404 protein-coding genes and 11 tRNA genes (1 of these 415 running past the window's edge) are annotated in these 377,451 nt (G+C 61.9%); 187 read left to right on the forward strand and 228 right to left on the reverse strand.

Features of this window, described 5'->3' with window-relative positions:
• Both GJR99_RS13535 and GJR99_RS13540 read left to right on the forward strand, forming a co-directional pair.
• Positions 1-381 carry the end of an acyl-CoA carboxylase subunit beta gene (locus tag GJR99_RS13535; protein WP_151113967.1) on the forward strand. 1,164 nt of this gene lie to the left of the window's left edge, so only the last 381 of its 1,545 coding nucleotides appear in the window; its start codon lies beyond the left edge, outside the window; it ends in the stop codon at positions 379-381.
• A complete protein-coding gene (locus GJR99_RS13540; protein ID WP_151113025.1) occupies positions 378-647 on the forward strand; it encodes an acc operon protein in 270 nt (89 codons plus the stop codon). Before GJR99_RS13535 ends, GJR99_RS13540 begins: the two co-directional genes overlap by 4 nt.
• A gap of 21 nt (positions 648-668) precedes the next feature.
• On the opposite strand, the gene GJR99_RS13545 is transcribed toward GJR99_RS13540, so the two are convergent.
• From GJR99_RS13545 to GJR99_RS13575, 7 genes are all read right to left on the reverse strand, one after another.
• Positions 669-1,328, reverse strand: coding sequence for a glycerophosphodiester phosphodiesterase (locus GJR99_RS13545; protein ID WP_151113027.1), 660 nt, complete (start codon positions 1,326-1,328; stop codon positions 669-671).
• A 166-nt stretch (positions 1,329-1,494) separates the two neighbouring features.
• Entirely contained in the window at positions 1,495-1,683 is a 189-nt protein-coding gene (locus GJR99_RS13550; protein WP_151113029.1) for a 30S ribosomal protein S17e, read from the reverse strand.
• A gap of 24 nt (positions 1,684-1,707) precedes the next feature.
• A complete protein-coding gene (locus tag GJR99_RS13555) occupies positions 1,708-2,355 on the reverse strand; it encodes a DUF447 domain-containing protein (protein WP_151113031.1) in 648 nt (215 codons plus the stop codon).
• A complete protein-coding gene (locus tag GJR99_RS13560) occupies positions 2,352-3,209 on the reverse strand; it encodes a triphosphoribosyl-dephospho-CoA synthase (protein ID WP_151113033.1) in 858 nt (285 codons plus the stop codon). Before GJR99_RS13560 ends, GJR99_RS13555 begins: the two co-directional genes overlap by 4 nt.
• Complete coding sequence (locus tag GJR99_RS13565; RefSeq protein WP_151113035.1) at positions 3,206-4,000, reverse strand: tRNA-dihydrouridine synthase; 795 nt, start codon at positions 3,998-4,000, stop codon at positions 3,206-3,208. Before GJR99_RS13565 ends, GJR99_RS13560 begins: the two co-directional genes overlap by 4 nt.
• Entirely contained in the window at positions 4,000-4,992 is a 993-nt protein-coding gene (gene cofD / locus GJR99_RS13570) for a 2-phospho-L-lactate transferase (RefSeq protein ID WP_151113037.1), read from the reverse strand. The genes GJR99_RS13565 and cofD overlap by 1 nt, the downstream gene beginning before the upstream one ends.
• 54 nt (positions 4,993-5,046) lie before the next feature.
• Positions 5,047-5,307 (reverse strand): hypothetical protein, encoded by a 261-nt coding sequence (locus GJR99_RS13575; protein WP_151113968.1) that lies wholly within the window; start codon positions 5,305-5,307, stop codon positions 5,047-5,049.
• Positions 5,308-5,410: 103 nt separating this feature from the next.
• Between GJR99_RS13575 and GJR99_RS13580 the strand changes: the two genes are divergently transcribed.
• The 7 genes from GJR99_RS13580 (at position 5,411) to GJR99_RS13605 (ending at position 11,097) form a co-directional block, all read left to right on the forward strand.
• Positions 5,411-6,019, forward strand: coding sequence for a hypothetical protein (locus tag GJR99_RS13580; protein WP_151113039.1), 609 nt, complete (start codon positions 5,411-5,413; stop codon positions 6,017-6,019).
• 71 nt (positions 6,020-6,090) lie between these two features.
• Complete coding sequence (locus GJR99_RS13585; RefSeq protein WP_151113041.1) at positions 6,091-7,263, forward strand: HD domain-containing protein; 1,173 nt, start codon at positions 6,091-6,093, stop codon at positions 7,261-7,263.
• Entirely contained in the window at positions 7,263-7,397 is a 135-nt protein-coding gene (locus tag GJR99_RS17735) for a hypothetical protein (protein WP_255518307.1), read from the forward strand. Before GJR99_RS13585 ends, GJR99_RS17735 begins: the two co-directional genes overlap by 1 nt.
• 141 nt (positions 7,398-7,538) lie before the next feature.
• Positions 7,539-7,937: a DUF5518 domain-containing protein gene (locus tag GJR99_RS13590; protein ID WP_151113043.1), complete on the forward strand. Its 399-nt coding sequence runs from the start codon at positions 7,539-7,541 to the stop codon at positions 7,935-7,937.
• Positions 7,938-8,067: 130 nt separating this feature from the next.
• Positions 8,068-9,291 carry an HD domain-containing protein gene (locus GJR99_RS13595; protein ID WP_151113045.1) on the forward strand — a complete coding sequence of 408 codons (1,224 nt, stop codon included), beginning with the start codon at positions 8,068-8,070 and terminating at the stop codon, positions 9,289-9,291.
• Positions 9,292-9,438: 147 nt separating this feature from the next.
• Positions 9,439-10,452: an amidohydrolase family protein gene (locus GJR99_RS13600; protein WP_151113047.1), complete on the forward strand. Its 1,014-nt coding sequence runs from the start codon at positions 9,439-9,441 to the stop codon at positions 10,450-10,452.
• Between the two features lie 93 nt (positions 10,453-10,545).
• Positions 10,546-11,097, forward strand: a complete 552-nt coding sequence (locus tag GJR99_RS13605) for a universal stress protein (RefSeq protein WP_151113969.1) — start codon at positions 10,546-10,548, stop codon at positions 11,095-11,097.
• A gap of 5 nt (positions 11,098-11,102) precedes the next feature.
• Here GJR99_RS13605 and GJR99_RS13610 read toward each other — a convergent pair whose 3' ends face one another.
• Both GJR99_RS13610 and pccA read right to left on the reverse strand, forming a co-directional pair.
• Positions 11,103-12,152 carry a biotin--[acetyl-CoA-carboxylase] ligase gene (locus tag GJR99_RS13610; RefSeq protein WP_151113049.1) on the reverse strand — a complete coding sequence of 350 codons (1,050 nt, stop codon included), beginning with the start codon at positions 12,150-12,152 and terminating at the stop codon, positions 11,103-11,105.
• A 54-nt stretch (positions 12,153-12,206) separates the two neighbouring features.
• Positions 12,207-14,000, reverse strand: a complete 1,794-nt coding sequence (pccA, locus tag GJR99_RS13615; protein ID WP_151113051.1) for a propionyl-CoA carboxylase biotin carboxylase/biotin-carboxyl carrier subunit — start codon at positions 13,998-14,000, stop codon at positions 12,207-12,209.
• Between the two features lie 197 nt (positions 14,001-14,197).
• Between pccA and asd the strand changes: the two genes are divergently transcribed.
• The gene (gene asd, locus GJR99_RS13620; RefSeq protein WP_151113053.1) at positions 14,198-15,232 is read left to right on the forward strand and encodes an aspartate-semialdehyde dehydrogenase; all 1,035 of its coding nucleotides are present in this window, start codon (positions 14,198-14,200) and stop codon (positions 15,230-15,232) included.
• A 1-nt stretch (position 15,233) separates the two neighbouring features.
• Here asd and GJR99_RS13625 read toward each other — a convergent pair whose 3' ends face one another.
• Entirely contained in the window at positions 15,234-15,800 is a 567-nt protein-coding gene (locus GJR99_RS13625; RefSeq protein WP_151113055.1) for a GNAT family N-acetyltransferase, read from the reverse strand.
• A gap of 90 nt (positions 15,801-15,890) precedes the next feature.
• Between GJR99_RS13625 and GJR99_RS13630 the strand changes: the two genes are divergently transcribed.
• Both GJR99_RS13630 and GJR99_RS13635 read left to right on the forward strand, forming a co-directional pair.
• Complete coding sequence (locus GJR99_RS13630) at positions 15,891-16,382, forward strand: HPP family protein (RefSeq protein WP_151113057.1); 492 nt, start codon at positions 15,891-15,893, stop codon at positions 16,380-16,382.
• A gap of 75 nt (positions 16,383-16,457) precedes the next feature.
• Positions 16,458-17,282 carry a DUF7537 family lipoprotein gene (locus tag GJR99_RS13635; RefSeq protein WP_151113059.1) on the forward strand — a complete coding sequence of 275 codons (825 nt, stop codon included), beginning with the start codon at positions 16,458-16,460 and terminating at the stop codon, positions 17,280-17,282.
• 23 nt (positions 17,283-17,305) lie between these two features.
• On the opposite strand, the gene GJR99_RS13640 is transcribed toward GJR99_RS13635, so the two are convergent.
• Positions 17,306-17,584, reverse strand: a complete 279-nt coding sequence (locus GJR99_RS13640; protein WP_151113061.1) for a hypothetical protein — start codon at positions 17,582-17,584, stop codon at positions 17,306-17,308.
• Between the two features lie 961 nt (positions 17,585-18,545).
• Between GJR99_RS13640 and GJR99_RS13645 the strand changes: the two genes are divergently transcribed.
• Positions 18,546-19,685 (forward strand): glycosyltransferase family 61 protein, encoded by a 1,140-nt coding sequence (locus tag GJR99_RS13645; RefSeq protein WP_191967129.1) that lies wholly within the window; start codon positions 18,546-18,548, stop codon positions 19,683-19,685.
• A gap of 155 nt (positions 19,686-19,840) precedes the next feature.
• Here the strand turns inward: GJR99_RS13645 and GJR99_RS13650 are convergent, their stop codons facing one another.
• The 3 genes from GJR99_RS13650 to GJR99_RS13660 all read right to left on the reverse strand — a co-directional run bounded on the left by GJR99_RS13650 (position 19,841) and on the right by GJR99_RS13660 (position 23,296).
• Entirely contained in the window at positions 19,841-20,914 is a 1,074-nt protein-coding gene (locus GJR99_RS13650) for a DUF1616 domain-containing protein (RefSeq protein ID WP_151113065.1), read from the reverse strand.
• Positions 20,915-21,116: 202 nt separating this feature from the next.
• Positions 21,117-21,716 carry a twin-arginine translocation signal domain-containing protein gene (locus GJR99_RS13655; RefSeq protein WP_151113067.1) on the reverse strand — a complete coding sequence of 200 codons (600 nt, stop codon included), beginning with the start codon at positions 21,714-21,716 and terminating at the stop codon, positions 21,117-21,119.
• Positions 21,717-21,823: 107 nt separating this feature from the next.
• On the reverse strand, positions 21,824-23,296 hold the full coding sequence (locus tag GJR99_RS13660) for a flippase (protein WP_151113069.1): 1,473 nt from the start codon (positions 23,294-23,296) through the stop codon (positions 21,824-21,826).
• A 327-nt stretch (positions 23,297-23,623) separates the two neighbouring features.
• On the opposite strand from GJR99_RS13660, the gene GJR99_RS13665 reads away from it, so the two are divergent.
• The 3 genes from GJR99_RS13665 to GJR99_RS13675 all read left to right on the forward strand — a co-directional run bounded on the left by GJR99_RS13665 (position 23,624) and on the right by GJR99_RS13675 (position 28,773).
• A complete protein-coding gene (locus GJR99_RS13665; RefSeq protein WP_151113071.1) occupies positions 23,624-24,547 on the forward strand; it encodes an alkaline phosphatase family protein in 924 nt (307 codons plus the stop codon).
• A gap of 263 nt (positions 24,548-24,810) precedes the next feature.
• Positions 24,811-26,559, forward strand: a complete 1,749-nt coding sequence (locus GJR99_RS13670; protein WP_151113073.1) for a hypothetical protein — start codon at positions 24,811-24,813, stop codon at positions 26,557-26,559.
• A 408-nt stretch (positions 26,560-26,967) separates the two neighbouring features.
• Positions 26,968-28,773, forward strand: coding sequence for a glycosyltransferase family protein (locus GJR99_RS13675; protein WP_151113075.1), 1,806 nt, complete (start codon positions 26,968-26,970; stop codon positions 28,771-28,773).
• 318 nt (positions 28,774-29,091) lie between these two features.
• On the opposite strand, the gene GJR99_RS13680 is transcribed toward GJR99_RS13675, so the two are convergent.
• The 5 genes from GJR99_RS13680 to GJR99_RS13700 all read right to left on the reverse strand — a co-directional run bounded on the left by GJR99_RS13680 (position 29,092) and on the right by GJR99_RS13700 (position 32,568).
• Positions 29,092-29,162 (reverse strand) — tRNA-Pro (locus tag GJR99_RS13680).
• A 127-nt stretch (positions 29,163-29,289) separates the two neighbouring features.
• A complete protein-coding gene (locus tag GJR99_RS13685) occupies positions 29,290-30,159 on the reverse strand; it encodes an RNA-guided pseudouridylation complex pseudouridine synthase subunit Cbf5 (RefSeq protein ID WP_151113077.1) in 870 nt (289 codons plus the stop codon).
• 2 nt (positions 30,160-30,161) lie between these two features.
• Entirely contained in the window at positions 30,162-30,740 is a 579-nt protein-coding gene (gene cmk / locus GJR99_RS13690) for a (d)CMP kinase (RefSeq protein ID WP_151113079.1), read from the reverse strand.
• Between the two features lie 106 nt (positions 30,741-30,846).
• Positions 30,847-31,767: a DUF106 domain-containing protein gene (locus GJR99_RS13695; RefSeq protein ID WP_151113081.1), complete on the reverse strand. Its 921-nt coding sequence runs from the start codon at positions 31,765-31,767 to the stop codon at positions 30,847-30,849.
• A 177-nt stretch (positions 31,768-31,944) separates the two neighbouring features.
• Positions 31,945-32,568: an adenylate kinase gene (locus GJR99_RS13700; RefSeq protein WP_151113970.1), complete on the reverse strand. Its 624-nt coding sequence runs from the start codon at positions 32,566-32,568 to the stop codon at positions 31,945-31,947.
• 274 nt (positions 32,569-32,842) lie between these two features.
• Here GJR99_RS13700 and GJR99_RS13705 point away from each other — a divergent pair, with 274 nt between their 5' ends.
• The 7 genes from GJR99_RS13705 to GJR99_RS13735 all read left to right on the forward strand — a co-directional run bounded on the left by GJR99_RS13705 (position 32,843) and on the right by GJR99_RS13735 (position 40,088).
• Positions 32,843-33,829: a YeiH family protein gene (locus GJR99_RS13705; protein ID WP_151113083.1), complete on the forward strand. Its 987-nt coding sequence runs from the start codon at positions 32,843-32,845 to the stop codon at positions 33,827-33,829.
• A 51-nt stretch (positions 33,830-33,880) separates the two neighbouring features.
• On the forward strand, positions 33,881-34,276 hold the full coding sequence (locus tag GJR99_RS13710) for a hypothetical protein (RefSeq protein ID WP_151113085.1): 396 nt from the start codon (positions 33,881-33,883) through the stop codon (positions 34,274-34,276).
• 210 nt (positions 34,277-34,486) lie between these two features.
• Positions 34,487-34,984, forward strand: coding sequence for a universal stress protein (locus GJR99_RS13715; RefSeq protein ID WP_151113087.1), 498 nt, complete (start codon positions 34,487-34,489; stop codon positions 34,982-34,984).
• Positions 34,981-37,200 (forward strand): amino acid permease, encoded by a 2,220-nt coding sequence (locus tag GJR99_RS13720; protein ID WP_151113089.1) that lies wholly within the window; start codon positions 34,981-34,983, stop codon positions 37,198-37,200. The genes GJR99_RS13715 and GJR99_RS13720 overlap by 4 nt, the downstream gene beginning before the upstream one ends.
• 105 nt (positions 37,201-37,305) lie before the next feature.
• Complete coding sequence (locus GJR99_RS13725; protein WP_151113091.1) at positions 37,306-38,256, forward strand: alpha/beta fold hydrolase; 951 nt, start codon at positions 37,306-37,308, stop codon at positions 38,254-38,256.
• Between the two features lie 294 nt (positions 38,257-38,550).
• On the forward strand, positions 38,551-39,582 hold the full coding sequence (locus GJR99_RS13730) for an AIR synthase family protein (RefSeq protein ID WP_151113093.1): 1,032 nt from the start codon (positions 38,551-38,553) through the stop codon (positions 39,580-39,582).
• Positions 39,583-39,677: 95 nt separating this feature from the next.
• Positions 39,678-40,088, forward strand: coding sequence for a DUF5518 domain-containing protein (locus GJR99_RS13735; protein WP_151113095.1), 411 nt, complete (start codon positions 39,678-39,680; stop codon positions 40,086-40,088).
• Between the two features lie 79 nt (positions 40,089-40,167).
• Here GJR99_RS13735 and GJR99_RS13740 read toward each other — a convergent pair whose 3' ends face one another.
• Positions 40,168-41,256, reverse strand: a complete 1,089-nt coding sequence (locus tag GJR99_RS13740) for an alpha/beta hydrolase (RefSeq protein WP_151113097.1) — start codon at positions 41,254-41,256, stop codon at positions 40,168-40,170.
• An 84-nt stretch (positions 41,257-41,340) separates the two neighbouring features.
• Between GJR99_RS13740 and kynU the strand changes: the two genes are divergently transcribed.
• Positions 41,341-42,621: a kynureninase gene (gene kynU, locus GJR99_RS13745; RefSeq protein WP_151113099.1), complete on the forward strand. Its 1,281-nt coding sequence runs from the start codon at positions 41,341-41,343 to the stop codon at positions 42,619-42,621.
• Positions 42,622-42,673: 52 nt separating this feature from the next.
• On the opposite strand, the gene GJR99_RS13750 is transcribed toward kynU, so the two are convergent.
• From GJR99_RS13750 to GJR99_RS13780, 7 genes are all read right to left on the reverse strand, one after another.
• A complete protein-coding gene (locus tag GJR99_RS13750; protein ID WP_151113101.1) occupies positions 42,674-42,940 on the reverse strand; it encodes a hypothetical protein in 267 nt (88 codons plus the stop codon).
• 67 nt (positions 42,941-43,007) lie between these two features.
• Positions 43,008-43,706 (reverse strand): SDR family NAD(P)-dependent oxidoreductase, encoded by a 699-nt coding sequence (locus GJR99_RS13755; RefSeq protein ID WP_151113103.1) that lies wholly within the window; start codon positions 43,704-43,706, stop codon positions 43,008-43,010.
• A 102-nt stretch (positions 43,707-43,808) separates the two neighbouring features.
• Complete coding sequence (locus GJR99_RS13760; protein WP_154326002.1) at positions 43,809-44,738, reverse strand: hypothetical protein; 930 nt, start codon at positions 44,736-44,738, stop codon at positions 43,809-43,811.
• 242 nt (positions 44,739-44,980) lie between these two features.
• Positions 44,981-45,433 (reverse strand): ester cyclase, encoded by a 453-nt coding sequence (locus GJR99_RS13765; RefSeq protein ID WP_191967131.1) that lies wholly within the window; start codon positions 45,431-45,433, stop codon positions 44,981-44,983.
• A gap of 225 nt (positions 45,434-45,658) precedes the next feature.
• A complete protein-coding gene (locus GJR99_RS13770; protein ID WP_151113110.1) occupies positions 45,659-46,078 on the reverse strand; it encodes a desampylase in 420 nt (139 codons plus the stop codon).
• A complete protein-coding gene (locus tag GJR99_RS13775; protein WP_151113112.1) occupies positions 46,065-46,634 on the reverse strand; it encodes an NUDIX hydrolase in 570 nt (189 codons plus the stop codon). The genes GJR99_RS13770 and GJR99_RS13775 overlap by 14 nt, the downstream gene beginning before the upstream one ends.
• Before the next feature lie 52 nt (positions 46,635-46,686).
• On the reverse strand, positions 46,687-47,100 hold the full coding sequence (locus tag GJR99_RS13780) for an Lrp/AsnC family transcriptional regulator (protein WP_151113114.1): 414 nt from the start codon (positions 47,098-47,100) through the stop codon (positions 46,687-46,689).
• Between the two features lie 97 nt (positions 47,101-47,197).
• Here GJR99_RS13780 and carA point away from each other — a divergent pair, with 97 nt between their 5' ends.
• Both carA and GJR99_RS13790 read left to right on the forward strand, forming a co-directional pair.
• Positions 47,198-48,280: a glutamine-hydrolyzing carbamoyl-phosphate synthase small subunit gene (gene carA / locus GJR99_RS13785; RefSeq protein ID WP_151113115.1), complete on the forward strand. Its 1,083-nt coding sequence runs from the start codon at positions 47,198-47,200 to the stop codon at positions 48,278-48,280.
• A 154-nt stretch (positions 48,281-48,434) separates the two neighbouring features.
• Entirely contained in the window at positions 48,435-49,463 is a 1,029-nt protein-coding gene (locus GJR99_RS13790; RefSeq protein WP_151113117.1) for a PAS domain-containing protein, read from the forward strand.
• Positions 49,464-49,468: 5 nt separating this feature from the next.
• On the opposite strand, the gene GJR99_RS13795 is transcribed toward GJR99_RS13790, so the two are convergent.
• The 3 genes from GJR99_RS13795 to GJR99_RS13805 form a co-directional block, all read right to left on the reverse strand.
• Positions 49,469-50,377: a GNAT family N-acetyltransferase gene (locus GJR99_RS13795; protein ID WP_151113119.1), complete on the reverse strand. Its 909-nt coding sequence runs from the start codon at positions 50,375-50,377 to the stop codon at positions 49,469-49,471.
• A 4-nt stretch (positions 50,378-50,381) separates the two neighbouring features.
• Complete coding sequence (gatD, locus tag GJR99_RS13800; protein ID WP_151113121.1) at positions 50,382-51,629, reverse strand: Glu-tRNA(Gln) amidotransferase subunit GatD; 1,248 nt, start codon at positions 51,627-51,629, stop codon at positions 50,382-50,384.
• Positions 51,630-52,039: 410 nt separating this feature from the next.
• Positions 52,040-52,468: a DUF7539 family protein gene (locus tag GJR99_RS13805; protein ID WP_151113123.1), complete on the reverse strand. Its 429-nt coding sequence runs from the start codon at positions 52,466-52,468 to the stop codon at positions 52,040-52,042.
• Between the two features lie 263 nt (positions 52,469-52,731).
• Here GJR99_RS13805 and GJR99_RS13810 point away from each other — a divergent pair, with 263 nt between their 5' ends.
• Positions 52,732-52,914, forward strand: coding sequence for a hypothetical protein (locus tag GJR99_RS13810; protein ID WP_151113125.1), 183 nt, complete (start codon positions 52,732-52,734; stop codon positions 52,912-52,914).
• A gap of 59 nt (positions 52,915-52,973) precedes the next feature.
• Here the strand turns inward: GJR99_RS13810 and GJR99_RS13815 are convergent, their stop codons facing one another.
• The gene (locus GJR99_RS13815) at positions 52,974-54,782 is read right to left on the reverse strand and encodes an SLC13 family permease (RefSeq protein ID WP_151113971.1); all 1,809 of its coding nucleotides are present in this window, start codon (positions 54,780-54,782) and stop codon (positions 52,974-52,976) included.
• 406 nt (positions 54,783-55,188) lie between these two features.
• Entirely contained in the window at positions 55,189-55,599 is a 411-nt protein-coding gene (locus GJR99_RS13820; RefSeq protein ID WP_151113127.1) for a GNAT family N-acetyltransferase, read from the reverse strand.
• Between the two features lie 231 nt (positions 55,600-55,830).
• Here GJR99_RS13820 and GJR99_RS13825 point away from each other — a divergent pair, with 231 nt between their 5' ends.
• The gene (locus tag GJR99_RS13825; protein ID WP_151113129.1) at positions 55,831-56,784 is read left to right on the forward strand and encodes a hypothetical protein; all 954 of its coding nucleotides are present in this window, start codon (positions 55,831-55,833) and stop codon (positions 56,782-56,784) included.
• 208 nt (positions 56,785-56,992) lie between these two features.
• Positions 56,993-57,475 (forward strand): hypothetical protein, encoded by a 483-nt coding sequence (locus tag GJR99_RS13830; protein WP_151113131.1) that lies wholly within the window; start codon positions 56,993-56,995, stop codon positions 57,473-57,475.
• A gap of 21 nt (positions 57,476-57,496) precedes the next feature.
• Here GJR99_RS13830 and GJR99_RS13835 read toward each other — a convergent pair whose 3' ends face one another.
• The gene (locus tag GJR99_RS13835) at positions 57,497-58,150 is read right to left on the reverse strand and encodes an ArsR/SmtB family transcription factor (RefSeq protein ID WP_151113133.1); all 654 of its coding nucleotides are present in this window, start codon (positions 58,148-58,150) and stop codon (positions 57,497-57,499) included.
• Positions 58,151-58,215: 65 nt separating this feature from the next.
• Complete coding sequence (locus tag GJR99_RS13840) at positions 58,216-58,887, reverse strand: DUF1405 domain-containing protein (RefSeq protein ID WP_151113135.1); 672 nt, start codon at positions 58,885-58,887, stop codon at positions 58,216-58,218.
• 207 nt (positions 58,888-59,094) lie between these two features.
• Here GJR99_RS13840 and gpmI point away from each other — a divergent pair, with 207 nt between their 5' ends.
• Entirely contained in the window at positions 59,095-60,690 is a 1,596-nt protein-coding gene (gene gpmI, locus GJR99_RS13845; protein ID WP_151113137.1) for a 2,3-bisphosphoglycerate-independent phosphoglycerate mutase, read from the forward strand.
• 44 nt (positions 60,691-60,734) lie between these two features.
• On the opposite strand, the gene GJR99_RS13850 is transcribed toward gpmI, so the two are convergent.
• Positions 60,735-61,382 carry a TVP38/TMEM64 family protein gene (locus GJR99_RS13850; RefSeq protein ID WP_151113139.1) on the reverse strand — a complete coding sequence of 216 codons (648 nt, stop codon included), beginning with the start codon at positions 61,380-61,382 and terminating at the stop codon, positions 60,735-60,737.
• Between the two features lie 90 nt (positions 61,383-61,472).
• Between GJR99_RS13850 and GJR99_RS13855 the strand changes: the two genes are divergently transcribed.
• Positions 61,473-61,844 carry a DUF5830 family protein gene (locus tag GJR99_RS13855; RefSeq protein ID WP_151113141.1) on the forward strand — a complete coding sequence of 124 codons (372 nt, stop codon included), beginning with the start codon at positions 61,473-61,475 and terminating at the stop codon, positions 61,842-61,844.
• 79 nt (positions 61,845-61,923) lie between these two features.
• On the opposite strand, the gene GJR99_RS13860 is transcribed toward GJR99_RS13855, so the two are convergent.
• Positions 61,924-62,970 carry a DUF7115 domain-containing protein gene (locus tag GJR99_RS13860; RefSeq protein WP_151113143.1) on the reverse strand — a complete coding sequence of 349 codons (1,047 nt, stop codon included), beginning with the start codon at positions 62,968-62,970 and terminating at the stop codon, positions 61,924-61,926.
• A 174-nt stretch (positions 62,971-63,144) separates the two neighbouring features.
• Between GJR99_RS13860 and GJR99_RS13865 the strand changes: the two genes are divergently transcribed.
• Positions 63,145-63,293: transfer RNA gene (locus GJR99_RS13865), tRNA-Met, on the forward strand.
• Between the two features lie 165 nt (positions 63,294-63,458).
• On the opposite strand, the gene GJR99_RS13870 is transcribed toward GJR99_RS13865, so the two are convergent.
• The 6 genes from GJR99_RS13870 to GJR99_RS13895 form a co-directional block, all read right to left on the reverse strand.
• Positions 63,459-63,731 (reverse strand): cold shock domain-containing protein, encoded by a 273-nt coding sequence (locus tag GJR99_RS13870; protein WP_151113145.1) that lies wholly within the window; start codon positions 63,729-63,731, stop codon positions 63,459-63,461.
• Positions 63,732-64,074: 343 nt separating this feature from the next.
• Positions 64,075-65,325, reverse strand: coding sequence for a glycosyltransferase (locus GJR99_RS13875; protein WP_323849367.1), 1,251 nt, complete (start codon positions 65,323-65,325; stop codon positions 64,075-64,077).
• A gap of 622 nt (positions 65,326-65,947) precedes the next feature.
• Entirely contained in the window at positions 65,948-67,099 is a 1,152-nt protein-coding gene (gene trpB, locus GJR99_RS13880; RefSeq protein WP_151113149.1) for a tryptophan synthase subunit beta, read from the reverse strand.
• Positions 67,100-67,481: 382 nt separating this feature from the next.
• A complete protein-coding gene (locus GJR99_RS13885) occupies positions 67,482-68,261 on the reverse strand; it encodes a spondin domain-containing protein (RefSeq protein WP_151113151.1) in 780 nt (259 codons plus the stop codon).
• A gap of 132 nt (positions 68,262-68,393) precedes the next feature.
• Complete coding sequence (locus GJR99_RS13890) at positions 68,394-68,684, reverse strand: hypothetical protein (RefSeq protein WP_191967132.1); 291 nt, start codon at positions 68,682-68,684, stop codon at positions 68,394-68,396.
• Positions 68,685-68,693: 9 nt separating this feature from the next.
• Positions 68,694-68,969: an ArsR/SmtB family transcription factor gene (locus tag GJR99_RS13895; RefSeq protein WP_151113155.1), complete on the reverse strand. Its 276-nt coding sequence runs from the start codon at positions 68,967-68,969 to the stop codon at positions 68,694-68,696.
• A 280-nt stretch (positions 68,970-69,249) separates the two neighbouring features.
• On the opposite strand from GJR99_RS13895, the gene GJR99_RS13900 reads away from it, so the two are divergent.
• The 4 genes from GJR99_RS13900 (at position 69,250) to GJR99_RS13910 (ending at position 72,756) form a co-directional block, all read left to right on the forward strand.
• The gene (locus GJR99_RS13900; protein WP_151113157.1) at positions 69,250-70,512 is read left to right on the forward strand and encodes an MFS transporter; all 1,263 of its coding nucleotides are present in this window, start codon (positions 69,250-69,252) and stop codon (positions 70,510-70,512) included.
• Between the two features lie 147 nt (positions 70,513-70,659).
• Positions 70,660-70,809 (forward strand): HVO_2523 family zinc finger protein, encoded by a 150-nt coding sequence (locus GJR99_RS17865; protein WP_305037512.1) that lies wholly within the window; start codon positions 70,660-70,662, stop codon positions 70,807-70,809.
• A gap of 181 nt (positions 70,810-70,990) precedes the next feature.
• Positions 70,991-72,010, forward strand: coding sequence for a phytoene/squalene synthase family protein (locus GJR99_RS13905; RefSeq protein WP_151113159.1), 1,020 nt, complete (start codon positions 70,991-70,993; stop codon positions 72,008-72,010).
• A 212-nt stretch (positions 72,011-72,222) separates the two neighbouring features.
• Positions 72,223-72,756: a type 1 glutamine amidotransferase domain-containing protein gene (locus tag GJR99_RS13910; RefSeq protein ID WP_151113161.1), complete on the forward strand. Its 534-nt coding sequence runs from the start codon at positions 72,223-72,225 to the stop codon at positions 72,754-72,756.
• Positions 72,757-72,871: 115 nt separating this feature from the next.
• Here GJR99_RS13910 and cruF read toward each other — a convergent pair whose 3' ends face one another.
• The 3 genes from cruF to GJR99_RS13925 are packed head-to-tail and all read right to left on the reverse strand — an operon-like array spanning position 72,872 to position 76,117.
• Positions 72,872-73,747, reverse strand: coding sequence for a bisanhydrobacterioruberin hydratase (gene cruF / locus GJR99_RS13915; RefSeq protein WP_151113163.1), 876 nt, complete (start codon positions 73,745-73,747; stop codon positions 72,872-72,874).
• Positions 73,740-74,618, reverse strand: coding sequence for a prenyltransferase (locus GJR99_RS13920; RefSeq protein ID WP_151113165.1), 879 nt, complete (start codon positions 74,616-74,618; stop codon positions 73,740-73,742). The genes cruF and GJR99_RS13920 overlap by 8 nt, the downstream gene beginning before the upstream one ends.
• Complete coding sequence (locus GJR99_RS13925; protein WP_151113167.1) at positions 74,615-76,117, reverse strand: phytoene desaturase family protein; 1,503 nt, start codon at positions 76,115-76,117, stop codon at positions 74,615-74,617. Before GJR99_RS13925 ends, GJR99_RS13920 begins: the two co-directional genes overlap by 4 nt.
• A 114-nt stretch (positions 76,118-76,231) precedes the next feature.
• Between GJR99_RS13925 and GJR99_RS13930 the strand changes: the two genes are divergently transcribed.
• Both GJR99_RS13930 and GJR99_RS13935 read left to right on the forward strand, forming a co-directional pair.
• The gene (locus GJR99_RS13930; RefSeq protein WP_151113169.1) at positions 76,232-76,924 is read left to right on the forward strand and encodes an SDR family NAD(P)-dependent oxidoreductase; all 693 of its coding nucleotides are present in this window, start codon (positions 76,232-76,234) and stop codon (positions 76,922-76,924) included.
• 83 nt (positions 76,925-77,007) lie between these two features.
• The gene (locus GJR99_RS13935) at positions 77,008-77,829 is read left to right on the forward strand and encodes a ZIP family metal transporter (protein ID WP_151113171.1); all 822 of its coding nucleotides are present in this window, start codon (positions 77,008-77,010) and stop codon (positions 77,827-77,829) included.
• A gap of 60 nt (positions 77,830-77,889) precedes the next feature.
• Here GJR99_RS13935 and GJR99_RS13940 read toward each other — a convergent pair whose 3' ends face one another.
• The 5 genes from GJR99_RS13940 to GJR99_RS13960 all read right to left on the reverse strand — a co-directional run bounded on the left by GJR99_RS13940 (position 77,890) and on the right by GJR99_RS13960 (position 81,529).
• Positions 77,890-78,159 (reverse strand): hypothetical protein, encoded by a 270-nt coding sequence (locus GJR99_RS13940; protein WP_151113173.1) that lies wholly within the window; start codon positions 78,157-78,159, stop codon positions 77,890-77,892.
• A gap of 76 nt (positions 78,160-78,235) precedes the next feature.
• Positions 78,236-78,595 carry a hypothetical protein gene (locus GJR99_RS13945; RefSeq protein ID WP_151113175.1) on the reverse strand — a complete coding sequence of 120 codons (360 nt, stop codon included), beginning with the start codon at positions 78,593-78,595 and terminating at the stop codon, positions 78,236-78,238.
• A gap of 115 nt (positions 78,596-78,710) precedes the next feature.
• A complete protein-coding gene (locus GJR99_RS13950) occupies positions 78,711-79,973 on the reverse strand; it encodes a HEAT repeat domain-containing protein (RefSeq protein ID WP_151113177.1) in 1,263 nt (420 codons plus the stop codon).
• A gap of 225 nt (positions 79,974-80,198) precedes the next feature.
• Positions 80,199-80,525: a hypothetical protein gene (locus GJR99_RS13955; RefSeq protein ID WP_151113179.1), complete on the reverse strand. Its 327-nt coding sequence runs from the start codon at positions 80,523-80,525 to the stop codon at positions 80,199-80,201.
• Complete coding sequence (locus GJR99_RS13960) at positions 80,522-81,529, reverse strand: DUF7490 domain-containing protein (protein ID WP_151113181.1); 1,008 nt, start codon at positions 81,527-81,529, stop codon at positions 80,522-80,524. Before GJR99_RS13960 ends, GJR99_RS13955 begins: the two co-directional genes overlap by 4 nt.
• Before the next feature lie 122 nt (positions 81,530-81,651).
• Here GJR99_RS13960 and GJR99_RS13965 point away from each other — a divergent pair, with 122 nt between their 5' ends.
• Both GJR99_RS13965 and GJR99_RS13970 read left to right on the forward strand, forming a co-directional pair.
• Positions 81,652-81,798, forward strand: a complete 147-nt coding sequence (locus tag GJR99_RS13965) for a DUF1059 domain-containing protein (RefSeq protein ID WP_191967133.1) — start codon at positions 81,652-81,654, stop codon at positions 81,796-81,798.
• A gap of 51 nt (positions 81,799-81,849) precedes the next feature.
• On the forward strand, positions 81,850-82,254 hold the full coding sequence (locus GJR99_RS13970) for a universal stress protein (protein WP_151113185.1): 405 nt from the start codon (positions 81,850-81,852) through the stop codon (positions 82,252-82,254).
• Positions 82,255-82,287: 33 nt separating this feature from the next.
• Here GJR99_RS13970 and GJR99_RS13975 read toward each other — a convergent pair whose 3' ends face one another.
• From GJR99_RS13975 to GJR99_RS14000, 6 genes are all read right to left on the reverse strand, one after another.
• Positions 82,288-83,034: a hypothetical protein gene (locus tag GJR99_RS13975; protein WP_151113187.1), complete on the reverse strand. Its 747-nt coding sequence runs from the start codon at positions 83,032-83,034 to the stop codon at positions 82,288-82,290.
• A 145-nt stretch (positions 83,035-83,179) separates the two neighbouring features.
• Positions 83,180-84,421 (reverse strand): ornithine cyclodeaminase, encoded by a 1,242-nt coding sequence (locus tag GJR99_RS13980; RefSeq protein ID WP_151113189.1) that lies wholly within the window; start codon positions 84,419-84,421, stop codon positions 83,180-83,182.
• 107 nt (positions 84,422-84,528) lie between these two features.
• Positions 84,529-85,011, reverse strand: coding sequence for a hypothetical protein (locus tag GJR99_RS13985; RefSeq protein WP_151113192.1), 483 nt, complete (start codon positions 85,009-85,011; stop codon positions 84,529-84,531).
• A 68-nt stretch (positions 85,012-85,079) separates the two neighbouring features.
• On the reverse strand, positions 85,080-86,024 hold the full coding sequence (locus tag GJR99_RS13990; protein WP_151113194.1) for an alpha/beta hydrolase: 945 nt from the start codon (positions 86,022-86,024) through the stop codon (positions 85,080-85,082).
• Positions 86,021-86,374, reverse strand: a complete 354-nt coding sequence (locus GJR99_RS13995) for a hypothetical protein (RefSeq protein WP_151113195.1) — start codon at positions 86,372-86,374, stop codon at positions 86,021-86,023. Before GJR99_RS13995 ends, GJR99_RS13990 begins: the two co-directional genes overlap by 4 nt.
• Before the next feature lie 60 nt (positions 86,375-86,434).
• Positions 86,435-87,145 (reverse strand): hypothetical protein, encoded by a 711-nt coding sequence (locus tag GJR99_RS14000; RefSeq protein ID WP_151113197.1) that lies wholly within the window; start codon positions 87,143-87,145, stop codon positions 86,435-86,437.
• 169 nt (positions 87,146-87,314) lie between these two features.
• On the opposite strand from GJR99_RS14000, the gene GJR99_RS14005 reads away from it, so the two are divergent.
• The 3 genes from GJR99_RS14005 to GJR99_RS17505 all read left to right on the forward strand — a co-directional run bounded on the left by GJR99_RS14005 (position 87,315) and on the right by GJR99_RS17505 (position 89,562).
• Positions 87,315-87,881, forward strand: coding sequence for an LURP-one-related/scramblase family protein (locus tag GJR99_RS14005; RefSeq protein WP_225317642.1), 567 nt, complete (start codon positions 87,315-87,317; stop codon positions 87,879-87,881).
• 7 nt (positions 87,882-87,888) lie between these two features.
• Positions 87,889-88,047: a hypothetical protein gene (locus tag GJR99_RS14010; RefSeq protein WP_151113199.1), complete on the forward strand. Its 159-nt coding sequence runs from the start codon at positions 87,889-87,891 to the stop codon at positions 88,045-88,047.
• A 171-nt stretch (positions 88,048-88,218) separates the two neighbouring features.
• Positions 88,219-89,562 (forward strand): hypothetical protein, encoded by a 1,344-nt coding sequence (locus GJR99_RS17505; RefSeq protein WP_191967134.1) that lies wholly within the window; start codon positions 88,219-88,221, stop codon positions 89,560-89,562.
• 93 nt (positions 89,563-89,655) lie between these two features.
• Here GJR99_RS17505 and secY read toward each other — a convergent pair whose 3' ends face one another.
• From secY to GJR99_RS14140, 25 genes are read right to left on the reverse strand one after another with little or no spacing between them, the layout of a single operon-like run.
• Positions 89,656-91,125, reverse strand: a complete 1,470-nt coding sequence (gene secY, locus GJR99_RS14020) for a preprotein translocase subunit SecY (protein ID WP_151113200.1) — start codon at positions 91,123-91,125, stop codon at positions 89,656-89,658.
• 3 nt (positions 91,126-91,128) lie between these two features.
• The gene (locus tag GJR99_RS14025; protein ID WP_151113202.1) at positions 91,129-91,632 is read right to left on the reverse strand and encodes an uL15m family ribosomal protein; all 504 of its coding nucleotides are present in this window, start codon (positions 91,630-91,632) and stop codon (positions 91,129-91,131) included.
• Complete coding sequence (locus tag GJR99_RS14030) at positions 91,629-92,093, reverse strand: 50S ribosomal protein L30 (RefSeq protein ID WP_151113204.1); 465 nt, start codon at positions 92,091-92,093, stop codon at positions 91,629-91,631. The genes GJR99_RS14025 and GJR99_RS14030 overlap by 4 nt, the downstream gene beginning before the upstream one ends.
• The gene (locus GJR99_RS14035) at positions 92,093-92,737 is read right to left on the reverse strand and encodes a 30S ribosomal protein S5 (protein ID WP_151113206.1); all 645 of its coding nucleotides are present in this window, start codon (positions 92,735-92,737) and stop codon (positions 92,093-92,095) included. Before GJR99_RS14035 ends, GJR99_RS14030 begins: the two co-directional genes overlap by 1 nt.
• Complete coding sequence (locus GJR99_RS14040; RefSeq protein ID WP_151113208.1) at positions 92,734-93,288, reverse strand: 50S ribosomal protein L18; 555 nt, start codon at positions 93,286-93,288, stop codon at positions 92,734-92,736. The genes GJR99_RS14035 and GJR99_RS14040 overlap by 4 nt, the downstream gene beginning before the upstream one ends.
• Complete coding sequence (locus GJR99_RS14045; protein WP_151113210.1) at positions 93,288-93,743, reverse strand: 50S ribosomal protein L19e; 456 nt, start codon at positions 93,741-93,743, stop codon at positions 93,288-93,290. Before GJR99_RS14045 ends, GJR99_RS14040 begins: the two co-directional genes overlap by 1 nt.
• Positions 93,743-94,447, reverse strand: a complete 705-nt coding sequence (locus GJR99_RS14050; RefSeq protein ID WP_151113212.1) for a 50S ribosomal protein L32e — start codon at positions 94,445-94,447, stop codon at positions 93,743-93,745. Before GJR99_RS14050 ends, GJR99_RS14045 begins: the two co-directional genes overlap by 1 nt.
• Positions 94,448-94,984, reverse strand: coding sequence for a 50S ribosomal protein L6 (locus GJR99_RS14055; RefSeq protein WP_151113214.1), 537 nt, complete (start codon positions 94,982-94,984; stop codon positions 94,448-94,450).
• 4 nt (positions 94,985-94,988) lie between these two features.
• The gene (locus tag GJR99_RS14060; RefSeq protein WP_058571914.1) at positions 94,989-95,381 is read right to left on the reverse strand and encodes a 30S ribosomal protein S8; all 393 of its coding nucleotides are present in this window, start codon (positions 95,379-95,381) and stop codon (positions 94,989-94,991) included.
• A 3-nt stretch (positions 95,382-95,384) separates the two neighbouring features.
• A complete protein-coding gene (locus GJR99_RS14065) occupies positions 95,385-95,561 on the reverse strand; it encodes a 30S ribosomal protein S14 (protein ID WP_151113216.1) in 177 nt (58 codons plus the stop codon).
• A complete protein-coding gene (locus GJR99_RS14070) occupies positions 95,558-96,076 on the reverse strand; it encodes a 50S ribosomal protein L5 (RefSeq protein ID WP_151113218.1) in 519 nt (172 codons plus the stop codon). Before GJR99_RS14070 ends, GJR99_RS14065 begins: the two co-directional genes overlap by 4 nt.
• On the reverse strand, positions 96,073-96,774 hold the full coding sequence (locus GJR99_RS14075; RefSeq protein WP_151113220.1) for a 30S ribosomal protein S4e: 702 nt from the start codon (positions 96,772-96,774) through the stop codon (positions 96,073-96,075). Before GJR99_RS14075 ends, GJR99_RS14070 begins: the two co-directional genes overlap by 4 nt.
• Positions 96,771-97,127, reverse strand: a complete 357-nt coding sequence (rplX, locus tag GJR99_RS14080) for a 50S ribosomal protein L24 (protein WP_151113222.1) — start codon at positions 97,125-97,127, stop codon at positions 96,771-96,773. The genes GJR99_RS14075 and rplX overlap by 4 nt, the downstream gene beginning before the upstream one ends.
• 1 nt (position 97,128) lies before the next feature.
• On the reverse strand, positions 97,129-97,527 hold the full coding sequence (locus GJR99_RS14085) for a 50S ribosomal protein L14 (RefSeq protein WP_151113224.1): 399 nt from the start codon (positions 97,525-97,527) through the stop codon (positions 97,129-97,131).
• Complete coding sequence (locus tag GJR99_RS14090) at positions 97,527-97,871, reverse strand: 30S ribosomal protein S17 (RefSeq protein ID WP_151113226.1); 345 nt, start codon at positions 97,869-97,871, stop codon at positions 97,527-97,529. Before GJR99_RS14090 ends, GJR99_RS14085 begins: the two co-directional genes overlap by 1 nt.
• On the reverse strand, positions 97,862-98,293 hold the full coding sequence (locus GJR99_RS14095) for a ribonuclease P protein component 1 (protein ID WP_151113228.1): 432 nt from the start codon (positions 98,291-98,293) through the stop codon (positions 97,862-97,864). The genes GJR99_RS14090 and GJR99_RS14095 overlap by 10 nt, the downstream gene beginning before the upstream one ends.
• A gap of 1 nt (position 98,294) precedes the next feature.
• On the reverse strand, positions 98,295-98,507 hold the full coding sequence (gene rpmC / locus GJR99_RS14100) for a 50S ribosomal protein L29 (protein ID WP_151113230.1): 213 nt from the start codon (positions 98,505-98,507) through the stop codon (positions 98,295-98,297).
• Complete coding sequence (locus GJR99_RS14105) at positions 98,508-99,404, reverse strand: 30S ribosomal protein S3 (protein ID WP_151113232.1); 897 nt, start codon at positions 99,402-99,404, stop codon at positions 98,508-98,510. It abuts the gene before it with no gap.
• Entirely contained in the window at positions 99,404-99,865 is a 462-nt protein-coding gene (locus GJR99_RS14110) for a 50S ribosomal protein L22 (protein ID WP_151113234.1), read from the reverse strand. Before GJR99_RS14110 ends, GJR99_RS14105 begins: the two co-directional genes overlap by 1 nt.
• A 4-nt stretch (positions 99,866-99,869) precedes the next feature.
• On the reverse strand, positions 99,870-100,292 hold the full coding sequence (locus GJR99_RS14115) for a 30S ribosomal protein S19 (protein ID WP_151113236.1): 423 nt from the start codon (positions 100,290-100,292) through the stop codon (positions 99,870-99,872).
• Between the two features lie 2 nt (positions 100,293-100,294).
• Complete coding sequence (locus tag GJR99_RS14120) at positions 100,295-101,020, reverse strand: 50S ribosomal protein L2 (RefSeq protein ID WP_151113238.1); 726 nt, start codon at positions 101,018-101,020, stop codon at positions 100,295-100,297.
• Between the two features lie 2 nt (positions 101,021-101,022).
• A complete protein-coding gene (locus tag GJR99_RS14125; protein WP_151113240.1) occupies positions 101,023-101,274 on the reverse strand; it encodes a 50S ribosomal protein L23 in 252 nt (83 codons plus the stop codon).
• Positions 101,271-102,017 (reverse strand): 50S ribosomal protein L4, encoded by a 747-nt coding sequence (gene rpl4p, locus GJR99_RS14130; protein WP_151113242.1) that lies wholly within the window; start codon positions 102,015-102,017, stop codon positions 101,271-101,273. The genes GJR99_RS14125 and rpl4p overlap by 4 nt, the downstream gene beginning before the upstream one ends.
• Positions 102,018-102,020: 3 nt before the next feature.
• Positions 102,021-103,037: a 50S ribosomal protein L3 gene (locus tag GJR99_RS14135; RefSeq protein ID WP_151113244.1), complete on the reverse strand. Its 1,017-nt coding sequence runs from the start codon at positions 103,035-103,037 to the stop codon at positions 102,021-102,023.
• A gap of 4 nt (positions 103,038-103,041) precedes the next feature.
• Positions 103,042-103,884, reverse strand: coding sequence for a putative RNA uridine N3 methyltransferase (locus GJR99_RS14140; RefSeq protein WP_151113246.1), 843 nt, complete (start codon positions 103,882-103,884; stop codon positions 103,042-103,044).
• A gap of 288 nt (positions 103,885-104,172) precedes the next feature.
• On the opposite strand from GJR99_RS14140, the gene GJR99_RS14145 reads away from it, so the two are divergent.
• Both GJR99_RS14145 and GJR99_RS14150 read left to right on the forward strand, forming a co-directional pair.
• A tRNA-Gly gene (locus GJR99_RS14145) sits at positions 104,173-104,243 on the forward strand.
• 10 nt (positions 104,244-104,253) lie between these two features.
• Positions 104,254-104,324: transfer RNA gene (locus tag GJR99_RS14150), tRNA-Gly, on the forward strand.
• A 278-nt stretch (positions 104,325-104,602) separates the two neighbouring features.
• On the opposite strand, the gene GJR99_RS14155 is transcribed toward GJR99_RS14150, so the two are convergent.
• The 6 genes from GJR99_RS14155 to GJR99_RS17510 all read right to left on the reverse strand — a co-directional run bounded on the left by GJR99_RS14155 (position 104,603) and on the right by GJR99_RS17510 (position 111,223).
• Entirely contained in the window at positions 104,603-106,294 is a 1,692-nt protein-coding gene (locus GJR99_RS14155; RefSeq protein ID WP_151113248.1) for a hypothetical protein, read from the reverse strand.
• 248 nt (positions 106,295-106,542) lie between these two features.
• Positions 106,543-108,681 (reverse strand): catalase/peroxidase HPI, encoded by a 2,139-nt coding sequence (gene katG, locus GJR99_RS14160; protein WP_151113250.1) that lies wholly within the window; start codon positions 108,679-108,681, stop codon positions 106,543-106,545.
• A gap of 607 nt (positions 108,682-109,288) precedes the next feature.
• On the reverse strand, positions 109,289-109,543 hold the full coding sequence (locus GJR99_RS14165) for a hypothetical protein (protein WP_151113252.1): 255 nt from the start codon (positions 109,541-109,543) through the stop codon (positions 109,289-109,291).
• A gap of 63 nt (positions 109,544-109,606) precedes the next feature.
• Complete coding sequence (locus tag GJR99_RS14170; protein ID WP_151113254.1) at positions 109,607-109,915, reverse strand: DUF7130 family rubredoxin-like protein; 309 nt, start codon at positions 109,913-109,915, stop codon at positions 109,607-109,609.
• A gap of 37 nt (positions 109,916-109,952) precedes the next feature.
• Positions 109,953-111,011, reverse strand: a complete 1,059-nt coding sequence (locus GJR99_RS14175; protein WP_151113257.1) for a YihY/virulence factor BrkB family protein — start codon at positions 111,009-111,011, stop codon at positions 109,953-109,955.
• Positions 111,012-111,055: 44 nt separating this feature from the next.
• Positions 111,056-111,223 carry a hypothetical protein gene (locus tag GJR99_RS17510; protein ID WP_191967135.1) on the reverse strand — a complete coding sequence of 56 codons (168 nt, stop codon included), beginning with the start codon at positions 111,221-111,223 and terminating at the stop codon, positions 111,056-111,058.
• 103 nt (positions 111,224-111,326) lie between these two features.
• Between GJR99_RS17510 and GJR99_RS14180 the strand changes: the two genes are divergently transcribed.
• The 3 genes from GJR99_RS14180 (at position 111,327) to GJR99_RS14190 (ending at position 113,170) form a co-directional block, all read left to right on the forward strand.
• The gene (locus tag GJR99_RS14180) at positions 111,327-111,641 is read left to right on the forward strand and encodes an MTH1187 family thiamine-binding protein (protein WP_151113259.1); all 315 of its coding nucleotides are present in this window, start codon (positions 111,327-111,329) and stop codon (positions 111,639-111,641) included.
• Between the two features lie 90 nt (positions 111,642-111,731).
• Positions 111,732-112,664, forward strand: coding sequence for a methenyltetrahydromethanopterin cyclohydrolase (mch, locus tag GJR99_RS14185; RefSeq protein WP_151113261.1), 933 nt, complete (start codon positions 111,732-111,734; stop codon positions 112,662-112,664).
• Positions 112,661-113,170, forward strand: coding sequence for a hypothetical protein (locus tag GJR99_RS14190; RefSeq protein ID WP_151113263.1), 510 nt, complete (start codon positions 112,661-112,663; stop codon positions 113,168-113,170). The genes mch and GJR99_RS14190 overlap by 4 nt, the downstream gene beginning before the upstream one ends.
• On the opposite strand, the gene GJR99_RS14195 is transcribed toward GJR99_RS14190, so the two are convergent.
• The 5 genes from GJR99_RS14195 to GJR99_RS14215 form a co-directional block, all read right to left on the reverse strand.
• On the reverse strand, positions 113,167-114,771 hold the full coding sequence (locus GJR99_RS14195) for a GTPBP1 family GTP-binding protein (RefSeq protein ID WP_151113265.1): 1,605 nt from the start codon (positions 114,769-114,771) through the stop codon (positions 113,167-113,169). The genes GJR99_RS14190 and GJR99_RS14195 overlap by 4 nt on opposite strands.
• 187 nt (positions 114,772-114,958) lie before the next feature.
• Positions 114,959-115,504, reverse strand: a complete 546-nt coding sequence (locus tag GJR99_RS14200) for a J domain-containing protein (protein WP_151113267.1) — start codon at positions 115,502-115,504, stop codon at positions 114,959-114,961.
• Between the two features lie 62 nt (positions 115,505-115,566).
• On the reverse strand, positions 115,567-116,364 hold the full coding sequence (gene pyrF / locus GJR99_RS14205) for an orotidine-5'-phosphate decarboxylase (RefSeq protein ID WP_151113269.1): 798 nt from the start codon (positions 116,362-116,364) through the stop codon (positions 115,567-115,569).
• An 84-nt stretch (positions 116,365-116,448) separates the two neighbouring features.
• A complete protein-coding gene (locus GJR99_RS14210) occupies positions 116,449-117,630 on the reverse strand; it encodes an MFS transporter (protein ID WP_151113271.1) in 1,182 nt (393 codons plus the stop codon).
• Entirely contained in the window at positions 117,631-119,169 is a 1,539-nt protein-coding gene (locus GJR99_RS14215; protein WP_151113273.1) for an amidohydrolase, read from the reverse strand.
• Between the two features lie 191 nt (positions 119,170-119,360).
• On the opposite strand from GJR99_RS14215, the gene GJR99_RS14220 reads away from it, so the two are divergent.
• The 4 genes from GJR99_RS14220 to GJR99_RS14235 all read left to right on the forward strand — a co-directional run bounded on the left by GJR99_RS14220 (position 119,361) and on the right by GJR99_RS14235 (position 122,687).
• On the forward strand, positions 119,361-119,669 hold the full coding sequence (locus GJR99_RS14220; RefSeq protein ID WP_151113275.1) for a hypothetical protein: 309 nt from the start codon (positions 119,361-119,363) through the stop codon (positions 119,667-119,669).
• A gap of 64 nt (positions 119,670-119,733) precedes the next feature.
• Positions 119,734-120,945, forward strand: coding sequence for a hydroxymethylglutaryl-CoA reductase (NADPH) (gene hmgA, locus GJR99_RS14225; RefSeq protein WP_151113277.1), 1,212 nt, complete (start codon positions 119,734-119,736; stop codon positions 120,943-120,945).
• Positions 120,946-121,120: 175 nt separating this feature from the next.
• Positions 121,121-122,293: an AI-2E family transporter gene (locus tag GJR99_RS14230; RefSeq protein ID WP_151113279.1), complete on the forward strand. Its 1,173-nt coding sequence runs from the start codon at positions 121,121-121,123 to the stop codon at positions 122,291-122,293.
• 244 nt (positions 122,294-122,537) lie between these two features.
• Positions 122,538-122,687 carry a hypothetical protein gene (locus GJR99_RS14235; RefSeq protein WP_154326005.1) on the forward strand — a complete coding sequence of 50 codons (150 nt, stop codon included), beginning with the start codon at positions 122,538-122,540 and terminating at the stop codon, positions 122,685-122,687.
• 59 nt (positions 122,688-122,746) lie between these two features.
• Here the strand turns inward: GJR99_RS14235 and GJR99_RS14240 are convergent, their stop codons facing one another.
• A complete protein-coding gene (locus tag GJR99_RS14240) occupies positions 122,747-123,286 on the reverse strand; it encodes a DUF5817 domain-containing protein (protein ID WP_151113281.1) in 540 nt (179 codons plus the stop codon).
• Positions 123,287-123,388: 102 nt separating this feature from the next.
• On the opposite strand from GJR99_RS14240, the gene GJR99_RS14245 reads away from it, so the two are divergent.
• The 3 genes from GJR99_RS14245 to GJR99_RS14255 all read left to right on the forward strand — a co-directional run bounded on the left by GJR99_RS14245 (position 123,389) and on the right by GJR99_RS14255 (position 125,080).
• The gene (locus tag GJR99_RS14245) at positions 123,389-123,733 is read left to right on the forward strand and encodes a cupin domain-containing protein (RefSeq protein WP_151113283.1); all 345 of its coding nucleotides are present in this window, start codon (positions 123,389-123,391) and stop codon (positions 123,731-123,733) included.
• Positions 123,734-123,926: 193 nt separating this feature from the next.
• Positions 123,927-124,475, forward strand: coding sequence for a hypothetical protein (locus GJR99_RS14250; RefSeq protein WP_151113973.1), 549 nt, complete (start codon positions 123,927-123,929; stop codon positions 124,473-124,475).
• A gap of 194 nt (positions 124,476-124,669) precedes the next feature.
• A complete protein-coding gene (locus tag GJR99_RS14255; protein WP_394349747.1) occupies positions 124,670-125,080 on the forward strand; it encodes a hypothetical protein in 411 nt (136 codons plus the stop codon).
• 67 nt (positions 125,081-125,147) lie between these two features.
• Here the strand turns inward: GJR99_RS14255 and icd are convergent, their stop codons facing one another.
• Complete coding sequence (gene icd, locus GJR99_RS14260) at positions 125,148-126,401, reverse strand: isocitrate dehydrogenase (NADP(+)) (RefSeq protein WP_151113287.1); 1,254 nt, start codon at positions 126,399-126,401, stop codon at positions 125,148-125,150.
• 122 nt (positions 126,402-126,523) lie between these two features.
• Between icd and GJR99_RS14265 the strand changes: the two genes are divergently transcribed.
• The 5 genes from GJR99_RS14265 (at position 126,524) to GJR99_RS17515 (ending at position 130,130) form a co-directional block, all read left to right on the forward strand.
• Entirely contained in the window at positions 126,524-127,507 is a 984-nt protein-coding gene (locus tag GJR99_RS14265) for an isoaspartyl peptidase/L-asparaginase (protein WP_151113289.1), read from the forward strand.
• A gap of 184 nt (positions 127,508-127,691) precedes the next feature.
• A complete protein-coding gene (locus tag GJR99_RS14270) occupies positions 127,692-128,627 on the forward strand; it encodes an oxidoreductase (RefSeq protein ID WP_151113291.1) in 936 nt (311 codons plus the stop codon).
• Positions 128,628-128,710: 83 nt separating this feature from the next.
• Positions 128,711-129,139 carry a DUF7522 family protein gene (locus GJR99_RS14275; protein ID WP_151113293.1) on the forward strand — a complete coding sequence of 143 codons (429 nt, stop codon included), beginning with the start codon at positions 128,711-128,713 and terminating at the stop codon, positions 129,137-129,139.
• 89 nt (positions 129,140-129,228) lie between these two features.
• A complete protein-coding gene (locus GJR99_RS14280) occupies positions 129,229-129,861 on the forward strand; it encodes a DsbA family oxidoreductase (protein WP_151113295.1) in 633 nt (210 codons plus the stop codon).
• 113 nt (positions 129,862-129,974) lie between these two features.
• The gene (locus tag GJR99_RS17515) at positions 129,975-130,130 is read left to right on the forward strand and encodes a hypothetical protein (RefSeq protein WP_191967136.1); all 156 of its coding nucleotides are present in this window, start codon (positions 129,975-129,977) and stop codon (positions 130,128-130,130) included.
• A gap of 23 nt (positions 130,131-130,153) precedes the next feature.
• Here the strand turns inward: GJR99_RS17515 and GJR99_RS14285 are convergent, their stop codons facing one another.
• Positions 130,154-130,795, reverse strand: a complete 642-nt coding sequence (locus GJR99_RS14285) for a dienelactone hydrolase family protein (protein WP_151113297.1) — start codon at positions 130,793-130,795, stop codon at positions 130,154-130,156.
• Between the two features lie 167 nt (positions 130,796-130,962).
• Between GJR99_RS14285 and GJR99_RS14290 the strand changes: the two genes are divergently transcribed.
• From GJR99_RS14290 to GJR99_RS14300, 3 genes are read left to right on the forward strand one after another with little or no spacing between them, the layout of a single operon-like run.
• Complete coding sequence (locus GJR99_RS14290) at positions 130,963-132,000, forward strand: thiamine pyrophosphate-dependent dehydrogenase E1 component subunit alpha (RefSeq protein WP_151113974.1); 1,038 nt, start codon at positions 130,963-130,965, stop codon at positions 131,998-132,000.
• Positions 132,000-133,040 (forward strand): alpha-ketoacid dehydrogenase subunit beta, encoded by a 1,041-nt coding sequence (locus tag GJR99_RS14295; protein WP_151113299.1) that lies wholly within the window; start codon positions 132,000-132,002, stop codon positions 133,038-133,040. Before GJR99_RS14290 ends, GJR99_RS14295 begins: the two co-directional genes overlap by 1 nt.
• A gap of 31 nt (positions 133,041-133,071) precedes the next feature.
• Positions 133,072-133,332: a lipoyl domain-containing protein gene (locus tag GJR99_RS14300; protein WP_151113301.1), complete on the forward strand. Its 261-nt coding sequence runs from the start codon at positions 133,072-133,074 to the stop codon at positions 133,330-133,332.
• A 21-nt stretch (positions 133,333-133,353) separates the two neighbouring features.
• On the opposite strand, the gene GJR99_RS14305 is transcribed toward GJR99_RS14300, so the two are convergent.
• The 3 genes from GJR99_RS14305 to GJR99_RS14315 all read right to left on the reverse strand — a co-directional run bounded on the left by GJR99_RS14305 (position 133,354) and on the right by GJR99_RS14315 (position 136,958).
• Positions 133,354-133,833 carry a hypothetical protein gene (locus GJR99_RS14305; RefSeq protein ID WP_151113303.1) on the reverse strand — a complete coding sequence of 160 codons (480 nt, stop codon included), beginning with the start codon at positions 133,831-133,833 and terminating at the stop codon, positions 133,354-133,356.
• A gap of 77 nt (positions 133,834-133,910) precedes the next feature.
• Positions 133,911-136,190, reverse strand: a complete 2,280-nt coding sequence (ppk1, locus tag GJR99_RS14310; protein ID WP_151113305.1) for a polyphosphate kinase 1 — start codon at positions 136,188-136,190, stop codon at positions 133,911-133,913.
• Between the two features lie 66 nt (positions 136,191-136,256).
• A complete protein-coding gene (locus tag GJR99_RS14315; RefSeq protein WP_151113307.1) occupies positions 136,257-136,958 on the reverse strand; it encodes a metallophosphoesterase family protein in 702 nt (233 codons plus the stop codon).
• A gap of 166 nt (positions 136,959-137,124) precedes the next feature.
• Here GJR99_RS14315 and map point away from each other — a divergent pair, with 166 nt between their 5' ends.
• The 3 genes from map (at position 137,125) to GJR99_RS14330 (ending at position 139,653) form a co-directional block, all read left to right on the forward strand.
• A complete protein-coding gene (gene map, locus GJR99_RS14320) occupies positions 137,125-138,015 on the forward strand; it encodes a type II methionyl aminopeptidase (RefSeq protein ID WP_151113309.1) in 891 nt (296 codons plus the stop codon).
• A 57-nt stretch (positions 138,016-138,072) separates the two neighbouring features.
• On the forward strand, positions 138,073-138,636 hold the full coding sequence (locus GJR99_RS14325) for an HIT family protein (RefSeq protein ID WP_151113311.1): 564 nt from the start codon (positions 138,073-138,075) through the stop codon (positions 138,634-138,636).
• Between the two features lie 81 nt (positions 138,637-138,717).
• Positions 138,718-139,653 carry a cation diffusion facilitator family transporter gene (locus tag GJR99_RS14330; protein WP_151113313.1) on the forward strand — a complete coding sequence of 312 codons (936 nt, stop codon included), beginning with the start codon at positions 138,718-138,720 and terminating at the stop codon, positions 139,651-139,653.
• Positions 139,654-139,751: 98 nt separating this feature from the next.
• On the opposite strand, the gene GJR99_RS14335 is transcribed toward GJR99_RS14330, so the two are convergent.
• Complete coding sequence (locus GJR99_RS14335) at positions 139,752-140,342, reverse strand: S26 family signal peptidase (protein ID WP_151113315.1); 591 nt, start codon at positions 140,340-140,342, stop codon at positions 139,752-139,754.
• Between the two features lie 116 nt (positions 140,343-140,458).
• Here GJR99_RS14335 and GJR99_RS14340 point away from each other — a divergent pair, with 116 nt between their 5' ends.
• Together GJR99_RS14340 and GJR99_RS14345 are read left to right on the forward strand one after the other, a co-directional pair.
• On the forward strand, positions 140,459-140,698 hold the full coding sequence (locus GJR99_RS14340) for a hypothetical protein (protein WP_151113316.1): 240 nt from the start codon (positions 140,459-140,461) through the stop codon (positions 140,696-140,698).
• 52 nt (positions 140,699-140,750) lie between these two features.
• Positions 140,751-141,500, forward strand: coding sequence for a class I SAM-dependent methyltransferase (locus tag GJR99_RS14345; RefSeq protein WP_151113318.1), 750 nt, complete (start codon positions 140,751-140,753; stop codon positions 141,498-141,500).
• An 88-nt stretch (positions 141,501-141,588) separates the two neighbouring features.
• Here GJR99_RS14345 and GJR99_RS14350 read toward each other — a convergent pair whose 3' ends face one another.
• Entirely contained in the window at positions 141,589-142,869 is a 1,281-nt protein-coding gene (locus tag GJR99_RS14350) for a tRNA (N(6)-L-threonylcarbamoyladenosine(37)-C(2))-methylthiotransferase (protein ID WP_151113320.1), read from the reverse strand.
• A gap of 221 nt (positions 142,870-143,090) precedes the next feature.
• Here GJR99_RS14350 and GJR99_RS14355 point away from each other — a divergent pair, with 221 nt between their 5' ends.
• The 3 genes from GJR99_RS14355 to GJR99_RS14365 all read left to right on the forward strand — a co-directional run bounded on the left by GJR99_RS14355 (position 143,091) and on the right by GJR99_RS14365 (position 146,080).
• Positions 143,091-143,492: a DUF5518 domain-containing protein gene (locus GJR99_RS14355; RefSeq protein ID WP_151113322.1), complete on the forward strand. Its 402-nt coding sequence runs from the start codon at positions 143,091-143,093 to the stop codon at positions 143,490-143,492.
• 120 nt (positions 143,493-143,612) lie between these two features.
• Positions 143,613-144,881, forward strand: a complete 1,269-nt coding sequence (locus GJR99_RS14360; RefSeq protein WP_151113324.1) for a PQQ-binding-like beta-propeller repeat protein — start codon at positions 143,613-143,615, stop codon at positions 144,879-144,881.
• Entirely contained in the window at positions 144,878-146,080 is a 1,203-nt protein-coding gene (locus GJR99_RS14365) for an outer membrane protein assembly factor BamB family protein (RefSeq protein ID WP_151113326.1), read from the forward strand. Before GJR99_RS14360 ends, GJR99_RS14365 begins: the two co-directional genes overlap by 4 nt.
• An 11-nt stretch (positions 146,081-146,091) precedes the next feature.
• Here the strand turns inward: GJR99_RS14365 and deoC are convergent, their stop codons facing one another.
• Positions 146,092-146,730, reverse strand: coding sequence for a deoxyribose-phosphate aldolase (gene deoC / locus GJR99_RS14370; RefSeq protein WP_151113328.1), 639 nt, complete (start codon positions 146,728-146,730; stop codon positions 146,092-146,094).
• A 66-nt stretch (positions 146,731-146,796) separates the two neighbouring features.
• Between deoC and GJR99_RS14375 the strand changes: the two genes are divergently transcribed.
• From GJR99_RS14375 to GJR99_RS14400, 7 genes are all read left to right on the forward strand, one after another.
• Positions 146,797-147,609 (forward strand): DUF63 family protein, encoded by an 813-nt coding sequence (locus GJR99_RS14375; protein WP_151113330.1) that lies wholly within the window; start codon positions 146,797-146,799, stop codon positions 147,607-147,609.
• 150 nt (positions 147,610-147,759) lie between these two features.
• Entirely contained in the window at positions 147,760-148,545 is a 786-nt protein-coding gene (locus GJR99_RS14380; protein ID WP_151113332.1) for a TrmB family transcriptional regulator, read from the forward strand.
• Between the two features lie 81 nt (positions 148,546-148,626).
• Positions 148,627-149,007, forward strand: a complete 381-nt coding sequence (locus GJR99_RS17985; RefSeq protein WP_449405221.1) for a DUF7344 domain-containing protein — start codon at positions 148,627-148,629, stop codon at positions 149,005-149,007.
• A gap of 175 nt (positions 149,008-149,182) precedes the next feature.
• Positions 149,183-150,097, forward strand: coding sequence for a carbohydrate kinase family protein (locus tag GJR99_RS14385; protein ID WP_151113334.1), 915 nt, complete (start codon positions 149,183-149,185; stop codon positions 150,095-150,097).
• A 99-nt stretch (positions 150,098-150,196) separates the two neighbouring features.
• Positions 150,197-150,721 (forward strand): hypothetical protein, encoded by a 525-nt coding sequence (locus tag GJR99_RS14390; RefSeq protein ID WP_154326006.1) that lies wholly within the window; start codon positions 150,197-150,199, stop codon positions 150,719-150,721.
• A 55-nt stretch (positions 150,722-150,776) separates the two neighbouring features.
• Positions 150,777-151,505 carry a nucleoside phosphorylase gene (locus GJR99_RS14395; protein WP_151113336.1) on the forward strand — a complete coding sequence of 243 codons (729 nt, stop codon included), beginning with the start codon at positions 150,777-150,779 and terminating at the stop codon, positions 151,503-151,505.
• A gap of 9 nt (positions 151,506-151,514) precedes the next feature.
• A complete protein-coding gene (locus tag GJR99_RS14400) occupies positions 151,515-152,924 on the forward strand; it encodes a universal stress protein (protein ID WP_151113338.1) in 1,410 nt (469 codons plus the stop codon).
• Between the two features lie 38 nt (positions 152,925-152,962).
• On the opposite strand, the gene GJR99_RS14405 is transcribed toward GJR99_RS14400, so the two are convergent.
• Entirely contained in the window at positions 152,963-154,192 is a 1,230-nt protein-coding gene (locus GJR99_RS14405; protein ID WP_151113340.1) for an NAD-binding protein, read from the reverse strand.
• 155 nt (positions 154,193-154,347) lie between these two features.
• Here GJR99_RS14405 and GJR99_RS14410 point away from each other — a divergent pair, with 155 nt between their 5' ends.
• The 3 genes from GJR99_RS14410 to GJR99_RS14420 are packed head-to-tail and all read left to right on the forward strand — an operon-like array spanning position 154,348 to position 157,246.
• The gene (locus GJR99_RS14410; RefSeq protein WP_151113342.1) at positions 154,348-155,553 is read left to right on the forward strand and encodes a potassium channel family protein; all 1,206 of its coding nucleotides are present in this window, start codon (positions 154,348-154,350) and stop codon (positions 155,551-155,553) included.
• The gene (locus GJR99_RS14415) at positions 155,550-156,956 is read left to right on the forward strand and encodes a potassium/proton antiporter family protein (RefSeq protein WP_225317644.1); all 1,407 of its coding nucleotides are present in this window, start codon (positions 155,550-155,552) and stop codon (positions 156,954-156,956) included. The genes GJR99_RS14410 and GJR99_RS14415 overlap by 4 nt, the downstream gene beginning before the upstream one ends.
• Before the next feature lie 26 nt (positions 156,957-156,982).
• On the forward strand, positions 156,983-157,246 hold the full coding sequence (locus GJR99_RS14420) for a ubiquitin-like small modifier protein 1 (RefSeq protein WP_151113344.1): 264 nt from the start codon (positions 156,983-156,985) through the stop codon (positions 157,244-157,246).
• A gap of 85 nt (positions 157,247-157,331) precedes the next feature.
• Here the strand turns inward: GJR99_RS14420 and GJR99_RS14425 are convergent, their stop codons facing one another.
• The 3 genes from GJR99_RS14425 to GJR99_RS14435 all read right to left on the reverse strand — a co-directional run bounded on the left by GJR99_RS14425 (position 157,332) and on the right by GJR99_RS14435 (position 160,899).
• Positions 157,332-158,411, reverse strand: coding sequence for an SDR family oxidoreductase (locus tag GJR99_RS14425; RefSeq protein ID WP_151113346.1), 1,080 nt, complete (start codon positions 158,409-158,411; stop codon positions 157,332-157,334).
• Complete coding sequence (locus GJR99_RS14430; RefSeq protein WP_151113348.1) at positions 158,408-159,973, reverse strand: succinic semialdehyde dehydrogenase; 1,566 nt, start codon at positions 159,971-159,973, stop codon at positions 158,408-158,410. The genes GJR99_RS14425 and GJR99_RS14430 overlap by 4 nt, the downstream gene beginning before the upstream one ends.
• 80 nt (positions 159,974-160,053) lie before the next feature.
• Positions 160,054-160,899, reverse strand: coding sequence for a Rieske (2Fe-2S) protein (locus tag GJR99_RS14435; RefSeq protein WP_151113350.1), 846 nt, complete (start codon positions 160,897-160,899; stop codon positions 160,054-160,056).
• Positions 160,900-161,120: 221 nt separating this feature from the next.
• On the opposite strand from GJR99_RS14435, the gene ppc reads away from it, so the two are divergent.
• Positions 161,121-163,814, forward strand: a complete 2,694-nt coding sequence (ppc, locus tag GJR99_RS14440) for a phosphoenolpyruvate carboxylase (protein ID WP_151113352.1) — start codon at positions 161,121-161,123, stop codon at positions 163,812-163,814.
• 446 nt (positions 163,815-164,260) lie between these two features.
• Here the strand turns inward: ppc and GJR99_RS14445 are convergent, their stop codons facing one another.
• Positions 164,261-165,061 carry an aldo/keto reductase gene (locus tag GJR99_RS14445; protein WP_151113354.1) on the reverse strand — a complete coding sequence of 267 codons (801 nt, stop codon included), beginning with the start codon at positions 165,059-165,061 and terminating at the stop codon, positions 164,261-164,263.
• A 376-nt stretch (positions 165,062-165,437) separates the two neighbouring features.
• Here GJR99_RS14445 and GJR99_RS14450 point away from each other — a divergent pair, with 376 nt between their 5' ends.
• From GJR99_RS14450 to GJR99_RS14505, 12 genes are all read left to right on the forward strand, one after another.
• On the forward strand, positions 165,438-166,235 hold the full coding sequence (locus GJR99_RS14450) for a hypothetical protein (RefSeq protein WP_151113356.1): 798 nt from the start codon (positions 165,438-165,440) through the stop codon (positions 166,233-166,235).
• Positions 166,232-167,410, forward strand: coding sequence for an inorganic phosphate transporter (locus GJR99_RS14455; protein ID WP_151113358.1), 1,179 nt, complete (start codon positions 166,232-166,234; stop codon positions 167,408-167,410). Before GJR99_RS14450 ends, GJR99_RS14455 begins: the two co-directional genes overlap by 4 nt.
• Before the next feature lie 73 nt (positions 167,411-167,483).
• Positions 167,484-168,041 carry a sugar O-acetyltransferase gene (locus GJR99_RS14460; RefSeq protein WP_151113360.1) on the forward strand — a complete coding sequence of 186 codons (558 nt, stop codon included), beginning with the start codon at positions 167,484-167,486 and terminating at the stop codon, positions 168,039-168,041.
• A gap of 127 nt (positions 168,042-168,168) precedes the next feature.
• The gene (gene pyrG, locus GJR99_RS14465) at positions 168,169-169,818 is read left to right on the forward strand and encodes a glutamine hydrolyzing CTP synthase (protein ID WP_151113362.1); all 1,650 of its coding nucleotides are present in this window, start codon (positions 168,169-168,171) and stop codon (positions 169,816-169,818) included.
• Positions 169,818-170,735 (forward strand): glutamine-hydrolyzing GMP synthase, encoded by a 918-nt coding sequence (guaA, locus tag GJR99_RS14470; RefSeq protein ID WP_151113364.1) that lies wholly within the window; start codon positions 169,818-169,820, stop codon positions 170,733-170,735. Before pyrG ends, guaA begins: the two co-directional genes overlap by 1 nt.
• Positions 170,732-171,052, forward strand: coding sequence for a DUF7126 family protein (locus tag GJR99_RS14475; RefSeq protein WP_151113366.1), 321 nt, complete (start codon positions 170,732-170,734; stop codon positions 171,050-171,052). Before guaA ends, GJR99_RS14475 begins: the two co-directional genes overlap by 4 nt.
• A 751-nt stretch (positions 171,053-171,803) precedes the next feature.
• Positions 171,804-172,394: a DUF4382 domain-containing protein gene (locus GJR99_RS14480; protein WP_151113368.1), complete on the forward strand. Its 591-nt coding sequence runs from the start codon at positions 171,804-171,806 to the stop codon at positions 172,392-172,394.
• 234 nt (positions 172,395-172,628) lie between these two features.
• Positions 172,629-173,591, forward strand: a complete 963-nt coding sequence (locus GJR99_RS14485; protein ID WP_151113370.1) for a beta-ribofuranosylaminobenzene 5'-phosphate synthase family protein — start codon at positions 172,629-172,631, stop codon at positions 173,589-173,591.
• 221 nt (positions 173,592-173,812) lie between these two features.
• Complete coding sequence (locus tag GJR99_RS14490) at positions 173,813-174,649, forward strand: RAD55 family ATPase (protein ID WP_151113372.1); 837 nt, start codon at positions 173,813-173,815, stop codon at positions 174,647-174,649.
• Between the two features lie 74 nt (positions 174,650-174,723).
• Positions 174,724-175,662, forward strand: a complete 939-nt coding sequence (locus GJR99_RS14495) for a hypothetical protein (protein ID WP_151113374.1) — start codon at positions 174,724-174,726, stop codon at positions 175,660-175,662.
• Positions 175,655-176,146: a hypothetical protein gene (locus tag GJR99_RS14500; RefSeq protein ID WP_151113376.1), complete on the forward strand. Its 492-nt coding sequence runs from the start codon at positions 175,655-175,657 to the stop codon at positions 176,144-176,146. The genes GJR99_RS14495 and GJR99_RS14500 overlap by 8 nt, the downstream gene beginning before the upstream one ends.
• 67 nt (positions 176,147-176,213) lie before the next feature.
• Entirely contained in the window at positions 176,214-176,543 is a 330-nt protein-coding gene (locus tag GJR99_RS14505; protein ID WP_151113378.1) for a transcription factor S, read from the forward strand.
• Between the two features lie 91 nt (positions 176,544-176,634).
• On the opposite strand, the gene GJR99_RS14510 is transcribed toward GJR99_RS14505, so the two are convergent.
• Positions 176,635-176,793, reverse strand: coding sequence for a hypothetical protein (locus GJR99_RS14510; RefSeq protein WP_154326007.1), 159 nt, complete (start codon positions 176,791-176,793; stop codon positions 176,635-176,637).
• A gap of 292 nt (positions 176,794-177,085) precedes the next feature.
• Here GJR99_RS14510 and GJR99_RS14515 point away from each other — a divergent pair, with 292 nt between their 5' ends.
• Positions 177,086-177,364 (forward strand): HalOD1 output domain-containing protein, encoded by a 279-nt coding sequence (locus tag GJR99_RS14515; RefSeq protein ID WP_151113380.1) that lies wholly within the window; start codon positions 177,086-177,088, stop codon positions 177,362-177,364.
• 78 nt (positions 177,365-177,442) lie between these two features.
• Here the strand turns inward: GJR99_RS14515 and GJR99_RS14520 are convergent, their stop codons facing one another.
• Together GJR99_RS14520 and GJR99_RS14525 are read right to left on the reverse strand one after the other, a co-directional pair.
• The gene (locus GJR99_RS14520; protein WP_151113382.1) at positions 177,443-178,600 is read right to left on the reverse strand and encodes an MBL fold metallo-hydrolase; all 1,158 of its coding nucleotides are present in this window, start codon (positions 178,598-178,600) and stop codon (positions 177,443-177,445) included.
• Between the two features lie 354 nt (positions 178,601-178,954).
• Positions 178,955-179,563 carry an alpha/beta hydrolase gene (locus GJR99_RS14525; RefSeq protein ID WP_151113384.1) on the reverse strand — a complete coding sequence of 203 codons (609 nt, stop codon included), beginning with the start codon at positions 179,561-179,563 and terminating at the stop codon, positions 178,955-178,957.
• Positions 179,564-179,617: 54 nt separating this feature from the next.
• Between GJR99_RS14525 and GJR99_RS14530 the strand changes: the two genes are divergently transcribed.
• Entirely contained in the window at positions 179,618-180,439 is an 822-nt protein-coding gene (locus GJR99_RS14530) for a PspA/IM30 family protein (protein WP_151113386.1), read from the forward strand.
• A 130-nt stretch (positions 180,440-180,569) separates the two neighbouring features.
• Here the strand turns inward: GJR99_RS14530 and GJR99_RS14535 are convergent, their stop codons facing one another.
• The 7 genes from GJR99_RS14535 to GJR99_RS14565 all read right to left on the reverse strand — a co-directional run bounded on the left by GJR99_RS14535 (position 180,570) and on the right by GJR99_RS14565 (position 186,136).
• Positions 180,570-180,977, reverse strand: a complete 408-nt coding sequence (locus GJR99_RS14535) for a hypothetical protein (protein WP_151113388.1) — start codon at positions 180,975-180,977, stop codon at positions 180,570-180,572.
• Positions 180,978-181,173: 196 nt separating this feature from the next.
• On the reverse strand, positions 181,174-182,211 hold the full coding sequence (locus tag GJR99_RS14540; RefSeq protein WP_151113390.1) for a dipeptide epimerase: 1,038 nt from the start codon (positions 182,209-182,211) through the stop codon (positions 181,174-181,176).
• Positions 182,212-183,237, reverse strand: a complete 1,026-nt coding sequence (locus GJR99_RS14545) for a DUF1611 domain-containing protein (RefSeq protein WP_151113392.1) — start codon at positions 183,235-183,237, stop codon at positions 182,212-182,214.
• Positions 183,238-183,345: 108 nt separating this feature from the next.
• A complete protein-coding gene (locus tag GJR99_RS14550) occupies positions 183,346-184,245 on the reverse strand; it encodes a Vms1/Ankzf1 family peptidyl-tRNA hydrolase (protein ID WP_151113394.1) in 900 nt (299 codons plus the stop codon).
• A gap of 81 nt (positions 184,246-184,326) precedes the next feature.
• A complete protein-coding gene (locus GJR99_RS14555; RefSeq protein WP_151113396.1) occupies positions 184,327-184,692 on the reverse strand; it encodes a DUF5802 family protein in 366 nt (121 codons plus the stop codon).
• 117 nt (positions 184,693-184,809) lie between these two features.
• The gene (locus tag GJR99_RS14560) at positions 184,810-185,106 is read right to left on the reverse strand and encodes a hypothetical protein (RefSeq protein ID WP_151113398.1); all 297 of its coding nucleotides are present in this window, start codon (positions 185,104-185,106) and stop codon (positions 184,810-184,812) included.
• Positions 185,096-186,136, reverse strand: coding sequence for a zinc-binding dehydrogenase (locus tag GJR99_RS14565; protein ID WP_151113400.1), 1,041 nt, complete (start codon positions 186,134-186,136; stop codon positions 185,096-185,098). Before GJR99_RS14565 ends, GJR99_RS14560 begins: the two co-directional genes overlap by 11 nt.
• Positions 186,137-186,382: 246 nt before the next feature.
• Here GJR99_RS14565 and GJR99_RS14570 point away from each other — a divergent pair, with 246 nt between their 5' ends.
• Both GJR99_RS14570 and GJR99_RS14575 read left to right on the forward strand, forming a co-directional pair.
• Complete coding sequence (locus GJR99_RS14570) at positions 186,383-187,204, forward strand: helix-turn-helix transcriptional regulator (RefSeq protein WP_151113402.1); 822 nt, start codon at positions 186,383-186,385, stop codon at positions 187,202-187,204.
• Between the two features lie 37 nt (positions 187,205-187,241).
• Positions 187,242-187,937, forward strand: coding sequence for a MogA/MoaB family molybdenum cofactor biosynthesis protein (locus GJR99_RS14575; RefSeq protein ID WP_151113404.1), 696 nt, complete (start codon positions 187,242-187,244; stop codon positions 187,935-187,937).
• Between the two features lie 15 nt (positions 187,938-187,952).
• Here GJR99_RS14575 and GJR99_RS14580 read toward each other — a convergent pair whose 3' ends face one another.
• Positions 187,953-190,028 (reverse strand): glycoside hydrolase family 15 protein, encoded by a 2,076-nt coding sequence (locus GJR99_RS14580; protein WP_151113406.1) that lies wholly within the window; start codon positions 190,026-190,028, stop codon positions 187,953-187,955.
• A gap of 152 nt (positions 190,029-190,180) precedes the next feature.
• On the opposite strand from GJR99_RS14580, the gene ilvD reads away from it, so the two are divergent.
• A complete protein-coding gene (ilvD, locus tag GJR99_RS14585) occupies positions 190,181-191,935 on the forward strand; it encodes a dihydroxy-acid dehydratase (protein ID WP_151113408.1) in 1,755 nt (584 codons plus the stop codon).
• Positions 191,936-191,953: 18 nt separating this feature from the next.
• Here ilvD and GJR99_RS14590 read toward each other — a convergent pair whose 3' ends face one another.
• Positions 191,954-192,913 carry a D-2-hydroxyacid dehydrogenase gene (locus GJR99_RS14590; protein ID WP_151113410.1) on the reverse strand — a complete coding sequence of 320 codons (960 nt, stop codon included), beginning with the start codon at positions 192,911-192,913 and terminating at the stop codon, positions 191,954-191,956.
• Between the two features lie 208 nt (positions 192,914-193,121).
• Entirely contained in the window at positions 193,122-193,367 is a 246-nt protein-coding gene (locus GJR99_RS14595) for a hypothetical protein (RefSeq protein WP_151113413.1), read from the reverse strand.
• 144 nt (positions 193,368-193,511) lie between these two features.
• On the opposite strand from GJR99_RS14595, the gene GJR99_RS14600 reads away from it, so the two are divergent.
• The 4 genes from GJR99_RS14600 to GJR99_RS14615 all read left to right on the forward strand — a co-directional run bounded on the left by GJR99_RS14600 (position 193,512) and on the right by GJR99_RS14615 (position 198,214).
• The gene (locus GJR99_RS14600; RefSeq protein ID WP_151113415.1) at positions 193,512-194,903 is read left to right on the forward strand and encodes an NAD(P)/FAD-dependent oxidoreductase; all 1,392 of its coding nucleotides are present in this window, start codon (positions 193,512-193,514) and stop codon (positions 194,901-194,903) included.
• Between the two features lie 42 nt (positions 194,904-194,945).
• Positions 194,946-195,389: a Tat pathway signal protein gene (locus tag GJR99_RS14605; RefSeq protein WP_151113417.1), complete on the forward strand. Its 444-nt coding sequence runs from the start codon at positions 194,946-194,948 to the stop codon at positions 195,387-195,389.
• 587 nt (positions 195,390-195,976) lie between these two features.
• The gene (locus GJR99_RS14610; protein WP_151113419.1) at positions 195,977-197,662 is read left to right on the forward strand and encodes a potassium channel family protein; all 1,686 of its coding nucleotides are present in this window, start codon (positions 195,977-195,979) and stop codon (positions 197,660-197,662) included.
• Positions 197,663-197,782: 120 nt separating this feature from the next.
• Positions 197,783-198,214, forward strand: coding sequence for a universal stress protein (locus GJR99_RS14615; protein ID WP_151113421.1), 432 nt, complete (start codon positions 197,783-197,785; stop codon positions 198,212-198,214).
• Here GJR99_RS14615 and GJR99_RS14620 read toward each other — a convergent pair whose 3' ends face one another.
• Together GJR99_RS14620 and GJR99_RS14625 are read right to left on the reverse strand one after the other, a co-directional pair.
• Positions 198,215-199,420 carry an inorganic phosphate transporter gene (locus GJR99_RS14620; RefSeq protein WP_151113423.1) on the reverse strand — a complete coding sequence of 402 codons (1,206 nt, stop codon included), beginning with the start codon at positions 199,418-199,420 and terminating at the stop codon, positions 198,215-198,217.
• Positions 199,414-200,289 (reverse strand): universal stress protein, encoded by an 876-nt coding sequence (locus GJR99_RS14625; RefSeq protein WP_151113425.1) that lies wholly within the window; start codon positions 200,287-200,289, stop codon positions 199,414-199,416. Before GJR99_RS14625 ends, GJR99_RS14620 begins: the two co-directional genes overlap by 7 nt.
• A 302-nt stretch (positions 200,290-200,591) precedes the next feature.
• Between GJR99_RS14625 and GJR99_RS14630 the strand changes: the two genes are divergently transcribed.
• Entirely contained in the window at positions 200,592-201,515 is a 924-nt protein-coding gene (locus GJR99_RS14630) for a hypothetical protein (protein WP_151113428.1), read from the forward strand.
• 179 nt (positions 201,516-201,694) lie between these two features.
• Positions 201,695-202,132 (forward strand): YybH family protein, encoded by a 438-nt coding sequence (locus tag GJR99_RS14635; RefSeq protein ID WP_151113430.1) that lies wholly within the window; start codon positions 201,695-201,697, stop codon positions 202,130-202,132.
• Positions 202,133-202,242: 110 nt separating this feature from the next.
• Here GJR99_RS14635 and GJR99_RS14640 read toward each other — a convergent pair whose 3' ends face one another.
• Positions 202,243-202,653 carry a CBS domain-containing protein gene (locus tag GJR99_RS14640; RefSeq protein WP_151113432.1) on the reverse strand — a complete coding sequence of 137 codons (411 nt, stop codon included), beginning with the start codon at positions 202,651-202,653 and terminating at the stop codon, positions 202,243-202,245.
• Between the two features lie 224 nt (positions 202,654-202,877).
• On the opposite strand from GJR99_RS14640, the gene GJR99_RS14645 reads away from it, so the two are divergent.
• Together GJR99_RS14645 and GJR99_RS14650 are read left to right on the forward strand one after the other, a co-directional pair.
• The gene (locus GJR99_RS14645; RefSeq protein ID WP_151113434.1) at positions 202,878-203,141 is read left to right on the forward strand and encodes a hypothetical protein; all 264 of its coding nucleotides are present in this window, start codon (positions 202,878-202,880) and stop codon (positions 203,139-203,141) included.
• An 88-nt stretch (positions 203,142-203,229) separates the two neighbouring features.
• Positions 203,230-204,345 carry a thiamine pyrophosphate-dependent dehydrogenase E1 component subunit alpha gene (locus GJR99_RS14650; RefSeq protein ID WP_151113436.1) on the forward strand — a complete coding sequence of 372 codons (1,116 nt, stop codon included), beginning with the start codon at positions 203,230-203,232 and terminating at the stop codon, positions 204,343-204,345.
• A 15-nt stretch (positions 204,346-204,360) separates the two neighbouring features.
• Here the strand turns inward: GJR99_RS14650 and GJR99_RS14655 are convergent, their stop codons facing one another.
• From GJR99_RS14655 to GJR99_RS14665, 3 genes are all read right to left on the reverse strand, one after another.
• Positions 204,361-204,783 (reverse strand): OsmC family protein, encoded by a 423-nt coding sequence (locus GJR99_RS14655; protein WP_151113438.1) that lies wholly within the window; start codon positions 204,781-204,783, stop codon positions 204,361-204,363.
• Between the two features lie 107 nt (positions 204,784-204,890).
• Positions 204,891-206,003 (reverse strand): pyridoxal-phosphate-dependent aminotransferase family protein, encoded by a 1,113-nt coding sequence (locus tag GJR99_RS14660; protein WP_151113440.1) that lies wholly within the window; start codon positions 206,001-206,003, stop codon positions 204,891-204,893.
• 85 nt (positions 206,004-206,088) lie between these two features.
• The gene (locus GJR99_RS14665; protein ID WP_151113442.1) at positions 206,089-206,910 is read right to left on the reverse strand and encodes a nitrilase-related carbon-nitrogen hydrolase; all 822 of its coding nucleotides are present in this window, start codon (positions 206,908-206,910) and stop codon (positions 206,089-206,091) included.
• A 188-nt stretch (positions 206,911-207,098) separates the two neighbouring features.
• On the opposite strand from GJR99_RS14665, the gene GJR99_RS14670 reads away from it, so the two are divergent.
• Complete coding sequence (locus tag GJR99_RS14670; RefSeq protein WP_151113444.1) at positions 207,099-208,349, forward strand: cation:proton antiporter; 1,251 nt, start codon at positions 207,099-207,101, stop codon at positions 208,347-208,349.
• A gap of 57 nt (positions 208,350-208,406) precedes the next feature.
• Here GJR99_RS14670 and GJR99_RS14675 read toward each other — a convergent pair whose 3' ends face one another.
• The 5 genes from GJR99_RS14675 to GJR99_RS14695 all read right to left on the reverse strand — a co-directional run bounded on the left by GJR99_RS14675 (position 208,407) and on the right by GJR99_RS14695 (position 213,399).
• Positions 208,407-210,485 (reverse strand): S8 family serine peptidase, encoded by a 2,079-nt coding sequence (locus GJR99_RS14675; RefSeq protein ID WP_151113446.1) that lies wholly within the window; start codon positions 210,483-210,485, stop codon positions 208,407-208,409.
• A 177-nt stretch (positions 210,486-210,662) separates the two neighbouring features.
• Positions 210,663-211,652, reverse strand: a complete 990-nt coding sequence (locus tag GJR99_RS14680) for a VOC family protein (protein WP_151113448.1) — start codon at positions 211,650-211,652, stop codon at positions 210,663-210,665.
• 135 nt (positions 211,653-211,787) lie between these two features.
• Positions 211,788-212,117, reverse strand: coding sequence for a carboxymuconolactone decarboxylase family protein (locus GJR99_RS14685; protein WP_151113450.1), 330 nt, complete (start codon positions 212,115-212,117; stop codon positions 211,788-211,790).
• 173 nt (positions 212,118-212,290) lie between these two features.
• Positions 212,291-212,905, reverse strand: coding sequence for a hypothetical protein (locus GJR99_RS14690; RefSeq protein ID WP_151113452.1), 615 nt, complete (start codon positions 212,903-212,905; stop codon positions 212,291-212,293).
• Positions 212,906-213,099: 194 nt separating this feature from the next.
• Complete coding sequence (locus GJR99_RS14695; RefSeq protein WP_151113454.1) at positions 213,100-213,399, reverse strand: cyclase; 300 nt, start codon at positions 213,397-213,399, stop codon at positions 213,100-213,102.
• A 151-nt stretch (positions 213,400-213,550) separates the two neighbouring features.
• Here GJR99_RS14695 and GJR99_RS14700 point away from each other — a divergent pair, with 151 nt between their 5' ends.
• The 3 genes from GJR99_RS14700 to GJR99_RS14710 all read left to right on the forward strand — a co-directional run bounded on the left by GJR99_RS14700 (position 213,551) and on the right by GJR99_RS14710 (position 215,486).
• Entirely contained in the window at positions 213,551-214,435 is an 885-nt protein-coding gene (locus tag GJR99_RS14700) for an aldo/keto reductase (RefSeq protein WP_151113456.1), read from the forward strand.
• Positions 214,436-214,453: 18 nt separating this feature from the next.
• Positions 214,454-215,173, forward strand: a complete 720-nt coding sequence (locus GJR99_RS14705) for a class I SAM-dependent methyltransferase (protein ID WP_151113458.1) — start codon at positions 214,454-214,456, stop codon at positions 215,171-215,173.
• Between the two features lie 148 nt (positions 215,174-215,321).
• The gene (locus GJR99_RS14710; RefSeq protein WP_154326010.1) at positions 215,322-215,486 is read left to right on the forward strand and encodes a hypothetical protein; all 165 of its coding nucleotides are present in this window, start codon (positions 215,322-215,324) and stop codon (positions 215,484-215,486) included.
• On the opposite strand, the gene GJR99_RS14715 is transcribed toward GJR99_RS14710, so the two are convergent.
• The 4 genes from GJR99_RS14715 to GJR99_RS14730 all read right to left on the reverse strand — a co-directional run bounded on the left by GJR99_RS14715 (position 215,483) and on the right by GJR99_RS14730 (position 219,938).
• The gene (locus GJR99_RS14715) at positions 215,483-216,280 is read right to left on the reverse strand and encodes an HpcH/HpaI aldolase family protein (RefSeq protein ID WP_151113460.1); all 798 of its coding nucleotides are present in this window, start codon (positions 216,278-216,280) and stop codon (positions 215,483-215,485) included. The genes GJR99_RS14710 and GJR99_RS14715 overlap by 4 nt on opposite strands.
• A gap of 50 nt (positions 216,281-216,330) precedes the next feature.
• Positions 216,331-218,040 carry a formate--tetrahydrofolate ligase gene (locus tag GJR99_RS14720; protein WP_151113462.1) on the reverse strand — a complete coding sequence of 570 codons (1,710 nt, stop codon included), beginning with the start codon at positions 218,038-218,040 and terminating at the stop codon, positions 216,331-216,333.
• Between the two features lie 126 nt (positions 218,041-218,166).
• Entirely contained in the window at positions 218,167-219,003 is an 837-nt protein-coding gene (locus tag GJR99_RS14725) for an ABC transporter permease subunit (protein ID WP_151113464.1), read from the reverse strand.
• Complete coding sequence (locus GJR99_RS14730) at positions 219,000-219,938, reverse strand: ABC transporter ATP-binding protein (protein WP_151113466.1); 939 nt, start codon at positions 219,936-219,938, stop codon at positions 219,000-219,002. Before GJR99_RS14730 ends, GJR99_RS14725 begins: the two co-directional genes overlap by 4 nt.
• A gap of 259 nt (positions 219,939-220,197) precedes the next feature.
• Between GJR99_RS14730 and GJR99_RS14735 the strand changes: the two genes are divergently transcribed.
• From GJR99_RS14735 to GJR99_RS14765, 7 genes are all read left to right on the forward strand, one after another.
• Positions 220,198-220,782 carry a flavodoxin domain-containing protein gene (locus tag GJR99_RS14735; RefSeq protein ID WP_151113468.1) on the forward strand — a complete coding sequence of 195 codons (585 nt, stop codon included), beginning with the start codon at positions 220,198-220,200 and terminating at the stop codon, positions 220,780-220,782.
• A gap of 110 nt (positions 220,783-220,892) precedes the next feature.
• Positions 220,893-221,696 carry a hypothetical protein gene (locus GJR99_RS14740; RefSeq protein WP_225317645.1) on the forward strand — a complete coding sequence of 268 codons (804 nt, stop codon included), beginning with the start codon at positions 220,893-220,895 and terminating at the stop codon, positions 221,694-221,696.
• Between the two features lie 135 nt (positions 221,697-221,831).
• Positions 221,832-222,644 carry a hypothetical protein gene (locus GJR99_RS14745; protein WP_151113472.1) on the forward strand — a complete coding sequence of 271 codons (813 nt, stop codon included), beginning with the start codon at positions 221,832-221,834 and terminating at the stop codon, positions 222,642-222,644.
• Positions 222,645-222,734: 90 nt separating this feature from the next.
• On the forward strand, positions 222,735-225,821 hold the full coding sequence (locus GJR99_RS14750) for an FAD-binding and (Fe-S)-binding domain-containing protein (RefSeq protein ID WP_151113474.1): 3,087 nt from the start codon (positions 222,735-222,737) through the stop codon (positions 225,819-225,821).
• Between the two features lie 154 nt (positions 225,822-225,975).
• Complete coding sequence (locus tag GJR99_RS14755; RefSeq protein ID WP_191967154.1) at positions 225,976-227,112, forward strand: pyridoxal-phosphate-dependent aminotransferase family protein; 1,137 nt, start codon at positions 225,976-225,978, stop codon at positions 227,110-227,112.
• Between the two features lie 128 nt (positions 227,113-227,240).
• On the forward strand, positions 227,241-227,573 hold the full coding sequence (locus tag GJR99_RS14760; protein WP_151113478.1) for a hypothetical protein: 333 nt from the start codon (positions 227,241-227,243) through the stop codon (positions 227,571-227,573).
• Between the two features lie 50 nt (positions 227,574-227,623).
• Positions 227,624-228,235 (forward strand): hypothetical protein, encoded by a 612-nt coding sequence (locus GJR99_RS14765; protein ID WP_151113480.1) that lies wholly within the window; start codon positions 227,624-227,626, stop codon positions 228,233-228,235.
• Positions 228,236-228,264: 29 nt separating this feature from the next.
• On the opposite strand, the gene GJR99_RS14770 is transcribed toward GJR99_RS14765, so the two are convergent.
• Complete coding sequence (locus GJR99_RS14770; RefSeq protein WP_151113482.1) at positions 228,265-228,726, reverse strand: ester cyclase; 462 nt, start codon at positions 228,724-228,726, stop codon at positions 228,265-228,267.
• Positions 228,727-229,002: 276 nt separating this feature from the next.
• Between GJR99_RS14770 and hisD the strand changes: the two genes are divergently transcribed.
• The 9 genes from hisD to GJR99_RS14815 all read left to right on the forward strand — a co-directional run bounded on the left by hisD (position 229,003) and on the right by GJR99_RS14815 (position 235,244).
• Entirely contained in the window at positions 229,003-230,274 is a 1,272-nt protein-coding gene (hisD, locus tag GJR99_RS14775) for a histidinol dehydrogenase (protein WP_191967155.1), read from the forward strand.
• Between the two features lie 111 nt (positions 230,275-230,385).
• On the forward strand, positions 230,386-230,751 hold the full coding sequence (locus GJR99_RS14780) for a HesB/IscA family protein (RefSeq protein ID WP_151113486.1): 366 nt from the start codon (positions 230,386-230,388) through the stop codon (positions 230,749-230,751).
• A gap of 41 nt (positions 230,752-230,792) precedes the next feature.
• On the forward strand, positions 230,793-231,041 hold the full coding sequence (locus GJR99_RS14785; protein WP_151113489.1) for a DUF5816 domain-containing protein: 249 nt from the start codon (positions 230,793-230,795) through the stop codon (positions 231,039-231,041).
• Between the two features lie 88 nt (positions 231,042-231,129).
• Positions 231,130-231,474 (forward strand): DUF7116 family protein, encoded by a 345-nt coding sequence (locus tag GJR99_RS14790; RefSeq protein ID WP_151113491.1) that lies wholly within the window; start codon positions 231,130-231,132, stop codon positions 231,472-231,474.
• Positions 231,475-231,519: 45 nt separating this feature from the next.
• Positions 231,520-232,224 (forward strand): hypothetical protein, encoded by a 705-nt coding sequence (locus tag GJR99_RS14795; protein ID WP_151113493.1) that lies wholly within the window; start codon positions 231,520-231,522, stop codon positions 232,222-232,224.
• Positions 232,221-232,880 carry a hypothetical protein gene (locus GJR99_RS14800; protein WP_151113495.1) on the forward strand — a complete coding sequence of 220 codons (660 nt, stop codon included), beginning with the start codon at positions 232,221-232,223 and terminating at the stop codon, positions 232,878-232,880. Before GJR99_RS14795 ends, GJR99_RS14800 begins: the two co-directional genes overlap by 4 nt.
• A gap of 93 nt (positions 232,881-232,973) precedes the next feature.
• A complete protein-coding gene (locus GJR99_RS14805) occupies positions 232,974-233,186 on the forward strand; it encodes a dodecin (protein ID WP_151113497.1) in 213 nt (70 codons plus the stop codon).
• 167 nt (positions 233,187-233,353) lie between these two features.
• Positions 233,354-234,733: a bifunctional metallophosphatase/5'-nucleotidase gene (locus tag GJR99_RS14810; RefSeq protein ID WP_151113499.1), complete on the forward strand. Its 1,380-nt coding sequence runs from the start codon at positions 233,354-233,356 to the stop codon at positions 234,731-234,733.
• Between the two features lie 103 nt (positions 234,734-234,836).
• A complete protein-coding gene (locus GJR99_RS14815; RefSeq protein WP_151113500.1) occupies positions 234,837-235,244 on the forward strand; it encodes a universal stress protein in 408 nt (135 codons plus the stop codon).
• 127 nt (positions 235,245-235,371) lie between these two features.
• Here the strand turns inward: GJR99_RS14815 and GJR99_RS14820 are convergent, their stop codons facing one another.
• On the reverse strand, positions 235,372-236,433 hold the full coding sequence (locus tag GJR99_RS14820) for a mechanosensitive ion channel family protein (RefSeq protein WP_151113503.1): 1,062 nt from the start codon (positions 236,431-236,433) through the stop codon (positions 235,372-235,374).
• A gap of 95 nt (positions 236,434-236,528) precedes the next feature.
• Between GJR99_RS14820 and GJR99_RS14825 the strand changes: the two genes are divergently transcribed.
• On the forward strand, positions 236,529-237,269 hold the full coding sequence (locus tag GJR99_RS14825) for a proteasome assembly chaperone family protein (RefSeq protein WP_151113505.1): 741 nt from the start codon (positions 236,529-236,531) through the stop codon (positions 237,267-237,269).
• Positions 237,270-237,401: 132 nt separating this feature from the next.
• Positions 237,402-238,463 (forward strand): HTH-type sugar sensing transcriptional regulator TrmB, encoded by a 1,062-nt coding sequence (trmB, locus tag GJR99_RS14830; protein WP_151113507.1) that lies wholly within the window; start codon positions 237,402-237,404, stop codon positions 238,461-238,463.
• A gap of 209 nt (positions 238,464-238,672) precedes the next feature.
• Here trmB and GJR99_RS14835 read toward each other — a convergent pair whose 3' ends face one another.
• The 7 genes from GJR99_RS14835 to GJR99_RS14865 all read right to left on the reverse strand — a co-directional run bounded on the left by GJR99_RS14835 (position 238,673) and on the right by GJR99_RS14865 (position 245,772).
• Positions 238,673-239,467, reverse strand: coding sequence for a hypothetical protein (locus GJR99_RS14835; protein ID WP_151113509.1), 795 nt, complete (start codon positions 239,465-239,467; stop codon positions 238,673-238,675).
• A gap of 42 nt (positions 239,468-239,509) precedes the next feature.
• Positions 239,510-240,598, reverse strand: coding sequence for a Gfo/Idh/MocA family protein (locus tag GJR99_RS14840; RefSeq protein WP_151113511.1), 1,089 nt, complete (start codon positions 240,596-240,598; stop codon positions 239,510-239,512).
• A 151-nt stretch (positions 240,599-240,749) separates the two neighbouring features.
• The gene (locus GJR99_RS14845) at positions 240,750-240,953 is read right to left on the reverse strand and encodes a hypothetical protein (protein ID WP_151113513.1); all 204 of its coding nucleotides are present in this window, start codon (positions 240,951-240,953) and stop codon (positions 240,750-240,752) included.
• Between the two features lie 53 nt (positions 240,954-241,006).
• Positions 241,007-242,194, reverse strand: a complete 1,188-nt coding sequence (locus GJR99_RS14850) for an ABC transporter ATP-binding protein (protein WP_151113515.1) — start codon at positions 242,192-242,194, stop codon at positions 241,007-241,009.
• A gap of 2 nt (positions 242,195-242,196) precedes the next feature.
• The gene (locus GJR99_RS14855) at positions 242,197-243,156 is read right to left on the reverse strand and encodes a carbohydrate ABC transporter permease (protein ID WP_151113517.1); all 960 of its coding nucleotides are present in this window, start codon (positions 243,154-243,156) and stop codon (positions 242,197-242,199) included.
• 1 nt (position 243,157) lies between these two features.
• Positions 243,158-244,105 carry a carbohydrate ABC transporter permease gene (locus GJR99_RS14860; RefSeq protein ID WP_191967156.1) on the reverse strand — a complete coding sequence of 316 codons (948 nt, stop codon included), beginning with the start codon at positions 244,103-244,105 and terminating at the stop codon, positions 243,158-243,160.
• A 128-nt stretch (positions 244,106-244,233) separates the two neighbouring features.
• The gene (locus tag GJR99_RS14865; protein ID WP_151113521.1) at positions 244,234-245,772 is read right to left on the reverse strand and encodes an extracellular solute-binding protein; all 1,539 of its coding nucleotides are present in this window, start codon (positions 245,770-245,772) and stop codon (positions 244,234-244,236) included.
• 526 nt (positions 245,773-246,298) lie between these two features.
• Between GJR99_RS14865 and priS the strand changes: the two genes are divergently transcribed.
• From priS to bcp, 3 genes are read left to right on the forward strand one after another with little or no spacing between them, the layout of a single operon-like run.
• A complete protein-coding gene (gene priS / locus GJR99_RS14870) occupies positions 246,299-247,456 on the forward strand; it encodes a DNA primase small subunit PriS (protein WP_151113523.1) in 1,158 nt (385 codons plus the stop codon).
• A complete protein-coding gene (locus GJR99_RS14875) occupies positions 247,453-248,469 on the forward strand; it encodes a DNA replication protein (RefSeq protein ID WP_151113525.1) in 1,017 nt (338 codons plus the stop codon). Before priS ends, GJR99_RS14875 begins: the two co-directional genes overlap by 4 nt.
• A 36-nt stretch (positions 248,470-248,505) precedes the next feature.
• Positions 248,506-248,964 (forward strand): thioredoxin-dependent thiol peroxidase, encoded by a 459-nt coding sequence (gene bcp, locus GJR99_RS14880; protein ID WP_151113527.1) that lies wholly within the window; start codon positions 248,506-248,508, stop codon positions 248,962-248,964.
• 247 nt (positions 248,965-249,211) lie between these two features.
• Here bcp and GJR99_RS14885 read toward each other — a convergent pair whose 3' ends face one another.
• Positions 249,212-251,476, reverse strand: a complete 2,265-nt coding sequence (locus GJR99_RS14885; RefSeq protein ID WP_151113529.1) for a CDC48 family AAA ATPase — start codon at positions 251,474-251,476, stop codon at positions 249,212-249,214.
• Positions 251,477-251,728: an Hsp20/alpha crystallin family protein gene (locus tag GJR99_RS14890; protein ID WP_191967137.1), complete on the reverse strand. Its 252-nt coding sequence runs from the start codon at positions 251,726-251,728 to the stop codon at positions 251,477-251,479.
• A gap of 229 nt (positions 251,729-251,957) precedes the next feature.
• On the opposite strand from GJR99_RS14890, the gene GJR99_RS14895 reads away from it, so the two are divergent.
• Positions 251,958-252,740 (forward strand): alpha/beta fold hydrolase, encoded by a 783-nt coding sequence (locus GJR99_RS14895; protein ID WP_151113532.1) that lies wholly within the window; start codon positions 251,958-251,960, stop codon positions 252,738-252,740.
• Between the two features lie 41 nt (positions 252,741-252,781).
• Here the strand turns inward: GJR99_RS14895 and panB are convergent, their stop codons facing one another.
• A complete protein-coding gene (gene panB, locus GJR99_RS14900; RefSeq protein ID WP_151113534.1) occupies positions 252,782-253,591 on the reverse strand; it encodes a 3-methyl-2-oxobutanoate hydroxymethyltransferase in 810 nt (269 codons plus the stop codon).
• A gap of 142 nt (positions 253,592-253,733) precedes the next feature.
• On the opposite strand from panB, the gene GJR99_RS14905 reads away from it, so the two are divergent.
• Together GJR99_RS14905 and GJR99_RS14910 are read left to right on the forward strand one after the other, a co-directional pair.
• On the forward strand, positions 253,734-254,003 hold the full coding sequence (locus GJR99_RS14905) for a DUF5822 domain-containing protein (RefSeq protein WP_151113536.1): 270 nt from the start codon (positions 253,734-253,736) through the stop codon (positions 254,001-254,003).
• 53 nt (positions 254,004-254,056) lie between these two features.
• Positions 254,057-254,905 (forward strand): translation initiation factor eIF-2B, encoded by an 849-nt coding sequence (locus tag GJR99_RS14910; RefSeq protein WP_151113538.1) that lies wholly within the window; start codon positions 254,057-254,059, stop codon positions 254,903-254,905.
• A gap of 18 nt (positions 254,906-254,923) precedes the next feature.
• On the opposite strand, the gene GJR99_RS14915 is transcribed toward GJR99_RS14910, so the two are convergent.
• The 3 genes from GJR99_RS14915 to GJR99_RS14925 all read right to left on the reverse strand — a co-directional run bounded on the left by GJR99_RS14915 (position 254,924) and on the right by GJR99_RS14925 (position 257,672).
• Positions 254,924-256,105, reverse strand: a complete 1,182-nt coding sequence (locus tag GJR99_RS14915) for a Gfo/Idh/MocA family protein (protein WP_151113540.1) — start codon at positions 256,103-256,105, stop codon at positions 254,924-254,926.
• Between the two features lie 6 nt (positions 256,106-256,111).
• On the reverse strand, positions 256,112-257,080 hold the full coding sequence (locus GJR99_RS14920; protein WP_151113542.1) for a sugar phosphate isomerase/epimerase family protein: 969 nt from the start codon (positions 257,078-257,080) through the stop codon (positions 256,112-256,114).
• A 115-nt stretch (positions 257,081-257,195) separates the two neighbouring features.
• Positions 257,196-257,672: a GNAT family N-acetyltransferase gene (locus GJR99_RS14925; RefSeq protein ID WP_151113544.1), complete on the reverse strand. Its 477-nt coding sequence runs from the start codon at positions 257,670-257,672 to the stop codon at positions 257,196-257,198.
• A 108-nt stretch (positions 257,673-257,780) separates the two neighbouring features.
• On the opposite strand from GJR99_RS14925, the gene GJR99_RS14930 reads away from it, so the two are divergent.
• From GJR99_RS14930 to GJR99_RS14940, 3 genes are all read left to right on the forward strand, one after another.
• Positions 257,781-258,191 carry an archease gene (locus tag GJR99_RS14930; RefSeq protein WP_151113546.1) on the forward strand — a complete coding sequence of 137 codons (411 nt, stop codon included), beginning with the start codon at positions 257,781-257,783 and terminating at the stop codon, positions 258,189-258,191.
• A gap of 91 nt (positions 258,192-258,282) precedes the next feature.
• The gene (locus tag GJR99_RS14935) at positions 258,283-259,401 is read left to right on the forward strand and encodes a DoxX family protein (protein ID WP_151113548.1); all 1,119 of its coding nucleotides are present in this window, start codon (positions 258,283-258,285) and stop codon (positions 259,399-259,401) included.
• Positions 259,402-259,460: 59 nt separating this feature from the next.
• Positions 259,461-260,921, forward strand: a complete 1,461-nt coding sequence (locus tag GJR99_RS14940) for an RtcB family protein (RefSeq protein WP_151113550.1) — start codon at positions 259,461-259,463, stop codon at positions 260,919-260,921.
• A 35-nt stretch (positions 260,922-260,956) separates the two neighbouring features.
• On the opposite strand, the gene GJR99_RS14945 is transcribed toward GJR99_RS14940, so the two are convergent.
• The 7 genes from GJR99_RS14945 to GJR99_RS14975 all read right to left on the reverse strand — a co-directional run bounded on the left by GJR99_RS14945 (position 260,957) and on the right by GJR99_RS14975 (position 266,124).
• Positions 260,957-261,304, reverse strand: a complete 348-nt coding sequence (locus GJR99_RS14945) for a hypothetical protein (protein ID WP_151113552.1) — start codon at positions 261,302-261,304, stop codon at positions 260,957-260,959.
• Positions 261,305-261,392: 88 nt separating this feature from the next.
• Positions 261,393-261,797, reverse strand: a complete 405-nt coding sequence (locus tag GJR99_RS14950; RefSeq protein WP_151113554.1) for a hypothetical protein — start codon at positions 261,795-261,797, stop codon at positions 261,393-261,395.
• 185 nt (positions 261,798-261,982) lie between these two features.
• Complete coding sequence (locus GJR99_RS14955; RefSeq protein ID WP_151113556.1) at positions 261,983-262,537, reverse strand: HAD family hydrolase; 555 nt, start codon at positions 262,535-262,537, stop codon at positions 261,983-261,985.
• 51 nt (positions 262,538-262,588) lie between these two features.
• Positions 262,589-263,734 carry an acyl-CoA dehydrogenase family protein gene (locus GJR99_RS14960; RefSeq protein WP_151113558.1) on the reverse strand — a complete coding sequence of 382 codons (1,146 nt, stop codon included), beginning with the start codon at positions 263,732-263,734 and terminating at the stop codon, positions 262,589-262,591.
• A 95-nt stretch (positions 263,735-263,829) separates the two neighbouring features.
• The gene (locus tag GJR99_RS14965; RefSeq protein WP_151113559.1) at positions 263,830-265,017 is read right to left on the reverse strand and encodes an alanyl-tRNA editing protein; all 1,188 of its coding nucleotides are present in this window, start codon (positions 265,015-265,017) and stop codon (positions 263,830-263,832) included.
• A 35-nt stretch (positions 265,018-265,052) separates the two neighbouring features.
• A complete protein-coding gene (locus GJR99_RS14970; protein ID WP_151113561.1) occupies positions 265,053-265,574 on the reverse strand; it encodes a helix-turn-helix domain-containing protein in 522 nt (173 codons plus the stop codon).
• 465 nt (positions 265,575-266,039) lie between these two features.
• A tRNA-Leu gene (locus GJR99_RS14975) sits at positions 266,040-266,124 on the reverse strand.
• A 142-nt stretch (positions 266,125-266,266) separates the two neighbouring features.
• Here GJR99_RS14975 and GJR99_RS14980 point away from each other — a divergent pair.
• Positions 266,267-266,827, forward strand: a complete 561-nt coding sequence (locus GJR99_RS14980; RefSeq protein WP_151113563.1) for a DUF420 domain-containing protein — start codon at positions 266,267-266,269, stop codon at positions 266,825-266,827.
• A gap of 422 nt (positions 266,828-267,249) precedes the next feature.
• Here the strand turns inward: GJR99_RS14980 and purF are convergent, their stop codons facing one another.
• The 3 genes from purF to GJR99_RS14995 all read right to left on the reverse strand — a co-directional run bounded on the left by purF (position 267,250) and on the right by GJR99_RS14995 (position 269,551).
• Positions 267,250-268,728 (reverse strand): amidophosphoribosyltransferase, encoded by a 1,479-nt coding sequence (gene purF, locus GJR99_RS14985; protein ID WP_151113565.1) that lies wholly within the window; start codon positions 268,726-268,728, stop codon positions 267,250-267,252.
• Positions 268,729-269,147: 419 nt separating this feature from the next.
• Positions 269,148-269,324: a 50S ribosomal protein L37e gene (locus GJR99_RS14990; RefSeq protein ID WP_082682159.1), complete on the reverse strand. Its 177-nt coding sequence runs from the start codon at positions 269,322-269,324 to the stop codon at positions 269,148-269,150.
• Entirely contained in the window at positions 269,321-269,551 is a 231-nt protein-coding gene (locus GJR99_RS14995; protein ID WP_151113567.1) for an LSM domain-containing protein, read from the reverse strand. The genes GJR99_RS14990 and GJR99_RS14995 overlap by 4 nt, the downstream gene beginning before the upstream one ends.
• 400 nt (positions 269,552-269,951) lie before the next feature.
• Here GJR99_RS14995 and GJR99_RS15000 point away from each other — a divergent pair, with 400 nt between their 5' ends.
• The 4 genes from GJR99_RS15000 to GJR99_RS15015 all read left to right on the forward strand — a co-directional run bounded on the left by GJR99_RS15000 (position 269,952) and on the right by GJR99_RS15015 (position 275,014).
• Positions 269,952-271,304: a ribonuclease J gene (locus GJR99_RS15000; protein ID WP_151113569.1), complete on the forward strand. Its 1,353-nt coding sequence runs from the start codon at positions 269,952-269,954 to the stop codon at positions 271,302-271,304.
• Positions 271,304-272,350 (forward strand): geranylfarnesyl diphosphate synthase, encoded by a 1,047-nt coding sequence (gene idsA3 / locus GJR99_RS15005; RefSeq protein WP_151113571.1) that lies wholly within the window; start codon positions 271,304-271,306, stop codon positions 272,348-272,350. The genes GJR99_RS15000 and idsA3 overlap by 1 nt, the downstream gene beginning before the upstream one ends.
• 243 nt (positions 272,351-272,593) lie before the next feature.
• Positions 272,594-274,306: a glutamate--tRNA ligase gene (locus tag GJR99_RS15010; RefSeq protein WP_151113573.1), complete on the forward strand. Its 1,713-nt coding sequence runs from the start codon at positions 272,594-272,596 to the stop codon at positions 274,304-274,306.
• Positions 274,307-274,387: 81 nt separating this feature from the next.
• On the forward strand, positions 274,388-275,014 hold the full coding sequence (locus tag GJR99_RS15015; protein WP_151113575.1) for a cyclase family protein: 627 nt from the start codon (positions 274,388-274,390) through the stop codon (positions 275,012-275,014).
• 53 nt (positions 275,015-275,067) lie between these two features.
• On the opposite strand, the gene GJR99_RS15020 is transcribed toward GJR99_RS15015, so the two are convergent.
• On the reverse strand, positions 275,068-275,547 hold the full coding sequence (locus GJR99_RS15020; RefSeq protein ID WP_151113577.1) for a DUF456 domain-containing protein: 480 nt from the start codon (positions 275,545-275,547) through the stop codon (positions 275,068-275,070).
• Positions 275,548-275,651: 104 nt separating this feature from the next.
• Between GJR99_RS15020 and GJR99_RS15025 the strand changes: the two genes are divergently transcribed.
• The 6 genes from GJR99_RS15025 (at position 275,652) to GJR99_RS15050 (ending at position 281,765) form a co-directional block, all read left to right on the forward strand.
• Positions 275,652-275,981, forward strand: coding sequence for a 4Fe-4S dicluster domain-containing protein (locus GJR99_RS15025; protein WP_058572090.1), 330 nt, complete (start codon positions 275,652-275,654; stop codon positions 275,979-275,981).
• A gap of 128 nt (positions 275,982-276,109) precedes the next feature.
• The gene (locus GJR99_RS15030; protein ID WP_151113579.1) at positions 276,110-276,985 is read left to right on the forward strand and encodes an electron transfer flavoprotein subunit beta/FixA family protein; all 876 of its coding nucleotides are present in this window, start codon (positions 276,110-276,112) and stop codon (positions 276,983-276,985) included.
• A gap of 2 nt (positions 276,986-276,987) precedes the next feature.
• Positions 276,988-278,682, forward strand: a complete 1,695-nt coding sequence (locus GJR99_RS15035; RefSeq protein WP_151113580.1) for an electron transfer flavoprotein subunit alpha/FixB family protein — start codon at positions 276,988-276,990, stop codon at positions 278,680-278,682.
• Positions 278,679-280,343 carry an FAD-dependent monooxygenase gene (locus GJR99_RS15040; protein WP_151113582.1) on the forward strand — a complete coding sequence of 555 codons (1,665 nt, stop codon included), beginning with the start codon at positions 278,679-278,681 and terminating at the stop codon, positions 280,341-280,343. Before GJR99_RS15035 ends, GJR99_RS15040 begins: the two co-directional genes overlap by 4 nt.
• A 4-nt stretch (positions 280,344-280,347) precedes the next feature.
• Complete coding sequence (locus GJR99_RS15045) at positions 280,348-280,788, forward strand: hypothetical protein (RefSeq protein ID WP_151113584.1); 441 nt, start codon at positions 280,348-280,350, stop codon at positions 280,786-280,788.
• A 242-nt stretch (positions 280,789-281,030) separates the two neighbouring features.
• Positions 281,031-281,765, forward strand: a complete 735-nt coding sequence (locus GJR99_RS15050) for a GNAT family N-acetyltransferase (RefSeq protein ID WP_151113586.1) — start codon at positions 281,031-281,033, stop codon at positions 281,763-281,765.
• Between the two features lie 8 nt (positions 281,766-281,773).
• On the opposite strand, the gene GJR99_RS17520 is transcribed toward GJR99_RS15050, so the two are convergent.
• Both GJR99_RS17520 and tmcA read right to left on the reverse strand, forming a co-directional pair.
• Positions 281,774-281,938, reverse strand: a complete 165-nt coding sequence (locus GJR99_RS17520; protein WP_191967138.1) for a hypothetical protein — start codon at positions 281,936-281,938, stop codon at positions 281,774-281,776.
• A 56-nt stretch (positions 281,939-281,994) separates the two neighbouring features.
• Positions 281,995-284,424, reverse strand: a complete 2,430-nt coding sequence (tmcA, locus tag GJR99_RS15055; protein WP_305037513.1) for a tRNA(Met) cytidine acetyltransferase TmcA — start codon at positions 284,422-284,424, stop codon at positions 281,995-281,997.
• A gap of 299 nt (positions 284,425-284,723) precedes the next feature.
• Here tmcA and rpl7ae point away from each other — a divergent pair, with 299 nt between their 5' ends.
• From rpl7ae to GJR99_RS15080, 5 genes are all read left to right on the forward strand, one after another.
• The gene (gene rpl7ae / locus GJR99_RS15060; protein ID WP_058572097.1) at positions 284,724-285,086 is read left to right on the forward strand and encodes a 50S ribosomal protein L7Ae; all 363 of its coding nucleotides are present in this window, start codon (positions 284,724-284,726) and stop codon (positions 285,084-285,086) included.
• 6 nt (positions 285,087-285,092) lie between these two features.
• Positions 285,093-285,317: a 30S ribosomal protein S28e gene (locus GJR99_RS15065; RefSeq protein ID WP_004060228.1), complete on the forward strand. Its 225-nt coding sequence runs from the start codon at positions 285,093-285,095 to the stop codon at positions 285,315-285,317.
• Positions 285,318-285,319: 2 nt separating this feature from the next.
• Positions 285,320-285,523, forward strand: a complete 204-nt coding sequence (locus GJR99_RS15070) for a 50S ribosomal protein L24e (RefSeq protein ID WP_151113588.1) — start codon at positions 285,320-285,322, stop codon at positions 285,521-285,523.
• Complete coding sequence (ndk, locus tag GJR99_RS15075; protein WP_151113590.1) at positions 285,523-285,987, forward strand: nucleoside-diphosphate kinase; 465 nt, start codon at positions 285,523-285,525, stop codon at positions 285,985-285,987. The genes GJR99_RS15070 and ndk overlap by 1 nt, the downstream gene beginning before the upstream one ends.
• Positions 285,988-286,208: 221 nt before the next feature.
• On the forward strand, positions 286,209-286,763 hold the full coding sequence (locus tag GJR99_RS15080) for a hypothetical protein (RefSeq protein WP_151113592.1): 555 nt from the start codon (positions 286,209-286,211) through the stop codon (positions 286,761-286,763).
• A gap of 82 nt (positions 286,764-286,845) precedes the next feature.
• Here GJR99_RS15080 and GJR99_RS15085 read toward each other — a convergent pair whose 3' ends face one another.
• The 9 genes from GJR99_RS15085 to GJR99_RS15125 all read right to left on the reverse strand — a co-directional run bounded on the left by GJR99_RS15085 (position 286,846) and on the right by GJR99_RS15125 (position 294,292).
• Positions 286,846-287,925 (reverse strand): cupredoxin domain-containing protein, encoded by a 1,080-nt coding sequence (locus tag GJR99_RS15085; RefSeq protein ID WP_151113594.1) that lies wholly within the window; start codon positions 287,923-287,925, stop codon positions 286,846-286,848.
• Between the two features lie 178 nt (positions 287,926-288,103).
• Positions 288,104-289,177, reverse strand: a complete 1,074-nt coding sequence (locus tag GJR99_RS15090; RefSeq protein ID WP_151113596.1) for a methionine synthase — start codon at positions 289,175-289,177, stop codon at positions 288,104-288,106.
• On the reverse strand, positions 289,174-290,184 hold the full coding sequence (locus GJR99_RS15095; protein ID WP_151113598.1) for a 5-methyltetrahydropteroyltriglutamate--homocysteine methyltransferase: 1,011 nt from the start codon (positions 290,182-290,184) through the stop codon (positions 289,174-289,176). The genes GJR99_RS15090 and GJR99_RS15095 overlap by 4 nt, the downstream gene beginning before the upstream one ends.
• A gap of 59 nt (positions 290,185-290,243) precedes the next feature.
• Entirely contained in the window at positions 290,244-290,840 is a 597-nt protein-coding gene (locus GJR99_RS15100; RefSeq protein ID WP_151113600.1) for a HemK2/MTQ2 family protein methyltransferase, read from the reverse strand.
• A complete protein-coding gene (locus tag GJR99_RS15105; protein ID WP_151113602.1) occupies positions 290,837-292,060 on the reverse strand; it encodes a mechanosensitive ion channel family protein in 1,224 nt (407 codons plus the stop codon). Before GJR99_RS15105 ends, GJR99_RS15100 begins: the two co-directional genes overlap by 4 nt.
• A 3-nt stretch (positions 292,061-292,063) precedes the next feature.
• Positions 292,064-292,927, reverse strand: a complete 864-nt coding sequence (locus GJR99_RS15110) for a 16S ribosomal RNA methyltransferase A (protein WP_151113604.1) — start codon at positions 292,925-292,927, stop codon at positions 292,064-292,066.
• A 43-nt stretch (positions 292,928-292,970) separates the two neighbouring features.
• Entirely contained in the window at positions 292,971-293,588 is a 618-nt protein-coding gene (locus tag GJR99_RS15115; protein WP_151113606.1) for a DUF655 domain-containing protein, read from the reverse strand.
• Positions 293,589-293,641: 53 nt separating this feature from the next.
• Complete coding sequence (locus tag GJR99_RS15120) at positions 293,642-293,998, reverse strand: RNA polymerase Rpb4 family protein (RefSeq protein WP_151113608.1); 357 nt, start codon at positions 293,996-293,998, stop codon at positions 293,642-293,644.
• Between the two features lie 3 nt (positions 293,999-294,001).
• Positions 294,002-294,292 (reverse strand): 50S ribosomal protein L21e, encoded by a 291-nt coding sequence (locus GJR99_RS15125; RefSeq protein WP_151113610.1) that lies wholly within the window; start codon positions 294,290-294,292, stop codon positions 294,002-294,004.
• A 223-nt stretch (positions 294,293-294,515) separates the two neighbouring features.
• Between GJR99_RS15125 and GJR99_RS15130 the strand changes: the two genes are divergently transcribed.
• Together GJR99_RS15130 and GJR99_RS15135 are read left to right on the forward strand one after the other, a co-directional pair.
• Positions 294,516-295,676, forward strand: coding sequence for a cystathionine gamma-synthase (locus tag GJR99_RS15130; RefSeq protein ID WP_151113613.1), 1,161 nt, complete (start codon positions 294,516-294,518; stop codon positions 295,674-295,676).
• 119 nt (positions 295,677-295,795) lie between these two features.
• Positions 295,796-296,050 (forward strand): hypothetical protein, encoded by a 255-nt coding sequence (locus tag GJR99_RS15135; RefSeq protein WP_151113615.1) that lies wholly within the window; start codon positions 295,796-295,798, stop codon positions 296,048-296,050.
• Positions 296,051-296,113: 63 nt separating this feature from the next.
• Here the strand turns inward: GJR99_RS15135 and GJR99_RS15140 are convergent, their stop codons facing one another.
• The 8 genes from GJR99_RS15140 to GJR99_RS15175 form a co-directional block, all read right to left on the reverse strand.
• Positions 296,114-296,380 (reverse strand): elongation factor 1-beta, encoded by a 267-nt coding sequence (locus GJR99_RS15140; RefSeq protein WP_007543492.1) that lies wholly within the window; start codon positions 296,378-296,380, stop codon positions 296,114-296,116.
• 2 nt (positions 296,381-296,382) lie between these two features.
• On the reverse strand, positions 296,383-296,562 hold the full coding sequence (locus GJR99_RS15145; RefSeq protein WP_004042997.1) for an HVO_2753 family zinc finger protein: 180 nt from the start codon (positions 296,560-296,562) through the stop codon (positions 296,383-296,385).
• A 104-nt stretch (positions 296,563-296,666) separates the two neighbouring features.
• The gene (locus GJR99_RS15150) at positions 296,667-297,944 is read right to left on the reverse strand and encodes a tripartite tricarboxylate transporter permease (protein ID WP_151113617.1); all 1,278 of its coding nucleotides are present in this window, start codon (positions 297,942-297,944) and stop codon (positions 296,667-296,669) included.
• 160 nt (positions 297,945-298,104) lie between these two features.
• Positions 298,105-298,437 (reverse strand): 50S ribosomal protein P1, encoded by a 333-nt coding sequence (rpl12p, locus tag GJR99_RS15155; RefSeq protein WP_151113619.1) that lies wholly within the window; start codon positions 298,435-298,437, stop codon positions 298,105-298,107.
• A gap of 24 nt (positions 298,438-298,461) precedes the next feature.
• Positions 298,462-299,499 (reverse strand): 50S ribosomal protein L10, encoded by a 1,038-nt coding sequence (locus tag GJR99_RS15160; RefSeq protein ID WP_151113621.1) that lies wholly within the window; start codon positions 299,497-299,499, stop codon positions 298,462-298,464.
• Complete coding sequence (locus GJR99_RS15165; protein ID WP_151113623.1) at positions 299,496-300,134, reverse strand: 50S ribosomal protein L1; 639 nt, start codon at positions 300,132-300,134, stop codon at positions 299,496-299,498. Before GJR99_RS15165 ends, GJR99_RS15160 begins: the two co-directional genes overlap by 4 nt.
• A 249-nt stretch (positions 300,135-300,383) precedes the next feature.
• A complete protein-coding gene (locus tag GJR99_RS15170; RefSeq protein ID WP_151113625.1) occupies positions 300,384-300,863 on the reverse strand; it encodes a 50S ribosomal protein L11 in 480 nt (159 codons plus the stop codon).
• 123 nt (positions 300,864-300,986) lie between these two features.
• The gene (locus GJR99_RS15175; protein ID WP_151113979.1) at positions 300,987-302,051 is read right to left on the reverse strand and encodes a zinc-binding metallopeptidase family protein; all 1,065 of its coding nucleotides are present in this window, start codon (positions 302,049-302,051) and stop codon (positions 300,987-300,989) included.
• A 191-nt stretch (positions 302,052-302,242) separates the two neighbouring features.
• Here GJR99_RS15175 and GJR99_RS15180 point away from each other — a divergent pair, with 191 nt between their 5' ends.
• The 3 genes from GJR99_RS15180 to GJR99_RS15190 all read left to right on the forward strand — a co-directional run bounded on the left by GJR99_RS15180 (position 302,243) and on the right by GJR99_RS15190 (position 304,479).
• Complete coding sequence (locus GJR99_RS15180; protein ID WP_151113627.1) at positions 302,243-302,566, forward strand: hypothetical protein; 324 nt, start codon at positions 302,243-302,245, stop codon at positions 302,564-302,566.
• A 102-nt stretch (positions 302,567-302,668) separates the two neighbouring features.
• Positions 302,669-303,736, forward strand: coding sequence for a mevalonate kinase (gene mvk / locus GJR99_RS15185; RefSeq protein ID WP_151113629.1), 1,068 nt, complete (start codon positions 302,669-302,671; stop codon positions 303,734-303,736).
• On the forward strand, positions 303,733-304,479 hold the full coding sequence (locus GJR99_RS15190) for an isopentenyl phosphate kinase (RefSeq protein WP_151113631.1): 747 nt from the start codon (positions 303,733-303,735) through the stop codon (positions 304,477-304,479). Before mvk ends, GJR99_RS15190 begins: the two co-directional genes overlap by 4 nt.
• Positions 304,480-304,501: 22 nt before the next feature.
• Here the strand turns inward: GJR99_RS15190 and GJR99_RS15195 are convergent, their stop codons facing one another.
• Together GJR99_RS15195 and GJR99_RS15200 are read right to left on the reverse strand one after the other, a co-directional pair.
• Complete coding sequence (locus GJR99_RS15195; RefSeq protein WP_151113633.1) at positions 304,502-305,347, reverse strand: hypothetical protein; 846 nt, start codon at positions 305,345-305,347, stop codon at positions 304,502-304,504.
• A gap of 175 nt (positions 305,348-305,522) precedes the next feature.
• Entirely contained in the window at positions 305,523-306,269 is a 747-nt protein-coding gene (locus GJR99_RS15200) for an MBL fold metallo-hydrolase (RefSeq protein WP_151113635.1), read from the reverse strand.
• 153 nt (positions 306,270-306,422) lie between these two features.
• Between GJR99_RS15200 and GJR99_RS15205 the strand changes: the two genes are divergently transcribed.
• Positions 306,423-309,173, forward strand: a complete 2,751-nt coding sequence (locus GJR99_RS15205) for an ATP-dependent helicase (protein ID WP_151113637.1) — start codon at positions 306,423-306,425, stop codon at positions 309,171-309,173.
• 95 nt (positions 309,174-309,268) lie between these two features.
• Here the strand turns inward: GJR99_RS15205 and GJR99_RS15210 are convergent, their stop codons facing one another.
• Both GJR99_RS15210 and GJR99_RS15215 read right to left on the reverse strand, forming a co-directional pair.
• Positions 309,269-309,574, reverse strand: a complete 306-nt coding sequence (locus tag GJR99_RS15210; protein WP_151113639.1) for a HalOD1 output domain-containing protein — start codon at positions 309,572-309,574, stop codon at positions 309,269-309,271.
• Between the two features lie 5 nt (positions 309,575-309,579).
• Positions 309,580-310,380: a TrmB family transcriptional regulator gene (locus GJR99_RS15215; protein WP_151113641.1), complete on the reverse strand. Its 801-nt coding sequence runs from the start codon at positions 310,378-310,380 to the stop codon at positions 309,580-309,582.
• 386 nt (positions 310,381-310,766) lie between these two features.
• On the opposite strand from GJR99_RS15215, the gene GJR99_RS15220 reads away from it, so the two are divergent.
• Positions 310,767-311,555 (forward strand): TrmB family transcriptional regulator, encoded by a 789-nt coding sequence (locus tag GJR99_RS15220; RefSeq protein ID WP_151113643.1) that lies wholly within the window; start codon positions 310,767-310,769, stop codon positions 311,553-311,555.
• Between the two features lie 61 nt (positions 311,556-311,616).
• Here GJR99_RS15220 and GJR99_RS15225 read toward each other — a convergent pair whose 3' ends face one another.
• Together GJR99_RS15225 and GJR99_RS15230 are read right to left on the reverse strand one after the other, a co-directional pair.
• Positions 311,617-311,946, reverse strand: coding sequence for a hypothetical protein (locus tag GJR99_RS15225; protein WP_151113645.1), 330 nt, complete (start codon positions 311,944-311,946; stop codon positions 311,617-311,619).
• Between the two features lie 195 nt (positions 311,947-312,141).
• On the reverse strand, positions 312,142-314,814 hold the full coding sequence (locus GJR99_RS15230; protein ID WP_151113647.1) for an AAA domain-containing protein: 2,673 nt from the start codon (positions 314,812-314,814) through the stop codon (positions 312,142-312,144).
• A gap of 120 nt (positions 314,815-314,934) precedes the next feature.
• Between GJR99_RS15230 and GJR99_RS15235 the strand changes: the two genes are divergently transcribed.
• Positions 314,935-315,495, forward strand: a complete 561-nt coding sequence (locus GJR99_RS15235) for a hypothetical protein (protein ID WP_151113649.1) — start codon at positions 314,935-314,937, stop codon at positions 315,493-315,495.
• A 103-nt stretch (positions 315,496-315,598) separates the two neighbouring features.
• Positions 315,599-315,829, forward strand: a complete 231-nt coding sequence (locus GJR99_RS15240; protein WP_151113651.1) for a hypothetical protein — start codon at positions 315,599-315,601, stop codon at positions 315,827-315,829.
• 287 nt (positions 315,830-316,116) lie between these two features.
• Here the strand turns inward: GJR99_RS15240 and GJR99_RS15245 are convergent, their stop codons facing one another.
• Positions 316,117-317,079: a zinc-dependent metalloprotease gene (locus tag GJR99_RS15245; protein WP_151113653.1), complete on the reverse strand. Its 963-nt coding sequence runs from the start codon at positions 317,077-317,079 to the stop codon at positions 316,117-316,119.
• A gap of 179 nt (positions 317,080-317,258) precedes the next feature.
• On the opposite strand from GJR99_RS15245, the gene GJR99_RS15250 reads away from it, so the two are divergent.
• Positions 317,259-318,077 carry a VOC family protein gene (locus GJR99_RS15250; RefSeq protein WP_151113655.1) on the forward strand — a complete coding sequence of 273 codons (819 nt, stop codon included), beginning with the start codon at positions 317,259-317,261 and terminating at the stop codon, positions 318,075-318,077.
• A gap of 106 nt (positions 318,078-318,183) precedes the next feature.
• Here GJR99_RS15250 and GJR99_RS15255 read toward each other — a convergent pair whose 3' ends face one another.
• The 14 genes from GJR99_RS15255 to GJR99_RS15320 all read right to left on the reverse strand — a co-directional run bounded on the left by GJR99_RS15255 (position 318,184) and on the right by GJR99_RS15320 (position 325,578).
• Positions 318,184-319,344, reverse strand: coding sequence for an MBL fold metallo-hydrolase (locus tag GJR99_RS15255; protein WP_151113657.1), 1,161 nt, complete (start codon positions 319,342-319,344; stop codon positions 318,184-318,186).
• Between the two features lie 123 nt (positions 319,345-319,467).
• Positions 319,468-320,250 (reverse strand): 30S ribosomal protein S2, encoded by a 783-nt coding sequence (gene rpsB, locus GJR99_RS15260; RefSeq protein WP_151113659.1) that lies wholly within the window; start codon positions 320,248-320,250, stop codon positions 319,468-319,470.
• The gene (gene eno, locus GJR99_RS15265) at positions 320,247-321,446 is read right to left on the reverse strand and encodes a phosphopyruvate hydratase (RefSeq protein WP_151113661.1); all 1,200 of its coding nucleotides are present in this window, start codon (positions 321,444-321,446) and stop codon (positions 320,247-320,249) included. Before eno ends, rpsB begins: the two co-directional genes overlap by 4 nt.
• A 4-nt stretch (positions 321,447-321,450) precedes the next feature.
• Positions 321,451-321,627: a DNA-directed RNA polymerase subunit K gene (locus tag GJR99_RS15270; RefSeq protein ID WP_151113663.1), complete on the reverse strand. Its 177-nt coding sequence runs from the start codon at positions 321,625-321,627 to the stop codon at positions 321,451-321,453.
• Entirely contained in the window at positions 321,624-321,818 is a 195-nt protein-coding gene (locus GJR99_RS15275) for a DNA-directed RNA polymerase subunit N (RefSeq protein WP_151113665.1), read from the reverse strand. Before GJR99_RS15275 ends, GJR99_RS15270 begins: the two co-directional genes overlap by 4 nt.
• A 12-nt stretch (positions 321,819-321,830) precedes the next feature.
• Positions 321,831-322,229: a 30S ribosomal protein S9 gene (locus GJR99_RS15280; RefSeq protein WP_151113667.1), complete on the reverse strand. Its 399-nt coding sequence runs from the start codon at positions 322,227-322,229 to the stop codon at positions 321,831-321,833.
• A complete protein-coding gene (locus GJR99_RS15285) occupies positions 322,223-322,660 on the reverse strand; it encodes a 50S ribosomal protein L13 (RefSeq protein WP_151113669.1) in 438 nt (145 codons plus the stop codon). Before GJR99_RS15285 ends, GJR99_RS15280 begins: the two co-directional genes overlap by 7 nt.
• Positions 322,657-323,007: a 50S ribosomal protein L18e gene (locus GJR99_RS15290; protein WP_151113671.1), complete on the reverse strand. Its 351-nt coding sequence runs from the start codon at positions 323,005-323,007 to the stop codon at positions 322,657-322,659. The genes GJR99_RS15285 and GJR99_RS15290 overlap by 4 nt, the downstream gene beginning before the upstream one ends.
• 26 nt (positions 323,008-323,033) lie before the next feature.
• Positions 323,034-323,118, reverse strand: a tRNA-Leu gene (locus tag GJR99_RS15295).
• 144 nt (positions 323,119-323,262) lie between these two features.
• The gene (locus GJR99_RS15300; protein WP_151113673.1) at positions 323,263-324,045 is read right to left on the reverse strand and encodes a DNA-directed RNA polymerase subunit D; all 783 of its coding nucleotides are present in this window, start codon (positions 324,043-324,045) and stop codon (positions 323,263-323,265) included.
• Positions 324,046-324,051: 6 nt separating this feature from the next.
• Entirely contained in the window at positions 324,052-324,444 is a 393-nt protein-coding gene (locus GJR99_RS15305) for a 30S ribosomal protein S11 (RefSeq protein ID WP_008320582.1), read from the reverse strand.
• Positions 324,441-324,968: a 30S ribosomal protein S4 gene (locus GJR99_RS15310; RefSeq protein WP_151113675.1), complete on the reverse strand. Its 528-nt coding sequence runs from the start codon at positions 324,966-324,968 to the stop codon at positions 324,441-324,443. The genes GJR99_RS15305 and GJR99_RS15310 overlap by 4 nt, the downstream gene beginning before the upstream one ends.
• On the reverse strand, positions 324,965-325,468 hold the full coding sequence (locus GJR99_RS15315; RefSeq protein WP_151113677.1) for a 30S ribosomal protein S13: 504 nt from the start codon (positions 325,466-325,468) through the stop codon (positions 324,965-324,967). The genes GJR99_RS15310 and GJR99_RS15315 overlap by 4 nt, the downstream gene beginning before the upstream one ends.
• Before the next feature lie 25 nt (positions 325,469-325,493).
• A tRNA-Ser gene (locus GJR99_RS15320) sits at positions 325,494-325,578 on the reverse strand.
• A 202-nt stretch (positions 325,579-325,780) separates the two neighbouring features.
• Between GJR99_RS15320 and GJR99_RS15325 the strand changes: the two genes are divergently transcribed.
• A complete protein-coding gene (locus GJR99_RS15325; protein ID WP_151113679.1) occupies positions 325,781-326,131 on the forward strand; it encodes a thioredoxin family protein in 351 nt (116 codons plus the stop codon).
• 51 nt (positions 326,132-326,182) lie between these two features.
• On the opposite strand, the gene GJR99_RS15330 is transcribed toward GJR99_RS15325, so the two are convergent.
• The 6 genes from GJR99_RS15330 to moaA all read right to left on the reverse strand — a co-directional run bounded on the left by GJR99_RS15330 (position 326,183) and on the right by moaA (position 333,982).
• Positions 326,183-326,875 carry a TetR/AcrR family transcriptional regulator gene (locus GJR99_RS15330; protein WP_151113681.1) on the reverse strand — a complete coding sequence of 231 codons (693 nt, stop codon included), beginning with the start codon at positions 326,873-326,875 and terminating at the stop codon, positions 326,183-326,185.
• 22 nt (positions 326,876-326,897) lie between these two features.
• Complete coding sequence (locus tag GJR99_RS15335) at positions 326,898-327,302, reverse strand: zinc ribbon domain-containing protein (protein ID WP_151113683.1); 405 nt, start codon at positions 327,300-327,302, stop codon at positions 326,898-326,900.
• A gap of 254 nt (positions 327,303-327,556) precedes the next feature.
• Complete coding sequence (locus GJR99_RS15340) at positions 327,557-330,031, reverse strand: efflux RND transporter permease subunit (RefSeq protein ID WP_151113685.1); 2,475 nt, start codon at positions 330,029-330,031, stop codon at positions 327,557-327,559.
• Between the two features lie 21 nt (positions 330,032-330,052).
• Positions 330,053-331,681 (reverse strand): COG1361 S-layer family protein, encoded by a 1,629-nt coding sequence (locus GJR99_RS15345; RefSeq protein WP_151113687.1) that lies wholly within the window; start codon positions 331,679-331,681, stop codon positions 330,053-330,055.
• A 255-nt stretch (positions 331,682-331,936) separates the two neighbouring features.
• A complete protein-coding gene (locus GJR99_RS15350) occupies positions 331,937-332,926 on the reverse strand; it encodes a universal stress protein (protein ID WP_151113689.1) in 990 nt (329 codons plus the stop codon).
• Positions 332,927-333,019: 93 nt separating this feature from the next.
• Positions 333,020-333,982: a GTP 3',8-cyclase MoaA gene (gene moaA / locus GJR99_RS15355; protein ID WP_151113691.1), complete on the reverse strand. Its 963-nt coding sequence runs from the start codon at positions 333,980-333,982 to the stop codon at positions 333,020-333,022.
• 219 nt (positions 333,983-334,201) lie between these two features.
• Between moaA and GJR99_RS15360 the strand changes: the two genes are divergently transcribed.
• The 9 genes from GJR99_RS15360 to GJR99_RS15400 all read left to right on the forward strand — a co-directional run bounded on the left by GJR99_RS15360 (position 334,202) and on the right by GJR99_RS15400 (position 341,500).
• Entirely contained in the window at positions 334,202-335,242 is a 1,041-nt protein-coding gene (locus GJR99_RS15360) for an Mrp/NBP35 family ATP-binding protein (protein WP_151113694.1), read from the forward strand.
• Complete coding sequence (locus tag GJR99_RS15365) at positions 335,239-335,520, forward strand: hypothetical protein (protein WP_151113696.1); 282 nt, start codon at positions 335,239-335,241, stop codon at positions 335,518-335,520. The genes GJR99_RS15360 and GJR99_RS15365 overlap by 4 nt, the downstream gene beginning before the upstream one ends.
• Positions 335,521-335,703: 183 nt before the next feature.
• On the forward strand, positions 335,704-336,396 hold the full coding sequence (locus GJR99_RS15370) for a hypothetical protein (protein WP_151113698.1): 693 nt from the start codon (positions 335,704-335,706) through the stop codon (positions 336,394-336,396).
• Positions 336,396-336,659 carry a hypothetical protein gene (locus GJR99_RS15375; protein ID WP_151113700.1) on the forward strand — a complete coding sequence of 88 codons (264 nt, stop codon included), beginning with the start codon at positions 336,396-336,398 and terminating at the stop codon, positions 336,657-336,659. The genes GJR99_RS15370 and GJR99_RS15375 overlap by 1 nt, the downstream gene beginning before the upstream one ends.
• 2 nt (positions 336,660-336,661) lie before the next feature.
• Positions 336,662-338,785 carry a type B DNA-directed DNA polymerase gene (locus GJR99_RS15380; protein WP_151113702.1) on the forward strand — a complete coding sequence of 708 codons (2,124 nt, stop codon included), beginning with the start codon at positions 336,662-336,664 and terminating at the stop codon, positions 338,783-338,785.
• A gap of 161 nt (positions 338,786-338,946) precedes the next feature.
• Entirely contained in the window at positions 338,947-339,582 is a 636-nt protein-coding gene (locus GJR99_RS15385) for a uracil-DNA glycosylase (protein ID WP_151113705.1), read from the forward strand.
• Between the two features lie 53 nt (positions 339,583-339,635).
• The gene (locus GJR99_RS15390) at positions 339,636-340,391 is read left to right on the forward strand and encodes a DUF2064 domain-containing protein (RefSeq protein ID WP_151113707.1); all 756 of its coding nucleotides are present in this window, start codon (positions 339,636-339,638) and stop codon (positions 340,389-340,391) included.
• A 47-nt stretch (positions 340,392-340,438) separates the two neighbouring features.
• A tRNA-Ser gene (locus tag GJR99_RS15395) sits at positions 340,439-340,522 on the forward strand.
• A 228-nt stretch (positions 340,523-340,750) separates the two neighbouring features.
• Positions 340,751-341,500, forward strand: a complete 750-nt coding sequence (locus GJR99_RS15400; protein WP_151113709.1) for a pirin family protein — start codon at positions 340,751-340,753, stop codon at positions 341,498-341,500.
• 76 nt (positions 341,501-341,576) lie between these two features.
• Here the strand turns inward: GJR99_RS15400 and GJR99_RS15405 are convergent, their stop codons facing one another.
• Complete coding sequence (locus GJR99_RS15405; protein WP_151113711.1) at positions 341,577-342,482, reverse strand: CPBP family intramembrane glutamic endopeptidase; 906 nt, start codon at positions 342,480-342,482, stop codon at positions 341,577-341,579.
• A gap of 147 nt (positions 342,483-342,629) precedes the next feature.
• Here GJR99_RS15405 and GJR99_RS15410 point away from each other — a divergent pair, with 147 nt between their 5' ends.
• Positions 342,630-342,950 (forward strand): DUF5785 family protein, encoded by a 321-nt coding sequence (locus GJR99_RS15410; protein WP_151113713.1) that lies wholly within the window; start codon positions 342,630-342,632, stop codon positions 342,948-342,950.
• 39 nt (positions 342,951-342,989) lie between these two features.
• On the opposite strand, the gene udk is transcribed toward GJR99_RS15410, so the two are convergent.
• The gene (gene udk, locus GJR99_RS15415; protein WP_151113715.1) at positions 342,990-343,685 is read right to left on the reverse strand and encodes a uridine kinase; all 696 of its coding nucleotides are present in this window, start codon (positions 343,683-343,685) and stop codon (positions 342,990-342,992) included.
• A gap of 185 nt (positions 343,686-343,870) precedes the next feature.
• Between udk and GJR99_RS15420 the strand changes: the two genes are divergently transcribed.
• Complete coding sequence (locus GJR99_RS15420) at positions 343,871-345,181, forward strand: ABC transporter substrate-binding protein (protein WP_151113716.1); 1,311 nt, start codon at positions 343,871-343,873, stop codon at positions 345,179-345,181.
• An 832-nt stretch (positions 345,182-346,013) separates the two neighbouring features.
• Positions 346,014-347,231 (forward strand): hypothetical protein, encoded by a 1,218-nt coding sequence (locus GJR99_RS17660; protein ID WP_228717011.1) that lies wholly within the window; start codon positions 346,014-346,016, stop codon positions 347,229-347,231.
• 205 nt (positions 347,232-347,436) lie between these two features.
• On the opposite strand, the gene GJR99_RS15430 is transcribed toward GJR99_RS17660, so the two are convergent.
• From GJR99_RS15430 to GJR99_RS15445, 4 genes are read right to left on the reverse strand one after another with little or no spacing between them, the layout of a single operon-like run.
• Positions 347,437-348,198 carry an ABC transporter ATP-binding protein gene (locus tag GJR99_RS15430; protein WP_151113718.1) on the reverse strand — a complete coding sequence of 254 codons (762 nt, stop codon included), beginning with the start codon at positions 348,196-348,198 and terminating at the stop codon, positions 347,437-347,439.
• Positions 348,195-349,058 carry an ABC transporter ATP-binding protein gene (locus tag GJR99_RS15435; protein WP_151113720.1) on the reverse strand — a complete coding sequence of 288 codons (864 nt, stop codon included), beginning with the start codon at positions 349,056-349,058 and terminating at the stop codon, positions 348,195-348,197. The genes GJR99_RS15430 and GJR99_RS15435 overlap by 4 nt, the downstream gene beginning before the upstream one ends.
• Positions 349,051-350,442: a branched-chain amino acid ABC transporter permease gene (locus GJR99_RS15440; RefSeq protein WP_151113722.1), complete on the reverse strand. Its 1,392-nt coding sequence runs from the start codon at positions 350,440-350,442 to the stop codon at positions 349,051-349,053. Before GJR99_RS15440 ends, GJR99_RS15435 begins: the two co-directional genes overlap by 8 nt.
• Positions 350,439-351,377 carry a branched-chain amino acid ABC transporter permease gene (locus GJR99_RS15445; RefSeq protein ID WP_191967157.1) on the reverse strand — a complete coding sequence of 313 codons (939 nt, stop codon included), beginning with the start codon at positions 351,375-351,377 and terminating at the stop codon, positions 350,439-350,441. Before GJR99_RS15445 ends, GJR99_RS15440 begins: the two co-directional genes overlap by 4 nt.
• A 330-nt stretch (positions 351,378-351,707) precedes the next feature.
• Between GJR99_RS15445 and GJR99_RS15450 the strand changes: the two genes are divergently transcribed.
• Both GJR99_RS15450 and GJR99_RS15455 read left to right on the forward strand, forming a co-directional pair.
• A complete protein-coding gene (locus GJR99_RS15450) occupies positions 351,708-352,193 on the forward strand; it encodes a GNAT family N-acetyltransferase (RefSeq protein WP_151113726.1) in 486 nt (161 codons plus the stop codon).
• Between the two features lie 11 nt (positions 352,194-352,204).
• Positions 352,205-352,278 (forward strand) — tRNA-Thr (locus GJR99_RS15455).
• 190 nt (positions 352,279-352,468) lie between these two features.
• Here GJR99_RS15455 and GJR99_RS15460 read toward each other — a convergent pair.
• Positions 352,469-353,482, reverse strand: a complete 1,014-nt coding sequence (locus GJR99_RS15460; RefSeq protein ID WP_151113728.1) for an alcohol dehydrogenase catalytic domain-containing protein — start codon at positions 353,480-353,482, stop codon at positions 352,469-352,471.
• 71 nt (positions 353,483-353,553) lie between these two features.
• Positions 353,554-353,973: a hypothetical protein gene (locus GJR99_RS15465; RefSeq protein WP_151113730.1), complete on the reverse strand. Its 420-nt coding sequence runs from the start codon at positions 353,971-353,973 to the stop codon at positions 353,554-353,556.
• A gap of 96 nt (positions 353,974-354,069) precedes the next feature.
• On the opposite strand from GJR99_RS15465, the gene GJR99_RS17745 reads away from it, so the two are divergent.
• Both GJR99_RS17745 and GJR99_RS17990 read left to right on the forward strand, forming a co-directional pair.
• Positions 354,070-354,195, forward strand: a complete 126-nt coding sequence (locus GJR99_RS17745; RefSeq protein WP_255518309.1) for a hypothetical protein — start codon at positions 354,070-354,072, stop codon at positions 354,193-354,195.
• 41 nt (positions 354,196-354,236) lie between these two features.
• Positions 354,237-354,395, forward strand: a complete 159-nt coding sequence (locus tag GJR99_RS17990; protein WP_449405222.1) for a DUF7563 family protein — start codon at positions 354,237-354,239, stop codon at positions 354,393-354,395.
• Here GJR99_RS17990 and GJR99_RS15470 read toward each other — a convergent pair.
• The 7 genes from GJR99_RS15470 to GJR99_RS15500 form a co-directional block, all read right to left on the reverse strand.
• Complete coding sequence (locus GJR99_RS15470) at positions 354,389-354,607, reverse strand: helix-turn-helix domain-containing protein (RefSeq protein WP_151113732.1); 219 nt, start codon at positions 354,605-354,607, stop codon at positions 354,389-354,391. The two genes, GJR99_RS17990 and GJR99_RS15470, sit on opposite strands and share 7 nt — an antisense overlap.
• Positions 354,608-354,842: 235 nt before the next feature.
• Positions 354,843-354,943, reverse strand: a tRNA-OTHER gene (locus tag GJR99_RS15475).
• A 194-nt stretch (positions 354,944-355,137) separates the two neighbouring features.
• Entirely contained in the window at positions 355,138-356,973 is a 1,836-nt protein-coding gene (locus GJR99_RS15480; protein WP_151113734.1) for an FAD-binding protein, read from the reverse strand.
• Between the two features lie 57 nt (positions 356,974-357,030).
• The gene (locus GJR99_RS15485) at positions 357,031-357,912 is read right to left on the reverse strand and encodes a succinate dehydrogenase/fumarate reductase iron-sulfur subunit (protein WP_151113736.1); all 882 of its coding nucleotides are present in this window, start codon (positions 357,910-357,912) and stop codon (positions 357,031-357,033) included.
• Between the two features lie 2 nt (positions 357,913-357,914).
• Positions 357,915-358,286, reverse strand: coding sequence for a succinate dehydrogenase (locus GJR99_RS15490; RefSeq protein ID WP_151113738.1), 372 nt, complete (start codon positions 358,284-358,286; stop codon positions 357,915-357,917).
• Positions 358,286-358,681 (reverse strand): succinate dehydrogenase, cytochrome b556 subunit, encoded by a 396-nt coding sequence (gene sdhC / locus GJR99_RS15495; protein WP_151113740.1) that lies wholly within the window; start codon positions 358,679-358,681, stop codon positions 358,286-358,288. Before sdhC ends, GJR99_RS15490 begins: the two co-directional genes overlap by 1 nt.
• 110 nt (positions 358,682-358,791) lie before the next feature.
• Positions 358,792-359,817, reverse strand: a complete 1,026-nt coding sequence (locus tag GJR99_RS15500; RefSeq protein ID WP_151113742.1) for a succinylglutamate desuccinylase/aspartoacylase family protein — start codon at positions 359,815-359,817, stop codon at positions 358,792-358,794.
• Positions 359,818-359,947: 130 nt separating this feature from the next.
• Between GJR99_RS15500 and GJR99_RS15505 the strand changes: the two genes are divergently transcribed.
• The 4 genes from GJR99_RS15505 (at position 359,948) to GJR99_RS15520 (ending at position 364,272) form a co-directional block, all read left to right on the forward strand.
• Entirely contained in the window at positions 359,948-361,315 is a 1,368-nt protein-coding gene (locus GJR99_RS15505; RefSeq protein WP_151113744.1) for a putative ATP-dependent zinc protease, read from the forward strand.
• A gap of 75 nt (positions 361,316-361,390) precedes the next feature.
• A complete protein-coding gene (locus GJR99_RS15510) occupies positions 361,391-361,972 on the forward strand; it encodes a DNA-3-methyladenine glycosylase family protein (protein ID WP_151113746.1) in 582 nt (193 codons plus the stop codon).
• A 161-nt stretch (positions 361,973-362,133) separates the two neighbouring features.
• Positions 362,134-364,110: a 3-hydroxyacyl-CoA dehydrogenase/enoyl-CoA hydratase family protein gene (locus tag GJR99_RS15515; protein WP_151113748.1), complete on the forward strand. Its 1,977-nt coding sequence runs from the start codon at positions 362,134-362,136 to the stop codon at positions 364,108-364,110.
• An 87-nt stretch (positions 364,111-364,197) separates the two neighbouring features.
• Positions 364,198-364,272, forward strand: a tRNA-Glu gene (locus GJR99_RS15520).
• Positions 364,273-364,570: 298 nt separating this feature from the next.
• Here the strand turns inward: GJR99_RS15520 and GJR99_RS15525 are convergent.
• On the reverse strand, positions 364,571-364,936 hold the full coding sequence (locus tag GJR99_RS15525; protein WP_151113750.1) for a hypothetical protein: 366 nt from the start codon (positions 364,934-364,936) through the stop codon (positions 364,571-364,573).
• A gap of 200 nt (positions 364,937-365,136) precedes the next feature.
• Between GJR99_RS15525 and GJR99_RS15530 the strand changes: the two genes are divergently transcribed.
• Together GJR99_RS15530 and GJR99_RS15535 are read left to right on the forward strand one after the other, a co-directional pair.
• Positions 365,137-366,465 (forward strand): MgtC/SapB family protein, encoded by a 1,329-nt coding sequence (locus GJR99_RS15530; protein WP_151113752.1) that lies wholly within the window; start codon positions 365,137-365,139, stop codon positions 366,463-366,465.
• A gap of 314 nt (positions 366,466-366,779) precedes the next feature.
• A complete protein-coding gene (locus tag GJR99_RS15535; RefSeq protein WP_151113755.1) occupies positions 366,780-367,211 on the forward strand; it encodes a disulfide bond formation protein B in 432 nt (143 codons plus the stop codon).
• A gap of 22 nt (positions 367,212-367,233) precedes the next feature.
• Here GJR99_RS15535 and GJR99_RS15540 read toward each other — a convergent pair whose 3' ends face one another.
• Genes GJR99_RS15540 through GJR99_RS15565 form a run of 6 tightly spaced genes read right to left on the reverse strand, consistent with a single transcriptional unit; the run spans position 367,234 to position 376,944 of the window.
• Positions 367,234-368,694 carry a DASH family cryptochrome gene (locus GJR99_RS15540; protein ID WP_151113757.1) on the reverse strand — a complete coding sequence of 487 codons (1,461 nt, stop codon included), beginning with the start codon at positions 368,692-368,694 and terminating at the stop codon, positions 367,234-367,236.
• 55 nt (positions 368,695-368,749) lie between these two features.
• Entirely contained in the window at positions 368,750-369,271 is a 522-nt protein-coding gene (locus GJR99_RS15545) for a DUF7344 domain-containing protein (RefSeq protein ID WP_151113759.1), read from the reverse strand.
• Positions 369,272-369,279: 8 nt separating this feature from the next.
• The gene (locus GJR99_RS15550; protein WP_151113761.1) at positions 369,280-371,289 is read right to left on the reverse strand and encodes a SpoVR family protein; all 2,010 of its coding nucleotides are present in this window, start codon (positions 371,287-371,289) and stop codon (positions 369,280-369,282) included.
• On the reverse strand, positions 371,286-372,605 hold the full coding sequence (locus GJR99_RS15555) for a YeaH/YhbH family protein (protein ID WP_151113763.1): 1,320 nt from the start codon (positions 372,603-372,605) through the stop codon (positions 371,286-371,288). The genes GJR99_RS15550 and GJR99_RS15555 overlap by 4 nt, the downstream gene beginning before the upstream one ends.
• Positions 372,596-374,875, reverse strand: a complete 2,280-nt coding sequence (locus GJR99_RS15560) for a PrkA family serine protein kinase (RefSeq protein ID WP_191967158.1) — start codon at positions 374,873-374,875, stop codon at positions 372,596-372,598. The genes GJR99_RS15555 and GJR99_RS15560 overlap by 10 nt, the downstream gene beginning before the upstream one ends.
• Positions 374,872-376,944 (reverse strand): PrkA family serine protein kinase, encoded by a 2,073-nt coding sequence (locus GJR99_RS15565; protein ID WP_151113767.1) that lies wholly within the window; start codon positions 376,942-376,944, stop codon positions 374,872-374,874. The genes GJR99_RS15560 and GJR99_RS15565 overlap by 4 nt, the downstream gene beginning before the upstream one ends.
• Positions 376,945-377,451: the final 507 nt, after the last annotated feature.

A 377,451-nucleotide genomic window follows, 5' to 3' on the forward strand; every position in this document is an offset into this window, starting at 1 on the left:
GCGACGGTGCCACTCATGACGGTCATCACGCGCAAGGCCTACGGTGGAGCCTACGACGTCATGGCCTCGAAACACCTCGGCGCGGACGTGAACTACGCGTGGCCGACGGCGGAAATCGCGGTCATGGGGCCGCAGGGCGCCGTCAACATCCTCTACCGCGACGAACTGGACGCGGCAGACGACCCGGACGCCCGCCGCGACGAACTCATCGAGGAGTATCGCCAGGAGTTCGCCAACCCCTACACCGCTGCGGACCGTGGGTTCGTCGACGACGTCATCGAACCCGGCGAGACGCGGAAGCGACTCATCGCGGACCTTCGGATGCTGAAGTCCAAACGCAAGTCGCAACCGGACAAGAAACACGGTAACATCCCACTATGAGCGACGACCTGCTCTCTGGACTGTCGATTCCGGACGACGCAGCCCCCGAAGAGGCCGCGGCCATCGCCGCGGCCGTCGGCGCACACCTCCACGACCAGCAAGTCGCCGCCGCGGCCGCCGCCGCGGACGACGACGAAGAGACCTGGAACGAAAAGCGCTGGCAGTACGCCGGCCGACTCCACTCGGTCACCGGGTGTAGTCGCCGCGTCCCGTCCGGTGCGCCGACGAACGCGTGGGCCGCGTCGGGTCGTACAGACCGGTTCTAATCTCCGTTCTCCCTCTCGTCGTTATCTTCCACCGAGCGCCGGGTCGTCTACGATAACTCCATCGACGCCCCACTCGCGGAGTCGTTCGACTGTCTCGCTTTCGGGGACGGTCCACGTGTTGACGTCGAACCCTCTCTCGTGTGCCTCGGTCACGCGCTCCGCCGAGAGCAGGTCGTACCGGGGGTGGATAGCCGTGCATCCAAGTTCATCGGCGACGCGAAGGGCGTCGTCCCACTCGTCGGCGAAGAGATACGCGACAGGGAGGTCGGTCTGCTCGCGGACCTCCCGAAGTGCTTCCGAGTCGAACGACGAGACGAGAATCTCGTGTTCGACGTCGGCCACGACAGCAGCGAGGTCTGCGGCGAGCCCTGGTTCTTTCAGTTCGACGTTGACGGCGACGTCCTCCGGGAGCGCCTCGAGAACCTCCCGGAGCGTCGGAATCGTCTCGTCGGAGTCGCCGACGCGGAGGGCGCGCAGTGCTGCGAGTGTGGCGTCTGCGACGAGTCCTGTGGAGTCGGTCAGTCGGTCGAGCGTCTCGTCGTGAAAGACGACGAGTTCGCCGCTCGCACACCGCTGAACGTCGAGTTCGACCCAGTCCAGACGCGTCGCTGCCGCGCGGAAGGCGGCGAGTGTGTTCTCCGGTGCGAGCGCAGGGCATCCACGGTGACCGATGACGCGCATAGTAGTGCGTCACGACAGCGTGGTGAAAACAGTTACTCAGCGCCAGCGTGTACACTTTCGTGACAGGTAGTGACTGCGTGTCCGCTCTCGAGACGGGAGTGAGAGCGCTACCGCTCCCGCCACGGGTGAAGAAGAGGTGTCGCAGAGAGAATCGTCTGCTTCGAAATTACGCGGCCTGGCCGCCTTTCTTCCGGGTGATGTAACCGGCGATGCGGTTACGGACGCTCTTCGACTCTACCGTGGTCAGTTCGCTGACGCTGTCCTTGTTCGTCTCGAAGTCCGTGTTGAACGCCTGCGGGTACCGCTCCAGCAGGATGTTACCAAGTTGCTTGACGTACTTGGGCTTGATTGCCATGTGCCAGAATTCCCGCGACGAACACTAAAACGATTCGTTCCGTCTTTGCGAGGCCCGCTCTCTCCACCCCGTCAACTCGTCGATTCGTGCGAACGCCTCACGCTCTCTCGGTCCACCACACTTCTGGACGGTCTCTGCGAAGTATTCGAGTCGAGCGAGCAGGTCGTCGGTGTCGAACGCCGGAACGTCCAGACGCGAGGCGGCGACAGTCGCGTCGACGACCGCACCGAATCCGCGGTTGATGGTGAACGGACGGGTCTCCTCGACAGCGGCGTCGACGGGTGTCAACTCCCACTGTTCCCAGTGAGTTCCCTCGTCGTCTCCCGAATCGACCATCGTTGCCCCCACTTCGACCCACGCGTCTGCGGCGTCGAGGACGGGCGACTCCACTTCGTAGATGGTCATCGCCGCCTCCACGAACGCCCGCGGGTCGGAGACGAACTGGACGACGCCGCCACCCTGTCGATGGAAGTTTCGGCGCGTCCGGGTGTTCCCCCACGTCGTCGCAGTCACCGGTTCGTCGGATGAGTCGGGCGCGTGGAGGCCGAGTGCCGCCAGATTCCACCGGTCGTTCGGGCCGAGAGTGGCGACGACGGACTCGGTGACGCCACGAAGTTCGACCGGCCACTCGGCCGCCGATGGGGAGACAGCCCCACTCGGTTCGTCGGTCACAGCGGAACCCCGCGTTCCAACGCAACGAACGTCGCTGCACAGACGATGTCGGCAGTCGTTCCGGGGTTGATTCCCTCGGCGACGAACGACTCGGCCAGTTCTTCGGCGGCGTCGAGGTCAGAGACTGCCGCGGCGCGGTCCATTACGTCACGGGCGACGGCCTCTCCGTGGTTCGTCACGACGAGCGTATCTGGTTCCTCCGTGAGCAGGTCGAGGAACGCTCGTGCGACGCGGTCGGTGACTGGCCCGTCGCCTTCGAGAATCGACTCGGCGGCGCGGAACGTTCGCTCGAACCCACCGGCCCACTCGCGGGCGTTGGCGTCTCGTTCGGCGCTGCGTTCCATCACGTCGAAGAGCGTGAGCGACTGCTCTCGGAGCGCGGACTCGGCACCTGCACCACGCCGAACGTCGAGGTCAGGCGCGTCTTCGGGTGGGTCGCCGACGGCGACGTCGACGTGTTCGAACGCACGGTAGAACGACACTGCGTCGTCCACGGTGGTCGAGCGAACCACGTCGGTCACGCCGTCAGGCGAGAGGGCTCCTGCGGCGGCCGCCCGAACGAGCGGAACCAACAGAAGCAGACATCCGAACTGCGTGTTGCCGCCGCCCTGTCTGCTCATTCCTTCGACGGCAGTCTCGAACGCCGCGCCGACTGTCGCGCCGTCCTCGGCGAGTCGAAGTCCGGACGCCGACCCGACGGCACCGGTCAAGAAGTGTTCGAAGTGAAGGTCTGAGAGGTCACGCTTCCGGTCGACGTTGCCCGGTTTGGGCGTCCCGGCGACTTCGAGGAGTAAGGCGAGTTCGGCGTGTCGCGCAGGGCCGAACCCGCGGTCCGAAACCGGTCCGGTCGTCATCGAGAGGACACCTCGTGTTCTCGGTCGTGCGGCGGTCCCGGTCGTTCTGCGTCGCCTCCGACGAACCACTCGTCGACTGCCTCTCTGACGCGGCGGAGCACCACGGGGTCGTCGCTCGCTCGGCCGACACTGACCGCATCCGCTCCGTACCGGAGATACTCGTGTGCAGTCTCTCGGTCGCGAACGCCGTTGTTGGCGACGACGAAGCTGTCGGGTTCGGCGGCGACGACGTCGGCGACGACGGACTCGGAATCCATCGCGTCGATGTGGAGCCACGACGCCCCCGCGTCTGCGAGTTCTGTGGCGAGTTCGGGGAGCGACACGTCCTCGACTTCGGCGCGTACTTTCACGCCGACGGGGGCACCGGATTCGGCCGCCGTGGCGACGTACTCTGCGAGTCGGTCGGTGTCGCGGAGGAGCGATTCACCGCAACCGACGGCACAGAGTTCTTCCTGCCGGCAATGTGCGTTCACCTCGACGCCCGCACCGTACTCCGCACAGAGTTCTGCCACGTCGCGTATCGGGTCGGGCGACGTCGCGCGAACGTTGACGGCCGTGAAGATGTCGCTTCCGGCGAGCGCGACGAGTTGCGCTTCGACGAACTCGAGTGGGTCGTCGGTGAGGAACTCCGAGCGACCGCGGGCGACGAGAGCGTGTGCGGCCTCTCGTGCGGGTTCGTCGAGTGCGATACCGCCGAGGAAGGCCGCACCCACGTGGGGCGTAGCCTGCTTCGCCCACTCGGCGTCAGATTCGCCGCTGAGGCTCGCGACGGCGACTCGGGGGGAGAACATCACGACACCTCCGAAAGTGCTGTTTCGACGGCACGAGCGACTCGCTCGGCATCGTCGGGGCCGTCGATTCGGGTGTCCGTTCTGACGACTGGTCGTCCGAGGTCCGTCCCGTCGTCGTCGTCGAGGACGAACGCGTCCGCGAAGGGATACGCGTCGGCGACCCCTGCGGTCGAGGGGTCGTAGCCCACGCCGGCCATGAGGTCCGCCGCAGGCCCGGAGAACACCGTGTCTTCGACGAAGGGAGACACGGCGACGACGGGCGTCGATTCGAGTGCGTCGGTGAAGCCGTCGAGTGCGAGCATCGGACCGATACTCGTTATCGGGTTCGACGGACCGACGACGATGGGTTCAGAGAGGGCGTCTGTGACGGCGTCGGTGATGCGTGCGTCGTCGGCACCGCGGAACTCGACGTCTTGGACGACTGGGTCGGCGCGGCGGTGGACCCAGTACTCTTGGAAGTGCATCGTCCCCTCGTCGGTGTGGACGAGCGTCGCCACCGGGTCGTCGCTCATCGGGAGGAGCGAGCAGTCGAGGGCGAAGGCGTCGGCGAGTGTTCGGGTGACGTCGGTGAGCGAGTGTCCTTCGTCAAGAAGCGAGGTTCGGGTGATGTGGACCGCTCTGTCGCGGTCACCGATTTCCATGAACTCCGCGACGCCAGAGAAGCGCCGCCAGCGGGCGATGTCTCGGCCGGACGTCTGGGCGGAGTCGTCGAGATATCGTGGGCCGGATTCGAGACCCGCCGCGTCCGCGAGTCGGTGGAGTTCGTCGTCGGTTTCGGTGGTGTCGTCCGCGATGCCCCACCAGCGGCCGGTGTCGAGGACGCCACCTTCCGAAAAGAGGACCGTGTCCACGTCCGGACAGACCAGATGGCCGCCGAGTTCCACGTCGTCGCCCGTGTTGGCGACGACGGTCGTCTCGGCGGGGTCGAACACCTCGGCAGCGCCAGCGAGGAGTTTGGGGGTGCCCGTGCCCCCGGCGAGGAAGGTTACCATGCTCCGCCGTAGGGCGAGTGTCGGTTTGAAAGTTCCCTCATCGGCAGTGGACGTTCAGCGTCCGCCGCGGTACGCGACGGAGGTGTCGAACTTCGACGGCATCACCTGCCCGGCGACGGCCTTCCTGACGAAGAACCCAGAGAATCCGGCCGTCACGGTCAACCCGAGCGAGAACACGATTGCCGAGACACGGGTGATGGTGATGCCACCGAGTAGGCTCACTCCGACCAGATACGCCGCGTCGAGCACTGCACCTGCAGCAATCACGAGCAAGCCCAGTCCGACCGCGTTTCCAACTGCAGACTTCAGGCTCATGTCGGTGGGTCGGTCCGGCGTTGTAAACCGTTTGGGGGCCATCGAGTCCCGAGCCAACACGACTCACAAAACGGCTATCCTCTCAGACAGACGATACGAAACTATGGCACCGTCTTCGCCCTCCCCACGCGTCCTCCTCGTCGCTGTCGTCGTCGTTCTCGCGGCCATCGGCAGTGGTTTTCTCTTCGTCGACTTCGAAGCGGGAACCGTCGAAGAGTCTGCGACTGCGACGACAACAGTCGCTTCGACGAACTCCGACTCGCTCCAACCCGTCACGGACGCGTATCTCGTCGTGGACGCGCCCGACACCATCCGGGACGACCTGACGGACGAACTCGTCGCGGCGTACGAACGCGAGGGGATTACGTTCACCCCCACCGACGCCCGCGACTCGTACGACAGGGCCGTCGTCGTGGTGGTCGTCGACGAGTGGGACCCTCGCTGGACTCCCGTTCTCTCGTCGGGGAGTGCCTCCTGGCGCGTCGTCTTCGACGCCGGCGGGCACACCGACCACGTCGACGCCGCCCTCGCCGACGAACCGCTGCTGTTCACGTCCAGTGACGGGGCCGACCTCGTCGTCACGGCCCAAATCGACCTCGTCCTCGGTGCTCGGGGTGTCGTCTCTCGACCCGCGTACCGCGGTCACCTCCTGACGGCCGTCGCCGACGCTAGCGTCTCGCAAACGAGAGCTCAGATACGCAGGACTACGTAGGATTATCTGGTCTCACCGTCGTGCTCACGCGGACGGCGTGGCTATTTGACGGCGGGCGTACAGGATTTCGTATGACCGCGGTCAAAGACAGCGTCCACGACTACATCTCGCTCGACCCAGTGGCCGCCGAACTCGTCGATACACCCGAGTTCCAACGACTTCGACACATCAAGCAACTCTCGACGGTTCGACTCGTCTATCCCTCTGCGAGTCACACGCGATTCGAACACAGTCTCGGCGTCTATCACCTCGCCTCACAGGCGGTTTCACATCTCGATATCGACGGTGACCGTGCTGCACACGTCCGTGCCGCCGCCCTCCTCCACGACATCGGCCACGGTCCGTACGGCCACCAGACCGAAGACCTGATTCGCCGCCGAACTGGCCGCGACCACGACGAAATCGCTCACCTCCTCGACGGAACCCGTCTCGGAGAGATACTCGAATCGCACGGACTGTCGCCGTCGCGCGTCGCGGCTATCGTCGCCGGCGAAGGTCCCGTCGGCCAACTCGTCTCGGGCGAACTCGACGTCGACCGGATGGACTACCTCGTCCGCGACGCGCACCACACGGGCGTCCCCTACGGCACTATCGACCACGGCAGACTCGTCCGAGAACTCCGCTACCGAGACGACAAACTCGTCCTCTCGGAAGGGAATCTCCAGACGGCAGAGTCGCTGTTACTCGCGCGGGCGTTGATGAACGGGACCGTCTACCGACATCACGTCTCGCGTATCGCGGGTGCGATGCTCGAACGCGCCTCCGAACGACTCCTCGAAGACGGCGTCTCGATAGACGAGTTCGTCCGAATGGCAGACCACGACCTGCTCGTCGCACTCGGAGAGCACGTCCCCGAACTCGGGCGACGAATCGAGAGTCGAGAGTTGTACAAACGAGCAGTCTGGGCACCTCTCGACGCGGTTCCCACCGACGTGGTCGAACTCGGGTACGAGTCGTCACGGGCGGTCGAGCGTGAAATCGCAGACATCGTCGGCGTCCCACCGGAAGTCGTCATCGTCGATTCTCCTGCCCGCCCACGAATCAAAGAGTCTCGGTCACGAATCGTCGTCGACGGCGTCGTCCGCCGTCTCGAAGACGCGTCCGAACTGGTCGGTGCGCTCCGCGCGACAGAACGCACGCAGTGGCGACTCGGTGTGTACGCACCAGAAGCCATCCGCGACGACGTCGCGGCCGCCGCCGTCGACGTTCTCGACGTCCCGATTCGCGTGACGACGCCACCGTGATGGAACCCCGACGAGACGGCGACACAGCGACGCAGCGACGCAGCGACGCAGCGACACAGCGACACAGCGACACAGCGACACAGCGACACAGCGACGAGTTGGCGACGAACCGCCTCCTCGAAGAGGGTGAGTGAGACTCCGTATTTCCGACTTCACGTCGAAACACTGTGAGATACGTGCTAAATTCGTTGAATATCGTTAAATTAGGACTTTTTACCAGTACATTCTCGGCAAATGTCTAAGGTGTTTATTCTGTGGTACAACCAACTGAATGCATGGCAATCAACTGGCGTGCCGTCCTGTACGGCTTTGGTACCAGCATCGTCCTCGGACTTCTCAGTGGATTCGTCATCCCGTTCACAGACTTTGCACTCCCAGTCATCGGCGCAGGTCTGGCCGGACTCATCGCAGGTGGCGTCGCCGGATACTACAACAACCGGAGCACGATGAGTGACGCGACCCACGGCGCGCTCGCGACAGTCATCGGTGCGCTCATCGTCGGAATCCTCTTCACCGTGCTCGGAACGCTCCTCGCGGGTATCTTCGGCCTCGGTGCGGGCCTCGGCCTCCTGGTCCTCATCTTCGTCGCAGGTATCCCCGGCGCTGTCGGTGGCGTCGTCGGTGGCTACCTCCACCGTGGCCGTGAGGACCGGATGGGACGCCCGACTGCCTAAAACAACTCACAGCCCAACAGAGAGGGCACCCGTTCCCCGTTTTCCTGCACAGTTCGTGACAGAGCCAGAGGCGTTGACTCTGCTCACCCCGCCCGACCCTTTTTACCCGATGACGGCCGAAGGACGAGACATGACGACCATCAAGGACAGCGTCCACGACCACATCGAGGTCGAGGGCGCGGCCGAGGCCCTCCTCGACACGCCGGAGATGCAACGGCTTCGGCGTATCAAGCAGTTGGGGACGGTCCAACTCGTCTACCCCTCTGCGAACCACACCCGGTTCGAACACAGTCTCGGTGTCTACCACCTCGCCTCCCGCGCACTCTCGCACCTCGGTATCGAGGGTGACGCCGCCGCACACGTCGAAGCGGCGGCCCTCCTCCACGACGTCGGTCACGGACCCTACAGCCACAACATCGAAGACGTGACACACCGCCACACCGGCAAGTACCACGACGACGTGGCGGGACTCGTGACGAACGGGACTATCGGAGAGACCCTCGAAGAACACGGCCTCGACCCGACGCGCGTTGCCGACCTCGTCGCGGGCGACGGCGAATTTGGTCAACTCGTCTCGGGCGAACTCGACGTCGACCGGATGGACTACCTCGTCCGCGACGCGCACCACACGGGCGTCCCCTACGGCACCATCGACCACGAGCGATTGATACGCGAACTCGCGTTCGTCGACGGCGAACTCGTCCTCGCGGAGGGGAACGTCCAGACGGCAGAGTCGCTGCTGCTCGCGCGAGCGCTGATGAACCCAACCGTCTACCAACACCACGTCGCACGTATCTCGAAGGCGATGCTCCGACGGGCGTCGGAGCGACTGCTCGACGAACCGGACATCGACGCCCACGAACTCCGACGGATGGACGACTACGACCTGTTGGTCGCGCTCAGACTCGACCCCTCGACGAGTGAGTTTGCCGAGCGTCTCGCCACCCGCAACCTGTACAAACGGGCGGTGTGGGCCGAGATTCCCGACGTCCCCGACTCCGTCATCGACGACGACCACGAGGCGGTAGCCGAGTACGAGCGAACGATTGCCGACGAGGCGGGCGTCCCACACGAGTCGGTCATCCTCGACGTCCCACCGCGTCCGTCGATGACCGAGTCGTCCTCGCGGGTGATGGTCAACGGCGAGATTCGACAGTTAGAACGCGAATCGCCGCTGGTGCAAGCCCTTCGGACCGCACAAGAACAGCAGTGGCGTCTGGGAGTCTACGCACCGAGCGGAGAGGCCGACAGAGTTGGTCGCGCCGCCGCCGAAGTACTCGGACTCGACATCGACGGTGCGCTGGTCGCCGAAGTGCGACGCAACCTCAACACGACGCTCGACGAGTTCGAGTAACGTCGTCGCGTCTCCTGGCTCGCGTCGCTTGAGTAACGTCTCTCGGCGTCGCGTCTCCTGGCTCGCGTCGCTTGAGTAACGGACGACCCACCGTCGCGCCGTCCCGAGACGAGAGGTTCAAGCCGCGGGGAGCACGATTCGAGAGCGATGCAACTCGAGGGAACCGTACTCCGTGGCCGCGAGTTCGAACCGGTCGAAGGGCGCGTCGTCGTCGAAGACGGGACGATAACTGCCATCGAGGAGAGTGAGACCGATTCGACGGATATCATCCTCCCGGCGTTCGTCAACGCGCACACCCACCTCGGTGACTCCATCGCTAAAGAAGCGGGCGGCGGGCTCTCGCTCGACGAACTGGTCGCGCCACCGGACGGCCTGAAACATCGCCTGCTCCGGGCGGCGAGTAAAGAAGAGAAGGTGGCCGCGATGCACCGCTCACTGCGGATGATGGAACACGGCGGAACCGCTGCCTGCATCGAGTTCCGCGAAGGCGGCGTCGACGGCGTCGACGTCATCCAGCAAGCACTCGACGGACGCGATATCGAGGCAGTCGTCCTCGGCCGCGAGACGGCCGACGCGATGGAGATTGCCGACGGGTTCGGTGCCTCCGGTGCGCGCGACGCAGAGTTCGGTGCGCTCCGAAACGCCACAGAAGAGGCCGGCAAACTGTTCGGAATCCACGCTGGCGAAAGAGACGCCCTCGACATCAACCCCGCGTTAGACCTCGACCCGGACTTCCTCGTCCACATGGTCCACCCGGAACCGCTCCACCTCGAACGCGTCGGTGACAGCGAGATTCCAATCGTCGTCTGTCCGCGGTCGAATCTCGTCACGGGTGTGGGTGTCCCGCCCATCAGAGAACTCACCGAACGGACGACCGTCGCACTCGGGACGGACAACGTGATGCTGAACAGTCCATCGATGTTCCGCGAGATGGAGTTCACCGCGAAACTCGCAGACGTGCCTGCCGCCGAAGTGCTTCGGATGGCGACCATCAACGGCGCAGACATCGCCGGCCTGAACTACGGCCTCGTCGAAGAAGGCCGGGAGGCGAAACTGCTCGTCCTCGACGGCGACACCGACAACCTCGCAGGCGTACAAGACGTCGTTCGCGCCGTCGTCCGCCGCGCTGGACTCGCCGACGTCAAAGACGTCTACCTCTGAGTCGCCACCGACGGGTCCCTCGTCGCTATTCTCGACGTATTCTCGCTGTCACAAAGTGTTATTACCAGCCATGGTAATATGTCACCAAGTGACATGGTGTTGTACGACCGAATCATCGTTCCAATCGACGGGTCTGCTGGGTCGAACCGAGTCGCGACCCACGCCGCCGCACTCGCCGCAGTACACGGTTCAGAACTACACGGCGTCTACGTCGTAAACGCCGGGAGTTTCGCTGGACTCCCGATGGAGTCGTCGTGGGAAGGACTCGACGACCTGTTGCGTTCGGACGCCGAGGCGGCGCTGGCACTGGTGGAGCGAGCGGCCGAAAAAGAGGGAGTCCCGGTCGAAACACACGTCTTGGAAGGAACACCGAGTCGAGAAATCGTCGAGTTTGCCGAGCGCGGCGACTGTGACCTCATCGTGATGGGGACACACGGCCGCGGCGGCATCGACCGACTCCTCCTCGGGTCAGTCGCCGAGAAAGTCGTCCGCGCGTCTTCGGTGCCGGTGTTGACCGTTCGTATCGAAGGCGGTGAAGACGGTGCAGACGTCACCGCTGAGTCGACGAGCGACGCCGCCGCAGAGTCACCTGCCGAAACCGACACCCCGGCGGACGCAACAGCGACGGCCGACGGCGAAGAATAGCCGACTCAGCGACTGTCGTCTGTCGCCGGGCGCAGATGTTCGCAGTCACCCGCGTGGACGCGCGTCTCGCCGTCGTCGGTTCGGACGACGAGCGTTCCGGGACGTTCGACGTCGACTGCCGTCCCTTCGACGACGCCACCCGCGGTGTGGACACGAACTCGTCTCCCGAGCGTGTCCGCTCGCTCGCGCCACGCCGGGAGCACGCTCTCGAGGGCTGTTCTCTGTTCGTCGAAGCGTTCGAGCACTCGTTGGACGAAGACGCGGCGTTCGACGGGTCTTGCTTCTGCAGCGACACTTGTCGCTCCGTCGGGGAGGGTCGCCGGGTCGAGATTGACGTTGATTCCTGCTCCGATAACTAACCACGACACGCGGTCCGCCTCGCCTTCCATCTCGGTGAGGATGCCGCAGAGTTTACGGTAGGGTTGGTTCGTAGGGTGGTCGGTTGGAGAAACGCCACTCGCTTCGCTCGTGGCGACTACGTCAGACTCTGACGAGTCTGACGAGCGATTGTTCGCAGCACGCTCTGGCGTGCTGCTCACAATCACATCGTTCGGCCACTTGATACTCGCGTCCACACCCGCTTCTCGCGCCGCGTCACACACCGCGACGGCCATCGCCAGCGTGTACAACGGCGCGAACGCCGGCGGTTCGTCGGGTCGGATGAGAACGCTCATCGAGACGCTCCCGTCGGGTGCAGCCCACTCGCGACCCTTTCGGCCTCTGCTGGCAGACTGTTCGCGCGCGACGACGACGACGTCGCTCGCACCGTCGGCGGCGAGTTCGCGGGCCCGGTCGTTCGTCGAGGCGAGCGTCTCGTGGAACTCCACGTCGTAGTCGGCCGCCAGTCCATACTCGATTGCCGCGCCGCCGTACTCTGGCACGTCGCTCACGACGTAGCCCTCGTCGGTGCTCTCGATGCCGAAGCCGTCGTCTCGAAGTGACTCGACGTGTTTCCAGACGGCGGCGCGGGAGACGTCGAGTCGCTCCGCGAGTTCGGGGCCGGAGACGGGGCCCTCGGCGAGTGCGGCGAGGAGGGCGCGTCGCGTGTCGCTCATGGAGTCGGCTACTTCGGCGCAGGAAAAGAGGTTCGCGGTTCGCTGTGGCGTCGATTACTCGATGACGATGAGCACGTCGCCCATATCGACGCTGTCGCCCTCGCCGACGAGGACCTGCGAGACGGTGCCGCCGCGTTCGGTGACCACGTCGTTTTCCATTTTCATCGCTTCGAGCACACAGACGGTGTCACCGGGTTCGACGTCGTCGCCTTCGTCGACGTCGACAGAGAGAATCGTCCCCTGCATCTCTGCGGTGACCGACTCGCCGTCGCCCTCGATAATCTGTTGGTCGTCCTCGTCGTCGTCACGGCGCTTGCGCGGGCCGGACGGTTTGGAGGCGGCGGCGGCACCACCGACCGGGATGGCGGGCGCGCCGCGTTCTTCGAGGCTGACCTCGAAGCGCTTGCCGTTGACCTCGACGGAGAAGGTCCGCTCGGTCACTTCTTCGTCTTCGTCGTCGCTGGTGACGGCCTCCGGTGCCCAGCGCTCGACGGCGGCCTCGACTCGGTCACGGTCGAGAACCTCGTCGAGATACTTCGTCGTGTGGCTTCCCTCGCGGAACGCCTCGTCGGTGAGCATCAGGCGGTGGAACGGGATGACCGTCCGAATCCCTTCGATTTCGAACTCGGCGAGCGCGCGTTCGGCGCGGGCGAGCACTTCCGTGCGGTCCGACCCGGTGACGATGAGTTTCGCGATCATCGAGTCGTAGTCGCCACCGATTTCGTCGCCCTGTCGGACGGCGTCGTCCATGCGGACGCCGATTCCGCCCGGTGGGTCGTACGTCGTGAGTTCCCCTGTCGCGGGCGCGAAGTCCTTCTCCGGGGCTTCCGCGTTGATACGGAACTCCATCGAGTGGCCGTCGATTTCGACGTCGTCTTGCGAGAAGTCGAGTTCTTCGCCGGCGGCGACGCGAATCTGCCACTTCACCACGTCGAGACCCGTCACTTCCTCCGTGACGGTGTGTTCGACCTGGATACGCGTGTTGACCTCCATGAAGTAGAACTCGCCGTCTTCGACGAGGAACTCCACCGTCCCGGCGTTGGTGTAGTCGGCGGCGCGGACACCGCGGCGTGCGGCCTCACCGATGCGTTCGCGCAGGTCGTCGTCGAGGGCGGGCGAGGGTGCCTCCTCGATGACCTTCTGGTGACGGCGCTGGAGCGAACAGTCACGTTCGCCGAGATGGCGGACGTTACCGTGTTCGTCGGCCAGAATCTGCACTTCGATGTGGCGCGGCGCTTCGAGATACTTCTCCACGTAGACGGAGGCGTTGTCGAAGTACGCCTCACCCTCGCGTTTGGCCGTCTCGAACTGGTCGTCGACTTCGTCCTCGGAGTGGACGACTTTCAGACCGCGGCCACCACCGCCACCTTCGGCCTTGATGGCGACCGGGTAGCCGAACTCGTCGGCGACGGCTTTCACGTCGTCGGCGGACTCGGCGGGTTCGGTCGTTCCGGGAACCACGGGCACGTCGGCGTCCTGCATGAGGGCGCGGGCTTTCGTCTTCTCCCCGAGTCGTTCCATCGCGGCCGCGGACGGGCCAATCCACTTGAACTCCGACTCTTCGACCTTTCCGGCGAATTCGGCGTTCTCCGCGAGGAAGCCGTATCCGGGGTGGATGGCGTCGGCACCGGCCTTCCGGGCCGCTTCGATGACCGACTCGTGGTCGAGATAGGAGTCGGCCGCTCGGGCGGGACCGATGTTGTACGCCTCGTCGGCGTAGCGCACGTGGCCTCCGTGCTTGTCTGCCTCGCTGTAGACGGCGACAGTCCGGACTCCTAACTCTTCGCATGCACGCATGACACGCACTGCGATCTCGCCTCGATTGGCGACGAGAACCTTGCTGAACATTTGCGGTAGTCTTTCAGGGAGTTCCACCTTATTCTATCGGTTTCAACAACACGCGTCGGTATCGTGTTCGACGATTGCCGATTTGTTTGTTCGACCGTGATAGAACCGTCGGTGAGGAGAACTGTACCGATTTTTTGGAGGGAATATCGGTTCGAATCCAAACGACCTTATGCGTGTGATACACTAAGACACGGATAATGGCAGTACGAGTCGGAATCCTCGGCGCAACCGGTGCAGTAGGACAGCGATTTATCCAACTTCTCGAAGACCACCCCACGTTCGAACTCGCGGCGCTGACCGCGAGTGAGTCCAGTGCGGGCAAGCGCTACGACGAAGCCGCAAAGTGGCGCGTCAACACGCCCATCCCGGACGACGTCGCTTCGATGGAAGTCGGCCGAACGGACCCGGCAGACGTCCCTGACGACATCGACCTTCTCTTCTCGTCGCTTCCCTCTTCTGTCGCCGCAGACGTCGAACCGAAGTTCCTCGAAGAAGGCTACGTCGTCTCGTCGAACTCCTCGAACGACCGCATGGCACCGGACGTCCCACTGACGATTCCGGAGATCAACCCCGGCCACCTCGACCTCATCGAAGTTCAGCGCGACGAACGCGGGTGGGACGGCGCACTCGTGAAGAACCCGAACTGTTCGACCATCACGATGGTCCCGACGCTCGCCGCACTCGACCAGTTCGGCCTCGACAAAGTCCACGTGACGACGCTGCAGGCCGTCTCCGGTGCAGGCTACGACGGTGTCACCTCGATGGAGATTATCGACAACGCCATCCCGCACATCGGTGGCGAAGAAGAGAAGATGGAGACCGAGTCGCGCAAACTGCTGGGCTCTTTCGACGGCGCCGAACTCAGCCTCCACGACGCCGAGGTCAACGCTTCGTGTAACCGTATTCCAACCCTCGACGGACACTTAGAGAGCGTCTTTGCAGACCTCGAAGACGACGCCTCGCCCGAAGCCGTCAAAGCGGCGATGCGCGAGTACCCCGGTGTGGACCTCCCGAGCGCTCCCGAGCAACTCATCCACGTCTTCGACGACAACTACCGACCACAACCCCGTCTCGACCGTGACCGTGGCGACGGCATGCAAATCTCCGCCGGCGCGATTCAGGAGACACCCAACGGCGTGAAGTACAACTGCCTCGCCCACAACACGATTCGCGGCGCCGCTGGTGCGTCGGTCCTCAACGGCGAACTCCTCGCCCAAGAAGGCTGGATTTAGGCTAGAACCAACGAGGAGAGTCGGATTCTGTTTTCTCCTCGCTTCGTTGCCACTCCTCGAAGAGGAGTCCGTAGCGGAACACGTCTACGTGTTCGCCATCGACGAATCCCTCTGCTCGGTGGACTCCTTCTCTCGTGAATCCGGCTTTCTCGAGGACGCGGGACGAGGCAGGGTTCGTCTCGAACGCCTTCGCGTACACCTTGTTGAGTCGGCGTTCTCCGAATGCGTATCCACAGATGGCACGGAGTGCGTCGGTCGCATAGCCGTTGCCCCAGTGGTCGGGGGCGACGATGTACCCGACCTCGACTGCTCCGGTGAGGACGTTCGGTGGCTTGAGACCGATAGACCCCACGGGGTCACCGTCGGCGCAGATGACGAAGTTGATGTTGTCGTCGTCTCCCCGAGACTCGACCCACTCGCGTTCGTTCGTTCGAGTGACTGGGTCGACGGCAGCGATTCCCCGTCTGACCCGTGGGTCGTTGACCATCTCGTGGAAAAACGAGATGTGGTCTTCATCGACGGTTCGGAGTTCGACGACGTCACCTTCGAGGAACACTGCGCCGGACATGTCGATACTGTCGATGGGGTCCTACTTACATCTGGTAGTGACCGTCACAGGAAGACACCATTTTCAGTGTGTACCTGTGGACGTAGAGACATGGAACGGCGAGGGGTCGAGACTGCGCTCTTCGCAGGGTTCCTGTTTACTGTCCTCGGGGTCGTCGCGTGGGCGACTGGCAAGGCATTCGTCTTTCCGAGCCTCGGACCCTCCGCGTTCGTCCTCGCGTTCGCACGACCCGCCGACAGACCAGGGGCGCGCCGTGTCGTCGGTGGCCACGTCGTCGGCGCAGTCGTTGGCTTCCTCGCCTACGTCCTCCTCGCAGGCGGTGTCACACTCACGGCCACCCCGTCGGCGTTTTCGCTCGACGGCCTCCGACTCGTCGCCAGCGGACTCCTCTCTGTCGTCGGGACGAGTTGGGGGATGGTCGCTACCGACACCGTTCACGCACCGGCCTGCGCGACGACGCTCATCGTCTCACTCGGGGTGCTCTCGTCCGTCGTCGAGGTTGGAATCATCGTCGTGAGTGTGTTTCTCCTCGTTGGTGTGTCCGAAATCGTGACCCGGCGCTCGACCTCGTTCGGGTTCTGACGGCAACCGATTTCGACCCGTGCTACGCTGTCGCTCAGCGGTGTTAAGCCATCATGTGACGTTGTAGACGTGATTATGCGTAATCAGACACTCACAGTTTTCGTAGCACTCGTCCTCGTCCTCGCGGGGTGTGCTGGAGCGCCGACAGATAGTACGACGGCGACACCAACTGACGGGTCGTCCGGCGGGTCAGGAGGTTCTGGCGGTGGTTCGGACGGGTCTGGCGGGGGCGCAGGAGACGCTGACGAGTTCGTCGTGAGCGACGCAGAGGCCGCGCTCCGTGACGCTGGGAGTTTCACGAGTACGTGGTCGCTCCGCATCGTCGACTCCGAGGGGCAAGAGTCGACGTTGACCAACGCCTACTACGTCGACCTCGACGCGAATCGGACGAGTGAGACGTTCACCATCACCGGCGACGACGAGGGTGCGAGTTACGAGCGATTCATCGCCGACGGGACGAGTTACACTCGGTTCGGTGACGGTACCGACGTCCTGTACCAGGTCATCCCTGCTGACGGCAACCAACTCGATTACGCGCTGGCCCGTGGTGCGTCCTTCGCGTACGACGACTTCGAAGAGGCGACGTTCGTCGGCACCGAAACGTTCGACGGTGTCACAGTCGACCGGTACGAGTACACCGACCCGATGCTCTGGCGACAGTACGGTGCTGGGACGTTTGGGTCCGACCAGAACGTGACGATAACCGACTTCACGCTCGTCGCTCTCGTGGACCAAAACGGCATTGCCCGCTCGTCGGGGTGGGAACTCGTCGGTGAGACAGAGTCCGGTGAACGTGTCTCCGCCGAGTGGCGCTTCGAACTGACCGACCTCGGGTCGACCGACGTCCCCGACCCCGAATGGCTCGACGAGGCTCGTGAAGAAGGAACGGTGACCTACTAACTCGGTCACGCCCGTATCGTCGGTCAGTTGCCGACGACGTTCGACAGTCTGTCGAACGACTCCTGTAACTGTCTTCGGTCGACCTCTCTCGTCTCTCCCGACTCGGACACGCGAACCTCGATGGTGTCGAACTGTGTGTCGTATCTATCGAAAATCAGTGCCGAGGTCATGGCAAACCGCGTCTCGTCGAATTCGTCTTGTTCGATGACGAGCGTGTCGTCCGACTCGTGGACGTCGTACACCTCTATCTCGTACGTCTCAGCGATTCGTTCGACGGTCTGTTCGATTCCCAGTGGTTCCATGGCCCGCCATCAAATCAGCTCATATTAAAAATTACCTTTCGCAGGCGACGGAATTGGTTGCTTCGAGACACGTCGAATCGGTCGGTTCACAACATTCGCAGCGTTCGGTCGGAAATCGGTCGGTTCATCGTATTCGACCGGAACTCCGACCGTTCGAGGACTCTGCAGGACGATACCTGCGCCGACGAGAGACTGCCCTCTCGGTGCGTGGTCGAGACGGTAGAATCGGCCGCCCGAGTCCGCTCGAACAAACTTGGACGACCGATGAACTCTGCTTGGTGTCTGAAGTAAAAAGTCATATGAATCGTGCAATCGGCTACCACGTAACAGTTCGAATTTGGATTCGAGGGGAGGACCGAGCGGAATCCTACGAGAGCCACGACCAGAAATATTGGTATATTAATACTGGTTGTACTGTGGATTGATTGGTATTCGAAACGACATTTTTTGCACTAGCTCGAGTTGCTGTCTGCCATCGAACGACTGCGATAGATACCCTATTTTTGATTAATTCCTGCCATTACTCTCTGACTCCGCGACTCGTCCAAGGAAATACTCCTTTTTCGGAAACCTACTGGGCGTTTGACGAACTGTTTCGCAAGAATGCACGGAACCGAACGATACGTGGGTCGTTGGTGCGCCCACAAATCGGCACACTGCAAGGAGTTCTCTGAGTCTGATGGCGACTCCGGCGCGAGTTCGCCAGAGGACACTACTCACGTCCGTCTCCCTCCGCTGGGTAGCGCGTCACTGTGTTAGAACCGTGTATGTCCTATGTACCGGTAGTAGAGGGGGAATAACGAAATGTGAAACTGACGAGATATCATAGTAGATGACTCAATTAAAGGACGTTTCCAGAACCATCCTCAACTACTACCAAAGTCGGGGGTTGAGAGTCTTATCTTCGAAAGCGCCACAGTACACGAGAGAGCGACTGCCCTATAGTCTCTGGCCGCCACTTTTGAAAGACCCACGAAATCGGGCAGACGAGGTCGTTACGCTCCCCGAGAAACCGTCGTTGGACGTCGAGTATCGGGGAGAATCCAGGGAGTCTGCACCCCGGCAACTGCGGAACTTCGAGGGAACGATATCGAGTCCTGACAACCACGTCTACGTCTACGAGGACGTCGAGGTCGTCGGACGTGCTCCCGTCGCACGCATCGACGGGAGATACTTGCTCCCTTCGTGGTTCGGCGTCGACACCGCGTTTTTCGTCCATCAGATGAAGTTCATGAAGCGCGTCATCCCGCTCAGTCGCGTTCTCAAACACTCGCTGTTCGGCGCCGAGCCCGCCCGACACATCGACCACGCCTTCATCCTCAACAGTGAGCGCGGGTCGTACCGGTACTGCTGGTTCCACGAGACGATACCCAAGCTTCGATGGTACGAAGAGTACTGCGAGGTGACCGGTGAGACGCCGACTTTGATAGTCAATTCGCCGTTGCGCGACTTCCAACGACGGTCTCTGGAGTTGCTCGGTTACGACTCGAGTCAGTGGATCGAACACGGTCACGAGATAAGCCACGTCGACAGACTGGCGGTCGCACCCCACCCGATACGTCTCGAGGGGAATCCGAGTTCTGGGTTCGCCTCAGAGATACAGTGGGCCGGCGAGCGAATCGTCTCGAACCTCCCCGACGTGGACACGACGTTCTCGAAGCGCGTCTACATCTCCCGTGCTGACGCGAGCAGACGCCGCGTCCAGAACGAAGAGGAAGTCATCGACCTCCTCGAATCACGCGGGTTCGAAGCGTACGAACCGGGTAGGTTCTCGCTCGAAGAGCAGATCAAACTGTTCGCTGGAGCGGACATCATCGTCGGTCCCCACGGACTGGCGTACGTCAATTTGATGTTCTGTGATAGCGACACGAGTGTCGTCGAACTGTTCGCCCAGGATGGCTGTGACGAGAGCTACTTCGTCCTCGCGAACGAGTACGACATGGACTACGAGTGTATGGTCTGTGAGTCGATTTTCACCGGCGAGAACAGTCGGGCCATCAACAACGACATCGTCGTCGACGTCGACGGACTGGAGACGATCGTCGATTCTCTTATCGAGAAACACGAGACCGAGTCCACCGTGGCTCCAACCAGCGATTGAGGACCACCGTGACCTCAACCAACGACTGAGGTTCCGAATTCGGAACGCTGCGAACGCTCACACCTGTTTCTACTTGGCGTGCCGTGCGCTCACTGGACGTTCTACTGGTCTACCTCTGACGTCACGTTCTACTGGTCTACCTCTGACGTCACGTTCTACTGGTCTACCTCTGACGTCATCGAGGCGGACTCACCGGAGTCCGAGACCGATATCCAGAGGTGGAGGTTTCGGTACGAGTTCTCCATGTTCGGGTCGTCGGGGACCTCGCCTTTGTAGACGTGATACGCCAACCGCAGGTTCTCTCCTTCCATCGTCGGCGAAATCGTGTGCGGGTACTCCCAGGTCTCGCCGGCAGAGACGGTCTCTTGGGTACGCAGGAGTTGCGTCTCTTCTGTGACCGTCGACGAGTTGTCTGCGATACTGACTCGCTGGAGTTCGACGACGACCGAGTACGTCGTCTCGGCGTCTTCGTAGTTTTCGACGCGCAGGACCATCTCACTGCCCTCCCCGGTGGTGAAATCGGTCGGGTAGCCCGATGCGACGAGGCTCCCGTTCTCGTCTTCAGTCAGCAAGGCGACGTTCGTGTACGTCTCACCGTTGTCTGGCGACAGAAGAGCGAACCCCATCACTCCGACGGCGACCACCACGCTGACGACGAAGACGACAGAGAGAATGGAGTCCACCCTACTTCCTCCGCTGAAGAACTCGCTCGTCGACTGCGCCCACTCTCGCAGTGGTACAGTGAGACGCTTCTCTGCGGGAATGTAGAGACGCTGAATGGTGCCGACGACGACAGCGCCGATGACGAACACGTTCATCGCCATCAGAATCGACTGCTCGACCACCGACCCGGTCAACAAAGCGACCACGACACCTAACAGTGGGACGACCACGAAGCTCATCCCGACCGAGAGTATCGCACGCGTCTTCCAGGTGATTTGGCTCTTTCCGAACGCCAACCCCCGGTAGTACGACTGCGCTGGTCGTGAGCTGTGGTCGCTCCCATCGGGAGTGTACCGGCGGGGAAAGAGAAGCGCGACCACGAGATAGCCGGGGACGAACAGCACCATCGGCAGGCCGAACAAGACCTTCAACAACGGCAGTTCGGCAGGACCATAGAACAGCAGTACGTCAGCAACTGCGAGCAGAAGCACAGTGCCAACGAGGTCTGATGGGATGGTGAACTCGATACGTTCGATGTATCGGACGACGTTTCCTAAAGTGCTCATGATGGTTGGGTAGTGCCCACACGTTTGCTGGTGGGAGGACGTGCGTGTGGGAGGGCGTGGGGGTTTCTGACTGCGAGCTGCCAGGACATCTTATGAATATTACATCTCGACAAGTATAATAATGGAGCGGCTACCCTCTCTGTTCGATAAATTCACCCTGGAAAAAACGAAGGACCGCGCGGGGGAGTTCTGACGACCTATCTCAGTCGTTGTAGTTGTAGCACGGGCAGTCTACGTCGTCGACGTCGATTCTGTTGTTGTTGAACTCGTCGATGATGTTTTTCAGCATCTCGCCGTTCGAAACTGGGACACCGTCGACGTACCAGGACGTGAGTTTGGTCCCGTTTCCATAGGTCCAACCGGACGCATCCAGCCACTGCCTTGCGTAGGACACCACTTTGTTGATGGGTTCCTTTCCGTAGCCAACGTCGACAACGGGGGTGGTCACACAGGGATGATACGCCGCCTGGTTGTTGATTACGAAGGCGACGAGGTGAGTCGCCATGATGTGGCCCTTGTCACCTTTCGCGGGGGCTTTGAGGAACGCTTGTCCGTCTTCGACGGTCGGGAAGTAGACGCCGGGGACTTTCTTGTTGACTTGTTCGAGCGCAGTTGGGTCGGCGGGCGGTCCCGGATACCAGTCGTGGTTCATCCAGTAGCCTGGCGTGCGGGCACAGTTGGTGGCTGCTGCAGAGCCCGAGAACGCGGGGATACCAATTCCGAGCATTACGGTCGTCGCCGCACTCTTTCGCAGGAGTGAACGGCGAGACATGTCGAACGTTCTTGATTTCTTTGATGACATACTATTAGCCCCCCTCGTGGGGCAAGCAATACATCGATGTATGGAGGGATAGTTATGAATGAGTTTTTACAATATTGTCATCCTTACTTGGCGATTAGTAACTCACACTACGTGAGTACTGCAAACAGATTCCGAATATCGACGACCCCTGACAGAACGATGAGGATGAACCAAGCGACCCCGCCGACGAAGATGACGCCGATGAGCGACGGGACGCTCGAGATGTATCCCGTTAGTGGGAAGACGACGGCCGACATTCCACCCGTGACGGCAGTCAGTAGGAGACCAGAGCGAAGGAGTTTGGACTTGTCGATCGGCAGTTCGTCCATGATGAGGTACAGTTGTGCAGCGACGTAAACGCTGTACGTGAGTACTGTTGCGATAGTGGCTCCGATGATGCCGAACGGCGGGATAAGAAGCACGTTGAGAACGATGTTCCCTACCGAGGTGGACGCCTTCGCGGTCGCTCTCATATTGGCACGGCCGAGGTAATCCAGTCCGTCGCTCGTGATAACGTTGAGTGCGCGAACGAACATGAATACACTGAAAATCTGAAGAACTGGCACGGCTCCGGCGTACGCAGAGCCAAAGACCAGTCGAATCATCGGGTCTGCGATGAGGACGACTCCTGCCGCGGCAGGAGCGTAGATTGCCACGGTGTACCGAAACACCTCTTCGTACAGTCTGGCAGCGTGGTCCTCCTCGTCGTTGGCCTTTTGCTCTCCGAGCGTCGGTGAAGAGCCGATTCCGAGCGAGCGGGCAGGCACGATAAGAAAGTCCGAAATCTGCTTTCCGAGCGTGTAGAACGCGATCGCTTCCGGGCCTCGGAACACACCCAGCAGAATCCGGTCTGCATGCGAATTGATGACGTTCGACCCCATCGTCAACGTGAGCGGCGCGCTGTATTTCAGCAGGCGTCTAGAGACTTGTTTTTCGAGCGTCTTGCTCACGTTCTGAGTCGAATAATACTTGCGGTAGATGATGGCTAACCCCAAGATAGCTGCCAATCCATACGCGAGTGCGTATCCAGATAACGCTCCCTCGAGGCCGAACCCGAAGTAGATGAAGGCCGGAACAGCCACCAACAACAGGACGTTCGACACGATACTCACGGCCGCGTATCCTTTCATGTTGTTGAAACCGTAAAAGAAGTACGTGGCGTCTCCCTTGAACGACATCGTTACGATATACCCAATTCCGAATAAAAGAAGTGCAGATATCGCAGGTTCACCGACGACGGCGGCTATCGTATCGTGGTACAGGAATATGGCCGTGCACACGAAGACGATTAATATCCCGTTGTAGAGTAACGTCTTTTTTATTACAATTGGGACGAGTTCGGGTGACTTCTCTCGATAATCGTTGATGTACCGCGCACTCGCCATCGTGAGGCCGAGATTCGCAAAGAGCATCAAGATACCCAGAACAGAGAGCGTGAGAAAGAGCAGTCCGTATTCAGAGGGCTGGAGGAGATACCGCGTCAATAGCAAGAGGAGGCCCGCCTGAGTGACCATTCCCAATACTTGTGAGGCGAAAACGACTGACGTTCCGCGGAGAATCTTCCCAAGCATTGGAATCATCTAATACTCGAATCAGCCGAGCATTGTTATTGTTCGTCTATACCCGGTCCCAGAACTAAGATGTGTGCTCCGTGTCTCGGAGAAACTGGGGACTGAGACTCGTCTAGAACGGACGACTGATTTTCCGTCGCAACCCGCTGCAGTAGCTTACCTCCGAACTTGGTATCAGGAGAAACCACACTATAATTATGTTCGTCTGGAGGGTACATCGTCATCGAACATGCAGACCCACTGTCGACGGACGGAAACGGTGGGGTACCCGCTCCAAACACCATGTCATCGGCGGGTGTCTCCGACGTTGAGTGACTCTCCAACCGAGGGGGATGAATGACGTTGCTTCCCGACAGATATACGCTCGACAACTTCACAGCGGGACTGCGGAATCCGAAGCTCTTCCAGATCGAACTCCGTCGGATGCTCACCTATCAGCTGTTTACAGCAGCACATGGCCGCGGAATCTCTGTCACCGAACAAGACTGGGACACACTCGTCATCCTCGACGCTTGTCGGTACGACTACTTTGCAGACCGGGTCGAACAGAGCGGAATCGACGGGTCGCTCTCCTCGGTGATTTCGAGAGGGCCAGAGAGCTGGATATTTATGAGCGAGAACTTCGTCGGGAACGAACTGCACGACACCGTGTACGTCAGTGCGAACCCGCACGCGAACGAACTGCCCGATGGGACGTTCTTTAGAGTCGAACCATTGCTGGACAGTTGGGACCCTGACGCCGAGACGATACTCCCCGACGACGTCGTGAGCGCGGCCGTGGACATGCACGAGCGGCATCCAGATAAGCGGCTCATCGTCCACTTCATGCAACCACACATCCCGTACATCGGAGAGACAGCAGAACAAGTCCGTCGTGACGTCGACATCAGCCGATTCCGAGTCGGAAGCAGATGGTGGGATGCGATGGAAGCGGGCGAGATCTCGCGAGAACAGACCCACGAGGCGTACGTCGAGAGCCTCGATATCGTCTTGGAACACGTCGCGTCCCTCCTCGAACAGGTGGACGGAAAAACCGTCATTACGGCAGACCACGGCGAACTCTTGGGAGAACGTCTCGTCCCCTTTGGCCCTCCTCACTACGGCCATCCGCCGATTCACACGGCGAAGCTCCGTACGGTTCCGTGGTTCGAACCCGAATTCGACGACCGGCGTGAGGTCGTCGCAGAAGACCCGATGGCCGTCGAACGGCTCGACGACGAGGAGGTGGGCGACCGGCTCGAGGCACTGGGGTACGTCTGATTGGAAGTCGACCGACGTCCAGTTCGGAGAACTGCTTCATCGTCTGCATCCACAGCACACTGAACGTTCACTCGGCACGGGGAACGACGAATCGGCGCTCGCGCGGTGGCACTCACGGCACCGTTAGCTACACACTCGCTGAGAACAGTAACGGTATGTGATAACTATCTGTGGGAAGAACAAAGGTAAGTGGTGAATAAGCGTATTTTCTCAATACGAACCCTGTAAGAATCGATAAGTCACTAAGCTCTCGCTACCAAAGTATGTCAGAGGAGAATCGCAGTAGTAAGCCCTCCAACACCACGAACAAAGAGATTGCCGATTCGGACAATCATCCGGACGCACCAGACTCAGAACTCGGTGCGAAACGGAACGGACTCGACCGTCGTTCGTTCCTGAAAGCGGCTGGTGCAGCCACCATCGCCACGGCAGGTGTGGCGTCCGGTGCCGCCTCCTCGGCCACGTCCCACGGCGGCATCACGTTCGACCGAGTAGTCAACGCCGTCGACGACCTCGGTATGGACCCCACCGGTTCCACGCCCATCGACTCTGCTTTCGAAGCCAACATCCAAACTGGCACCCTCATCGAGTTCCCCCCAGGAACCTACCTCTTCGACCGCCACCACTACTACGACGGTGTGAGCCGATTCGGTATCCGCGGTACCGGGAGCAGCCACCGCGACGTCCAGTTCACCCCGACGAAAGACAGTGCGCTGTTGCTCATCGCTGGATTCGCTGGCTCCGGTATCCTCATCGACAACCTGTCGCTCCAACAGCGGAACGACGAGACCACCGCGGCCGCAATCGGTCTCAACTCCCCCGACAACTCGCTGATTCGAGACGTCGAATGGCTCGGTGTCACGCCCGACGACGACAACGGTCTCGACTTCAACCTGACGTACGCAACCACCGACATCAGCGGTGTCAACGTCGCTGAACGGATTACCCACGGCGTCGATGCGGAGTCTGTCGAAGTTCCGTACCCAGGTGGCGCACAGACGATTCGCGGCGGTCCGGGTCACGTTGGTGAACTCATCCTTCGCGACGCAGAACTGCGCAACGCCAACGAGAACGCCACCCGCTACACCTCCGAAGGTGTACTCACCGTCGAAGGTGGCGTCTTCGCGAACAACCAGAACACCCAACTCCGGTTCAGCGCTGGCAACCACCCCTCGAAAGTCTCCAGCGCCCGCGGCGTTCACATCATCGTCGACGACCCTGAGACGCAGGTCTCGGCGTGTATCCAGTTAGACTCCAGTCCTGCTGCCGACTACGGCGCAATCTTCGAAGACTGTGTCATCGAATCGATAAACGCGAAAGGCGACGGTGGTGGACGCGGTGTCATCGACTTCCCGACGTGGGGTGCACACGGGTCTGCCACGTTCCGTAACTGTGTCATCCGCAACGAGCGTCCGGGTCGGACGGTCAGCGGTGCTCGAATCGAGTCCGGACGCCCAGTTCCCGAGGAGACGGCGATTACCTTCGAGAACTGTTCGTTCACCGGGAACGGTGGCGGCTTCTACGCCCACTCCGACCGGTCGGGGTCCGTCATTCACAAATCGTGTGTCGACATGCCCAACGCGGACATCACCGGGTTCAAAACGCAGAATGTCTCCTCGTCGAGTTGCCGGATTCCGTCTGACGTCCTCGGAGGGAGTAGCGGTGGCAGCACCGACGATGGAAGCACCGACGGGAGTACGGGCGGAAGCACCGACGGAAGCACCACGCCAACGCTCCACACGTTCTCGATTCAGACGACCGAAGACGCACCGCTCGTTCAGTACTCGCTCACCGTCGACGGCGACGCTGCACGTGGGATGAACGCTGAAAAGAGCGACTTCCTCACGAATAGCGACGGTACGGTCCAGATAGATGGATACGCCGCGAACGGGTCTGAAGACACGTACAACTACGTCGGAAGCATCGTCGCCTGGTCCGCCGATGTCGACGCACAGTATTACGACCTGTTCATCGACGGTGAACCCGTCGACCCGTCCAGCCTGAACCAATAACACGACGAACCGGACCACCACACCGGTTGGTCTGACCACCACACCGGTTGGTCTGCTGTGAGTGACCGAACCCACGTCGTCGGTTCACTGCGCTCGACGAGTTCGGTTCTGTGAACACTCCCCGCCCGGTTCGAACCCAGACGCCACCGTCTGAGCGGTGTCGTTCTCGGACGACTGCGTTTCTTACTTTTTCGACGACAGAGCGGATTCGCTAGTTGTGTCTCTTGGTGTCGGAACTCATCGTCCCGTCCGGACAGCCACTTTTCGAGAGTTAGAAAGATACTAACCGGTAGTGTGGTCGTTCGCCGATGCACGATTAGATTCCGGCCACCCTGTTCTGTCCAGGTAGCGGTTCGGGGCGTGCAACCGGCCCATAACTAACCCTTCTTGACGAGTGCTAGTCGGTATATGCAGCTCCCGTCCAGCACTAGTGACCGGTGGTCGAAGTTGCTGGGTATCGCCGGATTTAGCAGTCTCACTCTGGCAATCCTCGTCGCCCACCGGAATCCGACAACAGCGTACGAGTTGTCTATCTACACGTCGACGCCAGCCCTGTTTTGGGTCGGTGTCGTCGCCGCGTTTCTCTCGGCAGTCGCTCTCTCGCTCACCACGAAGAACAGTCAGCTCCGCCGATTCGGACTGGTTCTCGGGGGGCTCTCTAGCTTTGCAGTCATCTCTCTGTCGATAACTCGTGGCTACTTCTTCCAGGGGATTCACGACTCGGTGACGCACGTCGGAGTGACGAATGGGTTGCTCACCGGGAGGTTGACCCCATTCGAAACGGTCTATCCGGCGCTACACACCGTCTCTGCGTTCCTCAGTACGATGGCAGGGCTCTCCGCGTGGCAGTCGACGTTCCTCGTCCCGTTGTTTATCACCGCCGGCATCTTCTTCGTGTTCGTTCCGCTCGTGGTTCGGGCACTCCTCGGGAACGAGGCGGCGTTGACCGTGGGCGCATTCTCCGCGTTTCTACTCATTCCACTCCACCAACTCGCAGCGACGACTCGTCCTCACCCGAGTAGTCAGGCGACGCTGTTCGCCCCGATAGTGGTGTTCTTCTTGATCGTGTACCTTCGGTCCCCCAAATCGAGTGGTCTCTTTGGAACTTCGACGTCGGTCGCTGTCGCACTCCTCCTCTCAGTCTTCGCACTGATTCTGTACCACCCAATGCAGGCGTTGAACGTCGTCGCGTTGTTCGTCGTGATTAGTGTGTTCCAGTTCTTCTTCAGCAAGCGAAACACCACTCTAACCAGATGGAACCACCGGCCACTGTATCCCATCGTCATCTCTCTGTCTGTGGCCGCGTACTTCCTGTGGATAGTGCAGTTCCCAGGTCTCATTACCATCGCACAAGGGGGCGTCGGCTCTGTCATAGACTTCTTGGCTGGGTCCTCCACCACCCCCGGTTCTGCCATTCAATCGCAGTCGTCTTCCCTCCGAGCGATTGGGTCGAGTCCCACGACGGTGTTCCTCAGGTTGTTCGCGGTGAGTACCATCTACATCGCCGTGTCGGGAGTGGTCGTGATTGGGACGGTCGCAGGAATCCTCAAAATCCGGTCCAAGCCCGTCGATACGAACCGACTGATAGTCTATTTCACCGGTGGGCTAATCGCGATGGGTGGAATCTTCGGCATCTACGTCGTCGGGAACGTCGGGCAGTACTTCTTCCGGCAGGCTAGCTTTATGATGTTGATTGCGACGATTATCGGTGCCGTGGGAGTCGCGTACGGTGCGAGCGTCGTCTCGAACACGCGACTGCGCAAAGCGGTCGTCCCGGCGTTGGTCATCGGCTTTACCCTCCTGTTCGTCCTCTCGTCGCTCACGCTCTACAACTCGCCGTACATATTCAGAGCGAACCAGCAAATCACCGAGGCTCGAATCGTCGGGTACGACGCGACGTTCGACATCACCAGCGAGGAGGCGATTATCTCTGGCGTCCAAGAGGAACCGGAGCGATACTACCAGGCCATGGTTGGCTTCAACGATGGCGGCAGACTCGACGGCGCGATTGGTAATAGTACGCAGATTACGCAGCTACAAGCCCAACAGCAGGACGACTGGTATCTCGTCATCACCCGAAACACGTACGTCCGAGAGCTCACGGTCTACAAAGAACACCGATTCTCCACGTCGGACCTCGGCTCCCTCCAGCACCAAGCCGACGTGAATCACGTGTTTTCGAACGGGGACCTCGACCTGTATTACATCCCGTAATCGGGGTCGCTCTCGTTGGGCAGTGAACGATTTCTCTCATCGCTCGTCGGCTGCGACTTCCGGGCTCGACGCTCAACGCGGTGACGAATTCACTCGACGCAGGTGGGTTCTCGTCGGAGTCCTGACGGACTAGCTGTGCGGTAAGTCAGTCGGTACTGTACCGCGAGGCGAGCGGAGCGAGCGCTCGCGGGAAGTTTTTGGTCCACCGTGAGACGCGATGCGTCTCACGAGTCACCGTTCGCGTTCGCTCACGGTGACAGATTTTTGCGAGGAGACTGTCGCTCAGAGAGCGATAGTCGACGAAGTAAAAAGGTGGAGTGGGACCGCTGAGAGTCGAACTCAGGTCCTACCGACCCCATCGGCAGAGGATACCACTACCCCACGGTCCCAGGGTGCATTCAAAGCGATGTGTGTCTCGGGGTTAAGCCCTTCGTTTCGTCGTCGGACTGCGGCGGGCTGTCGTGTGACCTAATCGCACGTCGGAAGGAGAATTGTTCCAAAGACCGTCGGCAGAACTCAGACCAACACGCGCTCTAACGAGACGACGATTCCGGAGTCGGCGTCGGCGTCGCCGACGAGTTCCCCGAGACAGACGGCCGACCCATTCTCGGTGTAGCACGCGACGAGGTCACCACGGGAGGCGTCGGCGTCCACGTCGAACACGCCGGGGGCGTAGACCGGGGCACCGTTTGCGACTTCGCGGGCGGCGCTGTTGGCAATCGTCACCGATGGAATGTGCGTCAGTGCGCGTTCGGCGGGGAAGACGAGGTCACGAATCCACGACTCGTCACCGTCTTCGGCGAAGACGAGGGCGTCTTGCAGGTCGTGGAGGTCGACGAGGTCTGAGTCGTCGAACGGGTCGGTCGCGGTTCGGCGCAGATGACCCATGTGGCCGCCAGTTCCGAGTGCGAGACCGAGGTCGTGACAGAGTTTTCGGATGTAGGTTCCCGACTCACACCGGATGCGGAGGAGTGCCTGTCGGTCCTTCACTTCGAGCAGGTCGAGGTCGTAAATCTCGCGGACGCGAAGGCGACGCGAGACGGCCGATTTCCGGGGCGGTTTCTGGTAGAGTTTGGTCTCGAACTCTGCGACGGTCGATTCGATGTCTGCGGGTGCAGGGCCGTGGAGTTCGAGGACCGAGACGTACTCTTTGGAGCCTTCGAGAAAGACCTGCGCCATGCGGGTCGCGTCGTCGAGGAGAGTCGGGAGACAGCCAGTCACTTTCGGGTCGAGCGTTCCCGAGTGGGCGGCTCGGTCGAGGCCGGCCATGTCGCGGACCCACCCAGTCACCTGGTGGGCCGACGGCCCCGGTGGCTTGTCGAGGTTGACGACGCCGAACGAGAGGAGTTCGTCGACGCTTCGGTCTTCGGGTGGGGTTCGGAGCATGGTTAGAAGTCGTAGCGGACGCCTTCGACGGGATACTTGCCTTCGTCGTCGTCGGGGTCGTAGGCTTCGACGGCCGACGTGATGATTTCAGTCACTTCACTTTCCCCCCACCGAGCAGTGTTCAGCGAGATGTCGTAGATAGAGAGGTCTGAGAAGTCGATGTTGTAGTATTCCATGTACCGTTTCGCCTCGCTGGCCTCGCGAGTGACGGTCTCTTCGCGCGCGACGTCTACGGCCTTGTCCTCTCGGTCGGCGATTCGTTCTGCGCGAACGTCGACTGGAGCGTCGAGCCAGAATCGCAGGTCCGCTTCGTCGCCCGCGAGCCAGCCAGCGAGTCGGGATTCGAGGAGGACGTCGTCGCGTTCGACTGCGATAGAACGGAGGCGTCGGTCGAGGTCACGGTCGATTTGGTCGTCTTCCTCGGCGAGTTTGTTGAACTCGACGGCGGACATGTCACGCTCGGCGGCGAGTTGACGGAAGATGTCGCCACCACTGATGTGTTCGAGGTCGAACGCCGCGGCGAGTGCGGCCGCCGTCGTGCTCTTTCCGCTGCCCGGTGGCCCGGAGACAGTCAGTAACATATCCATGCTCCGTGGGGTTGCCTAAAAGAGGTTATCGTTGGCGACGGCCCCTGTGGGGCCTTCTCACGCCGGTCGAGGGGGGAGAAGTGAGACGTTGGACGGTGGCTTACGACGTCGAGGGCGTCATGTCGATGTTGAGCCCTTTGCGGATAATCTGGGTGAAGCCCATCGAGCAGAGGAAGTACCAGACAATCCACGCCTGCATCGGACCGACGACACCGTCTTTCCACGCGACTTCCCCGACCAGCGGGAGCACGAGGGGTTCGAGCGAGACGTGTGGTTGGGCGTTCGCGCCGCCGACACCGATGGCCCAGTACATCCAGAGGAACACCGGGATGGTGAGGAACATAATCCACACCATCGGGCGGAACTGCTCTTTGAACATGCCCATCTGGTCGCCCATCGCTTCCATCTGTTCTTCTTGAATTTTCTCCAGTGCAGCGTCGTCGTCGTTCGCACGGGCCTCCTTCTGTCGCTTCTGGATGTCCTTCATCCGCTCTTGGTAGACGGACATCTTCTCCATGTCCATGAGGTTCGCCTGCAGGAGCGTGGAGTAGAGACCAGTGGCGAGTGCGAGGACCATCACGACGGCGTAGAACGGGAGCAACTCGGCCAGCGGACCGAGTGCGACGTCCATGACCCCGCCGATGACGTTGCGAACCTCGGCGACCGAGTAGCCGAGGAACAAGCCGACAGTCACGACTGCCGCGCCCTTGTCGTACTTCGACCACGAGGAGTCACCGGTGTCAGTCGACGAGGAAGACGAACTCGACGACCCGGACGACGAGTCACTGTCTTCGAGGCCGGCGCGGGTCGCCGCTACATCTGCGAGTCGGAACCCTTCGTCGCCATCGACGAGAATACCTTTCTCGATGAGACGGCCCCACTGGCCGCTCGTGAGCTCGTCGCGGACGTCGGCCCACTCGACTTCGCCGTCGTCCGCCCGTTCGAGGACGGTCTCGACGGCGGCGCGCATGTCGGAGTCCGAACCGACGAGGGAACGCACCTTAGATTCGATTCGTGCCATTACCGCCCCTTTAGCAACCGGCCGTTATCAAGGTTTTACTCTGCGGGCGAGAACACGCACGACTGGAGATGCGGCGTCCCGGCCGACAGAGGTGCGAAAAAAGCCGAATCAGTGGTTCGGTTACGCGTCGTCGACGACGTCACCGAAACTCAGAGCGTTCTGGTTGTTCGTCGAGTCTTACGACTCGATGGTGGCGGCGATGTCGTCGAACACTTCGTCCGGCGTCTGTTCGCCGTCGATTTCGACGAGGACGCCTTCGTCGCGGTAGTGCTCGATGACCGGTGCGGTGTTCTCTTCGAAGACCGAGAGACGCTCACGGACGGTCTCTTCGGTGTCGTCGTCGCGCTGGGCGAGTTCGCTGCCACACTCGTCACACACGCCTTCTTCTTCCGGTTGGTTGAACTTGACGTGGAAGTTGGTTCCGCACTCGGAACAGACGCGTCGGCCGGTGAGTCGCTCGACGAGTTCGCTCTCGGCAACCTTCAGATAGAGGACTGCGTCGAGGTCCGTAATCTCCGTGAGGTACTCTGCCTGCGAGAGATTCCGTGGGTAGCCGTCGAGGACGTAGCCGTCTGCGTCTTCGAGTGCCGCGCGGACGATCTCGTTGACGACTGCGTCGGGGACGAGTTCTCCCTTCTCCATGAACGACCGAGGCGTGCCGTACTCGGTTTCCATATCCTTGTTCGCACGAAGTGCGTCACCGGTCGTGACGTGTTCGATGTCGTACTTCTCGGCGAGTTGCTTCGACTGCGTGCCCTTGCCCGCGCCAGGAGCGCCGAGCAGGAGGATGCGCTTGCCCATATCGACTACCATCCAGCGAGAGCATATAGTGTTGAAGATACCAACCCAGATATGCGACGACTTGGGTCGGAGAAAAGGGCAAATATCGCTCGTTCGTTCCAGTGATTTGCCTGACAATACCCCACACGAACGCAGATTTCGGTGAATGTTGCCGGCTTCTACGGTGCAGAGCGACACGTTCAACGGCCCCTCGCTCGTCTCGTCGAGTGATGCGTGACGTGCCACTGGAAGCACCGAGTCTGACCGGTCTCTCTGTCACCGGACTGTGAGCAAGATGGTAGCGGGCCGTATTCAGCGACTCCTCCCCGGCTTGGGTCTCCTCGTCGTCCTCGCAGGGGTGGCAACACTCGTCGCAGGCGTCGTTCCAGGAGTCAACGCACTCTTGCTGGGCGTCTTCTTCGGCGCGGTCGTCGCCAACACCGTCGGCGTCCCCGACTGGGCGAAACCGGGTGTCGATACACAAACGGTGCTTCTGGAGGCGGGTATCGTCCTCCTCGGTGCTCGTATCGCCCTCGACGAACTCGTCGCGTCCGGGCCACTAGTTATCGGTCTCGTCGTTGTGACCGTCGTCGTGAGCATCGCGCTCGTCGAAGTGGTCGCCGGGCGGGGATTCGGACTCACGGCCAAGACCAGTTCGCTCCTCGCTGCAGGGGCGAGTGTCTGCGGTGTCTCGGCGGCGACCGCCATCGCAGGGACCATCGATGCCGACGGGGAGTCGCTCGCGCACGTCGTCGCGACGGTTCTGCTGTTCGACGCGATTACGCTCGCCGTGTTCCCCGTTGCCGGAGAGATACTCCCGCTCACTGGCCAGCAGTTCGGTGTCTGGGCCGGTCTGAGCATGTTCAGCACTGGACCGGTCACCGCGGCAGGGTTCGCTCACTCCGAGGTCGCAGGACAGTGGGCGACGGTGACGAAACTCGCACGTAACTCGATGCTCGGTGCAGTCGCGCTCTGGTACGCTGCCCGGTATGCGAGCCCCGACTCTGGAGGCGTGAAGGCCGTCGTCGACGGAATCCCTGCGTTCCTCGTCGGGTTCGTGTTGGTTGCCATCCTCGCAAACGTTGGGCTGTTCTCCACCGGCACGCTGGCGGGTATCGACACTGCTAGCGATACGCTGTTCGCACTCGCGTTCGTCGGCCTCGGCCTCGACATCCGTCTCGACGCGATGCGCGAGACAGGCGTCTCTCCCGCGTTCGTCCTCGCAGTGCAACTACTCGCTATCAGCACAGTGAGCCTCGCCGCAGTGATGCTGTTCATCTGACCACCGCGACGACGCGGGCGGTTTTTGTACCGAGCGACAGTAGCCACGAGCATGACCCGATTCGAGGCAGACTCTCCCCGTGAGCGTCGGAAACTCTTCGCCGACGCAGTCGTGGCACATCGCAACCGTGGAAGCGCCTTCCTCACGATCGAAGCCGAACGTGACCCGGACGTCGACGGAGAAGACCCCGGTCCGTGGATTCAGTTCGCCGAACGGACGTTCAACATGGACGTGACCGACGAGGAACTCGACCACCTGAAGGGCCTCCTCGACGAGTTCCCCGAGTTCCGCATCGACCAACTGGAGAGTCCGGAGGAAGCAGAGGGAACGAACGTCAGAATCTCTGCGCGGTCCGACGCGAACCGCCTCGCTGGCTTCGTCGACCGTGTCTTCCAGGTCGTCTACGGCCGGTCGGACGACTACCAGGCGTGGGTTACCGCCATCTGAGAGAGGGAAGTTAACGAACGTCCCATAATCCCGGCGAGTTTCGCCGACTCGGGGGCGGGATTTGCGAACTTCTATACCAATTCGCGTTCAAGCCGGCGATATGAACTCCCGACGGTCACATTGTGAATCGGGCGCGTTTCAGCCCGACACAATCCCGTTCCGCCGGGTCGAATCGCTCGCTTCACACTCGAAAACGACGTGGTCTCTACTATGACGACACGACCTGAACCACTGTTCTCGCGTCCGCTCGTCCCGCTCGCGAACGAGGAGGACGCCGAGGTAACGTGTGGCGTCGCGTTCCCGCGAATCGCGGCAACCGATGGCCGGGCGTACGTCGTCCACGTCATCGAGAAAGCCGGTGGCGCACCGGACAAAGCGGGCGTCGAGCAACGCGAAGAGCTCGCAGAAGACGTGTTCGACATCGCTCGTCGCGCCGCCGACGCTGCCGACATCGAACTAGAGACCGACCTCCGATTCGACACCGACGTTGGCGACGCCATCCTCGACGCCGCTTCCGAGGTCGATGCCTCGGCTATCGTCTTCACGCCTCGCGGTGGTCGCTCGTGGTGGGACATCTTCTCCGGCGACGTTCGCGACCGGTTGATTCGCAAGAGCGACCGCCCAGTGGTCGTCCTTCCCGGCGACGACGTCGAACTCGAATCGGGGAGCGAAACTGAACCAGACGGCGAAACGGACGGTGAGAAATGACGGACGAGGAACTCGCAAAAGACCTTGGCCCGCTCGCAGCGCTGACTATCGGTATCGGGACGATGATCGGCGCAGGTATCTTCGTCCTGCCCGGTGCGGCCGTCCTTCAGGCAGGGCCACTCGCCGCTGCCGCGTTCGTCCTGGGCGGCGTCATCGCACTGCTGACCGCCGCGTCCGCTAGTGAACTCGGGACGGCGATGCCGAAATCTGGCGGTGCGTACTACTACATCAACCACGCACTCGGGCCACTGTTCGGCAGCGTCGCCGGATGGGGTAACTGGATGGGCCTCGCGTTCGCGTCCGCGTTCTACATGACTGGCTTCGGCCAGTACGTCGTCACGTTCCTCGCGGTACCGAGTCTCGTGATTGGGGGGATAACCATCTCCGGCGTCAAACTCGTCGCCCTCGCCGGTGGGTCGCTGTTCGTCTTCGTCAACTACGTCGGCGCGAAAGAGACTGGACGACTGCAGAACGCTATCGTCATCATCCTGCTCGGAATCCTCGCAGTGTTCACCGTCTTCGGCCTGCTGAACGCCGACCTCGCGAAACTCCGACCGTTCGTCCCGCCGGACAAAGGCGTCAGCCCACTCCTCCCAGTGACGGGTCTCATCTTCGTCTCCTACCTCGGATTCGTCCAGATTACCTCTGTCGCAGAGGAAATCAAAAACCCCGGAAAGAACCTCCCGCGTGCAGTTCTCGGGAGCGTCATCATCGTCACGGCGGTGTACGCGCTCGTCCTCGTGACGGTGTTGGCCGCCGTCGATAACAGCGTCGTCGCCGGCAACGACACGGCCGTCGTGGACGTGGCACGCATCCTCATCGGACCGGTCGGGGCCGCCGCGATGCTGTTCGGTGGGCTCCTCGCGACGGCGTCGTCGGCGAACGCTTCGATTCTCGCCTCGTCGCGCATCAACTTCGCGATGGGTCGCGACCGCATCGTCTCCAAGGAACTCAACGAGATTCATCCGCGGTTCGGGACGCCGTACCGCTCTATCGCCATCACGGGTGGGTTCATCCTCGCGTTCATCCTCCTCGCCGACGTGGGGACGCTCGCGAACGCGGGGAGCGTCCTCCACCTCATCATCTACGGGTTGCTCAACGTCTCGCTCGTAGTGATGCGTATCGCAGACCCAGACGACTACCAACCCGACTACCGGGTCCCGCTCTACCCGTTCACGCCGATTCTCGGGGCGATTACGTCGTTCGCGCTCATCGCGTTCTTCGCGGACACCATCGTCTTGCTCGCGGTCGGATTCGTCGTGTTCGCCATGCTCTGGTACGCGGTCTACGCCCGTGGACAGGCGACGAAGCAAGGAATCCTCGGGAAGTACGTGCTCCAGCGGTCTGAGGAGATGCCTGCGGCCGCTGTCTCGGCGACCACGTCGGTCCAACCCGACGGTGGCTACCGAGTGATGGTTCCGCTGGCCAACCCTGCGAGCGAACGTGACCTCGTCACGCTCGGCGGGTCCGTCGCGAAAGCGAACAACGGCACGCTCGTCGGTGTCCACATCGTCCAGGTTCCAGACCAGACGGCACTCGAATCCGCCCGAACGGAGTACGACTTCGCCGAGGCGGACGAGTTACTCGAGCAAGCCCGTCTCGACGCCGACGAACTCGACGTCGATATCGAGACGCACACGGTCCTCTCACACCGGTCGTTCGAGGAAGTGTTCGACGCCGCCGAGACGTACGGCGCGGACCTCGTCGTGATGGGATGGGGACCAGACAGTCACGGCGCACCCGGCCGTGCAGAGAGCGCCATCGAAGAGATGACCAGCACGCTTCCGTACGACGTGTTGGTGCTGAAAGACCGCGGCTTCGACCCGTCGGAGGTGCTCGTGCCGACCGCAGGTGGGCCGGACTCGGACCTCTCTGCGTCCATCGCGTTGGTCCTCAAGGAGTTCTACGACGCCAACGTGACGCTCCTACACGTCGCAGACGACAAACGACAGGGCGAAGCGTTCCTCAGCGAGTGGGCCGAAGAACGCGGCCTCGGTGACGCCACACTGGCAGTCGAAACCGGCGACGTCGAGACGGCCATCGAATCGCACGCACGAGATAAATCGTTGCTCGTCATCGGGGCGACCGAACGCGGTCTGCTGTCGCGTCTCGTCCGCGGGACGCTGGTGCTGGACGTCGTCGACGACGTCGACTGTTCGGTCCTCCTCGCAGAACGGACTCGCAAACGCAGTCTCCGCGAGCGACTCTTCGGATAACCCGCTTCGACGGCGTTTTTCACTCGGATTCGCCCAACGTGCTCGGGTCCCACCGACGTTCCATTCGCCGAGGAACATTTGTCTTCTGCCCGCGTAGCGGGTGGTATGTCGAGTCAATCGGGGTTGACCTGCGAGGGCGTAGAGCTGTCTGTCGAGGCGTCCGACCACTGGGTCGAAGTCGGTGACGTTTCACTCCACGTCGTCGAGGCAGGACCCGAGGACGGCGAACTCGTCGTTCTCCTCCACGGGTTCCCCGAGTGTTGGTACGCGTGGGCGGACTACTTCCGGCCACTCGTCGAGGACGGATACCGGGTCGTCGCGCCCGACCAACGAGGATACAACCTGAGCGACCGACCGAGTGACGTCTCGGCGTACCACATCGACAGACTCGCAGACGACGTGAGCGGCCTCATCGAGGCTCTGGGGTACGAGAAGGCACACGTCGTCGGACACGACTGGGGTGCTGCCGTCGCGTGGTGGACCGCGCTCCATCACGAAGACCGGGTGCGGTCGCTCACGGTGATGAACCTCCCGCACCCGACGGTCTTCGCTCGACATCTTCGCCGGGACCCTGCACAGCAACTCCGTAGTTGGTACGTGTTGTTCTTCCAACTCCCGAAACTCCCGGAACTGCTCGCACCAGTCGGCGACTGGGCCGTGTTGGAGCGGACGATGCGGTCGTCGTCGCTTCCGGGGACGTTCTCGGAGACGGATATGGACCGCTACCGGACCGCGTGGTCCGTCCCCGACGCGTACCGGTCGATGGTCAACTGGTATCGCGCGCTCGTCCGTGACCGCCCGCAACCGAAGCGGAAGACCGTCGAAGTTCCGACGCTCGTCGTCTGGGGGACCAACGACCGTTTCCTCCGACCGAAGATGGCCAGAGAGAGTCTCTCGTACTGTTCGGATGGCCACATGCGAACGTTCGAAGGCGCGACACACTGGGTTCAACACGAAGAGCCGGTCGCCGTCGCGCGCGCGCTCATCGAACACATCGACGACGTCTGGTGGACACCGAACAACACTCCCGACGAAGCAGGTCACCGACCTGTCTGACCGAGACGGCGCACGACGAGAGCCAGCAGAATTTTCCGACTCCACATTTCCCATATTTAGGTCTATCGAGGGGACTTAGCGGGGTTCTTGTACGTCCAGAGTAGATGTGTAATCGACGCGGCCTTACACCGGTGGTGGTGGGACGTTTTTGTCCTGTCGAACCGTCTCCGCGTCCTTCTTCATGAGCAGGGACGGGGGACCGTCCCACTTCCACCCGGTGAGCACGGTGCGTACCGATTCTCGGCCGAATCGACGGATGGGTACGTTCTTACTCGCGGCCCACCGAGTCCCGATATGACCGACCTCGGAAAGGTCGACCGTGACTTCTTCGACGAGTACATCTACCCTCGCCTCGGTGCAGACCGAGACGACGTCACGCTCGGCCCGACCCACGGCGTCGATTTCGGCCTTCTCGACATCGACGGCACCGCGGTTGCGCTCGCGACCGACCCGATATCCGTCCTGCCAGCGCTCGGCTTCGAGCGAGCAGGCCGATTCGCCATCGACATCGTCCTCTCGGATATCGCCGTCTCCGGCCTCGACCCCTCGCACATCGCTATCTCCTTTACGCTCCCTCCGGAGATGACCGACGGCGAGTTTGCCGACCTCTGGAACGCGATGCACGAAGAAGCGTCTGACCTCGGTGTGAGCATCGTCACCGGACACACGGCCCGATACTCGGGGTGTTCGTACCCGTGGGTTGGCGGCGCAACCGCACTCGCAGTCGGCGACCACGAAGACGTGGTTCGCCCAGACGGCGCACGTCCCGGCGACGACGTCCTCGTGACGAAAGGCCCCGCAGTCGAGACGACGGGGCTCTTGACGACGCTCTTTCCGGACGGGTTCGACGGCCTCGACCCCGACGTCCTCGTGACAGCACAGGAACGCCTCGACGAGACGGACGCCGTCCGCGACGCGATGACCGTCTCGGCGGCCGGTGGACGCAACGTCCACGCCATGCACGACGCGACCGAGTGCGGCGTCCACGGCGCGCTCAACGAGATTGCCGAGAGCGCGGGCGTCCAACTCGAAATCGACGAATCGAGTATCCCGCTTCGGCCGGGCGTCCGCGAAGTCTGTGACTATCTCGATATCGACCCGTGGCGCTCGACGACTGCAGGGTCGCTCGTCGTCGCCACCGACCCGTCTGTCACCGACGACGTCGTCGCCGCGCTCGAATCACGAGGGACGCCTGTCGGAATCGCCGGGACCGTCGTCGAAGGTGAGGGCGTGGTCGTCGATGGCGACCGAATCGACCACCCGGACGTCGACCCGTCGTGGGCAGCCTACGAGCGTCTCGCCCGTGCTGCAGAGACGTCGCAATAGACACCCCCGACGGGGTGCTCCAATTTGGGCCAGTTTTTCTGACAGTCTGTGAGATATCAAACTGTATTGAAGCTATTTCCTGACGTATCTCGGGCATGGTAGTGACACGGTGGCGTGCAGTGGCGATTGGCTTCGGAATCACGCTCGTGCTCTCGCTCGTTGCCGGATTCGTCCAGCAACTCGCACTACTCGGTGGTGTGGTTGGCGGCCTCCTCGGCGGATGGGCCGCAGGATACTACGCCCGAAGTGGGCGAATCAGCGGGGTGTGGAACGGGTTCCTTGCGGGGTCGATTGGCGGACTCGTCGCCATCGGCATGCTCTCGATAGCTGGTCTCGCCGTCTCTATCGCCCAACTCTCGCTCGGCGGCGTCTTCGCAACGCTCGGTGTTGCGCTGTCGCTCCTCGTGTTAGTGCTCTTCCACGCGATTCCCGCGACCGTCGGTGGACTCATCGGCGGCATGTACCCCCGCGAAGACGTGGACGAGACGAGCCAACCCGTCGCCTAACTCTCTGTCTTTCGACTCATTCTTCGACTCGTTCTGTGTCTCCCGACTGCGACCGGTGTACCCTGCCGTCGATAGCAGGTCAGACCCCGTCTCGAACTGCGTCTGCGACTCTGTCGAGTGCGACATCCGCCGCTTCGACATCCGCCGTCAGACTCAAAAATCCGTGCGGCATCGCTGGTTCGTGGTCGTGGACGACGTGGACACCCGCAGCGTCGAGTGCCGCCGCGTACGCCGTCCCCTCGTTTCGAAGCGGGTCGAATCCAGCGGTGACGACGTATGCGGGCGGGAGGTCTGCGTGTGAGTCTGCCCGAAGCGGTGCGGCAAACGGGTTGTATCGGTCGACCGCAGACCGTAGGTAGGTGTCGTGCGCCCACAGCACGTCTCGCCGGGTGAGAAGCGGCCCGTCGGCGTTTTCAGTGAGTGAGTCGTGGTCGTCCGAGAGGTCGGTCATCGGGTACAAGAGGACCTGCCTCTCGATTGCCGGCCCACCGAACTCACGGACGTAGAGACACGTGGCCGCCGCGAGGTTGCCGCCAGCACTCGTTCCGGCGACTGCGAGTCGGTCGGGGGTTGCACCGATACCGGTGGCGTTGTCTGCGACCCACTCCGTCGCGCGAACGCAGTCTTCGAGGCCGGCCGGAAACGGGTGTTCGGGTGCGAGTCGGTAGTCGACGGAGACGACGACGTGGCCAGTGCGTCTGGCGAGGCGGCGACAGACGCCGTCGATAGAGTCCAACGTCCCCATCGCCCAGAGGCCGCCGTGGAAGAAGACGAGAACCGGTGGTGATTGGTCCGGGTCGGGATGATAGACACGCACCGGAATTGCGCCCGCCGGACCGGGAATTTCGATGTTCGTAACGCGTTCGACGTCGGGGGCGTCCACGGGAGCGAACACGTCGTCTTCGATGCGGCGGGCACTCTCGATTCCGAGTGCGGACCACTCTGGGATTCCGAGTGTGTCTACCTCGTCGACGACGGTTTGGGCCTGTGGGTCCAGTGTGTCGGCGGCGTCGGCGTCCGAATCGACTGCAGTGTCGGCGTCCGAATCGACTGCAGTGTCGGCGTCCGAATCGACTGTGGTGTCGGCGTCCGAATCGACTGCAGTGTCGGCGTCCGAATCGACTGTGGTGTCTCGTCCCGTCGGTGTATCGTCGTCGAAGAGGACCATGCCCAGAGGCGCGCAGGCGAGTGTGAAAAACACCCCGCCGTGTGGGCGGCAAAACTACTTGCGTCGTGCGACCAACTCGCGTCCATGAACGACGAGGGCGACCACCTGACGGTCGAAACCGCCCGTGAGATGGACGCGACAGACCCACTTTCTGACCTCCGTGACCGGTTCTACGTTCCCGATGGCGAGGTGTACATGGACGGCAACTCACTCGGCCCCTTCTCGGTGGACGCCGAGGCGGCCCTCGAACACGTCGTCGACGAGTGGCGCGAACTCGCTATCCACGGGTGGACCGACGCCGACCCCGACTGGTTCTCCTACGGCGAACGACTCGGTGGGCGACTCGCCCCGATGGTCGGCGCAGAAGCCGACGAAGTCGTCGTCGCCAACTCCACGACGGTCAACATCCACACCCTCGTCGGCACGTTTTACGACCCCGACCGCGGGGAGAAAATCGTCGTCGACTCCCTCGACTTCCCGACCGACCACTACGCGATTCGTGCCCAACTCCGTCAGTTCGGCCGCGACCCAGACGACGCACTTCGAGTGGTCGAGAGTCGTGACGGCCGAACCATCGAGACCGAAGACGTACTCGCGGCCATCGACGAGGACGTGGCCATGGTGTTCCTCCCGTCGGTACTCTACCGAAGCGGCCAGTTGCTCGACGTCGAGACCATCACCGAGGCGGCCCACGACGCCGGCGCGCTGGCCGGGTTCGACCTCGCACACTCGGTCGGTGTCGTCCCCCACGACCTCTCGTCGGTCGGTGTCGACTTCGCCGTCTGGTGTCACTACAAATATCTCAACGCCGGACCCGGTGCAATCGCCGGTCTCTACGTCAACGAGCGACACTTCGGCGTCGAACCCGCGCTCGCCGGGTGGTGGGGCAACGACAAAGCGACGCAGTTCGACATGGCGATGACGTACGACCCCGCGCACTCGGCCGGCGCGTTCCAGATTGGAACCATCCCTATTCTCGCCGCCGCACCGCTCGACGGAACGCTCGACATCGTCGAAGACGCCGGCGGTGTGGCCGCCCTGCGCGAGAAATCACTCGCCCTCACCGACTACCTCATCGCGCTCGTGGACGACAGACTCCCGGAGTGTACCGTCGGGACACCACGAGACGCAGCGTCACGCGGCGGACACGTCGCCGTCGAACATCCAGCGGCGTACCGAATCAGCCTCGCGCTCAAAGAGCGTGGTGTCGTCGTCGACTTCCGACCGCCGAACGTCGTCCGCATCGCACCTGCGCCGGCGTACACTGGGTTCGAAGACGTGTATCGGGCAGTCGAACATCTGCGAGAGATACTGGACGGCGAGGAGTACGAGCAGTTCGACCGACAGAGCGGCGGCGTGACGTGAGACTCAGTTCCACGAAGTGCGAGCAAATCAGTCACCAGGACGTGCATGCGAATCAATCACCAGGAAGTGCGAGCGCGAACATGAACAACGCCAACACGCCGATGACGGTGAACAGGATATTCACGAGTGCACGCGGGAGCGAGTCGTCTAGTGCCTTCGTCACGAACATCGCCGCCATCAGCGCAGCACCGAGGAGTACAGTGAACGACGTTGGGCCCTCGAATCCCAGTGAGCCTTCGATGAACACCAGATAGAAGACTCCCGTCGCGAACCCCAGCGGCGGAAACAGGAGGATGCTCGCGTACCTCGAGACGACCATGAGGACGTGTCGGACGACTGCAAAATAAAGTTTCCTCCGCTGACAGGAATGTGAAGTGGGTGCCGACTTACCAGTCGATGACCTGCTTGTCGCGCCAGAACTTCCCGGACGGACTCCCCGGTTCGAACCGCGCCAACCACGTCGGTGTCTCCGCACCTTTCTCGACCGGTCGAGACGCCTCTTGGCCACCCATGTCGGTGCGGACCCATCCGGGGCAGACCGAGTTGGCGATGAGGCCATCGTCGCCGTACTGACCTTCGAGGTAGACGGTCAGGCCGTTGAGGCCTGTCTTCGAGATTCGATACGATGGAGACCCGCCGGACTGCCCTTCTTCGAGTGCACCCATACCCGACGAGACGTTGACGACGCGGCCACCGTCGTTCTGGAGGAGAAGGGGGACAGCGTGTTTGCACACGAGCATCGGGCCGCGGAGGTTGACCGCGAGTGTCTGGTCGATGGCATCAGTTGGTTCGGCGACGATGTCGTCTCCGAACTCACCGACACCGGCGTTGTTGACGAGGATGTCGAGGCGTCCCTCGCTGGCGAAGATGCCGTCGACGACTTCTTCGATGTCCCCCTCCTGGGTGACGTCGAGGAGGACACGTTCGGTTCCCTCGGGCGTCTCGTTCGTGACGCTCCGAGACCCGGCGTAGACCGTCGCACCGAGGTCACGGAGGTTCTCGGCAATCTGCCGGCCGATTCCTCGGTTCGCACCTGTGACGAGAGCGACCTGTCCTTCCAAGTCGTCGTACACGTCGAGTTCCATGCTGGGCAGTGAGGACTCAGGATGGATATGCTCACCGAAGCAGTTCAGTTGTCCCCCACGACAACGATTGGACCAAGTGCCCCGGCGAACTGCACGTCGTGTCTACTTCTGGCCGCGGCTTTCGAGATGAAAACCGTAGACAGTCTCCATCCCGCGGACGTACTCTCGAAGGTCGACCGACTCCGCCACGGGGATGCCCCCCATCAGTTCTGCATACTGTCTGGCCCACTCGTCGTGGAACTGGTCTTCGATACCCGCGTCGTGGATTTGGTCGATGAGTTCTTCTGGTGAATACTCGTCGCCGACTAACTCGTCGACGGTGAGATACCCATCTGAAATGGTTTTGGAGACGACACCGGCCGTGTAGTCTCCCTCGTGGAGTTCTCGTTCCCAGGTCGACACCCAGTTTCCGATACGGGCGAGTTTTTGTGCGTCCCAGACCGTTTCTCGGAGTGCACTCAAGTCTTCACAGTCGAATTCCGGAGCGTACATCAGGTCGATGTCTGCGTAGCTGAACATCACCATGTTGTGCGGCCCGTAGGTGTTGCTCCCGCGCATGTTCATGACGTGGGGGAACGTGTTGAGTAACCAACTGTATTCCATGGCGTTGATTGCTTGTCGAAAATCGTAGTAGAACAACCGTTCGAACTCGTCGAACCGCGGTGCTCGTTCGAGGGATTCGTAGAACTGGTCCCAGACTCGCTGGGTGAACTCCAGATACTCGCGGTCGCAGTCGGGGTGGTCGGGCGACGAGTCGGCACTGGGAAACGGAATCTTACGGGCCTGGTCGAACGTTCCCTTGTCGTGGTGGAGGTCGGCGAGGTCGTCGAGTAACGTCACAAAGAGGGTGAGCAGAAGCTTCTGTTTCCGAGCAGCCTCCGTGTTCTGGCCGGGAACACTAGAGAGACAGATGTGTGGGAAGACTTCGTAGAGCCACTTCCAGATGTACTCGTCACGCTCACCGATAACGGTCTGATATCGAGTCGTTAGATTCTCGACAGCAGGAGGTAGCGTGACAGCGTCGATATCCATTTGAGAGATAGACGTGGCGGACGTTCCGTTGTTCGGCATTTAGATATAAGGTGTCTGGGTGTTTTGACGGTGAAACGCAAACCGTAGTGGAGATACACTTAGACTGAATACTGATAGGTGTCCCATATTTACGTTTCTATATACAAAGTAAATAAACATGCGGTTAGCGGCATTGTTTCGGTGCCAACGAGAGCACACAGTGGCGTGGAAACACGCGGAGTCTATCTTGGGCGACCAGACGCTCAACGATGCAACTCGAAATCGAAGACCCTGTCAACGTAGCCACGGAGAAGGGAGCGACCGATAGACGACCACGCCACGTCCATCCAGATTTCCACGACTCGACCCTGTTCGTGGCGATGTCGGCCAGTTCCGTCGAATCGGATCGTCGCGTTAGATGGGGGAATACGTCCGACCTTCTCGGTGTGCGTTCCTTCGAAGTACCATTGTGTGTGTACAAACTCGTCGTCCGCCCAGAGGTCCAGCGGCTCGATTGTGCAGTCCGGACACGCACGAATGAACAGTCCTGCGAGTCGTCGGTACTGTTCTCTGTCGAGCGTCACTCCACCGGGGAACCCGTGGCCTTGGAAGTCTGACGCGTAGATATCACGAATCGCGTCGAGGTCGTGGTCGTTCCAGACTTCGTCGAAGTCCCGGCGGCTAATCGCTTTTCTGACAGCGGCTGGTTGGGTCATCACGAATTCCTGCTCGTAGTTCTGTCTGAACCAGTTTGACATGAAAATGTCGTTGTCTCGCATCGTTTGTCCGTGTACGCTCGACGACCAGAGTGTGCTCGAACGGATAGGCCAGTACAGCGACGACGTCGTCGCCTCACGAGGTCTGTCTGAACGACTGACGCACAGTAGGGCTGTCGACGACCGTTCGCACGGAGGCACCGCGCTACGCAAAACGACCGGCGGTTATTTTACGTCGACACCCACTTCGCGGAACTCGTCGCCGGTCCACTCGTACGCATTCATCCGGCCGTCGGGGTTGCAGATGAGATAGACGTATCCTGTCCACGACGCCTGTTCCCGGTCGGTGGCGCTCGGAATCGGTGCCGACTCTGGATGCGAGTGGTAGAACCCGACCACGTCCGCGCCCACCGATTCGACGTCGTCGATGACGGCGACCGTCTCCGCGGGGTCGAGTTCGTAGGCGACTCGCGGGTCGGGTGCGATATTCGAAACGGGTCGGACAGAAGAGATAGAGTCCGAGTCTTCGTCACCGACGAGGACGCCACAGACCTCTTCGGGCGGGTCTCTGGCGGCACCCTCGCGAGTGTGCGACAGTATCGAGTCGCGGGCGTGTGACGAGACCGAGAGGTTACTCGAAGTCACGGCGCATCGCAATCTCGAACCACGGGCACAGACGCAGTTGGCGGTACCATTCGGGGTGGTCGTGGAGGTGCTCGTAGTCGACCCAGAGCATCCCTGCGATTTCCTCTTCGTCGGGGTCGAGCGAGGTGTCTTCGAGCGTGACCTTCAGGACGGCACAGACCTCCCACTCGAGGCCGGCGTTCTCGTAGTAACGCTTGTACTCGAACTTGTCCGTGACACGGAGGTCGGAGTACTGGTCGGGCGTGATGCCGAGTTCCTCTTCGAGACGTTCTTCGGTCGCGTCTTCCTGCGATTGGCCTTCGACGGGGTGGGAGGCGACGGTGCCGTCCCAGTGGGTGTCCCACAGGCGCTTGTTCGGTGCACGCTGTGCGAGGAGCAGTTGGCCCTCCTCGTTGAACACGAGACAGGTAAACGCGCGGTGGCGAATGCCGTCGCCCGTGTGGGCTTCGAGACGGTTTACGGTCCCCTCGGCGTTGTCGTCGGAGTCGACTGCGATGACGTCCTGTGCCGCGTTCTTGTGAAGTTCCGTGGCCTCGTCGGCCGCTGCATTGCTCATGTTCCTGTCGTCGGAGGCAGGGGTAAATTATGCTTCGATGCAGCCCAGTGGTTCACCCGAGTCGCTCGTCGAGAATCAAGCGTGTCTTCGTACTCTTGACGTCTTCGTGCTCGCGTGCGCGAGTGATGAGGTCGTTGACCGCCCGCGTGTCCGCGGCGTCGACGACGAGGACGACGTCTTCCTCTCCGGAGACCTGCCAGACGAAGTCGACGTCCTTCCACTCGGACATGAGTTCCGAAACGTCGTTCGTGTCTACGTCCACCGCGACGGTCACCTCTATCATCGCCTTGATGTTCCCCGTGCGAGTCGCGACGGTGAACCGTTCGATGACGCCTTCGTCGACCATCCGCTCGACGCGGTTTCGAACCGTCCCTTCGGACGTTCCGACTTCCGCCGCAATCTCCGTGTTCGGGGTTCGTGCGTCCCGTCGGAGGATGTCGAGGATGCGTCGGTCCAACTCGTCCATACTGCATCTGCCCGCCCCAGTGACTTACCGATTACGAAATTCGTAACTCGGCTTCGAAAGTAACACTTATGCACCCGTGTTCCGTTCGTATCTCGTAATGTCGGACGCCTATCTGGCCCTGGAAGATGGCCGCGTGGTCGAAGCGCGTGGTCGCGTTCCGGGACGTACACGTGGCGAACTGGTGTTCACGACCGCATACACCGGGTACGAAGAGAGTCTAACCGACCCTTCGTACGAAGAACAAGTACTCACCTTCTCGTACCCCCTCATCGGGAACTACGGCGTCCGAGCCGAGCGATTCGAGTCCGACCGGGTCCACCCACGGGCCGCCGTTGCACGCGAGTTCACCGAAGACGTAGTCGAGTGGCTCGCCGACGAGGGCGTTCCGGCGGTCGACCACGTCGACACCCGTGACCTCGTGACCTCGATTCGCGAAGAGGGTGCGATGAAGGTCGGAATCGCCGTCGGCGAGGATGCGACCCCCGAAGCCGCGAAAGAAGAACTCGCGAAGTGCAAGGGCATGAGCGAACACGTCGATATCGGCGCGCAGGTCACGACGACCGAACTCACCACCTACGAAGGCGACGGCGACCAGACGGTCACCCTCATCGACTGTGGTGCGAAGCAGTCTATCATCGACTCGCTCGTCGAACGCGGTGCGACGGTCCACGTCCTCCCGTACGACGCGACGGCCGACGACGTCTCCGCACTCGACTCGGACATCCTGTTCGTCTCGAACGGTCCTGGCGACCCCGAGAACTTCACTGCCACGCGTGAACTCGTCGAAGAGTTCGCGGGTGAGGTCCCAATCGCAGGAATCTGTCTCGGTCAGCAAATCGTCGCGAGCGCACTCGGCGGCACCACCGGCAAGATGGCCTTCGGCCACCGCGGTGTCAACCAACCTGTCCGTGACCTCCAGACCGGGAAGGTCATCATGACGACCCAGAACCACGGCTACACCGTCGAAGACCCCGGAGAGCACCTCGACGTCACGCAGGTCAACGTCAACGACGACACCGCAGAAGGACTCGCGAGCGAAGAACTGAGCGTCATCACGCGTCAGTACCACCCAGAAGCCCACCCCGGCCCCCACGACTCGCTCGGCTTCTTCGACGACGTTCTCTCTATGGGTACTCCAGAGGGAAATGGCCGTAAGCGCCGAGTCGTCGCCTCGGACTGACCACGTCTGACACCGCTTTCGGTTTTTATACCAGGTGCGTGCCATACTCGCTCTCCGTGCGGTGAGTCACCGCACAGTCACTCGTTTTCACGGTGAAATTGTCGGTGCTTGATAAAGGGTACTGTCAAGCATACGCACAACCTATTGAACCTGTATGGGGGATGAATCGCTGATCGAGCGCGGCTTCGACGAATTACCTGCAGAAGTAGCTATTCTCGATTCGCACGGGGACATCATCTACACGAACAGGTCGTGGCGGATGTTCGCGGGAGCGAACGACTACGTCGGAGACCACGACTCGATTGGTGTCAACTATCTTCTGGTGTGTGAGGCCGCCCGCGACGAGAGTGAGACTGCTGGTGTCGTTGCCGACGGCATCCGAGCACTCCTCGACGGCGAACAGGACCTGTTGACCGTCGAATATCCCTGTCATTCACCGACGGTCTACCGATGGTTCTTGATGCACGCTGTTCCCTTCGATACCCCACGGCATGGGCGGTTCGTCATCGTCACGCATCTCGACATCACCGAACGGCGACTCGTAGAGTTACAGGTCAACGAGAAGAACCAGCATCTGTTGATGCTGGCGCGAGTTCTCTCGGACGAACTCAAAGAACCACTGTCGGTTGCTCTCGAGACGGCAGGTCGACTCGTAGCCAAAGACGGCCCAGATGCGTCGAAGCTCTCGAACGTTCTCGCGCGCATCGACGCCATCATCGACCAGAGCGTCACACTCGCAGACCAGACGAACACGCTCGAAATGACGTCGGTCGATTTCCGTGAATACGCGAACACAGAGTGGAACGAAGTCGACGGCGGAACAGAGACGACGTTTACCGTGAAACACGGCGGGATGCTTTCGGCGGATGACCACCTCTTTGGACTGCTACTCGCGTCGCTGTTCACGCACATTCTCGACCGAAGCTCTCTGCCCGGCTCCCCGTCTGAAGTCATCACTGGAGCGACGCGCGACGGATTCTACGTCGTCGACGACGGACCCCGTCCGTCTGACGAAGAGCGCATCGCGACTGTCGGAGAAAATCAGATACTCGGCGTCGATTACGACTCTATCGAACTCTCTGTCGTCAGACGAGTGGCCGACCTTCATGGCTGGAAACTCGGCATCTCGGAGTCCGAACTCGGGGGCGCACGGTTCGAGATAACTGGCGTCGAGTGGTTGTGAGCGCGTTACGAGAGGTCTGCTTCCATCACGAACGTCGGTTGTTCTGCAACGTCGCTTCGGGCGACTGACACGTCCGAAATCCACTCGACACCCTCTGGAACGAGCACCCGCGTTCGGTCTGCATCGACCGACGCGGCGTCGCGTCGAATCACGTCCACGAGCGCACGACAGGCGTCCGTGTCCTCCCACGCGGCGACGGCGTACTCGGCCCACGTCACTTCGCCTTCGTCCTCGACTTCGCGCGAGTAGGTTCGGTTTCGGTAGGTAAAACCACTCACTCGGTCGTCGCTCACGACGAATAGCCGGTCGTCGGCCGCCGAGTCGTGGAGTTTCGAGCGGGTCAGTTCGGAGACTGCCCACGACTCTGTCGGGTCTAACGCGAGTCCAGAGAGTGCAGTTCGCATCTCGCTTTCGGTCCAGAGCGCCCACGCTGCGTCCGCGTCGTCTGTGACCGCAAGCGCAGGGTCGGCATCGGCGTCGGGGGTGGGTGTCGCCCAGCGGAACTCCATCCCTGGGTCGAACCCGACGTGTCTGGAGTTGGCGAGACTCGGAACGTTCCACGAGAAAATCATGTTCCGGACTCGCCGCGCACCCTGTTCTCGCGCCCAGTCGAAGAGTGCGTGCGTCAGGTGGGTTGCGATACCCTGTTCACGGTACTCTGGTGCGACGCGCATCCCCTGTGCCCACGCTTCGTAGTCGGAGAGCATGACCATCTGTGCGATGGCCGCGACGTCGTCAGAGGGCGTCTCGTCGCCCATGTCGACGAGCAGGGTCGCCTGTGGGTACTCGCCGGGTTCTATCCACTGATGATAGATGTCGGGGATGTAGTCCGACCCGCCACGGTCGGCCCACGTGTCCCGAGTGAATGCTTCGACTGCGTCGTAGTCGTCGGGACGTGCGGGTCGAACTTCCATCGGCTTACTCCCAGGGAACCGAGCGCTCGGTCAGTTCGCCCTCGAGGTTTCGGCCCATCGCTCCTGCGGGGTCCGAGTGGTTCGCGAGTGCCCACATGAGCTTCACCTTGGCGGTTCCGGGGAGGGTGTCTCCGGCTTCGACGACGCCTGCGTCGAGCAGGTCACGACCGGTGTCGTAGACACGGTCACAGACACGGCCTTCGAGACACTGCGACGTCATCACGACGACGGTTCCGTCGTCGACGAGTTCCTCGATACGTGGGATGAGGTCGGTGTGGATGTGGCCGAGGCCCGTTCCCTCGATGACGAGGCCTGCCTTGCCGTCGAGGTAGTCGAGTGCTGCGGGGTCCATCCCGGGCGTGAACTTCACGAGTTCGACGCCGGATTCGAGGTCAGCGTTGAGTGCGAGTTCTTGCTCGCCACGTGTGGTGTAGTCGCGGCGGAACGTGACTTCCTCGGCCTCGTAATCGACTTCGCCGAGCGGTTTCGCACCAATCGTCTGGAAGGCGTCGCGCCGCGAGGTGTGGTTCTTGCGGACGCGCGTGCCTTCGTGGAGGGCACAGACGTCGTCGGACTCCGACCCGTGCATGCAAATCATGACCTCTGCGGCGTCGGCTTTGGCGGCCTCGACGGCGCAGACGGCGTTCATCACGTTGTCCGACGAGGGGCGGTCCGCAGAGCGCTGACTGCCCGTGAAGACGATTGGGACGGGCGTATCGAGCATGAACGACATCGCCGACGCCGAATACTGCATGGTGTCGGTTCCGTGCATGACGACGACGCCGTCGGCACCTGCTTCGATTTCCTCGGCGATGGCTTCGGCGAGGTCGACCCACACGTCGGTCGTCATGTTCTCCGAGAGGATGTTGGCGACGACGCGGCCACGGTAGTTCGCCCGGCCCGCGAGGTCGGGGACGGCCCGGAGCACGTCTTCGGCGTCGAACTGCGCCGTCACCGCGCCGGTGCGGTAGTCCACCGTCGAGGCGATGGTCCCACCGGTCGAGATGAGCGAGATGGTCGGCAGGTCCTCGTCGAACTCGATTTCGGAGGTTCCGTCGCTGTCGGTCTGTACCTCTTCGATGTCGTAGACGTCGCTTTCGAGCACTTCGACGTCTGCATCTGCGCGGTCGATGCCGACGTTGTAGCCACCCTCGAGTTTGAGGACGAGATACTCGTCGGTCGAAGAGGGCATCAAGACACCTTCGTTCGTAACATCCGCGCGTGTGACGCGGACGCGGTCCCCTGCGTTCATATCGCGGGATAGCGCGGGGGCAGACTTCAATCCCACCCTTCCACCTTTTTCTTCGTCGGGGTCGCGGAGCGACCCACTCTTCACGGGCGACCCGCGGGTCGCCCGTGAGGAAGCGAGACGGTGGTGCCGTCTCGCCCTCCTCGAAAAATCTGGACCAAAAAGGCCGAACGGCTCGCTACGCTCGCCGTTCGGTACAACTCAGGCAGTTTCTACAGCATGGCTCTGGTGAAGTATTCAGAATGTGACAGAAATCGCGTGGCACATACAGAGAGTGTATGCAGCAACGAGCGACTAGACGTCAGAATCCCTCATCTGTACGAACTCTGTTTGCTTGCTCGAACCTCCGGGGTCTATGCGAGGTTGTTTACATGATACAGTGAGAGCGCACCCAAACAGTTTGCACTCACCGCCTACGTCTGTGTTTGGCGGATGAACTCGTCGAGTTTTGCTTCGATGAGGGTCGCAACCCGTTCGCTATATCGCCAGAGCGCTGCATTGAGTCGCTCTTCGGTCTCGTCGTCAAGTTCGTCCCGCCCGCGAAGGACAGAGTCCTTGGTGATCTGTGGGTGATACACACAGACCACACCAAGGGAGGTATCCGAACTCGATGTCCCAGCCGTATGGATTCCATACTGGTCAGTACCCCAGACACCATCGCCGCCCTCTCGCTCCAGCTCGGAGTCGAGCGCGTCGAGCAGTCGGAGTTCCGCTTCGGTGAGGATTGGTCGGTCGCCTTCGAACAGTTCAGCGTATGCCTCCCTCCGGGCATTTCTCGTCCATTGGTCTAACTGAGACCGCGCACGTAGTACGAGCTGGCGCTCGTCAGGGAACTCTGCCATAGCTATAAGGAGGACAGCCAAGTCAATCAACGTTCGCACGGTAGCTCAGGCCGACCGGTGTGCTGACGATGATACTGCGATAGGTACGTCTTCGGCCGTTTGGTCGCTATCGACATGACCAGTGCATTTCACCCGTAACACGGGCCTTGGTTGGGATGACGGGAGAATGGCTCCTCAGTAGACGTGCTGAACGCTCCTGTTTACGACCCACTCTAGTGAAGATGGCCCTCCACGTTATGCACGTAGCCGTTCAATGTTATGTCATGGCAACTATTGTCTACCAAGGTGTGAATGACACTGTCTCGGAAGAGATCGGTGACGAGCAACTGAACTACCGAGAGGACCACTGGCAAATTCATCACGGCGACGACGAGTACACGTACATCCCGAGAGAGCGTGTCTATACGGTACAGATGAATGACCCACACTTCATAATGGATGAGTAAACACGCGGTGAAGAGAACGTTCTGGAGCCTTATTTCACAGGTGGGTCAGGACATCCGTGTCAAGCGCGGATACCCCAGAAGAACGCAATCCCGAGGACAGTGACCACTGACAACAACAACTGCAACGGCGCACCGACCCGTATGAAGTCCGAGAACTTGTAGCCGCCGGGCCCGTACACGAAGAGATTTGTCTGGTATCCCACCGGAGTCATGAACGCCGTCGAGGCGGCGAACGTTACGGCGAGGACGAACGCGAATGCATTCGCACCAATCGACTGGGCGGCGCTGGCGGCCACCGGGATCATCAACACGACGCTCGCGTTGTTGCTGATGACGCTCGTCAGCAGACCGGTTGCGACGTAGAACACCCAGAGGACACCGATGGCTGGCAAGAACACCGCGGTTGAAGCTACAACATTGCCCAGCAACGCTGCCGCTCCTGTCTGTTGGAGCGCAATCCCGAGGGGAATGACGCCGGCGAGCAAGAAGATCACGTTCCACTCGACGGACGAGTAGAGCTCAGTCGGTTTCAGGACGCCGGTGAAGACCATCGCCACGACCCCTGCTAACGCGGAGACGACAATCGGCAGGATGTTCAGTGCCGGGAGTGCGACGACGCCGGCGATGATTCCGACCGCGAAGGGAATCTTGTCGCTCCGATAGGTCACCTCGTCGAACTCGTGGGCGACAATGAAGTCCTGGTTCTCGACGAGGCGGGTGAGGCTATCGGGCGGTGCCTGTACGAGGAGCGTGTCACCGACTCTGATACGGATGTCCTCAAACCGATCTCGGATGACGTCACCACGGGTTCGAAAGGCCAGAACGTTCGCATCGTAGCGCTGTCGGAAGGTCGAACTCGCCAGGGTTTCGCCGACGAGGAACGACCTCGTCGGAATGACGACCTCGACGAGGACCGGTTCTTCCTCACCGGGATGCAGGTCATCTTCAGTCCGAGGACCGCCCGACAGTGTGAGACCTTCTGTGTCCATGATGTGTTCGAGCGTCTCTCGGTTCGTCCTGAGTCGGAGTGTGTCATTCTCGCGGATCTCCTTGCGAGCGAGCGGTTCCGAAAAGCGCTCGCCGTATCGGATGAGCTGTAACACGTCGATGTCGAGGTCGTCGTCCCCCAGCGCCTCCTCGACCGTCTTTCCGATCAACGACGAGTTCGCCGGCACGACGACGTCCGCGAGGTATTCCTGAAGGGCGTACTCCTCGACGAGGTCCTCGTCGGCGGGAATCCGTTCGGGGAGCAGTCGAACGCCGACTGTCATCAGATAGAGCGACCCAACCACGAACACGATGAGACCGAGTTTGGTGAACTCGAACATGCCGAACGCGTGGAGACCGAGTTCGGGCGACTCCGCGCCGAGTTGGGCCGCGATATCGCTTGCGAGGATGTTCGTCGACGTTCCGATGAGCGTCAACGTGCCGCCGAGCATCGAGGCGAACGACAACGGCATCAGCAATTTCGAAGGTGAGGTCTTCCCGTTATGTGCGAGGTCGTTAATCACCGGGACAAGAATAGCGACGACCGGCGTGTTATTGATGAGTCCCGAGATGGGGCCGGTGATGCCAATCGTCGCCGCGAGTTGCTTGCGTCGGTTGGCCCCCGCGAACGCGGCCATCTTCCGACCGAGTAGCTGGACGATGCCGGTTCGGTTGATTCCGGTACTCAGGATGAGCATCGCCAAGACGGTTATCGTGGCCGGATTCGCAAATCCCGAGATTCCCTCCCGAGCCGATATCTGCGTCCACGGCTGGAGTACAATCAGTAGCACCATCACCAGAATCGCGGTGACGTCGATGGGAAACCACTCGGTAGCGAACAACACGAGTGCGAGGAGGATAATTGCAAACACGACGAGCATCTCTGCCGTTACGGGTGGGGAGCCGAGGACCTGGACTGTCAACGAAACGATAGAGAAGACCACACCAAATAGAGACGCTGACGCGGGAAAAGGACTGGTATGTCTACCAGCAGGTTATTAGGGAGACAGGTCGCGAAACGGGTGACCTCCGGGTGGAGAAATCCAACAGAAGCGTTGTGCGCGCCGAAGTTCGTTATTCTCTGGCCGCTTCTTTTGGACTCGGTTCTTCTCCGTGAAAGCTGTACGCCGCCAGGTCTGTTGTCGTGAAACACCGATGGCGTCTCCGTTATCGAGAACCGGGTTTTGAGATGACCGTTCACAAGAGCAGTAGCCGTCGCAGTGCACCGGTCGAATCGAACTTGGCCGGTGGACAAGCATCTGGTGACTTACAGAGAGAGTTCACCCATCAGAGTTCTTTCTCGATAACGTACCCCCATCTCTCGTAATTTTGGTTTTGATAGTATTGATGAACTCTCTCTTTTTCTCGTGGCGACGCGAGTATGACGTATTCACACTCTCTTTCGTCAGCCCACTGTTCTATGAACTCAACAAGTAACGTGCCATATCCTTCTGATCTATGAGACTCATCTACAACGAGGTCATAGAGCCACGCATGACGCGAATGGTGGAGGAGATGGGTAACAAGGACTCCCGCTACGCCGACTAGCTCACCGTCAACAAACCCGCCAAACAAGCTGTATTCATCATCACCAATCCACTCTAGCACGTCATCAGGCTCGGTGTCACTCCATAATTGACGGAGAATTGGAACTGCCTCGCGTCGTCTGGTTTCAGTTGTTAACTCTCGAATCTCCATCCTTTCTGTAACGAGAGGACAGATAAGTAATCTCTTTGTGGTGACAAGACTGTCCGACTCGCGCCCTGTATTCAGTACGACCACTGAAAAATTACAATCGCTGTCGGGAGTGGCGTACAACAGACAGAGGGTCTATTCGTCAGAGCGCTACCTATACCGGAGGCAGGATTTCAGTAAGGTGTTAGCTACCACAAGACACTTTTGCAGGTGGCGTCCGGTTCCAAACTGCTTATGCCACTCTCTCGCCGGGAGATTCTGAGAGCTGGAGGGGTGTCAACACTGGCTGGACTTGCAGGGTGTCTGAATTTCGGAGGTTGCGCCGAAACGGCCATCTTTGAGATGGTTCAGGCCTCTGATTCGGAGGTCACACAGCGACTCTCCACGCCGGCCATTCGGATTGGGCCACTCGGACGGCGACTCGTTCAGTCCGCCATCGATGCCGACATGACGACCTATACCGCGTGTGAGCAACTGCTCCAGAACGGCGTCTACGTCCTCAATGAAGACTACTACCAGGTGACGACGACGGTACGGGAGACGAAACAGGGAACCAGGTATGATGTCGAATATAACTTCTCCTCTTCGGAGACGACAGAGACCCCATCGGCTGCCGAAGTGATTACCTTTGATGACCTACCCACCGTTGATCAGCAAGCATTACTGCATGGTTTTCTCAACTATACTCTTGGGAAAAGGGGTGCGACAAAGGATACACAGTTAGGACAAATCGGTGGGAGCAGTTCAATCTGTTATCATACTGATGCTGCGCGGGAGGCCTCCGTTCTGGTTCCGACTGCCCAATACACCTACATCAAGTACGGGGAATCAATTATTCAGTTAGCTGTTAACGAATCATTCCAGGCGACGAGCAAGACCTTCCAGCTAGAGGCACGGAGGATTGCCTCCTCGCCTGCGATGTTTACCCAATACGCGTATCAAGAACTCTTGGGTGAGACAGTAAATCTCGATCAAAAATCACTCACGCAAGAACAGCAGAATATCCTCAGTAAGTCAGTCGTGGAGGGAGATAATTGGGAGTCTCAAGGGTATGAGACGTGTTCCGAGGACGCATCACCGGCCTTTGAGAACCTCATGCAGATGATCTTCGCTACCGGGGCATACCAGGGTCAACCGGTCCTGTGGGAAAACGAGCAGTATCTCGCTAACCGGTATTCTCAAGTCTGACATCGACTCAGACAAGGTAAGAATCCGGTTGACTATTACCAATTCGCGTCTGTCTCAAACGATTCCTAACTGATGGGTCGCGCTGAGTTCCTGCGAGATACGCGCGCTGTATTCAGCACGGCCTCGACAAACTATCACTATCCAAGAATATCAACAGCGGCCACGACACGACACAAGAGCCATCAGTCTTCCCACCCACATCTCACCCATGCAACGGTCGGACCAGAAAGAGTCTGAGCGGTCCGTCGACGACATCCTCGCCGGACTCAATCTCGACGACGACGAACCCACGCCGCAGAAACAGTCGAAACGCGGTGGCGGTCGTCTCAGTGGCGTGTTTTCGGCCCGCGCGTTCCTCATCGCGCTCGTCCTCTCCATCGGTGGCCTGCTCGTCGGCGGGGCGATTCCCATCGTCGGCTTCATCGGCCGGTTCGCCGGTATCGCCGCCGCCGGGTTCCTCATGGGACTCGTCGGGTCGAAGCGGCGGTACGTCGAAGTCGGTCTCGCCGGAGCAATCGCTTCGGGGTTCGCGTTCGTCCTCTCGACGCTGTTTTCGATATTTGCAATCCCGCTGCTCGCTGAGTACGGACTGGCAATCGCCGGTGTCGGTGTCGTGAGTGGTGTCCTCGCGGGACTGGTCGGCCACTACTTCGGCCGAGATTTGAAAGACGGCCTGACGCGAGACCTGTAATCTGAAAACGAGTCTGAATACTCAGTTGATTTCCCAGCCGTTGCCGTTGTAGATGACGAGGCCACCGTCTGCGAGGCGGTGCAGTGCGGCGTCCACCATGCCGGGGTCCGCGTTCACGTCCTTCGCGACGGCACCGACCGTATCCGCGCCGTTCGCCAGCGACGCCAGAATCTCTGCGTAGAATCGGCTGTCGGCGTCGACACCCATGCGGTCGTTGATTTTGTCGAGGACGTCCGTCAACCGACCCTGCACCCAGCGCTGGGCGAGTGAGAGTTCGTTGTCGAGTTCCTGTAGCTTCCCGAGCTCGCGCGCGAGGTCCACGACGTCGTTCGTCTCGGTGTTCTCTAAATCGAGCGAGACGTGGGGACAGCGTCCGGCCATGTCGAGGCTCGGACTGGGTGGATAGGCGCTCTTCGCGCCGAACCCGTACGGAGAGACGTTCACCTCGAGACGGAGGTTACGCGAGATGTGGAAGTACTTTCGCCGCTGGTCGTCGGTGCGCGACTCGATGAGTCCCGCGTCCTCCAACTTCCGGAGGTGGTCGATGACGGCCTTTGGGCTGACGCCGAGGTACTCGCTAATCTCGGTGACGTAGCACGGTTTGTGCGAGAGTAGCCGCAGGATACGGCGGCGGTTTTCGTTCCCGAGTAAGTCGAGCAGTACCGCGGAGTCCATTAGGTGTCCATAGTCTGCGGGTAGCCAAAAGCCTGACTCATGGGGAACGGGTCGCTGTCAATCGATTAGCGATTCGCCGCTGTCGGGAGGCGGTCGAAGGCACGGGACGCGAGATACACCGAGAGGAACGACAACCCGACTGTGATGGCCGCGAGCAGGACACCTGCTTCGTACTTCAGCGGCGGGTAGTAGCCGAATCCGTAGTCGAACACGTCGTTGACGAGCGCGAGGGTGAGCGCGAACACGAGCGCACCTTTCGTCGTCGCACCGTAGCGCGGGACGAGATACGCCGCCACGAGGAACCCGAGGTGGGTGAGCATGATTCCCCAGTAGTCCCAGAGCGCCGCGCCCGAAAACCCGACGTAGAGGTCGGGGCGGAGGTTCAACGCGACGGCCGTCCAGATGCCGTACTTGACCAGCCAGACGAACGCGAGCGTGTGGAGGTACGCGAGTGGCCGATTGACTGGGGCGTCCGCGACCCGCCGGCCGAGGTTCGAAAGCAGTGACGCAGCAGAGAGCGTCATCAACGCGAGGGCGGTCGGCGAGTCACCGAACAGCGGGTAGAGAAACGTCGGAACGTCGGCGAACGACGGGTCCGAGTGGACGTAGAAACTCACCCCGACGAGGAACGCCGAGGAGAGGAGGACGAGAAAGACGACGAGACTCGGGCCGTTACCGAGGTAGTACTCGGCCCACTCGTCGACGGCGGCGTCGAAGTCGAAGTCACGCAGACGCATCGACGGTGTGGACGGTACGCCGGGAGAAAAGGGCGTCGGGGTCGGGGTCACCGGAGAGTCGTCGGTGGGTCGTCGGTGGGTCGTCGGAGAGTCGCTGGAGAGTCGCTGGAGGGTCGTCGGTGGGATATTGAAGGGTCGTCTGTGGGTCGTCGGAGAGTCGAGACAGAGAGCAAAGGACAATTACCCCGTGGTTCCGAACCACCGGGTATGAACGCAGCCCTCATCATCCTCGACGGATGGGGTCTCGGGGACCACGACCGCCGCGACGCAATCAAGGCGGCGGACACACCGAACTTCGACCGCTACCGCGACACCGGTGCCTTCGGCACGCTCATCGTCGACGGCCGGCGCGTCGGCCTCCCGGACGGACAGATGGGTAACAGCGAAGTCGGCCACCTCAACATCGGCGCTGGCCGCGTCGTCAAACAGGCGTACACCCGAATCGGCGACAGCATCGACGACGGGTCGTTCTTCGAGAACGAGGCAATCACCGCCGCCTACGACCACGCCGAGGAGACGGGTGGGCGCGTCCACCTGATGGGACTCGTCTCAGATGGCGGCGTCCACTCCGACCAAGAACACCTCCACGCGCTGGTTGGACTCGCTGCAGACCGCGGTGTCGAGGCCGTCACTCACGCCTTCATGGACGGACGCGACACCTCTCCGACCGGCGGCGAGGAGTATCTCACCGACCTCGAAGCCGTCGTCGAAGAACAGGGGACTGGACAGGTCGCCACAGTCACCGGGCGCTACTACGCGATGGACCGCGACGAGAACTGGGAACGAACCAAGCGCGCGTACGACGCAATCGTCGAGCGCGATGCGGAGTGGAGTGCCGAGACGGCCGTCGACGCCGTCACGAGGTCGTACGACCGCGGCGACACCGACGAGTTCGTCGAACCGACGCTCGTCGACGACGCACCCGCACTCGAAGACGGTGACTCGGTCATCTTCTTCAACTTCCGGGCCGACCGGGCGCGCCAACTCGTCCGCATGCTCTGCGACATCGAACCCGAGTGGGACTTCGAGACGACTCCACCGGAGATTCTCATGACGACGATGACGCAGTACGACAAGACGTTCGACGTTTCGGTGGCGTTCCCGCCGGAGCAACCCGAAGACACCATCGGTGAGGTGCTCGCAGAGGAGGGGATGACGCAGTTGCGACTCGCCGAATCCGAGAAATATCCGCACGTCACTTACTTCCTCAACGGCGGCCGGGAAGTCGAGTTCGACGGCGAGATTCGACGCATCGTCCCCAGTCCGGACGTGCCGACGTACGACTTGCAACCCGAGATGTCCGCCGAGGAACTCACCGACACGGCCATCGACGTCGTCGAGTCGGACGACCCGGACGTGATGGTACTCAACTACGCGAATCCGGACATGGTGGGCCACACGGGTGACTACGAAGCGGCCATCGAGGCCGTCGAAGCAGTCGACGAGCAACTCGGTCGCCTCGTCGAGAGCGTCCGCGCCCACGGCGCACACGTCTGTATCACCGCCGACCACGGCAACGCAGACGACATGGGGACGGAAGACGACCCGCACACGGCGCACACGTTCAATCCGGTCCCGTTCGTCTACCTCGCCGCCGAGCGCGACGATTCCGAGTCTCGACCGGACGACGAAGAGGTAGGCGATGGGAATGAGGCAGTCGACAGCGACGAGTCAGACCGTCCGCTGTCTGGCGGCCGAACGATTCGTGAGGGGGGCTCGCTCTGCGACATCGCCCCGACGATTCTCGAACTGCTCGAAGTCGACCAACCGTCGGCGATGACGGGCGAGTCGCTGCTGAAGTAATCGACTCTCGACACCCGTTCGAGGCCAGCCAGAACACTCGACTCTCAGTTGGCGTCCGTCGTCGCCTCTGTTTTAGACCTGTACCGCCGGTACACCGGTGGAACGAGTAACGCAACCCCCGCGAGCGCGACGAGGACGGCGAACTCCGGGCGGACGATAGCCTGCAGCGACTCGGTCGTCAGCGTCTCGACAGACGCGCCGGCGACTACCCCGGCGATAGCCCACGGGAGTTCACCGATGGCGGTTCCAAGCGCGAACGCACCGAGTCTGACGTTCGCGACGCCCGCCGCCACCGACACGACGTCCGAGGGGACGGGCAACAGTCGGCTTGCAGTCACGCCTCTGACCGACCCCGTGATGGCGACGGTCTGCTCGCCGACCTCGGCCAGACGCGTCGCCTCACGGTAGTGGCGTGCAAAGAGAAACGGCGGGATGCTCGTGAGGACGATGAGTGCCAGTGCGAATGGAATGCCGACTGGTCCGAGTCCGTACCCAACGACGAGCGCGAGGAGTGTCGTCGGCCACGCGAGAAGCGGGCGAACGAGTGCGAGGAGACTCGCCGCGACGACCAGTCGGACGGGGTCGGCGGCGACCCACGTCGCGTGGGAGATGACCGTCGCTGGCGAGACGGCGAACGCAGCGACGACGACCACGGCGAGTGCGAGGCCAGCGACGAGACGCGGACGGTTCACAGTTGGTCGGCGAAGCGTCGTCCCGCGGCGACCAAACCCTTTGTGCTTCGGAGGGCTTTAGCCCGATGCGCGTCGAGTACAACCCGATTCGTGACGGACCAAACACGTGAGGAACGCGTCGAACTCGCGCTCGAACTCCTCGCCCACCTCGAAGCAGACGAACTCTCGCTGGCGGACGTCGTCGACCGAATCGAGACGGTGACGACAGACCCGACGCTCACGCGAGATATCCTCGATACGGCAGAGCTCCGCGGCATCATAGAGCGGGAGGATGGCCGCATCCGACACCAGCGTGGCGGGACGTTCGTCAGGTTCGAGAGTCAGGTGGTCCAGCGCGAGGGCGACTTCGACTGTCGTCGGTGCGGTGCGTCCATCTCGACAGGCCATTTCGTCCGCTTCGAGTCGGGCGAACTCGGACCCTTCGGGTCGTCGTGTATTCGGAAAGTGCTCGGACGCGAGTAGGGGACAGAGCTGAACGCGAGTAGAAGAGAGACGAATAGCAGAGCCGAACGTGCCTCCGCGAAAAGAGCGCCGGACGGCTCTACCGGCCGCGGCGCAGTTCTTCGATGAGTTGCTCGATGAGCTCTTGCTGGTAGTGGAGTTGCTCGCTTTGAACCTCGACGGCTTCACGGAGTGCTTCGACTTCTGCGGCGAGTTCGGCGCTGGCGTCGACCGGTTCCGACGCAGGTTCGAACCCTGCTGACTCGAATCCGAGGTCGGACGCGTCGGCGACGTTGTTCGGTTGTGTCTCGGCAGACTGCGTGGTCGAACTGCCTGCAGACGTCGCTTCGACGGTCTGGCCCTCGGTCGGTTCGCCGTCGTCGTCCGCGCTCCGTGTCGCGTTCGGTGGTTCGTCCGTTAGTTCACCAGGGTTGGCGCTCAGTGGGTCCGGTCCCGCACCGAAGTCGGTGTTGTCCCGTGCTTCGTCGGCCTCCTCTTCTTCCTTCTGTTCGGCCATCATGACGCGGAACTCTTCGAGGCTTCCAACGTCGTAGTGGGCACAGAGTGCTTTCGAGAGTTTCTCGCGGACGAGTCGGGCTTCTTCGTTCGGGATTTTGAACCGTTCTTGGCGTCCGCCGACGGTGAGCACCACCGTCGTCGCGACGCTGCCAGATTCGAATTCGAGGTCGGTCACGTCGTTGTAGTTGTACGACTCGAAATCTTCGTCCCACACCGCGCTGCCGATGTGCCGGACCACACGACGCTCGGCGACGATGAACGTGAGTTCGCTGAACCGGAACGACTGCGTCACGCTCTCGCCGTCTTTGATGACACCGGCCGCAGAGAGAACTCCTTCGACGATTGGTTGGAGAGCCTCGTCGAGACGTTTTACCGAGAGACCGATGGTCTTCGACCCGTCGAGACCGTAGTCGAGAATTATCTTTCCTTTGCGTCGCCCCTCACTCACCGAAAGTCGCTCCGCAGCGTGCGAAAATTCGTCGACAGATTCGTCCGAGAGCAGCCCTTCCGCGCGATAGACGAGCGTCCTCGTTGGCGTCACAAACAGTTCGTCCTCGCCCCCGAGGTGGACGCGGGATACCACGTCTTCCTCACCCAGGACGGACTGGACGATCTCCGGTTGGCTCATGCGTGTGTGCACCCAGTGCCGGGGCATAAATCCGTGGGTCAGGTAGTCGTACCAGACGTTTGGAGAGTCTGTCACTTCTACTCCGAATCGACCCAACCGAGTGGCGTGGTGACTCGCCACGGGGCCGTCCGAGATGAGAAGGTTAAATACAATCAGCATGCAACCCGAAGATGAGCCCGGGTGGCTTAGCTGGACATAGCGCCGCACTCATAGGGTTTCACAATCGGTGCGGAACGCCTTGGAAGCCTCCGCCCCTCGCGAAGTCATGCCGGCTTCGCACCTGGGACATGCGGAGATCGTGGGTTCGGAGCCCACCCCGGGCACTACTCGATTTCTTCACATACTCTGTTAAAAAGGAGAGTCGAAACATCGTCTCTCGTTTTTTACTGGAAACGGCGGAGATGTTCCTCTGATACTAGAACGTGTGGCGAAAACAAATTCAGACGGTCACCACGGTCGAGACGTCTACATAGCCGAATCTTTTGGATTCAGTAATCGAACCCTTTCCCGAACAACTCACTCTCAGGCGGTTTACTCACCCTTCGCATATTGACTGCTTTCAGTCCGCTGCGCGTTTTGCTGATGTCGAATTGCATCCACCACCCCTTGTGAACGTTGTCCGTCTTATAATCCGAGATGTGGAAGAATACGTCGTCTGTTCCCTCCGGCTCTAGTACCTTCAAGAACCCATATCCTTCACTTGGCTTGTAGAACTTCACTTGACCCATTGCTGCTTTCGCCGTGAAATCATCCCTGGACATTGTTCATAGATGTGCAATTTCAGAAATGAATGTTCCCAAATTAATCAATAATTTTATATATAATATAAGTCATAAAATGAGTTCGTTACAGTCCGGACAATTCGGACACTCCTCACTACTCAGTACGTCCGCTCACGTCGATATCTCTCAAAATGATTGCTCGAGAAGAGGTATCCGATATCGACGTATTCGTTCTCGCTGAGCTCCCACAGAAACTACGAACTGATCTCCTTTCGACAGCGCTCTCGCGAATGCGATGGTAGTCCAGGGTCGAACACGATCGTCACGACGTAGCCTCCTGGCATATTTTTGAAACGGTGTGGTGTCTTTCTCCCCGAACGACTCACGAATCTTTCGTGGCGTTCCGCCCGTGGTGCTCCGTCTTCTCCCAATGGAGTTGGTTCGAGTAGAGTTGCTTGATAGCGCGGAGTTCGGCACCCCACAAAATCACCCAATACAACGGAACGACCAGCGGAATCGAGAGCGCTCGGACGGCACGGCGACGTGATGGTTCCTCGGAGACGAGCCAATACCCGCCCGCGTGGAACGCGAACATCTCGACGACGAAGACGACACCGAGCGTCAAGACGGCCCACACTGCCAGTGGAACCCGAAACTGGAGCAGATTCGCGACCATCGTGAGGACGACGACTCCGACGATGTTGACCGGTGCCAGGTGCGGCAGAAACGATTGAAACAAGCCGTGGAACTTCGCGGAGCCGGTGGCCGGTGGGTGCCGTGTGTATTGGACGAAGGTGTAGAGTTTCCCTTTCTGCCAGCGAGTCCGTTGGCGAATCCACGCGTTTATCCCGATTGGCGACTCCTCGCGAGTCACCGACTCGATGAGTGTCATCTCGTGGCCTTCTTTCCAGAGGAGTATTCCCAGTTCGAAGTCCTCGGTCACGTTTCGGGGGTCCCACGGAACGTACCCATGGAGGTGGTGTTCAGAAAGCCAGTGACGGTCGTCCTCACTCCAGCCGTCTCCATACTCTTCGACACGGGTCTGACTGGCCTGTTCTAAGACCGTTCTGTGGAAGAAGTTCGTCGTGCCACCGAGTGGGACGGGGTACCCGACGAAGTGAAAACTCGGGAGGAGGAGACGGTACCAAAACGCGTACTCACCGCGGAACACGAGGTTTCGCCATCCGTCACCCTCGTTCACCATGTCGATTTTTCCCTGTACGTAGTCGAATCCCTCGATACTCAGCGCGTTTGCGACGTTCAAGAACAGTTTCGAGTCGACGATATCCTCTGCATCGATGATGCCGACGAGCTCACTATCTGTGACCTCGAAACCGTAGTTGAGTGCTCGTGGCTTGTTCGGCCTTCCGGGGTAGTCGTCGGGAACGACGATTTCAGTGTAGGGACAAGGGAGGCGTTCGAGGGCAGTTCTCGTCTCAGAGTCGCCTGGTTCGACGAGAACGTGTATCCGTAGCAGTTCTTGGGGATAGTCCGCAGACCGGATAGACTCGATTGATTGACCGATGACGTTTCCTTCCTTGTACGCCGGAAGCAGTACGTCGATCGTTGGCAACCGGTCTCTATCGATGGACTCTGGAAGCCGAGAGTACACGCCGCTGCTCGACCCGAACACAGTTGACGTGACAAAAAACTGGAAGAAAGGATAGAGGTGGTAGAAGTTCACCAGTGCCCACACCCCTCCAAACAGAACCGCAATTGCAATAACGAACCATCTCACGGGGGCGATCGACATCTCTAGCATTTCCTGACCGTCAGTACATCCAGAGACTCCGGGATATGTCATTCGGTACCTGTCGACACACTGTCGTCTCGAGCTGTGCTAGTCAACGGTGTCAGATGCCACTCGATCGCATCACGAACCAACGACTCGGCGACGAGTCAGCAGTGCACCCTGAAATTCCGGGTTTCAGTACTACTTCCGAAATTCATCCACCTACTGCCAATAGCTTTTACTACCTTGATAACCAAGTGGTAATTGCTGTTGTCAGAGGTCCTCCCTTCTGATTCGACAGTCTGTCGACCAGATGCCCCCACACACTCCACCAGAGCAGTTACCTACACTCTGACAGCAGAGAGAGGAAGACGCGATACCGTGCGGCGCGAGTGGTACTCCCGGCCGCACTATTCTCCTTTGTGTGCCGAACGTGGGTGAGATACCGTTTTCGACTGAGTTACGCAGAACAGTGACGACGACCCACGCGAGGTCGCTCGTCTCGAAAGAGTGAGTTCCGGCGTTAGAGGTCGAACTTCTCGGACGCCGTCTCCATATCCTTGTCACCTCGCCCCGAGAGGTTGACGAGAATCGTCTCGTGTTCGTCTTCTTCGGCCAGTTGGATGGCACGCGCCACGGCGTGACTGGATTCGAGTGCGGGGATGATGCCTTCGGTCTCGCTGAGTTCGCGGAACGCGGCGAGTGCTTCGTCGTCTGTCACGCCGGTGTACTCGGCACGGCCGAGTGCGCGGAACATCGCGTGCTCCGGGCCGACACCGGGGTAGTCGAGGCCGGCGGAGACGGAGTGAACCTCCACGTCTTCGTCGATGACGCGGGTTCGCATCCCGTGGATGACGTCGTCTTTCCCTTCGGCCAGCGGAGCGGCGTGCCGCTTCGACGACGACCCCTCGCCGCCACCTTCTGCGCCGTAGAATGCGACGTCGTCGTCGCGGAAGGCGTGAAAGAGCCCGATGGCGTTCGACCCGCCGCCGACACAGGCGACGGCCGCGTCCGGCAGTTCGCCCGTTCGTTCGAGGAACTGTCTGCGTGCTTCTTCACCGATGACACTCTGGAAGTCCCGAACCATCCGCGGGAAGGGGTCTGGTCCGACGACGCTCCCCACGAGGTAGTGCGTGTCGTCGATGTTCTGTGCGAAGTCCTCTAACGCCGCGTCGACGGCGTCGGCCAGCCCAGAGTTTCCGCGCGTCACTTCGTTTACGTCTGCACCCATGAGTCGCATCCGGAAGACGTTCATCCGCTGGCGGTCCGCGTCTTTCTTCCCCATGTAAATCTCCGTGTCGAGGCCGAACAGCGCCCCGACCATCGCGGTCGCCGTGCCGTGTTGTCCGGCACCGGTCTCGGCGATGAGGCGCTGTTTTCCGGCTTTCGACGCGAGCAGTGCCTGTCCGAGCGCGTTGTTGATCTTGTGCGCGCCGCCGTGGAGCAGGTCTTCGCGCTTCAGGTAGATGTCGGCACCGTACCGCTCGCTGAGGTTTCGAGCGTAGTACAGCGGAGTGGACCGACCCGCGAACTCTTCGAGCAACGCGCGGAACTCGGTTTGAAACTCCTGCGTGTTCGAAATCTCGTCGTATGCCGCTGCGAGTTGGTCGAGCGAGTCGTCCAGTACGTCGGGGACGTACCGCCCACCGTAGCCTTCGAAATCACCATCTGACATAGATATCCGTGTCAACTTTCCCCACGCACAAAAAGCGTTCTTAGATGACCAATTTCGCACACCAGTGTGTTCCGGTGTGGTGCGCAGTGTGTTCCGGTGTGGTGCGCAGTGTGTTCCGGTGTGGTGCGCAGTGTGTTCCGGTGTGGTGCGGCGAAGGTTCAAAAGGGAACACGCGGCCAGTGTGTCGTGGAGATGGACAGAACGGCGCGTCGAGGGAGTTGGGCGACCAAAACGAGAGGCGAGGGGTAAACGTAGGGGCGGGAACGGTGAGAGGCGAACGATGTAGCCCGACGTGGGGCGACGAGTGCGGGCCAGCAGGTGCCTGCGAGGGAGGCGAGTGCGGGCCAACGGGTGTCTGCGAGCGGTGTATCTGCCGTCTCGGTCAGGCCGTCCGTTCGACCTGAACGAGTGCCACGGGGTCGTCCCAGCCGTAGATTTCGGGGTCGAGGTCGCCGTCGCCGACGATGCCGCCATGGGGCGTGACGACGCCGTCTTCGGCGAGGTCCGGGTTGCTCGTGCCAGTGCCGTCGGTGCCGGAGTCGATACCGTAGAGGGCTTGCGCGGGCGGAACCATGTCCTCGTACAGCTCGGTGTTCGTCTCGGTTCCAGCGTCGTAACTGGCCGCGTAGTACGACCGCGACTCGTTGACGCGTTCGGGGAGCGGAACAGTGTCGAGTCCGGCGAACCCATCGTTCGTCCCGATGAGCATGCTCACGAACGAGAGGTACGCGCCACTCGAATCGGTCTCCAGTTCCAACGTCGTCGTGTAGGGGAACATCTCGCTCGCCGGGAGTTCTGTCGGGACGAGTGGCGTCTCCGCGACGGCGACACCGCGAACCTCGGTCAGACTCTCGGCGAGTTCGCCGAGCGGGGTGAGATTCCCGTTCTCGGCGAGTTCTTTGATGGCGTCGCTGGCGGGGTCACCGACTGAGAACAGTTCCACGCTGGGTTGGTGGGCGACCACAGCAGGTGGAGTGAACGGTTGGCCGGTGGTGAGGTTGGCCACGGTCACGCGGTAGGTGCGGGCTGCCCGGTTCCCGTTCCCGTCTGCTTGCGCAGGGACAGTCACACTCCCGAGGCATCCAGCGAGGGCAGCGAGTGTACCAGCGCCGGTCAGTCCAAGGACGGTTCGTCGTGTCGTCGAAAATTGTGTGTCGGTCATCGTCTCTCACGTGTGGTGTAATCCACGACGAACTGGAGGCGAGCAGACCTGATGTTGGTTTTTCGAGATTAGGACCTAGTCAGGGGCAAATCAGTACCAAATTCTGTGTCCGAACCCTGACTGTCGGTCGAGTTAGCGCATCGTGACGTACGTCAAGAACGTGAGTGCGACGAGTTGGAGGCCACGGAGGACTAACACCGCCTGTTGGACGTGCGGGTCGCCCGAGTAGAGACTCTGCATGGTGAACAGGAAGTACAGCGCGACCGCGTTTTCGACGAGCATCACGACGGCGAACGCCAGGAGGCCTAAGACGAGCGACGTGCGGAACGTCCGATAGTTACGTACCCACACGACGGTCAACGCCGCGAGGAAGACGATGTTCACGCCCGAGAGGACGCTCGCTGCCATGATTTGGGTGCCCATTTCCATGATTCAATCGAGGTGTTTTGCTATCTCTTCGAACGTGTCGCGGGAGTGTTCGAACTGGTCGGTCAGGAAGTACAGTTGCCCGTACTTGTCGCCGCCAGCCTCGACCACGTTGTGCGATTCGAGTACGTCGAGGTGGTGTCTGATGGTCTTGTACCCGACGTCGAGTTCGTCGGCGAGGCGGTTTGCGTTCAACGGTTGGTCCGAGAGCGCACGGATGATTCTGACGCGGTTTTCACCGCCCCGTGTCGCCGTGAGTAGATACCAAAGCGCCTTCTCCATCGACTGCTCTTCGTACTGTTTGGTCGTAGGTCGTAATATTCACACTGGTCTGATACGACACGTCGACAGTAATTCTCGGCGTGGAACCTACATGAGGGTTGTTCCACTTCAGTACCAAATTCGGGGTGAGTTGGTGTCTGGGCCAGCCAACGGCTCGAGCTGTTCGACCGGACGCACGCAAAGACGCGTTTAATCTCTGAGACCGCCACTAGTTGTGCATGGATGAACACCGTTGGACGTTCGCCACGAGCGGTGGGACCTCGTCGAGGGGGCTGTGAAGATGAAGTTATCGGCCATTCGTCGGCGGAAGACGGGCGAGGTGCCCTGGCAGAGTCCGACTGTCCAGGTCGTCCTCGCGAGCACGCTTCTCGCACCGCTTGGCGTCCCACTCGTCGCGCCAGCGCTTCCCGTCATTCGTGACGTGTTCGTCCTCACCGACGCCGAAGCGAGCCTCCTCGTCAGCGCGTACTTCCTCATCGGCATCGTCGTCTCTCCGTTCGTCGGCCTCCTCGCCGACCGAGTCGGGCGAAAGCGAGTACTCGTCCCTGCCCTGCTGGTCTTCAGTGTTGCCGGCCTCGCCTGCTACTTCGCACCGAACTACCTCACGTTGCTCGGATTGCGAGCGATTCAAGGCACCGCTGCAGCGGCCCTGTTCGTCACGACGGTCACCGTCATCGGAGACGTGTTCGAAGGCGTCCAGCGAAACGCCGTCCTCGGTGTCAACATCGCAGTTCTCTCGTTGGGCGCGGCGATTTTCCCCGTCCTCGGCGGCGCGCTCGCCACAGTTGCGTGGAATGCGCCGTTCGTCGCGTACGCGTTCGGATTCCCCGTGGCACTGTTCGCGTACGTGGCACTCGACGAGACGGTGAAGAACACCGGTGGAGAGCCCGACGATGTGTCGGACAGTTCCGGAGATAGCTCCGGGCGCACCGATGGATATCTGAGAGGTGCGATATCCGCGCTCACGCTCGGAATGGGTGCGCTCCTCACGACGGCGTTCCTCACGGAGTTCTTCTTGTTCGGTGCGCTCGTGACTGCACTCCCATTCTTGATGACCGCGGTCTACGGCGTCGGTCCACTCTACATCGGATTGGTCCTGATGGTCGCAGAGGCAGGCGCCATCGCCGCCGCGAGCGCGAACGGGCGGTTGGCACGGATATTCTCGAACGGGCGGATAATCACCCTCGGATTCGTCTGTTACGCGCTCGCACTAGCCGGGGTGTACGTCGCCCCGTCGCCGATTCTCGTCGTCGCTTCGGTGCTGGTGTTCGGCGCTGGACTTGGCCTCAGTATGCCGGCGGTCGATGCAGCAGTCAGCAACAGAGTCACACAAGAGTACCGTGCCGGACTGCTTGGGCTACGTAACAGCACGACGTTTCTCGGCCGCGCGACCGGTCCAGTGGTGTTCGCCGCGGCGGCGACTGCCGTGGGATACCGGCCGCTCATGGCCGTTGCAGCGGTCGCGTTAGCCGGTGTCGCGTTGGTCGCGGCGATGACGACGCGGGGCTCTGTCCCACTTCAGGAGGCGCAGACTGGCGTTTAACTACTGCGCGGGGCCACTGTTGCCGCCTCCAGTCACGCGAAGGGGCGGATGAAAAATCGTCGTGAGGACCACACGAATCGATGAACCGGCAGGTGGTGCCGGCAATGGCAGTAAGCAATATGTTAGTGGGGTCCTTGCAAATGTCGTATGGACGCCCCTGATGCAGACGCGTGTACGATAGAGTCCCCAAAGGGACGCCCGTGTCCATTTTGTGGGGCGTCGATGAACCACCGCCACTGCAAGTATATCTGCCCAGAACACGGCGTCGTCTACGACTGTAGCGACACGTTCTGGTAGTGAAATCTGACATGAGCGTATCAGTGTGCTGTCACCGCTACGTCCATGGGTTACGTGGTTGATTCCACGGTGGTGGCAACTGTTATGTCGCCAGCGCCCTATTAACAGAGCGAGACCACTTGCGGCCCTCCGGCCCTTTTCTCGCTCACGAGAGACAAGACGGTCACGCGAACAAGAAACGATGCTAAACGAATCACAGGTCGAAGCCGGGAAAGAGATACAACAACGGACGGGGAAGACGTTCTACTTCGCGACACGACTCCTTCCAGAGCGTGTGAGACACGCGACGTACGTACTCTATGCGTTCTTCCGCGTCGCTGACGAGGTCGTCGACGCCGAAGAGACGGCGCCGCCAGCACAACAGCGCGAACGCCTCGAACGACTCCGTGCCGAAGCACTCGGAGATGTCGAGGCGGACGACCCCGTCCTCTCAGCGTTTGCTGAACTCAGAGAACGATACGGCATCGACCCCGACGACGTGAACGTCTTCATCGACGCGATGGCGTCAGACATCGACAAAGACCACTACGCCACCTACGAGGAGTTAGAGACGTACATGGACGGGTCGGCGTCTGCGGTCGGCCGGATGATGACCGACGTGATGCGCCCGGACGACCCGGAGACGGCGCTCCCGCACGCGACGGCGCTCGGGCAAGCGTTCCAGATGTCGAACTTCCTCCGCGACGTGGGCGAAGACGTGGTCGAACGTGACCGCGTCTACCTGCCGCAGACGTCCCTCGACGACCACGGCGTGGATATTCAACAGATTCTCGACTTAGAGTTCGACGAGTGCGTCGCGGCCGTGATGCAAGACGAACTCCGCCGAACGGAGGCACTCTACCGCGACGGCGTCGCCGGAATCGAACACCTCCCCGCGGATTGCCAGTTCCCGGTGCTCCTCTCGGCGGTGCTCTACGCCGACCACCACCGCTCGATTCGGAACCTCGGCTACGACACGCTCTCGACCACACCCGAGTTGAGTTTCGCTCGGAAGGTCACGCTCCTCGCGAAGACGGCGGCGTACTGGGCAATCTGGCGCGACCCGGTGGCCGTCTTCAAGGCCGTCAGCGTCGTTCCATATCCAGACGACGACGGCTTCGACGCCGACTTCGGCCCCGGTTCGACACCCGCCCGCAACTCCCCAAACCAGAGTCGATTCTCCGGGTGGCTTCGCTCGCTGAATCGCTGGGATTCCGAGTAAGTTCGCGTCCGTCTTCTGTCGTCTGCTCTGTCGAAACTCTTCGCTACGAGACGAACGCGTGACAGCGTCGGCTTACTCTCTCGTGATGCCGAATAAAAGACTATGCCGAAATGGAGTCTATACCGATGTGCAGTTGGGAATCGGCCGGACGGGGCCGACGTGGACGACGCACGTCTGGTACGTCTGGTTCGTCATCCCAACGGTGACCAGACATGAAACTGGAAGACAAACGAATCGCCATGTTGGTCGGCCCCGGTTTCGAGGACCTGGAGTTCTGGGCCGTCTACATGCGCATGAAAGAGGAAGGAGCACAGCTCGACGTCGTCGGCATGGACGCCGGCGTAGAGTACACGGGAAAGAGCGGTGGACTCACCGCCGAGACCGAACTCGCGGCCGGAGAGGTCGACCCGGCGGCGGTCGACGCGGTCCTGGTGCCTGGCGGCTGGACGCCCGACAAGATTCGCCGCGACCAGGCGGTACTCGACCTCGTCCGGGACGTCTACGAGGACGGGAAAATCGTCGGGCTGATTTGTCACGCCGGGTTGGTCGGCATTTCGGCCGGCATCGTCGAGGGGTCGGACGCGACGGGTTCGCTTGGCATCAAAGACGACCTGGTAAACGCCGGCGCGACCTGGGTCGACGAACCGGCGTTCCGCGACGGCAACATCGTCTGGGGACGCGTCGTCGAAGACATCCCCGACTACTGCCGCGTCCTGGTGGACGCACTGGCCGAGCACCCCGCCTAGGAACCCGTTTCTCCCGACTCGCGCCCGCTATTCAGCACGGCCTCGACACACTAGCAGTAACTGAGGATTTCGACGAAGTCTCGTCGCCCGGTGTTTCTGTCACCCTGTCTCCAGATTACGACTGCCACGGGAACCGTCGCGGAATCCGGAGTAAACTGGAGTCGAAGCGGTCAGTTCGAAGCAGACCGACGCCGAAGAGTCCAGCGACGATGACCGGGACCCAGTTGCCGAACCACGCGTTGATGCCACCCCAGAGGATGACGAAACTCACCAGGTCGTCGAGCATGAACTCGGTCCCCGAGAGTCGAGAGAGGAGTGCGTCGCGGTCGAATCCCCAGTCGAGGAGGACGACGGCGATGGTCGCGCTGATGACCCACCCGGCGTAGTTCGACAACGGGACGCCGTAGAAGAGGAGCGCACCCTCCCCCAGTCTGTAGTACTCCCAGAACCCGAGCGCGACGGCACCGGGGTCTAACACGACGTCCATCGCGAGCACGGTTGCGATGACGACGCCGAGGCGGACGGCCGTGTTCCGAGCGCGGTCACCCAACAAGAGGAGACACAGCAGGTAGGCGTTCATCACGAGTGGGATGAAGAACACGGGGAGGCCGACTGGGACGCCCGCGACAGTCGGTCCGAGGTCGACGCCGTAGGTGAACCATCCGTAGGGCCACCCCGTCGTGATGCCGGTGTACTCGATAGCGTAGGCGTAGGCGGTGAGTGCACCGACGGCGATGGCGGCCCGGCGAGTCACGAGTGGTAAGAGGCCGACGATGAGCGGCGAGCGCATCACCAGCGTCCCGAAGAGGATGAGAAACGCGTTGAACGCGAGTGGTTCGGGCATCCACGCCATCGCACTGGCGACGAGCATGACAGCGCCGTTCAGCGGGAAGAACACCGAGATGGTAAAGCGGTTGTCGCGCACGAGTTCGTCGAACGCGAGTTCGACTTCCCGGCGCGACCGAGGAAGTTTCGTTCGCAAGTCAGCCATTCACGATACTCCAGAGTGCTCCGAAGGTGATGAGCATGCCGACGATTGTGTTCAAAAGCGGGTACCACCAGTACGCCTCGGCGACGTCGACGTCCGAGCGTGCGATGCCGATGACGACCACCGGATACGCCGCCAACAGCGCCCCGAGACGGACGTCCACGAGGGCGAACGCGAGGGCGGCGAGTCCCCACGTCACCGCGCAGTAGGCGTAGGTTCTGCGTTCTCCGAGGAGGGTCGCGGTCGTTCGGATTCCGGCCGCACGGTCGGGTTCGATGTCGGGAATCGCAGAGAACGTGTGCATCCCCATCGTCCAGAGCCACGCGCCTGCGATAGCGAGCAGTGGCGGATTCACCCCTGCAATCGTCGCGTACGCGGCGACGCCGGGGAGGATGTACAGGCCGTTCGAAATCGAGTCGAGAAACGGCGTCGTCTTGAACCGGAACGGCGGGGCGCTGTACTCGACCGCGAGGAAGAAGTGTGCGACCAGCCACGGCCACGCGACCTGTGGCGTGAGGGCGAACAGGCCGACTCCGAGGACGCCGCTACCGACGACGATAGCGAGGTTCACCGGGTCGCCACGCCACCGGGCCTCTCTGTCGTCTTTCTTGGGATTGGCTTCGTCGACGTCGACGTCGAAGACGTCGTTGACACCGTAGAGAAAGACGTTCGCCGGGACCAGGAAGTACGCGAACAAGACGAGCGCTTCGACCGAGTACAGGTCCGAGAGCGTCGTCGCGGCGGCGGCGACGCCGACGAGCACCGGACCGGCGAGGTAGAGCCAAAATCGCGGCCGGGAGAGGACGAACAGGTACCCGAGTCTCTCTCGGAGTCCGCCGTTCGTCTTCGTCCCTGTCGCCATGTCGGTGCTCATCGAGCGTCTTCGGCCATCTCCTCGGCGGTGAGTTGCCCGCTGATGAGACACATCGGGACGCCGATACCGGGCGTCGTGAACGACCCAGTGAAGTAGAGGCCGTCGACTTTCTTCGACGCGTGTGGCGGGCGGAGGAGCGCAGTCTGGGTGAGGGTGTGTGCGAGGCCGAGCGCAGTCCCTTTCGTACTGTTGTATCGGTCTGCGAAGTCGTTCACACAGAACGTCTCTTCGACGACGATGCGGTCTCGGAGGTCGACACCGGTGTTCGCTGCGATGTCGTCGAGGAGCATGTCACGGTAGGACTCGCGCAACTCCGGCGTGTCTTCGAGGCCGGCGGCGATAGGGACGAGTGCGAAGAGGTTGCTGTGGCCTTCGGGGGCGACCGAATCGTCTGTCTTCGAGGGAACACAGAGGTAGTACGCGGGGTCGTCGGGCCACGCCGGGTCGTCGAAGATGTGCTCGAAGTGGTCGTCCCACTCGGTCGGCAAGACGAGCGTGTGGTGGGCGAGTTCTTCTACGTCGCCTTCGACGCCGAGATAGAGGAGGAACGCAGACGGTGCGTAGGTTCGCGACTCCCAGTAGTCGGCGTCGTACTGCCGCTTTTTGGGTGGGAGCAGTTCCTGTTCGGTGTGGGCGTAGTCGGCGTCGCTGACGACGAGGTCACAGAGGAACTCCTGTCCGTCTTCGGTTCGGACGGCGAACCCGCCTTTCCGCCCCGCGATTTCGGAGACGGGTGAGTCGGTGTGGTACTCGACGCCGAGTTCTTCGCCGAGTTCGACCATCGCGTCCACCACGGCCGCCAACCCGCCGTCTGGGTAGTAGACGCCCATGTTGAAGTCGACGTGACTCATGAGGTTGTAGAGCGCCGGCGTGTTGTTCGGCGCGCCACCGAGGAACACCAGCGTGTACTGCATTATCTGCTGGAGTTTGGGGTGGTCGAAGTACTTCTCGACGTGGTCTTGCATCGACCCGATGAGCGACAGTCCCCACGCGTTTTTGAACACGTCGAAGTCGATGAAGTCGGTGAGTTTCGTCCGGTCGGTGTAGACGAAGTGTTCCATCCCGATGCGGTAGTTCCGTTCGGACTTCCGGAGATATTCGTCGAACTTCTCACCTGCACCGGGTTCGTACGACTCGAAGAGTGCTTTGTTCGTCTCGATGTCGGGGACGAGGTCGACCTGGTCACCGTCTTTGAAGAAGATGCGGTAGTGCGGGTCGAGTCGGCGCAGGTCGTAGTAGTCCGAGGGGTGTTTCCCGAAGGAGGCGAAGAACTGCTCGAACACGTCGGGCATCAGATACCACGACGGACCCATGTCGAAACTGAACCCATCGCGTTCGAGCGTACTGGCTCGGCCACCGAGTTGTTCGTTCTTCTCTACTACCGTGACGTCCGCGCCAGCGTCGGCGAGGTAGCACGCCGTCGAGAGACCGCCGAACCCGCCGCCGATGACGACGACGGACTGCCCAGCGAGAGAATCGAGGTCCGAGACAGAATTCATGTTCTCTTGTAAGAACGTAGAGAACATAAATCGACTGACCGAATCGGTCCGGCCAAGCGGTTCGTGGGCGTCGCCGGCAGACATCTTTAGGCCCGGTCCGTCCTAACGAGACGCATGAACGACACGACCGTCGTGGTCACAGGTGCGAGTTCGGGAATCGGGGCAGCAGTCGCCCGCGCGTTCGGCCACGCAGGGGCGACCGTCGTCGTCTGCGCTCGTGACACCGACGCCCTCCAGACCGTCGTCGACGACGTCGAAACCGCTGGTGGGTCCGCGACGGCGATTCGCGGCGACGTTCGTGACGAGTTCGACATGGAACGACTGATGGAGACGGCCGCCAGGGTCGGCGGACCGATCGACGTTCTCGTCGCGAACGCCGGCGTCAATCACGGAACCCCCGGTGAGATGCCGATGGCGGACGAGACGTACGCCGCCTTCGACGACACACTCAGAACGAACGTTCGTGGCGTCTTCGCGGCGGTGAAAGAAGCGCTCCCGCACATGGCCGACGACGCGCGGATTCTCGTCCCATCCGGGTCTATCGCTCGCGAGGCGAAACCAGGGATGGGCGCGTACGCCGTCTCGAAAGCGGCCAGCGAAGCGCTCGTCCGGCAGTTCGCTGCCGACTGCTCCCAAACGGTGGGCGTAATCGACCCCGGTCTCGTCGCTACCGACGTCACCGGTGGACAGGGGCGCGACCCAGACGACGTCGCCCAGTTGTTCGTGTGGGCGGCGACAGAGGCCGAACCGACCGACCTCGATGGTGCCGTCCTCGGCCTCTCGGCGTGGAAGCAGGCGACTCGCTGACGTGCCCTCGCACCAGCGCCCATCGCGTCGAACGGCCTGACGGAATCGGGCGTCTTATTAATCCGAACACATTCGTTCACAACATGAATCGTTCGACAGCCATCGGCGTCGGTAGCGTCGTCGTGCTCGTCGCCCTCTCGGCGTACGCAGTGTCCACGCAGGCGTGGAAACTCCTCGTCGTCTCGTGGGCCGCCTTCGCAGCGATGGCGTTCGCCGCCCCGTTCGGTGCCCGCTCTCGGACCGAACACGCTGAAGGCCTCGTCTGGGGCTACGGACTCGCCAGCGGTGCGATGGTGACGAGTGCCGCCGTCTTCCTCGTCCCGCAGGCTATCGGTCACCACCCACAGTTCGGTGGGTTCGGCATCGCCTTCGGGATTCTCGCCGGGTTCGGTGCCCACACCGTCGGCCATCGCTTCGCACACATGGACTTCCCGATGGACCGCACCGTGACGGAACTCTCGGCGCACGCCGTCTCTGCGGGCGCGATAATCGGCATCGTCTACGGAAACATCGACGTCGGTGTCGGTCTCGGCCTCGCTATCGTCTCGCACAAGGGACCCGCGGGATACGCTGCCGCGCGTCGGTTGGCCGGAAAGAACAAATCGGTCTACCCACTCTTGCTTCCGGCGGCCGGGTTGGGTATCGCCGCCATCGTTTCGAGCGCCGTCTCGCTCCCTGCGACGGCCGCCTTCCGCGGCATCGTCTTCGGATTCGCCTCGGGCGTCTTCCTCCACGTGGCGATGGACTTCCTCCCGCGGTGTGAAATCGGGAGCGAGATTCACGACCTGCTGTCGGTCGAAGACGAACACGCACACACCATCCTCGACAGACTCCGCGTCCACGCGGCGATTAGCACGGTCGTCGGCGGCGGTGCCGTCTTTGCGGCGTGGCTTCTTCTCGGGTGAGCGCGGCGACTCGTCTGTCTCCCGGTGGACACACCCGGTGACGGCGAACGGCCGACGTGTTCACTCGGTGTTCTTCGTTCCCGTACGGAGGTTCTCTCGGTACTCGGCCCACGCTCGATACATCTCGACTCGCTCCGATTCCGTCATCGTGTCGTGTTCGTCGGGGTCGTAGAACAGGAGCTCTTCCTTTTCGGGCATCTTCACGATGACTCCGAGCGGGTAGAGTTTCTCGTAGTAGTGGTCCAACACCCACTCTTCACCGTGTTCTTCGACTGCGTTCTGGATGTACGCTGCTGCCTCGGGATACGCTTCGTCTAGTGTGTTAGTCATTGTCGATAGAGACGCGTTACTCGAAGTTCGATACTGTGCTCTGCTGGGCCTGTCTACCGGATGTTGCTGGGCCTGTCTACCGGGAGTCTGTGAACTCGGTGAGTGAGCGATTTGGGCTATCTGTGCTCCACTTGCCGATTTGGACGAGTTCGAACGCCTCGAGAGAGGTGTCGAGTGCGTCGGCTAACTCGGCCCGCACCGTGTCTGGGAGACTGTCGACGGCAATCGCAGTGAGCGGATGTTGCGTCAGGGCGTAACTGGTCGCGAGACTCGTCGGGGCGACGACGACAACGGCTGACCCATCGGCATCAGCGAGTGCGAGTTGGGCGTCTCGGTGCTGCAGGACTGTCGCGTCGAGGTCGTCGACGGGGAAGAGGACCTCGGCGTCTCCGTACTCGATACTCGCCCCTGCCGACGTGAAATGCCCTTTGAGCATAACCAGTAGGTGATTTATTCCCAGGACGCATTTAGTTTGTGGTGGTTGGACGACAGACGCTCGCACGACCACCCTGGAAACGAGTCGAGCAACTGCACGGCCGTCGCGTCGGCGACTACCCGCGGTCGATTTCTGCAATCGCGGCCGCCGCGGCCTGCCGCACTTCTTCGTTCGGGTCGGACCGTTCCAGTTCCTGCAATCGCTCCAGTGCGTCCGCGGCCTGTAGATAGCCGAGGGCCCAGCAGGCGTTCCCCCGAGTGTATGCAAACTCCTCGTCTAACGCGCCGACGAGCGGTTCGATAGCCGGTTCGACGCTGTCTGGGTGAACTTTGGCGACGTGTGCGAGAATGGACGTGGCGTTGTACCGAGCGTGCCCGTCAGTATCCACCAGTAACTCGATTGCCCGAGGGATGGCCGGTTCGATTTGGTCGGGATATTCGCTAGCCAAGTCGGCGAGCAACCCTGCCGCGTTTGCTCGAACTTTGTCGTGTTCCGCCTGTAGGAGGCCAATCGCCGTGGGTATCGTCTCCTCGGCGACGTTCGGATAGCTCTTCGAGAGCGTCCCGAGGACGGCGAGTGCACCGATTCGGTGTTCGTCGCGACTCTCGTCGAGATACGCGACGAGTTGTGGCGTAATCGGTACGACGGAGTCCGGGTACACTTCCGCGATGTGTAGTATCGCCGCCAGCGCCGTGCCGTCGGCGGGTGACCCGTCTTGAAGGAGTGCCGCGAGTTTCGGAACACTGTCGACCACGGCACCTGGGTTCGAATCGCTCACCGCCTCGACGATGCCGATAGCGTCGACGAGTATCTCTGACGGCGTCTCTGGCGTGAGAAACCTGATTACGTCTCCGACGGCAGGTGAAACCGATTCGGGATACTGCTCGGCGAGACGTGAGAGGACGGCCAGTGATTCGGCTTGCATCGAGAGGCCCGTCTCTTGTAAGACGGTGGTCAGCACCGGGAGTGCGTCGAGGCAGGCTTGTGGTTCGTCGGCGGCGACGCTGACCAATCTGCACAAGGCTAACCGCTGTGCGTGGCGCTCGCCGGTCCGGATGGTGTCGACCAACTCATCGACTGTCGATGTCGCCGTGGTCTCCGAGGAGGCGCCGAGGTCGTCGTGGTCGTAGGCGTGGCCGTCCGCGTCGTAGACCACGTAATCTTCGAACTCGGTCGCCGGCGGGAGTGTAATCGAAGAGAGTTTCAGAGAGTGACCGAGGAGCGTGAGCGCCCTGCCGGGTGGCCGCATCGTGTCGATTTCGACGAGGTTGTATCCTCTGTCTGGGTAGTGGGCGTTCCGTTCTTGCTGGCCGGACGCGAACGGCCGGTCTGTGTGGTCGGTCGAGTCGGAGTCTGTGTGGTCGTCGTTTTCGGTCATCGTCTTCAGGGTGTGTCGCCTTCGCGGTGTGGGTCGTCGACAGAGTATGGGTCAGTTTCGGGTGTGGGTCGTCGGGGTATGGATCGACTTCGGGGCGTAGGTCGTCCACAGAGTATGACTCAACTTCGGGTGAGTGTGGCGAGACGACTCAGATTCTGAGAGGCCCCCACGTGTGTCCCATCTCGCCCTCTCTTTCGTTCGAGTGCTCGCCGGTGCCGTGTGAGGTTATTCCTTCGTCAACCGCCGAAGTTGGATGGAGATACCGAGTGCTGCCGCGAGGAGCAACACGAGGTTGAACGCCGCCTGAAACGGCGCACGGTACTCGGGGTTCACCCACGTCGAGATGGTCTGCGAGGCGTTGAGGTAGAACTGCAGGGCCGCGATGAGCGCGAGCAACAGCAGTCCGGCGAGGACGGCGTAGTCCAGATACCGGCGGACGCGTGCCGCAAACTCGCGGTTCTCGGTATCGGACGTGTCTGCGTCCGGGTCGGGGGCCGGTTGCGTCTGTGCGGACTTCTTCGTCCCCGACTTGGTCGGTGTCTCTTCGCTCATTGCCGCCACCTCCGGGCGACCAAGGCAGTGGCAAGCAGCGCCACGAGTGCCACGACGACACCGAATCCGGGGGCCGAAGATTCGGTTCTGGTTCGTTCGGATTCGTAGTCCTCGGGTGTTCGGTCGTCGTCGTCTTCGAAGTCTTCGACGCGCAGTTCGACGTCTTCTGTAGTCTGGTTCACGCTAATCGTCCTCGTTGGGTTCAGGTTTGCCGCACCACGGGCGGTGTCGATGACGACACCATCCCGCATGAGCACAGCATCGATGTAGTAGTTGTAGCCGCTCGGTACAGTGGCCGTCGCGTCCACGGAGTCGGTTCGACCGGCACTGATGGTCCCGGCGTCGACTGTCGTCCGCGACGCGACGATGTTCGACTCGGCCTGCCGGAGGACGAACGTGACCGAGAGGTCCTCGGCCGGTTCGTCGCCGGTGTTGGTGAGCGTCGCCGTCAGGTCGAGCGTCGTTCGGTCTTCGCCGGCGTCCTCGATAGAGTACGAGACGGGTGGGAGGGCCTCCGTGTCGGTGAAGGAGGTCGTCGATTGGAGGTACGGCGGCTTGATGGCGGAGACACCGCTCACACTCCGTTTTGCCTGGTCGACACGCTCTGCCTCACGGTAGAGGGCGACTTCGATGTCGTATCCTCCCTCGCGGGGGACGGTGAGATTCGTGGCCGCCGTCGTCTCGCCGTCACGGGAGATGTTCCCGACGTCGACTCGTTGGGTCGTCGCCAGCAGTCCCGACTCGGCGTCGATTGCACGAACGAGTACGCTCACGTTCTGGGTCGGATTTCCACGATGGTCGATTCGGGTCTCGATACCGAGGGTGACCGTCTCACCCGTTGCCGGGCCGGCCGCAATCGAGACGTCCGCGACGTCGACCGGACCAGGTCGGATTGGCCCCTCGTCCGTCGGGTCCGCGAGGACGCCAGGGACGAGGACGGCGGTGACCGCGGCGACGACGACGACGCCGACGGCCCCACCGACGAGGAGGGCATTTCTATCCATACCGATTGACATTTTCGGCGGGGTAAATGTTTTCCCCCTGAGTAGTCGCTGTTCGAGAATGTCTCTGAATTTGTAAATGCGGTTTTTGACAGTTGAACGCGTACTTTGGTGCGATGCCAAAGATGCAACAAGCGACGTGCTCCTGTGGATTTAGCGTAACCTCCGAGAACGAAGACGAACTCGTCGAAATCATTCAACACCACGCAGACGACATGCACGGAAAGCCGATGACAGTCGCTGACGTGAAAGCGATGATGAAGCAGGTGTAACCGAATCGTACGAAGCGTGGATTTTTATAGGACGGCGTAGGGATATGTGGCATGGCAACGTACGTTATGGGCACGAACTCGGTACACACCAGTGCCGAACTCTGTGACTACCTCTCGCGACGTATCGAAACTGGCGACGTCGTTCACGTCGTCAACTCCCACATGGGTGGCGACAGCACCGACAGCGACGACGTCCGAGACGGCGACGACGCGTTGAACGTCGTCTCCTCACGACTCGGTGATTTCGTCACCGTCGAGACACACCAGTTCATCCGCGGCAACGACCCCGCTGAGGACATCCTCGAATGCGCCGAAGAACAGGGTGCGGACGAGATCGTCATCGGCGTCAGGAAACGAAACCCGACCTCGAAGATCGTCTTCGGAAGCACCGCACAGGACGTCCTCTTGGGTTCGAACATCCCGATGGCCGTCGTCCCGCTCGAAAAAGTATTCTGAGACTGGGGCTGAGACTGAGACTGAGACCGACGCTCAGTTTCCGGGGCGGTACTCGACGAGCGTCATCTCGAACGCCGGCTCGTCGTCACCTTCCTCTTCGTAGAACGCCATGTAGCCTGGGAGCGGACTCTCCGGTGAGACACAACTCTCCCAGAAGACGCTTCCGTTCATCCGAACGACGAAGTCCGCGCACTGGAGGCCAGCGTACGAGGAGGTGCTCACGACGTCGAAGCTCACGTTCCCGTTCGACCCGGAGACTTCCCATCCATCGCCGACTTCGAGCGTCTCACCGTCGACACCGCTGTAGTACGGCGAGTTGAAGCCGACCGTCGCGACGGACCCCGACGGACTGCCAGAGAGTTCGCTGTAGAGTTGGTCTCGTGACGCGGTCACGGTCTGCTCGCTCGTCATCTCGGGCGAAGACACCGTCGTTCGGATGGTGACGTTCTCTTCGGTCGCCGAGACGACTTCCCACTCGTACGTCGCCGTCTCTTCGAGGTTCGGAGATTCGACTTCGTACCGATAGTACTGACCGGCCCGGAACTGCTCGTCCCACGACTGGTTGAAGTCGAAGGTCGCCGCTTTGGCGCTGTCCGACCCACCGCTTCCGGCGGTGTCGTCAGTCGCCGTCGCCGTGGCCGTCGCCGTCTCCGTCGCTGTGGCGGTTTCGGTCACGGCGTCGTTGGCCGCCGTCGTTGCGTCTTCACCACCCGCCCCGCCCGAACAACCAGCCACGAGGACTAGAAGCGCGACGAGGAGGGTCTTCCACACTGCATTCATATCCTACCCGATGAGCGTGAGGGTTATAATATGGGTGTTTCACAGAGTATCTCTCCGGCGAGAACGTCGTCTCTCGACCAGTGTTTCGCTCCCAGTCCGGTGACCCGTCTCTCGTCGAAGGCGTCGTCTCTCCTCGAGGGCGTCTTTACTCGTCGGACCCTTCGAGAACTTTCTCTGCGAGCGTCGGGACGAAGGTTCCGATGTCGGTCACCATCCCGATCGCCTGCGAGGACCCGCGGTCGAGCAGTTGCGTGACGGTGGCGGGGTTGATATCGACACAGACGGTCTTCGCCGTCGATGGCAGGCAGTTGCCGACGGCGACAGAGTGTAGAAGCGTCGAGAGCATGAGCACCATGTCGGCCTTGTGGGCCTGTTCACGGATGGCGTTCTGTGCTTCGATGGCGTCGGTGATGGTGTCTGGAAGCGGCCCGTCGTCACGGATGGACCCCGCGAGGACGTACGAGACGTCGTTTTTCACGCACTCGTACATCACGCCTTCTTTGATGAGACCTTCTTCGACGGCCGCTTCGATGCCGCCGGCCCGGATGACTTCGCTGATGGTGTAGATGTGGTGTTTGTGCCCCTTCCGTGGGTGTTCCATCGTCTCCATATCCATCCCGAGAGACGTGCCGTAGAGTCCGCGTTCGATGTCGTGGGTTGCGAATCCGTTGCCGGCCGAAATCATGTCGATGTAGCCTTCGCGGATGAGTTCGGCCAACGCGTCGCCACCACCGGAGTGGATGAGTGCTGGACCGGCGACGACGAGAACGTTCCCCCCTTCTTCTTTCGTCTCGCGAAGCGCGTCTGCGACCTCACCGATGAGTGACTCGGAGGGTCGTTCCGACGAGACGCCACCTTGCATGAACCCGAACGGGCCAGAGGAGTCGCGGGGTCGCTCCGGTGGTTTGACGCGGATTCCTGCCTCGTCGGTGACGATGAGGTCGCCTTCGTCGACACTGTTGAGGACCTTCGTGTACGCACGTGGGCCGTCTTCTGCGTCAGGGTCGACCACGATGGCACAGTCCATCTCGATATCCTCTACTGAAAGCCACTCGCCGTCGTAGCGGACTTCGGTCGGGTGGTTGGTCGTCGAGTAGAATCCAATCGGGACGACCTGGTCTGCAGGCGAGGGTTCGACGTGTGCGTCCACCGGGTCGGTGAGGTTCGCCCCAATCTGATGGAGTTCGTGGAGAATCTCCTGAAGCTTTTTTTCGTCGTCGGCGGTGACGGCCATCCGGCAGTACGACGTCTTGTCTTTCTGTTTCCCGACGTCGAACTGCTCGACGTCGAACTCCCCTCCCATGTCCATCACGATACCGAAGGCCTGTTGCATCATCCCGGAGTCGATGATGTGGCCCTCGAGTTCGACCGTACGCGTGTTCGTCATCGACGGAGAATCGGCCGTGGGGGCAAAGTGGGTTACGGACGCGACAGTCTGCGCTCCGACCGGTCGTTGGAAGCAGTCAGCAACGAAAGTCGAGGTGGACTCCTCGCTCAGAACAGGATGCCCTTGAACAGGTTGGCGACGGTCCAGATTGCTTGCTCGATGAGGTTCCCCTCCTCACCAGAGACGCGGATTCGGTCGTCACGGACTGCCTGTTCGACTTCACCCAGTGGGTCCGACGAGGACGCGATGGTTTCGAGCGTCTCGCGGTCGGTGGTGATTCGGGTCGACGCCTCAGAGTTCGGCCCTGTCGCCACGTTCGATATCTGCATGTCGTCTTCGATGACGGCCGAGTACACGTGCGTCTGGTCACCGTCTTCGATGTAGACGTTCACCGTCTTTCCGGCGAGGAGGTCCTCGGCGAACGAGACGTCGAACTGGTCGGCGTTTTCGTTGTACAGTGCGAGGCCCTCCTCGAGGAGTGCCTTCATCTCCTCACTGGACGGGTCTGACTGTGCGAGTGCTGGCCCTGCGGAAGCCACGACGAGTGCGACGACGAAGAACAGCGAGATGAACCGATGTGCAGTTATCATAGTCGGAGATACCTTGGTCCCAACTGATATAATGGTATCCGCGATTGTTCAGTGAGTTGCTAAGATATTCACGAGCGAATCGTCTGCAAGAACGACAGTACGTGGCCGAACGTCTGTTCGAAAGCCGTGTCGTAGTGGGCGAAGTGGTCCGTCGGGAGTTCGACGAGCGTCGCGTTGTCGAGTTTGTCGGCGAGGGAGGCGACGTCGTCGGCAGGTGCCAGTTCGTCACGCGTTCCGGCGACGAGGAGTGCTGGACAGGTGATGGCTTCGGGGTCAGAGACTGCGTCGTATCGGAACATCGAGAGGAACACCCGTGCAGGCGTCTCGTCGCGCCACGCACTCCCCGGCGAGAGGAGTTCTCGATACGCGACACGGACTGACCGTGATTCGAAGACCGACATCGACGTGCCGTCACCGACGACGGGCACGCGATACGGCCCGAGAAGACGAGACTGCACCTTGTCGCGCACGCCCGCGGCGAGCGCAGCGAGCGTTCCACGAACGCCTCGCCCACCCATCACGGCCGAGCCGTCGAGCATCGGATTCTGTGCGACGACGCCGGCGACACGCCGGTCTTCGGCGGCAACCTGGAGCGCGTACCCACCGGAGAGACCGGCACCCCAGAGGACGACACGGTTGCCGTCTATCTCCGGGCGCTCGCGTAGCCCGTCGACCGCGGCGTGCCAGTCAGCAATCTGCGCGTCGGGTGCCACGAGATTTCGAGGCTCGCCGTCCGAGTCACCAGTGTTGCGATAATCGAATACGAACGCGGCGTAGCCTGCTTCGGCCAACCGTTCGGCGTAGGTTCGAAGACCGAAGCGCCGGTCTGTGGCGAGTTCGCCGGCCATGACCACGACGGGCGGCGAGTCGACACCATCGGGTCGGTAGAGCCAGCCTGCACAGTCTGTCCCGTCGCTCGTGAAGGTGAGACTGACGCGAGAGTAGTCGAAGTGAGACGGCCGGCGAGGGCCGCGGGCCGCCGGCGGTTCACCACGGTGACGCCACGCGTTCACGCCGTTCCCCCCTGGTAGAGCGTCTCCAGAACTCGCTCGGAGAGGTCCTCGTCGTCGAGTGCGTAGCTGTTGTACGCCTGAATCCACTCCTCTTCGAGTCGCCACGTCGCCTGCACGTCGTCTTCGCTGCGAATAATCGTCGCTTCGACGGTCATCGGTTCCCAGTCGTCTTGTGCCAGGTCGAGGAACGCTGTGACCGCGCGTCCGACCTCACCGTGGTCGGGCTTGACGTCCGGAAACGCCGTGAGATACGTCAGCGACACCGTCTCGTCGAGTGAGACCGACTCGACGCTGATGCCGTTTCCACGGAGCGCTTCCTCGATATCGGTGACCGGTTCGAGGTCGTTCATGCAAGGCGATACGGCACCCGCCGGCTAAACGTTTGCCGCGAGACATGAGTGTGTACCCGACTACGGTTCGGCGACGGCGTCGAGCACTGCGTCGTGGAGCGAAAACAGCGGTTCGATGTCGCCAGCGGCGTACTCGACCAGGAGGCGAGTCAGTTCGGTGTGGGTTCGCGTGTGGCCGAGGTCGTTGACGACGCCTTCGACGTAGCGTTCTCCCAGGGCCTCACCGACGTGAGCGCCCTTCACGTGGGAGTCGTCGATGCCGAGGTGGTCGAGGTACCCCACCGGAAGGTCGTAGTCGTCGTACCACACCGTCGGTTGGTCGATTCCTGCCTCCTCGCAGGCCTTCCACAGCGCAGGTATCTCTCTGTTGCGGCGGACTGCGTGGGGATAGGCCGTCGCGGCGAGCGTGCCGAGGTCGACGTGGTCCGAAAAGAGCGCGTCGACCCGAGCGGGGGCCTCGGACCAAATGCCCTCGTCTGCGACCTCCTTCGCCCACGCCCGGAGGTGGTGTTCGTCGAAGAACTCGCCGTTGTACGTGACGACGGGGCCGCCTCGCTTCTCACACCACTCGACGACGTCTCGAAGGAGCGTCGCAGTGTGTTCCGGACTCCAATCGCCGTCGCGGAGGATAACCTCGATTTCGGTGTCGTCACCGACTCGGTGACCGAGGCCGACGGCGACCAATTCGAACTTTTCGGTGTTCTGAAAGTTTCTCGGTGTACCACGCGGACTAGCTGTCTCGATGTCGAGTGCGAGTCGCCCCTCGTCCATACTCAGGACGTCTCCGATTGGGTACAAAAACGGACGGGTTCGGCGAACTGGGCCGACTTCCACGGCAGCGACTGGACGTGGGTATTCCACGGACGTTGAACGTCAGTTCCCGACGACATTCTTTTCAACTTTCCTACAGATTCATCTCCTCATCACTCGATATGTGAGTATGGCCCGACGACAACGAGCGGAGACACGACGTGCACGACGAGAAGACCGCGGTGTCGGCCGACGCGGTGGGCGACGCGAGTGGAACCGGTACAAGATGACACAGAAACTCGTCTCCATCGGGGACGACTACTACGTCGAGAACCAGGCCGGTCAGAAGGTGTTCAAAGTCGACGGCAAGGCGATTCGCGTCCGGGACACGCTGAAGATGGACGACCTCCAAAGCAGTGATTCGTACACTATCAAAGAGCGAATCGTCCGGGTCAAAGATACGATGACGGTCCAGAAGAACGGCCGTCCAGCGGCGACGGTGAAGAAGGCGCTCATCACGCCGCTTCGTGACCGGTTTACCGTCGAAATTCACGGCGGCCCAAATCTCACTGTCAAAGGGAACATCCTCGCCCACGAGTACAGACTCATGCGAAACGGTGAGAAAGTCGCAGAAGTCTCGAAGAAGTGGTTCAGAATCCGCGACTCTTACGGCATCGAAATATCACCAGAGATGGACACCGGTCTCGTGATTGCCTGTACTGTCGCGCTCGACATGATAGTCCATCCGACGCGGTGAGCGCTCTGTGAGTTCCGGCCAAACCGAACAGGTGCGACGGAATCTCGTCGAGTCCCTCCGAGACCGAGGCTACGTCTACACCAACCGTGTCGAGAGGGCCATGCAGTCCGTGCCGCGACACGAGTTCGTCCCGCTTATCGGAGAACACGGGTTCGCAAAAGAGTGAGTGAACGGCTGCATTCACCCCGGAACACACGCCGACAGTTTGTCACGCGGAGATGAGTCGGCTCCAACTACGCAGAATTCTATCGTACTGAGCGGTCTCCGGAACGGTCGAGGGTGTACTCCAAACATGTAGACAACAAACATTATCTCTTGATCGAACATGATTTCCGATATGCAAATCTCTCCCCCTGACTGGTCCCGTACAACCCCCACGAGGCGTCGGTTTTTACAGGGAAGCGGGTTGGTCCTCGCTTCACTCGCCGGATGTACCGGGTCGGAGGTCAAAGATACGGATGGAGACGGAGTCGTCGATTCGAAGGACTACGCTCCCCGTGACCCCGACGTGCGATTTAAATCCGACGTCCAAGGTACTGCAGCCGTTACAAAGCAGTCACCGACACCAACCGCGACGGCGACTCCGCAGGCGACTCCGACACAAACCCCTACTCCGACGCCGACACCCGCACCGTCGAGCGGAACTTCGATGCTCACCGCGAAGAACCCGGAATCACTCGAACGGACGTCCTACATCAGTTCCTATGGAACTGCTGAGGTGACGGTGAACGTCTCCCCCGACGAGTTCACAGAGACTGAAATCAGTGGAACGGACCTCGTCGTGTTCCTCGGCGGGTACCCCCGCGAACGCGAGTACGCCCGTGGACGAACCGCCATCGAGCCTGACGAGTCCAGGTCGTATACGATTTCTATCGACTTCCCCAACGACGCGACGGGTCGTCCACTTCACTATCTCGCACTTCTCGTCTCGTCAGATACCGACCTCGAGGATGCATCGAACGACGACTTATCTTTCTTCCACGAAACCGACCCGTTCGTCGTCGACGAAGAGACGTTCGAACCGGAGCGAACGACGGTTCCCGAACTAGAATCGATGGGCTCCGAGTCCGGAGAGAACTACTCACGTTTCGACACCGAGGGAATGTGGGACATCACGGTTACCGGGCGAACGAATGGAACGAACTGGGAAGCGTATTTCTACGTCTACAAAGCCGCGTACGTCATTCACAGGCGGAAAGATCACGGTCGAAACTGGGCCGACTTCGTCAATTACGAGATGCAAAACGGGTATCTCGAGAGCTGGGCGACGCTCCTCTACGACGTCGCGAACGACATCGGATTCACCGAGAAACGGGTCCAAGCGGAGTTCGTGATTGACTTCGTTCAGGGTCTCCCGTACGTTCCAGACGACGTCTCTTCCGGATTCGACGACTACACGAAGTTCACCGTCGAGACGCTTGGCGAACTCGGCGGTGACTGTGAAGACACAGCGATACTCCTCGCCGGTGTGTTGCAGGCGGAACCGTTTGGTTACGACACCGTTCTCATTCACCTGCCGGAGCACATGGGTGTCGGAATCAAAGGCAGGGACCTTCGGGGAACGTACTGGGAACTGGATGGCAACCAGTACTACTACATCGAGACCACCGGTGAGAACTGGGGGGTCGGTGACCTACCGGACGAGTACCGTGACGACTCGGCGTACGTCTATCAAGTGTAGACCAGTTTTACTTCGAGAATGTTCCGCGGGTTCGTCGCCGGTGGTAGCGATGTCACTCGGTGGTCAGTCTGGATAAAGAAGGTTTTCGGCGATTTACTCGCTGCCGAACATCTGGCGCATCATCGGGTGCATCTCCATGAGCTGCTCTTCTGCGATCTCCTCGTACAGTTTGTACGTGATGGAGACCGTCAGCAGCAGCCCCGTCCCGGAGACGGCACCGATGGTGCCCAGCATGTTCGCCATGACGGCGAGTAGGCCGACGAGCGCGCCACCGATGACGGTCACTTGCGGGATGTACCGCTCCATGACCTTCTCGATGACCTGCGGGTTACGTCGGAAGCCGGGAATCTGCATCCCGGAGTTCTGAATCTGTCGTGCCGTCGATTCGGGGCCCATGCCCGTCGTCTCGACCCAGAAGACAGCGAACACCGCGCCACCGACGATCATGAACGTGAGGTCGATGAGCACGCGGATTGCGATGTCGAGGGGGTCGGCCGACGTGAGGCCCAGGAACCACATCCAGTCGGAGCGCGACTGGATGGGCGCGAGGTAGTAGAACAGGCCACCGGTGACCTGCCCACTCGCGTACTCGCCCAGCCACGCGGGCATGGCCGCCCACTGGCTGTCGAGGATGCGCCCGAGGAACTGGATGTTCGCCTGCAGGGCGCGGACGAGAATCATCGGCAGGACACTCGCGTAGATGAGTTTGACCGGGAAGCGTCCGCGAGCACCCTTCACACGAGCGTGCGAGAGGGGAATCTCGACGCGGACACTCTCGGCGTAGACGACGATGCCGAAGATGAGCACCGTCGTGATGAGCGCGAGCAGTTGACCCTGACCGAGGAAGAGGGTCGACAGCAGGTCGGTCGGCGAACTCGGGAGTTGGACCGAGCCGGTGATGATACCGAGCCACGTCGGGAAGAAGCCCGACGCGCCACCGAGGCCCTGCCAGCTGAACAGCCCACCGACGAGCTGCTGGCTGACCCCAGCGATGATGAACAGCCCAACACCGGAGCCGACGCCCCACTTGCTGACGATCTCGTCCATGAACAGGATGAGGACACCACCGACGGCGATCTGCGCGAAGATGAGTGTCTTCACGCCGAACGTACCGACGCCGAGCGAATTCGCGACGGCCGGGTCGGCCGGCAGGAATCCGCCAGCGAACACCATCGGCAGGCCCGTCAGGACGATCATGACCCCGACGAGCAGCTTCTGCAGACCCTGATAGAGGATCTGGTCACGTGGATTGTTGTCGGTGTCGAGCCCGAGCAGGTCAGCACCGCCAAGCAGTTGTAAGACAATGCTCGCGGTGACGATGGGACCGATACCCAGTTGGAGCACAGAGCCCTGCTGACCGGCGAGAATCGACCGGAACTGACCGAAGAGGTCGTTCGCGGCCGCCGCGTCCACACCGAACAGCGTCACGTTCGTCAGGAAGAAGTACAGCACGAGAATGCCACCAGTCCACCCGAGTTTTCGGCGGAACGGTACGTGTCCCTCCGGTCGGGCGACTGCAGGCATCCGCGCCAGCACTGGTTCGGCGGCGTCCTTCCATCCCATGATTTATTCCTCGTTATCCTCGTCGGCGTCGGCGTCCGCTTCCGCTTCGGCCTCGGCCGCTTTCTCTGCGCGTTCGGAGAGTTCGGCGCTGCCGCCAGCCTCTTCGATGAGTTCGACGGCACCGGCCGTGAACGCGTCAGCGACGACGTTCAGTTCGTTGCGAACCTGGCCGCCACCGAGCACCTTCACGACGTCTGCTTCCCAGCCGTCTTCGGCCACGTCGCGAGCGTCGATGGTGTATGCGTCACCGTCTTTCTCGGCGACTCCGTCGGCGGCGAGGAGTGCGGCGTCCTCGTCGAGCTTCTGGACTTTGACTTCGGCGACGGTGTCCTGAAGCGTGTCCGGACGCTTGAACCCGTGCTTGCCGAGCGGTTCGTAGTTGTGGAACTCGTGCTTGTCGCGCCCGGCACGGCCACGGCCACCACGGTGTCCGGCACCACGCCGGTTCTTGTGGGTACCGCCGCTGTGCGTCCGGGAGCCACGTTGGCGTCGTTTCTTGGACGTCATCGCATTGCCTCCAGGAGTTCGTCGATCTGCTCGGTCTCGTGCTTGCCGAGCTGACCGCCTTCTTTCGTCACGTGCTTCTGGCCGCGGTGGCCACCACGTGCGGGGTGGAGTCGGAGCACCGGCGAGAGACCCTGCTTTCGCAGCGTCGTCTCCTCGTCGTAGACTGCCTGCGCGAGCGAGGCGATGTCGTCGTAGTCGGTGTTCTCCGAGACCCACTCGTCGGTGACGTCGGCCGAGCCCTCTTCGGGTTCGGCGCGCGTGCGGATGAGCGTCTCGACGACGTCGACACTCGGCGTGCCGTGTGCGACGTAGTCGTTGACCTTCGTGATCATCCCACGGTAGGTGTCCGACTCGGGGACGAACGTTGCGTGGTTCACGCGTTCGATGTTGAGCATCTTCAGCGTGTCACGGACGTCCTGTGCCATGTTGACTTCGCCGCGAAGTTGGACGATAGCCTGCATCAGTCGCGCACCTCCTGACGGACCTCACGAGCGCGCCGCGGCGTACGGGACTGCGACGCGTTCTTGAGTGCGTTGTACGTTGCCTTTGCGAGGTTGACGGTCGTCCGCGTGTTCCCGTCACTCTTGGTCCAAGCGTCCTGGACGCCAGCGAGTTCGAGGATGTTGCGGACCGTCTCTGCGGCCGCGAGGCCGAGACCCTGCGGTGCCGGGATGATACGGACCGTCACAGAGCCTGCCTTCCCTTCTGCCTTGCGGGAGAGGGAGTTGAGGCCGCCTGCGCGGTCTTCCCAGGAACCGGAGCCGCGGTCAACCTTGATAATGTTCAGTTTCGCCACCTCGATGGCTTTCTGGATAGCGCCGCCGACCTGATCGTCGCGGGCTTCAGCGTAGCCGAGGTAGCCGTCACGGTTCCCGACTGCGACGACACACCGGAACTTCACCCGGCGGCCGGAGTCGGTCATGCGCTGAACCATGTTGATGTCGAGAACTTCGTCTTCCAGTCCGGGAAGGAGCTGGTCGACGATCTGGGGTTCCTTGAGCGGAAGCCCAGTCTCGAGCGCGTGGTCCATCGACGTGACGTCGCCGTTCTGCACCATTCGGCCGAGCCGCGTTCGCGGCTCCCAGCCGTTGTTATCTCTGCTCATTCGTCCTCCTGAAGTTTCCCGAGCACTTCGTCGAAGTGGTCGGGGAGGTTCGTGGCGTCGAACTCTCCACTGTAGAGCGGCTCGTCGAGCTGCTCTGCGTACTCAGCGATGTGGACACCGCGGTTGCGGTCCCAGTCTGCGAGTACGGCGTCGTTGTGGGGGATTTCGAGGCCAGCGTCGATAGCACCCTCCTGCACTGCGAATACCTTGTTACCGGGCGTGGCCGTGTTGAGGCCGATGTCGAGGACTGCTTCCTCGACGCCGGCGGCCAGCGCCCGCTTACCTGCCAGATACCCCGTGAGGTACGCGCTCGGGAGGTTGCCCGTCGGGGCTTCCCAGCCGTACTCGGCGAGGTCGGCAGAGGTCGCTGCAGCGTGGGTCTCGTCGCCCTGCGGGCCCGGAGTGACCAGCTGCGCCCTGACGTGCTTGTTGCTCACGCGAGCAACGAGGCGGGGTTTACCCGATTTCAGCAGGCGCAACCTTTGATGGTAGTCCGTCCGGACTTCGCGGCGGCGACGCATCGGAACCTTGTATCGTGGTCCTGTCGCCATTATTGAATCTCCACCTGGTAGTTGTTCTGGATGTATGCTTCGAGCCGGTCCACGCTGTCGAATTCGCCACCGGACGCCTTGTTGTAGAGCGAGCGGTACTGGGTACGGTCGAGCGTACCGTCAGCACGCAGCTCTTTCAGGCGACGGCGCTGGGCGCGGATTCGGCTGACCCATGCGTCTTTCTTGTTCTTCCGAGCGCCGGAACGGCCCTTGCGGGAACCGGCACCCTTGCGGTGACCGTAGGAACGCTTGGCGGCGCGCTCGCGTGCGCGACCTTTGGAGTTGCCCTTGGCGTCCTTGGCGCGAATCGTGCCCTCGTCGACGAGTTCACGGATGTCTTCGCGCGTGATGGCCTCCGCGATGTCGGACTGTGCGTCGGGGTCGAACCACACACGGCTCTTACCGACGTCGAGGACGTCGGCGGCCATGCGCTTCTGTGCTTTCAGGTCCGTCATCAGTTGTCCACCTCGACTTCGACGTAGGTGGGGTTGAGAACGCGAATCTCGCGGTCTTCAGCCACTTCCTCGATGCGCTCGCGCTTGCGTGCGCCGACCGAGGACGCGATACGAACGGCCTGCGTGTCGCCGTCGACGCCCTCGAGGTCGTCCGTGTTGAACACACGAACTTCCTCGAAGCCGGACGGGTGCAGTCCGCGGGCGGCCTTCGGCGTGCGGTAACCCGCCTGAACCTTGGGGCCTTTGCCCTTGACACCGCGACGCTGCTTGGACAGGCCACCACGGGGGCGACGCCACGACGTGGGCGTGCGCTTCTTCTTGTGGTAGTCCTGTCGGTTGAACTGCGGCTTGCCTTCGCGACGCTTCTGTGCGAGGGCGGCTGCCTTCTCGGCGTCGAGTTCAGGCTTCTTGTCCGCGTAGCCGCGGGCGCGAAGTTCCGTCTCGACTTCTTCGGCAGGCTCTTCTTCGACTTCTTCGGTCTCGTCTTCGACCTCAGCCTCCGCCTCTTCGGAGACTTCGAGGCCACCGACGTCGGCCTTGATACGCGCAGCGAGCGCGTTACCAATGCCGTCAACCTCGGCCAGTTCGGACTGGCTCGCGGCTTTCACGTCGTCGACGGTCTCGAAGCCTGCGTCGCGGAGCGAGTCAGCCTTCGATGGGCCGACACCGCTGATGTCTTCGAGTTCGGTGATTTCGTCCGACATTTAGGCACCACCTGTCTTTGGTTTCTGGGTGATGTACACGCCGTCGGTGAACACGCGAGTGTCCTTGTCCGTGACGCGAGTGAGTTGTTCGATGTCGGCGGCAGTCTGCCCGACGTCCTCCTTGCTGGGGCCGCTCAGGGTGACATCTTCGCCGTCGACCTGTACCTGGGTGTCTCCGCGAACCTGCGCTCGTCGCGGGGACTTCTCGCCGAGGAAGTTCTTGATGACGACTTCGTCGCCTTCGACGTTCACTTGCATCGGGAAGTGAGCGTAGTGGACTTCCATCTGGTACTCCCATCCCTCGGTGACGCCGTAGAGCATGTTGTTCACGTGGCTCTCGAAGGTGCCGATCGTCGCGTTCGTCTTCGCGTTCTCGACGTCGGTTTCGATGACCACGGAACCGTCTTCGACGGTGACCGAGACGTTCGGGTACCACAGGCGCTTGGTGACGCTACCGTTGGAACCCTCGACGGTGAGTTCGAGGTTGTCGACCTCGGCGGTTACCTCGTCCGGGATTTCGATTTCTATTCGGCTCATTGTTCTAGTAGACGTAGGCGATGATCTGGCCACCGATGCCCTGTTCGCGGGCCTCGTAGTGGCTCATGACGCCGTGGCTCGTCGTGACGATGAGCGCACCGTAGTCACGGGCAGGGAGGAACTGCTTCTCCCATCGCTCGAAGTCGTCAGCACCCGCGGAGTACCGCGGCTTGACGGCGCCACACTTGTTGATTGCGCCTTTCAGTTCGACCTCGAACTTACCGGCCTTGCCGTCGTCGACGAACTCGAAGCCGTCGACGTACCCGCGGTCGTAGAAGACCTCGAGGACGGAGCCGATGATGTTCGAGGCGGGCTGGATCTCGTGGGACAGGTGTCCGACGCTCTCGGCGTTGTTCACACCGGAAAGCGCGCTACTGAGTGGATCGTTGTCAGCCATATGTTATCGGTACTTCTTGAATCCCATTTCACGGGCAATCTCTCGGAAGCACTGGCGGCACAGGTTGATGTCGTACTTGCCGACAAGTCCCTGTTTTCGCCCGCAGCGCCGGCACTCGTTCTCCTGGCCGGTGCGGCGGGTCGCGTGCTCGCCCGTCTGTTCTGTTTCGCTATCGCTCATTCTTCAACCTCCACGTCGAACGTGGATTCGATGAACGCGACGGCGTCCTCGACGGTCATCCGGTGGGAAGACGGAATCTGTCGGGAGCGCTTGTCGCGCTTTTTCACACGGTAGCCGGGTCGGACGAGGTTGACCGTCACGTCCAGTCCGTAGATACCGATCTGCGGGTCGTACTCCTGACTCGGGAATTCGGTGTGTTCTGCGACACCGAAGCCGAAGTTACCCGTCTCGTCGAACGACGAGTACGAGAGGTCTGCGATGGGGAGTGCGGTCTCGAGGAACTCGGCGGCGGCCTCGCCACGGAGCGTGACCTTCGCGCCGACGGGTTCGCCCCGGCGGACACCGAAGTCCTGCGAGGCGCGGCCAGAGATGGTTCGAACGCTCTCTTGGCCCGTAATCTCCTCGAGGATGTCTTCGGCTTTCGCGAGTTCTCGACCACCTTCACCGATGCCCATGTGGACAACGACTTTCTCGATACGCGGGTCGCGCATCTCGTGGAACTCAGCCTCGCTCATTCGTCATCACCCGTGAAGTTCTCGTCGATGACGACGACGTACTGTTCGATGGTCTCGAACTCGCCGTCTTCGGTCTCGACGACGACGGAGTTGTTACCGCTGCCCTTCGTCGTGATGATCTCGCTGACCTCACCGATTTCGCCGGCGTGGGAGCCGTCGACTGCGGTGACGAGTGCACCTTCCTCGTAGAGGAAGTGTGCGACGACGTCCTTCGTCTCGTTGTCGACGACGATGGAGTCCTTGTTGTTGTACTCCGAGGCGTCGTCGACGACGAGGTTCGAGCCGTCGTGAAGCGTCAGCTGGAACTTGCCACCCGAGACTTCGGTCTTGCGGACGATCTTGCCGAGACGGCTGGACGCCGAGTCGGCGTCGACAGACGTCAAGGCGAGACGGCCACCCTCGTCGGGGAAGACGCGGTAGTATTCGTCACGCTCGGTGAACGCCAGGATGTCGAACATCCCGATGGGACGGCGAACGTCGGAAGCGGGGTCGCCGTTGACCAGAACGCTCTGGTTGTTGAGGGCGTACTTCGCTTCCTTCTTCGAGTCCACGTAGCCGAGCACGTCACGCAGGACGATGAGCAGGGGAACCCCTGCCTTGCCGTGCGGACCGGCACCGGCTTTGACCGTGAACGTGCCTGTCTTGCGCTCGACCGGCCAGGACTTCGGTACGGACAGTCGCTTCTGGTGTCGAGTCATTCGTTATCCTCCTTGAGTCGGGCCTCGCGCACGTCGTCTTCGAGGTCCAGTTCCGTCACGCGGACGTTACTGGCCTGAAGGGGTCGTGGGACCTCCTCACCGTCGGCTTTGGCCACAGTGACGCCTTCGACGTAGATGACGGCGTCCTTGAGGTCGACCTCGGTGACTTCGCCATCTTCGCCGGCGAAGTCGCCACGGAGCACTTCCACAGTGTCGCCCACGTTGACGCGGACGTTGCGGGTGTCGTACTCCTCGCGGAGGTCGGCCGACAGCGGTGCGCGGACCTGCTTTTGCCGCTCGTGGAGCGGCGCGTCGCGAACTTCGTTTCGCTGTTTGCGCGGTTGTCGGGTCATACTATACAATCATCGTAGCCGTCGATGCGATACTCCCGAAGCGCTCGGCCACTTCGCGTGCAACGGGACCCTTGATCTCGGTCCCGCGAGGCTCTTCCATCTCGTCGATGATGACGGCGGCGTTGTCCTCGAATTTCACACGCGTGCCGTCCGGCCGGCGGATAGATTTCCGCTGGCGGACGACGACGGCTTCGAGCACCTGGCGGCGCATCTCGGGGGTACCTTTGGTGACCGAGACGGTCACCTTGTCCCCGATGCCTGCCTTGGGGTGTCGGTTCTTCGTGCCGGAGTAACCCGCGACGCTGATAATCTTCAGTTCACGAGCGCCGGTGTTGTCGGCGCACGTGACCAGCGAGCCACGAGCAACGCCTTTGGTGATGTCTGCTTTGAGCGCTTCCATCACTCGTCACCTCCGATGACCTCTACCACAACGTGGGATTTGGTCTTCGAGAGCGGGCGTGTCTCCGCAATCTTTACTTCGTCACCGACAGCGACGTGGTCGAGCACGCCCGGCACGTGTGCCGGAATGCGCGAACGTCGCTTCATGTAGCGGTCGTACTTCGGAACGAATACGTCGTACTCACGCTCGACGATGACGGTCTTTGCCATGTCCGTCGAGACGACCGTCCCCTCCAGGGTCTGACCCCGGACGGAGAGCGAGCCGTAAAACGGACATTTTTCGTAGTCGTAAGCCTCGGAATCGTCGGGTTCCGAAGGCATTGGAACGTCTAGTCCTATCGCCATTTCGAGTCACCTGTAGTTTCGGTGCGTAGGGCGGGTCGTGAGAGCAGTTGTGAGCCATCCACCGTAACGTAGGCCACGCCCTCGCAATTCCCTGTACGGGAAGCGGCCGATGATGAGTCGGCGCGCCGGCCAGACTGACTGGCATCTAATCCGCCAGTAGTATCCGACCGAAGTTTGGACGTGGTCCCCGACGCCTTCTCAGCGCCGGCGGCTTCATCTGTGCTCGGAATCTCAAATTCGAAGGTCGCCCCTCGTTTGGGCACCTGTCGCACCCGAGTCCCATCGTCGACCATCAGCGTGCGCATCGTCTCGACGACGATACGCCCGGCTATCCCGACGAGGTCGGGATTCGCCGCGTCAACGACCGCTACGCAGAGGCCGTTGAGTTCGTGTCGCGTGAGGGTCTCGGGTGTGAGTGGCATCTTACTGTTCGTCGAGGTCGCCTTCTTCGCCCTGAATCGTCTTGATTCGAGCGATGGTCTTCTTCAGTTCAGAGACGCGCCCCGGATTCTCCGGTGCGCCACCCGCGGCCTGGACGGCCTTGGCGTTGAGCAGTTCCGTCTCGAGCTCTTCGAGCTCGGCGACGCGCTCTGCGGGCGTCATGTCGCGAATCTCTTCGGTGTAGAGGATTGCCATTTATTCTTCCTCCGTTTCGTCGTCGTCTTCCATCTCTGCGACGAGGTCGGCCGCCTCTTCGGCGACGTCTTCGTCGAGTTCTTCCTCGACGGCTTCCTCGTCGTCGGCCCCTTCGTCTTCGACGACTTCCTCGTCGTCGACGACTTCTTCGACGGCTTCCTCGACGACTTCCTCGTCGACGGCTTCCGTCTCGGGTTCGGCTTCGACGTCCTCGGAGACGTCCGGAACCTCTTCCGGTTCCTCTTCGAGGAGGTCTTCGACGCTCTCGGTCTCTTCGATCTGTTCGACCGCTTCAGGCTGGGCGTCTTCCTCGACTTCGAAGTCGTCGGGGAGGCGCGCACCCGGCGGGATGATCTTGACCGTGACGCCGATGGTACCGAGCTTCATGACTGCGACGCCCTGGCCTTCGTCGACGATCTCCTGTGCGGGTTCGCCGTTGTGCTTGATGTAGCCGCGGTTGAACTTCTCGACGCGCGAGCGGGCACCGGTGACCTTCCCGGAGAGGACGATTTCGGCACCGAGGGCGCCGGCGTCCATGATCCGGTCGATGGTCGTGTGACCTGCTTTGCGGAAGTACCAACCACGCTCGAGCGCGTTGGCGAGGCGGTCTGCGACGATGCGGGCGTTGAGGTCGGGTTCCTCGACTTCCTGCACGTCGATCTGGGGGTCGTCGAGATTGAATCGGTCTTCGAGTTCGCGGGTGACCTTACGGATGTTCTTCCCGCCTTTCCCGATGACCATCCCTGGCTTTTCGGCCTTGAGCACGATCTGGGTGCCCATCGGCGTCTTGGCGACGTCCATGCCGCCGTAGCCGGCGCGACCGAGTTCTTCTGCGAAGAACTCGTCGATCTGGGACCGCTGCAGTCCGTTCTCGATGAATTGGTGTTCGTCAGCCATTATTCTTCGACCTCTTCGATGATGAGTTCGACGTCACAGATTGGGGTGTTCCACGGGTCGGCCCGGCCGAAGGCACGGGGCTTGCGACCCTGGCGTTCGCCGACCTTGTGGGCGGCGAGGTGCTTGATTTCCATGGCTGGTCCGTCGAATCCCTGTTCGGTCGCGTTGTTGCGGACGTTCTCGAGGAGTTCGAGGAACGCCTTGGACGCTTTCTCAGGGTATCGTCCTGCGTCCCAGCCCTCGATGTCGCTTCGGTGACCGACACCAGAGTTGTGTTGCTTGAACGGAACCGACCGCTCGCCGTCGATGACGGCTGCGAGGTAGTCCTCGGCGTCGGCGACGGTCATCCCCTTGATGGCGCGGGAGATGGCCTTACTGTGCTTGAGGCTGATGGGCCGGTCCCGGAGCATACCTTTAGCCGTGGAGTCCGGGTCGGCCTCGACGCTGTAGTTGATTCCCATGGTTTTACTTGAGCGGCACGAACTTCGAGGACCGGGTCGCGCCGATACCGGCCTGGCCGTGGGTCACTGACGAACGGGTCAGCTGGAACTCGCCGAGGTAGTGCCCAATCATCTCGGGCTGAACCTTGACGCGCTCGAACTCCTGACCGTTGTAGACGGCGAAGGTGAGACCGACGAACTCGGGGAGAATCGGCATGTCACGCAGGTGCGTGCGAACTGGTGAGTTTGCCGTCTCCTCTTCCGTCTTCTCTTCGACCTTCGCGAGCAGTTTTTCATGCTCGGCCGACAGGCCACGGGTGATGGTTCGCCGCTGACGAGCGGGGAGCAGTTCCGCGACTTCGTCGAGCTCCATATCCTGCAGCTCTTCGAGCGTGTGGCCACGGTAGGTGAACTCACCTTCGCGACCGGTACGGTATTGCGTGCTCATGATTACTTACCTCCCTTGCCACCGCGACCGGTGCGCTTGGAGGCGATGTCACCGACCTTCCGGCCCGGCGGGGCGTCCCGCGAGACGGACTTCGGCTGACCGGGGTGTTGACGGCCACCGCCACCGAACGGGTGGTCGACGGCGTTCATAGCAACACCACGAACGCGCGGCCACTTGATACCGCGCGCTTTCATCTTGTGGTACTTCTTCCCTGCCTTGACGAACGGCTTCTCCGTGCGGCCGCCACCGGCGACGACGCCGATGGTGGCACGGCAGTCGGGGTTGAGGCGCTTGACCTCACCCGACGGCAGCTTCACGACAGCGACCTTGCGGTCGTGCGAGAGGAGCTGCGCGCTGACACCGGAGGCGCGGGCGAACTTCCCGCCGTCGCCGGGCTGACGCTCGACGTTACAGACGGGGACACCTTCGGGAATCTCGGCGAGAGGCAGCGTGTTGCCGGGCTTGATCTCGGCGGAGACGCCGATCTGAAGCTCTTCACCGACAGTGATGCCCTCGGGCGCGAGGATCATGCGCTGTTCGTCCTCGAACTCGACGAGGGCGATGGGCGCACTGCGGGCGGGGTCGTGCTCGATGCCGACGACCGTACCCGTGATGGTGTCTTTCTTCTCAGACTTCTTGTGCGACAGTTCGGCCTTGTAGCGGTGCGACGGCGCCCGGAAGGTGGACGAACCGCGACCACGACGCTGGCCCTGAATTCGGCGTCCCATGGTTAGAACACCCCAATTCGCGACGCGACTTCCTGCGCGTCGTCGTCTTCAGAGAGACGAACGGTTGCTTTCTTCTTACCTTTCATCGTGACCTGCGTGTTGACCTTCTCGATGGTCACTTCGTACCGCGACTCGATCTCCTCCGTAATCTCGGATTTGTTCGCGTCGATGTGGACGATGAACTGGAGCTTGTTGTCGAAGTCCATCTGGTTCATCGCTTTCTCGGTGACCAGCGGGTGCTCGATGATGCTCATCGTTCTGCGACCTCCTCGAGTGCGCTCTCGGTAAAGAGGGTGAGGCGACCGGCGTGCGTACCGGGTGCGAGGTCCTCGGCGGAGACGTTCGCCGCGGTGGCGACGTCGACACCGGCGAGGTTGCGAGCAGCCTTCGAGGGCTCCTCGGCCGTCACGAAGAGAATCGACTTCGGACGCGTGTACTTGCGGCCACGGAGCTTACCCTGACCGGCCTTCACCTTCTTGTTCTCCTCGGAGCGCTCGATGTCGGCGTAGACGCCGAGCGACTGCAGGAGGTCGACGACCTCCTTCGTCTTGACGAGGTCGTCGAAGTCGTCGGAGACGACGAGCGGCAGTTCGACGTCGTCGTCGAACTTGTGCCCGCGCTCTGCGACGAGTTCGGGGTCCGCAGTGGCGGCGAGCGCCGAGCGGACAGCGAGTTTTCGCTCCTTCGTGTTGATTTCCTTCCCCTGGTCCTTCTCGGCCTTCGGCGGGTGTGCGCGACGACCGGAGACGGCGTGCGGGACACGTCGTGCGACGCCGTTCTGGCGTGGGTCGTGCGACATGCCGCGACCGCTTCCCATGGACTCTGCCGGCGTTCGCATGCCAGCGTAGGGGTCGGCACCGTACGGCTGTTTTCGGTTTGCCTGAGCAGCGATGACAGCGCGCTTGATGAGGTCCGGACGGTAAGCCGTCTCGAAAACCTCAGGCAGGTCGATGCTGCCTGCGTCGTCACCGTTCAGGTCTCGGATAGTTGCCTGCATGGTTTAACCCTGGTTCGATGCGGTAGAGACGAAGCGCACCTCGGGGTCGAGGCGCGGTTGGTCGTTCGGCCGGACGGCCGGGCGGAACCGCAGAAGGCGCTTGTTGGGGCCCGGAAGCGAACCCTTGATGAGCGCGTAGTTGCCGTCGACCTCGCCGTAGTTGACGAAGCCACCTTCGACGGAGGCGTCGTCGCCGTCGCCGAGGTCGATGAGGCGCTTGTTGAGTTCGGTGCGCTGGTGGTAGCCAGTCTGACCGAGTTGCGGAACCGTCGATCGAACGCGGGACGGGTTCCATGGGCCGAGGTTGCCAATACGGCGTCTCCAACCCTGGCGGGCGTGCTTGCCCTTCCGCTTCTGGACGCCCCATCGCTTGACGGGACCTTGCGTACCCTTACCCTTCGTGACACCGGCGACGTCGAGGTACTCGCCAGCGCGGAACACGTCGGACATCTCGTGTACGCCACCCTCGGCAACGAGTTCGAGGGCGAAATCGGCGCGCTCCACGAGGGAGCCGCCACCGACGCGAGTCTCCATCACGTCGGGCTTCTTCTTGGGCACGTTCTTGAGTTCGGACGGGACCGTGTGCGTGATGACGCGGAGGTCATCGACTTCGCCGGCCTCGACGGCCTCGCGAAGCGCTTCGGCGTCTTCTTCGAACGTGTCTTCTGCCGGAAGGTTGAGGACGCGGTCGAGTTCGTCGTGGAACTCGTTCGTCCAGACCTCAGTCTTCGGCTTCATACCGTACGACGTCTGCTCGTAGGCGCGAAGGGCGACAGCACGCATCGGTGGCGTCTCGACGACGGTCACCGGCACTGCTTCCTCCATACCCTCTCGGGGGGAGTCCGCTTCGTCGTTGACCATCATGACGTGGGTCATGCCGGCTTTGTAGCCAGCGAATCCCTGCAGTGCAGGAGAGCCATCGTCACTTGGCCACGACTTGATGCGCGGGACCTCTTTGGTCACACGCTTGCGTGGGCTGAAGCCCATCGAGCCTTTTCGTGGTCTGCTTGGTTGTGGCATGTATTCACTCCGTGAGTGTCAGGGAGGCGAGTGAGGCGAACATCGCTTCTTCTGTTCGCACCACGTCGCTTCCCTGTCGCGGAATCGTATTGAGCCAGAGGTCGAACCCCGGACCACCGGAAGGTTCGACGTCTGCAACATCCTCGGGAGACATCCCGAGCATGTCCGGAAGCCCACGGCCCGGTGAACCGAAGACGACGGTCATACCGCCGGTGTCGGCGATGCGGGCAGTCAGTTCACCCAATCTGGGGACTGACAGCGGCTCGCCATAGCGAGACGTGGCGATTCGCACGCCCGCATCTGGCCTGCCGAGTGCTTCCGTGAGGTCCATGCGGGATACGTCGAACCCCGGAAGGGGGTCGTCGACGATCCTCGCACGGACCGGTTCTCGCGAAGAGATCCTGACAGCGACGCGCTCTCCCTCTGAAACGTCCATCCCAGGGGGGACGAACAGGGAGATCGGGTGTTGCATTCCGCAATTGACCCGAACGCGGTCGTCAGGTCCGACCTCGGTCACGATTCCTTCTCGCAACGCGGGCAACTCGTCAGAGTCGTCCGCGGTCGTAGACGAGACGAGAACGGGCGGCAAGATTCCAGCGTAGCGAAGTTCGTCCCGCTTGCCCCAGGCCTCCTTTCGGAGGTAGGGGGGCGTCGCGGCGTACCGAAGTACGGTTTCGACGAACTCACCGCCCCACTTGTTCTCGCCATCTTCGTCGGGGAAGATGACGAGTTCGTCCGCCCGGAAGACCGCCGCCGCGCGGGCGACGTAGCCGAGTTTGCGAGTTGCCTCGCGTTGATCTTCGGCTTCCCGGACGAGTGAGGTCGGCACGAGTACGCTGAGTTTCATGCCGTGTTCATCCTCGTATCGTCTAGACTGTGGCGTTTGTACCGGGGGCCTACCTAAAAGAGTAGCGAATCCGTTCTGGGGTGGTACAAGGTCCCACGACCCATTTTGTGGGGGATTGGCGAATGACGCATGTTAGTGAATTACACGATTATCGACAGGTAGCTGCAGACGAATCTCGTATGGTAGCAGGTGCCGCGCTGTCGCCCGATTTCTCCCCCGTTTCGCAAGTCTTATTTATCAATCCGGTATTACCCTGAAGTGCAGGAAGCCCCACGATACACGCGGAATGCGCTGGTAGTGTAGTGGTATCACGTGACCTTGCCATGGTCACAACCTGGGTTCAAATCCCAGCCAGCGCACTTCCATACTGCGTCGGTAGTGTAGTGGTATCACGTGACCTTGCCATGGTCACAACCTGGGTTCAAATCCCAGCCGACGCACTTTCTAAACGGAACCAAACGAGGAGTCGCTAGACTCCGAGTTCCGTGGAGTGAAGAAGTGTTCCAGAAGGGATTCTGAACCAGGGAGCGAACGCCAGTGAGCGACCGTGGTTCACACGAGCGAAGCGAGTGTGAGCACGTGCAGGGACTGCACAGCGTTCAAATATTCATCTTCCGACACGAAGTAGAGAAGAACGATGTCGACGGGTGGTAATTGCAGTCTGTATTGGTGTTGGACAGTCAAGTAGCATTACTGAGGACTTCGACGACTCGTTCAGTCAGTAGTTCGAATCCAGACGCAGTTCGATAGCCGTGTTCAAGAGGGAGATAAGAACGAGAATACCAGTAATAACTGCGACGAGTGGAGAGATGTTCATCTGAATCGTTATGAGAATCACCGCACAGGCAAAGACAACAGGGGGAAGCTCTCCAGCGAACTTCCAATATCCATCACGGGATGAGGCCCAACGAGACCCGTCCGGCATATAATACAGCGAAGTCAATAGTACGCCTCCAAAAAATAGCAGGTACAAGAACGAATCGAACCCGAATGTGCTCGCAGGGAGCCACACTACGAGTGCTCCGAATTGAATTAAGACCGTAAGTAATGTATCTCGAGTGTCTGTTCGTATAGACCACTCCCTCTGTGAGCGGTCCTTCTGCCGGAGTCGGTGTAGACCCCATATCATCGGAACCATCGATAGTACTCCTGTCCCAACTAGCGCCAGGGCAGCGACAACCGGAGACACATTGTTACCCATGGTCCTCCCCAGTACAGCGATTGCGACGAACGGCAGGTGGGCAGGGATGAGCAACCAATCTAGACAGGCCACGCTCGACTGAGATTTCTGGTTACCACCCTCAGTCCACTTGGCTTCCCAATATTCGACCGCTGCACCAGTACGCTCCAACCGACGGAGCCAATAGATTAGTGAATAGACACCCATTAGACATATTGCCACCAGTATAGAACCGAGTCCAAGGATAAGTCCTACCGAAGAGACATCGAGTGCTGAGCCTGATAGAACAGGTCTCGTCGCTCTGCGGAGGAGTAATATCATGGCACCGGCGGAAAAAAGGAATACCTGACCCGAAAGTACAGACCCAAGAAGACTGACGAGAATTACAATACTCCCTTTGATGCTCTTTGCGGCTGTGCTAATACTGTCGACAAGGCGCAAGTCAACCTCAAATACTGGCGCTTTGAGGCGCGAATTTCTGAAACTCGTGAATATATCCAGTCTTTGGGCAATCAGTCCAATAAACAGAAAGACCTCGGGGAGCGGGTAAAATAGATTGAGAGCGATTCCTACAATTCCAACGATACAGGCGACGAACACTGGAAATATCGATAGTGCGGTGACGCTACCACCTCGGATATATCGGCTCAATCCATCATCTGTGAGATTATACATTTCTTCCGCGTTGCCTTCTGCAAAGTCGAAGAACCCCCCATATGGGTTGAGAATGCCTTTGCTGGTGTCGTACAAATCGCCCTCATATTCGAACATGAGGTAGTACCAGAACACGACTGTTCCAACCACCAAGAAGACCAGAGTTAGGAGGATTACAACAGTCGGTTCGTTAGCCGTCCGTTGAAGAACACCGGGAACCGCCACTGGAATGAGTCCGCCCCAGGACCCCAAACCGAAAACGACTGCAAATATCGCGGTGAGTATCCGAAATCCGCGGCTATCAGAGACCGAGACGGAATCTGGGTACAGCATCTCGGTGTGGGAATAGACGAGGTAGCCAAAGAGTCCCCAGGTAAGTGCCAATCCGAGGTCCTGATTGCCGATCAAAGATTGATATACTACAAAACCAACTGCCGATGGCCCTGCCACGTCGATTCCTACTGCAACGAGTGGGTCGAGAAGTTTCGCAGGGATTGAGGGGAGCAACGCAGCAGCTGTGAACGCCTCCACTCTTGAGCCTGCGAGTATCTTCCGGATACGAGGCAGGAGGAACATGTTCTCCGAACCTATGTTCTGGTTAGCCAACAAAAACGTTTGGCTCGTTTCACAGCTCTTCGAGTTGCTCTCCTCATCTGTGGGCTGTGTCGAAACCGCCAGACAGCGAACTGATTAAAACAACTCCGGCACAATCTCGGACGTATTCCCCTCGAGTCTGTTCTTCGAAAAAGTAGCGTCGCGTTCGAGAGACTGCGGTCACGACGCCATCGAAGCGTCGTCGACGGTCTCCATCCACTCGGCCGAGATTATTCGAGGTCGAATCGGTCGAGGGTCATCACTTTGCTCCACGCGTCGACGAAGTCACGAACGAACTTCTCTTCGGCGTCGTCACAGCCGTAGACCTCTGCGATGGCCCGAAGTCGGGAGTGCGACCCGAAGACGAGGTCCACGCGAGTGGCCTTCGCCGAGAGTTCGCCCGTTTCACGGTCGTATCCTTCGAACACGTTGTCGGATTCCGACGACTGTTCCCACTCCGTATCCATACCGAGCAGGTTCACGAAGAAGTCGTTGGTCAGCGTCTCCGTCTGGTCGGTGAAGACTCCGAGGTCGGACTGCTCGTAGTTCGCGCCCAGCGCACGCATTCCGCCGACCAGAACCGTCATCTCGGCGGGCGTCAGGTTCAGCAGGTCTGCGTTGTCCACCAGCAGTTCTTCGGCCGGTTGGTCGGCGTCGTCTCCGAGGTAGTTACGGAACCCGTCTGCCTTCGGTTCGAGTGCGTCGAACGAGTCGGCATCGGTCTGTTCCTGTGACGCGTCGACACGTCCAGGTTCGAACGGAACGTCCACGTCGTAGCCAGCGTCCGCAGCCGCCTTCTCGACTGCTGTGCACCCACCGAGAACGACGAGGTCGGCGAGCGAAACCGCCGTCCCGTCGGACTGGGAACTGTTGAACTCCTCCTGTATCCCTTCCAGCGTCTCCAAGACGGTGGCTAACTGTTCTGGCTCGTTTACCTCCCAGTTCGCTTGCGGTTCGAGACGGATTCGGGCCCCGTTTGCACCACCACGCTTGTCGCTCCGGCGGAACGTCGACGCCGACGCCCAGGCGGTCTTGGCGAGTTGGGAGACAGAAAGCTCCGAGTCGAGAATCTCCTCTTTGAGTGCGGCAATCTCGTCGTCACCGACCAGGTCGTAGTCGGCGTCAGGGAGTGGGTCTTGCCACAGCAGTTCCTCGTCTGGAACCTCTGGGCCGAGGAATCTGGACGGTGGGCCCATGTCGCGGTGAGTCAGTTTGTACCAGGCCTTCGCGAAGGCTTCTCGGAACTCCTCTGGGTTTTCGTGGAAGCACTTCGCAATCGGTCGGTAGTCTGGGTCCTCCTTGAGTGCGAGGTCCGTCGTGAGCATCATGGGGGCTTCCCGCTTCGACGGGTCGTGAGCGTTCGGGACGTCGTCTTCTGCAGATTCGTCCGTCGGCCGCCACTGCCACGCACCGGCGGGGCTCTTCTCTAGTTCCCACTCGTATTCGAACAGGTTGTCGAGGAATCCGCTGTCCCAGTTGATCGGCGCGTTGGTCCACGCACCTTCCAAGCCACTGGTAATCGTGTCGTTACCGTTGCCCGTTCCGTGGGAGTTCTTCCAGCCGAGACCTTGTTCTTCGATTGGGGCACCTTCAGGGTCTGGGCCGAGGTCGTCGTCGGGGGCAGCACCGTGGGTTTTCCCGAACGTGTGTCCGCCGGCGATGAGCGCGACCGTCTCCTCGTCGTTCATCGCCATGCGGTCGAACGTCTGCCGGATGTACTTCGCTGCCTCGAGTGGGTCGGGCTCGCCGCCCGGCCCTTCGGGGTTCACGTAGATGAGGCCCATGTGGTCGGCGGCGAGCGGTTCTTCGAGGTCGCCGTCTTCGTCGTGGCGCTCGTCGCCGAGCCATTCCTCCTCGGACCCCCAGTAGACACCCTCGTCAGGTTCGAAGGCGTCGTCGCGTCCACCGGCGAAGCCGAACGTCTCGAATCCCATCGATTCCAGCGCGACGTTCCCCGTGAGCACCATCAGGTCGGCCCAGGAGAGTTTGCGGCCGTACTTCTGTTTGACAGGCCAGAGCAGTCGGCGTGCCTTGTCGAGGTTGACGTTGTCGGGCCAACTGTTGAGGGGCGCAAAGCGTTGTGCACCGTCGGACGCGCCACCACGGCCGTCGCTCGTTCGGTACGTGCCGGCGCTGTGCCACGCCATCCGAATGAAGAGCGGTCCGTAGTGACCGTAATCAGCAGGCCACCACTCCTGGGAATCCGTCATTACCGCTGCGAGGTCGGCCTTCACAGCGTCGAGGTCGAGCGTCTCGAACTCCTCCTCGTAGTCGAACTCCTCACCCATCGGGTCGGTCCGGCGGGCGTTCTGGTCGAGACTGTTCAATTTCAACTGATTCGGCCACCAGTCTTGGTTGGACCCGTTCATCAGCAGGAGTTTGTTGTTTTGTGTGTTAAGGTTGTCTAATTAGAAAATCAGATTTTAATTTAGAAATGTAGTGTTTGGTGTAGACTAAGCAACGGACAGAACAAGAGAACAAATGTTAGTGTAGACTCAGCTATGGTTTGGAGTGTAGGAGGCAGCGTTTCTATCCTCCCCAGACTGGTGTCGAGAGTCCAAACTCTGGTAGACTCAGTCGTGTACGGAGGGTCCGGAGTGACACTCACACTGGTCATCAAACTCTCTGCCGGCGCACTATTTCCGAACTCGACCTTCGAGGAACCATGGCACTAACTGGCACGCACTGGGTCGAATCGACTCTCAGACGATTCCCCTTCTCCCCTCACCAACTGGATTCACTCTCCCCTCACCAACTGGATTGACGACGTGCGCGTGAGCGAAGTAGTATATATCGTCGAGACGAGGCTCCAGTGACCAATATGTTGTCGAGACGAGACTCACTGCTACACTCCAGTGACGAGACTCACTGCTACACTCCAGTGACGAGACTCACTGCTACACTCCAGTGACGAGACTCACTGCTACACTCCAGTGACGAGACTCACTGACTCAGCAGTGTACTGCCCGTGGGAGCTCAATACCCGAGCGTATCGACCGTCTCGATTCGTTCGAGACCGTCGAGTTCGCAGAGTGCCGCCACCTCAGACTCGGGGAGAACGACCACGACTCCACCGAACTGCAGTTCTTTTTCTATCGACCCACCGAGCGATTCGACGTGGTCGTCGAGGGCGACTCTGGCGTCGTCGTCGGCGGGTTCGACGCGGAGTTCCGCTGTCTCGTCGTCGAACGGGTCGTCGCGCATCCGGCGGACAGGGTGAGAGAGGTACATACTCGCCGGTGGGTGTCTGGCGGGAAAACCGTCGCGGTCAGTAGTGACAGACGCCCCGGTGCGTCAGTCTTCGGTGTAATAGTACAGTGCTTCGCGTCCCGTCCCACAGTCCGGGCAGGCAGTCGGATAGGCCGTCAGTGACCCGACGTTCCCACAGTCGTCGCACTGCCAGACGAGGAAGGCCTCCCCGAAGTGGTGGTGACCCATCGTTCGGTTTTCCACGACGACTGGAGGGCGGACAGCACGTGATTCGGTCGTCGAACTCGTCTCGACTGTCTCCCACGTCGTGTGGTCTCCGTCGAGTGGGCGGGTTGGCGTGACCGGTGTCTCACTGGGCGGCGTGACCGGACGGGAGGATTTGTCGGTTGCCATAGTCGACCTACGCTCGCAGGAGAGATAATCCACGTTGTCAGTCGTCTTGACTGTCTGGCCACGACGACCATCTGAGTTCTAACCGGACCGGCCCTTCGGGGAGGAACCGGTTCAAGTCGGTGTCGACGACGACTTTTTCGGGGGATGGAATCCGAACTGTCTCGTCTCCGACGCGGACTTCGACGGCTTCGTCTGGGTTGTCTGTGACGAGTTGCTCGAATCGACTGATGGCCGCGACCACGTCGCTTCGCGACGCTCCACCGGCCTGCGAGTCGATGGGGACGCCACCGAAGAGCGGGCGGACGTTCACGTCACGCGAGCGATTCGAGAGAACCGCGTTCACCGCCGCACCGAGGAGGATGACGAGCCCGCTGAAGTAGAGCCACGTCAGCAAGACGAGGATACCAGCGACCACACTCGACTCGGGAGCGCGACTGCTGTACTGGACGTAGAGCCGAAAGAGCGACTCGAACGTCGTCAACCCGACCGCAGCGACGAGCGTCCCTGGGACGACTTCCAGATAGGACACGTCCTCGTCGGGGAAGATGTAGTACATCGGGTAGAACGACGCGAAGAGGAGGACGACGAGGACGCCGCGGTAGACGACCCATCCGAGCGTTCCATCGAGTGGCGGAAGCGCAGTCTCGATGAGCGCCCCCACGACGACGGCGAGTGCGACGGTGACGAGGACGACGACGCCGTCGGAGAGTTGGTCGGTGAACGTGTTTGCTGCTTCCGACTCGTAGATGTCCGAGAACGCGGTGTCGAGGCCGCGGAAGATACGGAGCGTCCCCCACACCAACACGAGCACACCGACGACGGAGAGACTCGCGAGTTGACTCGACGTTTCGAGTTCTGCGACGATGACGTTGCCCGCGCCGGGCGTCAGCACGGACTCGATGAGGGTGATGACGCTCTGTCGGAGGTCGCTGTTGCCGGTCGCCGAGACGGCAGCGAGCACGAGGAGGAAAAGCGGGAGTAGTGAGACGAACGCTCCGTAGGCGATACTGCCGGCCATGAACGTGAGCCGTTCGGCACGAACCTCGTAGGCGATTGCCCGACCGAGGGTGAGTGCACGCGTGACGCGCTGATTCATGGAATCCGATACGTCGGGCAGAGAGAAAAAACAGCGCCGAGGAGTTACCGCGTCGTCGTGAAGAGCCCGATTGCGATGCCGAGCGCACCGCCCGTCGCAGTCCACTCCGTCGAGTACCCCACCAGTTCACCGACTACCGAGCCGAAGATGACACCGACCACGATCGCCGCGGCGAAGACGAGTGCCAACTGCGTGATACCACTGCGAGACATATCTGAATGGAAGACTGTCAGGAAGATAGCCTCGTCGGTTCGAACCCATCTTATCGTATTTCTAACACGTTGTTTTACCTTTCGTCGGGACGACGTGTGTGCTATGACGGTCATTGCAATGCTGAGCGTCGCACCGGTTATCGAAGGCAGTATGTCGGGCGAAGTCGCCAAGGCGGTCGCCGCACTCGACGACTTCGACGTGTCGTACGAGACGAATCCGATGGGGACGATTATCGAGGCGGACGGCATCGACGAACTACTCGCCGCAGTGGCCGCGGCCCACAAAGCAGTCGATGGCGACCGAGTGAGCACGTTCCTGAAGGTAGACGACAAGCGAACGGTAGACCAGCGTGCCGCAGACAAGGTGTCGGCGGTGGAAGAACACCTCGGGCGTTCGGCGACGAAAGACCGCGAATAACCAACTGAGTCGCACTTCGAGATACGTCCACGTGCGCCGCAGAGCGGGAGACTGACAAACCCTTTAGCCGAAGACGCGTAATCGGCGGGCATGGACAGCATCAATCGAATGGCCATCGAACTGGTGGACGAGGCGCTCGACTTCGCCGGCGAACTCGGCATCGAGGCCTACGAACTCGACTCCGGTGCGACGGTCATCGACTTCGGCGTCGACGCCGACGGCGGTGTCGAAGCGGGGATGCTCCTCGCTGAGATTCAGACCGCCGGCCTCGCGACGGTACAGACGCGGATGGGTGAGGTTGCAGGGACACCGCGCCCCTACGTCGAACTCTCGACAGACCGGCCCGCACTCGCACTCCTCTGTTCGCAGAAGGCCGGGTGGGAACTCGTCTTCGACGACTTCGACGGACTGGGGTCGGGTCCGGCACGCGCCCTCGTCGGTGAAGAAGAGGAGTTCCACCACCTCGAATACTACGACGAGTTCGACCTGACGGCGCTCACCGTCGAGAGCATCGAACTGCCGACTGACGAGGTGGCCGAACACGTCGCAGAGATGTGTGACGTCGAACCAACTGCCGTCTTCCTGCCCACGTACGCGACTGGGTCTCTCGCCGGAAGCGTCACGGGCGCGGCCCGTGCGGCAGAACTCGCGATGTTCAACCTGTTCGAAGCAGGCTACGACCCAGAACACGTGATTTCGGTCAACGGGGCTGCTCCCCTCGCACCCGTCAGTTACGACGAGAGCGTGGCGATGAGTCGAACGAACGACGCCGTCGCCTACGGCGGACGCGTCCACATGACCGTCACCGAGGACTTCGACGACTTCGACCAGGCAATCTCGACTGTGGGCGAGGAGTACGGCGTGCCCTTCGAGCAACTGTTCGAAGACGCCGAGTGGGACTTCGGCGAGGTCGACCCCGGTGTGTTCGGCCCGGCACAGGCGACTATCGACGTCATCGATGGCCCCACCTACACGTTCGGTGAGACGGACGAATCGGTCCTCGCCGACTCGTTCGGACTGTGAGGCGAAAGCCGGTCCCGCCCGCACCGGAGTCGGTGGACCGACTCTGGGAGGCCCACCGCGCCGTCCCGCTCGTTCCGGGGACCGAAGACGACTGTTGTGGTCGTCTCGCCACGCGGTTAGACGTGACACCAGACGAGGGACGCGATTGGCTGGTGTTCTGTCAGTCGCTCGGACTCGCCCGTGAGACCGGTCGCGGATTCGAGCGCCTCCGCGACGAACGGTCACTCGACGACCTCGCAACGGCGTTCGAAGCGAACGTCTTCGGTGCTCGGGAAGTGCTCGACACCCTCGCCAACAGCGACGGTTCAGTCACGGCCGACGCAGTCTTCGAGGCGTTCGAACCGACCGTCCCGAACTGGGAGCGTCACCGCGACCCAAACGGGTGGGAACGACGCTGGCGTGGGCGGGTTACAGCCCTGCTCGACTGGGCGGTGCTGTTCGGGATTGCACGAATAGAAGACGGCGGGTACGTCGCTGTCGACGGCCGATCGCTGGACGCTGATTAGTGAATCTTCGTCACCGTACCGACGCCTTTTGACCGACCCTCACGGAAGACGAATCGTTGGCCCTCCTCGACGAAGTACGGTCGGAACTTGAACTCGACGCGAGTCGTTCCGGTGTCGCCCGGCAGCAGTTGGCCGCCGTCGGGGTAGAAGACTGCTGCTTCGGAGATGGTCTCGATGTGGACGACCGGTTCGTACCCCGCGCGGATTCGAGTCGGGTGGTTGAGCACCATCACTTCCGCTTCGAACTCGCGGACTGCAGTGGGCTCGGCGTCGGCGGGGAGCAAGACCATCCCGCGTTCGACGTCAGACTCGCGGACGCCCTTGAGTGCGATACCGACGATACGGCCGGCGTTTGCCCGGTCGACCCGGTGGTAGTGCATCTCGATAGACCGCACTTCGACCTCCTCGAACGACCCGTCGCCCATCGGGCCCAAAAGGAGCGTGTCGCCCGCTTCCACCGCACCGGAGTTGACTGTCCCGGAGGCGACGGCACCGACCCCCGTGACCGAGTAGGTCCGGTCGATGTACATTCTGAAGTCGCCTTCGGCAGCACTCCGCTTCGGGAGGGCTTCGAACATGTGGTCGAGTTCGGCCAGTCCGTCCATCGTCACCGCACTCGTCAGGACGATGGGGACGACCGACTCACTAATCTCGTCGACGGCCGCTTCGACGCCGTGACGTTCGACACTGAGAGGCGTTCGACCCACGTTTCTGAGGAGTCGTTCGACGTCGCGTTCGACCTCGTCGAGTCGGTCTTCGGAGACGGCGTCGGCTTTCGTGATAGCGACGATAGTCGGCAGTTCCATCGCCAGCAGGATGCCGAGATGTTCTCGAGTCGTCCGCGTCGGGCCGTCGTCGGCGGCGACGACGAGCAACCCGTAGTCGAGTCGCTGGCCGACGAGTCCACGAATCGTCGTCCGAAGCCACGGTTCGTGGCCGACGGTATCGACGAAGGAGACGAGTCGGTCGGCTTCCTGGACGATGTGTGCCCGGTCCGATTTCCGATGGGGGTTTCGCATGTGGACCGGCCCGTCCTCGGAAAAGCCGTAGACTGCATACGAGAGGTCCGCAGAGAGACCACGCTCGATTTCGTGCGGTTGCACGTCGAGGAACGACCGCGTCTGGCCGTTTCCGTTGTCGGCCTGTCCGGTCACGAGCGACCCGACGAGCGTCGACTTGCCGTGGTCGACGTGGCCGGCGGTTCCGACGACGATGTGGTCGTCGTCGACGTCCAGCATCGCACCCTCACGAATGGTCGCGACGCCGACGAGGCCGCGTTCGGCGCGTTCGCCGACGCCCCACGTCTCGACGTCTTCGATGTGTGCGCCCGCTTCTTCGGCGAGTAGGGAGAGAACGTCCATCGTCTCGGAGAAGTCTTCCGGAGAGATACCGGCGATACCACCATCGTCGGTGACGCCGACCACGTAGGTGGCGACGCCATCTCCAGAGAGCACTCTGTGTCGGAGTTGTGCAGCAAGCGACTCCATCCGACCGTCGGACAGGTGAACGGCACGGGTGAGGCGTTCTTTGAACTCGACGTTTCCGCCTTCTTCCTCACCGCGCTCGAGGGCCTCGTCGAGGATGGCCCGGTCAGCGCTCATGGCCGGCCGTAGGAAACCAACCGTGAAAACGCTTTCCGCGGTAGTGGTAACCATGTTAATACCACTCACGGGACATCACCGACTCGTCAGTGGGCTGTCTGGACATCGACCGGTATCGGCGAACGAGTACTCTGAATGCGCAGAATGCTCGAAATATCGACGAACGAGTACTCGGAGTGCTCGAACGTTACTCTGACAGGCGTTCGTACGCCCGAGAGACTCGTTTGAAGGCTTCCTCGTCACCCGTCTTCGAATCGGGGTGCGTCTCTTTGACGCGCTCACGGTACGCTCGTTTCACGTCCTCGGACGAGGCGTCGGCGTCGAGCCCGAGCGTGCGGAGTGCTTCGCTTCGACTGAGTCCGTTCCGTGGGGGTCGAACACGCTGATATCGGGTTCGTCGGCTCGTTTGTCCGTTGCCGCCGAATCGACCGGCACCGGGTCCCTCGCGTGGGTCTCCACGAGGGCCAGCACCGAAGCCTCCGGTCTCCGTTCGACCCCCGGCTCTGCCACTCGACTGGAACCCGACGCGTCCGTCACCCATTCGGACCCGTTTCTGATAGAATCGGTCCTCTAAGCGACCGCTGACGTGGGCGTACATGAAGTACGTCGTCGCGCCGAAGGGGATGGCCATCACCAGCAGAAACGGCTGGTACGCGAAGGCCAACACCACGATGAGCATGGTGATACCCGCGAACACTGCTGCGAGGCCCATGACGAGTCGGTCCCGGTCCACACGCCTTCTATGGGATGGACGAGGGTAAACGTCTCGCCGGACCCGCCTCGGTCGACTGGCAGTTAGCGGTACTGATTCAGCCGATTCTTGAGACGCTTTGCGGCCTGCCCGGCGGCCTTGTCGAAGTTCTCTCCCTGGTCTTCGCCGGCAAAGATGATACCGCGCGAGGAGTTCACGAGGCCGACGCCGTCTGCCAGACCGAACTCGACTGCTGCCTCGGCGTCGCCGCCCTGTGCACCGACACCGGGGACGAGAAACGGCAGGTCGGGCACCTGTTCGCGGATGTGTTCTAACTCGTCTGGACCGGTCGCACCGACGACGAGGCCGACGTTGCCGTGTTCGTTCCAGAGGTCACAGAGCGCCGCGACACGTTCGTAGAGGGGTTCACCAGACGCGAGTTCGAGCGACTGGAGGTCTGCCCCACCCGGATTCGACGTGCGGCAGAGGACGAACACGCCTTTGTCTGCACGGCCGAGGAACGGTTGGATGGAGTCACGGCCCATGTATGGGTTGACCGTAATCGCGTCCGCTTCGTCGAGCAAGTTCGCGTACTTTCGGGTCGTGTTGCCGATGTCGGCGCGTTTGGCGTCGAGGAGGACTGGAACGCCCTTTCCGTGGGCGTAGGCGATGGTCTCGCGGAGCGACCGCCAGCCATCGGCGTCCTCGTAGAACGCCGCGTTCGGTTTGTAGGCCGCCGCGTGTTCGTGGGTGGCGTCGATGATGCGGCGGTTGAACGCCCACCGCGGGAGGTCCTTGTCGAGGAGATGGTCGGGGATGCGGTCGATGTCGGCGTCGAGGCCGACCGAGACGACGCTGTTCGTCTTCTCGATTCGGTCTCGAAGGTCGTCGAAGAAGCCCATTGCCCGCGAGTGCGACGACCGGAAGTAAGGGGTTTTCCCTTCACTTCGGTTCGACGGCCCCCCACAGAGAGGCAGTCCTGACGGTCACACTGGTCGCTCGACCACCCACAACAGGCCCGCACCGACGAGCAGAACCCCGCCGAAGGCGGCGAGCGCACCCGCCGGTGAGATTACGTCCGCGACCACGCCACCCGCGAGTTCGAAGGGGACGACTGCGAGCGAGTAGAGCATGCCGGCGGCAGACAGCACCGTCGCCCGCCCGACCGAGTCGACCCGGTCGTTGACGTACTGATTCCCGAGGACGACAGAGGCGTTGGTGATAGCACGGGTGAGGACGAACGCGGGGAAGGCTAGTACGCCGACGAGCGGAAGCGACCCGAACGCGAGCGCGACGAGAACGGGAGCGAGGAGGAACCACCGACGAATCCCGATTCGGTCGCGTATCCAGCCTGCCCGGTAACTCGCGGCCGCCGCCGCGAGTGAGAAGACGGCGTACGAGGCGCTGACCGCCGTGTTCGACGCGGACGCCGGAACGCCCAACTCGAGTGCCACGTCGCGGACGATTGGCTGGTCGAAGATGTACGCCATGTTGACGACGCCGAAGAGGAGCGCGAAGTAGACCACGAAGCCTCGAAGCGGTGGCGAAGTCAGTCGCTCTCGAATGACGCGAATCGCCTTCTGTGGGGTGAAGTCACCTCCTGTCGTCCCTGTCTCGGGCACGGAGAGGAGAACCGGAATCCCGAGTGCGGTCACACCTGCAGTCGCGAAGAAGGTGACCGAGTAGGTCGTCGCGTCGGCGATTACCCCACCGGCGAGCGTGGTTACGGCACCGATTGCGAGGCCGACGCCGGTGGCACGCCCACGGACGTTGGCGAACTCCTGTGTCTCGCCCGTCTCGTCGAGTAAGTCGTAGAGCCACGCGTCGTCGCTCCCGGAGCGAAAGGTTTGGCCGACCGCCCACGTCGCGTAGACGATGGCGAACTGGAGAAACGTCGAGGAGAGCCCCATCGCGACCGTCGAGACGGCGATGATGGCGGTTCCGAGCGCCATCGCGGAGCGTCGCCCGAGTCTGTCGCCGACGTATCCAGTCGGGATTTCGCTGGCGACGAGTGCAAGCCACCAGACGCTGTTGAGCGCACCCACCTCGGCGAACGAGAGTCCCCGAGAGCGGACGAACAGAATCCAGATTGCGGCCGTAAACGAGACGAACTCGGTGGTCTTGTAGGCGTAATATTTCGCCACCGGTGAGCGGAGGCCTCGCTCCATTCAGTCGAGTGCCTCGAAGACGACTCGACCCTCTACGACCGTCATCGCGACGCCAATGTCGCGAATCGACTCGGCCCCCCACGGCGACTCGTCGAGGACGACGAGGTCGGCGGCCGCTCCAGGTTCGACGGTTCCCAGCCTCTGTTCGTCGAATCCGGCGTAGGCCCCACCCGACGTGTAGGCACGGAGTGCTTCGGTGACCGACAGGGACTGCTCCGGGTTCGGGTGGTCGGTCGCTAGGTCGACGCCGAGCAACGGCCCAAGCGGCATACAGTCGCTCCCGAACGCGAGCGTGACACCGGCGTCGAGCAAGTCGCGGTAGCGGTTGGTCTGCAGACGGCGCTCGCCGAGGCGAGTGTCGTAGAGGCCACCTTCGTCGGCCCACTTCAGGAAGTTCGGTTGGACCGACGCGACGACACCCAACTTCGCGAACCGTTCGATTGCTTCGTCGGAAGCGAGTTCGACGTGTTCGACGCGATGGCGTGCGGTTTCTGGGTCGGCCGTCTCTTCGTAGGCGTCGAGAACCGTGTCGATTGCCTCGTCGCCGATTGCGTGTGCGGTGAGTTGGTAGCCTGCCTCGTCCGCTTGGGCGACGAGTTCGTGGAGTTCGTCGGGTGAGACGACCCACTGTCCCGTCTCGTCGGGTGCGTCCGCGTACGGTTCGGTCACTTTGGCTGTTCGGCCGCCGAAACTACCATCTGTGAACGTCTTGATACCACCGACGCTGACGAGTCCGTCACCGTGGTTCGTCCGCAGACCGACTTCGTGGAGGGCGTCGAAGTGGTCCGACCAGTAGTTGATGCGAACGCGCAGGTCCAACTCGCCGTCGGCGGCGAGGTCACGGTAGACCTCGGGGGCGCGAGAGCCACGAACCATGTCGTGGACGCCGGTGACACCTCGGGCGTTTGCGTACTCCTGTGCGGCGCGGACGAGCTCGGCCATCTCTTCGCGGTCCGGTTCGGTCGCTTCCCAGAGTACGTCGATTGCTTCTTCGACGATGACGCCGGTCGGCTCACCATCTTCGGTCTGGACGCCCGCCGAGTTCATCTCGTCGCGGAAGCGGTCGAGAACGACGGAGTTGACGCCGGCGGTGTGGAGGTCTTCGCGGAAGGCGACGACCGGTGCTGTGTCGGAGACGCTGTCGAGGTCCTCGCGAGTGAGGTAGCGTGACTCGTCCCACGTGCTCTCGTCGTAGCCGAACCCGAGAATCCACTCGCCATCGTCGCCGAGTTCGTTCGCTCGCTCACCGAGCAGTTCGAGCGCGTCGTCCACTGACTCGGCTTTCGAGAGGTCGGCGTGGACGAGCGACCGTCCGACGTTCGGGAGGTGGGTGTGGGCGTCGACGAATCCGGGCAGGACGACTCGGCCGGCACAATCGACGACTCGCGTCTCGACACCAGCGAGCAGTTCCACGTCGTACGCGCGGCCGACGCGGACGACGTCGCCGTCGCGGATGGCGACTGCTTCGTGCGTCTCGTCCGGTGATTCGAGTGTGTGTACCTCCGCGTTCGTCAGTACGAGGTCCGCTGCCGCAGTCATACGTTCGACCCCGACGCGGGAGGGCAAAATCGTTCGGGATGTGTCGGCAACGTTGCGATGGACCGACTCTGTTGAGAGACTTGATAGCGGTAGTTTGTGGGGATAGGGTGAATCGCGAACTCAAGGCCAGCACAGTTGTGTTCTTCGACGTGACTTGGGATTTATGACAAATCGTGGTTGTGCTTTTACATATGAATAACCCGGTAGACCTCTCGGAGGCTGAAATCCCGCAGAATATCGACCAAACCCGGATTCAAATAGTCGAGCACGAAACTGGCGAGAAGATAGACCGATTCGTCGGAACACAGCCGCCAATTCCTGAACAAGGAGATTTCCTTCAGGTCGGCTGGTGGGATTCAGAGAACGGCGACGTAAGCGAAGACCATGCCGGTCCGTTCCGTGTGATGGACCGCTCGTACTACTATATCGAGCGACGAGACTATGACGAGAACGAAGAGGGACTCATCACGCTCGTCACCATCTCTGTCGTTCCAGCCTGATGATAACCTCTCACCGAGGCCAAGAACCGGAAACCGTTAGGGCAGGGCCAGAATACGTCGAAGCATGACAGACGCCGCGTCCCTCGCAGACCGCGTTCGGGAGGGCGAACTCCGCCTCCACGAACTCGAAGCACACGCCGACGCCGACGTCGCTGCCGAAGCACGCCGCCTCCTCGTCGAAGAGCAGTCGGGTGCGTCGCTCGACTCGGTCGGCAACTACGGTTTCCCCGCCGAAGTCGCAGAGTCGGCCATCGAGAATATGGTCGGAGCGATTCAGGTGCCGATGGGTGTCGCCGGACCCGTGACGGTCAACGGCGGGGCCATCTCGGACGAGAAGTACCTCCCGCTGGCGACCACCGAGGGTGCGCTCCTCGCGTCGGTCAACCGCGGGTGTTCGGTCATCAACGCCGCCGGAGGCGCGACTGCACGCGTCCTGAAATCCGGGATGACCCGCGCGCCGGTGTTCCGCGTCGCCGACGTCGCGGAGGCCGAAGCGCTCGTCTCGTGGACTCGCGACAACTTCGAGAAACTGAAAGCCGCCGCCGAGGAGACGACCAACCACGGCGAACTCCTCGACGTAACCCCGTACGTCGTCGGCAACTCCGTCTACCTGCGGTTCCGCTACGACACCAAAGACGCGATGGGGATGAACATGACCACCATCGCCACCGGGGCCGCCTGCGAAGTCGTCGAAGACGAGACAACCGGGTCGCTCGTCGCCCTCTCGGGGAACCTCTGTACCGACAAGAAACCGGCCGCCATCAACGCCGTCGAGGGACGTGGTCGGAGCGTCACTGCCGACGTTCGCATCCCCCGCGAAATCGTCGAGGAACGACTCCACACCACGCCGGAGGCCATCGCGGAACTCAACACGCGAAAGAACCTCGTCGGGTCGGCGAAAGCCGCGAGTCTCGGCTTCAACGCCCACGTCGCCAACGTCGTCGCCGCGATGTTCCTCGCGACGGGCCAGGACGAAGCACAGGTCGTCGAGGGCGCGAACGCCATCACGACCGCAGACGTGCAGGATGGGGACCTCTACGTCTCCGTCTCGCTCGCCTCGCTCGAAGTCGGGACCGTCGGCGGCGGCACGAAACTGCCGACACAGGCTGAAGGCCTCGATATCCTCGGCATCCGCGGCGGGGGCAACCCTGCCGGGTCGAACGCAGACGCACTCGCAGAGTGCATCGCAGTCGGGTCGCTCGCGGGCGAACTCTCACTTCTCTCTGCGCTCGCGTCGCGACACCTCTCGAGCGCCCACGCGGAACTCGGGCGGTAACTAACCTCGGCCGCGGGGTACTCGGCCCATCGAACGCTTAGCCCAGCATCGAATCACCTATCGTCCCCCAGTGACCGACGTGAACTCCACCGATACGCACCCGGAAATTCACCTATTTTTGAATGAATTACTCCTGTGAATAATTGTTAATCTCGTATCTATCCTACGCTATGCTATGGCAGTGAGACGTGTCGGTGAGGCCGCGGTGGGGAATCTCCGGAGTCCGCGCATCTGGTGGGGTGCCCTCGGACTCCTCTTACTCGGCGTCCTCGCGTGGGTTGGATTCCGATACCTCGGGTGGGTCGTCTTCGGACTGTTCACCTACTACGTCGGTCGGCCAATCACGCGACGACTGCTCCGGCACATTTCCTCGCGGTCGATGGTCGCGGGACTGACGCTGACGTTCATCATCGTCCCAATCTTGCTGTTCATCCTGCTGTTTCTCGGTGTCGCGACGAATCAAGCGCTCCAGATTCTCTCGTCGGACCTGACGACGGCGGTCCTCGACCGACTTCGATTACCGATCGAATCACTCCCGTCCGACCCCGTCGAACTGCTCGTCGTCGTCCTCTCGGACCCCTCGTACTCGTCACTCGTCGAGCAGTTCGGTGGGTTCGTCGGTGTGTTCGCCACGACGCTGTTCAACGTGTTCTTGACGCTCATCTTCGCGTTCTTCCTCCTCGTCGAGGACGTTCGGTTATCGCGGTGGTTCGAAGACAACATCTTCGGCGCTGACTCGCTTGCAGTCGACTACTTCCGCAGTGTCGACAAGGGTCTCACGTCGGTCTACTTCGGGTACACGCTCACCATCTTCGTCGTCATCATCCTCGCGGCCATCATCTACTCAGCGTTCAATTTCTTCGCACCACCTGGAATACGAATCCCGTACGCTATCTTGCTGGCAGTCGTCACCGGCGTGTTCACCCTCATCCCGCTCGTCGGGCGCTCTGTCGTGTACGCGTTTATCGTCGGGATACTGTCGTTAGAGGCGCTCAGCATCGACGCTCAACTCCTCTGGATTCCAGCCGTATTCTTCGTCTCGATGGTGCTCGTCTTCGACAACGTCGTCCGGACCTACATCCGTCCGTACCTTTCGGGGAAGTCGTACCACATGGCTCTCGTCATGTTCGCGTACCTCCTCGGACCGGTCCTCTTCGGTTGGTACGGCATCTTCCTCGGACCGTTGCTGATGGTGTTCACCGTCGAGTTCATCACCAAAATCATGCCACGCCTGGTGAACGATGGCTCAGACCAGATAGACGAGGCGATACCGGAAGTCGGAACCGGTGGTGGGAGCTCCGTCGAATTCGGTGACTCCCCCGACAGAGGCGAGACACCAACCGGGTGAACTCGGAGCGAGTGGTCGACTCTCGGTAGTTCGTCCGTCTGCCGTTCACTTTCAGTCCGAATTCGATATCGAGTTCCCGTCACAACCCCCACACAACTGCCCGAAGTCGTGGAATCGACTGTATGACGATTACCTTCACTTTCACTCTGCATTCGTGGCTCGATTTTAATCCAGTCTCACTGGTACGTTTACGAGCGTCCGTCTGGAGAGCACCGACGGACGTGTCCACACTCCCTTCCCCACCATGTACGCACCCACCTCCAGTACCGACCCCGAATCGGACGACGAGTACGACGAGGTCCAGCGCCTCGCAGTCGCGTTGCGACTCTTGAAGTTGACACTGGGCGTCGTCGCATCGGCGCTCACCATCGCCAAGCTACTCGGCTTCCTCTGAGGGTGCGGCCGGCCGTCTGACCGGTTCCAATGCGGGCCAATCGGGCGGCGAGCGTCGCGTCAGAGCAGACGGTACCGACCGCCCGACTCAGAGACGTCGCCACGACGGCGGAGTTTCTCGAGCAGGTCCCTGGCCTTCTCTTCGGGAACACCGCGTTCGGTGGCGGCGGCGACGACTTCGTCTTCCGTCGGTCTGTCGCCGTCGCGCACCGCATCTTTGACGACGGTCAGTCTGTCGACCGACCCAGACGAACCTGCTCGGCCGCGTTTCGCCTGCTCGCCGGCGTCGAACACTTCGTCGGCGTCGAGTCCCGACCCTTCGAGATACTCTCTGTCGTCGATGCCTGACTCCTCTGCCCGTCTGCCGAGTTCGGAGACGTGTTCTACCTTCGCGAACGCTTCGCTGTTGCCGTGTTTCTTCGCCAAGAGCGCCGCTCTCGCCTGTCGCGCTGCGTCCCGGTCTTCAGACTCGAAGAACCGCCGGAGTTTCTTCGTCTGATGTCGCCGTCCACATCGAGGACAGGTCGCCGTCTTCGACGCACGAGGGTCCGAGAGCAACCACATATTCGCACAGTCCGTACACCCGACAACCGCGTACATGCAGGTGAGTTGCTCGGCATCCGGTTTGAACGTTCGGGGGAGGTCGTCGGGTTCGAGCGCCCTCCCCGTCGGATTTATCTCGGCCGCGAGTGCCTTGTCAGCATGGACCGACGCTCCATCGACGACGTAGAACCGACCGAAGCGGCCGACGACGTGTTTCTCGCACTCCTCGCTGGCGGCGAGAAGATGAACGTCCAGCACTTCCGTATCGAACCCGGTGCGTCGGTGCCGGTCCACGACCACCCACACGAACAGGTCGGATACATCGTCGCCGGCGAGTTGACCTTCGTCGTGGGCGACGAGGGCGAAGAGATAGTCGTCGGCCCCGGCGACGCTTACTCACTCGCCGGCGGGGAACCACACGGTGCAGAGAACCGTGGCGACGAAACGGTCGTCGGAATCGACGTGTTCTCACCGCCCCGTGACAACCCGCCGTGGATGGACTGACCGTCGAATCGAACGATACTGTCACGTCTGGCAATCCCGGACGTGTCGATTTGCGGGAGAAAGCATTTATCAATAGGTTGTAATTAGACTGCTGACGGTAGTCACTAACTATGCCCTCCACCCGCGTATCTCAGCTATGGCTAGCGCACAGCCCGCCGACCGAAACCCCGCCCAGGCCCGCTCTCGTACGGCGATGAGTCGGATGTCTCTCTCACGGAACCCGTGGGTCTGGGTGTTCGTCGGCGTCTGGGCAGTGTTCGTGAGTGCACTCCACTTCGGTGGCCTCGAATACGGTATCTACACCCAGATTTGGTGGTGGGACTTGCTCACCCACTCGCTGTCTGGATTCGGTGTCGCCGGAGTCCTCTTCATCGTCTTCCCGCGGACGTTCGACGGCGCGCACGCGCCAGTCGTCGTCGCAGCAATCATCTTCGCCATCGGTGCCGGGTTCGAGGTGTACGAGTACCTCTTCAAGGATTTCTGGTACGGATGGTCGGCGGCGTACTACGCCGAAGACACCGCCACAGACCTCGTCGTCGACGTGGTCGGTGGACTCGGCTTCCTCGTCGCTATCGACGCCGTGGTCAGACTGACGGACACCCCAGCGGACGTTCCGACCGAATCTCAACCCTCGGTCACCCAAACGAACCTGCGGTCTGATGGTGGTGGCCGCTCGGGTCTCGGCGCTGGCTCGAACGACTCGGCCGACTCGAACGACCGTGACGCGTCACCCCGGCGCTGACGCCACTTCCCTCGACGAGTTCGGATTAAATTAACCGAGAACCAGTTGCTCCGACTGAATAACGTACATATCTCAGATTCCCGTTGTCCCCGTATGGGAACGCTCGGCCACCGCCTTCGAACACAGACACACGTAACCACGCTCGGCGCACTGCGCTGCTCACGCCACGAATGCTGAAGCGGGCGTGGGACCAGATGGTGGTACCGCGGTGGGAAGAACGTCCGCGAGAGATGAGCGTCGTCGTGGCGTGGGGTGGTGCCGTCACGCTCACCCACTTCACGAGCATGGCACTGTACCTCTACACACGAATCTGGTGGTGGGACCTCTTCGTCCACGCCGCCTCCGGGTTCGGTGTCGCCGCCCTGTTGTACGTCTTCAAACCGCGACTGCTCAGGTCACCTGTCGCCTTACTCGTCGTCCTCCCGATGGCCGTCGCCGCTATCGGAACGTGGTTCGAAGTGTACGAGCGACTCTTCACCGACTTCTGGGTCGAGTGGACGACGGCGTACTATCTCGAAGACACGTGGGCCGACATCGTGGCAGACACTGCTGGTGCAGTCGTCTTCGGCGTGGTTCGGCCGCTGTGGAGTCGCCTGCGAGGCTGAGTCGAGACTCGGGGCGCGAAAGAAGAGAGAAACCGGTGGGAACCGGCGTGGGTCGAATACGGCTGGCTTACGCCAATTCGTGAATGTTCTCGACGACCTTGTCGGCGTACTCGCTCGTCGCGAGTTTGTTGCCGCCTTCGATCTGGCGGTGAAGGTCGTACGTGACGTCGCCTTCGGAGATGGTCTTCTCGACAGCGTCGCGGATGAGTTGGCCGGCGTCCTTCCAGCCCATGTACTCGAACATGAGACGGCCGGAGAGAATCATCGCGGTCGGGTTGACCTTGTCCTCGCCTGCGTACTTGGGCGCAGAGCCGTGGACGGGTTCTGCGAGACAGAGCCCTTCACCGAAGTTCGCACCGGGTGCGATGCCGAGGCCACCGATCTGTGCGCCTGCGGCGTCGGACATGTAGTCGCCGTTGAGGTTCATCGTGGCGATGACGTCGTAGTCGGCGGTGCGGGTGAGAAGCTGCTGGAGCATGTTGTCGGCGATACGGTCCTTGACGACAACCTTGTCCTCGGGCTTCTCGCCGTCGTACTCTTCCCAGAGTTCGTCTTCGGTGATGGTGACGTCGCCGAACTCCTCTGCGGCGAGTTCGTAGCCCCAGTCACGGAAGGCACCCTCGGTGAACTTCATGATGTTCCCCTTGTGGACGAGAGTGACGGAGTCACGGTCGTTCTCGAGGGCGTACTCGATTGCTTCGCGGACGAGACGCTTCGTCCCGAACTCGGTGATGGGCTTGATGCCGATGCCGACCGGGCCGTCGTGGATGACGCCCGTGGCGCCCATCTCCTCTTCGACGAACTCTTTGACCTGCTGGACTTCGTCGGTACCGGCTTCCCACTCGATGCCGGCGTAGACGTCCTCGGTGTTCTCACGGAACGTGACCATATCCATCGCCGACGGGTTCTTGACGGGCGACGGGACGCCGTCGAGGTGGTAGGTCGGGCGGACGTTCGCGTACATGTCGAGCTTCTTGCGGAGCGCGACGTTCAGCGAGCGGAAGCCTGCACCGACAGGCGTCGTGAGCGGGCCTTTGATGGCGACACGGTGGTCGCGGATGGCGCTGACGGTGTCTTCGGGGAGGTTCTCGTCGTACTTGTCGCGGGCGGACGCGCCGGCGTAGACGCGCATCCAGGATACAGAGCGACCGGTTGCTTCGGCAGCAGCGTCGAGAACCTTCTGTGCGGCGGGGCCGACGTCCGTTCCGATTCCGTCACCGTGGATGATGGGGATAATCGGGTTGTCGGGGACAGAGAGCTCGCCGTCCTCGAACGTAATCTTCTCGCCGTCTTCAGGAACCTCAATCTGGTCGTAACTCATGAACAATCAGGAGTTTTCATCGCGGTGTAAAAGTCCTGCCGTTCTCCCGCTCGTTCTGCAATATTCACCGACTCTCGTCGCCTGTCGACACGTTTACCCACGCCCTCCGAGTGAACCAACGTATGCGAATTATCGTTCACGGGGGCGCCGGTGGAGCACCCGACGAACCGGAACCGAGGCAGGCAGTCCTGGACGAGGCGGCCGCAGCAGGTGTCGCAGAATCGGACCCACTGTCGGCCGTCGAATCTGCCATCAGGGTACTCGAATCCGACCGTCGATTCAACGCGGGCGTCGGCGGTGCTGTTCAGTCCGACGGTGTCGTCAGGACTGACGCAGGCACGATGACGAGTGACCGACGTGCCGGTGCCGCGTCGGGGATGGAAGGCGTCGAACACGCTGTCTCCGTCGCCCGAGCGGTCCTCGAAGAGACGCCACACGTGCTGTTGGCTGGCGACCCGGCAGTCGAGTTCGCTGCAGACGTTGGTGTCGAGACTGACGTCGACCTCTTCACCGACGAGACGCGAGCGCGATGGGAGGCCGCTGACGCCCCCGATGGGTCACCACGAGAACACCTCGACTGGCTCGCAGACCGATTCGGCGGCAGTACGAGCGACCCGACAGCAGAAGCGAGCGATGGGCACCTCTCGGCGAAGGACGCTCACCGTCCCGACCACGACGAATCCGAGGGAACCTCGGCAGGCAGTGCCCACTCGCCTCGCGATGCTCGCCTTCCCGGCCACGACACAGTGGGTGCAGTCGCAACCGACGGCGACACGTTCGCGTCGGCGACTTCGACCGGCGGGCGATGGTTCGCGCTCGCTGGCCGAGTCGGTGACGTGCCGCAAATCGGCTCTGGCTTCTATGCGTCGCCGGCCGGTGGAGCGTCGACGACGGGTGCGGGTGAGGATATCGCTCGCGTGACGCTCGCTCGACGGGCAGTCCGACATCTCGAACGTGGCTGTGACGCACAGACCGCTGCGGACCTCGCTATCGAGGAGTTCGGTGAGCTCACCGGGTCGTCTGCCGGCATCATTCTCCTGGACGACGAGGGGTTCGGGTCGGCATTCAACTCCGATGGGATGCAGACGAGTACGGCGACACGATAAGCAAGTACGGCGACACGATACGCAAGTACGGCGACACGATACGCAAGTACGGCGACACGAGACCACTCCCAGCGCGGCGGTCGTTCGTCAGTGCGTTTTTTCCACTACGCTCTCCCCAGTACGTTCTTTCTCCACTACGTTCTTCGCCAGTACGTTCTTTCTCTGTCGGGCCTATTCGACACGTATGAGCGAGTGGACTGTCGACGACGTGCCCGACCTCTCCGGAAAGACCGTCATCGTCACGGGGGCGAACAGTGGAATCGGGTTCGAGGCGACGAAAGCGTTCACGGAGAGCGGCGCTCACGTCGTCATGGCCTGTCGAAGTCTCGACCGAGGGAACGCGGCGATGGCCGAGATTCGAAGCGACGTGCCGGCGTCTTCGCTGTCGGTCGCCAAACTCGACCTCGCAGACCTCGATTCAGTCCACCGGTTTGCCGACGAGTTTGCGGCCGACTACGGGTCACTTCACGTGCTTTGTAACAACGCAGGTGTGATGGCGATACCGCGCAGAGAGACCCAACAGGGGTTCGAAACGCAGTTCGGCGTCAATCACCTCGGACATTTCGCACTGAGCGCTCGGTTGTTTCCGCTCCTCCGAGACACCCCTGGGGAGACGCGTCTCGTCTCGGTATCGAGCGGCCTCCACGAACGCGGCCGGATGAACTTCGACGACCTCCACGGTGAGCGTCGATACGACGAGTGGGACGCCTACGCGCAGAGCAAACTCGCAAACCTCCTGTTCGCGTTCGAACTCGACCGCCGACTGACCGCCTCGGGTATCGACGACGTCTCGAGTGTGGGTGCACATCCCGGCTACGCCGCCACGAATCTCCAAGTTCGAGGCCCCGAAGAAACCGGGTCGACCGTTCGACTGTTACTGAGCAAACTCGGGAACGCCATCTTCGCCCAGTCGGCGGCGAACGGCGCGCTCCCACTCCTCTACGCGTCGGTCGAGTCAGAGGTGGAAAGCGGGTCGTACGTCGGCCCACAGGGTCTCTTCGAAATGCGTGGCTATCCGGGCGTCACAGAACCGAGTGAGCGTGCCAGAGACCCAAAAGCTGCAGCGAGACTGTGGGACGTGTCCGAGGAGTTGACCGACACACGATTCCGGCTTGCGTGACTGTCTGTAGACACGGCTATTCGTAGTTCACAGGACGTCTCTCCGGCGAGATGTCCAAATACTGGCGAGTGCTATGGGAGGACATGACAACAGAAGCTATCGCAACTGACGCGTTCGCCACGGCAGTCGTCTCCTCGTGCCGAACGACGCTCGGTGACTCGCTTCGGAGCGTCGTCTACTTCACTCGTGACGATTTCGAGGTCCTCTACGTCAGGAAAGACCTCTACGACGACGACGAATCGATGCGGGCAGTGAAGGCTGACCTCGTCGAAAGCGAACGGACCGCGTTCGGCCCGCAGGAGACCTACGACCGCACCGACGGCCCCACTGGCACCGGCCCCGGTTTCGGTGAGTACGAATTTACCCTCCGCGTGTTCTCCGACGGGTTCGTCGGCCGTGTCGTCGGTGGCGACCACGGCGTCATCGTGACCACCGACGAACTCGAACTCACCGAGTTCGAGGAGATGGAAGTCGCAATTCGACGGATGCTCGAAGACGAATCGGCCGAATAGGTCGCTCTCCCAGCAGCGGTCGACGCTTGCTCACCCGCGATGCACAGCCAAGCAACTCGTTTTTGTAACCCCAAACAATACGAGTGTGTATGACCGACTCAGCGGCCGACAGCATCACCGTCTACTCGGATTACGTCTGTCCGTTCTGTTATCTCGGGCGTGAGTCCCTCGAGCGGTATCAGGACTCGCGCGACGAGGAACTCGCAATCGACTGGCACCCGTTCGACCTGCGAAGTCAGAAGCGTCGCCCGGACGGAACCATCGACTTCTCCGTCGACGACGGCAAAGACGACGACTACTACGACCAGGCGAAACAGGGTGTTCGACGCCTGCAGGACCGATACGACGTCGAGATGGAACAGGAGATAGCGACCGACGTCGACTCGCTTCCAGCACAGGTGGCGTCGTACTACGTGAAACAGCACTACGACAACGAGACGTGGCTGACGTTCGACGTCTCCATCTTCGAGGCACTCTGGCAGGACGGTGCCGATATCGGCGACGAGGACCTCCTCGTCGAACTCGCCGAAGACGCCGGACTCGACGGTGACGAGATTCGCTCTGCCCTCGACGACGACGGCCTCTTCGAAGAGGTTCGCGAGCAGTTCGCCGAAGCACAGCGACACGGTGTCACCGGCGTCCCGACGTTCGCCTACGAGGGGTACGCTGCCCGCGGTGCGGTTCCACCGGAGCAGTTAGAACGACTCGTCGAAGGTGAGTGAGCACACGGTGAGAGAGGCGGGATTTTCGATAGACACCTCCCCCACGGGTCTGTGCTCGGGGCGGTCAGTGGAGCGCTGGCTAGGTTAATCGTGTTAGCTGACGTACCTGTAGTATGGCCAACCGACACCACCGTTGCAACCTGTGTGGAAAGGACTTCGATGCAGGTGACCAACTGAAAGACCACGTGAAACGACGCCACCCAAAAGACGACGTACGATGGTGGGTCGTCGTCGAAGACCCGACGAAAGACCTCAAATTCTCTCGCTGAGTGAGTCGGACGAGTCTCCCGACTCACGCGAGGTGTGTCTCGAACCAATCGGCGGCGAGTTCGGCCACCTGCTCCAGTTCGCTGGGGTCTTCGAAGAGGTGACCGGCGCCGGGAATCACCTCCAGTGATTTCTCGCAGTCGAGTCGTTCGTACGACGAGCGGTTGAGTCCGAGTACGGGTTCGTCTGCCCCACCGACGATGAAAAGCGTAGGTGCGGTGACGTCCGCCAGTCGTTCGTCTGCGAGGTCGACGCGTCCACCGCGAGAGACGACCGCGTCCGTCTCCTCACCGAGTTCGGCCGCAGCGAGCAGTGCCGCCGCGGCGCCCGTACTCGACCCGAAGTACCCAATCTTCAGGGCTCGCGTCTCGTCTCGACTGCGTATCCACTCCGTCGCGGCGAGGAGTCGTTCGACCAACAGCGGGATGTCGAACCGCGTCTCGTACGTCTCGTCTTCTCGTTCGGTCAAGAGGTCGAACAGAAGCGTTCCGACTCCTCGCTTCCGGATGACCTCCGCGACGTAGTTGTTCCGTGGACTCTTCCGACTGCTTCCACTGCCGTGTGCGAAGACGACGAGGCCGGTGGCCCCCTCCGGAATTCCGAGGTCTCCGTCGAGTTCGACGCCATCAGCAGGTATCGTAACTGGCGTGAGTGTCGTGTCAACCATACGGACAGATATGTCGTGTGGTACCTTATTTCTGTACGCTCACAGCACTGTCAGTGCCGAAATCGACGTTTCAGCCGGGGCGACGTTCGGATTTTACACAATTAATATTAATAGTTCATGTCGTGTAGTCTCAGAAGCACATGGTGAGTGTTAACGAACTACGTACGATGTACGAGCAGATGGTGACTGCTCGGTATTACGAAGAACGACTCCAAGAAGAGTATCTGGTCGGGAAACAACCGGCGTTCGACATCTCGGCGGGACCGATACCGGGTGAACTTCACCTCGCCGCTGGACACGAATCTTCGGGTGCTGGTGTCTGTATCCACCTCCGAGACGACGACACGGTGACGGCGCCACACCGGCCACACCACATCGCCATCGCGAAAGGGGTGGACCTGAAGAAGATGACCGCCGAAATCTTCGGCCGAAAGACGGGGCTCTCCAAAGGGAAAGGCGGTCACATGCACCTGTTCGACCCGGACGTCAACTTCGCGTGTTCGGGCATCATCGCGCAAGGCTGCCCGCCGGCGGTCGGTGCGGCGATGGCCGCGAAGAAACGACACACGGACTCCGTGGCCGTCGCGTTCCTCGGTGATGGCGCGATCAACCAGGGTGGGTTCTTCGAGTCGCTCAACCTCGCCAGCGTCCAGAACCTGCCCGTCGTCTTCGTCATCGAAGACAACGACTGGGCGATTAGCATGCCGAAACACCGCGTGACCGACGTGACAGACGGCTCACAGCGTGCCGACGGGTTCACCATGCCGGGAGAACGAGTCGATTCAGACGACGCTGTCGCCGTCTACGAGGCGGCGGGGCGAGCAATCGCACGCGCTCGTGATGGCAACGGACCGACGCTCCTCGAAGTGCAAGTTCACCGCCGGATGGGTCACTTCATGGGCGACGCCGAAGCGTACCGACCGGAGTCGGATATCAGTCACTCCAAGCGACGTGACTCTATCGAACGCCTCGCCGAGGACCTGCGGGCACACGGTGTCGAGGACGACGAGATAGACGAGATTCGCGAGCGGGCACACGAACGCGTGGACGAAGCCATCGCGTGGGCCAAAGAACAGCCCGAGCCGGACCCGTCGGAGGCGTACGAAGACGTCTTTACGAATCCGCCAGCGCAGGCGACGACCGATGGAGGGTACTCAGACAGCGGAAGCACGTCGGACGCAGCAGCCGACGGAGGTGAGCAATAATGGCGACTGAATCACGAGACGTTACGCAAGCGACAGAGACGGACCGAGAACTGACGATGAGCAGAGCGATGGTCGAAGCCATCGCGTGGGAGATGCGGGAGAACGACGAGGTGTTCTACATGGGCGAAGACGTCGCCGAATACGGCGGCATCTTCTCCAGTACGACCGGCCTCTTAGACGAGTTCGGCCCCGACCGAATCATGGACGTTCCCATCAGCGAGACTGCCTTCCTCGGTGCTGCGGTCGGCGCGGCACAAGCCGGGATGCGCCCGATTGCCGAACTGATGTTCGTCGATTTCTTCGGCGTCGCGATGGACCAAATCTACAACAACATGGCGAAGAACACCTACATGAGCGGTGGGTCGTTTTCCGTCCCGATGGTGCTGACGACCGCTGTCGGCGGCACCTACAACGACGCTGGGCAACACTCCCAGACGCTCTACGGGACCTTCGCTCACCTCCCAGGGATGAAAGTCGTCGTCCCGAGTACGGCCTACGACGCCAAGGGCCTGATGCACAGCGCCATCCGCGACGACGACCCGGTGGTGTACATGTTCCACAAACGCCTCATGGGTCTCGGATGGATGCCGTCTCCATCCGGCCCGAAGACGCCCGTTCCGGAGGAAGATTACACGATTCCGTTCGGTGAGGCAGACATCAAACGTCACGGCAACGACGTGACCGTCGTCACGCTCGGACTGCACGTCCACCGCGCGCTCGACGCGGCGAGTCAACTCGAAGACGACGGCATCGACGCGGAAGTCATCGACCTTCGGACGCTCGTCCCCCTCGACACCGAGACGATTCTCGACTCGGTTCGGAAGACTGGGAAACTGCTCGTCGTGGACGAAGATTACCAGTCGTTCGGCGTGACGGGTGAAATCATCGCTCGTGCGGCAGAAGGCGCGCTCGACGACCTCTCGGAGGTCAAGCGGCTGGCCATCCCGGACGTGCCGATTCCCTACGCTCGCCCGCTGGAAAACGAGGTCAACCCGAGTACGGATAAAATCGCGGCGGCCATCCGCGAACTCCACGAATGACGGGGACACCGAACTCATACGGAGGCCGTCGGTGACCGAAGACGTCGACGTCGACTCGGCGGCCATCTGGCCCGCCGACGCCGAGGACGTAGACGAAGGCTACCTCGCCAACTGGTTCGTCCGCGAAGGCTCTGCGGTCGACGAAGGTGAGACCATCGGCGAGATGCAAGTCGAGAAGGTGAGTATCGACGTGACCGCACCGACGAACGGGACGGTCACCGAACTCGTCGTCGCAGAAGGTGGCGAGTTCACCCGCGGCGACGTCGTCGCTCGGATTCGACCGAGCGCGTAACCGGTCGCTTCGACCCGTGGTTCAACACGGCGACACCTCGTCGCCGCTGGTGCGCCGCACACTCGTGTTATTCATGAGATAGAACGCTTCCGAGACGAGGTCTGCTTCTTCGCCTTCTTTGCTGTACCAATATGGGTGGGTGACGTCCACGACGACCCCGTCTGCAGAACGCTCGACGACGGTGGCCTCTCTGCTCGCCGTCGACGGTGTCGTCCCCCAACTGAGGAGACACGAGGCGTTCTGCAGTCGTGAGTCGAGGTACGCCTCCTCGGCGGCGAGTGCGCGGGCTTCGGCGTCCTCGTCCGTGACCTCGGCGAAGGGTATCTCGGTCTGGGACGCTGGAGTCGTCGTCTGGTCTTCGGTCGTCTCGGAGTGAGTCGTGTTGGTCGATTCACTCTCAGTCTCTGGCGCTTCGCGGAGACATCCGGCAAGTCCAACTCCGGAGACGAGGGTGGCACCGACACGCGTGAGCAGACTCCTTCGGGAGTGAGTGGAGGGCATAGAACCGTCTGTGTAGAGCCGCGCAATATGTCTTCGGTCTAACTAGTCTGGCGGACGAACCGAACTCGGCAGACCCGTCACGACTCGTGTTGGTCGTCTCTCGCTCGTTCGGTCTCTGCTATCGCCCGGTCCATCAGCACGCGGTGTGCTTCTCTCACCTCGCCATCGTCTGGTGGGTGACACTGTTCGTAACGCCCTTCGGAGTCCATCTCCCAGCGCCGACGGTTGTCAGAGAGCAGTGCGTCGAGAACGGCTTCGAGTTCGACCCGCAGCGACGGGTCGACGACGGGTGCGATGGCTTCGACCCGGCGGTCGAGGTTCCGCGTCATCCAGTCGGCAGACCCGACGTAGTACTCGGGGTCGCCGTCGTTGTGGAAGTAGAAGATACGCGAGTGTTCGAGGAACCGCCCGACGACGCTCGACACCGAGATAGTATCTGAGATACCGTCGATTCCCGGTCGGAGACGGCAGATACCGCGGACCACGAGGTCGATATCGACGCCGGCCATCGACGCCTCGTAGAGCTCGCGGACCATCTTCGGGTCTTCGAGTGCGTTCATCTTGGCGACGATTCGGGCGTCCCGTCCCGCTCGGGCGTTGTCTGCCTCGCGCCGGACGAGTCGAGTCATCTCTTCGCGGAGGTTGGTCGGTGCGACCAGCAGTTTACGGTAGGTGTCGTGCCGCGAGTGACCGGTGAAGAAGTTGAACAGGCGCACCAGGTCGTGGCCGATGTCGGGGTCGGCGGTGAACAACCCGAGGTCGGTGTAGAGTTTGGCTGTCTGTGAGTGGTAGTTACCCGTCGAGACGTGAGAGTAGAGTTGGACGCCGTCGCCTTCCTCGCGGACGACGAGTGCCGTCTTCGTGTGCGTCTTCAGGCCGATGGTCCCGTAGGCGACGTGGATACCCTCTTCTTCGAGTCGGCGGACCCACCGGAGATTGTTCTCCTCGTCGAATCGGGCCTTGAGTTCGACCATCACGGCGACCTGTGTCCCGTTCTTCGCCGCCTCGATGAGCGTCTCGATGACCTCCGAATCGGGTGCAGTCCGGTAGATAGTCGCCTTGATGGCGAGGACGTTGGGGTCGTTCGCTGCTGCTTGGAGGAACGTCCCAACCGTCCCGGTAAACGAGTGATACGGGTGGTGGACGAGGACGTCTTTTCGGGCGATTTCGGCAAAGAGCGTGTCCGGGTCGTCTACCGAGAGACTGGCAAATCGCGGGTGCGGTTGGGGGTGCCACGGTTCGACCTCCAGTTCGGGGCGGTCGAGGTCGAACAGGGCCGTCACCCCCGTGAAGTCCATCGGAATCTCCCGTTCGAACAGTTCTCTGTCGTCGAGGTCGAGTTGCTCGACGAGGAGGTCTCGGACCGCAGTTGGGGTATCTGCTTCCACTTCGAGTCTGACGACAGTCGCGAAGCGACGCTGTCGGAGGACGTCTTCTATCATCGCGATGAGGCCCTCGGCGACCTCCTCGTTCCGCCGGACCTCGGCGTTTCGCGTCACCCTGAACAGCGACGTGTCGACGATTTCGACGTTCGGAAACAGCAAGTCGAGATTGTGTTCGATGATGCGTGCCAGCGGGACGAACCGTTTGGTCCCGTCGGCGTCGCTGGACGACTCGGAGTCGATTCGCGCATCGGTGTCGCCGCCGGCGTGTGCACCGACACTGACGAGTTGTGGTCTGTTCCCCGGAACTTTCACGCGGGAGAACTTCGTCGGTTCGTCGTCGTGTTCTCTCGTGAGGACGGCGAGCGACAGCGAGAGGTTCGAGATGAACGGAAACGGGTGTGCCGGGTCGAACGTGAGCGGTGTGAGCGTCGGAAGGACCGCGGCCTCGAAGTAGTCTCGGAGCGCGGCCTGTTCGTCCGACGAGAGCGTCTCGTAGGCGACGATTTCGATACCGACATCTGCGAGGGCAGGGCGGACGAGTTCTTCGAAACAGGCGGTCTGTTGGTCCAACAGGTCGCGAGCGCGTTCTAAGACGAGTCGCCACTGTTCGTGTGGTGTCCGGCCGTCGGGCGACAGTTCCGTCACGTCGGCGGCAATCTGCTGTTTCAACCCACCGACGCGTTTCATGAAGAACTCGTCGAGGTTGTTGGTGAGAATCGAGAGGAACTTCACCCGTTCGAACAGTGGGTTTCGCTCGTCGAACGCCTCGTTGAGTACGCGTTCGTGGAACGAGAGTTCGCTGAGTTCACGGTTGAGATACAGCGTCGCGTCCGAGAGGTCCACGTCGTCTGTGGCCGGTGGCGTGTCCACGAGGTCGCTGACTCGAACGGGTGCTGTCGTCGGGCGCTGGCTACCGGTCAGCCCCCCGTTGGGTTCGTATCTGTCTCCACCGTGGGCCTCGTCTTCGGACATCGATCGAGAGAATATGGTACCGCAGTGAACTTTACTTCGACGCCTGTCCGGGACGCCTCGTCGGCGTCACGCGAGTGCCGGTTGTCGTGGTTCGACGATTTTCGAGTCTTTGCGCGACTCGTGGGTCACCTCGACGTCGACAGAGACGAGTTCGTCGGCGTGGAGGTCGTAGGCGGTGAGTGCGCCGCCGTAGACTGCGCCAGTGTCGAGTCCCATCGCGTATCTGTAGATGGCGGGGTGGGCCATGACGGTGTGGCCGAAGAAGACTCGGTCGGGGCCGTCGTACTGTTCGAACCAGAACGGACCGTCGTAACTGTCGCCGGGGTTCATCGCACGGGTGTTTTCGAGCGCCTCGACGTCGTGTTCTTCGAGCGGGACGTCGGGGTGGACGCCGCCGTGGACGACGAGCGCGCCCTCCCACGAAATTGCGACCGGGAGGCTCTCTATCCACGCCAGGTCGTCGTCGGTGAGCGCGTCGATCTCTTTCGTGCCGCGGATGAGTTTCTCTTCGTTGTTGCCGCGGACGGTGAGGAAGTTGTCACGTTCGCGGACGAAGTCCACCACGCCCTTGCTGTCGGGGCCTTTCCGGACGAGGTCGCCGACGAAGACCACCAGGTCGTCGTCGGAGGGGTCGATGCGGTCGACGAGACGTTCGAGTGCGGGCAGACACCCGTGGACGTCGCCGACGACGTACACGCCGTCCCACTCGTTGATGTTGACTCGCAGGTGCTGGTCTGCGACGTCGGGGTGGAAAGTTGGCACAGGCATTGAACTCTCTCTGTCTCAAGACTCGGCAGTTAAGAAAGAGTTACTAGTTCCAGAACATTGTGCTATATAGTCACGGCCAAGACACTCGTGCACGCAGAAAAGAGCGCGGTGACGTCACGCCACTCGTCCCGCAATCGCTTTCCGGCGGGACCCCGAATCCGGGGACATGAGCATCGGACCCCTCGACGACGAGACGGTCGAAAAGTATCGAGAGGCAGGAACGGTCCTCCAGACGGTGTTAGACGAATCGGCCGAGATGGTCGAACCCGGCGTCACGCACCTCGAAGTGGCCGAATACGCAGAGGAACGCATTCGAGAACTCGCAGACGGGTGTGCGTTCCCGGTCAACATCAGCGTCAACGAAGAGGCGTCACACGCGAGTCCCGGACGCGACGACGACACCGTCTTCGGCGAGGACATGGTCTGTCTGGACATCGGCGTCCACGTCGACGGCTACATCGCCGACTCGGCGGTGACCGTCGACCTCTCGGGCAACGACGAACTCGTCGAATCCGCCGAAGAGGCGCTCGACGCTGCCCTCGACATGGTCGAAGCGGGCGCACACACCGGGAAAATCGGTGCCGAAATCGAAGACGTGATTCGTGGCTACGGCTACACGCCGGTTCTCAACCTCTCGGGCCACGGCGTCGAACAGTGGGACGCCCACACCGACCCGACGATTCCGAACCGTGGTGCCGACCGCGGCGTCGAACTCGAAGTCGGTGACGTCATCGCAATCGAACCGTTCGCCACCGACGGCTCCGGCAAAGTCACCGAAGGGTCGAAAAACGAGATTTACAGCCTCGTCCACGACCGGTCGGTCCGCGACCGGATGTCGCGTAAACTCCTCGACGAGGTCCGCGAGAAGTACAAACTGCTCCCCTTCGCCGCCCGCTGGTTCGAAGGCGGTCGCTCGGAGATGGCCATTCGCCGACTCGAACAACAGGGCGTCCTGCGTGGCTACCCCGTCCTGAAGGAAGAAGAAGGTGCGATGGTCGGCCAAGCAGAAGACACCGTCATCGTCACCGAAGACGGCTACGAGAACATCACCCGGTGAGGCAACCGGGGGTCAGAAACCGAAACTGCTTGCATCCCCCCGTTCGTTACCCCAGATATGGACCAACTGTTCGCCCCGTGGCGTATCGACTGGGTGACGCGGGACGACGACCAAGACGGTGACGAAGAGCGGCCCGACGACTACTGTCCGTTCTGTGCGCTTCCCGAACGCGACGCCGACGCCGAGAGCAACATCGTCGCTCGCTCCGAACACTCGTTCGTCCTCCTCAACAACTATCCGTACGCCCCCGGCCACGTGATGGTCATTCCGTACCACCACACCGGCGACTTCGCCGACCTCTCGGACGAAGAACTCCTCGACCACGCCCGACTGAAGTCGCGGACGCTCGACGCGCTCGACGCCGCATTCGACCCCGACGGGTTCAACGCTGGCGAGAACCTCGGTGGGTCGGCCGCTGGCGGGTCTATCGACGACCACCTCCACACGCACGTCGTCCCGCGGTGGAACGGCGATACGAACTTCATGCCGGTCGTCTCGGATACGAAAGTCATCGTGCAGGCACTCGACGACTCGTACGACCACCTCCACGACGCCTTCAGTGAGCTCGATGGGGCCGTCACCGACGGTGACGACTCGGCGGTTTTCTTCGAATTAGACTGACTCAAAAACTCTTGTGAGTGCCGTCTAAACGGCTGCTATCACCCGAAGCGCATTTCAACCCCACTCCCGAAAGCCAGGGTAATGGAACGGAAACAGGCTATCCGTCGGGTCGGCCTCGTCGTCCTCCTGGCGAACGTCTTGCTCGTCCTCGGGAAGGGGGCGGTGTGGTGGACGACGGGTAGTCTGGCAGTGGGGTCCGAAGCGGTGAACAGTCTCGCTGACGCCATCTACAGCACCATCATCCTCGCCGGACTCTATCTGACGACGAAACCGCCGGACTTCGAACACCCGCACGGTCACGAGCGAATCGAACCGTTCGTCTCGCTGTTCGTCGCCGTCGGTGTGTTCGCAGCAGGTGGCGCGATTCTCTGGCAGAGTACCAATAGCATCCTCGCTGGCACGTACGGCGGGACGGCGGGAACGCTCGGTGTCGTCATCCTCGTCGCCGCTGGCGTGTTCAAATACCTCCTCTATCGCTACTGCTACGGCGTCGGCCGCGAGCGAAACTCACCGGCGCTCGTCGCCGCCGGACTCGACAACCGAAACGACATCCTCACCGCGGGAGCGGCACTCGTCGGCGTCCTCGGTGCACAGTACGGCTATCCGATTTTAGACCCACTCGCCGCGATGTTCGTCTCGTTCGGCATCGTCTACACGGGATACGAAATCGTCCGCGACAACGTCAACTACCTCGTCGGTGCCGCCCCACCAGAGTATCTGCGCGAACTCATCGTCCAGCGTGCGCTCTCGCACCCGGACGTTCAGGGCGCTCACGACGTCGTCGCCCACTACGTCGGCCCGGAAATCGACGTGAGCCTCCACATCGAAGTCGAAGGCGACATGACGCTCCACGAGGCCCACGACATCGAGACGTGGGTCGTACAGGCGATTCGCGACATCGACGAAGTCGACGACGTGTTCGTCCACATCGACCCGAAGGAACTCGGAGAGTGGAAAGACGGTCCAGAAGACGAACGATACACTCCGTACACACCGGACGGGAGTGGAGAGGAGTAGCGGTCTCGGCCGGGCTCGGTTGAACGCGGTGGGCTCGGTTGAACGCGGTGGGCTCGGTTGAACGCGGCGGGCTCGGTTGAACGCGGCGGGCTCGGCGTTCAGAGTCGCTTTTGCAGTTCGAGGCGCAGGTTTCCGAGATACGGCACGTGGAACTGTGCTTTCGCCTCGACCCACTCGGGTTTGACGGGTTGGGCGATACCGCTCGCCTGGTCGTAGTAGCCGTTGTTGTCACCGCGAGTGATGTACCCCGCGTGTGGTGCAGGGCAGTTCAGTAACTCGTCACAGGAGTCGGCACCGCGGACGTACGACTCGTTTGCCTCGTCGTACCAGTTCTCGCCCGCATCGACGTAGAACACCGCACGGTGGATAATCGGCGACCCGTGTCTCGACGGGGGCGCATACACGATGACGTCGCCTTGGCCACCGATTCGACTGTATCGCTCGCTCGCGGTCACCGTCACGATACCGTGTTCGTCAGCGGCCGCCCCAGCGAACCGCGACTCGTCGGAGACGACCACGAGGTCACCGCGTTCGAGGTGCGGTTCCATACTCTGGCTTTCGACGGCGACCATCGGCGGCCAGACGCCCGTGGCGGCGAAGAGAACAGCACCGAGGAGAATCACACCGAGAAGCGTACGTAGCACGTCTCCGGCGACGAGACGCGAGAGGGGAGGGCTATCGGAGGACACACAGGATACTGACCGAGGAGTGATACCAATCTGTCGGTGAGCGCCTGGAGAGTGTCGCGGACGTCGTCGCGATTCTTCGGGACAACCGTTATCGTGTGAGCGAGACGAATCAGATTATGGATGAGTATACGGCCGTGTTCGAAATCGATTCGAAGACAGACGCCTACGCCATCGAACGACTGATGGACCGGCTGTACGATTCGCTCCGCGAGGAGTCACGGACGCTCGTCGAGGGGGCGAGCAATTCGACGGCGGTGTTAGAACAGTTCGAGAGTATTCGTGACGCCGCACGACGGCCAACGCCCGGTAAATTGACCGTGATATACGAGTCTCGAGACGAGGAATTCGATGGGTGACGCCACTTCGGACCGCGCGAAGGTTTAAGACCGATTCCGCCGCAGACCGCCCATGGAACCGGACGACACCATCGACTACTACGACGCGTGGGCCACCGTCTACGACGCGGAGTCGGCACCGACCGAAGACGTGTCGTACTACGTGGACCGGGCCACGGACGTCGATGGCCGTGTCCTCGAAGTCGGGTGCGGGACGGGCCGAATCTATCTCGAACTCCTACGCGAGGGTGTCGACGCCGACGGAATCGACCTCTCGACGGGGATGCTCGACCAACTCCGAGCGAACGCTGCCGAGGAGGGACTCGACCCCGACGTGTGGCACGCCGACATGAGAGCGTTCAGCGTGGACGACCCGTACGAACTCGTCATCGTCCCGTTTCGAGCGTTTCTGCACACCCTCACTATCGACGACCAGCTCGCGGCCCTCCGCTCACTGCTCGACGCGACTGCTGACGACGGCGAGTTGGTGCTGAACTTCTACGCACCGGACTGTGAGTTCGTCGTCGAGAACTACGGAACCGAAGAAGTCGAATCGGTCGAAATCGACGGCCAGCAGTACCGAGTGCTGCACCGCGCCGACTTCGAAGACGACGTCGAAGGAATCGTGAAAGGTGAGAAGGTGCTGTTCGACGAGAACGACGACGTCGTGGTCGCGGAGTCGTACCGTCTCAAATCGGTGACGAAACGAGAGTTCGAACTCCTGTTGCGACTCGTCGGTGCGTCGTCGTGGGAGGTCACCAACTTCGATGGCGACCCACCGCAGTCGGCAGAAGACGAACTCGTGTGGACGGTGCGACCGTAACGGGTGCCGTCAGAGGGTCGTTTCAGACCGTTGCGAGTGCCGTCAGAGGGTCGTTTCAGACCGTTGCGAGTGACGCCGAGATGTCGCTTCAGGCAGCCTTCGGTTCGACCGTCGTCTCGACCGGTTCGCCGAAGGCGTAGACGGTCTGGTGAGCGGTGACGGTGACGCGAGCGAAGTCGCCGGGTTCGAGGCCGTGTTCGGAGGCGTTCTGGACGATAATCTGCCGGTAGGCCTCGTCGCGGCACTTCACGGAGTCGCCAGTGCCTTCCTCGACGACGAGGACGTCGTGTTCGGTGCCGACCATCTCCTCGTAGGCGGCGGCGACGATGTCCATCTTGGCTTCGGACATCTCCTTCGACCGCTCTTTCTTGATGGTTCCACCGAGGCCCTTCAGGTCGGCGGCGTCGGTGCCGGGACGCTTCGAGAAGCGGGTGACGTTGATTTTCTCGGGGCGAATCTCGCGGAGGAGGTCCATCGACTTGGCGTGGTCGTCGTCGGTTTCGGTGGGATAGCCGACGATGAAGTCCGTCGAGAGCGTCCAGTACCCGAGCGTCTGGTCGAACGTCTCGACGATGTCGCGGAACTTGTCGACGCGGTGCTGTCGCCGCATGTGTTCGAGCACCTCGTCGGACCCCGACTGCACGGGCGCGTGGATGAAGTTGTAGAGTTTGTCGTGCGTGGCGAACACCTCGGCGAGTTCGTCGCGGATGCCGTGGACGCCGCCGGGATTGGCCATCCCGACGCGGACGCGGAAGTCGCCCTCGATTTCGGAGCAGATGCGGTCCAGCAGTTCGGGAAGCTTTCGGTCGCCCTTGTCCCACCCGTAGACACCGGTGTCTTGGCCGGTGATTCGGAGTTCTTTCGCACCGGCGTGGACGAGCGCACGGGCTTTCTCGACGTTCTCCTCGACAGACGGGGAGTCGACGCGACCGGTGGCGAACTTCGTGATGCAGTACGAGCAGTTCGACATACACCCGCGAGCGATGGGGAGGATGCCGACGACGCCGTCCAAGACGGGTTCGACACCCGGTCCGGGGGTCGGGCACTCACCGTTCGTGACGGCCGTCGGCACGTCGTCCCAGTGGAGAATCTGGGCGTCGATGCCTTCCTCGCGGAAGTCGGTGCCTTGCGCGAGCGCCATACACCCGGTGATGATGAGGTCCGCCGTCTCCTGTTCGAGTTCTTTGGCCCGGCGGAGCATGTTTCGCTCCGTCTTCTCCACGACCGTACAGGTGTTCATGATGGCGACGTCGGCCTCCTCGGGTCCGTCGACGCGGTAGTGGCCGGCGTCGCGGAGCGCACTCTCGATAGCACGGCTCTCGCCGCGATTCGAGGTACAGCCATACGTCTCGATGTGGTATCGGGCCATTCGGTTACTCCAGATATCGGGTGCGCGGCCAAAAACGACGCGGTATCCACCGAGACTGTGAGTCACCCACAGTCGGAGACTCCGACTCTCTGGCCACGACACCACCGTTCGTCGACTCACCGATTTCGGAGTTTCAGCAGTCAGAGATACTCTCTCCGCCGGAACCATCCGTGAAAGTGCGAATATAATTCATGCTTTCAGACGCTGTATATTGACTCGCTATGGAACTTAGTGTACGCGCAATCGCATACGGCTTCGGTGCAACACTCGTCGTCGGTTTACTCAGTGGTCTCACTGTTCCGTTTACGAACATGACGCTGCCGACGATTGGATACGTCCTCACCGGGATTATCGGTGGCCTCGTCGCTGGATACGTGGTGACGACTGGAACGACTGATGGCGCAATCAACGGCCTCGTCGCGACCACACTCGGTGGTATCTTCGTCGCAATCGGGTTGGTGCTGTTCAACATCCTGTTCACAGGCCTGTTCTTCGGCCTGACCACGTTCGCGGCGTCCATCGTCATCATCGTCCTCGCCGGCGTCCCCGGTGCACTCGGTGGCGCACTCGGCAGCATGATGAAGAACCGCTCTGCCGAACGTGCTGGCCGCCCCGCGGCCTGAGTAGAAACGGCGAGATTCCCACCTAACTCTGCATTTTTCGAGCGCTGAACTGTTCAGCGCTCGCCACCCAACTCTCCCGACGACAAGCTACTTGTCATCGTGTTGTGAACTCGTACGCACATGAATTCACGCGGTACGCCCTCCAGCAATCGCGACTCCGAGCGACGAGGTTCGTCACCGTCGTCACGCTCTCTCCGGCGACGTGACGCGCTTCGACTCGCCGGGTCGGGTGCGGTTGCCGGCCTCGCCGGGTGTCTCGGCGGCGACGACGCAGCGTCCGACGATTTCCCCGAAGGCGTCCAGTTCGACGCCGACTGGCCCACGTACGCCCACGACGACGCGAACACCGCGTTTCTTCGTGAGGGGCGTGCCGTCTCGGACCCCGTCGTCGAGTACGAAGCGGCGTTCGGGATGCCGACGTGGGAACCGGCGGCTATCGGGTCTGTCGCGTACACCGCCAGCGACCCGATTCACGTCGTCGACGCCGCTGCTGGCGAGGAAGTCGAAGTCGTTCCCGGCGACGGGTGGACGACGCCCGCCGTCCTCGATGGGTCGCTGTACTCGTCGGGCGTCACCCATCACGGTCCGCGTCGAATGGGCGTCTACCACGCCGAAACTGGCCGCGACTTCCGCAGTCTCGAACTCCCTGCCGCACCGACGACTGCTCCCGCCTTCTCCAACGACCGCGAGACGATGTTCCTCGGCCTCAGAGACGAGCGAGTCTGCGCCGTCGACCTCGACTCGGGCGAGGTGAAGTGGACCAGAGGGCTCTACGGTGCAGTCCAGCGCCCACTCGCAGTCAACCGATTCGTCTTCGTCGTCACCGAAGGCCAGCGTCTCTACTGTCTCGGTGCGGACGGAAGCGGGTACTGGCAGGCACCGCTCGAAACTGCCGAACCACAGCCTCTGGTCGTCGGAGACGAACGAGTGTACGTTGCGGGGTGGGACCGCATCGCCGCACTGGAAATGCGGAACGGTAGCGTGGTCTGGGAAGACGACGAGGGTGTCCACAAGCGACTCGCCTTCGACGGCGAGCGACTGTACGCCTCGAAAGGCGACCTCGTCGCCCTCGACGCGGCGACCGGCGAAGAACGGTGGTCCTACTCACCCAGCGAGGGAACGTCGGCGGCGAGCATCGCAGACGACACCGTCTACGTCGGCACCGGCGAAGGGCGGTTGGTCGCGTTGAAACAGGGAGGAACCGACGTCCTCGGAGACCGTGAACGGTGGTCCACCGAACTCGGAAGCTACGTCGGTCACTCGGTCGCCTGCACCGACAGACGAGTGTTCTGTCCCGTCGTCCGCGACGACGGACTGATGAGTCTCACCGTCGTCGCCGACGCGTCAGTCGCGGGGACAGCGGCGACCGCAGGAGGTGAAGCAGCGTGAGGCTCTCCAGACGTGACGCGCTCAAGGTGGTCGGTGTCGGTACGCTCACCGGCCTCGCCGGCTGTCTCGGCGGCGACGACGACGGTTCGACCGGCGAGGGGCGGGCCGACTGGCCGCATCCCAACTTCTCACCGCAGGGGACGAGTTACAATCCCCGCGCGACCGGCCCCTCCTCGAAACCGAGTGAAGCGTGGGGCGTCGAAGTCGGGGCGTTGGGGGGCACCCGACCGACAGTGTACGACGACACCGTCTACTACGCGACGGGCAAGCGACTTCGGGCGTTCGCCGTCGAGGACGGCACGGAGCGCTGGTCGGTGACCGTCGAGTCGAATAGCGGATTTCGGTCGCCGGTGACCGTCGATTCCGACCACGTCTACATCGGACAGACCGGCGCGAGAACGGGCGTCCTCGCCTTCACCCACGACGGCGAGGAGGTGTGGCACGCGCCGACCGAATCGAGCGTCTGGGCACCGATACTGCGTTCGACCCCCGACCAGGACCACCTCTACGTTGCCGACACCGCCGGCTACGTCTTCAGAGTCCGTGCGAGCGACGGCAGAGTCGAGTGGCAGACCCGAGTCTTCGGGCCGGCAGTGCAGTTGGCCGCGCAGTGGAACGGGTTGGTCGTCGGAACTGAAGCAGGAGAGGTCACCGCCCTCAACGACCCTGGGACAGAGCCGACAGGCATGTGGCGGACGAAACTCCCAGGGTCGATACAGGCACTTGCTATCGTCTCTGGCCGTGACGTCGTCGCAGGAGTGTTCGGGGCGGGTGTTGCCCTCCTGCGAGGGAGTGCGCGGGCCGGTCGGATTGGATGGCATCGAGAAGAATCATCGCCGCACCGGTCGGTCACCGTTGGCCCGGACCACGTCTTCAGCACCGACGGAAGCGGCATCCACGCCTACGACGAACGGGACGGGTCTCCGTCGTGGAAGGCCGACGGTGACTTCTTCGCTCCGCCCGCCGGTGCAGGCGACACCATCTTCGTCTCCGATACGAGTGACGACGGCGGTGTCGTCGCCTACGACCGGTCTGGAGGAATCGGCGTCGGGAGCGCCCGCCTCGGGAATCACCGATGGGAGTACGCACTCGACGGCGGTGCCGCGACGGGGCCGACACCGGCCCACGACTCGCTGTTCGTCGTCGAATCGGGCGGGCAAAACGGACCGGCGAGATTGGTCGCGTTACGGGTCGAATAGAAGAACAGACGTTATTCGGCTGGCGCGCCCGAGACGATTTCGACGCCCGAGGAGGCACCGATTCGCTCGGCACCTGCTTCGAACATCGCCAGCGCGTCCTCGTACGAACCGACGCCACCGGACGCTTTGACGGGGAGGTATTCGGCCATGAGTTCGACGTCTTCGACCGTCGCACCGCCATCGGCGAATCCGGTCGAGGTCTTGACGAACGCGGCGTCCGCCTCTTTCGCGGCCTCGCACGCACGGCGTTTCTCGTCTTCGGTGAGGAGTGCCGTCTCGATGATGACTTTCACCGGGATTGGGACGGCGGCGACGACTTCCGAGATATCTTCGGTGACCACGTCGTCTTCGCCCGCTTTGAGTCGGCCGACGTTGATGACCATATCCAGTTCGTCGGCACCGGCCTTCCACGCGTCGACTGCTTCTTCGTGTTTTGCGGCGGTGGTGTTCTGGCCGTGCGGGAAACCGATGACCGTCGCGAGGACGACGTCGGGAGCGTATTCGGCCGCTTCTTCGACGTAGCACGGCGGGATACAGGCGTTCATCCCCCACTCGTCGGCCTCGTCGAGGACGGCTTCGACGTCTTTCATCGTCGTCTCGGGTCCGAGGACCGTGTGGTCGATACGGGGCGCGAGGTCGTCTCGATTCATATTCGGTGGTGGAGACGGCCACCTAAAGAACGTAAGGCTTTCACGCCGCCCCGTTGGGCCTCCTGCATGGCCATCCTCCCCGAAGGATTCGCGCTTCCCCCACTGCCGTATCTCGTCGTCCTCGTCGCCGGTCTCGCGGGCATCACCGTCGGCGTGGTCAGAAGACGTCCGTCTGTCACCGACGAGCACGTACTCGCGCTCGTCCCGTGGATGGTGTCGGGGTCGGCGCTCCACGTGTTGTACGTGGCTGGATTGCTCCCGCCCGTCGTCGAACCGTTCGGTGGGACGCCGGCAGTCTATCTCAGTGTCGCCGTTCTCGCCGGCGGAACCTACCTCGGACTCGACGTCGCCGGCGAAGCGACGCCACGGAACCTCGCAGTTCCCGGTCTCGTCTTCGCAGGCGGACTCGTCGTCCTCGCAGTCGGAACCGCTCTTGCCGCCGGGACGCTGGCACCGCTCTGGCCGACCATCGCACTCGTCGTCGCAGTGCTCGTCACCCCGGCGACGTGGGCAGTGATGACCCGAATCGACCCCCAAGTGACGGCGGCAGGCACACTCGGCGTGCTCGCCGTCTTCGGCCACGCGCTCGATGGCGTCTCCACTGCCGTCGGCGTCGACGTCCTCGGGTTCGGTGAACGAACCCCGCTGTCGCGAGTCATTCTCGAAGCGGCGGGTGCACTCCCGACGGCAGACGTCATCGGTGTCGGCTGGCTCTTCGTCCTGGTCAAACTCGCGGTTGCAGGCCTCGTCGTCGGACTCCTCGCCGACTACATCCGCGAGGAACCGACCGAAGGCGCACTGCTCTTGGGTCTCGTCGCGGCCGTCGGTCTCGGCCCCGGCGTCCACAACCTGCTGTTGTTCGCCATCACCGGTGCCTGACCGGCGGTACAGTTATACAATCCAGTTTCGGTGCTGTGCGACCCGCGTCCCCCGACGACGACTAAGCACCACTCGTTCAGCGGTTCTCCGTGTTTTCAGATTGCTGAAGTTTGGTGAGAACTATATGTGGGTCCCAGTCGTATCATTTCCATGCCAGATTTCACCCAAGAACAACTCGAAGCAGAGAGTGCGAGCCTGTTCCAACAACTCGGGCTCAGCGAGTACGAAGCGTACGTTCTCGTCTACCTCTTTCGACTCGGAGTCGGAACTGCGAAAGACATCGCCGACATGAACCACGTTCCTCGAACTCGCGTGTACGACGCAGTCGAGTCGCTCTACGAGGCGGGACTCGTCGAGATCCAGTACACGACGCCTCGAAAGTTCAAACCCGTCTCTCGGGAAACTGCGATTTACAAACTCGAAGCGCGACGCGAGAACACCATCACTCAGTTGAGTGAACGTCTCAATCAACTGGAACCCGTAGAACAGCGCCCCGAGGAACTCGGCGTCTGGACGGTCACGGGCCGAGACGCCGTCGCCGGTCGTGTGTTCGAGTACGTCGACGGCGCTGAGAACGAACTCATCTACATGACTGTCGACGAGTTGCTCACCGACGACCATCTCGACCACCTCAAAGACGCCGAAGAACGCGGTGTCGACATCTTCATCGCTGGTATCTCTGCGGACGTACAGGAACGAATCCAGGACGTGATTCCGACGGCCACGCTCTTCGAGACCCTCTGGGAGTGGTCGGACGCCGGGGCTGGGAGTCTCGTCATCACGGACAAACGGGCTGCCCTCGTGAGTGTCCTCGTCGACGGTGATACGGTGGACGAAGTCGCAATCTGGGGCAGTGGTGAACAGAACAGTCTCGTCGTGGTCCTTCGCGCAATCTTCTCGTGGCGACTCGCCGAGAACGACTCTGGGGCGGATTGAGTAACTGACTCCCACGGACCAGAACCCTGTTGTACCGAAGTGGGTGAACAACGCTGTCTTTCTTATTTCCGTTCGAATTCGATGGTGGTGGTGGCCGTGACAGACTCACTCCGAACGAGAGACCGGGTTGCCGTGTCCGATATCCTCGGGTATCCGCCTCGTACTCTCGCCCTTACTATACTGAGAGACTGGGGGACCCCGATGAATCTCGACAGGTTGTCGAATCGTGTTGCCGACGGTCTATCGGGCAACGCTCTGGGTCCGACCGCATCGACTGAGAGAAAAATCGCGATTCAACTACATCACACGCATCTTCCTCTCCTCGACGACGCGGGTGTGGTTAGCTACGACCCCAACGAGCGAACGGTCACGTCGATAGACGAAGCGCGACTCGACGAGCTCCTGGACCTGGGGCGACAACTGCTCGAGTCGCTTCAGCGCGAACAGTTCAGGACGGTGTGACGCCCCACTCGATATTTTCACCGAACCGCGTCCCCGACGGACGCATTACGTCTCCGACGACACGTCACGTACTCGACGGACCCATTACGTCCCCGACGACACGTCACGTCCCTTGCGAACACAATACAGAGAGCCGGGACAGTTATTTGCGCGGCGAAACGACTCTCGGAGACGTATGTCCCGTGTCATCTGCGCCGGTCACCTGAACTGGGACGTCACCCTCCGCGTCGACGCACTCCCCGAACCCGACGGTGAAGCGACGGTCGAATCACACGTCGGTGCAGGCGGTGGGAGCGCCGCCAACGTCGCCAGTGGCCTCGTCGGATTAGACGTGCCGACGTCGCTCCTCGGGAGCGTCGGAACCGACGAACACGGGCGGGCTGCCGTCGCCGAACTCGCGTCGAAAGGCGTCGACTGTCAGTACGTCGTCGACGTCGACCACGGCCCGACGACTGTCAAGTACATCGTCGTCGACGCGTCGGGCGACGTGTTCGTCCTCGGGTCACCCGGCGTCAACGAGTCGTTCGAAGCAGACGACTTGCCGGCCGACGCACTCGCCGCGGCAGACCACCTCCACCTGACGAGTCAGTCGCCTGCGACGGCCGCCGCGCTCGCCCGACTGGCGTCCGAAGTCGGGACGACGGTCAGTTTCGACCCCGGTCGGCGCATCGGCGACAGAGGCTACACCGACGCGCTCCGGCTAGTCGACTTCGTCTTCCTCAACGACCGTGAGGCGGCGACTGCACTCGGTGAGGCCGCCGAGCACAACCATTCCGATACCGGTGGTAACGGTGGCGCGGTCGGTGACGCACTCGACGAGACGACGCTCGTCATCAAACACGGCCCGAAGGGGGCAGAAGTCCGCGACGGCGACGAGCGACACGTCCATCCCGGCTATCCCGTCGACGCAGTCGATACGACCGGCGCAGGCGACGCGTTCGCCGCGGGGTTCATCGCCGCACGATTGGAAGACCGAACCTACGAACGGGCGCTGGCAATCGCAAACGCCTGTGGTGCGCTCACTGCGGCGGAACCCGGCGCACGGACCCAACTGAACTGGCGACGGTTAGACGACCTTCTCGAACGCTGACGACGCGTCTGTCCGTTTCGTGCGTTCGTCTCGGCCAGAAATAATATATTTCGAGAACGGCCCAACCAATTTTATCCTTACGGCCCAATCCTCGAGACGATGTTGGACCAGGTGTCGGCGGTGAGTGCCGCGTTTGGGGTCCTCTCGAACGCCGGCACACTCGCTGGGCGATTGGCGCTCGGTGCCCTCGTCGGACTAGCGGCCGCTATCGTGATGGACATCCCGATGTGGCGTCAAGAAGAGGGCTTCACGCCCGCCTACATCGCCGCGTCGGTGATTCGGCGGACCGGCCCCGAAAACGTCGATTTCCTCGACGCGAATCTCGTCCACCACGTCGCAGGAGTCCTCTCGGGTGTCCTCTACGCAGGCGTCTACCTGCTCGTCGACGCCGTCATTCCAGAGCTTCCGGTCGGCGGCGTCGACTTCACACCGCACCTGATTTCGATGCTCGTCGTCGTGGTGAGTATCTACTTCCTGTTTTCGTACTTCGTGTTGCCACGCGCAGGGCGCAGTATCTACGAAGAGCGGGCGACTGCCGTTCGAGGGCAATGGCTCCGTTCGTCGCTCGTCTTTGGAGTGGCGCTGTTAGTTCTCGGTCCCGCGGTGTTCGCCGGTCTCGCGTAACGACGCGGCCTCTGCGAACCGCGGCGTTTTTGCCGCCGACACGAGTGGGTCGACTATGGCAAAACAGCCCCATCTCCTCGTCGAAGAGGGCGACGTAAACGACATCGCGCTCATCCCCGGTGACCCTGGCCGTGTCGACCGTATCGCAAAGCAGTGTGAGAACGTCGAAGAAGTCGCTGAGAACCGCGAGTACAAAGTCGTCAACGCAGAGTACGAGGGCGTTCCGCTGACCATCTCCTCGACGGGTATCGGCTGTCCGTCGGCCGCAATCGCGCTCGAAGAACTCTCCCGCGTCGGCGTGGAGACGTTCATCCGCGTCGGCACCATCGGCGCGCTGCAGGAAGATATCGAAATCGGTGACATGATAGTCGCGACGGGCGCGGCCAAAGAAGAAGGCACGTCCAAGCGCTACGAGTCGGAAGTCTACCCGGCGGTCCCCGACTACGACGTCCTCACGTCGCTCGTCGACGCGGCGGAAGCGAACGACGAAGACGTACACGTCGGTCCCATCGTCTCCGACGACGCGTTCTACAACGAGTCCGACGAGTACGTCGAAGACTGGAACGCCGCAGGCCTCCTCGCCATCGAGATGGAGGCGGCGACCGTCTTCTCGCTCGCCCGCCGGAAGGGTCTCCGCGCCGGGGCCATCTGTACGGTCGATGGCAACCTCGTCGCCGGCACGCAGAAGGGTGCCGACTCCGACGAAGAACTCCCCGAGAAGGCGAAGAACAACGTCGAGCGCGCCATCAGCATCACGCTCGACGCCGTCACAGACCTCGCGTAACGACGCGCAGTGGACATCCGACAGTTACCGGCCCGCGTCGTCGCACGCGTCAGCGACCTCCGCACACGGATTCGGCGGATGGAGCGGCGCGAAGCGGTCGCGTTCGGTCGGTGGATAGAGAACACGAACAACCTGCTGCACCTCACCGTCTTACTCGTCATCCCGCTTCTCATCGCGGGTGTGACGTTCGTCTCGAACGCGGTGAGCACGCTCTCGTTCCTTCTGTTCCCGCCACTCGCCTCTGGGTCGTACACGCTGTTTTCCGACCCGGAAGGTCAGTATGCGTCGCCGGTGAAGTTCGTCCTCGCACTCACCGTGGGCGCACTCTGTGGCCTCGTCGCCTACGGATTCACCACGTGGTTCTACGGGCCGACGGGAACTGCAATCGTCCACCCGTCGTCTGCTGCACTGGCAATCTTTCTCGCCGGTGCCGCGACGTGGGCACTCGACATCGAAGCGCCCTCGGCGTTCTCGACGGCGCTGTTGACGCTCGTCACTGGAGAGGTGAATCCAGAAGAGTACGTGGTGAGTATCTTTTTCGCGAGCGTCGTCATCGCCATCGTCTTCGCGATATGGCGCGACGAGTTCTACGAACGCCGTGCCGAGTATCTCTACGGCACTGTCACGGGCGACGACCACGTCCTCGTCCCGATGCGAGGCGAGACGGCAGAACGGACCGCCTTCTTCGCTGCCAAACTCGCCGCCGCGCACGAAGCAGGGAAAGTCGTGCTCTTAGACGTGCTCTCGCCCGACGAGGCCACAGCGGGAGGGTCCACAGAGGAAGACGTAACTGACGTTACCGACGCCGCGGTCGAACGACTCGAACGAAGTGCACACCACATCCGGACGCGTCTGGGAGTCCCCGTCGAAGTCGTCGTCGCTCGCGGCGACCCACTCTCGGCGACTGTCGAAGCGGCCGAGAACACGAACTCGGACCTCGTGGTGACGCCGTACGAAGAAGACCGAGGACTGTTGTCGGATTACGTCCGAGACCTGTTCGGCGGCAAGTACGACACCGTCGCGTTTCGGTCGGTCGGAGCGTCGTATCGCTGGGACCGTATCCTCGTGCTCGTCGCTCGGCCGGGTGACACTGCCCACGGGATGATAGACTTCGGAACTCGGTTAGCCGGAAAGACGGGGAGCGTGAGCGTCACGACCTGTATCTCCGCAGAAGTCGAGCGTCGGCGGGCGGAGTCGAAACTCGCGAACCTCGTCGAGACGGTCGATGGCAACATCGAGACGCGGGTTGCTCGGACCGACGTGACGAAGTTTATCACCTCGAACGCCGAGTCGTACGACCTCGTGGTTCTCGGGTCGAGTGGAGAGCGGTCTAGCGCGTCTCGGTTCATCGCGCCGCCGACGTTCGAACGCATCAGAGAGATCGACTGCGACGTCGCCGTCTTCGACCGCGGGAACTAATCGCAGAGAACTACTCACCGGGAACTACTCGACGAGAACTACTCGCCGCCGTCGTCGGCGGTTCCGGTAGAGTCACCGGGAGTGCTGGCATCGGTGTCGGCGTCCGATACCATCTCGTCGGGTTGCTCTTCGAGGAGTCGTTCTTCGACCGTCTCGAGTCCGCCGCCACCGATGGCAGACTCTGCGAGGAAGTGACCACCGAGTGCGGCCGGACTGATGACCGTGTTCGCACCGGCGCGCCGGAGTTTCGGTTCGTTTTCTCGCTGTGTCGCCGCCGCGACGATGTGGATGTCGGGGTTGAGTTGCCGAGCAGTGAGGATGGCGAGTGCGTCTTCGGCGTCGTTGTTGGTCGCGACGATAGCCGAGCGAGCGACTTCGACGCGGGCGCGTCTGAGCGACTCTTCGTCGCTCGGGTCGGCGGTGAACACGTCGTAGCCTCTGTCAGAGAGACGCTGTGCTCGCTCTGCGTTCGGCGTGACGATGAGTACGTCGGCGCGGTCTTCGAGTTCTTCGAGAATCGGTTCGGTCAGTTCCCCGTGTCCGAGGACGAGGACGTGGTTGTCGAGGATTTCGAGTTGTGATTCGGTCATGCGTCCAAGTGCTTTGGTGAGTCGTGCTTCGATGGCGGGCGTGAGAAGGACACCGAGCGCCACTGCGAACGTCGCGACAGTGAGGAGTAGGGCCGTCATCCCGAACAGTCTCGCCACCGCCGTCTGCGGGTAGATGTCTCCGTACCCGACCGTACTGCCGGTGACGAGCGCGAAGTAGAACGCGTCGAACAGCGTGTCGATACCGTTGAACTGCTCGCGAAGGGCGTATGCTCCTGCTGTGGCGTAGGTCTGTGCGCCAGCGATGGCCAAGAGTGCCGACAGTTGTGTGAGGTTGAGGTCGAGGTCGCGGTCGAACGCGCGGTAGTTGAGCGCGAGGAGGACGAAACTGATGACGGAAAAGCCGATGAGTGGCAACGCGCGTTCTGGCGACTGGATGAGTCCCTGTGCGGCGGAGACTGGCAGGAGGATGACCGACGAATACCACGCCGAGCGGAGGCGGCGTCGAAGGCCGTAGACGCTGACGAGGAGCAGGAACCCGGTGAGTGTGCCGGTGAATCCCGCCGTGATGCGAATCACATCGGGAACGACCGATGCGAGCACCCCGCCGGTCACGGGCGAACTGATGTTGATGATACCAGTCGCTGCCGAGAGGATGGCGACGATGAACACCGTCGTTACTGTCGTCCGAGCACCGACCCAGTCGCGTACCGACACCATGTCGCCAGCATGTCTGCGTGGCACACGAAAAAAGGGTTGGAAATCGGCCGAATACGACGAAGGAACAGAGCGCATCTGTGACCCACACCACGGTCACGTGTGACTGTCTCACGAGCGCCGGCACGCATTTATCTCGTCAGTGAGTGAATTGGGCTATGGCTTCACTCCCTGTCGAAGTTGTCTACGGGTTGTACTTCGGCATCCTCACGGGACTCGTCCCTGCCGCCGTCGCGTGGCTCTTCGGGTTCGGATTCCGATACGTGACAGGGGTCACCATCCCCGGCCTCGCAGTCGTCGTCTTCAGCGTCGCTATCGCCGGGGCGAGTGGCGGCCTCATGGCCCTCACCGACCCGACGATTACTCAATCGGACAACCAGGTTCGGTTGACCGTCGCGCTGTTGGTCGTGTTGATGGGCGCGCTCTACGCGCACAATCGTGGAGACGCGTTCGCCAACGAGATTCCTCGCAAGATGTCGCTCCGGAAACTCACCGAGCGGACGCTCTCGACCGACGTCGTCGAACTCGTGGGTGGGCGCGGACAAGTTCGCGTCACCGTCACGCGAGAGGTCGACGATATCGAGGGCTACCCACCGGTCCCCGTCGAGGTTCGAAACGGCATCCGCGACGGAGAGTGGACGTTCCCGGCGGACATCCCGCTCGTGGAACTCGAATCGCGGTTCGCAGACCGCCTCCAGACCGAGTTCGACCTCGTCGCGGTGGAAGTCGAGATAGACGAACAGGCCCGTGCCACCGTCGCTGCGGCCGCTCCCCTCGGCGGCCTCTCGAAGCGCCTGCCTGCCGGAAAGCGTGCCGTCTCGCTCGAAGCACTCGTTCCGACGGGTCTCGCGACGGGTGACGACGTCGTCGTCACGACAGACGAGGGGACCGTCTCCGGGAACGTCGTGGGCGTCGATTCGGTCGCAGAGGCGGCCGACAAAGACGACGAAGATGACGACGACGCACCGAAAGCGGCACCCCGTGCACCGACTGCAATCGGCGGGGAGGGCCGCGTTACGGTCGCAGTCGACAGACCCGACGTGGAGTCGTTGCTCGGAAGCGACTCGAAGCAGTTCGTCGTCAAATCTCGCGGTGTCCGCCGTGAGTTCGAACTCGTCTCACTGCTCCGACGGGCAGGAAAACGGTTCACGAGGGTTTCGGTGGGTGAAGACGGCCCACTCGATGGTGTGACACTCAGAGAGGCGAGCGTCCGCGACAGATACGGCGTCGCCATCCTCGCCGTCCGACACGGTGGGACGTGGACGATTGCACCGCGCGGCGACCAGGCCGTCTCGGCCGGTGATACGGTGTACGCAGTCGGGTCACGAACCGACCTCGACGCGTTCGAGGAGGAGATTGCATGATGGCCGGCCTCGCAGTCGTCGACCTCGTCGCGGCCGCAGTCGGACAGGTGTCGGTCCCATCGTCGAGCGACCCACTCGTCAGAAACGTCCTCCGTGTCATCGGACTCATCGTGGGTGCGTTCCTCGCGTCGGGCGTCGCCGCGCTCACGTATCGGTGGTACACTCGGGAGGTCATCCCGCGAGCACTCGCCGTCCTCTTTGGGGCGTCGGTCGTCGCCCTGTATCTGAACACCGTCGGCCTGTTCGGCGACTTCGTCACTGGAACCGACACCGAGGTGTTCCAACTCGAACGAGTACTGTTCAATACGTCGGCGCTGGCGGGTGCGGCACTCGTCTCTCCGGTCGGTCGAATCGCTGGTGACCGACTCGCGACCGACGTGTTCGCCGTCGCCGGCGCGACGGAACTCGACGCCGACGTCAGCCGTCTCGTTCGCACCGTCGGTCGCGTCCAGACGGTGACTCTTCCCGACGATATCGGCGACATCGAAGGCTACGACCCGGTCTCTGAGAGTATCAAATCACAGTTGAGCGGGAATCGACTCCTGTTTCCACGGCGACTCACCGAGACCGAACTCCGTGAGCGACTCGCCGAACGTGTCAAAGACGACCACGGCGTCGGCCACGTCGACGTCGAGTTCGAAGACGGTGACGTGTCGTATCTCGCTCTCGGGAGTCGGGCCGCCGGTATCGGCCCCACGCTCTCACCTGGGACCGTCGCTCTCGCGATTCACGGCGACCCCGGACCGGGTGCGGCCGCCGGCGACCCAGTGCAGGTGTGGGCAGTCCCCACTGCCGACGAGACAGCCAACGCAGACGAGTCTGGCGGGGCAGAGTCAGCACAGAGCGGAAACGGCGAAGTGAGTCCGAATACCGAGGCCGGACCCCGTGAGTCGAATCCGACACGAATCGCGTTCGGGGAGCTCCGCGGCGTCGCAGACGACGTCGCCACTGTCGCACTCGACGAAGAAGACGCCGAGCGACTGACCGGTGCCGAAACGTATCGCATCGTCACGCTCCCGGCGGACCCACGGGTCGACCGCGAGTTCGCCTCACTCCTGCGGAACGCCGACGAGACGATGGCAGTTACGACGATTCGTCCGGGCGCGGAACTCGATGGGAGACTCGTCTCCGACGTGGAGACGACTGTCGTCGCGATTCGACCGTCGAGTGGGTCGGTCGATGCGATTCCTGCTCGTCGCACCGAACTTCGTGCCGGAGACACGCTCTACGTGGTCGGCAGACCGGAGATACTCCGAAAGGTCGAACGGCAGGCAACGACAGACGAAACCAGCCAGTCTGACGGCGAAGACGACGATTCCGAGACCGGGAGTGGAGGCGACGATAGGACGAACACCCACTCCGAATCGGACGCGACGACGACACGATCGGGGGCGCAATCCTAATGACTACCGAGCGACGAGGCGATAGTATGGAGTGGAAACTGTTCGCTGACCTCGCAGAGGTTGCGGGCGCGCGCACCATCAGCGTGGACGTAGCGGGTGACGCCACCGTCGGTGACGCGCTCGACGCACTCGTCGGGTCGCACCCGTCGCTCGAATCGCGGGTGTACGCCGACGACGGCGAGTTGTACGAACACATCAACGTCCTGCGAAACGGTGAGACTGCCGCGCTGGACGACGACGCACAGCGAGGCGACGAACTCGCGCTCTTCCCACCCGTCAGCGGTGGGTGAGGCGAAAACAGGCGACGAGGAGCGAACTGCCGGCGAGTGGAGCGAACTGCCGGCGAGTGGAGCGAACTGCCGGCGAGTATGGGTTTCAGGCCATCGCGTCCGACCGGACGTCCGGATTTTCCCGAACGAAGGCGACTAACTCCGAGACGTAGGACTCGAACGCTGGCGGTTCGATACCGGTGCCAGCGAGGTGGCTCCGTGCGTTTCCACCGACGTACCGGGTCGGGTGGGTGAAGTACGGCAGGGTCTCCGGTTCGATATCCACGGCCAACCTGAGCGCCTCCCACCGTTCGAGGGCCGACTGCGCGAGACCGACGGGTGTCGGTGTTGGAACACCGACGCGGTCTGTCGCGTCGAGGAGCGCGCCGGTGAACTCCCGAATCGTCGGCGGGTTCGGGTCGCACAACTGGTAGGTGACGTTCTCCGAGCGGTCGAGACTCGAGAGATGGTCGATGGCGTCGACGACGTAATCTCGCGGCACGACGTTCAACTCCGCGGCGTCAGGGTCTCCGAGTCGCGGGACGAGTGCGACGCGGGGTTGGCGGAGAAGCCACCGAATCAGGTAGTACGGACCGTCGTACTTCTGTGTCTCGCCGGTTCGACTGTCACCGACGACGATGGCCGGTCGGTAGACGGTCGCTGGAACGTCGCCCGACTCCATTCGGTCGCGGACGAGCACCTCGGCGCGAAACTTCGTCTCCTCGTAGTGATTGTTGAACGACTGGCCGACGTCGAGGTCTGATTCGGTGAAGACGCCGTCGTATCGGCCGCTGACGTAGCAGGTGCTGACGTAGTGGAGTCGTTCGACGTCGGCCGCTTCGGCGAACTCTAGAACGTGTCGTGTGCCGTCGACGTTGACCGCCTGCCCGAGTTCGGGCGAGACCGCGAGGTCGTAGACTGCAGCGAGGTGGAACACCGATTCGACACGTGATTCGAGGTCGGAACGTGTCGTCGCAGAGAGACCGAGTGTCGAGTCGGTGATGTCGCCTTCGACGAGCGTTACCGTCTCGTTCCAGTGTGGGCCCAGAAGGTCGAACGCGCGTCTCTCGGCCGCGTCGCGGTAGCGTGGTTGGACGAGACAGACGATTTCGTCGGTTCGGTCGGTGAGACGTTCGACGAGTGCGCTCCCGAGAAATCCGGGAAAGCCGGTGAGGAAGACGCTCATGGAAGGACCTCGGCCAGACGTTTCCAGGCGCGGAGTCCGAGTGTCGCACCCGTCGCCCACACCTGTTTTCCGCGCTTCGGCGGCGAGAGAAGGCCCAGTCGCTGGGTGGCGACCGTCTGTGACTCGGTGTACTTCAGGAGTCCGTGCCGACCGTGGCGGCGGCCGACTCCCGAGTCTTTCATCCCACCCATCGGGGCGTCGATAGAGGCCCACGCCGCAGCGTACGCTTCGTTGACGTTGACGGTGCCAGCGTCCAACCGTGCTGCGACCTGTTCGCCACGCTGTGGGCGTGCTGTCCAGACGCTGGCGTTCAATCCGTAGGCCGAGTCGTTGGCGCGGTCGATGGCTTCGGAGACGCTCTCGACTTCGTACAGCGAGACGACGGGGCCGAACGTCTCCTCGTCGGCGAGCGTCATCTCGGGTGTCACGTCGGTCAGAACCGTCGGTTCGTAGAAGTACGGCCCGAGGTCCGGTCGCGCCCGACCGCCAGTGAGAACCGTCGCTCCTTTCTCGACGGCGTCTTCGACGTGGGTGGTGACTTTCTCCAGCAACTCGCGGTCGAGAAGTGACCCGACGTCGTGGCCGTAATCGTACCCCGCATCGAGGGTGAGTCCACGCGTCTCTCGAATCAGTGCGTCGCGGAACTCGTCGGCGACGGTCTCGTGGACGTAGATTCGCTCGATGGAGATACACAGTTGCCCGGCGTTGGCGAAACACCCGCGAACGGCACCGCGGGCGGCCTTCTCGACGTCGGCGTCGTCGAGGACCAAAAGCGGGTTCTTCCCACCGAGTTCGAGCGAGCAGTCGGTGAGGTGGCGACCGGCGGTTTCGGCGACGATGCGGCCGACTTCGGTGCTTCCGGTGAAACTCACGTACGCTACTTGTTCGATGAGCGGTTCGCCGAGACGCGGCCCCTCGCCGGTGACGACCTGAAAGACGTCGTCCGGGAGACCACACTCTCTGAGGAGTTCGAGCGCCCAGAGCGCCGTAAATGGCGTCCCTTCGTCCGGTTTGAGGACGACGGCGTTCCCCGCGAGCAGGGCTGGAATCGCCTCCGAGACGGACAGCGACAGCGGGTAGTTCCACGGTGAGATGATGCCGACGACGCCGACGGGGTGATGATGTTCGACGGTCTTCGTCATCAGTGGAATCGCGCCCGCGCGGTGCGTTGAGGTGAGCTCTCGCTCGGCGATGGTCGTGTAGTATCTGGCCGTCGCGGCGGCGTCGAGGATTTCTTCGAGGGCGTCTGCGCGGGCCTTCCCCGTCTCGCTTTGAATCACGTCGAGTAGCGACTCGCGTCGGTCGAGGAGGGCGTCGTGGAAGCGATGGAAGACGGCGACACGGTCTTCGACGGGCCACGCGGCCCACTCGTCACCCGCGGTGCGTGCGTCGGTGACTGCGGCCTGTACGTCGTCAGGTGAACACAGCGGGACTGTCCCGACGACGCTGTCGTCGTAGGGAGCACGAACAGAGAGCTGCTGTCGGTCCGCCTGTGGGGTGACCAGTCGAGCGAGCGCGTCGAACCGGTCTGTGGAGACGGGAACGGAGGGGGCGTCTGGCATATCACCCCATAGACCGCGAAGCTACTATAGTACTGTTTACACGTCGGCCGAAAGCGAGGCCGAGAAGTTTCGGTCCGAGTTTACTCTTCGGGGCGCGGAAGTGCCGTAAAGAGCGTCTGGACGATAGAGAACGGGTCGTAGACGGACTGGTGGCACTGACAGTAGACACCGTCTTCTGCGTTGAACTTCGCGGCGTCGGCGGCCTGCTTGTATCCGGGGACACAGCAGAAGTGCGTACACTTGTTGAGCCACGCGATGACGCCCTGGTCGGTCGCGGCGGCGAGGAAGTCGTTTTCCTGTGCGGCCTCCTCGATACGCGTCGAGCGGAGCACCTGAATCGGCATCGTGTCTTCGGTGTCCTCCGAGCGCCACGTGCCGGTTGCGGGCTTGCCGAGACCGGACCGTCCGATACCGTTGCCCCAGGTCTCGTAGTCCCCGAAGTCCTCGATGTTCAGTCGGTCACCGACGCTGTAGGCATCTCGCTGCCAGTCGTATCCACCGCTGTCGGCGCGGAAGTAGTTGTCAGACTCGAAGTCCGGTGCCATGCCCTCGTAGGCCTGCACACCGCAGTACTGGAACCAGGCTTGCGAGTAAGTGACGCCTGTCCCTTTGAAGTCGTCAGTCTGTGCGACCTGGGCTTCGACACCTCCCTGGGTAATCGTCTGCACCTCTGGCCAGAGACCCTTGATGTATCCCTCGCTGTCGATTTCGATGGGAATCACCGGCATGCCGCGCGGAGCGGGTCCGGCAGTGTTCTCGATTGCGTACGCTTGCGTCGGACCGCCACCGGCACCCGGTGAGACCGTTGCACTGTTGATTGCGGCCGCGCCAGTCGTTCCCACGCCAGCGAGCGCCGCGCCCCCGACGACGCCCTTGACGAACCGACGACGACCCGAATCGGCGGGGTACTTGTCGCTATCGCTCATACCCTGAAGTTCGACCCGTCCAGTAAAAGCGTGACGAATCCACCGTGTTAGTTCGTCCCACGAAATCCACACCTCAGTACTGTGGGGTGGCGAAATCGCGGTCCGACGTCGCCGCAGAGAAATTCACCAGTCGTTTACAAACGTTCGTTTACAACGTAGCTTCGGGCAATTTTTCGACCATACTCGTGGCCTTTTACAATGTGTACTCGTATCTGTGTAGTATGAGACTGCATACCAGAGACGTCCGGCAGGACGTCCGCGAGCTTGGGGCGTTGCTCGGGGACGTACTGGAGGCACAGACCTCCACGGCGTCGTTCGAAACTGTCGAAGAACTTCGGCAGGCGGCCATCGCCTATCGCAAGGGCGAGTCTGGGTCCCGCGAGACACTGTACGACGTGGTGGGTGACCTCGACCCGGAACGTGAGAGCGTCGTCGCGCGTGCGTTCACGACCTACTTCGAACTCATCAACCTCGCAGAAGAGCGAGAACGAGTCCGAGTGATTCGAGAAGCGTCGCAGGAAGGAACACTCGAAGACGGCATTCTCGACACGCTCGACGAACTCCACGACGAAGAAGTCGACGAGGAACTCCTCGGGCGCGTCCTCGAAGACGTCCTCATCGAACCGACGTTCACGGCACACCCGACAGAGGCACGTCGCAAGACCGTCAAGGCGAAACTTCGGTCGATAGCGAACCGATTAGAGACGCTCGACGAACGCCGCCTCACCGACCTCGAGAGCGACCAGGAGTGGCGCCACGTCGTCGCAGAAGTGACGAGTCTTTGGCAGACCTCGCAGGTTCGGAACCGTCGTCCCGAACCGACAGACGAGGCACGAAACGTCCAGTGGTACCTCGAAAACATCCTCTTCGACGTCGTCGGAGAAGTGTACGAAGAACTCGAAGAGGAGTTCCACAAGGAGTATCCGAATCTCGACGTGCCGAAACTGTTCGAGTTCCGGTCGTGGGCCGGGTCCGACCGCGACGGCAACCCGTTCGTCACGCCAGAAGTCACAGAAGAGACGCTCGCTCGACAACGGAGCGTCGCCCTCGACAAGTACAGAGATTCACTCAAGCGACTCTCGGGTGTGCTGAGTCAGGACGCGACGCGAATCGACCCCGGTCACGAACTCGAACGGTCGTTGAAAGCCGACCGCGAACTCCTCCCTGTCGTTGCGGAAGAAGCGGACGAACGGTACCCCGACGAACCGTACCGGCAGAAACTGAAACTGATGCGCGAGCGCCTCCGCCGCATCGAGGACGTTCGACCTAACGGCTACAGCAACGCGAGCGAACTCATGGCCGACCTCGAAGTCATCGACGGCAGTCTCCGCACCGTCGGTGCCCAACAGGTCGCCGACGTGTACGTCGAGCCGTTGATGCGACAGGTCGACACGTTCGGCTTTACGCTCGCCAGTCTGGACCTCCGTGACCACCGCGAGAACCACACCGAAGCGGTCCACGAGGCGCTCGACCACGAAGGAATCGACTACTACGGTCGGTCGGAGGCCGAACGTGTCGAAGTGCTCACCGAGGCGATTCTCCAGAACGAACCCGTCATCGACCTCGAAGAGCCCGGTGACATCTCGGAGACTGCCCAGCGCGTCCTCCGTCGGTTCCGCAAACTCGGCGAGTGGCAGCGCGAGTACGGCGTCGCCGCTATCGACACCTACTGCATCTCGATGACGGAAGAACCGTCTCACGTCCTCGAAGTGCTCTTCTTGGCCGACCAGGCGGGCGTCGTCTCGCTGCCGGACCACTGCGGTATCGACGTCGTCCCGCTGTTAGAGACCGAGTCGGCGCTGAACGGCGCACGCCGTATCATGGGCACGCTGTTCGAAAACGAGGCCTACGAACAGGCGCTCGTCGCTCGGAACAACGTCCAGGAGATTATGCTGGGCTACTCCGACTCGAACAAAGAAAACGGATTCCTCGCGGCCAACTGGGACCTCTACAAGAACCAGCGTCGGCTCGCAGACATCTGCGACGATTTCGACGTGACGATGCGGTTGTTCCACGGGCGTGGCGGGTCTATCTCCCGTGGGGGCGGCCCGATGAACGAAGCGATGTTGGCGCTTCCGAACGAGACCATCACCGGCCAAATCAAGTTCACCGAACAAGGCGAAGCAATCGCGGAGAAGTACGCCAACCCGCGAATCGCCGAGCGAAACCTCGAACAGATGCTCAACGCCCAGATTCGCGCCCGGTTGAACGCGATTCGGGAACCAGAAGAACACGTCCCCGAGCGGTGGGTCGAAGCGATGGATACGATGGCCGCCGCCGCCCGTCAAGAGTACCGTGACCTCCTCGAATCTGAGGGCTTCGTCTCCTACTTCGAACAGGCCACGCCGATCACCGTCATCGAGGAACTCAACCTCGGGTCGCGCCCCGCGTCTCGGAGCGACGAGCGAACCGTCGAGGACCTCCGCGCCATCCCGTGGGTGTTCTCGTGGACGCAATCGCGGTGTATCCTCCCTGGCTGGTACTCGCTGGCGGAAGGTGTCAACGCCTACCTCGACGACGGTGGCGACCTCGAAACCGTCCGCGAGATGTACGACGAGTGGCCGTTCTTCCGCAGTGTGCTCGACAACGCCGCGATGTCGCTCGCCCGCACCGACCTCGAAATCGCCGCCGAGTACGCGAACCTCGCCGAGGACAACCTCCGAGACGAGTTCTTCCCACGACTCGAAGCAGAGTACGAGTCGGCGGCCTCCATGATGCTCGACATCAGCGGTCGGAGCAGTCTCCTGAAACGCGAGTGGCTCGAAGAGAGTCTCCAACGGCGGAACCCCTACGTCGACCCGCTGAACCTGCTACAGACGCATCTCCTCTCGCAGACGCACCGAACCGACGAAGAAGAACGAACCCTTCGGCTCACCGTCAAAGGAATCGCCGCAGGGATGAAAAACACGGGATAGGTCGACCCCTCGGCCACCACCGAGACCTTCGGCCTATCCGTGGGACATCACGCGCGGCGCAAGTCGTACGCGTTCGAGCAGACCGGGCAGGTCTCCCGCGCGATACGATATTCACTCTTTAGTCGTTGGCGAACACCGTCGAAGTCGGCGTCACCTTCGTATCTCGATTCCACTTGTTGTCCACAGTGTGGGCACACCACCACCACCGACGACATACTCGAACAAACGGGATTATTCGACATATATGTTTACCCAGATTGCGGCGTGTTTGCACTTGACTAGCTAGTACCTCGAAAACGAGAGTTAGAAGCGCTCTAGACGTAGAATTAGAGAATGTAAATCAGGATATTTTCGTGCTTGATGCTACGAACAAAACCCGTCAAAACTTGATAAATCAAGCCCCAATCGTCGATAACCCGCCATCAGCCCTGATATCCCAGACGAGGTCAGACCCGGTTCCACGGTGCACTCTCGAAGTCGACGATTCGGTGGTCTCTGTCGAGCGCGTCGATGGCGGTGAATTCGGCTTCGTCGAGGTCGAGGTCGAGTGCATCGAAGTTGTCGCGGATGTGGTCGGGGGAGGCAGCCTTCGGAATCGGAGTCGCACCCTTCGCCATCACCCACGCGAGCGACACCTGTGCGGGGGAGACGCCGTGGTTCTCGGCGATTTCGACGATGGTGTCGTTCTCTGCGACTTCGTTTCGAGCGATGGGTGAGTAGGCGACGAGATGGTGGTCGTACTCGGTTGCGAGTTCGCGAAGTTCGGTCTGCTGGAGAAGCGGGTGCATCTCGACCTGATGGGCGAACACCGGCGCGTCGAGGTTCTCGATAGCCGATTCGAGTTGGTCGGGGCGGAAGTTACTCAGGCCGACGTTGGCGACGAGGCCCGCTTCGACGAGTTCGTCCAGAGCAGTCAGTGTCTCGTCTTCGTCGTAGGTGTTGAGCGGCCAGTGGACGTACAGCAGGTCGATAGTCTCGACGCCGAGTTTCTCGGCCGATTCGTGGGCCGTCTCTATCGCGTCGTCGTAGCCGAGATTTGCAGGCTTGAGTTTCGTCGCCACGAACACGTCGTCGACGTCGACGTCGGATTCAGCGAGTGCTTCGCCGACGTACTCCTCGTTGTCGTACATCTGGGCCGTGTCGACGTGGCGGTAGCCGACGTCCAGCGCAGTGGTGACGGCGTCGATACACTCGTCGCGGTCTTCGAGTTTGTACGTCCCGAAGCCGAGTTGCGGGAACTCCTTCATACGAGAGTAGACTGGGTCCGGAGGTTCAAGTTCTGCGGTTGCGGTAGTCGGTGTGGCGTCTGCCTCCGGACGATGGGGGTGACGCCGGAACGCACACCGAGATTGGTCGGACGAGTGCTGAATCGCGGGCGCGTATCTTGTAGTGGTCATCTCCGAGTGACGGCAGCCTCGAACTGATAGACTGGGGTGACCTGCCCTGTGTCACCGTAACTCCGAGAGTCGGTGTCACTCGACCGACCCAGGCACTCTCGTCCGAGCGAGATGTCTTTGCCAACTTTCTTCCACGAGGGGTGTGTGTATCTGGTATGCGTTTTTCTACACTTATCGAGTCACGGTTCGTTCACCCAGGGAAGGTGGCCTTCGGTCCGGGTGCGCCGTGAACCCGAGTCGCGTCGACTCCATCGTCGACTTGACTTACGGGCTGTTGATTGCGGTGTCGGTCGGACTGATAGTCGTCGCCGGGAACACCATCGGACTAGCGTTTGGGTTCGGGGTGTTGGTCTCGTACGTCCTCCACGTCGTCTGGAAGATGGCCCGTTTCGACCCGAACTGGATGACGACGGCGGTCAAGGAAACTGTCGAAGAGACCGTCAACGAGACGGTGGAAAAGACGGTCGGTGAGACCGTCGAGAAGACGGTAGACGAGACGGTGGACAAGACGGTTGAAGAGAAGGTCGGTGAAACGGTCGAAAAGACAGTTGGTGAAACGGTCGAGAAGACTGTCGGTGAAACGGTCGAGAAAACGGTCGGAGAGACGGTAGATAAGACAGTTGGGGAGACGGTCGAAAAGACGGTCGAAGAGAAGGTCGGTGAAACGGTCGAGAAAACGGTCGAAGAGAAGGTCGGTGAAACGGTCGAGAAGACTGTCGGTGAAACGGTCGAGAAAACGGTCGGAGAGACGGTAGATAAGACAGTTGGGGAGACGGTCGAAAAGACGGTCGAAGAGAAGGTCGGCGAAACTGTCGAGAAGACTGTCGAAGAGAAGGTCGGTGAAACGGTCGAGAAAACGGTCGGTGAAACTGTCGAGAAGACAGTTGGGGAGACGGTCGAAAAGACAGTTGGAGAGACAGTCGAAAAGACCGTCGAAGAGAAGGTCGGCGAGGAAGTAGAGAAGACCCTCGAAGAACAGAGAGCGGCCGAGAACGCAGACGACGAGGAAGACGAGGACCGATGATAAGCCTCCTCCTCGTCGCCGGCGTCCTCGTCGCCATGTTCGTCGCGTACAACATCGGTGGGTCGACCACAGGACCGGCGTTCGGGCCGGCCGTCGGTGCCGACGCCATCTCCAAGCCCGTCGCCGCGGCGCTGATGGGTGTGTTCTTCTTCATCGGTGCCTGGACGCTCGGCCGAAACGTCGTCACCAAACTCGGCACTGAACTGGTCGTCGACACCAGTGTCTTCACGCTCGAATCCTCTATCGCGGTTCTCTTCTTCATCGGAGTCGCGCTGCTGGTCGGAAACGTCTTCGGCGTGCCGGCGTCGACGTCGATGACTGCCGTGGGTGCAATCGCCGGCCTCGGACTGGCCGGTGGCGTCCTGGACCTCGCCGTGATGGGGCAAATCGTCATTTGGTGGGTCGTCTCGCCCATCATCGGCTTCTGGGTCTCGTTGGTCATCGGCCGATACTTCTACGCGCGACTGAACGGGATGGTCGCGATGGAGCGCAGTACGGGGCCGCTGTTCGATGTCGACCGGTCCGGGCCCGTCCCGATTCCGCGGGTCCACCGGACGACCAACCGCCGGGAGCTGGGCGGGACGTTCACCGTCGTCGCTATCGGCTGTCTGATGGCCTTCTCCTCGGGGACTTCGAACATCGCCAACGCGGTCGCACCGCTGGTCGGCAGCGGCGAACTAGCGATGAACCCGGCCATCGCCTTCGGTGGGCTCGCCGTCACCGTCGGCGCGTTCACCATCGCCCGACGGACCCTGGAGACGATGGGGAGCGACATTACGGAACTCCCCCTGACGGCGGCCATCGTCGTCGCGGCAGTCTCCTCGACGCTGGTCGTCTTCCTCTCGGCGCTCGGCATCCCCGCGAGTTTCGTCATCATCGCGACGATGTCCATCGTCGGGTTGGGTTGGGGCCGGGCGACTCGGCCGATGACCGCCCCCGAGTTAGTCGCCGGCGACGGTGGAGCACCGGTCACGGTCAACGCGCTGGCGGCCGACGAGGAGGGCGAGACGCTGCCACCCATCGGCAAGGAAGACATCGAAGACATCCCCAGTCCGGGGGCGCTGTTCAATCCCGTGACGACTGCACGGGTCGTCTTGATGCAGAACGTCGTGCCGGCCATCGCGACGGTCGGGTCCTATCTCACGTTCCGGTTCGTCCCTATATTCGGGTTCTAAGTCGCCTCCAGCGACGACTCGAACAGTATCCTAACTGACGCACATACATACCCCTCCCCCGAGAACAACCGGTATGCCCTCAGAGAAAGAGAAGATGCTCGCCGGCGAGTTGTACGACTCGACGGACCCGGAACTCCAGGCGGAACAGGAGCGTGCGCGGCGATTGACCCGCCTGTTCAACGAAACCGACGAGACGCAACCCGACCGACGCGAGGAACTCGTCCGCGAACTCTTCGGCGAGGTTGGTGATGGACTCCACGTCGAACCGACGTTCAAGTGCGACTACGGCTACAACATCAGCGTCGGCGACGACTTCTTCGCCAACTTCGACTGCGTCTTCCTCGACGTCCGCCCGATTACCATCGGCGACAACGCCCTCCTCGGGCCGGGCGTCCATATCTACACCGCGACCCACCCGCTCGACGCGGCAGAGCGAATCAAAGGCCCCGAGTCGGCCGAACCGGTCACCATCGGCGACAACGCGTGGATTGGCGGCCGAGCGGTCGTCAACCCCGGTGTCACCATCGGCGACGACGTGGTTGTCGCCTCGGGCGCAGTCGTGACGAAAGACGTGCCAGACAGTGTGGTCGTCGGTGGGAATCCCGCACGCGTCGTCAAAGAGTTGGACTGACTACCGAATCGAGTGACAGGCCATCCGCGTTCCGTCTCGCGATTCCTCAGATATCGGCCATGTGCGGGCCTCTGGCACACGGTGTGTGCTCCGAAATCGTTTTGAAGGACGCTCGCACACGGTCAGTATGCCGACGGACGAATACGACCCAGAGATGGGGCGCAAGTTCATTTTCGTAACCGGGGGTGTCATGTCCGGCCTCGGGAAGGGTATCACGGCCGCGAGCACTGGCCGACTCCTGAAAAACGCCGGGTTCGACGTCACCGCAGTCAAAATCGACCCGTATCTGAACGTCGACGCGGGGACGATGAATCCCTACGAGCACGGCGAAGTGTACGTGCTGAAAGACGGCGCGGAAGTCGACTTAGACCTCGGAAACTACGAGCGCTTCCTGGGTATCGACATGACCGCCGACCACAACATCACGACGGGGAAGACCTACCAGCACGTCATCCAGAAGGAACGCGCCGGTGACTACCTCGGAAAGACGGTCCAGATTATCCCGCACGTCACCGAGGACATCAAGCGCCGCATCCGCGAGGCGGCCGAGGGCACCGACGTCTGTATCGTCGAAGTCGGCGGCACCGTCGGCGACATCGAGTCCATGCCGTTCCTCGAATCCCTCCGCCAGTTCGCATCCGAGGAAGAAGACGGCGACGTGCTCTTTACGCACGTGACGCTCGTCCCCTACTCGAAGAACGGCGAGCAGAAGACAAAGCCCACACAGCACTCGGTCAAGGAGCTCCGGAGCATCGGTCTCCAACCCGACATTCTCGTCGGCCGCGCGGACGACAAACTCGAACCCGAGACGAAGACCAAGATCGCGCAGTTCTGTGACGTGCCGGACGCCGCCGTCTTCTCGAACCCCGACGTTCCGGACATCTACCACGTCCCGCTGATGGTCGAAGAAGAAGGCCTCGACGACTACGTGATGGAGCGACTCGGTATCTCCGACGAAGCGCTTCCGAAAGCAGAACGCGACAGTCGCTGGCGCGAACTCGTCACCGCCGACCGCACCGGGTCGGTCGATATCGCCCTCGTCGGCAAGTACGCGCTCGAAGACGCGTACATGTCCATCCACGAAGCGCTCAAGCACGCCGGCATCGAGTGCGGCGTGGACGTGAACATCCTCTGGGTCGACGCCGACGAGATGGACGACAAACACGAAGCGCGCCTGAAGGACGCCGACGGAATCGTCGTCCCCGGCGGCTTCGGGTCGCGTGGCACCGACGGCAAGATAGACGCTATCCGCTACGCCCGCGAGAACGACGTTCCGTTCCTCGGCCTCTGTCTCGGGTTCCAGATGGCCGTCGTCGAACAGGCGCGCAACGTCCTCGGCCACGAAGGCGCCCAGTCGACGGAACTCGACGCCGACACGCCCTACCCGGTCATCGACCTGCTTCCCGAACAGTACGAGGTCAACGACATGGGAGGGACGATGCGCCTCGGCGCACACGACACCGACATCGAGGCAGGCACCCTCGCAGAGGCGGTCTACGGTGACACGTCCTGTACGGAACGCCACCGCCACCGCTACGAGGTCAACCCCGAACTCATCGACGAGCTCGAATCCGAAAGCCTCCGGTTCTCCGGACGCGCAGACAACCGTATGGAGATTCTCGAACTGACCGACCACCCGTTCTTCTTTGGAACCCAGTTCCACCCCGAATTCCGTTCCCGACCCGACCGCGCAAGCCCGCCGTTCGTTGGCTTCCTGCGCGGCGTTCTCGGCGAACTCGACGCACGTGAACTCGACAACGAAGAGGTGACAGCATAATGGTAAACGTAGACGAATTCATCGAAGACGCAAAAGAATCGATTCGCGAACAGATTGGAGACGAGCACGCCATCATCGCCCTCTCGGGCGGTGTGGACTCCTCCGTCGCCGCAACCCTCGCGTACGAGGCAGTCGGCGAGCAACTCACGCCGGTCTACGTCGACACCGGCCTGATGCGCAAAGGCGAGACCGAACAGATTGCAGAGACGTTCTCCTTCATGGAGAGCCTCCGCGTCGTCGACGCCGAAGAGCGGTTCTTCGAGGCGCTGGAAGGCGTCATCGACCCCGAGGAAAAGCGCGCCGTCATCGGCGAGCAGTTCATCCGCGAGTTCGAACGCGAGGCGAAAGACACCGACGCCGAGTTCCTCGTCCAGGGGACCATCTACCCCGACCGTATCGAGTCCGAAGGCAACATCAAATCGCACCACAACGTCGGTGGCCTCCCGGACGTCGTCGACTTCGAGGGTATCGTCGAACCCGTTCGTGACCTCTACAAAGACGAGGTTCGCGAGGTCGCTCGTGCCCTCGGTCTCGAGTCTATCATCGCCGAGCGCATGCCATTCCCCGGTCCGGGCCTCGCGGTCCGTGTCCTCGGTGAGGTCACGCCCGAGAAGGTGCAGGTGGCCCGCGAGGCGTGTCACATCGTCGAAGACGAGACCGAGAAGCACGACCCGTGGCAGGCCTTCGCCGCGGTCATCGGCAAGGGTACCGGCGTCAAGGGTGACAACCGCGTCCACGGCTGGATCGTCTCGGTTCGCTCCGTGGAGTCGCGTGACGGCATGACCGCTCGCGCACAGGAACTCCCGTGGGACACCCTCCAGCGCATCCAGTCGCGTATCACCGGCACGAACGAGAACGTCGCCCGCGTCGTCTACGACGTGACCCACAAACCACCGGCGACCATCGAGTACGAATGACGACGGCAGTCGTCGCGGGGGCAGACCCCGACGGACTCGGTGAAGCCCTCGAAGCGGAAGGTGCGACTGTGGTCCGCGTCGTCGGCATCGCCTCCGCCGACTCGCTCACCGAAGCGGGTATCGACGAGGCCGACCTGCTCGTCCTCACCGACATGGACGACGCGACGGCTATCTCGGTGGCGAAGGAACGCAACCCGGACGTTCGTGTCGTCACCTACTCGCGTGACTCCCTGCCGGAGTTCGCGAAGGGACAAGCCGACCTCGCCGTCGACCCCGAACTCCTCGCCGCCGACGTGGTCGCCGAGGAAATCGTCTAAGCGAGTCGGAGTCTCCGACTACTCCGATTCTCCGACCACTCCGACCAATCCGATTCTCCGACCACTCCGACCACTCCGATTACTCCTGAACTCTCGTCTCGCTCTTTTCTGCTCACTCTCGGTTGGTAGTCACCCCTCGTCGGAAGCGACGCTCCACTCGTCACACGAACCGCCGTCTGAGCCCGAAGCCATGGGCGGTCTGCGTCGGAATCTGTGATAAACCTTCGTCCGACCGCGGGGGGTGGACAGCGGCGTGTATTCGTCGTGGCCGCCGTTCGCTTCGTCACTCCATTCGTTCGATTCCTTACCGCCGTTCGCTTCGTCACACCCCCCAGCTACGCGCGGCACCCCGCACGATTACCCCCTCACTGGCTCTGGGTCGAAACCCGGCGCAATCCAGTGGCGACGGACCGAATTGGGAGTTCATTTTCGACGAAAATCGGCGAAAATCGGCTCGAATAGCGGCTACTCACAGGCCAACGAGCGCAACCCAGTGTAGCGATTTCCACCCTTCAATACCCCGGCGTCCTCAGCCAGGAGTGCCGCGACGCGCCAGACGCTTGCCCTCCCACACCACCCGCAAGCGCGGCACGTCGTGGAACACGGCTAGCAGGCCGTCGCATGAGTATGTCCACTCATCCCCCCTTTGGTCGCACGACGCGACGGGCGGTCACGAGTGGAACACGAACCGAACTGCAACACGAACATCCGAAACGAACCGCGATACCCCGCAGATTACACTGATATCACAATGACACTGAACCGACGAGATTTCGTCAAGAGCGCCGCAGGAATCGCTGCCGCAAGTACAGTTGGAGTCGCCGGCTGTATGGGCACCGCCTCCGCGAAGACTGGAACGCTCTCTACCCGCGTGAGCGACAGACCCGGTGACATCGGCGACTTCGAATCCTGTCTAGTGACGCTCTCGACGATTCGCGCCAAACCGACCGACGGCGAGGCACAATCGTTCGACGTCGGAGAGACGGAAGTCGACCTCGTCGACCTCCAAGGCGACGCTTCGGCCCTCGTCGAAGACGTCGACGTAGAGACTGGCACGTACGAGTTCCTCCAACTGGAGGTCAGCGAAACAGACGCGACACTCACCGACGGGTCCGAGGCGACGCTCGAAGTCCCCGGTTCTGCACCCCTCAAGTTCGAACGGTCGTTCGAAATCCGGGCAGACGAGACGACGACGTTCACCGCCGACTTCACCCCCGTGAAAGCCGGCAACGCCGGGAAGTACGTCCTCCAACCCGTCGCGGAGGAGGTGACGGTGAGGTACGAGTCAGAAGAGACGGCCGAGGACGAGACGACTACGAACGAGACCACCACCAGCGAGTAGGTTCCCTCCCCCGTCTGACGCACCACTCGCCCTCCACAGTTCACATCTGCCCCCGAGGCCCTCCACCCACACCGGTTCCCGCTACCACCTCGTCTCTTCCTAACCGTACACCTGCCCCGTCTGCCCTCCAAATCCCCTCCGTTCCTTCTAATTCGGACGACTGCGTGTACAGATGCCGGCCCTCGTTGCCATTGTCGCAACTGCCTTTATCAGTGGTCTCTGACCTCCGGTGACATGGTACGGGTCTCGGCCGGGGGACGAATCCACTTCGGCTTCCTCAATTTGAGTCTCTCTCGCGACAGATTGTACGGTGGTCTGGGCGTCGGGCTCGACGAGCCACAGGTGACCGTTTCGGCCGAACCCGCTACCGACGTCCACTGTCGCCATCCCGACGCGCGCGAGTACGCCGAGCGGGCGGTGGATCTCCTCGACGTTCAGGGGGCGAACGTCGACGTCGACCGGGCGCTGCCGCGGCACGCCGGTCTCGGAAGCGGGACACAACTCGCACTCGCCGTCTTGCAGGCGGTTGCAACTGCGACGGAGACGACTGCCGACGTTCGCCGCCTCGCTCCGGAGATGGGACGCGGCGGTCGGTCCGGTGTGGGTGTCGCCTCGTTCGAACGAGGCGGCGCTATTCTCGACGCTGGCCATCCGACCGCTCGGTTCACCACCGACCGCCCGGAAGACGGGTCGTGGACCGTCCCTGCCGTCGCGGCACGGCACTCGGTTCCCGACAACTGGCGATTTCTGCTCGTCGTTCCAGACGTCGAACCGGGTCGGAACGGCGCGTCCGAAGAAGCCAGTATGCGGTCTGTCGTCGAACGCGCCGACCCGGTGACGAGCGACCGAATCGCTGGCATCGTCACCCGGCGACTCCTCCCAGCACTCGCAGAAGGGTCCGCAGAACGGTTCGGCGAGGCAGTCGAATCGGTCGGTCGACTCAACGGAACGTGGTACGCCGACGAACAGGGTGGCGTCTACCGACCACCAGTCGGTGCACTCGTCTCGTCGCTCTCGGAGTCGCCCGCAGTGTACGGAGCAGGGCAGTCGTCGTGGGGGCCGACGGTCTACGGCGTGACCGACGTCGACCACGTCGACGAAGCGATAGCCGCCGGGAACGCAGCGCTCTCGGCCGCGGGAATCGAAGGAACAGTAACTGTCGCTCGCGGTCGGAACCACGGCGCGACTATCGAGTGATGGTCAGTCCCGGTTCCAACTGTACAGCGTGCGCGACTCCTGAAGAACAGCGTACTCGACTCCTGAAAGACAGCGTACTCGACTCCTGAAAGACAGCGTACGCGACTCCTGAAGAACAGCGTACTCGACTCCTGAAAGACAGCGTACGCGACTCCCGACAGAGCAGTGCGTCACCCGTCGCCCCCGAAACGACTAACCTTCGTGGTTGAGTCGAGTTCGGCATGCGCTCTATCCCCTTCGGGATCCCTCGACTCGACAGCATCATCGGCGGGGGAGCACCACCGGGAAACGTCGTCCTCCTCGCGGGAGAGTCTGGTGCCGGTGCTCGTGAGTTCCTCTACACGAGTGTGACGATGAACGCACTCTCGCAGGCAGACGAGGACCTCTTCGACCTACACTACGGCACGTTGGACGAGAACGCCAGTCCGCCTCCCGAGATTCACTACGTCTCGTTTACGTCCGGAGAAGACCACCTCCGCCAGGAGATGCTGTACACGATGGACGACGAGATGGTCGACGCCGCGATAGACAACATCGAATTCCACGACCTGTCGCCCGAATACTTCCAGTTGAGTCCGATTCCGCGGGAGTGGTATCTCGGAGAACCGACCCAGTTGGAGGACCTCGGACACAGACAAAACCGTGAGTCGGTCTTGGCTTCTTTCGGGAGTACACTCAGTGAACACGCCCCCGAAAATCTCGTCGTCATCGACTCACTGACAGACCTCGTCGCAGGGCGGTCAGACGACATGAAGTGGGCAGACATCACCATGGTGATGAAAGGACTCGAAAAGGCGTCACACCAGTGGGGCGGACTCATCTTGGTTCTCGTCAGTACCGAGGCCGTCTCGGATAGAGAACTCGGCATCCTCAAAGGGGCGACAGACGGAACACTGCAGTTTTCGTGGGAGACCGGTGGGTCCAAACGTGCACGGACCATGGTCGTCCAAGAGTTCCGCGGCGTCCTCTCGCAACTGGAGAGTGAGAACATCGTCCAGTTCGAGACGGAGATTAACGAGAGCGGCCTCGACGTGAGCGACGTTCGGAAGATTCGCTGACGACCGCGACGATTGCCGAGTCGTTCTCGGGCGGCGATAGTTCTTAAACCCTTGTAGACGAAGCACCAGTGAGAATGGACGGGGATGCTGGAGTGTCGTTGCCGGAGGGCCTCCAAGAGTGGGTCGACGAACGTGCCGAAGCACAGGACGTCGACTCGGTGACGATACTCGCGCGAGCGATCAACACGTATCGCCTCGCAGTGACCGATACGGGGACGTCTCTCGACGAAATCGAGTCGGTGTCGGACCGGCTCGACAGTGTCGAGGGGCGCGTCGATGGGCTCGAAGGAACTGTCCAAGAGAAGATAGACGACGTTCGGATGCGAGTCGTCCAGGTAAAACGGGAGACCGACGGGAAGGCACCCCGAGACCACGACCATCCGGACCTGCGTGAGGGGCTGGACCGAGCAACTGCTGATATCGAAACGCTCCGCGACCAACTCACCGAGGTCGAATCGCGCGTCGACGCGGGGTTCGACAACTACGAAGAGATACTCACGTATCTGGACGAGACGACCACAGACCTCGACGAACACCTCGGCGTCGTCGCACAGTCACTGTTGAATCTCCGGTCACGCGCTGCCGATATCGAGGCGGCGGAACTGGAGCGGAAAGCGCTCGGGGACCTCTTGCGCCTCGCGAACGACACGGGCGAACGGAAGGCACTGTGTGACGACTGTGGCGAGACGGTCCACTTGGACCTGCTCACAGAGCCTCGGTGTCCAGCGTGCCGGTCGGCGTTCGAAGACCTGTCTCCGTCGAAAGGGTTCTTCGGGTCTGCGACGCTCCACACCGGCAACCCACCTGCGCTGGAAGCAGCAACAACAGAGAGAGACGACGTATCGGCACTCTTCGAAGAAAGAGACACCGCGGAGCTAGAGTCCGAGGCTGAAGACGCGGAGGGTGACGTCGGTAACACCATCGAATCGGACTCAGACACCGACTCCGCCGTCCACCACGAAGACCAAGCGACGCACGAGGCGACAACGGGGAGCAAAAACGACGATGACTGACGAAACGACCGACGACACGTCGGGAGACGACACACCGACTGAAGCACCACCGACCGAACAAACCCAAAGCGACGGCAGTGCAGACGCCGGTCGGGAGAACGAAGACACCGCGCCGCTGTCAGACCTCGCAGCGCGTGTTTCGGCACGACGGTCCCGTTCCGAACCCGACTCTGCCGACCGCGAGGAGTTGTTCGAGGAGGTCTCTGTCTCGGAACTGGCTGACGACGACGTGTGGACGGCCCTTGTCGAAACAGAGGGAGACGGTGACGAAGACGTTGGCGTCGGTACCGAGGCAGAACCCGTGGACGAAGCAGAGGGGCTTTCTGACTACATCGTCCCCAAAGCCGAGTTCTGCCACCGCTGTGAGTACTTCGGTGCCCCTCCGACCCTCGGGTGTGGTCACGACGGAACTGCAATCGTCGAAGTCGTCGATTCCGACCACTTCCGCGTCCGAAACTGTCCGATGGTCGAAGACGACGACTGAGTTTTCTCGTCTCCCGTTCGGGGTGTGGAGTGACAGATTCTTGGTGCCGCGCCCGTTACCGCCGAGTATGCAATTCTGCGACGAGTGCGGGTCGATGATGGTCTCACAGGACGGGGAGATGACCTGTACGAACGACGACTGTGGCGCGACCACCGAGCGCGACGAAGAACTGGCCAAGCAGTTCGTCTCGACCGAAGCACAGTCGAATGACGAACTCATCGAGACAGAAGAGGGTGCGGAGTTCGAGGGTAAGCCCACCGCCAAAGACGTTCACTGCGACGAGTGTGGGCACACAGTCGCGTGGTACACCATCAAACAGACGGCGTCTGCGGACGAACCGCCGACGCGCTTTTTCAAGTGCAAAGAGTGCGGCTATCGGTGGCGAGAGTACAACTGAGATTCCATCTCGGTTCCCCAACCGGGTCGCAGAGTCTGTCCAGCGTCTCCGACGCTCCGCTCGGACCACGATACACGCCCAAAAATCCGAATCACGCAGGAACCGTCGTATCCGTTCCCGCGGCCTCGATTGCCTTTTTCTCGCGCTGCACTTCGAGTGCTCGACGGTGAGCGAGTCGAATTACCTCCTGCCACGGGAGGGCAACGACCATCTCGTCGCCGCGCAGTTCATTCGTCGTGGTTTCGGTCATCTTTCCCCACCATACGTATATTCGCGTGTCAGCGAGATAGTCGTTTTTCGCTGTCTCGAAGACCATCCTGACAACGAGGAATTACTAGCCTATTGTCATTAGTAGTTGACATTCTGTATTCTCGCGAGGATATATCGAGTGAAACCTGTCATACCGCAGTTCAGATTGGTGGAAAACCGACAGACGTGGCCACATTCTCTCGATTCTGGAACCATAGCGAACCATACGTATAGATAAGACATAGAGAATCTCAGAGCAGTACAGGGAGACGCCTGCTCGAGTAAGATTGTCCATGAACACAGCAACTTTCCCCTCCAAACCAGACGTAGAGAGACGATTGCGGCCTGGCCGAGACGTACTGACCAAGACCATCGTCGACTTAGCGATGGAACTCGACGTCGACCCGAGAGCACAGTCCAAACGGCTTCAGGACGTGATAGACCTCGATGCCTTGTACGCGCTCGTGAAAGACCCAGACGAACCAGAAACCGATATCCAGGTGTCGTTCAGAATCTGGGATATCACGTACGTCGTGACGCCAACGTCGGTGGCGGCGACGAAACTGCATTGAAGCGGGCGTTCGAAATCGGGCGACTGGACCGAGGCATCGACACCGAACGGTACCGGACTGGTCACCGCGTCGGCGAGATTACTGCGTCATCGATTCTTGACTGGCCGCACAGTTGTTCGGCCCGAGTTCGAGTTGGAAGGCGACGTAGTTCGGCGTGTCGACCTGGCCGAGGTTGGTCTGGATAATCTGTTCGTGGTTCGAGGGACGCGGTGGGACGTCGGCGGTGATGTACTCGACGAACTCCGCTTCGGGCATCGAAAGGGCGTCCATCTTCGACTTCAACTCTTCGAGCGTCGCGGTGTACGACCCGTCGTTTGCCGGGACGGCACTGTCGCTGTAGTGGGCCGGGGCGACGACAGTCTCGTCGCCGAGCGTGAGGATGCGATTTTGGAGCGAGTCGTAGAGGGTTGCGGCCATGTCGGACGCACCGTCGTCGCCGTCTTCGAGGTCCGGGCGAGCGACGCTCTCGGTGAAGAGCCCGTCACCGCTGAGGAGGACGGCATCGTCGACGAGGAACGACGTCATACCGGAGGTGTGGCCAGGTGTGTGGACGACGTCGATACTGCTGTTGCCGACCGAAATCACGTCGCCGTGGGCGACAGTTTCGTACGCGACGTCGTAGTCGATTCCGCGGGCGACGGCCGGGTCAGGGACGACGACGTCGGCCGACGAGCGCGTCGCAAACGCTCTGACCCCGCTGATGTGGTCGGCGTGGACGTGGGTGTCGACGGCGGTGGTTATCTCTGCACCGTACTCGCGGGCGACTTCGATGTAGTTGTCGACGAACGCGAGAAGCGGGTCCACGACGACTGCCTCGTCGTCCGACAGAACCATGTAGGCGAGACATCCACTCGAGGGGCGACTGAACTGGAGAACCGTCGCATCTGTGTCCGTCTCGAGTTCTTGGTAGACGTAGAGGTTCGCCCACCCGTTCATCCCGTACTGGAGGTTCTTAGCGTCGATACCCGACTGCTGGAGCAACTGAACCGCCATCTGACTCGTCTGACCGGATGCACAGACCGCGACGACCTCACCGTTCGATGCACCGTTGAGAAGCTTCGTGGGGTCGACCGTCTGCAGTTGCATCAACGGCACGTTTACGGCTTCGACGTTGTCACCGTCGATGTGCCACTCGTCGAAATCGTGGGGGCCGCGCACGTCCACGATCGTGACGTCAGCACCGCTGTCGATGGTCTCTTTCAGTTCCTGTGGCTGGATACTTGGGATGGTCGCCATTGTGTCGTATCCTCAGATGTGGTTCGACCGACTATAAGAGTTGCCTTAGTATTGGGGGTGTAAAGCAATACATTGGTGTTCGGACGTTGGGGCATGGGCGACTGTGAGATAGCTCTCGGGTCACAAAATCCCACTTTTCGAGGCTCAATTCCCAACTCTGGTAGATTTCGGGGATCCCAGACCATCAGTGAACCGGGCTATCGACTCCACTCACCGCCGAGTATCTTGTTCAAAAGCCACAATCTTCTCTGGCAGACGGACTGCGTACGAGCCCTCGAACAGAGCGTGAGCAAACTGACGTGTGTCGTCTCGGGCGACACACTGAAAACCGAACTGCCAACGCCTGCAGCCGAATTACTCGACTGGAGAGAGATTCGGAACGAGGAACTCAGTCACTGCGGCGGCGACTTTCTCGGTCTGACCGACGAAGAAGTGGTCTGCAGCGAATTCGACGGTCGATTGGTGATACTCGGTTGCGCAACCGACGACGGGTCGCCAGTCTGCGATGTCGTCGCGCGTGCCGTAGACGACCTGTACCGGCACGTGAATCTGGTCGAACACATCGGTCACGTCGAGGTCGGCGGCGAGACGTGCTGCGGGGCCGAGAGCAGACACTGCGTCGATATCGACGCCGTCAGCGGCCGTGAGCAGTGCCATCGCGCCACCGAAACTGAATCCGAACAGTCCGACGTGGTCGTATCGTTCGTTCGCCCACGCGACTGCGTTTCGGGTGTCGACGCGCTCGCCGTACCCCTCGTCCCACTCCCCGTAGTCGAACCGGAGGCAATCGATACCGTTCGCACGGACCGCGTCGCTCACTGCCGAGAGGCGAGCGTCCCCGCGGTGTCCGCCGTGTTGGGGATGTGGTGGACACGCGACGACGACAGCGTCCGTGGCGTCGTCGGACTCGTCGAGTGTCGCCCGTACGTCTCGGCCACCTGGAACGAGAATCGTATCGGTCATATCAACCTCTTACGCTGGTGAGGTTTTAAGCCGAGCGTCGCGTACTTAGTGGGTATGGGAATTCTCTCTCGCGCCTCGTACGTCATCCGCTCGAAAATAAATGCCCTCCTCAACCGCGCAGAGGACCCAACGGAGACGCTCGACTACTCCTACGAGAAGATGCGCGACGAACTCCAGCAGGTCAAACAGGGCATCGCGGACCTCACGACACAGAAGAAGCGACTGGAGATTCAGAAGCGACGTCTCGAAGAGAACGTCGAGAAGCACAACGACCAAGCGCGCCAAGCCGTCCAGCAGGACCGTGAAGACCTGGCGCGAAAGGCCCTCGAAAAGAAGCAGGCCAAGATGAACCAAATCGAGGAGCTCGACAGCCAAATCGCGCGCCTGCAGGATACACAGGACACCCTCGTCCAGAAGAAAGACGAACTCCAGAGCCGTATCGAGGAGTTCCGCACGAAGAAGGAGACGATGAAGGCACGCTACGAGGCGGCCGAAGCGTCGAGTCGCGTCTCCGAGGCGATGTCCGGCGTCGGCGACGAGATGGCCGACGTGGGTCGCGCGCTCGAACGTGCCGAAGAACGCACCGACGAGATGGAAGCCCGCTCGGCGGCGATGGACGAACTCATGGAGTCTGGCGCGCTCGACGACGTGCTGTCGGACAAGGACTCTATCGAGCGTGAACTCGAAGCGGGCCGCACCAACGCGGAAGTCGATGCCGAACTGGAGACACTGAAAGCCGAGATGGGCAAGTCCTCCGCGCCGGCCGAAGAAGAAGCGGCCGACGCCGAGGTCGACGTCGACGTCGAAGAGGAAGTCGTCGACGAAGAGGTCGAAGCCGAACTCGAAGAACTGAAGAACGACGAAGAGTCGTCCTGAGGCTCACACTCACGGTGTGAGACGCACGTTTTGGGGTGAATATCCCCGGTGTAAGTCTATCGTTGCTTCGTTGCTTCGTTTTCACTAACTCGCCCGACTAGTCCAGAAAAACACGTGCTGTTCGTTCCGTTCAGGCTTGTGCCGACGAACCTCCGAGGAAGGCTTTCGTCAGGATGGACAAGCCGAACAGAACCACGACCAGTGGCCACGTCAACGTGAAGCCAGCGAAGCCACCGAGACCGATGAGTAAGAAAATCGCGGTCCAGAAGTAATCGTCAGTCGTTGGGTTTGGGTAGTCCGGAGAAGAGAGACGAACCGCTCCGAGCAAGAGCGCGTACGCCCCGACTCCAACGAACAGCCAACTCCAGATGTCCCCCTGCGCGATTTGTGGGAGCACTCCCAGATTATCGGCCGCAAGGAGGACGCCGACTATGACGACGACACCGCCCCAGAAGAGAGCATCAAACTGCTTTTTCACGGAGCTCACTTGGGAGTCGTCTTGCTGGTACAGTTCCTCAGTTCCGGCTTGGGTTTGCATTTCACTCACCTCGTTGGTGTTTTGGTCCACACGCCACGCAGTGGACGCTCCGAGACGCGCAGACACCGCATGATAACATATGTCACAGACCAACATATCGATATCAGTTCGTTTCTGAGATGCGAGAAAAATACAGGACAAATTACTGTCCGGGGGTCGGACACGTGAACGGTTGATTCGGCCGGGTGAACGGCTGTTACTTCTTCTGTGCGCCGGTCCCGGCCCGGTCGAGGGCCTCGAGGTCGATTGCACCGTTCGGCATCGGGACGCCCTCGTAGGGGTCGTCGGCGAGGAGGAGCGACCCGTCGAGGTCCGCGTAGTCGAGAAGCGGTGCGAGATGACACCCAGCGGCGATAGCGGCGTTCGTCTCTATCATGCACCCGAGCATGACTTCGAGGCCGTGGGCACGCGCCGTGTGAATCATGCGTTTGGCTTCGGTGAGACTGCCGCACTTCATCAGTTTCAGATTCGCGATATCGACGCGGTCTGCTATCTTCGGGATGTCGTCGACGGTGATACAGGACTCGTCGGCCGCGATGGGGAGCGCCGAGTGGTCGTAGACGTACTTCAGGCCCTCGTAGTCCTCGGCGGGGACGGGTTGTTCGACGAACTCGACACCGTAGTCAGCGAGGAACTTGCTCATCTTCACGGCCTCACGGGGCGTCCACGCCTCGTTGGCGTCGACGCGGATGGTGACGCCGGGTGCTTCGTCGCGGACCGCCTCGATTATCGCTTTGTCGCGCCCAGTTCCGACCTTCACTTTGAGGATATCGTAGCCGGCCTCGTATGCGTCTGCGGTCTTCTCGCGCATCGTCTCGAGGTCGTCGAGACCGATGGTGAACGACGACGACGGTGTCCGTTCGGGGTCGAGCCCCCAGAGTTTGTAGAGCGGGACGCCGAGTCGCTTTGCCGCGAGGTCGTGGAGGGCGATGCTCACGGCGGTTCGAGCGGCCGGGTTGCGCCGGACCGTCTCGGCCAGTTGGCGTTCGATGCGGTCTATCGCGTGCGGGTCTCCGACTCGTTCGACGACGTCGAGTAGCTTCGGGAGGACCGCTTCGACGGTGTCTGCGGTCTCACCGTAGTGTACCGACGGTGCGGCCGCACCCACGCCCGTCATTCCACCTTCGTCCTCGATTCGGACGACGACGTTTTCTGCCTCTGTCTGCGTCCCACGGGAGATTCCGAAGGGGTCTGCCAGTTGCATCGAGATTCGCTCGAACTCTGTCGAGAGCATTCAGAACACCTCGTCGACGAAGTCGGCGGCGTCCTGTCGGACGGGGTCGACAGCGGGGACGCCCAGTTCGTCGGCGTAGGCTTCGACTTCGGCGGCGGCCTCGTCGTCGTCCTCGACGTTCGAGGTGTTGAGCGCGCCGCCGACGATTTCAGCCTCGTGGACGGGGGCGGCGAGGTTCTCGTAGAGTGAGACGTAGTCGGAGAGTGGTGGGAGTTCGAACGACTCGTAGCCGTGAATCGCCTCGCGGGTGGACTCGTGACAGAGAACCAGCTTGTCGGCCATCGACCCGTGGAGGATTCCACACGTGACCGCAGAGTAGGCCGGGTGGACGATGCTCCCCTGTCCTTCGACGAAGAGAACGTCGTACTCGTCGCCTTTCTCGAGAATCATCTCTTCGACCGACCCGGCGGTGAAGTCGCTGACGACCCGGTCGACGGGGTTGCCCCACCCGGCGATCATGATGCCGGTCTGGCCGGTCGGGATGAACCCAGCGTCGATACCCTGCTCGCGGGCGGCCTCCACGAGTTCGAGCGAGACGGTCATCTTGCCCACAGAGCAGTCCGTGCCGACGGTGAGGACGACTTCTGCGTCGACGTCGCCGGCGACGCCCTTCGCGACGCCGATGTCGTCGTGTGGCTTGCGAACGTCGTTGATTTCACAGTCGTGTTCGGCCGCGAGTGCGGCGAACTCCTCGTCGTCGTTCAGGAAGTAGTGGAGGCCGGCGATGACGTCACACCCGCGTTCGAGTGCGGTTCGGACATCGTCGCGCCACGTCTCGTCGAATCCGCCGCCGATAGGTGCGATTCCCACGAGGAGTGCGTCCGCGTCTGGGGCGTCGGCCATCGAGGCGACGATGGGGACGTCGGGGAGGTCACGGCGGTGGTCCGCCGTGGAGGTGCCGGGTTTGTCCCGGTCGAGGACGGCAACCACGTCGTAGTCGGCGTATTTGAGAACGCCTGTGGCGGTCTTCGCACGGTCAGGAAACTTCTCGTGTGCAAGGACGACGACTCGTTGTGGGTCGCTCATGTTGGATGCCACTATCTCCCACCCTATAAGGTCGGGCGATTTGGCAGTGACTGTCGAGAACTGTTCGGGGAGCCAAAGTGGTGCGAGCGTCGGTTCGTGGCCGAAGACTCAGATGCGGTACAGTCGCGTCGTCCAGAACTCACGAGAGGCCTCTCGGAGGGCCGCTTCGGGGTCGCCACTGGCGTCGACGGTCGCAGTGAGCGACGCTCGGTCACGGAACTCACCGAGGACAGTTCGCTCTCCGAGGACGACGAGGTCGGAGTCAGCGTCGAGTGATTCGTCCAGGACGTCGTGGCACTCGTCGAGGTGGTCGTCGATCTGTCCGTCGCGGATGCGCTCGAATCGTCGTTGTGAGAAGCCACCTTTCGAGTGCGCCGACTTCACGTCGCTTTCGAACCCTGTCTCGTAGACGAGTGTTCCGTCGTCGTACCGGCCGAGCGCGAACAGGTCGGCCCGGACGAGTGCGACGACCGTCTCTGCGTCGGGCAGAAACCACTCGGATTCGAGGTCGAACCCGTCACTCCATTCGTCGAACGACTCCGGAAGTCGCGGGGGCGAGAGCACCACACTCACGAGTCCGGCGTCGTCGGTGAATGCGACACACGGTGCGGCCCTGCGGACGAGCGAGGCACGGTCGTCGAACGCCCTCTCGACCGACGACGGAACCGACTGTTCGTCGGGAACGGTGGCGGTCAGTGCACCTTCCGGGCCTGTCGAGACCGACTCCAATCGTCGGAGAACCTCACGAAGACGCTCGCCGCGGAGGTCTTCGGTTCCGCGAAAGTCGAGTTCGTCGTCGTCACCGGAGAGTCGTTCGACTCGGTCTTCGAGTTCGGTGATACGGTCTTCGAGCCGATTGAGTTCGGCTTCCGCCTCCTGTCGGGCCCGAACGGCCTCCTTCCGTCGGTCCGACTCGCCTTCGAGACGCCCTGCTAACGCGTCGCGTTCGTCTTCTAACTCCGCGATGCGTTCTTTGAGTTCGGCCCGGCCCAACAACTCGTCTAACATACGCGGAAGCGTGCGGGCCGGCCACTTGAGCGTTCGGTCCGCAGGCGACGACGTATCCTAGTTTCCCGACCGACGTTCAGACTACGTCCGGTGCCGTGACGGGTCGAGGGCGTCGAGGTCGTATCCCGCGTATCGAAGGAGTTCGGCCGCTCGTGTTCCGTCGGCGAGGAAGACGGGCCTGTCGTCGGGCAGCGCCTCCAGTTCGACGACTTCTCGGGGGAGGGCGAGTGTCCCCGCGGGAACGCCGTCGTCACCGACGACCGGGAAGTGGGCACTGTCGAGTTTCATTACGAGTGGGTAGTCGATTCGTTCCACGCCGGTTCCGCTCGCGTAGACGTGCTCGTTGAGTCGCTCGTGTTCGGTCCGCTGGATGGCCGCCTCCGAACCGTCGTATGGTTCGACGTACAGTCGGCCGAGGTAGTATCCGCTAGAGAATCGTTCGAACATCGACACATGTTATCATAACACACATCTGAAGATAAGCGTTGTCGAGACTGTTTATATAGACCGCAATTCCATCGCTCGAAGCAGTGGGGTCGACAGAGAGAAAGAGAGAGTATCGGGTCAGTCGTCGCCGCGGGTTGCGGCCGTCATCGACCAGACGGCGACGATGCCCAGTGCGAGTGCCGGAATCATCGGGAGTGCCAACATGGCGGCGATGTATGGCAGTCCGGCCATCGACGGAAGCGACGGCACGATGTACACCGCGCCAGGGACGACGAGGACACAGAGTGCGACGACGCCGACGAGCACCCAGCCTCGCTTCCCGAATCCCTGTGGTTCGGGTTCGTCCGCTCCGATGTCGGAGTCGCCCGGACGGTGAACGTACGTATCCTCCCGAGACGTGGTGTCAGAGCTCACTATCTGGGATTACGACCACCTTGCCAAAGCCCTGTCGTTCCTCGATAAGTTCGTGCGCACGGTCGATTTCGCTCATCGGGAGCGTCTCACGGATACGGGGTTCGAACGTGCCGTCCCAGACGAGTTCCAGCACTTCGTCCGCCTCGCCAGGCGTCGCCATCGTCGACCCGATGACCGACAGTTGGTTCCAGAAGATGTAGTTGAGACCGGCACCTGGGTCGGGACCAGTCGTCGCGCCACAGGTGACGACACGGCCGCCTTTGACGAGGCTCTTGAGCGACTTCTTGTAGGTGGCCTCACCGATGTGGTCGACGACCATGTCGACGCCGCGACCGTCGGTCAGTTTACGAATCTCCTTCGAGAAGTCTTCTTCTTCGTAGTTGATGACGTGGTCTGCGCCGCACTCGCGGGCGTACTCCAGTTTCTCGTCGGTCGACGCGGTGGCGAACACCTCTGCGCCGGCGTGTTCTGCGACTTGGACGGCAGCGTGTCCAACACCGCCGGACGCGCCGAGGACGAGGACTTTCTCACCGGGGCGGAGTTCGCCGCGGTCGATGAGCATGCGCCACGCCGTCTGGAAGACGAGAGATGCAGAGCCGGCAATCTCCCACGGGACGTCTTCGGGGACGGGAACGAGGTTCTCTTCCGGGATGGCCGCGAACTCAGCGTGGACACCGCGGAGGTGCTCGCCGATGATTCGGAAGTCGGGTGCGAGCGTCTGGTCACCCTTGCGTGAGAACTCGTCGCCCCCGTTGGCGATACCCGCGATGAGCGCGACGTGGTCACCTTCTTCGAACCGAGTCACACGTTCACCGACTTCTGTGACGACACCAGCCATGTCACTGCCCGGAATGTGCGGCATCTCTAACTCGACACCCGGCAGTCCACGCCGAGTCCAGATGTCGAGGTGGTTCAGTGACGCTGCTTTCACGTCGACGAGGACTTCTTCTGGTCCCACTTCTGGGTCGGGGAAGTCGCCATATTCGAGAACGTCTCGGTCGCCGTGTTCTGCAAATTGGACCGCTTTCATCTCGGTTCGACCCATGCAACCAACCCCCAAAAAGTTAGGTTTCGGTCAACTAGTTATCAACTCGTGCAGGAACTGTTCGACCAATGTCACCAGTAGACACGTTCATTACCCCCTCCAGTGTACTCGCTGTGGCAACGCCCATAGACCCTCCTCGTACGATATGATAGCACAACGACTGTCGAGCCGTGGAGAACGCCGCTTCCCCACCCCGAACGACTGGCAACTGTCTCCGGCAGGTGGTCGCTGATGACGCGGAACGGCGTTCAACAGGGAGCGGAGTTACTCGGTTTGCTCGTCGAACGCGCCAATTTTTTGGAAGTTCTCGCTGACGGGCCGTACGACAAGCGTGCGTTAGCCGATATCCTCGGGACGTCTCGTTCGACTGTCGACCGAGTCATTCGCACGCTCGTGAACGCTGGGGTCGTCCACCAGCGGGACAACGGGTACGAACTGACGCTTTCGGGGAGATGTGCACTCGACGCGTACGAACGGTACGAACAGACCGTTCGTGGGCTGACGAACGCACAGAAACTCCTGTCGATGCTCCCATCGGACGCGCCGCTCGACCCGGTCGTTCTGTCCGGCGCGAGAGTGTACACATCTAGCCCTGACATCCCGGATGCGGTCATCGAACAGCTATTCGCGAGTATCCAGGACAGCGAGACGCTGTACGGTATCGCTCCGGTCGCCATCGAGGGACAACTGGAAGCGTTCTACGACGCGGCGACAGCAGGTGGCACTGCCGTCGAGATGCTCGTTGCGAACGAGCTCAACGAGAAACTGCTCGACTCTCCCCGGTCGCGTTCGGTCATCATCGAAAACCTCCAGAAAGACGAGGTGAACGTCTACCGCGGCGAAATTCCGTTCGGGTTTGGCCTGTGGGCGACTGACGACGAGGCAGGCATCGTCGTCTACACCGACACTGGAGTCGGTGGAGTCGCCACCAACGACAACGAAGAGGCCATCTCGTGGGTGGTCGATACGTTCGAGTCGCTGCAATCTGAATCTGAAGCGGTGACGCTCGAATCGGTCCTCGACGAGTATCCCGACGACCCCACTGGCAACTGACCGGGGAACTTTATCGCCCGACGACGAAGCCACCGACGTGAGCGACCACGACCACACCCACGGTCACGACGACGACGAGCACAGGGGTGGCGACCAGAGCCATGACCACGACCACAGTCACGGGAGCGACGGCCACGGCCACGGCCACAATCACAACCGCGACGGCCATGGCCACGACCACGACCACGGCCACAATCACAACCGCGACGGCCATGGCCACGACCACGACCACGACCACCACGCCCACGACGTGACAGAACTCGAGTTCGCAGTGCTCACGGTGTCGTCTACTCGGACAGTCGACGACGACCCCGCAGGTGACGCTATCCAGGAGATTCTCCACGACGCAGGCCACTCCATTTCGGTCCGTCGCGTCGTCGACGACGACTTCGACGAGATTCAGACGGCACTCGCACGAATGGCAGACCGTGGTGACGTCGACGTGGCTATCACGACCGGTGGAACGGGTGTCACCCCCGACGACCAGACGGTCGAGGCCGCCGAGCAACTCTTCGAAAAGACGCTCCCCGGATTCGGCGAGTTGTTCCGCCGACTCTCGTACGACGAGATTGGAACGCGTGTCGTCGGGACGCGTGCGTCGGCGGGTATCGTCGATGGCATGCCAGCGTTCTGCCTTCCGGGGAGTGAAAACGCGGCACGACTCGGGACAGCAGAGATAATCGTCGCAGAAGCACCACACCTCACTGGCCTCGCTCGGCGGGACGAAGCGTAACTCGCTCGTCTGCGTTCACTCGCTGGGAGCCATTCCGAACGGTGCCCCGCGAACGTAACTCTCGGCGAGCAAGACGAACGTCGCCTGCGCCCACTGGAGGTTCGAATTCCACCGCACGTCGCCGTTGCCGTCCACACGTTCTGGAAGAAGGCCCGCGGCCGTCGCCCACGTTTTGGCGTGGTCGAAGATGTGGTCCGAGACGGCGGTTTCGTCCGTCGCTCCGAGCCATCGAACCACGTCGGCGTACGCTTCGCAGAGTGGCCATCCACCGTCTTCGGCAGTTCCAGTCGGTGTGTAGTCGTCGCCGGGATATCGGTCGAGACACGGCGAGTGGTCGGCACGCCACCACAGTTCGTCGCAGAGTTCGACCGTCGATTGCATCGGTGGGTGCGTCGCAGAGACGACGTTCCACGGCCAGACGGCCATGAACGCTGCCGCGTCGGGGCGCTGGTCGGGTGGTGGTCGTTCGTTCCCGTCCGGTGAGTCGGCGGTGACGTAGTGGTCGCCGTACGGTGTCCCTCGTTTGAAGCAGTACGTGTCGAAGTTCGCTGTCCAGACGCCGGCCTGCTGACGGCATCGCTGTGCGAACGCGCCGTCGCCGACTGCCTCGGCCATCTCTGCCATACACCGAAGCCCAGCGATTGCCGCCGCGCTTCCACCGGTCGTGTGGCCCCACACTTCTTCCCACGTGTCTTGATGTTTCTTCGGGAACCCCCACCCGTTGTCCCAGTCGAGGAGGAACTCGGCCGCTCGTCGAGACATGTCGTAGTGGTCCGAGAGGACCAATTCGTCGCCTGTCTCACGCCACGTGAGCCAATGGGCGTATATCGGGCCGCCTACCTGGTCGAGTTGGAGTTCGCGCCAGTGGGGCGTTCCATCGACGAAGTAGTTCTGCCACCACGTCCCGCCGCGTTCGATTCCGCGTGGACCCCGAACACCATCGTCTATCTGCACCGAATCGAGCCACGCGAGCGCTTTTCTGGCTTCTGCTGTCGCACCCGCTGCCAAGAGTGCCTGCACGATGATGACTTGGTCGCGCGGCCAGACGAACTTGTACTCGAAGTTGATGGGCTTGAACGCGCCCGCAATCATCGGCCCGCGTGGGTCTTGGACGCATTTGAGACTCGTCATCGAGAGGTCGTACATCCGGTCTGCCGTCTCGTCACCCGTCGGCCCGTCGTTGACCGCTTCGTGCCAGTCAGTCCACGCGTCGTGGAACGCTGCTCGAATCGGTTCGTAACCGGTGTCGAGAACCCGACTGGCAGCAGCGACTGCTTCTGTGTGTGTCGTCCCGAATCCGATACCCGTGAGCCACGACACGTCTGTGTCCGTTCCCACGTGCAGTCCGACGCCAGCGTCGACCCGGCCGGACGCGACGTCGTTCGGGGTGAGCCACCCGTCTTCGTCTTCGTAGATATCGGACCACGCACTTCGTGAGTCGCCAGTCGAGTGATTCTGCACGCCGACGCGGTGACCGTGGAACGTCGAATCGCCGGACGTGTCGTCTGTCGAGTTCTCGACCGACGGTCGGTGCTGGGCGAGGGCGACGAATCGGTCGTGGTCGTACGCGACGACGAAATCGACCCCGTCTTCGTTCGTGTAGTAGGCTTCGTCGACACCGTCGATGCCGAGGACGTCTTCGATGCCGAAGTTGACGAGCGTGTAGATGGTGTGTTCGTTCGCTCGTTCGAACGCGACGTGATTGCGGAGGAGAAGGGCCGGGTCGTCGACGGCGACGACAAGGTCCTGCGAGAGCGTCGCCTCGTAGCCACTGCCGAACCGGAACCGGTTCTCGATGTGGAGTTCCGGCACACGAGAGGACTCGTATGCGACGGAGCTTTCGACGGCGTCTTCGCGCACGTCGAGGACCTGTCGCAGGTCGGCGTCCCAGAGGAGGACGTGCAGGTCGGAGAACTGCTCGATGTCGGACCGAAACGCCGACGTCTCTTCGACGAGCGCACCGTGACAGCCACGTTTGTGGACGCTCGGATACTGGTTTACCGTCGCCAGCACCGTCTTTCCCACCCCTCTCGGTGCACTCACGATGGCGTCTTTGTCGCTCGGCGGCGTGTCCCTCCCACCGTCAATCATCGATAGAACGACACACCGAACTGTGTTGTAGATTTCCCCGGTGGAAGACGCTCACCCATCAGATTACCGACCCTGTTTGGGGAGTCACCAACCCGACTGCAACGTCTGCCCAGTCGCCGCCCTTTAAGTCCGCGCACACGTTCCGGTGAGATATGAGCCAGCAGCCCCCACGCGAGGAGGACGCAGACGACGTGTTCTCTTCGGGAAAGGACCCGAACCTCCGAAGTTCGGAGGTCACAGAAGGGCCGGACAAGGCCCCGCACCGAGCGATGTTCCGCGCCATGGGATTCGACGACGAAGACCTCTCGTCGCCGATGGTCGGCGTCCCGAACCCCGCCGCGGACATCACCCCTTGTAACGTTCACCTCGACGACGTCGCCGACGCGGCAATCGAGGGTATCGAAGCGGCCGGCGGGATGCCAATCGAGTTCGGCACGGTCACCATCTCCGACGCCATCTCGATGGGGACGGAGGGGATGAAGGCCTCGCTCATCTCGCGCGAGGTCATCGCCGACTCCGTCGAACTCGTCTCGTTCGGTGAGCGCATGGACGCACTCGTCACCGTCGCCGGGTGTGACAAGAACCTCCCCGGCATGATGATGGCCTCCATCCGGACCGACCTCCCGTCGGTGTTCCTCTACGGTGGGTCCATCATGCCCGGCCAACACGAGGGCCGTGAGGTCACCGTCCAGAACGTCTTCGAGGGTGTCGGCACCTACGCGGAAGGAAAGATGAGCGCCGACGAACTCGACGACCTCGAACGCCACGCCTGCCCCGGTGCAGGCTCTTGTGGTGGGATGTTCACCGCGAACACGATGGCCTCGATTTCAGAAGCACTCGGCATGGCACCGCTCGGGTCGGCCTCGGCACCTGCCGAGTCCAAAGAGCGGTACGACGTCGCCCGCCGTGCTGGTGAAGCAGTCATCCACTGCGTCGAAAACGACCTTCGCCCCTCGGACGTCCTCTCGAAGAAGTCCTTCGAGAACGCCATCGCGCTGCAGGTCGCAATCGGTGGGTCGACCAACGCCGTGCTTCACCTCCTCGCACTCGCCGCCGAGGCGGGTGTCGACCTCGACATCGAAGAGTTCGACGAAATCTCTCGTCGCACGCCGAAGATTGCGAACCTCCAACCCGGCGGGACGCGCGTGATGAACGACCTCCACGAGGTCGGCGGCGTTCCGGTCGTCGTCCGTCGCCTGCTCGAGGCCGGATTGTTCCACGGCGACGCCATGACCGTCACGGGTCGAACCATCGAAGAAGAACTCGACCACCTCGACCTGCCGGACGACGAAGACATCGACGAAGACTTCCTCTACACCGTGGACGAACCCTACCAGTCAGAGGGTGCAATCAAGATTCTCACCGGCAACCTCGCCCCCGACGGTGCAGTGCTGAAAGTGACCGGTGACGACAAGTTCCACCACACCGGCCCCGCCCGTATCTTCGAGAGCGAAGAAGACGCCATGCGCTACGTGCAGGAAGGACACATCGAGTCTGGGGACGTCATCGCCATCCGCAACGAGGGTCCGCGCGGTGGTCCCGGCATGCGCGAGATGCTCGGCGTCACCGCCGCAGTGGTCGGACAGGGCCACGAAGACGACGTGGCGCTCCTCACCGACGGTCGGTTCTCCGGTGCGACGCGCGGCCCCATGGTCGGCCACGTCGCCCCCGAGGCGGCCGACGGCGGCCCCATCGCACTCCTCGAAGACGGCGACGAAGTGACCGTGGATATCCCGAACCGCGAACTCTCCGTCGACCTCTCCGACGACGAACTCGCCGCCCGGAAAGAAGAGTGGGAACCCAAACCGCCGAACTACACCTCCGGTGTGCTGGCGAAGTACGCTCGTGACTTCGGGTCGGCGGCCAACGGTGCCGTGACGAATCCGGCGCTTACGCGCGACGAGTAACGGACCGAATTCGGATTTTTAGACGACGCGGTTCCGGAAGTCGTCGTCGCCAGCGTCTAACTTTTCGACGTTCTCGGCGATGATGTCGGCCAGTCGCTCCCAGTAGTTCGGTGTGTGGCCGGCGTTGTGCGGCGTGATGAAGACGTTCTCGAAGTTCCAGAGGTCGTGGTCGGAGGGGAGCGGTTCGGGGTCGGTCACGTCGAGTGCCGCCCCACGAATACCGTTGCTTCGGAGTTCGGAGACGAGTGCGTCGGTATCGACGACCGGTCCGCGCCCGACGTTGACGAGGACGGTGTCGGGTTCCATCGACGTGAACGCCTCGGCGTCGACGAGGCCGCGCGTCGTCTCGGTCAGTGGGCACGCGACGACGACGTACTCCGAGCGAGCGAACGCGTCGTGGAGGCCCTGTTCGTCGTCGAATCCGACGACTTCGTCTGTTGGACCGCCCTTCTCGGGCGTGTATCTGACGCCTATCGTCTCGACGCCGAACGGGTCGAGGCGGTCGACGATGGCCTCGCCGAGCGCGCCGAGACCGACGACGGTAACCGTCGAGCCCTGCAGTTCGTGCGTCTGGAAGGACTGCCAGTGAGCGTCCCGTTGCTGGCGTTCGGCGACGTGGAACCTGCGGGCGAAATAGAGGATATTTCCGAGGACGTGTTCGGCGATGTTCGGCCCGTGAACACCCGACGCGTTGGTGACGGCGACGTCGTGTGTTTCGAGCGCCTCGATTGGAAGGTGGCCGGTTCCAGCGAACACGCAGGCGAACAGTTCGAGACTCTCGGCGGATTCGAGCGCCTGTTCGTCGACGGTGAATCCAGTGGCGACTCGGGCACGAGAGAGGAGTTCTCGTTCGTCTTCGGGGGTCCGTGCGAGCGCCACCTCGGCGTCGGGGAGTCGCTCACGAAGCGTTTGGGCGAACTCCGCTGCGGACAGTCCGTGAATCTTCTGGCGAAGAACCGCGATGTCTGGGTCGCTCATGGTCGTGAATACTCGAACTGCGTGATGAACCTGTCCGATTTCAGTCGTGGCCAGCGCCGAGTGAGAGACGCGTCTGTGCCAGCCACGTCGCTCGCGAGTCCCGTGCCTCGCCGACGCAGTCGTGGTCGGGTTCGCGGTCGATGCTTAGCCGACGTAATCGTGGTCGGGTTCGCGGTCGGTGCTTAGCCGACGTAATCGTGGTCGGTGCTTAGCCGACGTAATCGTGGTCGGGTTCGCGGTCGCGGTCGTAGTGACGATTCTTCGAGATAGTTCTGGTGACGGCGACGGCGTCGACAGTCGGGTCCACGACGAACCGGGTGCCATCTTCACCGAGTTTCCACGCGACGGGTGCGTACCCTTGCGGAGCGGGGCCGCCATCGACAAAGACGAGGTCACCAGTCTCGTCTCTGAACACCACAGGTGCTCGTTGCCCACCCGACTTTTCAGCGTTCATCCAGGCGAACGTCCTTCGGTCTGCGTGATAAACCTCCGTACCCAGTTATCAGACACGGTAGTTAGATTGCCACACCGCACCGCAGTGTCCGACTGCCAACGTCGCTTCAGGGGGTTTAATACTCGAGCGAAGTGCTGTAGCGGTATGGAACGCGTAGACGTCGCCATCGTCGGTGGCGGTCCGGCCGGGACGTCGGCAGCACACGCTGCCGCGTCGGCTGGCGCCACCGCCGTGGTCTTAGAGAAAGGCGTCCCCCGAGCGGACCGAGCTGGTCTGGGTCCGGACTCGACGGACGCCGCTGGTATCCTCGACTACTGGGTGGACATCATGGGCATCGACCCCGCCGAGATGCCGGACGACGTCGTCCTCGACATCCTCGACCGGGCCGAGTTCATCGGGCCGAGCGAGACGGTGACGCTTCGGAGCACGGGCATCGATTCGTCGTACGACGAGTTCGGATACACTTTCCACCGTGCGAAGTTCGACGACTGGATGCGGAGTCGCGCGGAGGACGCGGGCGCAGAGTATCGAGTGAAAGCGTCGGTCCGAGACGTAGAGACAGACCTCGACGCGAGTGGGAGCGAAGACGACCCACGACACGTCGTCCGTCTGGCGAACGGCGAAGACGTCGGTGCCGACTTCCTCATCCTCGCGGACGGCCCACAGCGAACGGTCACGAACAAAGTTCTCGACCGATATCTGTCGTTCGACATCACCGACCGACTCGCTGCGCCGAAAGCCAACCACATCGCCTACCAGGAACACCGCGAGTTCCCGCCCGAACTGTTCGACGAAGTCGACGGCGCAATCAAGTTCTGGTGGGGATACATGCCCGGCCACACGGCGTATCCGTGGATTTTCCCGAACGACAACAACGTCTGCCGAGTCGGCCTCACGATGCCCATCGGCCTGGACATCGACGAGGTGAAAGACCGAGACGACTACAAACTGCTTCGCCCGGAAGACGAGCGCATCCCGCAAGGACGCGAGTACGTCCGTCGACTCCTCGAACAGGAGTACGGCGACGAGTACGACGTCGACGAGGACTTCCCACTCGTCGAAGACCGGGGCAAGACCAAGGGGACAGAGACCTACGCCATCTCGTCGACTCGACCTATCGACTCACCCGTCGGAGCCGGCATCGCCGTCACTGGCGGTGCGATGGGTTCCACGTCGGCGTTCCACGAAGGTGGTGACCACGTCGCCGTCCGAACCGGCGGTATCGCAGGTGAACTCGCCGCCGAGGGCGACCTGAGCGAGTACAACACCCGCTGGAAGGACGCCATCGGTGACGAAATCCTCAGAAACGTCGCGATGGCCGAGATCGTCCACGACTACGGACCGAACGACTGGGACAAGACGTTCAAAGCGGCGCGCAAACTCCTCGCAAAAGACGGTGGCTACAAAGCGTTCGACACCGCCAAACTCTCGGCGGGCTTTAGCGCTGCCAAACTCGCCACGCGGTACAAGAAGACGAAACTCAAGTACCGCAACGGCAAGTTCGTCCAACTGAAAGAGTCCGAGTACACACTGTAGTCGACCGAACGTTTATCTTTGACTCCGGGATTCTCTCTGTCGATGGATAGTTCTCTGTCTCGCCGTCGGTTGCTCCGGACTGGTCTGGCAGTCTCCGGAGTCGGTCTCTTGGCGTCTCTCGCCGGGTGTTCGTCGCTTCGGGGATGTACAGACGCAGAAATCTATCTGTATGCGGAGTTGGCCGGAAGCCCACCGTCTGATGCAACCGTCGTGTCGGCAGACGACCCACGCGTCGCAGGGAACGAGTGGATTCTAGAAGTCGTCGAAGGTGCGTCGGGTGGCCATCCACGCGAGTCGAGTATCTCGGATTGTCTGAGTGACTACGACGCGCTTCGCGCCGACCTCGACGCACTCCCCGAATCAGGCGGGCCAACCGACCGCGTCTACTACGTCCGAATCGACGGCCAAGTGGTTCGTCTCCGAGCAGCGTTCTTCGAAGGTGAGGAGACGGCGCGGTCGGAACTCGTTTTACCCCTGAAGAACTAGACGGGAGTGCGTACCTCAAGTCCCCGTCCGAGTTGTCCCACTTTGGGAGCGATGACAGAACGGCGAACCCAGGTGCGCGACACCTACTGGCCGGCAGACGCCGGCGTACTTCGGAACGTCCGCGCCCGAAAGACGGACCGCCTGGCACGAGGGTTTCCCGGTTGACGCGGCACGCCGCCTCGGGATGATACCGGCCGTTAGTGTTCCGGGCGACATTCGACCTTTTACACTACGCGAGCCGTTGGCTCGCTCGGCGAAAGCTCGACCAAAAGCGCTCCTCGCTCCCGGCGGTCGCTCGTCGGCCTCGCCTGCGGCGAGCAAACCGGCGACCTGCCGGGCCCTCCGGACCGCTCGGTCGCCGGATGCTTGTATTACATTCTGCTACCTTTCGTCGAACGTGGTAGTAGATTCTCGTCAGGTAGTGTTCTGGGCGACATTCTACACATCCGAAGAGCGGTATCGCGACGTGCTCACAGAGAAAAAACTGGGGAAATCGCCTGAACGACATTCGATTAGTCCACAATCAACCAAACAGTGAGGGGCGCGTACGCTTTTGTCGGCTTACGTACTAATACACGTATCCCAACATGTCCTCGCTCCCCGAGTCGATTCGTCGGTTCGAACCAAGCCGACGAATCCGACACGTCATCTACTACGTAGCCGGACTCGTGTTACTCATACTCTTCTACACGGTGGCATACAACTACGCGCTGTTACGGCTCGAAGGCGTCGATCAGTCGATTTTCGCCTCGTTCGAGTTCGTCATCCAGACGATGACCACTACCGGGTACGGTCAGGACTCGGGTATCTGGAGCCATCCGCTGATGTTTCTGTTCGTCGCGTTGATTCAGATTTCCGGCATCGCAATCGGGTTTTTCACGCTTCGTCTCATCATCATCCCGCTGTTTACCGGCGCTGAGGTCAACCTCGACGACCGACTGAGTCCCAAAACCGACCACGTCATCATCTGCGAATACCGCCGTGACTCTGCAATCCTTCTGGACGAACTCCGCGAACTCGGCATCGACTACGTGCTTATCTCCTCTTCACGGGAGGACGCCGAGTCACTCTCGAATCGCGGCTACGCCGCCATCCACGGCTCTCCACAGGCGACGTCGACCTTCGAGCGGGCCAGTATCGGAACTGCGAAGACGGTCATCACCGACGCTGGCGACGCGAACGTCGACACGATACTCACTGTCCGAGGGATGCGGCCGGATATCGACGTCATCGCACTGACCGACGACAGCGAGATGGAATCGATACTGCGCACCGTCGGCGCGGATACCGTGCTGTCACCGCACGGCGTCTTGGGACATCGCCTCGCAGAGAAAGCCGTCGCCTCGTTCAGTTCCGAACTGCGAGACACCATCGAACTCGGGGGAGACACGAGACTGATGGAACTCCCAGTCTCGGATTCGAGCGAACTCGTCGGGCGCAGCATCCGAGAGACCAAGGTCAGAGAGCGAACCGGAGCCAATATCGTCGGTGCGTGGCTCGACGGCGAACTACAGCTCCCACCCAGTCCGGACGCAGTTGTCCGTCCGAACACCGTCCTGTTGGTGTCCGGTGCGGAGGGCGCACTCAAGAACTTGAGCGAGTTCACCCGGCCGCCCCGGTCGTTCACCGAACACGAACGCTTCGTGCTCGTTGGGTTGGGCGAAGTCGGTCACGCCGCCAAAGCGGTCATCGAAGAGTCCGGTGGTGAAGTCGTCACAATCGACGTCGAGGACCGACCAGGTGTCGATATCGTCGGCGACGGAGGCTCCCGAGACGTCTTGGTCGCCGCAGGTGTCGAGAGCGCCGGGGCTATCATCATCGGCGTCCCAGACGACTCGATTGCACTCTTGACGACCGTGCTCGCACAGTCGCTCAACCCCGAGATAGAGGTGCTCGTCCGTGTTGGAGATGCAGAGGCCACGCAGAAGGCGTTCACCGCCGGGGCCGACTACGTCCTGTCAGTCCCACGGGTGAGCGCGAGGATGGTCGCAAAGGAGCTTCGAGGTGAGGACGTGCTCGCGCCGGCGAGTCAGATTCGTCTCGTTCGCGTCCCGGCCACACCGTTTTCCGGGTCGACACTCGGAAACTCCCGCATCTACGAACAGACTGGCTGTCGTGTCATCGCTATCGAGAGCGGAGACGGGCAAACGGTTTCGGTCGACCCGCAGTGGGTGTTCTCCGGAGACGAACGAATAACCCTGGTCGGGGCCGACGAAGCAGTGCAGAAGTTCCTCAAACGGTTCGACGTCTCCCCAACTGACCTCGCCAGATGAGTCGCCTCGGCCGACGGGGTGAGACCGTCTCCTCGTCGGGGGCCACCGTCGACAGGGTGAGACCGTCTCCTCGTCGGAGTCACCGTCGACATACTTGTGTCTCGGCCACGGAGTGTGCATATGGAACCATCCCACGTTCTCGTCCCGCTGGACGGGTCACCGCTCGCAGACGACGCGCTGGCACACGCGCTCGCCACGTTCGACTGTCCCGTGACGGTGTTGAACGTGGTGACGCCGCTCGATAGCCCGATGAGCGAAGGGGGTATCATCGGTGTCGACGAGTCACGGGAGGACGCCGCTCACGACCGGGCCGAGAACCTGGTCGCAGACGCGAAACGACGGGTAGAGGGGGCAGGCCAGCGCGTCGACACCGCAGTCGAAGCGGGCGACCCCGCGGAGACCATCCTCGCGTACGTCGACGCGCACGAGGTCGACCACGTCGTCATGGGCGGACACGGAGGCGACCGGAACGCACTCAGTCGTCGTCTCCTCGGAACTGTCGCTTCGACCGTCGTTGGGGACTCCCCGGTGCCGGTGACGGTTATCAAGTGATTACGCCCCAAGCACCGTGGCGAAGAGCCGGTAGAGCCCGAACCCGACCACTATCGACATGCCGAGCGTGAGGACCCAAAACCCCAGAGTGAAGCCGATTTTCCGACGCGAGATACTCGAAGAGCCGCCGGCAAGCCCGCCGCCGATGACGCCGGAGATGATGATGTTGTTGAACGATATCGGGATGCCGAGCGCGATGGCGAGTTGTGCGATGATGAATCCGGGCACGAGCGCGGCGATAGAGCGTCGGATGCCGAGTTGTGCATACTCGCGGGACGTCGCCTGGAGCAGACGCGGTGCGCCCATCCACGCTCCGCTGAGGATGCCGGTCGCCCCGAGTGCCAGCAGCACGATGGCCGGGAGTCCCAATTCGGCCCGGTAGAGGTTCTCCAGCGGCCCGGTCGCCAGTCCCACTTGACTCCCGCCGCTAGAGAACGCGACGACGCTTCCGAGCACGATGAGGAACGTCTTGATTCCCTTGTCGACTGACACCTGGGTTCGTCGCCGGATGAGCTGGAAGCTCACGATGGCGAAGAGCAGTGTTACGGCGACGGTGGCGATATCGACGCCTGCGACGGTCAGAAACGGGAGGGTGCCCGAGACGAACCCGGCTACCGACTCCTGTGCCGCGCCGGTCGGAGAGGGGACGATACTCAATTCGATGTTCGCGACGATACCACCGACGATGCTCGCCAGCAGGGGAATCGCCACCGTCTCTGGGATGTCGTCGCGACGCAACAGCTTGGCCGTGAGGTACGCGAGCCCGCCGGAGACAGGTGGTACGAGCGCCCAAAACGTCGCGATGCGCCGGTACGTCTCGAACGCGGGGTCGCCACCGAGCGACAGTCCGACTCCGACCATCGCACCCGTAGTCGCGAAGGCGGCCGGAACCGGGTAGCCGGTGTAGACACCGAACGCCATGAAGGCGGTGGCGGTCAAGAGCCCGGTGGTCGCCGCCAACGACGTGAATGCGACACCGTCGATGAGCCCTGACCCGACGGTCTCGGAGATACTCCCACCCTGCGTGAGTGCACCCAGTGCGGCGAGGATACCGATGAGGAAGGCAGCACGCATCGTCGAGATGGCGTTCGCGCCGATTGCAGGGGCGAACGGCGGCGAGTTACTGTTCGCACCGAGCGCCCACGCCGTGGCGAAGCTGGTCACAGTCGCGAGCCCGACGAGGACCCAGAACACGACCGCTACCATCGTCGGAGTAGTCGCCCGAGTTCGTGAAGCGGGCCGCCGACGACGTCGCCGCTCCGCGCGAGGATGACCGTCCGGTCGGTCTGGTCGACGACCCGCCGAGGGACCGACCCGACGAGCTTCCGTCGGAGAGAGCCCTTCCGGGTCGCCCCCATCACGACCACGTCGTGAGCGGCCGCCTCGTCGACGATGGCGCCGGTCACGTCGTCGCTCTCCCGGACCGTCGTCTCGACCGGTACTTCGGGGCCGTCCACGCCGGCCAGCGCTTCGCGCCCCTCGGCGGCAAGTGCCGCGGCGTCGCCTGACGTCTCGACCGAAAACACGAGCACGCGGGCGTCGTTCCGAGCAGCGATAGCTATCGCGGCCCGAGCGGCGGTCTCGACGTGCGGGCCACCCGCGACCGGGAGGAGGATGGAGTCGACGCCGTTGGCTTCGTGGCCGACGCGCTCGACGTACAAGTCACAGGGTGCGCGCTCGACGAGCGCGTCGACGGTCGTCCCGAAGACGGCGTCGGTTCGCTGTTCCTGCGGACGCCAGCCGACGACGAGTGCGGCTGGGTCGGTCTCTTCGACCGCCGCGAGCAGCCCTCTCGCGGCCGACCGCGCCACGAGTACGTCGCGTTCGATGGTGACGCCCTCCGGTGTGGTCGCCCGGTCGAGCAGTTCGTGACTGCTGTCGGCGAACTCACGGACGATGGTCTCGTCTGAGAACACTCTGAACGGGGAGTCTGAACGCTTCACTGCGACGGTCACGACCCGAACCGTGCCCGCCCCGAGGTCGGCGAGGTCGCCGGCGGTACGAACCAACTGCTGGACGTTATCCAAACTCTCGACGCCAACGAGTACGGGCTTGTCCGACCTCGGATTATGCATCATGCTGGCTTCTCCCCGTCGGAGCAAAAGGGTTCGCGCTGGCGACGGCGCAGTCAGGGGAGACGACGCCTTCTGACGCATCTCGAGTGACGCTACGAAGTGACGAACCGCACCGGTTACGGCCGCTGGACTATGGAGGCCAAGAGCGTGGTTGCCGAGGGCGAGAAGGTCGAGGTGCCCGACGTGTTACCTGTAGTTTGTCGACTGCTAGTGCTCCGGGCGACAATTCTGACTCACGGTGAGCGTCTGTGAGCTCGATGTCATATGCAACCGTTTATTACTAGTTTATTCGAGCTTACACTATGGGTTCTTGGACTGTTCTCTCGTTTGGCGTCGTCGACCCCGAAGAACGGCTTGCGCGGGTTCGGCCACACCTCACGGTGAACGACTTCATAACACTAACCGACAAATCGATGCGCGGCGACGACGGCGGCGTCCTCGCGCTGACGACCAGTCGGCGGTACGAGCCGTCACCAGAACAGTACTCTCGGCCACGACACGACGACGTCACTATCTACGGTCCCTACATGGACCTCGTGTTGGAGCCAGGCGAGTACGGCTGTGTGCTCGGCGTGAGTAACTCTGCCGATGCAGGCAGCGGCCCAGTCTACTACAAGCGGAAGTCCGACGGGGCCATCGAGGTCATCGACTGGGTTGAGGGATACGCACCCAACGTGGGGAAGGCTGCGGCCGACGAGTGCTATGCGAAGTTCGGCTTCCGGCCGGCGCATAAGACCCCACCCGAGGTCAGGCACAACGCCTACGTCCGTCACGACCCGTTCGTCCTGTACGACAGGATGTACGAAGTCGAAACGGCTCTCGTGGACCCTGAAAAGAACGTGTTCGTGGGGCCGGACTGTCCGAACTGTGGCACGACGGGGCCGTTCACCGACGAGTCGAACGTCCAACTCTACATCAAAACCCGACGGTGCGACCACTGTAGCGGTTCGTACGGCTTCGTCCGCCGTGACAAATTGCAGGCACACGACCAACAGTGTTCCTGTGGCGGCGAGTTCGAGCGCCGCGAGTTGCAGTATCCGGGTCTCGGGTCGACGGCGTACGAGTGTACGGGGTGCGGCATCGTCACCTTCGACGTACTCGAGCGTGAACTGGACGAACTCGCGCCGCACGTCCCGTACAGCGAGCGTGACTGCGTCCACCCAGACTACCGAGGGTTCTACGACGGACACGGGAAGAAGTCGGTGTGGCCTCCAGAGTTAGCGTAACCGGGCGAGTCGCCGACGATGTGCGAACGAAGCACACTTGGACATCTGTCGAGTCATCGGAACAGACGAGTCTGATACAACCGGTTTTAGTGAGGTTCTTTTTGTCTTTGACAACGTATTATGGTATTAATAGTGATATTTTATTGCCGCACTCGACGTTCGACTAGTGAGAGTCTACGATGGCAATCAAACAAGCAGACGAAGGCGTTCGGGCAACCTCTGACAAATTCTACGACGCACTGACACAGATGGCGAACGGAGACGCTACCGCGATGATAGAACTTTGGCCACACCGGGACGACGTGACGACGATGCACCCGATCGGTGGGCGCGAAGTAGGATGGGACGAAGTTCGAGGTCCGTGGCAGGCGGTGGCCGACATGGCCGAGGGAGGGAAGATCGAACTGTCTGACCAGATTTTCCACGTCTTCGGAGACGTCGCAATCGAACTCGTCACCGAGAACGTCTCGATGTCACTCGGCGGCGAGTCAGTCGAAGGGGCGTACCGTACGACGAACGTCTACCACCGCGAAGACGGCGAGTGGCACATCGTCCACCACCACACCGACATCGACACGGAGTTCATCGACATCGTCCAACGGCTTGGTGACGAATAATCCACGCCACGTGGAAGAACACCGTTTTCTCTGGGGTTACTGCTGACCGCTGTCGGAGTTCCATCCAAGGTGACACGGCCGACACCCAGCGACCGACGGTGGGCCGAACCTCACTCCACGTCGCTGCCCGTCGTGTACGAGTAGTGTGTCGTCAGGTCCATCGTCGAGAGCATCCCGACGATTCGGTCACCGTCCCCGACGACTGGAAGGTGGTGAACGTCGTGTCGAATCATCTTCGCGGCCGCCTCGCGGAGCGAACTCCCGACACCGATGGTGAACACAGCGTTCGACATGTACTGTGACACCCTCGCGTCTGCGTTTCGGTCTCCTTCGGAGACGAATTCGGCGAGGTCGGTGTTCGTAAACATCCCCACCGGTTCGTCGCGCTCGTCGACGACGACGAGTGAGCCGACACCTTCGACCAGCATCGTCGACGCGGCATCCTGAACTGTCGAGTCGGCGCTGACGGTGAGGATACCTGTCGTCATGAGTCGTTCGACGGGGGGTCTCGCTTGTGCCATACGCTCATAGATGTGAGAGAATCGTTAATAATTGTGGGCTGCCTGTCTATTTTGCGGCGTCCAGGCCGCACCGACACTCGCGGTTCACTCGACGTCAGTCCCTCACAGAAGGGCGGTGACGAACAGCGCGGAGACGACGCGCAGTCACGTCGGTCTCGAACGCGGACTATCCTGGCAGAAGTATGTACAATATCTTGATATTGTTTACCAGTGACACAGCCAGTATGGTTCGAACAGTGGCAGTGAGACTCGTCGTCGTCGGCGTGCTCGTGATGATGACGCTCACGGGAGGGATTGGGATCGTCGCTGCTGACGACACGGGGTCGGGCGACTGCGACGATACAGAGAGAGAACTCTCACCCGCTTGTGCACGAGGCGATAACCGAGCAACGAGCGAGGACATCGTCGACCGTGCCGAGACGGCCCTCGGCGAGACACCGAACGGTGACAAAGTCATCCGGATTCTGAAGAAGAAGTTACCGTCGTAAGAACGGACGCGTGCCGAGAGACGGGTGCCACGGTCGGGTGGACCGACGCAGGGTTTCATATCTGCCGTGAGCGAACCAACTGCCAACAATGGACACGGTGTCGGACGTGTTGTCGCGTGGACCGGACGAGAGAGTGCAAGTACTAGACAGCGACGGCACGGTCGTGGCACCGGACCTCGTGCCGGACCTCGACGACGAGACGTTCGTCTCGATGTTTCGCGACCTGCGCTTTTGTCGGCGATTCGACGAGCGAATGATTAGTCTCCAGCGACAGGGCCGAATCGGAACCTACGCGTCACTCGCGGGACAAGAAGGGTCGCAAATCGGGTCGATGTACGCGCTTTCGGAGGAGGACGTCGTCTCGTATCAGTACCGTGAACACGGCGCTGTCGTCGCACGTGACTTCCCGTGGGAGTATCTGCTCTACTGGGCGGGCCACGAGGAGGGCCACGAGGCACTCGCAGACCGGAACGTCTTCCCGCTCAACATCAGCATCGCAGACCACCTCCCACACGTCACTGGGATGGCGATGGCGATGAAGTTCCGAGACGAACCGCGCGTTGCAGTCGGCCACTTTGGCGACGGTGCGACGAGCGAAGGAGACTTCCACGAGGCACTGAACTTCGCGGGCGTGTTCGACGTCCCCGCACTGTTCGTGTGCAACAACAACCAGTGGGCGATATCGACTCCACGAGACGAACAGACCGCGAGTCGAACGTTCGCACAGAAGGCTGACGCCTACGGGTTCGAAGGTGTGCTGGTCGACGGGATGGACCCACTGGCGATGTACGTCGTCACCAGTGCCGCCCGCGAGAAAGCACTCGACGCGTCGAGTGAGACCCCGCGACCGACGCTCGTCGAAGCGGTACAGTACAGATACGGCGCACACACGACGGCAGACGACCCGTCGGTCTACCGCGACGAAGCAGAAGTCGAGGAGTGGCGACAGAAGGACCCACTCGACCGATTCGAGGCGTTCCTTCGAGAGAGTGAACGACTCGACGACGGCCGAGTCGACGAAATCGACGACGAAATCGACGAGATACTCGCTACCGCAATCGACCGAATGGAGTCGTTCGAGGCGGACCCCGACTCGATGTTCGAGTACGTCTACGAGAACCAGACATCAGAGATTCGTGCCGAGCACGAGGAGTTCCAGAGGCTCCGCGAGAGATACGGAGACGAGTCGTTCCTGCGGGAGTAGTGACAGCGTCTGTGCTTACTGCACGTCCAGGCTAACGTCGATGCCTGTCTCGTTTTCGACGTTGTCGGTGACTGGACACCGCTCTTCGACGGCCGCGAGCAACGCTTCGAGTTCTTCTTCGTCCGCAGCTGCGTCCACGGACATCGTCACCTCGACGCCCTGCAGTCCGGGTCGGTCGTCGCTCTCTTCGCCTCTGTATCTCGCGTAGTTCACGCCGCCTTCGACGGTCACTTCGAGTTCGTCGATGTCGATACCCATGTCTCGGGCGACCATCGTCGTCGTCGAGTTGAGACAGCCGAGAATCGAACCCAAGAAGTATTCGACTGGATTGACGTCTTTCCCGATTACGAACGTCGCGTCGCCGGTATCGACTTCCATGCGCTTGGGGCTGATTCGCGTTCCGGTGAGTTCGTACGTCGAGAGAGTTGTGTCGCTCATACAATCGTGGTTGGAGATAGGCACACAAAAATCACGGGACCATTATCGCCGGTTGGGTATCGACCCCGACCGGTCGGTGCGAACGAATGCGTCGATGTGTGGCCGGCTTACAACCCTGAGACGTCTTCGATGGCGTCGGTCAGCGCCTCGATGGACTCCACGTCGTGTTCGCCCATGTGACCGATACGGAACGTCTTCTCACCGAGTGCAGAGCCGTAGCCGTTCGAGAAGGCCATGTCGTACTGTTCGTTGACCTGTTCGATGGTTCCTGCAACGTCGATACCCTGCGTGTTCTCGATACAGGCCACCGTCTGGGACTCGTAGCCCTCCTCGGGGAACATCGCGAAGTGCTCGTTGGCCCACTCTCTCGTGTACTCGGCCATCTCGCGGTGGCGCTGGTCACGCGCGTCGTGGCCTTCGTCGAGCATGTGTTTCATCTGCTTGCGGTAGGCCAGCATGATGGGAATCGCGGGCGTGGAGTGCGTCTGGCCTTTCCGGTCGTAGTAATCGATACAGCGCTGGAACCCGCCGTACCACGACGCCGAATCTTTCTCGAGTTCGCGCTCGTAGGCGTCCGTGCTGACGGTGCAGATAGCGAGCCCTGGCGGCATCGCGAACGCCTTCTGCGACGACGCGAAGAGAACGTCGATGTTGTGTTCGTCGATATCGACGTAGTCGCCACCCAGCGCGGAGACGGCGTCGACGACGAAGTACGTGTCTGGGTACTCCGCGACGACGTCACCGATCTCTTCGATTGGGTTGCGGACGCCGGTCGAACTCTCGTTCATCACGCAGGTGACGACGTCGTAGTCTGTGTCACTCTGTTCGAGATACTCGCGGACGTCCTCGGGTTTGACTGCCTTGCCCCACTCGTATTCGAGTCGGTCGACGTTCTTGCCCAGTCGCTCTGCGACGTTGGCGTGGCGTTCGCTGAAACTGCCACAGGTCGTACAGAGGATGTTCTCGTCGACGAGGTTGAGCGTCGACGCCTCCCAGAACTCCGTGCCCGACCCCGTGAGGATGATGACGTCGTTGTCGGTGCCGAGGAACTCTTTCGTGTCCTCGACGATGGTCGTATAGAGGTCGGTCATCTGGTCCATGCGGTGACCGAACATCGGTTCGCACATCGCGTCGATGACGTCGTCGCGCACCTCTGTCGGACCGGGGATGTACAGCGTCTTCTTGGGGTAGGCGTCTTTGTATTCGCGTTTTTTGGTCACAGGAACCACCTCAGTATGGTCCACTGTGTAGCGGGGTGGCATGGTACTTTTGATTCGGCAGGAGGCGCCAGGGGTGTGCAGACTGTCAGTCCTGCCGACGATAATCGCTGTAGGGTCTGACGCTCGCGTCTGCTCGGGAGCGGTGGATGTCGTCGATGTCGACTGGACACGTCCTGGAGAGTTGTTGGTCCAACGGGAGGGTGAGTCGCGTTCCACCCGGTCCGCAGACGTCGTCACACGGTGCAAAGACGGCGCTCCGACCCGTTCCAGCAGGGTCGGCGTCCGAGTCGGTGACGAGCGGAACGGTCGCCACGTAGCACTGATTTTCGACCGCACGGGCGGCAGCACACCGACGGATTCGTTCCGCACCCGCTGTCGATGCTGTCCACGAGGGAACCGCCAACACCTCCGCACCTCGGTCGACGACTGAGCGAACCAACTCGGGGAACTCGACATCGTAGCAAATCAGCGGTGCAATCGTCACACCGTTGTGGGTACGCAACGGCGGTTCGGCGTCACCCGCTTGGGTGCCCGCATCTCGTTCCTCGGGAATGGGGTTCTGCTTGTCGTAGGTCACGACACCATCGGGGGTCGCAACCGGACATCTGTTGGCGATTCTCGCGTCTGACGTCGCCACAGGATACGTTCCACCGACGACGACTGCGTCCTCGTCGCTGGCGAGTTCACGCAGGTGTTCGTGGAGGTGAGAAATCGCGTCGTCTGGCAATGGGCGGTCTGCCGGAGAGAGATTCGAGTCGTAGGTTGGGCCTGCTCCGACGAGTTCCGGCATGATGTAGAGGTCGGCCGGACCTGCCTGTCGGACGGCGGCAGCCATTCGGTCGGTGAGGTCAGTGATAGTCTCGGACGGGTCGAACGTCAGCTGGCAGAGCCCGATGTGAAAGGTCATCCGCCCGTACACCCGGTTCGACAGTTCATGGACGTAGACGTCTCCGCCGAGACATAAGTTTTCGAGACACACGACGTGCCGAAGTGGCCGTGCTGGACACGGTGTCGGGCGCTGCAGGTCGGACGAACTGCGCGCGGCACTCCTATTTGGCCATAGACATTTACAGTCACTCACCCGTTGAATAAGATATGGCTGAGACGGTCGTCGTTCTCTCAGAGTTGCTCCTCGTCTTAGCTATCAGTATCGCCGTTCGCGTGTTCGCCTCCCGAGTCGGAATCTCGTACATCGTCGGACTGGTTCTGGTCGGGTTCGCGGTCGCGGTTCTCGGGATACAACTGGAGATTCCGCTGTCACCAGACCTCATCATGGTCGTCTTCTTACCGACGGTGCTCTTTCAGGGGGCGACAGAGATCGAACCGGGTCACTTCTGGGATAATCTCCCGTTCGTCCTCGTAATCACGGTGTTTGGGTTGCCAGTTGCAATCGCCTTCATCGGATGGGTGGGGAGTCACCTCCTCGGATTTTCGCTCCTCGTCTCGCTGTTGTTCGCCACCATCGTCTATCCAGTCGACCCCGTGTCTGTCATCCGAATCTTCCGAGAAGTGGATGCACCGCCTCGGCTGGCTGCCCTCGTCGAAAGTGAGAGCCACCTCGGTGACGGGTTCGTCATCGTGTTGTACACGACGATAGTCGCGGTGCTCCTGCGGACGGACCACGGTTCGGTGGACCTCGGCACACTCTGGTCGCTCTCCGACGCACTCGCCGTCGCGTGGGACATCATCTTCGTCAGTATCGGTGGCCTCGTCTTCGGCATCGTCTCGGGGTTCGCCGTCTACCTCGTTCTGCGCGCGGAGGAAGAACGGATGGTCGACCTACTCTTGACTATCTTCCTCCCGTACGGGAGTTACTTGCTCGCCGACCAACTCCTCGGTGTGAGCGGCGTGTTGGCGACGGTTGCCGCTGGGCTGGTCATCGGGTCGTACGGAAAGCGAGACGCGATTCACCCAGACAACATCGACTATCTCGAAAACATGTGGGACGCCGCGGCGTTCCTCATCAGCACCTATCTGTTCTTGCTCATCGGGATGCAGGTGTCGGTCGCAGAACTCCTCCGTCACCTCGACCTCGTCGTCTTGACCGTCGTCCTCGTCTTGGTGACGCGAGCGACAGTCGTGTACACGCTCGTCGGAGCGTTGAACCGGACGTCGTCCGAATCTGTCGCACGGAACTACCAGCACATCATGGTGTGGAGCGGCCTCCACACCGTCGTTCCGGTCGCCCTCGTCCTCAGTCTCCCCAGTTCGATTCCGTTTCGTGACACTCTGCAAGCGATGGTGTTGGGCGTCGCTGTGCTCTCTATCGTCTTCCAGGGGTCGTTACTGCCGTACATTCTCCGAGCCGTCATTCCGAAAGGGCCGAGACAAACCACAAATCCGTGAGTCGTCGGGTTTCAGCCCGAACACCCCGTCGTTGGGAGTTACGGGGGGTGCTCAGACTCACACACCGGTTTCGGTAATCGACACAGTTTCGCCGCCCGTCTTTCCGGTCGTGTCAGACACCGAAATCGTCACGTCGTAGGTGTTCCCCGACCCCGAATCGTGCTTTGCGGTGAGTGTCGTCGTCCCACTGGCTGACCCGCCACTCACGTCTATCGTCACCGAGTCCTCTCGGTCGGTCGACGGTGCGGTCTGCGTCAACGTCAGTTCGATACTGCCGAGGTTTCCGTCAGAATCTGTCGCACCCCACGGGATGGAGAACTCTGCGTGGGGATTCCGTGAGTTGGCTTGCGTGATGTCTGCCTCGAAGATAGTACCGCTTGGACCGGTGCTCGTGTTATCTACGTCGACCGAGATTTCGGCGACTGTGGAGGTGTTACCACTCCCGTCTGTCGCACGTGCGGCGAGCGTGTGGGAACCGTCTTCGACTGCCGTCGTATCCCATTCGGCTTCGTGGAATCCGGTCGAACTGTTGTACGAAGTGGGCAACCACGTTCCGCTGCCGTCGAGTTCGTACTCGACGACGAGGGAGTCAGTCGTCGCCCGGTCGTCGCTGGCGCCGATTCGAAGCGTGGAGGTTTCCGAAACCGTCTCGTTCGCCGTCGGCGACTCCCACGACACTGTTGGGGCGTTGTCGGTGTTCTCGGTGGTGACGGTAACTGTCGCCGTCGAGGAGTTCGTCGCACTATCTGTCGCCCGCGCGTCGAGCGTGTGGTCTCCGTCCGAAAGCAGAGTGGTGTCCCAACTCGCTTCGTAATAGCCACTCTCCGAACCGTACGACGTCGGGTTCCAGTCACCACCGTCGACCCGCCATTCGACCGTCAGCGACCCGGACGAGTCTTCGGTGTCGCCGGCGGCAATGTCGAGCGTTGCCGTCCCCGAGACTGTCTCGCCACCACTTGGAGATGCCCACGAGACAGACGGAGACGCGTCTACAGACCCGGAAACTGCCGCTTCGACGTCCAGTAAGCCAGCGCCTTGCTGACTGCTGGGCAGGCCGATATCCTCTGCGGTGTCCTTGAGGCGTTGCCGTGCCTCGGCAGGCGTGTACCCCTGTGCAATCAGTTGGCTGCAGGCACCACTCACGTGTGGACAGGCCATCGACGTCCCCGAGAACGTTCGGTAGCCACCGGGGTACGTCGAGTAGATATTCACACCCGGTGCGGCGAGTTCTATGTCTGCACCGTAGTTCGACCAACTGGCCAGTCGGTCACGGTCGTCGGTGGCGCTGATTGCCATGACCGTGTCGTACGTCGCCGGTGCGGAGTCCTTCACGTTCACCCCGTCGTTGCCCGCCGCGGCGACGAGTAAGACGTCTCTGTCGAACGCGTACTGACACGCGTCCTCGATAGTCCTCGACGTTGGCCCACCGAGGCTGAGACTCGCGACGTCCCATCCCTGGTCTGCGACGTATTTGATGCCGGCGGCGACGTCGGAGTACTGTCCACTCCCGTTTTTGTCGAGGACTTTCACCGCGTGGAGCGTGGCTTGCGTGCTGACGCCGACGACGCCCGTTCCGTTATCGACAGCGTCTGCGGTACCGGCACAGTGAGTCCCGTGGCCGTTGTCGTCGTCCCACGGTTTCGCGTACGGCCCGCGCGCAGAGACGAACGCCTTCCCAGCTCCCAGATTACCTCGGAGGTCCGGGTGGTCCGAATCGATGCCCGAGTCGATAATCGCGACGTGTGCGCCGGCACCCGTCGCGCCACCAGAGTGGGCTTTCTCCGCGTCGACACGGTCTACACCCCATGGAACCTCTGGGTCGGCCGAGTCGATGCTAATCGCGTGCATCGTCCCGTCTGCTTCGATATATCGAACGTGAGGATTCTTTCGAAGCCCCTGCAACGCCGCTTCGGTAAAGGTCCCCGCGACTGCGTTCCCGAGTGTTCCGAAGTCGAGTTCTCGGTGGACAGCGTTCGCTGCCTGTTTCGCCGCCCGTGTCGCCCGTGGTGTGTTCGTCCCGACGATGTACCGCCCGCCCGATTGACCGAGCGCGGTTCCAGTCCCACCTGCCAGTGTTCCGAGGCCGACCCCACAACCGAGAAGGAACGACCGTCGTGAAAATGAGTAGTCACCCATAGACAGCTAGATGGACGTGAAAATACATAATCGTTCGTGATGTTCTGTTGACGAAGTCAGTATTTCTATTTGGACAATTGGTCCGGGTCGAATCCTCACACCTGCGGATGAACGCTCACAGTGAGGGCTGTGAAGACCCGACCGAATAGAAAAGAGAAACCGTCGATTACGGAGTCTTCAGTCGTCTGCTTCGACCGACTCTGCTCGTGGAATCGTCACGTCTGCCAATCCTGCTTCTATCTGTTCGCGCCGTGATTCGAACTGACCGGGGAGGACGAGTCGCCCACCGAGGTCGTCGAGTGGTTCGTCACTGGCGTAGCCAGGGCCGTTCGTGGCGAGTTCGAACAGCACGCCACCGAACTCTCGGAAGTAGACCGACCGGAACCAGTGTCGGTTTATCTGCTGAGTCGGGCGAAGACTCTTCGACTGGACTGCCTTCCGCATCGACTCTTGGTCTTCGTCGGTCGGCGTCTGGAATGCCACGTGGTGGACTGTTCCGTGGCCCTGTCTGCTGCTTTCGATGGTGGGGACGACGTCTACGTACTTCCCAACCGGTCCCGATGCGGCGAATCGCGTCCGTTCGTCGCCGGCCACGTCGCCTTGCGCCTGTTCCGTCCCGACTTCTTCGAATCCCATCGTCCGAAGCAGGTCCTGCGTCGGTTCGGGGTCGGCGATCCAGAGCGTCACCGAGTGGAATCCGCGGATGGCGGACGTCTCGGGAACGAACTCCGTCCACGGGACGGTCGGGTCGTCGTCGGGAATCTCGACTTCGACCAACTCGACCGGCAAGCCGTCCGGGTCGCGGAAGGGAAGCACCGTCTCTCCGAACCGCTCGATTCGGTCGTCGTAGTCGACGCCGTACTGGTCGAATCTGTCCTCCCAGTAGTCGAGGCTTCCCTCGGGAACGCGGAATGCAGTTCGAGACACCTGTCCAGTGCCGACCTTCCCTCGCGAGAGGTTTTCCCAGGGGAAGAACGTCATGCTGGTCCCAGGAGTCCCCTCCGCGTCTGTGAAGAAGAAGTGGTAGGTGCTGGGGTCGTCTTGGTTGATAGAGCGCTTCGCGAGTCGGAGACCGAGCGTCTCGACCCAGAAGTCGAGGTTCTCTTGCGGGTCGCCCGCGATGCACGTTACGTGGTGGATACCCGGAGTTGGAGTTGGGTTTGCCATTGGACCAGAGTAGGGGCCGGAACGACTTGAGTTTCTGGCGACGTGAGTGTTACCGGGTGGTGTCGCCGACGCCACCTCCGTGGTCGTGACTGGTCGTTCGTTGCGTCGGAAAGAGGGTTCCGGACGGATTCGTCGTTACTCGGTCAGGTCCTCTACCCAACTCAGCGCGGCCATCGCCTTGGGGAACCCGAGCGTTGGAATCGAGAGGATGGCCGCGTGGCGCAGAGTCTCCGGAGAGATTCCCTCGTCGAGTCCTCGTCGGACGTGCGAGTGGACCGCACCTTCTGACTGTGCACCGATTGCGAGTGCGAGTTTTACGAGTCGTTTCGTCTCGCCGTCGATTGGGCCTGCATCCGCGCACGCTTCGCCCAGTGCGGTGTACTGCTCCCACACGTCGGGGTGGTTCGCCGCGAGGTCGCTCGGTGTCGATGGAAGGTTCTCGATATCGTGTACGTGTTCGCTCATCGTCGACTTCGATATTCGCTCGCAGACAGCATATACCCCACTGCGGAAACAGGAATCTGGCCGGGGGTCTCGACAGTTCGCGAAAACAGGACCGCTCTCGGTCGAGTCAGTGCCGAGACCGTGGTGTGCGCCCGCCTTCGCAGTGCTCGAAGGGCCGAGGGAGGGCTTCGACGTCAGCAGTGGAGACGACGTTCGAACAGCCGGCTGACCGCGAAGACGAGAACCGCCAGCACACCCGCCGCCACTGTCACCTCGAGGAGCGAGACCGGAATCGTCGTCGCAGCGAATGGATTGTCTCCACCGACGGCGAAGAACGACGCCATGGTGTCTTGGCCGCCAAGTCCGAGGAGGAAGACGCCATCGAACGCGAGGACGGCGAACGGTCCGGTGACCAAACTAAACAGCGACGCCATCTCTTCGATATCCAGCAGGCGACCTGCTTGTTGTTCGGTCAGTGACTCACCGTGCCGAATCCGTCTGTATCCGACGTAGACCAGTGCGACTGCCGCGAGAGCCTCGATAATCCCGGCGTACGCCCCTAAGAGGAGAATCTTCGGTGTCGAGGTCAGCGGGTCGCCAGCGGGGAAGAGGGCCTGTGTCGACTCCGGAAACGCCATCGCCAGCGGGAGGACCATCGCGAGCGAGCCGAGGATGAGGCTCTGCCACGCGAGTTTTCGCGAGAGTGGTTGTTTGAACAAACTGCGCCGGCGGACCCGGAGGCTCTCGTAGATCGAATCGCTCAGAAGTGCGGCCGCAATCGGATCTTCGAATTGGTTGTCGGCGTCCATACGCTACGTTCGGCGCTCTGCTAGCGGGTGATAAAACTTGGTCGGTCTCGAAATGCGTCGGAAGAGTTGACCGTTCAGCGGAGGGGAACGACACAGAGTGATATAGCCCAATCCTACACTCTCGGACGTTCGTCAGGGAGACAGTCGGAAAAATAGCGATTCTGAACGCCGCGCTCTTTCGGTCGAGTCGAACGTTACGCTAACGGCTCTTCGGGGAGTTTCGACTCGATTTCTTCGAGGAAGTATATCTCGGGTTCGCCGATGACGCCCGCCTCTCCCATCACTGAACGAAGGTCTGACGACTCGAGGAACGTCTGTGCGTTCTCCATCGTGTCCCAGTCGAACACCATAACGAGGTCGTTCGAATCTTCAGAGAGTTTGAACAGGCGGTACCCCTGTGAACCGTACTCTCTACGGGTGCTATCGTGGTCGTCGAAGTAGGGCTTCCACGTATCGAAGTCCTCGACTGCGTGCTTGACAAGAATCGTTGGCATTTCCACCACCGCTACTAGTGACACTGCCTACCAGGATATACTCGCTAGATTCGGTCGTGAGACCGTTCTCGGAATCACGACAGACCGGCACCCGAGTTCTTCCAGTCGGGAGGGACACACGTTTTTCATCGACGCGGATGACTGTGTTCGTATGAAGACACGTCCGCTCGGTGAGACAGGTCACGACAGCAGTATCATGACGTTCGGGACCATCGCACTCAACTGGCTCGAACAGGAGGGTGCCGACCAGATGGTCGAACTCGTCCTCGACCGAGGGGTCAACCACTTCGACGTCGCCCCGATGTACGGGGACACCGAACTGAAGTTGGGGCCGAAACTCCGGCAACACCGCGACGAAATCTTCCTCGGCTGTAAGACCCAAGAGCGAACCTACGAAGGGGCGAAACGGAAACTCGAACAGTCGCTGAACCGCCTCGGTGTCGACCACATCGACCTCTACCAAGTACACGGCCTCGAATACGAGGAGGAACTCGACACGATTACGGGCGAGGGTGGTGCGCTCGAAGCGTTCCGTGAGGCGAAAGACGACGGTCTCATCAGCCACATCGGCCTGACGAGTCACAGCGAACCGCAACTCATCCTCGACGCTATCGACCGTATCGACGACCTGGAGACGCTGATGTTCCCGATGAACCCGGTCGTCGCGGGGAAAGACGACGCTGACCACGACTACGAGGCAGTGCTCGAACGCGCCGCCGAGGAGGGTATCGGGACGCTCGGAATCAAGGCATTCGCCAAGGGACCGTGGCCGTCGACAGACGAACTGCCGGAAGCAGACCGCCCGTACGCGAACTGGTACGAACCGGTCGACACACCGCGCGAAATCGAAGAGCGATTCGACTTCGCGGCCGCACAAGGTCTGACGAGCGTCGTCAGTATGGGCGACCCGAAGCTGATGGCGATGGTCCTCGACGCCGCGACTCGATACGACGGCATGGACGAATCCGCCCAGCGCTCGCTCGTCGAGAAACTCCGTCACGACGAGAGTCCAGTCCCCGAGCAACTCCACCACTGACCGAGGAGAACGCAGAGGATGGACGTTCCGACGACCGTTTCGACCGCCCTCGAAGACCGGCCAGTGAGTGGCGCGGTCTGTCTCGAAGCGGGTGCAGGTGTCGGAAACACGACTGCCGGCCTCCTCGCCGCTGGCGCGAGTCGCGTCTACGCCGTCACGAACGACGCTGCCCACGCGAAGGCGGTTTCTGAGCGAGTCGCTCGCGCCGAACCAGACCGGACTGCCGTGTTGGAAGCAGACCTCCGTAGCCTGCCGCTCGCAGACGACTCGGTCGAGATAATCACAGCACACGGGTTGTTCAACGTTCTCCCACCGGAGTCGCTCGACGCGGTCGTGGGCGAGTTTCGACGGGTTGCGAGCCCCGGTTGCCACCTCGTCGTAGACGACTACGAACCGCTCCCGTCTGATGCGGCGATACGCGAACTGTTCGCGCTCGAAAACGCCACGTCGGAGTTGGCTCGTGGACGGCCTGCACTGACGTTCTACCCCGCCGACGTCGTTCGACGCCTGTTCGTCGGTGATGGATGGACGTTCGACAGAGAGTGGACGCTCCTCGACCCGGTCCCGTGGACCGAAAACCACGTCCGGGCACACGCGAACGTAGCGCGGTCGTTCGCCTCGAAACTGCCGGACGAGTTGGGAGACCAACTGGCCGCAGATGCCGACCGTCTCGAGACGGCTATCGGGTCGGAGTCGGTCGGAGAGATGTACAGCATCGCGTTTCAGTACCCCGAGTAAGCCGCCCACGGACGGGACATCCGTTCCGTTCATCGAACCGACACGCTCGGTCTCCGTTCGTCTCGATGGGACTAATCCTTCTGCCGAACTATGGCACGACATCTCGTCCTGCAGTATCAGTGACCAACAGCTACAGGTGATACATTCGATGTTCGAGGGGACACTCGTCCAACCCGAAGAGCCCGAATACGACCACGCCAGGGTACTCTGGAACGGGATGATAGACGAGTATCCACTCCTCATCGACCTCTCCGGGACGACGAACGCCGTCGTCGATACCACTACTCGGCGGGTCGGGGTACAGGGTGGTTAGACGGGTCTGTCACCGTCGTAGGCATCGAACCACCCCTCGACGATTCCTTTCAGCGCGCCGGTCGTGCTCCCGAGGTTGAGCATCTGATAGCCGTTCGACGCCTTCTCGTTCACGTCGTCCATCCCGAACCCGAGACCACCGACTGGGACGCCAGCATCGACGGCAGTCGAGCGAATCGTCTCGACTGCTTCTCGGACTTTTGGGTGGTCTATCTCGCCGGGGTGCCCGAGTGAGACCGAGAGGTCGAACGGGCCGACGAAGACGAATCCTAACTCGGGAACCGACAGAATCGAATCGAGATTTGCGAGCGACTGACGATTCTCTATCGTGACGCCGACGAGCGTCTCTCTATCTTCGGTCTCCACGTAGTCGTCCACGAGACCCCACCGACGGGCACGAGGTGATGCGAGTCCGCGGTCGCCCGGCCCATCCTCGTACCGAAACCGCGACGACCGAACCGCGGTTCGAACCGCTTCGGCCGACTCGACACGAGGGAGAAACACGTTCCTGACGCCGAGGTCCAGTACCTTTCGGACGAGCGTCGGGTCGGTATTCGGGAGTCGAACGACGAGTTCGGTTCCCGACCGTTCGGCCGCCCGAAGCAGGTCCTCCATCGCACCACTATCCAACGGACTCGGGCCACCGTGTTCGAGGTCAGCCCAGACGAAGTCGAGACCGAGGTCACCGTAGAACTCGACGAGTGTCGGGCTGTACGCGGTGTCGAGAACGCCCAGTGCAACCTCTCCGTCGTCGAATCGTGCTCTGAGACCGTTCTCGCGTCGTGTGCTATCCATGGCAACGATACGACAGGAAGTGGCAAAAAGGAGGCGGCGGGTGCGACGGTTCAGAACAGGCCGTGAATCTCGCCGTCGTCGTCCACGTCGATGTCGAGAGCGGCGGGGCGAGCAGGGAGCCCCGGCATGGTCAGCACGTCGCCCGTGAGCGCCACGATGAATCCGGCACCGGCGGCGGGGTAGAGTTCGCGGACGTGCAGCGTCCAATCGGTCGGAACGCCCGTCTTCGACGCGTCGTCAGAGAGGGAGTACGGCGTCTTCGAGAGACACACCGGGAGGGAGTCGAACCCGTTCTCTGTGAGGCGTTCGAGGTCTTTCTCTGCCTGTTTCGAGAACGTCACGTCGTTCGCTCCGTAGACGCGGGTCGCGACGGCCGAAATCTTCTGGCGGAGCGAGTCGTCGAGTTCGTACATCGGACGAAGGGCTGCTCGTCCCGACTCGACCTGTTCTCGGACGAGTGTCGCCAGTTCCTCGGCGCCTGCACCGCCATCTGCGTGCGCAGTCGAGATGGTGGCCGGAATCTCACGGTTCGAACACGCGTCGAGAATCGCGTCGACTTCGGCGTCGGTGTCGCCGGGGAAGCGGTTGATAGCGACGACGACCGGGAGACCGAAGTCGCGGAGGACGTCGACGTGGTGGAAGAGGTTCGGAAGGCCATCACGGACAGCCTCGGGGTCGGGAACGGCGAGGGCGTCGAAGTCGGCCGGCCACATATCGAGACCGTGGCGCTTGAGCCCTCGAACGGTCGCCACGACGACGACTGCTTCTGGTGACGCCCCCTGACGAGAGACGATATCGAGGAACTTCTCGGCACCGAGGTCCGACCCGAACCCCGCCTCGGTGACGAGGTAGTCGGCGTGAGCGAGTCCCACTTCGTCGGCCACGAGGGTGTTGGTTCCGTGGGCGATGTTTGCGAAGGGACCGCCGTGGACGAACGCTGGCACACCTTCTATCGTCTGGACGAGGTTTGGGCGAAGTGCGTCTCGGAGCAACGCACTCACTGCCCCGGTCGCACCGATGTCGTCGACGGTCACGGGAGCGCCATCTCGGTCGGCGGCGACGACGATTCGGCCGACGCGTCGTCGCAGGTCCGGGAGGTCGGTCGCGAGACAGAGGACGGCCATCAGTTCGGACGCCGCGGTAATCATGAATCCGTCCTCGCGTGGTGGGCCGTTGGCGCTGCCACCGAGCCCGACGACAGTCTCTCGGAGTGCTCGGTCGTTCACGTCGAGCGAGCGCCGCCACGAGACGTGGTCGACGTCGATGTCGAGTTCGTTTCCGTGGTGGATATGCGCGTCGAGCATCGCCGAGACGAGGTTGTGTGCGGCAGTCAGAGCGTGGATATCGCCGGTGAAGTGGAGGTTGATGTCCTCCATCGGGAGCACCTGCGAGTAACCACCACCGGCCGCACCGCCTTTGATGCCGAAGACTGGTCCAAGAGACGGTTCACGGACGGCCACGGCGACGTCTTCTCCGAGGCGGGACAACCCCTGCGCGAGGCCGACCGAGGTGACGGTCTTTCCCTCACCTTTCGGTGTCGGTGTGATGCCCGTCACGAGTACGAGCGACCCACGTCGGCCACGTTCGCGAGCGGCGTCGACTACGTCCTGTCGGAGTTTCGCTTTGTGCGACCCATAGCGCTCGATGTCGTCCGGACCGAGACCGAGTCGTGCGGCGACCGTCTCGACGTCTTCGAGCGTGGCTTCTCGGGCAATCGTCTCGTCTGATGGTGTCTCGGGTTCGGGGGATGTGTGGGACATAGTAATCTCTACTCGATGATTCGCACAGAAGGCGAATGAAAGGGGTCCGTGACTCTAAGATACCGAGAATCGTGGGAGCGCTATGCACGACACGCCGCAGAAGACATCCCGTCGAGTCGAGTTCGGTCAGTTCAGGTCTGCACGCCGAAACACCGCGTACCCGAAGACGAGGGGAACCGTCGTCCACGCGACGAGGACGAGCACGAAGACCCACCACTGTGCGTAACTGGGGACGGGCCCGCCGAGGAGTGCCTCCGCGCCGGGTATCGCCGGGTCACTCGCGCTCAGAACCGCGGTGACGAGCGCACTGTAGGCACCGGACGGACTGAGTCCTTCTAAGAGTAGATACCACCCCGGAACCGACCCGGTCGGGAACCCGCCGAGGACGACGAGATGGACTCCTTGCGGGACGAGGTCCCACAGGAGAGCGAGGCCGAGATACGCGGCGATACCGATGGTCATCGCCCGTGCGCGTGTTGCAGTTGCCGCAGAGATGCCGATAGCGATGCCGACGAAGGCGACACCGAGCGCTCCTGTGAGGACGAGGATGCCGACGAACGCCGTGAGTGGTAACTCGCCGTAGACTGCCCACGCGAGGATACCGGCGATGACCACGCCGAGACCGATACCTGCGACGACGACGCCACTCCGACCGACGAACTTCCCGACGAGGACTGTCCCACGCGCTGGTTGCAGTCCGAGCAAGAGTCGGATACTTCCGGACTCGCGTTCCCCGGCGAGTGCGAGATAGGCCGCGACGAGTGCGACGATGGGGACGAGCATCGCCGCGAACTCCGTCGCAGCGCCCAACCCCATCAGTACCGACGCGTCGAACTCGGGGATGAGCAACGGAACGAGCGAGGTGAGGCCCACGACGAGCGCGACGACGGCGACGAGCGACCACAGCAGTTTCGACCGCACGGCGTCGTCGAACTCTTTGGCCGCGATGACCTGCCAACTCATTGGTCCACCTCGACGACGAGTCGCCCGTCGGCCGGACGCGTGTACGCCGAAAACAGGTCTTCGAGCGACGCTTCGTGCGTCTCGATGTCGAGGACGGTACTGCCGCCGTCCCGCACTCGGTCGACGAACTCGACTTTGGACGACGGTTCAGTACAGGTCGCACTGACGACGCCGTCGGTGACGGTCACGTCCGCAACCCCAGGGATGTCGGTCAGGTCGACTCCAGACGGTGCCGCGTCGACGACCAGTGCAATCGTCGCTCCCGTTCCGACTGCGTCTCGGAGTCCGTCGATGGTGTCGATGGCGACCAACCGCCCGTTCGAGAGGATACCGACGCGGTCACACACCGCTTCGACCTGGCTGAGGATGTGTGACGAGAAGAACACGGTTCCGCCGTCGTCGGCGTGCGACCGGGCCAACTCGCGGATGTCTCGGATACCATCCGGGTCGAGGCCGCTCGAGGGTTCGTCCAGAATGAGTACGTCGGGGTCTCCGACGAGCGCCATTCCGAGTGCGAGTCGCTGACTCATCCCTTTCGAATACGTTCTCGCTGGTCGCGCCGCCGCGTCCGGGTCGAGTCCGACGCGTTCGAGAATGTCGTCCGGGTCGTCGTCGCTCTCTTTGAGTGCGATTGCGTACTCGACGTGTTTTCGGCCAGAGAGGCGGTGGTACAGACTGTACCCGTCTGGGAGAATCCCGACTCGTTCGTGGACCGCGCCCGCCTCTTCTTGGACGTCGTATCCGAGGACCGTCGCAGACCCCGACGAGGGGCGAACGAAGTCCATCAGCAGGTCTATCGTCGTCGACTTTCCTGCGCCGTTCGGGCCGAGGAACCCGAACACTTCGCCTTCTTCGACGGTCAGCGAGAGGTCGGAGACGGCGTACACGTCGTGACCGTACCGTTTCGTCAGTCCGTCGGTCTGGATAGCCGGCATCGTCACGCACCTGCTCGATTCGACCGCGTCGTGTCACCATCACGTTCGTCGGAGGGCCACTGGGACCAGTCAGTGTTCATGGAACGAGAGACGTGTGTCGAGGGGAAATAAACCACTTGAGAATATTACATTTCGAGAATCGTTCGTCGTGTCACGGTGAGGTGCTGTCGCGAGTGCCACCGCTCACCGTTCCCAGGTAGTGAGAGGCTGAGACCGACGTTATCTCCCGAGCCGACGAATCTCTCGGTGGTGACTACTGATGGTGTCAATCCTCGTCGTCTACGGGAGTCGTGAAGGACAGACCGCGAAGATATCGGAGCGAATCGTCGAAGTGTTCGACGGACGCGGACACGACGCAACCGCCGTCGCTGTCGAAGACATCACCCCCGAAACGTCGGGAGAGACGTTCGACGCGATACTCGTCGGGTCGTCGATTCACCTGGGAAAACACGCCAAGGATATCTACGAGTTCGTCCGCGAGAACCGCGACGTACTCGAAGCGCGACCGAACGGGTTCTTCCAGGTGTCGCTGTCGTCTGCGAATCCGAACGAGGAAGTACAGGCCGAGGCGGCGGCGTACATCGACGAGTTCGTCGAAGGAACCGAGTGGCATCCAGACAGAATCGCGAAGTTCGGTGGTGCTCTCCGGTACTCGGAGTACGGGTTCCTCACGCGGTTCATGATGAAGCGCATCGCCAAAGACGCGACCGGTGACACGGACACGTCTCGCGACTACGAGTACACCGACTGGGACGAAGTCGAGTCGTTCGCCGCCGACTTCGCCGCACTGGTCGAGACGGGCGACGTCTCTGCCGGCGGAGAGTCGGAGGAAACACAGGCGTGAACTCCCCGGAGAGTTCAGACACCCGGACTCGACCTGGGAGTTCAGTTGTCCAGCAACGACCCGTGAACTCGGTTAGTCGGCCGTCCCTCGTCGCGTCTGTTCTGACGCTGGTGTTAACTGTCGTCGCAACTGCCGTGGGGCTCTTCGTCCCCGACTTCTATCGGGACGCACCCGCGCTCGTCACACAGGTGTACGGTCAAGACGCGCTGACACTCGCCGTCGCTGTCCCCGTCCTGGCAGGGTCGTTGTACGCCGCAGTCCGTGGGTCGCTTCGAGGGTACGTCGTCTGGCTCGGCGTGACCGGCTATCTCCTCTACACGTACGCCTCCTACGCGTTCATGACCGCGTTCAACGAGCTCTATCTCGTCTACGTCGCGCTGTTCGCACTGACGTTGGTCACGCTCGTCGGCGGGATACTCCGACTCGACGCGACGGCCCTTCGTGACCGGATGCGTGCCCACTCGGTGCGGTCCGACGTCGTATTTCAAGTGACGGTAGCCGTCGTCGTCGCCGCACTCTGGCTTGCTGAAATCATCCCTGCGACGCTGGCGGGAACTGTCCCGGCGAGCATCCGCGACACGGGCGTTCCGGTGAACGTCATCCACACGTTGGACCTCGCTGTGTTCCTCCCTGCACTCCTCCTCTCGGCATACTGGTTGTGGCAGAGAGACGCACGCGGATACGTGCTCACTGGCGTCCTCCTCGTCAAAGCGACGACGCTCGGACTGGCCGTCCTGTCGATGATTGGCTTCATGGTCCTCGACGGGCAAGCCGTCGTTCTCCCGCAGGTACTCGTCTTCGGTGCGTTCAGTCTGGTCGGTCTGGTGCTCGTCGGCAGGTTCGTCTCGGCTATCGAGTCGACGCCCGCTACGACGACGACTCGTTCGACGACTCCGGCAGGTGAGATTCGATAGCTCGGCGGTGACGACGACGTTCTTATTCGTCTGGAATCTGGCGATGAATACATCATCTCAGGGAACTAACACCAATGCCCGGTCGAGAGCAGGTGGGTCACAGAACCAGTCTCTCACAACTCGCCGGAGCAAACGATGAACACACGTACACTCGGTATCGTCGCTGTTGCTCTCCTCGTCGTCGTCGCCGTCGTCGGTGGCGGACTCTGGACAGTCGGGAGACTCTCGTTTCTCGACTCCTACGGGAGCGAGTACGACTACACGGTTCGCGTCTCGGCGGACGAGCAGATTACGAACGTCACGATATTCGTCCCGTTGCCGGTCTACGAGGGCCACTCGGAGATTGGCGCAGTCGTCGAGTCACGCGACTACCTGAAACCAGACGCGTGGTCGTACGACGTGGTCGAAACCCGACACGGGCCGATGCTCCGACTTCGGGCGGACGAACTCCCCGGAGAGCCGACGTACCACCGAGCGGTCATCGAAGACGACCGGCTAGTACGGTGGGAACAGATTCCGCCCGAAGAGTACGCCCGTAACGATTCGGAGACGCTGCGAGTCGAACACGACGCCATCGAAGTGAACGCTCGACTCACCGTCGACCGCTCTGTCGATACGAAATCACCGGCGCGAACAGAACCCGTCTTGCACCCGCGTTCGAACCCGCGGGCGGTCCCGTGTGACTGGCCTCACGACTCCGACGAGACGCAGTGTTACTCCTACGATTCGCTGATTTTCGTCGAGTACGACGGCCCGGAGACGACGCGTCTCACCGTCACGACGGAACTCAGCGGGACCAACTCGTGGTGGGTCGGCGGGTGGAACTTCAACGAGTACACCGACCGTATCACCGTCTACGACCTGCCTGCAGACCAGCGAGGGTGGGTCGTCGTCGAGGGCGAACTCCAGACCGGCGTCGGCAACTATCCACGAAACCCACCGCAGTAATTCGGTCACGCTCACCGACACACTACCGCTCGGGGCAAAGATGGCGGGACGCACACACACTTTTCTAGTTCTGCACGATTATACATTACAATGGCTGGTGGCGACTCCCCGCGAACGAATCGAGTCACTGCATCGTCTGGAAGTGACCTGAGTGATTTTCAGCAGTTTCAGGACGCTCGTGACTACGAGGTAGCCGACGTCGAGGCGTACGCCGCGTTGGCGTCAGCCCTGCGCGACGCCGTCGATGGCGAGGTTCGGTTCGACGAGTACGCACAGATACTGTACGCCACCGACGGGTCGATATACAGGGCGCGTCCGGCAGGCGTCGTCATCCCCCGAACCGTCAGCGACGTACAGACTGCCGTCGAACTCGCGTCGGAGCACGACGTGCCGATATTGCCGCGCGGTGCCGGGTCGTCACTTGCAGGACAGACGGTCGGTCCGGGATGTGTCGTCCTCGACTTCTCGAAGTATATGGACGACATCGTCTCCATCGACCCCGACGACCGACGGGCGACGGTCCAACCAGGCGTCGTCCAGGACGATTTAGACGACCGACTCGCCGAGTACGGTCTGAAGTTCGCCCCCGACCCGGCGTCGTCGAACCGTGCGACTATCGGTGGCGGTATCGGAAACAACTCCACCGGCGCGCACTCGGTCCGGTACGGTATCACCGACGCCTACACGGAGGAGTTGGCGGTGATTCTCGCAGACGGGTCGAAGATTCACACACGCGACGTCGTCGTCGACAGCGACGAGTGGGACGAAATCGTAGAGAGAGACGACCGCGAGGCGGCCCTCTATCGCACCGTCCGGCAACTCGTCGAAGACAACGAAGAGGAAATCGAACGACGGTATCCGACGCTCAAACGCTCCGTCTCGGGCTACAACCTCCACAAAGTCGTCTCCGAGAACGACGACGGTGAAACCGTCGTCAACCTCTCGAAACTCTTCGTCGGCGCGGAAGGGACGCTCGGCGTCGTCGTCGAAGCGACGCTCTCGTTGGTGACGGTGCCGGAGGAGACGGCGCTCGTCCTCTACGCTTACGAGGACCTGATAGACGCGATGGCGGCGGTTCCCGACGCGCTCGACTTCGACGCCAGCGCCGTCGAACTGATGGACGACGAGGTGTTCCGGATGGCCCGCGAGTCCAGCGAGTACGCCCAGTACGTCGAGCAAATCCCTGACGGGACGGCGGCGACGCTGATGCTCGAATTCGACTCGGAACTCCACGACGACTTCGAGGCGGCCATCGCGGCGGCCAACGACCACTTCTTGCAGTCGGGCGCTGACGAGGGCAACGCCTTCGACGTCATCGAAGCTTACACCGACGACGCGCAAGCAGACCTCTGGAAACTCCGGAAGGCGGCGATTCCGTTGCTCATGTCGCTGCAGGGCGACCCCAAACCGTATCCGTTCATCGAAGACGCCAGCGTGCCGCCCGAAGAACTCGCCGAGTACGTCCAGTCGTTCGAGGACGTGCTCGCGGACCACGGCACGTCGGCGGCGTACTTCGCCCACGCCGGGTCGGGGACGCTCCACATCCGCCCGATACTCAACCTCAAAGACGCCGACGGAATCGAGACGATGCACTCGATTACGGACGACGTGACCGACCTCGTGTTAGAACACCACGGTGCCTTCTCGGGCGAACACGGCGACGGGATGGCCCGAACCGAGTGGAACCCGAAGATGTACGGGCCGCAACTCTGGGACGCGTTCAAAGAACTGAAGTCGGTGTTCGACCCCGACTGGCGAATGAATCCGGGGAACGTCGTCTACCGCGACGACGACCCAGCGGACATGCGGGAGAACCTTCGCTACGGCGCGGCGTATCAGTCGCTCGAACCCGCGACGACGCTCGACTTCGAGGACGAAGGTGGATTTTCACACCTCGTCGAGTTGTGTAACGGGTGTGGAACCTGCCGGCAGACGGGGTCAGAGACGATGTGTCCGACGTATCGGGCGTCGAAAGACGAAGCCGAAACCACCCGTGGCCGGGCGAACATGCTCCGTGCGGCTATCAGCGGCGACCTCCCGGAAGACGAACTCTACTCCGACCGCTTCCAAGAGGAAGTACTCGGCCTCTGTGTGGGGTGTAAAGGCTGTAAGAACGACTGTCCGACCGGCGTCGACTTGGCGAAACTCAAAGCCGAGGTCAAACACAAACACCACGAACAGGAGGGGTCGTCGTTCCGCGAGCGCATGTTCGCACAGATAGACAACGCCGCAAAGTTGGGAAGCACGCTCGCACCCGTGTCGAACTGGGCCACGAAGGTTCCGGGTGCACGGGCGGTGATGGAGCGTCTCTTCGGCATCGCACCGGAGCGAGAACTTCCATCGTTTACCCGAAACACGCTCGAAGACTGGATGCAGTCTCGAACGCCTGCGGTGTCGGCCAACGACGCGACACACAAGGTCCTCATCTTCCCCGACACGTACACGAACTACGTCACGCCTGAAATCGGTAAAGCCGCCGTGCGGACGCTGGAAGCGGCCGGCGTCCACGTTCGACTCGCGAAGAACGTCGCACCGAGCGGTCGGGCCGCGTACTCCGGTGGGTTCCTCGACCTCGCACGCGGCCGTGCGGCCCGAAACGTCGACGTCCTCGCCCCGTACGTCGACGATGGCTGGTCGGTGGTGTTCACCGAACCCTCGGACGCCGTGATGTTCCAAGACGAGTACTCCGACCTGTTGGACGGAGACGCCGTCACGAACGTCGGCGCGGCGGCCTACGGCGTCATGGAGTTCATCGACGTCTACCGACTGGACGACGCGTTCGACCAGTCTGTTCGTGCCCCCGAGTCGACGGGCATCGCCGGGCAAGCCGCCGCCGACGGTGGTCGAACCGAGTCACTGACGTACCACGGCCACTGCAACCAGAAAGCGCTGAACAAAGACCATCACGCAGTTGGCGTCCTCCGGCGGGTTGGCTACGACGTCGACCCACTCGACTCGGGCTGCTGTGGGATGGCCGGCAGTTTCGGCTACGAGTCCGAACATTACGACCTCTCGAAAGCAATCGGTCGTATCCTGTTCGGCCAAGTCGACGAGAGCGACGGCGACACCGTGGTCGCACCGGGTGCGTCGTGCCGAACACAACTCGGAGACAGAGCACGGAGCACAGACCGACCACCGCATCCAATCGAGAAAGTCGCCGAGGCGGTACTCGGATAGGGTGAGCGAGTCGCCCACGGCGAGAACGAAGCAGGACCCGTCGCGGAAGGCCTTCCGCAACCACATTCCTTTTACTGCATTACGTGACACCTCACGGTAGACCATGACGGATGCACCAGAGGTTGGCGAACTTGCTCCGCCGAATCGGACGCTGATGGGCCCTGGCCCGAGCGACGTACATCCCCGCGTACTTCGAGCGATGTCGACGCCGCTCGTCGGTCACCTCGACCCATCGTTCATCGACATCATGAACGAGGTCCAAGAGCTCATGCGCTACACCTTCCGGACCGACAACCAGTGGACGATTCCCGTCTCTGGAACTGGGTCGGCGTCGATGGAGGCGGCTATCGGAAACGTCGTCGAACCGGGCGACACGATGCTCGTCCCGACCAACGGCTACTTCGGCGGCCGGATGGAGTCGATGGCCGAACGCGCCGGCGGGAACGTCGTCCACGTCGACGCACCGTGGGGCGAACCGCTCGACCCCGTAGACGTACAAGAGGCGTTCGACGAGTACCAGCCCGACGTGTTCGGCTTCGTCCACGCCGAAACCTCGACTGGCGTGAAGCAACCGAACGTCCCCGAACTGACGAGTATCGCTCACGACCACGACGCACTCGTCGTCGCCGACACCGTCACCTCGCTCGGCGGCGTCGAACTCGAAGTCGACGACTGGGGTATCGACGTGGCGTACTCCGGCCCGCAGAAGTGTCTCTCTTGTCCGCCGGGTGCGAGTCCGCTGACGCTCAACGACCGCGCGATGGACAAGGTGCTCTCGCGTGAGGAAGACCCGCGTTCGTGGTATCTCGACCTCTCGCTCCTCGAAGGCTACTGGGGCGACGACCGAGCGTACCACCACACGGCACCGATTACCAACGTCTACGCGATTCGTGAGGCGCTCCGCCTCGTCGCCGAAGAGGGAATCGAGAACCGGTGGGACCGCCATCTCCGCGTCGCCGGCGCGCTCAAGGCTGGCGTCGAAGCGATGGGTCTCGGGCTGAACCCCGAAGACGACTACTGGTTGCCGAGTCTCAACGCAGTGCTCGTCCCAGACGGCGTCGACGCCGGCGAAGCCATCGACTACGTCCTCGAACACTACGACCTCGAAATCGCCGGCGGCCTCGGCGCACTCGCGGGCGACATCTTCCGTATCGGGTGTATGGGTTACTCCGCGAAGCCCCAGAACGTCTCGTTCCTCCTGACCGCACTCGGCGAGGCGCTGGAAGCGCAGGGCGCGGACGTGGACGTCGAAGCCGGGTTCGCGGCGATGCGCGAACAACTGAAGCAGTAATCCGGCCTCACTCGCCGTCAATCCGAGTTAATTCGGTTCGACGGTTCGGAAATTCGGTGGAAACTGGCCTGTACGGTTTCTTCCTTTCATTATCCTCGCATCGTGAGTAGCGACCGGAGCGAACCACGATGAAACGAATCACGATAGTCGGCGTCGCACTCGCAGTCCTCGTCGCGACTGCAGGTGTCGCCGCCGCCACGCCCGGCGAACACGCAGGCGAATCGAGCGGAACAGACGCGGCCCAGCACGACGACGCCCAGCACGACGCGGCCCAACACGACGCGGCCCAGCACGACGACGCCGCCCAACAGGGACCGCCGAGCGAACTGCCCGGCCCAGTTCCCGACTTCGTCTCCGACATCCACGACTCGGTGAACGAGTTCATGGACGGCATGATGGACGGCGCGCTCGGCCCCGCCGTCAGCGACCACGCGGGCGGACCTGCACCGTCCAGTAACTGAGCGGTCTGACGCACGAACATTCATCTATCCGACACGTATACTCTTATACCATGAGACGGCCACTCCTCGCTGTCGTCGCGGTCCTCCTCGTCGTTGGAGGCGGTGTGACCGTAGCCTTCGCAACCGGCTTTGGCCCGTTCGCCGGTGGGGCAGATTCCAGCGACCAACCGACAGAACCGTTCCCGACGCAGACGCCCACAGCCACACAAACGCCCACGTCCGGCGGTAGTGGAGACGCCGGTGGAAGCGACGGCAACGACGGAGGCGACGGCAGTTCGAGCGGTGACGGAAGCACACCGACCACCGAGTCGTCGTCACCGCCGTTCGTCGTCACTATCGACCGAATCGAACAGTGCGGTCAGACCTGCCGCGACGTGACGAGCACGCTGACGAACCAGCAAGACGCCGACGCGACGGGCGTCACCGTCTACAGTCGCATCTTCGTCGGCAACAGCACCGCCGCCGAAGACGAGGTGTGGCGAGGGAGCCAAGAAGTGGGTGACCTCGATGCTGGCGAGTCGTTCACGACGACCAGACGCGTCGAACTCTCGTTCTCCGAGGCGTTCGCCGTCCAGCAAGCCGATGGGTGGATAACGGTGCAAACGACCATCCAGACCGACCAGCAGACGCTGACGTACACCGAGCGCCGGGACGTCACGTAAAAAGTGGGCTCGTTCAGCGTGCGAGACGGTCAGTCGTCTGCAGAGGCGGCCTGACCGACGTCCTGAGGCAGTACGCCGATTCCCTGGAGCAGTCCCAGAGAGTCCCACGTCGCCCAGCCTTCGACGATTTGTCCATCGCTCACCCGCATCGACATGATGCCGGGGGTCTTTTCGTCGTCAGTCGGTGCGTTGCCCGTCGGCGGAATCCCGTAGAACTCTCCTTCGTGCGTTCCACCGCCACGGAACCCGAGGGTCACGAGTTCGTCGTCTGCGTGGATATACTCGATGTCCATCTGGTAGTCGGGGAATCCAGTCAAAACGTTCTGGATGAACGTCTTCAGTCCATCTCTGTCGACGTCCGCACCAGTCATGTCGAACCAGTGGCCGACGTAGTCTGGGCTAAACAGGTCGTCTACGACTTCGAGGTCGTGGCCGTTCCACACGTCCTCGACGAACCGCCGTGCGAGTGCTTCGTTTTCTGTTGGGGTCATCTTCGACACCTCACGTCGAACTTGTGCACCTGACAAATTGGTAACTGGTGGGCTACTGTCGGTTAATCGAAAATTTATCGCCAGACCATGTGAGACATTTTCTATCACTTTGGATGGGTAGCGAGCGATTATGACATGTGGACTTCATAACATGGCGCTGGCGCTGGAGTCGACTGGGGCCACGAGACAGCAGACGTCGGCACCAACTGGTTCCGCATCGTCGCCCACCGTTTCCGCAACGACTTTTCACGCCGACACCGAACGCCGGGTATGAACATCGAGGTTCGCGAACTGGCCGGTCTCGGCCCCGACGCCCGTCGTGCCTTCTTCGAGCGTGACGCCGGCGTTGCCGAGGTCAGGTCTGACGTCCGCGACATCGTCGAACGAGTCCGCAGAGAGGGCGACGTCGCCCTCCGCGAGTTCTCTCGCGAGTTCGACGGCGTCGAAGTCGGTAACATCGACGTGAGCGACGCGGCCGAACGCGCGTACGACGAGATCGACGACGACGTTCGCGAGGCAATCGAGACGGCGGCGGCGAACATCCGCGAGTTCCACGAGCGACAGGTACCCGAAGACTGGCGTGAGGACTTTTCGGGCAGAGAACTCGGCCGTCGCTACCGACCACTCGAGCGCGTCGGCGTCTACGCTCCCGGCGGAACCGCCGCGTATCCATCGAGCGTCCTGATGGGTGTCATCCCCGCGAAGGTGGCCGGCGTCGAACACGTCGCCGTCGCCACGCCGCCCGCAGACCCGATGAACCCCGTCACACTCGCCGCGATGCACGTCGCCGGCGCGGATGCAGTCTACTCGGTCGGCGGCGCACAGGGAATCGCGGCCCTCGCCTACGGGACCGAGACGGTGAAGGCCGTCCAGAAGGTCGTCGGACCGGGTAACAAGTGGGTGACCGCGGCGAAGGCCGAAGTCCGCGGTGACGTCGATATCGACTTCCTCGCCGGCCCGTCCGAGGTCCTCGTGGTCGCCGACGAGACGGCGGACCCTCGCTTCGTCGCCGCCGACCTCGTCGCGCAGGCCGAACACGACCCGAACGCCTCTGTCGTCGCCGTCACGGACGACGCCGACGTCGCCGAGGAAATCGTCGCCGAGGTCGAGCGCCAAGCCGCCGACAGAGAGCGCACAGAGACCATCGAAGCGGCGCTGGAGAACGACGCGTCGGGCGTGCTGTTGGCCCGGTCGATGTCCGAAGCGGTCCTCTTTGCCGAGGAGTACGCCGCAGAGCACCTGTCGATTCAGGCCGACGACGACGAAGCGCTCTTGGAGCGCATCGACTCGGCTGGGAGCGTCTTCCTCGGGCCGTACACGCCCGTCGCCGCCGGAGATTACGCCTCCGGGACGAATCACGTCCTGCCGACCGGTGCGGGTGCAAAGCGGCAGGGCGGCCTCTCAGTGGACCACTTCGTCCGTTCGACGACCGTCCAGCGACTCGACCGGGAGGCGCTCGACGACCTCTCGGACACGATTACGACGCTCGCCGAAGCAGAAGGACTTGACGCGCACGCACAGAGCGTCCGCGAGCGATTCGAGGAGTAAGCAGACGGTCGATTTCGAGGAGTAGCTAGTCGGTCTATTTTCGGTCCCGACGACCGGCGAGCGGGGAGAACCGGCGCCACAGTTAACCGTTCCCACAGTATAACGGGAAGTATGAGCACTGAATCCGCGAGTGGAAGCGGCGACGCGGCTGTCACGGTCACGCCCGCCGCCGCGGACGAGGCCATCTCACTCCTCGAAGGAGAGTCGATGGACACCGACGTCGCCGGACTCCGTCTGTTCGTTCAGCAAGGAGGGTGTGCAGGCCTCTCGTACGGGATGCGATTCGACAACGAACCGGAAGACGACGACACGGTGGTCGAACAGCACGGACTCCGCGTGTTCGTCGACCCAGCGAGTATCAACTACATCGGTGGCTCGACGCTCGCCTACGAAGGTGGCCTGCAAGGAGCAGGCTTCCACGTCGAAAACCCCAACGCGACGAGCAGTTGTGGGTGTGGCGAATCCTTCCGCACGTAACGCCCCGACTTCTTAAGCCCCTGCCAGACGAACCCGTAGCCATGGCCGACTTACAATCCCAGACAGTCGCCAGTGGAAAGACCGTATACGTCGCCCGAGACGAAGTCGAGCGGGGAGCGAAAGGGCCGTTCTACGTCGTCTACGCGAGTGACGACGCCGAGAACCGCTGGGGATACCTCTGCGGCAACTGCGACTCGTTCGACACGGCGATGGATACGATGGGTCGAATCGAGTGCAACGAGTGCGGAAACGTCCGAAAACCTGACGAGTGGGACGCTGCACACGAGTAAAATCGTCTGGATGTAGACACATTCTCTGACGATTGGTATGGTGTGCCGTGACAACCTTTATCATGTGAGCTATTGTAGGTAGAGTTGCATGGCCCAGGCTTCGATGCCTCCTGTTCAGGAGGCTCGGTCGATATTCGGCCGGCTGGGGTACACCGTCTCGGGGGACGGACCCCAAATGCTGGCTGAACACAAGTGGCGTACGGTCCAGGTGACCGCACTGAGCTCGCGCGAAGCGTCTGAGTGCCGACCGGTACTTACAGACGGCGGCGACGACGCAGGCTATCGTCTCCGCTGCTTCGTGACGTGGAACGACCACATCGAGACGCTTACAGAGCGACTTCGAGGTGTGGACCTTCCGTACGAATGGGCAATTATCGGCGTGTCGAATGGTGGAACGGACGACTACGAGGTCGTCCGCGGCGCGAACACGTAGACTCGCGCCCAAACGTTTTCCCCACCCCATCGCCAACGGGTGGGTATGTCGTCAACCACGCAGTCGGGACTGAACCGGTTAGTCCGGAGTAAACGGCTCAACGCTGTGCTCGCGTGGTTGTTCACTGGCTTTCTTACTGCTGTCGCCGTCGCGAGCGTCGTGACGAACAACGACCTGGTGTGGGGCGGGTTCGCCATCATCGTCGCCGTGTTGAGTATCGTCCCAGCGGTGGCGTACCGCGAACCACAGGCGATGCTCCCGTGGGAAGTCGTCGCCCTCGCATCGTTACCCATCGTCGCTCGCGTCCTCGTCAGGGGCGAGACCATCGGCGGGATGACCTTCACAGGACGCGTCTCGACGTATCTCGCCGTCGCCGCGGTCGCACTCATCATCGCCGTCGAACTCGACGTGTTCACCCCGGTTCGGATGAACCACTCCTTTGCCGTCTTCTTCGTCGTCATCGCGACGATGGCCGCCGCTGGCATCTGGGCCGTCGTGCAGTGGTTGTCCGACATCTATCTCGGGACGAGGCTCTTGTTGAACGGGCGGCCCGAAGCGGTCATCGAGACGATGCTGATGTGGGATTTCGTCGCAGCGACGCTCGCTGGACTCCTCGCTGGACTGATATTCGAGTACTACTTCCGCCGCCGGGCGTACTCCCGAGAACGTCTCCCTGACGACGTCGTCGAAGCCGCCGAATTAGTCGACGCAGAAGAGATAGTCGACGCAGAAGTCGGTGGTTCGCCGTGAGGATTCGGAGGACGCTCCGTATCGACGACCACCGACAGCGACAACTCTCGCGGGCGATGCAACTCATCCTCGTCGGCCTCATCTTCATCGGCGTCGACCGAGGCAACCTCGGAATCGTCGTCAACGCGTCAGTTGGCCTCGGCGTGACGTATCTCCCAGCGATTCTCGAACGCGACTACCGCATCCCGCTGGACGCCGGACTGACGCTTTGGATATCGTCTGCGGCGTTTCTCCACGCGCTCGGAACCGTCGGCCTCCCCGGTTCCGAAGCGAGTTTCTACGCCAACGTCTGGTGGTGGGACCACCTCACCCACGCGCTGTCCTCGTCCGTCGTCGCCGCCGCAGGATACGCGACCATTCGCGCAGTCGACCTACACAGCGACGCCATCTACCTCCCGAACCGGTTCATGTTCGTCTTCATCTTGCTCTTCGTCGTCGCCTTCGGCGTCTTCTGGGAGGTCATCGAGTTCGGCATCTCGCGCGTCGCCATCCTCACTGGAACGGGGTCTGTGTTGACCCAGTACGGCCTCGAAGACACGCTCTTGGACCTCGTGTTCGATACGGTTGGCGGCCTCCTGGTGGCTATCTGGGGGACGGCCCACCTCACCGACGTGGTCGGTGCACTTCGGTCGCGACTCGACGGAACGACGCGGTGAGTCGCCTCGTCTCTCACACACCGAACCGAGACGCCGTCTCCTCGTGACAACGGGGACGATTATTTGTGATAGTAAGACGAATGGTCAGGCGAGATGGTGTTCAAGAAAATCACCCTCATCGGTCGGAGTAACGAAAGTTTCGACGCGGCAGTCGACGACGCAATCGACCGAGCAGAGGAGACCCTCGCCGGGGTCAAGTGGGTCGAAGTGAAAGAACTCGGCGTCGAAATCGCGTCCGTAGAGAACAGAGAGTACCAAGCAGAAGTCGAGGTAGCGTTCGAACTGCAAGGGAAAGAAGGCGAGTAACCGACCACCGGGGGAGGTTCCGACGAGGGCCCGGTCGATGACGACTCGGTCGGTGACCACTCAGCCAAACGGCGACCACTCGGCCGGTCGGTGACCCACCGGCTTCCTCGAGTGTGACGTATCCCGACGGCTTCTTGTTCGACCGAACCCCCACATACGAAAAGCGAATGCCTCGCCTCCTCCACTACTCTGATATCGAGAACGTCTTCGACGACCCCGAGCGTGCTGGTCGTCTCGCCGGCTGTGTCTCTGTGCTCGACGACGACGATACGCTCGTCGTCGGAACGGGCGACACAACGGCTCCCGGCGTCCTGTCGCTGGTCGAACGGGGCGGCCAGGCGCTGGATTTCTACGACGCCATCGACGCCGACTACGAAACGTTCGGTAACCACGAGTTCGACTACGGGGTGAACCGCGCCCGCGAACTCGTCGCCGCGAGTCGCCCCACGTGGGTCTCTTGTAACATCCACGACGAGGCGGGCGACCGATTCGCCGCCGCCGAAGGCGCAATCCCGTGGACGACCCACGAGGTAGACGGTGTGACGCTTGGATTCTTCGGCGTCACCGACCCAACCACGGGGTCTATCAATCCGGAAGCGGTCGACCTCACGTTCGGCGACCCCTACGAGGCGGCGGCCGAGGCGACGAGCGCCCTCCGTGAGGCCGGTGCAGACGTCATCGTCGCGCTCTCACACCTCGGCAGCGGCGACGACGAACTCGCCCGCCGATGCGACGTGGACGTCGTCCTCGGCGGCCACGTCCACGCCGAACGCGACGACGTCGTCGACGGCGTCCCAATCGTCAGACCAGGTGCGAACGGCCACGTCGTCTGGGAGGTTCGAATCGATGGCGAGCGAGTCGAGACGGTCCGACACCGAACTGCGGAGTACCGCCCGAACGACTCGCTCGTGGCCGCGCTCGTCGGCCGCGTCGACGCCGCCGGACTCGACGAAGTGCTCTGTCGAATCGAGCGTCCGATGGACCGGTCCGAAGAGACGGTTGCCGCCGGCGAGTGCCGCGTCGGCAACGCCATCGCCGACGCCTACCGATGGGCAACTGGCGCAGACGTCGGCCTCCAAAACAGCGGTGGTATCAGGTCAGGGCCGCCAATCGGACCCGACGTGACGCACGCAGACCTCGTGAGTCTCGTCCCCTTCGAAGAGCACCTCGTCGTCGCGGAGGTGACGGGAGACGAACTGCTCGCAGTCTTCAACGCGGCTCGTGGGTCTGTCATGGGATTCGGTGAACCCGAGTGGTGGCACGCACACGTCAGTGGCGCACGAATCGTCTGGGACGACGACCGAGACGAAGTCGTCGAGGCGACGGTCGATGGTGAGCCAATCGACCCTGACAGACTGTACACGCTTGCGACGAGTGATTACGTCCTCCACAGTACACAGGAGTTCCCGGCGGTGACACAGGCCCACCGCGCTGGCGAATTCGACATTCAACACGAAGTACTCGCACGCTACGCCCGCGAAGTCGGGTTCGACGCGGCCACCGAAGGACGAATCGAGCGACGGACGGCCCCACAGACAGGCGACTGATGCGGAGTCTCGTGGTGCGTGTCCCGTGTGCGCACGCATAGAGCGTCGGCCAACCCGTCCGAGAAGGAAAGGTTGACGCACACCCAGTGAGTGTGTCTTGAATATGACACGGGTCGTGGTGCCGGTCCGATATCCGCTCTCCAAGCACTCTCGGGCGACACTCGAAGAGGCAGTCCGAATCGCCAGAGAACGCGACGCCGAGTTGACGGTCCTCCACGTCGACCTCTATCAGTCGAATCGCGGCGTCACGCGGACCGACCTCAAACGCGCCGTCGAACGCGAGTTCGGACCGCTCGTCCGTGCCCGGTACGTCGTCAGAAAAGGGTTCCTCGTCGAAGAGACCATCCTGGAAGAGGTCGCCGCCGAAGACGCCGATATCGTCGTCATCGGGTCGAAACAGGCGAGTCGCTGGCGGCGAATGCTTCGGCGGTTCCTCGACGACCCGGACATCGATATGTTCCTCCGAGAGAAACTCGAAGCCACGGTCATCACCGTCCGCGCCGACCACTGAACGAAGCCTGCTACTCTGCGTCGCCGTCTCCCGTTATTCTGCGTCGCCGTCCACCGTTATTCTGCGTCCGTTACCCACCGCTATTCCCCGTTGCCGTCTCCCGTTATTCTGCGTCCGTTACCCGCCGCTATTCTGCGTCGCTGTCCACCGTCTCAGACTCGCCACCGTCAGACGGCGGCGACGCGACTGCGTGCCGTGCGTTCTCTCCCCCGTCGCCGATTCGGAGCGACCCACTCGTGTCGTCGAAGACGACGTGCGTGTGGGGGTAGGCGAACTCGACGTTCGCGTCTGACTCTCCGAGTAGGTTCCACAGGCGCGTCTGCACGTCCGACTGGATACGCGGCATCTTGTACGGTTTCGACGCCCAGTAGCGCAGTCGGAGGAGGACGCCGTTGTCGGCGTACGAGGCGATGTAGGCGGTCGGTTTCGCCGGGTAGCGGGCGCTGCCGACGCGGATGTCAGGCCCACCTTCGAGGACCTGGTCACAGTCGCGGGCGGCCAGTTCTATCAACTCACGGGCCCGGTCGAGGTCCGACTCGTAGGTGACGAGCACGTCGAGTGTCATCCGGGTTCGCTCGTCTTCGGCGGAGTAGTTGATGACGTCTCGGTCACGGATGTTCGAGTTCGGCATGACCAAGAAGGTGTTGTCGAGGGTGAACATCTTCGTGTAACTCAGATTTATCTCGTCGACGAACCCGCGAGTGCCGTCGTCGAGTTCTATCATGTCTCCGATTTCGTAAGGCTGGTCGACGAGGACGAACACACCGTTGATGATACTCCCGACGATGGGCGCGAGAACGATACCGAGGACGGCCGAGAACACCGTCACCGAGAGGACGATGTTTCCGAGTTCGAAGCCGAGGAGGTTCGCCGCGACGACAGAACCGGCGAGAAAGACGGACAGACGGACGATACGGAGGACGGTCTGTGCGACGCTCTGACGGGTGAACTGCCGAGCGACGGGGCGGCCAAGCAAGCGGACGACGTACTTCGAGACGACGACGCTCAAGAAGAGGACGACGACTGCAACTACGTACTGCCAACCGGGAAAGAGCAGATAGTCCGGAACGAACTCCGGGGGCGTCACGAGTCCGGATTGGAGTGGGGCGAAGACGGTATTCGCTCCCGCGACCGGGACGCTTCCACCGACAGCCACCACGGCGTCTGCCACTCCTTCGACTCCGTGCATAGACTCCGCAACGTAGACAGCTAAAAAAAGGGTTGTCACTCCGGTGGTTCAGGATGCGGCCAACGGCTATCTGTCACTGCTGCGTAGTATTGGCTATGGACCACACAGCGACGTCTCACCCGAACTTCCACATCAGTCACGACGAAGAGCCGAGTCAGGTGCTCATCGCGGGGTTCTCGTCGTTCGGACTCGCCGGGCTGACCGCCGCCGACTTCATCGTCGACTACCTCGAACTCGAAGAGACGGGACATCTCACCGTCGAGGGGTTACCGTCGGTGACGCCGTTTCTGGAGGGCCGCCCTCGACACCACACGCGACTGTTCTCTCGACCCGACCTCGACGTGACTATCCTCGTCGGAGAGTTGTTCGTCCCCGCCGACTACGGGATGGCGTTCAGCAACACCATCCTCGACTGGATGGAACAAAACGGCGTGCAGGAGATTGCCGTACTCGCGGGCGTGCCGATCGCCCACGGCCCGGACGAACACCGCGCGTTCTACGTCGCAACCGACGACTACCGCGAGGCACGACTCCAGACCGTGGACATCCCGCCGATGGGGCGGGGGTTCTTCGGTGGAACGAACGCGGCGCTGGTCGAGCGCGGTATCGGCTCTCCCCTCGGTGTCGGTGTCTACGTCACGCCAGTCCACGCACAAGTTCCGGACGTCGAAGCGGCAATCAGACTCGTCGACGCGGTAAACGAGGTGTACGAGTTGGGCGTCGACTCCCACCCGCTCGAGTCGTTCGCAGACGAGGTACGGCAGTACTACGCAGAACTCGCCGACAGACTAGAGGAGAGTGAGTCGGAACTCCCGGAAGACCGAATGTACATGTGAGGCGACGGTGAGGTGCGCGAAGACGAAACGGGGGAAGCTGACAGTTGGTCAAAAAGATACCACCGGTTTTCGAAATTCGGTGCTACTCGGATATCAGTAAATGACTTAGGGGATGCGTGAGACGTCACGAATATGGCTGACGAACTTCGGCTTACCATGGAGCGCGTCGGCGAGCGCTTCAGCCTCGGCGAGTACGAGATAGACGCGTATCTGGCCGTCCTCGAACACGGACAGTTGACCGCGAGCGAGATTGCGGACCGAACCAGCATTCCGCAACCGCGTGTGTACGACACGGTTCGAAGTCTCTCGGACCGCGGACTCGTCGAACTCCGCGAATCGCGCCCGATGAAGATCGTCGCGGTCGACCCCGAAGACGCCTTCTCGAACGTCAAGAGCTCGCTCGACGAACTCATCGAGGAACTGGAGGCGCGCTACACCGCGCCCGCACGCGACACCGAGGCCGTCTCGCTCGTCAAGTCGCGTTCGACTATCCTCCGCTACATCGAAGAGATCGTCGAGTCTGCGGAGTACGAACTCGTGTTGTCGTTGACGCCCGACCTACTCCGTCGCTTCCGCGACGACCTCGCCGCTGCTATCGATAGCGGTGTCAGTATCGACCTGCTGGTCACCCCCGCCTCGCGAGCGCCCGACCCGGACGAGTTCAACTACCTCGACGTGGCGACTATCGCCCGCGCACGCCGTGGTATCACCTCGCCGGTCCTCGCCGTCGCAGACGGTGAGTACTCCATCTACGCGACGCAGGACGCCCTGCGCGACGACCGCGACCGGTACGGCGTCATCTTCAACCGGTCTGCACTCGGCTTCCTCGTCAGCGGGTTCTTCGGGACGGTGCTGTGGTCCACCGCAGAGACCATCGTCTCGACTGGCAAGCGCCGCCCCTTCCCGCGTCGCTACGCCTCCATTCGTCGCGCCGTCAAGGACATCCGTGAGATAGAAGGCGACTTCTACGCCTCCGTCTCCGGACGCGACGTCGAGACTGGCAACCCCATCGTCGTCGAAGGACGCGTCATCGAGACTGCCTTCGAGGACACCGAAGAAGTCGCGTCGCTGCACATCGAAACCGACGAAGGCGTCGTCGAAGTCGGTGGACTCGTGGCGGCACTCGAAGACATCGAAGGTCAAGAGATTCTCCTGGGCCTCGGCGAGGTTCCAGACCGCGAGCAGTTCGACTAACTCACCAACTGACGTTCTCCGAAAATCGTCGGGCTATCGGCCGGGTTCGAACCGCCGTATCTGGTTCGAATCACAAGGCCGGGTTCGAACCACCATCCTCGACTCGAATCGCCGTCTCCGTCTCGAACCACCATCCTCGACTCGAATCGCCGTCCCCGACCTGACCCGTCTCGATTCGTTCGCGGGGTGTTCTGTCGCGAAATCGCGTCTTACTCGTCGCCGAACTCGTAGACGACTGCGCCACACTCTGCACAGCCCAGGACTTCGTGTTCCGGCGAGTCGTAGATGCCTGCGGTTCCACCACAGCAGTTCCGTACCGTCGTCTCTTCGACGGGGGCGCCGCAGTCAGGACAGATTTCGGTGAACATCCGGAGCGGTTCGGTCGCGGCGAGAGAGACCATCGGGTCGACGCCGCGTTCGGTGACGGCGAGGAGCGTCGCCACGTCTGCGATAGCCTGCGGGCGGGAAATCCAGACGGACATCGACGGCCCCTCGATGGAGATGCCGTCGAACTCGGCGGCCACGTCTGACTCGAACGGGAGCGCCGCGTCGACGGCGTCTGCCAGTTCGTCGTCTGACGCCTTTCGAAGCGTCGCCATCGTGGACTCCCAGTCGTCGCGTGCGTCGTCCGCGAGGAACAGACCGTCTTCACGTTCGACGAGGACGCCAGCGTCGAGAAGCGTAGAGAGCATCACGTCCGGGTCCACGTTGGCGTCGAGCGTCTCGGACTGTCGAGGCTGCGACTCGTCGTCGTGTTCGAAGACGCCGCTGAGACCGACCGCTGCGACGAGTCGTGGCGCGAACGACGGCGTTCCGGGGACGACGTAGCCACGGAGGTAGACCAAGACGGCGCCGACTGCGAGGGCGACGAACCCGGCGGGAATCCACAACACGCCGAGTGCGAGTCCGACGATGGCGACGACTGCGGCATTGACGACTGTACACGGAAGACACCGATTCTCACCGGTGTGTTCGGTTCGTTTCAGTGAATCGATGACGGACATGTGTGGAAAATTTAGGTTGTGGGTGTTTCGGTGTTTGGGTCGTCAGTTCGTTGGCGACGTCTCGACGGTATCGAGGCGTACCGAACGCCCTGTCTCAGAGGAGCGATAGATTGCGTCGATGACGCGCTGGACCGCGAGGCCCTGTTCGACCGTGTTTCGGCCGGGGGCTTCGCCGGCAGCGACTGCCTCGACGAACAGTCCCTGTTCGGATTTGTGGGTGTCGTTGGTCTGCGTCTCGACGTCGACAGTCGAGAGATGGTTGCCGCCACCGACGCCACCTTCGTAGAACTGCAGGTCTTGGCTGGCACGGTCGAATCGTGCACCACCTTCGGTTCCGCGGAGGAAGAACTCGTCGTTGGTGGGGCGATTCGTCGCCCACGCGACTTCCAGAGAGATAGTCGTGCCTTCGTCAGTTCGGATGAACGCGCTGGCGGAGTCGTCTACGTCGAATCCCTCTGGGCCGACGTCGTCACCCCACATCTCGACGAACGTGTAGTCGTCTTTGCCACCGAACTCCGAGCGAGTGACACCGGAGACTTCGACGACGTCCGGGAAGTCGAGGAAGTAGAGTGCGAGGTCGATTGCGTGGACGCCGATGTCGATGAGCGCGCCACCGCCGGCGATATCCTTCGAGGTGAACCACGACCCACGGCCGGGGATGCCGCGACGGCGGACGTAGTTCGCTTCGACGTGGGTGATGTCACCGAAGCGACCCGCTTCGTAGTGGTGCCGGAAGACTTCCACCGGGTTCGCAAAGCGGTTGTTGAAGCCGACCATACAGAAGCCATCCGCTCGGTCTGCGGCCTCGGCGATGCGTTCGGCAGATTCCAGCGAGTGTGCGAGGGGCTTTTCTAAGAGTACGTCGAGGCCAGCGTCGAGGGCCGAGACGGCGTACTCTTCGTGGAACCGGTTCGGCGTCGTGATGATGACGGCGTCGACTTCGTCGAACAGTTCCGCTTTCTCCTCGTAGGTGTTCACGTCGTACTTCTCTGCGAACCGCCGGCGTGCGTCCGCTTGAATGTCGAGACCGCCGACGAGCGTCGCACCGAGGTCGACGAGGCGGTCAGCGTGGTGGTGCCCGATGTTACCGAGTCCGACGATTCCGACCCGGACCGATGACGCTGTACTCATGGACTAATTATTAACTACTGTAGGTGTTAAGTTTCACGTTCTTTAGGCTGTTTTACCAGAATCGGCAGAGAAGTCGACGAGAACCACTGGCCGGCGGGAGGTCGAAATCAGGAGACGGCGAAGAGTGTCCAAACGGCGAAGGCTGTCTAACTCAGTAGAGTTGTTCTTCGCGTTCTTCGCGTTCTTTCTCGCGTCGTTCCTTCTCTTTTATCCTGCGACGGCCACGGAGATACTGCCGGCCTTTCGGAATGAACTTGTTCTTCAAGTCGAGGAGGAACGAGACGATTCCGTAGGCCCAGAAGAAAAACAGGACCGTCATCCCGCCGATGTAGAACCAGCCGAGTTCGTTGACCATGGGTGTGTGAAATGGGTTGCGTCGAATAAACGTTGTGTGGGAGCGCCGACGGTTCAGTCGTCGCTTTCGGCTTCCGTGCCGGTCGGTTCGCTCGCCTGGATGCCGCTTTCGATACCGTGGCTGATGGCCTTGCCCGTCTCCGTGTCGAAGAGGTGGACCTTCGAGCGGTCGAGCAGCACGCTGACGTCTTTGTCTTCTTCGATGTCGGTGTCGGGTGCGACACTCATCAGCAGTTGGTCGTTCGTCGCGACGGCGTCCTCGTCGAGGTGCGTCTCTGCGTCCTCTTCGAGTTTCAGGTAGACGAATATCTCGTCACCCATCGGTTCCAGCACGTCCGTCATCGCGTCGATTTCGTGGCTGGGGTTCGTCACGAGGTGCTCGTCTTCGATGAGGTAGACGTCTTCCGGGCGGATGCCCAGCGTGACGTCTCTCCCGACTTCGACACCGAGGTTTGCCGGGTCGAACTCGACGTCGATGTTCTGTGAGACGAATCCGTCTTCGGTGACTTCTCCGTCGAGGAAGTTCATCGACGGCGACCCGATGAACCCGGCGACGAACAGGTTCGCGGGTTCGTTGTAACAGACCAACGGTGGGTCGATCTGCTGGAGTTGGCCGGAGTCGATGACGGCGATGCGGTCGGACATCGTCATCGCCTCTGCCTGGTCGTGGGTGACGTAGATGATGGTCGTATCCAGTTCCTTGTGCAGGCGCTGGAGTTCCGTTCGCATGTGGACGCGGAGTTTCGCGTCGAGGTTTGCGAGCGGTTCGTCCATCAGGAAGACGCCGGGGTTGCGTACGATAGCACGGGCGATAGCGACGCGCTGACGTTGGCCACCGGACATCTCGTCGGGCATGCGTTCGAGCATGCCTTCGAGTTGGACGACGTCTGCGGCGCGGTTGACGCGCCGTTCGATCTCCTCTTTGTCGTAGTTGCGGAGCCGAAGGCCGAACGAGATGTTGTCGTACACGTCCATGTGGGGGAACAGCGCGATGTTCTGGAACACCATCGCCACCCCGCGGTCCTTCGGCGGGAGGTTGGTGACCTCGCGGTCACCGATGAAGACCTTCCCCTCCGAGGGGATGGTCAGTCCCGCAATCATCTCCATCGTCGTCGACTTGCCACATCCCGAGGGACCAACGAGGCAGATAAATTCGCCGTCGTTGATGTCGAGGTTCATGTCGTCGACAGCCGTTACGTCGTCGTAGTGCTTGCTTACGTGTTCGAGTTTGACGTCTCCCATGGTTACTCCTTCAGTGCTCCTGCAGTTAGTCCGCTGACGATACGTTCCTGTGCGATGATGACAAGGATGGCCACGGGTAAGACCCCCACGATAGAAGCAGCGGCCATCAGGTTGTACGGCGTGTCGAACTGGCCTTGATATTTCAAGATACCAGCGACGATCGGTGCCCACGAGGAGGCCTCACCGTTGTTCATCAAGAACGAGAAGAAGAACTCGTTGTACACGGCGATGAACGTGAGCACTCCTGCGGTCGCCACACCGGGTGCCGAAAGCGGCACGATGACGCGGAAGAGCGCTCCGAGACGCGTGGTCCCTTCGACCCGTGCTGCGTCCTCCAACCCGTCGGGAATCTGCCCGTAGAAGGTCGTGAGGATGAAGATGGACAGCGGCAAGAACAGCGCGCTGAACGGGAACACCATCGGTGCCGGCGTGTTGAACAGGTCCGGCGACGAGACGGTGATGAAGCCGATGCTGATGGCGGTGTTACCGGTGAACAACTCGAACAGCGGGATGAGGAACGCCGCTGGCGGGAAGTACGAGATAGCCAGGATGCCGAGCATCAAGAAGCTCTTCCCAGGGAAGCGGAGGCGTCCGAATACGTACCCCGCGAGACTCGCCAACAGTAACACGATGACCGTCGTCGTGATGCCCAACACGAAGCTGTTGAACATGTACAGGTGGAACGGCACCCGTTCGAACATGGTGATGAACACCTCGGGGTTGAACCCCTTCGGGAGTAGCCCCATGTTCGAGATGAGACGGTTCGGTGTGAGTGCGATGACCAAGAGCCAGTAGAACGGGAACAGGGTCGTGACCAGGAAGAACACCGTCGCGACGTAGAACATCGAACGGTAGGCTCTGTCCGGGTTCTTGATGGCTTTGTTGACCCAGCGTCCGAGTGGTCCGCGTTTCATCTCTGCGTCGTCGGAACCGAGGCCGATTCCGGAGCTTTCGTTGGACATCTTAGATTCCCTCACTGGCGAAGTTCACGATGTACACCGAGACCACGATACCGATGATACCGGCAGTGATGAACGCGACTGTCGCTGAGGTCCCGTACAGCGGTGCGTTGAACGTCGTGACGACGAGACACGAGAGCGACGGCACGGTCTGACATCCTGCCATCGTCTCGATGATACCGTAGACACGCATCGCGTCGATGGTGCGGAACAGCATCGCGACCAGCACCGTCGGCAGGATGAGCGGGAAGGTAATCAGTTTGAACTGCTGCCAGCGCGACGCGCCGGCGACCTTCGCCACGTCGTACAGCGAACGGTCGATACTCTGCATCCCTGCGAGGATGAGCAGCGCCATGAACGCTGACGTCTTCCAGACGTCGGCCACGATGATGAGGAACAGCGAGTCTGCGGTGTCGCGCAGGGGCGTCGTTCCGATGAAGCCGAGTTGGTTCAACAGCGCCGGATTGTCGGTCGTGCCGACGAGGAACCCGATGTTCGGCTGGAACATCAGATACCAAATCATCCCCTGAATGACGATGGGAACTGCCCACGGGATGATGATGGCGACGCGGACCCATCGTCGACCACGGAAGTCCTGGTCTAAGATGAGTGCCTGTCCGAAGCCGATGAGCGTTTCGAAGAGCACACTAAACACGGTGAAGATGAGCGTCACCATCAGCGCACTCGAGTAGATGTCTGTTACGAACGGGAACTGTGTCGTGAACGTCGGAAGGAAGGCCGACGGTAGTGCGAAGTCTCGCGCACCGGTGATCAGGTCGATGTAGTTCTGCAGTCCGACGAACTCACCCAGTCGTGCGCTCCCCGTCAGCTGGTCTGCGAACAGCGACATGCTGAACGTCGTCGCCAGCGGATAGAGCGCGATTACCCCCAAGAGGATGAGTGCGGGCGTCAGAAGCAGATACGCGAACTGCGTCTCCGAGAGCGCCTCCATCCAGTTGACGGCTGACGCGTACGGACCCGAGCGTCGAGACTCAGAAAGTGCCTCCCCCGATTGTTGTTCTGTAGCCATGACAATTAATAACGTATGTGGGTGTTATTACGTCTTACCCAAGACGGAGTTTATGCGGCGCTCTGCTCGATCTGCTCGAGCTGAGTCTTCAAGTCGGACATCGCCTCTTCGGGCGACTTGTCTCGGGCCATCGCGTTGTTGACCTCTTGCGAGATCTTACCGGACTGCTGCGGCCACACGACGGTGACCGGGCGCGGAATCGCGTTCTCGCCAGCGACGCGCAGTTGGTCCATGTATCGGCCGATGACAGGGACTTCACGTGCACGGTCGGAGCCGAGGAGGTCCGGCTTTGGCGGAATCCAGCCGACGATTTCGAAGACGTCGAGCATGAACTGCTCGTCCTGCATCGCACGCAGGACCTGGACTGCAGCCTGCTTCTGTTCGTCCGGTGCGTTCGGGTTCATCGTGAAGTGCCAGCCACCGAGCGCAGCGACGGGGCCACCAGTGCCCTCGTACTGGGCTTCCTCCGGCGTGACACCGTACGGAATCGGCATGACACCGAGGTCTTCGCCGAAGACGTCGTCGGCACCGTTGATGTTGATGGAGTACGGCCAGTTGCGGTGCATGATGGCGTTGCCGTCGGTGAACGGCTTTCGGGACGTCTCTTCGGTCCACTGCAGGACTGCTTCGGGTGCGATGTCACCCGTGATTCCGTCGAGAGCGTGCTCGTCGTCTTCGCCGTGAATCATCGTGCGCACCATCCGGATGGCGTTGAGGACGGGTTCCTCGTCGACCGTAACCGGGCGGTCGCCGATGGGTCCGAAGAGGTTCTCGCGGCCACCGAAGTACGCGCCACCCCACGAGGTCATGAACTCGTTGAAGTCACAGCACGAGAGGCCTTCGTAGACGTCGGCCTGGAACGTGTACCCGTATTCGATGTCGGAGTTGGCCTCCATGGCCTCCTTCGTAATCTTCGAGAACTCCTCCCACGACATGGACTCGGTCGCCCACGTGTCGAAGTCTTCGTCGGTGTAGCCCGCGTTCCGGAGCAGGTCCTTGCGGTACTGCATCGTCGGGAAGTCGGGGAAGAACGGTTGCCCGTAGAGGTCGCCGTCTGCGCCCTTCGCCGTCGAGACGCTGGCACCGAAGTAGTTGTTCTCGATGTTGTCGATCATATCCTGCGGGAGCGACTGCGAGAGGTTCTGCAGTTGGTCCCGCGCGATGAACGGAACAGTCCATCCACTGTCCATCATGAGGAGAACAGGCTCTTCACGGCCACCGTTCAGCCACTGCTGGTACTGTGCCTGACGGTTGTCGGTAACCTGCGACCCGGCGATGGCCTCGATGGAGATGTTCTCCGGGAGACCAGCGTCGTAGAGTGCCTGCTGGATTTCAGCCTCGGCGTCGCCGAAACGAGTGTCGACGGCCATCTGGATGGTGATATCTTCCGTCGTTTCCTCGGTGTCGATTGGGGTGTCGGTGTCCGCTTCGGTTTCGGTGCCACCGTTGCCACCATCGTCGCTGTCGCCGCCGCCTGTACTGATACAACCGGCCAGTCCTGCTGCGACACCTGACGCGCCTGCAGCTTTCACGAAGCTGCGGCGAGAGACGCCATTCCGCTTGCCCTTGCGAGAGTCAGCATCAACCATTACAGTTTGTACTGTAGAATTAGTGATTATTTATAGTTTTGGTGACGGCTACTACCGCTGTTGTAGTAAACTGACTGTCAGTATATTCGGCAATCCGCAGACCGTTCGGCGAGCGGTGGACTACACTTGGTGAGTAAGTTCAGTGTACTGAAACTTAACGTTTCCCCGATTCGACTCCTCGAACGGTTAGTCGACGGGAGAGTTCGATCTCTCCCGAAAGATGTCATTTCGGTAGTGGGTACGGGGTGTCGCCATTCTGTTTGCCGAAATCGTCACTCGAACCGAGGAGGTTCTCGGTGTCACCATCCACGTCGGTCGGTGTGACTTCGTTCGTATAGTAAGTAGTATGATTTCGTTCGTAGAGTAAGTAGTGTAACCTCGTTCACATAATATACTGTTTCCGCGCGCGCGAGTGTACAAAAAACACGAACATAGAGCATATCGTGTCGGATTCCCCCGTGAGATGTCCGCCCACGGAGGCCCGGAGGCGTAATCGCTTTATCCACCCCTCCGGAATCCGGGGTGTATGGACGGGCGCACACGCGAGTACCTCGAAGGTCGCTTCGGTGATTACTACCGGAGCACCGACATCCCGCTCCCACCCGCACCGAACGAACGGGAGTGGGGCGTCATCCCGTGGTCTGCCGGCGGGACACGGATGCACCGCCACCAGTCGTTACTCGACCTCGGAGAGTTGAGCGATTATCTCGCTCGGAGCGCGCCCCGGCACGTCTACTTCTCGTCGGCCCGATTCGCCGACCCCGGCGCGGCGTCGATGGAGGACAAAGAGTGGCGCGAGGCGGACCTGGTGTTCGACATCGACGCCGACCACCTCCCCGGCGTCGACCCGGAAACGACGTCCTACGCAGAGATGCTCGAAGCGGGCAAACAGGCACTCTTGGACCTTCTCGACATCCTCGAAACCGACTTCGCGTTCGAGGAGATGCAAGCCGTCTTCTCCGGTGGGCGTGGCTACCACGTCCACGTCCGCGACGAGTCGGTTCGTGGCCTCGACAGTGAGGCCCGACGCGAGGTCGTCGATTACATCCGCGCTATCGACCTGGACGTAGACGGCCTCATCGAGACGCGCCAACACGGGACGACGACGCGCCGAGTCCTCCGCACGGAAGGCGGATGGGGGCGGCGGACCCACCAGCGACTCCTCGAGTTCGTCGACGGCCTGATGGGGATGGAAGAAGAGGCGGCACTCGAACAGTTGAAAGAACTCGACGGTATCGGTGACGGCCGCGCGAACACCATCCTCGGTGCGTTCCGGAACAACCCTGACGCAATCCGCGAAGGGAACGTCGAAGCAGGCGGCCCCGGTGTCCGAACACTCGTGGACGCGCTCGCACACGAGACGATTGGTGAAGAGACGTCGCCGATAGACGAACCCGTGACGACGGACACGAAACGCCTGATTCGCCTCCCGAAGAGCCTCCACGGCGGGTCTGGACTCGTCGTCGAACCGCTCGACAGAGACGAAATCGAATCGTTCGACCCACTGGTCGACGCCGTCCCGGACCGCTTCCGTGGGCGTGACATCACCGTCGAGGTCACCGACCCCGGTGCCGTGAGGTTCGATGACGATAGCTTTACACTTCAGTCGGGCGTCCAATCAGTACGCGAAAGCCTCGGCGTGTTCCTCATGGCCCGTGGTCGAGCAGAGAAGGTGACAGAATGAACGTAGACGACCTCAGGAGTGTGCTGCGGACGGAGCGACAGAAAGATAGCTTGCAGCAACTCCGCGAGTCGTTCTACGAGGACGTCGCGGAGTTCATCGCCCAGCAGAAGGCGATGCGCAACCGGAAGGCCGAGGAACTCGGCACGCACTACTCGCCAGAGATTCGACGCATCACCGACGAAATCGAGACGGCCGAAGAAGTCGTCATCTCGATTTACGAACGACGCGTCGGCAAAGTCGTCAAGGCAGCGAGTTTCGCGGCCGCCGGGATGTCTTCTTCGACGGAGGGGCTCACTCACGAAGAAAAACGCCTCTTCGAAGACCTCGTCGGGCGAATCGAGCAGAACCGAAACACGGTGCTCTCGACGCTCGAAGACGTGGCTGCGAGCGACCCTTCCGAAACGGCCGTCACCGAACACACCGACTCGACAGACGAACCGGCGGTTCCGGACGACACCCCGATTTACCAGTCCGAATCCGACATCTCCGAAACACCGTCGTCTGACCCAGTGATACCCCCGGACGAACCCGACCCAGAGCAGGCGGCGTCCACAACGGACACCGACGACGCAGGCGACGTTCTCGCCGACGCGATGGGTGGCAGTTCGGACGGACCATCGTCGTCGGCCACCGAGGACGGAGACGAGAGCAGTGAGTCGCCGAAAAGCGACCGCCCGGCAGACGAAGCACGGGCAATCCTCGGCGACGACACCGCTGCCGACGACACTGCTGCCGACGATATCGCTCCAGACGACACTCCTGCCACCGACGCGGCCACTGGAGAACCATCGGCGACCCCATCGACCGGTATGGACGCAGAGACCACGTCCTCCGACGACCCACTTTCTGGCCTCGTCGACGACCGCGAGACAGTCCGTATCACCGCCGACGTGGGGACCATCCTCGGTGTAGACGAACGAGAGTACGACCTCGCCGAAGAAGACGTGGTGACGCTCCCGTCGGCCAACGCAGGCCCACTCGTCGAACGTGGTGCCGCAGAGAGACTCGAGTAGGAAACATCCTTCTTCTCACCGTCCGAAACGAGAGACATGCTCGCTATCGGTGACGGCGCCCCCGACTTCGAACTCACAGACCAACACGGCGACAGCGTCTCGCTCTCCGACTTCCGCGGCGAACACGTCGTCGTCTACTTCTACCCGCGTGCCGACACCCCCGGCTGTACGACCGAAGCCTGTGGCTTCCGCGACGCGTGGGACGAGTTCACCGACCGTGACGTCACGGTCCTCGGTATCAGCGACGACCCCGTCTCGGACCTCGATTCGTTCGCCGAGAAGTACGACCTTCCCTTCTCACTGCTCTCCGACGAAGACGGGACAGTCTCGGCGAAGTACGACTCGTACGGCGAAAAGAACATGTTCGGAAACACGTTCGACGGCGTCTTCCGAAACACGTACGTCGTCGGACCTGCGGGAACGATAGAACACGTCTACGAGGGTGTCTCCCCCGAGGGACACGCCGAGGCCATCCTCGCAGACATCGACGCCTGACCCCACGTCGGAGCCGGTCCCCTCGTGGTTCGTCGCGACAACTGTGTACTACGCTCCGAGTAGCATCTTTACAAACAGGGAGAGACACACCGCATTTCCGGTGAAATAAACGCGTAGCTAGTTGAGAATTTAGTATCTATCGCAGTGGGTACCACTACGTAGCAGACACGAGTGATATGAACGTGTCGGTTCGAGAGACTCACACACCGAGCGGACAGTCGAGAAAGACCGGACGAAAAGAGAGCGTCTACTGGAAGGTTCGGCCGATTTCGGTATCGCGGTCCCGTTCGACTTCGCTCTTCTGGAAGCGTTCTTCTATCTCTTCGTAGCGACGGCGGACGTCGTCGGTGACGCTGGGGCCAATTTCGTCGAGGGCGTTCTCGAAGTGCTCCATCGTCACGCGGACGTTTCCGATGCTCTCGTCGATTTCTTCCTTTTTGACGCTCTGGATGAACTCTCGGGAGGCGTTCATCGACGCTTCGCGTGCGAGCGCTTCGATGTCGGCACCGACGTAGCCCTCGGTCTTCGACGCGACCTTGTCCAGGTCCACGTCGTCGGCCAGCGGTTTGTCCCGAGTGTGGACGTCGAGGATGGCGCGCCGTGCTTCCTCGTCGGGGACGGGAACGTGGACGTGGCGGTCCAGGCGACCCGGACGCAAGAGCGCCGAGTCGATGAGGTCCGGCCGGTTCGTCGTCGCGATGACGACCACGTCTTCGAGTGCTTCGAGGCCGTCCAACTCGGTCAGGAGTTGGGAGACGACGCGTTCGGTGACGCCAGAACTCGACGAATCGCGGCCGCGTTCGGTCGCGATAGAGTCGATTTCGTCGAAGAACACCACCGTCGGGGCGTTCTCACGCGCCTTCTTGAACACTTCGCGGACGCCCTTTTCGGACTCGCCGACGAACTTGTTGAGGAGTTCCGGCCCTTTGATGGAGATGAAGTTCGACTCCGCCTCGTTGGCGACGGCTTTCGCGAGGAGGGTCTTCCCCGTCCCCGGCGGGCCGTACATCAAGACACCCTTGGCGGCGTCCATGTCCATAGCCTGGAACACTTCAGGGTATTCGAGCGGCCACTGGATGGTCTCGCGGAGACGCTCTTTGGTGCCTTCGAGACCACCCACGTCTTCCCACGTCACGTCCGGGACTTCGACGAACACCTCGCGGAGCGCCGACGGTTCGATGCTCTTTCTGGCCTGCTTGAAGTCGTCCTCGGTGACGCGGAGGTTTTCGAGAATTTCGGCGTCGATCTCCTCGGCGTCTAAGTCGATTTCCGGGCGGATGCGACGCAGGGCGTGCATCGCGGACTCTTTGGCGAGTGATTCGAGGTCCGCACCGACGAACCCGTGGGTGCTGTCGGCGTACTCGTCGAGGTCGATGCCGTCAGCGAGGGGCATGTTCCGTGTGTGGACCTGCAGAATCTCCTTGCGGCCGTCGCGGTCCGGAACACCGATTTCGATTTCGCGGTCGAACCGGCCACCACGACGGAGCGCGGTGTCGATGGCGTCGACGCGGTTGGTCGCCCCGATGACGACGACTTCACCGCGTTCGTCCAGGCCGTCCATCAACGAGAGGAGCTGGGCGACGACGCGGCGTTCGACGTCGCCACCTGCTTCGCTCCGTTTGGGGGCGATGGAGTCTATCTCGTCGATGAAGACGATTGCCGGCGAGTTCTCGGTCGCCTCTTCGAAGATTTCGCGGAGTTGTTCTTCGGACTCGCCGTAGTACTTCGACATAATCTCCGGACCGGAGATGGTGTGGAACGACGCGTCGATTTCGTTCGCGACGGCTTTCGCGATGAGCGTCTTCCCCGTCCCCGGCGGGCCGTGGAGGAGCACGCCTTTCGGCGGTTCGATACCGAGGCGCTTGAACAGTTCCGGGTGGCGCATCGGGAGTTCGATCATCTCCCGAACCTGTTCGAGTTCCTTGTCGAGGCCACCGATATCTTCGTAGGTGATAGACGGCCCGTCACCGGTGGAGGGCGCGGTGTCTTTTATCTGTTCGGCAGGCTTCTGGCTCACCTGGAACTCGGTGCTGTCGGTGACGACGACGGTTCCAGCGGGGTCGGTGGAGGCGATTTTGATGGGAACCGACTGACTGGACGCGCTCATGAAGCCGAATCCGAGCGGAAGTTGGACGTTCTGGCCTTTCGTGACGGGTTGCCCAGAGAGTTTGTCGCGGATGTACGTCCCGATGTTGCCGCCGATACGGAGGTTCTGCGGGAGCGCGATGGTGACGCGCTTGGCGGGTTTGACGTCAGCTTTCTCGACTTCGACTCGGTCGTCGATACCGACGCCGGCCTGCTGGCGAAGTCGGCCGTCGATACGGATGATATTCGTCCCCTGGTCTTCCGGGTATCCCGGCCAGACCCGCGCGATAGCGGTGGCGTTGCTGGGGCCTTCGATGCGGATGAAGTCCCCTCCTTCGAGGTCGAGTTCGGCGACTGCCGCACGGTCGATAGCGGCGAGTCCTCGACCGGCGTCTTTCTGTTTCAGTGGTTTGACAGTGAGTTTCATTTATTTCTGGATGGTGATGGTGAGCACGCCGTTGTTCACGAACACGTCGGCGTCGCCGCCGGCCGGGAGTTCGAACTCCGTCTCGGTCGTGCGCCCGCCAACGTCGGCGACGACGATCGCCGTCGAGCCGACGATATCGACGTCGATTTCGTCCTCCGAGAGGCCGATGTCGGCGGCGATGACCCAGCTGTCTTCGTATTCGTACCGGCGAATGAACCGCTCGTTTCCGCCGGTGAATTGCTGCATGCTCATGATAAGTCTAACTCAAGGTTAGCGTTCATAGTATTTAAACTTTGCCCCAGTAAATCGGGTGACGACAGGGTAATACACACGATACGGTTGTATTGCGGTTCACACTCATCGTACCTCGAGTAGAGTTCGCGGGGAAGTAACGTCAAACTAGTGGCTCGTTGTCACCACTGCACACGCTGCCGGGCTGTGTCGTAGGGGTTTAATCTCACGTGGTGACGAAGCACACGCTATGGACGCGGCTACGGTGGACCACCAGGGACGGACGACGGCCTATCGACTACGAGACGCGGGTGGTGACGGACCGACGGTACTGTGTGTCCACGGGAGCGGTGGCTCACACGCCGTCTGGCGCGGACAGTTCCGTCTCGCCCGAGACTACCCTGTCGCCGCACTGGACTTGAGCGGCCACGGCGAGAGCGACGACGTCGACGCCGACGCGGGATACGAGGCACTCTCGGCGTACGTGGACGACGTCGTCGCCGTCGCCGAGGCAACCGACGCGAGCGTACTCGTCGGGAACTCCCTCGGTGGTGCGGTCGTCTTGACGCTCGCACTGGAACGTGACCTCGACGTCGACGCACTCGTCCTCGCAGGAACCGGCGCGAAACTCGCCGTCCTCGACGACTTACTCGACTGGCTCGACGACGACTTCGAACGCGCAGTCTCGTTCCTCCACGGCGAGGACAAACTGTTCCACGGTGACGACGAGCGTCTCATAGACGGGTCGAAAGAGGCGATGTACGACGCCGGGCAGGCCGTCACCAACCGTGACTTCCGCTCGTGTCACACGTTCGATGTCCGCGACGAAATCGCCGAGATTACTGTCCCGACGCTCGCTCTCGTCGGTGAGTACGACCGTCTGACCCCGCCGTCGTACCACGAGTACTTCGTCGACGAGATACCGAACTGCGAACTGGCGACGATAGAAGACGCCGCACATCTAGCCATGTTAGAACAGCCGCAAGCGTTCAATACAGCGCTGAAATCGTTCCTCGACCGGCACGTCGAGTAAGCAGACTGCGGTTCGGTCTGCCGGTCGGTCTCACCGGGTTCTCAGTAGAGTTCGTCTAACTCGTCTTCGACGTGACTGTGTTCCTCAGCAGGGAACTCGCCGGATTCGACGGCGTCTCGGTACGCACCAACCGCCTTCTCCATCTCGGATTTGACGTCTCCGAACTGCGCGGCAAACGGTGGGACACGGTCGCTCATGCCGATGACGTCGTCGATGACGAGCACCTGGCCGTCGCAGTCGCCACCCGCGCCGATGCCAATCGTCGGGATGTCGATTGCCTCGGTCACCTGTGTTGCGACGTTCGCAGGGACGTGTTCCAAGACGAGTGAGAACGCGCCTGCCTCGGCGTGTGCTTTCGCCAAGTCGATAATCTCGCGAGCGCTGTCTCGGTCAGTGCCCTGGCGACTGTAGCCGACTTCCTTGACGCGCTGTGGTGTGAGACCGAGATGTGCCATCACGGGGATGCCGAGTTGGACGAGTCGTTCGGTCAACTCGACGGTGTGGGGGCCGCTTTCGAGTTTGACCGCGTCCGCGTTCGCCTCTTTGAGCATCCGACCACAGTTTTCGATACTCGATGCGTCGTCCACTCCGAACGAGAGAAACGGCATATCAGCGACGACGAGCGCGTCGTCCGTCGCTCGCGCCACTGCTGCCGTCCGGCTTTGCATCTCGTCGACTGTCACCGGGAGCGTCGATTCGTGCCCGAGCGACGTGTTCCCGACGCTGTCCCCGACGAGGATGATGTCGATACCCGCGTCGTCGACGATGCGTGCCGTCGGCGCGTCGTACGCCGTGAGCATCGTGATTGGCTCAGTGCCAGCCTTCGTCCGAAGGGACCGTACCGTGACCATGCAGGCCGTTCGCAGGTGCGGTTTATCAGCATCACCCTTTGTGTCTCACCGCGTCGTGGTTACGTCGGTCTCATCGCCTCGTTGCTACTGCTGTCTCGACCGGAACCGGCACGCATTAGCCCCCACCCGAATAGCTCCACTCGTGCAACCAGTCGAGCGAACGAATCCGGACGGCGTCGACTTCGGGTGGGTCATGCAGATGACCTTCGTCACGACGATTCTCGTCGGGTCACCCATCGTGGCGCTCCTCTCGTTGAACGCTACGCTCCCGACGTGGGGCGCTCGCGCGGCGTTCGCCATCCGCGTCGGCGCAGTCATCTGGTTCGTGACCGCCATCGCGCTGTACGTCTACGCGAAGCGGACCGACGCCGGCGACAGTGGGTCGTCGCCAGACGCAGACCCGGAGAACTGACACGTCGACCACTGTCCCGGAAACTCTTTCACACGATACGGTGAGGTTCTCGTATGATAGACGAGACCATCGAGGAGATTCGAGAGATGCAGACACACAGCTCCTCGGTCGTCGCCGTCAAGGCAACACGGTCGCTCGCGGAGCTGACCGACCGCGACTACGCGACCGTCGAGGAGTTCGAACGTGACCTCGAACGGAACGTCAGCGCCCTCAAGCGCGCGAACCCGTCGCACGCGTCGCTCTACAACGCCTTACAGGACGTTCTCCGAACTGTTCTGGGTGCGACAGACTCCTTCGAGGAAGCCCGAGAACTCACGCTCGACACCATCGACCGCGTCGTCGAGAGCGTCGAGATGGGGAAGCGTCGTGCCGCCCAGAACGCGGCCGGTGCCCTCGAAGACGGCGACACCTTCCTCACGCACGACTACTCGTCGACCGTGATGGAAGCGGTCGAACTCGCCGTTGCCGACGGTGCAGAACTGACTGCCTACGTCACGGAAGCGCGTCCGCGATTCCTCGGCCGGAAGTTCGCCCGCGAACTCGCCGCCATCGACGGCGTCGAACCACACCTGATGGTCGACGGCGCGTCCGGCATGTTCCTCGGAAAGTGCGACCGAGTCATCATCGGCATGGACTGCATCGTCGACGAGACGCTCTACAACCGCGTCGGCACGTTCCCGCTCGCCGCGACGGCAAACCGTCTCGGTGTTCCAATCACCGTCGTCGGGTCGAGTGCCAAAATCGTCGATAGCGGCTTCCGCTTCGAAAACGAGATTCGCTCGCCGAGCGAGGTCATGCTCGAACCCGTCGAAGGCATCGAGTTAGAGAACCCTGCCTACGACTCGACACCGGTCGAACTCATCGACCAGGTCATCACCGACGAAGGCGTCGTCGAGTTCTGAGTCGCGGACGGAACCCTTCTATTCGAGAGTAACCCACTCGCCAGACGCGTCGGAGCGCTCGATGGCGTCGAGAATCTCCTGTACCTCGTAGGCGTCTTCGAACGACGGGTGGAACTCGCCACCTTTGTTGCTGTCGCCGGACTGCGTCCGGCTGCCCGCAGAGCGACGCTCTGCGACGGCTGTCAGGAACTCGTAGTTCTCGTGGACGAAGGTGTGTTCCCACCCGATGACGTGGCCCGGTGGCCACCAGTGGTCCACGTACGGGTCGGATTCGTCGGTGACGAGCACCGTCTCGTAGCCTCGCGAATCGCCGGTCTTCACCTCTAACTCGTTGAGGCGTTCGAGCGAGAATTTGAGGCTTCCTTCGGACCCGTGAATCTCGATAGTGTGGTCGTTCTTGTGGCCGTTGGCGAAACGTGACGCCTCGAACGACCCGACAGCGCCGTTTTCGAACTCGGCCTGCGCGGTGTAAGCGTCGTCCACGGTGACCGGTTTGTACTCGTCCGTGTCGGGAACGGGACGTTCGTCGACGAACGTCTGGAGGTGCCCAGAGACGCGTTCGATGTCGCCAGCAACCTCACCGACGAGGAACCGAGCGAGGTCTACTGTGTGCGCGCCGAGGTCACCGAGTGCGCCGGACCCGGCGAGGTCTTTGTCCATGCGCCACGCCCACGGCGCTTCGGGGTCGACGAGCCAATCTTGGAGATAGCGGCCGCGCACGTGGTGAATCTCACCGAGTTCGCCGTCTTCGATGAGGCCCTTCGCGTACTGGATTGCCGGGACGAACCGGTAGTTGAACGCACACCCGGCCACGCCGTCGGCGTCGCGGGCGGCGTCGCGCATCGCTTCGGCCTCGTCGAGCGTCGGTGCGAGCGGTTTCTCGCAGAAGACGTGTTTGCCCGCTTCGAGCGCGGCGATAGAGGGTTCGGCGTGGAGGTGGTTCGGACCGAGGTTGTAGAAGACGTCCACGTCGTCTATCACGTCGCGCCAGTCGGTGGCGGTCGATTCGAAGCCGAATCTCTCGGCGGCGTCGGCGAGGGCGTCCTCGTCGCGGCCGATTATGACCGTTCGCTCTACGTCGGGTGCCTCGGGGAAGAACATCGGGAGGCGAGCGAGGGCGTTCGAGTGGGCTTTGCCCATGAAGCGGTAGCCGAGGACGCCGACTTTGAGGGGTTCAGATGGAGAGTTGGAGTCGCTCATCGTGAATCACTCCGCCCAGTAGGCGTCGCCGGGTTGCGTCTCGAAGACGGCGCGCGAGAGCACGTCGACGGCCTTCTCGAGTCCCTCGTTCGAGGAGGTGAGCGCGTCTTCGTGCTCGATGGAGAGTGCGCCCTCGTAGCCGACCATCCGAAGCGTCGAGACGACGTCTTTCCAGTGTTCTTCGCCGTGGCCGTAGCCGATAGAGCGGAAGAGCCACGAGCGGTCGGCCGTGTCGGCGTAGGAGGTGGTGTCGAGGACGCCTTTAACCTTCGCGTGGTGGTCGTACACCTTCGTGTCCTTGGCGTGGAAGTGGTGGATGGCGTCGTGGTCGCCGAGGAAGCGAATGGCTTCGGTGATGTCGACGTCCTGCCAGTAGAGGTGCGATGGGTCGAAGTTCGCACCGATGCGCTCGTTGGTCGCTTCGCGCAGGCGCAGCATGCCCGTCGGTTCGTAGACGAGCATGTTGGGGTGCATCTCGATCGCCATATCGACGCCGTGGTCGTCGGCGAACTCGGCGAGGTCACCCCAGTAGTCGATTGCAACCTCCCACTGGTAGTCGTGGGCGTCGGCGTGCTCTGTCGGCCACGGGGCCGTAATCCAGTTCGGCACCTCGTCGTTCGGGCCGCCCGCCGGCAGTCCGGAGAAACAGGTGACGGTATCGACACCGAGGGCGTCGGCCAGTTCGATGGCCTCGCGGAGTTCTTCGTCCGCTTCGGCGGCCGTCTCCCCGTCCGGATGGAGCGGGTTGTTGTGCGTCGCCAGCGCGCTGATTTGCATGTCTCGTTCCTCGACGGCGGCGAGCAGGTCGGCCTGCGCGTCGTCGTCGCCGAGGACGGCGGTTCGTTCGACGTGGTCTTCGCCGGGCCACCCGCCGACGCCGAGTTCGACGCCGTCGACACCGATACCCGACAGGTAGTCGAGCGCGTCGTCGAGTGATTCGTTCCCGAGTGGGACAGTGAGCACTCCGATGTACATACGCAGGGCTACAACTACGAAGTGAATAAAAATTAAGGATGCGAGCAGAGTCGAACGAACAGAGACGGAACAGTGGTTATCGACCAGTAGCGCGTGTCAGCGTGTCGAATCGCCGTTATCCGAGTAAGAATTCGGAGAGGCGCTCTCTGAGACCGGCCTCCTCACCGAGTCGGAGGTAGTACGAAGCACCGCCGTCTTCGTAGTAGTTCTCGATACGGCGTTGGACCTCGAACCCCATCGCTTTGTAGAAGTCCAGGGCGTTCTGGTTGGTCGTGCGGGCGTGACACGTCACGACGGGATGTTCCTTGGCGACTTCGGCGACGAGGTGCTTGCCGTGGCCCTCGCCACGGGCCTCGGGTGAGACTGCGAGAAAGAGGATGTAGCCGTCGCGTCGAGTGGACGCGAAGGCGACGAGTGTGTCGTTTTCGAAGAGGAGATAGGTCGTCGAACGGCGGTAGGCGTCCATGAAAAAGCCCCGGCGCTGTTTCAGGAGTCCCTCGTTGACCCGGATGTTCTCTTTGAGGGCCCACGCCGCTTCGGCGTATTCGGTCTCACCGGGACCGTCGACCCGCATCTCCACGTTGACACTCACAACCCGAGGTAACCGGAGCGAGAATATAACTCCACCGTCCGTCGGGACTCCCTCACGGCACGATGGCGGACCGAAAGGACGAGGGTAGATGCTCACGCATCAGTGGATATGGGATTTACACTTCGTGAACACACCGCCGACGTGGCCGTCGAGGCGGACGCCCCGACACTCGGGGGTGTCTTCGCCGCCGTCGCCGACGGACTCGCTGCGGCGATGTGTGACGAGATACCCGAGACGGGCGAGCGGTTCTCCCTCTCGGTTCGCGCAGAGAGTCTCGAAGCAGTGCTGTTCGACTACCTCGACCAACTCATCTACGAACGCGACGTCAGAGGGGTGCTTCCCGTCGCGCACGAGGCGGACGTCAACCAAACTGGTGACGAGTGGGTCGTGGAGGCGTCGGCGCGTGGTGTCCCCTTCGAGGACGTGGAGGCTCGGGACGTGAAGGCGGTCACCTACTCCGAGATGCGACTCGAAGCGACAGACGAGGGCTGGGAAGCCTACGTCGTCTTCGACGTGTAACGCTCCCGTTCAATCGTTTCATACCTTCTCTCGACTGAAATCGGGCGAATTCATCCCTCGTCGTTATACGAACTCGGTCGTAACCTCGCACATGACGTCCGTCGTTCGAGGTGCCGCCGTGCTGAGCAGTCTCGTGGTGTTTCTCGCCGTCGCCGCGAGTCGAGCGAGCGCACACGTCAAGTACGTGACCCCCGGAAGCGACCCCGTCGAAGTCGTCGCGTTTCTCGTGGGGGCGCTAGCGAACCCGTTCAACCTCGCCGTCCTCGGCGTGGGTGGTCTCGCAGTCGTCGCTACCGGCGCAGCGTATCTCGGCCTCCGTCCGTTCCCGAACGACGTTCGGGCCTTCCGTCGCGTGCTCGCGTCGTACGACGACCTCCTCCCGTGGTTGCTCCGTCTCGCTGTCGGCTTGCCACTCGTCGGTGCGGGCTTTTCGGGGTACTTCTTCTCGCCCGTCGTCGAACCCGCCGCACCCGTGTTCGTGAGACTGTTCGGCATCGCCGTCGGCTTTCTCCTCCTGTTCGGCCTCGGGACGCGACTCGTCGCGGCGGTCGGTCTCGTCGCGTATCTCGTCGGCCTCGCAGTCGAACCGGCGCTCTTCCTCGCGTTCGAGTACGTCCCCGGATTCGTCGCTATCGCGCTCGTCGGTGGCGGCCGGCCGAGTGCCGACCACGTCGTCGCGTCGATGGCGGCGGACGACCGGACGGTCTACGCCCGCATCGACCCGTTCTACCGTCGCGTCGCACTCCCGTTCGTCGAGCGCACGCGCCACCTCGAAGCCTACGTCCCGACGGTCCTCCGTCTCGGCGTCGGCGTGACGTTCATCTATCTCGGCATCGCGCAGAAACTGATGCAACCCGGCGACGCCCTCGCCGTCGTCTCGAAGTACGACCTCACCGCCGTCGTCCCCGTCGCCCCCGAGTTATGGGTCGTCGGCGCGGGCCTCACGGAGGCGCTGGTCGGTGTTCTGTTCATCGTCGGCGCGTTCACGCGCGCGGCCTCTGGCGTCGCCTTCCTGCTCTTCACCACGACGCTGTTCGGCCTGCCGGACGACCCCGTCCTCGCGCACATCTCGCTTTTCGGTCTCGTCTCGGCGCTCCTCGTGACCGGCGGTGGGCCGTACTCGGTGGATTCGGCGCTCCATCGAGGCGACGCCGGTGTCACCGACGCCAACACGTCCCCCTCGCCGACGAACGGTGAGCGAGGATACTGACGAGACTGTCGGCGACGCGTGACGGAATCCTATTGAATCGCCGCCCCGTGTATCGAACTATGACTACACGCGAGTTCGGAGATATCGAACTGCGACGGGTTCGTGAGTTCGTCTGGGAGATTCCGCAGGAAGGCGAGATGAACGCCCCAGCGCGGATTCTCGCCTCCGAGGCGTTACTCGAGCAGATTGGACAGGACAAGACGCTCGAACAGTTGCGGAACGCGACGCACCTGCCCGGAATCACCAACCACGCAATCTGTATGCCAGACGGCCACCAAGGCTACGGATTCCCCGTCGGCGGCGTCGGTGCGACAGACACCACCGATGGCTGTATCTCGCCAGGTGCGGTCGGCTACGACATCAACTGCGGCGTCCGCATGATGACGACGAACCTCACCTACGAGGACCTCCAGGGGAAGGAAGAAGAACTCGTAGAGGCGCTGTTCGAGGCCATCCCGTCCGGCCTCGGTGGGGGCGGCGTCGTCGAGGGCGACGCAGAGACCATCGACGATATCCTCGAACGCGGGATGCAGTGGGCGCTCGACGAAGGCTACGCCACCGAAGACGACCTGGCACACTGTGAAGACGAAGGCTTCCGCGACGACGCACGACCGGAGTTCGTCTCGCAGAAGGCGAAAGACCGCGGCCGAAACCAGATTGGGAGTCTCGGGTCGGGCAACCACTTCCTCGAAGTCCAGCGCGTCACCGACATCTACCGCGACGACGTGGCCGAGTCGTTCGGCCTCGAAGCCGACCAAATCGTCGTCCTCATCCACTGTGGGTCTCGCGGACTGGGCCACCAGACCTGTACGGACTACCTCCGCCGTATCGAGAAGGAACACAAAGACCTGCTCGAGGAACTGCCGGACAAGGAACTCGCCGCCGCACCCGCCGGGTCACAACTCGCCGAGGAGTACTACGGCGCGATGTGCGCCGCTATCAACTTCGCGTGGGTGAACCGCCAACTCATCATGCACCGCACGCGCGAGGTGTTCGCCGACGTGTTCGACCGCGACTGGCGCGACATGGAGATGCGCCTCCTCTACGACGTGGCGCACAACATCGCCAAGAAGGAAGTCCACACGGTCGATGGAGAGGACCGAGAACTCTACGTCCACCGGAAGGGTGCGACCCGAGCGTTCCCCGCTGGACGGCCCGAGCTCCCGCCGGCGTACGCCGACGTCGGCCAACCAGTCATCATCCCCGGTAGCATGGGCGCTGGGAGTTACGTCCTCCGCGGTGGCGACGAATCGCTCGGTCTCACGTTCGGTTCGACCGCTCACGGCGCCGGTCGGTTGATGAGTCGGACGAAAGCAAAACAGGAGTACTGGGGCGAGACGGTCCAAGAAGAACTCCGCGAGCAAGAGAAGATATACGTGAAGGCGCAATCGGGCGCGACGGTCGCAGAAGAAGCACCCGGCGTCTACAAGGACGTCGACGAGGTCGTCCGCGTCTCCGACGAGTTAGGCATCGGTGACAAGGTCGCGCGGACGTTCCCCGTCTGTAACATCAAGGGCTGAATCGGCCATCGGCACCGACGGCCACAACCTGATTTTTAAACAGTCGTCGTCGCCACGACCCGGCGCTTGTAGAAGTAGTACGCGAGCGCCGCGAGGCCAACGAAGACAGCGGTGACACCGTCACCCACTGCACCGCCGGAGAGGAACGCCGAGACGACGCTCCCGAGACCGAGTGCGAGGACCAGCAGTCCGCCGCCGAGAATCCACGCGCGCGAGTCCGGGTTGGCGTCGGCGTACTGCCCGCTCTCGATGAGCGCCATCTCCTTCTTGTGGTCGAGATAGACCATCACGGCCCCGAAGACGAGGACTGCGACTCCGAGGAGAACGAACGGGGTGAAGAACAGCGCCTCACCCAGGCTAAAGCCAGATTGGACAGGTATCATAGCGAGAGATTGTTGGTCGAGGTAATGAATAGACAGTGATAGGTGCTACCGTGAACTGTGAAAGCTCGACGAGTGGAGAATCGGGAACTCAGAAGCCACCAGGGCCACGCGGACCGGGGTTCGGCCCGCGGGGACTCGCCGGACCCTGTCCACCGATGACGACGTAATCGGTTTCCGGAACAGATTCGACTTCTCGGCCGTTCTCGAACTTGACGAACGAGAGATAGAAGTCGCGTCCGCAGGGCGAGTCCAAACCGGGGTTCTCGACGTCGTCGGCGTCGCTCACTAGTTCTGTCCACGACACACGAGACGCCTCGCTCTCGCCACAGACGAAGTGGACACCGTCGGCGTCTTCGAACTCGTCGGCCGGGTCGGCGTACGCCCATCCCTCCAGTGGATACGGCGTCACCGACTTGTCGGCGAGATAGCCGTCGCGTTCGAGTTCGACGACGGCACCGCAGTGCGGGCAGTAGTACGAGACCGGAAATCCCATGGAGAATTCGTAGGCTTCGGGAGGCTTAACGGACACGGCGAATCGGGGTCGACCGCTCCTGAGGTTTATATCCCAACACGCGGCCAGACGCCCCGTGCGTTGACCATCGCCGCGAGGCGTGACGCGGTTGTGCGGCACGTCGCCTCGCGGAACCAGAGTGCCGCCTGTTCGCAATGTGTTCCCAGTCAGACGCCAGAGGGACCGTCGCCGACGTATCTGAACGCGACGCCAGCGCGTTCGGCAGTCACCTCGTCGCGGGCGGAGTCGCCGACGAAGACTGCCGAGTCGGGGTCGGCGCCAAGTCGGTCGAGCGTCGTCAGCAACGGTTCTGGGTCCGGTTTGCGCGTCTCGACGGTGTCGCGGCCGACGACGGCATCGACGTGGTGTGACAGGTCGTGGACGTCGAGTGCGACGTGACAGGCGTCCTCTGCGTTGAGCGAGCAGACGCCGGAGGGGACGCCGTCGTCGGGGAGGTAGTCGGCCAGCGGGAGCACGTCAGAAATCCACGCCCCCTGCCGTTCGTGTGACGAGAGTTCGAGTTCGAGTTCGGCCCGGACGCCTTCTTCGTCGGCCACGTCGAGCATGTCCCAGAGGTCCATGGCCGCAGCCTCGATACCGGCGTCTCGGAGGACGGCGGCTACGTCCTCTGCCGCGTCGTTCCAATCGACGCGGAGGTTGACGAGCGTGCCGTCCAAGTCGTAGACGACGGCGTCGAAATCGGAGAGGTCAGGGAGGCTCATTGGACGATGTAGGGTGTCGGAGCGAAAAGACGCTTCGGGAGTGGTGACGTGTCAGTCCAAGAGCGACCGCGCGATGACTTCCTTCTGAATCTCGCTCGTCCCCTCGTAGATGGTCGTAATCTTCGCGTCGCGGTAGTAGCGTTCCACGTCGAAGTCGGTGGTGTAGCCGTAGCCGCCGTGGACCTGTACGGCCTCGTTGGTCACGTCGACTGCTGCCTCGCTCGCGTAGTACTTCGCCATCGACGCGGCAGTCCGTGGGTCTTCGCCGGCGTCGGCGACGCGGGCCGCTTCACGAACCAGCGTCCGCGACGCGTGGACCTTCGTCCCCATCTCTGCAATCTTGTGGCGAATCGCCTGAATCTTCGAGATAGGATTGCCGAACTGCTCGCGTTCGTTCGCGTAGGCGATGGCGTCGTCGAGGGCGGACTGCGAGAGTCCAGTCGCCTGTGCGGCGATGCCGATACGACCACCGGTCAGGATGTGGAACGCCGCGGAGAGCCCACGTCCTTCCTCGGTGAGTCGGTTCTCGGCAGGGATGCGCACGTCGTCGAAGGCGAGGCCCGTCGTGTCGGAGGCACGGAGGCCGAGCTTCTCTTCTTTCTTGCCGACTTCGTAGCCGGCGTCTTCGGGGACGAGGAACTGCGTGACCGAGTTCGGGTCGTCGGGGTCTGTCTTCGCGAAGAGGATGCAGACGCCACCGCGCTGGCCGTTCGTAATCCACTGCTTCTTGCCGTTGATGACGTACTCGTCACCCTCGCGGCGGGCGACGGTGGACATCTCGGCGGGGTTCGACCCCGCTTCGGGTTCCGAGAGCGCGAACATGCCGACTGGCCGACCCTGTGCCATCTTCGGAAGCCACTTTTCTTTCTGTTCCTCGGTGGCGAACTCCGTGATGCACTCGGTGGCGAGACAGTGGACCGAAAGCGCAGTCGCGACGGCGAGTTGCCCGTAGGCGACTTCCTCGTTGACCACCGCGTAGGTGGTTCGGTCGGCACCGAACCCGCCGTACTCTTCGGGGACGGTCAACCCAGTGAGGTCGAGTTTGGCGAGTCCGTCCCACACCTCCTCGGGGAACGTCTCCGTCTCGTCGGCCTCGCGGGCCGTCGGGCGAATCTCCTCGACGGCGAACTCGTGGACCACGTCTTTGATGGCCCGTTGCTCGTCAGTCAGACCCGTAGCAGACCCTACTGATTCCATGGTAACCACTACGGACCATCATTGAAAAAGATGATTGAACCGCCCCGAGAATGTGACGCCTGCGTTACGAGACCGGCAAACGAACGGCCGTTTGCTCAGTTTGCGAGGAACGCCAACACTTCGTCGGCGGACGCACCGATACCGCCACCCTGTGCGAACGTTGGACTCCCGCCACCACCGCCACCGAACTCGTCGGTCACCTCGGAGACAACGTCGCCGGCGGCGACGTCGCCGGCACTCGCGACGACGACGAACGGGGCGTTCGACTCACCGACGGCGACGATGACGTCGGTATCTCCACGCGCCGCTTTGGCCGCCTCGCCGACTTCGTTGGCGTCGAAACCAGCGACCGACCCGACTTTCCACGTCACTCCGTCGCGTTCTATCGTCTCGAACTGGGCGAGACGAGAACTGAGGACTTCAGACTTCAGGTCGGAGAGTTCGGACTCGAGTTCGCCGCGGGTTTCGACGGCGTTCGCTGCTGCCGAGCCGATTTCTTCGAGGTTCGTCCCGAGTGCTGCGGCCGCGTCGTAGGCAGACTGCTGGAGTTCGGCGCGGTGGTCGATAGCCGACGGGCCGACGGCGAACTCGACCCGCGTGAGTCCCTCTCCGGGGTTCGACCGGCCGAGCAGTTCGACCGGGCCGATTTCGATGGTGTTCGAGACGTGCGTGCCACCACAGGCGGCCCAGTCCCACCCCTCGATGGTGACGATTCGAACCTCGTCGGAGTCGGCGAACACGCCCTCTTCGGTCTTGACGTTGAACGCGATTTCCTCGCGTTCGCGGGCTTCTTCGACAGAAATCTCTTCCCACGACACGCCGCGGGCGTCCCACACCGCGCGGTTGACGAGTCGCTCTAACTCGACGAGGGCGGCGTCGTCCACCTCGGTCGTCGTCTCGAAGTCCACGCGGACCTTCTCGTCGGAGATACCGAACCCGCCGTAGCCGAGGTCGTCGAAGATGTGGCGGGCCGCTCCGTAGAGGACGTGACTCGCCGTGTGCGCTCGCATACAGTACGTTCGGAAGTCGTCGTCGACGACGCCAGTCACCTCGTCACCGACCGAGAACTCTGGTTTCGAAGCGAGTTCGTGGACCACAGCGCCGTCGACTTCGCGGACGTGGACGACGTCGATGTCACCGAGGACGCCGCGGTCAGCGGGTTGGCCGCCGCCTTCGGCGTAGAAGTACGTCTCGTCGAGGGCGACAGCCGTGCCGTCGACGTCGGTCACTGTCGCCTCGAAGGCCCGAACCGTTGGGTTTGCAGGTGCGAGAGAGGATGACATGTGGGCGACGAGACGCCCGAGAGAGAAAAATCGTGCTACTCGTCGACGAGACTCACGTCGAGTCGCTCTTCGAGCGCTCGAATGACCGACCCACCGATGTTCGCAGTCGTCGCTCGCCCTTGTTCGATGGCGAGTAGTTGTTTCTCTTTGAGTTCGAGTTCCTCGGCGAGTTCGTCGAGTTGGAGGCCGGCGTCTTGCCGAGCGGACTCGACGATGCCGCCGTATCCAGAGACGAGATATGGGAGCCGGTCTTTCTCGTAGTTCGTCCCTTTCTCCTCCCAGTGTTTGGAACTCCCCTTGGCACTGTCGTACATCTTCGCGGTCCGCTGAGCGGCGCGTTTGCGACGACTGCGCTCGGAGTCGTCACGAGTCGACTGTGTGCCCTCGCGCTTCTTGTCGGCGTGACGGTTCTCGCCGTGGGGTGCACAGTCCGGACAGACGAGTAGATTCGCACCCGCGACGTTTGCCCGACGGAGTTTCGTCGTCGTTCGTCCGCAGAGCTCGCAACTGTCGCCGCCGGAGTCACCGCCGCCCCGGTTCGTCGAATACTTGGCCATGTGGCGTGTTACTCGTTCGACCCTTTTAAACTCGCGGCACGGGCGGAGGGTGAGAGATGTGTGACTGTGAGTGACTCGTGTCGCCACTCGACGTGTGTGAGAGGTGGAAAATCCCACGGAGAGAAGACTCTCGTGGGGAGTAGGTTCGGAAGGATTGTGCGTGGGTGATGTCCGTGTAGGGACGTCACCTGCATCATTCGGCGACTTCGTCGCCTCATTGCGGACTGTGAGTCCGCACATGCGATGCGTGGGACCGGATTTGAACTTCCGAGACTCGCGACGCTCGTCTCGACGTTCGAATCCGGCACGCCGGATTCTCACCGGCGGACCTCTACAGGACAGCGCCCTCACTAGTAGAAAGTGAGCGGTGGAAAATCCCACGGAGAGAAGACTCTCGTGGGGAGTAGGTTCGGAAGGATTGTGCGTGGGTGATGTCCGTGTAGGGACGTCACCTGCATCTTGCGATGCGTGGGACCGGATTTGAACCGGCGGACCTCTACAGGACAGCGCCCTCAACGCTGCGCCGTTGGCCTGGCTTGGCTACCCACGCTCGCTGTGTCTTACTGCACTTCCGTGTACCCCACGGTAATTTAAATGACTTTCCTTTCGACTCGGCAATGTCGGGCGTTTGCAGGCGACGTACGGACGAACTGGACAGAACGATTTTCCCGTTACAACACGGGAGTACCTCCATGGAACTTCGAGCACGCGACCACGTCCGCGGCCTCACCGCCGTCCTCACGGTCCTCTCTCTCGCGCTCGTCTTCGGCGCGGTTCTCGGTGCGATTCCGCAGGGCGCGATTCCGCAGGCGTCGGACACGGTTCTGAACGCGATTCCGCACGCCAACGCGGCTATCAGTGCCGTCGCCATCGTAACGATTCTCGCGGGTGTCAGATTCGTCCGGCGTGGAGAAATCCAAAAACACCAGCGAATGATGCTCGCTTCGTTCGGCCTGTTTGCGACGTTTCTGGTCCTCTACCTCTACAAACTCGTCGTCAAAGGGACCGAGACCTTCCCCGGCCCAGAGTCGATATACCAGTTCGTCTACCTCCCGACGCTCGCGATTCACATCCTCCTCGCGATCGTCTGTATCCCGTTGGTCTACTACGTCCTCCTCTTGGCGCTGACACGGCCCATCTCGGAGATATTCGATACGCAGCACTCCCGATTCGGTCGGGTCGCAGCGTCGCTGTGGCTCGTCTCGTTCGTCCTCGGAAACGTCGTCTACGTCCTCCTCTACGTCGTCTACTGAATCGACAAAGGGAGTTACCCTGCCCGGACCTGCAGGGGGAACGGCTCCTACTGCGAGAGCGGCCCTGGGCAGGTAGTCGGTACGTGGTGTGACCGGCAGGCCACAGAGACGGAACTCGGCCGAATCGCTCGCGAATTCGTACCTCGTCTCGTCGGTATCGCACTCCGTCCGTACTCCGCCCCGACACCCGGTTTCTGGCGGGTCGAAGTACGGACGAAGATACGAGAGGGAGCCAAATGAATCGGGGCGTTGATTATGCCATCACGTCCATCGGTGAGAGTCAGGAACAGTGACGTGTGGGAACGACGTGTGGGTGACTGCAGCGCGGGCGACGTGTGGGTGACTGCAGCGCGGGCGACGTGTGGGTGACTGCAGAGCAAGTGAGGAGTGCGAAATCGCAGAAACGAGGCCGTGCCGTGTGGTCAGTCGTCGGCCGGAGCGTCCGCGCCGATGACCGGGCGACTGATGTCGCGGTCGGTCACCTCACCGTCGATTTCGTAGGGGTACTCGCCGGTGACACACCCGAGACAGAGGTCGGAGCGTGACTTTTCGAGAACGTCCGAGACGGCGTCGATAGAGAGATAGGCGAGACTGTCTGCTTCGATCGTGTCGCACACCTCGTCGACGGATTTGTCGGAGGCGATGAGTTCCTCTCGCGTGGCCATGTTGATTCCCATGTAACACGGTGCGATGATGGGCGGCGCGCCGATACGCATGTGGACTTCTTCGGCACCTGCCTCACGGAGGAGTGCGACGAGCTGGTTCGAGGTCGTCCCGCGGACGATGCTGTCGTCGATGATGGTTACAGATTTGCCCTCGACAGTGCTCTTTATCGGGTTGAGTTTCAGGCGGACCGCACGTTCACGTTCGTCCTGCGTCGGCATGATGAACGTCCGGCCGACGTAGCGGTTCTTCATCAGTCCCTCGGCGAATTCGACACTCGCGTCGTCTTCTTGGGCCGCCTCGGCGTACCCGGACGCGAACGCCCGCCCGGAGTCGGGGACGGGCATGACGACGTCGGTATCGACACCCGCTTCTTCCCAGAGTTTGCGCCCGAGTCCACGACGTACCTCGTAGACGAGCGTGTCGTTCATCACGGAGTCGGGGCGGGCGAAGTAGATGTGTTCGAAGAAGCAGTGAGCCGTGTTCTCGCGTTCGACGAGTTGGTAGGAGTCGAATCCGGACCCGTCGGATTCGAGGACGATGAGTTCACCCGGTCGAACGTCGCGGACGAGTTCGCCGTCGAGCGTGTCGATTGCCGCGGATTCGGACGCGAGAACGTAGCCGTCATCGAGTTTTCCGATACAGAGCGGTCGGTTCCCCTCTGGGTCGCGGACGCCGAGAACCGTCTCGTCGTGCATGATGGTCAGCGCGTACGACCCGTGGATTCGCTCCATCGTTCGCTTGACGGCACGAACGAGGTCCTCTTCGAGCAGGTTGCGCGCCAGGTCGTGCGCGATGACTTCGGTGTCGCCCGTGGACGTGAAGGCGTGGCCGAAGTTCTCCAGTTCGTCGCGGAGTTCGTCGGCGTTCACCAGGTTGCCGTTGTGTGCGAGGCCGAGCGACCCCGACTTGAACGAGACGGCGAACGGTTGCGCACAGGACTTCGACACGTCGCCTGCGGTGGGGTACCGGACGTGGCCGATACCGGCCTGTCCGTTGAGTCCATCGAGGTCTGCCGCGCTGAAGGCGTCTCCGACGAGGCCCATCTGGACGTGGCTATGTTGTTGGAACCCATCGTGGGTGACGATGCCTGCGGACTCTTGGCCTCTATGCTGGAGGGCGTACAGCGAGTAGTACAGGGGTCGCGCGGCGCTTCGCTCGTCGAGTGCAACGCCGACGACACCGCACTTCTCGGTTGGTCCGCTGATGTGGTGGGAGTCGTCCCGCCCATTTGCCATAGGAGAAATTAGAGGAGGGAGGGGGTAAAAAACCCGTCCTTATGCAGTAACTGCGGGTTTAAACACCGTATTCTATGCACGAACTTGTATTTCTCGGTGGGAGTCGAGGCCGGAACTCGCCGACAGGAAGTTGCTGGGAAGCGAGTCGCTGGCGTGCGAGGTGGTGCGGCGCTGGCGGCGTGCGGGATGTGGCCGGCGCTGGCGACGTACAAGGTGTGGGCAGCGCTGACGACACTAAATATAGGGCGCGCATCGCCGAGGTGAGCCAAGACGGCGACTGCAGTGATTCTGTCGAGAGTACAATGGTACCGAGTCGCATAGAAACGGCGACGAACCGCGGGTCAGGAACGCGATGTTGTTGCTCGCCCACGAGAGGCGAGACAGGAGATAAAGTGACGGTCAGAGACCGTCGAGAGTCGTTACTTGTCGCCGGCTTTCGACTGCCAGGCGTAGCTGCGACGCTTCTTCGACTTACCGAAGCCGCAAGACGAGCAGACCTTCTTCTTCACGTGGTAGGACTTCTCGCCGCAGCGACGGCACTTCACGTGCGTCGTCTTGTTCTTCTTTCCTTGGCTAGGGGTTCCTGCACCCGTCATGCTTTGATGGTGACGACGTTATCGCCGCGTATAATGGTTGTGTCTTGGACTTGCTCGAGTTCGATATCCCCGGGCACCGTGTCTTCGTCCAGCGCTTCTTCCAGTACGACGTTCATGTGCTGGTCGTAGCCAGCGAGAACACCGTAGTATGCATTGCCGTCCTTGAGGAGAACCGTCACCGGTTCGTCGAGTGACGCTTCGAGGACGTCGAGAGGTCGACCGCTCATAGTTCAATTCCGTCTCGTAATTATCTTAAATGTGCCGAACCGCACGAATCAGCGGTCGTGGACCAGGCCGTCTGTGTGGTCGACACCACCGCACCCCTGTAGATGGAGGGTGGTGTGCGTTCGTGGCCGCCGGCTCACTCCCGTGCGTAATTCAGTTTCGAGTGTGCGGGCGCGATGAACCCACGTAGTTTTTAGTACCCCAGTGAGTAGATGCCGATACCAGAAACCCGCGGGTAAGTGCGGGCGTGCCCAAATCGACCGACCGGGCCGCCTCGCACGCGGGGTCATTCGACCGACGAGCTGCAAGACGCCGGGGCCGATGGCCCCCAGACACCCGTCTTTCCGTGAGCACTTTCGCCACATCGTGGCTTTCGATGCTCGGAATATCGAGATTCAAACCATGGAAATCGAAATCGCAACCATAGGCGGATACGAAGAAGTCGGCCGTCAGATGACGGCCGTCCGTGCCGGAGACGACGTCGTCGTCTTCGACATGGGTCTCAACCTGTCGCAGGTCCTCATCCACGACAACGTCGAGACCGAGAAGATGCACAGCCTCGACCTCATCGATATGGGCGCCATCCCGGACGACCGTATCATGAGCGACCTCGAAGGTGACGTGCAGGCAATCGTGCCGACGCACGGCCACCTCGACCACATCGGTGCCATCTCCAAGTTGGCCCACCGCTACGACGCACCCGTCGTCGCGACACCCTTCACCATCGAACTGGTGAAACAGCAGATCGAAGGCGAGAACAAGTTCAACGTCAACAACGACCTCGTCAAGATGAGCGCCGGTGAGACGATGTCTATCGGTGACTCCGGACAGGTCGAACTCGAGTTCGTCCACGTCACCCACTCCATCATCGACGCCATCAACCCGGTCCTCCACACGCCGGAAGGTGCCATCGTCTACGGGCTCGACAAGCGTATGGACCACTCGCCGGTCCTCGAAGACCCAATCGACATGAAGCGCTTCCGCGAGATTGGCCGCGAGGGCAACGGCGTCCTCGCCTACATCGAAGACTGTACGAACGCCGGCCGGAAGGGCCGCACGCCCTCCGAGTCCGTCGCTCGTCGCCACCTCAAGGACGTCATGACCTCCGTCGAGGACTACGACGGCGGTATCGTCGCGACGACGTTCTCCTCTCACATCTCGCGTGTCTCCTCGCTCGTCGAGTTCGCCAACGACATCGGCCGTCAGCCGGTCCTCCTCGGCCGCTCGATGGAGAAGTACTCCGGCACCGCCGAACGCCTCGGCTTCGTGGACCTGCCCGACGACCTCGGGATGTACGGCCACCGCAAGTCTGTCGACCGAACCTTCAAGCGCATCATGAAGGAAGGCAAGGAGAACTACCTCCCCATCGTCACGGGTCACCAGGGCGAACCGCGCGCGATGCTCACCCGCATGGGCCGCGGCGAGACGCCGTACGAACTCGACGACGGTGACAAGGTCATCTTCTCGGCACGGGTCATCCCGGAGCCGACGAACGAAGGGCAGCGCTACCAGTCCGAGCGTCTCCTGCGCATGCAGGGCGCGCGCATCTACGACGACATCCACGTCTCTGGTCACCTTCGTGAGGAAGGGCACTACGAGATGCTGCAGGCGCTCCAGCCCCAGCACGTCATCCCTGCCCACCAGAACCTCAAAGGCTTCGCTCCGTACGTGGACCTCGCAGAGAGCCAGGGCTACGCCCTCGGCCGCGACGTCCACGTGACGCGGAACGGCAACATGATCCAACTGGTGGAGTGATGAGTTCGGACGCGACGGAACAGCGAGTGCTCGAGGCGATTCGTCAGCGACGCGAACTCGTCAACGAAGCACTCGACGAGGACGTACCGATGGCCGAGCCAGAGCGGCTGTACGAGGCCTCTCGGTACCTCCTGAAGGCCGGCGGAAAGCGACTCCGCCCGACAGTCTCACTCTTGACGGCCGAGTCCCTCGCGGACGTGGAACCGATGTCCGAAGATTACCGCGAGTTCCCGACGCTCACGGGCGAGGCCATCGACGTGATGATTGCCGCCGTGAGTATCGAGGTCATCCAGTCGTTCACGCTCATTCACGACGACATCATGGACGACGACGACCTTCGACGCGGTGTCCCGGCCGTCCACAAAGAGTACGACACCGAGACGGCGATTCTCGCCGGCGACACCCTCTACGCGAAGGCGTTCGAACTGCTGACGAAGACGGGGTCGGACCCGGCGGCCGGCCTCGAAGCCGTCCGTCGCCTCGCCACGACCTGTACGCAAATCTGTGAAGGGCAGGCCCTCGACATCGGGTTCGAGCGTCGCACCGAAGTGCTCCCCGACGAGTACCTCAAGATGGTCGAACTCAAGACGGCCGTCCTCTACGGAACCGCGGCCGCCATCCCAGCAGTCCTCATGGGTGCCGACGACGACGTCGTCGAAGCCCTCTATCAGTACGGTATCGAATCGGGCAGCGCGTTCCAGATTCAAGACGACGTGCTCGACCTGACCGTACCCTCGGAGAAACTGGGCAAGCAGCGAGGCTCTGACCTCGTCGAGAACAAGGAGACGGTCATCTCCCTGCACGCACGCCAGCAAGGAATCGACGTGGACACCCTCGTCGAGGCCGAGACGGCAGAAGAACTCACCGAGGCAGACGTCGAAACCGCCGTCGCGGAGCTCGAAGCCGCCGGCAGTATCGACTACGCCCGAGAGATGGCAGAAGACCTGACCGAGCAGGCGAAAGCACGACTCGAGGTCCTTCCGGACAACGAGTCACGTGCCCTGCTCTCCGACATCGCGGACTACCTCATCACCCGCGGGTACTGACCCACACGACGAGGTAGTCGCGGCGGATTCGGTCTGCGGTATCGCACCTTTTTCGAACGCGTTGTGCCGTAAGCGACTGCTCTTGGAGTCGTCTTCTCGAAAGTGACCCGCCGTGGAACACCGCCCACTACCACAACCGCTATACCTGCAGGAGTGTTAACAAACCACGTACCCCTGCCCGCGCGAGGAACCCTTCCCCGCAATCCGGGCCTGTTTTTAGGCGTGCCGCGGAATCGGACGATAATGGACGACGACCTTCGAGAGCGCGTCGAGCGAGAGGCGGAGAAACACGCACTCCTCAACGCGGTCAAACACGACAGCGACGCCGATGTGGGCGCTATCATGGGCCCGCTGATGGGCGAGAACCCCGACTTCCGACAGCACGGCGGTGAGATTCCGGGACTCATCGGGCCCGTCGTCGCGGAGGTCAACCAGCTTTCGAACGCCGACAAGCGTGCGCGACTGGAGGAACTCGCCCCCGAAGAACTCGCGGAGATGGAAGCCGAAGACGAAGCAGACGAGTCGCTGCTTCCGGACCTCCCGAACGCCGACGAGTACGACGAGATTCGGATGCGTGCCGCGCCGAACCCCAACGGTCCGTGGCACCTCGGCCACGCTCGCATGCCCGCAGTCATCGGGACGTACAAGGAGATGTACGATGGCTCCTTTATCGTCCGCTTCGACGACACCGACCCCGAGACGAAGCGTCCCGACCTGAGCGCCTACGACGCCATCCTCGAAGATATCGCATTCCTCGGCTTCGAACCCGACGACGTCATCCGTGCCTCCGACCGGGTCGAGACCTACTACGACCACGCCCGCGAACTCATCGAGATGGGCGGTGCGTACACCTGTTCGTGCTCGGGTGAGGAGTTCTCGAACCTGAAGAACAACGCCAAGCCGTGTCCCCACCGCGACAAGGACAGCGAGACGACCCTCGACGAGTTCGAAAAGATGGTCGCCGGCGAGTACTCCTCCGGCGAGATGGTCCTCCGCGTCAAGACGGACATCGAGCACAAGAACCCCGCCCTCCGCGACTGGGTCGCCTTCCGGATGATAGACACGCCGCACCCACGCGAGGAGGCCGAAGACTACCGCGCGTGGCCCATGCTCGACTTCCAGTCCGGTGTCGACGACCACCTCACGGGTGTCACCCACATCATCCGTGGCATCGACCTGCAGGACTCCGCGAAGCGCCAGCGATTCGTCTACGACTACTTCGGCTGGGAGTACCCCGAGGTCATCCACTGGGGCCACGTGCAGGTCGACGACTACGACGTGAAGATGTCCACGTCGAGCATCAAGGAACTCATCGACGCCGGCGAACTCGACGGCTGGGACGACCCGCGCGTCCCGACCATCAAGAGTCTTCGACGCCGCGGTATCCGCGGACAGGCCATCGTCGACGCGATGGTCGCACTCGGCACCTCGACGTCGAACGTCGACCTCTCGATGTCCTCTATCTACGCGAACAACCGCGACCTCGTCGACGACGAGACGGACCGCTACTTCCTCGTCCGCGATGGACAGGAGTTCGCTATCGAAGGCGGCCCCGACGTCGCCCACCCGCCGCTTCACCCGAGTTTCGAAGACCGAGGCACGCGCGACATCCCGGTCGGCGATAGCGTCCTCCTCGAATCGGGCGACGTCCCCGCCGAGGGCGACCGCGTCTGGCTGAAAGGCTTCGGCGCAGTTCGCCGCGAGGACGACACGCTCGTCGCGACTGGTGACGACTTGGACGTCGTCCGCGAGGGCGACGTGGCCGTGATTCACTGGGCACCCACCGACGGCGTCTCGGTGCGGATGCGCACCATGGACGAAGACGTACTGGGTGTCGCCGAACCCGACTTCGGTGACGTACCGGTGGACGAACTCGTGCAGTTCGAACGCGTCGGATTCGTCCGCGTGGACGAACGCGACAGCGACGAGACGCTCGTCTACTTCGCGCACAAGTAACGCCGGTCTGGTCGGCACAGACCACGCGAACGATTTCTCGACACGGACACTCGTTTTACCGCCGCCCGCGTAGGGCGACTCGTGACCCTCGTAGACCTGACGCGCCGCGTCGAATCCGGCATGCCGACGTATCCTGGTGACCCACCGGTTTCGGTCGAATCACACGCCGACTTCGACGCAGACGGCTACCGCGTCTCCCGGCTCGAACTCGGCAGTCATGCGGGCACTCACGTGGATGCTCCCGCGCACACCGAACCCGACGGTGCGACCCTCGACACCTTCTCGGTCGAAGAGCTTCGGGTCTCGGCCCGTCTGGTCGACTGCCGCGACGTCGGCGCGAACGAACTCGTCGGGCCAGACGCGGTTCCGACCGACCTCGACCCGTCGGTTCAGTGTCTCGTGTTCCGGACGGGATGGGAAGACGAGTGGGGAACCGACCGGATGGCCGACCATCCCGCACTCGCGCCCGAGACGGGGAGCGTCTGTGCTGAGCGTGGACTCTCGGTCGCTATCGACGCACTCAGTCCCGACCCGACCGGTGGGTCCGAAGTTCCCGTCCACCACGCGATTCTCGGTGCGGGCCGATTCATCGTCGAGAATCTCTGTGGACTGGACGTCCTTCCGACCGACCGGCCGTTCGAGTTGTTCGTCATGCCGCTTCGGGTCGACGCTGACGGTGCGCCCGCCCGCGTCGTCGCGGAGATTTAAGTCGGAAGACGGGACGAACGTCGGTTACAACAGCACGGCACCGACGAACCCGATTACAACACGACTGCGATTACGAATCCGACGAGCATCGACAGCGTGAGCAGCACCTGAACGACAGAGGACGCGAGCACGCCAATCGTCGTGTAGAGCGCGCGCCGTCCGCTCTCTTCGACGTCTTCGTGTTCGAGATATTCGACGACGAAGACCGTCCCCGCGACGCCGAGAACCAACCCAATGGGGCCGAGGACGAACAACAGGACGAACCCGACTGCCCCGGCGAGAATCGACGTCCGAGTCGATGCACCGCCGACACGAGCAGCGATGACGCCAGCACCGTAGTCGGTGACGATAGCGACGACGCCAGCGAGGAGCAGACTGAACACCCAAAGCAGGCCTGGGTCGGAGAACCCGGTCGACCACCAGTAGACGAGGACGCCGACCACCGAGAGAATCGCACCGGGGAGGAACGGCAGGACGCTCCCGACGACACCGACGACGAGGAGGGCGAGGGCCACCCAGAAGAACAGGTCCATACACTCCAGTTGGGACCGGGGCGTAATCACCCCACCGAGATGACGACACACCCTCGGTTCGGGGCATGATTTATACCCTCATCGACGGAATGGTAACAAGAACCATGCCAATCGACCCATCCTTCGAGGAGAACAGAGAGCGTGTCGACGATGGAAGCGGTGTCGCGGTCTGGGGGCCGACAGACCCGCCAGAGAAACTCGGTATTCACGGCACCCACGTCGCCGTCGACTTCGATATCTGCCTCGCAGACGGTGCGTGCCTCGAAGACTGCCCCGTCGACGTGTTCACGTGGGTCGATACGCCCGGCCATCCCGAGTCGGACATCAAAGCCGAGCCGACACACGAAGACCAGTGTATCGACTGCATGCTCTGTGTCGACGTCTGCCCGGTCGATGCCATCGACGTCGACCCCGGCCGAGCAGGACGCATCTAGTCGGGACAGCGTCAGTTCCGTTCGGGTCGTCTGCCCAGTCGAGAGCGACAGCCCTCGCTGAATTTCCAACCGGGTAGCACAAAAGATTATTATGAATCTGAGCTAGCACTAAGTAGAGAGTGTTCTCAATGCACACGGTGGTATTAACGAAAGGTGTCCCCGATTTTCGCGAGGGACAGGTATCGTTCGACGAAAACGGGCATCTCGAACGGGGGAAGACGCCCACGGTGATGAATCCAAACGACAAGTTCGCACTGGAGGCCGCACTCCAGACGCGCGTTCGACACGGTGGCAACGTCAGCCTGATGAGTATGGGTCCACCCGGCTACAAAGAAGTCCTCCAGGAGGGGATGGAGACGGTGTACGCCGACGACCTCTATCTCGTCTCGGACCGAGAGATGGCCGCTGCCGACACGTGGGCGACGGCGATTACGCTCAGCGCGGCTATCGAGAATATGGACGAGATGCCAGATATCGTCTTTGCAGGATTCAAGACGGCCGACGGTGAGACGGGCCACACTGGTCCACAGGCGAACTGGTGTCTCGACATGCCGCTCGTCACCCACGTCATCTCGCTCGACATCGACGAAGAAGAACGAACGCTCCGAGCGAAGCGACTCGTCGAAGGCGACATCGAGGAGATAGAGACGGTCGAAGTCTCGCTTCCAGCGTTCGTCGTCACGGACCCCGAATTCGTGCCGTCGTATCGAACGGCCGGCGAGCGACTCACGCTGAAAGACCTTCGGGCGGAGACGCAAGCGCGTGCACCCGACTACGAAGACTATCTGACGGTGTGGGACCACGCCGACATCAACGTCGACCCGGACTACATCGGCCTCGACGGCTCGCCGACTATCGTCTCGTCTGTCGACCCCATCCCCAAAGCGCCGGCAGAGCGTGAGGCGACGATGGTCGACCCGAGCGACACCGAGGGAATGACCGAGGTGCTCGAAGCGATGCAGTCGGCAGTCGGTGGCGACGCCACTGCGGCGGAGGGTGACTGACCATGACTGAGTTCGACCCCGGCGAGTACGAAATCTCGGAGCTCGGTCCAGCACTCAAAGACATCGAGGACGTCGGTGAGTTAGAGGAGATTCTCCAGGCCGAACACCGCGGACAGAACCGCGCGCCCGTCGTCGCACTCATCGAGAGTCGTATCGAGAAGTTCTCCGAAGACGACGAAGAACCGGCCGACGCCGGCAGTCTCGACCTCGGTTCGATGAGTACGGCCGACGTGGGCAACGCCCTCCAGAGCATCGACGAAATCGACGAACTCGAAGCACTGCTCGAACGCGAGGAGTCGGGCGAAGACAGAGGTGCAGTCAAGCGCCTCGTCCAGAAGCGCATCGACTCGGTGCAAGGAAGCGACGAGGAGGATACGGTCGTCGAAGTCGACGAGCGGTCGCCCGAAGAACGACACCCCGACCTCGACCACCCGACGCGCGACAAACGACACGTTCGTTCGCTCCACGGCGGCGTCTACGAGGATATGTGGGTGTACTGTGAGACGCAGGCGGGCGAACTCATCGACGTGTCGAAAGAGATGCTCGGCAAGGCGCGCGAACTGATGGACCAGTACAACGACGACTACGACGAAGACGAACGCGTCGTCGCCGTTCTCATCGGGTCGGACGTGTCGAAACACGTCGACGACGTCATCGCCTACGGTGCGGACGTGGTCGTCGTCCGCGAAGACGAGCGACTCGGTCGCTTCCAGCACAAACCGTACACGGAGATATTCTGTGACATGGCCCGCGCCGGTGCGAGTCACACCGGCGGCGAGGTGACGGGTGGCCGCGACGAAGAGTGGCGCGACTACGACAAACCGCGCTACACGCTCTTTCCGGCGACGAACAACGGCCGTGACCTCTCGGCGCTGGTACAGGCGGAACTCGACTCCGGACTCGCCAGCGACTGTTCGGGGCTCTACATCAAGAACCAGGTCATCTCGAACCCCGTCAAGACCGGCGTCGCCGGCGAGAAAAAGGAGTTCGAGCGTGTGCTTCACATGAAGCGCCCGGACTTCTCGGGATTCGAGTACTCCACGATTCTCTGTATCGACAACCCAACCAGGGAGTTCCATCCACAGGGTGGGTCGGTCATCCCCGGAAGTTTCGACATCCCCGAGGCCGACCCAGAACGCGAGGGAGTCGTCGTCGAACACGACGCGCCGCTCGACGACGACTGGTTCCGTGTCGACGTGACCGACTTCGACCAGTTGGACGAAGGAATCGACCTGACTGGACACGAGGTCATCGTCGCTTTCGGCCGGGGTATCGGTGACGACCCGACGAAAGGCGTCGAACTCGTGTTAGAACTCGCAGAGCAGTTCGAAGACGCCGAAGTCGGCGTCACCCGTGGTATCGTCACGGGGTCGTTCCAGTTCGACGGCCACGTCGAGCAGTACACCCACGAAGACAGACAGATCGGAGAGACCGGACAGGTCGTCGCGCCCAAACTGTACATCGCGGCGGGCATCTCCGGTGCGATTCAACACAAGGTCGGCGTGGACGAGTCGGATACCGTCGTCGCCATCAACACCGACCCGAACGCACGCATTCGCGACTTCTCCGACTACTTCATCGAAGGCGACCTGTTCGAGGTCCTGCCGCGACTGACGCAAGCACTGAAAGACGGACGATTCGAGGAAGCACTCGCCACCGATGGCAGTGGTGCGACCGACCGAGGTGACTCCCAATGAGTGAGTACGAACATTACGAAGCAATCGTCGTCGGGACCGGACCCGGCGGTGCGGCCGCAGCAGCGACGTTCGCCAACTACGGAATCGAGACGCTCGTCCTCGAACGCGGTGTCGAAGGCGGGTCGAAGAACGTCTCCGGCGGCCTCATCTACGCGGAAGAGTCCGCGCCCTACACTATCGACGACCTGTTCCCCGGATTCCGTGAAGAGGCGTCGGAGCGGCCGATTACGGACTATCAAATCCACAACATCGCCGGCGACAAGGTGGAGTCGTACGACCTGACGAAACTCCACGAACACGACACCGAGTGGTCCGACTCCGTCCTCCGACGGAAGATGGACTCGTGGCTCGAAGACCGAGTCCACGAACGAGCGCGTGAGACGGGTGGTGGACTGCTGACTGGCGTCCACGTCAACGGCCTGCTCCGCGAGGAGGGGAAGATTATCGGCGTCACGACCGACGAACTCGACCCGATTACGGCCGACGTCATCGTCGCCGCCGACGGGGTGAACTCCGAACTCGCCCGCGACGCAGGCTTGATGGACTGGGACGAACCCGAAGAGTGGTTCCAGGGCGTGAAAGCCGTCGTCGACATGCCGGCAGACGTCATCGCCGAACGCTTCGATATCGACGAAGACGAGGGTGTAGCACATCTGTTCTCGGGCGACCTGTTCCAGGGCGTCCGCGGCGGTGGGTTCCTCTACACGAACCGAGAGACGCTCTCGCTGGGGACCGTCTTCCACCTCGACAGCATCGTCGCCGAGCAAGCAGAACCACACGAACTCTTAGACGCCATGTTGACGCACCCACTGCTCGGCCAGTGGTTGGGTGACGACTACACGGAACTGGAGTACAGCGCGAAACTCGTCCCCGACTCGAAGAAGGTGGCACTGCGCGAACCACACTTCGGCCGCCTCCTCGTCGTCGGCGACGCCGCTGGCCAGATGCAAGCACAGGGGCCAATCATCAAAGGGATGAACCACGCCGTCACGGCAGGTGCACTCGCGGCCGAAGCGTACGCAGAGGCGAAAGCCCGGAGCGAACCCGAGAAGGCGGGGTCGCACTACGCCAAGAAACTCCGGACCGAAGGCGTGATGCAGAAACTCCGGCCGCGTGGCTACGAGATGATGCGCGGCATCACCGAAGGCGAGACCGTGTCGGGAGTCGTCGATTCGGTCCTCAAATCTTCGGTCGGCCGGTTCGGAATTCGTGCGATGTCGGGACAGCTCGAACGGCTCTACAACACCCCGTCACTCACGTCGATGATTCCGGACACACAGACGCCCTACGTGACGCTACCGACGGTCATCGGAGAGGAACTGGGGACGCCCGTCACCGGGACGAGTTCGGTGACCCCACCGAGCCTCGAAGAACGAATCGGTGACCTGACCTACGACACCGACATCGGAAAGCCACACATCAAACTACTCGACAACTCCTACGAGGCGAGCGGTGCAGCGGTGTCGGCCTGTCCCGTCTCTGCAGTCGGGTTCGGAGGCGGTTGTTACCGCGAAGAAGTCGTCCGGACGAACGGCTCCGAAGAGCGCGTCGTCAGTCTCGACACCCAACCGTGTGTCGAGTGCGGGACGTGCGCCGTCGTCGCCGACACCGACTGGGAACACCCACGCGGCAACAAGGGTGTCGAGTTCAAGTGGGGATGAGTCGGTGACCGGTGACATCGCACAGACCAAGCGGTCCGAAGACAGTGACCACGCAACCGGCCGGGAGCGCGACCCGGAGCACGTCCGGTTCGGCGAGCGTGTTCGCTCGCTCGCTGTCGAGGCTCGACGAGAACGCCAGCAGTTCGACCCGCCGTCGGAGTCGGCGGCCGACGAGCGAGCACTGGCGTGTGCACGTGATGGCGTCGGCCCGGCCGTCTCGCTGTACATCGAAGCACGGACCGGCGGCACCATGGTCGAGTTCACCCGCGAGGAGTTCCGACTCCTTCAGCGTGCGCTCAACGATTGGTTGACACTGTACGCCCGGTGTTACGGCGTCGACCTCGACGCCGATTTCACCATCAGAGAGGCCGCAGAGGTGCTCTTGCGAACGCACAACATCCTCGACACGGCGCAACTCTTGACCTGCGTCCCCGAGCGCTACTGAGGGACGCGCGGCCACCGTGTCATTTCGGTTTGGGTCGGCGTCTTCGGTTTCGGTCGGCGTCTTCGGTTTCGGTCGGCATCTTCGGTTTCGGTCGGCGTCTTCGGTTTCGGTCGGCATCTTCGGTTGGGCCAGTATCTTCGGTTGGGCCAGTATCGACCCCGGATTCGTCCTGAGTGGCCGGTTCTGTCAGCAACCAATCAATCACGAACAACAATTATTAACTAGGCCTGTGAGTGTGTACCATGGAAGTTACTGACAGTCTCAACTTCGGGCACAAAGACCGCAAAGACATCTACGAATACATCGAGAGTCACGGCACTGTCAGAGAAGACGAGGTGCGACGGGCGCTCAACTTCGAACCGGCGGCCCTCGGTGCGCACCTCACGATTCTGCGACGAGACGGGTACATCCGCAAGGTGGGCAAACACGTCGAAGTCGCCTACGCACGAGAGACAGAAGAGACGGCCGAACTCGACGGTATCGAGGTGAAGATTCGGATGGCACAGGACGTGGACTTAGAGAGTCTCGTCGACGCCATCCACGAAGTCGCCGACGAAGGGCGGTACATCGAAGCCGAGACAGTCGCCGACGTCCTCGACCACGAGGAAGTCGTCCTCCGACACAACGACGTGAGTTCTCGGATGGTGTTCGTCGCCACCGTCGGCGACGAACTCGCAGGGTGGGTCCACCTCGACTTACCCGAAGCCGAGAAACTGAGCCACACGGCCGTCCTCACGGTCGGAACCCGACCGGAGTACCGCGGGCACGGCATCGGAAGTCGGCTACTCGAAAAAGGAGTTAGCTGGGCACGCGAACACGGGTTCGAGAAACTGTACAACAGCGTCCCGGCGACGAACGAGACTGCCATCGGATTCCTCGAAGGCCACGGGTGGGAGACCGAAGCGGTCCGCGAGGACCACTACAAGATAGACGGCGAGTACGTCGACGAAGTGATGATGGCCGTCACGCTTCGATAGCCTGCCCCCTACGACCAGTTCTTTTCTGCACCGTCGAGCGGTTCAGCGACGACGCCGTCCTGTTGGACGAGCGCACGCGCGTGTGACGTACAGACGTCTCTGTCGTCGTCCCACGGGATGTAGAGTCTGACCGCCGCGACGTTCTCGCAGTCCGCCTCACTACACTCGGCCATACGCACACCTCGTCGCGCACGAGTATCGGTGTACCGCCGCCCGAGGTCGCCCTCGACTACCGGTGTCGGTCACGTTCTTCGAGAGCGCCTTCGGTTCCGTACTCGTCTACGAGCGGTTGGTAGGCGGCTCCGAGCGCGCGCATGCACTGCGCCGTCGAGTGGAATCCGAGTTCGTCGGCCACCGAAGACCACGGCCGTGTCTGTAACACCTTCCGGACGACGAGGCGTTCTTCGCGCTCTGAGAGCGACACACGGCCAGGGTCGGTGAGGTGAGCGAGTCCGAGACGACGGAACGCACCGGGTGCGGTCGTATAGAGGCCCGGTCCATACGAGGCGCCGACGACGACGCGCCACTCGTAGTCGGACAGTGACGCCTCGAAGTCGGTCTCGACTGCTGCGAGGGCAGCGCGCGCAACGTCCGGGTCGAGGTCAGACAGCGCGTCTCCGAGGACGTCACCGATACGCTGGACGAACCACTCGGCGTGTCTGTCGTGGAGGGCACGTCCTTCAGACGACAGTGGATAGACCATGAGCGCGGAGTACTCACCGCTCGTGTCGTTTCGCGTCGTCGAGAGGTGGACGGTTCCGTAGCCGTTCTCGCGCCAAAACGAGAGCAGTTCTGGTGTCGCGCCGAATCCGACACCGAGGTAGTCCGCCTCGTCTGCGAACTCGTCGCGAATCTTCGAGAGGAGGTGCGACCCGAGGCCCGACGACCGGACAGCGTGGTGGGTCGCGATGCGCATCACGCGATAGCTGACGGGAATCCCGGCCTCCTCGTCGCGGAGTTGACTCGTGAACACGTCGGGGAGCATGTTGCCGCGGATTCGCCCGCCGTCGTACATGTGGCGGCGCGTCTCCGCGTCGAGGTTCCCCTCACGCGCCAGCAAGGCGACGGAGACGATTCGACCGTCGAAGGTGAGCGCTCGGAGCGTCAGATTCGGTGCGTCGAGGAGACGCGCCAAGTCGTCGGGTTCGGTTCGGTAGTGTGCGAGGACGAGCAGGCCGAACGCCTCCCGAAGCAGGTGTTCGTCTGCGAGCAAGTCGTCTGGTGTGTGGGTTCGGTACGCGACGTTCTCCGGCGTGGCGTCCGCAATCAACTGGGCGACAGGTGGGCGCGCATCGAGTAACAGGGCTCTGAACGTCCACGACTCGACTGGGTCGCCGGCGGCGTACCGAATCGGGTCGTCGAGACGAACGTCGGTCACGTCGTGCGACGATTCGTCGAGTCTGTCGCGGAATCTGACGGCGAACCCGCGTCCCGCGCCTTCGTACCCGCGGACGGTGGTACAGAACGCGACGGATGGCGCGTCGAGAAACGACGTGAGCAGTCGAACCGGAAGCGCGGCGGCCTCGTCGACGATGAGTACGTCAGCGATGGATATCGCAGAATCGGCCTCTGTTGGAGGAACGTAGCGGACCTGTCCACCTCGCGACGAGCGCAGGATGTAGTCGTCTGCACTCCCCGACTCGAGGCGGTCGAGTTCCGTGAGGAGTCGCTCCGCGCGGACGAACACTTCGGCGGCGTTGCGGCGGCCGGGTGCGGTGACGACGACGTCCCGTCCCTCAGCGGCGAGGCTTCCAGCGGCGATGCCGGCAGCACTGGATTTCCCTCGCCCCCGGTCCGCCTCCACGACGACGGCGTTCCCCGGTTCTGCGAGTGTTTCGAGCGCACCGAGTGTGTCCGACTGGTCGGTCGTAAGACAGTCTTCGTACGCGCGACGCGGGAATCGTCGGTCACGCGGGACGGTCGGCAGCGACGTGTCGAACGAGATTCCCTGTCTGTACGCGCCGGTGCGTTCGACGGTTTCGGTGTCGAGGTTCACGAGCGCGATACCGGGATGGTCCCGAACTGTCGAGACGAGTCTGCCACGGAATCGACCGGTCACGTCAGCGGTGGTAAACGGTGGGACAGCGAGTCGTTCGTCGAACGAGTCACGACGAGTCACCCACTCGTCGAGCGGTGGGGTGAGGAGGACCAAGAGCCCACCACCGTCGACAGTTCCGGCGACGCGGCCGAGCGTGTTCGCCGAGAAGTCGTCGTGGGCGTCGAGGACGACGACCGTCTGTGTGGTTCCGAGGAGTTGCGACGCCTGCCGTGGTTCGACGCGGTGGAAGCGGAATCCTTCGCGTGTCGTGACGAACGTCACCTCGTCGTCGGGAACGTCGGCACCCCGAACGACGTCGAAGGCGGCGTCGATGCCGGCATCGCGGTCACCGGCGAAGACGAGCAGGCGACGCTGGTTCGTGGCCATCGCCTCGTCGCGTCGGGCGGCAGCGAGCGCCGGGACGTCGAGTGAGTCGGCAGTGTCGTCGTCGGACGTGCCGGCAGTGTCGTCGTCGGACGTGCCGGCAGTGTCGTCGTCGGACGTGCCGGCAGTGTCGTCGTCGGACGTGCCGGCAGTGTCGTCGTTAGACGTGTTGGCGGTGTCGTCGTCGGGCGTACCGGCGGTCTCCTCGTCGGGCGTGCTGTCGCCGGAACTGGTCATACCCTCCGTTTCCCGGCGAGCGTATTCACGTTCTTCGGTCGATTCGTTCTGTCGGAAAGGTGAGGTCAAACCGACAGTTTCGTCGGAGCGAATGTGCCGATTCCTGAGGCGTGCGGACGCGTCGCACGCCGATTCGATTTTGAAAGCGCTTTTATGGGGTCCGGAGCAAGGAATGGTTACAGCCTGTCCGGGGTTGATGAACCTCCTCGCCGTAGGGAATATGCCCACCCATCGCGACCGACCGACGGGTGACGCCGGCGAGGGAGTCGAGCCCGCGAGCAGGATTTAGGTGAACAACAATGGCAGTCTACGTAGATTTCGACGTACCGGCCGACCTCGCTGACAGCGCCGTCGAGGCGCTCGAGGTCGCCCGAGATACTGGTATCGTGAAGAAAGGAACCAACGAAACGACCAAGTCCATCGAGCGTGGCAACGCCCAGCTCGTCCTGATCGCGGAGGACGTCTCCCCCGAGGAGATCGTCATGCACCTCCCCGAACTCGCAGACGAGAAGGGTATCCCGTTCATCTTCGTCGAGACGCAGGACGATATCGGCCACGCCGCCGGCCTCGAAGTCGGCAGTGCCGCCGCCGCTATCGTCGACGCTGGCGAAGCGTCCGACGATGTCGAGGACATCGCGACTAAGGTCGAGGACCTTCGATAACCGACCATGAGCGCGGACGAACAAGCCAGCGACTCGACGCCTGCGGAAGTCATCGAAGTCGTTGGAAAGACTGGGATGCACGGCGAGGCCATGCAGGTCAAATGCCGCATCCGTGAAGGCTCCAACAAGGGCCGTATCATCACGCGAAACGTGCTGGGTCCTGTCCGCGAGGGCGACATCCTTCAGCTCCGCGAGACCCAGCGTGACGCCGACTCCATCGGAGGGCAATAACAATGGTCGAGAAGCGAACGTGTGACTACAGTGGCGAAGAGATCGAGCCCGGAACGGGCACGATGTACGTCAAGGTCGACGGGACCATCCTCCACTTCAAGAACTCGAAGGCCGAGAAGAACTACTTCCTCGGTCGCGAGGCACGTGACCTCGAGTGGACGGAAGCCGGTCGACGCGCACGCGGTCGTTCGGAGGACGACAACTGATGTCCGACACCGAGCGCACTTTCGTGATGGTCAAGCCCGACGGCGTCCAGCGCGGCCTCATCGGAGACATCGTCTCCCGATTCGAAGACCGCGGTCTGAAGATGGTCGGCGGCAAGTTCATGCAGATTTCGGAAGAACTCGCCCACGACCACTACGGTGAGCACGAGGGCAAGCCCTTCTTCGAGGGTCTCGTCGACTTCATCACGTCCGGTCCCGTCTTCGCGATGGTCTGGGAAGGACAGGACGCGACGCGTCAGGTCCGCCGCATGATGGGCGAGACCGACCCCGCAGAGTCCGCACCCGGCACCATCCGTGGTGACTACGGTCTCGACCTCGGTCGGAACGTCATCCACGGCTCCGACAACGAGGACGAGGGCGCAAACGAGCGCGAAATCGACCTGTTCTTCGACGACGACGAACTGGTCGACTACGAGCGCATCGACGAGACCTGGCTCTACGAGTAAGTCTCGTCTCGATTTTCCACTTTCTCGCTCGAGAGGAGCGACGGCCACGTCGCCCACTCTCGTCCGCGCTCACTTCGAGACGACCCTCGGGTCGGCGTCTCGGGGTGAGTCGTGGTACCATCGACCTCTCAGACGCGGGACGAGCAGACACCGTCTACAGGTCCTGACCGTCAGGGTTGACGCAAAAAACCGCTTTGCCTGCCGGTAGCGAACCGTAGGGTATGGTAAGCGTGGAACTCGTCTTATTGACGCTGCTCGTGTTCTTCGTGATGGCCGCGGTGGTGATGCTCGGGGTGACGGCAGTCGCCGCGTGGGTGACCGCCCGACTCGCAACGAACGCGTTGGCTCTGGTTCGACCGGTCGTACTCGGTCCAACCGACATCCGTGACGTCGAACTCCGAGTCGCTGGACTACGGGCACTCGACCACGTCGACGCCGGCGTCGTCACTGCTGTCGTTCCGGAGCGGAGACGAGGGCGACGCGGGCTCGACCGCCTCTCGTTGACCGACGGCGTGCGATTCGACCTCGCGCTCGCGACCCCCGACGACAGAACCGCACGACTCTGGGTGCCGTTCCCGAACCAACTGACCGGTGACTCACGACTCGAACGAGTCGCCGCCGCGTGTGGCGTCTTCCCCGACGAAATCTCGGATGCGGTGGGGACCGAACTACCACTCGTCCGGGGGGCAGACGGGCGATGGCGAGTCGCAGAGACGCGACCCCGTGACTATCACACCGAATTCGGCGATCGAGCGACCGAAACCGAGTGGGCCTGACAGCGGCCAATGAGTGTGCTTCTACCGACACGGCCGACGGGACGACACACAAAAAGAACGGACGTACTGAACGCGAGTGATTTCAGTCCCCTCCTCTGTACTCTTCGACGACAGTCTCCCACGAGACGCTTCCCTCGTCGACGATGTTTTCGGGAGTGAGTGCTTCCGAGTCCAGGACTGCTGCTGAACTTGGGAGGTTCGGGTCGAGTCCCTGGAGGAATAACGGAAAGATGTTCGTCTCTTCCGGAGGCCGTCCGGTCTCTTCTATCGAGAGTTCGGGGACGTCACCGTCGGTCACGACCACGCGCGACACCATCCCGAATATCTGGTGTGGGGGACAGTAGAAGTCGTACACACCGGGCGTCTCGAACTTGTAGAGCCAGTAGCCACCGACGGGCACGAGTGGCGACGAAATCGGTCCGACGCCGTCCGGGACACGGTTCTGCCGGCCGTGTCGCTCGTGGTACGCCGAAACACCGTGGTCTGGTGTCTCCGCACTGTAGAGGACCACGTCCCCCGGTGCGACTGTGAGACCAGCAGGCTCGTAGTGGAACGCCGTCGTTTCGGCGAGGAGTTGCGCGATTTCCAGGATGGTCAGCGTCAGAGTTTGCTCTTCATCCGACGTCTCTTCTGTCTCTTCTGACTCCTCTGTCTCTTCTGACTCCTCTGTCTCTTCTGTCTCCCCAGACGGGAGTGTCACTGTCACCTCGAAATCAGGGTTGGTCAGTTCCGAGGCGTCGACGACACCGTCTGCGACGGCGGCGTTGATTTCGTCTATCTCCGTTTGGGTGAGTACACCCGGTGCCGTGAACGCGAACAGTTCTTCCGGCAGGTCGATGTGGAGTTCGACTTCGTGTGACGGACGAACAGATAGTTCGAACGCCTCGAAGCAGTCTTCATCCGCCTCTCCCCCACACGGATTGAGTTCCGCCGAGGCGTACCCGAATATCGGGTCTAAGTCCTCGGGTTCCGGTCCACCACTGTTTCCGTTCTCTGTCGGTGTCTCTCCTTCGTCGTCTTCGTCACTCTGTGCGACGGCAGTTCCTGCACCCATTCCAAAGAGGACCGCCGACGCCCCTGCCGCACGGAGAAGGTTCCGTCTGGCTATCGGGAACCACACTTGTTCATCGCCCGATTCAGCTGTCGCTGGTGTGTTTGTCACATTTCACCACCAGTAGAAATGACAACGTAATCAGGCATAAACTAGCGTAAAGTTCAAAGGAGTTGATTATCTCGTAGCGTTGAAAGGCGGGGAGCGCTGGTGGTCCGGATTGGGAGAATAGCTACCGATTCGACTCGTCCGAAGCGAAAGAAGAAGACTGGGTCGGCGAAGTGAGTGTTCAGTCGGCCGACTGGACCGGTGCGTCGAGGTCGATTTCGCCGGCGTCGAGTTCTGCTTCGACTTCGCGGGCGGCTTTGACCATGTTCTCCATCTTCTGGTAGGCCACCTTACGCGGCAGGAGTTTCACACCGCAGTCGGGCGAGATGGTGAGTTTCTCCGGCGGGACGACCTTCAGACCCTGCAAGATGTTCTCTTTGATCTCTTCGACAGACTCGACTTCCGCGTCGTGAACGTCGACGACGCCGAGGGCGAGGTCAGGTTCGAACTCGGGTTCGGTGAAGACGTCTATCTGGTCGTAGCCACCGTTGCACAGTTCCACGTCGAACTCGTCGATGGGGTAGTCGTTGAGTTCGGGGTAGATGCGCGAGTAGTCGCCGTAACAGACGTGGAGGCCGATGCGGACTTCGTCCGGGACGCCCGAGACGATGCGTTCGAGACACTCGCCGACGATAGCGTGGTCGTCGGGCGTCGTCGCCAGTGCGGGTTCGTCGATTTGGATGTACGTCGCGCCAGCCTCGACGAGTTGCTCTATCTCCTCGTTGACCAGGTCTGCGAGCGCGTAGGCGAGTTCTGCTTCGCTCTCGTAATGTTCGTTGAACGACCAACTGGCGAGGGTGTACGGACCCGTGATTGGGACCTTGACCGGTTTCGAGGCCACGTCGCGGGTGAACTCGAACTCGTCGACGAGCCACGGTTCGTCGTACTCGACCTCACCGACGACAGAGGGTTTATCGAAGTAGTTGTGGCCCCACACCTTCACCGGGCCATTGAACTCGTAGCCAGGGATGCGGTGGGCGAAGTACTCGACCATCTCTTCGCGGCGCATCTCGCCGTCGACGACGGTGTCGAGACCGGAGCGCTCGTGTTCGTTCGTGATGACGCGACAGGCGTCGTCGTGGGCTTCGTGGAGGTGTTCTTCGGTGAACTTGGAGTCGGGGTCTTCTGCGAGGTCGTTGGCGCGGTTCAGCCACTTCGGTTTCGGGTACGACCCGACGACGGTCGTGAGCAGGAAGTGCTCGTTGTCGTGGTTCTCGGGGCGGAACTGCTCGCGGTTTTCGGCGTCACGGCTCATGCTTCTACCTCCAGTTCGTCTTCGGTCGCAGCAGCGAGAGCGCTGAGTTTCTCCGTCGCGCGGTTCTCCGGCAGGTAGAACAGTTCGGTGTTAGAAGTCACGTACGCGGTGTCGAACGTCTTGTTCTGGACGCGGTCGAGCGTCCACTCGACGCGCTCGCGGACCGTCGCGGGGTCTTCGACCAGCGTGTTCTGGCCGTCGACGAGGCCGAGCGCGATGTCGTCTTTCGTGCCGTACTCGTTGATGTTGTAGAACGTCTGGTCACGGTCACCGGCGACGAAGTCGAAGCCGATACCGTCGACGTCGGCGTCCATCAGGTGGGCGTAGACCTTCTCTTCGAGCGCGCCCCAGTAGGTGTGGACGACGACGTTGGCGTCGGTGGCGTCGGCCACGGCGGAGATTGCTTCGGGTAGCTGTGCGTCGATATCCTCACCTGGTGGGGATTCGATGAGCGATGGTTCGAGGAGGAACAGCGTCTCGTGGTCCGGGAAGGCGTCGACTTCGCCGGCGAGGAACTCGGAGACTGCGTCGAGGAACTCTGCCTCGTCGCCGTAGTATTCGTCGGTCGAGAGGTCGGCGAGCGAGTACGGACCAGGGAGAACGGCCTGCAGCGAGTCGTCGTCACCGAGGAGGTCGGCGGTGGCGTCGAGTTCGGCCGCGACGTCGCCGGAGAAGGTGAGTTCGCCGCGGACCTGCGGGTCACGGTAGAAGTTGTTGTTGTCGTAGTAGCGGACGATACCGCCGGTCTCGACGTTCTCGTGGACCGTCAGCGGGTGCGCGAGCATGTCGTCCCAGCGGAGTTGGCCTTCGACGACGCGGTCGAGTCCCGCGTCGACCTGTTCGGAGACGACTTCTTCGCGGGCGCGCTCGTACGCGCTCACGATGTCCGGGCCTTCGTTGCCGGAGATAAGGTCGTGTTTCTGGTGCCCCTTGAGGTCGGAGAGGGTCTGCTTCGCCCAATCCGGGAGGGGATACAGTCCCGGTGTTGTCGAGACGAGTTCAGTCATCACTCGCCGCTAAGAAATGACGGGGTATAATATTTCCTGTATGGGAAAATGCACAGTAGTTATTTTAGGGCGAGGACAGAGAGCGTCTCGTAGGGGTACGACTCCTGTACGACGACGTCGTGGCCGAATCCGTTCTTCTCGGCGCGAGCGAGAACTTCGTCGTATCCGGTGAGACTGCTCACGAGCAGGAACACCGTCCCGCCGGGTTTGAGCACGCGGCCGACCGTATCGAGGAAGGGGTCGATGATTTCACGGCCCGTCTCGCCGCCGGTGAGTGCGACTTCCATCCAGTCGTCGCGGGCCGCTTCGAGGTCCTCGGGGAGATACGGCGGGTTGAACGCGACGGCGTCGAACGAGTCGTCGCGGAAGGGGTCGACGAGGTTGCCGCGCACCACGTCGAATCCGCGTTCTCCTTCGGCGCGGAGTGTGGCCGCGCGTTCTGCCGCCTGTCTGCACGCGTGGGGGTTCAGGTCGCTGGCGACGACGTCGGCGTCCGTCTTCTGGGCGAGTTGTTGGGCCACCCATCCCGACCCGGTTCCGACTTCGAGGACGCGCCCGGAGACGCGGCCGATAGCCGCCTGTGCGAGGAGTCCCGAGTCTTCTGCGGGTTGGTAGACCGAGGTGTTCATCCCCCGTCGCTCTGCGAGGTCGGTCACTTCGACCCCCCGGACGACCCGTTGTTGGAGCCACTTGCGTTCCCGGTGGTCTGCACACTCGCCTGTGACTGACCGTCTGTGAGCGGCACTGGCCCGGACTTTTCACGCGACGAAAGTTCGCGCTGTGGGAACGGGATGCCGATTCCCTCGTCGGCGAACGCCTCGCGGACGGCCCCGATGACGGCGGTCTGTGCGCTCCACTTCCGGCGGGCGCTCGGGCGGTCTATCCACGGGCGTACCCCGAGGACGACGGCGGAGTCGTCGAATCGCTTGGCGACGACCTGTGGTTGTGGCACCGAGAGCACCTCGTCGATGTCTTCGACCGCGCTCTGTGCCACGTCGGCGGCGTGTTCGAGGTCGGTCTCGTAATCGACGCCGACTTCGACTTCGAGGCGGAGTCGACCCTTTCTGCTTCGGTTGACGAGGCTCTCCGAACTCACCACGTCGTTCGGAATCATCACGTACTCCCCGTCGAACGACTGGATTCGCGTGTTCACGACAGTGATGTCGGTGACGATACCCTCGTGATTTCCGACTTCGACCCAGTCACCGATTTCGAACGGGCGTGAGAACATCAGCACGAACCCGGCGATGAGCGCACCGAGTGTCTGTCGGGCGGCCATACCGACGACGATGCCGAGGAACCCGGCCCCGACGAGGAACCCGCCGAGGTCCGCCTGCCAGATGCCGAGGACGAAGACGACGGCGAGGAGGTAAGTCGACACCTGTGCGAGACGATAGATAATCTCGCGCTGGTGGTCGGATATCTCCTGGCGCGTACTCGCGACTTCCATGATGAGTCGTCCGAGAACCGTCGTCACGACGTACGCGCCGACGAGAAACGTCGCCGACAGGCCGATTCGGACGAGCGTCTGCGTCCCGAGTCCGTACTGCTCGGATATCGTTGCGATGTCGCCCGAACTCGACCACACCGACACGATGAACGTCCCGCCGAGGACGACGCCGACGAGGCGAAACAGCGTGATTCCGAGGTGCCAGATGGCCGAGGAGACACCGTCTGCGTCTCTGTCGTGTAGTCGCGCACCGAGACTCCAGATAGCGACGATGACGGCCAGAGCCACCGCGCTGGCGGCGATTCGGAGTTCGACTGACGGAAGCAGCGCGGCGAAGTCTATCGGCGCGTCGGTCTGGAGGGAGACGACCGTCAGCGTGCGAAACGACTGGAAGGGCATAGGGAGGGAGGATACGGGGAGTGTCATTGCTTACAAGCCGACGTCTGCGGCGAGTTGGGCGAGTTCAGCGAACTCTGTGGGCGACATCTTACCAGCGCGTCTCCGGAGGATGTCTTCGTCCGCGGCATCGACGACTGCCTCGGGGTCCGAGAGTCCCGAGATGTGTGCCGTGTTGCGGATACCGTTTCTGATGGTCTTGCGACGCTGGGTGAACAGCGCTTTCACGAAGTCGAGGAAGAACTCCTCGTCGTCTACCTCGTAGTCCGGTGTACGCGGCGTGATGCGGACGATGGCACTCTGTACTGCCGGTTGTGGGTCGAACGCCTCTTTCGGGACGATTTCACAGACTTCGACGTCGCCGTAGTGCTGTGCGCTCACCGAGAGGCGGCCGTACTCGGAGGTTCCCGACTCGGCGGCCATTCGCTCGCCAAACTCTTTTTGGAACATGAGCACGAGCGGTTTGCCCCGTGGAAGGAGGCGGAACGATATCTCCGAGGAGATACCGTACGGGAGGTTCGAGACGCACGCGGTGAACTCGGGGAGGTCCACTTCGAGCGCGTCGCCCTCGACGACGGTGAGGCGGCCGTCTTCGACTTCTTCGGCGAACTCACGACGCAGGTGGGCGGCGAACGTCTCGTCTTGTTCGACGACCGTCACGCGGTCTGCGACCGAGAGCAGTCGGTCGGTCAGGACGCCCGGTCCACCACCGATTTCGAGGACGTGAGCCGTGTCTGCCTCTTCCGGGAGATACGTCGGGATACGGTCGACGACGCGGTCGTCGACGAGAAAGTGCTGGTCTTGGTCCGGGTCGCCGCGGACGCCTGCTCGTCGGATGAGCGCGTCCGGGTCGCGCGTGGCGGGTGCGCGAACCTGTTCGCTTCCGTCGCTCGTCATTGCCAGAGATATCGTCTGAGGCCGGGTAAAAGTCCCGTTCCGCTTATTGGTCGTTTCGGACGAACGTCTTGTACTTCACGTCGTCGCCGTGGAGCTCTTCGAGGATGCGTTCGACGATGACCTCTTTGGGGTGATGGAGGCCAGAGACGCGTTCGTGGAGGTCCTCGAACGACTCGAACGGGCCGTAGCGCTTCCGCTCTTCGAGAATCTTGTCCCGGAGTTTCTTCCCGATACCTGGGAGCAAGTTGAGTTGGTGGAGGCGGAGCGTAATCGGTTGGGCCTCGTTGTAGAAGTTCACGAAGCGGGTTTCGTCCGCGTCGACGATGTCCTGAACCACGTACTCCAACTCGGAGTCGGCCGTGTTCGAGAGGTCGCTGTAGGACAGTTGCTCGACGCTCTTGACGACCTCTCGGTCTGCCACCGGGGAGACCACGACGCGGTCACCGATGCTCACGTCTGCGTCCTCTGTCAGTGTCAACTCGAGGAGCCTGAAGTTCGTCTCGCCGAGGGCGTAGGCGATGGGGTCTGCGTCGAACCGCCGTCGGCCGTCGTCTTGACGTCCGTGTCGGAGCACGTCGAGCAAGACTGCGTGCTCGACCGATGCATCGGCGTCACCGCTCCCCGACGTTGCGTCGGCGTCACCGCTCTCCGAAGCTGTCATGTCAGTAGATACGGCGACCCGCTATTTAAATAGTTGGCCGCGCCGTCGCGCGGTCAGACGTATTTAACGACGACGTTGAGAATCTCGTCGAGTTCGTCGCCAGAGAGTGCGTACCGCTGCTGGGCGAACACCGCGCGCAGTTCGTCGCGGTCCGCCGGCAGGAGGTCGGCGATCTTGATGGCGGTCGGCGTATCGACCTTCTCGAGTTCGGCGAGCTCTTCGACGAGTTCGCGAGACTCCTCGGGGTCGAGGTGCGCGAACCGGTTGACGTGTTCGATCGCACGCGCCAGTTCGTAGCGCATCTCACGCTCTTCGTCGGCAGCGCGTTCCGCTTCAACCTCGGCGAGGAGTTCCTTGACCTCTGACGTGGTGAGGTACTCCTCGTCGATTTTCTCTTTGAAGATGGTCATCGCTTACTGCTGGGCGCGCAGGTGAGCGGGTCGGACGACGACCATCTTGTCCTTGCCGCCGTCGTTGATTTGGACCTTGAATGCGCGACCCTGCTTACCGACGACCTCACCGGTGAGGCCGTTGAAGCGTGGGTGGAAGCGTCCCTCGCGCACGCTCGGGTCGAGGTTGAGGTGGACCTTCTGGCCCTCCTCGAATTCGGCGATAGAGCGCTGCGGCGGCGAGGTGCCACGCTCACGCGGTTTGTTCGAGAGCTTTCCTCGCGTCCCCTTCATTGGACCATTAGAGCTCGGCATAGTCGTGAGAACGAGTACTTGCGTCGCCATTATAAATTGCACGTTACGAAGCGCGCATGTGTCTCTCCCGCGTGGTCCGACAGCACGTCGAGACGGTCAGGTTCGGTGACGGGTTGCCGGACGACGCCAAACCGAGTGACCGAACCTGAGTTAGCGAGCGGTTCGGCACGCACCGCGAACCGAGAGGGACGGACTTAACCTCGGTGGGCGCGGGGATTCGCGTATGTTCGAAGACGAGCGACGCATCGAGACGCGCGCGATTCACGCCGGTCAAGAACCCGACGAGGAGACGGGCGCGCTCATGACGCCAATCTACGCGAACTCGACGTATGCGCAGGACGGCCCCGGTGACCACCGCGGATACGAGTACTCGCGGACGGGCAACCCGACCCGGACCGACCTCGAATCGAACCTCGCAGCGCTCGAAAACGGGTCGTACGGCCGTGCCTTCTCCTCGGGGATGGGCGCGATAAACACCGTGCTCAACCTGCTCGAAGCGGGTGACCACGTCGTCGCCGGCAACGACGTCTACGGCGGGACCCACCGCATCTTCACGCAGGTCTACGAGAAGTACGACCTCGAATTCGACTTCGTCGACACCACCGACCACGACGCCGTCCGCGACGCCGTCCGCGACGAGACCGAACTCGTGTGGGTCGAGACGCCGACGAACCCGCTCATGCGCGTCAACGACATCGCGGCGCTGGCAGACGTCGCACACGACGCCGACGCGCTCTGTGCCGTGGACAACACGTTCGCGACGCCGTACCTCCAGCGACCACTCGAACACGGTGCCGACATCGTCTCGCACTCGCTGACGAAATATCTCGGCGGCCACTCAGACGTCATCGGCGGGGCACTCGTCACCGACGACGCCGAACTGGACGAAGAAATCGCCTTCTATCAGAACTCCGTCGGCGCGACGCCCTCGCCGTTCGACTGCTTCCTCGTCCTCCGCGGGACGAAGACGCTCCCCGTCCGCATGGACCGCCACTGTGACAACGCACGCGAACTCGCGGCGTGGTTAGACGACCACGAAGCGGTCTCCGAGGTCTTCTACCCCGGCCTCGACTCCCACCCGCAACACGAACTCGCGGCCGAGCAGATGGACGATTTCGGTGGCATGCTCTCGTTCGAACTCGACGGCACACTCGAACAGGCGTCCACCGTCGTCGAAGAGACGGAGGTGTTCACACTCGCCGAGAGTCTCGGCGGCGTCGAGAGTCTCATCGAGCAACCGGCGGCGATGACCCACGCCGCCATCCCGCGCGAAGAGCGACTCGAAGCGGGACTCACCGACGGCCTCATCCGCGTCTCGGTCGGCATCGAACACATCGACGACATGAAAGCCGACCTCCAGCAGGCGTTCTCGGCGGCCTTCTAAGCACGCTCGTACTCGGTTCTAAAACGTCTCTTTTTGGAGACAGAGTGCACTCAAATGGTCGTTTTCGTCTTTTGAGAACCCGAGATATTATTATAGACGTTCCCCGCGTTTGTGTACCTATGTCACAGGAGTCAGCACCACTGAGCGCAGAGTTCGTCCAACAGTCCACCCCACAACCGGTCGACCACGTGATGGTCGACTCCGACGACCGAGAGGGAACGAGTCACAGCGCCGAACAGTTCGGCATCGGCCTCGCCGCCGGGATTCTCCTCGGCGGAATCGTCGGCATCGTCGGCAACTCGCTCTCGTTAGGCGTCCTGTTCGGGGTAATCTTCGGTGTGGTTCTCGGACTCGTCGTGATGGAGCGGCGCTGAAGCGGTCGATACCCATCGCTGTCGCTCGGTGGGACGTGTGCTGCGGAAAAGGTCGGTCGCTCCTTAGATACGGCCGACGTTCTCGACGGAGACGGACTCGACGCCGTCGACTTCGGTGAACGCCTCTTCGACGGCCTCGGTACCGCCAGCGTCGTCAGGGACGATGACCGTCGGCAGGAGTGCGACGAGGCCGAACGCGACGTCGTCGCGCTCGAAGCCCTTGATTTTCGCACCCTCGGGGAGGGAGTCTTCGAGCTTGTCCTCGAGGTCGTCGAGGTCCAGCTCGGGGCTGTTCGGCATGACCTTGATTTTAGCGGCTACTTTTCCCATGATTATGGACCCATGAACCCGCAGTCGGGGCACTCGTAGAGGTTGCTCTGCTTACGGCACTTGGAACAACGCGAAATCTCCTGGCCACAGTCGGGGCACTTGAACGTCGCGGCGCTCATGCCGGCGATGTTGATGCCACAGGACACACACTGGTGCGCGTGTCGCTGTTCGGACTCGCTCATACGCTCACAAACCGGCGCACGACTTTTAACCGTTGTCTTTCCGGTTCAAACAGAGAGAACCAGTCGCACGGTTCAGTGGCCACGTCGCGGGACACGAGTGCGACTCACCCGAGGACTAACGGCCCCATGAGGACGCTCATCAGGTGGACGCGACGGCACCCGAGTGTCACCGGGACGTATCCGACGACCGTGGCGACGACGAGGACGACTACGCCGTCGACACCTGCGAACGCCCACGAGAGACCGACGAGGGAGACGACGACACCAGCGACGAGTCGGCGCTGGTCGAACCCTCCCACGACGACCAACAGCCGGTCACCCAGTATCGGAACCAGCAACGCTCCGACGATTCCCGCGACGACAGTGACCGGGAGTGCGACCCCGAGAGCCGCCGGTAATCCAGCGCTCGACAGTGCAACGAGTGCACCCGTTCGAGGCGTTCCGAGTCCAGTGAACGCGAACAGTGCGAACACCGTCGTCGCTGTCGTCGCCGCACTCGTCGCCGTCACGTACGCCCGTGCCGACTCGTCCGGGTCGTGTCCGGGGAGAGCGGCGAGTGCGAGTGTCCCCGCGACGCCGGCGGAGACGCCAGGCAGGTAGCCGACGAAGGCACCGCCGCCCGTGCCAGCGACGACGCTTCGGAGGACGGCCCGCGGCGACGTGGCGAGTGTCGTATCTCCCTGTGGTGGCACGCCCGCACCGTCGCGCGCGTCCAGCAGCACCGGGACGCCGAACAGGCCGGCCAAGAGCGGAGCCAACACGCCGCCGACGGGGAGGGGTCCGGCGAATGGTCTGTCGAGGACGGCGAGACCCAATCCAGTCGCCGCGGCGATGGTCACACCGGCGGCGAGTCTCGCGCGCGTCGTCGGTTCGGTCCAGACGAGTGCGGCGACGACGGCGACGAGCACGACCCACATCGAGTCGCGGACGAGCGGATAGACGCGAATCGTCAGTTCGGTAATCGGCACGGCGAGCGGGACGGCGAGACAGAGTGCGACACCACTCCCGAGTGCCGACAGTCGCAACGCCTCGCGCCCGCGACCACCGAGGACGAGTCGGTGTCCCGGAAGCGCACCCGGTGCGAGTGCAGCGTCCGGCACGCCGAGCGCCAACGCAGGAACGACGTCGAGGAACGTGTGGACCGTCGCCGCCGCGAGGATGGCCGCGACGATTGCGACTGGTGGGCCGGGGACGTTCGAGGCGACGCTGGCGAGGACGAGCGCGAAGGCGTTGGCGTGGAGTCCCGGCAGGAGTCCCGAACACGTCCCGAGGACGATGCCCGCGACGACGCCGACGGCGACGGCGACAGTCGAGTCAGCGGGTGAGACGAAACTAGCCGTGACGCCGAGACGAGCGACATCGACCACGCCAGTGAACCACATCGCTCCGAGGTGGTTCCGGGATGGGGTATGAACCTACGGACGATTCGCCCCGTCGTCTCGATGTGCGGCGTCGCCACTACGCGTCGCTCGTCGACCGTGAAAAAAACGCAAAATTGGAAAGCGAGTTAGGCCGCGAATGCGGCGTGTGTCTCGCGAGGGTTTAGCCGAAGAGGGCGCCGAGGCCTTCGCCGTCAGCGTCTTCGTCTTCGTCGTCGCCTTCGTCTTCAGCGGCTTCTTCTTCGGCTGCTTCCTCTTCGTCGTCGTCGTCAGCGGCCTCGACTTCGCCACCAGCGCCGCCCGCAGCGGGAGCGGGGGCAGCGGCGGCCGTCTCGATGGCCTCTTCGATGTCGACGTCCTCGAGCGCGGCGACGAGCGCCTTGACACGGGATTCTTCGACATCGACACCGGCAGCCTCGAGGACTGCGGTGATGTTCTCTTCGTTGAGCTCTTCTTCCGTCTCGTTCAGGATGAGTGCGGCGTAGACGTATTCCATTGTTGTGTTCCTCGTTGTGTGTTGTTAGAACAGCGAGCCGAGAGCGTCGCCTGCCTCGTCACCGTCGTCGTCGTCGGTGTCGTCGGCGTCTGCCTCGTCGGCTTCTGCTTCTGCTTCTTCTTCGTCCGTCGATTCGTCTTCCGTCGCGGGCTCTGCGCTCTGCGCGGAGACGCCACGGAGTTCCTCAGGGAGTGCCTCTTCGTCGTCGATGTTGGCTGCGAGCGCGCGGAGTTGGGCGTCCGCCTTCGTGATGAGTTCCGGCATGAAGTCCGGACTCTCGATGTTGGCGAACAGACCGACTGCCTTGGCCTCGCCGGTCGCCTTCGCGATGAGCGTCGGCGCGGTCTGCGTGGTCGGGTAGACCGCGTTGACCGAGAGGTTCGTCGCAGCGGCGACGGCCGACTGGATGTCGGCGCGGTACTCGTCCACGTCGATGGCGAGTTCGTCGGGTTCGAACAGGACGCCTTCGGAGAAGACGCCACGAAGGTCGAGACCGACCTCCTTGGGCTCGATACCGAGTTCTGCCAGGACGTTCGCGAGTTCCTCGGAGACTTCCTCGCCCTCGTCGAGGACGTGGGAGTCTTCGGTCACCTTGATGGAACCGTCCATAATGCGGGCGGAGGCTCCAACCTGCTGGAGTTCGCCAACGAACGGACCGGGGTCGACACCGGTGTCACCCTCGGGGATGACGATGTCGTTCGGGGCGACTTCGCCAGCGTTGATGGGAGCCGGCGTCTTCGACGCCTCGAGCTCCTTGTAGAGGGCGAACGGGTTGTCGTCGGTGCCGATGAGGGCGACCTGACCAGCGATGTACTCCTTGAGCGTCTCGACGCCGTCGTCGACTTCGTCGAGTGCGCGGTTCACGAGCGTGTTACGGCTCATGCGAACCTGGGCCGAACCGTACAGTTCGCGGCGCATGGCCTGAAGCTGCTTGCTCGGGATACCCGCGACGCCAACGACGCCGACGGACTGGTACGATTCGACGAACTCGACGAGTTCGTCGACCTCGTCCTGTTTCCACTGCGGGATAACCTCGGTCTGGCGAGTTCCAGATTCGCTCATGCGGGCACCTCCACGGACGGACCCATCGTCGTTTTCACGAAGATAGAGTCGATGTTGAGGGGGCCCTTCTCGAGCGTCGCCTCGAGACGACGGACGATAACGTCGATGTTCTCCGCGATTTCGTCGGGAGTCATATCGTCCGCGCCAACACGCGTGTGGAACGTGCGTCGGTCACGGGAGCGGAGTTGCACCGTGTTCTTCATCCGATTCACCGTCTCGACGACGTCGTCGTCGGGCTGAAGCGGGGTCGGCATCTTACCACGTGGACCGAGAACGGTACCAAGGTAGCGACCGATGTCTTGCATCAGTGCTGCCTCGGCAACGAAGAAGTCGGTCTCGTCGGCAAGGTCTTTCGCCGCATCAGAGTCGTCACCGAGGTCCTCGAGCTCGTTTGGCCCGAGAACATCGTCAGCGACATCTTCAGCGCGGAGCGCGGTTTCACCGGTCGCGAACACCACAATCTGGGTGTCCTGGCCAGTGCCAGACGGGAGCACGATACTCTCGTCAACACGCTTCGACGGGTCGTTAAGATCTAAATCGCGCAGGTTCACGGCGAGGTCAACCGTTTCGCGGAAGTTCCGCCCAGGTGCCTCGTCGAGTGCGCGAGAGACTGCGTCAACTATTGTGTCTGCCATTATTCACCTCCGTAGTACGCAGGATTGCTCCTACGGGTCAGTGAAACAGGCTACTGCCTGCCTCGTCCGGCAGGACGAGTAGGCCAAACTTAAGTCCGTCGAAGAAAGGGCAACGAAACGGTCGAATTCGGGCGTTTCGCGTGTCACATCGCCACATGCCGCCAGACGAAGCTATCCGTATTTCTGAGAGAGAAAGCGGGCCGAGTCAGTACGGCCCGACGGAAAGGGCGATTCGACGTAGAGAGACGATTATTCGTCTTCGAAGGCGTCGTCGAACTCGCCGCCGTCGATACGCTCTTTGAACGTCCGAGCGTCTTCGCCCTCGACGGTGACGCCGAGCGACGCACAGGTGCCGGCGACTTCCTTCGAGGCGTTCTTGAGGTCGTACGCGAGCAGGTCAGAGGACTTCTGCTTGGCGACCTTCTTCAGCTGTTCGATGGACATGTCGGCGACGAAGTCCTTCTGGGGTTCGCCGCTGCCAGTGTCGAAACCGACTTCGTCCTTGATGAGGGCGGCCGTCGGGGGCACACCAACTTCGATGGAGAACGAGCCGTCGTCTTCGTACTCGACGGTGACCGGCACTTCCATGCCGTCGAAGGCTGCCGTCTGGTCGTTGATCTGCGAGACGACATCCTGCACGTCGACGGGGGTCGGGCCGAGTTCCGGGCCGAGCGGCGGACCGGGGTTCGCCTTCCCGCCGGGAACGAGTACTTCGATAGTTCCAGCCATACGTGCAAACACCGTTTGGCGACTTTTAACGGTTTTCTTTCGGCCGGACACGTGTGAGAAGACTACGCATGGCGAACCGCTGCGCCCTTGAAACGGGAATCGAGCGCCAGCGACGACTGCCGTCTACAGCTCGACGCCGAACGACTCGATGCCGCCAGCGAGTTCCGCCATCGACCCGAGGAGTGCGGCCACGTCGTCTAAATCACTCGTCGAGACGACTTCGACCGGCGTGTGCATGTAGCGGTTCGGAATCCCGACGTTGAGCGAGGGGATGCCCGACCGACTCGTGTAGAAGGCGTCGGCGTCGGTCCCGGTGTACGAACCCGTGGCCTCGAGTTGGACGCCAATATCGGCTTCGACGGCGGCGTCTCGGGCGAGTCGAACCACGTTCGGGTGGTTGGCGCTCCCGCGGCAGACGACCGGTCCCTCGCCGAGTGCGACTGGGCCCTTGGCCTTGCCCGGCACGTCCGGGTTGTCCGTCGCGTGGGTCACGTCCACGGCGACCATCGCGTCGGGGTCGAGGTCGTAGCCGACCATCTTCGCGCCCTGCACGCCGACTTCTTCTTGGACCGTGCTGACGGCGTAGACCGTCGCGTCCACGTCTGCTTCGACGGCGGCACGGAGCCCTTCTGCGGCCGACCACGTGCCGACGCGGTTGTCCATCCCGTTGGCGGCGATGCGGTCTTCTGCGAGGTCGCGTACGCGTGTTTCGACCGTCACCGGGTCGCCGACTTCGACGTAATCTTTGGCGTCGCCCTTGCTCGTGACGCCGATGTCGACGAACTGCTCTTCGAGGTCGTCGTACTCCTCACTTCCCGTGTCGCGGAGGTGGATAGCCGTCTGGCCGATGACGCCGGGAACGTCGCCGTCGTCGGTGTGGACGGTGACGTGCTGGCCCTTCGAGACGGTGCGGTCTGCACCGCCGATGGGGCCGATGCGGAGGAATCCGTCGTCGTCGATGTCGCGGACGATGTAGCCAATCTGGTCTGCGTGGCCCGTGAAGGCGATTTCGGGGCCTTCGCCCGTCCCTTCGTGTACGGCGACGGCGTTGCCGTAGTCGTCGACCGTCACGTCGTCGGCAAACTGAGAGACGTAGTCGACCCACACGCGCTGTCCGGCGATTTCGAAGCCAGACGGACTCGGTGTGGTGAGAAGTTCGTCGAGGAATGCACGTCGGTCGTCGTCCATGACGGTCGTTCGTCGCTCTTCGGTGATGAACACAGCGAAACCACGGTGCAACCGGCCGCGTTCGTAGTGGAACCGGCCGCGTCCGTGGTCCAACTGACCACCTTCGTAGTGCAACCGACCGCGTCCAGAACTCACCACACGACGGCCATCGCCACAACGACTATACTTCTTGTGAGCGTATTGATTGGTGTATGGCCGATTTTACCCTCTTCGAGGTCCACCTGCACGACGGTTTCGAGTTCAGCCCTTCCAACCGCGCCCCGCTGTTCGCCAAGAGTGAACGCGCCGCCGACGATTACGACGCGGAGCTGGAAGCCGAAGAAGAATACGAGTTCGAGATAGAGGTCGACGAAGACGAGAGCGAGTCTGAGGCTGGTCGCGGGGCCTCGCTTCTGGTTGGCTTCGTCCTCCTCGTCGGCATCGCCGCGGCGGTTCGTTTCATCCGTGGTCGCGGCGACGACGAGATGGACGAACTGGCCGACCTCGACCGTGAGGAAATCGAGATCGACGCCTGAGTCGAATCGAACGCCCACTGACTGTCCCCGTTTTTGTCTCAACCCACGCAGTGACGACGCCGGTCGGATACGCTTAAGCGAGTCCCACAGAAAGGCCGGAACATGACCGTTTCGAGCGCTCCCGGCAAGGTGTATCTGTTCGGGGAGCACGCAGTCGTCTACGGCGAACCGGCGGTGCCCTGTGCCGTCGAGCGGCGGGCGACTGTCACCGTCTCGCTCCGCGACGACGACCACGTTCGGGTCCGTGCCGAAGACCTGAGTCTCAACGGCTTCACCGTCGAGTACAGTGGTTCGACCGGTGACAGACCCGACGTGAACGTGCCCGCACCGCTCGTCGAGGCCGCGATGGGCTACATCGACGCCGCCGTCGAACAGGCCCGCGACGCCGCCGACGCACCCGACGCTGGCTTCGACATCACCGTCGAAAGCGACATCCCACTCGGTGCCGGTCTCGGCTCTTCGGCCGCCGTCGTCGTCGCCGGCATCGACGCCGCCACGCGCGAACTTGGCGTCGAACTCTCCCCGCGCGAGATAGCCGACCGTGCGTACAAAGCCGAATACGAAGTCCAAGATGGACAGGCCTCGCGCGCGGACACGTTCTGTTCGGCGATGGGTGGCGCCGTCCGCGTCGAGGGCGACGACTGCCGAACCATCGACGCACCCGCACTCCCCTTCGTCATCGGATTCGACGGTGGCGCGGGCGACACCGGCGCACTCGTCTCCGGTGTCCGTGACCTCCGCGAACAGTACGACTTCGCCGCCGACACCGTCTCGACCATCGGAGACATCGTCCGCCGCGGTGAGGCGTTACTCGCCGACGCCGACCCGGACGCCGACCCCGAGGAGGCACTCCTCGACGAACTCGGCAGGTTCATGAACTTCAACCACGGCCTGCTGGAGGCGCTCGGCGTCTCCTCGCGGTCGCTCGACTCGATGGTCTGGGCGGCCCGCGAAGCAGGTGCCTACGGTGCGAAACTGACCGGTGCCGGTGGCGGCGGGTGTATCGTCGCACTCGACCCCACGCCCGAGACACAGACGGGCCTCCGGTTCACGCCCGGATGTGAAGACGCCTTCCGAGCAGAACTCGCGACCGAGGGTGTCCGCCTCGAAGAACCGCCAACGAACGCGGATTCGACGGCTGGCGACGACAGTGTGGAGGAGTCGTCGTGAGCCTCGTCGTCCTCAAACTCGGGGGGAGCGTCGTCACCGACAAAGACGAACCCGAGACGGTCGACGAAGCGGGCCTCGCTGCTGCGGCAGACGCCGTAGCATCCCTCGCCGAGTCGGGACAGGTCGTCGTCGTCCACGGCGGCGGCAGTTTCGGTCACCATCACGCCGCAGACCACGGTGTCTCCTCAGAAACTGGCACACACGACGCGGCGGGGGTCCGTGCAATCCACGACGCGATGAAGCGTCTGAACGACGCCGTCCTCGACGCCCTCTCGGAGCGAGGCGTCGCCGCCCTCCCGGTCCACCCACTCTCTGCCGGTGCGCGAAAGGAAGATGGCTCGCTGTCGCTCCCACTCGCCGCTACCGAGACGATGCTGGCCGAAGGCTTCGTCCCGGTTCTCCACGGGGACGTCATCGCGCACGCGGGCGAGGGTGCGACCATCGTCAGCGGCGACGACTTGGTCGTCTCACTCGCGTCCGGTCTCGGTGCAGACCGTGTCGGTCTCTGTTCGACGGTTCCGGGTGTCCTCGACACCGACGGCGAGGTGATTCCGGAGATTACGGCCTTCGAAGACGCCGCCGAGGCACTCGGTGGGTCAGAATCGACGGACGTGACCGGCGGCATGGCCGCAAAAGTTCGGAAGTTGCTCGCACTCGGTGCGCCCGCCCACGTCTTCGGTCCCGACGGGCTCTCGGCGTTCGTCGCCGGCGAGTCGCCGGGGACCGTGATTCGCGGCGAGTAGGGGTCTAGGGGTCGCTTGGAACTCAGCGCGGTTCCGTGAGGACCATGTTGTCGTAGTAGAGTGGCGGGTTCGAGATGATTCCACCAGTCTCACCGTAGTTCCGCGTGTTGAGGATAAATTCGAGGAACTGGGTGCTGGGAGAGAACACGTTGTAGTTGCGCTCGTCGAGGACGAGTTTGTTGTTGATACGCCACTTGAGTGCCGAACCCATTCCATCGTCGAGTTCGTGGAGTTGCGCCTCGATGGTCACCCACTGCCGCCCGCTCGGGTCGATTTTGAGTTTCTTCGGGAGGCCGATGTATTCCCACTTTGCTCCTGCGAAATCCCCGTTTTCGTCGGACTCGTAGACGTATGCGTAGAACCCTGGGTTCCCATCGGAAGCCTTCCCCGTTCGGTACTCCATGATGGGATAAGCACTAATTGCTCCCGAGGCGTCACCAAGGGTTGGCCAGAAGCCGGTACGAACGGGCTCCCCACTCCAGACGAATCCGTCGATGAAGAAGTCGTACGAGAACCGCGAACCATCACCGGCGTGCCAATACGCGCCACCTGCATCGAGGTATTTCTTCCCTTGATACGCGGAGAATCCCGAGGTAGCTCCCGACGCGTCGGGCTTGACGCGGAGGGTGTCCTCACCATTCATCTCCCACGTGGTGAAGGTCGCAGGGGCGTAGCGGTCGGTGACCCATCCTGCACTCCCGGCAGTGTTCGGTGCGACGTGTGCCGAGTCGCTGAAGTCGAGTGCGAACCGAGCGTTCGGGTGCGTTTGGTGTGACGATGCGGCGGCGGGGACGCCCAGTACACTCGTGCCTAACGCCGCGGCTCCGAGTTTTAATACATCTCTTCGAGATGGCTTCGTGTATGCCATGAACCACATCTGATGTGGTGTGGGTTAGGTACAGACTGGTTAACCGATTGAGATGTAGGGTTAGGGGGCCATTTACCCCCACTATATTGTGGTAACATATACCAGCACAGTTCGGTTCGAACGAGGTGCGACGATTCGCGGCGAGTAAACGGACTCTACCGCGCGTTCGGCCTCCTCAGAACTCGACGACCAATCCGTCTTCTGCGACCTGTACGTCTCCCGAAAAACTGTCTTCGACGCGTTCGACGAGTTCGTCTGCGACGCGGTCTGCGTGCGGATAGAGGTGCGTGAGGTAGACCGAGTCGATGTCGTGACCGGCGAGCGTCTCGCCGAGTTTCGTCGGTGTCGGATGGCTCGAGACGTCCACGTCGTCGGGGAACGAACAGTCGTGGACGAGGACGCTCGCGCCGTCGGCGAACGCTGCGAGGCCGTCGAACGCCTCGGTGTCGCCCGAGAAGACGAAGTCGGCGTCCCCCAGCTCGTTCGTGAACCGATAGGCGAGCGTCGGCACCGAGTGACGGACCTCGTAGCCCATCACGTCGAAGCCGGCGATACCGAACTCGTGTGGGCCGATTTCTCGGACCTGGATGTCGAGACGGTCTTTCATGTAGTCGTGGACGTCTAAGAGGCCGTCGACGAGCGCTTCGGTGCCTTCTGGGCCGACGATTTCGAGGTCGTCTTGCCCGACGAGCCACCGCGCCTTGATGAGTGGCATGAGGTCCGAGACGTGGTCGAGGTGGTGGTGTGTCAAGAGGACCGACGAGATGCCTTCGTAGCCCACGTCGGTCTCGGCGAGTCGCGCCAAGACCCCCGACCCACAATCGACGAGCAGGGCGTTCGACTCAGATTCGAGGAGGAGTCCGGACTGCGCACGACCCGAGACGGGCATCGCGCTTCCAGTACCGAGGAATGTGACACGCATGCAGAGAGATACCACGCTTCGGGCGTTAGTCCTTGTGCTCGGTTTGCTGAATCGGATGGAGGGTCGGCACCGCTCCCTCTCGACTGCGTCGGTTCGGGGTGGTGTAACCGAGAGGGCACAACCCTCATACCTGCGGAGGCTAACCCCGAGGTAATGACTGAACGTGGCCGTTCCCTGCTCTCTGCGAAACGGGACGACTACGATTTCGACCCCGAGTCGGTGTCTGTCGCCGACGAGGACGTCCTCGACTTGCTCGAACCCGCCGTCCAGGAGTGGTGGGTCGACCAGTTCGGCGAGTTCGTCCCCGGCAACGGCGGCTTTTTCACCCCACCGCAACGCGGGGCGATTCCACTCATCCACGAGCGAAAGAACGCGCTCATCTGTGCCCCAACCGGGTCGGGCAAGACGCTGGCGTCGTTTACGGCCATCATCAACGAGTTGTTCCGCCGGGACCGCGAGTCGCCAGACGGCCTCGACAACTCGGTGTACTGTCTCTACGTCTCGCCGCTCAAATCGCTCGCCAACGACATTCACCGCAACCTGACCGAGCCTCTCGAAGGAATCGCAGACATCGCCGCCGGACGAGACGAGACAATCGATATCAGGCACGCGATTCGCCACGGTGACACCTCCTCGAACGACCGGCAGAAGATGTTGGAGACGACGCCGCACATCCTCAACACCACACCCGAGACGCTGGCTATCCTGCTCAACTCGCCGAAGTTCAAAGAGAAACTCCGAACCGTCGAGTACGTCGTCGTCGACGAGATTCACAGTCTCGCAGAGAACAAACGTGGGACGCATCTGTCGGTCTCACTGGAACGACTCGAAGCACTCGCCGAGTCGTCGCCGACCCGCATCGGGTGTTCTGCGACCGTCGAACCGCTCGACACCGTCGCGGAGTTCCTCGTCGGATACGAAGACGGCGACCCACGGGAGTACGACATCGTCGACACGCGATTCGTCCGCGACTTCGACGTCGAACTGGAGTGTCCCACCGACGACCTGATTCGGACACCACGCGACGAGGTCCAGGCACGGTTCTACGACCGCTTGCACGAACTCGTCGACTCGCACACGAACACGCTCGTGTTCACGAACACGAGGTCAGGGGCCGAACGCGTGCTGCACAACCTCCGAGAGACGTATCTCGACATCGACGAGACGAACTCTGGCTGCCACCACGGCAGTCTCTCGAAAGAGCGCAGGCAGGAAATCGAATCCAAGCTGAAAGCCGGCGAGTTGCAGGTCGTCACCACCTCGACGAGTCTCGAACTCGGCATCGACATGCCTTACATCGACCTCGTGGTGCAGGTCGGGTCGCCCAAGTCGGTGGCGGCGCTCCTCCAGCGTGTCGGGCGGGCGGGCCACCAACTCGGCCAGACCGTCGAAGGTCGGGTCATCGCCCTCGACAGAGACGAACTCGTCGAGTGCGCGGTGATGTTGACGAAGGCCGAAGAAGGGTTCGTCGACCGGGTGTTCATCCCCGAGAACGCCTTCGACGTGGCCGCACAGCAACTCTACGGGATGGCAATCAACGAGATTCGCCCGGAGTCGGAGGTGCGAGAACTGCTCAGACGGGCCTACCCCTACCGCAACTTCTCCGACGACGACTTCGAGCGCCTGTTTCGGTATCTCACCGCCGACTACGACGGACTCGAAGACAAGAACGTCTACGCGAAGGTGTGGCGCGACACCAACGACGCGCCAGACGGCGAACACCACTACGAGGAGTATCCCGTCGGCGAACCGCTGGTCGGCAAGCGCGGACGGATGGCGCGCGTCATCTACATGACCAACATCGGCACGATTCCCGACTCCTTTACGTGTGACGTGCTGGTTCGCGGGGCCGACCAGTGGGTTGGAACCCTCGACGAGGCGTATCTGGACACGCTGGAGAAAGGCGACGTGTTCGTCCTCGGGGGCGACAACTTCGCCTACCGCTATCGCCGTGGGTCGAAAGTGTACGTCGACCGCACCTCCCAACGGCCGACGGTCCCCTCGTGGTTCTCCGAGCGACTCCCGCTTTCGTACGACCTCGGCCGCGAGATAGCCCAGTTCCAAGCCGACATCGTGGAGAAACTCCAGTCGGGTGGGGCCCCTGCCGTCCGACTGTGGCTTCGTGACCGTCCACTGGACGAAAACAGCGTCCGAGCCATCACGCGAATGTTCGACGAGCAGGTTCGATACGCCGGTCCGGAGAGTGTGGCGACCCCCTCGCGTCTGGTCATCGAGACAGAACTCAACCGCGAGACGTACCGCCGTCACTACTACGTCCACAGCACCTACGGCCGGCAGTTCAACGACGGCCTCTCCCGGTTGCTGGCGTACCACTGCGCCCGCCGAACCAACGCGAACGTCCAAGTCGCCGTCGCGGACAACGGCTTTTCCATCTCGATGCCGCTGAACCGGAAGGTGGACCTCGGAACCATCCTCCGCGAAGCAGACCCCGACACCGTCCGCGAAGACCTGCGGGCCGCACTCGACGGCACGGACCTCCTGAAGCGCTACTTCCGTATCAACGCGACGCGCTCGCTCATGATTCTCAAGCGCTACAAGGGCTACGAGAAGACGGCCGCCCAGCAACAGGTCTCCTCTGAGATGTTGCTGTCGTTCGCACAGGAGTTAGACGAGTTCGCCGTGATGGAAGAGACCTATCGCGAGATTCTCGAGGACAAGCTGAATCTGGCGGCTATCGAGGAGGTACTCGAGGCAGTCCAAGCAGGCGACGTAGAGGTCGTCGACAAGCAGGTTTCGACGCCGACGCCGCGGGCGTTCGGGCTTGCGACCCTCATGGCGAGCGACGTGGTCCTCGCCGAAGACGAGAGCGCGGCGCTCCGCGAGTTCCACGAGCGCGTCTTAGACGAGATTGGTGAGGACGATATCGAACTCGACGTGAGTTGAGCGGGCGATTCAGTCGACTGTGTGATCTGACAGAGGTTGTGTAGATTGTCGAACGCCTCGACCGGAAGGGGTGACGAATGTATCGTGCGTCGTCGTTACGCCTGTGTCGTCTCTTTTCCAACGACGACGGACCCGGAACTGTCGACGGTGATTCGCCGGTCTGCAAACGTAAACGAGACTGCGACGCCGTCAGCAGACGCACTCACGCTCGACCGAACGAGCGTGTCCAGCGCGTCGGGGTCGATGAAGTCGAACAGTGGGTCGAGTACAGACGGCTCTTGATTCGTCGCGACAGCATACACGTCGACGACTGCTGTTGAGGGGCGCACGGACGACCAGTCGAACGTGGCGCTCACGTCGTCGTCTGGCCCGTTCGGCCCGGGGACTGGATTCGGTTCCATGCGTGTTAGTCGTCAACCTCGTCGTGCTCCAATCTCCACGTGAAGAGTGTCCGAAGGACCACGACCAGACTGTTCGTCTCACCCGCGCCCCAGATAGCCGTCTCCGACCGTGGGTCAGATGGGGGCGAAGCTTTTCCGTTCACGATGACGCTCACGAGCGTCTGCTCTCTATCGACCATCATCAGTCTCCCCGCGGGGGTGTCCGACCATAACCACATGGAGTCGAACAGTTCGACACCGGGGACGTCTTCGCGAATCAACTCTTGGACGTCCGAAGATATACCTGCGAGACGAATCGTAACCCCCCGGTCTGCCGCTGCGGCTAACGCGTCGATGATGTCGTCCGTGAGCAACTCCTCGACGGTCATGTAGACGATTTCGTCGTCCGCGCCACGGACGAACTCGAGGACTCGGTCTGTGACCGCAGGTTGGTCGTCAACCGTCCAGACGCCCTGCTGTTCGTGTTTCTGCTGCCGTGGGCCGAGTGCGTTCAGTGCAGAATTCAGCCGGTCGGTCCGGTGTTCAATCTCTTGTACGAGAATCCGTTGGGCAGTTTCGGCGGAGACGGCCCAGAACTGTTTGGGGGACGACTGCTGTACGTCGACGAGTCCTCGTTCCTGTAACTCGTCGACTGCGTCGTACACCCGAGTTCGAGGGACGTTGGATATTTCGCTTATCTCCGTCGCTGTACCACTGCCGAAAGTCGTAAGCGCAACGAACGTCCGTGCCGCGTACGCACTAAGCCCGAACTGCTCCAGATGTTCGATTGCTTCAGAACGTGCATCGTCAACCGAATCAATACTCATAGTGGGGTGCCTCTTTGTCCCGGAAACAAAGCCACGACGCGTGGCTGAGGCGGCACGTGTCGATTGTAGTTGGGACACAGTGTTACACTGTGTGCCGCACTCTGAGTACGTCCCTTCGCCGTAATAGTGTTTTGTGATTATCTGAGTGAAATTTCGTTCGGCCGGGGATGATTCGATAACAGCAGATAGTTCGCTGTTTACCAGTTTGTCACTGGTGAAGTCACAACTCGATTCATGTACCGAGTGTCAGTGACATTCTCCTCCCCCATACGCGCGTTGTTGCTCTCCAGATTGTGAGTGACGTAACCTGTGCCAGTGACAACCGTTATCCGTTCTCCGATAGTGTTGTTGTACAGACACCGGGCCGACTCGGGGGTTTGGGACACATGAGCACAGGTGATTCACAGGAGGAAGCCGTCGACGTACTTCAGCAACTCGGGTTGAAAGAATACGAAGCGAAGTGCTTCGTCGGACTCTCGCGCATGTCGACGGGAACCGCAAAGCAACTCAGCGAAATTACCGACGTCCCACGAACGCGTATCTACGACGCGATTCGCGTGTTGGAGGCACAGGGACTCGTCGAGGTTCAACACTCGAGTCCACAACGGTTCCGGGCCGTCCCACTCTCCGAAGCGACAGAGACGCTCCGTGGCCAATACGAGAGTCGCATCGACCGACTGACGGACGCACTGGAACGGACCGAAAAAGTCGATTCGAGCGACCCGAGTGCAGTCCAGGAAATCTGGGCCATGACCGGAACGGAGGCCATCGCCAACCGGACGCACAAACTCGTCGCAGACGCCGACGAGGAAATCGTGCTCGTCATCGGAGACAACTCACTTCTGACCGACAAACTCGTCTCCGACCTGAACGGCCGTGCCGACGAGGTGGACCTCTTCATCGGCACAGCGACGGAGCAACTGCAACACCGAGTCCAGGAGGCCATCCCGGACGCGACGACGTTCGTCTCCGGACTCGAATGGTTACGTGAGGAGGGGACGACGGAGGACGAAACCGCTATCGGCCGACTCCTGCTCGTGGACCGTTCGATGATTCTCGTCAGTACACTCGCCACGCACACTGGAGACGAACACGCAATATTCGGTGGGGGATTCCAGAACGGTCTCATCGTCATCTCCCGTCGGTTGCTGTCGCAGGGATTGATACCGTCCTGAAATCCAGCGTAACTCCACACCACCCCCGACGTTCACTACGCTCTCGTCTCTCTCGTCTCCGCTACACCATGTCGGGCGGCAACTCGTGCCTATTCGCGTCGAGAAGCCGAAGCAGTGGGACGATATCGTCGAAGTTGGGGCCTCTGCGGACGTGGGACGCCGAACCGCCCGGTTCGACGACGCGCATCCGTTCGAGTATGGGGAGGTGAACGTGGTACATCCGCAGTTTCAGTCGTTCCTCGTCGACGTCGGGTCGTACTTGGCTGACGTCGAGTGGTTCGCCGACGGTTGGGTCCGCCTCAAGAAGCGCGAAAAGTAGTTGTCGGCGTTCGACGTGCCGTATCGCGGTGAGTTGGGAGTCGAACGAGAGTACCGTGGCCCTACGTATCATTCGAAGAAGATATACGACGCCGACACACCTCAATAGTGCACAAATTAACCCCGAATGTCTTTTTGAGTATTCGAGTGACAGCGCGGTGGTTCGGTTCGCAGAGCACCGCTTCGTCCATCGATTCGCGGGGCCGGGACGTTCGACGGTGGCCTGTCACCAACTCATCGGATTCGTCCCGTCGACGGAACACACATCTTACCGCCGCGCCCACGCGAGCATCCGCTCGTAGAACGGGTCGGATTCGAGCGCGTCGGCGTCGCCGACGAGACAGAGTGCCTTCTTCGCCCGCGTGAGGGCGACGTTGATGCGGCGGTGGTCTTCGAACAGCGGTCCATCGAGGTCGCCGGTTGCGACGAACGAGACGATGATGACCTCTTTCGACGATCCTTGGAACCGGTCCACCGTATCGACGGTGACGTCGGTTCGGCGTGAGATTTCGGCGACCTGCGCCCGGAAGGGTGCGATGACGCCGATGTCCTCCGAGGCGACGCCGGCGTCTTCGTAGGCGGCGACGATTTCGGCGACCCGGTCGGCCTCGACGGGGTTCGTGTTTCCGACGCGTCGGCCATCTGGGTCCACGAACGTCACCGGGTCCGCGAGGTCGGCGGGTAAGTCGGCGATATCGACGCCGAGGTCACGGAGATGTTGGGCCGCGACCTCACCGGTTGCCGGGCGGAGTGCGCCGTCGTAGAACTCCGCCGACGCGAAGGCCTGAATTCGCTGGGACATCCGGTACTGCCTGTCGAGCATGACCGACGCCTCGGGGTAGGTTTCGATGAGGCGCTGGAACAGCGACTTCTGGAGGTCGTTTTCGGCGCGGACGACCGGCGGAAGTTGCTTGTGGTCGCCGACGAGGACGAACCGGTCGGCGAGGTTCGTGGCGGCGAGCGTCCCCGGTTCGGTGAGTTGCGACGCTTCGTCGACGAGTGCGACGTCGAACGACTGTTCGCGCATGATGCGAGACCCACAGGAGGCAGTCGTCGAAGCGACGACGGGGGCGTCGTGCAACGCCGCGGCGAGCGTGTTGGGGTCGCCGCTTCGCGAGAGACGCACGTCGAGCATGTCGTCGCGGACGCCGTTCTCGCTGCCGACGCGGACGATGTCTTCGAATCCCTGGTCACGCAGTGCTTCGAGCGCGTTGTCGACGGCGCGGTTCGTAAACGCCGACAGGAGGACGCGGTTGCCGTCTTCGACGAGTGCGCGGATGGTTCGGGCGATGGTGTAGGTCTTGCCAGTTCCCGGTGGGCCGTGGACGAGTGCCACGTCGTCGGCGTCGACGGCGAGACTGACCGCGTCGTCCTGCGCCTCGTTGTTGTCGATGTAGGTGGTCCCCGCCGACCGGTCCGAAAACTCGGGGTCACGGCGGCCGAATAGCACGTCCTTGCGGTCGGGTGAGCCTTTCAGAACGGCGTCGTGGAGGGCAGTGAGGAGTCTGTCGGTGGTGAGTTCTGACGGGTAGACGTCGAGTCGTCGGAGTTCGACCGGTTCGTCCGCCGTGACGACGACTTCGTCACCGAGTTCGACGATACGCGCGAGTTCGCCGTGGCCCTCGACGGGGTGGCCGTCGCTGGCGAGTGCGACGTCGCCTTCGCGGAGTTTCGACACCGCATCGTCGGTCTTGCGGGCGCGGAGTTCCCACGTTCCGTCGGGTTGCTCTTCTTCGCCCAGTGGTTCGAGTCCGATGAGTGCTCGGTCGTCGTCGGCGCGTTCTTCGGCGGATTGCTCCCAGAGTTTGCGGTATTCGGCGTGGACTGCCCGTCGTTCTTCTTCGATGTCGCGGTAGAACTGGTCGAAGTAGTCGCGTTCGTCTTCTGGGATTGGGGTGATTGGGTTTGGGTTCGGGTTGTTGTCTTCGACTTTCGACTCCTGTCCGAGGCGTCCCGAGACGACCATGCAGGTGTCCTTATCGAAGCAGTACTGGCACTTCGAGTTCACCTCACGCCCGGTCGGCACGGACGTTTCGTACTCCATCGCGGCGATTTCGTTGCGTGTGCGGACGACGAACTCGAGCAGGCCGCGACCGATAGAGAAGTCTTTGGCGGGCGAGAGGTCACCCGACTCTTCGGTTCGGTCGAGCGTGGTGTTCTTGGTGTACAGGAGCGTCCCCGTGTCGACCGGGACGCCGCGTTCGTGGAGGATGAGCGCGTAGGCGGCGGCCTGAATCTTGTCCTGAAATCGCGGGTCGCGGTTGAGGTTCTTCCCCGTCTTGAGTTCGACGGGTGCTCCACGCCGAAGTGCGTCGGCACGTCCCTTGATGCCGAACGTCGGCGAGATGAGCGTGTACTCCGAGCGCCACTCGTCTTCGTCCGTGAGTTTGCCTTGCGAAAGCCACCCCTCGATGGCGGCGGCGTTGCGGCGGACTTCGTCCGCGACTTCGTCTACCTCGCGGCCGAGCAGTCCGAGTTCGAGGCCGCGTTCTTCGATACGCTCCTCGATAGACGAATCGAGGTCACGTTCGCGGAGGAGGTCACCGAACACCTCGTGGACGATGGTCCCTTTCACCACCGGGTAGTTCAGCGGGATGCCCGAGAGTTTGTTCAGGTAGTACACCCGCGAGCACCGGACCCACGACCGGATGTCGGTCACGTCCACGAGGAAGTCGGGTTCGACGACGACGAACGACTCCTTGCTCGTCGCGTAGGTCGTCTCACCGCGGTACTCCGATTCTTCCACGTCGGTGACGAGGATGTCCATCCCCGGTTCGGCGTGTTCGGCGGCGTGGGTCCACTTCGCCCAGAGGGTGACCGTGACGGGGTCTGCTGTCCCTCCTTCGGGGCGGAGTGTCACCTCCGCGAGCGAACGCTCTCCGTATCGCGTCTCGACCTCACGTGGGTCACCAACGTCGACGAGTGGACCGCGCAGATTCACGTCGAAACCGTCGGGGAGGAACGGGCAAATAGGCGTCGGTCGTTCGACTCGTTGCCCCGCCCCCACGACGAACTGACAGTAACCGTCACGTTCTTTCTCTCCGCGGCGATACCACCGCGTATGCGCGTCAGAGATTGGCAAGACATCCTCTCGGACGTCGTCGACGAAAGCCGCGACTCAAGCGGTTGGCGTGCCGTGGCAGGAAATCGGCGTCAGGGACTCGGAGAAGACCTCTTTCTGAGCCATCGAGATATCGGAGTCTACCAACTCAAGACGTACGCGAAGAACCCCTACGAAGTACGTGGCGTCGGCGCGAGAGTCGCCCGCCGTATCGACGACGAGTTGGAGCCACTGTTTCCGACTCGAGAAACCGACGAAGACACCGGCCGGTTCGGCGTCCAACGCCCACCAGAAGACGAAGACGAAGCCAAATCGATGGCACGACGGCTCGAAGCGGCGATAGACGTCCACTCGGAAGCGCCCACGACGCCAGACGATTTCTTCACCGACGTGATGGAGGCACTCGACAGTCCCGCGTTCGGACCGATGGATTACGAGTTCGACGCACGACCAGACCGACTCGACGACTTGTCCGACGAGTTCACCGACGCAGATGCCCTGTTGTCGTCCGAACTCGAAGACCTCATCGAGACGGACGAAGTCGACCGAGGGTTCCACTGAGAGCCATCGGTTTCAAATCACCTCGTCACTACGGAACCGACATGAACAGACGGGGGACGTTTGAATCGGAATTCGACGCTGGCGTACCGACGACGGAGGACCGATGGTCGGACCGAGTTTGAGCGACGACGAGGCGAAACTCGCGAGCCTCCGCCTCAAAATCGGATTCGTCCTGCTCGTCGGGTTCTCTGGAGGGTTCGTCGGCCTCGCGGCAGGTGCGACGCTTCCACAAGTAGCCCTCGCCTTCGTCGGCGCGTCGGTCCTCGGCGTCGCCCTCCTCGTCTTTCTGTCGTACTGGGGGCGTGAATTCGTGAACGTGAATCAACGTCGATGACCCCTGACGGACGGATTTGTGGAGTACCAACACAATTATGACAACTATTTAATAGTCGAAGTGTCCAAACCCCTTTAAACTCGTGCCATGACATCGCAGGGTATATATCTGATAAGCATGCACCCTTTATCGCCGGTTACCGGGGCAGGGGCAACTACCTGGTATACACCGGAATACGCAATGGGGCGTTAGGGTTGGGCCTCTAGCACAACATTGCGTACTACCCAAGGTGCGTGCACGACCTGGACCCCAGGCTCGGGCCGCACCCTGATGGAGTTGCAGTCTCCTCAGGGCGATACCCGAGCGATCCATCGCTCGGGGGCGTCCAATTCCGCGTTCGTCGGCAGGTTCTCTGGATGGTCCCACACACGTGAAGCGGCCGCCACGCCCCGTTCGTCTGCGACGTGTTCGAAGAAGCGAGCGCCGCGTTCGTACTGCCGGCGCTTGAGTCCGAGTCCGAGTGCGCGTCGGGTGAGTCGAGCGATTGGGCCGCCACCCTGCCGTCGCGCGTCGAGTTTGCGGCGCAGGTCTTCGTACTCGTCGTCGAACGCGCGGTCCATCAGCAGTTCTGCGTAGCCTTCGACCGCCGTCATCGCCGTGTCGAGTTCTGCAAACGCGTCTCGGTCGAGGTCGCCGTCGACCAGGGCGTCGATACCGCGACTCATCCGCGTTTCGAGGTGGGTCGGAAGCCACGGGGCCGCACCGAACTCTGCGGCGTGTGCCACCTCGTGGAAGGCGATCCAACGACGGAATCGTGGGTAGTCGACGTCGAGCGAATCTGCGACGCGGCGAATGTTCGGGTGGACGAAGTAGAGTCCGTGCTCGTCGTCACCCTCCGCGAGGAGGAGTGGGTCGTACTGTCCGAGGACGTTGTTGCCGAGGAACGAGAGGACGAGGGCGAACGTGCCGGTGTTGACCGCACGGGCGACCCCCGGAAACACCGAGGGACCGTGTTCTTCGAAGGGGGCCATCACCCGGCGGAACGTCTCGACGTTGGCGTCTATCCAGTGGTGGCGATTCTGTACCTCGACGACGTCCGGCACCTCGAACGTCACACCAGCGACGACAGAGAGTCGGTCGCGTGCGTCTCGCACGTCGGCCGCGTATCCCGACTGCTCTTCCGCAGAGAGGTCGAGTGACCCAGGGTCGACCGACGCTTTGGACGCCTCTGCGACGGCGTCCCAGTCGATGTTCCCGGTCCCGGACGCCGAAGCGTCTGCGACTACGCGGACGCTTCGAAGGAAGTTCATACGCTACCGTGGGGCGCTGGCGGCAAAACGCTTCGGCCGATGGGGGGCAAAACGACAACAGAGACGACAACAGAGACGACAACAGAGACGAAAACCAGTGCGAGAACGGTCGTCACGACGAGCATCGACCGGGGTCGAACGCCCACTAAAGACTATACACCACCTCGCGTGGTGGACGTATGGACCGAACCATCGACCACGTCGCGTTCGGTGGTCTCGAGTTGTACGAACTCCGAACCGCCGCGAACGAGGTCGGACTCACCCCGACGTACGGCGGCGAACACAGCACCGGAACGACGCACATGGCGGTCGTTCCGTTCCCGGACGGGTCGTATCTCGAACTCATCGCGCCGACGCTCGGAACCGACGCCGAAGACGCAGGATTCTGGCCGACGCATCTCGCCGCAGACGCTGGTCCCACTGGATGGTGTCTCGAAGTCCCGGACGTCGCGGCGAGTGCGAAGACCGCAATCGACGCTGGAATCCCGGTCGACGGCCCACGCGCCGCCTCCCGCGAGCGTCCTGATGGCCGACTCGTCGAGTGGGATATGTGCTTCGAAGGCGACGACCTGCGACTTCCGTTTACCATCCGCGACCGGACGCCCCGCGACTATCGCGTCCCGCGAACGTCACACAACACGTCGCTTCGCGGCCTCCGGACGGTCATCGTCGCGACGCGCGACGCCGACGCCACTGCCGACCTGTTCGCACGGCGGCATCGCTACCCGTCACCAGTCGAAATCAACGGCCCCTTTACCAACTTCTCGGTCTGTCCGGGAACGCCGCTCGCCCTCTGTGAACCTGGCGATGGCGAACTGGACGCCCGACTCGACGACGTCGGTGAAGGTCCGTGTGCGTTCCTCATCGGTGTCACCGACATCGACATCGCCCGGCAGTCGCTCTCACTCGGCCCAGAGATTCGGTACAGCGACCGCCGCATGGCGTGGTTCGACCACGAACTGTTCGAGGGCCGGTTGGGCGTGGTCGAACTTCCCTGAGCCCACGCGTCGAGTCTCTTCCCCTCGCGTCGGACTCTCTTCCCCGCGTCGGTGTCTCTCCCCTGCGTCGGACTCTCTCCCCTGCGTCGGACCCTTTTTCCCCGCTTCAGGCAGCGCAGTTGTTCGGGCCGAGTTCGAGCACCGTCGCCTCTTCTTCGTCACCGACCGATTCGCGGCCCGTGTTGATGGCGATGACGCGCTCGTAGTTCGGCGGTTTCTCCGGCGTGTCGTCGGCGATTCGGTGGACGAACGTCTCTTCGTCCATCTCGAGGAGCGCCAACTCCTCGCGGAGTTCGCCGAGCGTCGTCCCCACGAGTTCACCCGGTGACGCGACACCGTAGGTTCCGTCGGCGGCAACCGAGACGTGACCGGGGAGAATCCGTGTCTCTGCGGGGAGTGAGAGTATCCGCTCGTGGAGCGTCTCGTAGAGGAGTTCCGCACCCGTGGCGGCGTCCGCATCGCCGAACTGGAGTTCGGTCCGACCGACCGATTCGACGAACAGTGTGTCGCCGGTCAGGAGGTATCGGCCATCGACGAGGTAGTTCGTCATGTCGGAGGTGTGGCCAGGGGCGTAGCGTGCTTCTATCTCCACCTCACCGACCGAGAGCGTCTCGCCGTCGGCGAGTGCAGTGAAGTCGTACTGCACGTCACGGTCTGTGGCGTGTTCGCCGAGATAGTACGGCACGCCGAGGCGGTCCGCCAGTGCTCGGCCGCCGGAGACGTGGTCGGCGTGGACGTGCGTGTCGAGGACGCCCGAGACGGTCATCCCCGCGTCGGCAGCGACGAGTTCGAACTCGTGGAACTGCCTGGTCGCGTCGACGACGACTGCCTCGCGTGCCGACCGAGAGCCGACGACGTAGCCCAGACAGCCTTTGGCGCGTCGTTGGACCTGTGCGACGTACAGGTCGTCGTCGCCCGTCTCGAGTTCGACGAGTTCGTACAGTTTACTCCAATCTTCCATCCCACCTTTGACGACGGTTACGTCGTCGTACCCGCGTGTACTGAGTGCGAACCCGAACGACGTAGACGAGAGTCCTTTTCCACAGATGGCGACGATTGGGCCTTCTGCGGCGAGTTCCTCGACCCGTTCCCAGTCCCAGTCGCCGCCGAGGCCATCGACGGGGTGATACGGGACGTTCACGGCACCCGCGATGTGCCACGCGTCGAAACTCTCGGGAGGGCGCGTATCGACGACGGTGAACGACGCACCCGCGTCGAGTTCGTCTGCGAGTTCGGAGACGGTAATCTGGTGAAGCAGCTTTCCCATATGTGATGGTATGCCAAGCACGTGGAAAACGGTTTGTGGCGGCAGGGGTTCTGCACCGACCGACAGCGCGGCCGCTCTCCGTGTGAGCGCCAGAAAAGTCGAAGTTCGAAACTACCGGACCGTCTACAGTTCGGCCTCGAAGTCTTCGAGGGCGTAGACGGTGTCGGTGCCACGGCGGTCGAGCGTCTCGTTGGCGAGGAGCCAGTAGACGACCGACAGTGCGCGGCGACCCTTGTTGTTGGTCGGGACGACCAGGTCCACGTTGGACGTCTGGTTGTTGGAGTCACACATCGCGATGACGGGGATACCGACCGTGATGGCCTCCTTGACTGCCTGCGCGTCACCGATCGGGTCGGTGACGACGACCACGTCAGGCTCGATGTAGCCGGCGTAGTCCGGGTTCGTCAGCGTGCCGGGGATAAAGCGTCCCGTGCGGGCACGAGCGCCGACGGCGTCGGCGAACTTCTCGGCCGGGAACCGACCGTACTGACGGGAGGACGTCACCAGAATCTGCTCTGGGTTGTAGTTCGCGAGGAAGTCCGCAGCGGTGCGGATTCGCGAGTCCGTCTGGCTCACGTCGAGCACGTACAGCCCATCGTCACGGACACGGTGGATGAACCGAACCATGTCCTTGGTCTTCTGCTGGGTACCGATGTGGACACCGGCGGCCAGGTAATCTTCGACCGGGATGAGCAGGTCGGCGTCTTCGTCGGGCATAACGTCCTCGTCGAAGGCCGGCTCAGGCTCTGCTTCTTCGGCCTCGGCAGCCTCGTCGGCCGCCTCGGCGGTCTCTGCTGTCTCGTCTTCGGTGGCGGCCTCGTCGGTGCTCGTCTCGGCGACCGCTTCGGTCTCCGTCTCGAGTTCCTCGTCGGCGACCTCCACCGCGTCGTTTTCGTTGTCGCTCATACTGCGTCGTCCGCGATGCGGATGAGTTCGTTCAGTTTGGCAGTTCGCTCGCCTTGCACCGTGCCGGTCTTGATGAACGGCGCGTCGGTGGCGACGGCGAGGTGTGCGATGGTCGTGTCTTCGGTCTCACCGGAGCGGTGAGAGATGACAGCGTCCATCCCGTTTCGGGAGGCCAGTTCGACGGCGTCGAACGCGTCGGACAGCGTCCCGATCTGGTTCGGTTTGATGAGGATGGAGTTCGCGGCACCCACGTCGATGCCTTCCTGCAGGCGGTCGACGTTGGTGACAAAGAGGTCGTCACCGCAGATGAGCGTGCGGTCTCCCACACGGTCGGTGAGTTCCGCGAAGCCCTCGTAGTCGTTCTCGTCGAGGGGGTCTTCGACGTAGACGAGGTCGTACTCGTCGACCATCTCGGCCACGTAGTCGATCTGCTCGTCTGTCGTCTTCGTCTCGTCACCGTAGTGGTAGACACCATCTTCGAACATCTCCGAGGCCGCGATGTCGAGACCGAAGCGAATCTCGAAGCCGAGTTCGTCCTCGACGTCGGAGACCGCTTCTTCCATAATCTCGAACGCTTCGGCGTCGGAGACTGCTGGTGCCCACGCACCTTCGTCGCCTTTCGCGGCAGGCACACCACGCTCGTCGAGAATCTCGGACGCGCGGGCGTGAACCTTCGCGTTGGCGAAGACGGCTTCGGAGACACTCGGCGCACCGACAGGTGCGGCGAGGAACTCCTGGATGTTCGTCGCTTCCTTGGCGTGTTCACCGCCGCCGATGACGTTCCCGAGCGGCGTCGGGAAGTTGTCGCCCCGGAACGCGCCGCCGAGATGCTGGTAGAGCGGTGCACCGAGCACGTCAGCACCAGCCTTCGCGGCCGCCATCGAGATGGCGACTGCGCTGTTTGCACCGATCTCCGAGAAGTTCTCGGTTCCATCGGCACCGCGCAGGGCACCGTCGACCTCACGCTGGTCGCCCGCGTAGACTTCGTCTACGAGACGGGGGACGGCGTGACGACGGGCCGCTGCGATAGCCTCGGTCGGTGGCAGTTCGATAGCCTCGTACTCGCCAGTGGACGCACCACTCGGGGCCGCAGCACGACCGAACCCACCGGATTCGGTGAGGACGTCGGCTTCGACCGTCGGGTTTCCACGGGAGTCGAGCACGCGGCGCAGGGAGACGGATGTGATTCGAGTCATGTTATCACTTACCCTCTCGTTTCACGGTGAACGGGAGGACACCTGCATCGTACTCCTCAGCGGCGATTAATATCGGTTCGGTCTGCTCAGTCTCCACGAGCACGGGTGCGCCGTAGGAGACCTGCAGCGCTCGCGCGCCGAGGATGCGGGCTTTCTCGTATCGGTTGTACCGTTGCATCATTGGTAGGGTGACACGACATCCACGAGGTCTTTGTGCGATACCATCATCCGCCGGCAGCAGGCACGAGTGACCCCGAGGTCGTCGAGGACTTCTGCAGGGTCCTCGTCACCCTCGCGAGCACGGGCCTGGAATTCATCCCAGTGTTCGCCAATCACTTTGCCGCAAGTGAAACACCGGACGGGAATCATCATGGCTAGATCACCTCAGCGGTAGGACTTCTGGTAGCGAGCGCGTGCACCTGGTCCGCCCCACTTCTTGGGTTCGGACTGGCGAACGTCGTTGACCAGCAGCGAGCGGTCGAACTCCATGTACGCGTCGCGAAGTTCCGCGTCGTTGAGATGCTGCACCAGCCCTCGAGCGAGCGCGGTGCGGACTGCGTCGGCCTGACCGGCCACGCCGCCGCCGTTGACGCGCACGTCGATGTCGACCTGGGAGCGGAGGTCCTCGCCAGCGATGCGGAACGGTTCCAGCATCTTCAGGCGGGCCATCTCCGGCTCGACCAGCTCGACCGGCTGGGAGTTGATACGGACTCGACCTTCACCGTTGCGCACGGTCGCGCGAGCGATTGCGGTCTTCTTCTTCCCGGACGTGTTCGTTACCATGTGACGTTAGCACCCAGCTTCTCGGAGACCTCTCCGAGCGAGATGAACTTGATGTTCGAAAGGCGGTCCAGCGAGGTCTCGTCGAGCATCACGCCGTCTTCGTCGAACGGGTTGCCGACGTAGACGCGGACGTTCGAGAACGCCTCGCGGCCGCGGGGCTTCTTGTACGGGACCATCCCACGGATGGCACGCTTGAAGATGCGGTCGGGACGCTTCGGGTAGTACGGACCCTGGTCCGACCCAACTTCGGCGCGCTTGCGGTAGACGCTCATGACGTCATCTTTCGAACCGGTGATGACGGCGTCTTCCGCGTTGATGACGGCGACCTTCTCGCCTGCGAGGGCGCGCTGAGCGACCTCCGAGGCGACACGGCCCATGATGCAGTTCTTGGCGTCGACGACGACGTCGGCGTCAAATTCTGCGAGGCTCATCGGATCACCCGCACGTTGGACCCTTCGGGGTTCTGTTCAGCAATCTGTTCGAGCGTCACGACGTCGCCAACCTGCTCGATCTTCGTTCGAGCGGTGGACGAGAAGTCCACAGCAGCGACTGTGACGTTTTTCTGCAGCACACCGCTACCCAGCACCTTGCCGGGCACGACGACGGTTTCGTCTTCCCGAGCGTATCGTTCGATACGGCTCAAATTGACTTCCGCGTGGGTGCGCCGTGGCTTTTCGAGACGGTCCGCGACATCCTGCCAGACGTTGGCACCGGACTCACGCGAGACCGCCTTCAGCTCGGCGATGAGACTGTTGAGTCTCGGGTTCGTCTTACTCATTGTCTACCTCCAGAGAGAAAGCGGAGTGCAGGGAGCAGGATTTGAACCTGCGGACTCCTATGAGACAGCGCCCTGAACGCTGCGCCGTTGGCCAGACTTGGCTATCCCTGCAAGCATTCCGCTGTACTTCATGCCCCGTAAAAACACCTTCGGTCCGACCGGCCACCGTCAGGCAGTCACACGCCATGCTGTCGGCGGGTTGGACTGCTCGCGGGGTGGGCGAACGTCGGTGGTGGTACGGGGCAGTAATCATTCTTACAGTGAGACCTTCTCTTCGAGCTCGGCTGCGCGGTCACCAAGGGAGGCGACGGCGCGAAGCACCAGCTCATCGACCGTGAAGGAACCGTCCGTCTCCACACTGAAGACGAACGCTTCCGGCACGTCGTTCACTTCGACCTCTTTACCGGGATACCGCTTCGTCAGGTCGTTGTCGAACTCGCTCGTCGCCACGAGGTCACCGTCTTCGGCGTCCTCGTCGGCGGCGTGTTCGGCAGCGACTTCTTCGATGACGCCGCGGAGAATGTTCGGTTCTTGTTCGTCGAACTCGCCGGCGTCGCCGACGACCTCCACTTGCTGGAGGTGTCGGTAGCCGACTGCGACCCCGCCTTGGTTCTTGGCGTGGTCTTTCCCGTAGCCGAGGACGGCATCCGCCTCGAACTCGAGGCGCTGACCTTCCTTCAGCTCGATAATCGGGACGTTCTCGTCCGCGGGGACGACCATGTCGTCCGCGGACTCGATGTCCCCGGAGTACGCAGTCGCCGGCCCGTCGACTTCGAGCGCGACGGTGACGGTGTCACCGGGCTCGAACTCGTCGAGGGGCGTGGTCAGCGGAACCAGACCGAGCCGAAGCCCGATCATTTCGTCGAACATGACCGACGTGTTCTCGACGAATCGAACGGTGTCGATAGAGAACGTCGGCACGTCGGCGACCATCGCGCGACGAATACCGTTGGCTAACGCCGGGGAGAGACCTCGCGCGACGAATCGTGCGCGTCGGTCATCGCGTTCGATGAACTCGACCTCGAAGTCGTTTGCCATGGTGTGTTAGAGTCGGCTGTTTTTGGGCGCGCGAGTTCCGTCGTGCGGAATCGGCGTCACGTCCTCGATGCGACCGATCTCGAGACCGGCGCGAGCGAGGGCGCGAATCGTTGCCTGTGCACCGGGTCCGGGGCTCTTGTTCCGATTGCCACCGGGACCACGGACGCGAACGTGCAGACCGGAGATGCCCGCTGCCTTGATCTGGTCAGCGACACTCTCGGCCATCTGCATGGCCGCGTACGGGGATGCCTCGTCACGGTTCTGCTTGACGACGGAACCACCGGACGATTTGACGATCGTCTCGGCGCCCGTGATGTCAGTCACCGTGATGAGCGTGTTGTTGAACGATGCGTGTACGTGGGCGATTCCCCACTTGTCACCAGTTTCAGATTCGCTCATTCTTGGGCCTCCGCGCGCTCAGGGTGCAGTTCGTCCGAGAGCGGCGACGATTCGTCGAAGCTCACGGTGTCCTCTTCGTCGACTTCCACCTTGCGGGACGGAACAGTCGTGCGGGCGCCGTCGATCGTCACGTGTCCGTGGACGATGAACTGACGTGCCTGCTGTGGCGTCTGACCGATGCCGTTACGGTAGGCGATGGTCTGGTAGCGCCGTTCGAGAATGTCCGTCACGTCGAGGCGCAGCGTCTGGGAGATGTCGTCTTCCGCCGACAGAATCCCGTAGCGGCGCAGGCGTGCCATGAACTCGGCACCGAGCGCCTCTGCCTCTTCGGTGTCACCCTGGGCTTCGCCGAGGAGGCGACGTGCCTCACGGCGGATGTTGCGCAGTTCGGACTGCGCGCGCCAGAGTTCCTCTTTGTTCTTGAGACCGTAGCGAGAGAGGAGGTCCGCTTCCTGGGCGATACGCTCGCCCTGGTACGGGTGGTTCGGAGTCTCGTAGAACTTGGTGTTTTTACCAGTCGTCATTCTTCAGCCTGCGCCTCCTTGATCTCCTCGACGTTGACACCGATGGTGCCTTCGGTACGTCCAGTGGACTTCGTCCGCTGGCCGCGAACCTTCTGGCCGCGCTGGTGTCGAACGCCCTTGTAGGAGCTAATCATCTTCATGCGGTTGATGTCATGTCGACGCTTTTCCTCGAGGTCCGAACCCGTGATGTGGTTGGTCTCGCCGGAGAAGAAGTCCTTCTGTCGGTTGACCATCCACTCGGGAGAGTGGTCCTCGAAGTTCTCGACGACATCGACGACCGAGTCGATCTCGTCTTCGGGAAGCTTACCGAACAGCGCTGTTCGGTCGACTTCCGCGGCGTCGGCGATGATGCGCGCAGTGCGCTTGCCGATACCCTTCATGTCCGTCAGACTGCGCTCTACCGTCTTCGTTCCGTCAAGGTCGGTCTGACCAATTCGGATGAAGTAACGGAGGTCCTCTTCCTCCTCCGGAGAGCCGTCCTGTGGTTCTTCTGCACTCATGACTTGGAAAGTCTCGTATTGTGAGCGTTGCGGCGGGGATTCGAACCCCGGGGGCTTGACGCCACTGAGTTAGCAACCCAGCGCCTTGGGCCAGGCTTGGCTACCGCAACACTGCGTTCGTGTTATCTTCGCCCTATCGGACTCGGGGTCTACACCCCTACAGCGATTGCATGCGATACGAGACGGGGCCGTTACTTAAACGTCACGAAAGGCATCCCCCGTGGTACGGCGGGACAGTGCCCGACGCGGCGGTTGTGGTGTGTTGTGCCGTGTCACCAAAATCATAACTACCCCAGTTACGTATTCTGGACAATGAGTTCGACAGACGCGGCCACCGCGCCGACGAAACCCGTTCGCATCGAGACGAAAGACGAGTTAGACGCCCTCGTATCCGAACACGACCGCGTCCTCCTCGACATCTACACGAGCGGGTGTGCCATCTGTCAGAGCATCGAGCCGGTCCTCGGAACCGTCGCCAAAGTGACCGACGTCGTCGTCGCGATGATAAACCCCAAGACCGACATGTCCATCGCAGACGAGTACACCATCCGAAGCGTCCCGACGCTCCTCCTCTTCGACGACGGTGAACTCGTCGGCCGTCTCGACGACGGGTTCCAGGGCGCGCAGGCTATCGTCGACTTCGTCGAAAATCCCGAGCAGTAACGTCGGGAGAGAAAACGGCTGTTTTAGACGCCGCAATCGTCGTCAGCGGGTTTAGACGCCGCAATCGTCGTCGGCAGTGGCGATGTCGCCGGGGTGCGCGTCTCCCGGCGGCATCACGTTGTCGAGGAGGAAGTAGACCGACTCGCGCATCGCGTGGGCGGACTCGGGTCGCGTGCCGGTGACGCGAACGTCGAGACTCCGAAAGAGAAACGCCATCAAGTTCTCGGCCATCACTTCGGCGTTCATCTCGCGGTAGTGCCCTGCGTCCATCTCTCGGCGGATGAGCGTCGCGATGGTGTCTATCATGTACGACTCCATCTCGCGGAACTTCTGGCGATAGGCGTCGTCGTGGATGGTCTGTGTCCGCAGTTCGAAGATGACTCGTTGGAACAGTTCCGGTTCGTTCATCCCTGGTGGTGCGACGGGTTCGACGTCGCCGCCATCTTCGGGGTGCTTCGGTGGGAGCACGTGTTCGACGAACGTCCGCAGTTCCGCGTCTGGGTCGTCGGCGCACGGGTCTATCGTCGCGACGAAGAGGTCGATGACGTAGTCGAGAAACGCCAAGAGCAGTTCGTCTTTGTTCTCGTAGTGATAGTACAGAAGCGAGGTACTCTTTTCGAACTCCGTCCCGATGTTCTTTATCGAGAGGTCGGCGTAGCCGTGTTTCGCGAGGGCGACGAGCGTGGCGTCCATAATCGCCTGCTCCGTCTCGCTTCGTCCAGTGTCGATTCGGTCGTCGTTCATTGGTATCTCGGATGCGAGTGGGTCAGTCGTCTCTCGGTTCGTCGAGTCGGGTCGTACACCAGTGACAGAAGTCGAGTTCTGGGTCGACGTCGCGGCCACAGTTCGGACACGAGGCAGTCTCGTCCTCGTCGACCGTTTCGGCACGGCGTGCGTCGTTCACTTGCTTCATTCCGAGCAAGAACGCGTCGGCGACGCTGATGAGACTCACAGCGAGGATGGGAAGGACATCCACGAGTGGCGGGAGTTGGCCACCCGTCGCCAACGCTTCGAGTGACCCGGTCGGGACGAACAAGACAGAGATGCTGAACGCGAGGACGACCCAGAGGGCGGCACGTCGCCAGCGACGCAGATAGAGGTGACCTAATCCGGTGACTGCGAGGCCGAGTAACGCGGCCAGCCATGGGCGAATCTTCGTGAGTCCGGACATATGTGAAGTCGGTTGGTTCTCGCTCATCAGCGTTCCGTTCGTCCTGTTTCGTCACGTGGGAGCCGTGAATCTGTTGCGGCCGAGTCGACGTGGCGACTCGCGTGCGATTCGACGCGTGCGTACGGTTTTCGACTGTTCATCTCTCTGTCGTTCGGTTCTCTGTCGTTCGGTTCTCTGGTCGGTCTGCGCGCGGTGCGAGTGTGGTGGAGTCGGGCCGAAGTCGTGCGGGGTGGTCTGTTCATAGGAGGTGAGCGTCAGGGGAACGTTGGGGCCGAAGCGGTCGTCTCGTTTTGCGTCAACCGCTCCCAGACGACGAGAACTGGTGGCGTGACGACGACCGCGGTGAGGTACGAGTAGAAGATACTCAGCGCGGTCACGATACCGAACTGCCCGAGGACGGGGGTGATGGCGATTGCGAGGACGCCGAGGCCAGTCGTCGTGGTGAGCATACTCCCGGTGAGTGCGCCACCGGTCCCGCCGACGGTGAGGTGGAGTGCTTCGTAGAGGTCTCCTCCTTCGTTGTACTCGTCGGCGAAGCGGTGGACGACGTGGGCAGAGTAGTCGATACCCAACCCGATGGCGATGGCGAGAATCGTCGCAGTCAGCGCGTTCAGTGGGATACCCAAGAAGCGCATCGACCCCGCGAGGAGCGCGAGCGTGACGACGATGGGGACGAGGTTGACCACGCCGAGCGTCCACTCTCCTTCGAGGAGTTGGTAGATGAAGACCAAGAATATCGCCGTGGCTATCAGCGCGACGGTGAGACTCTCGATTGCGGACAGGAAAATCGTGTCAGAGACGGCGTCGAACACGACGGTGTTTCCGGTCGCCGTCCCGTCCATCCGGAGGCGCTCGGCGACCACTCGTCCGTCGGCGACGATTGCGTCCTGTTCGGCGTCACCTTCGACGGTGTAGACGATACGCGTCTTGCGGTAGTCGTCGGTGATGTACGACGACGCCTGTCCGGAGACTGGCGACGAGAGGAGTTCGTCGTATATCGTGTCGAGGTTGTCGTCTGGGACGCCGTTTCCGTTCGCGTCGTTTCTATCGACGAGCGCCGCGAACTCGGGGTCCTGTGCCGCGTAACTCTGGATGACGGTGACGATGCTCGTCGACTGCGCCCGTCGGTCTTCGGTGACGAACGTCTCCGGCGGGTTCTCGCCGGCGCGGTGAATCATCTCTAGCGAGGAGTCTTCCCGTAACTGCCCTTCGACGTATATCGTCACGCTGTCTCCCTGCGTACTCTCGAAGGTGTCTTCGAGGTAGTTGAGGTCCTTCGTGACGGTGTAGACGCCGGGTTTGAACGGTTCGGGTAGTTGTTGGAGATAGCCGGCTTGTTCTTCCGGCGGGAGGAAGTCTTCCTGTGAGAACGACGTGTCGACACCCGTTCCGTATGCACCGGCAGCGACTGTCGTCACGAGGACGACCACGAGGAAGGCACGTGGCGCGCGCCGGCCGATGACGACACCGACCGAGAGAACGCGTGCGAGATAGCCGCCTTCGGTTCCGAGCGGTGTCGACGCGAACGCGGGCACGCCGTACTTCTGCCGGAGTTGGTCCACGTAGAGTTTCGCCGCCGGCAGGAACACCCCGAAGACGAGGAACGTGAACAGGATACCGACTGCCGCGACGAGACCGAAGTCACGGATGGGTGCGAGGTCGCTCGTGACGTTTGCGAGGAACCCGAGCACCGTCGTTCCGGTGACGATGAAGAACGCCACCGAAAGCTGTCTGACCGTCGTCCGCATCGAGGGGACGGGCGCGACGTCCTTCACCCGCTCTTCGCGGTAGCGGTTGACGGCGTGCAGTCCGAAGTCGATACCGACCGCCAAGAGGAGCGGTGGCACCGCGATGAGCATCTGACTGAACGGGATGTCCGCGAGACCCATGAACCCGAACGTCCAGATAATCGCCAAGCCGAGCGAGACGACGCCGAGTAAGAGGTCGATTGGGTCACGGTAGGCGATGACGAGGAACCCGAAGATGAGAAGCACCGCCGCCGGGACGACGAGCAACAGCGAGTCGGCGATGACGTTCCCCAGTTCACTGGAGATGATACCGCTGCCGAACACGCGGATATCACTGTTGGAGACGGACGTCATCGTCTGAATCTCGAGTTGGATGTCGGTCATCGGACTCGTGCCCGAGGTTCCGGCACTCGACGAGATTCCTGGGACTTCGTGGCTGACGACGCCGATAGTCGAGGACGCGCGGACGGACTCGCGGTTGAAATCGTTGCTCAGAAGCGACGCCACGTTGGGGTTGGCGGTCGCTTGCTTCGCCGCGGCCCGAACCTCAGTGGGCGACGCAGATTCGAGGGCTGCAATCTGTTCGTCGAGTGTCGTCGCCGACGGGTCGAGCGTCCGTGCGACCGTCGAAGCGACACTCGACGCAGTGGTCGCACGGAGGTGCGGACGGTCCATGATGCGCTCTTGGAGGCGCAACATGTCGAGCATCGACTGCTTCGAGAGGACGTTCGAACTCCGTTGGATGAGTTGCGTACTCCCGGTACTCGTCTCGAACGCCGGTGAGAACTCACGGTTGACGTCGTCGAGCGCCTCCTGTGCGGGGGAGTCGTTGGTGAACTGCGAGGTCCCGGCGTCGGTCGAGATGTTTCCGAGGCCGGCCCCGAAGACGAGCGTCAACACGAAGAACAGCGCGACGACTCTGCCGGGGTTCTCGGTGATGTACTCGCCGAGGCGGTCGACGTACACTTCGTAGTCAATCATTGTGGGAGAGAGGTGGGTCGGTTACCGGCGGTACCAGAGGAAGCCAACGATGCCGAGGCCGAGGACGACGACGATGCCGCCGACGAGCGGCATCGAGAGGCCGCCACCACCCGTCGATTCGGTCACGTCGATGGCCACGGGGTAGGAGTCGGAGAGTTTGCGCTCACCGTCTTCGTTCTCGTACTCGAAGTCGATGTCGAACGAGTAGGTCTTCGGACTCGCAGCGGAGCCGGCGGACAGTTCCAGCGGAACCTCGGCCGATTCGCCGGGGGCGAGTTCCTGGATGAACGCCGTGTCGTCGTCGAGCGAGAGCGGACTGTCGGCGAAGGCCTTCGCGTCGATGTTGCGGTAGGTCTCGTCGCCGTTGTTCGTCACGACGAGCGTGACGGTCTCCGAACTGCCCGCTTCGAGCGTTCCGTTCTTCGTCTCCACGCCGAAGAGGTCCTGTTTGGGTTTCACCTCGGCGTTCATCAACAGTGGCTTGGACTGCTGTGTGTCGCCATCTTCGTCGCGGTACTCGACGGTGTAACTCAGTTGCCGCTGCCCGGCGTCTGCTGAGTCGGTCACTTCGACCGAGAAGTCGAAGTCCGCAGACTCACCGTTTTCGAGCGTGCCGAGAGCGTACTCGGTCTCTTTGATGTTCGTGTTGGGGGAGTTCGACGAGACGATAACGACTGCGTCGTGGACTGTCTGCGGTCCGTCGTTCGTGATAGTTCCACCGACCGTCGTCTCACGGCCGACACGGAGCGTCGAGTCGGTCGCTTCGAGCGAGAACGACTGTTCGGCGACCGGCGTCACACCGGTCGCACGGTTCTTCGACTGCTGTGGCACACCGTCTTCGTCTTCGTAGTTGACGACGGCCGAGAGCGCGTACTGTTGGACGGCCGCCGAGGGTGCGACAGTCGTTTCGTATTCGAGGCGGCGCGTCTCGTTGACGGCCCACTCACCGGCGTATCTGCTCGCCGTCGTAGACTGGCCGAACATAACCTCGGCGTTCTGTGACGTGAGCGCGACAGACGAGTCGTAGGCCGTCTGGCTACCGATGTTGCGCATCGTGACGGTCGTCGTCCCACTGCTGCCGACTTGGGCGGTGGTCTCGACGGAGACGATTTGGAAGCGCGGTGCTTCTTCGACGACGACGGTCACGGGGATAGAGACCGATTTCTCTTCTTCGTTCTGGACGTCGCCGTTGTCGCGGACGGACTCGTCGTATTCGAAGGTGGCGACGAGGTTCATGTCGTAGGTGCCCGGTGCGGCGTTTTCTTTGACTGACGCCGAGAACGTCGCCTGACGCTGTGTTCCGTGTGCGATGTCACCGACCGGAAGCGTCGCGGTGTTCACCTCGACGGGTGCGTCACCGGATTCGAGCGTGAGTCGGACGTTGCGTGCGGACCGAACCTGCGCTTCGAGTTTGGCGCGCTCTTGGTCCGACAGCGACGCGGAACTCTCCGAGGAGGAGAACTTCCGGTACTCGGTGTCGCCACCGTAGTTCGTGACCACGACGTTCAGCGACGTCTCTTGGCCAGGAACGAGTTTGTTGCTCGGCGCGTACGCTTGGAGATTCGGTTCACCGACGATACCGGCCATCGCTGGACTCGGGATTGCGACCAAGACGACCAGCAAGACCACGAGTGGACGTGAGAATTTCATGGAGTGGGAAACGGGAGTGTTGAGAGGTGGTTGTGGGGTGTTCGGTGGGTGTTCGGTGGGTGTTCGGTAGGTGTTCGGTGGGTGTTCGGTGGGTGTTCGGTAGGTGTTCGGTGGGTGTTCGGTTGAGTGGTGTGTGGGACACCGAGAGACGTTCACGCCGAGTGAGCCTCGACTGACTGAACGTACAATCAACACGGGTACCGGAGGACCGGATAGATATAAATTGAACGAAACTTCAAAAAACACACTCGAGATTTATTCGAACTCTGTCCGACGCACAGAGTCACTCTTAGTGCTAAATTCGGGGTTTGAGCTGTCTTCACTGAACTCTGCACCCGACGTGTTCGTGTCGTGTTCGACGTCCCTCGTCTCGTCTGCAGACACCTTCTCGGTCGCGAGCTTCGTCGGGACGACGAGGACTGGAACGGTCGTTCGTCGGACGATGCGCCGAGCGACGCCCGTCGCGACGTGTCTGTCGAGTGACCGGGAGGCGTCAGTTCCCACGACGACGAGGTCCGCGCGCGTCTCGTCGGCGTAGTCGAGGAGTTCGGCCGCCGGAACGCCCGTCCGAACGGTGGCCGTGGATTCGACGGCCGCACGGGCCGCCTCGACAGCGACGTCTTTGAGCAGTCGTCGTGCTTCTTCTTCGAGCACGCGGCGCAGTCCCGGTGCGTCAGTAAAGCGGTCGTCGACGACGGCGAGTGGGTCGAGTTTCGCTCCCGTCGCCCTCGCGACAGCGACCGCAGTCGTCGCGGCGGTTCGGCCGACAGGCGAGTCGTCCACGAGGAGTGCAATCGTCTCGTAGTTCGGTGTCGCGTCCGCTTCGGCCGGCACGACCAGTGTCGGTGCCGGCGGGTCGTCCAGCACACGTTCGGTGACAGACCCGACGAGGAATCGTCCGAGACCGGTGTGGCCGTGTCGGCCGACCACGAGCAGGTCTGCGTCACTCCCGGCCTCGGTGACGACCCTCGCTGGTGGACCGTCGACGACCGTCGTCTTCGTCGGAACGTCGGTCGCGAGTGCTTTCCGGGTCACTGTGGCGACTGCTTCTTCCGCTTCGACGGCGCTCTTCGCTCGAACCGAGTCTGCGAGGCGAGCGAGCGTCCGTTCGGGTGCACCAACGGCGGAGACGGCGTGTAGTTCCGCACCGAAGACGCCGGCGAGGTAGAGGGCGTGGTCCGCCGCGCGGACGGCGTTTTCACTTCCATCAGTAGCCAGGACCAGTCGCTCGACGGCGGGGGTCATGAATGCCGATACGTTCGCTGCCGAGAAAACTTCGTCCGCTCGACAGACGCCGAAGACAGGTGCGCTGGAGACTCAGACGCCGATGTACTCCTCTCAGACGCCGATGTACTCTTCGTTGACGACCCAACCGCCCTCGTCGTCGCGGACCATGTACTCGCCGTAGTAGGGGACGCGATTGGCGACGACTGCTTCGTAGGTCTCGCGAATCTCGTCGCGAGTCATCTCACCCATCGGCCGCAGGTCGTCGTTGCGGTTCAGACAGCCTTTGAGGTAGCCGCTGTGTGTCACGCGTACGCGGTGGCAGTTCGCACAGAACTCGGGGTTCTCGACGGGGTCGACGATTTCGACCATCCCCTTGCCGACGTAGTAGCGGCGGCGGTGGTGCATGTCGCGCGTCTCGAAGTCGTCTGCGAGGTCGGTCAACCACCGATGGACGCGGTCGATGTCGATGTTCCACTCCGGTCGTCCGGTGAGTTCGGGCATGTACTGGATGAGTTGGAGTTGGAGGCCTTCGTTCTCCGCGACGTACTCGACCATCTCCTCGACGTATCCGGCCGTCTTGGTGAAGACGACCATGTTGAGTTTGACGGGCGTGAGGCCTGCTTCGACGGCCGCTTTGACACCTTCCATCACCTTGTCGTACGCGCCGGACTTCGTAATCTGGGCGAAGGCTTCGGGGTCGAGCGCGTCCTGTGAGACGTTTACTCGGTCGAGGCCGGCGTCGACCAGGTCGTCGGCGCGGTCACCGAGGAAGGTTCCGTTCGTCGTCAGCGACGTCTCCATCGAGTCGGGAGTCCGTCGAATTATCTCTTCGAGGTCGGCGCGGAGCATCGGTTCGCCGCCGGTGAACTTCACCTTGCGGACGCCGTACTCTTCGACGACTTCGAGGAATCGAATCACGTCGTCGGCACTCATCTCCTCGTCGGAGGGGTCCATCGGACCGCGCGTGTCGCCCAACCCCTCGTTGTGGCAGTAGACGCAGTCGAAATTACATCGGTCGGTCAGAGAGATACGGACTCCGGTTACCTCACGTCCGAAGTCGTCTACCAGCACCATATCTCGAACTCTGGCAGTGTATGTTGATAAATTCGCTGTCGATTCCAGTGTCGACGTAACTGGTATTGGTTACCATGCGCGGGAGAGAGCCAGCGTTCGTTCCATCTACACATCCGTTTCGAGGTGGTTTCCGTCCCAGCCGTACAAAAGTCGTGTCACCCGTACTACCGGGTGAGACCTTACAAAACCCTTATCGGCCACACCACCGGATGGACGGACATGGACGAATCCGACGTACGTGACCTCTTACGTGCGGTCGAAGACCCCGACCTCGGAGACGACATCGTCTCGCTCGGGCTCGTGAACGCCATCGAAGTCGACGGCGACACTGCCCGCATCTCACTCGCACTCGGGGCACCGTACTCCCCGACGGAGTCGAAAATCGGCCGCCAGATTCGAGAGGTACTCGCCGAAGAAGGTCTCGAAGCGGACCTCACGGCCAAGGTACCGACAGACCGCGCGCCCGAGGAGGAAGTTCTCCCAGGCGTCAAGAACATCATCGCCGTCTCCTCCGGCAAAGGTGGCGTGGGCAAATCGACCGTCGCGGTCAACCTCGCCGCCGGTCTGTCGAAACTCGGCGCGCGCGTCGGTCTCTTCGACGCCGACATCTACGGGCCGAACGTCCCGCGGATGCTCGCCGCCGACGAAGCGCCGCAGGCGACGGAGAACCAGACCATCATCCCACCGGAGAAGTACGGCGTGAAACTCATCTCGATGGCCTTCCTCGTCGGCGAAGACGACCCGGTCATCTGGCGCGGCCCGATGGTTCACCAACTGATTACCCAACTCGTCGAAGACGTCGAGTGGGGCAGTCTCGACTACCTCATCCTCGACCTCCCGCCAGGGACGGGTGACACGCAACTGACCATCCTCCAGACGCTCCCACTCACCGGCGCGGTCGTCGTCACGACGCCGCAGACCGTCGCCCTCGACGACGCCAACAAGGGCCTCCGGATGTTCGGCAAACACGACACGAACGTCCTCGGCATCGTCGAGAACATGAGCACGTTCCGGTGTCCGGACTGTGGCGGCAGTCACGACATCTTCGGCGCGGGTGGCGGCCGCGACTTCGCCGCGGCGAACGACCTGCCGTTCCTCGGTGCACTCCCACTCGACCCAGCCGTCCGCGAGGGCGGCGACGGCGGGAAGCCAATCGTGCTCGAAGAAGACGACGAGACGGCCGACGCGTTCCGCGTGATGACCGAGAACGTCGCCGACATGACGGGTATCATCCAGCGTCGGCGGGTCAGTCAGCAATGAGCGACGGCGGCCAGTCTCCCCCGGACGCTGACGAGGTAGACTGGGAGATGGCCCCCGACTCTGACGCCGAGTTTCCAGAAGACTCCGAGAAGGTGGCGTTCCTCCGGGAGATTGCCGACGACATCTACGGTGACTCCTCGGAGAGTCGGCAGGTGTCGGCCATCCTCTACCGCGTCAGCGACCTGTACGACGCCGACGGCGACACCTCACCCGAGGAGATTTACCTCAACGTCCGCCACATCATGGACATCAAGTCCCAAGGCGGCCTCGACCGCTGAGTCACGTCGGTCGTCTCTCGTCCACCAGCAGACCGTTCTGCGTTCACTTTCACTCACTCGCCAGTGCCGATTTGCGCGCTAGCACAACACACGCCTCACGAGACGACAGTCTCTGCGGATTTCACTTTCACTCTGCATCCATGGCTCGCACTTTACACGCGTCACAGCGACAGTGTAGACGAGATGGGAACTGACACGCTCTCGGCGTGTCCGCGACTCGAACCCGGTGTGACGCTGCTCCGTCGCTCCGGAGAGACACCCAACGCGCTCTACCGACTGGTCACTGCCGAACTCGCTCGGCGGCAGGGGAGCGCTTACTGGGTCGACTCGCGGAACGACGCCGTCACACACGCGCTCTACGACCACGCACAGTCCAGACGAACACTCCGCGGCCTCCGAATCGCACGGGCGTTCACCGCCTACCAACACCACGAACTCGTCTCGTCGCTTCCGGGTCGTATCTCGTCGCGGACGTCGCTCGTCGTCGTCCCGCGACTCCCGGCGCTCTATCGCGACCCGGACGTCCCGGATGGTGAGGCGCGGACGCTCTTCGAAGCCTCCCTGACCATCCTCGACGCGCTCGCGGAATCGCTGTCGGTCCCCGTCCTCGTCACCGCCCGCGCGGGGACAGACGACGTGTTCACCGACGCTCTGACCGACGCCGCAGACCGAACTATCGAGTCTCACGATACCCGCGAAGGCGTCGCATTCGCCGGCGACGACGTGCAGACGCTCGTCTACCACCACCGCGACTACTGGCAGACGACGATTCCGTACTGGGTCGAACTACTCGGTGTCGCACCCGAAGAAGACCTCGCTCACGTCGGCCCGGCGTCCATCACGACACTCGACGCGGTGGCGATGGAGGGCTGCTGATGGGCCGGACGAATCCGACCTTCCGCGACGCCCTCCGTCGCTACCGGGAGTCGTGGGCACCGTTCCGTCGCGCTCTCCGCGCCGAGGACAAAGCCGATTTCGACCGGTTGTTCTCGCGTGCGAGCGAGCACGCCGCCGCGGCAGGCAACGCGAACCCCGCCGACCCGCACCGCGCAGTCGTCCTCTCGATGCTCCTCTCACAGGAACGCGAACTGCGTCGCCTCCGTGAGCGCGTCGACAGTACCCAACAGACGGACGAGTAACCGTGTTCGCGGTCGATTTCGACGGTGACGACGTCGTCGAGTGGTATCTGACCGACGGCGGTGCCCGGCCGCGACGCGTGACCGACTACACACCCGTGTTTTACGTCGCCGGTCCGGAGTCGGTCCTCGCTGCCCTCGAACGCCGACTCTCCGCCGACCCTGCTGTCGCCGCGGTCGGATACGACCGACTGTACCCCCGCCTCGACTCGCGCGAGCGAACCGAGGTGCTCCGCGTCGCAGTCGTGGCCCCCCGAGGTGTTCGTCACCTCGCCCGCCGACTCCGTGACGACTTGCTCGGTCGCGTTCCACCCGGCGACGTTCGCTTCTACAACGTAGACCTCTCCCCCGGATTTCGCTACTGCGTACAGACGGACACGCCACCGATACCAGCTCGCCGTCCCCGTACACTTCGGCTCTCGCTTCCGCAGAAATCGCTCGCAGACGGCGACCTTTCGGCGCTCTCTGTCGGCGGCGACCCGGTCGATGGCGACGAACAGGAGTGTGTGGAAGCGGTGGCCACCACACTGGCCGAACAGGACCCGGACGTACTCGTCGTGAGTTCGGCACGTCTCTTACCTCTCCTCCGTGACCGCGCGGCGGCGCTCGGCGTCGACTGCCCGCTCAGTCGCGACCCAGAGCGCGGAGTCGAACGACTCGCTGGCGAGAACACCGTCGTGAGTTACGGGACGGTTCGACACTCGCCGGCTAGATACGCGGTTCCGGGGCGGGCTATCGTCGATACAGGAAACAGCTTTCTCTGGGCCGAGTCGCGACTCGACGGGCTGTGTTATCTCGTCGAGCGCTCGTGGAAACCGCTTCAGGAGGCGTCGTGGGCGAGCATCGGAAACGTCCTGACGGCGATGCAGATTCGCGAGGCGATGGCGCGGGGCGTGCTCGTTCCGTGGAACAAACGCCGGCCGGAGACGTTCAAGTCGGTCGAGACGCTCCACGCCGCCGACCGAGGCGGGTTCACGTTCGACCCGAAAGTCGGCCTCCACGAGGACGTGGTCGAACTCGACTTCGCCTCGTTGTACCCCCGAATCATCTGCGAGTGGAACATCTCGCCGGACACGCTCGGATGCGACTGCCACGCCGGGCGCGCCGATATCCCCGAACTCGGCTACACCATCTGTGACCATCGTGGGTTTCTCCCCGACGTACTCGAACCACTCCTCACCGACAGACAGCGCCTCAAACGGGAGATTCGCGAGGCCGAGACAGGAGGTGACGAATCCGCTGCCGCGTCGGCGCGAGCGAAATCTGGCGCGATAAAGTGGGTCCTCGTCTCGTGTTTCGGCTATCAGGGCTATCGGAACGCGAAGTTCGGCCGTATCGAGTGCCACGAAGCCATCAACGCCGTCGCCCGCGACCTGCTCTTGCGGGCCAAAGAGACGGCCGAAGCAGGCGGATGGCGCGTCGTCCACGGCATCGTGGATAGTCTCTGGTTGGCCGCGACGCGCGAGGACCCGGAGTCGCCCGAGGCTATCGCTGCCACCGTGACCGACGACTGTGGAATTCCGCTCGAAGTCGAAGCGACCTACGACTGGGTGTGTTTCGTCCCGACGCGGGAGATGGACCGCGGCGCGCTCACGCGATACTTCGGCCGAACGAGGGATGGGAGATACGTCTACAAAGGCATCGAGATTCGCCAGCGAAGCACACCCGAGTTCGTCGCGGACGCCCAGCGCGACCTGATTGCGACACTCGATAGACACCGCGACTCGGCGGCAGTCTGTGACCGACTCGTCAAACACCGCGCTCGACTCCGTCGACAGGACGTTCCGACCGACCAGTTGTTCGTGACGAGTCGTCTCTCGCGTGCGCCCGACGACTACGACCGAAACACGCTCGTTGCCGCCGCTGGGAAGCGTTCCGAATCGCTCGGCGTGCCCCGCGAACCGGGCCAGTCCGTTCGGTACGTCGTCGCCAACGAGGACGGCCGCGGCACCGACCGAGTCCGACTCGACTTCGAACATCCCGGTGTCGATGCTGTCGATACGTCCTACTACGACCGCCTGTTGATTCGAGCGACAGAGAGCGTCGTCTCGCCACTGGGATGGGACCGAACTCGGATTCGGCGGTATCTCTCGCCGGGGCGGGATGCGTCGTTGTCCGCGTTCGACTGAGCGCAGCGAAGTCGGGCACGTGAGACAGTAGTCTCACGGAGTTCGATTGAACGTAGTGAAATCGAGCATGCCGAGCTGTGCTCGGCAGCGTTCGACTGAGCGACTACGACACCGCCTGTACAGACCGAGTCGGTTTTGCTTCCACAGTCGAACGTAGGGGCGTGGACGCACACCAACGCCAGTTCCGGAACCCCTTCTCGATGGACACCGACTGCACCAACTGCGACGCCCTCTGTGAGGCCCGCGAGCAGGTCGTTCACGGGTACGGCGATGTGGGTGCGGAGTTCCTCTTCGTCGGTGAGGCACCGAGCGCGGCCGCAGAGCGAACCGGCGTCCCCTTCACCGGCGACGATGCGGGCGAGCGAGTCCAACACATCCTCGCCGAACTCGGCTTTTCTCGGTCCGACCCCGACGCCGAAGAACCCGACGTGCAGAACGTCTTTCTGACCTATCTCACTCGCTGCCGACACCCAGACCGCGGGCCGACAGACAACGAGATAGCGACGTGTGAACCCTTCTTGAACGCCGAGATTCGGATGATAAACCCGCACATCATCGTTCCCGTGGGACAGGCCGCACTGGAGGCGCTCGCGTTCGATTACACCACGCGCTCCGCGGACAGTTTCGACGTCGAAGCCGAACACGCGACGACCATCCGCGGCCGCGGGTTCGAACTCGTCCCGATGATGGAGCCTGCCGAACAGACCGACGCAGACACCGACGCGTTCGTCGAACACGTCACCGAGTCCGTCTTCGGGCGCGATTACCGCCAGACGAAAGGCCGTCGAAGCCGCTGAACCGGGCACGGGGAAGCGGCGGGTTCAAGGGTTCGCCGGCGTGAGATGAGGGTATGACCGTCATCGCCGTTCTCGCAGAACCACCGCGACCCGGATTGGTGCTTCCGGACCTCGCGGAGACGAGTCCGCTCACGGAACAAGAGGCCGCGGAGTTCTACACCGCGATGCTCAAAGACATCTGCGTCGCAGTCGAGCGGTCCGGCGGCGACCTCCTCGTCAACTACCGTACCGACGACGACGTCCCAGACGAGTTCGTCACCGACCACTCCTCGGAAGCGGAGATTCGGAGCGTCGTCGCAGAGGCACTCGGCGGCACCGACGGCGTCCGGTTCGAACCGCAGGTCGGGTCCACGTTCTCTGCCCGTGCCGGCAACACCGTCACACATCTACTCACCAACGAAGAGGTTCACTCGGTCGCTGTCGTCCGCCCCAACGTCCCGCAACTGGGCCGGACGCACATCGATAGCGCGGCGATGAAACTCCGCAGTACGCCCGTCGTCCTCGGCCCGACGACCGAAGGTCGGACCTTCTTCTCGGGGTTCCGCGAACCGATAGACTTCACCGACGCCTACGACGAACCCGAAGTCGAGACGCTCGCAGCGCGTGCTGACGACGCCGAGTTGGGACTCGACTACACCCAGATGCTGCCGGTCGTCGAGACGGGTGCGGACCTCGCGACGCTCGTTCCGATACTTCGCTCACGCGTCGAAGCAGAACGCGTCGTCCCCGAGCACACGACGACGTTCGTGTTCGAAGCAGGACTTCGCGTCGAATCGACCGACGGGGTTCTCGAACTCGTCCGCGATTGAACGAGAACGACAGGTCTTAGGTACCTGAATAGAAAGTGTCGGCCGAAGGTGGGATGGCGGAGCGGCCTAACGCGCCTGCCTTGAAAGCAGGTTTCCTCACGGAATCCTGGGTTCAAATCCCAGTCCCACCGCATTCTGACGCGAACTACCCGGCGAGCACCGCGTAGCGTGTGTGCTCGCCCTCGTGAGCGTCGAATCGGTGCCAGACTGGGATTTGAGCAGCGAGCAACGCGGAGCGTTGCGAGTGAGTTCAAATCCCAGTCCCACTCCCCCACAGCAATCCCAGTCCCACCGCGACCACTCACCTCCCAAGAGACCGGTTCCAACAGGGTTTACGGGCCAGTGAACCAACCTCGACCATGGACGCTAACGAGTCACAGTCGGACCCATCGACTCCGCTATCGGGAGAACTCGTCCGACACGGGACGGGCGTGAACTCGAACCGAGCGTTCCCGACGAACAGCTATCCGTCCTCGCTCGACCCGTTCGTGCTGTTCGAGCAGTTCTACATCGACCCAGACACGGGATTTCCGATGCATCCTCACCGCGGGTTCGAAATCGTCTCCTACATGCTCGACGGCGGGATGGACCACGAGGACTCTCTCGGCGTCTCGAACACTGCCTCCGAGGGAGACGCCATGCGAATCACGACCGGACGCGGCATCCGTCACTCGGAGTTTCCGGCGGACGGTCGGGGCTGTACGGGGCTGCAGCTCTGGGTGAACCTGCCGCGCGCCGAGAAGGACGTCGAGCCAGACTACGTCGACGCCACGGCCGACCAGCTCCCCACAGAAGAACGAGACGGTGCCACGGTGACGACAGTCGTCGGCGATGGGTCGCCCATCGACCTCCTCACGCCGATGGAGTACCTCGACGTCGTCGTCACCGATTCGTGGACGTGGTCGATGCCGGACGGGTGGGCAGGGTTCCTCTACGGTATCGAGGGTGAGGGGACAGTCGACGGTGCGGCGTTCGCCGGAGGCGACGTCCTCCCGGTCACCGACGCGCGACCCGTCGAACTTCAGACCGATGGAACACTCCGAGTCGTCGTCATCTCCGGCCGACCACACGGCGAACCGATTCGCCAGCGTGGTCCGTTCGTACTGTAGCCCGGTCGACCGGCAGACGAGAACGCCGTCGACGAGAACGCCATAGGGGACGTCCGTTCAAAGACACGGATACGACTCAGTCGTCTACCCCGCTGAGAACCCCGTCGTCCTCACGTGGGCCCACAACTGACGGCCCGGACTGGGTGCTGAAATCACCTCGGCGTGCCACCCCTGCCCATCGCCGATATCCGAGTGCGGCGAGTATCACGAGCGGCCAGACGAACGTCATGACCTCGGTGACTGGCGCGCCACTCTCGGTGAACGTCACGACGAGTTGTGTGTTGAACGTCCCGTGGAGGACGCCAGTGAACACCAGATTCCGTGTGAGTTCGTAGAGGATGGCGAAGAACAGTCCGATTACGAAGAGAACCGTGACAGAGGGGACGAGCTCAGAGACGGACAGACCCTGAATGACGAGGCGTTGCGGGATGTGCCAGAGGGCGAATATCACCGTGACGACGAGAACCCCCGCCGCTTTCCGCACTCGGTTCGACCCGCCACCGAACAGTGCGACGAACTTGTTCTGGAAGTATCCACGGAAGGCGAGTTCTTCGATTGGACCGACGAAGGCGAGTTGGCTGACGACCAGGGTCGCCCACGTGACGGCAGTCACCGTAGGTGGAAGGCTGAACACGACGGTCTCACTGGTGGTGGCGGCACCCAGGAGGTTTGCACCGCCCCAGATTGCGACGACTAGGAGGACGCCCGGAACCACGTTTTGGAGCGAGAGACCGACGTCAGACGGCCGGAGTTCTTCTCGATAGAGCGCACCGAGCGCGATGAGACCGATCGCGCCGTACGCGACGGCGAAGTAGAGGATGCGCTCGACAGGTGACATCGGACCGACACCGACGAATCGCTCGGCGAACAGCACGGCGACTGTCGTGACAGCCATGGTCGCGACGAAGAACACCACAGGCGGAACGAGTCCACCCTCGAACCGTATCGTCGGCGACGGGTGCGACGTCTCGGCGTCGTTCATGTGTGTAGAGAAGTAGCCGGAGAAAATGTAAATTCGATATCATTCTCTCGAACTGAGAGTCACCACACAAGATGAGACAGAGAGGGTTCGCATGACAGATACCAACAAATGCGTAACGGCTTTGAATCGGCCTCCCAATCGTCGGGTATGGATTGGCCACACGACCCGGACGGCGAAGAAGGGAGCGAAGGTGGACGGAAGTACGGCCAGGCAGTCATCGCGAAGAAAGTCGACGAAGACGAAGACTTTCCGCTGAACAAAGCCGAGTTCGTCGACGAGTTCGGTGACGACCCGATTCGACTCGACTACGAGCGCGTCGTTTCGCTCGCAGACATCTTCGAGCACGTCGAAGGCGAGGAGTTCGGTGACTTCGTCGAACTCCACAAGGCCGTCGGGAAGGCCATGCGCGAGAACGACTTTTGGTTCTACGAGGGCGCTGACAAGTTCGTGAAGGGCAAGAAAGCGTAACTACAGCGAAGCACTGTTCTTTCGGCTCGACGCGACCGCTTAGTCGTCAGCCACGTCGAAGTCGGTCCGCTCTTTGACTTCCTGTTCGATTGCTTCGCGTTCCCACGTCCGCGTCTCGTCACCTTCGACTTCGGCTTGGACTTTCTCCTCGAGGAGCGTGACCGCGACACTGTTTGCTCCCTCGGGGATGATGAGGTCTGCGTGTTTCTTCGTCGGTTCGATGAACTGCTCGTGCATCGGCTTGACCGTCGAGAGATATTGGTCGATGACGCCCTGTAAGTCGCGGCCGCGGTCGATAGCGTCGCGCTGAATACGGCGAAGTATTCGAACGTCCGCGTCCGTCTCGACGTAGAGACGCAGGTCGAGCATCTCGTTGACGTCCTCTTCGTAGAGCGCGAGAATCCCTTCGAGAATGATGACGTCGGTGGGTTCGACGGTCACACGCTCTGGTTTGCGGTTGTGGATTTCGAAGTCGTACTGCGGCATCTCGACAGCACGACCTTCCAACAGCTCCGCCAGTTGCTCGCGCAAGAGGTCCCACTCGAACGCAGACGGGTGGTCGTAGTTCGTCTCCTCGCGTTCGGCCATGTCGAGATGACTCTGGTCTTTGTAGTAGTTGTCAATCGGAATCCGCGTCACAGACTCACCGACGTTTTCGGTAATGAGTCGGGCAACGGTGGTCTTTCCGGCACCACTGCCCCCGGCGATGCCGATGACGAACGACGGGATAGTCATCTCTCCAAAGAGACCACGCAACGGGTTTGAACGCAGCGATTTCCGCGTTGACCAGTGTCGTATTTAATACATACTGTACGACGATGACAGACAGACGGCGTTCGTACTACGGTCTTCCGCAATACCCACTGATTTCGAAACTCAGGGAGTTAAATTTATAAGGAGGAGTTGCTATTGGCTCACACATGGTACGTGATATCGTACGCCGCGACTTCCTCAAGGGAGTGGGAGCCGCGGGCGCGGCAGGCTTGACTGGACTATCTGGATGTATCGGTGGCGGAGGCGGTTCCGCTGGACCTGACGGACTCGTCGTCATTGGGTACCCCGAGAGTGGTATCCAACTGTTCCGTGACTACTACAGCGCCTCCGACGGAAGCGAGGAGATTCTCGTTCCTGACGGACTGCGTTCCGGGTCGATGCCCGGACAGGTCGGTAACGAGATGTCGAACGTGACCGGAACGGCACCGGCGGCAGGTGGTCCGAACCAGTCGACGTTCACCCAACTGTTCGAAGACGAATACGACGCTGCACCCGGCGTCTTCACGTCGCAGTGTTACGACTCCGTCGCGATTCAGCTTCTCGCGAACGCCGCGGCCGGTGAGAACTCCGGTCCGGCTATCAAGGACCAGATGCGCCGGATGGCGAACCCCGGCGGCACTGTCATCGGCCCCGGCGACCTCGTCGAAGGTATCGAACTGGCCGCAAACGGTGAAGACATCGACTACCAGGGTGCGTCTTCCTCGGTCAACTTCGACGCGAAGGGTGACCCGGCAGAGGCAGCCTACGCCATCTGGGAGTTCGACGCAGCGAACGACTCCACGACCGAAGTCGACAAGCAGAGTTTCCAGGGTGCGAACCCCGGCGGTGACGGCCCGGCCGCAGACAGTGGCCCCGGTGGCTCCGACCGCGAGATGTCTGTCGGTATCCTCCTCCCCGAGACCGGCGACCTCGCAGCAGTCGGGCAACCGATGATTCAGGCCGCACAGATTCCGGTCAAGCAGGTCAACGAAGCGAACCCTGCAGGTCTCAGCGTCACTGCTGAAATCGAAGACACGCAGACGTCCCCGGACGCTGGTGTCGCTGCCGCACAGTCGCTCGTCTCCGCAGGCGTGCCCTCGGTGTGTGGGTCGGCGTCGTCCGGTGTGAACGTCCCTGTCTCACAGCAGGCGTTCATCCCGAACCAGATCGTCGGCTGTTCGCCGTCCTCGACGGCACTGTCCGTCTCGGACCTCGACGACAACGACTTCATCTTCCGGACTGCACCGTCTGACTTCCTGCAGGGCCGCGTCATGGCACAGGTCATGTCCGACCGCCTCAGAGTCGACACCGTCTCGACGCTGTACGTCAACAACGACTACGGCCAGCAGCTCTCCGAGCGCTTCTCGAACGTCTTCGCGGACGAGTTCGACGGCGAAGTGTACAACCAGACTGCCTTCAACATCGGGGAGTCCTCGTACTCCTCCGTCATCGAGACGGCGCTCTCCGGTCCGGAATAAGCCACGACCAGACCCGACTTTTCTTTCGACGCCACACGGTGAGCGACAGCCCCGTTCATCGAGACGGCTCAGTTGAAACCCTCAGTTGCTGATAGTTTGTCGAGGCCGTGCTGAATAGAGCGCGCAAGTCGGTCAGCAAAGGCATGATAAACACCTGACTCTAATTGAGGGTATGAAAATAAGCAAAGAAGACCTTCACGGTGTGTTAATGATTTTTGGGATACTAACGCCCGGAGCGTTTATCTTCATCTTTGCTGGGAATCTGGCGGGAGCATTCCCTGAGTTTGAGCTTTCAGTCTCATTTCTAAGGGGATACCTGATTTCGGTGACCCTATTCTGCACACTATTATCGCTCATGTGGATTCTGATCAACCACAGCTCCTCGAAATATATCAACTGAATTGAGCGGTAGTCTCTTGCATCGGACGGAGCGTCTTGATGTGCGAGATGCATCCTCTAAGTCTTGCACGGTTTTTCTGACAGCGTTCGGTGAGGTCTCTGTGGCCGTGCTGAATACAGCGCGCGAGTCGACCACTCACCGAAATCCCGTTGCTCTGGTGAGCACAGAATACTTATCAGTTTAGATGATGTTCATTGTTCGTTTATGTATTCACGAGAACGGGACGGTCACGAACACGGTGTATCACGTGCCACCATCAGTCGACGAAAGCTGCTCGCGATAGGCGGTATCGCTGTAGTCGGTGGGCTCAGTGGGTGCCTGAATCGAGTTGCCTCTGCCGTGACGAACACGGGTGCGTCGCCTGCAGCGGTGTTCGCGGGTGCCGGTGGAAGTGGCGGCAGCATCGCGCTCACCGAACCACGTGTAACTCGATTGACTCCGATACTGAAGGGCGAAGCCAGAGGTTTCTCAGGAGAAGTCGAACTGGAAGGCTGGGTGACCGCATCCACGGCCATGGCGCAGAACCACAACTCCTCGCGGAGTAACCGGACTCAACCGGTCGCGGTAGATGGTGATGCTGACGATGACGGTCTCGGTGATGGCACTGAAGACGCGGATGAGGAACTGGAGCTCATCCACGAGTACCTAGGCGGTGAGGCCGTCGTTGCTGAGCGGTTCACTGTTGCACTTCCAGACGCGGAGATTCCGGGTGGGAATGGGAGTCTTCGAGAGGCGGTGACGCCGGAGCGACTCATTGAGTATCTGATGGGTAACGGTGAAGGCACTGACCATGCGTGGGGACGCATTAATTCGGCTGCTGATGGAGGCGGCGACTGTGATGATGACGACGCCAGAATCACTCCGGGAACGGTGTGCGGTCCCTCGCCTCACTTCGTTGCAGATGTGACGGGACCGGTGTCGACGGGCGGCGGACTCGAAGCCTTTCAAGCGAGTGACGGCACACTGCTCATCTCGAACGCACCAGCGGTCGAACGAGGGGCGTCGGTGCTGGTGTGTCCGGCTGAGGGCGAGGCGTACGAACCGGCGAACCTGCGTTCGTGGGGGGCACAAGCAGACGATGTACCGACCAGCACGACACATCAGGGCAGGCTCAACGGAATGATTGTCGCGCAGGTGACGGTCCAGCCGCCGGGATGTCCGCACCCGTTCCCGGCACTGTTCTATGTGGGCCAGTCTGTAGTTGACGAGGAGCTTATCTACTCGGGCGGCTGGATTATCGACGATTCGTCTCTGTACGAGGACGCGTTCACGCTGCTCACAATGGTTGATTCTGCTCCAGTCGTCGGCGTCGACGTTGGTGACCTCGACGGAGATGGGCTCGACGATGTGGTCGTGGCGCGTGGGGATACGAGACGCCGGATAGTCATGCGTCGACGGCGGGGAGCGCGAATCGACGACGGCCCTGTCGATGAACTGGTCGAACGAGGAGTGCTCTCTGAGGAAGGCCACCAGGGGAATGATTCGGTCGTCCGAAAGAAGCCGGGTGGTCGAAGACTGGTAGAAGAGGACGGTTACGTGCTGACGCACCTTGCGTTGGACGCACCCGTTCTCCATCTGGTCAACGCGGACGGGGCATCGAACGAAGTAAAATTCAAAGCAGGTGCCGAGCTGTCGAAAGGTGTGAACTGACCGACCACGACGGAGCCCCGGCGCTCGTCCCCTGTCGACGTGGATATCACAGCCGGATGGTCGTCGCAGCCAAGGAAACGTCCTGCTGCATACACCCTCTGTCTGTGTCACGCGAGTTCTGTCAGAAGTTGGTGATTTCGACAGAATGAACGAGTGCTTCCGCTAGCGCGTCAGCGTCGGAAAAAATGGAATTCGGGGCGTGGGGTTATCCGCCGAGGAAGTCCTGTCTGACCTGTTCGTCTTCGAGGAGCGCAGTTCCGCGGTCCATGTAGCGGTTCTGCCCGTTCGCGAGGACGTACCCACGGTCACAGCGTCGAAGCGCCTCCTTGGCGTTCTGTTCGACCATCAGGATGGCCGTGCCAGCCTCGTTGATTTCGTCGATTTTGTCGAACATCTCCTCGACGAGGTCGGGTGCGAGACCCGCAGACGGTTCGTCCAGCAAGAGCAGGTCGGGGTCGAGCATGAGCGCCCGGCCCATCGCGAGCATCTGCTGTTGTCCGCCAGACATGGTTCCTGCCTTCTGGTGTTTCCGCTCTTCGAGGATGGGGAAGCGGTCGTAGACCGCGCGCATCGCGTCCTGTGGCACGTCGTCGAGGATGTACGCGCCCATCTCGAGGTTCTCTTCGACCGTCAGCGTCGGGAAGATGTTGTCGTTCTGTGGAACGTACCCGATGCCGACGTGGATGATATCTTCGGGTCGCCGACCGGTGATGTCCTCGTCTTGGAACTGGACCGTCCCACCCATGTGGGCAGTCAGTCCGAAGACGGACTTCATCGTCGTCGACTTGCCGGCCCCGTTCGGGCCGACGATGGTGACGTACTCGCCGTCGAAGACGTCCATGTCGACGTCGGTGAGAATCTGCAGGTCGCCGTATCCGGCGTCGAGGTTGCGGACGCGCAACAACCAGTCGCTGCGGTCTTCGACGCCCGCACCGCTCGTCGCGTCGGTGTTCGCGTCGACGCTCATACGGTTCCTCCGAGGTAGGCTTCGATGACTTCCTCGTTGCTCCGGATGTCGTCGGGCGTGCCCTCCGTGAGGACCTGACCCTGGTGGAGCACGATGACGTGTTCACAGTTGTTCATGATGAGATCCATGTCGTGTTCGACGAGCAGGAACGTGTAGCCCTGTTCGCGAAGTTCGTGGACGTGTTCGAGTAGCTTCTTTTCGAGTGTCGGGTTGACCCCGGCGAACGGTTCGTCGAGGAGGAGCATGTCGGGGTCCGTGAGGAGTGCCCGAGCCATCTCCAGCAGTTTCCGCTGGCCACCGGAGAGGTTGCCCGCGTACTCGTGTGCGATGTGGTCGATGTCGAAGAAGTCGAGGACTTCCCAGACACGTTCGAGAAGTTCCTCTTCTTGTTCGCGGACGTCGTCGCGGAGCACCGGCGTGACCGACCGCCAGAGCGCCTCACCTCGCTGGTGTTTCGGCGCGAGCATCATGTTCTCGAGGACGGTCATGTCGCTCAGTTCACGAGCAATCTGGAACGTCCGAACCATCCCGCGGTTCGCGATTTCGTGGGGCTCGAGTCCCGTGATGTCCTCGCCGTTGAACGTGACAGTTCCAGCGTCGGGTTTGAGCATCCCCGTGATGAGGTTGAACGTCGTCGATTTTCCGGCCCCGTTCGGACCGATAAGACCCGTGAGTGTCCCGGCTTCGACTTCGAAGGACGCGCCGTCGACAGCGGTAATCCCACCGAAGGACTTTCGCAGCCCTTCGACCTGAAGCGGGAACTGCTCTGTCGTATCGACACCGGACGCGAACGCACCAAGTGCGTCGTCGTCGACTTTGTTCGCAACGTCGTCGACTGACGGGTTCGATGCGTCACTCATCGTCGACACCTCCGTTAGACTCGCGGTCTACCGTGCTGTCACCTTCGTCGACACCGCCATCGGTACGAACCGACTCGTCGGCACCACCGTCGGCGGCCACCATCGACTTCGGACGCGACAGTGGGATGACGGAGGCAGTCTCCTTGCGGTGGCCGAGGAGCCCTTCTGGCCGGTTGTGCATCAGCCAGATGAGCACCAGACCCATCACGACGAGTTGGAGTTGCCGAATGCTGTCGATCGTGTAGAGTAAGAACGGAACAGGGTCGAACGAGCTGATGAGCGGCGAAATCGCCTGCCCGAACCCAGAGGGTGAGTCGAGGTTGGGGAAGACGGTACTCACGAGGTTCTGGAAGTAGCGCGGGCCCTGGTAGAGAACCGCGGCGAACACTGCACCGCCGAGGACGCTGCCGGTGTTCGACCCCGCACCGCCGATGATGAGGGCAATCCAGACGAAGAACGTCACGCGCGGCCGGAAGAAGTTCGGCGTCACGGCACCCTGCGGCATGAGCCAGAGGATCCCGGCGAGGCCCATGAGGGCACAACCGAGCATGAACGACTTGATTTTGAAGCCGTCGGTGTTCTTCCCGAGCGCGTTTGCGACGTCTTCGTCTTCGCGAATCGCCTTCAGCACGCGGCCGAATGGCGACTCACCGGTCCGCTTGAGCAGCCAGTAGAACGCCACGACGAAGCCGAGGAGCAACAGGCCGTAGATGAGGCCATCGACGACCGGTTTCGGATTCGTCGGAACGATTGCTCTGAACGCGTCGACGAGGCCATTGTAGACTCCCCAGAGACCGAACGCTTGGAACAGTGCTTCGAGTGGTGGCGTGAAGTCGAGGATGAGCCCCGACCCGCCACCGAATCCGACTCTCGTCCCCATGAGGGAGAACGCCTGCAGGTCTCCCGAGAGGAAGCTAAACCGGACGATTTCCGACATCGCGATGGTCACGATGGCGAGATAGTCTGCCCGCAACCGAAGCGCCGGTAAGGCGACCACGAATCCGAGTATGGCGGCCGCGAGCATCCCGGCGAGGATGCCGACCCAGAGCGGGAGCCCGAGCCCACCGACCTGTGCAGCACCACCGGCAACGTACAGCGGTTTCGAGACCAGGGCCATCACGTACACACCGACGGCCATGAAGCCGACGATACCGATGTTGAACAGCCCCGTGTACCCCCAGTGGAGGTTGAGCGCGAGCGACAGCATCGCGAAGACGCCGATGTAGAACGTCAGCGTCGCGATGGAGTTGAGTTGACCACGCAGGTCGTACCCGAGTCCGATACCTGCCAGAAGGTACAGCAGGTACGCAGACGCGAGGACCAGAACGATGAGTCCCGTGTCGCCACCCGGAACGCGGGCGGTGATGTCTTCTTTGACGCTCATGCGGTCGACCTCCCACTAAAGAGACCGGACGGCTTCACGAGCAGGATGACGATCATCACCACGAAGGCTGCTGCCCGAGCGAACGCCGACGGAATCCACAGAACCGACATCGACGCGGTCAGTCCGATGACGAGGCCGCCAGTAATCGCTCCGTAGATGGAGCCGATACCGCCGAGGATGACGGCCGCGAAGATGAGAAGCAGCAAGAGCCACCCATCGTTGAATCCGAGCGTGCCCTTCCAGAGGACGAACATGTAGCCGGCGATGCCAGTGAGACCGCCGCCGATAATCCACGTCGAGCGAACGACGCGTTCGGTCGGAATGCCGGTGATGAGTGCGAGGTCCTTGTTGTCTGCCATCGCACGCATGGCCTTCCCGAGTTTCGTCCGCTGCAAGAGCAGGTGGACGCCGATCATCAACCCGGAGGCGATGACGAGAAGGGTGATGTCGTGTGCGTCGATGAACACCGTTCCGTCGACGAAGTACAGACCAACAGATGGTGGCTGAGCCGTCGTGCCACGAACGTCTGACCCGAAGACGAACTGCATCATGTACCGGAGTGCGAAGGCGACACCGATACTCGTGATGAGCAGCGTGATGCCGTCTTCGTTACGCACCGGTCTGAAGATGAATCGGTCGACGCCGAGCGACAGCGCGATGGCGAACCCACCGGCGACGACGATGCCGGCGACGACTGCCAGCGGCGTCGACAACATCCCGATACCGAGGGACCCACCGTAGACGGAGCCACCCGCACCGACCAACAGCAGTGCACCGATGTCTGCACGGCTGAGTCCGGCGATGAGATACGTCGTCGCCCACCCAGAGAACGCGCCGGCCGTGATGTAGTCACCGTGTGCGAAGTTCGCGAAGTTCAGAATACTGTACGTCATAGACAACCCGATGCCCGCGAGGCCGATTACGAGCCCCCGCATCAGACCGTCCCAGACGAGCGTGCCAATATCGGCAAACTGCGTCTGCCCAGTTGCTAGCCCGAGGAGGAGGTCACCGAGCAGTACTGCTGCGATGACTCCCAGTACGAGCGCGAACGGACGCTCGATGGCCAAGGCCCTCCCGCGGGAGTAGGTTTCGGCGATACCCATTGATAACTATCCTCATGGTATGAGGGGCCGATTAACAGACATAAATCTTTCTTATGCGGTTGCAGTCGAATATGGCAGTTGACTAACTGCGGGACCGCGATTGGACGCACCGGAGCAGGGTGAGCGATACTTAAAAGGACTCTCGCGGGCCATAGTGGCGGTATGCGGGTCTCAGTCGCAGAGATGTCTGCCCTCGACACGCTCTCTGACCTGTGGGTCGAACTAGCCAACGGACAGCGTGCGTTCGGGTCACATCTCTTCGCAGGCGCGAATCGGACACCGATTCGGGTATCGTTGGCCCGTCACATCACCTTCGACGGCGTCCTGGTCGCACACGACGAGAGCGACGACATCGTCGGGTTCGTCATGTTCGAAGTCGAGTCCGGGACGTACGAACAGGACGTGACTCGCGGCACCGTCAGCAACCTGTTCGTCGTTCCAGAGAGACGCGGCGAGGGCGTCGGGAGTCGGTTGCTCTCTGCGGCCGAAGAACGCCTCCGCGACGCCGGGGCCGAAGTCGTCGGCCTCGACGTCATGGCGGCCAACGAATCCGCCCGCAGATTCTACCGACGCCACGGCTATCGTCCGCATCGAATCGAACTGGAGAAATCGATACAAAACGATACACACTCAAAGGAGGACCGATAATCGGAAGACGCGCCAGGAGAGCATGGGCGGTTCATGCACTCGACTTGTAATCGAGACTTCGTGGGTTCAAATCCCACTCCTGGCTCTGTTCTACGGAGCACCGTGACGAAGACGGAGGAGACGGTGGCGATTTGAACCCTACCGGTCGCGCACAGCGAACGACGTGAGCGAGCACGTCTGGGTCTGGTTCAAATCCCACTCCTGGCCCTGTTCTGCGGAACAACGTGACGCACAGAGAGCAACGCCACGGCGTGAAGCGATACTCTCGTTTCTAGTTACGTCGTGACGACGAGTTTCCCGACGCTATCGCGGTTCTGCATGGCCTCGAAGGCAGCACCAGTCTCTTCGAGCGGGTAGATCTCGTCGATTTCGGGAACCAGTGAGCCGTCGGCGACGAGGTCCACGAGGGTTTCGAGGTCCGGTTGCGTGCCCATCGTACTCCCGATGAGTTGCTTGTGTTTGAGGAACAAGCCAGGGACGTCGACTTCCGAGTAGCGCCCGGCAGTCCCGCCGCAGACGACCATCCGTCCACCGCGGCGAAGCACGCCGAGGCCGAGTTGCGTGTACTCGCCGCCGAGGTGGTTCAAGACCGCGTCTGGGGTTCCGACGTCTCGAACTGCGCTCTCGATCTCGTCTGGGTCGGTCGAGTGAATCGCGTGGTCGAGTCCGATGTCTTCCATCCGGTCGAGTTTCGCCTGCGAGGACGACGTGCCGACAGTCTCCGCGCCGAGAACGCCCGCGAGTTGGATAGAGGCGACACCGACGCCACCCGTCGCACCGGGGACGAAGACGAGGTCCGTCGGTCCGACGTCTGCCCGACGGAGCATGTGGTACGCGGTCATGTACGCTGTTGGGAGGGCAGCGGCGTGTGTCATCGAGACGTTCTCGGGGAGCGTCACGAGGCGACTCGCGTCGACGAGGGCGGCTTCTGCGAGGCCACCGTGGAACAGCGTGAACGATTCACAGAGGTTCTCGGGCCCTTCGTAACAGAACTGGCACGCGCCGCACGTCTGGTTCGGACAGAGGACGACCCGGTCACCGGGACTGACCCCGGTCACGCCGTCGCCGACGGAACGCACTTCGCCAGCGAGGTCGAGGCCGCTGACGAACGGAAGGTCGTCGTCGTCGTATCGCGTGTCTGCGCCCTCCAGAATCCAGAGGTCGTGGCGGTTTATCGAGGCCGCCTCGACGTCGACGACTGCCTCTCCCGGCCCCGGTTCTGGGGTTGGTCGGTCGAGTATCGAGACGCCGTCCGGACCGGTCAAGTCGGTGAAGGCTGCAACGCGCATCGCATAGTGGTTCGAGGGGCCAGACTAAAAGAACAGAGGCCCATTCAGACCGAACAGCACCCACGAACCCCTCAGTTTCGACCGGACGGTGGCCGAACCCGAATGAGAAGAAGTGAACCCGGAACACCGAGAACGAGCGCACGAAACGGGTTGTGCTGGATGATAACGTCGGGATTGAGTGGTTCCGACTGGAGGTCGGTGATTCGGATACACGAGTAGTAGACGGTGACGTGTGTCAGCGTGTAGGCGAACGCCGCCGGGACGACGATCGGATAGCGAATCCCACCGAGTGCGAGCGCCTCGAACGCGAACGCTGTGAGCGCCGAGATAGAGAGGAGGTTACCCAGTTGGAGGGTGACACCGGTCAACGCGGTAATCGCAGTGTCGAACAACGACGCACCGTAGGGGGTGTACGTGAGTGCAGTGACGACTGCAATTGCTCCGAGGAAGAGGCCGACGAGCAATCCAGTCCCCGCGTACACGTACTCCATTAGGTTCTGATACGGAGTGCTCGGAGTGCGGTAATTTAGTTCTACCTCTGCCATTATCGTTGAAGAAAATCAGACGATTTCGCGTCGTGAGAAGACGTGACAGCACTTTATCTCTATCGAAGGCGTCGTTTCGGTATGAACGCCACTGACCAGTTCATGCTCGCAGTGACGTTCCTCATCTTCGCACTGCTCGTCGTCGGAGCACTTCTCGCGCTGCTGTAGGGAGAAAACTTATGTGACATTCATTATGAATATTGGATGTCATGCCACGATGTCAGAACTGTGAATCGTTCGTGACACCCGCCTACGCTCGCGTGTTCACGCCCGATGGTATGGACGAACCGCGAGTGTGTCCCTACTGCGAAGATATGGTCCGCGACGGTGCACAGGTTCGGCCTGCACGGTCCCCGAGAAATCACTGAGTGAGGTGGTACCGTTCGGCCTCTTGCCGAACGAGACCACGCTTACAGAGCGTGCTGAGGATACTGTAGAGAGAAATCTTCTTCATTTCGAGGCCGTCCTGCAGTTCGGTGATAGAGGCACCGTCGTGTGTCGTGAGGTACAGATACACGAGTTTTGCCGAGGGGGATTCGAGCTCACCAGGGAGTTCGATTTTTGGAACCGTCTGTTGCATGGTCGTTGTCGTCCAGTGTGCTTCGACAATAATAAAACTCTCTTACAACAATCGTCGAATACCCGGTGACGCGGCTGAGGCCGTGAACTACTCGGATTCGAGCGAATCGTTGGGTTCGTCACGAACGTACATGCGACAAAATACGGCTTTCGACGGCCTGTACTTCGACTGTCGTCGAAGATAGTGTGGCGTCGCTGTCGAGAGATTGCTGCCGACCCAAGCCGTGCCGAGAAGATGGAAGGGGCGGGAGTCGAACCACGCGAAGCCAATCGAATACCACCGGATTTGACCGTGAACGGTCACTGCCGGTGTGCTCTACCACTGAGCCACCCTTCCGGTCGAACGTACGGGTTCTCCGTGGAAATATACGTTGGTCAGCCTACTCGCTGGTGTCGTGCGATTCGAGCGTGAGTACGGTTTCTCGAAGAGTCCTGTGGCGACGACTCGGCGCGCCCGCTCTTCGGAGTCTGCTTCGAAAGAAGTGTGAAAGACGTGTTCGACGCTGGAGTGCTCGACGGCGTGAGACGAGCTTAGTAGCTCCGAACCTTTGGCTCGTACGTCTTGTTCTCGCCTTCGAGGATGACCGGCTTGTACCAGAGTTCGGGTTCGCCGTCGTTCCACGAGAGCAGCGTGTGCTTGAGCCACTCTTCGTCGCGGCGTTCTTGGTACTCTTTGCGCCAGTGCGCACCACGGAACTCGTTGCGCGCGAGCGCACCGAGGGTGATGCCTTCGGCGATGTCGAGGATGTTGCGCGTCTCCAGCGTCTGGAGGAGGTCCGTGTTGAACGTCCGGGACTTGTCGGCCACGAAGACGTCCAGATACAGTTCGCGTGCTTCGCGGATGTCGCGGAGCGCCTGCTTGAGGCCCTCCTCCTCACGGAAGACGTTCACGTTCTGCGTCATGGACTTCTGGACGCGCTCGCGAATCTCTGCGTGCTGGATGCCTTCGTCTTTCTCCAGCAGCGCTTCGATGGTCTCGCGTTCCTCGTCGACGAACTGCTGGACGAGTTCGCTGCCGGTGGTGGCGGCCGCTGCGCCGCCATCTGCTGCAACGTCGCCGCCGAGACCCGACTCACCGAGCGGAACCGGCGATTCGATTTCGGCTTCCTCGTAGTCGCCGACCTTGCCGGTCGTAATCTTCGCGTCGTCCATCTCCTTGCCAGCGGCGTGGTGGCCGGCGCGCTTGCCGAAGACGATGAGTTCGGGGAGCGCGTTGCCACCGAGACGGTTGCCGCCGTGGACGGAGGCACAGGCACACTCGCCTGCCGCGTACAGACCGGTGATACACGTCTCGCCGTTCTCGTCTGTCTCGATACCGCCCATCGCGTAGTGCTGACCGGGCTTGACCGGCATCGGTTCGACGAGGCCGTCGACACCCTCGAAGTCCTCTGCGAGGTGAAGGATGTTTTCGAGACGGTCGAGGATGCGCTCTGTACCGAGGTGGCGCATGTCGAGGTGGACGTACTCGTCTTCGATGCCACGGCCCTCGTTGACCTCCGTCAACTCGGCGCGGGAGACGACGTCACGAGAGGCGAGTTCGCCTGCGTTGTTGGCGTACCCGTACTCGAACATGAAGCGCTCGCCCTCTTCGTTGTAGAGGATCCCACCTTCGCCGCGGACACCCTCGGAGATGAGAACGCCCGTCGAAGGGAGCGTCGTCGGGTGGAACTGGATGAACTCCATGTCCTCCATGGGGACACCCGCGCGATACGCCATCGCGACGCCGTCGCCGGTGTTGGAGACAGCGTTCGTGGTGTGGTCGTAGGCCTGTCCGAGGCCGCCCGTCGCGATGATGACGCCGTTGCGGGCGTGGAAGCCTTCGACCTTGCCGCTTTGGACGTCGTAGGCGACGATGCCGTGACAGGTTCGGTCCTCTGGCTTCTCCTCGTTGGTGACGGCGAGTTGCGTCACGTGCCACTCGTCGTAGACCTTGATGCCGCGCTTGACGAGTTGCTCGTACATCGTGTGGAGCAACTGGTGACCGGTCTCTGCACCCGCGTAGGTCGTCCGCGGGAACGAGAGGCCACCGAACGGTCGCTGACTGACGCGACCGTCTTCGTCGCGCGAAAAGGCCATCCCCCAGTGTTCGAGTTTGATGGTCTCTTTCGGACTGTCCTTACAGAGGGTCTCGGCCGCCGGTGCGTCGGCGAGATAGTCCGAGCCCTTCATCGTGTCGTACGCGTGGTCCTCCCACGAGTCGGCCTCGCGGAGTGCAGCGTTGATACCGCCCTCGGCCGCGCCCGTGTGACTTCGGACCGGGTGGAGTTTCGACACGATGGCCACGTCGGCTCCTTCCTCGTGTGCCGCGATAGCCGCACGCAGGCCTGCCCCGCCCGCGCCGACTACGATAACGTCGTGTTCGTACATGGTGTGTGTTTGAGTGTGTCGTAGGGTTGTTCTGACTTCAGGGTTTCACCGAGAAGTTCACCAGAACTTCAGGTTGTTCTTGATTGCCTCGCGCTTGAGTTCCTGGATGTGCTCGGTCAGCGGGATGTCCTTCGGGCACACCTCGGTACACGAGAACTGCGTCTGACAGCGCCAGACACCGTGTTCCTGCTCGAGGATTTCGAGACGGCGCTGCTTCATGTCCTCGCCTTCGCGTTCGTCCATCGCAAAGCGGTAGGCTTTGTTGATGGCCGCTGGGCCGAGATACTCGTTGTCGCCGGCCGCGATGTTACACGAGGACATACACGCGCTACACCAGATACAGCGGGTCGACATCTTGACCTTCTCGCGGTTCTCGCGAGTCTGGCGCTGTTCGTCGAGTTCGCCGTCTGGCAGCGAGTTCGTCTGGAAGTACGGTTCGACCGCTTCCATCTGGTCGTAGAAGTGCTCCATGTCGACGACGAGGTCCTTGACCACGTCGGCGTGCGGGAGCGGTTCGATTCGAACGGGTTCTGCGAGGGCCGACAACTGGGTCTTACAGCCGAGTCGCTGCGACCCGTTGACGAACAGGGCGTCGGACCCACAGATAGCCTGCCGGCACGAGTGCCGGAAGGTGAGCGACGAATCGTAGTGGTCGCGTGCCCACATCAGTGCGTCGAGGACGGTCATCCCCTGCTTGTAGGGGACGTAGAAGTCGTCGAAGCGCGGCTCTTGTTTCCCTGGCACCTCGGGGTCGTACCGGAAGACCTTCAGGTGGTACGTATCGTCGCCGGAGCGTGCTTTCTCGGCCGCTTCGGCCTCACGCTGCTCTTGGATACGTTCTGCGCGCTCGAGCTTCTTCTGGTCGCGCTTCTGCTTGCCGGGCGAGACCGACTCACCGGACGATTCGTCTTCGACTCGTTCGGGAACTTGCGTACTCATGGTTAGATGGGAACACCTCCGGACCACGCGAGTGCGGTGCGGACGCCCTGGATGATGACGAGAAGGCTCCCGACACCGAGAATCGCCTTGACCGCCGTCTTCCGGGACCCGGACAGGCCCGAGTTGACGAGGGCGTTGTAGACGCCGTTGACGCCGTGGAACGTCGCGGTGATGAGGAACAGAATCATCAGCGAGAAGTACGTCAACTGCTGCATTCGCGCCTGCGAGAGGGCGAACGTCACTTCGTCTGCGTGGTTGAGGAAGTGAAGCAGGAAGAAGTGGAATGCCAATACTATCACGAGGAACGCGGCGGTGAGGCGCTGCCACAGCCACCGGCGTCCGCCTGGCTCGAAGGACGTGTATCGTTCTGCCATTAGATGCTCACCCCTGAGAGGAAGGTGGGAATACTCGCGACGACGATGACACCCGTGAGGATAAGCGACGCGTAGAAGCTCTTGTCCTGTGCTTCCAGGCCGACGCCGAGGTCGACAAACAGCAGTCGAACTCCGTTGAGGATGTGGAACACCGCCACGGCGAGCAGCCCAACCTCGAGGATGCGTACGACGAGTAGGCTCTCCAGCGCCTGAATCGTGTTCGTGTACGCCGCCGCGCCCGAGAGGGCCGTCGACAACACAGCGATGTGGGTAAACAAGTACCCCACAAGCACCCAGCCGGTGAACTTGTGGAATATCCAGGCCCACATGCCGGCCGAGAACTCCCGCCATCGACTGAAGTCCTCGATGAGGCCCCGATTGTAAGACTGACTCATGCTCTTGTGAGCGTCGGGACGGGGAGGGTATAGAACTTACGTGTATGATGTATCATCAAGGATGGCAAAAATCGCCGGACACCGTATTCTCTCGGCCTCTCAGGCCAACGTCATACGGGTGTTTCTGGTGATGCGGACTGTTCTCGTTCCACGACGCGGCGGACGTTGTCCTTCAGTTCGACGAGGTGACAGAGCGGATTCCCAGGGTAGACGACGGGATTTTCGAGGACACCGACGAGGAGCCCGGTGAAGGGTGCCACGACGGTTACGTTGTCGTCTTTGAACGGGTTGGTGATGGTGCAGATACGGTCACCTTCGTGAACGAGCGCACCTCGGTCGTGGTGCATATCGACGATGCCACCCGAGTCGGCCCGAAGCCACGTCTTTTCGTTCTTCCGGGAGATGACGGTTCGCCATCCCGGCCAGTTGACGGTGGACGTCGTGCGGAGACCGTACTCCGCGAAGACACTCTCGACGCCGGCGAGCGCCTCGTCGATGAGCTCACGCTGGAACCGGTGTGCTTCACCCATCTCGACGGTTATCGCCGGAGTGCCCCGATTGGAAGCTTCCGTTCTGAGCACCCCGTCGCTTCCGGTGCTGTCGATGATGACGTGTGACCCGAAGGCGTTCGCGAGGCGGGCAACTTCGGGGTCCGACATGTCAGCGCGGACGTGAAGCATGTTCGTTCGGCCACGCGTGGACGTATGGAAGTCGATGCCGAAGTCACAGGGTGCGATGAAGTTCTGATAGATACGATACGCCATTCGTTTCGCTCCCGTCGACGTCTCTGACCCAGGGAACGACCGGTTCAGGTCGCGGTCGTAGATGGGGAGGTACCGCTGCTGCGCGAGGAACGCGGGGACGTTCAACACGGGCATGCAGACGAGCGTTCCGGCGAGGTCCGAGAGGTCCCACTCGTAGGCGACCTCGCGGACGACTTCGATGCCGTTCAGTTCGTCACCGTGGGCGGCAGCAGAGAGGAAGACGGTTGGGCCCGGTTGCTCCCCGTTGATTATCGTGACGGGGATGCGAACCGGGTCGCCGAGATACGTCTCCGAGATGCCGTACCGGATATCTTGCGTCTCACCCGGCTCGACCTTCCCTCCGTTGTAGGTGAAGGCCTCGTTGTCGGCCATGTGTTGGGATGAGAGGCCCGGACTTATAAACGGTCGCGCCGAGGCGGAATCGATCAGACCAGTACCTACTAGTCACTAGACACGCATCTGGACCGTCATACCTTTGAAACCCGCCTGAGTTGAGTCAAGTATGTCCACCAACGACAACGATGCAGTACGTGTTGGGGTTCTTTCACTCCACAACAGCAAGGAGACGAAAGCGATCCTGAACGCAGTCGAGGACCTAGGCCACGAACCAGTCTGGCTCCGACGTGAGAACGCGGCGGTCAATATCGAAGATGGTGAGGTGAACGTCGAACCTGAGGTGGACATTATTGCGAATCGACTACTCCTCTCTAACACCGAAGAACCTGCAGAACTGCTCGGTCTCGCGACGACGTTCAACCGCATCCGGCCGATGCTCAACGAACCAGACGCGGTCCTCGCGGCGATTCACAAGTTCGCCACGGCCGCAACGCTCGCAAACTGGAACATCAAGGTGCCGGACGCGCTCCTCGCGCTCTCGAACGACCGACTGAACAAAGGCCGTGAGCGATTCGGTGACGTTGCTGTCTACAAGTCCGCAATCGGGACGCACGGCGGTGGGACGTGGAAGGTCGACCTGACCGAACCCGTCAACCCGAAGGTCGGAAACCGGCAGGCGTTCCTCCAGAAACTCATCGACCACGACGACCAGCGACACCGAGACCTGCGCGTCTACATCGTCGACGGCGAAATCGTGGGCGCGATGTACCGCTACGCACCGGAAGGCGAGTGGCGAACCAACGTCGCCCTCGGCGGCGACGTCCTCAACGCGACGGACGAGATGCCAGAAGAAGCCCGTGAGACGGCACTGTACACCGCCGAAGTGATGGAGATGGACTACGTCGGCGTCGACCTCGTCGAGAGCGACGAGGGCTGGTTCGTCCTCGAAGCCAACCCGACGGCCGGATTCAAGGGTCTCTACCAGGCGACGGGGAAGAGCCCCGCGCCGTACATCGCCAAACTCGCTATCGAGCGTGCTGGTGGCGAAGTCGACCAAAAGCGCGTGCAGGAACTCGCATCGACGCTCGACGACTCCGTGCCGTCCTGCGCACCCGCAGAGTCGCCCATCTTCGACGGTGAGGCGCCTCTCATCGGCTACATCGAGGAAGTCGTCGTCAACGGGACCAGCGGGTCCCAGCAGACGCTCGCCAAGTCTGACACGGGTGCGACTCGGACCAGTATCGACACGAGTCTCGCCGCCGAAATCGGTGCCGGCCCCATCAAGAGCATGACGCGCGTGAAGTCCGGCAGCGTCAAGCGTGGCAAGGCACGCCCGGTCGTCGACCTGGTCATCGGTATCGGTGGGACCCAACACACTGTGACCGCCAGCGTCGAAGACCGGTCGCACATGGACTACCCACTGCTCCTCGGCCGCGACATCCTCGAACACTACCGCGTCGACGTTCGCCGCCGTGCGAACGCCGACCGGTCCGCCCCCGAAAACGACGAAGAAGAAGAACGCCTCGAAGAGTAAACGCCCGCAGTCGACGCCGCGGGAGCGTTCTCTTCGACGCCGAACTTTTCTCTCTGACCATCGTAGCACGGGTCGATGAGCGACGACGCCTACCACACACTCCGAACCGACCCACACCTCGGCGATATCGTCGAAGACCACGGGCCACAGACGCTCGACCCATCGACCGACCCGTTCGAGCGACTGGTCGTCTCCATCGTCAACCAGCAACTGTCGACGACGGCCGCGGCGACGATTCGTGACCGCATATTCGACCGCGTCGAGGTTACCCCAGACGGGATACTCGCGGCCGACGAATCAGTCCTCCGGGACTGCGGCCTCTCGGGGCAGAAAGTCGGCTACGTCCGAAACGTCGCCGAAGCGTTCCAAGACGGGTTGTCCGCGGAGTCGCTGCGGGCGATGGACGACGGGGAAGTGATAGACGCACTAACCGAGATTCGCGGTGTCGGCGTCTGGACGGCGAAGATGTTCCTCATCTTCGTGCTCGCGCGCGAGGACGTGTTTCCGGTCGAGGACCTCGGAATTCGGCGGGGCATGGAGCGCGTCTTCGACGTCGAAGCCGACGCCCTCTCGCGAGGTGAGATGGTCGAACACGCCGAGACGTGGACGCCGTATCGGAGTTACGCTAGTCTCTATCTCTGGCGTGCCGTGGACTGAGCGCGACCCATCGGGACGCCGATTCTGCAGTTGACTCTGACAGAATCGCACCACTCGACACCGATAGCCGTATTCGTTCGGAAATCTCAAATAAACGAGTAATAAGTTTACTTTTCACTCGATGGAAACGTTGAAACCAATGCACTCTGTAACGTTTGTCCATGAAGGTAGACGATATCAACACCATCACCGTTCTCGGTGCGGGCAACATGGGCCACGGCATCGCAGAAGTCGCGGCCCTCGCCGGGTACGACGTCGTTCTTCGAGACATCAAAGACGAGTTCGTCCAGAAGGGCTACGACCAAATCGAGTGGTCGCTGAACAAACTCGCCGAGAAAGACCGACTCTCGCAGGAGGATGCAGACGCCGCGTTCGACCGCGTCACACCGGTCGTCGACCTCGAAGAAGCAGTCGCCAACGCCGACGTCGTCATCGAGGCGGTCCCCGAGAAGATGTCCATCAAGAAAGAGGTGTACACGGACCTCGAGAAGTTCGCACCGGACCACACCGTCTTCGCTACGAACACGTCCAGTCTCTCTATCACCGAACTCTCTGAGGTGACGGAGCGACCCGAGCGATTCTGTGGAATGCATTTCTTCAACCCGCCGGTTCGGATGGACCTCGTCGAGGTCATCTCCGGCGCGCACACCGCCGACGAGACGCTCGAACTTATCGAAGACCTCGCAGAAGACATGGGCAAGACGCCCGTCCGCGTCCGAAAGGACAGTCCCGGATTCATCGTCAACCGTATCCTCGTCCCCCTGATGAACGAGGCCGCGTGGATCGTCCACTCCGGCGACGCGACGATGGCCGAAGTCGACGCCACGACGAAGTACGACCTCGGCCTCCCGATGGGGAGTTTCGAACTCGCCGACTACGTCGGCATCGACGTGGGATATCACGTCCTCGAATACATGCACGAGGTGCTCGGCGACGCCTACAAGCCGTGTCCGCTCCTCTCCGAGAAAGTCGAAGAAGGAAACCTCGGCCAGAAGACTGGCAAGGGCTTCTACGACTACGAGGATGGCGAGGGTGCGCAGGTTCCCCACGACGAAGGCAAGGAGTCCGTCAAGAACCGACTCCTCGGTGTCATGGCGAACGAAGTCGCCGGCCTCATCGGCAACGACGTCGCCCACGCTGACGCAATCGACCGTGCTGTCAAACTCGGCGGACGCTTCCCCGACGGCCCCGCGAAGATGGCCGACAACACCGGCATCCCGACGCTCCTCGGAGCGCTCGACAAACTCCACGAAGAGACCGGCGAAGAGCGCTACGAGGCAGTCGAATACCTCCGTGACCTCGCCCAATCAGGCGACGGGTTCTACGGCGGCGACGAGGAAGGCGACGACTCGCTCTCGTTCGACGACATCTCTGTCGCGGTTCGCGACGGCGTCGGTCACGTCACGCTCGACCGACCACACCGACTCAACACCATCAGCACCGAACTGCTGGACGAACTCTCCGAGGCACTCGACGTGCTCGCTGACGACGACGACGTGCGCGCCGTCCTCCTGACTGGCGCTGGCGACCGTGCGTTCTCGGCAGGCGCAGACGTGACGAGCATCGCTGCAGGCGGCGCAGACCCAGTCACCGGCGTCGAACTCTCGCGCAAGGGCCAACAGACATTCGGCAAACTCGAAAAGCTCGACGAACCGGTCGTCGCGGGTATCGACGGCTTCTGTCTCGGCGGCGGGATGGAACTCTCGATGTGCGCCGACCTGCGCATCGCCACCGAGCGTTCCGAGTTCGGGCAACCCGAGCACAACCTCGGTCTCCTCCCCGGCTGGGGTGGCACCGTCCGCCTCCAGCGCATCGTCGGCACCGGCCGCGCGAAAGAGATTATCTTCAGCGCCGACCGCTACGACGCCGAGACGATGGCCGACTATGGCTTCGTCAACGAAGTGGTCGACAACGACGACTTCGAGACGCAGGCGTTCGAGTACGCAAAGCGCTTCGCACAGGGCCCACCGGTCGCACAGCGCTACACGAAGCGCGCCATGCACAACGGTTGGGAAGACACCGAATCCGGTCTCGAAGTCGAGGCACAGGCGTTCGGCCTCCTCTTTACAACCACTGACCTGATGGAAGGTATCGCAGCGTTCACGAGCGACCGCGACCCCGAATTCACGGGCGAGTAATCGCTATCCGTGAGTGGGTTCCTCTCACTCACCGGCGACGGAACGCAACGCTTAAAATAATCCAACTACCACCCATGAATGCAGTTGGCTCGGTTGGTGTAGTCCGGCCAATCATCTTGGCCTTTCGAGCCGAGGACAGGGGTTCAAATCCCCTACCGAGCACTTCTCTCGAACACAAACCTCCGAGAGACCTCTGTGTCTCTCGGTTCTTGTGAGAGTGAATGCGACACAGGGGATTGGAATCAGGGAGCGAACGCAGTGAGCGACTGAGGTTCAAATCCCCTACCGAGCACTTCTCTCTGAAACAACACCCCAAGCGACGCGTTTTATCGCGTCGCGACGGCTGTTGTGAGTGTGTGTGAGCACAGGGATTCTGAATCAGGGAGCGAAGCGAACGAAGTGAGCGGAGTGAGTGAGGTTCAATTCCCCGACCGAGCAACCACCAGACAGTACCGAGCAATCACCAGACGGAATAGTACGTCGCGTGTTTGTTGGTGTGAGATTCTTCGACAGAGAACGCCCTGGCGAGAAGCGCGACGACTGCGTCCTCGTCCGCTTCGGAAGTCCCCTTTTGGACCTTCAGGAGGAGTTCGTGTTCGCCACCAACCGTTGGAGAGGGCGTCTTCCCCTCGGCATTCGTCAAGTTGGTCACCTCGTACTCCGAGTCTTCTGGAGCACCCGTGAGGTGTACCTCGTGGTATAGTTTCTCTCTCCCGCGGCGACCTTCTGTCACCCGGTACTCGTCTGAGAGGACGTCTAACACGTCGGAAATCAGGTGAGCGGGAGCGGTGTACGGTGACTTGAGTTCGACGTCTCCTTTCGCCATGTCAATGACAATACGATATCAATACGGGATAAAATACCCTGAGTTCCCCCTCCCGAGGACGGACACACAGCGTCGTTTTCTGGTGACTCCGCTCCTCACCACTCCCCCCACCGCCCACGTATTTAACCTCATAAAGTAAGTATAATATATAGTATGACACTTCGCCAGCCACCGGGAGGTCCCTCCATGGACGTGGTGTGATGGTCCAAGAGGTGTTCGCATCGGTAGACCCGGTCATCGCCCGGCTGTTCATCGCGGCGGCGCTGGGGATGTTCCTCGGATTGGAACGCGAGCGGTCCGGAAAATCCGCCGGGATGCGGACGTTCACACTGACGAGTCTGGTCGGGGGAATCGCCGTCGCGATTGGGAGCGAAGTCCTTCTTGCAGTAGGCGGGGCCCTCGTCGTCGTCCAGGCGGTGTTACTCGGCGGGCGTGGAATCGTCAAGCGAAGCACTACCCGTGACGAGCCCGACGCAGATACCTCGGAGTTGGACCTGTTCGAGGCAACTGACCCAGAGAACTCCGACAGCACCATCAGTGCGAGTCTGTCGCTGACGACGTCGACGTCGCTCCTCGTCGCCTACGCGGTCGGTGCGGCGGTGGTTGGAGGCTACGTCCTCGAAGGGGTCATCGTCGCCCTCACGTCGTCACTCCTGTTGGCCCTCCGGCGGGAACTCCACGGGTTCGCCCACCGACTGACCTCCGACGAAGTTCGGAGTGCAATCGAGTTGGCTATCATCGCGTTCGTCGTCTATCCGTTGCTCCCAGACGAACCACTGGGCCCGTGGGACGCGGTGAACCCACGAACCGTCTGGTTGTTGGTCGTCGCAGTGAGCGCCATCGGCTTCGTCAACTACATCATCATCAGGCGGTACGGCGAGCGCGGCATCGCTATCACGGGGTTCTTCGGCGGACTCGTGAGCTCCACCGCCGTCATCGGTGAGATCGCCAGTCGAGCAGAACAAAACCCGTCGATTCGGGCACTCGCCGTCGGTGCGATTTTGATGGCAGACTCGGCGATGGCAGTCCGCAACCTCGTACTCGTCGTCGTGTTCGTCCCCGAAATCGCAGTGCAGGTCGGCATTCCACTTGGACTCATCGCGGTCGTTGGAGTGAGTTACGCACTGCACTCGGGCGAGTGGGGTGTCGACCTCAACGTGTCGTTCGAGTCGCCGTTCAACCTCAAAGGAGCCCTCCGGTTCGGACTGTTCTTCCTCGTCGTACTTCTCGTCTCGGCGGGGGCACAGCAGTACTTCGGTGCGACGGGGTTCGTCGTGACGAGTTTCCTCGGGGGGCTGGTTTCGAGTGGGTCCGTCGTCACGACGGTCGTCACCCTCTACAGTAGCGGAAGCATCGGAAGTACGACCGCAATCGCTGGTGTGCTGGCGGGAACGGCGGCGAGTATCTTCGTGAAAATCTTCCTCGCGGCGAGTATCGACCGGACGTTGCTCACCCCCGTCGCCCGAAAGAGTGCGCTTCTGGTCACGAGCGGGGTTCTCGGCGGTGCACTCGTCGTATTTCTGACGTAGTGCGCGGTCCCAAACCGGGACAACATTCATAATCCATTGAGACACCAGTCAAGACGCACTGGTTCGGTGCAAACCGTTCTCAAACGAGTCGGCCCCTCGAAGATTCGCCCACCGGTCGTCCCCTGGTGCGGCGAGGGCCACTCTCAGAACCCGTCCGACTAGCCGATGGCTTCAGGTAGACCCCCTCGTATCTTTCCTCAACGTCGGACTGAGCCAATGACCCGTCACGTGACACAGGACCAGAACAGTGGTGTACTGCCTTCGAATCGACGACGCCCTCTCGACACAACGACCACCGGTCGGGGGACTCGCCCGTGACAGACACGACTCGGGCGATACTCGGTGCGGGAACGCTCGTCGCACTCGCAGCGACCGCTGGAAGCCTCTACTTCAGTCTCGGGTTGGGGCTGACGCCCTGTGACCTCTGTTGGTATCAACGTATCCTGATGTACCCACTCGTCGTCGTCCTCGGGGTCGCCGCTATCGAAGACCGTGGGAACGTCTGGAAGACCGTGTTGCCCCTCTCACTCGGCGGCGTCGCGCTCGCAGGCTACCACACGTACCTGCAAGTCGCCCCCAACGCGACCTGTTCCGTCGGAGGCCCGTGTACGAGTGTTCTCTATCCGATGGTCGACGGACTGCTGACCATCCCTCGGCTCTCGCTCATCGCGTTTTCGCTCCTGACGCTCCTCACGGTCGTCGTCGCTCGCACGGACAAATCCCGCGACAACATGTGGATGGCCTGAACGGCGGCCCACCCCACACCACTCAACCGAACTTTTCGTACGACGCATCGAGGTCGACCATCGGTTTCGGATAGTCCACACCCAATTCGACCCCGTAGGTGGCCTGTTCGTCGTCACGCATCGTCCACGGTTCGTGGGCGTACTCGGGCGGGAGTGCAGCGAGTTCGGGAAGCCAGTGTGTCACGTACGCAGCGTCGCCGTCGTACAGTCGAGCCTGCTCGACGATGTCGAAATACCGTTCTCGAGCGTCGTTGCCGACGCCTGCGATGTACGCCCAGTTGCCGTAGTTCGACGCGGGGTCGTAATCGACGAGTTGCGTCTCGAAGTACGCGGCACCGCGTCGCCAGTCGAGACGGAGATTGTTCGCGAGGAAGGACGCCGCGTTCTGCCGACCACGGTTCGACATGTACCCTGTCGCGTTCAACTCTCGCATGTTCGCGTCGACGAACGGGATACCTGTCTCTCCCGTGGCCCACCGTTCGAACTGTGCGTCGTCGGTTCGCCAGTCGATGTCGGCCCGTTCTCTGATACCACCCGGTGAGAAGAACGTCGTGCCGTGTTTGGCGAACTGGAACTGGAAGAAATCTCGCCAGCGAAGTTCGAACGTCAGCCAATAGGTCGAGTCGTTTTTGACTCGCTGGTCTTCGTAGCGTTCGACTTCCGACTGGACGTACCGGGGCGAGAGACACCCCTCGTTCAACCACGGCGAGAACTTCGAGGAGTAATCCGCACCGAGCATCCCGTTTCGTGTCTCTTTGTACCTACGGAGGTGGTCGCCCTCCCAGACGTACGACTCGACACGGTCGAGTGCCGCGTTCTCGCCACCGTCGAACGTGAGGACGCTTCGGTCGTCGTCCACCGGCATCGACAGACCGTCGTCGAGGGTCGAGAGAGTCGGGAGCGTTCCAGGCTCGGGCGCGTCAGCGGGGACTGCGGGGATATCTGGCGTTGGAGACGGAGGGCGAACGGTCGACTCTGCTTCGACCGCCTTTCGGAGCGTCGTGTACGTGTCTGGAAGGTCGTCGAGAGACATCGGGAGGTCGTCGAGGTGTGTGAGTGTGTGTCCCCAGAACCGACGCGACGCGACGCCGATATCGTCGAGTGCCCGTCTGACGGCCGACTCGACCTGCCGTTCCTCAGACGTCGGCCACGTGTGCATGGTGACGAAGTCGGCGCCGACAGCGGCCGCGAGTTCAGGAATCACCGACTCGGGGCGTCCGACACGAACGACGAGGTCACTGCCTCGGTGACGAAGCGACGACCGGAGGGCTTCGACCGATTCGAGACGGAACCGTGCTCGGTGTGGACCTGTCTTCAGGAACTCGAAGGAATCGGGTCCGCCAAACGCACGCCGTCCGTACTCTCTGGGGTCGAAACAGTAGACTGGGACGACGTGGGCTGCCTCGCACGCCGACACGAGCGCAGCGTTGTCGTGGAGACGGAGGTCACGGCGGAACCAGACGAGGGCAATCGAGCGGGTCATCTCACGGGGCGCTTAGGATGGAGGTGACTTGAGTCGAGCGGCCGTCTCAGACCGATTAGATACGGTTTCGCGTCAGCAACCCGAGTTCGAGTCCGCTGACGAGTGCGACAGCGAGGAGCGTGACGATGGCGACGAGGCGCGGGTCGACTCTGGCGAGGATGGGAATCCCCATCCATCCCGCGAGAACGAGCGAGAGTCCGGCGAGACAGGTCGTGAACGTGAGCATCGCGAACGGTCTCCGTGTGGGCGCGTCGACCAGATACGGCTCGAGTTCGACCGCGTTACTCCCGAGTGAGACCATCTTGGCGGTCGAGTCGTAGGCGACGATGTGGAGCGTGTCGAGTTTCGGCAGATGGGTCTGATGCAACGAGATGTAGACGCTCTGGCGGACGTTTCTCGGTGCTGGCGACTCTCCCGACTCGACTTCGGCGATGTGTTCTGCGAGGTCACCGACCGCCTGGTCGTCGTCACTGTCGCGGAGTCGTTCGAGGACGAGTCTGCGGCGTTCGTTTCGGAGGACGTCGTGGATGACTGCGTCGTCGAGCGTCTCGTCGTGGTGGGAATCAGACGCTCGCATCACCCTGGTTAGAGCCAATCATCGGGCTTCGTGTCGTAGTCGATATCACTCGCCGCGATACGTTCTTCGAGGGCGGGGTCCAGGTCGTGGACGGAGAACTCGCTTCCGTCGTACCGGATGCGAATCGCACGCTCGACCGGCGTCGGTTCGCGCCCGCGGCGACGGGCGACCTCGACTTCGTGTTCGTCGAACTCTTTGGTGACGGTCATCAGGTTCACCGGGCGACCCCACAGATGGTAGACCCGTTCGAGGACGCCACGTGCCTGTCTCACGTCCAAGATGACACCGTTGTACTGGTGACCCAAGAGGAGTTCACCACGGTTGTCGAAGTTCCCGTCGTAGACGGCGATCGTGGGCTTGCCGAAGTTCGTGAACTGGAACAGCAGTTTCTTCTTCACGGCTTCGTACTCCGTCGACGAGACGCGGAACTGCCGCGACGACTGTGAGTATTCGTAGGCGAAGTAGTGGTTCGAACGGACGAACTCCTCGGTGAGGAACGCGTCGAGGAACGTCACGTCGTTGTGACTCTCTCGAATCTCACGCATACGGTCCCATCCGGCGCACTTGTCGACGTCCGCGATGGCCTCCTCGACGCTGTCGTAGAGGTCGTCGTCGAACATATATCGAGACAGATGTTCGAGTTCGGACCGACGGATGCGTCTGAGGAAGCCACGGTTCTGCGGTTTGACCAGCGAGTAGTGGCGCGCTGCGAGCCCCTCGTAGGACAGCACTTTCCACGGGTAGGCGTCGACGTCGATGGACTCGTCGCCCGAGAGCACTCTGTCGAGCATCTCGTGGTCGACCCGTGGGTCGTCCGGCCCGAGTGCGGCGAGTTCGTCCACCGCCTCGGCGTTGACGCCGTCGATAACGGGGTCAGTCCGGAGGAGACGCTGTACCTCGTCGAAATCGACCGCCTCGCGGAAGTTCCGCCACGTGATTCCCTTCACGCGGAGGAGTTTCTCCGCGACTTCGGCACGGTTCGTCGTGTTCTCGATGTACTCCCAGAGTTCCTTTCCTAGCTTGTAGGGGTTGAGGCCGGGCGACCCCAGGACGCGCGACTGGTGGTCGGCGTAGGTGATGAACTCGTCCGTGCCAGCGAACCGTTCGTCGCCCATCATGAGCGACTCCCAGTAGGCGGCCCACCCCTCGTTCATGACCTTCGTCATCTTCTGCGCGGCGAAGTAGTACGCCTCCTCACGCAGCATATCGAGGACGTCCATCTGCCACGGTTCCATCGCGACTGCCTTCCCCGACTCCTCGTCGAAGCGCATCCCGTGTTCACGGATGTACGCGACGACGTCTTTCCGAGGGGCGGTGATTTTCGCGGCTTCTCGCTCGGCTTCTTCGATTTGGTCTAGCCACTCGTCGTCGAACACCTCGCGGCGGACGTCGTCGGAGATGTTCAGGTTCTTCAGTTGTGACCGGATGTCTTCGGGGATTCGACCGTCTTTGTCTTCGGCCGCCTCACGGATCGACCGGTGTTGGTCGATGGTGTCTTCCAGACAGAGCACGGCGTCGATGAACTTCTCGACGTCGTCTCGACTGACGTCTGGGTTCTGGATGTAGCGTTCGATGGCCTGGGCGTGGCGTTCGAGCATCGCGGCGGCGTCGAACTGCCCTTCGTCGGAGAACATGCCGAACCACTGATTCCTGTTGAAGAAGTCCGAGTGTGCTTCGACGTGTGTGATGACCGCCTTCTGGTCTGCCAGCGAGTTCGACTCCTGTAAGAAGGCGTTCGCTGGTTCGTCGTTGTTGACGATTTCGAACGCCTTGCCCATGCCGAACTGGTCGGTCTTGCGCTGGCGGTCGTAGGCCATTCCCCACCGCCAGTGTGGGTACCGTTCTTGGAACCCGCCGTAGGCGATGAGTTGGTTCATCTCGTCGTAGTTGACGACCCAGTAGTTCACCGGGTAGGGGTCTAACCCCAACTTGCGGGCCAGCGCACCCGCTTCGCGAACCGGTTCGTCGAGGCGGGCGGCCTCTTTCTGTGCGTCTCTGCGGTGTCGTCTGAAACTCATTCTGCGGTCGCCTCCGTACTGAGGATGCGGTATATCGCGTCGATGACGTCGTCCGGTTGGGAGACGTACGCGACGACGACGTTCCCTTCGTCACCGAGGGTTCGTTCGACTTCCTCGGCGTGTGTCGCGTTGATGGCGGTGCCACCGGGTTGTGTCTCGACGTAGGCGTGGAGGTTCGCGTCTATCTCCTGCATGAGCGGGATGACGCGCTCTTTGGTGTCGTTCGAGGAGTTCTCGGAGTCACCAGCGGCGAAGACGTAGCGGTTCCACTCGCGCCACGGATACCGCTCGTCGAGGACTTCGTTCGCCAGTTCGTACGCCGACGAGATTCGCGTCCCGCCGCCAGACCGGATGCCGAAGAACTCGTCGCGTTCGACTTCCCACGCCTCCGCGTCGTGGGCGATGTAGACGAACTCGGCGTGGTCGTACTTCCCGGTGAGGTACCAGTCGAGCGGGGTGAAGGTTCGCTCGACGAGTTCGCGTTTCGTCTCGCGCATCGACCCCGACACGTCGCGGATGTTCACCACGACGACGTTCGACTGCTTCTTCTCGATTATCTCGGGGTGGCGGTAGCGCTCGTCTTCGCGGCGGAACGGTATCTCTTTGAGTCCGTCGCGGCGGATGCGCTGGACCGCCGTCGTCTGTTCGACGTTCGCTTCCATCTCCTCGAACGACTCCCACGTGTCGCGCTCGTCGTCGGGGATGCGACTCCACTCGTCGTCGATCCACGCCAGTGAGACGAGGATGTTGTTCTCGCGGCACCACCGATAGACGTCGTCGGCCGTGACGCCTTCGACTTTCATCGCCTCGCGGACGAAGTCCTCGTCGAAGTCCATCGCCAGTTTCCGCTTGAGGCCCTCCTTGAACAGGCGCTCGAAGTCGAGGGTGCTGTGCGGGCCGGTTCGGGTGATGTCGGTGAAGTCGCCTTCGACTTCCTCTACGACCTCCTTCCCCTTCGGTTCGAGTTGCAAGCCGAGTTCTTCGTCGAGTGCCTCGGCGAACTGCTCGGGGTCCATCTCGTAGTACTCGTGTTCGGCCCCTTCTTCACCGGGTTCGCCGTCGTCACCCTCTCCGGGTGCCGGTTGTGGTTGGCCGAGCGGTTGCCCAACGTCGGGCGTCCCGCCTTTTCCCTGTCCGACGCCGCCCATGTCGAGGCGGTCGTAGCGGAACTCCGGGAGGTCGACGACCTTGATTGGAATCTTGATGTCTTTGGCTCCCGACGCTCCGAGGTCACCGTAGGAGATGAACTCCTTGAGGTCTTCACGGCGCTGTTCACCGACTTCACGGAATCGTTCGAGGTCGTCTCTCAGTCCCATCTGTAACTCACCTCCTTCATGACGGCGCGACTCGTGAGTTCGGCCGATGCGGCGGAGTAGCCGCGATTTTCCATCTCTCCGATAGTTCGTTCTTTCAGGCGGGCCGTCTCGGTGTTCGCCGGTGGGTCGTCCCACTGGCCGGGGTCGAAGTCGGGGAAGAGACGGCGCACGTCTTCCCAGTCGTGGGTCTCGAGAACCGTTCGGATGACGGGAATCTCGGTCAGGTCTACGTCGGAGACGGTGAATCCCTCGTCACGGTTCTCCCACGCGTAGCGATTGAGCGCGGTGATGACCTTCTCGTTGCGGAACGCCACGACATCCTCCGAAGGGTCGTTCCCCTCGTAGTCGCCTTTCGAGAACCGACCGAGGTGTTCTGTCTCGAACAGTTTCATGAGTAGTGGGTCGGGGTCGACGGGGCCGCGTTCGGTCTCGATTTGGTCGTCGGACGCCCACGCGTAGACGTGTTCGACGTACTCTTCGACCGTCTCGCGTTGGACGCCTTTGTCCGCCAACACTGCGTCGAGGACGTCACGCTCCTGCTGGTCGGCGATGTACGCTCTGACCATCGCGACACGGCCTTCGTACTCGGACGACTCTGCACGTGAGAACACGGGTGCGTCCGGCAGTTCGTCGACCATCGACGCGAGTACGTCGTCCGGCATGACCACCGCAGACACGTCGAGTTCGGGGTGATGTCTGTCGAGTCTGTCGTGGAGCAAGTCGGCGATGACGTCGCGGGTGAACGTCACGGGTATCCCGTGGGTCCCCTCGCCGATACCGATGAAGTCGAACGCAGCCACCTCGCGGCGCTGGTCGCCGACCTGGAGATATCCACGGTCGAACAACAGTGCCTTGTCCACGAGATTCAACTCGAAGTCCGGGTCGAGTGGGATATCTTCGGGGTCGAGACGCGTCACGACGCTGTAGAGCGCCGCCGCTTCGATGGCGTGTGGTGCGAGTTCGCGCTCTCGAACCGACCCCGGCCCCTCGCGAACGTCGAGTGTGACGGCTTCTGCGACGCGTTCGGCCATCGTCTCTGGGTCGTCGGTCCAGACAGTCGTCTCGTTCGTGAGTTCGCGACGGATGAGTTCTGCTTCCAGCGAGAGGTTCGTCAGGTAGCGGAACTCGTGTTTGTTCAGCCGTCGTTTGAGCGCTTTCAGCGGGTCGCGTCCGTTCCTGTCTGCGAACTTGTCGAGTTCGGCGTCGAGGTCCGGATTCGAGATGATGACGAGCTGTGTGTCGATATCCATCCCGATACCCTTGTCCAGTTTGACGTGCCCCTCGTCGGGGACGTTCAGCAGTTTCTGGAGCAAGTCGGCGTGCTGAGTCGCGTCTTCGACGATGGTGAGGAGGCCGTTCCCCTGCGAGAGGACGCCGTCGTAACTGAACGCCTGCGGGTTCTTTCGCCCGCGAGAGTTCAGTTCACGGAGCATACTCGGCATCCACGACCCGACGAGTCGCTCTTTGGGAGACCCGTCGTCTTCGGAGTGCAGGACGCCGATACCTCTGCCGACGTCGACGACGTAGTTTTTCACCCGAAGGTGTTTTTCGTCCGTCGCGGCGCTAAAGAGGTCCTGCCGTCCGGCACGTCGGTACTCTTCTTCGAGGTAGACGTACGCTTCGCGGCAGAACGGGTCGAGCGCCTCGTCGACGTCGACGGGGATGTGGTCGCCGTTGGCCCGATTGAGGTCTCTGAGCAGTCGTTTGCGAACGTCGCCTGGGAAGACCGAAAGCGGGTGCGACTGGACTGGGCTCTCGTACCAATCTTCGTCGTCCGACTCAACTTCGCCTCCGTAGGATAATCCACGGGTGTCGTCGGCGTTCGAGACGTTCCACTCGACGGTGTATCGCCGTCCAGCGTCGGTCTTCGAGTACTCTCTGAGACCGTTGATGAGACAGCGTTTCAACTCGGATTTCCCCGTCGCCGTCGGGCCGTCGAACCAGACGATTTTCTCGGCTTTCCCACGGTCTGCCGCGATGGTCCGAAGGTCGTCGACGAACGCGTTCAACACGTCGGTGTTTCCGAGGACGGCGTGTTCGCCGTCGTTGGCGGGGTCGTCGAAGAAGCGGTAGCGCTCCTTCTTTTCACCCTGTTCGACCACCGGCCGTGTTCCCATCGACTCGATGGCTTCGAGGAGATACTTCGACGCGTGCGACGCAATCGATGGCGACTGGAACGCCGCCTCGACGTACTCCGAGAGGCCCATTGGCTCTTCGTAGGTGCCACGAAGGGCCTCGTCGGCGTCGCGAATGTAATCGCGCATGGTCAGCCTTCGAGTTCGCTCTTGGCCACCTCCGCACCGGCGAACTCGAGCACCTCCCTGGCACCGTCACGCGAGTATCCCTGGTCGACGAGTGCGTCTATCCACGCGTTGCGTTCGTCGTCGTCCAGTTCGTTCGCACTCACCAGCGCCGAGAAGTTGATGTTGTGTTTCTTGTCTTCCCAGAGTTTGCGTTCGAGGGCGCGGCGAAGTCTGTCGTTGTCCTGTGGGTTGAACGACGTTCCTTCGCGTGCGCGACGTGAGACCCAGTTGGAGACTTCCTGTCGGAAGTCGTCTTTCCTATCTTCGGGGATGTTGAGTTTCTCCTCGACTGCGCGGAGGAACTTCTCGTCTGGCTCTTGGTCGCGGCCGGTCAGTTCGTCTTCGACCGTCGCGTCGTCGATGTAGGCCATGACGTGGTCCATGTACTTCTCGCCCTGTCGGCGAATCTCGTCGATGTCGTAGGCGAGCGCGTGGCGAACGTCCTCGATGGCGCGTTCTTTGTACTCTTCGCGGACCATCTCGAGGTACCGGTGGTACCGTTCGAGGTTCTCCTCGGGAATCGACCCGTGGTTCTCTAAGTTCTCTTCGAGGTGGGTGAACGACGACAGCGGCGAGAGATACTTGCGCCCGCGGTGGGTCGCGTCCATGATGGCCTCGGCGATTTCGTCACCGATGAAGCGAGCGGAGACGCCGTCCATCCCTTCGGCGATGTCGGCTTTGGACTCGCCTTCTTCGCGGAGTTTCCGCACGTCGACGTCGTCGCCGTCGTCTAACTCGCCGTTGTAGGCTTTCGCCTTCTGGACGAGCGTGATGGTGTCCGAGTCGGGTTCGACGATACGGGTGAGGACGCCGAAGAGACCGGACATCTCCAGCGTGTGCGGTTCGACGTGAATGTCGGGCACGTCGGCGTTTCGAAGCATCTTGCGGTAGATTTCCGCCTCCTGTTCGTACTCTAAGACGTACGGGAAGTCGATGCGTTTCGTCCGGTCGTTGAACGCCTCCATCTTCTCGTCGCCTTTCTTCTCGCGGTATTCGGGCATGTTCGTCCGCCCGACGATGACCTGGTCGATGTCGATACGTGGGTTGTTCTTCGGCTTGATGGTCTGTTCTTGCGAGGCGTGCAGGAAGTCGTAGAGGAACTCGCGCTGGAGTTTCAGCAGTTCCTCGCCGGAGAAGATACCGCGGTTGGCGTTACAGAACGCCCCGGCGTAGTCGAACGCCCGCGGGTCTGATTCGCCGTAGACCGCGAGTTTCGAGTAGTTGACGTCGCCGGTCAGTTCCGTCTCGTCTTGGTTCTTCTTGTCTTTGGGCTCGAACGTCTCGACGCACTGCCGTTTGTTCTCGGAGGCGACGAGACGGATGATTTCGATGTGGTTCTCCAACACCGACTCCAGGTCGTCGTCGTAGTGGGCGAGCAGGCGGTCCATGAAGAACTCCGAGGCCGGGTCGAGCGCCTGGTCGTTTCGAATCGTGTAGGGCGCGTCGAAGTTCTCGTTCAGTCGTTCGATGACGATGTCGCGTTGCTCCTGTGGAAGCAACACGATAGGGTCCTGATTCATCGGCGACTGGACCACGTTGTCGGAGGGGTCCTGGTCGCGGATGACGTCACCGAGGTTCGTCCACCGGAAGGTGTACATTCGCCCCTCGTCGCGCATGGTGTAGTCTTCGAAGTAGCGTCGAGTGAGCCAATCGAAGTGTGACTTGCCGGAGCCGACGGGGCCCAAGAGGAGTTTGATGCGCTTTTCGGGGCCGAGGCCGCGAGCGCCTGATTTCACCTTGTTGACGAACTCGTGTATCGACTCGTGTACTTCACGGCCGTAGAACACGTTCTCTCCGTCGTGTAACGAGTCCTCTGAGGCCATGAGGTACTCCACGACACCCGCGTCTTCGTCGTAACGGGTGCCGTAGAAGTCGAACATGTCCGCCACGCGTTGGTGGGCGTTGCGAGCGATTTTCGGGTCTGCGTAGACCTCTTCGAGATACCACTCAAAGCTCTTTGCCTCGCGGAGGTCCGCGGGAACCGAGTCTCTGTAGTGTTTGCTCAGGTCTGCGAGTGTTTCAATTTCGCCGGTCATTGTTCGTGGAGCCTCGTCGGACCGACCATCCGGAGACGGTCAGCGGCGATGCGCCCGACTGGGTCGCAGACGCCACCAAACGACGACGAGGACACGTAGCGTGGGACTACGAGAGTCGGTTCGTTGGGCGACGCCATCGCTCCGCGCGAGCGACGAGACGGCGACTGGCGACAGAATCTACATTGTGGATACGGTGCGCGGGGCGACTCGCTCGGTCCGGTGACCGAGACTAATTCTCTATGAGAGACGTTAACATATAACGCTTTCTCTGAAAGAAGTCAATAATGTGTCTATACGAGGATTATTCCCGAATCTATACCACTTATGCAGACACTCAGATACGGCGATGTATATCGATTTAAGCATATATTCAGTGGCATGACGGACTCGTTAAACGAGTACCCAGACAATCATGTCCTCCTTCATCGGACATTTTTTGGACGGATTCGGCGGGTTTCAGCGGCGGAAAGCGAGAACTCTTAGGCCGCACGAACCACAAGCGGACGT

This window comes from Haloferax marinum (assembly GCF_009674625.1).
In the GTDB taxonomy this organism is placed as follows: domain Archaea; phylum Halobacteriota; class Halobacteria; order Halobacteriales; family Haloferacaceae; genus Haloferax; species Haloferax marinum.

Coding starts and splice junctions, on each gene's coding strand:
- GJR99_RS13540 (WP_151113025.1), top strand. CDS start 378: ATGAGCGACGACCTGCTCTCTGGACTGTCGATTCCGGACGACGCAGCC.
- GJR99_RS13545 (WP_151113027.1), bottom strand. CDS start 1,328: ATGCGCGTCATCGGTCACCGTGGATGCCCTGCGCTCGCACCGGAGAAC.
- GJR99_RS13550 (WP_151113029.1), bottom strand. CDS start 1,683: ATGGCAATCAAGCCCAAGTACGTCAAGCAACTTGGTAACATCCTGCTG.
- GJR99_RS13560 (WP_151113033.1), bottom strand. CDS start 3,209: ATGACGACCGGACCGGTTTCGGACCGCGGGTTCGGCCCTGCGCGACAC.
- GJR99_RS13565 (WP_151113035.1), bottom strand. CDS start 4,000: ATGTTCTCCCCCCGAGTCGCCGTCGCGAGCCTCAGCGGCGAATCTGAC.
- cofD (WP_151113037.1), bottom strand. CDS start 4,992: ATGGTAACCTTCCTCGCCGGGGGCACGGGCACCCCCAAACTCCTCGCT.
- GJR99_RS13575 (WP_151113968.1), bottom strand. CDS start 5,307: ATGAGCCTGAAGTCTGCAGTTGGAAACGCGGTCGGACTGGGCTTGCTC.
- GJR99_RS13580 (WP_151113039.1), top strand. CDS start 5,411: ATGGCACCGTCTTCGCCCTCCCCACGCGTCCTCCTCGTCGCTGTCGTC.
- GJR99_RS13585 (WP_151113041.1), top strand. CDS start 6,091: ATGACCGCGGTCAAAGACAGCGTCCACGACTACATCTCGCTCGACCCA.
- GJR99_RS17735 (WP_255518307.1), top strand. CDS start 7,263: ATGGAACCCCGACGAGACGGCGACACAGCGACGCAGCGACGCAGCGAC.
- GJR99_RS13590 (WP_151113043.1), top strand. CDS start 7,539: ATGGCAATCAACTGGCGTGCCGTCCTGTACGGCTTTGGTACCAGCATC.
- GJR99_RS13595 (WP_151113045.1), top strand. CDS start 8,068: ATGACGACCATCAAGGACAGCGTCCACGACCACATCGAGGTCGAGGGC.
- GJR99_RS13600 (WP_151113047.1), top strand. CDS start 9,439: ATGCAACTCGAGGGAACCGTACTCCGTGGCCGCGAGTTCGAACCGGTC.
- GJR99_RS13605 (WP_151113969.1), top strand. CDS start 10,546: ATGGTGTTGTACGACCGAATCATCGTTCCAATCGACGGGTCTGCTGGG.
- GJR99_RS13610 (WP_151113049.1), bottom strand. CDS start 12,152: ATGAGCGACACGCGACGCGCCCTCCTCGCCGCACTCGCCGAGGGCCCC.
- pccA (WP_151113051.1), bottom strand. CDS start 14,000: ATGTTCAGCAAGGTTCTCGTCGCCAATCGAGGCGAGATCGCAGTGCGT.
- asd (WP_151113053.1), top strand. CDS start 14,198: ATGGCAGTACGAGTCGGAATCCTCGGCGCAACCGGTGCAGTAGGACAG.
- GJR99_RS13625 (WP_151113055.1), bottom strand. CDS start 15,800: ATGTCCGGCGCAGTGTTCCTCGAAGGTGACGTCGTCGAACTCCGAACC.
- GJR99_RS13630 (WP_151113057.1), top strand. CDS start 15,891: ATGGAACGGCGAGGGGTCGAGACTGCGCTCTTCGCAGGGTTCCTGTTT.
- GJR99_RS13635 (WP_151113059.1), top strand. CDS start 16,458: ATGCGTAATCAGACACTCACAGTTTTCGTAGCACTCGTCCTCGTCCTC.
- GJR99_RS13640 (WP_151113061.1), bottom strand. CDS start 17,584: ATGGAACCACTGGGAATCGAACAGACCGTCGAACGAATCGCTGAGACG.
- GJR99_RS13650 (WP_151113065.1), bottom strand. CDS start 20,914: ATGAGCACTTTAGGAAACGTCGTCCGATACATCGAACGTATCGAGTTC.
- GJR99_RS13655 (WP_151113067.1), bottom strand. CDS start 21,716: ATGTCATCAAAGAAATCAAGAACGTTCGACATGTCTCGCCGTTCACTC.
- GJR99_RS13660 (WP_151113069.1), bottom strand. CDS start 23,296: ATGATTCCAATGCTTGGGAAGATTCTCCGCGGAACGTCAGTCGTTTTC.
- GJR99_RS13665 (WP_151113071.1), top strand. CDS start 23,624: ATGACGTTGCTTCCCGACAGATATACGCTCGACAACTTCACAGCGGGA.
- GJR99_RS13670 (WP_151113073.1), top strand. CDS start 24,811: ATGTCAGAGGAGAATCGCAGTAGTAAGCCCTCCAACACCACGAACAAA.
- GJR99_RS13675 (WP_151113075.1), top strand. CDS start 26,968: ATGCAGCTCCCGTCCAGCACTAGTGACCGGTGGTCGAAGTTGCTGGGT.
- GJR99_RS13685 (WP_151113077.1), bottom strand. CDS start 30,159: ATGCTCCGAACCCCACCCGAAGACCGAAGCGTCGACGAACTCCTCTCG.
- cmk (WP_151113079.1), bottom strand. CDS start 30,740: ATGTTACTGACTGTCTCCGGGCCACCGGGCAGCGGAAAGAGCACGACG.
- GJR99_RS13695 (WP_151113081.1), bottom strand. CDS start 31,767: ATGGCACGAATCGAATCTAAGGTGCGTTCCCTCGTCGGTTCGGACTCC.
- GJR99_RS13700 (WP_151113970.1), bottom strand. CDS start 32,568: ATGGGCAAGCGCATCCTCCTGCTCGGCGCTCCTGGCGCGGGCAAGGGC.
- GJR99_RS13705 (WP_151113083.1), top strand. CDS start 32,843: ATGGTAGCGGGCCGTATTCAGCGACTCCTCCCCGGCTTGGGTCTCCTC.
- GJR99_RS13710 (WP_151113085.1), top strand. CDS start 33,881: ATGACCCGATTCGAGGCAGACTCTCCCCGTGAGCGTCGGAAACTCTTC.
- GJR99_RS13715 (WP_151113087.1), top strand. CDS start 34,487: ATGACGACACGACCTGAACCACTGTTCTCGCGTCCGCTCGTCCCGCTC.
- GJR99_RS13720 (WP_151113089.1), top strand. CDS start 34,981: ATGACGGACGAGGAACTCGCAAAAGACCTTGGCCCGCTCGCAGCGCTG.
- GJR99_RS13725 (WP_151113091.1), top strand. CDS start 37,306: ATGTCGAGTCAATCGGGGTTGACCTGCGAGGGCGTAGAGCTGTCTGTC.
- GJR99_RS13730 (WP_151113093.1), top strand. CDS start 38,551: ATGACCGACCTCGGAAAGGTCGACCGTGACTTCTTCGACGAGTACATC.
- GJR99_RS13735 (WP_151113095.1), top strand. CDS start 39,678: ATGGTAGTGACACGGTGGCGTGCAGTGGCGATTGGCTTCGGAATCACG.
- GJR99_RS13740 (WP_151113097.1), bottom strand. CDS start 41,256: ATGGTCCTCTTCGACGACGATACACCGACGGGACGAGACACCACAGTC.
- kynU (WP_151113099.1), top strand. CDS start 41,341: ATGAACGACGAGGGCGACCACCTGACGGTCGAAACCGCCCGTGAGATG.
- GJR99_RS13750 (WP_151113101.1), bottom strand. CDS start 42,940: ATGGTCGTCTCGAGGTACGCGAGCATCCTCCTGTTTCCGCCGCTGGGG.
- GJR99_RS13755 (WP_151113103.1), bottom strand. CDS start 43,706: ATGGAACTCGACGTGTACGACGACTTGGAAGGACAGGTCGCTCTCGTC.
- GJR99_RS13760 (WP_154326002.1), bottom strand. CDS start 44,738: ATGGATATCGACGCTGTCACGCTACCTCCTGCTGTCGAGAATCTAACG.
- GJR99_RS13765 (WP_191967131.1), bottom strand. CDS start 45,433: ATGACCCAACCAGCCGCTGTCAGAAAAGCGATTAGCCGCCGGGACTTC.
- GJR99_RS13775 (WP_151113112.1), bottom strand. CDS start 46,634: ATGAGCAATGCAGCGGCCGACGAGGCCACGGAACTTCACAAGAACGCG.
- GJR99_RS13780 (WP_151113114.1), bottom strand. CDS start 47,100: ATGGACGAGTTGGACCGACGCATCCTCGACATCCTCCGACGGGACGCA.
- carA (WP_151113115.1), top strand. CDS start 47,198: ATGTCGGACGCCTATCTGGCCCTGGAAGATGGCCGCGTGGTCGAAGCG.
- GJR99_RS13790 (WP_151113117.1), top strand. CDS start 48,435: ATGGGGGATGAATCGCTGATCGAGCGCGGCTTCGACGAATTACCTGCA.
- GJR99_RS13795 (WP_151113119.1), bottom strand. CDS start 50,377: ATGGAAGTTCGACCCGCACGTCCCGACGACTACGACGCAGTCGAAGCA.
- gatD (WP_151113121.1), bottom strand. CDS start 51,629: ATGAACGCAGGGGACCGCGTCCGCGTCACACGCGCGGATGTTACGAAC.
- GJR99_RS13805 (WP_151113123.1), bottom strand. CDS start 52,468: ATGGCAGAGTTCCCTGACGAGCGCCAGCTCGTACTACGTGCGCGGTCT.
- GJR99_RS13810 (WP_151113125.1), top strand. CDS start 52,732: ATGGCAACTATTGTCTACCAAGGTGTGAATGACACTGTCTCGGAAGAG.
- GJR99_RS13815 (WP_151113971.1), bottom strand. CDS start 54,782: ATGCTCGTCGTGTTTGCAATTATCCTCCTCGCACTCGTGTTGTTCGCT.
- GJR99_RS13820 (WP_151113127.1), bottom strand. CDS start 55,599: ATGGAGATTCGAGAGTTAACAACTGAAACCAGACGACGCGAGGCAGTT.
- GJR99_RS13825 (WP_151113129.1), top strand. CDS start 55,831: ATGCCACTCTCTCGCCGGGAGATTCTGAGAGCTGGAGGGGTGTCAACA.
- GJR99_RS13830 (WP_151113131.1), top strand. CDS start 56,993: ATGCAACGGTCGGACCAGAAAGAGTCTGAGCGGTCCGTCGACGACATC.
- GJR99_RS13835 (WP_151113133.1), bottom strand. CDS start 58,150: ATGGACTCCGCGGTACTGCTCGACTTACTCGGGAACGAAAACCGCCGC.
- GJR99_RS13840 (WP_151113135.1), bottom strand. CDS start 58,887: ATGCGTCTGCGTGACTTCGACTTCGACGCCGCCGTCGACGAGTGGGCC.
- gpmI (WP_151113137.1), top strand. CDS start 59,095: ATGAACGCAGCCCTCATCATCCTCGACGGATGGGGTCTCGGGGACCAC.
- GJR99_RS13860 (WP_151113143.1), bottom strand. CDS start 62,970: ATGAGCCAACCGGAGATCGTCCAGTCCGTCCTGGGTGAGGAAGACGTG.
- GJR99_RS13870 (WP_151113145.1), bottom strand. CDS start 63,731: ATGTCCAGGGATGATTTCACGGCGAAAGCAGCAATGGGTCAAGTGAAG.
- trpB (WP_151113149.1), bottom strand. CDS start 67,099: ATGTCAGATGGTGATTTCGAAGGCTACGGTGGGCGGTACGTCCCCGAC.
- GJR99_RS13885 (WP_151113151.1), bottom strand. CDS start 68,261: ATGACCGACACACAATTTTCGACGACACGACGAACCGTCCTTGGACTG.
- GJR99_RS13890 (WP_191967132.1), bottom strand. CDS start 68,684: ATGGGCACCCAAATCATGGCAGCGAGCGTCCTCTCGGGCGTGAACATC.
- GJR99_RS13895 (WP_151113155.1), bottom strand. CDS start 68,969: ATGGAGAAGGCGCTTTGGTATCTACTCACGGCGACACGGGGCGGTGAA.
- GJR99_RS13900 (WP_151113157.1), top strand. CDS start 69,250: ATGAAGTTATCGGCCATTCGTCGGCGGAAGACGGGCGAGGTGCCCTGG.
- GJR99_RS17865 (WP_305037512.1), top strand. CDS start 70,660: ATGGACGCCCCTGATGCAGACGCGTGTACGATAGAGTCCCCAAAGGGA.
- GJR99_RS13905 (WP_151113159.1), top strand. CDS start 70,991: ATGCTAAACGAATCACAGGTCGAAGCCGGGAAAGAGATACAACAACGG.
- GJR99_RS13910 (WP_151113161.1), top strand. CDS start 72,223: ATGAAACTGGAAGACAAACGAATCGCCATGTTGGTCGGCCCCGGTTTC.
- cruF (WP_151113163.1), bottom strand. CDS start 73,747: ATGGCTGACTTGCGAACGAAACTTCCTCGGTCGCGCCGGGAAGTCGAA.
- GJR99_RS13920 (WP_151113165.1), bottom strand. CDS start 74,618: ATGAGCACCGACATGGCGACAGGGACGAAGACGAACGGCGGACTCCGA.
- GJR99_RS13925 (WP_151113167.1), bottom strand. CDS start 76,117: ATGAATTCTGTCTCGGACCTCGATTCTCTCGCTGGGCAGTCCGTCGTC.
- GJR99_RS13930 (WP_151113169.1), top strand. CDS start 76,232: ATGAACGACACGACCGTCGTGGTCACAGGTGCGAGTTCGGGAATCGGG.
- GJR99_RS13935 (WP_151113171.1), top strand. CDS start 77,008: ATGAATCGTTCGACAGCCATCGGCGTCGGTAGCGTCGTCGTGCTCGTC.
- GJR99_RS13940 (WP_151113173.1), bottom strand. CDS start 78,159: ATGACTAACACACTAGACGAAGCGTATCCCGAGGCAGCAGCGTACATC.
- GJR99_RS13945 (WP_151113175.1), bottom strand. CDS start 78,595: ATGCTCAAAGGGCATTTCACGTCGGCAGGGGCGAGTATCGAGTACGGA.
- GJR99_RS13950 (WP_151113177.1), bottom strand. CDS start 79,973: ATGACCGAAAACGACGACCACACAGACTCCGACTCGACCGACCACACA.
- GJR99_RS13955 (WP_151113179.1), bottom strand. CDS start 80,525: ATGAGCGAAGAGACACCGACCAAGTCGGGGACGAAGAAGTCCGCACAG.
- GJR99_RS13960 (WP_151113181.1), bottom strand. CDS start 81,529: ATGGATAGAAATGCCCTCCTCGTCGGTGGGGCCGTCGGCGTCGTCGTC.
- GJR99_RS13965 (WP_191967133.1), top strand. CDS start 81,652: ATGCAACAAGCGACGTGCTCCTGTGGATTTAGCGTAACCTCCGAGAAC.
- GJR99_RS13970 (WP_151113185.1), top strand. CDS start 81,850: ATGGCAACGTACGTTATGGGCACGAACTCGGTACACACCAGTGCCGAA.
- GJR99_RS13975 (WP_151113187.1), bottom strand. CDS start 83,034: ATGAATGCAGTGTGGAAGACCCTCCTCGTCGCGCTTCTAGTCCTCGTG.
- GJR99_RS13980 (WP_151113189.1), bottom strand. CDS start 84,421: ATGACGAACACGCGTACGGTCGAACTCGAGGGCCACATCATCGACTCC.
- GJR99_RS13985 (WP_151113192.1), bottom strand. CDS start 85,011: ATGATAACTGCACATCGGTTCATCTCGCTGTTCTTCGTCGTCGCACTC.
- GJR99_RS13995 (WP_151113195.1), bottom strand. CDS start 86,374: ATGAACGACCTCGAACCGGTCACCGATATCGAGGAAGCGCTCCGTGGA.
- GJR99_RS14000 (WP_151113197.1), bottom strand. CDS start 87,145: ATGGACGAGGGGCGACTCGCACTCGACATCGAGACAGCTAGTCCGCGT.
- GJR99_RS14005 (WP_225317642.1), top strand. CDS start 87,315: ATGGCCCGACGACAACGAGCGGAGACACGACGTGCACGACGAGAAGAC.
- GJR99_RS17505 (WP_191967134.1), top strand. CDS start 88,219: ATGCAAATCTCTCCCCCTGACTGGTCCCGTACAACCCCCACGAGGCGT.
- secY (WP_151113200.1), bottom strand. CDS start 91,125: ATGGGATGGAAGGACGCCGCCGAACCAGTGCTGGCGCGGATGCCTGCA.
- GJR99_RS14025 (WP_151113202.1), bottom strand. CDS start 91,632: ATGACGTCCAAGAAACGACGCCAACGTGGCTCCCGGACGCACAGCGGC.
- GJR99_RS14030 (WP_151113204.1), bottom strand. CDS start 92,093: ATGCAGGCTATCGTCCAACTTCGCGGCGAAGTCAACATGGCACAGGAC.
- GJR99_RS14035 (WP_151113206.1), bottom strand. CDS start 92,737: ATGAGCAGAGATAACAACGGCTGGGAGCCGCGAACGCGGCTCGGCCGA.
- GJR99_RS14040 (WP_151113208.1), bottom strand. CDS start 93,288: ATGGCGACAGGACCACGATACAAGGTTCCGATGCGTCGCCGCCGCGAA.
- GJR99_RS14045 (WP_151113210.1), bottom strand. CDS start 93,743: ATGACGGACCTGAAAGCACAGAAGCGCATGGCCGCCGACGTCCTCGAC.
- GJR99_RS14050 (WP_151113212.1), bottom strand. CDS start 94,447: ATGTCGGACGAAATCACCGAACTCGAAGACATCAGCGGTGTCGGCCCA.
- GJR99_RS14055 (WP_151113214.1), bottom strand. CDS start 94,984: ATGAGCCGAATAGAAATCGAAATCCCGGACGAGGTAACCGCCGAGGTC.
- GJR99_RS14060 (WP_058571914.1), bottom strand. CDS start 95,381: ATGGCTGACAACGATCCACTCAGTAGCGCGCTTTCCGGTGTGAACAAC.
- GJR99_RS14065 (WP_151113216.1), bottom strand. CDS start 95,561: ATGAGCGATAGCGAAACAGAACAGACGGGCGAGCACGCGACCCGCCGC.
- GJR99_RS14070 (WP_151113218.1), bottom strand. CDS start 96,076: ATGAGCGAGGCTGAGTTCCACGAGATGCGCGACCCGCGTATCGAGAAA.
- GJR99_RS14075 (WP_151113220.1), bottom strand. CDS start 96,774: ATGACTCGACACCAGAAGCGACTGTCCGTACCGAAGTCCTGGCCGGTC.
- rplX (WP_151113222.1), bottom strand. CDS start 97,127: ATGACCCGACAACCGCGCAAACAGCGAAACGAAGTTCGCGACGCGCCG.
- GJR99_RS14085 (WP_151113224.1), bottom strand. CDS start 97,527: ATGGAAGCGCTCAAAGCAGACATCACCAAAGGCGTTGCTCGTGGCTCG.
- GJR99_RS14090 (WP_151113226.1), bottom strand. CDS start 97,871: ATGGCGATAGGACTAGACGTTCCAATGCCTTCGGAACCCGACGATTCC.
- GJR99_RS14095 (WP_151113228.1), bottom strand. CDS start 98,293: ATGCCACTCACACCCGAGACCCTCACGCGACACGAACTCAACGGCCTC.
- rpmC (WP_151113230.1), bottom strand. CDS start 98,507: ATGGCAATCCTCTACACCGAAGAGATTCGCGACATGACGCCCGCAGAG.
- GJR99_RS14105 (WP_151113232.1), bottom strand. CDS start 99,404: ATGGCTGACGAACACCAATTCATCGAGAACGGACTGCAGCGGTCCCAG.
- GJR99_RS14110 (WP_151113234.1), bottom strand. CDS start 99,865: ATGGGAATCAACTACAGCGTCGAGGCCGACCCGGACTCCACGGCTAAA.
- GJR99_RS14115 (WP_151113236.1), bottom strand. CDS start 100,292: ATGAGCACGCAATACCGTACCGGTCGCGAAGGTGAGTTCACCTACCGT.
- GJR99_RS14120 (WP_151113238.1), bottom strand. CDS start 101,020: ATGGGACGCCGAATTCAGGGCCAGCGTCGTGGTCGCGGTTCGTCCACC.
- GJR99_RS14125 (WP_151113240.1), bottom strand. CDS start 101,274: ATGAGCATCATCGAGCACCCGCTGGTCACCGAGAAAGCGATGAACCAG.
- rpl4p (WP_151113242.1), bottom strand. CDS start 102,017: ATGCAGGCAACTATCCGAGACCTGAACGGTGACGACGCAGGCAGCATC.
- GJR99_RS14135 (WP_151113244.1), bottom strand. CDS start 103,037: ATGCCACAACCAAGCAGACCACGAAAAGGCTCGATGGGCTTCAGCCCA.
- GJR99_RS14140 (WP_151113246.1), bottom strand. CDS start 103,884: ATGAAACTCAGCGTACTCGTGCCGACCTCACTCGTCCGGGAAGCCGAA.
- GJR99_RS14155 (WP_151113248.1), bottom strand. CDS start 106,294: ATGTTCCTCCTGCCTCGTATCCGGAAGATACTCGCAGGCTCAAGAGTG.
- katG (WP_151113250.1), bottom strand. CDS start 108,681: ATGAACGGGTCCAACCAAGACTGGTGGCCGAATCAGTTGAAATTGAAC.
- GJR99_RS14165 (WP_151113252.1), bottom strand. CDS start 109,543: ATGTACCTCTCTCACCCTGTCCGCCGGATGCGCGACGACCCGTTCGAC.
- GJR99_RS14170 (WP_151113254.1), bottom strand. CDS start 109,915: ATGGCAACCGACAAATCCTCCCGTCCGGTCACGCCGCCCAGTGAGACA.
- GJR99_RS14175 (WP_151113257.1), bottom strand. CDS start 111,011: ATGAATCAGCGCGTCACGCGTGCACTCACCCTCGGTCGGGCAATCGCC.
- GJR99_RS17510 (WP_191967135.1), bottom strand. CDS start 111,223: ATGTCTCGCAGTGGTATCACGCAGTTGGCACTCGTCTTCGCCGCGGCG.
- GJR99_RS14180 (WP_151113259.1), top strand. CDS start 111,327: ATGACGGTCATTGCAATGCTGAGCGTCGCACCGGTTATCGAAGGCAGT.
- mch (WP_151113261.1), top strand. CDS start 111,732: ATGGACAGCATCAATCGAATGGCCATCGAACTGGTGGACGAGGCGCTC.
- GJR99_RS14195 (WP_151113265.1), bottom strand. CDS start 114,771: ATGAGCGCTGACCGGGCCATCCTCGACGAGGCCCTCGAGCGCGGTGAG.
- pyrF (WP_151113269.1), bottom strand. CDS start 116,364: ATGGGCTTCTTCGACGACCTTCGAGACCGAATCGAGAAGACGAACAGC.
- GJR99_RS14210 (WP_151113271.1), bottom strand. CDS start 117,630: ATGGAGCGAGGCCTCCGCTCACCGGTGGCGAAATATTACGCCTACAAG.
- GJR99_RS14215 (WP_151113273.1), bottom strand. CDS start 119,169: ATGACTGCGGCAGCGGACCTCGTACTGACGAACGCGGAGGTACACACA.
- GJR99_RS14220 (WP_151113275.1), top strand. CDS start 119,361: ATGAATAACCCGGTAGACCTCTCGGAGGCTGAAATCCCGCAGAATATC.
- hmgA (WP_151113277.1), top strand. CDS start 119,734: ATGACAGACGCCGCGTCCCTCGCAGACCGCGTTCGGGAGGGCGAACTC.
- GJR99_RS14230 (WP_151113279.1), top strand. CDS start 121,121: ATGGCAGTGAGACGTGTCGGTGAGGCCGCGGTGGGGAATCTCCGGAGT.
- GJR99_RS14235 (WP_154326005.1), top strand. CDS start 122,538: ATGTACGCACCCACCTCCAGTACCGACCCCGAATCGGACGACGAGTAC.
- GJR99_RS14240 (WP_151113281.1), bottom strand. CDS start 123,286: ATGTACGCGGTTGTCGGGTGTACGGACTGTGCGAATATGTGGTTGCTC.
- GJR99_RS14245 (WP_151113283.1), top strand. CDS start 123,389: ATGGACCGACGCTCCATCGACGACGTAGAACCGACCGAAGCGGCCGAC.
- GJR99_RS14250 (WP_151113973.1), top strand. CDS start 123,927: ATGAGTCGGATGTCTCTCTCACGGAACCCGTGGGTCTGGGTGTTCGTC.
- GJR99_RS14255 (WP_394349747.1), top strand. CDS start 124,670: ATGGTGGTACCGCGGTGGGAAGAACGTCCGCGAGAGATGAGCGTCGTC.
- icd (WP_151113287.1), bottom strand. CDS start 126,401: ATGAGTTACGACCAGATTGAGGTTCCTGAAGACGGCGAGAAGATTACG.
- GJR99_RS14265 (WP_151113289.1), top strand. CDS start 126,524: ATGCGAATTATCGTTCACGGGGGCGCCGGTGGAGCACCCGACGAACCG.
- GJR99_RS14270 (WP_151113291.1), top strand. CDS start 127,692: ATGAGCGAGTGGACTGTCGACGACGTGCCCGACCTCTCCGGAAAGACC.
- GJR99_RS14275 (WP_151113293.1), top strand. CDS start 128,711: ATGACAACAGAAGCTATCGCAACTGACGCGTTCGCCACGGCAGTCGTC.
- GJR99_RS14280 (WP_151113295.1), top strand. CDS start 129,229: ATGACCGACTCAGCGGCCGACAGCATCACCGTCTACTCGGATTACGTC.
- GJR99_RS17515 (WP_191967136.1), top strand. CDS start 129,975: ATGGCCAACCGACACCACCGTTGCAACCTGTGTGGAAAGGACTTCGAT.
- GJR99_RS14285 (WP_151113297.1), bottom strand. CDS start 130,795: ATGGTTGACACGACACTCACGCCAGTTACGATACCTGCTGATGGCGTC.
- GJR99_RS14290 (WP_151113974.1), top strand. CDS start 130,963: ATGTACGAGCAGATGGTGACTGCTCGGTATTACGAAGAACGACTCCAA.
- GJR99_RS14295 (WP_151113299.1), top strand. CDS start 132,000: ATGGCGACTGAATCACGAGACGTTACGCAAGCGACAGAGACGGACCGA.
- GJR99_RS14305 (WP_151113303.1), bottom strand. CDS start 133,833: ATGCCCTCCACTCACTCCCGAAGGAGTCTGCTCACGCGTGTCGGTGCC.
- ppk1 (WP_151113305.1), bottom strand. CDS start 136,190: ATGTCCGAAGACGAGGCCCACGGTGGAGACAGATACGAACCCAACGGG.
- GJR99_RS14315 (WP_151113307.1), bottom strand. CDS start 136,958: ATGCCTGTGCCAACTTTCCACCCCGACGTCGCAGACCAGCACCTGCGA.
- map (WP_151113309.1), top strand. CDS start 137,125: ATGAGCATCGGACCCCTCGACGACGAGACGGTCGAAAAGTATCGAGAG.
- GJR99_RS14325 (WP_151113311.1), top strand. CDS start 138,073: ATGGACCAACTGTTCGCCCCGTGGCGTATCGACTGGGTGACGCGGGAC.
- GJR99_RS14330 (WP_151113313.1), top strand. CDS start 138,718: ATGGAACGGAAACAGGCTATCCGTCGGGTCGGCCTCGTCGTCCTCCTG.
- GJR99_RS14340 (WP_151113316.1), top strand. CDS start 140,459: ATGGATGAGTATACGGCCGTGTTCGAAATCGATTCGAAGACAGACGCC.
- GJR99_RS14345 (WP_151113318.1), top strand. CDS start 140,751: ATGGAACCGGACGACACCATCGACTACTACGACGCGTGGGCCACCGTC.
- GJR99_RS14350 (WP_151113320.1), bottom strand. CDS start 142,869: ATGGCCCGATACCACATCGAGACGTATGGCTGTACCTCGAATCGCGGC.
- GJR99_RS14355 (WP_151113322.1), top strand. CDS start 143,091: ATGGAACTTAGTGTACGCGCAATCGCATACGGCTTCGGTGCAACACTC.
- GJR99_RS14360 (WP_151113324.1), top strand. CDS start 143,613: ATGAATTCACGCGGTACGCCCTCCAGCAATCGCGACTCCGAGCGACGA.
- deoC (WP_151113328.1), bottom strand. CDS start 146,730: ATGAATCGAGACGACCTCGCGCCCCGTATCGACCACACGGTCCTCGGA.
- GJR99_RS14375 (WP_151113330.1), top strand. CDS start 146,797: ATGGCCATCCTCCCCGAAGGATTCGCGCTTCCCCCACTGCCGTATCTC.
- GJR99_RS14380 (WP_151113332.1), top strand. CDS start 147,760: ATGCCAGATTTCACCCAAGAACAACTCGAAGCAGAGAGTGCGAGCCTG.
- GJR99_RS17985 (WP_449405221.1), top strand. CDS start 148,627: ATGGTGGTGGTGGCCGTGACAGACTCACTCCGAACGAGAGACCGGGTT.
- GJR99_RS14385 (WP_151113334.1), top strand. CDS start 149,183: ATGTCCCGTGTCATCTGCGCCGGTCACCTGAACTGGGACGTCACCCTC.
- GJR99_RS14390 (WP_154326006.1), top strand. CDS start 150,197: ATGTTGGACCAGGTGTCGGCGGTGAGTGCCGCGTTTGGGGTCCTCTCG.
- GJR99_RS14395 (WP_151113336.1), top strand. CDS start 150,777: ATGGCAAAACAGCCCCATCTCCTCGTCGAAGAGGGCGACGTAAACGAC.
- GJR99_RS14405 (WP_151113340.1), bottom strand. CDS start 154,192: ATGGTGTCGGTACGCGACTGGGTCGGTGCTCGGACGACAGTAACGACG.
- GJR99_RS14410 (WP_151113342.1), top strand. CDS start 154,348: ATGGCTTCACTCCCTGTCGAAGTTGTCTACGGGTTGTACTTCGGCATC.
- GJR99_RS14415 (WP_225317644.1), top strand. CDS start 155,550: ATGATGGCCGGCCTCGCAGTCGTCGACCTCGTCGCGGCCGCAGTCGGA.
- GJR99_RS14420 (WP_151113344.1), top strand. CDS start 156,983: ATGGAGTGGAAACTGTTCGCTGACCTCGCAGAGGTTGCGGGCGCGCGC.
- GJR99_RS14425 (WP_151113346.1), bottom strand. CDS start 158,411: ATGAGCGTCTTCCTCACCGGCTTTCCCGGATTTCTCGGGAGCGCACTC.
- GJR99_RS14430 (WP_151113348.1), bottom strand. CDS start 159,973: ATGCCAGACGCCCCCTCCGTTCCCGTCTCCACAGACCGGTTCGACGCG.
- GJR99_RS14435 (WP_151113350.1), bottom strand. CDS start 160,899: ATGAGCGATAGCGACAAGTACCCCGCCGATTCGGGTCGTCGTCGGTTC.
- ppc (WP_151113352.1), top strand. CDS start 161,121: ATGAGACTGCATACCAGAGACGTCCGGCAGGACGTCCGCGAGCTTGGG.
- GJR99_RS14445 (WP_151113354.1), bottom strand. CDS start 165,061: ATGAAGGAGTTCCCGCAACTCGGCTTCGGGACGTACAAACTCGAAGAC.
- GJR99_RS14455 (WP_151113358.1), top strand. CDS start 166,232: ATGATAAGCCTCCTCCTCGTCGCCGGCGTCCTCGTCGCCATGTTCGTC.
- GJR99_RS14460 (WP_151113360.1), top strand. CDS start 167,484: ATGCCCTCAGAGAAAGAGAAGATGCTCGCCGGCGAGTTGTACGACTCG.
- pyrG (WP_151113362.1), top strand. CDS start 168,169: ATGCCGACGGACGAATACGACCCAGAGATGGGGCGCAAGTTCATTTTC.
- guaA (WP_151113364.1), top strand. CDS start 169,818: ATGGTAAACGTAGACGAATTCATCGAAGACGCAAAAGAATCGATTCGC.
- GJR99_RS14475 (WP_151113366.1), top strand. CDS start 170,732: ATGACGACGGCAGTCGTCGCGGGGGCAGACCCCGACGGACTCGGTGAA.
- GJR99_RS14480 (WP_151113368.1), top strand. CDS start 171,804: ATGACACTGAACCGACGAGATTTCGTCAAGAGCGCCGCAGGAATCGCT.
- GJR99_RS14485 (WP_151113370.1), top strand. CDS start 172,629: ATGGTACGGGTCTCGGCCGGGGGACGAATCCACTTCGGCTTCCTCAAT.
- GJR99_RS14490 (WP_151113372.1), top strand. CDS start 173,813: ATGCGCTCTATCCCCTTCGGGATCCCTCGACTCGACAGCATCATCGGC.
- GJR99_RS14495 (WP_151113374.1), top strand. CDS start 174,724: ATGGACGGGGATGCTGGAGTGTCGTTGCCGGAGGGCCTCCAAGAGTGG.
- GJR99_RS14500 (WP_151113376.1), top strand. CDS start 175,655: ATGACTGACGAAACGACCGACGACACGTCGGGAGACGACACACCGACT.
- GJR99_RS14505 (WP_151113378.1), top strand. CDS start 176,214: ATGCAATTCTGCGACGAGTGCGGGTCGATGATGGTCTCACAGGACGGG.
- GJR99_RS14510 (WP_154326007.1), bottom strand. CDS start 176,793: ATGACCGAAACCACGACGAATGAACTGCGCGGCGACGAGATGGTCGTT.
- GJR99_RS14515 (WP_151113380.1), top strand. CDS start 177,086: ATGAACACAGCAACTTTCCCCTCCAAACCAGACGTAGAGAGACGATTG.
- GJR99_RS14520 (WP_151113382.1), bottom strand. CDS start 178,600: ATGGCGACCATCCCAAGTATCCAGCCACAGGAACTGAAAGAGACCATC.
- GJR99_RS14525 (WP_151113384.1), bottom strand. CDS start 179,563: ATGACCGATACGATTCTCGTTCCAGGTGGCCGAGACGTACGGGCGACA.
- GJR99_RS14530 (WP_151113386.1), top strand. CDS start 179,618: ATGGGAATTCTCTCTCGCGCCTCGTACGTCATCCGCTCGAAAATAAAT.
- GJR99_RS14535 (WP_151113388.1), bottom strand. CDS start 180,977: ATGCAAACCCAAGCCGGAACTGAGGAACTGTACCAGCAAGACGACTCC.
- GJR99_RS14540 (WP_151113390.1), bottom strand. CDS start 182,211: ATGCTCTCGACAGAGTTCGAGCGAATCTCGATGCAACTGGCAGACCCC.
- GJR99_RS14545 (WP_151113392.1), bottom strand. CDS start 183,237: ATGAGCGACCCACAACGAGTCGTCGTCCTTGCACACGAGAAGTTTCCT.
- GJR99_RS14550 (WP_151113394.1), bottom strand. CDS start 184,245: ATGTTAGACGAGTTGTTGGGCCGGGCCGAACTCAAAGAACGCATCGCG.
- GJR99_RS14555 (WP_151113396.1), bottom strand. CDS start 184,692: ATGTTCGAACGATTCTCTAGCGGATACTACCTCGGCCGACTGTACGTC.
- GJR99_RS14565 (WP_151113400.1), bottom strand. CDS start 186,136: ATGAAAGCGGTCCAATTTGCAGAACACGGCGACCGAGACGTTCTCGAA.
- GJR99_RS14570 (WP_151113402.1), top strand. CDS start 186,383: ATGACGCGGAACGGCGTTCAACAGGGAGCGGAGTTACTCGGTTTGCTC.
- GJR99_RS14580 (WP_151113406.1), bottom strand. CDS start 190,028: ATGATTGACGGTGGGAGGGACACGCCGCCGAGCGACAAAGACGCCATC.
- ilvD (WP_151113408.1), top strand. CDS start 190,181: ATGAGCCAGCAGCCCCCACGCGAGGAGGACGCAGACGACGTGTTCTCT.
- GJR99_RS14590 (WP_151113410.1), bottom strand. CDS start 192,913: ATGAGCGACCCAGACATCGCGGTTCTTCGCCAGAAGATTCACGGACTG.
- GJR99_RS14595 (WP_151113413.1), bottom strand. CDS start 193,367: ATGAACGCTGAAAAGTCGGGTGGGCAACGAGCACCTGTGGTGTTCAGA.
- GJR99_RS14600 (WP_151113415.1), top strand. CDS start 193,512: ATGGAACGCGTAGACGTCGCCATCGTCGGTGGCGGTCCGGCCGGGACG.
- GJR99_RS14605 (WP_151113417.1), top strand. CDS start 194,946: ATGGATAGTTCTCTGTCTCGCCGTCGGTTGCTCCGGACTGGTCTGGCA.
- GJR99_RS14610 (WP_151113419.1), top strand. CDS start 195,977: ATGTCCTCGCTCCCCGAGTCGATTCGTCGGTTCGAACCAAGCCGACGA.
- GJR99_RS14615 (WP_151113421.1), top strand. CDS start 197,783: ATGGAACCATCCCACGTTCTCGTCCCGCTGGACGGGTCACCGCTCGCA.
- GJR99_RS14620 (WP_151113423.1), bottom strand. CDS start 199,420: ATGGTAGCGGTCGTGTTCTGGGTCCTCGTCGGGCTCGCGACTGTGACC.
- GJR99_RS14625 (WP_151113425.1), bottom strand. CDS start 200,289: ATGCATAATCCGAGGTCGGACAAGCCCGTACTCGTTGGCGTCGAGAGT.
- GJR99_RS14630 (WP_151113428.1), top strand. CDS start 200,592: ATGGGTTCTTGGACTGTTCTCTCGTTTGGCGTCGTCGACCCCGAAGAA.
- GJR99_RS14635 (WP_151113430.1), top strand. CDS start 201,695: ATGGCAATCAAACAAGCAGACGAAGGCGTTCGGGCAACCTCTGACAAA.
- GJR99_RS14640 (WP_151113432.1), bottom strand. CDS start 202,653: ATGGCACAAGCGAGACCCCCCGTCGAACGACTCATGACGACAGGTATC.
- GJR99_RS14645 (WP_151113434.1), top strand. CDS start 202,878: ATGGTTCGAACAGTGGCAGTGAGACTCGTCGTCGTCGGCGTGCTCGTG.
- GJR99_RS14650 (WP_151113436.1), top strand. CDS start 203,230: ATGGACACGGTGTCGGACGTGTTGTCGCGTGGACCGGACGAGAGAGTG.
- GJR99_RS14655 (WP_151113438.1), bottom strand. CDS start 204,783: ATGAGCGACACAACTCTCTCGACGTACGAACTCACCGGAACGCGAATC.
- GJR99_RS14665 (WP_151113442.1), bottom strand. CDS start 206,910: ATGACCTTTCACATCGGGCTCTGCCAGCTGACGTTCGACCCGTCCGAG.
- GJR99_RS14670 (WP_151113444.1), top strand. CDS start 207,099: ATGGCTGAGACGGTCGTCGTTCTCTCAGAGTTGCTCCTCGTCTTAGCT.
- GJR99_RS14675 (WP_151113446.1), bottom strand. CDS start 210,485: ATGGGTGACTACTCATTTTCACGACGGTCGTTCCTTCTCGGTTGTGGG.
- GJR99_RS14680 (WP_151113448.1), bottom strand. CDS start 211,652: ATGGCAAACCCAACTCCAACTCCGGGTATCCACCACGTAACGTGCATC.
- GJR99_RS14685 (WP_151113450.1), bottom strand. CDS start 212,117: ATGAGCGAACACGTACACGATATCGAGAACCTTCCATCGACACCGAGC.
- GJR99_RS14690 (WP_151113452.1), bottom strand. CDS start 212,905: ATGGACGCCGACAACCAATTCGAAGATCCGATTGCGGCCGCACTTCTG.
- GJR99_RS14695 (WP_151113454.1), bottom strand. CDS start 213,399: ATGCCAACGATTCTTGTCAAGCACGCAGTCGAGGACTTCGATACGTGG.
- GJR99_RS14700 (WP_151113456.1), top strand. CDS start 213,551: ATGAAGACACGTCCGCTCGGTGAGACAGGTCACGACAGCAGTATCATG.
- GJR99_RS14705 (WP_151113458.1), top strand. CDS start 214,454: ATGGACGTTCCGACGACCGTTTCGACCGCCCTCGAAGACCGGCCAGTG.
- GJR99_RS14710 (WP_154326010.1), top strand. CDS start 215,322: ATGTTCGAGGGGACACTCGTCCAACCCGAAGAGCCCGAATACGACCAC.
- GJR99_RS14715 (WP_151113460.1), bottom strand. CDS start 216,280: ATGGATAGCACACGACGCGAGAACGGTCTCAGAGCACGATTCGACGAC.
- GJR99_RS14720 (WP_151113462.1), bottom strand. CDS start 218,040: ATGTCCCACACATCCCCCGAACCCGAGACACCATCAGACGAGACGATT.
- GJR99_RS14725 (WP_151113464.1), bottom strand. CDS start 219,003: ATGAGTTGGCAGGTCATCGCGGCCAAAGAGTTCGACGACGCCGTGCGG.
- GJR99_RS14730 (WP_151113466.1), bottom strand. CDS start 219,938: ATGCCGGCTATCCAGACCGACGGACTGACGAAACGGTACGGTCACGAC.
- GJR99_RS14735 (WP_151113468.1), top strand. CDS start 220,198: ATGGTGTCAATCCTCGTCGTCTACGGGAGTCGTGAAGGACAGACCGCG.
- GJR99_RS14745 (WP_151113472.1), top strand. CDS start 221,832: ATGAACACACGTACACTCGGTATCGTCGCTGTTGCTCTCCTCGTCGTC.
- GJR99_RS14750 (WP_151113474.1), top strand. CDS start 222,735: ATGGCTGGTGGCGACTCCCCGCGAACGAATCGAGTCACTGCATCGTCT.
- GJR99_RS14755 (WP_191967154.1), top strand. CDS start 225,976: ATGGGCCCTGGCCCGAGCGACGTACATCCCCGCGTACTTCGAGCGATG.
- GJR99_RS14760 (WP_151113478.1), top strand. CDS start 227,241: ATGAAACGAATCACGATAGTCGGCGTCGCACTCGCAGTCCTCGTCGCG.
- GJR99_RS14765 (WP_151113480.1), top strand. CDS start 227,624: ATGAGACGGCCACTCCTCGCTGTCGTCGCGGTCCTCCTCGTCGTTGGA.
- GJR99_RS14770 (WP_151113482.1), bottom strand. CDS start 228,726: ATGACCCCAACAGAAAACGAAGCACTCGCACGGCGGTTCGTCGAGGAC.
- GJR99_RS14780 (WP_151113486.1), top strand. CDS start 230,386: ATGAGCACTGAATCCGCGAGTGGAAGCGGCGACGCGGCTGTCACGGTC.
- GJR99_RS14785 (WP_151113489.1), top strand. CDS start 230,793: ATGGCCGACTTACAATCCCAGACAGTCGCCAGTGGAAAGACCGTATAC.
- GJR99_RS14790 (WP_151113491.1), top strand. CDS start 231,130: ATGGCCCAGGCTTCGATGCCTCCTGTTCAGGAGGCTCGGTCGATATTC.
- GJR99_RS14795 (WP_151113493.1), top strand. CDS start 231,520: ATGTCGTCAACCACGCAGTCGGGACTGAACCGGTTAGTCCGGAGTAAA.
- GJR99_RS14805 (WP_151113497.1), top strand. CDS start 232,974: ATGGTGTTCAAGAAAATCACCCTCATCGGTCGGAGTAACGAAAGTTTC.
- GJR99_RS14810 (WP_151113499.1), top strand. CDS start 233,354: ATGCCTCGCCTCCTCCACTACTCTGATATCGAGAACGTCTTCGACGAC.
- GJR99_RS14815 (WP_151113500.1), top strand. CDS start 234,837: ATGACACGGGTCGTGGTGCCGGTCCGATATCCGCTCTCCAAGCACTCT.
- GJR99_RS14820 (WP_151113503.1), bottom strand. CDS start 236,433: ATGCACGGAGTCGAAGGAGTGGCAGACGCCGTGGTGGCTGTCGGTGGA.
- GJR99_RS14825 (WP_151113505.1), top strand. CDS start 236,529: ATGGACCACACAGCGACGTCTCACCCGAACTTCCACATCAGTCACGAC.
- trmB (WP_151113507.1), top strand. CDS start 237,402: ATGGCTGACGAACTTCGGCTTACCATGGAGCGCGTCGGCGAGCGCTTC.
- GJR99_RS14835 (WP_151113509.1), bottom strand. CDS start 239,467: ATGTCCGTCATCGATTCACTGAAACGAACCGAACACACCGGTGAGAAT.
- GJR99_RS14840 (WP_151113511.1), bottom strand. CDS start 240,598: ATGAGTACAGCGTCATCGGTCCGGGTCGGAATCGTCGGACTCGGTAAC.
- GJR99_RS14845 (WP_151113513.1), bottom strand. CDS start 240,953: ATGGTCAACGAACTCGGCTGGTTCTACATCGGCGGGATGACGGTCCTG.
- GJR99_RS14850 (WP_151113515.1), bottom strand. CDS start 242,194: ATGGGAGACGTCAAACTCGAACACGTAAGCAAGCACTACGACGACGTA.
- GJR99_RS14855 (WP_151113517.1), bottom strand. CDS start 243,156: ATGTCCAACGAAAGCTCCGGAATCGGCCTCGGTTCCGACGACGCAGAG.
- GJR99_RS14860 (WP_191967156.1), bottom strand. CDS start 244,105: ATGGAGGCGCTCTCGGAGACGCAGTTCGCGTATCTGCTTCTGACGCCC.
- GJR99_RS14865 (WP_151113521.1), bottom strand. CDS start 245,772: ATGGTTGATGCTGACTCTCGCAAGGGCAAGCGGAATGGCGTCTCTCGC.
- priS (WP_151113523.1), top strand. CDS start 246,299: ATGGACGGGCGCACACGCGAGTACCTCGAAGGTCGCTTCGGTGATTAC.
- GJR99_RS14875 (WP_151113525.1), top strand. CDS start 247,453: ATGAACGTAGACGACCTCAGGAGTGTGCTGCGGACGGAGCGACAGAAA.
- bcp (WP_151113527.1), top strand. CDS start 248,506: ATGCTCGCTATCGGTGACGGCGCCCCCGACTTCGAACTCACAGACCAA.
- GJR99_RS14885 (WP_151113529.1), bottom strand. CDS start 251,476: ATGAAACTCACTGTCAAACCACTGAAACAGAAAGACGCCGGTCGAGGA.
- GJR99_RS14890 (WP_191967137.1), bottom strand. CDS start 251,728: ATGAGCATGCAGCAATTCACCGGCGGAAACGAGCGGTTCATTCGCCGG.
- GJR99_RS14895 (WP_151113532.1), top strand. CDS start 251,958: ATGGACGCGGCTACGGTGGACCACCAGGGACGGACGACGGCCTATCGA.
- panB (WP_151113534.1), bottom strand. CDS start 253,591: ATGGTCACGGTACGGTCCCTTCGGACGAAGGCTGGCACTGAGCCAATC.
- GJR99_RS14910 (WP_151113538.1), top strand. CDS start 254,057: ATGATAGACGAGACCATCGAGGAGATTCGAGAGATGCAGACACACAGC.
- GJR99_RS14915 (WP_151113540.1), bottom strand. CDS start 256,105: ATGAGCGACTCCAACTCTCCATCTGAACCCCTCAAAGTCGGCGTCCTC.
- GJR99_RS14920 (WP_151113542.1), bottom strand. CDS start 257,080: ATGTACATCGGAGTGCTCACTGTCCCACTCGGGAACGAATCACTCGAC.
- GJR99_RS14930 (WP_151113546.1), top strand. CDS start 257,781: ATGGGATTTACACTTCGTGAACACACCGCCGACGTGGCCGTCGAGGCG.
- GJR99_RS14935 (WP_151113548.1), top strand. CDS start 258,283: ATGACGTCCGTCGTTCGAGGTGCCGCCGTGCTGAGCAGTCTCGTGGTG.
- GJR99_RS14940 (WP_151113550.1), top strand. CDS start 259,461: ATGACTACACGCGAGTTCGGAGATATCGAACTGCGACGGGTTCGTGAG.
- GJR99_RS14945 (WP_151113552.1), bottom strand. CDS start 261,304: ATGATACCTGTCCAATCTGGCTTTAGCCTGGGTGAGGCGCTGTTCTTC.
- GJR99_RS14950 (WP_151113554.1), bottom strand. CDS start 261,797: ATGGGATTTCCGGTCTCGTACTACTGCCCGCACTGCGGTGCCGTCGTC.
- GJR99_RS14955 (WP_151113556.1), bottom strand. CDS start 262,537: ATGAGCCTCCCTGACCTCTCCGATTTCGACGCCGTCGTCTACGACTTG.
- GJR99_RS14960 (WP_151113558.1), bottom strand. CDS start 263,734: ATGGAATCAGTAGGGTCTGCTACGGGTCTGACTGACGAGCAACGGGCC.
- GJR99_RS14965 (WP_151113559.1), bottom strand. CDS start 265,017: ATGTCATCCTCTCTCGCACCTGCAAACCCAACGGTTCGGGCCTTCGAG.
- GJR99_RS14970 (WP_151113561.1), bottom strand. CDS start 265,574: ATGGCCAAGTATTCGACGAACCGGGGCGGCGGTGACTCCGGCGGCGAC.
- GJR99_RS14980 (WP_151113563.1), top strand. CDS start 266,267: ATGGAACTTCGAGCACGCGACCACGTCCGCGGCCTCACCGCCGTCCTC.
- purF (WP_151113565.1), bottom strand. CDS start 268,728: ATGGCAAATGGGCGGGACGACTCCCACCACATCAGCGGACCAACCGAG.
- GJR99_RS14990 (WP_082682159.1), bottom strand. CDS start 269,324: ATGACGGGTGCAGGAACCCCTAGCCAAGGAAAGAAGAACAAGACGACG.
- GJR99_RS14995 (WP_151113567.1), bottom strand. CDS start 269,551: ATGAGCGGTCGACCTCTCGACGTCCTCGAAGCGTCACTCGACGAACCG.
- GJR99_RS15000 (WP_151113569.1), top strand. CDS start 269,952: ATGGAAATCGAAATCGCAACCATAGGCGGATACGAAGAAGTCGGCCGT.
- idsA3 (WP_151113571.1), top strand. CDS start 271,304: ATGAGTTCGGACGCGACGGAACAGCGAGTGCTCGAGGCGATTCGTCAG.
- GJR99_RS15010 (WP_151113573.1), top strand. CDS start 272,594: ATGGACGACGACCTTCGAGAGCGCGTCGAGCGAGAGGCGGAGAAACAC.
- GJR99_RS15020 (WP_151113577.1), bottom strand. CDS start 275,547: ATGGACCTGTTCTTCTGGGTGGCCCTCGCCCTCCTCGTCGTCGGTGTC.
- GJR99_RS15025 (WP_058572090.1), top strand. CDS start 275,652: ATGCCAATCGACCCATCCTTCGAGGAGAACAGAGAGCGTGTCGACGAT.
- GJR99_RS15030 (WP_151113579.1), top strand. CDS start 276,110: ATGCACACGGTGGTATTAACGAAAGGTGTCCCCGATTTTCGCGAGGGA.
- GJR99_RS15035 (WP_151113580.1), top strand. CDS start 276,988: ATGACTGAGTTCGACCCCGGCGAGTACGAAATCTCGGAGCTCGGTCCA.
- GJR99_RS15040 (WP_151113582.1), top strand. CDS start 278,679: ATGAGTGAGTACGAACATTACGAAGCAATCGTCGTCGGGACCGGACCC.
- GJR99_RS15050 (WP_151113586.1), top strand. CDS start 281,031: ATGGAAGTTACTGACAGTCTCAACTTCGGGCACAAAGACCGCAAAGAC.
- GJR99_RS17520 (WP_191967138.1), bottom strand. CDS start 281,938: ATGGCCGAGTGTAGTGAGGCGGACTGCGAGAACGTCGCGGCGGTCAGA.
- tmcA (WP_305037513.1), bottom strand. CDS start 284,424: ATGACCAGTTCCGGCGACAGCACGCCCGACGAGGAGACCGCCGGTACG.
- rpl7ae (WP_058572097.1), top strand. CDS start 284,724: ATGGCAGTCTACGTAGATTTCGACGTACCGGCCGACCTCGCTGACAGC.
- GJR99_RS15065 (WP_004060228.1), top strand. CDS start 285,093: ATGAGCGCGGACGAACAAGCCAGCGACTCGACGCCTGCGGAAGTCATC.
- GJR99_RS15070 (WP_151113588.1), top strand. CDS start 285,320: ATGGTCGAGAAGCGAACGTGTGACTACAGTGGCGAAGAGATCGAGCCC.
- ndk (WP_151113590.1), top strand. CDS start 285,523: ATGTCCGACACCGAGCGCACTTTCGTGATGGTCAAGCCCGACGGCGTC.
- GJR99_RS15080 (WP_151113592.1), top strand. CDS start 286,209: ATGGTAAGCGTGGAACTCGTCTTATTGACGCTGCTCGTGTTCTTCGTG.
- GJR99_RS15090 (WP_151113596.1), bottom strand. CDS start 289,177: ATGAGCCGTGACGCCGAAAACCGCGAGCAGTTCCGCCCCGAGAACCAC.
- GJR99_RS15095 (WP_151113598.1), bottom strand. CDS start 290,184: ATGACTGAACTCGTCTCGACAACACCGGGACTGTATCCCCTCCCGGAT.
- GJR99_RS15105 (WP_151113602.1), bottom strand. CDS start 292,060: ATGACACTCCCCGTATCCTCCCTCCCTATGCCCTTCCAGTCGTTTCGC.
- GJR99_RS15110 (WP_151113604.1), bottom strand. CDS start 292,927: ATGACGAGCGACGGAAGCGAACAGGTTCGCGCACCCGCCACGCGCGAC.
- GJR99_RS15115 (WP_151113606.1), bottom strand. CDS start 293,588: ATGACAGCTTCGGAGAGCGGTGACGCCGACGCAACGTCGGGGAGCGGT.
- GJR99_RS15120 (WP_151113608.1), bottom strand. CDS start 293,998: ATGACCATCTTCAAAGAGAAAATCGACGAGGAGTACCTCACCACGTCA.
- GJR99_RS15125 (WP_151113610.1), bottom strand. CDS start 294,292: ATGCCGAGCTCTAATGGTCCAATGAAGGGGACGCGAGGAAAGCTCTCG.
- GJR99_RS15130 (WP_151113613.1), top strand. CDS start 294,516: ATGTTCGAAGACGAGCGACGCATCGAGACGCGCGCGATTCACGCCGGT.
- GJR99_RS15135 (WP_151113615.1), top strand. CDS start 295,796: ATGTCACAGGAGTCAGCACCACTGAGCGCAGAGTTCGTCCAACAGTCC.
- GJR99_RS15140 (WP_007543492.1), bottom strand. CDS start 296,380: ATGGGAAAAGTAGCCGCTAAAATCAAGGTCATGCCGAACAGCCCCGAG.
- GJR99_RS15145 (WP_004042997.1), bottom strand. CDS start 296,562: ATGAGCGAGTCCGAACAGCGACACGCGCACCAGTGTGTGTCCTGTGGC.
- GJR99_RS15150 (WP_151113617.1), bottom strand. CDS start 297,944: ATGTGGTTCACTGGCGTGGTCGATGTCGCTCGTCTCGGCGTCACGGCT.
- rpl12p (WP_151113619.1), bottom strand. CDS start 298,437: ATGGAATACGTCTACGCCGCACTCATCCTGAACGAGACGGAAGAAGAG.
- GJR99_RS15160 (WP_151113621.1), bottom strand. CDS start 299,499: ATGAGCGAATCTGGAACTCGCCAGACCGAGGTTATCCCGCAGTGGAAA.
- GJR99_RS15165 (WP_151113623.1), bottom strand. CDS start 300,134: ATGGCAGACACAATAGTTGACGCAGTCTCTCGCGCACTCGACGAGGCA.
- GJR99_RS15170 (WP_151113625.1), bottom strand. CDS start 300,863: ATGGCTGGAACTATCGAAGTACTCGTTCCCGGCGGGAAGGCGAACCCC.
- GJR99_RS15175 (WP_151113979.1), bottom strand. CDS start 302,051: ATGGACGACGACCGACGTGCATTCCTCGACGAACTTCTCACCACACCG.
- GJR99_RS15180 (WP_151113627.1), top strand. CDS start 302,243: ATGGCCGATTTTACCCTCTTCGAGGTCCACCTGCACGACGGTTTCGAG.
- mvk (WP_151113629.1), top strand. CDS start 302,669: ATGACCGTTTCGAGCGCTCCCGGCAAGGTGTATCTGTTCGGGGAGCAC.
- GJR99_RS15195 (WP_151113633.1), bottom strand. CDS start 305,347: ATGGCATACACGAAGCCATCTCGAAGAGATGTATTAAAACTCGGAGCC.
- GJR99_RS15200 (WP_151113635.1), bottom strand. CDS start 306,269: ATGCGTGTCACATTCCTCGGTACTGGAAGCGCGATGCCCGTCTCGGGT.
- GJR99_RS15205 (WP_151113637.1), top strand. CDS start 306,423: ATGACTGAACGTGGCCGTTCCCTGCTCTCTGCGAAACGGGACGACTAC.
- GJR99_RS15210 (WP_151113639.1), bottom strand. CDS start 309,574: ATGGAACCGAATCCAGTCCCCGGGCCGAACGGGCCAGACGACGACGTG.
- GJR99_RS15215 (WP_151113641.1), bottom strand. CDS start 310,380: ATGAGTATTGATTCGGTTGACGATGCACGTTCTGAAGCAATCGAACAT.
- GJR99_RS15220 (WP_151113643.1), top strand. CDS start 310,767: ATGAGCACAGGTGATTCACAGGAGGAAGCCGTCGACGTACTTCAGCAA.
- GJR99_RS15225 (WP_151113645.1), bottom strand. CDS start 311,946: ATGATACGTAGGGCCACGGTACTCTCGTTCGACTCCCAACTCACCGCG.
- GJR99_RS15235 (WP_151113649.1), top strand. CDS start 314,935: ATGCGCGTCAGAGATTGGCAAGACATCCTCTCGGACGTCGTCGACGAA.
- GJR99_RS15240 (WP_151113651.1), top strand. CDS start 315,599: ATGGTCGGACCGAGTTTGAGCGACGACGAGGCGAAACTCGCGAGCCTC.
- GJR99_RS15245 (WP_151113653.1), bottom strand. CDS start 317,079: ATGAACTTCCTTCGAAGCGTCCGCGTAGTCGCAGACGCTTCGGCGTCC.
- GJR99_RS15250 (WP_151113655.1), top strand. CDS start 317,259: ATGGACCGAACCATCGACCACGTCGCGTTCGGTGGTCTCGAGTTGTAC.
- GJR99_RS15255 (WP_151113657.1), bottom strand. CDS start 319,344: ATGGGAAAGCTGCTTCACCAGATTACCGTCTCCGAACTCGCAGACGAA.
- rpsB (WP_151113659.1), bottom strand. CDS start 320,250: ATGAGCGACAACGAAAACGACGCGGTGGAGGTCGCCGACGAGGAACTC.
- eno (WP_151113661.1), bottom strand. CDS start 321,446: ATGACTCGAATCACATCCGTCTCCCTGCGCCGCGTGCTCGACTCCCGT.
- GJR99_RS15270 (WP_151113663.1), bottom strand. CDS start 321,627: ATGATGCAACGGTACAACCGATACGAGAAAGCCCGCATCCTCGGCGCG.
- GJR99_RS15275 (WP_151113665.1), bottom strand. CDS start 321,818: ATGATGATTCCCGTCCGGTGTTTCACTTGCGGCAAAGTGATTGGCGAA.
- GJR99_RS15280 (WP_151113667.1), bottom strand. CDS start 322,229: ATGGTAACGAACACGTCCGGGAAGAAGAAGACCGCAATCGCTCGCGCG.
- GJR99_RS15285 (WP_151113669.1), bottom strand. CDS start 322,660: ATGAGCCTCGCAGAATTTGACGCCGACGTCGTCGTCGACGCCAAGAAC.
- GJR99_RS15290 (WP_151113671.1), bottom strand. CDS start 323,007: ATGAGTAAGACGAACCCGAGACTCAACAGTCTCATCGCCGAGCTGAAG.
- GJR99_RS15300 (WP_151113673.1), bottom strand. CDS start 324,045: ATGGCAAACGACTTCGAGGTCGAGTTCATCGAACGCGATGACCGACGC.
- GJR99_RS15305 (WP_008320582.1), bottom strand. CDS start 324,444: ATGAGCGAATCTGAAACTGGTGACAAGTGGGGAATCGCCCACGTACAC.
- GJR99_RS15310 (WP_151113675.1), bottom strand. CDS start 324,968: ATGACGACTGGTAAAAACACCAAGTTCTACGAGACTCCGAACCACCCG.
- GJR99_RS15315 (WP_151113677.1), bottom strand. CDS start 325,468: ATGAGTGCAGAAGAACCACAGGACGGCTCTCCGGAGGAGGAAGAGGAC.
- GJR99_RS15325 (WP_151113679.1), top strand. CDS start 325,781: ATGAGTTCGACAGACGCGGCCACCGCGCCGACGAAACCCGTTCGCATC.
- GJR99_RS15330 (WP_151113681.1), bottom strand. CDS start 326,875: ATGAACGACGACCGAATCGACACTGGACGAAGCGAGACGGAGCAGGCG.
- GJR99_RS15335 (WP_151113683.1), bottom strand. CDS start 327,302: ATGTCCGGACTCACGAAGATTCGCCCATGGCTGGCCGCGTTACTCGGC.
- GJR99_RS15340 (WP_151113685.1), bottom strand. CDS start 330,031: ATGATTGACTACGAAGTGTACGTCGACCGCCTCGGCGAGTACATCACC.
- GJR99_RS15345 (WP_151113687.1), bottom strand. CDS start 331,681: ATGAAATTCTCACGTCCACTCGTGGTCTTGCTGGTCGTCTTGGTCGCA.
- GJR99_RS15350 (WP_151113689.1), bottom strand. CDS start 332,926: ATGACCCCCGCCGTCGAGCGACTGGTCCTGGCTACTGATGGAAGTGAA.
- moaA (WP_151113691.1), bottom strand. CDS start 333,982: ATGGTGCTGGTAGACGACTTCGGACGTGAGGTAACCGGAGTCCGTATC.
- GJR99_RS15360 (WP_151113694.1), top strand. CDS start 334,202: ATGGACGAATCCGACGTACGTGACCTCTTACGTGCGGTCGAAGACCCC.
- GJR99_RS15365 (WP_151113696.1), top strand. CDS start 335,239: ATGAGCGACGGCGGCCAGTCTCCCCCGGACGCTGACGAGGTAGACTGG.
- GJR99_RS15370 (WP_151113698.1), top strand. CDS start 335,704: ATGGGAACTGACACGCTCTCGGCGTGTCCGCGACTCGAACCCGGTGTG.
- GJR99_RS15375 (WP_151113700.1), top strand. CDS start 336,396: ATGGGCCGGACGAATCCGACCTTCCGCGACGCCCTCCGTCGCTACCGG.
- GJR99_RS15390 (WP_151113707.1), top strand. CDS start 339,636: ATGACCGTCATCGCCGTTCTCGCAGAACCACCGCGACCCGGATTGGTG.
- GJR99_RS15400 (WP_151113709.1), top strand. CDS start 340,751: ATGGACGCTAACGAGTCACAGTCGGACCCATCGACTCCGCTATCGGGA.
- GJR99_RS15405 (WP_151113711.1), bottom strand. CDS start 342,482: ATGAACGACGCCGAGACGTCGCACCCGTCGCCGACGATACGGTTCGAG.
- GJR99_RS15410 (WP_151113713.1), top strand. CDS start 342,630: ATGGATTGGCCACACGACCCGGACGGCGAAGAAGGGAGCGAAGGTGGA.
- udk (WP_151113715.1), bottom strand. CDS start 343,685: ATGACTATCCCGTCGTTCGTCATCGGCATCGCCGGGGGCAGTGGTGCC.
- GJR99_RS15420 (WP_151113716.1), top strand. CDS start 343,871: ATGGTACGTGATATCGTACGCCGCGACTTCCTCAAGGGAGTGGGAGCC.
- GJR99_RS15430 (WP_151113718.1), bottom strand. CDS start 348,198: ATGAGCGTCGACGCGAACACCGACGCGACGAGCGGTGCGGGCGTCGAA.
- GJR99_RS15435 (WP_151113720.1), bottom strand. CDS start 349,058: ATGAGTGACGCATCGAACCCGTCAGTCGACGACGTTGCGAACAAAGTC.
- GJR99_RS15440 (WP_151113722.1), bottom strand. CDS start 350,442: ATGAGCGTCAAAGAAGACATCACCGCCCGCGTTCCGGGTGGCGACACG.
- GJR99_RS15445 (WP_191967157.1), bottom strand. CDS start 351,377: ATGCGGGGGCTCGTAATCGGCCTCGCGGGCATCGGGTTGTCTATGACG.
- GJR99_RS15450 (WP_151113726.1), top strand. CDS start 351,708: ATGCGGGTCTCAGTCGCAGAGATGTCTGCCCTCGACACGCTCTCTGAC.
- GJR99_RS15460 (WP_151113728.1), bottom strand. CDS start 353,482: ATGCGCGTTGCAGCCTTCACCGACTTGACCGGTCCGGACGGCGTCTCG.
- GJR99_RS15465 (WP_151113730.1), bottom strand. CDS start 353,973: ATGGAGTACGTGTACGCGGGGACTGGATTGCTCGTCGGCCTCTTCCTC.
- GJR99_RS17990 (WP_449405222.1), top strand. CDS start 354,237: ATGCCACGATGTCAGAACTGTGAATCGTTCGTGACACCCGCCTACGCT.
- GJR99_RS15470 (WP_151113732.1), bottom strand. CDS start 354,607: ATGCAACAGACGGTTCCAAAAATCGAACTCCCTGGTGAGCTCGAATCC.
- GJR99_RS15480 (WP_151113734.1), bottom strand. CDS start 356,973: ATGTACGAACACGACGTTATCGTAGTCGGCGCGGGCGGGGCAGGCCTG.
- GJR99_RS15485 (WP_151113736.1), bottom strand. CDS start 357,912: ATGAGTACGCAAGTTCCCGAACGAGTCGAAGACGAATCGTCCGGTGAG.
- GJR99_RS15490 (WP_151113738.1), bottom strand. CDS start 358,286: ATGGCAGAACGATACACGTCCTTCGAGCCAGGCGGACGCCGGTGGCTG.
- sdhC (WP_151113740.1), bottom strand. CDS start 358,681: ATGAGTCAGTCTTACAATCGGGGCCTCATCGAGGACTTCAGTCGATGG.
- GJR99_RS15500 (WP_151113742.1), bottom strand. CDS start 359,817: ATGGCCGACAACGAGGCCTTCACCTACAACGGAGGGAAGGTCGAGCCG.
- GJR99_RS15505 (WP_151113744.1), top strand. CDS start 359,948: ATGTCCACCAACGACAACGATGCAGTACGTGTTGGGGTTCTTTCACTC.
- GJR99_RS15510 (WP_151113746.1), top strand. CDS start 361,391: ATGAGCGACGACGCCTACCACACACTCCGAACCGACCCACACCTCGGC.
- GJR99_RS15515 (WP_151113748.1), top strand. CDS start 362,134: ATGAAGGTAGACGATATCAACACCATCACCGTTCTCGGTGCGGGCAAC.
- GJR99_RS15525 (WP_151113750.1), bottom strand. CDS start 364,936: ATGGCGAAAGGAGACGTCGAACTCAAGTCACCGTACACCGCTCCCGCT.
- GJR99_RS15530 (WP_151113752.1), top strand. CDS start 365,137: ATGGTCCAAGAGGTGTTCGCATCGGTAGACCCGGTCATCGCCCGGCTG.
- GJR99_RS15540 (WP_151113757.1), bottom strand. CDS start 368,694: ATGACCCGCTCGATTGCCCTCGTCTGGTTCCGCCGTGACCTCCGTCTC.
- GJR99_RS15545 (WP_151113759.1), bottom strand. CDS start 369,271: ATGCGAGCGTCTGATTCCCACCACGACGAGACGCTCGACGACGCAGTC.
- GJR99_RS15550 (WP_151113761.1), bottom strand. CDS start 371,289: ATGAGTTTCAGACGACACCGCAGAGACGCACAGAAAGAGGCCGCCCGC.
- GJR99_RS15555 (WP_151113763.1), bottom strand. CDS start 372,605: ATGGGACTGAGAGACGACCTCGAACGATTCCGTGAAGTCGGTGAACAG.
- GJR99_RS15565 (WP_151113767.1), bottom strand. CDS start 376,944: ATGACCGGCGAAATTGAAACACTCGCAGACCTGAGCAAACACTACAGA.